The sequence below is a fragment of the Anderseniella sp. Alg231-50 genome (assembly GCF_900149695.1).
Lineage (GTDB): Bacteria > Pseudomonadota > Alphaproteobacteria > Rhizobiales > Aestuariivirgaceae > Anderseniella.
This window is the reverse complement of sequence record NZ_LT703005.1, coordinates 1-406731: the sequence shown is the minus strand read 5'-3', so window position 1 is coordinate 406731 and position 406731 is coordinate 1. Positions and strand designations below refer to the sequence as shown.

The window sequence follows — 406731 nt, the reverse complement described above, 5'->3', positions numbered from 1 at the left end:
GTCTTTAACAGCGTCAAGACCCCAGGTGTTGCCACCGAGACCACGCTCATAGCGCAGGAAAGAAGGACCTGCAGGCTGAGCAGGGGCAGACTGGATTGAGTCTACCTGGCTCTGAAGCGCAGCAAGCTGTGCCTTCAGGGTGCTGAGTTCATCAGCAGCCGCACCAGTGGTCATCACGGCCAGAGCCGCACCACCGAGCAGAGCTTTACGAAGCATATTGGACATTATGGTTGCTCCCACAAATTCTCTAGAGTTAGGTTGCCCCCCGGAAATTTTTCCCCTGCAAACCGGGACTTTAGGAGGACGGCGTGTAAAACCAAATCACACGCATACTGTTTTCCCTTTTAAAGGTGGAGAAATCAACCAACAGATAGGGTCCCGGCACACTATTTTGAAAAGTGTGACATATTTACCACACCTGCCTATATCGCTGATTTTCTGGTCATTGCTCCGGCGGAGACCCGATGTGTGGTCGTTTTTACGGTCGCTTTCGCCCTTTAAACGCTGAACTGGGGGAATTCTGTAGTGTATCTGCTCGCGAAATGAGGGTTGAGTTGCCAAGGCGCACCCGGGAATTGCGTGTGACGAGCTGTGCGGACAGCAATTGGTCAGGTGCGTTTTGACAAACCGGATTCGGACGAAAGGGATGCCATCTGATACTTCGAAGCACTGCGAATCAACATGCAGCTAAAGCAAAACCGGCCCGGAGAGAACTCCGGGCCGGTCTGCAGTTTCAGGTATTGATGTAGTTCTTAGAAGAAGAACCAGGTTGCGAATGAAGCGCGAACGCCATCATCGTCTGAGCCATCTTCGAACTCTTTATGAGCCCAGATAACTTCCCAACCCATRCGCATCTGCTTRACAGGCTGCCACAGGATGTTGGCGTGTACCTTGTACACTTCTTCTGCTTCATCGTCGCCAGCTTGGTCATCAAGAGCTTCAACATAAGAGAACATGGTGTTGAAGGTTGTGGTTTCGCTGAGACCGAACGACAGGCCRACTACGAAGGCAAGTGCTTCAAGCGGGTCGTCGCCGGCGTTGACGTTGTCGAAGCCGTCTTCAAAYACGAACTTCTGKGTCAGCAGGCCTTCACCGTAGCCGAAGCCAGCGGTCAGGGTTGCAACATCAGCCAGGTTGAAGTTTGCACCAACCTGAACAGCCCAGCCRAGTTCGTCRTCGCCGGCTGGTTCGAAGTCAGCAACTTCACCGGTTACGATGAACTGGTGACCACCAGCGATGTCGTACTGCAGGTAACCTGCAATGTTCGGCATGTTGGTTTCTGATTCGAAGCTTGGGTTTTCGATGGCAACTGCCCAGGACAGAGGACCGTCTGAGTACGACAGGCGAACCTGAGGCGTACGCGAGTAGGTCAGCARTGAACCTGCAAAGTCAACCGTGGACACACCGATCGGCAGCAGAGCTGCTGTGAACCACCACTGGCCAACAGACAGTGTCCAGTTTGGTGTCATGTCCCAGTGACCAACAGCGTGACGCGAACGAACGCGCGTGCTGCCTGCACCACCGGTGCTGAAGTTGTCGTCATCATCRTCGTCRATGTCGGTGCCGATAGCAGCATCGAACTCGAGCTGAGTGCGGATCTGACCGATTGCAGTGTCGATCTTCGACTTGATGCCGAAACGTGACTGCTGGTGGGTCAGGTTGATGTGGTCGCCATCATCGTTGTCGCCGTCAACAGTGATGCTGCTGGCGCTGAATGAGTTGGCTGGACCATGGGCACGGTCGAAGTCATAAGACACGTGACCTGCAGCATAACCGTACACAGTCACTTCAGCGACCGGAGCAGGAAGATCTGCAGTTGGTGTTACAGCGATAGTGAAGCCACCACCGTCATGGACGTTTGCACTGTCTTTAACAGCGTCAAGACCCCAGGTGTTGCCACCGAGACCACGCTCATAGCGCAGGAAAGAAGGACCTGCAGGCTGAGCAGGGGCAGACTGGATTGAGTCTACCTGGCTCTGAAGSGCAGCAAGCTGTGCCTTCAGGGTGCTGAGTTCATCAGCAGCYGCACCAGTGGTCATTACGGCAAGAGCCGCACCACCGAGCAGAGCTTTACGAAGCATATTGGACATTATGGATACTCCCATAAATTCTCTAGAGTTAGGTTTGCCCCCCGGAAATTTTTCCCCTGCAAACCGGGACTTTAGGAGGACGGCGTGTAAAACCAAATCACACGCATACTGTTTTCCCTTTTAAAGGTGGAGAAATCAACCAACAGATAGGGCCCCGGCACACTATTTTGAAAAGTGTGACATATTTACCACAGTCGGCCGTAACGGCATTTTTGGGTTTTGATTGACCATCCAGTGTGCACCAGGCCTGGTTGCATTGAGCGGACCAGGTGCAACATTGTTGATGCCAAGGCAACGGTTTGTTAGAAAAACGGCTGATTTTAGTGGTTTTCGCAGCGGATTCAACGGATGCACTTCGTGGAGGGCCAAACTGTGCATGCCTTGCCGGTGTGCGGCAACCACAGCGTGTTCGGTGTGTTTGGCGACAGTTCTCTTACGTGTGTAAACTGCAGGTCAGGTGTGGGTGTCTTGTGGATGAAACGGTGTGGATAGGTGGTTTTAAAGTGTTGTGGGAGGGAATCAGTACTGATTTCATTGCCGGGAGCAAAGGATGGCCTTCAACCCGCTGATTCCTGCTTAGAGAAGAGTCGTTAGTGAGAGGCTTGTACATGGCGAAGAACATCTGGCTGAAATGGCTGTTGCCGTGGATGGTCGTGCCATTTGGAATAACCGTTGCAGGCGTGGCCAACGCAACCAGCGAGACTGTCGCTACTGCCACGCAAGACACAGCGCAGGAAGATGCTGCACCGCCGACTGCGCCAACCGTCAACAAGATATCAGGGCGTTCGGTGCGGCCATCGATAACCGGCACATGGCCGGAAGGCGATGGCAACAGGCTCACCGTGGAAGTCGCCGGCAAGACCTATGAACTGGGTAAAAACGGCGAACTGACCAGTGACGGCAGTGGTAACTGGACCCTCAAGCTCGGCAAAGACCTCGCCGACAACACTTATGACGTCGTGGTTATAGTTACCGACAAGGCCGGCAACAGTTCGGCGGACCGCGGGTTCGGTGAGGTGGTTGTGGATTCCTCAGCTCCCGCCGTGCCGACAGTCAACAATCTGCTGACACGCCAGAGAAAACCGGTCATCACAGGTGCGTGGCCATCCGGAGAAGCGGAAAGTTTAAGTATTTCAGTGGCTTCCAGGACCTATGCGGCCGGCGCTGGAGACGGTCTCGTTACCGATGGCAATAATTGGACCTTGCGGATCAGCGAGAACCTGGACGATGGAACCTATAATGTCTCGGCCAAGGCGACGAGTGCAACGGGAAGCGTTGCCGTGGATGCCAGCGAAGCCGAACTGACCGTAGATGCCACGCCACCTGCGGTTCCGACAGTCAGCAACTACAAGTCAAAACATCCGCGCCCACTGCTTTTCGGCACCTATCCGGAAAACGACGCCGCAACCATGGCGGTCACATTCGAAGGTGAAACATACACCATGGGCGGATCCGACCTGCTGTCGTCCGACGGCAAGGGCAACTGGTCGGTCCTGACGCCGAAAGATTTGCCACCCGGCATTTATGACGTAAAGGTCGTGGTCGCCGACAAGGCCGGCAATCAGCGTTCGGATACAACGACCAATGAAGTTGAGATCGTGGCCCCGGGGCAGGACAAACCGGCACAACCGGATGCCGCGGAACAAGCCGTGTCTGCAAGCCAGTGCCAGGGTCTGCTCGATGAGGTCTTGAGCGAACAGCAGATTGTGTTTTCGCCAGGAAAGTCCAAGATACTGGGAAAAAATGCCAATCTGTTGAACCGATTGATGGCAGTGATCAGGCAATGTGGGGACGCGAAAATCGAAATCGGTGGCCATACCGACTGGCAGGGCTCGGGAAAATCCAACCAGGTATTGAGTGAACGTCGGGCCAATGCGGTTCGTGACGCGTTGCTGGCCCGGGGCGCCAGTGCAGACAATATAACCGCAGTCGGCTATGGTGAGAGCCAGCCGATTGCCAACAACAGGACCAGAAAAGGCCGTGCAGCCAACCGGCGCACGCAATTCAAGATCCTTAACTGAGGGAGTTGAACGATGAATGCCTGGAATTTCAACGATGCGATGATCGTTGCCAATCACAACTGGCACTGGCTCGCAGCGGCGCTGGTGCTGGGATTGATTGTTGGCTGGGTGACGTGCCGCAGCGCCGACGCTCACTAAAGCAATACGGGTTCACTTGAATCCATAGAACAGAGTCCAGGAGGCACATGATCAAACTGCGTGCTAATGTGCTGCAATATATTGGAAACATTGAATTTTATGATTTTTGACTAATTCAGCCGAAAATCATTCCGCTCCAGAGCGTCAGAATCAGAGGGAAAATGGACAATGCCGCAACTCACACTTGAACTACTGCTTTTGATGTTGCTCGCGTTTTTGATCGGCTGCATTCTGGGGTGCCTGTTCCGCACCATGTTTGCCACCGGTAAGCCAGCTGCAGACAAACCTGCCGAATCCAGTGCCGGTGATGCGAAAGCGACTGTTGCAGCTGCGCCTCAGCCCGAGCCTGAACCCGAGCCGGTCGCTGTTTCAAAAACGAAGCCGGAGCCCGAGGCAAAACCAAAACCTGCGGCTTCCAAACCGGTGGCCAAGGTCGCCGCTGCACCGGCTTCCCAGGGTAAACCGGTTCGTCCGAAAGGATTGCCCGGCGCACGCGATGGCAAGCCAGACAAATTGCAGATGATTTCAGGTGTAGGCCCGAAGCTGGAAAAAACCCTGCACGGATTAGGGTTTTTCCACTTCGACCAGATTGCTGCATGGGGCAAGGATCAGATCGACTGGGTGGATGAGCACTTGCGTTACAAAGGCCGTATTGAGCGGGACGAGTGGATTGCCCAGGCCAAGCTGCTTGCGGCGGATGATATGGACCAGTTCAACAAGCTCTATGGCACGGGCGGATCCGCAAAGACCAAGTCTCAGGGGAAATCAACGACCAAGCGGCCAGCGAAGAAAAAGAAATAACCGGGTTACAGGGCATCGGAATTATTGGGAGGCTTTGTCGATTGACCAGCCTCCCAACAGTCTTTCTCTTGGTGTTATCAACACTCGGAAATCAGCGACGCGATTGTCTTCTTGCCTTCGCCACAACCCGAAGCTGGCGAGGAAGAGGATGACGATGCGGCGCGACCGCCATTGCCGCCCCGATTGATGTCGCGAAGCATGGTGTGTTTGCGATGTCCGAGGCGTGTGCGGTACACATGCACGTTCTGCATCACTTTCTGTACATATTTCCGGGTTTCGGTGATCGGTATGGATTCAATCCAGTCAATGGCATCGATGTGGCCCTTGCGCGGATCGCCATAGGCCTTGAGCCACTTGATGGTGTTGCCGGGCCCCGCATTATAGCTGGAAAAGCCCATGATATAGGAACCTTTGAATTCCTTGATGAGATCGCCGAGATAAGCTTCGCCCATGGACACGTTGAGAGCGGGCCTTGACGTCAAATGATCGGTCTTGTAGCCGCGCAGCTTGTACTGTTTGGCAATCAGCCGGCCGGTTCCCGGCATGATCTGCATAAGGCCCCGGGCACCGGCATGGCTGCCGGCAACGGCATTGAACTCGCTTTCCTGTCGCGACAGGCCCAGAATGACCGCGCGCTCGACCTGGTTGTTGATGGATTTCCAGGCCGGCATGGCGTTGACCGGATACGCCCAGTTGTCCACATCAAGCCCGCGGCTGCCGAAAGCCTTGGCCAGTCTGACCGCCGCAAAGTGCCCGGCATGGGAGTGTATGTGGTCGATGGCGGCTGCTGCTTCGTCACGCGATTTGATAGCTCGTGCGATCGGGAACAGGAATGGCAATATCTGGTTTTTCCCGCCAGCCCGGGCCAGCAAGTGGGCGGCGCGGAAAATCTCGACTGACCTGACACTTTTCTTGGCACTGGCGGTCGCCTTGCCGGTGACAATTTTCAGCGGTTTTTTGCCATGCCCCAGCTTTCCCAGTGACAATTGGCCGTAAAACAGCGTCGGTGAGGCGGCGGCCATGCGATAGGCCTCTTCAGCGCGACCGTTTTCTCCCTTTGCCGCGCGGGCGCGGCCCAACCAGTACCAGCCCCTGGACCCGTCGGTACGGGTGGTTGCAGCCTCGGTGATACGCTTGAAATGAACTGCCGCCTTGCCGGGATTGGACAGTTTGCGAAGCGCATACCAGCCGGCCAGGAATTCGCCTTCGATGAACTGCTTGCCGGAGGTATAGCCATGCGCGGCCATCATCTTGTAAATGCCGGGCCAGTACTTCTTGTGCTGGGGTCCGGCAAGATGACGCGCAGCCAGGCGTTTTTCCACGAACCACTGTGCTGGGTTGATCTGTGCACTGTGCGACTTGGGCGCCTTTTTCAACATGGTGTAGGCCGACGTGTGCTTGCCTTTGCGGCGCAGCCAGCGGGCGTAGGCATATATCATCGGCGGATGATTGCGGAACTTGGCCGGCAATTTCTTGTAATGTGCAGGCCCGGTTTTTTTGCGCCGGATCAGTGCCTGGGCAGTTCTCGCAGCCTTGGCATGGGCCTTGGAAACAAACCTGGCTGCCCGGATGGCAGCATTGGTCTCCTGCGCCATGACCAGAGACCACATGCGTGCCTTGTGATCGGCAGTTGTCAGCAAGTGTTTGAAATCGCGGGCAATCTGTTTTTCCAGGTGGGCAGCCAACTTCGGATTGGCCCAGGCTTTCCTGATGGAACTTGTGGCAGTCGCCTTGTCACCCCGTGCCAGGGCCAGCCGGGCATAGGCCACATGCCCTTGCGGGGAAATCGGGGAAAACCGGTTGTAGTGACGCGCAACGGCATCAACCGGCGTGGTCTTTCGCGCCAGAATGGCCTGTGCCATCCGAGTCAGTGGCTTTGTCGCTGGCCAGTCAGGGTTGGCGATGACGAAATTCATGATCCGATCTGCACCGGCATCTGTAGGGTTTTTGCGGATATAGAGCCATTCCACTGCCTTCAGAGTCGCCTGATCCTGTGATTTGGAGGCCAGATCAAAGGCTTTCCGCCAGTCTTTCTTCACTGCCGCCTTCAGCGCCCTGACGGACAGGGCGTCATTGCGCGCCGGCGAACGCGTGTTGCTGGTGGTCAGCAGTTCCTGAATCCCGGATGCGTCCGGGGAATTGGACGAACGTGCTGAAGCGTCATCGGCAAAGTTAGCCATGATCGCCAGACCAAGCGCACCTGCAAAAGCCGCTCGCCAGAGCGTTGAAAATCCTGTGAATGTCAAATTCATGCCGTCCTCGCGCCGCCTTGAAGCCGGACACAGATAACTTGATTCTGTGGTCGGCCAGGATAGTTTTCGACCAAAACGATCCGTGATCATATTTCTGACTGCTCTGAACAGGTTAGAGCCGGACGAGCCGGCATACCTGCTTACTGTACCAACTAACATTGCTCATCCTGTTTTTCAGGCGGCGCAGACTTACTTGGCGTCATCACGATTAACCACAGATTGAGGCTGCGATGTGGCCGCGTTTTCCGGGGCCAGTGACGAATAAACCTTTCGGTTGCCGCACCGCAGCAGCGGGGCTATGGTGCCGCGCTCACGTTGAGGACACTGGTTCGCATTCATTGTGTTTGCGCATCGATGTCCGCAGTGTTTAATGCAGTAAAGTTTACGAATTGTTGAGGTTTCGAAATGGATGCACGTTTTCACGGCTCTTTTCCCGCGCTTATTACCCCGTTCAAGGACGGCAAAGTGGATGAAGCCGCATTTCGCAAACTCATCGAATGGCACATCGCGGAAGGAACCCACGGTATCGTGCCGGTAGGCACGACCGGTGAATCGCCGACGCTGAGCCATGACGAGCACAAGCGTGTCGTCGAGATTGCCGTGGAAACGGCAGCCGGGCGCATTCCGGTGATTGCCGGTGCCGGGTCAAACTCCACTGCGGAGGCGGTCGATTTTGCCGTGCATGCACAGCAAGCAGGTGCGGATGCGGCTCTTTCGGTTGTTCCTTACTACAACAAGCCGACCCAGCAGGGCCTGTATGAGCATTTTGCCGCCGTGGCCAGAGCTGTGCCGGACCTGCCGATTTTTGTGTACAATGTGCCGGGTAGAACCGTCGCTGAAATCTCGGTAGAAACGCTGGCGTGCCTGGACAGGGATTTTGCCAATATCATCGGCACCAAGGATGCAACGGCAGACCTGGCGCGACCATCGCTGCAACGCCTGGCGTCAGGTGACAAGTTCATCCAGTTGTCCGGTGAAGACGGGACAGCGCTGGCGTTCAACGCCCATGGCGGGACAGGATGCATCTCGGTGACGGCAAATGTCGCGCCGCGCCTGTGTGCGGAGTTCCAGGAAGCAACGCTTGCCGGCGACTATGCCAAGGCGCTGACCATCCAGGACAGGCTGATGCCGCTGCATTCTGCGCTGTTTTGTGAAACCAGCCCGTCACCCGTCAAATATGCAGTGAGCCTTTTGGGGCATGCACTTGAAGACGCGAGGTTGCCGATCCTTCCGGCCACCGAAGGCGCGCGTCAGCAGGTCAAGGCCGCCATGGTGCACGCAGGCCTGCTGAACTGATTGCCGAAACAGGTGCTCGATCATGTCTTCCAAAAGCGGTGGTGCTAAACGGCGCTCGGGCAATCCGGTCATAGCTGACAATCGTCGTGCGCGGTTCGACTTCGAGATCATGGACAATCTCGAGGTTGGCGTCATGCTGACCGGCACCGAGGTCAAGTCGTTGCGCGCCTCTAAGGCGACCATTGCCGAAAGCTATGTCCAGGTGAAAAACGGCGAGTTGTGGTGGGTCAACGCGCATATCCCGGAGTACAATCAGGGCAACCGGTTCAATCACGAGCCGCGCCGGATACGCAAGCTATTGGCCCATGCCCGCGAAATTGCCCGACTTGGCCAGGCGGTGGACCGGGAAGGGCTGACCATCGTGCCGTTGAAAATCTACTTCAACGAGCGTGGCCGGGTGAAACTGGAAATTGCCCTCGCCAAGGGCAAGAAAGTTCACGACAAGCGCCAGGCGGAAAAGAAACGCGACTGGCAGCGCGACAAGGCACGGTTGATGCGCGAAAGAGGCTGATTTGCCAACGCATTGACAGGCACAAACCGATTTCCACGGAGTTTGAAAATGATTGCCGAAAAAGCAGGTCTTCTGGACCAGGTGCGCGACCGCTTTGCCCATGTGGACACCTGTCCGTTCCAGGGACCCAGGGTGTTCTTTGAAAACGCCGGCGGGGCCCTGACGCTCAAATCCGTTGTTGATACATCGGCCAAGTTTGCCGCCATCCCGGACAACCAGGGACGTGACAACCCGGCTTCACATCAGCTGGTTGATGTTATCAACGCCTCCAAAGCCAGGATGCGGACGCTGTTCAATGCTCCAGAGGGCCAGTTCTTTGTCGGTGAGAGTGGTACAGAGCTTTTGTTTCGCCTTATCCGCACAGCCATAGTGGGCGCAGAGCAGGGGGGCACCGTGCTGGGCTCCACTCTTGAACATCCCGCATCACGCAGTGCGGCGACGAAATGGGCGGACGTGACCGGCAAGCCCTATGTCGCCGTGCCGCATGATGATGCGACCGGCACGGTGACGGCAGACGACTATGCCAGGCACGTCACGCCGGATGTGAGGGTCGCCACGATCATTCATACCTCTCCGGTAACCGGCATGTCAGTTGATGTTGCAGCCGTCTCGGCAGCCATTCGGGCCGTGGCGCCTGACTGCTTCATCATCGTCGATGGCATCCAGCATGCAAGCCACGGCCATATCGACATCAAGGCCTGTGACGTGGATGGTTACGTGGTGTCGCCCTACAAGGTGTTTTCACGTCACGGGTACGGTGTTGCCTGGGCATCGGACCGGCTGACCGCCCTGCCGCGCGAAGGCCTGACCGGTGGACCGGCGGAGAACTGGGAGCTGGGCACACGCGATACCGGGGCCTATGCGACGTTTTCCGATGTGGTTGATTATTTTACCTGGCTGGGTGAACACTTTACCGAGAGTGACGATCCGCGCGCCCGGGTCGAAGCGGCGGCAGTTGCTATCCATGATCATGAGAAATCCCTGACCGACGCCATTCTGCACGGTGTCGGCAATCTCAAGGGCCTGGCCGAAATGCCGGCGGTGACAATTATTGGCGGCATCGACAATCCGGCGCGTGAAGGCCTGGTGTCGCTGAACGTGGATGGTATCGATGCGCTGGACCTTGTTGCTGCACTGAATGAGCAGGGCATTCGCACCCACGTCAGAAAAGCCGATCACTATTCCGGCAATGTCCTCACGCCGCTGGGGCTTGCGTCATGCGTGCGGGTTTCGCTGTGCCACTATAACAGCGAGGGAGAAGTCTCGCAGTTCCTCGCTGCCATGGCAGAAATCGTTGGACAGCAGAGTTAGGAGCGTTTGGCACGATGCATTGCCCGCCGTGATCTACCTGGACGCGCAGTGCTCAAACTCAACCGGTCAAAACGACCACCACCGGCAACAAGGCTGTGAGGCCCTTGTTGCCGGCGGCATATGTCTTCGGTGCTGAAAAAAATGGAGGTTGATTCACCTGTCCCGGATCAAGGGCCGACAGGCGGACCGATGAGGGGTACACCATTGTAGCAAGGCGCCAGAGTCGCCACATTCGGAGTGTCAAGTGTCGCGCCGCGGCGGTCATGATCCATTTTTGACGGCGCACCCCAATTGTAGCTCAGGCCCGCCATGATGGTGTGATCCATTGTGTTGTTATCGGACGCATTCGCGAACCCGTTTCCGAGGCATCCATCCCGATAGGTGCCGCGATAGGCAAGAAACAGCGGCATGTTTCCCAGCAACGGTGCTTCTTCCCAAAGTGTGTCAAAGCGTGCGCCCCACTGGTACACATCGTAATTTGCGGAATCGCCTTCCTGGAACTTCAGGTTGGAATACAGACCTTCGACCTGGACGCGGGTGTCCACACCCATGAACCAGCGGCCCGCACCGCGAACGAAGTAGCCGTCACCGGAAAGTTCGCCTTGCTGGTCCACAAACGCAGCCTGCGCATAGAAGGTGAGGTCGTTCAGGTAGTATTGGGTTTCTGCGCCGTAGAAGCGCAGATTGGTCTGGAACCCTGGTCCAAGGTCATTGTGACGCGAGGCCGCCACACCGCCAAATACGCCGAACAGACCGTGCGACGGGTCACGCCAGCTGAAGTGACCGGCACCCTGGAAGTTCCAGCGCTGGCCAGCCACGTCATTATTGTCAAATGCGCGATCATTCCATTCGACATCGACGTCGGTCTGCAGCGACAGGTTGCCGCCGAGCGGCACCGTGAGCCGCGCACTGTGGCCCGAGGCAAGCGCGATATCATCGCCTGTTCCGCCGCCGTCAATGATCTGAACGCCGTTCCAGCTTTCACTGACGCCGCCGATGATGAGCCCAATGTCGTTGAAGCGGTCTTGCGCCGTTGCCTGACCGGTTGCCAGTACGGCAAGAATTGCCGTGCTGCCAAGAATTATTTGAGAGAATTTACTCATGAGTGTCCCACTTACTGTCGCTACGGATGACTAACTTGATGGGTTGGGATTTGAGCATTTTATGGTTAATTGCCAGTAAATGACGGATAGGCATTGGTCTTCGGGGGTAACTTTGCACTGTCGCGGGCGGCGCGGACTGAGGCCTGTATTGTTCGCCGGCCAGAGATGCTAACAACGTCCTGGACAGTCACGGACAGATCGCCTGCTGTCCCGATAAAAACCAAGGAGCAAACCTGATGCCGCTGCCGTCCTTTCACATGATTGAAGCTGCACCACAGCCGGTCGCACCGTTTTCCCATGCCTGTGAGGTTGACGGCTGGGTGTTTCTCACCGGACAGATGCCGACACAGCCCGGCGCACCTGATGCGCCATTGCCGGATGGAATTGAAGCACAGACCAGACGGGTCATGGACAATCTGGTTATTGTGCTGGAGGGCATGGGGCTGGGGCTTGAAAATGTGGCGCAGGCGCGGGTTTTCATCACGGATTTCGAGCGCGATTATGCAGCGATGAACCGGACTTACCTTGAATATTTTGCGGAAGGAAAACTGCCGGCGAGAACCTGCATCGGTGTTACCGGGCTTGCGGTCGGCGCATTGGTGGAAATCGATATGGTGGCGCGGCGGCCATAGCAACAGGTCACCGCTGTGTGAGTGAGACCCGGGTTGCGGCTGGATGACCGGTAACGGGTGTTACAAACCCGACATGGTATGTGTCTGCAAGTCTTCCAGTATGGCTCTGGACTGACGGCAGTCCACCAGACCGGGTTTGCAAATGAAGTGCAAGTTTTCGGTATGGTTCTTCGTGCCTGGAGTACCTGAAATCGTTACCAGTGCAAGGTCCCCGTAAGGCCCTCCGCCAAGTCGAACCAGGCAATCTATTTCGTTGCTCCTGACCAGTTCGACATCGGTTGTCCGTACCGAGGTTCGCACGTACGGTTTCAGGCCGTCGCCGTGGTTGGGCCAGTTAGGCGGCAGAATGGTCATCGCTTTGGAGCAAATGCCGATACTGAACTTTTTGCCGTTCATGTCAGGCGCTATTGCTTCTGTGGCCTCCGTCAGGTCTTCAAAGACCTTGGAAATGCGCGGCAGGTATGTCTCACCCTCCATTGTCAGAAGCAGCCCGTGCGGCAACCGGCGGAACAACGCCACACCCAGAGACGCTTCCAGTTTCTTGGCTTGCTGGCTGATGGCTCCTGCGGTAACGCCAAGCTCGCTGGCGGCCATCTTGAAGCTGAGATGGCGGGCCGCTGCTTCGAAGGCGCGCAATGAGTTCAGTGACGGAAGCCTGTAGGTCATGTTCTTCTCCCTGACGAACGATTGCACGAATGAGGTTACCCGGAGACTCAGTATTTCTAATCCTGCAGCAGAGTTATTCTGAGTTGTGTGATTGTCGTCCCGAGCGATAGCTTACAGCCTCATTGCGAAAGACGTAAAGTTGGTTTCCCAGCAAATACAACAGATTAGCGCCTTGTTTGAATAAGGGGTTCGCCCCGGCAATGGTTCGGCGCAAGCGGAGTGGCCAGATGACCCGGAAAAAACCTGATCCCAAATTACACAACGCCATCAAGGAACGCGGCAGGGCATACCTTGTAGTGTTTCGAGAACTGTCGAAACGCTACGGCGAGGCTGAAGCCATAAGCGTGATGCGCAGCGCCAGCTACGAGCACGGCCTGGCGATCGGAAAGCCGCTTGCGTGTTTTGCGCCGCGCGACTTTACCGGCATGGCCGACGGCTACGCAAACGCCCCCGACGACGGCGCAACCTTTTCACCCGACATCAGGCAACTGGACGACACGTGTCTCGAAGTCCAGATGATGACCTGTCCGATAAAGGATGCATGGGTGGAGGCCGGGTGCAGCGATGAAGAAATTTGCACCCTGCTGCAGTGCGCCTCCGCGCTCGATGAAGGCACTTTTGACGCTGCAGGTTTCAATTACGAAATCGAATTATGGTCGCCGGGCAAACAGGGGTGTTGCCTCACGAAAATCACCGAGAAACCCCGAACCTAGATTTCGGCGAATTCCTCGAAATCATCATTCGGTTGCGCAGGACCGTTGTCGCGGTGATTGTCTTTGTTGCCGGACGGTGTTCTGCCGATCTTGCCCTGCAATGATTTCAGATCGACGAACTGGTCAGCCTGACGGCGCAGTTCGTCGGCAATCATCGGCGGGCGGATGGCCATGGAAGAAATCACCGTGACCCGGCAGCCCTTGGACTGGGCCGCTTCAACCAGCGAGCGAAAGTCACCGTCGCCGGAAAACAGGATGATGTGGTCGAGCGATGAGCAAAGCTGCATGATGTCGACGGCAATCTCGATGTCCATATTGCCCTTGACCTTGCGCCTGCCGGCAGCATCGGTGAACTCCTTGGCAGGCTTGGTCACGACCATGAACCCGTTATAGTCCAGCCAGTCGATGAGCGGGCGGATCGGCGAGTAGTCGGCATCGTCCAGAAGGGCGGTGTAATAGATCGCCCGAGTAAGCCGGGTGCCGTCTTCAAACATCTTCAGCATGTTCTTGTAGTCGATATCGAAGCCTAGCGCCTTTGCGGTTGCGTACAAGTTGGACCCGTCAATGAAAAGGGCAGTGCGTTCGTCTTTGTAAAGGCGCATCTTAAATCTCCTGATACTCAAATAAGCTGATGAAAATACGAACCGGAATAAGGGCTTCAAATCAATGGGGTGGGTGTGCCACAAGATAGTAATCGACGCAATCGGGAACGGCACGCCATCATGATATTGATCGGACTGGGCAGTAACATGACGGGGCCGTGGGGCAGCCCTCGTGATTGCGTCGGCAAGGCGCTTGCCGCGCTTGGCAAACAGCCTCTCAACCTGCTCAAGGCGTCCACGCTGATTGGGACCACCCCGTTCGGCAATCAGGACCAGCCAAGCTACATCAACGCCGTGGCGCGGATCGAAACCCGCCTGCCGGCGCTGGGCCTGTTACAGGTGTTACGCACTATTGAACATACCGCCGGGCGCGAACGGCGTGAACGCTGGGGGGAGCGAACTCTTGACCTGGACATTCTGGATTACAATGGTGTGGTTCTGGAAGAGGGGGTTGAGCAGTCAACCGACGCTGAACTGGTGCTGCCTCATCCAGCCATCGCCGAACGCGAGTTTGTGCTGACCCCGATTGCCGAAATTGCACCGCGCTGGAAACACCCGGTTACCGGATTGACGGCCAGAGCCATGCTCGCTGAACTGGACACGGACAAGGGCGGCAATGTTATCGATAGCGGGTCCGTCTCGTGAATACCCAGACGCATCTGCTTCTTGCATCGGCGCTGCTGACCAGGCGTGGGGAAAAGGCACGCAATGTGGCCATTGTTGTGGGGGCGTTGCTGCCTGACCTTCCGGTGTTTGCCCTGTTCGGCATCGCCAGCGCGATGGGGTATACGAGCCAGGATGTTTTCGGTGACTTCTATTTCCGGGAAGAAATGCGCAACCTTATGGGAGCGTTCAACTCGTTCTTCGTTGCAGCCCTGATTGCGGCAACCGGATGGGTGTTCCGCGAGAAATGGTGGGGGTGGCCGATGGTCTTCCTTGCTGCCGCCATGGCGGTTCATGCCGCAACCGACCTGCCGGTGCATGTCGATGACGGGCACCGGCATTTCTGGCCATTCAGCAGTTTCGTGTTCAGTTCGCCATTTTCGTACTGGGATAATTCGCATCATGGCGGACTTGTATCGGTGATTGAGGCTGTCCTCGGCATTTTTTGCGCCATTGTGCTGTGGCGGCGCTTTCCCGTCATGTGGATCAGACTTTTGTGCGCGTCGGCAATTGCAGCGTATATTGCCGTTCCCGCTTACTGGATATGGATGTTCGGATAGATGTTGGCCCTGTTTTTTGAAGTGCTGCCCAGGCCTGGTCATGAGGACCATTACTTCCGGCATGTGGGCATGCTGAAGCCGGTGCTGGAACAGCACACGGGCATGACCTGGCTGGACCGGTTCAAGTCATTGTCCAGGGACCGGGTGATCCTGTCACATCAATTGTGGAAGGATGACGCTGCCATAGTCGGGTGGCGGGAGGACAGCCAGCACCAGGGCTCGCAGAAGGCAGGCCGGTACAAGCATTTTGAGGATTATCGCATCCGGATTGCCGAACTGTTCCTGATGCTGGAGCAGGGCGGGCCCGTTGAGGAGTTGGAACCGGGCCAGGGTGCAACTGGCGGGTACATTGTTGCGGGCCATAGCACCGGCAAACCGCTGGACGGATTTGACGAGAGTTTTGCCAGCGTGAACATCGCGGACGCCTATGTCGGCCTGTCCACGGTCGCCAGTGCTGAAGATGCCGGCGGTCTGCTGGCGCGGCTGAAAGACGACCAAAACATGAGCTGGGGGTTTGCTGCTCGAATGACCCGGGACTATGGCATGTTTGACCGTGACCAGGCGCCACAGGATTATCCACCCGTTGAGCCGGACGACAGCTGAGCGTTTCCGGCTGACAACCTGCCTGCCGCCAGCATCAGCAGCGCGCCCAGTGCGCCGATGCCGACAGACATGAACAACATCAGATCGTATCCGCCCACCTGCCATGCGAGTGAGCCGATAGTCGGGCCGGCGGCGAAACCGCTGATATACACCATCGCCGTCATGCCGGAGATCACGCCGAAGTCGGCCCGGCCCAGCAGTTCAGCGGTCAGGACCGGCCGCATGATGCTGGTGACGCCGTTACCAACCCCTTGCAGGAAGACAAAGCTTGCCAGCAGCACCGGCAGAGCCGCAGCACCCATCAGGCTCAACGCGGCCGCCGACATGGCAAACTGGCATGAAATTGCGATAACAAGGCTGGGCACGCGATGCTCAATACCCATAATCATGGTGCGCCCGACCACCTGCATCGGACCGATCATGGAAATGGCCAGAACCGCCGTTTCCCTGGCAAATCCACGTTCGCCCAGCAGCGGAATGGTGTGAGTGATCATAATACCGGTGTTCATCGAGATCATGGCCAGGCCCAATGCCAGCGCCCAGAACGCCGGCTTCCGGGCGATGCGCATTGGCTCCTTGGCATTGCGGCTTGATGGCGCGGATGCTGAACCCCCGGTCTGCTCGGCCCGGCTTGCAGCCCAGCAGATCAGCGGCACCGCCAGCACCACTATGACGGCTGCAAACACCAGCACGGCGCCACGCCATCCAAACAGGTTGGACAGATAAAATGCAGCGGGAAATGAAACTGTGCCGGCAAGACCCGCCATCAACGAAACAATGGTGATGCCGCGCCTGGCCCGGTTCCCGAGCGTCCGGGTCAGAATGGCGAAGCAGGGTTCATACAGGCAACCAGCAAGCGTCACACCAATGCCGAACCATACAAGGTAGAACTGCCATAGCTGGGTTACCTGCGTCAGCAGCGCGAGCAGCACTGCGCCCAGGAACGCGCTGCCACCGAACACGATTGTTCCAAATCCACGGTCAATCAGTCTGCCGGTGAGCGGCGCCATGACGGCAGATGTCAGGACTGCCAGGGTGAATGCGCCCGTCAGGCCGGTTTTGGACCAGCCGAATTCCTGCTCCCATTGCACCAGCAGGGCAGGGAAGGAATAATACAGTGCAGCCCACAAAATTGTCTCGGCAACTGCCAATGGCCAGATAAGTTTATGGAATTGTCCAGGCTGCATTGGTAAGGAAGATAGACCGTTCTGCGGCAAGCGCACACTTGCTTTCTTGCATTTGTGTGGCTAAAAGCCCACCTAAGTTCTATCTGACACCTTTATTTGCAAGGATCCAAGCTTCATGGCACGCGTTACCGTTGAAGACTGCATCGAAAAACTGCCGAACCGGTTTGAACTGGTTCTTATGTCTGCGCACCGCGCACGCATGATCTCGCAGGGAGCGCCTTTGACGCTCGACCGCGACAATGACAAGAACCCGGTTGTGGCGCTTCGCGAAATTGGCGACACCACCATCGACGTCGAGGATCTTCGTGAAGATTATGTCCACTCCATGCAGAAGCATGTCGAGGTGGATGAGCCGGAAGAAAGCGCCGTGCCGCTGCTGCTGGCTGGCAACGAGCCCGACCAGGCCGAACCGGCCCCTACCGAGCAGGATGGCCAGGACGGTTACGACCGCATGAGCGAAGATGACCTGCTGCGCGGCCTTGAAGGCCTGCCGCCTGCAGAAAGCCCTGGCTCGCAGCGGTCCGGTTACTGATAGCGGATACCTGCTGATTTACCTGATTTTCGGCCGGAGCAATTTGTGTTGCTCCGGCTGTTTTGTTTTCCGGTGCCGGATTGTGTCTGCTACACTGCCACAATTGGGATTTTCACTTGGATGAATTGAACAGGGCATGATGCGTCAATACGAGTTGGTTGAAAGGGTCACAAGCTATGATCCTGACGCAAATGAAGCCATGCTCAACAAGGCCTACGTGTATGCCATGAAGGCGCACGGCCATCAGGTCCGGGCCTCTGGCGATCCTTACTTTACACATCCGCTGGAAGTAGCCGCCATTCTCACCGAGATGAAGCTGGATGATGCCACCATTGCAGCTGCCCTGTTGCACGATGTTGTGGAGGACACCGAAGCGACCCTGGCGGAAATCGAACAACTGTTCGGCGGAGAGATATCGGAGCTGGTGGAAGGTCTCACCAAGATCAAGCGGCTTGACCTGATTTCCAAGGAGGCGGCGCAGGCGGAAAACCTGCGCAAGCTGTTGCTGGCCATGTCGCGGGATGCGCGCGTGTTGCTGGTGAAGCTGGCCGATCGGCTGCACAACATGCGCACGCTGCACCATGTGAAGTCGGACAAGCGCGCACGCATTGCCAAGGAAACCATGGACATCTACGCGCCGCTGGCCGGCCGTATGGGCATGCATACCATGCGAGAGGAACTGGACGATATCGCGTTCAAGGCGCTCTATCCGGAAGCGCGTGACGGCATCATGAAGCGGCTTGAATCGCTGAGGGCCGAGTCAGGCGATATTCTCACCAATATCGAAGAAACGCTTACCGAAAAACTGGCGGACAACGGCATTCATGCTCATGTGTCAGGACGGGAGAAGAAGGCGTACTCAATTTGGCGCAAGATGCAGCGCAAGCATTTGTCGCTGGGCCAGTTGTCCGACATATTCGGGTTCCGGATCATCGTGGCAAGCGAGGTCGAGTGCTACAAGGCGCTGGGCGTTGCACATACGGCATGGCGGGTAGTGCCGGGCCGCTTCAAGGACTACATCTCCAACCCGAAGCAGAATGATTACCGGTCGATTCACACCACGGTGATCGGTCCGCACCGCAAACGGGTTGAGCTGCAGATCAGAACCCAGGCGATGGATGACATTGCCGAGCGCGGGGTTGCTGCCCACAGTTTCTACAAGGATGTTGCGGATCCGATGGCGGCGGAGCGCGGGGTCAGCCTGCCGCATGGGGATTCCAATTCGTTCAGATGGTTGCGGTCGCTTGTTGAAACCCTTGCCGAAGGCGACAATCCGGGTGAATTTCTGGAAAGCACGAGGCTTGAGCTGTTCGCGGACCAGGTGTTCTGTTTCACGCCCAAGGGCGCGCTGATTGCCCTGCCAAAAGGAGCGAATGCCATTGACTTTGCCTATGCGGTACACACCGATATCGGCAATTCGTGCGTCGGTTGCCGGATCAATGGCCGGCATGCGCCGTTGATGACCGAACTCGCCAATGGCGATGAAGTGGATGTAATCAGATCGCAAGCCCAGACACCGCCTGCAGCCTGGGAAAAAGTGGTTCACACGGGCAAGGCACGGGCAGCCATAAGGCGGGCGACCAGAATTGCCGTGAGGGCCCAGTATGCCGGGCTGGGGCGTGAAATAGTTGAACGCCATCTGGCGCGTTTCGATGCGAGCTACAACAAGAAGCAGTTCGTCGAGGCGATGCGAAAACTTGGCATTGCGTCTGCAGAAGACGGTCTGGCTGCCGTCGGGCGCGGGGAGCTGGCAGCGCGCGATGTGATGAACGCGCTGGGATTTGAAGGAGAGCGCGAAACGCCCAAACGCGATGTTCGCAAGTCACGAACGGTTCAGCAGGAAAGTGGCGAGCAATCGATACCGGTTCGCGGTGTCAATCAGAACCTGCCGCTCACAATCGATGCATCTACCGGGGCTGTTCCAGGCGAGCGGATTGTCGGAATCCTGAAACCGGGCGAAGGCATTACGGTCTATCCGATCTTTTCCGCAGCGCTGCAGCAGTTTGACGATGAGCCAGACCTGTGGATTGATCTTGCCTGGGACGAGGATTCGGCGACCAGCCTGTATCCGGCCCGTTTGCGGGTGGTTCTGCACAACGAGGTCGGCGCGTTGGGGCAACTCACCCAAACGGTTGCCGAAGGCGGTGCAAACATCGAAAACCTGCAGATGACCGAACGGGCGCGCGACTTTTACAACATCGACCTGACGGTCGAAGTGGAAGATGTCAGGCATCTCAATCAGATTATGAACGAACTTACCCGAAAACCATTGATTTCCACTGTGGTTCGCGCCACAGGTTCTGACTGATAATACCTTTGGTATAATTGCCGCATTTCCGGCTCAACCATCTAGGGTGCTGACCCTAGTCTCAAAGAAACGGTGGCTTTGATGCTTACACAAGATCAGGTGCTTGATGAATTTCGCGCTGCCGGCGCCCTGCTGGAAGGACACTTCATTCTGTCGTCCGGCCTGCACAGCCCGCGATACCTGCAGTGTGCCCGGGTGCTGATGGACGGGCAGCGGGCCGGTCGGCTATGTGCCACTCTTGCACAAAAAATTGACGACGCGGCATTCGGCAAGTTTGATATGGTTGTGTCACCTGCCATGGGCGGTGTCGTTGTTGGCTATGAAATGGGCCGGCAATTGAATGTTCCGGCAATCTTTTGTGAACGTGTCGATGGTAATTTGGTGTTTCGTCGTGGGTTTGACATCGAGCCGGGAATGCGGTGCATCATGGTTGAGGACATTGTGACAACGGGATTATCGTCGCGCGAGTGCATTGAAGCTATCGCTCAGGCCGGCGGCGAAACAGTTGGCGCAGCATGTCTGATTGACCGGTCCGGCGGCAAGGCGGATGTGGGCGTGCCACTGGTAGCGCTGGCGCAACTTGAAGTTCCAACCTTCGAAGCGGACAAGTTGCCGCCGGAGCTTGCAGCGACGGAAGCCGTCAAACCGGGCAGCCGTGGTCTGAAGGCCTAGATCAGGATGAGTTCGATTGGGTTAACTGGAATTCATAAATCTGATCATTTACAAAGTGTTAGAGCAACGCTACGGGTCAGTTGGACCCTTGTCGCTCTAAAGCATCTTTAAGATGCAAACATGTCGGGTGTGTTTGAACTATGATTTTAAAACGGCGCAAATCAATAGGTTGGATCAAAAAGGTCAGAAACTTTTTCTGGCCCGAGATCGGCTTCCAGCGCACGGCAAAATACATCTCCTACAAGGTCAACCGGATTTCCGGCTCACCCCATGCCATAGCATTGGGATTTGCAGCTGGTGCCTTTGCGTCATTCACACCCCTGATAGGGTTTCATTTTGTGGTGGCCGCGCTGATTGCCTGGGCAGTCGGCGGAAACCTGCTCGCGTCGGCAATCGGCACCTCGGTCGGTAACCCGCTTACATTTCCGTTCATCTGGTTCATTACCCACAATACGGGCAGCTACCTTCTCGGCCAGGAAGGCCGCGAGGAGATTGCAATCTCCGGACCTGAGGCCGGCATGAAGCTGATGTTCACGGACCCTGCACGGTTCTTCTCAGAACTGTGGGGCGGGCTGGAGCCGGTGTTTTTCCCAATGTGTGTCGGGGCCATTCCGTTGGGGCTGTCCAGCGGCATTGCGGCTTACGTGGTGCTGAAACCTGCCGTGGGCAAATACAAGGAACGTCGGCGGAAACAGCGCGAGAAGCGGATGACCGAATTGCGCAAGCGGCGCGACGCCCAGGCGGCTTCACAACATGGTGCAGGCACATGATCCTTGGGGTCGGCAACGACATGATCGATATCCGGCGCATCGAAACCACGCTGGAAAAGTTCGGCGATAGGTTTGTATCCCGGGTCTTTACCGACATCGAAAGGGCAAAATCTGATCGCCGTGCTCAGCGCGCTGCGTCATATGCCAAGCGGTTTGCAGCCAAGGAAGCGTGTTCCAAGGCGCTGGGGACGGGGTTTCGCAAAGGGGTGTTCTGGCGCGATCTCGGTGTCGTCAATATGCCGAGCGGCCGTCCGACCATGGTTTTGACCGGCGGGGCGGCACAGCATCTTGAAACCCTTGTACCGGCGGGTCACAGACCCGATATCCACCTGACCATCACCGACGACTTTCCGTATGCTCAGGCGATCGTGATAATTTCCTGTGTACCGGTTGCCGTAAGCTGATCAGTTGGAGCAATACGGGTTCGATTGAACCGGCAGAATTTCTGCGGCACTTTGTAAGCGATCTGGTTTGGGTTTTTTGTCCGTGCCAGCCGGAAATCGCGCAAGTTCAAGGAATTCGTCGGCGGTTGCAATTTTGCCAATAAGCTGCGACATGACTGTCAAAACAGGCGGCGAACAGAATCGGGCGTGCGAGCGTCTGGGCTGAAAGTAAAGTAAAGAGGCGAGCAAATGTCTTCCGACGTGGAGCGTTCACGCAAGAAAACAGAAGACAGTGGCTGGGAAACCGTCAAGGTCATTATCCAGGCGCTGCTGATAGCTTTTGTGGTGCGGACGTTTTTCTTCCAGCCGTTCAATATCCCGTCTGAATCAATGGTCCCGACCTTGCGGGTTGGAGACTATCTGTTCGTCAACAAGCTGTCTTACGGCTATTCGAAATACTCGTTTAATTTTGCTGTCGGCTTGTTTGGCAACAATCTGTTCAAGTTCGGACCTGTGCCGATAGAGGGCAGGGTATTTGGCGATACACCGGACCGTGGCGATGTGGTTGTGTTCAAGTTGCCGCTAGACAACGAGACAGATTATATCAAGCGCGTTATCGGGTTGCCCGGTGACAAGGTACAGATGATCAACGGTGTGCTTCACATCAATGGCGAGGCTGTCAAGCGTCGGCAGATAGAGGATTTTGTCAATCCGGACCGGCCCAATGCCCCGCGGGCAAAACAGTATATCGAAACACTGCCGAACGGCGTGAGCTATTCGACCCTGGATATTTATGAAGGCCAGGCCGACAACACCCAGGTCTACACAGTGCCTGCGGACCACTATTTCATGGTCGGCGACAACCGCGATAATTCGACAGATTCCCGTTTCCTCAAAGAGGTCGGTTATGTTCCTTACGAAAATCTGGTCGGCAAATCGACGGTGCTGTTCTTCTCGCACGGACCCAACGGCGCCTTCTGGGAAGTCTGGAAATGGCCTACGAACATTCGCTGGGGCCGGATCTTCAACTCCGTCGAATGACCAGGGCCAGCCCTAGTCGTGGCGAAGCAGTTGCCGTTCTGACCGGGCGGCTTGGATATGTCTTCAAGAACGAACAATTGCTCGAGCAGGCCCTGACCCATGCGAGCGGCGCGAAATCCAAGGTTGCCGGCAGCAACGAACGTCTTGAGTTTCTGGGCGACAGGGTTCTCGGACTGGTTGTCGCACAACTTTTGTATGAGCAACACGAGGATGTGCCCGAGGGTGACCTGGCCCGAATGCTCAATGCGCTGGTGCGGCGTCAGACATGTGCAAAAATTGGAGAAAAACTGGGTATTCCGGACGCTCTTGTGTTGGCCGGCAAAGGCACCAAGCGGACGGTTGTGACCGACAATATTGTCGGTGATGCATGCGAGGCCCTGATTGCCGCGGTCTATCTGGACGGCGGTCTTGAAGCCGCCCGCGCCATCATTGGTGTGCATTGGGCCGGCTTTTTGCAGCAGGCACCCGACATGCGCAAGGATGCGAAGTCTTCCCTCCAGGAATGGGCTGCGGCAAGATCTCTGCCGGTGCCTTTGTATGAGACGATTGACACCACTGGTCCGGACCATGCGCCGGAGTTCAAGGTTGAACTTAAAGTTGAGGGCCGCAAGCCGGCACACGGTGTGTCAACCACGCGGCGAACAGCAGAACAGGTTGCAGCTACACAGTTTCTGCGCCGCGAGAGGATCTGGAAATGACAAAAGGGCCGGCCGACATCGAGCGCCCGCAGGACACAAGCGCGACCAGTTGCGGATTCGTCGCCCTGATCGGCGCCCCGAATGCCGGCAAGTCTACGCTGCTGAACCAGCTTGTAGGGTCCAAGATTTCGATTGTGACCCACAAGGTCCAGACGACACGGGCCCGCATCCGGGCAATTGCACTGGAAGGCACAGCGCAGATCATCTTTGTTGATACACCGGGTATTTTCTCGCCCAAGCGAAAACTGGACGAGGAGATGGTCCATGCCGCCTGGGCAGGAGCAGCAGATGCCGATGCGACGGTATTGCTGATCGGGGCACGCGATGGCCTGAACGAAGACAATATGCGCATCATCGAAGGCCTGGAGGCGACAGGGGCAAAGGCCATTCTGGCCATCAACAAAATTGACCTGGTGCCGCATGAAAACCTGCTGCAACTGGCTGCCGATCTCAATGCGCGTTATCCGTTCACCGACACATTCATGATTTCCGCATTGAAAGGCCATGGTGTTGCAGACCTGCGAGTTGCACTTGCCGGCAGAATGCCGAAAGGTCCGTGGTTGTACCCGGAAGACCAGATCGCCGATGTGCCCTTGCGCATGCTGGCATCGGAGATCACCCGCGAAAAACTGTACCTGCGGCTGCATGATGAACTGCCGTATGCATCAACAGTGGAAACGGAGAAATGGACCGAGAAAAAAGACGGTTCCGTGCGCATCGAGCAGGTGATCTACGTTCAGCGCGACAGCCAGAAGAAGATAGTGCTCGGCAAGAACGGCCAGACGATCAAGAAAATAGGCCAGTCGGCCCGTGAGGAGATTACGGAAACCATTGGTCAGACGGCGCATCTTTTTCTGTTTGTGAAAGTACGCGAAAAGTGGGCCGATGATCCCGAGCGGCTGCGCATGATGGGACTGGAACCCCGCTAGGCCGAAAACTGATTCAATGCGCCGGTCCAAGTAATTGTTTTGCATGTCTTTATTCGAGCGATCGCACACGGTCTAGCGAGGCATGCCATAGGTGAAGACTAATGGAGTGGCAGGGCGACGGTCTCATTCTGAACACCCGCAAGCACGGCGAGAATTCGGCCATCATAGACGTGCTGACCCGTGACAAGGGTCGCCATATGGGGCTGGTCCGCGGCGGCAGATCGCGCACCATGCGGCCAGTTCTGCAGGCGGGAAACCTGGTGAGCGTGGTTTGGCGGGCCCGGCTTGAGGACCATCTGGGCGCGTTCTCCGTCGATCCCCACCGCATGATCGTGGCCGGGATCATTGATGATGTTCACCGACTGGCCGGGCTAACGACAATCACGACACTGGCCAGCCTGCTGCCGGAGAGGGAACCCCATCCGCGCATTTACGATGCCTCCCTGCTGTTGATCGAGCATTTGCAGGATGATGCAATCTGGCCTGCCGTCCTGGTAAAATGGGAAATGGGATTGCTCGAGGAGCTGGGCTTCGGACTGGATCTTGGAAAATGCGCCGTCAGTGGCGAAACGGCCAGTCTCACGCATGTATCGCCGCGTACAGGCCGGGCGGTTTGCGCGCGTGAGGCAGAGCCGTGGAAAGACAAATTGCTGGATTTGCCGGCCTTTGTTACCGGGGCGTCGTCTGAGGCGTCAAATGCAGAAATAGTGCAGGGGTTGAAACTGACCGGGCATTTTCTGGCCCGGCACATATTTGAACCCCGCGGTGTTTCGGCCCCGGAACAGCGACGGCGTATTCTGCGCTGGCTGGATCAGGCCGAATGAGGACCGAAACAGGGTTGCAGGCACATCTTGGCACAGCGCGGCCATCGACTGGTTGACAGCGCAATTCGTCCCATTGCCGAAAGCCTGTCAGGTGCTACAACGACCTGAATGATATGTATCTACGGGAGTTAGAACCAATGCTCGGACGTTTGAACCATGTTGCCATTGCCGTGCCTGATCTTGAGGCCGGATGCCAGGTCTACAAGACCATGCTCGGTGCCAGGGTTTCTGAACCGCAGGCTGAACCTGATCATGGCGTGACGGTGGTTTTTGTCGAGCTTCCCAACACCAAAATTGAGTTGTTGGAACCTCTGGGAGAAAATTCACCGATACAGGCGTTTCTGGACAAGAGCCCGTCGGGCGGCATCCATCACGTGTGTTATGAAGTGGAAGACATCATTTCAGCGCGTGACCATTTGAAAGCCGAAGGCGCGCGCGTGCTCGGCGACGGTGAACCGAAGACGGGCGCACATGGCAAACCGGTGCTGTTTCTGCATCCGAAGGATTTTTGCGGCACGCTGGTCGAGTTGGAGCAGGCCTGATGATCGTTGATTTCTTCACCGGGTTCGCTGTGTATTTCATCATCTGGTGGCTGGTGCTGTTTACCGTACTGCCTTTCGGCGTGAGGTCTGCGCATGAAGAAGGAGTGGCGGTCGAAGAGGGCCACGAGCCGGCTGCGCCGTTGCGGCCGCGTCTGTTCAACAAGTTCGTGCTGACATCCGTCATCGCCTTGTTTGTCTACGGTTTTTATTACTGGCTGGTCTATTACAGCGGCATTACGCTGGACGATTTCCCGTTCATGCCGGATCTGCCCAAGGTATAGGGGCCGAAAGGTGCGGCTTCAGCACTGGATCCAAACAAAAAAAGACAGGGTGCTACCCTGTCTTCCATGCAAATTACGCTTGCTTGGCATTACCTCGCCCGTAAACGGGCGTTTCCTCCCCAGACCTGGGCCCGGCGGTTGCATTGTTTGCAACTCTGAGTAGGGAAATGACACAAAGTTTTGAACTTGTCCAGTCACTTTGTCGCACCTTTGAAAAAAGTGAATGCCGGTATCGGCGAGCAGGTGGGACTTGTTCTTTGTAAAATCTCGATTCATGCACTAGATCAGGGTGCGTCCTGGTTGTTACAACCAAGACGCATAAACCTGATCGCTTCCAAAGTGCTACAGCAACTTTATGGGTTCACAGGAACCGATGTTGCTATATGAACAGCAATTCTTTGCGCAGGTTCTCGCCTGTGTAGGTTTATTGTTTTCAGGGCATTCAGATGAGACTTAGCAAGTATTTCCTTCCCATCCTTCGTGACGATCCCAAGGAAGCCGAGATTGTTTCCCATCGCCTCATGCTGCGTGCCGGCATGATCCGGCAGGAGAGCGCCGGGATCTACTCCTGGCTGCCGCTGGGCTACAAGGTGCTGCGCAACATCGAACGCATTGTGCGCGAAGAGCAGAACCGGGCCGGGGCCATTGAAGTTCTGATGCCGACAATCCAGTCGGCTGATCTGTGGCGCAAGTCCGGGCGCTATGACGACTATGGCAAGGAAATGCTGCGCATTACGGACCGGCATGACCGGGACATGCTGTTTGGCCCCACCAACGAAGAGATGATCACCGACATTTTTCGCGCCGGCGTACAGTCCTACAAGGATGTGCCGCGCAATCTCTACCATATCCAGTGGAAGTTCCGTGACGAGGTGCGTCCGCGGTTTGGCATCATGCGCGGCCGTGAATTCCTTATGAAAGACGCCTATTCATTTGATTTGTCCGCGGAAGCGGGCCGTCACTCCTACAACAAGATGTTCGTGTCATATCTGCGCACATTTGCCCGCATGGGTTTGAAGGCCATTCCGATGCGTGCTGAAACAGGTCCGATAGGCGGCGACATGAGCCATGAGTTTCTCATCCTGGCTGACACTGGTGAGTCAGAAGTGTTCTTTGACAGCGCGTTTCATGATTTCGACTGGTCAGCCTTCGACATCGATTACGACAATGTCGATGCGGTTGCCGACGTGGTGCAGGAGTTCACCTCGAAATATGCGGCGACCGATGAGATGCATGATGTCGCGGCGTATGAAGAATTGCCCGAAGCCAGACGGATCACCGGCCGTGGCATCGAAGTTGGCCACATTTTCTTCTTTGGCGACAAGTATGCCGAGCCGCTTGGTTGCCAGGTACAGGGACCGGACGGCAAACCGGTGACAATTCAGTCCGGTTCATATGGCGTGGGCGTATCGCGCCTGGTCGGCGGCATCATCGAGGCAAGCCATGATGACAACGGTATCATCTGGCCGGAAGCTGTCGCGCCGTTCCGCATCGGGCTGATCAACCTGAAGGCCGGTGACGCGGATACCGATGCAGCGTGCGACAAGCTTTACAACCTGTTTGAATCCCAGGGAAATGAAGTCCTGTATGATGACACGGACAATCGCGCCGGGGGCAAATTTGCTTCCATGGACCTGATCGGCGTTCCCTGGCAGGTCATCATTGGTCCGCGTGGCCTCAAGCAGGGCAATGCCGAATTGAAGAATCGCGCTACTGGTGAGCGTGAAGACATTTCCATTGATGCGCTTGCCACACGCTTTGCCAATTAATTGACGGGTTTCTAACCAACAAGATGGATTGACTTATGGCTCAAACCGACACCGCGCCGTTCTCCGCTCATGAGCGTATGATCGCTTTCCGCTATTTGCGGGCGCGTCGTAAGGAAGGGTTCATCTCGGTAATCGCCGGGTTTTCGTTCCTCGGAATTCTGCTGGGCGTGGCAACGCTGATCATTGTCATGGCAGTGATGAACGGGTTCCGCACCGAGCTTTTGAACAAGGTGCTGGGATTCAACGGCCATTCGATGGTGTATTCGTCCACCGGCGCGCCGATCCCCGATTTCAGGGCAAGAGCAGCAATTCTCGCCAATACGGATGGTGTGGTCCGTGCCATGCCGTTCGTTGAAGGCCAGGCCATGGCATCGTCCAGGCGCACATCGACCGGGGTCCTGGTGCGCGGTCTGGAACTGGAAAACCTGGTCAAGCTGTCCAGTGTCGTGAACGACAAGCTGCGCGGGTCGCTGGACAAGTTTGATGGACGCAATGGTGTTGCAGTCGGCTATCGGCTGGCCTGGAAGCATGGCCTGACGGTCGGTGACCAGATCACCCTGGTGTCGCCTGAGGGACCGACCACGATTTTCGGCTCGGCGCCGCGCATCAGGTCGTTCCCGATTGTCGCTACGTTTGAAATCGGCATGTCGGAGTACGATGGCTCCGTCATCTACATGCCGATGAGCGAGGCGCAGGACTTTTTCGCCCAGGAAGATGGCGCAAGCGCCATCGAGGTTATGGTGGAAGATCCTGACAAGATCGATGAGCTGATACCCGCCATGAAGAAAAGCGCCGGCGAGGACCTGCAGTTCGTGACCTGGAAGACCTCCAACAAGACGTTCTTCAATGCGCTGCAGGTGGAACGCAATGTGATGTTCGTGATCTTGACGCTGATTATCCTGGTGGCCGCGCTGAACATCATTTCCGGCCTGATCATGCTGGTGAAAGACAAGGGCAAGGATATTGCGATCCTGCGCACCATGGGTGCGACACGTGGGTCCATTCAGCGGATTTTCTTCATGACCGGGGCGGCAATCGGTATTGCCGGTACCATGGCCGGAATACTCGTCGGGGTCGCGATCTGCCTGAACATAGAAAACATCAGGCAGGGATTGTCCTGGCTGTCGGGAACGCAACTGTTCCCGCCCGAGCTTTATTACCTGTCTCGCATGCCGGCGGAGATGAATGTCAATGAGACCATCATGATTGCCCTGATGGCGATGGGACTTGCCTTCCTGGCGACCATCTATCCGGCCCGGCGTGCAGCAAAACTCGATCCGGTAGAGGCGCTTCGCTATGAATAACCTGGCACAAGGTGGCGCAACACCGGCCTTGCGGCTCGAGGCCATTGCGCGGACATACACACAGGGCCCGCGCACCATCGATATCTTCAAGGACCTGTCGCTGGATGTGTATCCGGGCGAGGTGGTGGCACTTGTCGGCGAGTCCGGTACCGGCAAGTCATCTCTTTTGCATATTGCAGGCCTGCTGGAGAAACCGACCGGTGGCGATGTTTATGTTGCAGGCGAAAACTGCACCCGTCTCGAAGACGGCGCGGCAACCCGCGTGCGGCGTCTGGGCATCGGGTTTGTCTATCAGTTCCACCATCTGCTGCCCGAATTCAACGCCATCGAAAATGTGATCATGCCACAACTGATAGCCGGCAAATCACGCGAGGAAGCGCATGCCCGAGCCACGGAGCTTTTGACCAAGCTCGGTCTGAGCAGCCGGGTAACGCACAGGCCGGCCGAGCTGTCCGGCGGCGAGCAACAACGTGTTGCAATTGCACGTGCGCTCGCCAACCAGCCGCTGCTATTGCTTGCCGACGAGCCGACAGGTAACCTCGATCCGGAGACAGCAGGGCGGGTGCATGCGGAGTTTCTCTCCCTGATACAGGAGGAGGGCCTGGCGGCACTCATTGCAACCCACAACATTGAACTGGCGCACCAGATGCACCGGGTTGTTCAATTGCAGGGGGGGCAGTTAGCGGAGATTACCCGATGAAGGCAGTTTTTCATCACAATCAGCTTGCGCATTTTCCAACACGATATCTGCAGCGCGGGCATATTGTCGATTTTCCCGAACAGCCTGAACGGGCCAAACGCCTGCTCAAAGGGGTCCGCGCTGCCGGTTGCAGCATGCACGCAGCCCGTGCGCACGGTGATGCGCATATCCTGTCGGTGCACACCGGCCGTTACCTGAAGTTTCTGGCCAATGCCTACCGCCGCTGGAACCGCCCCAAGGGCAAGGCATTTGAAGAAGTCATGGCCAGCATCCGCCCGGTTGAAAAACCGGCACGCTATCCAAGCGATATCCTGGGACAGGCGGGCTGGCATCAGCAGGATTTCTCCTGTCCGATAACCGAACAGACCTGGACGTCGATTCGCGCATCGGCCGATACTGCGCTGTCGGCCGCCGAACTGCTTATCGAAGGTGAAAATTCGGCCTATGCGCTGTGTCGCCCGCCGGGACATCACGCCTATGCCGACCGGGCCGGCGGGTTCTGTTATCTGAACAACACCGCAATTGCGGCACAATTCATGCGCAAGAAATGGGACCGGGTCGCCATACTGGACATCGACGTGCATCACGGCAATGGAACCCAGGGCATCTTCTATGACCGGGCCGATGTGCTGACCGTTTCCATCCACGCCGATCCGCGCAAATACTACCCGTTTTACTATGGCTATGAGAGCCAGCGCGGCAAAGGCCCTGGCACAGGCTACAATATCAATATTCCCGTTCCGGTAAAATCCGACGATGAGGTCTGGATGGGTGCGCTTGAACTGGCGCTCAGTGAAATCAGTGATGCGGCTCCCGGAGCGCTGGTTGTCGCGCTCGGCCTTGATGCGCATGAGGCGGATCCGCTAAACGGTGGCGCCGTGACAACCCCGGGATTTGCCCGGATGGCCAGTGCGATTGCGAAACTCAGCCTGCCGACCCTGATTGTGCAGGAGGGTGGTTACCTGACCGACGACCTGGAGAACAACCTTGCCAGTTTCCTGAAAGGTTTCGGTGGGTAGAGCTGCCATACCGGTGTAATTCCCCGGCGCGGCGGACTAAACTTCATCCATCATGACTGATTCATCTCCTGCCAGCTTTATTCATCTCAGAACCCATTCGGCTTACTCCCTGTCGGAAGGCGCGCTGAAGATCAAGGCCCTGGGCAAACTTGCTGCCGAGCAAGCCATGCCGGCCCTGGCCATTACCGATACAGGCAACCTTTTTGGCGCGCTGGAATTTGCCGAAGCAATGGCGGGATCAGGCATTCAGCCGATTATCGGCTGCACTTTGCTGGTTGACTGTGAGGACGGCCCTGAAGGTCCTGCTCATTCGAAGAACGCGATTGATCTGTCGCGGATGGTCCTGCTGGCCAAGGATGAGGCCGGGTATCGCAATCTCCTGAAACTGTCGAGCAGGGCTTATCTGGACGCACCGGAAACTGAGCTGCCGCATGTGCCACTGGCAGTGGTCGAAGAGTTCAGTGACGGGCTGATCTGCATGACCGGCGGTCCGGGTGGCCTGATCAACAAGCCGCTGGCGGAAAACCGGCGTCCCGTAGCCGAGGCCCGTGCCGGACGTTTGAAGCAGGTGTTCGGCGACCGGCTCTACGTGGAACTTCAACGTCATGGCATGGACGAGGAGCGTGCAGCCGAAGCTGGTCTCATAGACCTTGCTTACGCGCTTGAAATCCCGCTGGTGGCGAGCAACGAACCCTACTTTGCCGAGGCCGATGATTTTGCCGCCCACGATGCGCTGATCTGTATTGCGGAAGGCGAGGTGGTTGCCAACGAAAACCGCCGCCAGCTGACGCCTGAGCACTACTTCAAGTCGCAAGGTGAAATGGTGGCGCTGTTTGCCGACCTGCCTGAGGCGATTGAAAACACCTTGGAGATAGCGCGGCGCTGTTCCTGGTACCCGCATTCGATCGATCCGATCCTGCCCAAGTTCACGTCCGGCGAAGACAGCCGGGATGAAGCTGAGGAATTACGTGCCCAGTCCCGTGACGGCCTGGCTGACCGTCTCGACGCATTGGGACTGGCGGACGGATACACGCGGGAAGATTACGAAAAGCGGCTGGAATACGAGCTGGGTGTTATCACCGGCATGGACTTCCCCGGTTACTTCCTGATCGTTGCCGATTTCATCAAATGGGCAAAGGTGCAGGGAATTCCGGTAGGGCCGGGCCGCGGTTCCGGCGCGGGTTCGGTGGTTGCGTGGGCCTTGACCATTACCGACCTTGATCCGTTGCGCTTCAACCTGGTGTTTGAGCGGTTCCTGAATCCGGAGCGTGTGTCGATGCCGGATTTCGATATCGATTTTTGCCAGGATCGTCGCGACGAGGTGATCGCTTATGTGCAGAACAAGTATGGCGAGGGCCAGGTTGCCCAGATCATCACGTTCGGAAAGCTGCAGGCGCGCGCCGTGTGCCGCGATGTGGGCCGTGTCCTGCAAATGCCCTATGGCCAGGTGGACCGGCTGTGCAAGCTCATTCCCAACAATCCAGCCAATCCGGTAACCCTGCAGGAAGCGATTGACGTCGAACCGCGCCTGGAGGAAGAGCGCCGTCAGGATGAGACCACGGCGACCATGCTGGAGATCGCGCTCAAGCTGGAAGGATTGTATCGCCACGCATCAACCCACGCCGCCGGTGTCGTGATCGGCGATCGCCCGCTTGAGGAACTGGTGCCGCTTTACCGCGATCCCCGCTCGCCCATGCCGGTGACGCAGTTCAATATGAAGCTGGTGGAAAAGGCAGGCCTGGTGAAGTTTGACTTTCTGGGGCTGAAGACACTGACCGTGCTTGAAAAGGGCGTCAAGCTGTTGGCCCAGCGCGGGATTGAAATGGACTTCGCGGCCTTGCCGCTGGACGACACCGCGACCTACGATATGCTGAAGCGGGCTGAGACGGTTGGTGTGTTCCAGCTTGAAAGTTCCGGCATGCGTGACCTGATCCGCAAGGCGGAACCGGGCAATATCGAGGACATCATCGCTCTGGTGGCGTTGTATCGCCCAGGTCCGATGGAGAACATTCCCAAATATGTCGCCTCGAAGAAAGGCGAGGAAGCGCCTGAATTTCTTCACGAAAAACTGACCCATGTGGTCGAGGACACCTACGGTATCATCATCTACCAGGAACAGGTGCTGCAGATTGCCCAGGTTCTGGCCGGGTACTCGCTGGGCGAGGCTGACCTGTTGCGCCGCGCCATGGGCAAGAAAATCCAGGCCGAGATGGATGCGCAAAAGGCGCGTTTTGTCTCCGGCTCTGTTGAAAACGGCGTTGATCAGGGCCAGGCGGAACAGATTTTCGAACTGGTGAACAAATTTGCCGGCTACGGTTTCAACAAGGCGCACTCTGCCGCCTACGGTGTGGTCGCCTATCAGACGGCGTGGCTGAAAGCCAATCATCCGGTTGAATTCCTGGCCGCCTCGATGTCACTGGACAGCGGCAACACGGACAAGCTTTTGGTATTCAAGCGCGAGGCTGACCGCATGAAAGTGGTCATCAACCCGCCGAGCATCAACAAGTCAGGCATCGACTTCACGGTTGAGGACGGCGCCATCCAGTATTCACTGGCAGCACTGAAAAATGTCGGCGAGCAGGCGGTTGAGCATATTATTGCTGTGCGGGAAGAGGGCGGTCCGTTCAAGTCTCTCGGTGATTTTGCCCGGCGCATCGATCCACGCATGATGAACAAGCGGGCACTGGAATCGATTTCCAGGTCCGGTGGATTTGACGAGTTGAACCCCAATCGGGCGCAGGTGGTCAGGGGTGTGGAAGCAATCCTCGCAATGGCAAACCGCACTTCGACCGAAGCCGAGATCGGGCAGAACGACTTCTTTGGCGGTGGCGGCGATCACGGCGCTGAAGAACTGCCGTTGCAGGCGGTTGAACCATGGTTGCCGATGGATCAGCTGGCAGAGGAATTCGAGGCGGTCGGGTTCTACCTGTCGGGCCATCCGCTGGATGAGTATCTTTCGATCCTGCCAAAGCTTGGCGCTGACAGCTGGGAAGGTTTTCGCGTCAAGGCATTGCGTGGTGCCTCTGCCGCGCGTCTTACCGGCACTGTGACCTACAAGCAGGAGCGCCGGGCGAAGTCCGGCAACAAGTTCGCGTTCATCGGGTTTTCCGATCCTACCGGCCAGTATGAATGTGTTTGTTTCTCTGAAACCCTGAATGCCTGCCGTGACCTGCTGGAAGCCGGCAAGCCCCTGATGGTCCGCGTCGAGGCGGATGTTGAAGGCGAAGATGTCAAACTGCGGCTGCAGGGCGTTGACCTCTTGGATGAAAGAGCCGACCGGGTTGAACAGGGGCTGGAAATTTTCCTGGACGACACCAAGCCACTGACGCTGGTTCAGTCAAGATTGACCAATGGCGGCAACTCGTCGGTGGTTCTGAACCTGAAATTGCCGGATGAACTGGAAGTCCGCTTCCGGCTGGGGGAAAAGTTTACCGTGAACCCGAAAATCAAGGCGGCGATAAAAGCCGTTCCGGGTGTTGTGGAAGTACGGGATTTGTGACCGCTGAAACTTGGATCTGGAGCGCCTGAAGCATGGATGAGCTGATCTGGATTGCATTTGTGGTAATTGGCATCTTCGCCATACCGATCATCCTGGCCGTTGTTGCCATGAACAAGGCCGAAAGAGTATCGCGCGAGTTGTTCAAACTGCGCAATGAAGTCAACCTGTTGCGCACGACGGGGGTTCAGCCGACCGTGCAGGATACGTCCACTGTCGTGGCTGACACTGTGCCCGTGGAAGAACCGGAGACGGTTGCAGCGCCGGAAGAGGACTTTGCCGCCGCCACCACAATGGCTGCCGGCAACACGAATGAAAGCGAGCAGACCACTGCTGAGCCGGTGGCGAAAGCCGCGCGATCCAGCCTGGAAGAAAACCTCGCAGGTACATGGTTTATCTGGATCGGCGCCGTGGCCATCGGCCTGGCCGGTCTGTTCCTGGTCAAGTACATGTCCGACGCCGGACTGCTTGGCCCGGGTATCCGCATCGTCCTGGGGCTGGTGTGCGGGGTTGGGCTGGCAGTTGCCGGTGAATGGCTCCGACGCAAGCCGTCGCAACAACGGTTTGCGGCCCTGAAGCCGGATTATGTTCCGCAGGCACTGACCGCAGGCGGTCTGGCTACGGTTTTTGCCAGCATATATGCAGCCAATGCGCTTTACGGGTTCATCGGGCCTACATTTACATTCGTCGGGCTGGCCGGTACTGCTCTTGTTGCATTTGCATTGTCGGTGGTGCAGGGGCCGCTGGTGGCAATTGTCGGTTTGCTGGGCGGGTTTGTGCTGCCGGTTCTGATCGGTAGTGCGGATCCGTTTGCACCTGGATTGTTCGCCTATCTCGGACTGTTGTTTGCGGCAGTGTGCGCCGTCATGAGATGGCGGCCTGCCTTGTGGCTGGCCGTCTCGGCGACAGCTCTGGCAAGCTGCTGGGTGGTCCTGTGGGCAAACGCGTTTTTCGCAACAGGCGACGGCCTGACCCTTGGCCTGTTCTCCGTGCTGATCGGCACCGGGTTTGCGTTTGCAGGCGGGGCGGTGTCGCAAGATGATCAACCTGCCTTGTGGCACCCACCGATGTGGCCGAAGGACACGCTGCAGGTGGCCGCTGCGATCGCCGGAACAGTTGCCATGCTGTTGTTGCTGGTGGTGCTGATGCGCGACGGATACGGCAATGGCGCCCTGATTGCGTTGGGCCTGTTTGCGATAGCGGCGTGCGGTGCCGCCATGCGGGCGCAGCGCTTCGATTTCCTGGCGCTGGTTGCCGGCCTCGGCGTCCTGCTGGGGTTTGCCGAGTGGGGCGGCAGACTGCATGTCGAAGGCTGGATCGACGGCTGGCTGGTGCCCGGCCAGATTGCCTGGGGACCGGAACCGTCCGCAGAGGCTGGCGCCTACTTGCAATACAGCGCGGTGTTCGGCGCAGTTGCGCTGCTGGCGGGACATGCCTTGTTGTGGCGCTCGGTGCGGCCATGGGTATGGGCGACACTCGGCTCGGTGGTCCCGATCGGCCTGATGGTGGCGGCCTATGCAACCTTGCGCTCGCTGGAGCCCAGCCAGAAATGGGCCGTCGCAGCCCTTGGTCTTGCTGCCGTATTCGTCTTCCTGGGCTCGCGGCTGCGCAGTGTCGCGGCCGATGAGCCGCCGCGCCTGGCGCTGGGCATCTATGCCATGGCGGCGTGTGCCAGTATCGCCATGGCCCTGAGTTTCGTGTTGCGTGATGCCTGGCTGTCAGCCTCGCTGGCGGCGCTTCTGGCCGCAACCGGTTACATTTCGCGGTCCCTGAGCCTGCCGCAACTGCGCTGGCCTGCCATCGCAATTGCGCTTGTTGTGCTGGCGCGCCTCGGGCTTAACCTGCATGTGCTGGACTATTCAGACACCCATTGGCTGGGGCGTTACTGGGTGATCTACGGATACGGCCTGCCGCTGGTCATGTTCCACCTGGCCTGGCTGCAGTTTGGCAAGGATGAGACCCGGGACCTGTTGTCCAAGGTTCTCGAGGCAGGTCGAATTGCGCTCGTGACCATGTTCGTGTCTGCCCTGATCCGGGTCGTGGTTGCCGGTTCGCTGGGCAGCGAGCGGCTCGGTCTGCTGGAAGCCGGCCTGCACATCACAAGCTGGCTGGTGAGCGCGGCAGCATGCTGGCGGCGCTGGTCCATACGCGGTGGCTTTATCGACTTGTGGGCAGGGCGGATACTGACGGCACTGGCCTGTGGCCTTCTTGTTGCCGGACCGATTTTGGGCCTGAACCCGCTGTTTGACCGGCAAATGGTCGGCAACTGGCCGCTGGCCAACGCCCTGGCACCTGCCTATCTGCTGCCGGGTGTGTTGATCGCATTTATCGGATACGTGCTGAGAAACCATTCCACGCTGCCGCTGTGGCGCACCGTATGGCCACCGGCCAGCCTGGGACTTGTACTGGTGTGGCTGTCGATGGAGATACGGCGCTTCTTCCACGCGCCGGATGATCTGGATGCAACCTTCATGTCCACGCCGGAAAATTACAGCTACTCCGCCGTGTGGCTGCTGTTCGCGCTGGCTTTGCTGGCCGCCGGGATAGCGGCACGGGTTGCGCAATTGCGTTATGCATCGCTGGCGGTGCTGGTGCTTGTAGTGTTGAAGGTGTTCCTGGTCGACCTGTCAGACCTTGAAGGGTTGCTCAGGGTCGCATCATTCCTGGGACTGGGCCTGTGCCTGGTCGGCATCGGCTTCATCTATCAGCGCTTCGTCCATCAACCAGAAGATCAGACGGCTACTTGAAGCCTGCGGTCAGCAGGATGAACAGAAACATCAGGCCAACGCCGGCCACTGCCAGTTTCCATGCGTCCTGGCGGCGCTTGAGGCCGGGCAGGCCGAGCGGCTTGATAAACTGGATCAGGGCCAGCATGGCCATGAAGAGCGCGATGAGCTTTGTCATGCGCGCCACCATAGAGTGGCGTTCAGTGCACGCAAGGGCTTGCATCACAGCCGAATGCGCCCTATAAGCCGCCCGTTCGCCGGGAGATGGTCTTTCAGCGAATAATTCACACGTGTCAGAGCGGTCTGTCTCACGCGGGGTTCCCGCCACATAGAGGCAGTACCATCCGGTGCCGGTCAAGCGGTCACTTTCTGTCACGGAGGAACAACCGGAAAAGGAACATGGCACATGGCTTTGCCTGATTATTCTATGCGCCAGCTGCTTGAAGCTGGCGTCCACTTTGGACACCAAACACACCGCTGGAACCCCAAGATGGGTTCATATATTTACGGCGCACGTAACGGCATTCACGTTATGGACCTGTCGCAAACAGTGCCGCTGTTGCACCAGGCCCTGCTGGCCGTGCGCGACACGGTTGCAGGCGGAGGACGGCTGTTGTTCGTCGGCACCAAGCGCCAGGCGCAGGAACAGATTGCTGATGCGGCCCGGCGTTCTGCGCAGTACTTCATCAATTCCCGCTGGCTCGGCGGCACCATGACCAACTGGAAAACCATTTCCAATTCGATCAAGCGGCTGCGTGAACTGGAAGAACTGTTTGATGGCGGTGCGCAAGGCTTTACCAAGCGCGAGCAGCTGACGCTGACCCGTGAGCGGGACAAGCTGGAACTGGCCCTGGGCGGTATCAAGGACATGGGCGGTGTTCCCAATATCCTGTTCGTCATCGACACCAACAAGGAATCCATCGCCATCAAGGAAGCCAACCGTCTTGGTATTCCGGTGATCGCGGTCCTCGATTCCAACAGTGATCCTGCCGGTATTGATTTTCCGATTCCGGGCAATGACGACGCTGGCCGTGCCATCGCGCTGTATTGCGATCTGGTTGCCCGCGCTGCCATTGACGGTATTTCTGAAAGTGCTGCCGGTGCCGGTGTCGACCTCGGCGCGGCCGAAGAGCCTGCTGCTGAAATGGCCATTGCCGAGCCGGCACCCGCCGCTGAAGCAGCCCCTGCTGAAGCAGCCCCGGCCGAAGCTGCACCTGTTGCTGAGGCCGCACCCGCCGCTGAAGCGGTGCCTGCTGAAACCGCGCCCGCTGCGGGCGAGGCTGATGATCTGTCCCGGATTTCCGGTGTGGGTCCTGTTCTCAGCGGCAAGCTGGAAGAGCTCGGGTTCACAACCTTGTCACAGATTGCCGCTCTGACACCTGAACAGGTGGCGGACATTGACGAGAAGCTCAACTTCAAGGGCCGTATCGATCGTGAAGACTGGATCGGTCAGGCCAAGGGCCTGCTCGCGGGCTGAGTGTGATTAGAGGACGTCGGCATCTTGTGATGCGGACGTCACAATCGCTGGTATTGGCTTCAAATGAAGCTGTAACGACTTATTGAAAGGTATTGTCATGGCACAGATTACTGCTGCGATGGTGAAAGAACTGCGCGACGCTACCGGCGCAGGTATGATGGACTGCAAGAATGCGCTGACCGAAGCTGACGGCGACATGGAAGCAGCGATTGACTGGCTGCGGGCCAAAGGCCTGTCCAAGGCTGCCAAGAAGGCGTCCCGTGTTGCTGCTGAAGGACTTGTCGGTGTCAGTGTCGATGGCACTGTTGGTGCTGCGGTAGAAGTGAACTCCGAAACCGATTTTGTTGCCCGTAACCCAGAGTTTCAGGGTCTGGTGACGACCGTGTCATCCCTGGCGCCTGCTGCTGGTGGCGATGTTGACAAGCTGAACAGCGCCGAGTTTCCCGGTGCGGGCAAGAGCGTCGCAGACAAGATCACCGAGCTGGTCGGCACGATCGGCGAAAACATGTCCCTGCGCCGCGCGGCTTCCGTGAGTGTCTCCAACGGTATCGTGGCGTCTTACGTCCACAACCAGGTAGCCCCGGGTGTTGGCAAGATCGGTGTGCTGGTTGCAGTTGAAACCGGTGCTGACAAAGCCGCTGCAGAATCCTTCGGCAAGCAGGTGGCTATGCACGTGGCGGCTGCCGCGCCGCTTGCTCTGACGCCTGAAGAAATCAGTTCAGACATTGTCGAGCGTGAACGCGCTGTGTTCACCGAGCAGGCCCGTGAGAGCGGCAAGCCGGACAATATCATCGAAAAAATGGTCGAAGGCCGTATCCGCAAGTTTTATGAAGAATCGGTACTGTTGAGCCAGGCGTTCGTGATCAATCCCGACCTGTCTGTCGCCAAGGCCGCTGAAGAAGCGGGCAAGGAAGCAGGCGGAGATATGAAGATCACCGGATTTGTGCGTCTGCAACTTGGTGAAGGCATCGAAAAAGAAGCCGATGACTTTGCTGCAGAAGTTGCCAAGGCCGCTGGCGGCGCCTGAAGCATTGATGGATCACGATGACTTTTGGTTGAATCACCTAAAAGTCATAAACCTGATCTTTTCTAATGCGTTAGAACACCTTATTGGAGTTCGGGTGAAGTGACGTCGGTCTGGCGCGAATCGGCAATTTGAACGACAACAGACGGGGCTTGCGCAGGCAGGCTCCGTTTCTTTTTGAGGAAGTTGCAGCATGGGAACCGCCCCTTCTTTTTCCAGAGTCCTGCTAAAGGTGTCGGGCGAGGCGCTCATGGGCAGCAAGGAATTCGGCATCGACCTCGACATGGCAGGGCGCGTCGCCGACGAAGTTGTACAGGCCGTCAAGGGTGGTGTGCAGGTGGCGCTGGTTATTGGCGGCGGTAATATATTCCGCGGTGTTGCCGGTGCGGCGTCGGGGATGGATCGTGCCAATGCGGACCAGATGGGCATGCTGGCAACTGTGATGAATGCCCTGGCAATGCAGGACGTGCTGATTTCGAAAGGCATTGATGCGCGTGCAATGTCGGCGATCCACATGCCGACAGTGTGCGAATCCTTTACCAGGGCAAGGGCACTGTCGCATCTCAACAAGGGTAAGGTGGTGTTGTGCGCGGCTGGTACCGGCAACCCGTTCTTTACTACTGACACGGCTGCGGCCCTGCGTGCGGCCGAGCTGAAATGCGATGCATTTTTCAAGGGCACAAGCGTTGATGGGATCTATTCCGCCGATCCAAAAGCCGACCGGAATGCCGAGCGTTTTGAAACACTGACCTATGATGAGATGCTCGCCCGCAACCTGCGTGTTATGGATGGTGCTGCCATAGCCCTTGCGCGCGACAACGCAATTCCGGTATTCGTGTTCTCCATTCGCCAGAGTGGAGAGTTCAACAAGGTGTTGAATGGTAACGGCACCTTCACCGAGGTGACTGTTTGAAACGAGCGTCCTGCCATGCCGACCCACCAGGGCATGCCAATTCGATTGCAAAGAGATTGAACAATGAGCACCACGATTGATTTACAAGACCTGCGCCGCCGCATGGACGGTGCTGTTGATGCCCTGAAGACGGAGTTTTCCGGGTTGCGAACGGGCCGGGCGTCTGCGGCGTTGCTGGAGCCTGTGATGGTTGATGCCTACGGTGCGTCCATGCCGTTGAACCAGGTTGGAACCGTGTCCGTGCCGGAACCGCGCATGTTGTCGGTGCAGGTATGGGACGAGACCCTTGCACCTGCCGTGGACAAGGCCATTCGCAATTCCGGCCTTGGTCTCAATCCAATGGCGGAAGGAGCTGTTATTCGCATCCCGGTTCCCGAACTTACCGAAGACCGCCGGCGCGATCTGACCAAGGTTGCTCATTCATATGCCGAAAAAGCCCGCGTATCAGTGCGCAATGTCCGGCGTGACGGCATGGACACATTGAAGCAAATGGAAAAAGACGGCGATATCTCTGAAGACGAACATCGCCAGCAGTCCGATCAGGTCCAGTCCCTGACGGATGAAATCATCAAGGCGGTTGATGACTTGCTGAATCACAAAGACGGCGAGATCATGCAGGTCTAAGGTGTCAGCATGCGGAGGCCGCGCTTGTTCGCAACATGCGGGGCGGGAAAGATTAGAGTACCACGGGTTCGCGGAACCGATAAAGTTGGTCTAACACTTTAGAAGTGATCAGGTTTATGGATTTTGGTTGATCCAGACAAAAACCATCCTGATCCAGGGGCAGATTGAGTGAAGACTTTGATGCAGGAAAAAGCTGTTCTGGACCATGTGGTTGCACCCCGCCCGGCAGGTGAGGAACCGTCGGTTGCTGCTGATCCGCGTCATGTCGCGATTATCATGGATGGAAACGGCCGCTGGGCCACGCAGCGGTCGTTGCCGCGAACCGAAGGCCATCGCCATGGTGTGGATGCCGTCAGGCGGCTGGTGCGAGCAGCAATAGAACAAGGCACCGAGTATCTGACGGTTTTCTCGTTTTCATCCGAGAACTGGCGCCGGCCCAAAGCTGAAATCACTTATTTGTTCTCCCTGCTTAGACGGTTCATCCGGCAGGATGTCGCGGAACTGCATTCGGCAGGTGTGCGTATCCGGGTGATTGGGGAACGCGACCGGCTGGATGACGACATCGTCGAGATGATCGAGGAATGCGAGAAGATCACGGCGTTGAACAACCGGCTCAACCTCGTGGTTGCATTCAACTATGGCGGACGCACGGAGATCGCGCGGACCGCGCGGGCGATCGCGGAGAAAGTCGCCCGTGGCGAGATGTCGACGGAAGAGATCGATGAAGCGTGTTTTGCAGCGCACATGTACGTTCCTGACGTGCCCGAACCTGACATGTTAATCCGCACCAGCGGCGAAAAGCGCATCTCAAATTACCTGCTGTGGCAAATGGCTTATACCGAACTGGTGTTTGTTGATGAGCACTGGCCTGACTTTGATGCTGAAATCTACAAACGCGCCATTGCCGAATTTTCCCACCGCCAACGTCGTTACGGCGGATGTGTCAATGCCGCCGCGCTGGCTTGACATTAACCGGCTTGCGAATTTCGGCCGTGGCCGTTCGGGGGCAGGCCCCAAGCAACTGAACAGATGATGTCATCCGCGAACAAACCCGCCGGGCGTTTCATAACACGTGAACTCGCCGTGCGGGTTGCAGCGGCCCTGGTGCTGATTCCAATCGCATTGCTTGATGTCTGGGCGGGAAGTGTATGGTTCGAGCTGGGTATTGCGATGATAGCGGCAATCATGGCTGCTGAATGGTGCCGGATTGTGCATCGCGGGTCACAGTTTCAGTTTGCACTGCATGCGCTGGCGGCAATTGGTGCCGTTTTGGTGGTGTCACGCTCCGACACCACAACTGCTCTCCAGGTCATAGCGGCGTGCTGGGCGATGAGTCTGGCAAGTGAAGTCTTGCGAAGTAAATCCGGGTCACGCTGGGCCTGGTGGGGAGTTCCCTATATCGCCTTGCCCGGCCTGGCCCTGATTCTGATCCGGCAATCTCCGGAGTACGGCCTGTTTGCGGTGTTGTGGCTGTTTGCGGTAGTCTGGAGTGCCGATACGCTGGCTTACGTATTTGGCAGGTTGATTGGCGGGCCAAAGCTGGCACCGACAATTTCACCCAACAAGACCTGGGCAGGACTGCTTGGTGCCGTTACCGGTGGTGTGGTCGCGAGTGCCTTTATGGGATGGTATTCGGCTCTGCCGACGTTATGGCCATTGCTGGTGGCCGGTGCCGTGCTTGCAGTTCTGGAACAACTCGGGGACCTTTTTGAATCTGCAGCCAAGCGCCGGTTTGGGGTCAAGGATTCCGGCCGGATCATTCCAGGTCACGGCGGGGTTCTGGACAGAGTTGACGGATTGATATTCGCCGCTGTTGCGGCTGCGGCATTTGGATATGCCCGCGGAGGGCAGGAAGCCGTGGCCAGCGGGCTTGTGGTCTGGTAAGCAGTCCCGATATTGACAACTTTCTTACATTGAACCGGGGTGAGAGTTTCAACGCATGAGTAATTCATCGGGCACCAGGTCCCTCAGTATTCTTGGCTCCACCGGGTCCGTGGGCCAGTCAACAACTGACATCGTGCGCCACCACCGGGACACCTTCACTATTGATGCACTGGTGGGCAACCGCAATGTCGCGCAACTGGCGGCGGATGCGCGCGAGTTCAATGCGAAGTTGGCGGTAACGGCGGATGATTCCTTGCTGGGTGACCTGAAAGATGCATTGGCCGGTTCCGGAATAGAAGTTGCAGCAGGCGAGAGTGCCGTAATTGAAGCTGCGGCGCGCCCTGTCGATATGGTGATGGGCGCAATTGTGGGAGCGAGCGGACTGAAACCGACCCTGGCTGCGGTGGAGCAGGGCACCACGATTGCCCTGGCCAACAAGGAATGCCTTGTTTCAGGTGCTGAAGTGTTTACCAGGGCTGCAGCGCAACATGACGCCACGGTTATTCCGGTGGACAGCGAACATTCCGCCTTGTTCCAGTGTTTTGAAGAACACAACACCGATGGTGTTGACCGGTTGACACTGACCGCGTCGGGTGGCCCGTTTCGCACCTGGTCCATGAAACAGTTGGAGACAGCAACGCTGCAATCAGCGTTGAAACATCCCAACTGGTCGATGGGTCAGAAAATAACAATCGACAGCTCTACCTTGATGAACAAGGGACTGGAATTCATTGAAGCGTATCACCTTTTTCCGGTTGCCCTTGAAAAAATCGATGTGGTCGTGCATCCACAGTCGATCATTCACTCCTATGTGTCTTACGTGGACGGTTCGGTTATTGCGCAGTTGGGCATGCCGGACATGCGCACGCCGATCGCCTATGCAATGGCTCATCCTGCGCGTATTTCGGCACCCGTCGACCGGCTCGATCTGGCACAGATCGGCAGCCTGACATTCGAGCCGGTGGATAATGACCGGTTTCCCGCGATTGACCTGGCCCGCTCGGCACTGGCCAGGGGGGGCAATGCGACCACCATCCTGAATGCCGCAAATGAAATCGCGGTTGCGGCATTTTTGCAGGAAAAGCTGCGTTTTCTTGATATAACTCGGCTCGTAGCCGATACAATCGACCAGGCCGAGCGCGAAAACATGATTGTTTCAATGTCTTCACTTGACGACGTATGGCAAGCGGATTCATATGCGCGCACCAAGGCGGGAGAACTGGCAAGCCGCTTGCACACTTAAGCTTGCATTGAGCCAATTTGGCATAGGTGCAAAAAGTTCAGCGGACGAAGACATGCGGGACACAGGTTTTAGAACACGGTTTTGAGTGGGTCACAGCCTGCATTGCCCAACAGCACTGCTACAGAAACACGATGAGCGCGGACGCGCCGGATTAACGGAGATTGATTGATGGATTTCGGTGCTTTTTTGACTGGTTCGGTGTTTGAAGTCGTCTTGGCAGTCGTCGCTTTCATCGGGGTCCTGTCGGTTATCGTTTTCGTGCACGAGTACGGGCACTTCAAAACGGCGCGACTGTGTGGTGTGAGAGTCGAAACTTTCTCTATCGGTTTTGGCCGGTCCATCGGCGGGTTTATGGACCGCTACGGCACTCACTGGAAAATCGGCTGGCTGCCATTGGGGGGCTACGTTAAATTTGCCGGTGATGCCAATGCGGCGTCCATGCCGTCGAAAGAAGCAATGGCCGCATCCAAACCGGGCGATTTCCATGCGGCTACTCTGTGGCGCCGGGCATTGATCGTGGTGGCAGGACCTGTGGCCAACTTTATACTGGCCATCGTGATTTTCGCGTTGATGTTCATGTTGGCAGGCATTCCGATTACCCAGCCGAAAGTTGCCTCTGTGGTGGAAAATTCGGCGGCGTCTGAGGCCGGGTTCCAGACAGGCGACCTGATTACCGAGATTGACGGCCGCAAGATCGAATCGTTTACAGACGTTCAGCGGATCGTTTCGGTTTCCGCAGGCACGCTTTTGGTGTTCAAAGTCGACCGTGCCGGAGAATCAATCGAACTTCGCGCCACACCCAAATCCACCGAGATCGACGATCCGTCGGGCAACAAGATGCGCATCGGCCTTTTGGGTGTCTCGCGCGGTTCGAACCAGGTGGTACGCGTCGAAAAACTGGGATTCGGTGCGTCCGTGGCAAGGGCTGCGGATGAAACCTGGTTCATTATCACCCGATCTTTGGGATATTTGAAGGGCGTGATAGTCGGCCATGAAGCGGCAGATCAGCTGTCGGGACCCATTAAAATAGCCCAGATAGCGGGCGAAGCGGCCTCAATAAGCATATTAGCACTGATTCACCTGGCGGCTGTGCTGTCGGTCTCTATAGGTTTGATTAACCTTTTTCCCATTCCGATGCTGGATGGCGGGCATCTTATGTACTATTTTTTCGAAGCGGTAAGGGGAAAGCCGTTGGGCGCACAGGCGCAGGAATTTGGATATAAGGTGGGATTCGCGCTTGTTATTGCGCTAATGGTCTTCGCGACATGGAATGACTTGACCTGATTGTGAAGCCAGTGGCCTGAAATTTATCTGAATTTCGCCTTAAAGCCATGAAAAAAACAGGTGCTCAAGGCATCTAAAACGTTGCAAATCAGCGTTAAACATCGGTATGCTTCTGGTGACGAGTGGGTATAGGGTCAGACGCAATTTTTTTTGGGGTAGATAGCTCGTTCATGGGCAATTCGTTAGTAAAAACAGCCAAACTGATGTTGGCAATGGGAGTTGTGTTGCCGGCCGCTGTGCAGTTGGCAGCGCCGCAGGTGGCCTTTGCGCAAGCCATCACCGGCATTATTGTCGAAGGCAATGCACGTGTTGAGCCCGATACAGTCCGGGCCTACATGCAGTTCAATGCGGGTGAGCAGGTTACCGACGCCCAGATTGATGCGTCTGTAAAAGCATTGTTCCAGACCGGATTTTTCTCGGATGTGCGGATGTTCCGTCGCGGTTCTGCGGTTGTGGTGCAGGTCGACGAAAATCCGCTCGTCAACGAGGTCAAGATCCAGGGCAACGACGAACTGGATGACAAGAAGCTCAAAACTGAAATCAGGCTGAAGGAACGCACGATCTATACCCGTGCTCGTGCCCAGCAGGATGTGCAGCGCATCCAGACCCTGTATCGCCGCTCCGGTTATTTCAACGCAACCGTATCGCCACGCCTCGACCGGCTCGGCCAGAACCGGGTGAACCTGGTTTATGTCGTCAATGAAGGTGCCGAAACCGGTATCGAGAGCATTCAGTTCCAGGGCAACCAGGCTTTTTCCGACAGCCAGTTGAGTTCGGTTATCACGACGTCAGAGTCTGCGTGGTGGAAGTTTTTCTCGACCACGGACACATATGACCCGGACCGGCTGAACTTCGACAAGGAGTTGCTGCGCCGTCATTATCTGAAGAATGGTTTTGCCGATGTGGAAATACTTTCCGCTGATGCGCAACTGCTTCAGGACGGAACCAACTTTGCGGTCTCATTCGTGATCAACGAAGGTCCCCAGTACACGATCAGCAATGTGGCTGTGAACACCGGCAACACCTCAATTGATCCGCAGGCGCTGCAAGGCGCAGTGCAGGAGACGGTTGGCGACGTGTACGATGCCAGCAAGGTCGACAAGTCTGTGGAGAAGATGACGCTGGAAGCCGGCAAGTCCGGCTTTGCGTTTGCACGTGCCCGGCCGAAGATTGAGCGGGATGCGGTCAGCCGCCAGCTCAGCATCACTTACAACCTCGATGAAGGCCCGCGGGTTTACGTTGAGCGGATCGACATTGTGGGCAATGTCCGCACCCTCGATGAGGTGATCCGGCGTGAGCTGAACATCGTCGAAGGCGATGCATACAACCGCATCCTCATCGACCGCGCGCGGCGCCGCCTGACAGGCCTGGACTTTTTCGAGAAGATTGACATCCGCCAGGAAGAAGGCAGTGCGCCTGACCTTGCTGTCGTGGTGATTGATGTCGTCGAGAAATCCACTGGTACGATCAACTTCTCAGCCGGTTATTCCACCACGGAACAGGCCATCGGCTCGATTTCGGTATCCGAGCGGAACCTGCTGGGTACCGGTAACCGGGCGAGTGTTTCCACCTCACTCAGTTTCAAGCGGCAATCGGTCAACGCAAGTTACACCGATCCGTATTTCCTAGATCGCGATATCTCGGCCGGTGTCGATGTGTTCGGCAGCCGTACCGATATTGAGGACGAGTCGTCGTTTACAACCCAACAGGTCGGTGGCGCCCTGCGGCTTGGCACGCGGCTGGACGATTACAACTCGATTTTCGGCAAGTACTCCCTGACCTATCGCGACATTGATGTTGGAAGAGTTGAGGATGCGTCGCGGGCAATCCGCGATTCCGAAGGCACGGATATCATTTCCAAGGTCGGTCTGACCTATGTGTATTCGGATCTTGACCATCCAAGCCAGCCGACGTCCGGTGTCCGGGCCAAGGTCAATGTCGAGGTTGCCGGCCTTGGCGGCGATGTGGAATGGGCACGCGTCGATGCGTCAGCCCACTATTTCATGCCGCTGCTGTTTGACGGGGTTGTGCTGAAAGTTGAAGGCAATGCCGGTCACATCGAACCGTTCCCGGGCGGTGACGATGTGCCGATCCTTGACCGGTTCTTCAAGGGTGGCGACACACTGCGCGGTTTTGCCCGGTCAGGTATCGGACCACGTCAGCGCAACGAGTTTGATGGTGAATTCGATTCGCTCGGGGGTACGACCTATGCCATCGGCACGCTGGAAGTGACCTTCCCGCTTGGCCTGCCGGAATCATTTGGTCTTGAAGGATCCGTGTTCTCCGACTTCGGTACAGCATTCGGTGCACCTGAAAGTAGCGGAACGCAAGGTGACGGAAATGGTTGTCTGGCTAATAGCGGGCCTCCAAGCAACGTTGCCGCAATTGCCGATTGTGATGTCGTTGGCAAAAGCATCGCGTTCCGTGCCGCCGTCGGTGCCGGCGTGATCTGGAAATCACCGTTCGGTCCGTTGCGCCTTGATGTGGCGTATCCGATCCTGAAGGAAAGCTTCGACGAAACCGAGCTTGTGCGTTTCTCGGTTGGCACACGCTTCTAGGGTTTCTGGGGGATTGATTCAGCTTGTACCCGCAAGCTGTTGTACCTAATACTGAAAAGGCGGCGCTGTACGGTGCCGCCTTTGTTATTGTCAACTTGCCGGGGCAAACCATGTCAGACACAAAGACACTCAGGAGCGCAGATATCGCGCGCATCATGCAGCTTTTGCCGCATCGCTATCCGTTTCTGCTGGTCGACAGGATCGTCGACATGGATGGCGATCAGTCGTGTATCGGCATCAAGAACGTCACCATCAATGAACCGTTTTTCCAGGGGCATTTTCCGGCCCGGCCGGTGATGCCGGGCGTGTTGCTGATCGAGGCCATGGCCCAGACCGCTGGTGCGCTGGCGCTGGATCATATGGGGGTTGAAGCGGCTGGCCAGCTGGTGTTCTTCATGACCATCGATAACGCCAAGTTCCGCAAGCCCGTCGGGCCCGGTGATGTGGTGCATTTCCACGTTGAGCAAACCCAGAAGCGCGGGCCTGTCTACAAATTCTCGTGTGAAGCGAAAGTGGATGGCGTCAAGGTGGCCCAGGCCGACATCGGGGCCATGCTGGCCAGCGACAGCTGACCAGCACTAATTGCCAAATACTCTTCAGTCGTCCTTGCGCTCCGTGACCGGAACGTAGCCGCGTTCGGTCGGGCCAGTGTAGAGCTGGCGCGGGCGCCCGATGCGTTGGGTTGGATCCTCGATCATTTCCTTCCACTGGGCAATCCAGCCCACCGTGCGGGCGACCGAGAACAGTACAGTGAACATCGAGGTCGGGAATCCGAGCGCGCGCAGGGTGATGCCGGAATAGAAGTCGATATTCGGGTACAGCTTCTTCTCGATGAAGTAAGGGTCTTCGAGCGCTATCTTTTCCAGCTCTCGGGCAACATCAAGCAGCGGATCATCGGTAATGCCAAGCTCGTCGAGAACTTCATGCGCGGTCTTCTGCATGATCTTGGCGCGCGGGTCGTAGTTCTTGTAGACCCGGTGACCGAAGCCCATCAGACGGAACGGATCGTTCCTGTCCTTGGCGCGATCGATGAATTCCGGAATACGGTCGACCGTGCCGATCTCGTTCAACATCTCAAGAGCAGCTTCGTTGGCACCGCCATGAGCCGGGCCCCACAGGCAGGCAATGCCGGCTGCGACACAGGCAAACGGATTGGCACCAGATGAGCCTGCCAGGCGCACGGTCGAGGTTGATGCATTCTGTTCATGATCGGCATGAAGAATAAAAATGCGGTCCATGGCGCGGGCCAGAACCGGGTTCACCTTGTAGTCTTCACACGGCACAGCAAAGCACATACGCAGGAAGTTGGAGGCAAAATCCAGGTCATTGCGTGGGTAAACGAACGGCTGGCCAATGTGATACTTGAACGCCATTGCGGCAATGGTCGGGATTTTGGCAATCATCCGGCGCGCGGCTATTTCGCGCTGGGCCGGATCGGCAATGTCGGTTGAGTCGTGATAGAAAGCGGACAGAGCACCGACCACGCCGACCATCACGGCCATTGGATGGGCGTCACGGCGGAAGCCGGCAAAGAACCGGTTCATCTGCTCGTGGATCATGGTGTGATAGGTAATTGCGGTCTCAAATTCCTTGCGCTGGGCGGCATTCGGCAGGTTGCCGTACAACAGCAGGTAGCAGGTTTCGATGAAATCGCCGTGTTCGGCCAATTCGTCGATAGGATAGCCGCGGTACAGCAACATACCTGCGTCACCGTCGATATAGGTGATGGTTGATTCGCAGCTCGCTGTGGAGGTGAAGCCGGGGTCCAGGGTAAATGCGCCGGTGCTGCTGTAGAGTTTGGACACATCAATAACCTCTGGCCCGATGCTGCCCTTGTGAACGGCCAGTTCATAATCTTTGCCATCCAGGCTGAGTTTGGCGGTGCGGTTTGTTTCCGTCATTTTTTATTTCCTCTCGCAAGCGGATGAATTCAAGGCTGCCGAAGCTCCCGATCGGGGTATCAGCCGCCAGATCAGATCCCGGTCAGGTGGAATCACCTGTCTGGAAATACTTTGATCGCTTGTAGGGTGTCATGAGCAACAGAAATGTGTTGAAGGAACACAAATCGCTCTAGCGGTAGATTGTGACAGTTTACCCTCAGGTTGTCTGCTTCACAGTTCCCGCCCAGTCACCTTGTCTGCGTTTAACACTGGCGTGTCATGCTGCAATCTGCAATTTGCAGCGTCAGAATGCAATGCGCAATTTGTTTACCTTGCATTGCAGCAATTTTCAAGTCACCGGGTAGATTGCACAGGCAAAGTGAGTGGATTCACAGGTCCTTGAGGCGGCCCAGTGCTTCCTCGCGGCCCAGTACAGCCAGCACGTCGAATATCGGCGGAGACTGTGTGCTGCCGGTCAATGCGGCCCGCAAGGGCTGGGCGACCTTGCCCAGTTTCAGCTCCTGTTCGGTGGCGAAATCGCGCACTGCCTGTTCCAGCGGTTCCACCCGCCACTCGGCTTGCGCCTCGAGCACAGGCAGCAGCCCTGCAAGGACCGCGCGTCCGCCATCATCCAGCAGGCCGACTGCCTTTTCCTCCATGGCAAGCGGCCGTTTGGCGAACAGGAACCGTGACGAGGTCTGCAACTCAATCAGGGTCTTGGCCCGCTCTTTCAGCCCCGGCATGGCTGCGAGCAGTTTTTCCCTGTTGCCGTGCTCATCCAGTGCCGCCAGCATCTCTGATCCGTCTTCCACATGCGGCAATACCTGCACCAGGGCGTCCAGCAGTTCGCTGTCCGCCGTGTCGCGCATATAGAGGCCGTTCAGGTTTTCCAGCTTGGCGAAATCAAACCGGGCCGCCGACTTGCCGATCCCGTCCAGCGTAAACCATTCAAGCATCTGCTCAGTTGAGAATACCTCATCATCGCCATGGCTCCAGCCCAGGCGGGCAAGGTAGTTACGCATGGCCTGCGGCAGGTACCCCATGTCGCGATAAGCTTCCACGCCAAGCGCGCCATGGCGCTTGGAGAGCTTGGCGCCGTCGGCACCGTGGATCAGGGGAATGTGGGCCATGACAGGTACGTCCCAACCCATTGCCTTGTAGATCTGGCTCTGGCGCGCCGCGTTGGTCAAATGATCGACACCGCGCACAATGTGGGTAACGCCCATATCGTGATCATCCACGACAACTGACAGGTTGTACGTGGGGTTGCCGTCTGAGCGCAGGATGATCAGGTCATCAAGCTGATCATTGGCATAGGTGACCTCGCCCTGAACCCGGTCGGCTATGATGGTTTCACCATCCTGCGGAGACTTGAAGCGAACCACCGGCTTGACGCCGTCAGGTGCATCGCTGGCGGGCCGGTCGCGCCAGCGGCCGTCATAGCGCGGCGGGCGGCCTTCCGAATTGGCCAGTTCGCGCATGGCGGTCAGTTCTTCCGGCGAACAGTAGCAATGATAGGCGTGACCGGCATCCAGCAGTTGCTGCACCACCTCGCGGTGGCGGTCAACGCGCGAGTATTGTGAAACCGCATCGCCGTCCCAGTCGAGACCCAGCCATGTCAGGCCATCCTTGATAGCCTGGATGGCATCTTCGGTTGAGCGTTCCCGGTCGGTGTCTTCGATGCGCAGCAGCATCGTGCCGCCGTTGGCACGGGCAAACAACCAGTTGAACAGGGCGGTGCGGGCGCCGCCGATGTGCAGGTATCCGGTGGGCGATGGGGCAAATCTCGTCACGACAGGCGCGGTCATGGCCAGTCTCCAAATAATCCGTATGATGAGTTGAGGCTTTCAATCAGCGTTGCTGCCCGTTTAGCATAGCGAATTGGAGTTTGTAAGGCCTGACAACGGGCCCGGGGCGATTAGGTACATGGACTGGTTTGCTGCACATGCCGGCCGGACACATTCCACCCGAAAGGGTGAGGACAGCGGCGATGCCGGAAGCGTTCAACGAACTGCAGGCGTGATCGATCAGGGTCGCCCGGGCAACCGCCGGGCGAGCCAACTTCAATTGCAACAGGGCCGCGCCGTGGTCTGGGCACCGGTCAGCCTGGTGTGCGGGCTTACGGCTTACTTTTCCTTGCCGGTTGAACCGCCTGTCGTGGCGGGACTGGTCATGGTGTTGATGGCGGCCGGGCTGCTTCTGGCTGCGCGCGCGGGCCGGGCTGGAGCTGTGGGGGTGCTGGTGGGCTTCGCACTTGCCGGATTTGTACTGGGGCAGGCGGGGACGGCTGCGACGGGGACAAAAGTCCTGCCGGCCTCCACCGGAAAGGTGACTGTCAGTGGCTGGATTGACGAAGTGGGACCGGTGACCGGCAAGCGGCGGCGAATGGTTGTTGCGATAGACGCGATTGAGGAGGTCAAGACTGAATACTGGCCGGGCAAGGTGCGATTGTCTGTGTCCGCAGATCGCATCGGGTCCCTTGTGCGCGGGGACTATGTAACATTTCAGGCGTGGCTTTATCCGCCCCTGACGCCCGCCATTCCTGGCGGATGGAATTATGGCCGGGTCGGTTGGTTTGATGGAATCGGTGCCGGCGGACGGGTTGCATCGCCGCTTGCAAAACCCGGAACCAAACCGGACCTGCAGCGCTGGTCGGACAGGTTGGCGGAGCTGCGGGCGGGCATTGCCGATCGCATGCGCACCCATCTTCCGCAACGTGAAGCAGGGTTTGCCGTCGCGCTGATCACCGGCGAGCGATCCGGTCTCGACAGGAACATGCGCGAAGCGCTGCAGCTGTCGGGCCTTGCCCATATTCTGGCGATATCCGGCCTGCACATGAGCCTGGTTGCCGGCGGTGTATTCTGGCTGGTGCGCGCGCTGCTGGCCTTGTGGCCAATGCTGGCGTTGAATTATCCGGTCAAGAAGTTTGCCGCCATGGCAGCCCTGGGAGCGGCCGGTTTCTATCTGATGATTTCCGGCCAGGCGATTGCCACGCAGCGGGCATTCATCATGCTGTCGGTGATGTTTCTGGCGGTGCTGCTGGGCCGCTCGGCTATTTCCATGCGCAACCTGGCGGTTGCTGCCATCATCGTCTTGCTGATCGCGCCGCAGGCCGTGCTGACTCCGAGCTTTCAGATGTCGTTCCTGGCCGTCATGGGGCTGATCGCCGGGTACGAGATTCTGGGAGGCTGGCAGACAGGGTTCCGGGCCGGGCTGGCTGCCAGACCGCTTTACCAGAAGGTGCTGATTTACGCCCTGCTGATGTTGCTCGGATTGTCCACCACCACCATTATCGCCAGTGCCTTCACGACTCTGCCGGCCGCGTTTCATTTCAACCGGTTTGCGGCCTGGGCGCTACCCGCCAACCTGCTGGCCATGCCCGTCGTTACATTCCTGGTAATGCCCGCTGCGGTGGCCAGCGTCTGCCTGATGCCGTTCGGACTGGAACACTGGCCGCTGCAGGCCATGTCCCTGGGGCTTGAGGCAGTTCAGGCGATTGCGGTCATGGTATCGGGCTGGCCGGGGGCGACCAAGGTTGCCGGCGCCATGATGCCCGAACTGGCCTTCCTGTCCGGCATGGGGCTGTGTTTCCTGGCGCTGTGGCGCGGCAGCCTGCGCCGGGCCGGCGGTGGACTGGCGGTCGTGGCGGGGTTTGCAGCGATTGCGCTCGGGCCGCGGCCGGACATACTGATCGAGCGCACCGCGGCAACCATGGCGGGCAGGATGCAGGAAGGAGGCCTGGTACCGGTTTATGGGCGCCGTGGCAGGTTTGCCGTCGAGCGCTGGTTGCTGGCTGACGGTGACGGCGCCGACCTGGCACAGGCAGCGAAGCGTGCAGGCTGGAGATGTGCCGATGATTTGTGCCGGAGCGAGGTGAAAGGTAAAACCGTGCTGTGGCTTGGGCGCAAGGCCAAGCCGCCACCGGATTGCCGGGCAGCTGACATCGTCGTGTCCGCCAATCCTCTGCGCCGGACATGCGGATATCCGACGTCCCGACAACTCCATATCGACAGGTTCGACGTGTGGCGCAATGGCGCGCATGCCGTCCACATCACCACCGACGGCAAGCCTGAGGTGACAACAGCACGCGGGGCTTCCGGTTCCCGCGCGTGGGTCTATGCGCCGGTGGCGCGGCGCAAGATACTGCTGGTCGATCCGGGGCCGTGGGTTGAAAAGCCCGCTGCCGGTTCAACTCCCAAGACCCAAACCGGTCAGTAACGGCGCAACAGGCCGGCAAGCGTTCCTTGTACCTGCACCTGGTCAGGGCCGAAAATACGGGTTTCGTAGGACGGATTGGCGGCCTCCAGCGCAATGGAATCTCCCTTGCGCCACAAGCGCTTAAGGGTGGCTTCCTCATCCTCCACCAGGGCAACCACGATCTCGCCATTGCGGGCCGTGTCGGCCTTGCGGATCAGCACCGTGTCGCCGTCCAGAATACCGGCTTCGATCATTGAATCACCGTTGACCTCCAGCGCGAAATGCTCGCCGGGGCGCAGCATGTCGGGCGGCACAGGTACGTTGGTGGTATGATCCTGAATGGCGGCAATCGGCACACCGGCGGCAATGCGGCCCATCATCGGCACGTCGATTGTCGCTGCAACCGGTGCGGCCGGAGCAGGGGCCTTGTCTTCGGCCATGCCGCGCGAGCCCTGGATGACACTTGGATTGAATGGTTTGCGCTCCGGCTTGCCCATGACGGCGGGCCCGGCGGATGAGTCCGGCATTTTCAGTACCTCAAGCGCCCGTGCGCGATGCGGAAGGCGGCGGATGAAACCGCGCTCTTCCAGCGCCGTGATCAGCCGGTGAATGCCGGATTTGGACCGCAAATCAAGCGCTTCCTTCATTTCCTCAAACGATGGCGGCACGCCGGTTTCTTTCAGCCGGTCGTGGATCAGCATGAGCAGTTCGTGTTGCTTGGCGGTCAGCATCAGGTGTTTTCCTTGCCGTTTGTCAGGATGGCTTGAACAAAAGTTGTGCCAACCAGAATCAGAACAAATGCGAAACCTTTATGACATGTTCCTGCTATGTTCGGCAAGGGGTGGGTGGGAAATTGTTGAATTTCGCGGAGTTTTCCAGCGTTTCAGGGAGACCCGACGCTGATATACGAACAGATCCAATGTTGTTTCCGATGGCAACCCATGATGGCGGCCACGGGTTGAAGCGCCATATTGAAAACGCGGTCAGTCTGTCGGTATCGGTCCGTCCAGCGGATGCTGAGGCACGTCCGGGAAATCCTTGAACCCAGATTTGCGCGAGGTCGGTTTGAAACCCACAAATGAAGGTTCGCTTGCTGCGATGCGGTTGCGCTGTCTGACTGTCATTCTCTCACTCCAATAAGTAAACGAATGTGCTTATGCCAAAAGTCTGCAGGCCCGGACTTGCGAGTTCAACCGTGTTAACCGATGCGTAATTGTACAAGCATCTTGTGTTAATGTTGGCGTTTTCACCGTCCTGTCCGGTAACACAACTCACACAGTCCTGCGGCTCATGAAACCACAGCAGTCCTGAACACTTTCTGAACGAGATATCGGAATGAAGTCTTATCCCCTGGTCGAATGACCGTATTCGTTTCCCATGCCTGGTACGAGACCAGCCTGTCGCTTCGACCGAATATAACGTTTGTCAACTTTATGGCACTGATTCTTTCGCAACCCAGGTGGCTGTTTGCAGGCTCCTAAAAATCCAGCAACAGCACCTGAACCTGCTCACCCGCCTTTGCCGCGGGTGCATGGGGAGGGCGGATTACCAGGCAGTCGGCTTCGGCGAAGACGCGCTGCATGGAGCTGTCCTGTCTGGGGAAGGGCGTTGCGACCAGTTGGCCCTTGTCGCCGCGGGCGAGCGTGGCGCGGATGTAATCCTGGCGTTGGTCATTGCGGGCCATGCCTGTGTCCAGAACGGCGGCAACGGGATCAAAGGACCGCGTGTCACCGGTCATCTTTGCAATCAGCGGCAGGATGAACAGCCTCGTGCACACCATGGCGGAGACCGGATTGCCGGGCAGGCCGATGACGCGCTGGTCGCCGCGTTTGCCGAACATCAACGGTTTGCCGGGGCGCATGGCGATTTTCCAGAAGCCGATCTTGATGCCGGATTTTTCCATGGCCGCCTGCACCAGGTCGTGATCACCCACAGAGGCTCCGCCAATAGTGACGAGAATGTCGGACCCGGCGGCGCGTTCGATGGCCTTTTCGATGCGGGCTGTCTTGTCAGGGATGATGCCGAGGTCAACCGGTTCGCCGCCATGGCGGGTAATCATGGCGGCAATGGCCAGAGCATTTGATGAAATGATCTGGTCATCGCGGGGGTTGCTGCCGGGTTCGACCAACTCATCGCCGGTGGCCAGCAGGGCAACGGACGGGCGACGCACGACCGGCACGCGGGCATGGTTCATGGCCGCCGCCAGGCCAATCTGCCGGGCGCCCAGCACAGTGTGCCGGGGAAGCAGTGTTTCACCCTTTTTGAAGTCGAGCCCGGCGTGGCGGACAAAGCTGCCCGGTGTGGACGATTCCAGCACGATCACCGCGTCCTTGCCGCTGGTCTCCGTGTTTTCCTGGATGACGACGGTGTCAGCCCCCCTGGGCATCGGCGCACCGGTGAAAATGCGAACCGCCTTGCCCTTGCCGACACGCCCGGAAAAGCCGTGTCCGGCAGGCGCTTCGCCAATTACCTTCAGTGTGGCAGGGATTTCGGCAATGTCTGCAGCGCGTACCGCATATCCGTCCATGGCCGACGCTGCAAACGGCGGTTGCGCGCGCTGCGCCTTCAACGGCCCGGACAGCACCCGACCGTGTGCATTGGACAGCGGCACGTCTACCGCGCCCAGCGGTTTGACGCCCTTTAAAATCTGCGCCAGTGCATCATCGACCGGAAGCAGGCTCATGAGCTGGTATCTGCCTTGAAGTGGCCGGACTTGCCGCCCTGCTTCTCGATCAGCTTGACGTCGGAAATGATGATGCCGCGATCCACTGCCTTGACCATGTCATAGACCGTCAGGCAGGCCACCGACACGGCGGTCAGGGCCTCCATTTCAACACCGGTCTTGCCTTCAACCTTGACGCTGGCGGTGACATCCACCGCATTGTCGGGCTCGTTGATTTCCAGGTCTACGGTGATTTTCGAGATCGCCAGCGGGTGACACAACGGGACCAGCTCATGGGTGCGCTTGGCTGCCATGATGCCGGCAATGCGCGCGGTTGCGATCACGTCGCCCTTCTTGGCCATGCCGGACTTGATGAGTTGCACGGTCTCAGCCAGCATTGAGACGCGGCCTGCGGCGACGGCAATGCGAGTGGTCACCTGTTTTTCCGACACGTCGACCATGTGGGCGTTGCCCGCATCATCGAGATGGGTGAGCTTGCCACTGCTCATGCGCTTGCCCGCAAGCCGTCCGGCTTTGTCAGGATGGCGCTTGTGGCCCGGGCCACATCCGGCTGGCGCATCAGGCTTTCACCGATCAGGAAGGTCGAAACATTGGTGCGTTCCAGCCGGGCCAGGTCTGCCGGGGCGAACAGGCCGCTTTCACCGACTATCAGCCGGTCAGCCGGCACCATGGGGGCGAGGCGTTCGGTGGTCTCGAGGCTGGTCTCGAACGTCTTCAGGTTGCGGTTGTTGATGCCGATCATGCGAGTCTTGAGTTTGAGTGCGCGCTCCAGTTCGGCTTCGTCATGCACTTCGGCAAGCACGTCCATTCCCAGTTCAAACGCGGTCTTTTCCAGTTCGGCACACAGGGTATCGTCGATCATCGCCAGGATGAGCAGGATACAGTCGGCCCCCCAGGCGCGGGCTTCCAGAACCTGGTATGGGTCAAGCATGAAATCCTTGCGCAGTGCGGGCAGTGCGGTTGCCGAACGGGCCTGCATCAGGAATTCCGGTGCGCCCTGAAACGATGGCGTGTCGGTCAGCACCGACAGGCAGGCCGCGCCGCCTTCCTCATAAGCCTTTGCCAGGCTTGGCGGATCGAAATCCTCGCGGATCAGGCCCTTGGACGGGCTGGCCTTCTTGACCTCGGCTATCAGCGCCCATTTGTTATCGGCAAGCTTGCTTTCAAGCGCTCTCAAGAACCCGCGCGGCGCGCTGTTGGCCTGGTTCAGACTGGCATTGGTAACCAGGCTGGCTTCGGGCACGCTTGCCTTGGCCACGGCGACTTCCTGGCGCTTGTAGGCTGCTATCTTGTCGAGGATGGTGCCGGTCATACGTTCGATACCTCAACCAGCTTGTCGAGCACTTTCATAGCCGCGCCGGAATCGATGGCCGCTTCGGCCTGTTGCGTTCCGGCCTTCAGGTCTTTGGTCTTGCCGGCCACCAGCAGGGCAGCGCCTGCGGTCATGGCAGCGGCATCACGGAAGGCATTGTTGTCACCCGACAGGACACCGCGCAGGGCCTCGGCATTGTGTTCCGCATCGCCGCCCTTCAACTCGTCAAGCGAGCGGCGTGTGATCCCGGCGTCTTCCGGCTCGATCTCGAACGTGGTTACCTTTTCGTCCTTCAACTCGGCCACCCAGGTGGTGCCGGTCGGGGTGATTTCGTCAAGACCGCCTTCGCCGTGGGTTACCCAGACGGCGTCCGAGCCGAGCTGCTTCATGGCATGGGCAAGCGGTTCCACCCAATGCCTGGCAAACACGCCGATGACCTGGCGCTTCACGCTGGCCGGGTTGGACATCGGTCCCAACAGGTTGAACACGGTGCGCGTCGCCAATTCGACGCGGGACGGTCCGACATGGCGCATGGCGGCATGATGGGCTGGCGCGAACATGAACCCGCAACCTGCCTCGGCAATACAGCGCGCAATGATATCCGGCTTGGCTTCAATGTTGACGCCGAGGGCTGCCAGCGTATCGGCGGCGCCGGATTTCGACGACAGCGCCCGGTTGCCGTGCTTGGCGATTGGAACACCGGCGCCCGCGGTGACCAGGGCCGCACATGTGGACACATTGTAGGAACCGGATGCATCGCCGCCGGTGCCGACGATATCGATGGCACCTTCTGGTGCGGTAACGGGCAGCATTTTTTCGCGCATGGTCATGACGGCGCCGGTGATCTCGTCAACGGTTTCACCGCGCACTCTGAGACCCATCAGCACCGCGCCGATCTGCGACGGTGTGGCGTCGCCCGACATGATGATGTCGAACGCGGTGCGCGCTTCATCCACGGACAGCGGCGTGGCGTCGGCAATTTTTGCAATCAGCGGTTTCAGATCAGCCATGGTCTCAAGCCGTTTCAACTTCTTTGTAGGCGTCTGCCAGTTTCAGGAAGTTACGCAATATCGCATGGCCGTGCTCCGATGCAATGCTTTCGGGGTGAAACTGTACGCCGTGAACGTTCAGCTGCTTGTGCTGCAGCCCCATGACAATGTCGCCGGTGGACGCGGTAACCTCGAGGCAATCGGGCAGGGAGGCGCGCTCAACCACCAGAGAATGATAGCGGGTCGCCCGAAAGGTTTCCGGCAGGCCTTCGAACAGACCCTTGCCGGTTGAAGCGACATCCGACAGCTTGCCGTGCATCAGTTGCTGGGCGCGCACCACTGTGCCGCCGAAGGCCTGTCCGATGGCCTGGTGGCCCAGGCAAACGCCCATGAGCGGGATATTGCCGGCGGCTTTTTCAACCAGTTCCAGGCAGATGCCTGCCTCGTTCGGCGTGCACGGGCCAGGCGACAGGACGATGGCCTCGGGCTTCATGGCGATTGCCTGATCAGCCGTAACAGCGTCGTTGCGGATGACTTCGGTGTCAGCGCCCAGGTCGCCGAGAAAATGGTACAGGTTCCAGGTGAAGCTGTCGTAATTGTCGATGAGCAGGATCATGGAAGTTATTGCCCCCTCGATGCGCGGCCAGCAAAGCGGACCGCTTCTTCAGCCGCGCGGAACAGCGCCTTGGCCTTGTTGATGCACTCGTCCTGTTCAGCCTGCGGAACGCTGTCGGCTACGACACCGGCGCCTGCCTGCACAAACATCTTGCCGTCCTTGACCAGTGCGGTGCGCAGGACAATGCAGGTGTCCATTTCGCCGGTCGCTGAAAAATACCCGACACAGCCGGCATAGATGCCGCGCTTGGTGCTTTCCAGTTCGTCGATGATTTCCATGGCGCGGACTTTCGGGGCGCCCGACACGGTACCCGCCGGAAAGCCTGCGCTCAGTGCGTCGATGGCGTCATACTTGTCGTCCAGTTCGCCTTCAACATTGGAGGAGATGTGCATGACCTGGCTGTAGTATTCCATGATGAACTGGTCGGTGACATTGACCGAACCGATCTTGGCAACACGCCCGACATCGTTGCGGCCCAGGTCGAGCAGCATCAGGTGTTCGGCCAGTTCCTTGGGATCGGCCAGCAATTCTTCGGCCAGGGCGCGGTCTTCCGCCGGTGTTGCGCCACGCGGCCTGGTGCCGGCCAGCGGGCGGATTTCCACCTTGCCGTCGCGCACCCGGACTAGGATTTCCGGGCTGGATCCGGTAATGGCAAAGCGGTCAAACTCAAGGTGGTACAGGAACGGCGACGGATTGACCCGGCGCAGGGCCCGGTACAGTGAAAATGCCGGCAGGGTGAATTCGGTCTCGAAGCGCTGCGACAGGACCACCTGGAAGACATCGCCGGCGGCAACATACTCCTTACCCTTCAGCACCATCTCCTTGTAGTCCTCAGGCGTGGTGTCCGACTTCGGGTCGCTGATCGGGGCGGCGTCCGGATCGTCAAAAGCCTGCAGTTCCAGGGGCCGGTCGAATGCATCGACAACCGCGTCGAGCCGGTCACAGGCGCGCGCGTAAGCCGCCTTTGCCGAAACATCGGCGTCCGGAAACACCGGGGTGATGACGGTAACCTCGTCCTTGACCGCGTCAAAGATGGCCATGATGGTCGGGCGGATCATGATGCCGTCGGGCACGCCGAGCACGTCTTCATTGGGATCAGGCAGCTTTTCCATCTGCCGCACCATGTCGTAGCCCATATAGCCGAACAGTCCCGCGGCCATGGGCGGCAGGTCGGCGGGCACGTCGAAATGGTTTGCGGCCAGCAGGTTGCGCAGGGATTGCAAGGGCGCTGCATCATCGGCGACGAACGGGCCGTCTGCGTCGATCAGGGCGCGGGTGTTGATTTCAGCCTTGTCCCCGGTTACCCGCCAGATCAGGTCAGGCTTCATGCCGATCATCGAGTAACGGCCGCGCACGGCGCCGCCTTCCACCGATTCCAGCAGGAACCGGTAGGGTGCATTTCGCGTGAGCTTCATGAACGCGGAAACCGGAGTTTCCAGGTCCGCCACCAGCCGCGTATAGACGACCTGCGCCTTGCCGGCCTGGTAACAGGCATTGAAGCTGTCGCTGTCGGGAGCGATCTGCATCGGGTGAACTTTCCAAAAGAGGCTTTAGCGAAATGGGTTTAGAGCAGGTTTGGGGAGGGATGTGAAGCCGTTTTGGGATTGGTGAGGGGGTTTTTTAGGTCTATGGGCGAAATCGCCCGGACCCGCTTGTGCGACAACCTGAGTGTCAGGCGTGCCAGCCGCGCCGGGCCAGTGTGGCGGACGGTAATTCGCCGAACCGGCAATAATACTGGCGGGAAAAGCGCCCCAAGGCACCGAAGCGGTATCTGGTTGCGGCAGCGGCGACGCTGTCGAACCTGCCCAGCACCAACCCGTTGTGAATGGCTTCCAGCCGGGCGGCGCGCAGATAGGCCATTGGTGACTGCCCCACAAAGCGCTGGAAATGATGATTGAGCGTCCGCCCGGGAACACCTGACACTTCGACGAGATTGGAAAGCGTCATGTCCGTATCCAAGTTGGCCCGGATGTAATCGATGACGCGTCTGATGTCTTTTGATGACGGACCCTGTCGAAGTTGCGGAATCCGCTGCGAGGCTGAGTGCGGGTGAAGCGCCAGCAGGGTAGTGGCTATGGACTGAAACAGGTTTGTCTGAACCTGCATTTCCGAAAGCGCAAATGGATCCTCGTCGTCGCGCTGTGCGGCCCTCAACAAGAGATTGGCGACACCGCGTTCTGCAGGATTGCGCAGCCGAAAGTCGGGTGTAAAAGAAATGGACCTGCTCAAATGCGTTCCCAGCCAATCTTCCGCGAAGCAGTGAAATTTTGAGCCATCAAGCCGAACGCCCAGCATGCCCTGGTTTTCCCTCACGATAAATGGGTCTTCAGCCCCGGGTGATGCGAGGCGCGTCAAAATCGGCACTGCGCTCAACCTGTCTGCGGCGTTCCCCTGCACTGCGACGGCAATCCAGTAGTGCGGGTTTTCGGTGACCGCGTTCAGCTTCATGTTGTGTGAGTAGCTGAAATAATAGCAGTCGAGTAATGGTCCGGTATGCACATTCGCCACTGTCCTTACTTTCGCTCTAGTACCGACGGCTTGCGTAGGAACGAGGTCCAAGGTCTGGGCGTAATGAGCCGACTGGCTGACGTGAAGGCTGTCTGTCCTCAGGATGGGGTGGTTGTTGAACAGCTTCAGTTCTCCTTTTTGACCCAGCGTAAGTTAACAGTGTGACCGGCTCAACTCAAATATTCTTGCCAAAATCGCACAGTCGTCATTGAGCCTCCTTGGCCGGCATTGGGAGATGAAGCACCGTTGTCATCTGTTGGGTCGACTGAAGGAGGATGATATAATGAGAATGCCCTTCCGGAGTGCAATATCAGCTCTCCTCGCAATCGCTGCATTGTTGGTTGGTTTTGCCCAATCTGCAGGTGCCCAAAGCTTCACTTCGGATGAACAGCCCCCGGTCATTTGTCCTTTGAACACTTTTGTGACCGGCATCACATGCACCGGCAGCAGGTGCGACAATGTCGGTATCACCTGTACGCGTCCCGGTGGCGCAAGCTGGGCTACTGGCCCAACACCGAGGGCGTATTTTTCAGATGAAACGCCTGGACAAAGCAATTGCCTGCCCGGTGAGGCAATCGTGGGACTGACTTGCCAGGGTTCGAATTGCGACAATCTCTCCATCATGTGCGCAAGGGCGTCCGGTCAGAACTTCATTGGCTGTGGTCAAACAGGCTCGGTTTCGGAAGAGAATGGATCGCTGCAGGTACCTGCGGGCGAGGTCGCACGCGGCATGACCTGTGCCGGCCGCCAGTGTGATAACAAGACGCTTATTGCTTGCGGACCTGCCTCAATTTCGCGATCCCGCATAATTGATGCCGGGACAAACCCCACCGTAAGAGACAGCATGCACTCTTGTCCGTCCGGGTTCGTTGTTGCAGGCGTGCACGGGGACCGAAATGACCTGCTATGTTTCGGGCCGACGATCCGCCCGCTGTTCGTGGCACTGAGGGACCCGACCAGAATCGACATTGCGCCTTTCCCGGTTCCTGGAGAAGCAGCGATTAACTGGTGCGGCAACAGTCATGTTGTTACCGGTGTTCATGCCGGACGAAACACCTTCACCTGCATGCGGGTCTCGGGAGCCCTGGGCCCACCGACCCTGGACCGAAACACGGTGGACCGTGGCATGCACGCCTGTCCTGGCGGCAGCGTGCTTGTGGGCATCGACTTCCCAACCAATCGCTTCGTCTGTTCAACTTTCTCGGGGTAGGTGCCTTAATGCGTTCAATTCAGGATTTGAATGCCGCATTCAATACATTGCTTGACTATGGCTGATCAGCGTCCGCTGGAACATCCATGTCCCTGGCTTGCTTAAAGGTGCCTGCCTTCAGGCGCATGCTGTCTTCGAGAACCGACGCCAGGGCCGCGATGCTGACGAGGAAGCCCGAGATCGGCACAATTGCGATGGCATATTTCTTGGGCATGTAATTCGGCTTGAAGACGAAGCCGCCATCTTCCCATGCAAAATACCACATCTCCCAGTATTTGCCGCCCATGGTTGAAACGGCCTCCATGCCATAGACGATCATCACGACGCCCAGTGCGCATATCACCAGTGACCAGAATTGCTGGATAAAAAAGGAAGCCTTGAGCGGCAGCCAGGAATAGATCAGGTCCAACGCGATGTGATCCTTGTCGCGGACCGTCAGGGCCAGTGCGAAGAACACCAGCCAGATGTTGCTGAGAACCGTCAGGAGGTCACCCCAGACCGGCGGGTTCTCAAAGACGTAGCGCATCACGACGGAATAGACCGTGAAAGCCACCATCAGCAGCAGCAGAACCGCGCAAAAAGCGGTCAGGGTTTTCCTGACAGCGCTGTCGACAAACTTTGCATATGCCAGCATTACGAAAGCTCCTCGCAAATTTCTGTTGCCTTGTCCGATGCGCCGCCATGCCGGTTGTTATGCAATTTGCTCCCCATCACTTCACGAACCCGAATGCCTTGGGAAGATACATGGTGAAGTCCGGCACGACGATCAGGACGAACAACAACGCAAACAGTGCGGCTAGGTACGGCAACATCGCCATGGCGACTTTTTCCAATCGCACGTTTGCGATTGCACCGGCGGTAAAAAAGGCTACCCCGACCGGCGGCGTGACCGATCCGATCAGGAACCCGACCACCACGACCAGCGCGGCCTGAACATCCGGGTATCCCGCCTTGACCATCACATCCACCAGGACCGGACCGACCACGATGATGTTGGCGGCTGAATCCATGACCATTCCGAGCAGGCAGATGAACAGCACCAGCACCAGAGCGAACAAGACCGGGTTGTAGGTGTAACTCAGCAGCCATTGCTCCAACTGGTTGATTGCGCCCAGAGAGGTCAGCAGCCAGCTGAACGGACCGGAGGCGGCGATAATGATGAACACCATCGCGGAATTGCGGAATGCGCGGACAAACGCGCTCTTGCAGTTGGTCCAGGTGATGGTGCGATAAATGAACAGCCCGATGAAAAGTGCGATGGTTGCGGTCAGCGCTCCTGCCTCGACAACGCCGGCAATGCCGAACACGACCGAACCCACCAATACGATGGGAATGAGCAGCGCAAACGATGACTTGTAGCCGACAACTGCAATCGCCTTCAGACTGAACGGCTCCTCGCTGCGCTCGAAATTGTTGCGCCTGGCGATGATGTAATTGATCACCATCAGCACGATACCGATCATGATGCCCGGCACGATGCCGCCGGCGAACAGGGCACCTACCGAAATACCGCCTGCATTGGCCAGCACAATCATCATGATAGACGGCGGGATTATCCCGCCGATGGTCGAGCTGACCGCAGTGATCGCTGCAGCAAAGGCCGGCGGGTAACCGGCTCGCTTCATGGACGGAACCAACAGTGATCCGACAGTCGCCGTGTCGGCCACGACCGAACCGTTCATACCGGCAAAGAACATGCTGACCAGTACATTCGCCTGCGCCATGCTGCCCCGCATGCGCCCGATCAGGCGCTGGCTCAACTCCACCAGCCTGTCGGTAATGGTGGCGCTGGTCATGAGTTCGCCGGTCAGCATGAAAAACGGAATTGCGGTCAGCGGCACCGAGTCGATGGCGCTGAACATCTGGCTGGGGATCAGGATCATCGGGGCTGCGTCGGTGATTACGATGTAAACAACCGGGATAAGGATCAGGGTAAAGCCAACTGGGGCGCCCAGCATTATCAGCACCACGAGAATTATAAGAAGCGCAATGCTTTCCATTTTTGCTTTGTCCTGTAACCGCGTGACGGAGCGGTTTGACCCCACCGCAGGGTGTACCTTAGCAAAGAAACAGAGAATGGCGCGGAGACAACTCCGCGCCAGCCCCGATTATTCTACAGAGCAGTTGGTATTACAGCGCGCCCGCCTTTTTGAGCTGGGCAATGAAGTCTGTCATGCCCTGTTCTTTCAGGACCCGTTCGGCGGTTGCCGGGTCAAAGCTGCCTTTGGCGTTGAGCCAGGCATCGATCGCACCTGCGCGCCAGAGTTTCAATTCTTCATCATTCGGCACGTACCATTCCTTGATGTCTGCCTTGATGGCCTTTTCGCCGGATTCAACCCAGTCGCGATCAAGCTCCTGCACCTTCTGGCCAAATGCCTTGGCGGCAGCGTGCAGCCATTCCTTTTCCTGATCGGTCAGCGCATCATACTGGCGTTTGTCCATCGACAACTGGTTGCCTGACCAGGAACCGCCTATCTCGGTGTAGTATTTTGCAACCTCGTGCAGCTTTGCGACGTGCTGCCAGGGTGTTGCAACATACTGGCCGGAGACGACCCCGGTCTGCAGGCCCTGATAGAGTTGCGCCCAGTCATAGGGCACCGGCACGGCACCCCAGTTCTTGATTAGCGTGTATTCGATCGGGCTTTTCGTGACGCGCCACTTGATGCCTTTCATGTCGGCGGGGACATGCACGGGGCCATGGGCATTGCCAAGCTGCCGGAAACCACCGCTGGAATAGACGGTCAGGCAGACATGGCCGGCTTCTTCTGCGGCGATATCGCACTGCTTTTTGGCCAGCCACTCGGATGAAATGCGATCTGCGTCCTCAATGCTCTTGAAGATGTACGGCAGGTCGAAAATTGCCAGGGCGGTGCCGAAGTTACCGAAATTCGCGGTGGAGCTGGTCCACAGTTGCAAGAGACCCTGGTTGGCCTGCTCGCCACAGCTTTGTTCGCTGCACAGCGACTTGCGGTAGTGCGGTTCGATGGTCAGCTTTCCGCCGGACGCTTCCTTCAATGTCGGGATCAGTGCCTGATCGATCGCATCGCCGATCGGCATTCCCAAAAAGCCCACGGTTCCCAGTTTCAGAACCTTTTCGGCAACAGCTGACTGAGCGAACATGGTCATGGCTGCGGCAACACATAGTATCTTCCCTACAGACTTTATTCTCATCGGCTTCATCTCCCATTGATGAGTTTTTCTGCCTGTCAGTGTTTACCGCGTGCCCGCTCATTGAAAGTGACAGATGGATCGAATGAGGGGGACAGACAAAAATTGCCGCTGACGCCAGCACTTAGAAACGGCTAGGATCCGGTGTAAGACAAGGGCTACGACACCCCCGGAGCATCCAGTTGAGCTTGACCACGCCCCAATTCCTGAAACTGCCCGGCAGCTCCAACCTGAGCCTGCGCGACCAGATATGCGAAGTGGTGAGCGCGGCAATCACTTCCAAGTCGCTGGCTCATGACCGCCCGCTTCCTTCGTGCCGCGAACTGGCGGACCAGTTCGGTGTCTCCCGGAACACGGTTTTCGCTGCGTACAATCGTCTGGTGGATCTGGAGCTCCTGGTCTCGCGCGACCGCTCCGGCTATTTCGTCAATCCGCAGATCGCTCCATTGCAAAAACTGGACAGCAACGACGCCCAAGGTGAAGATACTGTCCCTTGCCCTGTGAGCTTCCAGGCCAACGATTTGATGCCTGTGGTCAATCCGCTGGACTGGAACGCCTATCCCTATCCATTCATCTACAACCAGATTGATCCCGACCTGTTTCCGGTTGACGGGTGGCGCGAGTGCACCAGGCAGGCGCTGGGCCGCAAGCAAATGCCGGTCTGGGCCAGCGATTCAGTCGAAAGCGACAGCCCGCAGCTGGTGCAACAGCTGCGGCAACGCCTGTTGAACACCCGCGGCATCTATGCCGAGGATGATGAAATCCTTATTACCCTCGGATCACAGAACGCACTGTTCATACTGGGCACGATCTTTTCGCGCTCCGGCAAACCGGTTGCGCTGGAGGATCCCGGGTTTTTCGGCGCGCGCAACGCGTTCCGGCTTTCGGGCAACGAACTGATCGGTGTGCCGATTGATGGTGAAGGGCTGATACCATCAACCATTCCAACAGGTTGCCAGCTGGTGTTCACAACACCCAGTCACCAGTTTCCGACAATGGTCACCATGAGCCAATCGCGCCGGGAGGAGTTGATCGAAGCTGCCGGCAAAAAGGATTTCATGATCATCGAGGACGACTACGAAGCCGAGATGAACTATGTCGCGAAATCCTCGCCGTCGTTGCGATCAATGGACAAGGCAGGCCGGGTTATCTACGTGGGGAGCCTGTCCAAGACCGTTTCGCCGGGTATCAGGCTCGGGTTCATCGTTGCCCACCGGGACATCATTCGTGAGGCGCGAATTGCGCGTGGAGTGATGATGCGGCATCCGCCCACCATTGTGCAGGAGATCGTGGCGCTGTTCTTCCGCCTTGGCCACTACGATGCCCATCTTCGCAATATCGAACGGCGCTACAAGAAACGCTGGCATGCCATGAACGACGCGCTCACAAAACATCTTGGCATGTTGCAGCATACGGAGTCTGAGGGCGGAACCTCATTCTGGCTGACTGGCCCTGAAGGGTTTGACGCAGCTGGATTGGCCGCGCGTCTGCGCGACAAGGGCGTGTTGGTGGACAGGGGACGGGACTACTACCTGAACTACAACAACAACAGGAGCTTCCGCCTCGGATTTGCCTATGTGCCGGTGTCCAAACTGGAGGCTGGTGTGAAAGTGATCGCCGAAGAAGTTCGCGCGATGCTGTAACACCACGAGCGGGTCACCGGTCCATCTGTCCCTTCGAATGGAGGCACCTGTCTCTCGTCGCAATCGAAAAATTTGAGTTAGCTGAAACCAGGGACGCCTTGGTCATGGTGCTCTTGTGCGCCAACATTCAAACTGGGAAATTGACCTTTTGAATAATTTGATAAACCCCAATCAGCAAGTCAGGCCATTCCAGTTCCTCGTTGCTGACGAGACGCTGGAACACATCCTTGCGCGGGTTGCAGATTATCCCTGGCATGAAATGCCGGATGACGGCGGCTGGGAATACGGGACCAACCTCGATTACCTGAAACAGCTTTGCGCCTACTGGATCGATGGGTTCGACTGGCGTGCACAGGAAGCGCGGATCAACAGTTTTTCCAACTACATAGCGCCTGTCGACGGCATCGACATGCACTTCATTCTCGAACAGGGCAGTGGCCCCGAGCCAATGCCCTTGATGATCAGTCATGGCTGGCCCGGATCCGTGGCGGAGTTCTATGACCTGATCGAGCCGCTTGCCCATCCCGAACGCTTTGGCGGCAATGTTGAAGACGCCTTTACCGTGGTCGCCCCGTCGCTGCCGGGATTTGGTTTTTCCGGGCGTCCTCCGCGCCCTTATGGCCCCCGGAAAATGGCCAATGTCATCAATTCGCTGATGACGGATACGCTGGGCTTCGACAGTTACCTGGCACAAGGTGGTGACTGGGGCGGAGCGATCTGTTCCTGGCTGGGTTTTGAACATGCGCCGGCATGCTCCGCCATTCATATCAACGTGCTGACGATGCGCCATCCCGACGGGCCGCAATCCCCGGACGAAGAGGCATGGGCAGCGCAATTCGATCATGACCAGATCATGCAGAACGGCTATCGAACGCAACAGGCGACCCGGCCGCAGACGCTAAGCTATGCAATGATGGACAGTCCCGTCGGCGTCGCTGCCTGGCTGGTCGAGAAGTTCAATTCCTGGTCGGATGTGAAGGACAACGATATCGAAGCCGTCCATAGCAAGGATGACCTTCTGACCAATATCATGATCTACATCACCACCCGGACTTTCAATACGGCGTCGTGGATCTATTACGGACGGCGCGAAGAGGGCGGGCGCATTTTGTCTCCCGACGGCAAACGTGTCGAGGTTCCCACCGGTTGCGCCGTGTTTCCGGCGGAAATGCTGAACTGGCCACCCAGATCCTATGCCGAGCGCATCTACAACATACAGCACTGGACGCAGATGCCGCGAGGCGGCCATTTCGCCGCGATGGAAGAACCCGGCTTGCTTCTGGAAGATATTCGCAAATTTGCCCGTTCCCTGCGCCGCTAACACGACGGAGATCAGCCATGACCCTTTCCCATGCCGAATTTCAGGCCATTGCAAACAAGCTGAAACCACGCGGCCAAGCCTATATCAACGGAAAATTCTGTGATGCGGTTGATGGCGAAAAGTTCGAAACCGTCAACCCGGCAACGGGCCAGGTCCTGACGAGCGTTGCCTACTGCAAATCCGCCGATGTGGACAAAGCCGTCGCGGCGGCGCGCCGGGTTTTCAATGCCGGTACCTGGTCGCGGGCGGAGCCCGAGCATCGTAAAGACGTTCTGCTGAAGATTGCGGCACTGGTGCGCGAGCACAGCAACGAGCTGGCAGTTCTCGAAAGTCTCGACACGGGCAAGTCCATCACCGACTGCCTGCATGAGGTAGGCACGGAAGTGCCGAATTTCTTCCAGTGGTATGCGGAACTGGCCGACAAGACGTTCGGTAAGATTGCCCCCACCGGTCCCGACGCACTGGCACTGATCACCAAGGAGCCTGCCGGCATCGCTGGTGCGGTGTTGCCGTGGAATTTTCCACTGGTTATGGCTGCCTGGAAAATTGCTCCGGCCCTTGCAGTTGGGTGTTCGGCGGTTATCAAACCTGCCGAACAGACGCCGCTGACCACGATCCGCCTTGCCGAATTGATGCAGGAGGCCGGCGTGCCCGAAGGTGTCATCAACATCGTGCCGGGCTTCGGGGAAACCGCCGGCAAAGCCATCGGCATGCACAATGATATCGACACTGTGTCCTTCACAGGTTCAACCGAAGTGGGTCGCATGTTCATGCGCTATTCCGGCGACAGCAACCTCAAGGGTGTGGGGCTTGAAATGGGCGGCAAGAGCCCGTTCATCGTGCTTGAAGACGCCGCGATCAACGACGACCTGATTGAACATGCAGCCATGTCGGCATTCTGGAACGGTGGACAGAACTGTTCTGCCAATATGCGACAGCTGATTGCAGCCCCGTTGGTCGAGGAGTTTACCGGACGCATCATTGACAGGGTCAAGGCGTTCCAGCTGGGCGATCCGCTGGACCCGGCGACGGATATCGGATCAATGATCACGAAAGACCACAAGACAATGGTGATGGACTACATTCAGGCCGGCATGGACGAAGGCGCGGAAAAACTGACGGGCGGCGGAAGTGATTTGCCCGGATACTTCATCGAACCCACCGTCTTTCAAAACGTCACACCTGACATGAAGATCGCGCGTGAAGAAATTTTCGGTCCGGTCCTCGGCATCATGCCGGTAAAAACCACTGAAGAGGCCCTGGCTGTTGCCAGCGACACAGATTACGGCCTGCATGCCACAGTGTTCACGAAAGACATCGATCGTGCGATCCACATGGCCCGGTCACTTCCGTGCGGCACTGTTTCAGTCAACGGCTTTTCGGAGGGTGATATCAAAACCCCGTTCGGCGGTTACAAGCAATCGGGTTCGCTTGCCCGCGACAACGGCACCGAGGCCCTGGAGCAATACCTTCAGACCAAGACAATCTGGATCCAGACAAGCGCCGCTTGAGCAAACTCAAACCTTAGTAATTGCTATGCTGCACAGGTGCAGGGGCGCCGCTGGCTATTCTTGCCCAGACGGTGTCGTTGATTGTCACGCCGATCTGTTCCTGCAGGGCGTTGACATATTCGGCATACAGGTCGTTGGACAGGTTGGTTTCCAGCACCTGTTTAATCGCCTTGGCCTCTTCGGAGCTGGAATTGAAACCGGTGCCGAGGACCGGCGTCGAGGCGATGATCTTGGCCGACTTGCCGTCATTGGCAATGGCGAATGCCTTGCCGTTTTCCGGGACCGAGAACAGCGCTGCTATGTCGGCGGTGTTGAAGTTGGCGGCAGTCCGGTTGCGCCGAACGCCGTTGACGGTTTTGACTTCGGCATTTTCCGTCTTTGCCAGGTCGGCAATGGGGGTGCCGGAGCGCAGCTTTGCGACCAGTTCTTCTGCCTTCTTGCGTGTCGCACTTGCCGCCTCGCGCGCTTTCCAGGTGTCGGACACCTTGTCCTTGATATCATTGAAGGCGGGCACGGCCGTTGCAACGATGTCGCGGGTTTCCAGCCAGGTGAAACCGTCATCACCGTCGATCAGCGGCGAGATTTCCAGGCCGATTTCGGTCTCAAACGCTGTGGCCAGCGAGTTGGAATGGCCGGGGACCACAACCGACTTGCCGTCGTTGCCGGTGCCGTCAAGGGCAACCGGGCCGACATTGGCGACCTTGACGCCGATTTCCGCGGCGGCTTCTTCCAGTGATGCGCCGCTGGCGCGGGCATCTTCAAACTTGTCGTGCAGATCGAGCAGCTGATCACGGGCCTTGGTCGCGCGCACAGCCGTTGCCAGTTCGTCGCGCATTTCATCCAGCGACCGTGCACCGCTGGTGCCGACAATCTTTGCCTTGAGCAGGACGGTTGAAAACCGGCTCTTCACCGGGTCGGACACGGCACCGTCAGCGAGCGCAAATGCGGCTTCGGCAACGGCCGGATCGGGAATGGCGGATTTCGCCACTGTACCCAGCGAAATATCGGACTCGGTCTTTCCCTGTTCCTTGGCAATGTCTTCAAAGCTGGTGCCGTTCTTGATTTTCTGCGCGGCGGCTATTGCGTCCGCCTCATTATCAAACGCGATCTGCAGCACGGTGCGGGTCTCCGCCGCGGCCAATTGTTTCTTGGTCGCTTCATACTGGCGCTTCAGGTCGTCTTCGCTGACCTGGATGCCGGCCATGATCGCCTCTGGCGTCAGGGCGACGATGGACATGGTGCGGCGTTCCGGTTCCCTGAACAATTCCTTGTTTTCATCATACAGCGATCTCAGGTCGGCATCGGTCGGCTGTTTCGTCTCTTCAGGCAGTGTGAACTCGAAATAGGTGGCATCGCGCTGCTCGGTGCGATGCTTCCAGACCAGTTCGACCAGCGTGTTGGGCACGACTGCCTGGGTGGTCAGCGGCTGCGAGATAACCTGGCGGGTCATGCTCTCGCGCTCTACCGCGAAGAACTGCTGCTCGCTGAAGCCATTCTGGCGCAGCAGGTTGCGGAAGCTGTTGGCGTTGAAGGTGCCGTCGGCACCCTGGAACTGCGGGCTGTCGGCAACACGCTGGGCAACGACACGCTCGGGCATTGTGATGCCGAGTGCGGCGGCCTGGCTGTCCAGCGCTGCATCGCGCATCAGGTCGCCGAGGATCTGACGGTCAATGCCAAGCTGGCGGGCGCGGTCCGGGGTTATGGTCTCGCCGAGGCGGCGTGAATAAACCGACAATTGCCGGTTGAAGGCTTCGGAGAATTCGTAGGAACCGATTTCACGGTCGCCGACTTTCGCCAGCGTTTCCGAGTTGCCGCCACGCAGCATGTCTTCAATGCCCCACACGGCAAAACTGCCGGCCAGCAGGGCGATGAATACCTTGGCGATGATGCCGCCGGATTTGCTGCGCAGTGCGGTAAGCATGAAATCTTCCTCGTAACGTTTCTGGTATTACCTATATATAACGTGAATCATGCGCCGCAAGCGTACAGATCACCATGATATTTGATCGCGCCAATCAAAAATCATAAAAATGATCGCTCTCAGGGCGCTAGAGCAACTTTATGGGTTCTATTGAAGCCATGTTGCGCTATGGGCGTAAGTTAAGTTTTGGTAACACTGGTGTTGGTAACACCGGCAGATGCAATAGCAAGGGATAAACGCACCATGAAGCCATTGGCGGCAGGGAACTGGAAGATGAACGGCCTGAAGGCGTCGGTTTCCGAAATTAACGCACTGAAAGACAGTCTCGACGGCGCGGCACCTGCGTGTGACGTGATGATCTGCCCGCCGGCAACACTGGTCTTGCCGCTGGCAGACGCAGCAGCGGGAAGCGCTGTCCAGATTGGCGCGCAGGACTGCCATACTGCCGTTTCCGGTGCCCATACGGGCGATATTTCGGCTGCCATGTTAAAGGATGCCGGGGCTGCAGCAGTGATCGTGGGGCATTCTGAACGGCGTGCTGATCATGGCGAAACCAGTGAACTGGTGAAGACCAAGGCTGAAGCGGCCATCGCCGCGGGCCTGACGGCGATTGTGTGCCTGGGTGAGACATTGGCTGAACGCGAAGCTGGTGATACGCTGAGTGTCGTTCACGCGCAATTGAACGGATCACTGCCCGGTGGAGCGACCGGAGCGACCACCGTCATCGCCTATGAGCCGGTGTGGGCGATCGGTTCCGGACTCACTCCAACTGCCGACCAGGTGGCTGAAGTGCACCAGGCGATCAGGGCAGGGCTGTCAGCACTGACCAGTGCGGAAGAAGCCCATTCAATCCGCATTCTATACGGCGGCTCAGTCAAACCGTCCAATGCAGCCGAATTGATGGCCATCGATAATGTGGATGGCGCACTGGTCGGCGGTGCAAGCCTGGCGGCTGATGATTTTGCCGGCATCATCGCGGCGTTCTGAACGGTTTACATTCGCGCCCCAAACGCCTACATGAGCGCCAGTTGTTATTTTCTATTCGTGACAAGGTTCGAGACATCCCATGATAGCCGTTATCACCGTGGTTCACCTGTTGATCGTTATGGCCCTCATCGGCGTCGTGCTGATGCAACGCTCCGAAGGCGGTGCGCTTGGCATTGGCGGCGGCGGCGGTGGCGGCGGCGGCATGTTCACCTCTCGCGGTGCCGGCAGCGCCTTGACCAAGACCACGGCTATCCTGGCAGTGTGTTTCTTCGTGACTTCGTTGTCCCTGGCTTATCTGTCGCGCGGCGACTCCGGCGGCAGCTCGGTGCTGGATCAGGTCGCGCCCACCCAGTCACAGGGTGGACAGGACGGCGACGGCAGATCGGTTTTGCCGACACTTCCAGGCACTCCGCCTGCGCCGACGGAACCTGCAGTTCCTACGCAGTAGTCCATTTCGCTCACGCAAGCAGCCTTTGGCTGCGCTCCGCCAGGGCGCACATCGTGCGAAGGCCGGTCGGCCTTGCCCCGGCACTGCGTGCCGGGGATTATTCCGCTCACGCAAGCAGTCTTGCGGCTGCGCTCCGCCAGGGCGCACTTCGCGCGACGGCCGGTCGGCCTTGCCTCGGCACTTCGTGCCTCGGTGGGAATTCATAACGACGGGTGTTCAGGATCGGAGAACGGCGCGAAGCACGCAGTGCCGGGTAAAGCTGTTCGACCAGAACAATGCATCACAACCGGCACCCGCCTGAGTGATGAACTCCCAGCCAGGCCCGGCCAGCGGAGCGCAGCCGAAGGCTGCATGCGTGAGCGAAACAATTCAAACCCATCGCTCATTGCCGTCCGGTTTTCTGATTCTGACACCCTGATTGCGATTGCGTGAAAAATGCCGTTGACAAGTTTGTATATTAATATAACCATTTAGTTATGGAACAAATAGGTTATACGCAATCACAACCCGATCTCGATGCGATCTTCTCGGCACTGGCAGACCCGACGCGCCGGGCTATCCTGTCACGGCTTGCCGACGGCGAGGCATCGGTCAACGAGATTGCAGCGCCATTCAAGATGAGCCAGCCGGCAGTCTCGAAGCACCTGAAGGTGCTGGAGCGCGCCGGTCTGATCGAGCGCGACATAGTCGAACAGCGCCGTCCTGCGCGGCTGAAAGCTGACAATATGGCCGCTGCCGTCGACTGGCTGGACGAGTTCAGGGCTTTCTGGGGCAAGAGCTTCGATCAGCTCGACGACATTCTAGTTCATATGAAACAAACCGAAGCGAAGGATAAAGGCCATGACTGACGTACCTGAATATATTGTCGAGCGGATGTTCGATGCACCGCGCGACATGGTCTGGAGGGCATGGACTGACCCTGAACTGCTGGCACGCTGGTACGGTCCGGGTGTTGACACAATCATCCACAAGTTTGACCTGAAACCCGGCGGTGAGTGGCTCAACGAGATGAAGTGGGGCGACAAGTCCGATCTCAGCAAGGCGGTGTTCCAGGAAGTCGTGCAAGAAGAAAAAATGGTCTGGCACCACTCGTCCACGGATGCCGACTGGAACATTGTCTCCAATCCGATGATGGCAGACTGGCCGCGTGTTTTGCTGACCGTCGTGACGTTCGAGGATGCCGGTTCTCAAACTAAAGTCAGGCTGACCTGGACACCGATGGATGCCAGCGAGGCCGAGATGGCCTGCTTTGCCAATGTCATGGGCAATATGAGCAAGGGCTGGGAAAGCGGCTTTGCCATCATGGACGAAATGCTGGCCGAAATGCAGGGCAGCTAAGCCTGACAGGGCTTCATGGCAATCACCAATTTTGCGAGCGGAGTAACGGAAGTTGCTTCGCTCGACCGTTGTTTCGGAAGGTGCAAACCTGGCTTGTGACAATTCACACATCAGCCGGGTGCCCGCTCCGCTATGATCAGTTCAAATCGGTCAAAGCCAGAAAAGCAGGAGGCGAGAATTGACCCACATTAGCAAAAACCGGCTCGCGTGGCCGCACAGTGGCTGATGCTTGAAAGGATCTTCCGCTGGCCTCAACAGCCTGACCAAGGAGATCACTATGACTGACAATATTCTCAGAAACACTGCATTGGCGGCGATTGCCGCCACAACACTGCTGTCGGCAACGTCCTTCATGTCCGAAGACGCCGATGCCCGGACCGCCAGGTGCGGCAGCCACAAGGACGTGGTGGCATTTCTCGGAAACAAGTACAAGGAAACCAGGATCGGCATGGGATTGATAAATGCCGGCCAGATGATGGAATTGTACATGTCCGAGGAAGGCTCCTGGACCATGCTGATCACGAGGCCGGACGGCGTGTCCTGTTTCGGCCCAGTCGGCAAGAACTGGATGCACATCAAGGCAAAGCCGGCCAAGGCAAAAACAGGCGCCTGATCCTATTGTGACTTTATGGAAACGATCAGGTTTCTTGACTTTGAAAATCTATATGGATGTGATTGCCGTCAATGTCGAAAACATTGACCTGAGTGACGTCAATCCCCGGCACCTGGACGACTTTGTAGTCGATATTCCGGGTGTCGAGATTTTCCAGGAATGATGCATAGCCTGTCGCGGACAGTGCAAAATGCTCAAGTCTGGGGTCATGCCCGGCCGGCTCGCTGTCGACGCCGACAAGGTGCACAACCGGATACTCTCCTGCATACATCCAGGCGCCCGGAAACGGAAATGGCGGCCTGGCACCTGACGTCATGCCAAGGACGTCCTCGTACCATTTTATCATCTGTTCGAGGTTTGCCGTTTTGACGTTCACGTGGTCGAGCCGGTTGAGTTGCATGTGATTTGCCTTTACGGATGCGTGTACCGTCACGGCCATTATTTTGCACGTATTGGGTGGACTTATCTAGCGTTTCGAAATTCAGTTTGCATTCAATCACCCGAAGCCAGGAAAGTGGCTGCATGTTTTCGAGGTTAAAGCGCTTTGCCGATGGCCGGTCGCAGCGGCGATGGTCGAAAACCGATATTTCCGTTGAGTATGAAGTGCTTGGCAGCGATTACGGCGGCTGGCCTGTCGCAGTCAGTGACGTTGGCCCAGGCACAACAGTCTTTTCCTTTGGCGCGGGTGCCGACATCAGTTTCGACCTGGCTGCAATCGAGCGGTTTGGCTGCAATGTGTGGGTGTTTGATCCTACGCCAAAGAGTGTGGCCTGGATAAAAGGCCTGAACCTGCCTGAACAGCTGATGTTTCATCCGATCGGGATCGATCAGGCCGACGGAGAGGTGCAACTATATTCACCTCCCGATCCTGAGCATGTCTCATTTGCAATTAACCCCGCGCCGTCTGCTGAGGGGCAGTTTTCGATTACCGCCAATGTCATGCGGCTTGAATCCATCGTGAGCCATCTTGCTTGCGCACTGCCGGATATCCTGAAGCTGGATGTCGAGGGTTTCGAATATCGGGTGATTGCCGACATCCTGTCGGGTCCGATCCGGCCGGCGCAGCTGCTGGTTGAGTTTCACCATGGAAAGTACGGATTTGACATCAGCGACACAGCCCGCTCGGTGGCCAGCCTGAAGAATGCCGGATACCGCATATTCCATGTGTCACAGAGCGGGCGTGAGTACGGTTTCATTCGCCCGTGATACACATTGTTCTGGAGTCCGGGGACCAACTCATGCCAGGTGAGCGGCAGTTTCCGAAGTGATGGCAGGCGGTTGACTTGATAAGAAAAGTTCCAGGCACCCTCATTCATTATGGGCGTTTCAACCCGGAGCACCGGACCGGTGGGGTAGAGGCATTCGCCAGGAGCCTGAAGCTCGCCTTCGAGGATGTACAGTTCCTCGACAGCCGCAGCGACGGCCCCGGCTCGCAGGCCATGCAGCGGGCAGTGGCGGACGGTTTGCCGGTGGTTTGTGACAATCACCTGGTTCTGGACTGGCCGGACGGATACCCGGTGATCGGATTTCAGCACGGTGTGGCGGCTGAGAAGAAATTCATCACCAGGTCGTGGACGGACTGGTCGCTGGCGCGCCAGCAGGCGCGGGCTGCACGGCGACCATCCACACTCTGGGTTGCCTGCGCCAGATGGATTTCAGACGAGTTCGCAAGACGATACGGTAATCAGGCGCAGCACGTCGTCTATCATGCGGTCGACATAAACCTGTTCGACGGCAGGCTGGACAACCATGGGTCGAAACTGGTTCTTCACGACGGGCGTTCACGACACAAGGGCCGTGATATTTATCCCGTCCTGCGCGCAGCTCTGCCTGACTGGACATTCGAGCCGCTTTCCTGCTGCCCGGCGCAAGTGCCCGAGCGCATGCGCAAGGCCTGTGCGTTCATGCATCTGAGCCGCTATGAAGGCAACAGCATTGTCTGTAATGAGGCGATGGCCATGGGACTTCCGTGTCTGTTTACCCGTGTCGGCCTGATGCGGGATGGCGAACCGCTGGATGTCGGGATTGTCGACGTCGGGCAAGTCTATGGCCGCCGATCAGGGCTGATAGAGTGTGTCGGCTCATTTCTCGATCGCCTGGGTGAGACCTCCTGCAACCCCCGTGGCTGGATTGAGCAAAACACGTCACAGCAGGCATTCATAGAGAATTGGAAAGACGTCATGGCCGGTTGGCGGCATATGAAACAGCACCGCGGTTGAAATCCGACTTTTTGCAACCAACACAAACGGAAAGATGCAGCGCAGATCAAATTGCTGAATAACACGGCAGTTTGATGTTTTTGCCTTATTGGAACCCGCCATACGGCAGACCCTGCTGCGATCGCGGTAATAGATTCCAGTGTATCCGGTGACGCCACGCTGCAGTTCCAGGAAGTGCCGTTTCAAACGGCCCCCGGATCCTTTGTCCGGCGATGCAGCTGCTGCACCCAGTTACACGGGAGGACGGCATTTTGAACTCGGGAACAGGACGCGGGACAATGCTGGCGCTGGTGTGCCTGTGCATTCTTGGTGCAATGCCGATCATCGCCAACAGCCGGCCTGTGGAATTCAGTGCGCTCAGCTTCGCGTTGTTCCTGTCCATCTGGCAGGTATTGTTCGGTTTGCCATTGTTCCTGTGGGAGATCAGGTCAGGCAACGGTGGCATTTTTTCAGCGCGCGGGCGGGAGCATGGAACGTTTCGAACCGTCACTGTGACGTTGCTCACCGGCATGATGTTCGGACTGTCGACATATCTTTATGTCCTCGGCGTCGAGAAGGCCGGAGCCGTCAGTGCCGCCATCGCTATCCAGGCGTATCCGCTGTTTGCGATCCTGTGGGAGACATTGTTCCTGAAGCGCCGCAAGACGGTTGTGGAGCTTGCGCTGACGGCGGCGCTTGTCGGCACGCTGTACTATCTCGGTACCGGAGGAAGCTGGCGAATTGACGGGTTTTCTCCATGGTTCCTGGCCGCACTTGGCGTGCCATTTCTGTGGAGCATCGCTCATGTGCTCATCAAGGAGGAACTGGGACGCACTGCCATAACACCGGCTCAGGTTACACTGTTTCGTGTTGCGATTTCCGCAGTGTTTCTGGCTTGCGTCACGGCGTTGGCCGGGCCCGGCAATTTCCGGGAGACACTGACGCGTGCGGACTTGCAGGTTTTTGCAGCGGTTATGGGGCTGGTCTATTACCTCGAGCTGGTGGTCTGGTTTTACGCAGTCAGGCACATCGATGTTTCGCTGGCCAGTTCGATTGCGGCACCCTGGCCGGCGCTGACCATGGTGTTGGCCGTGATCTTCCTGGGTGACCGGATAGAAAACCATCAGGTTGTCGCGTTCCTGATAGCAGTCGTAGCCATCTATGGATTGATTGCTGCAGGAATGCGGAAAGAACGCGCCCAGCCCGGTTGAACCCGGCTCGATCAGGGGGCAGTGATGTTGTTTTGAACGCTTGGCGACACCTGGTCTACCTGCCTGCATGCCGGTTGTCGGCCGCTTCAGCAAAAAGACGATAAAGATGGTCGGCATGTTTTTCCCAAGTGTGCGAGGCCAGCACCTTTTTACGTCCGGCTCCCGCCATTGTCCGGCCCTTGCCCGGCTCGGTCAGGAGAGAACTGATTGCCTCAACCAGCCCGAACAGATGGCCAGGGTGGTACAGGCGGAGGTGTACATGGTCCTCAAACAGCGCTTCGATGTTTTCAGATTTAATGGTCACAGTGGGCTTTTCCATCGCCAGATACTCAAAGATCTTCAACGGATCCAGTACAAAACCTTCACCTGAAGGCCGGTGAGAGTGCGGATCAAACGGGGCGATGCACACATCAGACGCGGCCACAAATCCCGGCACACTGGCATAGGGAACTGCACCGGTGAAGTGCACCCGCCCGGCAATGCCCATTTCCTTCGCGCGATGCTGCAGACCCCGGCGTAACGGCCCGTCACCGACCAGCAATGCGCAGGCGTTACACAGTGATGGCTGCGACATTGCCTGCAATAGCAGGTCCAGCCCATGCCATTTCTTGAACGATCCCACGTAGACAAGGAGCGGAGCCTTGCCGCCCATCCCATCGGGTAATTTTGATGCCGGGCAGTCGGGATGGAACAGTGTGGAGTTTGCGCCCCAGGAAACCTGCACAACCTTGTCGCGGTATTTCGCGGGCACAAGACCGGGATGTGTTGCGACAAGGGTATTGGCAAGATGCAGGGACAGGCGGCTGACTTGTTCATCCAGCACCATGGTGATCAACGGAAGCTTCAAACGCATCGCGATCATGGCGCCAAGCCCATAGGAGGACCCCCGCTCATACACCACGTCAGGTTTAAATTCCCGGGCAGTGTTCAGTGCCGCGGGCAAGTTGAGAGCAGACATCAAAGTCCGTATGACAGGGGCATGTCTTGCGGGGCTGCCGATCCCGGCAATGTCCGCACCTGATGAGCCTTGCTGCGCCAGACAGCAGACCGGGCCCAGCTTGCGCAGGCAGGCGACAACCTCGGTGGTATGGGTGGAGCCACCATGAGTGTCCGGGAGCAGGATCTGTGTTGCTACAATAAGAACTCTCAAGTGCCGTCCTACCCAGGGCAATTACAACAACCAGGCGAACGACCAGACATTCTCCGGAACTTGTGCGACTACTGTTTCCGCCGCACAAGTTGTGAATGCTCAAGGTTAAGTCGCAAGCCGTCTTTGCAACAATCCAGCGCAATATGGACAACAATGTGGACAGACTTTATCCATTACGGTGCAAGGTCGCCGGAACGCTTGATCGAATTTGAACCCGCTTCTCACGGCGGGTGCTGATTTGCCGTTTCGACCTGCATCCGGCCATCGTTCAGGAAGCAGGATTTGTCGAACAGGGACAGGTCCAGGGGGTTAGGCAGGCGCACATCGGCAAGATCCGGGCACGGTTTGGTGTTTGCATCATAGGACCGGTCGATCTGCGAAATGAACACGATGACGAGGCCTTTATCGCGGGCGAATGCTTTCAGTGCACGAACCTGGACCAACAGGTCCGGATTACTGCGCCTGTGATCCAGAAGCTGCAGATAGTCTATGACAACGACAGTACCTTGTTGCGCAGACGCCAGCTGCTCCATGATATAGTCAGCGTTGATTGCGTCGGAGCTATCGAAGTCAAAAAGGTCGGTGAACATTGCCATGTCGCCACCGACGGCTTCGAGGCGGGACACAACATCGGCCGCACTGTATTCCAGTGTGAAAAATACGCCCCGGCGGCCAAGTTTCATGGCTTCGACGATCAGCTTAAGGCCCATCAGCGTCTTGCCGTGGCCGGGACGTGCGCCCAGCAACAAAAGGTCTCCGGGTGTTAGTTGGGCCAGCAATTTGGCAGATGGCGTTGCTGCAGCCGCGCGCGTGGCAAGCAGGCTCCAGCTCGAATAACCTTCCTGCGCGGCGATGCGGTCCAGCGCCTTGCTGAGGGGAACAGCTTCCTTGCGCGAAAGCGCCCTGGCACGCCGCTTGAGGTGATGGATGGGAGCAGACAGTTTCATGTTAACAACCTCCTGGTGCGGGCGGTTTTCACACTCCCTCCTTATGCGTGTTGCCCGAACAGTCGGTTCGATGAAAGCGAAACCCCATATGTTGCGTACTTTCCCGGATGGAGGGGGGAGGCATGGGTTGCGGCCTGAGTACCAGTATGGACCAACGCGGTGTGATTCAAAATACCCCAGTGACAACCGGGTCTGTCGCTGATTGAAGGGATGCCATGACCCAAGTCAATGAAACGACGTCGGGTTGAACGTATTCTGTGACCGCAAGTCAGGAATGTTTTGTTTCGACAGATGGATAATGTCATGTGTTCACAGGCTATTGAAGGACACTCGCTGGCCGGCTCGCAGGTTGCCGGTAACGGGAAGGGGGCGTGTCCGGCCGACAACGCGGCCGGTGTTCCAGCCGACAAAACGGTATCGTCAGCACCACCTGGTCATGCCGGATTCGCAGCGGAAGAACTGCACCTGTTTGAGCGCGACTCCTATGCCTCGACCGCGTTTCAGGAAATACTGGATCGTTCGTTTCACGCATTTGCGGCCCGTTCCACCGCCGGCCTTTCACCCAGTGCGCTGGCCGGAGCCTGGGCCGACTGGGCGGTTCATCTCATGAGCTCTCCCGGCAAGCAGGTCCAGCTCACGGAAAAGGCTGCCAAGAAGGCACAGCGGCTGGCGCAATATGCCGCAAAATGCGTGGATCACCGGAATCATGCCTCCTTGTGCATAGAGCCGCTTGCCCAGGACCGCCGGTTTCGCGGCAAGGCGTGGCAACAATGGCCCTTCAACCTGATGTACCAGTCTTTCCTGCTGAACCAGCAGTGGTGGCATAATGCAACCACCGGTGTTCGCGGCGTAACAAAACAACATGAGAACGTTGTTGAGTTTGCTACAAGGCAGATGCTCGACGTGTTTTCTCCTTCCAACTACGCTTTCACAAATCCTGAAGTCATCGACGCCACGCTGAGGCAGGGTGGGCAGAACCTGGTGCGCGGCTGGCAGAATTTCATGGAAGACTGGGATCACGCCGTCAGTGGCCGCAAGCCCGAAGGTGCAGAAGGCTTTCAGGTGGGAACGGACCTGGCGGCGACACCCGGCAAGGTTGTCTACCACAACAGGCTGATTGAACTGATCCAATATTCCCCGGCAACCGAAAAGGTGCACGCCGAACCGATCCTGATCGTGCCGGCATGGATCATGAAATACTACATCCTAGACCTGTCGGCTCACAATTCGCTGGTGAAATACCTGACTGAACAGGGGTTCACGGTATTCATGGTGTCATGGAAAAACCCTGATCCGGATGATCGTGATCTGGGCATGGACGATTACCGCACCCTGGGTGTGATGCACGCACTGGATGTGGTTGAGACAATCACTGGCGGTGAGCACATACATGGCGTCGGCTACTGCCTGGGCGGCACCTTGTTGTCGATCGCAGCAGCCGCCATGGCGCGCGATGGTGACAGCCGCCTCAAAAGCCTGTCGCTGTTTGCAGCCCAGGTGGATTTTACCGAAGCAGGCGAGTTGATGCTGTTCATCAATGAAAGCCAGGTGGCGTTCCTGGAAGACCTGATGTGGGAGCAAGGTTTCCTTGACACCAAGCAAATGGCCGGCGCGTTCCAGTTGCTGCGGTCGAACGACCTGATCTGGTCGCGCATGGTGCATGATTATCTGATGGGAGACAGGGCAGGGCTGAGCGACCTGATGGCATGGAATGCCGATGCAACCCGTATGCCTTACAAGATGCATTCGCAATACCTGCGCCAGTTGTTCCTCAACAATGACTTTGCCGAAGGGCGTTATCAGGTGGCGGGCCGCCCGGTCACGGTGTCCGATATCCGGGTGCCGACGTTTGTCGTCGGCACAGAACGCGATCATGTGGCGCCGTGGTATTCGGTCTACAAGTTTCACCTGCTCGCAGACACCGAGGTGACTTTCCTGCTTACGAACGGCGGGCACAATGCCGGCATTGTGTCGGAGCCCGGTCATCCGCGGCGTCATTACAGGGTTACCACGGCAGCACATGATGACCCATACATGGATCCCGACACCTGGACGGCGCAGACCGGCGAGAAACAGGGATCATGGTGGCCGGAGTTTGCCAACTGGCTGAAAAGCCGGTCCGGTGAGTTGGTTACTCCACCGCCTGTTGGCACAGTAACTCCCGAGCTCAAAGCAATCTGCGATGCGCCGGGCACGTACGTCTTTCAGGCCTAAGCCCGGCTTCAGGCATGAGTTCAATTGATGAAGATCAACGTGAAGACCTGTTTTTGTTGCGATCATTCAACCTGGCGACCTGACGCCGGACGTTGTTCTGAGGGGCGTCTGGTGAATGTAGTTGGGTCAACAAATACTGCTGACGGTGAACAACTCAAGTGAACTCAGATGGAAGACCAATACCCATTGTCTGTAATTGAGCGTGATCGGGCCGGCCTGTACGAGATTTGTGACGACATGGAACGAATAGCCGATCAGCTTGGCGGCTCCATCGACATCCGGTTGTGCAGGTCCGTGTTGTCGCGGCTGCTGGTTGATCTGCTGCAACACCAGCAGGACGAGGAGGTGTTTTTCACCCTGCTCAAGGACCGCAATCCGGATGACGCCCTGCTTGCCAGATGCGTAAACCTCACCCAAACGGAACATACCGCCATAGCATCCCACGCGCTGGAACTTGCTGAGCCGATTGGAGAAATATGCGCGGGCAGCAAAACCAATAACGTCGATGCAACCGGATATTTGCTGAGAAGCAGTTTTGAATACATCCGCCAGCATCTGCGCTGGGAAGACGCCATATTTTTCGATGGAACCAAATATGCCGTTGAAAGCGTCGACCAGGCTGCTCTTAAAGCCGGTCTGATCAGGAATCGCAGCTTGCAGCATCGCCATCTGCGGGTGGCCGATTGACCGGTTCGGTTGTGACGCGTCGCGATTCTATTCGTCTTCGTAGGTCTGGGCGATCTGCTGCAGGCGGGGAACGTTGCGGAGCGCTATGGATTTCGCATCGAGCAGATCGATTATCCCGTCGGCCTTGAGTTTGCTGATGTTGCGGCTGACGGTCTCGATGGTCATGCCCAACAACCCGGCAATCTCTTCGCGTTTCAGCGGGAAATAGATAACGGATCCGGGCTCGCGCTGGTCCCTGTGAGGGCAGACATTGCGGTTTTCCTTCCACAGCCACAGGATAAATCGCGCCATTTTCTCCTGCGCGCCCAGCTTGCCCAGAACAGTCATCCACTGTCTTGCCTGCTTCAGGTCGTTGACCGTCTGTTCTAGCAAACGGTGTTCCAGTTCCGGATTGGCCCTGAGGACAGAACCGAACTGAGCCCGCCGGAAGCAACACAGTTTCACGTCGGTTACACATTCGGCATTTTCATTGCTGACGGAGGTTACCGGATTGCCGAGGCTGTGCGCTGCCGACAGCAATCCCACGATCTGCTCGCGCCCGTCCGGCAATATCTGGGTCAGCTTGACGACACCGGACATGATGACGGCGAACAGCTGGCTGCTTTCGCCCTGGTGCAGGATTACATCACCGGCAGACAGGGTCCGGTGGGTCATTATGTCGGACAGTTCTCCGATGTTTGACGTGCCCAGGGCATCACAAATTGCATGATGGCGCACCGGGCATTGCGCACATCGCAGGTCCGTTTCAAAGTCTGGTTCCAGTTCGGGCACTCGCACCACCTCTCACAGTGCTTGAACATCTGGCGCAGAGTGTACACTTGATACTCCCTCTGCGGAGGAAAATTTTACTTGCAGTGCGCGCATGCCTGCTGCCCTGATCCTGGGTGGCATGTGCTTATCCGATGTCGAACCCGCCGGCTGTTGACCTGCATCAAGCCGTTTGCGGTTTTTGCCTGTTGACGTCACAGGTCGGGTCGGGCCAACGGCAGTCTGGAGATCAGGCCTTTGGACGCCGCTTGCCGATCAGTATGGATTGAGGGCCTGTAGATAAGTCACTCAGCGCCTAATTTAACGCTTCCCACGCTGCACGACTCCAGCTAAACGTTAATTCCCATGGCGCGATATATTTTCATCACCGGCGGCGTGGTTTCCTCACTTGGCAAAGGCCTTGCTTCAGCAGCTCTCGGAGCCCTGCTGCAGGCGCGCGGATATTCGGTCCGATTGCGGAAACTCGACCCCTATCTCAACGTTGATCCCGGCACCATGAGCCCGTATCAGCACGGCGAAGTATTTGTGACCGATGACGGGGCGGAAACGGACCTGGACCTTGGCCATTACGAACGGTTTACCGGCAGGGCGGCCACCCAGGCAGACAACATCACCACGGGCCGGATTTACCAGGACATCATCGCCAAGGAACGCCGTGGTGATTATCTCGGGGCCACGGTTCAGGTGATCCCGCACGTCACCGATGCCATCAAGGCGTTTATTGCAGACGGCAATGACGATTATGACTTCGTGCTGTGTGAAGTCGGCGGCACGGTGGGCGACATTGAAGGCCTGCCATTCTTCGAGGCGATCCGCCAGTTCGGCCAGGAAGCACCGCGCGGCCAGTGCATTTACCTGCACCTGACATTGCTGCCGTGGATACCGGCTGCCGGTGAACTGAAAACCAAGCCGACGCAGCATTCGGTCAAGGAACTGCGCTCCATCGGCATTCAGCCTGATGTGCTGATGTGCCGTGCTGACCGGGAAATTCCTGAAAACGAACGCCGCAAAATTGCACTTTTCTGCAATGTGCGTCCCGGTGCGGTCATACAGGCGCTTGACGTCAAGACCATCTATGAAGTGCCGCTTGCCTATCATCGTGAGGGCCTGGACGACGAGATACTGGCGGCATTCGGTATTGAAGGTGCGCCGGCTCCCAAGCTCGACATGTGGACCGACATCGTCAGCCGCATCAAGGAGCCCGAAGGCGAGGTGACTATTGCCGTGGTGGGCAAGTACACCGGCCTGCTGGATGCCTACAAGTCGCTTAACGAAGCGCTGGTACACGGCGGCATCGCCAACAAGGTGAAGGTCAATATCGAGTGGATTGAATCAGAGGTCTTCGAGGCGGAAGATCCGACACCGATGCTGGAACATGTGCACGGGATTCTGGTTCCCGGCGGATTTGGCGAGCGCGGCGTTGAAGGCAAGATTGCTGCGGTTACCTTTGCGCGTGAGCGCAATGTACCGTATTTCGGCATTTGCCTCGGCATGCAGATGGCCTGCATCGAAACGGCTCGATCTCTGGCCGGCATACCGGCTGCGTCTTCGACAGAGTTCGGCGAGGCGAAAGAACCGGTTGTTGGACTGATGACCGAGTGGATGCGCGGCAATGAGCTGGAGCAGCGCGCCAATGAAGGCGATCTGGGCGGCACAATGCGGCTCGGCGCCTATGCCGCAAAGCTTGAAGAAGGCTCCCGTGTTGCCAGTATTTACGGAGCGGAAGAAATCTCCGAACGCCACCGGCATCGTTACGAAGTCAACACCCGTTACCGCGACAAGCTGGAGGGTGCCGGGCTCAGTTTCTCCGGTACGTCACCGGACGGGCTGTTGCCGGAAATTGTTGAAATTCCCGGCCACGCGTGGTTTGTCGGAGTGCAATATCACCCGGAACTTAAATCAAGGCCGTTTGAGCCGCATCCGCTGTTTGCATCGTTCATAGAAGCTGCGGTTGAGCAAAGCCGTCTAGTATAGGTATCATCAGCAGATGAATATTGTTCGGTCATTCATTCATGTCTGGCTTGTGCTGGCATTGCTGCTGGCAGGTTCGGTGCCTGCATCGGCACAAACTGGTGGCCAGACAGGCGACGCTACCACCGAGCAGCCCGCTGATGCCGGAAAAACTGCTGCGCCCAAGGCTGCGCCGGTTGTGGCAGCGGCTGCCTTGCCCGCCGGCATCAAGGAAGCCGCCGGCAAGGCCAGGCGGGTTGCCGCCGACATCTCCAAGACCCTGCAGGACCTGAAGGTCAAGCTGGCAGACCCGTCATTGCCGGCAGGTGAACTTGCCAAGACGCGCGAGCAACTGGAGATTGTCAGGGAACGCGCCAAGCTTGTTGATCTGGAGTTGGCGTCTCCGCTTGCGCAGATGGATGCACAGGTGAGCAGGTTGGGTCCTGCGCCAAAGGATGGCCAGACAGAACCTGAAACCGTTGCCAACCAGCGCGCCGAACTCGAGAGGGTCCGGGGCGTACTGCTTGGTGCCCGTACCCAGCTGGCACTGGCGGCAGGTGCGGCTGATCAATTGGCGAGCCAGGCCGGGCAGATTGAGCGGACACGCTATTTCGATCGGTTGTTCAAGCACGAAAAATCAATTCTTGCGCCAAGCTTGTGGTCTGACGGTATTGCAAAGGTTTCCGATATCTGGGTGCGTTCGGAAAGGCTGGCGTCGGGCTATTACAAGCTGATCGCGGACAATAACGGCGCTTGGGTGGTGTGGTTCCTGCTGGCCGCGTTCGTTGCACTTGCCACGGGCGGTTACCAAGCTTGTCGCATGCTGGCTCATCGGGTGCGAGCCGGCAAGGCACCCAACGGAGAACTGGGCAAACTGGTTCGGGTCGTTGCAGTGCCCATAGGCTACGCACTGGTTGCCGCTGTCGCGACAATCATCTTCGGCGTACTGCTGTTTGGGCTTGGAGCCGAGTCGTCGCGAATTGAACAGTTCTACGAAGCATTCGCCCTGATGATGGTGATGTTTGCATTCACCCGCGGCCTGGCCCGGTCCATCCTGTCACCGACCCAACCCGACTGGCGGATCGCCAACCTGTCGACCCAGGCGTCCCAGAAGTGGCTCAACCTGCTGACCATTGCATTTGTCATCATGGCGGCCAGCTACCTGTTCAATGAATTGTTAGTGGTCATCAACCTGTCAAACGATTTGACCGCCCTGCGTCAGGCGATCGTGCTGCCGGTGCTGATGATCATTCTCGTCAGGCTGATCCTGGTTGCGCAGCGTGACCGGCGCAGTGAGGAAGCGCAGCAGTTCAGCACGGTCTATTTTTCCTGGGCCAGCTACCTGGTGCAGCCGATCTGGCTGCTGGTGATTGCGACGGGACTGGCGCTCATCGCCGGTTATATAACGCTGGCTACCTATATTTTGGGCAATATTGTCGTGATTGGCGTCGTGGTCAGCTTCCTGTACTGCATACGACGCCTTGCAGATGCCTTTGTGGCGCAGAGTATTTCTGAAGGCAGCCGAATATCCAATACCCTGAAAAATGCATTTTCCATGTCGGAGCAGGGCATCAAGCGGTCGGGTATTGCTCTCAACGCGATCGTCGATTTCACCCTGTTGCTGCTCGGCCTGCCACTGCTGCTGAGCCTGACCGCCCTGTCATGGGTTGACGTGCGCGGCTGGTTCTCCACGGCGTTCTTCGGATTTGATGTCGGTGATATCACCATATCGCTGTCGTCTATCCTGCTGGCGATCGGCGTGTTTGTTATCGGGCTGGTGCTGACCCGGTTTGTTACCGGATGGCTGGACCGGCGCATTCTGTCGGCCACGGACATGGATGCGGGCGTGCGCAATTCGATCCGCACCGGTGCCAGCTACACTGCCACTATTCTGGCGCTTCTGGTAGCGTTTGCGGCTGCCGGCGTCAACTTCGGCAATATCGCCATCGTGGCCGGTGCGTTGTCGGTCGGTATCGGTTTCGGGTTGCAATCCATCGTCAACAATTTCGTATCCGGCCTTATCCTGCTGGCGGAACGCCCGATCAAGGTGGGCGACTGGGTGGCGGTGACGGCCGGTGAGGGGACGGTAACGAAAATAAACGTGCGCGCGACCGAGATCGAAACCTTTGATCGTTGTTCGATCATCGTGCCGAATTCCAGCCTGATTTCAGATGCGGTCCAGAACTGGACCCATGGTGACCTGATGGGGCGCTGCAAGGTGGCGGTGGGGGTAAGCTACGATGCTGATCCGCAACAGGTGCACGACATACTTGTCAAGTGCGCACATGACCACCCGCGCGCCATGGCCTATCCGCAACCATCAGTCCTGTTCAAGGATTTCGGGGCCAGTTCGCTGGACTTTGAGCTGCGGGTGTTTATCAATGACGTGAACTGGGTGGCCTTTGTCGCCAGTGAACTGCGGTTTTCAATTCACAAGGCGCTCAAGGAAGCAGGTATCGAGATTCCGTTCCCGCAGCGAGACATCAATGTGCGCGGCTTGCATGAAACTGTTGCTGAAGCGGTCCAGGTAAAAGCAAAACCTGCGCGCAAAGCGAAACCGAAAGGGTAGGTATGGCTGGTCTTGATCACGTGGTTCACTGCACAGGCAATTTCGAAGGCTTGCGCACGACTATGGCCCAGATCGGTTTTACCCTGACGCCGCCTGCCGAACACACGTTCGGCACCGGCAATTCGCTGGTTCAGCTCGATGGCTTCTTTCTGGAATTCCTGCATTTGCCAAACCCGCATCTGCTGCCGCAGCTGGCGGACGGTGAATTCGGGTTTGCGGCCCATAATGCCGATTACCTGCAAGACAGTGGTGAAGGCATATCAATGCTGGTGTTTGAAACCGCTGATGCGGCTGCTGAACAAGCCCGGTTTGAGCAGGAGGGCCTGGACACCTACAAGACATTTGATTTCTCGAGACTGGCGAAGCAGCCTGACGGTGAAGAGGTGACGGTAGGGTTCTCGCTGGCTTTTGCGACCCATGCGGATATGCCCAAGGCGGCGTTTTTCTACTGCCAGCAGCATGCACCGCAGTATTTCTGGAAACCCGAATATCAGCGCCACGCCAACACCGCCACTGCCATTGGAGAGGTTGCGATGGTCGCGAGCGAGCCTTTGCACTATGCAGGTTTCCTGGAAAAATTGAGCCAGGGCGAGACAGTCGTGTCAGCCGACAATATGGTGCGGATCAGGACACAACGTGGCGATGTGGCCATGTACACGCCAGCCGCATTTGAAGCAGCTTACGGGTTTGCAGCGCCGTCGCTCACCGACGGACCGGTACTGGCCGGTTACCGGATCGAGGTGGAAAACCGGGAGGTGGCCCTGAACCAGCTTGACGCGGCGCATGTTGCCTGGCGCGACACGCCATCGGGACATGCTATCGGGCCGGATGTCGCATCAGGCGCCGTCATGGCGTTCTCAGAGGTTTTCTGACCGCAATGCTGGATCCGAAACTGACAGGGATGCAGAACCTCGAACGCCTGCGTGATGCAGGCGGGCGGGCGCCGCTCGGCAGCCTGATGGATTTCCGGCTCGTTGATGTCGGCGACGGGTTTGCAGTGTTTGAAGGCAATCCCGGCGCCAAGCACTACAACCCGGCAGGCACGGTACACGGCGGATGGATTTCCTCGATACTTGACAGTGCCCTGGGCTGTGCAATTCACTCGCGGCTTGAAGCGGGCCAGGGCTATACGACGGTGGAACTCAAGATCAACATGGTGCGCGCCCTGACGGACCAGACCGGGCCGGTGAGCGCGCGTGGCGCCGTCATCCACCTGGGCCGCCGGGTGGCCACGTCGGATGCCCGGCTGGAGGATGCAAACGGCAGGCTGTTGGCACACGGGTCGTGCACATGCATGATCCTTTGAGCGCCGATCAGCCCGACCCGTACTGTGATGTCTGAAGCAACGGTAGACGCGCTCGTGCTGGGAGCCGGTGCGGCGGGCATGATGTGTGCGATCCACGCGGCGGCTCGCGGGGGCCGGGTGCTGATCATCGACCATGCCCGCAAACCGGGTGAGAAGATCCGCATAAGCGGTGGCGGGCGTTGTAATTTCACCAACCTAAATACCACACCGCAGAACTTCATCTCGGGCAATCCACACTTCGCCAAGTCGGCACTGAAACGCTATACCCAGCATGATTTCACTGACCTGGTGCGCCTGCACGGCATTGCCTTTCATGAGAAGACCCTGGGGCAGCTGTTTTGCGATGGTTCGGCAACGGAAATCATCGACATGCTGCTGGCGGAAATGGCACAGGTCGGCGTTGAACTGCGATTGCAGACAAGCGTCAATTCAGTGACCAAGTCTGACATCGGATTTGACGTCGAGCTCTCGACGCAAGACCAATCGACTCTGGTGTCGTGCCGCAACTTCGTGGTGGCATGTGGCGGCAAGTCGATCCCCAAAATGGGGGCGACGGGGTTCGGCTACCGGATTGCCGAGCAATTCGGACTTGCGGTCACCGAGACGCGGGCCGCACTGGTGCCGCTGACGTTTTCCGAAACCATGCTGGCGGGGTTTAAGCCATTGGCCGGTGTGTCCGCCGACGCCGTGGTCAGTTGCGGCAAGACAAGTTTTGCCGAAGCACTGTTGTTTACGCATCGCGGATTGTCCGGGCCGGCAATCCTGCAGATATCGTCGTACTGGCGAGAAACAATGCCTGTGCTGGTGGACCTGCTGCCCGGGCGCGACGTATTCGCCGAGTTGAAGGCTATGCGAAAGAGCCGTGGCAGGAAGGCTATTGCAACGGTGCTGGGGGAGTTTGTGCCCAACCGGCTGGCGGCATACATCTGCGAACAGACCTGCGTTGCCGGTAACCTGGCGGACCTGCCCGACAAGGCCCTAGTGGCTATATCAGCCGCCATCAGACAGTGGCAGGTTTACCCGGTCGGCACGGAAGGCTATCGCACGGCGGAAGTGACGCTTGGCGGTGTGGACACTGACGCGCTGAGTTCGCGCAGCATGCAGGCCAGGGACGTGCCGGGCCTGTATTTTATCGGTGAGGTGGTCGACGTGACCGGCTGGCTGGGCGGGTATAATTTCCAGTGGGCATGGTCGTCGGGCTGGGCGGCCGGCACTGCCATAGCAGAATCGGGATGGGATTGATGAATGATCGGATGAATGAACTCGGACAGCCAATCGGGTTTGAGGTGGCGGACTGGAAGCCCTGTTCCAGGCCTCCGCGCGATCCCATGCAGGGCCGCTATGTGCGGCTGGAACCGGTCAGTGCGGAAAACCATGCGCAGGACCTGTTCGAGGCGTTTGCGGCCGATGGTGAAAACCGCATCTGGACTTACCTGCCATACGGGCCGTTTGCGAGCGTCGATGAGTGCCGGACCTGGATAGAGAGCACCTGCCTTGGTGATGATCCGTTGTTTCACACGATCATTGACGGCGAAACGGGCAGGGCAGTTGGCGTGGCCAGCTATCTGCGTATCGAGCCTGCGGTCGGTGTGATCGAGGTAGGTCACATCAATTATGCACCGGCCTTGCAGAAAACGCGGGGTGCGACGGAAGCCATGTACCTGATGATGCGCCGGGTGTTCGCCGAACTGGGTTACCGCAGGTACGAGTGGAAATGCGATGCGCTCAATGCAGGCTCATGCGCTGCCGCAGGGCGGCTTGGTTTCACCTATGAAGGCCGGTTCCGCCAGGCAACCATGTACAAGGGCCGCAATCGGGACACCAGCTGGTACTCGATACTGGACACCGAGTGGCCTGCGCTGGAACGTGCCTATGAAGCGTGGCTGGACCCGGCGAACTTTGATGAGAGCGGGGTGCAGAAGGTTAGCCTTGCAACGCTGGTGGCTTAGCCCAGCACAGTCAATATCTCACCCATGTGCTTCTTGATCGTCGCCGCTTTCGGGATGGTCGCGTGCGCGGCGGAATGGCCGGTTGCGATGATCATGACCGGTTTTTCTGATGCCGGCCGGTTGAGCAGAGGATTCAGGAACTTCATTGGATTTGGTGTGTGGATGAGTGATGACAATCCTGCCATATGCAATGCAGTGATCAGGAAACCGGTGGCCAGGCCGACGCTTTCGGGCACGTAATAGTTCTTGTAGCGCGAGCCGTTGTCGAACTCGCCCCAGCGCTGGGCGAACACGATGATCAGCCAGGGAGCGATCTCAAGATGTGGTTTGTCGGGGCCGGTGCCGATGGGCTCCAGTGCGTTTATCCATTCGTCACCGGCGGTGCCGCCGTAAAAATTTCGTTCTTCTGCTTCTGCCGCGCGCCGGATCTGCTGCTTGATGGACGGGTCGGCAACTGCCACGAAATGCCAGGGCTGATGGTTGGCACCGGAGGGCGCGCGGCCAGCCGCCGCGATACAGGTTTCGATGACTTCGCGCGCTACCGATGTGTCTGCGAAGTCCCTTATGGTGTGCCTTGTCTTCATGGTTTCCAGGAAGGAGCGGGCCGCCGCAAGACTGTCGGCATCGTCCAGCGGATCACGTCTGACCAGTGGAACGGCTTCGTATTTCAAAGTGTCTTTGGAGAACATGGCGGGTGAATTCCTGTGTCGGTCGAACCGCGACTCATGCAAATTTTTCCGAAAGCCGCAACCGGGCGTTAACCTTGTTGCGGCATCGTTCGGCATTATTTCGGTCGCATTTCGGGGCCAAAGACCCGGTATCCAGCTCGCCTGGTAATGCGCGTGTGAGTGTAGCGTAATGTGTGGAGACACCTGTATGTTGGCGGTGAAGCAAGAGCCGGAAGCGGCTGATTTCTGGGCCTGGTTTGAAGATAACGAGGCCGTGCTGGCCGAAATGGCCATCAAACTTGATGACATGACAATGGACGAACTGGAGCCTGTTCTGGACGAGTTGGCGCTGGAGATTCATGACGTTGATGACCGATTGTTTGCCGAACTTGGTGTTGCTGAGGATGGCTCGCCTGTACTGCTGATCACCGCCGAGGGAGACCGCGAAGCCTTGCTGGCGGCGCGTGATCTGGTGGAAATTGCACCAGAATTCAAGAACTGGGAGATCAAGGCACTGCGCGAACGTGAAGAGCTGAGTGACCAGGTGGCCCTGCCGGGTGGCGGTGAAATCGACATCCGCGAGGCCGTGTTCGTGCTGGAAGTGCATCAGGGCAAGGCAGAGATTGCCATCGGTCTTGATGAGTGGGACGACGAACGCGCCGAAGACTACAGCCTTGCAGCGGAAAACCTGGTCGAGGCGGCACTGGGTGAGGCTGACTATTCCGCCGGAGTTTCCGGTGTCATGGCACTGCCGCTGAAGGACCTGGCCGAAGAAGCCGATCCATGGCCGCTGAAAGCGCTCACCAGCGAATTCGATAACCAGCTCGGGGCATAGTTTGGCGCTCACGCCAGCAGCCTGACGGCTGCGCTCCGCGGGGGCGCACTTCGTGCGGCGGCCGGTCGGCCTTGTCTCAGCACTTACGTGCTTCGGAGGAATTCATCACTACGGTCGTTCAGGAACGGAGAACGGCCCGCCGAAGGCGGACAAGCTGTTCGACCAGCAAAAAGAACGGCCCGCCGAAGGCGGACAAGCTGTTCGACCAGCAAAAAGAACGGCCCGCCGAAGGCGGACAAGCTGTTCGACCACTAATATGAGCATGCGCGCTCGTGCCGGATAGACTCTGGTGCGGGCGTTGCTTTATATGCGCGTTCAACATTTTCAACCGATCTGAGGGACCCCGATTCCATGACCGAAATCGTCCACGTACACGCGCGCGAAATTCTCGACAGCCGGGGCAACCCGACCGTGGAGGTGGATGTGGCTCTGGCGGACGGCTCTTTCGGGAGAGCCGCCGTGCCATCAGGGGCCTCGACCGGCGCACATGAGGCAGTGGAACTTCGCGACGGCAGCAAGAAGCGCTACCTCGGCAAAGGTGTCACCAAGGCGGTTGCGGCAGTCAACGGCAAGATCAATGACGCGATACTCGGTCATGACGGTGAAGACCAGACGCTGGTCGATGACGTGATGATTGAACTGGACGGAACACCCAATAAGGCAAAGCTGGGCGCCAATGCCATTCTCGGTGTGTCGCTGGCGGTGGCAAAGGCGGCTGCACAAGCTTGCGGCCAGCCCTTGTACCGCTATGTGGGCGGCACCTCCGCCCGTGTGTTGCCGGTGCCGATGATGAACATCATCAATGGCGGCGCGCATGCCGACAATCCGATCGATTTTCAGGAATTCATGGTCATGCCGGTGGGCGCATCTTCGTTCGCCGAGGCCGTACGCATGGGGGCCGAGGTGTTCCACACGCTGAAAGGCGAACTGAAGAAGGCCGGCCACAACACCAATGTGGGCGATGAGGGTGGCTTTGCGCCGGACTTGCCGTCAGCAGAAGCCTCGCTTGATTTCATCATGGAGGCTTGCGCCAAGGCCGGTTTCAAGGCCGGCAAGGACATCTACCTGGCGCTCGATTGCGCAGCGTCTGAATTCTACAAGGCCAAGAAATATGATTACGAAGGCGAAGGCGTGAAGCGCTCGTCGTCGGAGCAGGCCCAGTATCTGGCCAAGCTGGTCGACGACTACCCGATCATTTCCATCGAAGACGGCATGCATGAAGACGACTGGAAGGGCTGGAAGGAACTGACGGACCTGGCAGGCGGCAAGTGCCAGCTGGTGGGTGATGACCTGTTCGTCACCAATCCGGACCGCCTGCAGACCGGTATCGACAAGGGTGTGGCCAACTCCATCCTCATCAAGGTCAACCAGATCGGCTCGCTGACGGAAACGCTGGCTGCGGTAGACATGGCGCACCGGGCCGGTTACTCGGCCGTGATGTCGCATCGCTCCGGTGAAACCGAAGACGTCACCATTGCCGACCTGGCCGTGGCGACAAACTGCGGGCAGATCAAGACCGGTTCCCTGGCGCGCTCTGACCGGCTGGCGAAGTACAACCAACTGATCCGCATTGAAGAGGAACTTGGTTCCCAAGCCCAATATGCGGGTCGCGGAATCCTGAAGTAAACCCCGGTTTACCGGAATCGAATTCAAACATGTTGTGTGGGATTTTAATCTCCTTGATTGTAGTCATCAGCGGGCGGTTCAGGCTCCTGGCTTCGTGATGGCGCAACCAGACGAGGAATATCAGTGTCAAACATCAATATGAGTGCATTTGCCGAGAAGATGGGTGTCAGCAAGAAGTACAGGCAAGGTGACGTCATCTTCAATCGCGGCGATGAAGGCGATTGCATGTTCATCGTTCAGTCCGGGTCAATTGAGCTGAAGGTCGATGACAAGCTGGTCGACAGTTGCAAGCAGAATGATGCCATCGGCTACATGTCGCTTGTCGACGGTTCGGCACGCAGTTCGACAGCAACGGCCAGCACGGATACCGAAGTATCCATCCTCAACGAAAGGCACTTTCGCTACATGGTCGATGAGGTGCCCAATTTCGCCATGTACCTGATGGAAACCATGGCCCAGCGCATTCGCGGCATGGCCAAAGCGCTCGACTAGAACCAAGGTTCCTGGTGGACTGACAGGACGGGGCGGTGAAGCTGGTCGACACATGAGAAAGACAATCATCACCGCACTTGTCCTGGTTACGTTTATTGCTCTGGTATTGCTGGCCGCGGGCAAGGTGGCCACCGCGCCCGCCAACGAACCCATTGGCGCTGCACCGGATGATCTGCCGGTCACTGCTGTCGAGTTTAGCGACAGCCGTGTGCGAGTGGTCAGCGGCTGGGCGATAACCGGTGCTGAGGAAAAGGCAGCGGTGCTGCTGGTCCATGGCATCCGGTCCAACCGGCGCTCAATGCTGGGCCGCGCGCGCCTGTTGTTCGAAAACGGCTATTCGGTGCTGATGATAGACCTGCAGGCGCACGGTGAGAGTGCCGGCGAACGGTTGACCTTCGGCTACCGTGAAGCTGACAGCGTCAGTGCCGCGACAAGCTACGCCCGCAACCTGTGGCCAGGCAAAAAGCTTGCAATAATCGGCACATCACTGGGCGGGGCGTCGGCTATCTTTGCGGCGAACCGCCATCGGGCGGATGCCTACGTGCTGGAGGCCGTCTACTCCAGCCTTCGGGATGCAACCGAAAACCGGTTGCGGATCAGGCTGGGGCCTGCCGGAGCTGCTCTGGCACCGTTGCTGTTGTGGCAGACATCTCTGCAATTGGGGTTTCATGCAGATGAACTGTCGGCGGTTGACCGGATTGGTGACCTGAAGGCGCCGCTGCTCGTCATTGCCGGGGAGAAAGACGATCGGACAACATTGGCGAATTCAAAGGCATTGTTTTCCCGAGCGGCAGAACCCAAACGGTTATGGGTGGTGCCTGACGCCCGTCACCAGGATTTTCACCGGTTCAATGAGGCCGAGTACGGCAAGCGGGTTCTGTCGTTTCTGGAACTGCGGTTGAAGCAGAGCGCCAAGTAACCGGTCAGATCACCGGATTGCAGTGCAGGCCAACGCCTGTCGTTACTCGACGCTGATGCCGGCTTGCTTGGCCGCAGCTATCGCCTCGGCTTTCATCTTGTTGATGTCCGAATGGGACTCCACAGGGTTCATGGTGATGTAGGCCATTGTGTAGTTGGAGACCTTGCGGTCGCTGAACGGACGATCTTCAATTGTCGAAAAGACCCGTTCGGCGGCTTTGCCATAAGTCAGTTTCACAGAGGCTTTCGGTAGTGAGGCAAGGAACTTGCCGGGGAACAGTTCAATGGAAACACGAGTCCGGGTCTCACTGACCGGTTCGAGGCTTACGACATAGCGCCAACGTTCTATTTTTTTGTATGAGTATGAAAATGTGACGTATTTGTCGCGCAGGGTATCGACACGGTGAAAGGTGCCAGCTTCGGTATATTTCTTTGCAACGGTCGGGCTAATCAGGCGTTTGTCGAGCAGCTTCGCATAAACCTGTTGTGGCGTCATATCGTAGGCAACGCCCTTTTCTGCCTTGCAGCCGGACAGGGCCAGACCGACGAGTGACAAGACAATCGTTGTGGAAACAGGTTTGAGCATGACTGGACCTCCGGATATCAAAACCAGGGCATGCTGGTTGGGGGCAGTTAAGAAACAGTTTTTCTGACCTCATGGCATCGATGTAATTGTCGGCACGATTAGCAAGCCTGTAATGGAATGATTACAAGTTGAATATTGCTGCCGATTGCCCGCAACCCAACCAGTCACTCGGCCGGTCGTTGTACAGGTCAGTTTTCCATACTTCGCCGCAGGCTCACGGCGCTGGTATCGAATTCCCGGCGAAAGGCCCGGCTCAGTGCCTCGCCGGAACGATAACCGTAGCGACGGGCGATCGCCTGAATGCGATCGCCGCGCTCTGCATCCTGATAAGCAAGCACCATGCGCCAGCGCCGCAGATAGGCTATCGGTGTTTCGCCGACCCGCGCTGCAAACAGTTCGGAAAACCGGCTGAGCGACAGGCCCGCTATGTCTGCCAGATCCTCGTTTCGCCAGTGCCGGCCCGGTGCCTCGTGCATGGCCACAATGGCGCGCGACAGCCGCGGATCGGACAGGCCACCGAGCAGGCCGGTCCGGGTGGTGCCGGCTTCCAGCTGACTGCGCAGCAAACGCACCATCAGCACTTCACCCAACCGGTCGAGAATGGTGCCGGAACCGCAGCGCGGCTTGTTGCCTTCTATCTGCAGCAGGCGGGTGATGTGGATCAGTTCGGAGTCTTCGTTGACTTCAATTTCAATCAGAGATGGCAGCGTTGACAGGAGCGGGTTGAAAGACCCTCCCCACGCGACCTCTGCGCTGAACAAAACCGCATCACAGCCGGTGACCTTGTCTTCGATAGGCTGCTCCGGAGAAAACACTATTCGACCAGGCAGACTATCGTTTGCGCCCGCCAGTATGGCCAGATTGGAACTGGCCTGGTCACCGGGCGTTACGTGCAGCTCAAACCGGGTAAGCAGAGCCGACAATCGATCATATCGGGGCATGTTGGAGTATATCGTATTTCTGATCAGGTTTTTCGTATTTACCTAATCATAAAAGCAGGTATGACAGCAGGCAAGCAGTCATTTAGAAAAGGAAACCAACATGCTTGTCCCTCGTCAGAAAACGCCTGGTTTGACCGTCAAGACCCTGGATCACGGTGAGTTTGATCTTTCAGCGGATCAGTCGGAACGCGGAACGGTGATATGCTTCTATCGTGGTTTGCACTGCCCGATCTGCGCCAACTACCTGAAAGAGTTTGAAAAGCAAGTGCCTGAATTTGCCGCGCGCGGCGTCTCGGCCATCGCGATCAGTTCCGACGGCGAAGACCGGACGCGCGCCATGGCGGACAAGATCGAGGCCAAGCAGTTGCGGTTCGGTTATGATCTTGATCTGGGAAAGGCTCGCGAGTGGGGGCTCTACATCTCCACCTCCCGTGGCACGACTTCGATCGGCATTGAAGAACCGGCCCTGTTCTCCGAACCCGGCCTGTTCATGGTAACACCCGAGCAGACGCTGTATTACGGATCGACGCAGACAATGCCGTTTGTCCGGCCCCATTTCGCCGAGCTGGTCGGCGCGCTGGATTTCGCCATCAAGAATGACTATCCCGCCCGTGGTGAATATACCGGCACGGTTTAAGACTGCCGGATGCCTGGCCCATCCCGACGGGCCGGGCATTTTGCGGGTCTGAGCCGAAAATGCGTCGGTCGGAGTGCCATGCCATACCGGTACCCGTTCAACGCAGTTAGCAAAACGTTAATGGCTTGGTTGCTAGCCTGAACGATATCAAAATCGGATTCGCTTCAGCCGGAAAGCCACGCTTGTCCCATGTTCAGACTTCCCAAATTGTTTGATGTACTGGTGTTTGCCGGTTGTGCCGCCATGCTGTCATTCTTTCACTGGCATGCGACCAAGGGGCCGCGCAGTCTGGACAACCATGCCCTGCAGGTTGCCAAACTCGAAGCCCGGGAAGCCGACCTTGCAAAAGTCAGGGCAAAGCGCGATGCTATTGAAGCGCGCGTCAAGCTCATGCGGCCTGAAAGCGTTGATCCGGACATGGCATCCCAGCTGGTTCGCGAAAAACTGGGCTATGTCAAAATTAACTCAATTGTAGTTAACTTGCCGGATTGAGCATTGCGCGCTGCCGTTTTCGGCAATAATAACCGAAATTAAGGTAACTGACCCAGATCAATATCATTTCTGGTACCAGTTGTGCTATGCCAAAAATCCGCCGACCCCGAAAAGAGGGTCTCTTATCATCTCTCAGGGAGGGGTTGCATGGCAAAATCCGCCAAGAAAACGGCTGGTGCATCCGGTAAAGCTGCATCAGCGGGCGCCAAGTCCAATTCCACATTCAGCAAGGAACAAGACCTCAAGGCCTACGAGGACATGCTGCTGATCCGGCGATTTGAGGAAAAAGCCGGCCAGTTGTACGGCATGGGCCACATCGGTGGGTTCTGCCATCTCTATATCGGGCAGGAAGCAGTCGTTGTCGGCATGGAGATGGCGATGGTCGAAGGCGATCAGATGATCACTTCTTATCGCGACCATGGCCACATGCTGGCCTGCGGTATGGAACCGCAAGGCGTGATGGCGGAACTGACCGGCAGGCAGGGTGGATATTCGCGCGGCAAGGGCGGCTCGATGCACATGTTTTCCCGCGAGAAGGAATTTTACGGCGGCCACGGCATCGTCGGTGCGCAGGTGCCGCTTGGCGCCGGGCTGGCATTCGCCGACAAGTACAAGGGCAACGGCAAGGTGTCGGTCGCCTATTTCGGCGAAGGCGCGACCAATCAGGGCCAGGTCTATGAAACCTTCAACATGGCGTCCCTGTGGAAACTGCCGGTGATATTCGTCATCGAGAACAACGGCTATGCCATGGGCACTGCGGTCAAACGCTCCGCGGCAATGGCTGAGCAATTGTTCAATCGCGGATCGGTCTACGGCATTCCCGGCGAACAGGTCGACGGCATGGACGTGCGCATGGTGAAGGAGGCGGCTGACCGGGCTACCGAGCATTGCCGGTCCGGCAAGGGCCCTTACATCCTTGAGATGAAAACCTATCGTTATCGCGGCCATTCCATGTCGGATCCGGCGAAATACCGGTCCCGGGATGAAGTGCAGAAAATGCGCGAGGAACATGATCCGATCGAACAGGTCAAGCGTCGCCTGAGCGGCGATCACGGCCTCGGCGATGATGACCTGAAGTCCATTGATGCCCGCATCCGCAAGATCGTGACGGACGCAGCCGACTTTGCCCAGGCAGACGCCTTGCCTGACCCTGCGGAACTATGGACCGACATTTATGTGGACGCGTGAGGTGGGGGTAATGGGTGATGAGTCAAACCTGGGTATGGGTCAACACAATCGTGCTGACACCGGTATTGGCAACCGCTTTCGGCGCGTGGCTGGTGGCGGTTTATGCCCAGCTTCGTTTTTTCTTCTCGCCAGATCGAAACAAGGGATGGAGTTTGTACATTCCGGGCTTTCGGTATCAATGGAACATAGTGCGTGGCTGTTTCGCGCCTTATGGAGGGCCATTGGCCCAAGGCCATCTTGCCCACATGCGTACTGCAGGGTTGGTTTTCCTCGTCGCCTGGCTGGTCGCAGCGACATGGCTGTCAGCCATGTTCTTTTTATTTGTTCTATGATTTCGGAGCGGACCGCCGGGGCGGGAACAGCAAACAAATCCAAACTATCCATAGCGGGAGTGTGTTGAGATGGCCGTTGAAATTTTGATGCCGGCACTTTCGCCGACGATGGAAGAGGGAAAACTCGCACGCTGGCTGGTCAAGGAAGGTGATGCTGTTACGTCGGGAGATATCATCGCCGAGATTGAAACCGACAAGGCCACCATGGAAGTCGAGGCGGTAGACGAGGGCACCGTTGCCTCCATCGCCATTGCCGAAGGCACCGAGGGCGTGAAGGTCAACACTGTGATTGCCGTACTGGCAGCAGACGGCGAGGATGCGTCTGCGGTGAGCGCAGCACCTGCTGCGGCCCCTGCAGCAGATGCCGCACCTGCAGCCCAGGCAGCCGCGGCGCCGGCGCCGGCGCCGGTGGCGGCACCTGCTGCCTTGAGTGCCGTGTCGGTTCCGGACCCGGAAATCCCCGAAGGCACCGAAATGGTGCAGATGACAGTGCGCGAAGCGCTGAACTCGGCCATGGCGGAAGAAATGCGCCGTGACGAGACAGTTTTCCTGATGGGAGAAGAGGTGGCCGAATACCAGGGCGCCTACAAGATTTCGCAAGGGTTGCTGGAAGAATTCGGCGACAAGCGGGTCATCGATACCCCGATTACCGAGCACGGCTTCACCGGTATAGCGGTGGGTGCGGCGTTCGGCGGACTGAAGCCTATCGTCGAATTCATGACGTTCAATTTTGCCATGCAGGCAATCGACCACATCATCAATTCAGCCGCCAAGACGCTGTACATGTCCGGTGGCCAGATGGGTGCCCACATGGTGTTTCGCGGAGCCAACGGAGCTGCGGCACGGGTTGGCGCACAGCACTCGCAAGATTATGCCAGCTGGTACGCCCATGTGCCGGGCCTCAAGGTGGTGATGCCGTATTCGGCCGCGGACGCAAAGGGTCTTCTCAAAGCCTCGATCCGCGATCCCAACCCGGTGATCTTCCTGGAGAACGAAATCCTTTATGGCCGCACCTTCGAGGTGCCAAAGGTTGATGACTGGGTGGTGCCGATCGGCAAGGCGCGCATTGCACGCGCCGGCAGTGACGTCACCATCGTGTCGTGGGGTATGGGCATGTCCTATTCCATGGACGCTGCAGAGAAACTTGCCGCAGAAGGGATCGAGGCAGAGGTCATTGACCTTCGGTCGCTGCGCCCGATGGACATCCCGGCGGTACTTGAAAGCGTCAGGAAAACCAATCGCTGCGTGACGGTGGAAGAAGCCTGGCCGGTGTGCTCGGTTGGCTCTGAAGTGGCAGCCCAGATCATGACCCACGCGTTTGACTATCTCGATGCGCCGGTGGCCCGCGTCAACGGCAAGGACGTGCCGATGCCATATGCGGCCAACCTTGAAAAACTGGCGCTGCCAAGTGTGGATGAAGTTGTCGAGGCGGCCAAGTCCGTCCTGTACCGGTAAGGGAGCGCAAGGTCATGCCAACAGAAATTCTGATGCCCGCTTTGTCACCCACCATGGAAACCGGCAAGCTGGCCAAGTGGCTGGTCAAGGAAGGTGACACGGTGACGTCCGGCGACATCATTGCGGAGATTGAAACCGACAAGGCGACCATGGAAGTGGAAGCCGTGGACGAAGGCAAGGTCGGCAAAATCCTGATCACCGAAGGTACCGAGGAAGTAGCCGTCAACACAACCATTGCGGTATTGCTGGAAGACGGTGAAAGCGCCGATGACATTCAGGCCAGTGCGGCACCCGCTGCGCCGAAACCCGCTGCTCAGGCATCTGCACCAGCCGCGCCCGCCGCAGCTGCGTCTGCACCAGCGGAAGCCACGGCGAAACCTGCGGCTGCACCGGCACCGGCTGCAGCGCCGGTACGCGAACCCGACGCCCGTATCTTTGCATCCCCACTGGCGCGGCGTATCGCCAAGCAGAACAATATCGACATTGCCCTTTTATCAGGCTCCGGTCCGCACGGCCGTATCATCAAGCTGGATGTGGAAACGGCACTCAAGGATGGTGTGCCAACAGCTGCGCCTGCGCCTGCAGCAGCTGCCGCGCCTGCCATGGCATCCGGCCCGTCTGACGACATTGTGCGTAAACTGTTTGCTGAAGGAGCGTATGAGGAACTGCCGCATGACGGCATGCGCAAGACAATTGCCTCACGCCTGACCGAAAGCCATCAGAGCATTCCGGCTTATTTTATCTCGGTGGACTGCGCGCTCGATGCCTTGCTGAAATCGCGGGCCGAGCTCAATGCGGCGGCTCCGAAAGACAAGGATGACAAGCCTGCCTACAAGCTGTCGGTGAACGACTTCATCATCAAGGCGATGGCCCTGGCATTGCGCGATGTCCCGATGGCGAATGCGTCGTGGACATCAACCGCCAGGCTGCTGCACGAGCATTCCGACGTAGGTGTCGCGGTTGCCATACCGGACGGGCTGATTACGCCGATCGTGCGTGAAGCTGAAATCAAGCCTCTGTCGGTGATTTCCGCCGAGGTCAAGGACATGGCGCGCCGCGCCCGCGACCGGAAACTGAAACCGGAAGAATATCAGGGCGGCACCACGGCGGTGTCCAATCTGGGCATGTTCGGCGTCGACAACTTCACCTCCATCATCAACCCGCCGCATGCCTCAATCGTGTCGATCGGGGCAGGGGTGCAGAAGCCGGTTGTGAAGGACGGTGCGGTTGCCGTTGCCACGGTGATGAATGCGACCTTTGCATTTGACCACCGCGTCATTGACGGCGCTCTCGGCGGCCAGCTGGCAACGGCCTTCCGCCACTATCTCGAAAATCCCATGTCGATGCTGGTCTAGGAGGTCAAACGTGATCCGGCCCGCTACGAAACTGGATGCGTCCGAGCTGGTCTGCCTGATCGACTGTGCAGGCTACGGCATTCCGCTGGGCGTATGGGCGGGAATGCTGGACGATGAAGCCTCGGTACTTGAGGTGGGCCGCAAGCGGGCCATGCGGGAAGAGGGCGGTTTTTCCTACCGCAATGCCTGGATTGCCGAACGCGATGGCGCGGTGGCCGGTGCGCTGGTCGGATACCGGCTGGACGACGACATCGACCTGTCTGACATCAATGATGTGCCTGACACATTCCGGCCTCTGATGGAACTCGAGGCGGAAGCGCCGGGAAGCTGGTATGTCAACGTGCTGGCCGTGCATGGCGAATGGCGGGGCACAGGGATCGGCGGGGCGTTGCTTGACCATGCCGATCAAATCGCTGCAACGACAGGCGCGCGGACCATGAGCATCATATTTGAAAGTGAAAACGATGGCGGCCGGCGTTTGTATGAGGCCAAGGGCTACAAGGTCACGGCGCGGCGGCCGCGCGTGGCATTTGAAACAGATCGGACAGGCTCTGCTGAGTGGCTGTTGATGGTGAAGGACCTGAAGGTATGACTGAAACGAGTTTCGACGTAATCATCATCGGGGCGGGCCCCGGTGGCTATGTAACGGCGATCCGGGCGGCACAGCTTGGCATGAAGGTTGCCATTGTAGAGCGTGAGCATCTCGGTGGCATCTGCCTCAACTGGGGTTGTATCCCGACCAAGGCACTGCTGCGGTCTGCGGAGATTTATCACTATATGAACCATGCCGGCGACTATGGCCTGTCGGCGGACAATGTCAGCTTTGATGCCGCAGCCGTGGTCAAGCGCTCGCGCGGGGTGTCGGGCAGGCTCAACGGCGGTGTCGGCCATCTGCTGAAAAAGAACAAGGTTCAGGTGATCTGGGGCGAAGCCAAGGTAACCAAGCCGGGCGAAGTGGTGGTGGCGAAGTCTTCCAAGCCGCCAATGCAGCCGGCACACCCGGACCCCAAGGGCGCAGCGGGACCCGGTACCTACAAGGCAAAGCACATTATCATCGCAACAGGAGCCCGTCCGCGCGCGCTGCCCGGTCTGGAGCCGGATGGAAAGCTGGTCTGGACCTATTTTGAGGCCATGGTGCCGCCGGAAATGCCGGGCAAGCTGCTGGTTGTGGGATCAGGCGCTATCGGCATTGAATTTGCCAGCTTTTTCAATGCCATGGGTGTTGATGTTACCGTGGTGGAGATCATGGACCAGATCATGCCCGTGGAAGACACCGAGATTGCCGGGCTGGCCCGCAAGCAGCTTGAAAAGCAGGGTCTCAAAATCATGACCGGCACCAAGGTGGCGAGCCTGAAAAAGGGTGCAAACGACGTAACCGCCACTATTGAAGATGCAAAGGGTGCTAAATCCGAGTTGAAGGTGGACCGGGTGATTTCCGCCGTTGGCGTTGTCGGCAACATTGAAAACCTTGGTCTGGAGGCGCTTGGCGTCAAGACAGATCGCGGCTGCGTGGTGATTGACGGGTTCGGCAACACCAATGTGCCCGGCATTTACGCCATCGGCGACGTGGCCGGCCCGCCCATGCTGGCGCACAAGGCCGAGCATGAGGGCGTGATCTGTGTCGACAAGATCGCAGGCCAGCCGAATGTGCACGCGATGAAGAAAGAACAGATACCGGGGTGTACCTATTGCCATCCGCAGGTAGCCTCCGTCGGACTGACGGAACGGGCCGCCAAGGAAAAGGGCATCGATGTCAAGATCGGCCGGTTCCCGTTCATGGCCAACGGCAAGGCCATTGCGCTGGGCGAGGATCAGGGTCTGATCAAGACCATCTTCGACAAGAAGACCGGGCAATTGCTGGGCGCGCACTTGGTCGGTGCGGAAGTGACCGAACTGATACAGGGCTTTGTTATCGCGATGGGTCTGGAGACCACCGAGGAAGAGCTGATGCACACAGTGTTCCCGCACCCGACACTTTCGGAAATGATGCATGAAAGCGTACTTGATGCCTATGGCCGCGTGATCCATATGTAATCCCGGAGCTGCACAAGTGCGATCAGTCTCATGGCTTTTGATTGACTCAATCGAAAGCCATACTGATCTGGACGGGGTAAGTTTAAGGAAGTTACAGAATGGATATGGCATTGATGGATCTTGGCGGCGGTGTGGGAATTTTCGGCACCTTGCTGATCGGGGGCGTGGCCGGCTGGATTGCCGAAAAGCTGACCGGCGCGAGCCACGGGCTCCTGACAAATATCGTAATCGGTATCCTGGGCGCCTTTGTTGGCGGCTGGATTGCCAATGCGTTGGGCCTTAGGCTGGGTGAGGTATTTGACGGCTGGTTCTGGGGCAATGTCCTGGTGTCTGTAGTCGGGGCTGTTCTTCTAATTACGGTTTATCGTATGCTCAGGGGCAAGTGAGTCTAATCGGCTTGCTTCGTTCAAACCCAATCAGGAGGGGAATATGGTAGGTTTTGGCTGGATAATGACAATCATTCTCGGTGCTTTGGCCGGGTGGATTGCAGAAAAGGTAATGAAGTTCGATACCGGACTTCTGATGAACATCGTGCTGGGTATTGGCGGTGCGCTGATCGGCAATTTCTTGCTGGCCGCGCTTGGCCTGGCGTTTGGTGGTCTGATCGGGCAACTGGTGGTGGCCGTGGCCGGCGCCTGTCTGCTGATCTACGTGTACCGGATGATCAAGTCACGCTAAACAATTACGGGTTACCGGCAACCCGCCAACATGATCCGGAGCAGGATGTGAGAGTTTCTCATCCTGCTCCCATACCAGAAAGCAAACAGGCTTTGGCTACAGTTCTCGACACAACCCAGACGCCGCGTGCGCGGCATCCCGAAAAGGCCCACAAGCCCGACAATCCGGTCCAGCGGCGCAAGCCCGACTGGCTGCGGGTCAAGGCGCCGGTGTCGGCAAAGTATCACGAAACCCGCCAGCTGGTGCGCGAGCACAACCTTGTCACGGTATGTGAAGAGGCGGGTTGTCCCAATATCGGCGAATGCTGGGAAAAGAAGCACGCCACCTTCATGATCATGGGTGAAATCTGCACCCGGGCATGTGCGTTCTGCAATGTCACAACGGGAATGCCGGATGCCCTGGACCAGGGCGAGCCGGAGCGGGTGGCTGATGCGGTTGCCAAGATGGGGCTGACCCACTCGGTGATTACATCGGTTGACCGCGATGATCTGGCAGATGGCGGAGCAGAGCACTTTGCGCAGGTGATCCGTGCTATCCGCAAAGCGGCACCCGAGACGACAATCGAAGTCCTGACCCCCGATTTCCTGCGCAAGGACGGCGCAATGGAAGTTGTGGTTGAAGCCAGGCCTGATGTGTTCAACCACAACCTTGAAACCGTGCCGCACCTCTACGGCCGTATCCGCCCGGGTGCGAGGTATTTTCATTCCCTGCGCCTGCTGCAGAAGGTCAAGGAGCTTGATCCTGGTATCTTCACCAAGTCGGGCGTCATGGTGGGCCTGGGGGAAAAGCGCGAGGACATCCTGCAGGTAATGGATGACATGCGCGCTGCCGACATCGATTTCATGACTATTGGCCAGTATCTGCAGCCGACGGCAAAGCACGCGGCCATTGACCGGTTCTGGACGCCGGACGAGTTCAAGGCGCTGGAAACGTCTGCCTACGCCAAGGGTTTCCTGATGGTATCTGCAAGCCCGCTGACCCGCTCGTCACACCATGCCGGCGATGACTTTGCCCGACTGCGCGCGGCGCGTGAAGCCAAGGTTGCCAGGCGCTCTGTCTGACCCGGGCCTGATTTCGTGACCGTCTTTCATACAACACGCAGGATCGCATTTGCGCCTGAGCACCTGTTGGCGATCGTGGCCGACGTGGCCAGCTACCCGGCGTTCCTGCCATTGTGCACTGGTGCCAGGGTCTGGGATGAGAAGGACCTCGGAAATGGCCGGCGATCGTTTCGGGCCAGCCTCGACATTGAGTATCCCAAACTGCGGCTCAAGGAGACCTTTGTGTCAGATGTCGTGGTTGACGAAAAACGCCTGACCATCCGGGCCACTTCCAATGAAGGCCCGGTGAAGCACATCGACAATCGCTGGTTGTTTACGGTGGCGCGCGGGGGCTGCGATATCGACTTTCATCTCGATTACCAGATGTCGTCGCGGCTGTTGCAGATGGCCATGGGGTCTGTGTTTGATATCGCCGTGCGCAAAGTGATGACGGCATTTGAGGAGCGGGCCCACGTTCTCCAGCAGGACGAAGTTTAGGGGCGGAAGCCCAGCTTTCCCGGTCCGGCCGCACTCTTTACGTTTGGCTCGGTGTCCTAACGGCAAATCTGTAACTTGCGGATTTTCCCCGGTTTTTCTGTCTTTTTGTCATTGAATCCGCGAAACCGTCTCCTACATAAGACAGAGAGAGAGGTTAGTTGGCCGCCTGTGGTGTGGCTGTTGCAAGGAACGGGGGTTCCCAATGAGCAAGTTCAAGTTTGTGGCCGGGGTGGCAGGCGCTGTGGCGCTGTCGGTCGGTGCATTCAGTGCCGTGCCGTCGGCCGAAGCCGGCCGCGAGTTCAAAAAATCCATTGTCCAGTTCGATGATCGTGGCGCAACCGCCGAAGAAAAGCGGGCAAAACGCGCCAAACGCCGGGCCAATCGCGCCAAACGTCGGGCCAACCGTGCCGAAAGACGGGCAAATCGTGCTGAAAGCCGCTCTGAACGGCGTGCCGAGAGACGCGCGAAACGCAAAGACCGAAAAGTCAGGCGTCGTGATCGGGTCAAACGTGCGGAACGTCGTGAAAGGCGCGCCGAACGCAGAGCCAGGCGGGCCGACCGGCGCGCAGACCGCAGGGAACGCAGAGCGAGGCGGTACGAACGCCGCAAACACGGCAAGCGCTTCAGGAATCGCCGTCACAGTCACAAGCATTACTACAATGGCTTTTATTATGCCTCACCGTGGTGGCTTTATTCGGCACCGATCATTGCGTACAGCGGAGCGCGTTATGCGGGATCGGATTATGAGTTGCACGTTGAATGGTGCGAAGACCGGTATCGGTCCTACAACGAACGCCGTGACGCCTATATGGGCTATGACGGCTACTGGCACGCCTGCATCAGTCCCTACAGCTGATCTGCGGACATTCATGACTGAAAGACACCCCCGGTTGCAGCCGGGGGTGTTTTTGGTCGGGTCGCAGCTTTGCCGGTTTCAACCGCATGCAATCTGACAATTGACTGTGATGGTCAACGCGATCAAGGTTCCGGCAGGCAGGACACAGGCAGGCCCGGACATGGCACTCGACACAGAACTCACCAGGGATATTCTGGCCGCGGTTGATGCGGGGTTTGCAGCGCAAACCGCGTTTACCGAAGACCTCGTCCGGTTTCCGTCACTGCGGGGCCAGGAACACACGGCGCAGGACTTTCTGTTCGGGGAACTGAAGCAGCGTGGCTATGCCATGGATCGCTGGTCCATCGATGTTGCCGACATTGAACATCATCCGGGATTTTCGCCGGTGAAGGTAGACTACACCAACGCCATCAACGTGGTCGGCACGCACCGGCCGCGTGAAGAGGCGGGCCGGTCCCTGATCCTCAACGGTCATGTGGACGTGGTGCCGGTGGGCCCTCTCGACATGTGGACCAGACCGCCGTTTGAACCGTGGCGCGACGGTGACTGGCTGTATGGCCGCGGCGGTGCCGACATGAAGGCCGGAATTGCTGCCAATATTTATGCACTAGATGCCTTGAGGTCGCTAGGTTTCCAGCCGGCAGCAACAGTGCACATCCAGTCGGTAACCGAGGAGGAGTGCACGGGCAATGGTGCGCTGGCCGCGCTGGTGCGCGGATACCGGGCCGACGCAGCCATCATTCCGGAACCCGAAGACGACAAGCTGGTGCGGGCAAATGTCGGCGTCATCTGGTTCAAGGTGAATGTGCGCGGACTGCCGGTGCATGTGCGCGAGGCGAGCGCCGGCGCCAATGCCATCGAGGCCAGCTTTGAGGTCATGAAGGGTCTGCGCAGGCTGGAGGAAGAGTGGAACGGCCGGCAGCATGAGCATCGCTATTTTGAGGACTACAATCACCCGATCAATTTCAACGTCGGCAAGATCGAGGGCGGTGACTGGGCCTCGTCGGTGCCGGCATGGTGTTCGTTCGACTGCCGGATCTCGATCTATCCCGGCGTGGACCCGCGCGATGCGGCCAAGGAGGTTGAAGACTGCATACGCAACACCGCGAGAGACAATGCGTTCCTGTCAAACAACCCGCCGCAAGTGGAATTCAACGGGTTCTTTGCCGAAGGCTATGTGCTGGAAGAAGGCTCTGATGCGGAAGCCGCACTGGGCCGGGCGCATGCGGCGGCCTACGGCAAGTCGCTGGAAACAATGGTGACACCGGGCTATCTCGACGGGCGGGTGTTCGTCTTGTACGGCGACATCCCGTGCCTGGTGTACGGCCCTTATTCGGAAAACATCCATGGGTTCGATGAACGTGTATCTCTGTCGTCGGTGCAACGGGTGACCGGTTCCATCGCCCTGTTCATCGCCGAGTGGTGCGGGCTGGAGAGCGTGCGGGGCTGAGTCCCAGCACAGAATTCATCGATTTCACCTGGTCAGCTCTTCGAAGCGGAATTGCCGACTCATGAATATGGACGCTGATGATCGAGCCTGCAGCGATTGCGATAACGGGTGGGAAGTTATTGCGTTCATGGTATGAAGCCGGGCGCGCTCAGCAACCACGGACCCATACATGCATGATCTGAAAGTGACGGTCTCCACGAGTATTCTCGTTCAGGAAGTTGAAGACGAAACTGTCATTCTGAACCTGAAAAATGAAAACTATTACCGGCTGGACGGCACAGCAGCACGCATCTGGCAGTTGCTTGGCAAGCTCGGATCGCGTGACAAAGTGACCGAAGCCATGGCGTCGGAGTACCAAGTCCCTGTTGCGGACTTGCAAAGGGACGTTGAAGCACTGATTGCAGAGTTCGTTCAACTGGACCTGCTTCACACCGCGGAAGAAAGTCCCTCTCCTTCCGGGCAAGACTGAGATAATCGGTAATCCGCCTTCTTCAACAAGCCAACGTGTAGCTCCTTGATAGGGCTTCTTACTTCCGTTACGGTATTTGAAGTCCGAGGTAACAAACCCAGTGAGGGAGCGAAATTCAAATGCAGCAGCAAGTGAGCCCGTCGGCAAAATCTTATCAAGCGCCAAAAATTGTAGCGTGCGGATCAATAACGGACCTGACAACAGCACCGTGGATTGATCCGTCCAGCCCGGAGCCAACCACCACCGGACCAGAAATAGATAGCCCGGAACCGAGCACTGCTGACAGCTGAAAAACAGGCAGACCTGAGCCGTCCACAGCATCCGGCCCATATTGACTGAACACCAATCTGATGACGAATGGCCGATAGACCTCCAATGCGTGTTCTCATGTATGGTTCCGAGCACGCAGCTCCTGCCACACGGGTGTGTGACTGGGCTGTGGATGCCGGGCATGAAGTTGTGTGGGCCGGTTATCTGGGGGAAATTTCCGGCTCAAGCCGGGCCCGTCACGTGCAGATACAGTCCTGGGACAATCCTGTGCCGGAGCTGGCCGCGATTGCCGCCGACTTCCGCCCGCACGTGACACATTCCCACAATTTCAGTTTCCTGACAGAATTCCATCATGAGGCGGGGTTGGGGCCGCTGATCTTGTCGGCGTTTGGAGGTCTTAACGGGCTCATAGGTTCGGTGCCACCTAAGCCACGGATAGATGATCTGATGGCAACCGGGCCAACTGTCATCGTCGAGAGCCGTCCGCTTTTTGATGCCGCAACAAAACGTTATGATGGCATCGACTGCGAACTTATCTGTCTTGGCGTGAATCCGGTGCACTACAAACCGGGTACACTTGCCAAGCGTGCTGCCTGGCGGCAAGCCCTGCAGATACCCGTTGATGCAATTGTGTTCTTTTCTGCCCGCGGTATCGGTGATGGTTATCGGCAGCAGGAAATACTTCGGGCGTTTGCCTCAGCATTACCTGATCTTCCGGCCACCGCAGGCCTCGCCATGATCAGGCTTACTAGGTCCTGGGATCGGTCCGACCGGGTGAGAGAACTGCAACAACTGGCCGAGGAACTGGGCATTTCCGAACGGTTGTACTGGATCCCCGAGGTTCGTTACGAAATGATGCCAGGCATGTATGGAATGGTTGATTTTGTCGTCAACTATCCGGTTGCAGATGCGTTTCCCTCCACATTGCTGGAAGCTGCCGCCTGCGGTGTGCCCGTTGTGACCGCAAACCTGCGTGCCTATGCAGGAAGCTATATTGAACAGTTCTGCGAACTGGTTGATCCGGACGATTGGCAGGCGCTGGCCCGCGGTCTGGTTCGATCGGCACGTGAACCCGCGGAGCTGCAGGCACGGAGGGTTAGCGATGGGCGTCGGCACGTGATTGATAATTTCTCCGAAACGGTGGGCCGTGAAAGGACGTTGGCAGTGTATGAACGGGTCGCCCGGGCCCCGCACTGAAATGACCAGTGCTCCGGCAGTCAGCGTCATCTGATCAACAATTCCATCCAACACCCTGAAATGGTGCCGGTTTGTTGCGGGCATCGTGTCGTTTCCTGCAGCCGGCGGGCTGGTGTTGGCGATGCTGGAACAGTACTGGACAGTTGTGTCTAGACATCTCCTAAAAGCGGAATTACTGTGTCGTCATCATCGATGCAGGGAGGTCTCGTCATGAAGTCCGAATACAGGGTCGTGGTCATTGGCGGAGGCGTAGTCGGCGCCTCGGTTCTGTATCATCTGGCAAAAATGGGCTGGAGTGATGTGGCGCTGATTGAGCGCTCCGTGCTGACCGCAGGATCTTCCTGGCATGCCGCAGGCGGGTTCCACGCGCTTAATGCAGATCCCAATATCGCGGCGCTGCAAGCCTATACCATCGATCTTCTGGGCAAGATTGAAGAGGAAAGCGGGCATTCGGTCGGCATGCACATGACCGGCGGCCTGACGCTGGCGGGCACACCGGACCGCTGGGAGTGGCTGCAGTCGGCCTATCGCATCTTCCAGAGTCTCGGGATCGAAGACGTCCGGCTGGTTACGGCGGAAGAGGCCGGTGAGCTGTGCCCGATCATGTCGACGGATGGCATACTCGGCGGCATGTGGGCTGACCGGGAAGGCTATATCGACACCACCGGAACGGTGCATGCCTATGCGAAAGCAGCCCGGAACAATGGTGCCAGTGTCATCGAACACAACCGCGTGCTGGAACTGAACCAGACGCGGGACGGATGGCAGGTGGTCACCGAGCAAGGCACGATCAAGTGCGAGCACGTGGTCAACGCCGCCGGTTTGTGGGCCAAGCAGGTTGGCCGCATGGCCGGTATTGAACTGCCGGTTTCGCCTTTGTCGCATCATTACCTGCTGACGGAATCAATCCCTGAAATAGCCGAGATGGATGCAGAGTTGCCTTTGGTGGTGGACCTGGAAGGGTTTACCTACATGCGCCAGGACCTGAACGGCATGCTGCTCGGCATTTACGAGATCAACCACGAGCACTGGATGATGGATGGAGCGCCATGGGACTATGGCATCGAGTTGCTTCAGGAAGACACCGATCGCATCGCCGACGAGCTGACACTCGGATTTGAACGCTATCCGGTGCTGCAGACCGCCGGTGTCAGGAACTGGGTCAATGGAGCCTTCACATTCTCACCCGACGGTAATCCGCTTGTAGGACCGGTGCGTGGCAAACCGGGATACTGGTGCGCCTGCGCCGTCATGGCCGGCTTCCTGCAAGGCGGCGGTGTCGGAAAATCGCTCGCCGAGTGGATCATCAACGGCGAGCCGGAGGCCGATGTCTACGGCATGGATGTTGCGCGCTATGGCGACTTTGCCGGTAACAAGCAGTTCATCAAGGAAACCACCGGACAATTCTATACCCGCCGCTTTGTGATGACCTATCCCAATGAACAACTGCCGGCGGGCAGACCGCTGAAAATGTCACCGGCCCACAGCGAGATGACGGCGGCGGGATGCCGCTGGGGCGCGAGCTGGGGCCTCGAAGTGCCGTTGTATTTTGCACCGGAAGGTTTTGCCGAGACACCGTCGCTGAAGCGCTCCAATGCGTTTGACATTATCGGTGAAGAATGCCGTGCTGTACGCGACGGTGTCGGCCTGCTCGATATAACGGGATTTTCGCGTTTTGAAGTCACCGGCCCCGATGCGCATGCCTGGCTCGACAGGCTGATGGCGTCAAAACTGCCGGCACCCGGCAAGGCGAGGCTGGCGCCCATGCTGTCACCGGAAGGCAAGTTGAAGGGTGATCTCACCGTTTTCAACTGGGGTGACGGGAGCTGGTGGATCATGGGCAGCTACTACCTGCGCGAGTGGCACATGCGGTGGTTTGACAGCCATATGCAGGATGGTGTGACAGTGCGCGATATTGCCGATGACATGGTCGGTTTTTCACTTGCCGGCCCGAAATCGCGCGATGTCATCGCAAAACTGACGGATGGCGATGTCGGTGCACTGCCGTTCATGGGGTGTGGCCAGTTTGACATCGGGATGATCCGGGCGAAAGTTGGCAGGCTGTCCGTGGCCGGTGAGCTGGGTTATGAAATCCATTGTCAGGCGGGCGAACATATCGCACTGCGCAGAGCGCTGCTTGCGGCGGGCACTGACCAGGGGATCCGCGAATATGGCTTCAATGCCCTGCTGTCGTTGCGGCTTGAAAAGAGCTTTGGCATCTGGTCGGCTGAGTTCACCCAAGGCTACACGCCGGGCATGACCGGTATGGACCGGTGGATCGACTGGCAGAAACAGGAGTTCATCGGCCGGCAGGCGACATTGAGCGAGCGTGACGGTGACGGGCCGGAACAGGTGCTGGTCACTCTCGAGATTGATGCAGATGATGCCGATGCCAGCGGCTATGAACCTGTCTGGTCGGGCGATCAGCGCGTTGGGTTTGTCACCTCAGGCGGATATGGGCACACGACGGGCAAATCACTGGCCATGGCGCTGGTCAACGGTGATCTGGCAGGAGAGGGCACTGAGCTCAGTGTTCATGTTGTCGGGGTTAAGCGGCCTGCAACGATCATTGCATCATCGCCATATGATCCGTCAGGCAAGGCCATGCGCACATGATGCCCGAGCGGGCATCGCGCACCGGCCGACGCGGGCGTGCCGCGCGCGCTGCTGCAGGTGCAGACGGGCGCAACATCGACTACCGCAATCTGCGCAGTCCAATTCCGCCCATGCGCGCGTTCAGTGACGACCGGGTCGAAGCCATACACGAGGCAGCCCTGGACGTGCTCGAGGAGTTGGGCATCAAGGTGTTGCTTGACGAAGCCCGGACAATGTTCAGGTCCGGCGGGGCGCGCGTCGATGACAGTATCGAGATGGTCTGGATCGGCCGGGACATTGTTGAAGCTGCGCTGGCAAGCGCGCCACGCAGCATCTCGATGCGGGCCGGCAGCAGGTCGCGCGATGTAAAACTGGAACTGGACCGGCTGGCATTTCAACCGGGTGGCGGCTCGCCGCACACTACCGACCTGAAACGGGGCAGGCGTCCCGGCACTGCCGGTGATTTTTCGGAACTGGTCAAGCTGACCCAGCATTTTGACGTCCTGCAGATGATCTCGCCGTTGATCGAGCCGCAGGACGTGCCTGTGCACGTGCGGCATTACGAGACCCTGCGGGCCCAGCTCACCCTGTCGGACAAGGTGCCATTTGTGTTTGCACGCGGCACCGGCCAGGTTCATGACAGCTTCGAATTGCTGAGAGACTTTCGCGGCCTGTCAGACGACGAGTTTCACCAAGCCCCTCACTGCTACACGATTATCAACACCAATTCGCCACGGCAGCTGGACATTCCCATGGCGCAAGGACTGATCGACTTTGCCAGGGCAGGGCAAGTGTCGATCGTAACGCCGTTTTGCCTGATGGGCGCGATGGCGCCGGTCACTGTCGCAGGCGCGCTTACCCTGTCGCATGCCGAGGCACTGGCGGCCATCACACTTACCCAACTGGCACTTGCCGGTGCGCCGGTGTGTTACGGCACGTTCACCTCCAATGTGGACATGAAATCCGGCGCGCCGGCCTTCGGTACGCCTGAACACTTCAAGGCCAGCCTCGGGGCTGGTCAACTGGCGCGCAAGCTCGGCCTGCCGTGGCGGAGTGCGACCGGCAGCGCCGCCAATATCAATGATGCCCAGTCAGCCAATGAGACGCAATTCGGCCTGTGGGGATCGCTGCTTGCAGGCGCGACGGTGATTATTCATGCTGCCGGTTGGCTGGAAGGCGGGCTGACCGTGTCCTATGAAAAGTTCATCACTGACATGGAGGTGCTTCAGATGGTAGCGGAACTGTGCACTCCGACAGCATGCGGGGCGGACGAGATTGCGCTTGATGCGCTGCGCGAAGTGCAGCCGGGCGGGCATTTCTTCGGTGCAGCCCATACCATGCAGCGATACCAGACGGCGTTCTACGAACCAATGGCTGGCGACTGGTCCAACTTCGGCACCTGGACCGAACGTGGCAGCAAGGATGCCAATGAGCGCGCCACGGGAACATGGCAGTCGATTTTGAACGACTTTACCGGCCCTGAACTGGACGGCGAAAGGGTAGAGCAATTGCAGGCATCGATACGAACGCGAACCGCTGCCGGCGGTGCGCCGCCGGAAAGCTGAAATCGACATGACCCGAAAAAACGTGACACCCCTCTTACAGCGCAATGACCCGGACAGCGAACCGCTGACCGGCAACACCAAGGTCACACGCCAGGACTGGCTGAACGTCGCCATGGACATTCTGATCAGTGACGGCGTCGAACAGGTCAAGGTGCTGACCGTGGGCGAGCGATTGAACGTGTCACGGTCAAGTTTCTACTGGTACTTCAAGAGCCGGCAGGATCTGCTGAATGCGCTGCTGCAGCACTGGGACGAGACCAACACAGCCGCGCTGGTGCACCAGTCGGAGACACCGGCCGATACGATAACGGGCGCCATCTGCAATGTGTTCAGGTGCTTTGTCGACGACAGCCTGTTCAATACGTGGCTGGATTTTGCCATACGTGACTGGGCGCGCCGGTCCGGTTCGGTGCGCCGGGTGCTGGACCAGTCGGACGAGACCCGGCTGGCTGCACTTGAAGCCATGTTCGCCCGCTATGATTATCCGGCTGCAGAGGCGCTTACCAGGGCACGGGTGCTGTATTACATGCAGATAGGATACAACCTGGCGGAACTGAATGAACCGATGTCGCAGCGTCTGAAGATGGTGCCGCATTACCTTCATGCGTTCACCGGTCTCCAGCCGGCTCCGGGCGAGGTGGAAGCTTTGCGGGACTACGCAACTGCAGTCAGCAGGGGAGAGAAATCATGAGCTCAGTGTTTGATGCGATCATCATCGGGACTGGAGTCATCGGAACGGCTACCGCCTTTGAAATGGCCAAGCTGGGTTTCAAGACCTTGTCGCTGGACCGGAATTCGCAGGCCGGCCACGGTTCCACCGCCGGATCATGTGCGATTGTGCGCATGCATTACTCGACCTTTGACGGAACCGCCTTTGCCTGGGAAGGCTATCATTACTGGCGCGACTGGGCTGAGTATCTCGGGCTTGAGACGGATGTGGACCTGGCCCGGTTCCGCGAGATCGGCTGCCTGGTAATGAAGACCGATGCCAACGGACACCTGGCAAGCCATATGGAAAACTCCGCAGCGCTGAATTGCCCGTTTGAGGAATGGACGCCGGAACAGATCGTGGAAAAACTTCCCGTCTATTCGCTGGAAAGCTATGCACCGGCCAAACGGATGCATGACCCTGATTTTGGCAAACCCAATGGCAGCCACCTGAACGGTGCGGTGTTCTGGCCCCATGCCGGCTATGTCACCGATCCGGCCCTATCGTCACAAAACCTGGCAGATGCCGCGCGCAAGCACGGTGCAGCTTTCCGCATGGGGGCCGAAGTGCTCGAAATCCTGACTGACGGCGGCAAGGTCAGGGGCGTGAAACTTGGCGGCGGAGAGGAAATCCATGCACCTGTCGTGGTCAATGTCGCCGGTCCCGGCTCGTCGGTCATCAACCACATGGCCGGTGTGACCGGTGACATGACCATCGAGACGAAACCCCTGCGGCAGGAGGTTGTGCACGTGCCGTCACCTGCCGGGTTTGATTTTGAGGCCAACGGCACGATTGTGTCCGACAGCGATATTGCCTGCTATTGCCGGCCCGAGCACGGCAACAATATCCTGGTCGGCAGTGAAGATCCCGCGTGCGACGAGCACCAGTGGGTGGAAGACGAGACGGATTATGACCGCAATTTTTCGGACCAGTGGACCACCCAGGCCATGCGCCTGGCGCAACGGGTGCCGAGCCTCGGCATACCCGGCACCAGTCGCGGCGTGGTTGATCTCTACGATGCCTCGACCGACTGGATCCCGATCTATGACAAGTCTGCGCTGGACGGCTTCTACATGGCCTGCGGTACCAGCGGCAACCAGTACAAGAACGCTCCGATTGCCGGCAAGATGATGGCGGCGCTGGTGGCGTATTGTGAAGCGGGCAACGACCATGATGACAAGCCCCTGCAGTTCATGCTGCCGTACATTCAGCGCTCCATCAATGCCGGCTTCTATTCGCGCAAGCGCGCGGTCAATGAACAGTCCAGTTTCTCAGTGCTTGGCTGACCGGTCGCGCAGGCTAAATGGCGTCGAATTCCGTCAGGCCGCCGTGGGATTGTATCCGCGCAGGTGTGTAGGCCGTAGCCCGCCCGACTGTGCCGCTGATGCCAGGGCGCGCCGGATCGCCAGCCATTTTTCGTAGGTTTCGGCGCTCGATACCTCGATGATCCTTTCGCGCAGCGGCCCCTCAATCCTGGCAACTTCTCGTGGCGCCATTTCCGCATACCAGGCGTTTCGGTCTCTGGTCTCGACGCGTTCGAAACCGGCTTGACGCATTACATCGGCAGTCTGCCCCGCCGTTGCCATGCTGTAATCGAGAGGCACCAGGGACAGATAGTGCTGGAAGGCCTCGTCTTTATCGGCATTGTCACCTGACAGCCAGTCGCTGGCGGCAAGCGCGCCGCCGGGTTTCAGAACCCGCATGATGTCGGCATACAATGCCTGCTTGTCGGGAATATGGATGAGAGCATCCTTGCTGAACACGACATCGAAACTGTTGTCTTCAAAGGGCAGGGGGCCGGGTGTTACCTGCTGGAATTCTGCGCGATCGGCAGCATCGGCTTGCTCAGCCAGCACGCGGGCGCGGTCGAGCAACTGCGGTTCGATGTCAATGCCCAGTACCCGTGCGCCCATATCGCGGGCGAGTGCAATGGACGGACCGCCGGTACCGCAGCCGATGTCCAGCACCCGTGCATCCTTGAGATCCAGTCCACGAGTGACCTCTGCGACTTCCTCCGGTCCGCCGGGCGACAGGAACCCCGGCCCCCAGACCAGATGCAGGCGATCGATAAACTCATCAGCATATTGTGCCATGCGGCTCGCACCCTTCGTTGAATCCCGCTCTCTGCGGAGTTCTAGACTGTCTGCACCGGGCCGGCAAAGTCAAAAGGGTCAGCTGCTCACATATGCTTGCTGCGCAAAGAACTCTACTGGATCGGGGACAGCCGCGTCGCCAGTACTCGTTGCACCTGTCTCGCTTCCCGGTTGATCAATTCACCGACCTTTGGCGCCAGTACCTGTTTCCAATGGTCGCTTTCGTAGAATGCCGCATAAAGTTTTTCCCGCTCTGTTTCGTTTTCAAAACGTCGGATCCAGAAATACACCGACTGATCTTCCTCACCCCGGAAGCTGGCTATGGGCATCATTCCCGTGGCGACGGAGTACGGGATGATCTCGCCTTCCATAAGGTCCAGCCATGCTTCCATCTTGCCCGGTTTCACCTGGTATTGCCGCAGTTCAAAAAATGCCATTTTACGTCTCACTTTTTCACTAGGTCGCTTGCGCCACGATGTGGGGGCGTCGAATTCAGCCCCTTTACCTCAGAACCCTTCCACGACGATCTTGCCTTTGGCCTTGCCGGTTTCCACAAGCCGATGGGCTTCGCGCATATTGGCGGCGTTAATGGGTGAGAGAACTTCTGACACGGTCGTGCGTATGCGCCCGGCATCGATTTCACCGGCAACATGGCTCAGCAGCTTGTGCTGTTCGATCATGTCCGGCGTCTGGTGCATGGCGCGGGCGAACATGAATTCCCAGTGCAAACTGGCGGACTTGGTTTTCATGTCGGCCATGGGCATCGGCTGGTCGGTGTTGTCGATGGAGACAATGCCGTGCTGGGGCCGGATCAGTTCAACTGCGGCGTTCCAGTGGCGCATGTCGTTGAAGATGGCGACATGATCAACGTGGTGCATGCCCAGGGCCCGAACCTGGCTCACCATGTCTTCACGATGGTTGATGACATGGTCGGCGCCGAGCTGTTTCACCCAGGCTGTTGTTTCCGGGCGCGAGGCGGTTGCAATCACGACCAGCCCGGCTGCCTTGGCAAGCTGAATGCCGATTGATCCGACACCTCCGCCGGCGCCGATGATCAGCAGGCTCTCGCCCTTGTTCGCCCCGTCACGGTCAATGCCGAGGCGGTCAAAGAAGGCTTCATAGGCAGTTATCGTGGTGAGCGGCAGGGCGGCACTTTGGGCATGGTTCAGGGATTTCGGCTTGTGGCCGACGATGCGTTCATCGACCAGGTGGAATTCGGCATTGGTGCCGGAGCGGGTGATGTCACCGGCGTAGTAGACTTCGTCTCCGGCCTCGAACAGGGTGACATCGGGGCCAACAGCTTCGACAACGCCGCTGGCGTCGTATCCGATCACGCGTGGAGGATTTTCCACGGCGTCCTTCGGCGCTCTCACCTTGGTGTCGACGGGATTGACGGCGACAGCCTTCACAGCCACCAGTATGTCGTGGCCCGCCGGTGTCGGTTTGTCCAGCTCGACATCGAGAAAAGCATCAGGGTCTTCAATCGGCAGGTAATGAGTAAGACCAACGGCTTTCATTGTTTTCACCTCGGGTTGCAATGGTTTTTGGGCGGTCGACACATGTATATAGCGGTCTTCATTCGGGATAATCCTGTTGTTGCAACAAATACTATTTGCTAAATCGGGATAATGGAACTCGACGTAAAATCCATGAAACTGTTTATCCGCGTGGCAGCGATTGGTGCGATTGGCCGGGCAGGGCGCGATTTCGGCTATTCTCCCACGGCTGCCTCGCAACGTATCCAGATGCTGGAAGAGGCGCTTGGATCAAAGCTGCTCAATCGGACGACACGAACGGTTTCCCTGACGGGCGACGGCGAGAAATTCCTGGTTCACGCCAGAAAGATCGTCGATGACATCGAAGACGCTGTTACGGATTTGCAGGGAAACCGCAAAACCGTCGCTGGTGAATTGCGCGTGACGGCGTCGGCCTCTTTCGGCCGCCGCTATGTTGCGCCGTTTGTCGGAGAGTTTCTGCGTGATCATCCCGATGCTTCGGTGAACCTGGAGCTTAGCGACGGTGTCTTCGACATCGTGCAGCATGGCTTTGACCTTGCACTCAGGATCGGGACACTCGCGCCGTCCACCCTGGTGGCCCGCAGGATTGCTGACAACCCGCGTATCCTTGTTGCTTCGCCTGGCTATCTGGAGGCTCATGGCGTTCCTGCTGCGGCCAGTGAGCTTGCAGACCACAACTGCCTTTTGCTGGGCGCAACCCGGATTTGGCAACTGCGGGATGCAAACGGCAAGCAAAGCGCAATCAGCGTGAATGGCAATTTCACCACCAGTTATGGCGAGGCTGCAACTGAGGCGGCTGTCAGTGGTGTCGGGATCGCGCTGAAGTCCCGATGGGATATCGTGGATCAACTGGCCGCCGGGGCACTGGTGGAAGTGCTCCCGGACCACGTCGTTGAACCGGAATGGAGCCTGTGGGCTGTCCGCCCGCCGGGCCGCGTTGTATCTGCCAGGGTCCAGGTGTTCACTGAGTTCATTGAAAAAAAGCTGCAGGCGGCGCTGGTCTGATCCAGCTCAGGTCAGACAATTACCGGTTTGCCACTATTGCTGCGGTTCAGCTTAATGAAAGTCAACGACCTGCTTCAACAAATCCGTATGCGCCTTGTTGCAAATACCGGCCGGCTGGTATCTATGGAAAATTGTGATTTCTTACCTTTGGTCCGCGCAATTCCTGTCCCCGAGCAGTTTGTCGACAGAATGATTGAAATCGCACCAGATGGGCAGATTTTTGACATCGCTTGCGGGGGCGGATGGCAGTCAACACGACAGATACCAAGCCAAGGAATAGTCCGCTGCGCGCCGTGTTGCCGCCGGCCATGATTGGTCTGATTGCCGGTATCGACAATACGGCGGCGGCGTTGGCCATTGGTGCCCTGATGTTCACCGGACCCTTGTCGGATGGCATGGGCCTTGGTGTCGGGGTAGTGCTGTTCGGGGGCGCATTGCTGGCGCTGGTCGTGGCGATACGAAGCGTCCTGCCAAACAGCGTCGCTCTGGTGCAGGAATCTACAATCGCGGTTGTTGCTGCAGCCATAGCGGCCATGGCTGTACAGTCTGTCGGAGGCGCAGAAGCCAAGATTGCCACGGCAATTGTGATCATTGGTGCCTCAAGCATTGTGACCGGCGCGCTGTTCTGGATTACGGGAAAGCTGAAGTTGGGTGGTTTGGTTCGCTATCTGCCGTATCCGGTGATGGCCGGTTTTCTGGCCGGATCTGGCTGGTTGCTGGTGAACGGTGCATCGGTGATGTTGACTGGCCATGACTTCGGGCTTGAGTTTGCGCGGTCGCTGAGTGAACCGCAGATATTGTGGCGGGTGTTGCCAGCGATTGGACTCGCAATTGTCATGTTTGGCGCACTAAGCCGGTTGTCGCATCCGGCCATCATGCCTTTGATCATGATCGCCGCCGTGGCCTGCTTCAATGCAGTGCTCATGCTTGCCGGACTAGACCTGGAAGTTGTGCGCGATCTCGGACATCTTCCGGCGATCAACATGAGCGGTGGCGTTGAACTGCCGACACCGCACCTGCTCTCCAAGATTGACTGGGCCGCAGTGTTGGCGGCTGTACCTGTGATGCTGGTCATCGCCGGTCTGAGCATGATCGGATTGATGCTCAATGTAAGCGGGCTGGAACTTGCCATGCGCCGGGACATCGATGTGAACGCTGAACTTCGTTCCACCGGTCTTGCGAACGTGTTGTCGGGAGGGGTAGGCGGTCCGTCCGGCTATGTCGGGCTTTCAATGACGGTGCTGGCCCAGAAGACCGGCGCGACCGGTCGCGGTGCAGGCATCGCCACGGCGATCGCCATGCTGCTGGCCCTGTTTTTTGCAGGTCACCTGATTTTTCAGGTGCCGATTTTCCTGACCGCAGGGTTCGTGCTTTTCCTCGGCATAGGGCTGTTGAAGGAATGGTTAGTCGATACCCGGGAAAGGATGCCGTTGTCCGAATGGCTGGTCGTGGCAGGTATTCTGCTTACCGTCGCGCTGGTCGGTTTCATGGAAGGGCTGGCATTGGGACTGGTGGTTTCCAGTGCGCTGTTCATCTTCAAATATTCTCTGTTGCCGGTAGTACGGTTCCGCGCCACGGGTGTTGAACAGCGAAGTTCCGTCGATCGGTCGCCGACAGCCATCAAATATCTTTCCGAACACGGTGATGCGATCGAGGTCATCCAGCTGCAGGGCTACATATTTTTCGGAACTGCAGACCGGATCGTAAACATTGTCCGGCGCAGGCTGATCGCGGAAGACAAGCCGCCGCTGCAGTTCGTCGTGCTTGATTTCCAGAATGTCAGTGGTGCCGATTCAGCCGCCATTGCCTGTTTCATGAAGATCGCCAGGCTGGCGGAGGATAACAATGTAAGTGTGTCACTGACCCGGGTGGCTCCGGAATTGCGCAACAGTCTTACGCTTGCGGGCCTTGAACTTGGCGAAAACCAGCTGATAAGCGTGCTGCACGATATCGACCGCGCGCTGGAGAGGGCAGAAGAAACCCTGCTGAGTGAACATGTCGATGTGGACGGTGAAAAGAGCCTGCTGAGGCATTTCGTGCTGGCAATTGGCGAGCATCCCAGGTTGCCCGCCCTGGTCGACAACATGACCCGGCTCGAATTGCAGCCGGAGGATGTCCTGATCAGGCAGGGTGAGGATGCCAATGACGTGTTCTTTGTCGCCAGTGGCCGGGTCCGTGTGCAGCTCACACTGCCGAATGGCGAGGTGATGCGGGTGCGCACCATGCTGGCCGGTGCAATTGTCGGAGAAATTGCGCTTTACCTCAAGCAACCGCGTATTGCCGACGTTATCGTGGACGCGCCGTCTGAAATTTTCCAACTCAGTGCCGCTGATCTTTTGCGAATGCAGTCGGACGATCCGCAACTTGCAGCCCTGGCCCACCAGTTGCTGGCCAGTAACCTGTCGGAAAAACTCGCTGTGGCGAACAAGATGATCCAGCTGACACAGAAGTGAGTCGGGAGTAGCCGGCTGGTACTGGTCAGAACCGGACGGAGCCCTTGATGAAGCCGCCATGCTGATCGGTGTGCTGCGCAACGTGCCCCTGATAACCGACTTGCAGCACCGCCGCACCACCGTCGAGCAGGGTAAGGCCTGCCTCCATGTCAGCAACAGTGTCATCGAAGCTGGATGTGATCCGGAAGCCGGGGGTATCTGCCGGGGCACCGGCAAAGCCTGCGGTGAGTGCGTGTTCACTGTCGGCATAGAAGGTGACGCCGGCCCTTACGTATGCGCGCATGACCTGGGTCTCGGTGAGCGCGTGTTCGCTGCCGAGTTCAATTGCCGGGGCGGCTGAAAAAATCGTATCGCTGCCACCTTGCACAACAAGGTCGGTGGCCGGGTCTCCGGCTTCATTGATGCCGTCACGGTCGAGGTGGGTCAGGGCCAGATCAACCATCGGTTTGGCATAGAACCCTTCGTGCTCCATCAGGTAGCCGGCGCGAAAATGCGCGCTGACATAGCTGACATCGTGATCGGATGTGCCAGTTGCATTTACGCTGCCGAAAGCGATCGTCCTGGTGGTTTCATAGTGTCCGATGCCACCGGTAACGGCGCCTGCGAAAAGCAGTGGCCCGTTCTGGTATTTCACAATGCCACCGGCATGGAAGCGCCTGCTATCGCTTTCGGCGCCGGATTCCGTGTCGAGGAAACTGCGCTCATAGCCGAGCGCAAGGCCGGCATGCCAGTTTTCAGCAATCGCTGACTGACCGCCGACTGATACTCCGCCTCCCTGTTCCTGAAACCCCAGGGTTTCGGATGTTGCGTCACGGGTCAGAAACCGGCCCTGAGGCCGCATCCAGAAACAGTCTCCTTCCCGGATGACCGCATAATCCTGACCCGACACCTGGCAGGAAAACAGGTCGTTGGTGAAGTTTTCCGCTGAATACAGCATTGCCGTCTGGGTGTTGAGATAGACCTCCGGCGACAGCTGATCGAGAGCAGCAGCGGTTTCTTCCGCGCTGCCAAGGTCAAACAGGCCTGTAATCACCGGGCCGACGCTGCCTGCACCTGCTGCGTTGACGGAGTTGATGTGGCCGAGCAAGTTGACCTGGTTGCGGTTGAAGTTGCCCGTGTCCGCATTCAGCTGGAAGCCCAGTGCAACATCTGTGGCATTGGAAAACAGCAGCGCGAGCTCTGCCAGCGGGTTGAGGACGCCGGTAAGTTCGCCCAGCACAAGTCCGTTGTCGGTTACGCCCTGCGTTGCTGACAGGATGGTGAGAATGCCAAGCGGACTGCCATTGATCAGGTTGACTTCCACCGTGCCGGATAGTTCAGCACTGCCGGAAATGGCCACAAGATCATGAATGCCGGCTGCCGCATCCACATCAACCTCCAGCACACCTTCGGAAGATTGACTAAAGTCACCGGTGATCGATGCGCTCGCCACCGTGTTGATTCCGCCGGCGGCAAAGCTGCCGGTGTTGGTCACATTGCCATTGGTTGTGCCCGACACGTTCAGCGTCCCGGCATTGTTGACGGTGGCGTCTATGGTGCCCGTCGATGTGATGGTCGCGGCCTGGTTGTTGGCAATCGGCTTACCGGATGTGAGTGTGCCGGCATTGGTGATGACGGCGCCCTGAGCATTTTGGACAGTGCCTGCAGAAAGTGTCTGTCCGGCCGCGACATCGACCTTGCCGCCAACATTGTTCAGGGCAGTTATTGTTTCATCGCCGTCTACATCGAAAGTGCCGTTCTCGCTCACTCCGACAGATGCACCGGAGTTGAGCGCACTGCCGTCGGTCCGGAAGGTTCCGTTCTCAATATCGATGGTTGTCGAGGCGAGCGACCCAATGCCAGTAACCTCAAGCCTGCCGCCCTTGATTGTGGTGGCGCCGGTGAATGTGTTCACTCCGGTCAGGATTACGGTTCCGGATCCGAACTTGTCGACACCGATCCCATCATCGCCGGAGATCACCGAGGCGATGGTTGTGCTGGTTCCGGCATCGGCGTTCAGAAAGCTGGCGTTCTCGTTCCCCTCGCTATCACCGGTCATGTTGATGGTGCCGCCACTCAGCGTGTAGCCGTCCGTCTTGAACTGCAGGCCCTGGAAATTTTGCGTACCGACAATGCCGACATTGCCTGCCGTTCCCTGGAAAATCCCGACACCGCTCAACCACTTTTTGTTGGTATCGCCAGCCTCGGTCGTCCAGTTGGTGTTGTCGGTGTTCCAGGTCCCGGTGCCGCCATCGACGCTGTCATTGGCTGACAAGTCTGCGCCGTCCCAGAACTGGATCTGTTGTCCGTTGTTGACCAGGATATTGAATTCGGACGGGGTATCACCGCCGTTGGTGATGATCTGCTCGATTATGGACTCTGTACCAATGTTGTTGACCGTAGCAAAACTTCCGGTGGTCGTGCCGGCAACCTGAAACAGCGTATAGAAACCCGATACCGCGAAGCTCCCGGCACCATCACTTAAATTGAGGGTGCCACCAATTTCCGCATTGCCTTTAACGACAACCAGATCATTTTTGTCGCCGCCGACCATATCAGGTTGGCCAAGCTCGAATTCGCTTGTGGAATCCGCGTCAAGGACCAGGTCTTCAGCAATTGTCAGTGTTCCGGGGCTGGTGCCTGCCGACAGGGTGCCGCCGGCATTGATGCTGGTGGACCCGCCTATGGTTCCGGTTCCGCCCAGGGTGCCGCCTGTGTTGACGTTGACGGCGCCGGTTCCGGTGGAGCCGTTGACCAGCAGGGTGCCGCCGTTCACTGATGTAGTGCCGGTATATGTATTGTTCCCGGTCAGCGCCGTCGTGCCGGAATAGACCTCAACACCACCGCTTCCGTTTATGCGGGGGGTGAAGACATGATCCGTGTCGGTGTGATTAAAAACCAGTTTTGAACTGGCGGTGTTGATGCGGACTTCTGTTGTTTTTAGAGTGCCTGCCGCTGCTGCAGGACTGCCTGCTGCCGCACCGATGTTCAGCACGCCGGTGGAGCCGCCAAGCCAGCCGACAAAAGCAAGCCCCAAACCACCCTTCACGCTGACCTCCGCCTGATCGGCAATGGTCAGAGTTCCCTGGCCACCTGCGCCAACGAACAAATTGCCTCCGGTAGTCCAGGCTGAATTTTCACCGGAGACACTGGCTGTACCGACGGAGCCGGAAGACACTGCAATGCGACTATCGTTCTTAACACTGACCTGGCCGCCATTGGTTACATCCAGCGTGCCCCGGCCGGCCTCCGCCACGTAAAACTGGCCGACGTTTTCCCATAGCGAGTCCGCACCGTCGACAGTCGCTGTGCCGACAGATCCGGATTGCCGGCCAATGACGCCAAATTTTCTCGCCTGAACATGGCCGCCTTGTGAAATGGTGAGAGTGCCGTTGCCCTTTTCCGCGACATAGAGGGTCTCACTGTTTTGCCAGTAGGACCCGGCACCGGTAACAATGGCAGTTCCGACCGAGTTTCCCGAGCGTTCGGCAATGTAGCCGAAAGACCCGAATATCTGGCCGCCATTGGAAACAGTCAGATCGCCCGTGCCGTTAAATGCCACCGAAATGATGGAGGTAGACCCAAGCGTGAACCATTGGCTCCCGCCATCAACCAGAACACTGCCGTTACCGCCGCTATTGAATCCAATGTAACCGCCTCGACTGGCGACCAGTCCGTTGTTTATGACGTTCAGGGCAGCAGTGGAACTCCTGCCGACGAATATAAAGAGATTGCTGACGCCGAGTGGACTCGAGCTATTTGAACCGTCCACCGTTTCAGTGCGATTTTCGATATTGTAAGACTGTGCCACAACAGGCGATGTTGACAATCCGAACATTACCACCGCGGAAACACTGAGCATCAAGGACTGCCTCAGTGCAGATGTTTTGCGTTCCATGAATTCAATTCCCAGACCACCAGTATCACTCACGTCCGGCGTCGTTCCGCGCGCGGTGGCGTCGTCGAATGCCGTCAGGTGACCTGAAACAGGTCTGATGACGAATTTGAACAGTGTGAGGACATTTTGACCGACCTGCGGTCAAATTTGTCCGAAATCAGCGGTTCGCAGCTGGATTTGTAATGCCGACGTGCTCGAATTTGATCCTTAACCGGACAGCAGAATGTTGTAATGGAATCGAGAAACGGTCACGATTGGATACAGTTCCTTCGGTACGTTCAAGGCGCTGGTCAGCGGGCCGGCAAAACTAAGGTCATTTTCATGTCTGTTCCTGTTTCGAGACGATGGCTTTGCCATGCAGCAGCTTTCGCAGGTGCGCTGACTGCTTCCGGTCGCCGTGCCTATGCTGATTTTGAAGATGCGGCGATTGTTCAACCTGCCATGCCGGACGCAACCGCTTTTATCGAGCGTGCCTTTGAGATGCGCCGGCTGGCGGTCGAAAACGGCGACCAGGCCTATGGTGCGGTCATTGTTCGTGACAATGTCATTGTCGGCCAGTCATGGAGCAGGGTGGTACTGGATCAGGACCCGACAGGGCATGCCGAAATATCCGCCATCAGGGATGCCGCCCGCCGCCTTGCGTCTCGAAGTCTGAAAGGTGCCGTCCTGTATTCGTCCTCACGCGCCTGTCCCATGTGCGAGGCTGCCGCGTACTGGGCAGGTATCGACGGCATGATATATGGTCGAAACACCGGCAATGCCGGTGCACCGAGATTATGCAGATAAAACGTCATGTCATTTATCAGATTATTGCTGGCTGTAGCCCTTGTACTGGGATCAGTTACCATTAATGCGAGTGGGCAGAAGCGACATGATTTGCCAGATACCGGGCAGACGGTGCTGCAAGATTTTCTGGCTGCGGCAAGTGCCAACAATACCGAGAAACTGAATGCCGATTTGAAGTCAGGAGTGCCGGTGGACAGCGCAGATGCAGAGGGCAGGACAGCCCTGATGATTGCCACCCAGGCCAACGCCATTGACGCTGCTCGAGTGCTGATAGAAGCGGGCGCGGATGTGAATGCCAAGGACCGACTGCAAGACAGCCCATATTTGTACGCCGGTGCCGAGGGCCGCCTTGAGATTTTGAAAATGACGGTTGCGGCAGGGGCGAATCTAAAGGCTGTGAACCGTTATGGCGGCACCGCACTGATCCCGGCTGCGCATCATGGGCACGTGGAGGTTGTACGCTATCTGCTGACAACCAAAACCGATATCGACCATGTCAATTTTCTCGGTTGGACCGCCCTGCTGGAAGCGGTGATACTCGGCAACGGCAGCCGGACGTACCGGGATATTGTTGACCTGCTGCTGCAGGCCGGCGCCGACGCCTCTATCGGTGACAAGGAAGGCGTTATGGCAATTGACCACGCCAGGTCACGCGGCCAGACAGAGATCGTGCAGTTGCTGGACAAGCACGCGGAAACCCGCGACTAGTCTGCCGGGGTTCTCAAGCCCTGATCAGTGCACTCTTCGGATCATAGAACGGTGCAAACTGTACCTTTGCCTCATACCGCTTCCAGGCGATTTCGACTTCCCATTTTGCTGAGTCAATCCAGTCCTTTGTGACGCCTTCTTCACAATGGGCATAGCCCATGCCGAGAGACTTGTTGACCCGGTGGCCCCAGGCGCCCGAAGTGGTTGAGCCGACACGGATGCCATCGCGGTAAATCGGTTCTTCGTGATACATCAATGGAGAGGCTTCGCTGTCGTCTTCAAGGGCCAGCGTGATCATGCGCTTGCTGCGAATCGGTGCTTGCTTCTGTTTCAAGAGTGCATCGCGGCCAATGAAGCCACCCTTCTTGTCCCACGCAATGGTGAAACCGAGACCGGCTTCGATGGGGGTGTCCTCATCGGCAATGTCATGGCCAAAGTGGCGATAGGCCTTTTCGGTGCGGCAGTTGTTCATGGTGTGCATGCCGGCATGGGCCAGGCCGAAATCCGCACCTGCCTCGATAATGGTGTCATAGACATGCAGGGCAAATTCAGCCGGGATATAGAGCTCATAGCCCAGTTCACCGACATAGGTGATGCGGCTGGCGCGTACCCGGGCATAGCCGACTTCGACTTCACGCGAAGTGCCGAACGGCTGGATATCGGTTGCAAAACTCTCACCGGTCAGTTTTTCCATCAGTGCGCGCGAATTGGGTCCCATCAGAGACAGCATGGGCAGTCCGGACGTGACATCTGTTGCAGTACAGAAGCGGTCGCCGATGTGGCGCTTGAGCCATGAGAAATCGCGGATCTGCGGGCCGGCGCCGGTGACCACCATGAACTCGTTTTCGTCGAGCCGGGTGACCGTCAGGTCGGCCTCGATACCGCCGCGGTCATTGCACCACTGGGTGTAGACCAGCTTGTCGGCGGCTACGTCCACGTCATTGACGCAGATTTCATTGAGAACCGCGCAGGCATCGCGGCCCTGCACCAGGAACTTGGCAAAGCTTGTCTGGTCGAACAGGCCAACCGTGTTTGCCACCGCATCCGCTTCAGCCTGGGCGTACGGGAACCAGTTCTGGCGGTGGAACGAATACTCGTATTTTGCCTCTGCTGCCGTGGGTGCGAAGAAATTGGCGCGCTCCCACCCGTTGACCTCGCCAAAGCAGGCGTTCCTGGCGGCAAGCCGATCATGGAACGGTGATTTGCGGACACCGCGTGCGGTGGTTGGCTGGAAGTACGGCCAGTGCATTTCATACAACAGGCCAAGGCTTTCCGTGGTGCGGTCATGCAGGTATTTTTTGTTGGACTGGAACGGATGCACCCGGCGGATGTCCACGTCGGCCACATCCATTGGCGGGTAGCCGTCCTTGATCCAGTCGGCCAGCACCCTGCCGACACCGCCGGATGACTGGATGCCGATGGAGTTGAAACCGGTGGCGACAAACAGGTCATCGGTGAACGGTGCCTCGCCAAGGTAGTAGCGGTCGTCCGGGGTAAAGCTTTCAGGCCCGTTGAAGAACAAGGCTATGCCGGCGGTCTCCAGAAGCGGCATGCGTGCAACCGCCTTTTCCAGCACCGGTTCAAAGTGATCATAGTCTTCCGGGAAAGTTTCGAACTCATGGTCATCGGGAATGCCGTCCATGCCCCACGGCTTGGCGACCGGCTCGAAGGCGCCGAGCAGCAGCTTGCCGGCATCTTCCTTGTAATAGGCCCATTCATCGGGAATGCGGACAACCGGCATTTCCTTGGGCAGGTCGTCATGAGGTTCGGTGACCACGTAGAAATGCTCTGCCGCATGCAGGGGGATCTGCACGCCGACCTGCTGGCCGAGTTCACGCGACCACATGCCGCCGCAAATCACGGTCTTGTCGGCCATGATGGTGCCGGCGGTGGTTTCCACGCCGGTCACCCGGTTGCCGTCCTTCAACAGGCGGGTGACCTTGGTGTGTTCAAACACTTTTGCGCCGCGCGAACGCGCGCCGGCCGCATAGGCCTGGGTAACGTCAATCGGGTTCACCTGACCATCACCGGGCAGGAAGACGCCGCCGGTGACTTCATGGGTGGCGAGATGGGGCAGGCGTTCCTTTACTTCTCCGGCCGAGATCACCTGCACATCCAGTCCGAAATTCTTGGCCATGGACGCCCCGCGGCGGAACTCTTCAAAACGGGCCTCGGTAAGGGCGACCGAAACCGACCCGTTCTGCTTGAAGCCGGTGGCCTGGCCGGTTTCGGCCTCGAGACCCTTCATCAGTTCGGAAGTGTATTTGGCCAGTTCAGTCATGTTGCGGTTGGCACGCAATTGCCCGACCAGGCCAGCCGCATGCCAGGTGGTGCCGCAGGTCAGTTGCTTGCGCTCCAGCAGCACGACATTGGTGATGCCGATTTTGGTCAGGTGATAGGCCAGCGAAGTGCCAATGACGCCGCCGCCAACAATGACAACATCCGCCTGGGTTGGAAGTTCCTTGGCCATATAAAGATTCCCTGATGTAAAAAGTCCCGAATTGGCCGGCAAACTAGCAAGGCAACGTCCGCCACGATAGGGCCAGAATGCGAAACTCTGGTTGAGCAGATTTCATCGTTCGGGCGGCATGCTTAAGTGGTACAATTCACTTTCTGCGCTTTAGATATTCTCTATCAGCCTGCTGTGCAGCAATAAGGATTTGTTCGACTATCGCTTCGAACTCATCCTTTCCAATTTCATCCAGCCTTTCATAATCGGGAGTCGAACTTGGCCACCAATGATGGTGTCTTCCCGTTTCATCTAGAACCTTCGCCGCAGCTTGTATTGATTGATAACTTGGTCGTTTGACGTTGTTCACTGACGATTTTCTCCTTTCGGAAAATTCCGGTTCTGGATTTTCGCGAACACCAGCTAATGTCCAACCGTATTGCCGTGTGTGAAAAATACAATCGGTAAGAGTGGAGTTCGCCAGTAATTAGCATTGCGGGGCTCGCGAAAGTGTGCCGTCAAGATTTGCGCAAGGGTAGAACAAGTTACTGGTGTTACGTCTTCCGGTGATGGGTGCAATGTTCGTCATAAGAGACACAATGTTCTTCTTACAATACGCGCAGGCGCGGTGTATAAGGAGCGTCGCGCTATTCAACAATCATCAGGCAAGGTAACCGGGCATGTACAAGGGTGACGTCAATCCGCAGGAAGCATTCGAACAGCTTTCGAGCAACAACAACGCGGTGATGATTGACGTGCGCACACGGGCCGAATGGGCATTCGTCGGGGTGCCGGCGGTGGAGCGAATGGCGACCATTTCCTGGCAGCAATTCCCCTCCATGCAGGTCAACGAGGAGTTTGTCGCAACGGTTAAGGAGGCCGGTATCGGCAAGGATGCCGACATCTACCTGATCTGCCGGTCCGGCAGCCGGTCTGCAGCGGCGGCGTCTTTGTTGACCGAAGCGGGCTTTGCCACCTGTTATAATGTGGCCGAAGGCTTTGAGGGTGACCTGGATGAGAGCCGTCATCGCGGCAAAACCAATGGCTGGAAGGCACGCGGTCTTCCCTGGATACAGCAGTGACATCATGAAAAAATCGGTCAAAAATCAAGTAAATCCATCCAAATGGGGCGAAGCCACAAGGCTGGTGCGCGGCGGCCTGGAACGGTCGCATCACGGCGAAACCGCAGAGGCGCTTTATCTCAATTCAGGGTTTGTCTACGACGATGCAGAAACCGCCGAAGACCGGTTTTCCGGTGAAGCGGAAGGCTATGTCTATGCGCGTTACGGCAATCCAACGGTGACCATGTTTGAGGAACGCCTGCGCCTGCTGGAAGGCGCCGAAGCCTGCTATGCCACAGCGTCCGGCATGGCGGCCGTGTGGGGTGCGCTGGCCTGCCAGACCGAAGCGGGTGATCACATCGTAGCCTCAAAAGCGCTGTTCGGTTCGTGTTACCAGATACTCACCGCCATCCTGCCGAAATTCGGCATCACATCGACACTGGTGGACGGCAATGATCTTGACGCATGGCGCGCGGCAATCCGGCCCGAGACCAAGGTGTTTTTCCTGGAGACGCCGTCCAATCCCGGCCTGCAGGTATTTGACATCGCGGCGGTTGCCGACATCGCCAAAGCCAACGGCATATGCGTGGTTGTGGACAATATTTTCGCTACACCGATTGTCCAGAAGACGCTGCCGCTGGGCGCCGACGTGATTGTTTATTCCGGCACCAAGCACATGGACGGGCAGGGCCGTGTGCTGGGCGGTGCGGTCGTGTCTACCGTCGAGTTCAAGGATGAGAAGCTCAAGCCGTTCCTGCGCCATACCGGGCCGTCGCTGTCGCCGTTCAATGCCTGGGTTCTGGTCAAGGGCATGGAAACCCTGAAGTTGCGGGTTGGTGCCCAGTGTGAAAGCGCGCTGAACATCGCCTCGGCACTTGAAGGCACACAAGGGGTGGCAAGTGTCACCTATCCGTGGCTGGACAGTCATCCGCAGGCCGACCTGTGCCGCAGGCAGATGACCGCGGGCGGCACCATGGTGACGTTTGAACTGGCCGGCGGAAAACAGGCCGCCTTCGACATGCTGCGCAGGCTGGAGATCATCGACATTTCCAACAATCTTGGTGATGCCAAGTCACTGATCACTCATCCGGCGACGACCACACATCGCAATATCGGCCAGGAGGCGCGCGATGCCATGGGAGTAACAGATGGCATGGTCAGGCTGTCGGTCGGGCTGGAAGATGCTGAAGACCTTATCGGTGATCTGACCGGCGCGCTCAGGAGCAGCTAGTGGCACGCTTTCTTTAACGTTTCAGGTAAGCTGCTGAGATTGGGCCAGTTTGGACGGCCGTCACACCTTGGCGGCGGGTCCATGCGTCCGACATAGTCGTTCAACTGGTCATGGTACCACCAGCTGTTCTTGCATTTGGGTGTTCCGTGTCGAACACCTCTCCCGGTAACTGCATCCCAGACCGAGCCATTGTTGCCGGGTATTTCCGAATAGGTGATTTTTTCGTATCCTTTGCGATCCGGGCTGAAGGGTGACCAACTGGCCACGAGATGGAATTTGTAGCTTCCCGCTACCGGCGGGTAGAACAAGTCCCAATCTGAACCGGGCGCACCTGCGGTCGATGTGATGTAGTCGTAGTTGGCCTGGTTTCGCAGCATCTGGCTGGGGGTCAGGCCAAACTTCTGCGTCAGCCACTTGTTCGAAATCCTTTGGCCCGGGATTCTGGCGTAGGTCACGATGTCCGCCGCAGTTTCAGGTTCGAGAGCCGGGCGCAAGGCAATGGGCAGCGTAACGCCCTGGGCAGGGATATACCGGGGAAACGGTATGATCATGGGCGCCCAGGTTCCGCTATGGTCGACCAGGCCAACGACCGGCCAATTGTCAAGATTTTCCGCCGCAATCAAAGCATACACGTTGGGGTCCAATCCGTCGCGCCGCTTGATCTCCACATATGCATGCGCAGGATGAGGAGAGTAGGCCCGGACCCTGTAACCCCAGGTTTCAGGCTTGTCAGGATTGTATTCGGCGGACGGAACGAGATGATCCAGTTGATCCGACAATACATCGCTGGCAGCATCAAAGGCGCGTTTGTAGACCTGTTCGCGCAGCAATGCGGGGATTGCATCTCCGGCTACCTTGTCGACCCGGCTCATGGCAATGGAGACTGCTTCAGCCGCGAGATAATTGATGCCATGTTCGCGCAATTGCTTCAGGTCGGGAATGTCGGGTGGCAGGCCCAGGGCAACCATGCCTGCGTTTATTCCGGTGGTAATTGCTGCGCTTACTATTGAACGGCACTTGGCGCTGTCATCAATGACTGAACAAATCTCGCCCGCGACCACGCCAGCCACTGCGGCCTTTGCAGTTTTCAACGCACCGCCCCACTGGTCCAGAATTGCTGTCCCCAGTTCAAGACCGTCCACCCATACACTTTGATTGTCGCGAATGATGTTGCGATAGCGCTGATCGTTAAACCGGCAGCCGGCCCGTACGCCGTACTTCGGAACATCCCGGATAGCCACCAGGTCTGCAAGGCCTATTCCCTGCGGCGCGTAATCACCCAGGTTTACAAACCTTGGTGGAACATAACTTCGCAGGCGGACATCATACAGATACCTGATAAGGCCGGGACAGGCGTCTTCATTGGGACAAAGCCCGCGAAGCGAAATTGCGCCCGGATTCGTGAACTGGCCGGCAGCCGGTTTTAGCGGGCGGGCCAGATTGTCGCTGGCAGGCGGGCGTTGTTTCGATGCCGGCGGCCGGGCGTTGTTCATCAGGACTGAAAGGTCGCTGCCGGGTGAAGGCGGAGGGACAGCGTTGACCGGCGGGGCGCCTGCTGTCGATTGTTCGACGAGACCTTTCCAGAGGCTGATGCTCTTGGGATAACCAATTTCCGGTTCCCGGCCGCGCAATCTGACATAACGGTTGCTGCGGAAAACATAATGCCTTTTGTTGGTGCCCATCTCAAAGGCAGCGTCGATGCCGCGCCGGAAGCCGGACGGCAACCCCCACTCACCGGGCAGCTTCCTGGGATAACCCTTGACCATCCTGCCGTTTGCAAAGCGGACATAGCGACGGCCCTTGAAGAAATAAACACTGCCGTTCTGGTAGACCGCGGCATCAATGCCGGAATGAAACGAACGCGGCAGACCTTTCCATATCGAGATTGGTTTGGGATAGCCGGGATCCACCGCATTTACGGTGAGCCGGACATACTGGTCGCCCTTGAAGAAATATATTTTTCTGTTGTCGGGCAGGTAAAGCGCAGCATCGATGCCTGACTGAAACGACACCGGGAGGTTTTTCCAGAGAGCCATGGATTTTGGATAACCTGCTTCAACCTTGCTATGCCGAAGCCTGAAATACTGACTGCCTTTGAAAAAGTAGGAACGGCCATTGGCGAACACTGCCGCATCAATTTCCGTGACCGGCTGAAACCTGGACTGGCTGGCCAGGCTATCGGTGTTTGAGGCAGATGAATTGTTTGCGGCGTGCGCAGCAATGCCAGGATGAAATATCGCAGCATACAGGATTGCCAGGCAGGAAGTGCCCAACATGGAATTGCGTAACCTGTTGCTTGATCCAGCCGGTACGGTCATGGGTTTCACCTCCCAAAACTGTTCTGGTCACCATTGCTGGTATGTCCTTGCTCACGTCAGGACCAGCGGTGCCTGGTAAACCTTGTCGAATGACCTTGGAGTGAAAGCCGGGCGGTCTCAATATGGCGTTTTCGATATATCAAGATTTGCAAGCTGGCTTGCGCTACTGCGGCGAAATCAGCCGCTCGCCGTCGGCGAATACCTGGTTCCAGCATAATATCTTTACGGACTTGCGTAATCCGGTTGGCCACAACGGGTCTTCCTCAACCAGCTTGCGAGCGGCTGTTTCGTCGGCTGCCTCGACCAGCCACATTCCACCGGCGCCTGCTCCGTCGCCGGTTGTCAGAGGCCCGGCAGCTCTTATTTCTGAATTGTTGCGCTGCAGGAAGGCGAGATGGTCCGGCATGTGCCGGGCTCTGATGTCGGCGCCTGCGCCCGGGTTGTCTTCAAACAGAACGGCGAACAGCATGATGGATATCCTTTTCCTGAAAATTGTCTCGCGGCATCATCATACGGGCGCAGATTTGCAGCTTGAAGCTGTTCTCTTGCATATTTAAACTGCGAATATGCAGCATCTGAACTGGAACGATCTACGCTATCTGCTGGCCGTCAAGAGAGCCGGCTCCCTGTCGGCAGCAGCACGTCTGATGGGCGTGGACGGCACTACCGTGTCACGCCGGCTAGCTGCCTTGCGACGTGCTCTCGGCGAGGATCTGTTGCACAGGCAACCGGACGGGTCCCTGGTTTTGACGGATCATGGTGCAAAGGCAACGTCTCATATAGAGGCCATGGAGCGGGAAACCGACCTTCTGAGCGAGACGTTTGGAGGGGGCGCAAATGAATGCATCGGAACCGTCCGGATTACTTCCGTTCCATTGCTGATCAACCGCTGGCTGGCCCCGCAAGTCGACAGTCTTCTGCAGCAGCATCCCAAGCTGCAGATCGATCTCATTCCCGACAGCAGGGATTTCAGCCTCACCCTGCGCGAAGCAGACATTGCCTTGCGTTTCGCCCGGCCGCAAACCGGCGGCAATGACGTGATTGCCCGCCGGGTTGGATTACTGCCGTTTTCCGTGTTTTCCGCCAAATCAGTTTCGCATCTGCAGGACATCAACCTTCCCTGGGTCACGTATGATGACAGCATGGCTCATCTGCCGCAGGCGAAATGGCTGGCGCAAACCCTGAAACGAAATGGCGGACAACCCTCGGGGCTGCGGGTACACGATATCGAAACGGCGCTGGAGGCTGTCATTGCCGGTATTGGCAAGTCGTTGTTGCCGACCCCTATTGCAGGCCGTATTCCCGCTCTGCGGCAACTGGATGCCGGTTGCACAGAAGTTTCACGAGAGGTTTGGTTGTTGTCCCATCGGAATCAACACTCGCTGCGCCGGATTGCGGAAGTCACAAAGTGGATAGCGGCGATTTTTAAACGCTCTCACTGACATGGGAACGACACTTGTACCGGGCGATGTTGTATTTGTGGGGCGGGGTGGTTGAGTATATGTGGAAAGATGTTTTCCGCACTTGAAGATAATGTCTGCCTGTATAATTATCCGGCCGGAGCAACAACACGGTATCTGTCCAATTATATCCATAAAGTTGCTTCAACTCTTTAAGAAACAATCATGGTAATTGCGGCAACCGCTTATGGAAATTCGCATAGATGATCTGCGCGGGCCCGAAATCGCGGCCCTGCTTGAAGGCCACCTTGACCATATGCGGACACTGTCGCCACCGGATACCGTCTATGCGCTCGATCTGGCGGCCTTGCGGGTGCCGGAAGTGACCTTCTGGACCGTGTGGGATGGAACCGACCTTTTGGGCTGCGGCGCGCTGAAAGAAATTTCTCCGACATTCGCGGAAATCAAGTCCATGCGCACAGCTCCCGAACATCGCGGCAAGGGTGTGGCGGAGCGGATGGTCAGGCACATCCTCGAAGTTGCCCGGCAGCGGGGGTATGAACGGATCAGCCTGGAGACCGGCACCCATGTGGATTTTCGCCCGGCGCACCGGCTTTACCGGCGCTTCGGGTTTGACTACTGCGATGCCTTTGCGGACTATACGATCACGCAACACAATGTGTGCATGACCCTCGAACTGGCGCGAGACTGAAAAAGGCGACATCATGATTATCGAACCTGCGCAGTTGCTGATTTTCATGATGGCCGGCATTGCGCTGAACCTGACGCCGGGTGCGGACATGATGTTTTGCCTGTCGCAAGGGCTAAAGTCGGGGCGGCAGGCGGGCTTTGCGGCCAGCCTTGGAATTGCAACCGGCAGTATTGTCCATGTCCTGCTGGCCGCCTTCGGCCTGGCGGCACTGATTGCGGCCAACCCGGTGGCATTCGAAGTGTTGCGCTGGGCCGGTGTCGGTTATCTGGTGTGGCTGGCGGTGCAGGCACTGAGGCATCCGGTGCAGTTCGACCTGCCCGATGATGCCCGCCGGTCGCGGCCGATGAGAGCCTGGCGCGATGGCGTGCTGGTCAATCTGCTGAACCCGAAAGTTATCGTGTTCACGCTGGCGTTCCTGCCGCAGTTCGTCGATCCGGAGCGCGGGTCGACCGTGCTGCAGTTCCTGTTGCTGGGGCTGGTTCTCAACATTACAGGCACGACCGTAAACGGTTTCGTCGGGATCGGTGCAGGCTCAGTGCGCGGTCTACTGGCGGGAAACAGATGGATTGCCCGAACGCTCGGTTATGTGTCGTCGGCGGTATTCCTCGGCCTGGCGGCAAAACTGGCATTCGACCGGCGGTAGACAACGATAACCACTGCCTCTTGACCGGCCGGAGGTTTATGAACCGCAAGATTCGAGAGCCTTTCAACAAATGTAATACATTCCATGTCGTTATGTTTGCCTGCCGTGGCATTCTTTGGCGCTGGGTAGCCTCGAATACCGAAGTTGGCGGTGTTCTCTTGTAATCAGGATAGTGGTTATGGAATTACTTGTCGGTCTGTTGGTTGAGGTTTTGATCTCATTTGTCGTGGCTGTCGTTCCTGCCATTGCGAGTTTTGCCGCGGCGGTGATTGCCTGGATTGTAGATCTGATCTCGGATCTTGCCGGGAGTTCGGGCGGTCACTCGAATGCGCCAAGCGAGGCCGACAGACAAGACGAGCAGGATGAACCTGTCTCGCCGCCTGCAAATTACAGTCCGTCTGTCGCCCTCAAATGGATCAAGCGAGCTTCGGTGGGTGTGTTTGTGGTCATAATCGCCGGCCTGATCGTGATCAACTTCCTGTTCCTCAAGCCGATTGGCAACTGGGCTTTGGCAAAACTTGAGCAACGGACCGGGATTGAAGTGGCAGCATCCGATATCTCGGGAAACCTGTTTACCGGATCGTTCAGGTTAACCGGCCTGACCGCAAAGCGCGAGAGCAGTGAAAAGAGCAGTTTCGACCTGAAGGTTGATGAAGTCTCCGGCAATCTTGTAATGAACTCTCTGGTCTTTGGGACACCGGTGTTTGACACCTTGTCCGTCAATGGAGTGTCCGGGCGGTTTGATGTCAAAAAACGCGACAAGGACCGCAAGCCCCGGAAAATCAAGACGAGAAGAGATTTCATTGTCAAACACATGATGATCTCGGGTGTTACCCTGCAACTCTACAATGCCAGCAAAGAAGCGCTGGATGTCAATTTTAACTCAGTGGAATCCAGGCCGTTACGCAGCAATTACGCGGTGTTTGATGTGTTTTTCCGATCGAACATCTCAGGCACGCTGGCCGGGCGAAAGCTGGAAATCCGGTCAGCACCCACTGATGGTGGCCGGGCCACGACGTGGAAAATCGATCAGTTGCCGGTATCGGTCCTCGGCCATTTTTCAGATGCTCCGGTAATCAGCTGGCTTGAGCAAGGCACGCTTGATATTGACGTGACAGACAGTTGGAAAGTGACGGACCGTGCGAAGATCAATATGGATTGGCGCCTGCTGGCAAACAACGTGAAAATGCAGATTCCGGCCGACGCCGGGCTGATGCAAAAAACTGTTTTCATACCGGCACAAAAATATCTGAACGGTCGCGACAAGCCGGTCGACGTGTCATTTTCGCTTGTCATGAACGAAGATCAGTTTGAAGGTGCCGCCTCACTGGAGGCCGCCAATCTCTGGGCAACAGTGAGGGACGGATTTATCAAGGCACTGGCTCTGAAGTACCGGAAAGCGGGAGAGCCTGTTGAACAAGATGGCCAAACATCCGGCAGCCAGGAGGAGAAAGCGCGCGGTCTGGTGGACAAGGCTACAGACAGTTTCAAGAGTCTGCTGGACAAGACCCGCAAGGCACCGGTGCCTGAAAACTAGAACGCACTGTAATGTCCGGAAAAGATGCAGTCCTAACCAATGGTCTCATCGTATGCGGTTGGGCGCGGCGAGTGACTCGCGTTCGACCAGTCTGGTCTCCAGCTCGATCCTGACCGGTGCTGCCGTGGCATCCTTGACCAGACTGTAGAGCGTGTCGCCTGCAAGTTGTCCCATTTGGCGGTGAGGCACATGAACGGTTGTCAGGGCGGGGCTGATGACGGTGGCCAGTTCTATATCATCAAAGCCGGTAATCGAGACATCGCCTGGAACGTCGAGGCCTGCTTGCTTGGCAGCTTGTATGGCGCCGACGGCCAGAACATCGTTGCCACAGATGATGAGCGAGGGAAGGGAACCTGCTTCGGCAACTTTTTTGAATGCCTCGCGACCGTTCTGAATGGAATAGTCAGTTTCAATGATCGGCATGGAAGCGGCATCCAGTCCTGCAGCGGTGATTGCCTGTTGCGCGCCGAGAACACGGTCCCGGGCCCGGTCATTGTTACCGGCCGGCGCAGATATACAGGCAAACGTCCGGTGACCCATGCCGATAGCCCTGGATACCAGGTGTTCGGAAGCGGTGCGATTGTCAAATCCGACATAGGACCGGTCTTTGTCCGCAGCGCATGCCCAGGCTATCACCGTGGGTATGTTGCGGTCCGACAGGAAGTCATAAATTTCCGGGCGCCGTTCGGTTCCGATAAGCAGCAATCCGTCGGCACCGCGTGCGACCATGGTGCGGATCTGCTGCGCTTCCTGCTCGGGGTCATAGGCGGAACTTGCGACAAGCGTCGTGGCATTTTTCTCAACCAGTGACTTTTGAAAGGCCTCAATACCGCGGGCGAAAATGGCGTTTTCCATTGTGGGGATGACGGCACCAAATATGCCGGTGCGATTTGCCGCGATTGCACGGGCGCCGAAATTGGGTGAGTAGTTGAGCTTGCTGACGGCCTGCATGACGCGTTCCCGCGTCTTTTCCGATACCTTGCCGGGCTCATTCAGGCAGCGAGAAACCGTCGCCGTAGACACACCGGCGGCGCGGGCTACATCTTCAAGTGTCGGCAGGTTGCGTCCCGTGGATGCCATTTGGTGTCAGCCGGTAATCAATTGTTTCAACAATTCAGGAGCTTATTGCACAGCTCGGTGAATCTTCGGAATTAATTCATGTAATAGCTTGCATTTTTCCTGATGCAAGCTATTACATTTATCTGAGAATTGAAACCGGGTCGGGAGTTCGAAGTGTATTTGGTTCTGACGATCCTGGCATTGGCCGCACTTGGCGTCGTCACTGCGGCCAGCGTATTCATGACAGGTTTTACCGGTGAGCCATTCGGCAGGATTGCAGCCAAGGTGGTGCCGTTTCTGCTTCTGATCTTTATAGTATCGTTTTTATACCAGTGATATTCGACAGTGAGCTGTCGCGACCCGTAAGCAAGGAGATTGTGATTGATGTCCCGCAACTATTTGAAGAAAGCCGATCTGACCGCAGCCAGTGGTGCGGACGATGTGCGCGACACAGTGCAGTCAATTCTGAATGATATTGAAGCGCGTGGTGATGCCGGTGCCCTTGAATATGCTGCAAAGTTTGATCGCTATGAAGGCAACATCAAGCTCACACCCGCCGAAATAGAGGCCGCTGCAGCGCTGGTACCTGAAAAACTGAAGCAGGACATCCAGTTTGCACATGACAATGTGCGCCGCTTTGCCGAAGCCCAGATGGCGACCATGAAGGACATCGAGGTCGAAGTGGTTCCCGGCCTGATTGCCGGTCAGAAAAGTATCCCCGTGCGCACCGCCGGTTGCTACATCCCCGGTGGCCGTTACAGCCATATCGCTTCGGCAATCATGACGGTTACGACCGCCAGCGTTGCCGGTTGTGAAAACATCATTGCCTGTTCGCCGCCACGCCCCGACGTCGGCATTGCACCGGCCATAATCTATGCAGCCCACATTTGCGGGGCGAATTCCATCCTGGCGCTGGGCGGCGTCCAGGGTGTGGCCGCAATGGCATTCGGCCTGTTCGACCTGCCGAAGGCCGACATTCTTGTCGGCCCCGGCAACCAGTTCGTGGCTGAAGCCAAGCGCATTCTGTTTGGCCGTGTCGGCATCGACATGTTTGCCGGTCCGACCGACAGCCTCATACTGGCTGACAAGACGGCTGATGCGGCAATCGTGGCGGCCGACCTCGTCGGCCAGGCCGAGCATGGTTACAATTCACCGGTGTGGCTGGTGACTGATGATCAGGCACTGGCCGAGCGTGTCCTGGAACTGGTGCCGGGACTGATCGCGGACCTGCCTGAACTCAATGCCAAGAACGCCGAAGCAGCCTGGCGCGATTATGCCGAGGTGATCGTGTGTGACACGCGCGAGGAGATGGCTGCCACATCGGACGACTATGCACCGGAACACCTTACCGTCCAGGCAGAAGACCTGGACTGGTGGCTGGGCCGGCTGAAATGTTACGGCTCGCTGTTCCTTGGCGAGGAAACCACGGTTGCCTTCGGTGACAAGGCTTCGGGTACCAATCATGTGCTGCCGACATCGGGCGCTGCCAAATACACCGGCGGGCTTTCGGTTCACAAGTACATGAAGATCGTCACCTGGCAGCGTGCCACCCGCGAAGGCGCCAAACCGGTGGCGGAAGCAACAGCACGGATTTCAAGGCTTGAAGGCATGGAAGGCCATGCTCGGACCGCCGATATCCGGCTGGCGAAGTACTTCCCTGACGAAGACTTTGACCTGACGGCGGCCATGTAGAGGGTGACATGCAGGACGACGCTCACAGTTCCCTGTTCGACATCTCAGGCAAGACGGCTTGTGTAACCGGCGCAAGTGCGGGACTGGGGCGCCGCTCGGCGGATGTTCTGCTTGCCGCCGGTGTTCGTGTCGTGGGCGTGGCGCGCCGCGGTGATACATTGTCCGAATGGGCTGAAGATCACCCCGGCCAGGCCGGTTTCGTCGAGGCTGACCTGGCGGACCGTTCCTGCCTGAAAAAGGTTGTCGAGACTGTCAGTGACGTATTCGGTCCACCCGACATCCTGATCAATGCTGCCGGGATCAACACTCGCGAGGCGGCTGATGGCGTCACGTCTGAAAACTGGAATGTGACACTGGACCTGAACCTTGCAGCTCCCTTCTTCCTGGCGCAGGGTTTCGTTCCGGCCATGAAGCGGAACGGGTTTGGGCGCATTATGAATTTCGCTTCCCTGCAAAGCTTCAGGGCGTTTCCCGGCGGCTTGGCCTATGGCACGTCAAAGGGCGGTGTAAGCCAGATGACCCGCGCCATGGCCGAAGCCTGGTCATCGTTCGGGATTACGGCAAATGCACTGGCACCGGGTTTTTTCAGAACGGAACTGACCGCACCCGTGTTCGATGATCCCGACAGGGCGGCGCGCAATGCCGCTCAAACCTGCATCGGCCGCAATGGCGAACCGGAAGACATCGACGGTTCCATCCTGTTTTTCTGTTCGCCTGCATCTTCCTACATTACCGGGCAGGTGCTGTCCGTTGATGGAGGCTATACGGCCAAATGAGTCCGCTCAATTCCTTACGCTTTCCCTACATATGAGGAGTAATTTCTGTGTCTGTTAATACCAAGATAGTGGATGACCTCGTCGCCAACAGCGTCGAATTTGTCACCACAGTGCCCTGCAAGCAACTGGCCGGCGTCATCGATGAAATAGATGCCTGCGAGAAAATTTATCACATACCGGCCAACAAGGAAGATGAAGGCATGGGGCTTTGCGCCGGTGCCTTCATGGGCGGCAAGCGCCCGGCCATCATCATGCAGAACACGGCCATTGGTGTGACGGTCAACACACTGGTGACGCTGACCCAGTACTACCGGATGCCGCTGCCGATGCTGATTTCATACCGGGGCGAGCTGGGTGAGCCGGTGGCGTGCCAGGTGGAAATGGCGGTGCATACGAAAGCCCTGCTCAACCAGTTGAACATCCCGACCTACCACTTCCACCAGGAAGACGACGTCGACGAACTGGACGCAATCCTCAAATACACTTTCATGTGCAACAAGCCGGTTGCCATTCTGACCGACGCCAGTTTCTGGAAAGGATACTGATCATGATCCGCTCTGAAATCCTGCGCGACATCGCGCCCATCATTCGTGACCACCTTGTCGTCTGCAATATCGGGCTGCCGAGCCAGGAACTGCACCTGACCGACGACCAGCCGACCAACTTCTACATGCTGGGCACCATGGGCCTGTCATCGTCCATCGGTCTTGGCCTGGCCCTGGCACAAGGCAAGAAAGTCATCTCGATTGACGGCGATGGCTCGGTGCTGACCAATTTCGGTACGCTGCCGACAATCGCCAACAATGTGGCAGACAACTTCATTCTGCTTATCATCGACAATGGCAGCTACGGTTCCACCGGTGACCAGCCGACCTATGCCGGCAAGAAGACGTCGCTGACGGCAGTGGCCAGGGCATGCGGGTGCGAAAACGTTGTTGAGTGCAGCGCCGAAGACACCGGCAAGACCATCCAGGCGGCTCTGGACGGCAACAAGATGACTATTATTGTCGCCAAGTGCGAGAGCGGTAACGTGAAAGTGCCGGTGATCACCATGGATCCGGTAGTGATCCGCGACAGGTTCATGAAGGCTGTTCAGGCCTAGAAGGAACCTTTTGTTGTTTGCCTCGAGTGAAATCCATTCTGCAGCAGACGCGCGCGTGCTGGCGCGGGGGCGCCTGCCGTGGATGGTGTTCGACTATATCGACGGCGCGGCCGGCGAGGGACATGGCGAAGCCCTTAACCGGGCCGCATTGCAGGACCTGCGCCTGCAGCCGCGCATCCTGATCAATGTCGCTGAGCGCAAGCTTGGCGTGACGGTGTTCGACCACGAGGCGGAACGCCCGTTCGGCATCAGTCCGATGGGCATGTGCAACCTGTCCACGCCCGGGGCCGACCTGATGCTGGCCCGGGTGGCGGCGCGCCACAAGGTGCCGGTCGGCGTATCGACGGTGGCGTCCACAGCGCTGGAGACGATGATCGAAAAGGCCGATGGGCATGCCTGGTTCCAGCTTTACATCAGCGGCGACGGCAGCAGCACAAAAGGGTTGCTGGACCGGGCGCAGGCGTGCGGCTATCGCACCCTGGTGGTGACGCTTGATGTGCCGGAGGTAGGCCGGCGCCCGCGCGAACTGCGGCGTGGTTTCAAGATGCCCTTCAGGATCGGACCGCGCCAGTTCATCGATTTCGCCCTGCATCCGCGCTGGTCGCTTTCGACGCTGATAAACGGGCGTCCCGAAATGGCGAATTTCACCGGGCCGGACAACAAGTTCGACCGCACCGAAAGCCGGGCGGCGGCTGACTGGACAAAACTGAAAAGCCTGCGCGAGCAATGGCAGGGACGCCTCGTGATCAAAGGGGTCCTGAGCATCGAGGATGCGGTGCGCCTCAAACAGGAGGGTGTAGACGGAATTCAGGTCTCCAGCCACGGTGGCCGCCAGCTGGACAGCGCACCGCCGGCGATCAGGATGCTGCAGCGTATTCGCGCAGCAGTCGGCACGGAATTCCCGCTGTTTTACGACTCCGGTATCAGGTCCGGCGAGGATGTCGTCAAGGCGTATGCGATGGGGGCCGATTTTGTGTTTCTCGGGCGTCCCTTGCTGTTCGCCATGGCGGCGCGTGGTGAGCGCGGCCTGGCGCAACTGTGGGACGTCGTGTCAGATGAAACCAGCCTCACCCTTGCGCAATTGGGGCGAACATCGATGCACCACTTGGCGGACACGCTTGCTGTGGAGCAACCACATAAACAGCAAACTGATTGATGCGCCACAAACCGGATGCCTAGCACGGCTGGCCCGATGCCTGCTTTGAAACGGAGAACAACCAACCGGTCTTCGGACCGTCATAACGTGCCTGAGCTCTGTAATGCAGGCGCTGGCCAGCCTCGATTTTGACATTGTACACTTTGAACGCCTTGGCAATTGCGTTGCCGAGTGCGCTTCCGAGACTGCCGAAGACGCTTTTGGTCAACTGCAAATTGTGAGATCCGGCCGGAATGGCAAGCCGCACACACTGCCCGTTGGTCATTGTTCCAATTCTCTCGCCGTCCAGTATTATTTCAGCGGTCGTATGGCCCAGTGCGCCACCGTTCTCTCTTGTAAGATAGATTATTGCCGAGTTGGGACCCTGGTCGAGAGAGATCGCTTTTGGCTGTTCTATCGGCGGCAGTTCCGCCGTCACGCATCCGGTGAGTAACAACGCTACCGGTAATATTAACAAACGTGTCATTGTTGCCCCTTACTACAATTCGTGTGTATACGCATGAAGAAGGGTTGTCTACGGCCTGGGAATATTTGGCCGCGGAGTGTCTTTACACGGTGGCAGAACAGGACGAGAGCATACTTGCTGCCCATCAGCCCGGTAACCAGTTGAACGGCTCACTCGCGGAGCCAGGGCAGATGTCATCTGAACTATTCTGACAACGGTTGTCTGAACCGGGTGTTAAGCATGACCTGCGGCATCTGCACCGCACGGCATTGCTTTGCTTGACTTCAATACCCACATCTGTGCTTGTGCGGCCATTGGACATGGGCCGCGACCGACATGAGTCGCAAACTACTCCGTGCCCGTGACAGATGTTTTTCTTCGGTGGCGACCTTGAGCCATCAAATCGGGTTCACTGCCCGTTGCCGTCGAAAAGAAACCCAGATGCGCCGACCCTTTCGTGCGCATTGCATACAAGAAAGAACAATAACTTGAAATTTTCCGACCTCGGCCTCGACAGGCCGTTGCTCAATGCGCTTGATGCATTGGGCCATGATGTGCCTACGCCAATTCAGGTGAAGGCAATTCCTACAATTCTAGACGGACGTGATGTAATCGGGCTTGCCCAGACCGGGACCGGTAAAACCGGGGCCTTCGCGCTGCCTTTGCTGCAGCGACTTGCCGCGACCGGCGGGCGGCCGAAACCGCATACCTGCCGCGCGCTCATACTGGCGCCGACCCGTGAACTGGTGACCCAGATCATGAAGTCCGTGCGCGATTACGGGTCCCGCATGAAACTGTCCGCAACCTCCATAGTGGGTGGTGTTTCGATCAGGCCGCAGAAAGCCACAATGGCACGCGGTGTCGATGTCGTGGTCGCCACGCCGGGCCGTCTGCTTGATCTGATCGACCAGCGCGCCATGCGGCTGGACGCGGTTGAGGTGCTGATCCTGGATGAAGCAGACCAGATGCTGGATATCGGCTTCATGCCGGCCATCCGCCGCGTCGTGGCAATGGTTCCTGAAAAACGTCAGACACTGCTGTTTTCTGCGACCATGCCGAAGGAAATCCGCAAGCTCACCAATGACCACCTGAAATCTCCGGTGGAGATTGCCGTGGCTGCGGTATCCACACCGGCTGAACGTATCAACCAGTCGGTCATGCATATTGCCGCCGGCAACAAGATTGCTGCGGTGGCTCACCTGGCGCGTGAGAACATGGGCAAGCGCGTGATCGTGTTTACCCGCACCAAGCGTGGTGCCGACCGGGTTGTGAAGCGGCTTGCACAGGACGGCTTTGAGGCGGCAGCCATTCACGGCAACAAGTCACAGTCCAATCGCGAAAAGGCGCTGGACCGGTTCCGCAAGGGATCATGCCCGATCCTCGTTGCAACCGACATTGCGGCGCGCGGCATTGATGTGCCAGGCGTTGAAATGGTCATCAATTACGAACTCCCGCATGTGCCGGAAGTCTATGTGCATCGCATTGGCCGCACCGCCCGTGCCGGTGCATCCGGTTTTGCAGTGGCGCTGTGCGCACATGATGAGCGTGGCCTGCTGCGTGATATCGAACGCTTGCTGAAGCGCAAGGTGGACGAGATTCCGGTGCCGGAAGGCCTGCCGGATATCTCAATGCGTGACATTCCGCGTGAGCCTCGCCATCGTGATCCGCGGGCCAAACCGCAGCACAAGAAGCGGTCGCATCAGTCGCGCCGTCCTGGCGGCGGTGCTGCCAAGGGCACGGGCAAAACGGGTGATCAGGAGAAGAAGTCCTCACCTGGTCCAAACCGGCGCCGGCGTCCGAACCGCTCGAAGCAGGGCGGTCAAAAGTCGCGTGCGGCGTGAACCTGCAGGCTCGAACAGCTAGTAATAGCTGACGGACGATACCGCCGCATCTGCATCGAACACGCGACCAATCGCGACGATGCCGATGCGGCGAATGTTTTCGACACGAAGTGGTTCGTCTGTTCGATGGGCCTCAAAATTCCCGAATTCGAAATGGCACAGTGTCCATTCCGTCGGTGCGGTGAATGCCTGGCGAAAGGATTGCCAGGGGCGGACAAGATCACTGGTGCGCAGGTGAATGTTGTAGGTCTCTGCATTGCCGATGAGGTTCAGCGCAATGCCGATTGCACCGGCTGGAGGCGGCGGCAGGTCTGCTGCGATCTGAATGAAACCGCCATTATTGTCGAGACTGACGCGGCCGGTCATGCGGTTGGCCGGCTGACCATTGCTGAGTATTTGCTCTATTCGCCCGTTCGACACGCCGCCCATGACACGGTCGGTTACCAGTTCCCACTGCAGTTGAAGCGCAGTCATGCGAATGCCCGGCTAGCAATATACCCTGCGGATGCCGCGGTGCCGGACAGCAAAGTGCCCCACAAAATGTCGACCACGGTGACGGCAACCGGCCAGTTTTTCAACGTGGCCTGATTGGTCATGTCATATGTGGCATAGCAGAAGAATCCGAACAGACCGCCGTACAGGGCGGCGGTTTGCCATGTGCCGGCCTCGATAGCCGGCGCCACGGCGAATATGATCAAGCCAACCACGTAAACGGCATAAAACCCGGCGGCGGCGGGATAATTCACCTTGCCGGCCAGCAGGTGTGACATGCGGGAGAAATAGAATCTTCTGGCAATTGTTCCCAGCCAGAGAAAATCTATCGCGAAAAACGCGATGGCAGTGAAGATGTAAGCGATAATCCAGGTCATTTCACTGTCAACGCAAGGCGGCAGGGTTTGGTTCAGGCAGCCCTTGCAGCATCCGCAATTGCCGGGTCAAGGGCAACCGTCAAACCATCCAGTTCCTCGCTGTAGATTAACTGGCAGGACAGGCGCGAAGACGGCATGACGTTGGGCACGGTATCAAGCATGTCTTCTTCTTCGTCACGTGCCTGGAACAGCTTGTCGGTCCAGTTGTCATCGACAATGACATGGCAGGTGGCACAGGCGCACGCACCCCCGCACAGGCCTTCCATCGGCAGACCGTGTTCGCGAATGATTTCCATGACGCGCCAGCCTTCGACCGCTTCCAGTACGTGAGTTTTGTTGTTGGTGTCGATTACGTTGATCACGCCCATGGCCGTTTTCCCTGCGAATCCAAACTTGTTTGCACACTAACATGTTTGGATTCGTTTGTGCAATGCAACAATTGTCGCAACAGGGATTGATTTCTGCAGGCAGGCTGTGCCGAAGTTGTTTGTCTTACAGGACGTCTTTGAGGTATACGTTCTTGATAACGAACAACTTCAGCAACTTGGGTTCACCTGAATACATCGACCTGAGCAATTACCGGGGCAGGGCACAAATGGCTACACAACGCGGACGTAAAACCCACACACCGTCTGACGTCACACCGGAACTGGGCAAAACCATCCAGCGCCTGCGCAAGGCTTACAAGATGTCGTTGGGAGATTTGTCCGAGCAATCCGGCGTTGCAAAGTCAATCATCTCGCAAATCGAGCGAAATGAGACTAATCCGACAATTTCCACCGTGTTTCGGCTGTCACAGGCACTCGACACGACTATCGAGGAAGTGCTGAAAACCGGTAAGAGCGATGCGTTTGTCGATCATCAGACGAGGGCCGCTATTCCCTTGCTGGAGAGCGAAGACGGACTGTGCAGGCTGGCGATTGCCGGGCCGTTGAACCTGGTTGACCACCTGCAATGGTATGATTTCCACGCCAAGCCGGCCGGAGTGCTTGAGTCCGAACCCCATCCACCGGGAACGATTGAGCATCTCTATGTGGTGACAGGACAATTGGAAGTGACCGTGGATGGTGAAAGCCGCGCGGTAAAAGCCGGCGAGGCATTACGCTACCATGCCGACAAACCCCACAAACTGGTGAACACCGGCTCTGCGCCGGCTCATGCAACCATGGTGCTGGTGGTGCGCCAGCCCGGGTGAACTATTGTCAGGCATGACGAGAAAGCCCCGCTGTCCTTGCCGGAAAGCGGGGCTTTACCTAATTCTGGCGCTGCAACCTGATCAGGAGATGTTTGCAATTCGTGCAGATGTAGAATGCTGCAGGAACACAAAAGGGCAGGTGATGATGCCCTAGTGGCAATAACTCTTGATGATCGGTGTCGTCGGCAGTTTGCTTGCCTGATACTTGTCGATGGTGCTGTGAGCCTCCATCAAGCTGGAGCACAGCCGTGATTGCTGCGACATCACTGAAAACGAGTTTACGCCGAGAACCACCAGGACCGCGAACAGCACTACGCAAATGCGCGCCAGCGTATTGGCAACACTGAGGCGTTCGTTTGCCAGTTTCTGCCACGGAATCATTTGCTCGTTCGGTGCTACACGTAACATTCTCTCTCTCCCTCTAACTTAACCAATTGTTCCCATGAGCCCGTTGATGTGTTCGGGCTTTGATGAGGATTTGTTTACTACAATGATTGGGTGAGCGGGTCTTAAATCCCTTGTTAACGTTGCGCATTTCTGAACGGACAACGGACAATTTTAAGCAAATTTGCGGTGTATTTTATCAGTGCTCGGCACGCAGGAATTGCACGCCGAGTCAAAATCGCTAAATTCAGCGAGATTACCGGGGCCGATTCGGGTGAGAGGGTTACGCAAACCATGATTGGTGCGTTTATTTGCGGTTGCGCAGGCGTTGAGCTGAGTGCTGATGAAGAAGCTTTTTTTCGTGATGCACAGCCCTGGGGCCTCATCCTGTTTGCCCGGAATGTCGAAAACCGTAAGCAGATTTGCGACCTGACATCGCGATTTCGCGAGCTAGTCGGGCGAACAGACGCTCCGGTGCTGATTGATCAGGAAGGCGGCAGGGTGCAGCGCATGGGCCCGCCTGAATGGCGTAAATACCCACCCGGGCGCTCCTATGCCGACATCTATGAGCTTGATGCACTGACCGGTTTGTCGGCGACCCGGCTGGTTTATCGACTGCTTGCAAGGGACCTGGCCGAAGTCGGCATCAATGTCGATTGTGTGCCGGTGCTGGATGTTCCGCAGGCCGGCAGTCACAAAATAATCGGAGACCGTGCCTACGGCAGTAGTCCCGAGCAGGTCGCGTTACTCGGCAGGGCCGCTGCGCAGGGTCTGATGGATGGCGGCGTGTTGCCGATCATCAAGCACATTCCCGGTCATGGCCGCGCGTTCTGCGACAGCCATCTGGAGTTGCCGGTGGTCGATGTACCGCACCACCAGCTCGAGCAGGTGGACTTTGCGCCATTTGCGGCGCTGGCCGACATTCCGATGGCGATGACGGCTCACGTCGTCTATTCGGCAATTGATGAAGATGCACCATGCACCCTGTCTTCGAAGGTGATCGGTGATGTGGTCCGCAAGCAGATCGGCTTTGACGGCCTTTTGATGAGCGATGATCTGTCAATGAAGGCGCTGGATGCTTCGCTTACCCAGGTGGTAGGCGAAGATCTCTCCAATTTCAGGTCATCAATGCATGCACGCGCGGAACTGGCGCTCAAGGCCGGATGTGATGTGCTGTTGCACTGCAATGGGGACATTGAAGAGATGAACCAGGTTGCAGATGCAGCCGGCACCTTGAAAGGCATTGCCGAAAAACGGGCTCTGCGAGCGCTGTCATTCCTGCGCACACCGGATGATTTTGACGTGGCTGAAGCAGAACGTGTGCTGGACAGTATGATGGCCATGGCCTGAGCGGGCCTGCGGCGGCTGGCGCAATTTCATCACATGGCGGCCACATCACTTGAGGATAAGTGCGTATAGCCGCTGTCAGGGATGGCGAAGCGCGCTATATCTGGTGTATCAATTGTGACAAACCCGCGACATGTGGGCATTGAAGTGCGGATTTCATGAGCAAAGATGCGACAACTCAAGCACAGGACGAGCTATGGCCGGATGGTCAGGGGCCGGTGCGTCTTATGCCGGAGCCGGAAGACGACGGTCTGCCGCTGATTGTCGACCTGGACGGTTTTGAAGGCCCGCTGGATCTTTTGCTGCAATTGGCGCGCAACCAGAAAGTCGACATCACCAGGATTTCCATTCTGGCGCTTGCCGAGCAGTATCTCGTGTTCATTGAAGATGCGCGCAAGATGAAGCTGGAACTGGCAGCCGACTACCTGGTGATGGCGGCGTGGCTTGCCTATCTCAAATCGCGCCTGTTGCTGCCCAAGGAAGCCGATGATGGTGATGAACCGCCGCCGGAAGAACTGGCGGCACGGTTGCAGTTCCGTCTGCAGCGATTGCAGGCCATGCGGGATGCAGGCGCCAAGCTGATGTCGCGCAACCGTCTCGGACGTGACGTGTTTGCCCGCGGCTGGCCGGAGCCTGTCGTGGTGGAAAAGCAGGTTGAGTGGAGCGACACCCTGATTGACCTGTTGCAGGTTTATGCAGACCGCAGGCAACGCAAGGCGGCCCACCATAACTACGAAATCAAGCGGATGCCGGTGTGGACCCTCAAGGAAGCCCGTACCGCATTGGAACGAATGCTGGGCACGATGGATGAATGGGGCCGGTTTGATTCCTATTTGCTGGAATACATGGTGGAGCCGGAAAAGCGGGCGTCCGTGATCGCATCAGGGTTCACGGCGTCGCTTGAGCTGGCGCGCGAGGGGGTTCTGGAAGTGCGGCAGGAAAAGGCGTTTGACGCGATTTATATGCGGCGCTCACGCGCAGGTTAGATGTTATGGCCCTGGATGAGGGCCAAATGGGGCAAGAGGGTTTACAAGTTGGCCAAGCAAGCAGTGAAGATGGAAAACGGACAAGAGCCGTCGCATGACCTTGAAGACGAGGTGACAGAAGCCGCATCTACGGCCGATGACATCGGGTCTGTCCAAGACCTGCCACCGGTCGACGATAGTGATTTGCCGGACTACCTGCTGCGCAAGGGCGATGCGATTTCCGGTGTCATGCCGGAGTTGCAGCAACAGCGTGTGGTTGAAGCCCTTCTGTTTGCAGCGACCGGGCCGCTGTCTGAAGCAGAACTTGCAGCAGCTTTGCCGAAAGACGCAGATGTTGCGGCTCTGCTGGAGGCCGTGCAGGAAAGTTATCAGATGCGTGGCGTGAACCTGATGCAGATTGCCGGCAAGTGGGCATTCCGCACGGCAGATGATCTGAGCTTCCTGTTGCGCGAAGAAGCTGTTGAGCAGAAAAAACTGTCGCGTGCCGGTCTCGAAGTATTGTCGATCATCGCCTATCACCAGCCGGTTACCCGCGCTGAAATTGAAGACATCCGAGGTGTGGCCACGGCAAAAGGTACGCTGGACATCCTGATGGAAATCGGCTGGATCAAGATGCGCGGCCGCAGGCGTACACCCGGCCGTCCGGTCACCTATGGCACGACCCAGGAATTCCTGGAGCATTTCGGGTTGAACGAAATCCGCGATCTACCGGGAATGGTGGAACTGAAAGGCGCCGGTTTGCTGTCGGGTAATCTGCCGCCTGACATGTTCATTCCAAGCCCCAGCGATGATGATACGCTGGGTCCGGATGAAGATCCGCTGGATGCAACTGATTTCGAGCCGGAGCTTGAGATGCACCTGCCCGACGATGAAGAAACCGATGATGCATCTGCCGAGCCTGATGAAGCCCTGAACATGGACCTGCCGGAGGTGCTTGATGACGATGGCGGCGGCAACGGGGCCTGACCCTAGTCAACCTCGACAGGCGGCAGGTTCACTTTGGGCGCCAGCGTGTCCGGCCTGGACAGCACGGTGTCAATAATGGCGCTGCTGTTGATGCCCGGACGGTAGGCAGGCCTGACCATGATGCCGGCGCGCTCAGCCGGCTCGTAAAACCCAGGTGTTGCATCGCCACCGTAAACGACGGCGCATGGACTGTAGTGATTCAGGATATGGTCCATGCCCGATGCATCGAGGGGCCCGGACATCAGGTACGCTTCGTCAACGCACGCCAGTGACTGGACCATCAACAGGCGTTCCTGTTCGCAGATCACCGGTTTGCGCTTGTAGGTATCAGCCAGCTTGTCGGTAGCGACGGCGACAACCAGGTATTCTCCCAGTGCTTTTGCTGCTTCCAGCACTTTCACATGATTTGCATGCAGCATGTCGAAAACGCCGTCCGTGAAGATGATGCCCGTTTTCAGCTGATTGCCGCGATCGGCAACCGGCGGCAGGGCGGGCCGTGGTGACGGAACCGCCAGCAGGCCCACTGCCTTTGCCATGCAGCGCAATTTCCATTTGGCGCGGCGCCATGTGAAGTATGACCGCCACAACAAGCCGCCGTCCGGCGCGGCATTGGCCGGCGAAAACGCATAGCTCCAATATTTCGACGGGGTTCGCCAGTCTGGCCCGTACTGGACTTCAAGCATCCGCTCGGCGTCTGCCGGGCACATGACCGGCATGCCCTGAAACACGGCCGGCTGCAGTTTGAACGCCGGAAACGAATACCGAACGCGGTTGCGCCTTTGATACACGTAGCAATGATGTCCCGAGGCATTTGTGTAGAACAGCGTGAGGTCAATTCCTGTCTGTCCGTCATGGAACTTGAGGGAGAGGCCGTTTTCCTCGGCCCCGGACTGCTTGGTCAAGACGAAACCCGCGCGAGCCACACTGTCTATGACGGACGCATCGTAATCTTCAGCGAACATCGCTAGATCGATATCGCTGTCACCGGCAATGAAATCGTTTTCCCGGACAAAGCCCAGCAATGTCCCGTCAGACAGGAAAGCCTTGTCCCTGTGGGATTGGTGCAATGCGCGCGCGAACCGCCTGAAGCTTTGCCTGAAGGTGCCGTGGTCTGCCATCTGTCTCTGTCGCAGCACAATCGCTGCGTGTCCCGATTGAGTGCTCTCTATAGGTTGCTCTGTGCAGGAATGGAATAGCGACCTCGTGAATGCTGGATAGTTGCGACGTGTTGGTGTAATCACCATCCGCAATGACAGAAGTACTTCACAGAACCACCAGGGGCCGCTGGGGACCGCGCGGCACGGCAGCGGCGGCGTTTGCCTCCAGCGTCACTTTTGATGACGTGTCTCTCGCGTATGGCGAGACTGAAGCCGTCCGCAATGTATCGTTTGAATTGAAGCAGGGCGAGATCGTTTGCCTGCTGGGACCATCGGGGTGCGGCAAGTCCACCTTGATGCGGCTGGCGGCCGGCGTGGAACGCCCGGATTCCGGGCGTATTCTGCTCGACAGCGCCGAAGTGGCTTCAGATGCAAGGTTCGTCCCGCCGGAAAAGCGTTCGGTTGGCCTGATGTTTCAGGACTATGCGCTGTTTCCGCATCTCACCGTGATGGGCAATGTGACGTTCGGGTTGAAGGGGGTGGACAAGGAAAGCGCCACCAACGCTGCGCGTTCAGCCTTGTTGCGGGTCGGGCTGGATCATCTGGAAAAATCCTATCCGCATGAGTTGTCCGGCGGTGAGCAGCAGCGCGTCGCACTGGCCCGGGCGATTGTACCGCGCCCGGCCGTATTGCTGATGGATGAACCGTTTTCAGGGTTGGACCAGCGTCTCAGGGAACATGTGCGTCATGAAACCCTGGCTATACTGAAAGAAACCCGCGCCAGTTCCATCCTGGTGACCCATGATCCTGAAGAGGCCATGGGCATGGCGGACCGTATTGTGTTGATGCGCGCCGGGCGCGTGGTGCAGATCGGCACGCCTGATGAATTGTATCGCCAGCCGGCGGACGCCGAAGCGGCCCGGTTCTTTTCGGACGTGAACGAGTTGCGGGTGCGTATTGTCGATGGTGCGGCGGATACACCGCTTGGCAGGTTCAAGACCGATGTTGGTGAGGAGGGCGGCCCGGCACTTGTCATGATCCGGCCGCAGGCGTTTGTGCGAACCGGTGACGACGATGCAGGCTCGATTGCCGCGCAAGTAACCGATCAGCGTTTTCTGGGCGATAAGGTGGAGCTTTCACTGATGTTTGAAGGATTGAATGAGGTGGTCTACGCCAGGGTGGCGACAACCGGATGCCCGAAGCTGGGCGAGACGGCCCGTTTCCGCCTAGATCACGATCATGTACTTGTGTTTGACAATTTGGGTGGCTGACACCATTTCACATATTAACCGCTCTATGCTTGTTGCCGCTATCTCGTGTTGCGACCCATAGGGCTTTCTGCAATAGTGCGCGCGAATTACGAGAGGTCCGGGTGGGGCCTTTGTGTATAGGGAGAATTTAAATGTCTATCGGACCATGGCAAATTATTATTATCGTTCTGCTTTTGGTCATCCTGTTTGGCCGCGGCAAGATTTCCGAGCTTATGGGTGACGTCGCCAAGGGCATCAAGAGTTTCAAAAAAGGCATCGCCGAAGAAGTTGATGAGACCAAGGAAACGGTCGCTGACACAGCCAAGACTATTGAGCTGGAAGCAGAAGAGATGACCGAAAAGGCCAAGGACAAAGCCAAGAGCTGATTTGTCCTGGTATCCTTGCAGCCTGCTGATTGAAGGCGGTCTGCCGGCTCAGTCTTGACAGGGTCTTTCCTCAGCGTTCGGGAACACAAGTTCACATGTTCGATTTCGGCATAGGCAGTACGGAACTGATGCTCATTGCGGTCGTCGCACTGATTGTCATCGGCCCGCGCGATCTGCCGAAAGTGCTGCGCACTGTTGGACAGGTGATGACCAAGGTACGGGCCATGGCCCGGGAGTTTCAGGGACACATCGAGGACGCCGCCAAAGACAGCGGTCTTGACGACCTGAAAAAAGACATCTCCAAGGCAACCAATTTCGACATGAACGAAACGCTCAGCGATGTCGCTCGTGAGCCTGGCAAGGTATCGTCGCCACCGGAAAAAGAAGCACCCAAGACAACATCCGAACCAGCAGCCAAGCCGGCCAAAAAGGCTGCAGCAGCCAAAAAACCTGCGTCCGGGAAAGCGGCGGCCAAGAAAACCGCAACCGCCAAGAAAACTGCGGCTGCCAAGGGTACAACTGCATGAGCGCGACTGACGACGACATCGAAGCTTCCAGCGCGCCGCTTATCGAGCACCTGGCCGAACTTCGGACCAGGTTGATCCGCTCGGTCATCGGCTTTGCGCTCATGTTTGTCGTCTGCTTCTACTTTGCCGACAAGATTTTTGATTTCCTGCTGATCCCATACCAGTGGGCCGTCGGTGAAAACCAGGAACTGAAGCTGATTTTCACCGCGCCGCAGGAGTTCTTCTTTACCCAGTTGAAGATCGGCATGTTCGGCGGACTGTTCCTGGCGTTTCCGCTGATTGCCACCCAGATCTACATGTTTGTGGCGCCTGGCCTGTACAAGAATGAGCGCAACGCATTCAAACCGTATCTCTATGCAACGCCGGTTCTGTTCGTGGCCGGGGCATCGCTGGTGTTCTTCATGGTCATGCCGATCGCCATGCGGTTTTTCATCAGCTTCCAGCAGACCGGTGCGGACGGGCGGGCGGTCATTGAACTTCTGCCCAAGGTGTCTGAGTATCTCAGCCTGACCATGACGCTGATCCTGGCGTTCGGCATCTGTTTCCAGATGCCGGTTATCCTGACGCTGCTTGGCCGGGTCGGCATCATCACGTCGCAGGGGCTGAAGGAAAAGCGCAAATACGCTGTCGTCGGTGTGTTCGTGGCCGCAGCCGTGCTGACCCCGCCGGATCCGTTCTCCCAGCTGGGCCTGGGTATTCCGCTTTTGCTGCTCTACGAAGCGTCAATCTGGACGGTTCGTCTGGTTGAGAAGAAACGCGATGCAGCAGAAGCAGCGCGTGAGGCTGAAGACGAAGACTGAGTTGATTTGACAGTTATCGCCGACCTGCAGCTGTCGTCCGGCTGCGGTATTGCCGGTGTTGCGCCCGACAAGCTTTTTCTGCAGGAATTTTTGCTGAAGCCGCGAAATCTGCCTTCACATTGGAAAACTTATCAGCAATCGGCAGGGCCCCGGTTTATACCACCGGGCTTTCTCCTGCCGTCACGCCGGACAACTCCCCTCGGTTGTCCGGCGTTTACTTTAACGTCTGCAGAAGCCCGGCAATCAGGCGGCATTGCGGCACCAGTGTCGGGATCAGAAGGTGTTCATTGAAAGTGTGTGCATTGGCCCCGCCAACACCCAGCCCGTCCAGGGTTGCGATACCGAGCGCACCGGTGAAATTACCGTCGCTGCCGCCGCCCGACTGGCAATGCCCCAACTCGACGCCCATGGCGGCGGCAAGCTTGCGGGCATGATTGTACAAGGCCATGGTTTTGTCGTGAGGTTTCGCAACCGGGCGCAACAGTCCGGCCTCGACCTCGATGCGCACGCCATCTTCCTCACCGGCAAGTGCGGCCATGTTGGACTGGATTTCTGCAAGCAGTTCATCATTCGGGGCAACGCAAAGGACCTGCGCTTCACAGAGTGTTGTCACGACGTTGACGAAAACCCCGCCATGTACGGTGCCAACTGCATAGGTTGTCTGCTTGTCGTAATCGTTCATCGCTTCGATACGGCTGATGATCTCTGCCATTTTTGCGATGGCGCTGCGTCCCTGCGCTTTGGAAAGGCCTGCATGTGCAGGTTGCCCGTGAGCCCGCACCCAGAAGCGCTGAACCGCGTGGCGGCCGGTGACGACATCACCCCAGGGACGCAATGGTTCGGGGACCAGCACATATTCGTGCTTGAGAGCCTCCGCTTCAATGCGCCGTCGCGATGACGGACTGCCGACTTCCTCATCTGGTATAAACATGAATGTGACCGGCAAGTGAGGTTGCAGACCTGCGTTCCGCAATGCCCCGAAGGCCTCGATGGCCAACCGGTTGCCACCTTTCATGTCGAGCACGCCGGGCCCGAACAATTTGTCACCGTCGCGACGGATTGGAAGCTTGTCTGCCAGTGTTCCGACCTCATGCACCGTATCCAGGTGTCCAAGGATCAGAATGCCCGGCTGCTCTGATTTCTCGGGTGAGGGGAAGCGCGCCACCACCACATCGCCGAAACCATCAATGCCGGGAAGGCGTTCAACGTCGCCACCGAGTTCATGCATGTCCTGGGCTGCAAGGTCCATCATCTGATTGACGCCTTCGACATGATGGGTCGGGCTTTCAACCTTTGCCCATTTCACTATGCCCTGCATGATTGTGTCAGCGTCAAATGCGGTCTCCGGCAATGTCATTGGTGCGGGTCTCCTGCTTCAGCCCGGGGTGTGCATGCGAAGAATGCTGCGGGCCAACGTTTGCGCCCGGGGTACGAAAGAGCTGAGTTCCATGTATTCGTCCGGGCTGTGGACATGGGCACCGACAGGGCCAACGCCGCAAATGGTGGGCGTGCCAACCGATGCGGCAATACCAGAGTCCGCGCAACCGCCGGAGAACTCTCCGGCAATGGTAAGCCCGCTGTCACGGCCGGCCTGTGTATAAAGGTCGAATATGTCGGCAGATTCAGGTGATTGCTCCAATGGTTTGAATTCGCCCATGATTTCCATGGTGGCGGTGGTGCCGGATACAAAGCTGCGGTCTGCGATCTCCGTGATTGCCTCGACAAGCCAGTCCCTGTCGGCCAGCCTGATGAAGCGTGTGTCGATATCACAGGCAGCTACAGGTGCTACCGTGTTGACGGATTGCCCGCCGGAAATGAGGCCGACGTTTACGGTGATGCCGCGGTCGATGTCGGTGAAGCCATGCCAGGCATTGATCTTGTGTGCCAGCTCGCCGATGGCGCTGACACCGTCGGCGAAGTTCGCTCCGGAATGAGCAGCCTTGCCCTTGATAGTGCACCTGAAAAAGATGCCGCCCTTGCGCCCCGTCACCACATTGCCGCTGACCCGGCCGGGTTCAGAATTGAATACGGCAAGGGCATTGGTGGTTTCGCGTGCAATCACCGGCGCAGATGAGGGAGAGCCGATCTCTTCATCGCCGGTGAACAGCCCGACCAGCGGGACGGGTGCACCGCCCAGGTCAGCGAATGCGGCCAGCACAAAGGCATTCATGACCAGGCCGGCCTTCATGTCGGCAACACCGGGGCCATACGCGCGGCCATCCCGGATGGTAAACGGGCGCCGCTCAGGCTCACCGCGTGGAAACACGGTGTCGCGATGTCCCATCAGCACGATGGGCCGGTTGCCGCCATTGGCTGTGCCGGACACGGTGGCGCGGACCGCATCGCCATGGGTTTCAATGGGGATGGTGTCGCAAGCAATGCCCCGGGCTTCGAGAAACTCTTTTATCAGTATACCTGCCGCATCGACGCCCTGCTTGTAGTAGCTGCCGCTGTCGGTATTAACCAGCGCCTCGAGCAGGGAAATCATGTCGGCTTCATGGTCCGCCAGCCATTTTGCAATTTCGGTTTCAGCTCTTGTTGCAACGGCCATTGCCGGCTCTCCTTTTGTTCAGATTTTTAACGCCATTCCGTCACGTGCCGGATCTGCTCCACCATCCCAGTTACCGCCGTCATTGCGAACGGCATGTACACCGGCGAAATTGTAGCTTCGGGCATTTCGGCGCACCTCATATCCCATTGCTTCCAGGTCACGCTGCGTGCTTCTGAGGATGCGGTTGGTGATGTCGATAACGTCGGACGTGGTGCAGAAGCGCGGCGCGGCAACGGCTTCCTGGGCGGTCATGCCAAAGTCGATCACATTCAGGATGGCCTGCAGGACACCCATGGTGATGTAGGTGCCGCCGGGCGCGCCGATGACCAGGACCGGCTTGTCGTCCTTGAAGATGATGGTCGGGCACATGGCCGAAAACCGGGCCTTGCCGGGCACGATTGAGCCCGGATTGCCGGGGCGCGGGTCAAACACCGCCATGCAGCCATTGTACATGAAACCAAGTCCGTCGGTGACGACACCTGACGGCATGCCAAGCGAATGGGTAAGCGCGACACAGTTGCCGTGAGCATCCGCAACGCTGATGTGGGTGGTGTCCTTGGACTCCCTGTCACCGGCATTCATCCGCGGCACGGTCGCCTTGATGCCGCGCCTGACTTCGTCAGCCCTGTCTGCTGCATATGTCTTCGATGTCAGGTGATCCAGCGGAATGTCCATGAAATTCGGGTCGCCCAGGTGACGGTCCTTGTCGATGGTGGCGATCTTCATGGCTTCGGAGACGGTGGCGATATAGGCGGGGGAGTTGTGACCCATGGCCGCGAGGTCGAATTTCTCCAGAATATTCAACATTTCCAGTATCATGGCACCACCACCCGGTGGCGGGTTGGTGGCAATTCGGTGGCCGCGATAGCTGCCCCACAAGGGCGCATTGGGGGTAACAGAAACGTCTGCAAGGTCTTGGGCCGAGATCATGCCACCATTGGTTTTCATGTCAGCGACAATCTCACGTGAGATTGACCCGGTGTAGAAATCATCAGGGCCGTGTTTCTGGATGCGGCGGTAGGTGTTGGCCAGATCCCTGTTGACCAGTTTGTGGCCGATCCCGTGCAGGGTGCCGGTATTGTCGGTATAGATGGCGCGCGTGGCCGGGAACTTCGTCATCAGTTCCACATACCCCATGCGCCCGGCGATCGGCGGATTGTGCCAGAACTCATGTACGTGCGGGCGCACCAGAAACCCGTTTTCCGCATAGTCGATGGCGGGCTCCATAAGGTCGCCCAATGACATGGTGCCAAATCTGGCGAGTGCGGTATCGTAGGCCTTCAGCGACATCGGCGTGGTAATGGCGCCATAACCGCACTCGTTTTCGCGGCCCTTGAGAATGAAGCCGAAACCGTCTTCGGCTTCGCCGAGAACGAGGTGTTCCCACATGTCTGGTGTGGCCGCCGACGGCGCGCGGCCATGGAAGTCAAGGACCTGATGGGTTTGTGTCTCCGGCATGTAGATGTGCATGGAACCAAATCCGGCGATACCACACATCTGCGGATCGACGGCGGTCTGGACAAGCGCGGTGGCGATTGCCGCGTCTACGGCATTTCCGCCGCTGGCCAGCACATCGGCGCCGGCCTCGACGGCTTCGGGCTGCGGGGCGGTGATGATGCCGTGCTTCATATCAGAGGATCCAATGTCAAAGGTTGAGCTTTGCGATATCCGGGATGGGGCGTGCCGTTTCCGGATCAGCCGCCAGAAGATGTTCGAGGCTGTGAGCCACTTCCAGAACCAGTGCGTCGGATCCGTTGGGGCCGACAACCTGGATGCCGAACGGCATGCCGAGATGATCCACGCCGCATGGCAGCGCGCAGGCTGCCGGCAGGGCCATGGTCAGCGCATAACTCAGTGCAAGCCACCTCATATAGGTCGGCATTTTGTCGCCGTTGATCTCTTCAACGAACAATTGCGAATGGGGAAACGGCGATACAGAGGCCGTCGGGCAGATAAGGATGTCCACTTCCTCGAATAAGTCAATGAAATCATTGTAGATCTGGGTCTGAACCGTATGCGCCCACGCGACATCGCCAAGGCTGTATTTCAGCCCGCGCTCGGTGTTGTCGATCACATTGCGGTCCAGAAGGTCACGATGGTGTTCCAGCCTGTCGCCGTGGGCACCGACGAAATTCACCCCACGGGTGATTTCGAAGGCCTCGTGGACATCGTGCATCCTGGGGTTTCGGTTGTGCGCGTCGCGGAATACATGGCTGAACTTGCCGACGCGTTGCTGAAATGTTGCTGCAATGTCCTTGTCGACAGGTGCACAGCCCAGGTCGGCGGAAATTGCAACGCTGATGTTCGACAGGTCGGCTCCGGCAAGAGTGGCCGGCACATCCATGTCGTCCATGCTGGAGAACGGGTCGCGCAGGTTGGTGTCTTGTTGTGCCAGTAACAGGAGGTGCGTATCGGCAACGGTGCGTCCCATCGGACCGACAACTGAGAACGGGTTCAGGGAAATAGGGCGCCCCACTGCAGGAACAACGCCGGGCGAGGGGCGATAACCGGTAATGCCGCAGAACGCCGCCGGGGTGCGCAGGCTGCCGCCATAATCCGAACCTGTCGCAAGGGGCATCATACCCGCGGCCAGGGCCGCAGCGGACCCCCCGGAGGAGCCGGCACATGTCTTGTCAGGGTCAAACGGGTTACCAGTGGGGCCGTACACCCGGTTGGTGGTATTGGCGCCCGCACCGAATTCCGGCGTGTTGGTTTTCGAGAATACGTTGGCACCGGCCGCCCGGACATTGGCGACCATGTGATCGTCGTCAGTCGGGACATGGTCCTTGTAGATCAGCGAGCCCCAGGTGGTGCGCAGGTTCCGGGTGGCGTTCAGATCCTTGATGCCGACCGGCAATCCATGCAGCAGCCCCAGATCATCGCCATCTGCCACTGCCTTTTCGGCAGCCTTTGCATTTGCCCTGGCTTCGGTTTCATCCATTGCCACGACCGCGTTGAGAGTACCATTGGATTTCGTGATGCGTTCAAGACAGGAGTCTAGAAGTTCAACAGGTGAAAGAGCCTTGATGCCGATCAGGCGGCGCGCTTCGACGGCGCTGAGATCACAGGGTTCGGTCAAGTGGTTCAGGTCCTTGTGGTTAGACTTCAGGTTGCGCGCGGCGGGACATCGCCCGATCCGATATCCCAGTAGAGCCCCGTCATCACGTCCAGGGCAGACCGGCACACCGACATCAGCACATGTTCATCGGGTGCATGCTGTGAGCACGATGTGTAGGAGTGCGGAAGCCAGATTGCGGGCAGGCCGAGATCGTCGGTGAATATGTCGTTGCAGATGGAGCCGCCCATGGACGGGATAATGGCGGGCTTCGAATTGGTGGAACGCTGCAGCGAATTCCGCACAAATACGGCCCACGGGTGATCCGGTTCTGTCCGGGTCGCCTTGAACATACCATCATTGGCGGCAGGCGGCGGCGTCACTTTCACGATTTCGAAACCGGCCCTGTCGAGGTGGGCCTGGAGCACCGGGATAATGTTGTCCACCTCGGTGCCCGCCACAAAGCGGAGCTGGCAGTTGGCCGACGCCCTGGGCGGAATGGCGTTGACCGGACGCCCCGGTGTTCCGGTGGAATAGGCAAGTACGTTGAATACATTGGCGGCATAGACACGCTGTGGCGGTGTCAGGCCCGGTTCTCCCCACCACGTGTCGATGCCGGGTCCGCTGTCGCCGCCGTCAATCTCGATATCATCCAGAACGTCGCGTACGGCTTCGGTCATGGCCGGCGGCTTCAGGCCATCTACAAGAAGTTCACCCTTCGGACCGACAATGGACGCGATGGCATGGGCGAGAATGATACCGGGGTTGGCGAGCAGCCCGCCCCAGTTGCCGGAATGATGCCCTCCTTCCCTGAGATCGCAGACAAGGTCCAGGTTCACAGCACCCCGGCATCCCAGAGACAGCGTCGGGCGGTCAGGTGTCACGCGCGGCCCGTCAGATGCGATGAACACGTCGGCTGAAAAATCCTGCTTGTTGGCGTTGACCAGTTCGGACAATCCCTTTGATCCGGCTTCTTCGCCCATTTCGATCAGGAACTTTGCATTGAAGCCAAGCTGTCCGCGTTCATCCAATATGGCGCGCATTGCGGCCATGTTGATGGTGTGCTGGGCCTTGTTGTCGGCGGTGCCGCGGCCATAAAGCTTGTCCCCGTCGCGGGCAGTGACCCAGGGCCCGTCGCCCCTGGTCCATTGATCATCAAGCCCGCGAATGACATCGCCGTGCCCGTATCCCAAAACGGTCGGCAGTGACGGGTCCTCAATCCGGGTTGCAAGAAGCGCCGGTGCCTGTCCCGCAACCGGGTTGTCATAGCGCTTGATGGTGAACCCCATGGCTTCAAATGCAGGCGTCATCTCCGCGTCGAGATACTCATGAAGCTGCGGCAGGCTTCCGGGGAGTTTCTGGCTTTCAGTGCGATGCGCGACGCGGGTCGCCAGTTCGGCTTCGAAACTGCCGCCGTCGATATAGTGTCTGATGCGATCTATCGCGCCTTCGCGACTGCCGGTTTGGCTCATGATGCCAGCTTTCCCTTTCCTTCGTTTTCGTCATAGAGGTGACATTCGACGTGACCGTCGCCGAATGCGACTTTCCGCGGCGCTATCGTTGCGCAATGCGGCATGGCCTTGATGCAGCGCGGATGGAAACGGCAACCCGACGGCATGTCGAGCGGGTTTGGATAGGCTGCTCCCAGGTGCGTGTCCGGGACGCCGAGGCTTGGGTCGGGCGTCAGTACGGACTCCAGCAGCGCCTTTGAGTAAGGATGTTTCGGCGTGCGGAACAACGTGTCGGCATCTTCTTCCTCAACGATACGACCGAGATACATGACCGCGACCCGCGTCGCCATGTGCTCGACAACCGCAAGATTATGGCTGATCATCAGGTAAGTCAGGCCAAGCTCTTCTCTCAAGTCCTGCAGCAGATTGAGGATCTGCGACTGCACCGACACGTCCAGCGCCGATGTCGGTTCATCACAGATAACGATACGCGGCCGGTTGATGAGGGCACGGGCAATGGCCACGCGCTGGCGCTGACCGCCCGACAGCTGGCTGGGATAGTTGTTGTAGACACGCCGCGGCAGGCCGACGAGTTCCATGATTTCGTCAGCTCGTTTGCGCCAGGTGCCGGGGTCCTTGTCACCCTGTACCTTGAGCGGCAGCGTGATGATGCTGCCAATCGACTTGCGTGGATTGAGAGACGAGTAGGGGTCCTGGAAAATCGGCTGCACGGTTTGCGCAATACGCAATCTGTCCATTGTATCGATCGGGTTTCCGTCAAGTTCCAGCGAACCGGATGTCGGCGGCAGCAGACCCAGCAGCATTTTGGCGAGCGTGGTCTTGCCGCAGCCGGATTCACCGACGAGGGCCAGTACCTCGCCCTGACGGATGCGTAAATCAATTCCGTTGACCGCGTGCAGCGGCCGCTTGGGTTTCATGAACCCGCCGGAGATCATGAAGGTGCGGGTGACGTCCTTGGCTTCCAGCACTATATCGCTCATGGGGTGGCCTCTTTGTGTGCCGGTGCCACTGTGCCGGACCCCTGGGTCAGCAGGCAGCGGCAGACATGGCCCGGTTGATCTGTCGACAACAGGTCAATGCTGCCGGTCCTGCAAGCGTCATGAACTTCAGGACAGCGGCCGGCAAAGTGGCAGCCCTGCATATGGCCTACCAGCGACGGCACGATGCCCGGAATGGCCCCGAGGCGTGCGCCGCGTTTGGTCTTTCCGGGAATTGGAATGCAATCCAGCAGGCCGCGCGTATAGGGGTGCTGCGGGGCATTGAATATCTGATCTGCTGTTCCCGTCTCGACCACCTGACCGGCATACATGACCGCGACCCGGTCGGCGATGCGGGCCACCACGCCAAGATCGTGGGTGATCAGGATCATGCCCATCTGGAATTCGCGCTGAAGGTCGCTCAGCAGATGCAGGATTTGCGCCTGGATGGTGACATCCAGAGCCGTCGTCGGCTCGTCTGCGATAATCAGGTCCGGGCCGCACATGAGCGCCATGGCAATCATCACGCGCTGTCGCAGCCCGCCGGACAGCTGGTGCGGATACTGGCCGAGACGACCTTCTGCTGCGGTAATGCCGACTTTTTCCAGCAGGTAGATGGCGCGCTCGCGCGCCGCCGTGTTGGATACATTGCGATGGCGCTGCAGTGCTTCAGACAATTGGTTGCCGATGGTGTATGCCGGATTGAGCGATGTCATCGGCTCCTGGAAAATCATGCTCATGCGATCACCGCGGATGTCCGACATGGCACGCTCGCCAATGTGGAACACATTGTCGCCTGACAACCGCATCTCATCACAGGTGCGCTTCGCCTTTCCCGGCAACAGGTCCATGATCGCCAGCGAGGTCAGCGACTTGCCGCAGCCCGATTCACCCACCACGCACAGTGTTTCGCCACGATCCACATGCAGGGAGACATCCTGCACCGGACGCAGCATGCCGGAGGGAACCGGTATCTCGACATTGAGGCTTTCGACTTCGAGAACCCGTTTGCTGTGAGATTTTGCATGCATCAGTTGCGGTTCTCCGGAGCGGTTACATCGCGGATGCCGTCTCCCAGCAGGTTGATAGACAGTACCAGTGCAAACAGCGCCAGACCCGGAATGGTGATCAGCCACGGATCAAAGAAGATCATGCCCTTGGCTTCTGAAATCATCAGGCCCCAACTGGGCTCCGGTGGTTGCACGCCAAGTCCGAGGAAGGACAGGGCTGCTTCCAGCAAAATCGCGTGCGCCATTTCCAGTGTCGCGATCACGATCAGATGGTTGGTGATGTTGGGCATCACCTCGGTGAGCAGAATGCGCGGTGTCGAGCAGCCAAGCGCCTGAGCGGATGTGACGAAATCAAGGGCGCGCACCTGTTGTGTCGCACTTCGCATGACCACGGCAAACCGGTCCCAGATCAGCAGGCCCAGTACCCATATCACCACCGTCAGGGACGAGCCGACGATGCTGACCACGGCCAGGGCGACCAGCACCACCGGCATGGACAGGCGGGTTGTGATGATGAAATTGACCACCATGTCGACACGGCCGCCGTAATAGCCGGCCAGGACGCCAAGCGTCGTACCGATTATGCCGGAGATCAGCATGGCGCCGAAGCCGATGAGCAGCGAAATGCGGGCACCGTAAAACAGCCGTGTCATGTAATCGCGACCGAGATGATCGGTGCCGAGCGGATGCTCCCATGTCGCCTTGGCACTGTCGCTCCACACCGGCGGGATCAGCTTGCGCGACAGGACCTGGTCAAACGGATCGCCGGGAGAGATATAGGGTGCCAGAAGAGCCATCAGGAAGATGGCAATCAACACAATTGCGCCGATCATGAAGCCCCAGTGGGTGAAGACGCGCTTGCGCATCATGGCGCCGGGAGACGGCTCCTGGTTTTCTGTTGCAGCGGGATGTCCGGTTGTGTCTGTCGTCATGTCACGCCACCCGGATTCGAGGGTCGAGGAAGGCGTTCAGCATGTCCGCCAGGAAAGTCAGCAGAATGTAGAAGATGCTCAAAACCAGAACGATGGCCTGCATCATCGGCAGGTCGGCGCGCTGAATGGATTCCCATGCCAGATAGCCGAGCCCGTTGATGGCGAAGATGGTCTCTATGACGATGGAACCGCCGAGCATGAAGCCGAATTGCACCGCAGCCAGTGACACGACCGGGATGATGGCATTGCGCAGGGCATGCTTGAACAACACCGTCATGGGGCGCAGTCCCTTGGCGCGGGCGGTGCGGATGTAATCGGATGACAACACTTCCAGCATGCCGGCGCGGGTCAGCCGCATCACGGCCGGCGTGAGATAATAACCGAGCGCCATCGACGGCATGATGAAGTTCTTCCAACTTGCCGTACCGGTAATGGGCAGCAGTCTCCAGGTTATGCCGAACCACAGGATCAGGGTCAGGGCAAACCAGAAACTCGGCATGGCCTGGCCGACAACGGCGACGCTGAGCGCGATGCGGTCAATTATGCTGTTGGGCCTGATGGCGGCAACCACGCCCAGCGGGATGGCGAGCAGCAGGGCAAAGGCCAGTGAACAGGCGCCCAGCAGCATGGTCGTCGGCAGGCGTTCGAAAATCACGCTCGCGACCGGCGCCTTGAGATAATTGGAATGGCCGAGATTGCCCTGCAGGGCCTGCACCAGCCAACTGCCGTACTGCAAGATGATCGGCCGGTCGAAGCCGTAGACCCGGCGCACATTCTCAATGTCTTCATTGCTGGCCCCTTCGCCGGCCAGCGCCACTGCCGGGTCACCGGACAGGTAAATCATCGAAAAGGACAACACGGACACTGTAATGGCAACCAGAACCGCCACACCGAGCCGCTTCAATGTGTAATAGAGCATCTGTACCTTGAAGGTTTACCCGGTCTGCCTTTGTCATTACGGACGGCCTCACCGAGACCTCCGGAACGCAGACCGGGCATAAGTTCGTTCAGACTACACGTTCAAACCGTACGGATCACTTCCACTTGGTGGTGTAAAAGCGCGGGATCTCGTCAGGTGTCGGCGAGAAATCCAGATCCTTCGACCATGCATAGTACTTGGCGTAGGTGAACATCGGCACCCAGTAGGCTTCTTCGGCAATCCGGGTGAACGCCTTCTTGTAGTTCTCGGTGCGTTCGGCCGGATCGATCGAGTTGTCGGCAATGCCCAAATATTCCTTCACCTTGTCGTCCTTGGTGAGATCGTCCGGGCCATGGGTGAAGAAGTTACTGACAATCGCCGACACGTCAGGGATCGAGTATGAGCCCCAGGTCATGTGATTGACCGGCGTGTTGCCCTTGCGCACCACGTCACGCAGGGCACGATACTGCATGAAGTTCAGCTTGGCCTTGATGCCGACCTTGGCAAGGTCGCCGATAACCGCTTCGGTAAATTCCCTCTCACGGTAGGCGTACAGGTCGAATTCGAAACCGTTCTCAAGACCGGCGTCCTTCAAAAGGGCCTTCGCTTTTTCCGGGTCATAATTATAGGTCGGCACATCCTGGGCGCAGCCGAACTGGTCCGGGTGGCAGGCGGATGGAATGACAACCGATGCGGGGCCGACCAGGTTCTTTGTGATCGATTCACGGTTGATGGCGTGAGAGAATGCCTGGCGCACGCGTTTGTCCTTGAAGAACTCCTGGCCGGACTGGCCGAGAACATCGAAGGCCAGGTAGGACACCCGGAATGTCTTGGCGTTCTCAACGGTAACCGCCGGACTGTCGGCCATGCGTTCAGCCTGCTCCTTCGGCACATCCCAGATCCAGTCAAGGCCGCCGGTGAGCAGTTCGGCGATGGCGGTGTTCATTTCCTTGATTGTACGGAACCTGATCTTGCCGATCTGCGGCGTGCCTTTCGGACTGTCAGAGAAATAGGCGTCGTTCTTTTCCATCAGGACATATTCGCCGGCTTTGACTTCGGCCACCTTGTACGGGCCGGTTCCGACCGGTTTTGCAGCAGCATAATCCAGATTGCCGTCAGCTTTCTTGGGCACATTGTCATAATGGCCCGACGGCATCATGTTGACCGCGTTGGCGAGATAGGCAAAGGCGGGCGGGAACGGCTTCTTCAGATTGATACGCACCGAGTGCGGTCCCAGCTTTTCGGCATTCTCGATCCAGCTGACATTGCGATAGGTCAGGACGCCATTGTCCTTGTTGGACACATGGTTGAGCGTATAGACCACGTCGTCGGCATCGAAATCGGTGCCGTCGTGGAATTTCACATCGTCACGAAGCTCGAATTCGATGGCCTTGTCGCCATTCCATTTCCAGCTCTTGGCCAGCAACGGCTTGAATTCACCGCTCTCGATGTCGCGAAACACCAGGCCGTCCCAGCCCATCTGTCCCATGATGACCAGCATGCGGGTGTTGTTGTAGTAAGGATCAACAACAGCTACTTCGCGGCTTGAGGCCCAGTTGAGAGTGTCGTCGGACTTGCCTGCTTGTGCGCTTTGGGTGACGGCGAGTGATAGTGCTGCAACCCCTAGGGCAAACATCAATTTAGGTAATTTCATAGGTACTCCTGGTCCACTTTTCACTAGGTTGACGTTGTCCTGAGCCCTCATTCTCAAGCCGTGAATGAAATAGTGTCCAACGTTCACCCAGTCAGTGCAAGCCCACAGGGTGGAAAATTTGAGACTGCCTTCATCTGTCAGAATGCTGGTAATCCGCGCTTGCATGGAAATTTGATTAAAGCAATGCTGGCGACCCGGTTCCTGCCGCGCCCCTCGGCGTCTATCGCGAAAGTTTACTGGCTTGTCTGATCCACAGACGACAACGGCGGTGCCCGGCATCCGCAATGATCCTGTTGCCGGCGCTGTCTGGATGCTTGTTTCCTGTGCGCTGCTTGCCGGAGTGGCAGCGCTTGGCCGCTACCTGACCAGCGTGGGCGTGCATCCATTCCAGGTGGTCTTCCTGCGGGTATTGTTTGCATTTGTAACCATGCTGCCGCTGCTTGCCTTCCGCGGGACCGAGTTGTTCCGCACTGCCCAGCCGAAAATCTACATCTGGCGTGTGATCAGCGCGACAATTGCCATGACCACATGGTTTTCGGCCCTTGCGCTGCTGCCGGTCGGTGAAGTCACTGCGATCAGCTTCCTGACACCGATCTTTGCAACGATCGGTGCGGCGCTGTTCCTCAGCGAGGTGGTCAGGGTCAGACGCTGGATTGCAACCCTGGCCGGGTTCGCCGGGGTGCTGATCATTCTGCGGCCCGGTTTTGAAAGCCTCGGCGCAGGGGCGTTGCTGGCCGTTGTTTCTGCTTTTGCCATGGGGACAACAACGATCATCCTCAAGCACATGACAGCAAGGGATGATCCTGACAAGATTGTCTTTATCTCGACCGCGCTGCTGGTTCCGATGACCAGCGTCGCCGCGGTGTTTGTGTGGGATGGTCTGACAACGCAGCAATGGTTGCTGTTGTTTGTGATGGGCCTCATTGCGACACTGGGACACGTAACCCTGGTTCGGGCGTTTGCCGCGACCGAGGCGTCCATCGTCATTGGTTTTGATTTCGCCCGACTGCCCTTTGCGGTGCTGTTCGGCTATCTTGCGCTGGGCGAACTGATCGACATCTGGACCTGGATCGGCGCGGGGGTCATTTTCGTGTCTACGGTTTATATTGCCCGCCGCGAAGCGAAGCTGAAGCATGAAACGGCTGCTGGCGCGGTTGTTGCCCCGCCGCGCTCATGAAACCCGGTGCTATCAGACCGATTGGTCTTTCCGGCTGTGGAGGTTGTGCGCTGTTTCACACTTTTCATCCTTGTACGACATATCGCAATTCTGTTTACTCGCAATCCGTTGGTCTTTCACCCGCATGAAATGCTGTGTTAGAGGTCTTTATGACAAATCGAACTCTTGCAATTGGCCTCGACGGCTTTGAACTTTCCCTGGCAGAACGGCTGATGTCCGAAGGGCAAATGCCAAACTTTGCGGCATTGCGGCAGCGATGCGCACGGTATGACCTGGAGAATGGTCCGTCGATGTATACGGGCCTGAGCTGGGAACATTTCAGCACAGGCAAGACCCCGAAGGAGCTTCGACGATTCTCGGCCGTCGATCTGGATACAAACCACTACCGGGTACGCCAGCGCGCGACCAACGCAAAACCCGTTTTGCGCAAGCTGACCGGTGCGAAGACAGTTGTGTTCGATGTTCCATATTGTGACCTGCAACTGGCCAGCGATCTCAAAGGCCTGACCAATTGGGGCGCGCATGATCCGGGCGTGGCCAAGTTCTCAAACCCCTCCGGTTTGCATGACGAAATTACGGAACGATTTGGCCCTTATCCCGCAACGGACTACATTTACGGTTTCGTCTGGCCCGATGAGGCTGAAACAACCAAGGCCTGTACATTGCTCGCGGAGGCTGTGGCATGCCGGCGGAAAAGTGCAAGCTGGGTTCTGAGTGAGCGGATACCGGACTGGGATCTGGCAATCGTGACGGTCAGCGAGGCCCACTCTGGTATCGAAATGGCCTGGCATGGGATCGATCCGGATCATCCGCTGAAGGATCGTGCCAGTGCCGTGGCAGGACGGCAGGGGCTATATGCCATTTACCGGGAGATCGATAAGCTGGTGGGGGAATTTGTGACGCAGTTTCCTGATGCCGATATCGTAGTGTTTTCCATGCATGGGATGGGAACAAACGACGCTGATGTTGCTGCAATGGCGCTGTTTCCCGAACTGCTTTACCGGCATCGGTTTGGCAGGTCCTATATGCGTGGTGATGTCTGGAATGTAGGCAATGACAGGCAGGCCATGGCTGATCGCGAATTCAGCTGGCATTTTGCGCTTGAGGCTGCAGTGCCGCCGCTTTGGGAGTTTGAAGCTCCGGTCGGCATCGAATTGCCGGACTTCGATTATGATCGTGACCGCGACTACCAGGAAATTGAATGGATGCCATGTTCGCGTTACCAGGCATTCTGGCCGGTAATGGACGTTTTTGCGGTCCCCGGATTTTACAATGCCCGCGCACGGGTCAACCTGGCTGGTCGGGAAGCACGCGGAACCGTCAGCGTCGCTGATTATCACGCAAAGCTGCAGGACGTACATAAACTGCTGAACGAGTGCCGCAATCTCGCAACAAATGAACCCATTGTCCGGGACGTCACGTTTTATCAGGGCGACCCGCTGAAGCTTGATGCTTCCGAGGCGGATATGGAGATCACCTGGGCCGGAAACCCGACAGGCCTGATTCATCCTGAACTGGGCCAGGTTGGACCGGTTCCGTGGCGCCGGCCAGGTGGCCACCGGATTGAGGGCGGATTTGCATGGCTGGCGGGAGAGCGGTGGAGTGCCGGGACGAAAGGCAGCACGAGTGTGAATGACATCATGCCGACGCTGGCGGAAATGGTAAATCAGCCGAATGCGGTTGCCTCAATGATCGGACGCCCAATCCCGAGCAACTGATCAATATGGATTGAAATGGTCGCCTGGCATTGTGCCGCAATCACACGGATCGGCGGGTGCTCAGGTAAATTCAGCAACCCGACATGTTCTCATTGCCCGGATGTAACGCGGTACGATCACGCAATGGCACGGCTTGTTCTTTACCTTGCAGGTGATGCCGCCTATACAGTCGGTTTATGCGGATGGATATGATTGCGCATGATTGATTCACCCCTTTTTGCAGATAAAAACCGATGTTCGATATTCGCTGGATTCGTGAAAATGCCGACGCATTTGATGCCGGCCTTGCCTTGCGGGGCGCCGAGCCCCACGCGGCACGCCTGATAGAGCTTGACGAGGCGCGCCGCACTCACTTGCAGAAATTGCAGGATGCCCAGTCACGGCGCAATTCCGCATCCAAGGAAATCGGTCAGGCCATGGGGGCAGGCGATACCGAAAAAGCAGAAGCCCTCAAGGCCGAAGTCGGTGACCTGAAGGGCATCATTCAAACGGGCGAGGAAGAAGAACGCCGCATTGATGACGAGCTGAATGCAATTCTGAGTACACTGCCGAACCTGCCGCTGGAAGAGGTGCCCGCCGGCAAGGACGAGGCGGACAATGTCGAGGTGCGCCGGGTCGGTGAAGCCAGGCCACTGAACTTCGAGGCCAGGCAGCATTTCGAGATTGGCGAAGCACTCGGCCTTATGGACTTTGAAACGGCAGCAAAAATGTCGGGTGCCCGGTTCACCGTGTTGAAGGGCGGCCTGGCCCGGCTGGAGCGGGCCATCGGCCAGTTCATGCTGGACATGCAGACCACCGAACATGGCTACACTGAGGTGAACCCGCCATTGCTGGTGCGTGACGAGGCATTGTTCGGCACCGGCCAGTTGCCGAAATTCGCTGATGACCTGTTTCACACCACAGACGAACGCTGGCTTATCCCGACATCGGAAGTGCCGCTGACAAATATGGTCAGGGAACGCATTCTTGAAACTGATGAACTGCCGATCCGGGTCACGGCGCTGACACCGTGTTTCAGGGCGGAAGCCGGCGCTGCCGGCCGCGACACCCGAGGCATGATCCGGCAGCATCAGTTCTGGAAGGTCGAGATGGTATCCGTCACGGCGCCGGAAACGTCGCGCGATGAGCTGAACCGTATGACCGGGTGTGCCGAAGAGGTATTGAAGCGTCTCGGTCTTCCCTACCGGGTTATGGCGCTGTGCGCCGGCGACATGGGTTTTGGCGCACAGATGACCTATGATATCGAAGTCTGGCTGCCCGGTCAGGATGCCTATCGCGAGATTTCCAGCTGCTCGGTGTGTGGTGACTTCCAGGCGAGGCGCATGAATGCGCGGGTGCGCGAGGAGACCGGCAAGGGTACCCGTTTCGTTCATACCCTGAACGGATCAGGCCTGGCCGTCGGGCGCACGCTGATTGCGGTGATGGAGAATTACCAGCAGGCAGACGGCACCATCACCATACCTGAGGCGCTCAAGCCTTACATGGGTGGTATCGACACCATTGGTGCAGCTTGATGTTGACCCGCGCGAACGGCGAACCGTACCGTATCCTGCTGGCCAATGATGACGGCATAAATGCGCCTGGTCTTGAAGTGCTGGAAGCAATCGCGGCTGACCTCAGCGATGATGTCTGGGTGGTGGCACCGGAGCGTGAACAGTCCGGGGCAGGGCGATCCATTTCGCTGTCGCACCCCTTGCGCATGCGCGAGCTTGGCCCGCGCCGGTTTGCCGTCGAGGGAACGCCGGCCGACAGCGTGCTGATGGGGGTGCGCCACATCATGCCGGATGTGCCGGACCTGATCCTCTCCGGGGTCAATCGCGGCCAGAACATAGCTGATGATGTGACCTATTCCGGCACTATCGCTGCGGCGATGGAAGGAACTGCGCTGGGTATCAGGTCAATGGCCCTCAGCCAGACCTACGGTATTGCGGGACGCAACGTGCCCTGGGACACCGGGCGCAGTCTCGGTGCACAGATCGTGAAAGATCTTGTGCAGACCAGGCCAGAGCCGGGCGTGTTGCTGAATGTCAATTTTCCCGACTGCGATGCCGGTGATGTAAAGGGCGTTCAATTTACCCGGCAGGGCCAGCGTGATCAGAATCTCCTGATGCTGGATCAGCGAACCGATGCGCGTGGCCGCGACTATTTCTGGATCGGTTTCAAGCGCCAGCAATCAAACCCGCCTGAAGGCACTGATATTCATGCCGTGTATAACGGCTTTGTGTCGGTGACGCCGCTGCATGCCAACCTGACGCAGCTTGATCTGTTGGCGCAATTGCAAAACGGCCAGACTTAGGGCACGACATGCATCATGACGGCGACCGACCAACAGAAGATTGAACTCATCATGGGACTCAGGTCCCGTGGCATTCGCGATACCAGGGTACTTGAGGCAATCGAAACCGTGCCGCGGGAAGTTTTCGTGCCGGATACCTTCCAGGACCTGGCTTACGCCGACCAGGCGCTTCCGATTGAATGCGGACAGACGCTGTCGCAACCGTTCATTGTGGCTTTCATGACCGAGAAGCTGAAAGTCGGTGAACGCATGAAAGTGCTGGAGATCGGCACCGGCAGTGGATATCAGACCGTTATCCTGGCCCAGCTGTGCCGCCGGATTTACACCATCGAACGATACCGGACATTGCTCAAGTCTGCTGAACGGCGCTTTGCGGAGCTGAGGCAAGCCAATATAACAACCCTGCTGGGTGACGGGAACAAGGGGTGGCCCAAGCAGGCGCCGTTTGAGCGCATCATCGTGACCGCGGCCGCGCCGCAACTGCCGCGCCAGCTGATCGAACAGCTGGCTGTGGGTGGAATTCTCGTTGTGCCGGTCGAAGTGTCTCCCGGCAGGCAGGAAATCCTGCGTATTACCCGTACGGAAGAAGATTTTACCCGTGAAAGCTTAATGCCTGTGCGCTTTGTGCCGCTTGTTGAAGGCATTGCGAGAGGTATGTAGCCCGCTGTTTTCTGCGAAATCTGAAAACTTTACGCAAAAAGCGCAGTGGTTTTTTAACTGATAAACTCCTCCTTAACCTAAACCATTCACTATCGGCTCCAGTCCAGTTTGTAAGTTCTGTGTTTGGGGTAAGGGTATGAGTACGACTTCCAAAATTTCACGCGTTTTCGCCGCGACGGCTACAGCCGCCCTTCTGGCAGGTTGTTCCGCATCTTCTGATCGCTTTGCCGACTATCCGAGCATCGCCACAAATTCCGTTTCCAAGAAAGAGACCAAGTCTGCCGCCGTTGACAGGGTTGAGACATCACCATTGTCCGGTGACCGTGTCGCCAATGCGCGTCCGTCATGGCAGAACGCACCGTCTCCTTCAGCCGGTTACACACCACCTGCGACGAGCTATCGTCAGCAGGCCCGTGCACCTGCGCCGAGCTATCGTGCACCGGCTGCTGCACCTGCGCCAAGCTATGCGCCTGCCAGCAATGGCACGGTTACCGTGCGTCCCGGCCAGACCATGTATTCGCTGGCCCGCGCCAATGGCCTGAGTGTCAGCCAGCTTGCGCGTGCCAACAATATTCGTGCGCCTTACACACTTGCTGTTGGTCAGCGCCTGAGTGTGCCGGGAACCAGTAATCCGGTTTCGCCGCGCCCGACAGTGGCATTTGCCAACGCGCCGGCACCACGTGCACAGGTGCAGTCCGGATCGCAGAGCAACGGCGTACATGTCGTCCGCCGTGGCGAAACGCTCTATTCGCTGGGCCGTGCCTATGAAATGCGCCCGCACAGGATCGCCGCCCACAACGGTCTGAGCATGAACAGCGGTCTCAGCATCGGTCAGCGTGTGCGCATTCCAGGTGGCGGCATTCAGTCTCCGGTCGCGGATGCAGCACCGGCTCGCCTGCCGCAGCAGAGACTTGCCGCGAGAACACCGGATTACCTGGATCAGACCCAGCCGGTTACCCGCCAGCCGGCTCCTGTCCTGAGGCAGGAGACGCAGATCCCACGGGCTGACAATGGCAGTGGCTTCCGCTGGCCTGTCCGTGGACGGGTGATCTCAAAGTTTGGTTCCAAGCCGAACAACACCCGCAATGAGGGTATCAATATTGCAGTTCCGGAAGGAACCGGGGTTCGTGCCGCTGAGGCCGGTGTCGTTGCCTATGCCGGCAACGAGCTGAAAGGCTATGGCGAACTGGTTCTGGTACGTCACCAGAATGGCTGGGTGACCGCATATGCCCACAACAGTGAACTGATGGTGAAGCGCGGTGACGCGGTTCGCCGCGGTGACGTGATTGCCCGCGCCGGCAAGACCGGATCGGTAAAGACCCCGCAGGTACACTTTGAAGTGCGCCAGGGTGCAACCGCGGTTGACCCGATGAAATACCTGTCGTCGCGGACGGCGTCTAACTAGATCGACATGGGTTCAACAGAATCCATAAAGTTGATCTAGCACTTTGGAAACGATCAGTTTCATGATTTTTGATTGTTTCATTCAAAAATCATACTGATCGAGGAACTGCAGGAACCCTGCAAACTGGACAGTTCCCGGACGAAAGCAGGCCCGGTCTCTGATGAGACCGGGCCTGTTTTGATTTCGCGAGCTCGAACCCGGCGTTACTGGCCAAACAGGGGCGTGTCAAAATCGATATTCAGACCGACACGGGCCGCATGGAAACTGACATCGGACTCACCGGAAACCGGAACAAACAGTCTACCCTCGAAGACGGTATCTGATCCAAGGTCAACATAGAGATATTCAAGTTTGAGCTTCATGTTTGACCTGAGCATGGTCTCCACGCCTGCTCCGGCTGTCCAACCGAGACGTATATCGGTGTTTGAAACACTGCTGCCTCTTCCTCTGAAGGACACTCCGAAAGAATTGGATACCTCTCCGTATGCCAGGCCACCGGTGGCATAAAACAGAAAATCGTCATCGAGCAGGATACCGGCGCGTGCGCGTGCGGTACCAAACCAGTTCACGTCGCTGGTGAATGTACCCAGCTGAAGCGGGCCGAAGCTGATTAGCGAGCCGGGTTCAGTAGACAGATCGGCGCCGTTGAAATCGGCCTCGAGCCCGAAAACAAACCGGTCATGCTGAAGATTGTAACCAAGTTGGGCACCGCCAATCAGGCCGGTGTCCAGATCAAAACTCCTGGTAACTGATAAATCCCGACCGAAAATTCGGGCGGTACCGGTGGCCGAGTCAGAACCACTGTGGCCGATGCCGACATTAACGCCGCCGTACAAACCGTTCCATTGCGGCAGCTCGTCCGCAGACGCAGAGGCCAGTCCGATTGCTATTGACGACACGCATGCCGCCGCCGCTAAAAGGTACTTTTTCATTACGCATCCCACTAACTTACTAATTCTATTGGCCAATTCTTCGATTCGCCTTGATTCACCCCTTGCATGTAGTTGGTAGCTAGTCAACACGTATGTCTAGGTTTCGCCATAATTTTCAAATGTGTGACATATTTGCCACACTGTGTTTGTATACAGAGGAAATCTGCTTGACTTACTGAATCAGAACAACATGTTACGAATGTATTCCGGGCGCGGCTGAATTTAACCAGGGGGCTATGAGCCTCGTTTCATCCCGAAGTGACGGGTGGTTTGTTGCTGCTGGCGTGGAGTCGAGTCGAAACATACCGGTGATGATATCACCACTTGAATTCCGGAAAATTCTGCCGAATATGGCGCCACTCGTGATTCTCAACGAAGGAAAACAATATGATTGAAGTATGGGGAAGACGGTCTTCCATCAATGTGCAGAAGGTTCTTTGGGCGCTCGGCGAAACCGGCCAGCCATTTGAACGCCATGCTGCCGGCGGCCAGTTCGGCGGCCTTGATGACAAGGCATTCCTTAAGATGAACCCGAACGGGCTCGTACCGGTCATGAAGGACGGCACGGTTACCCTGTTTGAGTCCAACACCATGATGCGTTATCTGGCGCGCAAGTACGGCAAGGACAATATCCGCCCGCGCGGCCAGAAGCCGTGGGCGCTGGCTGACCAGTGGACAGACTGGACCGCGACCACGCTGAACCCGCCAATGTTCACCATTCTTTTCGACACCGTGCGGGCCACGCCGGAACAGAAAAATCCGGCAGCGGTAAAAGAGGCGGAGCGGAAAGCAGGTGACCTGTTCAAGATCGCCAATCGCGCCATTGGCCGCAAGCCATGGCTCACCGGGCGTCACTTCAACTATGCCGATATCGCGCTCGGTGTGTATTTCTGGCGCTACATGGCATTTGATATCGCCAAGCGGCCGAAATTGCCGAACCTGGATCGCTGGCTGGAGCAGATCAAGGAACGTGATGCGTTCAAGCAATGGGGTCTGGTGCCGGTCGGCAACTCGCCGGAAGAATGGACTGCCAACGAGAAGGCATTGGGTTAAGCCGGTTTCCTTATCGCCGTTACAGCAGCCCGGATCACCATGGTCCGGGCTGTTTTCCTATGTAAGAGCCTTGCCGAGGCGTCCGGCAAGATCCTGCACATACTGCCAGGCGACCCGGCCTGAACGGCTGCCGCGGGTGGTCTGCCATTCAATGGCCTCCGCGCGGAGCTGGTCTTCGGCAATAGTCAACTTGAAGTGATTGACGTAGCCCCGGATCATTTCGAGGTATTCGTCCTGCGAACAGGAATGGAAGCCGAGCCACAGTCCGAACCTGTCGGACAGGGAGACTTTCTCCTGAACAGCCTCCGACGGATTGATGGCGGTGGAACGTTCATTCTCGATCATGTCACGTGGCAGGAGGTGGCGCCGGTTGGAAGTTGCATACAATAACACATTGTCGGGGCGTCCCTCGATTCCCCCATCGAGTGCGGCTTTCAGTGATTTGTAGGATGTATCCTGACTGTCGAACGACAAATCGTCACAAAAAATGATGAAACGGTAGCCGGACTGATCGCGCAACTGACCCATCAGAACAGGCAGGCCCTCAATGTCCTCGCGGTGGATTTCTATGAGCTTCAGCTTGTGATCATGCTGGGCCGTTATGGCAGCGTGAGATGCCTTGACCAGTGAGCTTTTGCCCATGCCGCGCGCGCCCCACAACAGCGCATTGTTGGCAGGCAGTCCCCTTGCAAAGCGTACCGTATTGTCGACCAGGATGTCGCGAACCCGGTCAATTCCGTGCAAAAGTACCATTTCCACCCGGTTTACCCGGGGTACAGGCTGCAGTGTGCAGGTCGCCGCGTGCCAGACGAACGCATCAGCAGCATCATAGTCTGCATCTTGTGATTGCGGCGGCGCGGATCGTTCCAGCGCGCCGGCAATTCGGTCAAGGCGGTTCAGGATATCGTCCAGACGGTCATTTGGCATAAGGATATTCGCAAGCTCTGGTGTTGGCGGAAATCAGGTTGAGATGGCTTTACGGCCTGATACACAGTGTTGCAAGGCCGGTGGGTAACAAGGCGTTACTGTTGCATTGCGCTCACGCAGGGCTATATACCAATTCACGGATTCGGTTTCAGGAGATTAGACCATGTTTATTTCACCCGCTTACGCACAGGCCGGTGGCGCACCGGGCGCTGATATATTCTCGCTGCTTGCGCCGATCATCATGATCATGGCCATCTTCTGGTTTCTGATCCTGCGCCCGCAGCAAAAGCGGATGAAGGCACATCAGGAACTGGTTTCGAATGTCCGGCGTGGTGACACCATTGTGACCGCCGGGGGGATTGTCGGCAAGGTCACCAAAGTGGTTGATGACGGAGAAATCGTCGTTGATACCGGCGAGGGCGGAAAGTTCCGCATGATCAAGAGCGCTATTACTGAAGTGCGGGTCAAGGGTGAACCGGCCAAAGCCGACTGAGTATCTGCCGGGTTTTGCTTTTGACGGTGAACCGGCAAATTTTGGCCGGCGATTGCGAACAAACAACATACCTCTATTTCGGGGACTGATCAGACTGCCATGTTGCATTTTTCCAAGCTGAAGGCTTTTGTCGTTATCGGTATCGTGTTGCTTGCCGGGCTCATGGCAATGCCCAATCTGCTGGCCGAAAAGTCCCGCGAGGCGTTGCCCAATTTCATGCCGAGCCAGGCACTGACACTGGGGCTCGACCTGCAGGGCGGCAGTCACATCCTGCTGGAAGTGGACGTTCCATCACTGAAGGATACCCTGGAGAAGCAACTGGTCGGAGATGTCCGGCTGCGCCTGCGCGATGCCAAGATCCGCTATGCCAACCTGAAACGCACCGGCAATGGGGCAAGCGTCACTATTTCCGAGCCGGCCAGGGCCGAAGAGGGCTTCACCATATTGCAGGGGCTTTCCCAGCCGCTGGACACCGGGCTGTTCGGCCAGGGCGTGCAGGTTCAGGAATTCGACGTTGTCCGCAATGGCCAGAATGTCAGACTGACGTTTTCCGAAGGAGGCCTGCAGACCCGGATCGGCCGGGCAGTGCAGCAGTCCATCGAGGTTCTTGGTGTCCGCATCAACGAACTGGGAACGACCGAACCGACCATTCAGCAGCAGGGCACCGACCGGATACTGGTCCAGGTGCCCGGTCTGCAGGATCCTGAGCGTCTGAAGGATCTGCTGGGCAAAACTGCGCTGCTGCAGTTCAGGTTACTCTGCGATAATCAACCGCAGGGGGCAGGTGGACAGGTTCCTCTGGGGTGTGAAGAGATACCTGAAACGTTCGACGAAGATAAAGGTGAAACCCCTTCCATCTTCTATTGGGTGCAGACTTCGCGGTCAGCGACGGTTGATGGCGAAGATCTTAATGACGCCCAGACCGGTTTTGACCAGCGCACCAACGAGCCGATTGTGAATTTCCGCTTCAATACCGCCGGTGCCCAGCGCTTCTGCCGCCTGACCCAGAACAATGTCGGTCGTCCGTTCGCTATTGTCCTTGACACTAAAGTTGTTTCAGCGCCTCGCATCAACGAACAGATTTGTGGCGGGTCCGGTCAGATTTCCGGGGATTTCTCGACTCAGGAGGCCAACGATCTGGCCATCGTTTTGCGGTCCGGCGCCCTGCCGGCCAAGCTGACGATTGTTGAAGAACGCACGGTTGGCCCCAGCCTTGGTTCCGACTCTGTTGAAGCCGGTTTCCGCGCATCCATCATCGGCCTGATCGGCGTGCTGATCTTCATGGTCATCTCCTACGGGCTTTTCGGCCTGTTTGCCGTGCTGGCGCTGGTGGCCAACCTGACGATGATTTTGGGAACACTGTCATTCCTGGGCGCGACGCTGACATTGCCCGGTATCGCCGGGATTGTTCTCACCATGGGCATGGCGGTGGATGCCAATGTGCTGGTGTTTGAGCGAATACGTGAGGAGGTCGCCAATGGCCGATCGCCGCTGAACGCCATCGAGACCGGTTTCCGTATGGCGCTTGCCACTATTCTCGATGCCAATATCACCACGCTGATCGCCGCGGTTATCCTGTTCGGCATGGGGTCCGGGCCTGTACGTGGATTTGCCGTGACGCTGGGTATCGGCATCCTGGCAACCGTGTTCACCGCATACACAGTGACCCAGCTCATCATTTCCGGGTGGATCAAGCTGAGCAGACCCAAGACGGTGCCGCTATGACCGGCCGCAAGATCATCAGGAGATCGAGACCATGAGGCCGCTTCGCTTCGTTCCGGACAATACCAAGATCGCGTTCATGAAGTTCGCGCGCCCGGGCTTTTATGTCTCGGTCGCAGCCGTGTTGCTGTCAATCGGATTGTTTTTTGCAATCGGCCTGAATTACGGCATCGACTTCAAGGGTGGTACGCTGATTGAAATCAGAACCGAACAGCCTGCCGATCTCAACGAGCTGCGCACCACCATTGGCGGGCTTGGACTTGGCGGCTCGGAATTGCAGGAATTCGGCGAACCGACAGATGTGCTGATCCGGATCGAGACACAAGAAGGCGGTGAAGAGGCACAGCAAAAAGCAATTCAGACGGTAAAAGATGCGCTCGGACCCAACGTGGACTACCGGCGTGTTGAAGTGGTCGGTCCAAAGGTCTCCGGTGAGCTGGCACGCGACGGTATCCTGGCCATCCTGCTGGCGTTCGTTGCCATCATGATCTACATCTGGCTGCGGTTTGAATGGCAGTTCGCCATCGGCACGGTAGCGACCCTGGTGCACGATGTGGCGCTGACAATCGGGCTGTTTGCAATCCTGCAACTGCAGTTTGACCTGACCATCATTGCAGCGCTTTTGACCATCGTCGGATACTCGCTCAATGATACGGTGGTGGTGTTTGACCGCTTTCGCGAGAACCTGCGCAAATACAAGAAGATGAATTTCAACGAGATGGTGGACATGTCGCTCAATCAGACGCTGCCGCGTACTTTGATGACATCGATTTCCACCCTCGTGGCGCTGATATCTCTTTATGTGTTTGGCGGAGAAGTGCTGCGCGGATTTACGTTTGCCATGATATGGGGTGTTGTTATCGGCACCTATTCATCGATTTTCATCGGTGCGCCGCTATTGTCCTTGCTGGGCGCTTACGTTGACCGCGCACCGACACCTGGACCCGGTGACAACCCGCAGGCAGAGATTGCGCAACCCTGATGAACGACGCACCGTTTTTGCCCGAGCGCGTTGCGATTGACGCCTATGGCAATGGCGGGTTCCGGTTTCGCGATCTGTCGCACAAGGGGTCATTGCTGTGTCTGCCAGGCGGCGTTTACGGATGGCCGCCGGTAAAGCCGGAGAATCTGCGATTGTCCGACTTTGCCCAGGTACTGGGAAGTCCTGAAGGTGTCGGGTTTGTTCTGCTTGGCACCGGCGACAACCAGGTTTTCCCGTCCGGCGACATACGCCGGGCGTTTGTGGAAGCGGGTATCGGGCTTGAGCCGATGGCCACCGGGGCGGCGGTTCGAACCTACAATGTGTTGTTGCAGGAAGGCCGCGACGTGGCATGTGCGCTGATTGCGGTTGATCATCATCGGAGCGGGTCATGAGTACATTTCCGGCAGAACTGATGGAGCAATTGCTCGAGGACCTGCGCGAAAGTGACCGCGACCGGTATTTGTGCCTGTTGCTTATGCCGGAGCGGTCACGCGGGTTTCTTGCCGGCCTGTTCGCGTTCAATTCCGAGCTTGCCCAGATCCGCGAGAGGGTAACAGACCCGGCTGCCGGTGAAGTGAGGCTTGCCTGGTGGGGTGAGGTCATTGATGCAATTTATGTCGGGCAGACCGTCGATTCACCGCTGGCACAGGCGCTGGCCCGCGCCATAGAGGCAGGCGACCTGCCGCGGCACTCGTTTCAGGCCATGCTGGATGCCCGCCGGTTCGATCTGTTTGATGATCCGGTGCCGGACCTCAATACGCTGGAGGGCTATCTGGGTGAAACATCGTCTGCCGTTCTTCAGATGAGTGCCTTGATCATGGCCGGTGATGACGGTCTTGAATGCGCCGAAGTCTCCGGTCTGGCCGGTGTCGCGATGGGGCTGACCGGTCTGATGCGGTCCTTGCCGATACACCGGGCGCGCGGACAATGCATGATACCGGTGGACATGCTGGCAAAGCATGACTTGACCCAGGCACACGTGCTGTCGGGCAGGGGTGGTGCCGGGCTTGAACTGGTGTTGCTGCAATTGTGCCGGCATGCAAACAAGCGGCTCGAAGAGGCCCGCGAAATGTGGCATCTGGTCCCGGATGCGGCGGTCAAGGCGTATCTGCCCGTGGCCCTTGTGCCCAGTTACCTGAAGAAGCTGGAGCGGGCTCGTGCATCCCTGACGAGGAAGGTGGTCACGTCACCACAATGGATGCGGCAACTGCGCTTGCTGAATGCGGTGCGCAGTGAAGCATTCTGAAGCGCTTCAGGTTCCAAACATATGGCTACTCGGCTGCCACGCGCTCTGCATGGGCTGAGAGCCAGTTGGCGAAGTCTGCCTTGGCACGGCCTGTATAAGCCAGTTGCCGGGCTGGTTTCTTGGCCTTGCCGCGTGGCCGCTTGCCATTTTCGTCGCGCGGCACTTCAACCTCGGGAAACAGGCCGAAATTGACATTCATCGGCTGGAACGAGCGCGCCTTGCTGGTCATGTCGCCACTGTCGTCGCTCAGATGTCCGCCCGAAATGTGCGATATCAATGAGCCATGCGCGGTTGTCGGCGGAGGTGGCGGCAACATCTCACCGGTCAGTTCTTCGGCTGCGGCCATGCGACCTGCCATCAGGCCCATGGCGGCACTTTCCACATAGCCTTCCACGCCGGTGATCTGGCCGGCAAACCGCAGGCCCGGCCGGCTTTTTAGCTGCAACGATGCATCAAGCAGCTTGGGGGAGTTGATGAAAGTATTGCGGTGCAGGCCGCCGAGCCTGGCAAACTCTGCCTTTTCGAGACCGGGTATGGCCCGGAAAATCCGCACCTGTTCGCCATGCTTCAGCTTGGTCTGAAAGCCGACCATGTTGTACAGCGTGCCCAGTGCATTGTCCTGGCGGAGCTGTACGACTGCATAGGGCTTTTCATCCGGCTTGTGCCTGTTGGTCAGCCCCATGGGCTTCATCGGACCATGGCGCAGGGTTTCCGGTCCGCGATCGGCCATCACCTCGATCGGCAGGCAGCCGTCGAAGTAGGGTGTGTTTTCCTCCCATTCCTTGAAGTCGGCCTTGTCGCCGTCAATCAGCGCAGCGATGAAGGCTTCATACTGCTCCCGGTTCAAGGGGCAGTTGATGTAATCGGCACCCGTGCCGCCAGGGCCGGCCTTGTCATAGCGTGACTGAAACCAGGCCTGGTCAAAGTCTATGGTCTCGCGATGAATGATGGGGGCGATGGCATCGAAGAACGCCAGGCCGTCATCGCCGGTAGTGGTGCGGATGTCATTCGCGAGTGCCTGCGAGGTGAGGGGCCCGGTTGCCACAATGGCCTGGGCCCAGTCGGCCGGAGGCAGTCCGGCTACTTCTTCGCGCTCAATGGTGATGTTGGGGTGAGCTTGCAGGGCCGCGGTCACGTCGGCTGAAAAAGCGTCCCGGTCAACCGCCAGCGCGCCGCCTGCCGGCAGCTTGTGCCGGTCACCCATGGCCATGATGAGCGAGTTTGCCTGGCGCATTTCCCAGTGCAAAAGGCCAACCGCATTGTGTTCGTCATCATCTGAACGAAACGAGTTGGAACAGACCAGTTCCGCCAGTCCGTCGGTCTGGTGCGCATCGGTTTCGCGAACCGGGCGCATTTCGTGAAGGATTACCTGTACACCGGCGTGCGCTGCCTGCCAGGCCGCTTCGGAGCCTGCCATGCCGCCACCGACGATATGGATTGTTTTGTGTGTCATGAAGTGAACCACTAGAGCCTATTACAACGGTCGGCAAGGTGCGAGGTCGACTAACTGTTGACCCAGTCTGCAATCTCGGTCGCGACAAGCTGATTGGCCAGGTAGCCGTACAGCTTGTGCGGATTGCTTGTGTTGTAATGCACCCAGCAATTGTACATTCGCTTGTCGGTGATCGAGTTCACGTAGCCATATTCAAGCATTTCGGCGAAATCGTCGATCATGGTCGGGTCATGGGCGATGAAGTCATCATAAGCGGCGATATTGACCCAGTCCTTGACGATGGCTTTCGGAAATCGTCCGCCTGCATGTTCACGGGCATCATAGAGGTTGGCCCGCACGCCGGCTTCACCCAGTGGACAGCCGAGGGTGAGCCATTTGGAGACATTGGGGTTCTTGCGCTGCAACTTTTCGTATTCGCTCATTTGCGAGAATTTCCACAACACATCATAAGCCACGACACAGCCCATGGAATGGCTGACGATGCAGATTTCATCGCGCGCATTTATGGCCCTTCGCAACGGGTTCTGCAGGCGCTCACGTACTTCGGAACCGGTTTTCCGGCTCATCAGGTAGGCTCCCATGTCTGCTGAACTGCGCTGCAGGATGATCTCATTGCCACGGCTGCGGGTCAGCACCGACAGCAATGTGCTGAAGGCTCGCGCCGCGTTGTTCAGATAACGCAAATCCTTGTGCTGGCTGATCACCTGATTGTAGGCGGCTTCATCAAAGGTGCCGATGTCCAGCATCTTTCTGAGGCTCCTTGCATATGGTTCGTGGGGCAGACAGGGTTCATACCCATATCCCTTGTTGTTGCGGGCGGTCAGCCTGGCGGCAATTTCGGGATCATGGGTTGCCATGATGGAATTGTTGACGTCGCCATAATAGGCGAATGAACATTTGACGGTGCCGGACCGGATGGCCTCGGCTGCATCAGGCGATACCTTGTACAGCCCGTGCATCAGCGCATCGCTGATAAGTTTCTTTTTTCGCGATGCCGACGGTTTGATGGACCGGCCGTGAACAAAGATGATGTGCTTGCGCGTCATGGGGTGTTATCCGGACCGTATCAGGACGCAATGATCAGGCAGGTTGCCGTGCTTCATCAAGTAACCATTCATAAAATTGTCGTGCCTGAGGCGACAATTGCCCATCCTTCGGCCTGAGCAGCCAAAAACCCCGGTCTGACTGCTGTACCGCATCGATCGGGCGTACCAGGTCTCCCTGTTCAATAAAATCCTCCGCCAGCCGCCTGCCGCACAGGGCAATGCCTTCCCCGCGCAAGGCGGACTGGATCAGCACCATGTAGTTGTCGAACGTGAAGCCACGGCCTGATTGCTCGCCATCAACACCCAGGGATTCCAGAAAGCTGTCCCATGTCACCCAGTTGCGGTCGAATTTATTGAGATGCAACAGGGAATGGCGAAGCAGGTCAGACTGCGAATTGATCGGGCTGGATTTCTCCATGTAGCGGGGGGAGCATACAGGCCAGATTTCGTTGTCAAACAGCCGCACGGCGTCTGCGGCGGGCCATTCACCGGCTCCATAGCGGACCGCAATGTCAATGCCTTCGCTGGCCAGGTCGTAAACAGGTGAAGATGCGACGAGGCGAATGTCGATTTCGGGATGAGAGCCGCGAAACTTGGCAATGCGCGCCATCAGCCAGTAAGAGGCGAAGGCAACCGATGTCGCGACCGTCAGCTCGCCGGGCCCCGGCTGCCGGCGCAGGTCAGACGAGACATTGGCAATGTGTTCAAGCCCCATGCCAACGGCGCGGTGCAGGCGTTCGCCCTCACGGGTGAGCGACAGCCCGCGTGACTGGCGCTGGAACACTGCCACACCCAGGAAATCCTCCAGCAGCTGGATCTGCCTGCTGACGGCCGACTGGGTTACGTCCAGTTCCTTGGCGGCGCGGGTGAAGTTCATATGCCGGCCGGCAGCCTCGAACACGACCAGTGCATTTGTCGGGGGCAGGTTTTTACGAAGCGCGATAGCCATGAGAATAACTTATTGCAGGTACTGTTTATGTGCTGTTTTAAGGCACATTAACAGTCCATGGCATGATCTGCAATCATGGCGCCTATTCTGCTGCGGCTTGCTTTCCACGTGACAACACCGGCGCCAGATACTGGCCGGTATAAGACCGCTCGACGCCGACTACGTCTTCCGGTGTTCCGGCGGCAACGATCTCGCCACCGCCATCACCGCCTTCAGGGCCAAGGTCGATGATCCAGTCCGCGGTCTTGATCACTTCCAGATTGTGCTCGATGACGACCACGGTGTTGCCGTGCTCGACCAGTTCATGCAGCACTTCCAGCAACTTGGCGACATCGTGAAAATGCAAACCTGTGGTTGGTTCATCCAGCAAGTACAATGTGCGTCCGGTTGCCCGCTTGGACAACTCCTTGGCAAGCTTGACCCGCTGCGCCTCACCACCGGACAGGGTGGTAGCCTGTTGTCCGACCTTGATATAGCCAAGCCCGACCCTCTCCAGTGTGACAAGCTTGTCGCGCACGGCTGGAACCGCACGGAAGAAGTCAGCGCCTTCGGCGACGGTCATGTTCAGAATGTCGGCGATGGACTTGTCCTTGAAGGTGATGTCCAGGGTTTCGCGGTTATAGCGTTTGCCCTGGCAGGCATCGCAGGTCACATAAACGTCGGGCAGGAAGTGCATTTCAATCTTGATCACACCATCGCCCTGGCAGGTTTCGCAGCGGCCGCCTTTGACGTTGAACGAAAACCGGCCCGGTCCGTAGCCGCGCGCCTTTGATTCCGGCAACGCCGCGAACCATTCCCGTATGGGGGTGAATGCGCCGGTATAGGTCGCCGGGTTGGAGCGGGGTGTGCGGCCAATCGGCGACTGGTCGATATCGATGATCTTGTCGAGCATCTCCAGGCCGGCAATCTTGTCATGCTCCGCCGGTATCTGGCGCGCCTTCATCAGCTTGCGGGCAGCGGACTTGTACACCGTATCAATGAGCAGCGTTGACTTGCCGCCGCCGGATACACCGGTCACGCAGGTAAACAGTCCAAGAGGCAGTTCGGCAGAGACGTTTTTCAAGTTGTTGGCGCGCGCGCCGGACACCTTGATCAGGCGCTTCTTGTCGAGCTTGCGGCGCTTCGGCGGGGTCGGCACCTGCATGACACCGGTCAGGTACTTTCCGGTGAGCGATGCCGGATTGGCCATTACTTCATCTGCGCTGCCTTCTGCGACGATGGTGCCGCCGTGAATGCCGGCACCGGGACCGATGTCGACCACATAGTCGGCGGACCGGATGGCGTCTTCGTCGTGCTCGACCACAATCACCGTGTTGCCGATGTCGCGCAGGTGCACCAAGGTTTCCAGCAGCCGGGCATTGTCGCGCTGGTGCAGGCCGATGGACGGTTCATCCAGCACATAAAGAACGCCGGTCAGGCCGGAGCCGATTTGTGACGCCAGGCGAATGCGCTGGCTCTCGCCGCCCGACAAGGTGCCGGACTTGCGCGACAGGGTGAGGTAATCCAGGCCAACATCAACCAGGAACTTCAGCCGTTCGCGGATCTCCTTGAGGATGCGGGCGGCAATTTCCAGTTCTTTCGGTGTCAGCTTGCCGGACAGGTCGTTGAACCAGTCGTTTGCCGCCCGGATCGACATCAGTGACACCTGTGCCACGTGCAGACCGTTGATGCGCACGGCCAGTGCCTGCGGCTTCAGGCGGAAACCTTCACATGCCTGGCAGGGATAATCCGACTGGAATTGTGCGAGTTCCTCACGCACCCAGCTGGAATCGGTTTCGCGCCATCGCCGCTCAATATTGCCGATGACCCCTTCAAACGGTTTTTTCGTCTTGTAGGAGCGCAGCCCGTCATCATAGACGAAGGTGATCTCTTCCTCACCGGTGCCGAACAGCACAGCATCCTTGATATCATCGTCCAGCTCTTCCCAGGGCGTGGACATGGATGCCTTGTAGTGCTTGCACAAGGCCTGCAGCGTCTGGGTGTAATACGGCGAGGTCGAACCGGTTTTCGCCCACGGCACAATGCAGCCCTGGCGCATCGACAGGGTCTTGTCCGGTACGACCAGGTCGGCTTCGAAGCGCAGTTCGGTACCCAGCCCGTCGCACTTGGGGCAGGCGCCAAACGGATTGTTGAAGGAAAACAGCCTGGGTTCAACCTCATCAATGGTGAAGCCGGACACCGGACAGGCAAACTTTTCAGAAAACGTGATGCGCTCATGGGTTTCATTGAGCGACTTGTTGGCACTTTTGGCGGAGGTTGCCGTTTCTGGCAGCGGTTTGTCTGCAAACTCCACGACCGCGAGTCCGTCGGTCAGTTTCAGGGCAGTTTCGAAACTGTCTGCAAGGCGGGTTGCGATGTCATCGCGGACCACGATGCGGTCTACAACCACGTCGATGTCATGCTTGTACTTCTTGTCCAGGGCAGGGACATCTGCGATTTCGTGGAACTGACCGTCCACCTTGACGCGCTGAAAGCCCTTTTTCATCAGTTCGGCGAATTCCTTGCGGTACTCCCCCTTGCGTCCGCGAATGACCGGCGCAAGCAGATAAAGCCTGGCACCATCTTCAATTTCCATCACCCGGTCGACCATCTGGGTGACTGTCTGGCTCTGGATCGGCAGGCCGGTGGCCGGCGAATAGGCAATGCCGACACGGGCGAACAGCAGCCGCATATAGTCATAAATTTCAGTAACGGTGCCGACGGTCGAACGCGGGTTGCGGCTCGTCGTCTTCTGTTCGATGGAGATTGCCGGTGACAGGCCGTCGATCTGGTCAACGTCGGGCTTCTGCATCATTTCCAGAAACTGCCTGGCATAGGCAGACAGGCTTTCCACATAGCGGCGCTGGCCTTCGGCATAGATGGTGTCAAATGCCAGGGATGACTTGCCGGAGCCGGACAGGCCGGTAAACACGATCAGCTTGTCGCGCGGCAGTTCAATGGAAACGTTCTTGAGGTTGTGCTCGCGCGCGCCCTGAACGGATATGATGCGTTTGGATTCGGCCATGGTGGAGAACTAGATCAAAAAGAGAACATGCGCAACGGTGCGCGGCAAAAGCTACTGACAGTTTACGACAGTTTGGCACCGTTGGTTTGGTGTTATCCACGCCTATTTGCGATCAAATGGAAAAGTGAACCTGATGCTGGTTGAAATGGCCGGTCAGGAGGTCGAATGACATCAGATCTTCGCCGACAATGACCGGGCCTGAATAGTGACGGCGAACGGCGGCGATCAGGTCTTTCTCGTTGGCGTCTGGCGGGACGATATGGCTCAGCACCAGGCATTTCACTCTTGCATCACGTGCAATCCTGCCCACTTCATCGGCTGTGGTGTGGTAACTTGCAACCGCTGACATGGTTTGCGACGTCCGGGTTCCTCCGACCAGTGAACGGTCATCATGCGAATGGGCGAAAACTTCGTGAACCAGGACATCGGCTTGTACCGCTGCGTCGACGAGGGCATCGCAGGGTCTCGTGTCACCAGACAAAACAAGCTTCTTACCCAATGCCTCGAATGCATACCCAAAGGCCGGTTCAACCGGTGGGTGTTCAACGCGCACGGCAGAAATTCTTGCGTCACCTTCTGACATGACTTCGCGGCTGTCTTCAAACTCGATCACATCAATGTCGAAGGCGGATGTCGAACTGCGTTTTTCAAACTCGATGCGGAGATGCCGTTCAGCTTTCCAGGCCTGCATTTGCGCATCAACGAAGCTCTGTGTCCCCGGCGGGCCATAAATTACCTGCGGCCGGTCACGGTTTTGATGCCAGGATGAAACAATGAACTGGTAAAGGTCAATCAGATGATCCGAGTGCAGGTGCGTAAGCAACAGGGCATCGATCTGTGCGCCACTGCAACCTGCCTGCACCAGCCGCTGGGTGACGCCCGAACCGATGTCGACCAGGAAGCACTTGCCGGCGCATTCAATCAGGGTTCCCGCCCCATACCGCCGCGGGCTGACAACCGGACAGCCGGTCCCCAGCAGGGTCGCTTTGAATGGAAAGTTGCCGGTCATGGTGTTGAACCCTGCATGTTTGTATCCGTGCGGCGTTTGTAGGCAGGTTTGGGCCTTGCTGCAACGCGTGCTGGGCGTTACCAAGTGACAACAGTATTCATATCGCTTCCAAGAGGCTTTTGATCGATGACCTTATTCGCGCGTGTCGCAGACAAATCGGACTGGATAGAAGGGGGCACCGGCCCCTGGGAAATCATTATCGGACTGGAAGTCCATGCCCAGGTGAGTTCCAACTCAAAACTGTTTTCCGGCGCGTCTGCCGAGTATGGCGGGGAGCCCAATGACCATGTGTCGCTGGTTGATGCCGCCATGCCGGGCATGTTGCCGGTCATCAACAAATACTGCGTCGAGCAGGCAGTGCGCACCGGACTCGGCCTGAAAGCCGAGATCAACGAGTATTCGGTGTTCGACCGGAAGAACTATTTCTACCCGGACCTGCCGCAGGGCTACCAGATTTCCCAGTTCAAGCAGCCGATTGTCGGCGAAGGCCGGGTGATGCTGGATATGGACGAAAACACCCAGGTTGAAGTGGGCATCGAGCGCCTGCACCTGGAGCAGGATGCCGGCAAGTCGATCCATGACCAGCATCCGACCATGTCGATGGTGGATCTGAACCGGTCCGGCGTTGCGCTGATGGAGATCGTATCGAAACCCGACATGCGCTCTGCCGACGAAGCCAAGGCCTATGTGTCCAAGGTGCGCACCATCATGCGCTATCTGGGTACCTGCGACGGCAATATGGAAGAAGGCTCGCTGCGCGCCGACGTCAATGTATCGGTGCGCAAGCCGGGAGGCGAGGCCGGCACGCGCTGTGAAATCAAGAACGTCAATTCATTGCGCTTCATGGGCCAGGCAATCGAATACGAGGCGCGCCGCCAGATAGATATTCTTGAAGACGGCGGCAGCATCGATCAGCAGACCCGCCTGTTTGATCCGCGCAAGGGCGAGACCCGGTCCATGCGCTCCAAGGAAGAAGCCCACGACTACCGGTATTTCCCGGATCCGGACCTGTTGCCGCTCGAAGTGGAAGCAGACTGGATTGCGGATATCAAGGCATCGCTGCCGGAACTGCCGGATGAGAAAAAAGCCAGGCTGGTCAACGACTTCGGCCTGACTGCCTATGACGCCGAGGTGCTGATCATGGAACCGGCATCAGCAGGTTATTTTGAAGACGTCGCTGCGGGCAGGGACGGCAAGCTTGCCGCCAACTGGGTGATCAACGAATTGTTCGGCCGCCTCAACAAGGAAGGTACGGACATCGGGGACAGCCCGATTTCTGCCAACCAGCTCGGTGCGATTGTTGACATGATCAGCGACAAGACCATCTCCGGCAAGATCGCCAAGGACGTATTTGAAATTGCCTGGACTGAGGCGGGTGTCGACCCGAAACAGGTCGTGGAAGACCGGGGGCTGAAGCAGGTAACCGATACCGGCGCCATTGAGGCTGCCGTGGATGAAGTGATTGCCGCCAACCCGGACAAGGTTGCAGCCGTTGCAGAGAAACCGGCCATGGTCGGCTGGTTTGTCGGCCAGGTCATGAAGGCCACGGGCGGCAAGGCCAATCCCCAGGCGGTCAATGAGCTGCTCAAGTCCAAACTGGGCGTGGAGTAGGCCTTGTTGGAAATTCGTCAGGCAACTGCCGACGATCTGGATGCGGTCAGGCAACTGCTGCATGACACGTGGCACGCCACCTATGACGCGACCATGGGCGTCGAGGTTGTCAACGATATCACCGCGCGCTGGCATTCCGCGGAGAATCTGAGCCGGCAACTAAGTGATCCCGACGGGTGTTTTCTGGTCGCTGAAACACCCGATGGCATTATTGCCGGGCATGCCGGCGCGGTGCGCCAAGCGGCTGATGTGGTGTGCCTGACCAGACTGTATGTGCTGCCGAAGCTGCAGGGAGATGGCGCCGGAACGGCACTGCTGACGGCAGTAACGGACTGGGCCGGGCAGGGTGTCACAATTGAACTGGAAGTAGAGACCGCGAACACACCGGCAATCGGGTTTTATCGCAGGCACGGTTTTTCCGACGACGGCCGGCAGGTCCAATGTGGTGGCGACCCGGCCGCCGGTCAGGCCATTGTCATGAAGCGGCGTGTTTCATGAACAAGGATAATTTCGGCAAAATCCTTTGTCTGGGCGGCATTGCAGTGGCCGGGGCAGGCCTTGCGGGTGGTTACCTGAGCCGGTTCTGGATTGAGCTTGATGTACTTAGTCATTTCACGCTGCATTTCAGCCTTGCCATTGCTGCGTTGGCCATCGCCTGTTTTGCCGCCAAACCGTTGCGGGTGCCTGTGGCTCTCGCCCTGATGGCGGCAGGCATGATCGCCATTGGCAGCTGGAGCAAGCTGAGTGCAGATCAGCTGCAGGCTGCAGCGAACGTTCCGGCAGGCACCCGGGCCCTGAACGTCATGCATTTCAACATCTGGGGCAGGAACGAGCAGTTTGATGATATTGATGCAGAGATCGCACGATTGGATCCGGACATTCTGTTCCTGACCGAGATCGGTAATCACAGGCAGCGCCTGAAGACCATGCTTGACCGGCGTTTTCCCTATCGGTTGCCGGACAAGGATAAATCGGCATCGAGCTTGCTGATGTATTCGAAGTACCCGTTCACCGACTCGAAACTGCAGCGGCGCCGTGACGGCCTGAGTTTCATTCGCGGCACCCTGGGGGCTGAGTGGCAGCGTCTCAATATTGTCGGAACCCACCTGAGCCGTCCGCCCGACACCCGGGCCCAGGAGGATGAAATTCGTTTTGTTGCCAAAGTAGTCAAGGGATTGACTGGTGCCAGCGTTGTTGTAGGCGACTTCAACGCCACACCACATTCGGTCATGCTTGAAATGTTTCAGACACGTACGGGCTTGAAGCGGGTGACGATGCTTCCGACATGGCCGGCGACTGGGCCGAACCTGCCGCAGTTTGCCATTGATCACATATTCATAAGTGACGGGCTGACGCTGGCGGTCCCGGCCATTGTTGGCCGGTTTGCCGGGTCTGATCATCTGCCTGTCGCGGCCAGCATTCTGGTGCCGCAATAAACAGGCCGCCCGTGCACAGGAGGCATGAAGTGACAAAACCAGCAATCGAACTTTACTACTGGCCCACACCGAACGGCTGGAAAATTTCCATCATGCTGGAAGAATGCGGCCTGCCATACCAGGTGCGGTATGTCGATATTCTGAAGGGCGATCAGTTCGAAAAGGATTTTCTGGAGATTGCACCCAACAATCGCATGCCGGCGATCGTGGATGCGGACGGCCCGGGGGACAAGCCAATTTCAGTGTTCGAGTCCGGGGCCATCTTGCAGTATCTAGGCAACAAGACAGGAAAGTTCTATCCAGCCGGGACCCGTCGGCGAGTTGCGGTTGAGCAGTGGCTCTACTGGCAAATGGCAGGCCTGGGCCCGATGTGCGGGCAGGCTCATCATTTTCGGTTTTATGCACGTGACGAGGTGGCCTATGCCATTGAGCGCTATACCAATGAGGTTGCCCGGCTCTACGGTGTGATGAATACCCAGCTTGCCAGGACAGAGTATCTGGCGGGTGACTATTCCATCGCTGACATGGCCTGCATCGGATGGATCAAGCCTCACAAGCGGCAGGGTCAGGACCTGGATGATTTCCCGCATCTGAAGCGCTGGTTTGAAACCCTTATGGCCCGGCCGGCCGTCAAGGCCGGGATGGCCCTGGGGGCTGAATTTCGCGGCAGGCCGGAAGATCTTAAAACCAATGATGCGGCCTATGCGATTTTGTTCGGTGGCGCCAAACAGGGCTAACGGCAATTTGTCGAAAACCGCAACATGGTTGATAAACAGTTAAGCGGGCCGGAGGTTTGGCGTTGGCAAAAACGCCGGTTTACAGGCGTTTATAAGATAAGCCGTCTTCTTGTAGATGTTGCAGAGTGTTAGATTGTGCCGGAGCGTTCATGTTCTGATAACCATGCCCTTTAACGCTGATTGGTAGTGTTTGATGGCATGGTGATGTTCAGTAAAGCGTAACTGGAGAGCCCTCAATCATGTCCAAGATTATCGATCTTGCCGAGTATCGTGACGTCACACCCAAAGAAGATGAAATCAGATTGCCGGAGGATGGGTTCGTGTCTCTCGGTCTGTCCCTGTGTGGAGAAAGTGCAAGCGGGGACGACCTGGTGAGTGCGCACAAATGGTTTTCCCTTGCCGCAATGCGTGGCAGCCGGCAGGCGAGGGTGCATCGGCTTGAACTGTCATGCAGGATGAACGGTGTCCAGATTGCCAGGGCGCAGTCTGCATTGCACGCATTTGCGAGCGCACGCCTAAGCGCTTGAGGTTTCAGAAACCGAAACAGGAAAGGCGGCCGCGTATCGCGGGCCGCCTTTTGCAATTCCGGATGGTGTCAGACTGTTTGCTTCAGTAATCCGGGGTCAACCGTGGCTGTCCGTCCAGATAGGTTCCGTGGGTTGAATTTACCCAGGTATCCCAATAGGCACGATCCCGGCGAGCCTTGTAGATCTCCGTTTCAAAGACATCTGCCTGGTTGTTTGTCTGATCCGCGTAAGAGTTGAGCGTTGGCAGGCCTTTATTCGAACTGTCATAGCTGTGGCCCTTGGGGATAAAGCGGTTGCCGATTGAATCAATCGCCTGTGCCTGTGCCAGACCTGCAGTTCCTGCGATCAGGACTGCGCTCATCATTGCTGCTTTCACAATTGTGGTCATCTGTCTTGCCTTACCCGTTTGGCTGTACCTCCTTTACAGAAGGTATCAAAAATCGCCACACCGTCCTCGTTAATCTACCAATACACCTATTTGTGGCGAAGCACACTTAACAAATGAACAATTTCGCAAGAAATTGATAACCATAAGGATGAAATTTCGGCGGTTTGCCATATCAGCCCGGGTTGAGCGTCGAATGACCCCCGCGCCGGACGGGGAAACCAGCGCGAGGGTTGCTACCGACAGTTGAAAAAAGCCGGGTCTGAGAGCCTGTTCGACCTGCAGATTTTACTGGCCGTACTGCCGGGCACATTTGCGGTAGGCGCGCCAATGGCTGCGAAGGCCGGTGTCCAGGGCACGGTTCTTCAGCCATTTGCAGTCATAAAAGGCGAAATCTTCGTTGGCATCTGCGGGGCCAAGTTCCACATGGCTGTGACCACCATAGGGGCTTTGGTGAGATCCGTAGTAGTTGCCGCCGGCTGATGCGGTGCTTGAGGCTGCTGCAAGAACTGAACCTGCGATGAAGACTGCGGTGATAATTGGCTTGATGGTCATTGGTTTTATTCCTCTCGGTGCCGTGTGTTGGCGCTCTTGTTGTTGTGTCTTGTGTGGGAAAACCTACAGAAGTTCACAGACGCGTGATGTGTAGTTGATCACATGGCGGATTCCTGGCCCGGATATGTCGGCCGCAATGCCGGGTCCGCCTGCAACCGTCATCGGAGGTCCATCCCGTGTCTGCAAAACTGCAACTGACCTTGTGTATCGTCTTGTGCCTGTTGATGTTGCCATTGACCGGTCGCGCGCAAGCCGTAGAGATCGTGGCCCTGGGTGCAAGCAATACCTGGGGCAAGGGTGTCGGCCGGGACCAGGCATACCCCAGACATCTGGAACGCATGTTAAGAGCAAAGGGTGTCACCGCCCGGGTTCGAAATGCCGGCATCAACGGCAATACCACCGGGCAGATGCTGAAGCGGCTGAAATCAAATATTTCGGCAAGGACCAAACTTGTTATCCTGCAACCAGGCGGCAACGACCGGCGCAGAGGCGTTTCCCGCGAGGTTCGCCGAAACAACATTCGCCGGATCAAACGTTATCTGCGCAATCGGGGCATTGGAGTAGTGATGTTGCGCAACCGCCTGATAGGCAGTGTGGCGAAAAGATACCGGCGCCCGGACGGACAGCACTTCAAGGCAGATGGATACCGGGCACTGGCGGCGCGCTTGCTGCCCCGGGTCCTGGCAAAGCTGAGACGCTAGGGTTCTCAGGCGCCCTTGAACAGGCAACCGATGGCGAGCACTGCGTAGGCAATGGCCATCAGCCAGAAAGAACTGATCGGTACTACAGAGGCCACGCCGAGAACCGGCAGGAGGGCGAGCACGGCAATAACCACCGAAATGACGAACAGGACGGTTGTCGGGGCACTGAGTTTCATAACAAACTTCCTCTCGGTTGCAGGCAGAGAGGGTACTCACAAATATCTGCTTGGCAATGATTCGATGCGGCAAGTGGCCCGGGAAGGTCACGCACGGTCCTGACCTTTATTGTGAAATTGCAATCTCGACCGCTCGAACGATCCGATCCAGATCCATGGAGGCAAAGTCGCAGCGCTGGTGCAGTTCCACGCTTGCCTCATCGCGCACGGCAGTCAGCAGTTCCGCAACCTGTTCGGGCAGGTAGGGCACATGTATGAAGCCGCATGCTACCGGCTCGTGATGCTGCTGCGCGGCCTGCAGAAAGCTGTACAGGCAGATGTTGCACAGATAGGTGCCGGCGGTTGCTGACAGGCTGGCGGGAATCCCTTCCTGCAAAACTGCACGTTCGATGGCGCGTACCGGCAGGGTCGACATGAGAGCTGCTGCGCCGGTGCTGTCCACTTGTTCGTCAACAGCAAGAATGCCGTCATTGTCGGGAATCCCGAAGTCGGCAATGTTCACGCCGATCCGTTCGATCCGGATCATGCTTTCACCCGGCCACAGGCCTAGGCTGATGACTGATGACGGATTGAGTTCCTCAATGAGTTCAGCCGCAATGTCGGGAAACCTGCTAAATGAAACCGGCAGGCCCCGACCGACAATTTCCTTGCCCGCGATGGTGCGACCACGCACTTGCTTCATGGCCTCGTGCGCCGGGTTTCTGCCGCGCCCGCCGTAAGGTTCGAAGCCGGTGACCAGAACGGGACGATTTGCCATTTACGTAATGCCTCTGCACATGAAAATTCGGTTCCACTGTCTTCAACCCTACGGGGCAGGAGCACTCATGTCACTTTTTTCAGGTCCAGGAATAGTGTTGCCCTACAAGGTCAAAGGCTGGAACGTTGCCAATCCGACAGGTGGGATTGAAGCCGTTTTGCGTTGACGCCCGAGTTTGGCGAGGCTTAGACTTTCCGCTCGCACGATCCTTCCGAAGTCCTGAAAACGGCAAAGAGAGGGGCGTTGAAGGGGCAGCATGAGTGGTTGCTGCGCACATGGTTAGTTTGGGAGGATCGGGGCATGGTCTGGTTCGTTGTAGCGGTTTTGCTGCTCGTCCTGCTCATACTGGCAATTATTTTTCTCAACAAGTTCTACCGCAAGGCAACCCGCGAAGTCGCGCTGATACGCACCGGGGCAGGCGGTCAGCGTGTGGTCCTGGACGGCGGCTGCATATCAATGCCGTTCCTGCACAAGGTCTCCGAAGTCAACATGAAGACGACCCGGCTGGAGATCGAGCGCCAGGGTGCCAAGTCGATGATCACCCGGGACCGGCTCAGGGTTGATGCAACGGCTGAGTTTTATGTCCGTGTGCAGCCGACAGCTGAAGGTGTGGCAACCGCGGCACAGGCATTGGCCGGAAAGTCGTTCCGTGCCTCTGAACTGGCAGAGACCCTTGAAGGCAAGCTGGTCGACGCGCTGCTGGCAGTTGCGGCGCGCTACAGCATGGACGAATTGCAAGACAAGCGTGGCGAGTATGCACGCGAGGTCAGCGAGATGCTGAAGGACAACCTGGCCATCAACGGCCTGGTCCTCGAATCGGTATCCATGACCAGGATCGACCAGACACCGTTCAATGTGTTGGACGAAAACAATGCGTTCAACGCCCTTGGCATGCGCCGCCTTGCCGAAATCATCGCGGTCAACAAGAAGGAACGCGCCGCAATCGAGTCTGATGCCGAAGTATCGGTGCGACAGAGTTACCTGGATGCGACCAAGCGCAAGCTTGTTATCGAGCAGGAGGAAGAGCAGGCCTCCATCGACCAGCAGCGCCACATTGAAACGACGCGTGCGACAAGCCAGGCGGAAGTTGCAGAGCAACAAGCAGCGGCGGAGCTGCGCCGTGAACAGGCCCGCATTTCCAGGGAACGCGAAGTGCGCAGCAATGAAATTGACCGCGACCGTGCCCTGCGCGCGCTTGATGTTGAAGCCACGCTGGCAACTGAAAAGGCCAGTGCCGACAAGGTCATCGAAATGGCGGCCAAGAATGCGGACCAGGCCCGCGCTGTGGCCGAGGCGGAAGCCGCCCGCGCCGAGGAGGCCGCTGCAAAGGAGGCAGTGGAAACCGCGCGTGAAACGGCAGCTGCCGACCGCGACCGGCAACTGGCGGTAATCAAGGCCGGTGAGCAGGCTGATGTCGATGATGTACGGGTCAAGAGTGAAGCCGGCACCATCCTTGCCATGGCACAAGCGGAAGCCAAGTCTGTGATTGACCGGGCCAAGGCGGAAAAGGACCGGCTGATTGCGACAGCGGAAGGCACCGCTGCCGTGGTCAAGGCTGAGAATGCCCAGAGTTCCGAACTCATTCGCATGAAGCTGGATATGGCGCGCATCGAAGTCATGCCGGACATGGTCGGGCGCATGCTGAAACCGGCCGAGAAGATAGAAAGTATCCGTATCAACAACGTCACAGGATTTGGATCCGGCGGGCCTTATGGCGATGGCACCGGTGCGGGCGGGGGTAACAGCGGTCCGGCGGTCAACCAGGTTGTGGATGGGGTTTTATCGATGGCACTGCAACTGCCGGCTGTGAAGAAGCTGGGTGAGGAAGTCGGAATCAATATCAGTGACGGGCTGAAAGGCCTGTCTGATTCACTGACCGGTTCGAAAGCCGGCGATACGGGCAAACCTGCCGCCCGCAAGTCGGGCCCGGCAAGAAAGAAGAAGGCCTAAATACTGGGGGACGGTTGTAACCGGATTGTAACAGTAACCAGCAGCGCTCTCGCCAGAGGCTGTAAACAGGAGAGACCATCATGTCGTTTGATCGTAGAACTTTTATCAAGGGGACATCTCTTGCGGGGCTGACGCTGATGGCGCCCGGTATCATCGGCCGCGCAAAGGCGGACGACAAGATCAAGTTGGTGAGCATTCTGGATCAGTCCGGCGGGTTGGATATTTACGGCAAGCCGATGGCGGATGCGACAACAATGGCGGTTGATGAAATCAACGCTGCAGGCGGCCTCAACGGCAAGCAGGTTGACCTGATCAATTACGACCCGCAGTCGAACATCCAGTTCTACACCCAGTATGCCACCAAGGCGGCGGCCGGTGACAAGGCGCATGTTGTGCATGCCGGCATCACGTCTGCATCGCGCGAAGCTATTCGCCCGACGCTGGGCCGCTTCAAGTCGCTGTATTTCTACAACACACAGTATGAAGGCGGCGTCTGCGACCGGAACTGCTTCTGCACGGGTTCAACTCCGGCCCAGACGGTGGAAAAGCTGGTGCCGTACGCAATGAACAAGTTCGGCAAGAAGGTCTATATCATCGCTGCCGACTACAATTACGGCCAGATCACTGCGCAGTGGGTGAAGAAATACGTCACCGACAATGGCGGCGAAGTTGCCGATATCGAATTCTTCCCGCTCGATGTGACCAATTTTGGCCCGACGATCAAGAAGATCCAGGCGGCCAAGCCGGACATGGTTTGGTCCGCGCTGGTCGGCGGTGCGCATATTTCGTTCTACCGCCAGTATGCAGCGGCCGGCATGAACAAGTCGGTGCCGATTGCATCGACCACGTTTGGTGTCGGTAATGAGCACAAGCTGATCTCCGCCGAGGAAGGCGATGGCATCCTGGCTGCCTACACCTACTTCCAGGAAGTGCCAGGCGATGACAACGCCGCCTTTGTAAAGCGCTTCAAGGACAAATTTGGAGCCGATGCGCCATATCTGAATGAACTGGCGACGCGCAGTTATGAAGGTATCCAGCTTTGGGCCGAAGCGGTCAGGAAAGCCGGTACCGCGGACCGCATGCCGGTGATCGAAGCGCTGGAGAGCGGCATCAGCCTGGCTGGTCCAAGTGGTGCCATTTCCCTTGATCCGAAAACCCACCACGGTGTGCTGAATGTGTATCTGGCAGAGCTGAAGGATCAGACGTTCAACATTGTTGAAACTCACAACGAGCAACCGCCGTCGGACACACTTCTGGTCTGTGACCTGAAAGCCAATCCGGATCAGGCCAAGTTCTATTTCGAGAACGGCCTGGAAGCGGCCGGCATCAAGTAGGGCGCTGCAAGCAACACGGCGCTTTATTGCGCACGGACATGGGGAATATCTCGCGTGGATCTGGTTATTGCGCTCGCATTGCAGATTGTCTACGGCATCGCCAACCTGGTGCTGATCAGCCTCGGGCTGGCGATCATCTTCGGCATGATGCGGGTGATCAACCTGGCCCACGGCGAGTTCCTCATGCTGGGCGGCTACACGGTAGTCATATCGACCAACCAGGGCGTCAATATCTGGTTCGCCATGCTGGTGCTGGCGCCACTGGTGGTTGGTCTTATCGGTATCCTGGTTGAACGCCTGCTGATCCAGTTCCTGTACGGGCGAATGGTGGATACCCTGCTGGCGACCTGGGGCTTGAGCCTGTTGTTTGTAGGGCTTGTTACCTCGATTTTCGGTGCTCAAACCGCAACGACCATCTCGCCGCCGCTGGGCGCCATCCAGATTGGTGACTATTCCTCAAGCGCTTACGAGCTGTTCCTTATCGCGGTTACGGTTGTGCTGCTGCTGATGGTGTATGCAGTGCTCAAGCTGACCAAACTCGGACTAGTCGCCCGCGCCACCATGCAGAGTGACGATATGGCATCGGCGCTGGGTGTGTCCACCAAGCGCATCTACATGATCACCTTCGGGCTCGGTGCCGCTGTTTCAGGTCTCGCCGGCGGCCTGCTGGCGCCTGTTACAGGCGTCCTGCCGTCGATTGGTGCCACCTATATTGCCAAGGCCTTCATCACGGTTATCAGCGGTGGCGCTTCCATCCTGGCAGGCACCACGGCGGCGTCGGTTCTGCTGGGCGGCATAAACGGCATCATGGCATTCCTGACCGGACCAACGCTGGGTGAAGTTGCGCTGCTGGCCGCCGCCATTATCCTGATCAGGTTGTTGCCGACGGGCATTACCGGCCGCTTCTTCAGGAAAAGCCTGTGAGCTGGACGCGCGAAAACCGCTGGCGTGCCGCACTGGTGCTGGCCGGGGTGATTTTCACCCTGGGGGCACCCGGCGTGCTGGAACTGTTCACCATCATCAACCTGTCAACGGCCATCGCGCTTGCCATCCTGGCCTTGAGCCTGGGGCTGATCTGGGGCTATGGCGGCATTTTGTGTTTTGGCCAGACCGCATTTTTCGGCATTGGTGCCTATGCCTACACGATTGCGGCGGTCAATTTCGGCGGGTCGTCCTGGGCCGTGCTGGTCGCTATCCTGGCGGCGGCTGTGTTCGCCGCCGTGCTGGGCTATTTCATGTTTTACGGCAGGGTCAGTGACGTCTACATGGCAGTGATTACCCTGACGGTGACCCTGATCCTGTATTCGCTGCTCAGGCGGACATCGGGGCCGGAGTACAAGATCGGCGACGCGCTGCTTGGCGGTTTCAACGGGGTGACCTCGCCACCGCTGAACATGCCATGGGCGCCCTATATGCCGCTGTTTCCGGAGCACGTCTTCTATGTGGGCATGGCAGTGCTCATCATCGGTTACATCATCTGCGCGTGGCTGATACAGACGCATTTCGGACGGGTTGCCGTGGCCATCCGCGAAAACGAGCTGCGCGCGGAACTGATCGGTTACGACACCAGGTTCTACAAGCTGGCGATGTTCACCATCGGCGGTGCCATCGCCGGGGCAGGCGGCATCATCTTTGCCAATGGAGTCGGTCGGGTCACGCCTGACATCTTCAACCTGTACAATTCGGCGCTGGCAATCATCTGGGTGATTGTCGGTGGACGCGGCACGCTTGCCGGCCCGGTGATGGGGTCGTTTGCACTGTTCTACCTGACCTCATGGCTGGGCACGCAGGGAACGGTGAACAACAACCTGGTGCTGGGCCTGATCCTGATCATATTCGTTCTCGCCGTGCCGAGAGGTTTCCTGCCGACATTCATCAGCTGGTGGGACGGCGCCCGCTCGCGGCGCGCCATGCAGCGGCGCGAACTGAAGGTCAGGCGCAGGCGCAGCAGGCGAAGCAGTGAAATGCGGGAGGCCGCCGATGAAAAGTGAGATCGTCGTCGAAACCCGCAACCTGTCCATGCACTTTGGCGGCGTGAAGGCCGTTGACCGTGTCAATTTCAACCTTCGCGAAAATGAACTGCGCTGCCTGATCGGCCCGAACGGCGCCGGCAAGAGTACTTTCTTCAAATGCCTCACCGGACAACTGTCACCGACGTCCGGCGACGTGGTTATCCGTGACTTCAACGGCACTGGGCGGCTGCCACACCAGATCGCGCGCCTGGGGGTCGGCATCAAGACCCAGGTGCCCAATGTATTTGACGGGCTAAGCGTCAGCGAAAACATCTGGCTGGCAGCGCGGCGCTGGCATGGCGCTGCGCGGGCACGATCCCTGACCGGCCAGACGATTGAACGGCTGAAGCTGGGCGATATCCGGAGCGATATTGTCGGGCAACTGGCGCATGGCCAGCGCCAGTGGGTGGAGCTCGGCATGGTGGTGGCTGCAGAACCCTGGCTCGTGCTGCTTGATGAACCGGCCGCCGGTATGACCCATGACGAGATAGAGCGCACGGTCGAGATCATCCGCGAAATCAACCAGCAGGCGACCATGATCGTGGTGGAACACGACATGCAGTTCATCCGCATGATTTCAAGCAAGGTGACGGTGTTCCATGAGGGCCGCATCCTGATCGAGGACACCATGGACGTGGTCACTGCCGACCCGCGCGTGCGTGAGGTTTACCTTGGGAACAGCGCAACATGACCGGTAACGCACTTCTCGACATAAAGGGTCTGGGGGCCGGATATGGCAAAGTGCCAATACTGCACGGCGTCGACTTTCATGTGGGCGAAGGCGAGATTGTCGGTGTGCTCGGACACAACGGCATGGGCAAGACCACGCTGTTGAAAACCATCATGGGCCTGATCCCGGCCACGGCAGGAACAATCCTGTTCGACGGTGTGGATATTTCCCGCGAACCGGCACATGAACGCAACCTGATGGGGCTGGCTTACGTGCCGCAGGGGCGCGGGATATTTCCGCATCTTTCGGTGTTCGACAATCTGCGCATGGGCATTGCTGCCCACGGCGAGGATGAAGAAGAGGCAATCCGGCATATTCTGCAGGACTTTCCCCGGCTTGAACGGCTGCTGGAACGCGACGGGGGAACCCTGAGCGGCGGCGAGCAGCAATTGCTGGCCATTGCGCGCGCCCTGGTTTCGGAACCGCAACTGATCCTGCTGGACGAACCGACCGAAGGTATTCAACCGTCGATCATCGAGGAAATTTCGGTCCTGCTGAAAAACCTCAACCGCATGCGGGATATCTCGATCATCCTGGTGGAACAGAACCTGGAGTTCATCACCGGGCTATCGCACCGCATAACCTTGCTGCAAAAAGGCGAAATCATCGGTGAGATGAGCGACGTCAAATCCGGCGATCCGGCGCTGATCGAAGAGTTCGTCGGGTTCGGGGCAGGCAAATCCCGGCGCCCGGCCGCCAATGGAGATCAGGCCGAGCCCGCGCCAGTCGCGCCGCCTGCCGACGTCACACCTGCTGCGAGCTATCAGTCCGACGAACCGGTGCAGCAACCCCGCGCTCGCGAACCGGTTCGCGAACCAAGCCATACACACACTTACGAAGGTCACAGATCAATGTCAGTCAGAAGGCCAACCCACGGCCAGTTAAGGGCCATTGTCAACGGCTTCGGCATGAACATGTCGGATCAGCGCGTCGCTGAATTCCTGGATGTGATGGAAGGGACGCTGCAGGCCTATGATGAAGTCGACGCGATGCCGGATCATCTGCCGACAGTCGATTATCCCCGCACCGCCGGCTACCGGCCGTCGGCTGAAGAAAATCCGTTGAATGCCTGGTACATCAAGACCGAGGTCAGGGGCGCACCGCGCGGGGCGCTGACCGGGAAGAAAGTTGTGCTCAAGGACAATGTCTGTCTGGCCGGCGTGCCGATGATGAACGGTGCTTCGACGCTGAAAGGTTATACGCCCGATATTGATGCCACCATCGTCACCCGTCTGCTGGAGGCAGGTGCGACCATCATGGGCAAGGCGCACTGCGAGTATTTCTGCCTGTCCGGCGGCAGTCACACCAATGCGACCGGTCCGGTGCACAACCCACACAAGCGCGGCTACTCCGCCGGGGGCTCGTCATCGGGGTCAGGGGCTCTGGTTGGTTCCGGAGAGGTTGAAATGGCGATCGGCGGTGACCAGGGCGGGTCGATCCGCATGCCGTCATCGTTCTGCGGCTGCTATGGTATGAAACCGACCCACGGCCTGGTGCCCTATACCGGTGTGATGCCGATCGAGAACACCATCGATCACACCGGTCCGATGACGACCAACGTGCATGACAATGCCCTGATGCTGGAAGTATTGGCCGGAGAAGACGGCCTCGACCCGCGCCAGTACAATGTGCAGGTCGACAAGTACACCGCCAGCCTCGGGCGCGGTGTCAGCGGCATGCGCATCGGGGTGGTCAAGGAAGGTTTCGGGCATGCGGTGTCGGAGGCCGATGTCGACGACAAGGTGCGCAGTGGCGCCGAGGCATTCAGGAAACTCGGGGCAACGGTTGATGAAATCTCCATTCCGATGCACCTAGCCGGGACGGCCATCTGGACTCCTATTGCCATTGAAGGCCTGACCAACCAGATGATGAAGGGCAATGGCATGGGCACCGGCTGGAAAGGCCTCTATACGACGAGCCTGCTCGATTACCATGCCAACTGGCGTTCGCGGTCCGACGAACTGTCGGACTCGCTGAAGATCTGCATGTTCATCGGGCAGTATTTCCTGAAACATCACCGCGGGCACTATTATGCGAAATCACAAAACCTGTCTCGCAAGCTCAGGGATGCCTACAACGCGCTGCTCAACTCCTATGACATCCTGCTGATGCCGACAACGCCAATGAAGGCGACACCGTTGCCACCGGCCGGAGCACCTCTGGCGCTTTATTGCCAGCGGGCATTTGAGATGCTTCCCAACACGGCGCCGTTCGACGTGACGGGTCATCCGGCCATGAGCGTTCCATGCGGCATGAGCGACGGCTTGCCGGTGGGCATGATGCTGGTTGGCCGTCATTATGATGAGGCGACCATATACAGGGCAGCCGCCGCATTCGAGCAGGTTGGCGACTGGAAGCGGATGTGATGTCTGAGACTTCCGTTCAGGACCGGAGCCGACCGGCAGGTGGCCTGTCCCATGTGCGCGGGTCCGGCACCCCGGCGCTTGATCACATCACGATACCGGAATTTCTGAACGGGACCGTCAAGCGTTATGCGGGACAGGAGGCCGTGGTGTTCTGCGAGCCGGGCATGCGCTGGACATGGCAGGAGTTGCAGGAGCAGGTTGATAGGTTTGCCGCCGGCCTGCTGTCGCTGGGGCTCTACAAGGGAGACCGTATCGGGATATGGTCGCCGAACCGGCCGGAATGGGTGATTGCCCAGTTTGCCACCGCGCGTATTGGACTGATCCTGGTCAACATCAATCCCGCCTACCGGCGCCACGAACTTGAATTTGCCCTCAACAAGGTGGGCGCAAAAGCCCTGATCAGCGCAACCAGCTTTAAAAGCTCCGATTATATCGAGATGCTGCAGGACCTTGCGCCGGAATTGTCAGGCGCTGTAGCGGGCGACCTGAAGGCTTCTAGGTTGCCGAAACTCACAACCATCATTCATCTGGGCGATGAACCCGTGGCCGGCATGTACCGGTTTGCCGACGTGTCGACTATGGGAGATGGAGCGAACCGGACCCGTCTCGACGCCATAACCGAAAGCCTCAAGCCGGACGACGCCATCAATATCCAGTTCACCTCGGGTACGACGGGGACACCGAAAGGAGCCACGCTGACCCACGCCAATGTGGTCAACAATGCCCGCTATTGCGCCATGGCAATGCGTCTGAATCAGGAAGACCGGATCGCAATCCCGGTGCCGCTTTATCATTGCTTCGGCATGGTGCTGGGTAACCTTGCTGCTGTCTCCACCGGCACGGTCATGGTGTTCCCCGGTGAAGCGTTTGATCCGCTGCAAACGCTCACGGCGCTGGCCGATGAAAGCTGTACGGCCGTGCACGGGGTGCCGACCATGTTTGCCGCCATGCTGGACCATGAGCGGTTTGAAGAGTTCAGGCTCGGATCCCTGCGCACCGGTATCATGGCCGGCTCACCGTGCCCGATCAGCCTGATGAAGCGGGTTGTTTCGCAAATGAATGCCAGCGAGATCACCATCGCCTACGGCATGACGGAAACCAGCCCGGTGTCGTTCCAGAGTGATACAGGCGACAGCCTGGACCGGCGTGTCTCGACAGTGGGGCGCATTCATCCGCACGTTGAGGTCAAGATCATCAATGAAGCAGGTGATACCGTTACCGTCGGCGAGCAGGGCGAACTGCTGACACGCGGCTATTGCGTGATGAAAGGCTACTGGGGCGATCCGGAAACAACGGCACACGCCATCGACAAGGATGGCTGGATGCACACCGGGGATCTGGCGGTCCTCGACGCAGACGGCTACTGCAATATCGTCGGGCGGGTGAAGGACATGCTGATCCGTGGCGGCGAGAACGTCTATCCGCGCGAGATAGAAGAATTCCTGATGAGCCATCCGTCGATCCAGCAGGCGCAGGTGTTTGGGGTGCCCGACCAGAAGTACGGTGAAGAGGTATGTGCCTGGATTGTGCTGAAGCCCGGAGAGGTGTTGTCCGAAGATGATGTGCGCAGTTTCTGCCAGGGTGAGATCGCGCACTATAAGATCCCGCGCTATATGCGCTTTGTCGGCGAGTTCCCGATGACAGTCACCGGAAAGCCGCAAAAGTTTGTGATGCGAGACAAGATGATCGAGGAACTCGGATTGAAAGTCGACAAGACCGCATGAGCGTCATCAAGCCTGAACAACGCGACGTACTGCTGGTCATTGATGTGCAGAACGATTTCTGCCCGGGCGGGGCGCTCGAAGTGCCGCGTGGTGATGAAGTTGTGCCTGCCATCAACGATCTCATCACCCGATTTGACCATGTCGTACTGACCCAGGACTGGCATCCGCAAGGGCACAGTTCGTTTGCCAGTGTTCATCCGGGCAAGAACCCGTTCAGCGAAGTCTCGATGGACTATGGCCCGCAGACGTTGTGGCCGGATCACTGCATCCAGGGCAGCAGCGGAGCTGATTTCCATGACGGCATGTCCTGGAGCAAAGCTGAGATGGTCATCCGCAAGGGGTTTCGTTCCGGCATAGACAGCTATTCCGCATTCTTTGAAAACGACAAGACGACGCCGACCGGCCTGACCGGATATTTGCGGGAGCGCGGTTTTACACGGGTGTTCTGTGCCGGGTTGGCTTTTGACTTCTGCGTACGGTACTCGGCGGAAGACGCAAAGCGTCAGCGATTTGAAACCTTCGTCATCGAGGATGCCTGCCGCGCGATCGACATGCAGGGAAGCGCTGCGGCGACACGTGATAGTTTTTCCGCTCTCGGGATCGACCTGATAAATTCGACGGTTGTACGTTAGAGCTGAACGCCGCGTGTGAGCGCGCCGTCGATCACCAGGTTGGTGCCCATGGTGAAGCTGGACGCGGGGCTGGCCAGGAAAACGATGCCGCGGGCAACTTCTTCCGGCGTTGCCATTCGTCCTGTCGGGTTGTGGGCAATGGCCCGGGCATAGAGATCCGGCATGTTCTGTTCGATGTTTTCCCACACACCACCCTTGAAATAGGTATTACCGGGTGACACCGAGTTTACGCGGATGTTCTGCGGCGCCAGTTCCATGGCGAGGCGTTGTGAATAGTGCACCAGGGCCGCCTTGAAAGCGCCATAGGCCGGGCCGGTAAAGTCCACTTCGCGCCCGGACACGGACGCCACGATGACGATGGCGCCGTGGGAGGATTTTTCCAGCAGGGGCAGGGCGGCGGTGACCAGCCGTACGGTGTGCATGATGTCCACGTCGAAACCTGACTTCCAGGCGTCTTCATTGTCTCCCACTGCCAGTGCCGAGACATTTGCTATTACAATATCAATACCACCGAGTACTGATGCGCTCTCCCTGACCCAGCCTTCCAGCGACGCCTTCTCGGCCACGTTCACCATCCGGCCGAGGCTCTTGACGCCCTTTTGCGCAAGGCTGGTGGCGGTTTCATTTACCTCAGCAAGGTTGCGCGCGCAGATGGAGACATTGGCGCCTTCATCGGCAAAGATGTCCGCCGCGCGCCGGCCGATGCCCTTGCTGCCGCCGGTGATGATTGCATTCAGGCCCTTCAAACCGAGATCCATGAGTTATCAGCTCCTGATTTGTGAGTTGCTGAAACGTCTCTTGATCAAAGCACTCAAAGACTGTTGTGAGTGCCATCGCACAGTGGCTGGCCGGCGGTTTGCTTGCAGGCGCAGAAGAACTTTCTGCCCGACGCTTCAGCAGTCCATTTGACAGGCTGCAGACCGGTGCCGTCATGGCTGCCGTCGCAGAACGGCTGTTTCTTCGATCTTCCGCAAGCACACCAGAAATAGTTCTTGCCGGCTTCAACCTCGACTGCAACTGGCGCCTTATCGGCAATAACTGGTTCTGTCACGTTGGCTCTCCGGATTGGGTCACAGGGCTTTCTGATCCATCTGTATATCAGAAACACCAGCAAACTGGAAAACAACCTGGCGTGCGCCGAGCTACTCCAGCGCTGGTTTTCGCGCCGGGGTTGCGCGTTGGGCTTCGGCAATCTGTTCGGGGGTCATTTTTGACAGCAGGTACTCGAAACGGAACTTTGCCTCATAGCCGCCGTTGGCCGCTGCAAGGCTCAGCCATATGTGTGCTTTGACAAAATCAACGGAAACTCCCTTGCCATTGGCATAGGCGTCGCCGAGATATATCTGCGCTCTGACGTTTCCCTGGGCTGCCGATTTCTCGAACCAGTACAGAGCCTGGACGAAATTGTGAAGTTCAAGATACTTCATGCCGACAACAAGCTGGGAGGCGGCGTCGCCCTTCTGGGCCCGCTTGAAGCGCTGCGAAATGTCGACCGGGTTGTCTTGCTGGGTTGTTGACTGCAGCAGGTATGGAGGCTGTGCCCGATCTGCGGCACCGGTTGCCACTGTCAGTGGTATCGCCATGAGCGAGGCTATGATGGCACTGGTCACGGCATCCTTCCTCCTGTGCTGGGAAAATGATGCACAACACCGGTGAGGCGGTCAAGCGGGCAGGAGTGTGTCGACCGGACGACGGCGAACTACAATGAACAATCGCTAATTATGCAAACAGCAGCCGGTATTGTAGAGGATAGCGAATTGCCTGAACCGAGCGGAGAGCGTGTATGCAACGCAGTTTCACAAATGTGCTGAGTGAAGATGTGAGCAAGACGGCAGCGTTCTATGAGAACCTGCTTGGCATGACACGACACTTCGAATCCGACTGGTTCGTGATCCTGACGCATGAAGACATCCAAGGCCTCGAGTTCGGCATTCTGCAGCGTGACCATGCGATTGTGCCGGCGGACATCCGGGCGGCGCCTGCCGGTGTTATCGTCACGTTCGTGGTCGCTGACTGTGATGAAGTGTATCGCAAGGCTGTTGCCGCCAAAGCCCCGATCATCGAACCGCCTGCGGATATGCCGTACGGCCAGCGGCGCATGTTGCTGCGTGATCCCGATGGCACGGTCCTCGATGTGAGCGCACCGACTGCGCCGATTGCGTGAAGGGCCGGACACACCGGCGCGAGGTTGCCTGAGAGGCATTTTGCATGGCAGCTTCCGCTGATGCATTTGGGCAGCTTTTTGACGAGATTGTGCGGTTTTTGGTGTGGCTGACTGCCGGAGCAGGTCGTGCCGCCATATTTGACGGTCACTTTAACTTCCAATGATTGTTGAGTCGTAACAGACCGCATTCCGGATCCGCTAGGGCATTGGGGTAAGAGCTGGCGCCAAAGTTGCGGCGATAATGTGTTGGTGAAACGGTTGGTTCTGCCATAATTCGCCTTCACCGGGAGGTGCCCGTTGTGTTCGAAGCGTTCTCATTCACCGGGACCGGTTGCAGGTCATTCGGTTGGAAAACCGCTATCCAGTGCGCACACATCGGGGTATTCGCAGACAGGGCAGCCTTGTGATTCAATCAGGTTCGTCATTCGTAGCGGCCTGTTGCTTCTTCACGCGTGCGCCGATAGTGGCTCCTATGGCCAACCCTATTGCCAACCCCAGACCCAGACCCGTGCCGACATTACCGAAGGCCGCGCCAAACACCGTGCCGAAACAGGTGCCCAGCGCAAGGCCGAGCCCGGTGTAATGTTTAACCGGGTCATCTGTCTTGATCGGGCTGGCCATGTTGCTCCTCCGGTCTTTTGCTGATGTCTGGAATGCCGGATTGCCGTTAAGTCGCCTCAAGGCGAGGTGTTCCGAGTGCTGACTACCTAGCAACTCATTGCAGCAACAATACGCATATTCAACGATGGCTCTGCAGCGACCACCTGCCAGCGAACACTCCCAGGCGTATCGTTTCCGCAACCGGTCATGTGCTGATTTCGGGATGAAGATACAAGAGCAAGCGGGCTGCTTCAAACAATTGATATCTTGTCGGGGAACTGGCGGAGACGGAGGGATTCGAACCCTCGATACGCTTTTGACGTATACTCCCTTAGCAGGGGAGCGCCTTCGACCACTCGGCCACGTCTCCTAAGTCCTAAGACCGGTGTATTCCCTATGGTTTAAAGGATGGTTAGTCAATGCGCGAATGTTCCTAAAGTGCACTAGAATGCAGGCTTATGCACTAGTATGTGGTGCGCAATTGGCGGCACCTGTTCCAGCAATTAGACGGTTTGTAAAAATTGTTGGCCGGAGGGTCAGTCGGCATACTCGTTAGGGATTCGTACCGGGAACGGTCGCGAACACCTGCTAGTTTGCGAACGGTGTCAGTCCAGTTTGATGATCTGGCCATCGCGGGCAGCGCTTGCGCCGGCGAATATCTTGTGCGCCATGGCCTCGATTGCCTCCAGCTGGTTGTCGGTGCGTTCCGGCGCGTGGTGGAACAGCAACAGCTGCTTGACGCCGGCCTTCTGGGCGAACTCACAGCCCTTGCGCCAGGTGGAATGGCCAAAACCCTTCTTCTTGGAAGGGTATTCGTCATCGGTGTACATGGCGTCGTAGATCAGGACGTCGGCACCGGTGGCGAACTGCGTAAGGCGGGCATCGACCTCGTCATTGCCGTGCTCATGGTCGGACCAGTACACGAACGACTGCTTGCCGTCGGTGACGCGCCAGGCGAAGCAGCCGCCGGGGTGATTGGTTGCGCAGGACACGGCCGTGATGCCGTTGCCCAGGTCAATCTCGGCGCCTTCCTTGACATCATAGAAATTCATGTTGGCCTGCATGATGTCGAGCGATACCGGCAAATAGGGTTCGCGCATGAAGTCGGAAATGATGTCATGGGTGCACGGGTTGCAATTGGTATGACCGGACCAGAGATGTAATTGCATGTCGGCCTTGTAGACCGGATAGAAGAACGGCAGGCCCATAATGTGATCGTAGTGGCCGTGTGACAACAGGAGGTGGGCGGTACGGGTGCCGCGTTTGAGAAGTTCGGTTCCCAGCTCGCGAATGCCGGAGCCAGCATCGATGATCACAACGTTGCCGTTGATATTGATCTCTATGCATGCGGTGGAACCGCCGAACTTGAGATGATCGGGGCTGGAGACAGGTATGGAACCTCTACAGCCCCAGATCTTGATTTCAAAACTCATCCGCAACCCACTCGTCTTGAATTGGCAGTCGATTTACGCCTGCGGTTGATAGTGGCCCAGCCGCTGCGCAGCGTCTTCCATCAAACTTACATCTACATTTGCAAAAGCGAGCCTCAAATAGCCGTCCTGTTCTGGCCCGAACATTGATCCCGGTAGTGTAAGCACACCGTAATGTTGTGCAAGTCCCATCGCAACAACCCGTGCACTATGGTTTACATGAGGGTGGGCCAGATAGGCAAAGAATGCGCCGGAGCTGACAATCCGGTAGTCAGAGGCGTGTTTCGCGAATGCTGCTTTCATGGCCTCCAGCCGATCTGCCATCAACAGGCGTTTTTGCTGTTTCCAGCCGTCCAGATTCTGCAACCCGTAAAGGGCCGCTTTTTGACCGGTGTGGGGTGCGCAAATTGCGACGCAGTCGATGATTTTTTCGACCGCCTCGATCATGTGCGGGCCGGCAATCAATGAACCGACGCGTGCGCCTGTCAGCGCGTAAACCTTGGAGAATGAATAGAGCTGAACAAAAGTCTCACCCCAGTTGTCACGGGCAAACAGATTGTGCGGCGGCGATGCGGGATCAAGGAAATCCTTGTATGTCTCGTCGAGTAGCAGTGCAATCTTCAATTCCTGGCAGGTATCAAAGAATGCATCAAGCAAGTGAGATGGATAGACAGCACCCGTTGGATTGTTGGGGCTGATCAGCACGACGGCGCGGGTACGCTCGTCACACACTGATGCCAGATCCTGTGGGCGGGGCAGGGCATCGGTTTCATGAATGGCGGCAATGGCGCGCACCTCAATGCCCTGCATCTCCAGCCACATCTGATTGTTGAAGTACCACGGCGCTGCCAGAATGATGTTGTCGCCGGGCTTGGCCAGCGCCATTACGGCAGCGCAAAAGGCCTGGTTGCAACCAGCGGTAATGGCAACGTCTGCCTGGTTCACTGTGCCGCGATAGGCGGAACTCATATGTGCGGCCAGCGCCTCGCGCAGTTCGGGTATGCCCAATATATCGGTATAGAGATTCGCGCTGCCGTCCCTCATGCACCGGGCCACATGGTCTGCAAGCTCCGGTGCAGGCAGGTAACTTGGAACCGCCTGGGACAGATTGATTGCAGGCAAGTTGGAGGAATTTCCCTCCAGCCAGCCGGCGGATTCGGCTATGGGTGGTGCCGAAACTTTTCCGACAAACGGATTAAGAAGATAAGTCATTGGTGGCTGGTTGCTATGGCGGTCGGAGAATGAAGTGATTATGATTTAGTGAAACAAGTCCAGGGAACAATAGTTGTTACAGCCTGATATGCAAACGATAGAAAACATACTGACCGGCCGGTCTGCCTTCCTGAAAGGCTCGGGCGGTGACAAAAATGCGGCGGAAAACCGCCGTGCCTTGACGATGGCGATCCAGCAGAACTATCCGGCCTTCGAAATGCTGCGCGACAAATTGATGGGAACTGGTAGCCCGAAAATTACGGCGCAGGCAGAAGAAGAACGTGGGGCGACGTCTGCGGCGGACACTGAGCTGCTGTTCGACCACCTCCGGCAACACGAACTGCTGAAGCTGGATAAGGGCGAGGTAACCCTCAACAGCGTTGATGCGCGCCGGTTCATGACCGGAGGATGGCTGGAGGAGCTTGCCTGGCTTGCCGTCATGGAGGCAGGTGCCCACGAAGCACATTATTCGCAACTGGTTGGCTGGGACGTGGAAGGCTACACCGGGGAGAACGAGATTGACGTGATCTTCCGGCGTGACGACAAACTGGGTTTCGTGTCGTGCAAGGCACTGCGCTCCAGCCTGCAGTCCAGCGACCGCAAGCATCGCGCGCGGATGATGGATGCCGTGCACGAAGCCGACAACCTGGCCGATCATTTTGGCCAGCCGGGTGAACGTGTCGGCGTGTTGGTGACCACAGACCTGTTTGACGAAGAACGTGGTGAAGCACGTTACCAGGCCCTGATGGGCAAAGCCGCTGTGCTCGATGTACGCGTGATCCCACTGGAGGATATTCGCTGGGACAAGCTGGTAGGGGTCATGGAATACCTGATGGACCACTGACAAATCACCGACATATCAAACCGGCAGCCAATTCAAACGCGACAGCATAAAACACAGGGAAAACAATGAAAGCGATCAAGTTTCACCAACCGGGTGGCCCGGAAGTCATGCAGTACGAGGAGTTCAACCTGGAGGCGCCGGAGGCCGGCAACGTCAGGTTGCGCCATACCGCGATCGGATTGAACTACATTGATACCTACCATCGCTCAGGTGCCTATCCGGTGCCGTTGCCAAGTGGTGTCGGGCTGGAAGCGGCCGGTGTCGTCGAGGCTGTCGGAGCAGGTGTAACCCACCTGAAAGAAGGTGATCGCGTTGCTTACGGGGCAGGGCCCATCGGTGCCTATTCGCAGGCGCGCAACATGCCGGCCAACAGGGTCTCGGTACTGCCTGACACGATATCGGACGAGACCGCGGCAGCCATGATGCTGAAGGGCATGACGGCGAGATACCTCCTGCGTGAAACCTATGAAGTCAAATCCGGGGACACGATCCTGTGGCATGCGGTAGCCGGTGGCGTCGGCCTGATCGCTGTTCAGTGGGCAAAGCACCTGGGTGCGCGCGTGATCGGCACAACGAGTTCACCGGAAAAGGCAGCCCTGGCAAAATCTTTCGGATGCGATGAGGTTATCAACTACACCGAGGAAAACGTTGCTGAACGGGTCCGCGATCTGACCGACGGCAAGGGTGTGCCGGTAGTCTATGACGGTGTTGGAAAAGACACACTCGAGGCGTCCCTGGACAGTCTCAGTCCCAGGGGGCTCCTTGCCAGCTTCGGGTCTGCGTCAGGTCCGGTTAAGGGGTTTGACACCGGTATTCTCGGCGCCAAAGGCTCGTTGTATCTTACACGCCCCACCCTGATGACCTATGTGGCGGCTGATGAAGACCTGCAGGCCAACGCTGCTGACTTGTTCGATGTTGTAGGGTCCGGTGCGGTCAAGATCGAGATCAACCAGACTTATGAACTGGCGGATGCCGTCAAGGCGCATCAGGATCTGGAAGGGCGTAGAACGACAGGCTCGACTGTGTTTATGCCATAAAGTTATATCGCTCACGCAAGCAGCCTTCGGCTGCGCTCCGCGGGGGCGCACTTCGTGCGGCGCGCAGGCGCGCTTGCCTCAGCACGTTCCGTGCTTCGGTAGGAGTTCATCACGGCGGTTGTTCGGGGTCGGAGAACGGGTTGTTTGATTCCGCTCACGCAAGCAGCCTGACGCCTGCGCTCCGCTAGGGCGCACTTCGTGCGGCGCGCAGGCGCGCTTGCCTCAGCACGTTCCGTGCTTCGGTGGGAGTTCATCACGGCGGTTGTTCGGGGTCGGAGAACGGGTTGTTTGATTCCGCTCACGCAAGCAGCCTTCGGCTGCGCTCCGCTACGGCGCACTTCGTGCGACGGCCGGTCGGCCTTGCCTCGGCACTAACGTGCCTCGGAGGGTGTTCAACACTACGGTTGTTCAGGGTCGGAGAACGGCGCGAAGCACGAAGTGCTGAGTAAAGCTGTTCGACCAGAATGAACTCAACTAGGCCCGATCGGGCCTCGGGCCGGTCAGGCCCGCCCTAGCGGAGCGCAGCCGTCAGGCTGCTTACGTGAGCGATATAAACTAAAGCCAACGACAATTCAGGGTCGGAGAACGGCCTGAGCGAAGCGAAGAAAGCTGTTCGACCAACAACTATGTAGCCGGGCACGACATTGATTGCCGGGACAATTGTTGCCAACTGGCGGTGCACTGGGTGTTGGAGCACAGAAATTGCGCCAGCGCCGGAGTGGAAATCGCATGCGCCAGATTCAACGGGCGGCCATTGGCATCCGACAAGGTGGAAACCAGCATGCCGGTCAGCTGACCCTTGTCGTCGAACAGCGGGCCGCCTGATTCGCCCTTTTTGGTAGCCAGGCGGAGTTCGATGGCATCTGGATAGCCGAAGCCGCTATATTTTACCGCGCGGCCGAAACTCATCGAATTTACCGAACCGATACGGGCGGTATCATTGCGGGCATGCGGTTTGCCGAGCGAGAACACCGGAGCACCGCGTTGCATGCAGTGATTGGCAGACGGTGTCACCGCAGCCGCCTTGAAACCGCGAAGTTTTATCAGGGCCATGTCGTTGTCCGGCTTAACGGCAATCACCTTGCCGGAATAAATACGGCCGTCGGATGCACGGGCATCGACGGAATTTCCCCGTTTTACCGCAACATGGCCGGCAGTCATGATAATGCCGCTCGAGACGACAAAACCGCTGCCGGATGTCAAAGCCTCCGGAGTGCCCGATGCTTTCGAACCGGCGCGTTTCTGCTGTTCATGGACGACCAGAGTGACATAGCTGGGACCCGTTTGCGCCTGCAATTGTTGAATATGGCTGGAAATCACACCGCCGGCAGGTTCAGCTGCTGCATCGACGTCAATCGTGCGGGGTTCAAGCAGCGCCTGATTCGTTTCACCCCCCACACAACCTGCCAACAGCAGCAAGAAAACTAGTATGCCGTCTTGTTTCCGCACAAATGACCCCAACTGGAAATCCAAAAATTCCGAAACCTATCAATACAAGCTTGGCCCGCATCAGGCCAGCCAAATGTCTGCAACAACAGGGCGAATATGTGACTGTTTACGCACTGGCTCAATTGCAGATTGGCTCTCGGCTACGTTTTTTCGAAAGTGTTGCAAAATAGACACACTCACTATCGTCACATTTTGGGCTGTTCCAGATCACGTGGCCCTACGTAAGCCTGCAACCAGGCAAATTGCGAGCCGGAGCTCGCGAATCTGGAGGCCTCGACCAGAATCGAACTGGTGTAAGCGGATTTGCAATCCGATGGATAACCACTCTCCCACGAGGCCTTCGTGGCGGACGTTTCATGTCCGGGCGGCGTCTTATAGACGACACTGCGGCACGTTACAACGCCTGCCTTCAGGCAATGTTGCCGGTTTTTGCAGTCGATAGTGGTGCATCTGACAACAAACAGGCTTGGCGAGACGGCCTGAGTTGGGTATTCAACCACTACGACCGGTTTTTGCAATTGCGCAAAGGTTGGGGATTTGGCGGTTTTCGCCGGTTCAAGGGTCTGGAGCTAGCATGATCGATTACGCCACAGCGCGCGAAAACATGATTGAATCTCAAGTTCGTCCAAACGGCATAACCGATGCCCGTGTGATTGACGCGATGTCGGAAGTCCCGCGGGAAGTGTTCGTGCCGGATGATATCAAGTCCCTGGCCTATATGGATGAAGACGTGCCGCTGAGTGTCGGAAGCGATGGCCGCAAACGACATCTGATGGAACCGATGGCGTTTGCCCGGCTGCTGCAGGCTGCGGCCATCCAGCCGGATGAGTGTGTACTGGATGTGGGGTGTGCAGCTGGATATTCATCGGCTGTGCTGGCCAGGTTGGCCCAACTGGTCGTCGCCGTCGAGGAAGATGCCGACCTTGCCGAAGCGGCAAACCAGAACCTGTTGCGGTTGCAGATAAACAATGTTGCCGTGTTCAGTTCCGCCATGCATGAGGGCCACCGCGCCGAGGCGCCCTATGACGTTATCATAGTAAATGGAAGAGCCGGCCAGGTTCCAGACAGCCTGCTGTCACAACTGGCCGAAGGCGGGCGTCTGGTAGCGGTCGTGGGCGATACCGAAACGGCGCAGGCGCTGGTCTATACCAGGGCCGGGGATGTGACCGCACCGCGGTATGTCTGTGATGCCAGCATTCCAATGTTGCCGGGCTTTGAAAAAGCTGACCCCGGTTTTGTCTTTTAACTGATCCGGACCTGATTTCCCGATTGAGTTGGCGACTGTCGCAGTGTCGACGTTTTTGCTGAATATTCTCAGGCTTGGCGGCCGCAATCGGTTATCCACAAATTGATCCCAATCGAAGAGGTATTTGTGCCGCGTCAGCTTGCGCTGGTACGTCAGATTAGTGTTTCGTTAATTTAGATTAGTGTTTCGTTAACCATGAAACTCCCATAAGATTGGGGGCAGATTCGTCAGGGGCTTGATTGTGAACATTGTAAAACGTCCGAGGCTCAAACTGCATGCCGGCTGGCTTGCCGCTTTGTGTATCGCCGTCACTTCAGTGGTTCATCATTCCGCGCCTGCAAACGCGGAGACCATAGCGTCTGCTTTGTCGAAAGCCTATGTCGGCAATCCGCAACTCAAGGCCGATCAGGCACGCCAGCGGGCGACCGATGAGCAGGTACCCCAGGCCAAGTCGGGATGGCGTCCGACTGTCACGGCGAATTCCGAAGTTTCAAAAGTGTATCAGGACAACTCTGCCAGCGGTAAATCCGACTTCCTGTCCCGCAATTTCCAGATCAACCTGTCGCAACCGGTTTTTGACGGGTTTCGATCTGAAAACGCCTTGCGGGAAGCAGAAGCCACCGTGCTGGCAGGTAACCAGAATCTGCTGGCGGTTGAGCAGGAAGTCCTGCTGAATGGCGCGACTGCATATATGAATGTCATCCGCGACCGCGAGATCGTCAATTACCGGCGCAAGTCGGTTGAAAACTTTGAAGAGCAGCTTCGCGCCGCCAGGGCACGCTTTGATGTCGGTGAGGTTACCCGCACCGATGTGTCGCAGGCGCGCGCACGGGCATCCGAAGCGCGCTCAGACCTGGCCGTTGCAATCGGCAACCTGCAGACATCGGTTGCCAACTATATTCGCGTCATCGGTGACAAACCGCGTCACCTGAAGTTCCCGCGGCTTTCGCCGCGGGTGCCCAGAACGCTGCGCGCCGCAATACTGACGGCGGGAGAAACAAACCCGCAGATTCTGGCTGCAGCGTTTAACGAAGAAGCCGCTGCGGCAAATATCGACGTGCGTAAATCCGATTTGCTGCCCAGGTTGAACTTCGAGGCCCGGTATCAGGTGTCGGGCGACCCGTCAGCAACCATCGGTCGCAGCGAAGAGGGACGGATTCAGGGTACGCTGTCCCTGCCGATCTATCAGTCCGGGTCGGTTTATTCGCGGATCCGTGAAGCCAAGCACACGGCCAGCCAGCGCAAGCTGGAAGTTCTGGACGCCCATCGCCAGGTTCGCGAGCAGGTGGTCAGCGCATGGCACCTGCTGAAAGCTGCAACGGCAACGATTGCCGCTGCGAATGACGCAGTAGCGGCCAACCGGGTAGCGCTGGACGGTGTTCGCCAGGAAGCACAGGTCGGAACCAGAACGACACTCGATGTGCTGGATGCGCAAAATGAACTGGTGAATGCCCAGGTTGCACTGGCAAACGCACGGCGGGACCGGATTGTTGCCGGATACCAGCTTGTTGCGGCGATCGGGCGTATGACGGCCGGCGACCTGAGGTTGTCGGTGAACATTTATGATCCGCGCGGAAACCTTGAAGAGGTTCGTGACAAGGCGTTCGGCGCACGGATCAATACACCCGAGTAAGACGGGTATCAGGGCTGATGCGACATCGATCTGATGATTGTGTCGAAAAGCTGCGCTTATTACGGCAGAATCTGTCGACAAGTTGGTGATTCGCAGGCCTTGGCCTTGTGCAGAAACGCTTACGCGTCAATACTCTTCGATCGTTTTCACAATATTGTTTCAGAAATCGCATGCAGATCATGGGCAAGCAGGACAGCAAACCGCCGGACGGGCATTCTGTCGACCAGCTATTGTCTTCCATCCGGGAGGCGATCGAACAGGATACGGCCAATGAAATGGCTGTTCCCGTCAAATCGCCTTTGAAGCCCATTGGTGCGCCGCGGGCACCACGTCCGGGGCCTGAGCCGAGTGAAGAACAGCAAGCTGTTTCTGCTCCGGTGGCGCCATCTGCTGAGCCGCAGACATCAGAGGGTGACGAAAAGCACGGCCCGGGCTATGTTTCGAACGACCCTTACCGCTATCGTCATTCATTGGAGACTTCACCCAGCTACATGTCTTTACGTAATCGCCTCGCATCATTGAAATCCAGGACCAGGTCCGGCACCAGCCGGTCGATGGCAAGTCTGCTTGGCGGGGATGTTCGCCAGGAGGAAGCCCGTGCGCGTGATCAGCAACAGCAATTGCAATCAAGTGAAGCAAGCGAGGCGACGCCGGAAACGGACGTGGAAACCGGATTGCGTACGAGCATTGGCGACGAGCAGGCCTACGTGGACGAATTCATAACAGGTGACGTGTCGTCGGGAGTTGTTTCCTACACACCCGATTACAGTGATTGGAAGATTGAAAATCCACTGGCCAGTGTTGTCCCGCCGGAAGCTGACGGGGCGCAACAGGACATGGCGGTCCCGCTGGTGTCGACCAGGCAGGTCACCGTCGATGACCTTGTCGAAATTGCGGCCGGCGGAGAGGCTGTAGCTGAGGCCGACGCCGTCGCTGATGAGGTCCCGGAACCTGAGATGTCTTCCGAAGACACTGAGAGCGAGCCGGGATTGCCGCTGGAAGAAATGATCCGTCAGGTCATTGAACCGGAACTGGTCATCTGGATCGACAAGCATCTGCCGGACCAGGTGGCCTCAGCCATGCCGAGTGAAGAAGCTTTCACCGCCATGATACGGCCGATGATAGAACAATGGCTGGCTGACAATCTCAGCCCGATTGTCGAGGTTGCCGTGCGCGAGGAAATTGCCAGGATTACCGGCCTTAAGCGTTGATACCACAGGAAGTGTACAGCTCATTGGCGTGGACCTGTTGCAAGTCTGCGGCGCGTAGTGTTTAACCGCGCTACAAACCGACAATTTTCAGAACAGATTCCAGTATCTCCATGCTCGACAAGCACTTTACACCCGCTGACATTGAAACCCGTCTTTACGAAGCCTGGGAAGCCTCCGGCGTGTTCCGGGCCAACCAGACACCTGAAGGTGATCCGTTCTGCATTGTCATTCCGCCGCCGAATGTCACCGGGTCGTTGCACATGGGCCATGCCCTGAACAATACGGTGCAGGACATTCTGTGCCGCTTTGAGCGTATGCGGGGCCGGGATGTGTTGTGGCAACCGGGACTGGATCATGCCGGCATTGCCACGCAAATGGTTGTCGAGCGCCAGATGATGGAACGCCAGGAACCGGGCCGGCGCGACATCGGCCGTGACGCCTTTCTGGACAAAGTCTGGACATGGAAAGCGGAATCCGGTGGCACCATCATCGGTCAGCTGCGCCGCCTCGGTGCCTCGTGTGACTGGTCGCGCGAACGCTTCACCATGGATGAAGGGCTGTCCAAGGCTGTTCTCAAGGTGTTCGTCCAGCTGTACCGGGAAGGCCTGATCTACAAGGACAAGCGCCTTGTGAACTGGGACCCGAAACTGCTTACCGCCATTTCCGACCTGGAAGTGCAGCAGGTCGAGATGAACGGCAATCTGTGGCACTTCAAGTATCCGATCGAAGGTGAGACAGATCGCTTCATCACCGTCGCCACCACGCGGCCCGAAACCATGCTGGGAGACAGCGGCGTCGCGGTTCACCCGGATGATGAACGCTACAGGGACCTGATCGGCAAGAATGTCGTGCTGCCGCTGGTCGGACGACTGATCCCCATCGTGGCGGACGAATACGCCGATCCGGAAGCTGGCTCCGGCGCAGTAAAAATTACACCGGCACACGACTTCAACGATTTTGAAGTCGGCAAGCGCAATGACCTGGCCAAGATCAATGTCATGGATGTGGCGGCGACCATCGTTCTGGACGGCAATGAGGACTTCCTCGCCGGTGTGCCGGAAACTGACGAACTCAAAGCCACCATTGCCGCACTGCATGGCAGGGATCGGTTTGACGTGCGCAAGCAGGTTGTCGACATGTTTGAGGCGCGCGGTCTTCTGGAGAAGGTCGAGCCGCACACCCACATGGTGCCGCACGGTGACCGGGGCGGCGTGCCGATCGAACCGTTCCTGACCGACCAGTGGTATGTGGATGCAGAAACACTGGCCAAGCCTGCCATTGCGGCGGTGGAGCAGGGCGATACGGTGTTTGTGCCGAAACAATGGGACAAGACCTATTTCGAATGGATGCGCAACATTCAGCCGTGGTGTATTTCCCGCCAGTTGTGGTGGGGCCACCAGATCCCGGCCTGGTACGGCGAAGACGGCACAGTATTCGTTGCCGAAAACGAAGCGCTGGCCGAAGAGCAGGCGGAGTCCCATTACGGCCACCGGGTCAAGCTGGACCGCGATGAGGACGTGCTGGATACCTGGTTCTCGTCCGCTCTGTGGCCGTTCTCGACACTGGGCTGGCCGGACAATACGCATGAGTTGCAGCGGTACTATCCGACAAGCACGCTGGTTACCGGTTTCGACATCATCTTTTTCTGGGTAGCCCGGATGATGATGATGGGGCTGCATTTCATGGAAAAGCCCGACGGATCACCGCAGGTGCCGTTCGATACGGTCTATATTCACGCGCTGGTGCGCGATGAGAAGGGCCAGAAGATGTCGAAGTCGAAGGGCAATGTCATCGATCCTCTGGAGCTGATCGACGAGTACGGGGCCGATGCGCTGCGCTTTACGTTGGCCGCCATGGCTGCACAGGGGCGCGACATCAAGCTGTCGACACAACGGGTTGAAGGCTATCGCAACTTTGGCACCAAGCTTTGGAATGCCGCGCGCTTTGCGGAAATGAATGAGTGTGTTCGCGTGGACGGGTTTGATCCGGCGCAGTGCAAGGTCACGCTCAACCGCTGGATTGCGGGTGAAGCGGCACAGACAAGAGATGCAGTAACCGCCGGTATTGCCGAACATCGCTACAATGAGGCAGCCGGTGCGCTTTACAGTTTCATCTGGCACACCTTCTGCGACTGGTATGTGGAACTGTCCAAGTCGGTCCTGAACGGCGAGGACGAAGCGGCCAAGGCCGAAACCCGTGCGGCAACTGCCTGGGCACTGGACCAGATATTGCTGCTGCTGCATCCGTTCATGCCGTTCATCACTGAAGAGCTGTGGCAGCAGACCGCCGGTGAAACGGCACGTGACAGCATGCTGGTGCAGGCGTCCTGGCCGGACTATGAGGGTTTGCAGGCACCCGATGCATCAGACGAGATTGACTGGGTGGTCCGCCTGATTACCGAAATCCGCTCGGTGCGCTCGGAGATGAATGTGCCTGCCGGTGCGAAAGTGCCATGCGTACTGGCGCATCCGGGTGATCTGTCAAAAACCCGCGCCACTGCATGGATGGCCGAGATATCGAGGCTTGCCCGTCTCGACAGCCTGACATTTGCCGACGATGTTCCGGAAAGCTCCGCCCAGATCGTCCTGGATGAAGCCGTTGTTGCCCTGCCGCTGGCCGGTGTCATCGACTTCAGCGCGGAAAAATCCCGGCTTGAAAAAGAGTTGGAGAAAACCGCCAAGGACATCGCGTCGATCGACGGTCGCCTGAACAATGCCGGCTTCGTCGCCAAGGCCCCGCCTGAAGTGATCGAGGAAACCAAGGGACGCCGCGAAGAGCTGGATGTGAAGGCTGGCCAGGTCAAAGAGGCAATCGCCCGCCTGGCCGCGATGGGGTGAGAGCGGGGGCTTGTGATGCCCCGCTATCTCGCGGGCCAGTTCCATTGAGGTTTTTCAATACCGTCAACGACGGTTTCGCCGAGCTCTTTCTTCAACTCGTAGCTGGCGATGCCTGCCTGACGGTTGAGGGCTTCGACCAGCAGGCCGGCGTGTGAGACCACGATCACCTGGGATGTTTCGGCAGCCTTTGAGATCAACCTGGCGAGCGGGTCGAGCAGGCTCGGGTGCAGGCTGGTCTCAGGCTCGTTCAGGACCAGAAGCGGGGCCGGGCGGGGGGTCAGAAGTGCCACCGTCAGCAGCAGGTAGCGCAGTGTGCCGTCAGACAGTTCCGCAGTGCGCAGTGGCCTGAGCAGGCCCTTTTGATGCATCAGCAGTTCGAACATGCCGTCTGTTACAGCCAGCTCAACGGAGCTGCCGGGAAACGCATCCTCAATAGCATCATCGAGAGCATCGGGGTTGCCGATCTCGCGGATAGTCTGGAAGGCGGCCGCGACATCTGCGCCGGTTGAGGCGAGCGTCGGCGTGCGGGTGCCCAGTTGAGCGCGGCGAGATGGCGCGTCCTGGTCGGTTCGCAGGTGATCGTAGAACCGCCACTGTCGCATGCGCTCCCGGATGGCCAGCAGTTCAGGTGCGCTCTTCGGATCAGCGGCATGGGTCATCATTGAGTCAAAACTGGCGAGGTTGGAAATGACAGGGGTGCGGGCGCCTTTTTCTGACAAGACCTTCACGCCGGGCCCCCGGCGACCGGCTATTTCATTGGAGCGGCGCAAGTGCTCGCCGACCCACAGGGCTTCGGATTTGATCTCCGGATCTGCGTTGAACCTTGAGGTGCCATCCTGCTGCGGCAGGCCCAGATCGATGGCATAGCCATAGTCTTCATCGGCGAACCCCAGCTTGAGACTGACCCTGTCACGCCGCACAGTGCCCTGGACAGGCACCTGTCCTTTCTTCATGGCCCTCGAAACTATTTCAGGCCCCGCCCACAACGTCGACTGCAAGCCGCCCTCGCGCGCCAGCGCACCGATGACGCCGCCCTGCGCGACGTCGGCCAGCAGCCGGATTGACCGGTACAGGCTGGACTTGCCGCTGCCGTTTGCGCCGGTAATCAGCGTCAGCTGTTCCAGGGGCAGCACCAGGTCGCGGATCGAGCGGTAACCCGAAATTGCAAGGGTGAGGATCATGGGTGCCCGTCGTGCGGTTCTGTAAACCCGAAAGACTTAGTCTTCATAATGCCAGGTCGTCGACACATAGTCGTCATCCTTCTGTCCGGCGCGTTCGAATTTCAGAAAATCCCAGTAGCCGCAGCTTTCGCCGGGAAACGTCCGGCAGGTGGAGGGTCTTGCCGGATAGATCGAACAATTGCGTTGATCGGCGTCAAAAAACTGGCATATGCGGGCAAAGTGTTCATCGTCCTTGCGGTTCAGCAGGCGCTTGTAGCCGTGATCTGAGTGAAGGTAACGTTCTTCGGCCTGTTCCAGCGTGATGCCGAAATGCTTCGCAATGCGTTCGGCATCGCGCTTGCTCACGTTGATCACCGGATAGGAACAGCAATAGCCCGGGCATTTGGTACAATCGTATTTCGGCGTGGTCATTATCGGTCAGGCTTTCAACTTGTCATAGGCAGCATTGGTCTTGCGCATCTCGTCAATCAGCCATTGCCTGAATGCCAGGCCGGTCGCATTGAGTTTAAGGCCCTTGCCCCACACTACCCAATAACCTTCATCTTCGCTGGTCTCAATATCGAACGGACGTACCAGCCGTCCCGACAGCAAGGCGTCGGTCGCCATGATCTGGTCCGCCAGGGCAAAACCCTGTCCGGCCTCCGCTGCCTGTATGGCCAGGTAGTTCTGAAACAGCGGACCGGCCCAGGCGAGGTCTGCGTTCTTGCTGCCGGCTGCGCGCAACCAGTCCGCCCACCATTGCCGGGAGTTTTCATGCAGCAGGGTGAAGTCTTTCAGGTCGTCGGGTTTTTGGGGCGGATTGTCCGCAATCAGGCCAGGCGCGCACACCGGAAACATCCGGGCCTTGCACAAGAGCTCGGCTTCGACTTCCGGCCAGTTGCCGGCACCATAGCGAACCGCAATATCGTCCTCGCCGGAATAGAAGTCCGAAATATACTCGCCGGGGCTGACGTCCAGCTCGATGTCCGGATGGGCGGCGTTGAACTTGCCCAGCCGCGGTACCAGCCAGCGTGACGCGAACGCGCCGTCAGGCGCCACCGTCAGGTGCGAACTGTTGCCCTCGATCATGGCATCCCTGGTGGCTTCGGCAATGGCATCGAAGATCGGGGTGAGGCGGGCGGCGTAGCGCTTGCCGGCGTCGGTGAGCACAACACCTCTGCCGGTGCGCACAAACAATGGCGTACCGAGCCACTCCTCCAGTTCACGCACATGGCGCGAGATCGCCGCATGGGTGACGAAAAGCTCATCTGCCGCCTTTGTGAAGCTTTGCGCACGGGCGGCGGCTTCAAAGGCGCGAAGTTGATTCAACAGGGGGAGGCGACGGCGCATGGCAGGACTTTATGAATTTAGTGTTACAATTACTCACACATCATATGTGATATTTTCTTACATGTCAGGTCAGAAATTGCCGTTTGCGGTGCAGCATGTTCGAGCGCATATATAGTTCATCAAACACGGCCAACCAAACAAGGAGACAGGTTATGAGCTGGATTTTTGAAGCATACGCAAACGTTTACGGCGCTGCTCTGTTCGGTGGCGAAGCATCCCGTGGCAATGCTGCATCTGCGAAAGCCGGCGCCGAAGGCTGCCGCACTGCAGCTTACCTGGCGTCCATGCGCTAACATAACGACCCGCATTCAAGGCACCCGTTTTCCTGGTTGATCAGGATGCGGGTGCCTTTTTTGTTTCAGCTTCCTTGAGGCAGTCCTTGACCGCCTCGATGAACTCCATTGCGACGCGTGAGCGGTTGGCATTGGAACGTATGACGGCTGCTGCGGTTATCGCTGTTTTCGGAACGAACGGCCGCAGCTCGACGTTCAGGGATGATGCGAAGTGGGCGGAGTAGGGGTCCACAATGCCAACGCCAATGCCGGCATTGGCCAGCACGCAGGCGGTGTGGCAGTAGCGGACTTCAGCGCGCGGTGCATGAACCACACCTGCCTCATGAAAAGCCCTGCGAATGGTGACGCCGATATTCGATTCCAGGCCGATGAATTTGTGTTTGCCAATGTCTGCCGGGGTGATGAAATCATTTGCGCTAAGCGGATGCCCGACCGGCATCACACAGACCAGCTCGCTCTGACCCAGCTGAATTACTTCCAGGTCACGATGGTGTTCCAGACCCAGCACAAAGCCGATCTCGACTGCGCCGGTTTCCACGGACTCCAGCACTGTCTCCAGCCGCCTGATATCATAGCGGACGGTGACCCCGGGGCGCTCCTCGAGGAAATCCTTCAGGACCTCGGGCAAGGCCGAATGTCCGAGCGGCGGCGTTGCTGCCACCCGCAGGCGTCCGGATTTCGTGGATTTGAGATCACGAATTTCGCCTTCAATGTTTCGCAACAGGGCAAACACCGGTTCCACTTCATTCAGCAGCAGGCGCGCCTCCTCGGTCGGTTTCATCAGCCGCCCGGTGCGATCAAACAGGGTAAACCCGACCTGCTTTTCAAACTTCTTGATTGCAGTTGAGACGGCGGGTTGGGATATGCCGAGCTCCTCGGCGGCATCAATTGTCGTGTGACAGCGCATGACCGCTTCAAAGACTTCGAGAAGGCGCAGGTTCAGGTCGTTTTTGCGGTGAATTTTCAACTGGAAGCAACATTCAGAAGAACCGCCGTCAGGGCCTGTGCCACTGCCATTTGCACCGGATCGATCACCGGGACAGAGAGATCCCGTTCAAGCGGCAGGCGATGCCTGGTCATGCCGGCACATCCCAGCAACAGCACATCGGCACCATCATTTTCAACCAGCTCGCGGGCCACCTCCAGTACCCTTGGATAGGCGTCTGCTTCTTCAGCTGCCGCCACGCTCAAATGCAGGGGACGTTCTGCAGCCAGACGGGTTTCCAGGCCGAGTTGGCGAATATAGCGCAGATGCCGCTTGATGGATTGCTGTCCCAGCGCGATGACACCAAACCGTTCTCCGCGTGACAGGGCTGCCAGAACACCGCTTTCCTGAATGCCGAACACAGGTTTGCCGGTTGCCTCGCGGCATACTGTGATGCCGGGATCGGAATAACACGCGATGACGAATGCATCGGCGTCGGTGCGATCTACCACTATCTGGCGAAGCGGAAGTGTGACGCTTTCGACATCCGCCTGCGTTTCAATGCCAAAAGGACCCTCTGCCAGTGTGACGCATTCAATTTCAGGGCCGTCCTGAAGGCGCAGAGCATCAAGTACTTCGGAAAATCCCGTTGTGACTTCATCGTTGGAATTGGGATTGATGACGAGAATGCGTCCGGCTGCAGTCATGGGTGTTCCTAAAGTATCTTTGCGCCGAAATTGCTGGCGGGATTCAGTTCGCCGGCAAGTTCGGTGGTGTATCCGGTGGCGTCAAACGGTGCGCGCTTGAGAAACTGCCCTTGTCCGGGTTTGGCTTTCAGGTCTCCGGCATCCACCACATAACGTCCTCTGCTTAAAACCGTCACCGGCCAACCGGTCACCTGCCATCCTTCGAACGGCGTGTAATCCATGTTGTCATGCATTGACTGCGCAGTCACGGTGCGGGTCTCATTCGGATCCCAGATGGCGATGTCAGCGTCGCTGCCAATCGCGATGGTGCCTTTTTTCGGGTGGATGCCGAACAACCGGGCGGCATTGGTGGACGTCAGTGCGACAAATGTGCTGAGAGAAATCCGGCCCTTGAGCACGCCTTCGGAGAACAGCAGCGGCGCACGCATTTCTATACCCGGCATGCCATTGGCCACCTTGTTGAATGGCGGGTTCGGCCCGGAAGACAGTTTGCCGGTCTCATCAAACCGGTAGGGTGCATGGTCTGACGAATACAGGTGGAAGGTTCCGGCCTGCAGGTGCCGCCACAGCGCCTTCTGCGTCGCTGTGTTGCGCAATGGTGGTGAACAGCAGAACTTGGTTCCTTCCGGATCTGGCCGGTCAAGGTCATCCGCTTCGAGAAACAGGTACTGCGGACAGGTTTCGCCGAAAATCTTTTGCCCGTCCAGGCGGGCCTGGGCGACCCGTCTTGCACCGGCATCCGTGGATACATGCACAATCAGCAGTGGAGCATCGACAAAGGAGGCCAGGCTGATGCCGCGATTGATGGCTTCGACCTCCGCAGCTTCGGGGTGGCTGACGGCATGGTAGCGTGCCTGGGTGTGGCCTTTTTCAACAAGCCGACCGACCATCCACTTGATCATGGCATTGTTTTCAGCATGCACCATGGTCAGCGCACCGTGTTCGCGGGCGGTAACCAGGATGTCGAGCATCTGCTCGTCGCTGACAATCAGCTTGTCATAGGTCATGAACACCTTGAACGAAGTGATGCCGGCGGCAAACGCTTCGGGCAGTTCATCCCTGATCACCTTCTCTGTGGGGTCGGAAATGATCAGATGGTATGAATAATCGAGTACCGAGTTCGGGGCGGCGCGATCATCGTAAATGCGCATGACATCGCGGACCGATTGTCCCCGGTGCTGGGCCGCAAACGGTATGATGGTGGTGTTGCCGCCGAATGCGGCTGAAACGCTGCCTGAATAATAATCGTCTGATGTCATGGCACCGGTGGCGGATTCCTGCGCGATGTGGCAATGGGACTCCACACCGCCTGGAAGCACCAGTTTGCCGGTTGCATCAATTATCTCCGCAGCCCCTTCAAGGTTTTGCGCCAGGGCGGTTATCACACCGTCCTTGATGCCGACATCTGCTTCGAAAACATCCGATGCGGTAGCGATTTTGCCGCCGCGGATTATCATGTCGTAATCTGTCATTGCTGTCTCATTTCCTTATTGCCGGGCCTGGGCTGGAAGCCAATACCAGGGCGCGCTTGCCGTTCAGCTCAAAATTCATTGCCGAGTTCCTCCATCCGCCGTTCCAGCCGTGCGCTCAGAAAGCTTACATCATCATGGTCGGCCGGTGTTAACCTCGGGCCGGGCGCGCGGGTTGCAGCGCAGGCGATTGCACCGCGCCGGCGCAGGATTTCCTTGCGGATCGCCAGGCCGGCACCAAGCTGCTGCTCATGACGCACCAGCGGCAGATAGGCATCGAAGATGTCATTGGCCCTTTGCTTGTCGCCGGCGCTGTAGAGGTCAACCACCTTGACCAGCATTTCAGGATAGGCAAAGCCGGTCATGGCACCGTCGGCGCCACGTTCGAGTTCCATCGGCAGGAACAACCCGCCATTGCCGGTCAGAATTGACACCCTGCGGGTGCCGGTTTCGGATTCCAGCCTGCGTACCGTGGTCAGTTTGTTGAGGCCCGGCCAGTCTTCATGCTTGAGCATGACGAGTTGAGGAAAATCGGCAACCAGTCTGTTGAAGAGCTGGGTCGAGATGTTGACGCCGGTGGTCATGGGAAAGTCCTGGTAGCAAACCGGAATGTCCGGCCCCAGTTTTTCAAACACCTGGACGAAATAGCTGTACAGCTTGTCCTCGGTTGTCAGCCCGCCTGCCGGCGCAATCATTACGCCGCCGGCACCGGCGTCCATTGCCGCGTGGCACAGGCGTGCCATGTTGTCGAGCCCCGGACTGGACACGCCGACGATGAGCGGTACCCGGCCGGCAACCCGGTTCAGCATGTGTTCAAGGAAAGTGACGGATTCATCAGGCGCCAGTTTCGGGGCCTCGCCCATCATGCCCAGTATGGTCATGCCGGTCACGCCCTTTTCGAGATAGAACTCCACCAGGCTGTCGGCACTCGCAAGATCGAGTTCGCCGGTCTCGGTGAACGGCGTGGCAGAGATGATGTAGACGCCGCGGGCATCTTCGTTGAGCCTTTTCGTCATGGTTTTCCTGTCGGTGATGCATGGTTTGAAGTTTGTTGCCGGTCCGTTGCAGGTCCGGAAAAATCTTTCGGCCAGGTCGGTACCGTGAGTTCAAATCGATCGCCTGTGTGGCAATAACTGTTGGCGACCAGACGTCCGACCGGTTCATAGGCGGACATGTTGAAATAGTGGGTTTCCGGGTCCACCAGACCGTCGCGCACGCTCATGGCGACAATCTCTCCAACGGCCAGATGGCGTGTCGGCGTGATCTGCCGGATTTCCCATGTACGGCATTCAAGACTGACCGGTGCTTCTGCAATGCGCGGGGTGCTTATAGCCTGTGAGGCGGCCGTGGATAGACCGGCTGCCGTGATTTCGCTGACATCGGCCGGAAGCCTTGCCGCACAGACCGCCATGGCTTCTGCAAGGTGACGATCAACCAGATTTATGACGAACTCTCCGTTGTCCAGAATATGCCTGGTGGTGTCCTTGACCGAGCCGTCCGGCGCATGCTGCAGACCGAGTACCGCCAACGCGGGATCTTCCGAGAACACATTGAAAAAACTGAACGGTGCCGCATTGACAGTTCCATCCCGGGCCAGTGTCGAAACCAGCGCTATCGGACGGGGAACCACGGCCGCGGTCAGGAGTTTGTATCTCTCATGCGGCGTTATTTTTTCGAAATCAATCAGCATGTTCTCAGGTCGCCGGGATCTTGACGCCGGTTTGCGACGTGATCAGGCCGTAATGCTCAATTCGGCGGTGACGGGCAAAGTCAAAGATGGTCTGCTTGCCGAAATTGCAGGCATCCAGGTCACAGGCATGCACGATCATCTCATCGTCTTCGGTGCCGGTTTCAGCCATGATCTTGCCATTGGGATCAACGATCACGCTGCCCGCGGTCAGCGGATGACCGTCCTCGATGCCGGCCTTTGCCGTTGCCACCACCCAGGTTGAGTTCTGATAGGCACCGGATTGAACCGAAAGGCGGTGGTGAAACAGCCTGTCTTCCAGCCCTTCGCCAGAACGTTGTGAGTTCACCGACGGCGTGTTGAAGCCAAGCATGACCATTTCGACGCCCTGCAAGCCCATGACACGGTAGACTTCCGGCCAGCGCCGGTCGTTGCAGATACACATGCCCATGATGCCGCCCTGGGAATGCCAGACAGGGAAACCCAGATCACCGGGTTCAAAATAGCGCTTCTCGAGATGCTGGAACGCGCGCTCGGTGTCGTACTCGTCATGGCCCGGCAGGTGGACCTTGCGATACTTGCCTATGATCTCGCCGCCGGGAGAAGTCAGGATGGACGTGTTGAAGTGGTGTCCCTGCGGTGTGAGCTCAGCATAGCCTACATACATGCCGATGCCGTGCTCGCGTGCGCGTGCGAAAAGTGGGGCGGTGTCAGGGCCGGGTACTTCCTGCTCGAACCAAGTGTCGACGTCCGCCTGATCTTCCATGTACCAGCGCGGAAAGAAGGTGGTGAAGGCAAGTTCCGGAAACACGGCAAGCGTCGCTCCAGCGCGTCTGGCTTCATCGAGCAGCGCAATCATCCTGGCAATGACATCGCCACGGCTTTCGGCCTTTTGAATGGCGCCCATTTGAAGCGAGGCAGTCACGACTTCGCGCATTGATTGTTCCTCCGGCTGTCTAGTTTTGCATCTTGTGTTCAAGGCGGCTCAGCAACCGCACGACGGGCCACAGCACAATCAGGTAAAGCACTGCGGCAAAGGTGATCGGTGAGGCGTTGTAGGTGACCGATCGCGCCATGTCGGCGGCATACAGCAACTCCGCGAATGCGACGACACTGGCAAGGGAAGTAAGCTTGACCACTTCGACGGTATTGCTGACCAGGTCGGGCAGGACGTTTCGTACCGCCTGCGGCAGGATCACATACGCCATCGTCTGGGTGGCACTCAGGCCTGTAGAACGCGAAGCATCTGTCTGCCCGGTGCCGATGCTCTCAATGCCGGACCGGTAAATCTCTCCATAGTAAGCCGAGTTGTTCAACAGGAATGATATGCAGACCGCCATAAACGGACTGATCCTGATATCGGCAAACGGCAGGCCCGCAGATACGAAAATCAACAGGGCCAATGGCGGGATCGCGCGGAACAAATCAACGAAGACGATGGTCGTCCAGCGCACGGCGCGGATCGGGGACAGGCTGGCAAGTGCGACGGCCAGACCACCAAGCAATCCCATCGGGATAACCACCAGACACAACAGCAACGTCATGCCGAAACCGCGCAGGATGATGGGCGATGCCTGCATCATGATGTCGAAATTGAAGAATTGTTGCAGGAGAGCATCCATCAGGCTTTTCTCCAGGCAAACCGGTGCTCGATGTAGCGGCCCAGATATACCACCGGCACAAACAGCATCAGATAGGCGATCGCCCCCATCATCAGGGGGGTTGCATTGCCAGAGAACGCCTGGGCTGTGGTGGCCTCATTGAGCAGTTCATCGACCCCTATGACCATGCCAAGCGCGGTGTTTTTGGTAATGGCGATGGTTCTGTTGGTCAGCGGCGGAATGGTCAGGCGAATGGCCTGGGGCAGCACCACGTTGAGCAATGTCTGGGTATAGCTCATGCCCGTCGAGCGGGATGCCATCCACTGTCCCTTGTCGACTGACAGAATGCCGGCCCAGAAGATTTCCTCCGAAAATGCCGCCAGAACACAGGTCAGGACCAGCCACAGCACGACATAGCCCGACATCGTCAAGCCGACATTGGGCAGGCCGAAGTAAAGGATCAGGATCAAAACCAGCGGTGGCAATGCCCGGAACATATCGACAAAGAAAATGATGACGAGATTCACCGGTGTCCAGCGGTAGGAGCGCAGCAACGCGAGGGCCAGGCCGAGCAGGATGCCGCTGACAACAACCAGTATGGCGATCTGGCAGGTGACCAGCAGACCCTCCACGATGTGTGGAAAATACTTCGCCATGACCTCAGGGTTGAAGAATGTGTCGAGGAAGCGTTCGTACCGGGTCATTGTCAATGTGCCTAGAGCGAGGTGAGGCTAAATTGGATCATTTGACCACGGCGATTTTGGTCGCTGGCTAGGCGGATTGCGCGCGGTGGTGTTGCCTCACCACAAGTGCAAGACAACGACGCCAGAGAGCAAAATCGCCCGGCCTTTTCATCAAATCTATCAACATCATGATTCCCTTCTGGGTGGGGAAAATTGGTCCATCGGCGTCGTTGCGCCGCTTGCCCGATGCACCACATCGCGCTGCGCGCCGCGCCTAGCCGAGTGAACCGATTTTCCGCCATCAAATCTTCCAATTTAGCCTCACCTCACTCTAGTGCTCAACTTGCCTGACGAAGTCGCGGGTCCGCTGATGTTGCGGATTGGCAAACAGCGCGGCTGGCTCGCCTTCTTCGACTATGACGCCACCATCCATGAAGATGACCCTGTCCGCAGCCGCCTTGGCGAACCGCATTTCGTGGCTGACAACGACCATGGTCATGCCAGCTTCCTTGAGTTCGGACATCACGTTGAGGACATCTCCGACCAGTTCCGGATCGAGGGCGCTGGTCGGCTCGTCAAACAGCATGATCTTGGGTTCAAGCGCCAACGCCCGTGCTATTGCGGCGCGTTGCTGCTGGCCGCCTGATAGCTGATTTGGAAAACTGTCTATCTTGTCGGCGAGGCCGACACGCTCTAGTGCGGCCTCAGCAATCTGGCGCGCCTCGGCCCTGGATTTTCCCAGTACCTTGCGCAGGGCGAGCATGACATTGCCGCCCGCGGACAGATGCGGGTACAGGTTGAAGGACTGGAACACCATGCCAATTCGCCGCCTGATGGCGTTGAGATCGGCGCCCCTGGCTGTAATGGAAGTGCCGTCAACGATGATGTCTCCGGAGTCCGGTTCTTCAAGACGGTTGCAACATCGCAGAAGTGTGCTTTTCCCGGATCCGGACGGTCCAATTACAAAGACCAGCTCGCTTGGAAGAACATCGACATCGATACCGCGAAGCACTTCAAGCTTGTCATAGGACATGTGCAGGTTGCGAACACTGAGGATCGGTTTCGTCACTTCGTTTGCCGCCAAATTTGAGTATGGTGTTGAAAAGCGGCAGGCGCGCTGTCGGCGCACGCCTGCCGGCCATCAGGTAGCGGTTCTATTTGCAATTCGGCTGATGTGCAGTTGCATCATAACCGGCAAGATCGGGTACGCCGTAGCCGGGATAAGTCGTTACCGCCGCAGCGCCGGCGGCAGGTGCGTAACCGAACCACTTCTCATGAAGTTTGGCAATCGTGCCTTTGGATTTCAGGCATTCGAGTGCGTTCTCGATGGTCTGGCGTAAGGCTTCATCACCCTTGCGGAAGGGGATAGCGAACACCTTGCCTGTCGAATGCAGGTAGGACAGTTTCAGTCCGGTGGTTTTCTTGACTGCCCAAGCTGTCACCGTGTTGCCGGCAACATTGGCGAATGCTCGACCTGAAACGACCGCCTGAACGGCATCGGCATTGGTGCCATAGGATTCAACGGTCCAGCCGATCTTGCCTTCAAGGTCGCGCGCCCACCTGTCATAGGCTGATCCCTTGTTGACGGCGATGGTCTTGCCTTTGAAACCTTCGAGTGAACTGATGTCGGGAGCGTCCGCCTTAACCGCGAACTGGAAGTCGGTATTCAGGTAGCCTTCACTGAACAGCATGTTCTTGGTGCGCTCCTCGGTAACGGTTGTCGGTGCCACGAGGAAATCGTAGGTGCCGGCCTGCATGCCCGGGAGCAAACCGGACCACTGGGCGGCGGTCACATCCAGTTTGGCGCCAAGTTCGGTTGCCAGCGCGTCGGCCAGATCCACGTTAAAGCCTTCGACGCCACCGTCGAGCTTCGGCATGGCATGGGGAGCGAAGGTTCCATCCAGTGCCACTTTATAGACTTTCTCTTGCGCAACGGCGGTGCCGCCAGCCAACATTACGAGGAGAGTTAGTAGGGGGGTGGTGAAGTTTCTCATAAGTGTATCCCAATCAATTGCCAGGAGTATCCCGAGATGCCAGGAACGGAAAGCCTGCCCAGTGACATCAACTGATGCCTGTGACAGGCGGGCTTCCCGCCACTTTATTGAACCCGCATCGTCGATCTGGTTACAATTACTTTTCTATTTTATTTCGGATAGACGTATAACCAGCGGTTATTTGTTGCGATGATCATGCACTTCCGCAAACTCTCAGTCCTCCGGCTCAACGACAAAAGAGGGCGCCTCGGCTGTAACGGCGATCTCAACCAGCCAGTCCGGATTTGCCAATCCGGAGATGATCAGCAAGGTTGAGGCGGCTTCATGGCCGCCGAGCATTTCATCGCGTACTTCTCGGTATATCGGCACGCCGTCCTGGGTGGTGATGTAAACCGTCATTTCGATAATGTCTTTCGCGCCGAGGCCCTGGTCGGCCAGTATGGCAAGCACGTTGCGCCAGCACTGTTCGTGCTGGCCCTTTTCGCTGTCGGCAAGCTTGCCCTTCAGATCGACGCCGACCTGGCCCGATACAAACACCAGGTCTCTGCCGGCACTGACCCGCATGGCCTGCGAATATCTTGAAAACGGGGCGGGGGCCTCGGTTGTGTTGATTTTTACGGGCATGGGCATAGTCTCCACTTACTTGATTGTCGACTTGAAACGCTGTAGAACAAAAAATGAACAAAATTATCCGGCGGCTGTGGACAATATAGGCAGCACGCTGGCAGGGCATGGGCGAAAAGTCTAGTGTCTGGCGACAAACACGTATGAGGAGTGAGCAAAATGGCGGGTTCGATTAACAAGGTGATCCTGATTGGCAATCTCGGTGCCGATCCCGAAATCCGTCACACCCAGGACGGGCGTCCGATCGCCAACCTGCGGATTGCGACGTCGGAGAGCTGGCGCGACCGCAATTCCGGTGAGCGGCGCGAGAAAACCGAATGGCATACGGTGGTGATTTTCTCCGAAGGGCTATGCAAGGTCGTGGAGCAGTATCTGAAAAAGGGCTCCAAGGTTTATCTGGAAGGTCAGCTTCAGACTCGCAAATGGCAGGACCGGGACGGCAATGACCGGTACTCCACCGAGGTCGTGCTGCAGAATTTCAATTCGACCCTTGTCATGCTCGATGGCAGGCAGGGCGGTGCCGGCGACAGCGGCGGCTACAATCAGGACAGCGGGGCTGACTTCGGCCGCTCAAGCCCGATGCAGCGTCCGCAAGGCGGTGGCAGTTCTCAGAAGGGTGGCGACGCTCCCTCATTTGCCCGTGACGACATGGATGACGAGGTTCCGTTCTAGGCCTCAACGATTCACCTGGGTGGCGGCACCGAAGTCCGTCGGTACACGAAACTATCGATTTACGCCGGTTTTGTTAACCTTTGGGCAACCATAATCGACTTCATACGTTGGTAACCATGGATAATGCTGCGCTGCGGCATTTTCGACCACGCTTCGCCACATGATGAGCACATTTTGTGCCCAGACGTGTGTGCAGGGTGAATTCAATATTGATACTGGACTGGTTCCCTGGTTGCGAGAACTGCAGGGAACAAAAATACAAAATCGGGGACCTAGTTAAATGAAGAAGTTTGTGATCGCTGCAGCGTGCGGCGCGTTGATCCTTGCTGCCAATACGAGCACATCATCGGCAGGCGAAATGCTGTCTGCCAAGGAAATCAAGAAGTTCATTCCAGGCCGTGCCAAGGCGAAAATAATGGGCTCGAAGGTCACCATGCGCATGAGCCGTGGCGGTTCTCTGTCGGCCAAGTGGGACGGCGAGCGCGATACGGGCATCTGGCGCGTGACCAAGAACCAGCTCTGCATCAAGTTCAAGAAGTGGATGAATGGCGCAACCCGGTGCTCGTCAGTGACGCGCACCGGCAATTCCTACCGGGTCGCAGGCATCACGTTCTCGAAATACTGATCGGGCATCGGACCCGGTGCTTGCCGCATCAGGTCGGTTTGAGCTGGGACAGCCAGACCTGCTCGGTGTGATGCTCGCCTGACTGGATTTCGATAAACAGTCGCTTTACTTCCGGGTGCTCGGTGCGAATATTGCGCTCAAGGGTGTATATGGCATCTTCCAGCGTGCCGGTGTCCATATCATCACGGACATCCAGCGACACAGCGAGCAACACGTCTTCCGGACCCATATGCATGGTGCGCAGCTCGTTGATCTGGTTGACGGCGTCGGAGGCGTTGATGACGGTGTGCAGGCTGGTGGAAAATTCCTCCGACACGGCTTCCCCGATCAACAGCCCCTTGGTTTCAAAACACAGGAAGATGGCAACGCTGGCCAACAGCAATCCGATACCGATTGACGCCGCACCGTCCATCCAGGGCAGCTCCAGGTACTCTGCCGCCAGGAGCCCCGCAAATGCGATCACAAGGCCTGCCATTGCGGCGGCATCTTCAAACAATACGGTAAACAGGCCGGGGTCCTTGCTCTGCCGGACAGCGCGCCAGATCGGTATCTTGCCGCGGCGCCGGTTAAACTCCTTGGCGGCGATGTAAAATGCAATGCCTTCAAACACGATGGCCAGGCTAAGCACGATATAGTTGACCATCGGGGAGGTGACGGCCTCGGGATGCATGACCTTGTGTATGCCTTCATAGAGAGACACCCCGGCGCCGACGGAAAATATCAACAGCGCAACCACAAAGGCCCAGAAATACAATTCTCGGCCATAGCCGAACGGATGGGTCTTGTCGGCCGGGCGTTCCGACTTCTTCAAGCCGTACAGCAGCAACCCCTGATTGCAGGTGTCGACCAGCGAGTGTATGGCTTCAGACAGCATGGCTGACGAGCCGGTGTAAACGGAGGCGGCAAACTTGGTGCAGGCAATGGCGCCGTTGCCGATTAGCGCTGCAATGATAACCGTCTTGGAACTTCCTGACGCCATGGTGTTTTTCTGATCCGGTATTGTGATTTGCGGGTGGCTGACGCGAGCCGGTAAGATTCGAAATTGAACTGCACGTAAAAACTAGGGGAAAGCCCATGAGGATACAATGTCTGCCACAAGCAATGGTTGCCCTGTTGATGATGTCAGGTGTTTGCCTTGCCGGGGAAGCCGACGTCGTAGGCGTCACGGCCACGAAAGCATCTGACGGCACGTGGTCATTTCATGTCACCGTACTGCATGGTGACGAAGGTTGGGACCACTATGCAAATCGCTGGGATGTCATCGCACCTGACGGCACCGTTCTGGGCACTCGCACGCTGCATCATCCGCATGAAACCGAGCAACCGTTTACCCGGTCATTGGGCGGTGTGAGGGTTCCGGATGGTGTCGTTTCGGTGACGATTCGAGCCAATGATTCCGTTCATGGAACCGGTGGCAAGGAGTTCTCAGTCGAACTGTCGAAATAGCCTCGTTTTATAGCTGTTTTTCAATGGCTTACGGCGCCGTTTTTAATCCCGCCAAAGATTGTGGCAAATTTGCTTGCGGACGTCATATTTGCTAGGTTCGTGACAACAGAATCGCATTGTTGTCATACCGCTTCGCGCAAGTGTGACACGCCACGAGGAGCCGCCGCTTGAGCGACGACAACGAGATCACACCGCCACCTCCACCACCCATGGACGAGACCGGCGTAAGCAGCATTACAATCGAAGACGAGATGCGCCGCAGCTACCTCGATTATGCGATGAGCGTGATCGTCAGCCGGGCGTTGCCGGATGTTCGCGACGGGCTCAAGCCGGTGCACCGGCGTATTCTGCATTCGATGAACGAAAACGGCTATGACTGGAACAAGCCGTATCGTAAATCTGCCCGCGTGGTCGGGGATGTAATCGGTAAATACCACCCGCATGGCGATCAGTCGATCTATGACGCGCTGGTGCGTATGGCGCAGGATTTCTCGCTGCGCCTTCCCCTGATCGACGGCCAGGGCAATTTCGGCTCTGTCGATGGTGATCCGCCGGCTGCCATGCGGTATACCGAAGTCCGCATGGCCAAGTCTGCCCATGCGCTTCTGGAAGACATCGACAAGGACACTGTCAACTTCCAGGACAACTACGACACCACCGAAAGGGAACCCACGGTTCTGCCGGCGCGGTTTCCGAATCTGCTGGTCAACGGGGCGGGCGGCATTGCCGTCGGCATGGCCACAAACATCCCGCCGCACAATCTGGGCGAAGTTGTCGATGCTACAATTGCGACCATGGAAGACCCTGCGATCTCCATGGAACAGCTCAACGAGATTGTCCCGGGACCCGATTATCCGACCGGCGGCATCATTCTCGGGCGCGCCGGCATCCGGCTGGCGCAGACCACGGGGCGCGGATCGGTTGTCACCCGTGGCCGGGCGACCATCGAGGAAATCCGCAAGGATCGTGAAGCCATTGTCATTCACGAAATCCCGTACCAGGTGAACAAGTCATCGATGATCGAAAAGATCGCCGAGCTGGTGCGTGACAAGCGGATCGAGGGTATCTCCGACATACGCGATGAGTCCGACCGGCACGGGATGCGGGTGGTCATTGAAATAAAGCGCGATGCATTCGGTGATGTGGTGCTGAACCAGCTCTACAAATATTCGCAATTGCAGACGTCGTTCGGCGTCAACTCGGTGGCGCTCACAGGCGGCCGTCCTGAAGTGATGACGCTCAAGGACATGCTGGTGGCGTTTGTCGCCTTCCGTGAAGAGGTTGTTACCCGGCGCACCAAGTTCCTGCTCAACAAGGCCCGCGACCGGGCGCATGTATTGGTCGGCCTTGCCATTGCCGTCGCCAATATTGATGAAGTGATTGCCCTGATCCGCTCGGCACCCGATCCGGCCTCCGCGCGTGCCGGCCTGATGGGCCGCGAATGGCCCGCCAAGGATATGGCGCCGCTTATCCGGCTGATTGCCGATCCGCGTCACCAGTTGAGCGAAGACGGCATGTACCGGTTGTCGGAAGAGCAGGCCCGCGCCATTCTTGACTTGCGCCTGCAGCGTCTGACCGCACTTGGCCAGGACGAAATCGGCGAGGAGCTTGAAAAACTTGGCACCGAGATTTCCGACTACCTGGAAATCCTCAGGTCGCGTGCCCGGGTGCAGGCCATCGTCCGGGAAGAATTGATCGCGGTTAAGGAAGAATTCGCGACGCCACGGCGCACCGAAATTGCCGATTATCTCGGTGAAGTGGATGACGAGGATCTGATTGCCCAGGAAGACATGGTGGTGACCGTGTCGCACACGGGTTACATCAAGCGGGTTCCGTTGACGACCTACCGGGCGCAGCGACGGGGCGGCAAGGGCCGCGCCGGCATGCAGACAAAGGACGAGGATTTCGTCACCCGGCTGTTCGTGGCCGATACCCACACGCCGGTGCTGTTCTTCTCGTCCCGCGGCATGGCCTACAAAATGAAGGTCTGGCGCCTGCCGCTGGCCGCCCCTCAGGCGCGCGGCAAGGCACTGGTCAACCTTCTGCCGCTGGAAGAGGGCGAGCGCATTACCACCATCATGCCACTGCCTGCCGACGAGACCACATGGGGCGAGCTGGACGTGATGTTCGCAACCACGCGGGGCACGGTGCGGCGCAACAAGCTGTCTGACTTTGTCGAGGTTCGCCAGAACGGCAAGATCGCCATGAAGCTGGACGACGGCGACGGCATTGTCGGTGTCGAAACCTGCATTGATTCCGACGACGTGCTGCTGACCACCGCAAAAGGCCAGTCCATCCGTTTCAAGGTGACCGATGTCCGGGTCTTCGCGGGACGAAACTCGGTCGGTGTGCGCGGCATAAACCTGGCAGACGGTGATGAGGTTATCTCAATGACCGTGCTGCGCGGCTTTGAAGCCACCTCTGACGAGCGGGTCGCCTATGTCAAGATGCGCCGCGCCATGGAAGGCGATGACGCAGACGGCGTCGAGCCGGATGATGAGGAAGTTGCAGATGCCGCCATTGACCAGGAGCGCTACATCCAGATGGGCGCTGCGGAACAGTTTATCCTGACACTGTCTGAAAACGGCTTCGGCAAGCGATCATCGGCCTATGAATATCGCGTCACCGGCCGTGGCGGCAAGGGTATCACGGCGATGGCAGTCAATGAACGTAATGGTGACCTGGTTGCGTCATTCCCGATCGAGGAAACCGACCAGATCATGCTGGTGACGGATGGCGGCCAGTTGATCCGCTGCCCGGTCAACGACATCCGCATTGCCGGACGCTCAACCCAGGGTGTCACCGTGTTCCGGACCGGCGAGGATGAGAGTGTTGTTTCCGTCAGCCGCATTTCGGAAGATGTGAACGGTGACGATGACGACGAGGACGGAGCTGAAGGTGAAGACCCGGCACCGGATAACGCGCCTGACGGCCAGCCTGATGATGGAACAGTCAGCGAATAAACTCTGCCAGTGCAGCATCACGCCTGATGGCGCGCGGAAACCTCGGTGAACCGTCACTGTTTTGACCCAGGCAAAGCAGGTGCCGCCGGCGCAGATGCTGCAAGAGCTGTGCTTCGCGCTGCTTGAGGTGGCGTGAGGCGCCCCAGGCAATCACAATGTCTCCCTGCTGACGTCTGATCCATCCCAGGGCACGGCTGATTGCCTGATCATTGAGCGAATCGATGGCACCGTCCTTTGCAGTCAGCCTGGTGGAATCCGGCTCTATGACCGCGCTCAGGTTGACTACACCGTGGACGTCATAGCCGTGCCGCCGGCTGATATTGGTGGTCATGGTCGTGGTGGCGTCATTGCTGGTTTCATTGGCCCGGCTCGGGTTCATCATGATCCACAGCACATGCCTGTCTGCCTGAACGGTGAGATTGCGGCGAAGCCAATAGCGGTTTTTGCCGCAGTCGGAGAACACCGCAAGCCGGCCGGTCATGTTGCGAGGCAAAGTTTCCATGATCTCAGGTTTATCCGGCTTGACGGCTGCTGCAAACTGTTGATTGCTGGGTCTTCGCAAACGGAAGAGGTAGCAATGACCATATTAGGAATTCCAATCGAACTTTATGCGGCCTACGTGCTTGCCTGCACTGCTGTCGTGATCGTCCCGGGGCCATCGGTTACGGTGATCATTGCAAATTCCCTGCGCCATGGTGTCAAGGCGGGGCTGCTCAATGTGGCCGGAACCCAGGCAGGCCTTGCGATCATGTTGCTGATCCTGGCCACCGGACTGCAGTTTGTCGTGGAAAGCCTGGCCCAGGTGTTCGATATCATCCGGTGGATCGGTGCAGTCTACCTGGTGTGGCTCGGTGTCAAGCTGCTGCGGTCCGACGGCACCATGGGCAAGGTGGCCGATGTGCCACGTGCAAACGGGTCGTTTTTCTGGCAGGGCTTTCTGGTAGTGCTGTCCAACCCCAAGGCATTGTTCTTTTTTGGTGCCCTGATCCCGCAGTTTCTGACAACCGGTGGCAATGCCCTGGCGCAGACACTGCTGTTGGGTGCCACGTTCATCGCTGTCGCCACGCCGCTGGACTCCAGCTACGCATTGCTGGCCGGCGGTGCCGGCAAATGGTTGTCGCGCACCCGTGTCAGGGCGCTGGAAGTCGGCAGCGGACTGTGTCTTATCGGCGGCGGCGTATGGCTGGCACTGGCGCGCCGGTAGCCTGGACCGTGGTGAGCAAGGCGCTGATGGTCTTGCTCACCCTGTGCTGATCAGGCGTTGTTCAGGCTTGCTTCCATTTCCATGTCCCAGAACGCGGCCTCAATCTTGTGCCCGTCCAGATCGCGCAGGAAACACCCGTAATAGGGTTCGCCATACTCTTCGCGCGGACCAGGTTCACCGTCACCGGTTGCGCCGTGCTTCAGTGCAGTATCATAAAACTCGTGCACTTCCTGCTTCGAGTTGGCCCAAAATCCGAAATGCACGCCGTTTGCAGTCACGGCGGGCTTCCCGTCAATCGGCGCCTGAACCCAGAATTCCGGAAACTTCTTGCCGAAGGCTGCGGCATCGGCGTGCTCCATGATGACGCTTGCGCCGATCGTTGCCAGCACGGCGGTGTAAAAGGACTTCGCTTTCGCATAATCATTCGTGCCGAGCGACACATGCGACATTATCGAGGGATTTTCCATCGTTTCATCCTCCTGTTGGCATTGGTTCGGGTGTAAGGCTTCACAGCTGATTTTCTGGCCTGGTTCATACTGTTGGTCTGCAGAATATTGTAACAACTTTATGGGTTCAAACTGAACCCATGTTGCTATAAGTGTCATAACCCATGACACGCACAGGTTTTTATCCCGGTAGCTTTGACCCCGTCACGTTCGGACATCTGGACGTGATTGCCCGTGCTGCGCGGTTCATGGACAAGCTGGTGCTGGGTGTCGGGGTTCATCACGGCAAGGCGCCGTTCCTGGAAACACCACTTCGACTGGCTCTTCTGGCCGACGCATGTGAACCAGTGAGCAACGCCACCGGGTGTGAGATAAGCATTGATACATTTGATGGCCTGGCGGTGGATGCGGCGCGCAAAGCAGGCGCCGGGATTATTGTAAGAGGCCTTAGAGATGCCTCGGATTTTGACTATGAGGTGCAGATGGGGCAGATGAATGCTGGCCTTGCACCTGATATTGAAACGGTGTTTCTTGCGGCAAGCCCTGCCACGCGGATGATCGCATCATCCCTGGTCAAGCAGATCGCAAAGATGGGTGGAGATATATCAACTTTCGTGCCCGAGGCAGTCAATTCAGCTGTTCTTGAAGCCCTGAAAACCAAATAATTGCAATTCCCTGGAGAGTTATGTTGAGAAAAGAACTTGGTGCGGCATTGGCCGGATTTTGCGCTGCTATAGCGATCACTGTTACCCCTGCACAAGCAGCCGACAAGATCGTGATGGACCTGAAGTGCGGTCCGGTCGTGATCGATCTCAGGGCAGATCTGGCACCCAAGCACGTGGCGCAGATCAGGACGCTTGCCGCCAAGGGATTTTATGACGGCATTGTGTTCCACCGTGTCATTGACGGGTTCATGGCACAGACCGGTGATCCGACCGGGACCGGCACCGGCAAGTCGGACTTGCCGAACATTCCAGCCGAGTTTTCTTCAGAAAAGTTCAAGCGCGGTACGGTCGGCATGGCCCGGTCCAGCAACCCGGACAGTGCGAACTCGCAGTTTTTCATCATGTTTGCCCCCGGCGACTTTTTGAATGGCAAATATACAGTGGTTGGAAATGTGTCCTCGGGCATGGACTGCATCGACCAGATCAACAAGGGCGAACCGCCGGCAAATCCTGACAAGATCCTGAAAATGAGCGTCAGGTAGCTCTGATTTTCAGCCCCCATTCCGTTTCATTCATGGACACAAAGAAGGAGAGCCTTGTGGCCGATCTAGATCCAGAAAACACACTCATCATGGACTCAACCCAGGGGCGCGTCGTCATCAAGCTGCGACCGGACCTGGCACCGGGCCATGTCACCCACATCAAGGAACTGGCCCGTGAAGGGTTTTATGACGGTACGCCGTTTCACCGCGTCATAGACGGCTTCATGGCACAGGGCGGTGACCCGACCGGAACCGGAACCGGCGGGTCCAGCAAACCGAATCTCAAGGCCGAGTTTTCCAGTGAACCGCATAAACGCGGCACTGCGTCCATGGCGCGCTCGAGCATGCCGGATTCCGCGAATTCCCAGTTCTTCCTGTGCTTCGGAGACTGCGGCTTCCTTGACGGTCAGTACACCGTCTGGGGTGAAGTTGTTGACGGCATGGACAATGTCGACAAGTTCAAGCGCGGTGAACCTGTGCAGGGACCTGATCGCATTGAAAAAATGCAGGTCATGGCCGACGCGGAGTAGGCTTTCGGCCTTCACGATTGGTAGCTGGCGGCGATTTGGATGAAAGTTGATCTATTTGATTTCGAGTTGCCGCCAGACCTGATTGCTTTGCGGCCGGTGAGCCCGCGTGATTCAGCCAGGCAACTGATTGTTCATCCGGACGGGCATTTGTCTGATGATCTGGTTTCCGGTTTTGCCGGTCACCTGAACCCGGGGGATGTCCTGGTGTTCAATGATACTCGGGTTATCCCCGCCAGGCTGACAGGGCGGCGGACCGGACGTGGTGACACGGAACCGGTTATTGAAGTCACACTGCATCAAAGAACGGATGACGCTGTCTGGCTGGCGTTTGCCAAACCGGGCCGCAAGCTCAATGTCGGTGACAGCATCACGTTTGCAGATGGGCTGGTCGCAGGTGTGCAGTCCAAGAACGACGGTGGCGAAATCGAACTGAGGTTCAATCTCGACAGCGCTGATTTGGACAAGGCCATCGCGGTTCACGGCGTCATGCCGCTGCCGCCCTATATTGCCTCGAAACGCCCCACCGACGAACGTGACGCGGATGACTACCAGACCATGTTTGCGGCCCGGGACGGTGCTGTCGCGGCGCCCACGGCCTCACTGCACTTTACCGGTGACCTGATGCGGCGCATCGCCGAACGAGGTGTCAACCACGAGTTTGTCACGTTGCACGTAGGGGCCGGGACATTCCTGCCGGTGAAGGCAGATGATACGAGTGATCACAAAATGCATTCTGAATGGGGCGAGGTGGGCACAGACGTGGCGGAACGTCTGACGGCCGCGCGCGCTGCGGGCGGGCGCATCATTGCCATCGGCACCACCGCCTTGCGCCTGCTGGAGAGTGCTGCCGGCAAGGACGGGCGCCTGCGGGGCTGGTCGGGCGTGACAGATATTTTCATTACGCCGGGCTACAGGTTTGCGGCGGTGGACGGCCTGATGACCAATTTTCACCTGCCGCGCTCCACCTTGTTCATGCTGGTCAGCGCGTTCTGCGGCCTGGACACCATGCAGGCTGCTTATGCCCATGCGATCGCCAAAGGCTATCGTTTCTATTCCTATGGCGACTCAAGCCTGCTATGGCCAGCCTCACAATGACCGACACATTCTCGTTTACACTGCACAAGCAGGATGGCCTGGCCCGCCGCGGCACCGTGCACACCCTGCACGGTGACATTCGCACACCCGCCTTCATGCCGGTTGGTACTGCCGGGACCGTAAAGGCTCTGTACATGGACCAGGTGCGCGATGCGGGCGCCGATATCATTCTGGGCAATGTCTATCACCTGATGCTGCGGCCCGGTGCCGAACGGGTCGCCAGGCTCGGCGGCCTGCATAAAATGTCCCGGTGGAAGGGGCCGATCCTGACCGACTCAGGTGGTTTCCAGGTGATGTCGCTGGCCCAGTTACGCAAATTGACCGAGGACGGCGTGACGTTCCAGTCCCACATCGACGGATCAAAGCACTTCCTGAGCCCGGAGCGGTCCATGGAAATTCAGCGCCTGCTGGGGTCCACCATTCACATGCAGCTGGATGAGTGTGTGGCGTTTCCTCATACCCCTGAAGATGCAGAACGTGCCATGAAACTGTCATTGCGCTGGGCCGAACGATCGCGCGTCGCATTCGGCGAACAGCCGGGCAGGGGATGTTTCGGCATTGTGCAGGGAGGAGCTGATGCAGAGCTTCGTGAACAGTCGGCCAGGGGGCTGGTCGACATCGGCTTTCACGGCTATGCGATTGGCGGCCTGGCAGTGGGTGAAGGCCAGGAGATCATGCTGTCGACCATCGAGGCAACACAACCGTACCTGCCGCTGGACAAGCCGCGCTACCTGATGGGGGTCGGCACGCCGCTCGATCTGCTGGAAAGCGTTGCACGCGGTGTCGACATGTTCGATTGCGTCATGCCGACCAGATCAGGAAGGCACGGGCAGGCCTTTACCAGCACCGGCAAGATGAACTTGCGCAATGCGAAGTTCGCCGAGGACGAACGTCCCCTGGATGAAACCATTGATCATCCGGCATTGCGCGATTATTCGCGCGCCTACCTGCATCACCTGGTCCGGGCCGGTGAGATACTGGGCATGATGATCGTATCGTGGGCGAACATTGCATATTACCAACATCTGATGGCCGGAATGCGCGACGCAATTGACCGGGATCGCTTTGAAACGTTCAGATCCGACACCAGGGCGAAATGGGATGCCGGAGAACCGCCTGCATGATGGGAGGTGTTGTTGACGCTTGTGCCGTGGGCATGCGACATAAAGCTATTCTCATTTTTTGCAGGAGTCTTACTACATGAAAATGACCGGAGAAGAAGTCATTGCAGCCCCGCGCCAGGCGGTATGGGACGCGCTCAATGATCCGGAAATCCTGAAGCAGGCCATTACGGGGTGCCAGGAGGTCAAAAAGAAATCCGACACCGAGTTCGAAGCCAAGGTGACCGCCAAGGTGGGACCGGTCAAAGCGTCGTTCATCGGGGACGTAAAACTGTCAAAGCTCAATCCGCCGCGCAGCTATGTGATTTCGGGCGAGGGCAAGGGCGGTGTTGCCGGGTTTGCCAAGGGCGGTGCGACAGTAAGGCTGAGCGATACTGGCGACTCGTCGACCAAACTGTCTTATGATGTTGACGCACAAGTGGGAGGGAAACTGGCCCAAATCGGTTCCCGGCTCATCGATTCGACGGCCAAGAAGATGGCGGCGGATTTTTTCAAGAAATTCAACAAGATTGTTAGCCAAGGTTCAGAAGACACTGACATGACAAAGAAACCAACCGCGAAGAAAGCGGCCGCAAAGAAACCTGCTGCGAAGGCTGCAAAACCTGCCGTAGCCAAGGCAGCTGCCAAGAAGGCAGCGGCAAAACCGGCGGCCAAGGCAAGCAAGGCCGCGGCCAAACCAGCGGCAAAAGCAGCCGCAAAGGCCAAGCCCGCTGCAAAAACGGCGGCCAAGTCGACTGTCTCTGCCGCTTCAAAGACGGCCAGCGCGGCTCGCAAATCCGCTGCGTCCGCTGCCGGTGCGGCGAGTGCTGCGGCGAGCGAGACGGCGTCAACAGTTGCGGACGCTGCAAACAAGGCTGCCAGTGAGGCCACTTCCGCGGCGAAATCGGCGGCGGCAAATGCCGGTCAGATGGCCGAGACGGCCAGGGACACTGCCAGCGACAACATTCCACCGCAGGTCAAATCCATGTCCGGCATGTGGACCTGGGTCATGCTTGCTGCTGCCGCCGGTCTTGTTTTGCTCTGGGCAACCGGAAAATAGCCGGGGCGCCAACTGCCGGATTCTTACCAGATATTAACCATGATTGCGTTTTATCGGTAATACGGCATACATTTCATCTGGGGGGTGTTCGCCGACGTGTGGAAACGCAGGGGGCAAGGTGAATAGTATGGCGACCGAAGAACAGCAGAACGCGCAGAACATATATGCTGCGTTGAAGAGTGGGCGAACGGCGCTGGTATCCACCGGGATATTCAGTTTCATCATCAACCTGCTGATGCTCACCGGTCCGCTGTTCATGTTGCAGGTGTATGACCGGGTCCTGAACAGTGGCAGCATATCTACGCTCACGGCGTTGGTGCTGCTCGCGGCAACACTTTATATTCTATACGGGTTTCTTGAATTCATCCGCAGCCGAGTGATGGTGCAGGTCGGGCGCCAGCTCGACGAAGGCTTGCGCGCGCGCGCCTTCGACATGATGGGTTTTCATGCGACCAAGGGTAATCCTCAGGTTCGCAACTCACCAATTTCGGACTTGCTTACGGTTCGCCAGTTCGTGTCCAGTCCCGGTCCATTTGCGTTCTTCGATATGCCATGGGCACCAATCTACCTGTTCGTCATCTATCTGATGCATCCGTGGCTGGGCATTGCGGCGGCTATTGCTGTCGTGATCCTGGCGGTGCTGGCCGTCATCAACAACCGGATCATGAAGGAACCTTCCGCCGAAGCACAGAAAGCCATCAGCCAGGCCCAGATCATGTCCGACGAAAGTCTGCGCAATGCTGAGGTGTCCAGCGTGCTGGGCATGTCAGATGTGCTGCGCAACCGCTGGGAGAGCGTGCAGTCAACGGCGCTCGATGCACAGACATCGGCGTCAAATCGTGGTGGCCTGATTTCATCCATGTCGCGTACGCTGCGGCTGATGTTCCAGTCCGGCATGCTTGGGCTTGGTGCGTTGCTGGCGGTACAACAGGAAATTTCCGCAGGTTCGATGATCGCCGCTTCGATCATCATGGCCCGTGCGCTGGCACCGGTTGAACAGGCGGTCGCACACTGGCAGCCCTATCTCGGATTTCGCCGGGCATGGGCGCGCCTGTCCGAACTGATGAAACAGACACCGGCGCCTGAAAAACCGATGGAGTTGCCGGAACCGAAGGGCTCGCTCGAGGTCGACGGCGTCAGCGCTTTTGTGGCTGACAGCGACAAGCCGATCGTTTTCAACGTGTCGTTCAAGATAGAAGCCGGCACCGGCCTCGGCGTCATCGGCCCGACGGGGGCAGGCAAATCCACGCTTGCCCGGGCCATTGTCGGCGCGTGGCCCAGAATGCGCGGCAAGGTTCGTCTTGATGGCGCGGAAGTGCGCCAGTGGGATCCGGTAAGGCTTGGCAAGCATCTCGGCTATCTGCCGCAGGATGTTGAATTGTTTGAAGGTACGGTGGCGGAGAACATTTCACGCTTTGAACCGGAAGCCGATCCGCAAAACATTGTTGCAGCGGCACGCCAGGCGGCTGTGCACGAGATGGTGCTGAAGTTGCCGGACGGATACAATACGCGGGTGGGCGCCGGCGGGCACCGGCTTTCCGCCGGACAATTGCAGCGTATCGGTCTTGCCCGGGCCATGTACGGCGATCCGGTGTTGCTGATCATGGATGAGCCGAATGCCAATCTCGATGCCGAGGGTGAAGCCGCACTGGTACAGGCCGTGGCCAATGCCCGCAAGCGGGGCGCGACCGTGATCGTCGTGGCGCACCGCCCCAGCGCGCTTGCCGCCATCGACACTCTTTTGATGCTGAAAGACGGAAAACAGGTGGCCTTTGGTCCGAAGGACGAAGTTCTTGCCAAGGTGCTGCAGAACGGCCAGCCGAAAGCCGACAAGCGTCCGGCGGCCCCTGCAGCCGCTCCTAAAGGCCTGCAGACGGCCAGCACGCTTTCAATTGTCTCCGACACGGGAAACCAGCCATGAGCGACACTACACGCAAGTCAATGCGACGCTACCAGCTGGCGGGCTTCGCCGGCATAGTGGTTATTCTGGGCAGTGTTGTCGGATGGTCGGTGCTCACTGAACTGCGTGGTGCGGTGATCGCACCGGGTACCATGGTCGTGGACGGCAACACCAAGCGCGTGCAGCATCGTGATGGTGGCATTGTCGCCGAGATCAAGGTGCGCGACGGCGACCTGGTCAAGGCGGGTGACCTGCTGATCCGGCTTGATCCGACAGATACAAAGGCCGAGCTCGGCATCATCGATGCAATTCGCATTGAATGGATTGCCAAGGCGGCGCGCCTGCGCGCCCAGCGCGACGGCAAGGACAAGCTGGTGTTCGATGACGCACTTGAGGCGCGGCGAAGCGAACCGATGATCGCCAAACTGCTGTCCGGCCAGGAAAGCCTGTTTGCATCGCAAACGGCATCCCTGAAGGGCCGGATCAAGCAGTTGCGCGAACGCGTAGCACAACTGAACCAGGAAATAACCGGTGTCGAAGCGCAGCTGAAGGCCAAGGAAAATCAGAAAAAGCTGATTGAAAAAGAACTAACGGCCATGCAGGACCTGCTCGCCAAGGGGCTGGTCCAGGTCACCCGAGTCCTCGGACTGGAGCGCGAGCAGGAGCGGCTTGCCGGCGAAACGGGCCAGCATATTGCCGAGATTGCCCGTGCACGCGGCCAGATCGGCGAAGTGGAAATCCAGATCCTGCAATTGCAGGATGATGCGCTGACCACCACGCTGACCGAACTGCGCGAGGCGGAAGCCAAGATCACCGAGTTTGACGAACGCCGGGTTGCTGTTTCAGCCAAGCTGAAGCGGATAGAAATTCGCTCGCCAAGAAATGGCTTTGTGCATCAGTTGGCCGTGCACACCATTGGTGGGGTTATTGCGCCGGGTGATGCGGTGATGATGATTGTGCCGGAGGAAGATCCGCTGGTTGTCGAGGCTAATGTGCGGCCGCAGGACATCGACCAGGTGTTCCTGGGTCAGGAGGCCATCATGCGCTTTCCCAACGCGGTTTCAACGGTCACGCCGCAGATCCTGGGCCGGGTCTCTCTGGTGAGTGCGGACTTAAAGCAACCGGAGCCCAGCCAGCCGCCATTTTACACCGTCCGGCTCAAACTGGACGACAAGGAAAAGTCCAAATTGAACGGTCTTGAACTCAAGGCGGGCATGCCGGCGGAAGCATATATGCAAACCAATGGTCGCAGCCCCTTGAGTTATTTGTTGAAACCGTTTAGGGACCAACTCAATCACGCGTTCCGCGAACGCTGATTCAGGTTTCGACCTGAAACCGACCTCCGTCAGGAGGTTGTATACCTGCCGGTTTTCAAGCGTTTCGAAACGTCACATGCCGGCTTTTGGGAGCCCGTAGCTCAGTTGGTAGAGCAACTGACTTTTAATCAGTAGGTCCACGGTTCGAACCCGTGCGGGCTCACCAAAAACTTCACTAAATCGCAGCCGGGCAGGCGACATGTACGTTGATTGACCTCGGTCAACATGACCTGCCGACCAACTGGTTACGCTTCAATCATGAGTTGGAGATTCGCAGTGTTGGCAATCGGTGCGGCGGTGTTTTGGTTCACTGTCAGCAGCACCGGTAAAGCTGCCGATAGTGAGCAGGACATTGATGCATGGTTCGCGCGTCATGGCACTGCCGCAAATGCAGACGGCAAGGAGAACTTCGACGCTGAAAGCCTGTATCTGTCGAGTTGTTCGCCATGCCACGGCATATCCGGGGACGGCAGGGGACCGTTGACCGCATCGCTGAAAGGCAAAGTGCCGGCGCTCAACAATCTTGCAGAGCGCTATAGCGGACTTTACTTCCCCGAACGCTTCCTGATTGAGGTGATTGACGGCCGCAGAAATACCGGATCACACGTCAAGAGGGATATGCCGATCTGGAGCGAGCGGTTCGGACTGGTGAGAGGCACGCAGACCAGGGGTGGAGGGTCTGCTCCAGATGATGCCGCGGCGCGACAGAAGATAGAGGCCCTGGTCGGGTACATCCGGACAATCCAGGTCAGGTAGTTCGGGATTGTTGCCAACTGGGGCTTCATGCGGATTTTGGGTTTCAGACAGGGTTGATACAAGTCAGAGATTTCCGGCTGTCAAATTGTATACAGCAGCAAAAAACCCCGCCGGAACAAGTCCGGCGGGGCCAATTCAAGTGCAGAGGCAGGCTCGTACTAGCCCTGGATGGCTGCCCACTCGTCTGCACTCAGTTCGCCGTTCTGGTCGCCATCGGCGGCCTTGAAGGCGTCTTCCGAGAGTTCAGGCATGGCAGCCTTGGCTTCTTCGATGGTCACTGAACCGTTCTGGTCGGCGTCTACAGCCGTAAAATCGGCCGCCAGTGCTGCTGTTGAAGCGAAACCAGTAGCAAGAATGATTGCGATTAATTTCTTCATGATGGTTCTCCAATTACACTAGGTTCTTGATGAACTGCACCTTGCGTCAGTGTTGAGACAGCATGTCGTACAGTTACCATCCGCTGAGCAACAAGATGACTGGCAACTGCGGCGGTGAAATGCGGGTTGCTGGGAAATGTCGGGGCCAATTTGTGAAGGTTTATGACGGGTGAAAATGCCGCGTAAGAGCGCTTCCGTGGCTTTTTTCACCTCACACACGCGCAATTCAGGTCACTGCAAGGTTGTCGGCGCACAGCAACCTGACTAACTGTGATGCTTGAATTTTCGTGTTGGGACACCCTTTGAAACAAGAGATCACTTTCAGTCGTTTGACCGGAATTGCGCCGGAGAAAATTGCGTCTCACATGTCCGACGCCCGTGTCGGCGAGCATATGCCGCTGCTGACATCTGAATGGGACGGTGCGGCTGTCTCAAGGTTCGTGGCGACCAAAGAGGAACGCTGGGAGAAGGATGGACTCGGGCACTGGGCGATTTTGTGCGACGGCGCTTACGTTGGATGGGGCGGTTTCCAGAAAGAGGGCGACGAGTGGGATTTCGGCCTGGTCCTCAAGCCTGGCGCGTTTGGATTGGGCACGCGTATTTTAAGGAAGGCGCTGGAATTTGCCGTTGCTGACAAACGTATTCCCTTCGTGACTTTCCTGCTGCCTCCATCGCGAAAAAACCTGGGTGCGCTGGAACGAGTTGGAGCCCGGTTTGTCGAGGAAGTCGAGTACGAGGGTGCGAAGTTTCTGAAGTACAGGCTTGAAACCGAATGAAGTCTTATTCGCCCGTGCTTGCATGGGGTGACCGGGCTGTGTCGGCGAACAGGTTGCCAGTCCTATTCATCGGGTATGGGGGCCAGCTTGCCGGCCCAGTAGACCAGGATAAGGACCGGCAACCCCAACAGGGCGGTGAAGATGAAGAAACCGGGATAGCCGGTTGCGGTGACGATCGAGCCGGAGTACCCGGCCAGCGCCTTGGGCACCAGCAGCATGATCGAGCTGAACAGCGCATACTGGGTGGCGGTAAAGGTGATGCTGGTCAGGGCGGACAGATAGGCCACGAACGAGGCCACCGCGAACCCGGCCGACAGGTTGTCGGCGGTGATCACCGCGATCAGCAGATTGACGTTGGCACCCTGTGTCGCCAGGTAGGCAAACAGCAGGTTGCTGGCAGCAGCCAGCAGGGCACCGATGAACAGTCCGCGCATGACGCCGATGCGGCTCGCCAGAATGCCGCCGAGAAAACCGCCTGCGATGGTGGCAACGAGACCATAGAATTTCGAATAGGTTGCAATCTGGGCAATGTCGAACCCCATCTCCAGATAGAACACGTTGGCAACCGCACCCATGACAATATCGGCAATCCGGTAAATGCCGACGAGGCCCAGGATCACCACGGCTGCCTTGCCGTACCGCTCGACAAAGTCGGTGAACGGTTCGACGTAGGATTTGCGGGCTTCCGCCGCCGGAACGATCTTCAGTTTGGCGAGGCCATAGAGAACAACGCCGGCAGCACCCAGGCTGACGAACAGGCGGGCGGTGTTGTAGAACAGCTTGGTAAAGGGCTCGAGATCCTTGGGCGTATCGGGGAACAGGTTGAACATGGCAATCAGTCCTGCCACGCCCGCAATGAAGGCCAGAAACAGCTTCATCTGAACCATCTTGTCGGTAGCGATATCGCCACCGACTTCGGGTTCCGGCGACAAAAGGGTAGCGAGGACACCGACCAGCATGAAACCGGCCATGACGCGATATACGGTCTGCCAGGTTTGCGCATCGTAGGTTTCAGCGCCCAGCCAGGCGGCGAACCACAATGACCCGGCACCGGCGGTCAGCATGGCGATGCGGTATCCGGCCACATAGGTGGCGGACAGGAATGCCTGCATGCGCGGCGGGGCGGACTCGATGCGATAGGCGTCGATGACGATGTCCTGGGTGGCGCTGGTGAAGCCGATGGCAACCGCGCCGACGGCGGTCCAGACCAGCGATGTCGCAGGATCGGTGACAGCAGTGAACAGGATCGCGGCCATGATGCAGAGTTGTGATACCAGGAGCCATGCGCGGCGGTGGCCAAGACGCTGCGCCAGGTAGGGCAGGGGTATCCGGTCTATCAATGGAGACCAGACAAACTTGAAGCCGTAGGCAATGCCGGCCCAACTGAAAAAGGTCACGACATCGCGCTGCACCCCGGCCTTGATCAGCCACACCGACAGGGTGGAGAATACAAGCAGGATGGGCAGGCCGGATGAAAACCCCAGCAGCAGCATGCGCAGGGACCGGCCACTCAGCAAGAGGCTCAGCGTTTCCTGCCAGCTATCGGCTCTGCCGACAGTGTCGGTCTGCATTCAGGTACCCGGATGTTGTTGCGAGACCATTATCTGCCCGACAGGCCTCGATGATTCTGTCTACCCGGCGAGAGTGGCACAGGCAACATGGGTTTTCCAGTGTGCCGGATGAAGGTCAATTGCGGTTGTTCTTGCGCCATTCGAGAAACGTTTCGAAATTGCGCCAATCGCGAAACCCTTCGAACAGCTCGATCTGCCGGTCCTGGGTCAAATCGGTCGGGGTTTGCTCATTGGCTGATGTGCCCGCGATGGATTGATCTTGCAGGGACGGTGCGCAGGCGCCCGATATGCATTCAAACCGGCTCACGTCGAAGCTCATCTCACCGAAAATTTCGGTCTCGAGTACATAAACGGTGCCGTCAAAACTGATCAGCTTGCCGGAAAACGTCTGGCTGGTGCCGCGCATACGCATCTCAACCTGAGCGGACAATGCGGAGGTGGTCACTATCGAGCAGACGATCAGGGTGAAAACGCCAAACTGGATGTACCGGATCATGTGCACCTCCGAGGTGTGCGGGCTAGTTCCTGCGCTGGAACAAAGACCAGATGCGGTTGTAGGCTTTTGTCACCTCGACTGAATCGCCGGAGTATACGACACGCAGGTTCTTCATCACTTCGGGCGGTGGATACACGCCGGGATTGTTTCTGATTTCCGCCTCCACGAATTGCTTGGCCGCGGTGTTTGGCGACGCATACTGCAGGAAATTTGTATTAGCTGCGGCTATTTTCGGGCGCATCAGGAAGTTGATGAACTTGTAGGCAGCGTCGACATTCTGCGCCCTGCCGGGGATGACAAGCCGGTCAAACCAAAGCAGGCTGCCGGTCGCAGGTACATGATAGGAAATCTTGCCGGTCCCGTTTTCTGCAGCGGTGTCACGGGCTGCAAAAACGTCGCCAGAATACCCAACTGCAACGCAGTACTTTCCTTCCGCGATATCATCGATAATGCGATCAGAAGAAACCACGTTGATAAATTCGGCAACTTTGGAGACGGCCTCTTCGACCCTTTGCAGATCCTCGGTCTTGATGTCGAGAACGTCGCCGCCATGGTAGGCGATCAGGATCGGCAGCATGTCGGCTGGTTCGTCGACCAATGCCAGCCCGCACCTGGAGACGTCAGCAGCTATGGACGGGTCCATGAACAAGGACATGCTGTCCAGGTCCAGCCCCGTCCTTACTTTGCGCAGTTTGGTTTCATTGACGGCTATCCCCACGGTTCCCCACATGTAGGGCAGGGAATGCTTGTTGCCCGGGTCCATGACCGATGTGAAGGTCAGGGCTAGTTTGTCGAGATGTTTGCTGTTGGGCAATTTTTCGAGATTGAGCTTTGTCAGCGCTTTTCCCTCATCCACCAACTGCTTCAGTTTCGTGTCGGTCTGCACCATGACGTCGTACTTCGCGGAGCCGGCTTTCAGGAGAGCAAATGTTTCATCCGACGATTCAAAGACTTCATGCACGACCTTTATCTTGGTTTCTTTCTCAAACTCCGTCAGCACATTCGGATCAATGTAGTCCGGCCAGTTCAGTATCTTCACCACGCCGTTCGATGTCTCGTCACGCAGGGTGTTGCGGCGCAGGATACTCTGCTCCGTATTGCGGGTCAGAAGGCCGGTAACGTTGAGATCATTGTCTTCCTGGAAGATTTCCACACCGGAAAACGTGGCAGGTCCGAAGACGCCGTCAGCCGGGCCGGGTGCATAGCCGAGCCGGCGCAAGGCGTCCTGTGCGGCGCGCACTTCTTCAGGTTCAACGACAAGGTCCTGTCCGGCGACCTTCTTGGCTCCCCAGCCTTCTTTCACCCAGGCGGTACGGAACAGCGACCGGATAACCTGGTAGCTCGTAACTTTCGACTTGAAATTGACTTTCTTCAGATGCTCAAGCAATCCGGAAACTGTCCGCTCGTCCAACTTCCGGGTCATGTCGGCATCGGAGAGATGCCCAAGCCGGCGCAGCAAACGCTGAATGGTTGCAATTTCGGAAGTGTTGAACTTCGCCAGGTCGCTGGCTTCGAAGTTCCATCGGCTCTGGGCTGCAGCAGACCCGGAAAGGAGGACGACGCCCAACACCAGTCCGGATGCCAGGGAAGCGCAAATTTTCTTATACATGACCGGAAACCCGATTACGATCCGCTGCACCGGCGGATGTCTCACACGGTGCCTGCAAATCTTGCAATCGCCATCCTCCGGCCCAAATGTAAATGTTTATGTGGCGATATTCTGACGTATGCGTATTATCGGCATGATGACGGTCGCTGGCAAGGCGTAGCGACCAGCATTCAATCTTCCGTGTTTTCCCGGTCGGCAAAGGTTTTGTTGAACGGCTCGGGCTTGCCAAGGAGGTAACCTTGCGCTTCGTCGCAGCTTCCGGCCGTCAACATGGCGAGTTGTCCGTCCGTTTCAACACCCTCTGCCGTTACCTTTATGCCCAGCGAAGACGCCAATGCCAGAATTGAGGTGACAAGCGACCGGCTGCGATCATCCAGCAGCATGCGCTCGGTGAAGCAGCGGTCAATCTTCAGTTTGGTAAAGGGAAACTGGGTGAGGTAGGCCAGAGACGAGTAGCCGGAGCCAAAATCGTCCAGCGACAGGTTGATTCCGAGTTCACGCAGTTGCGACAGGATCTTCACCGTGTTTTTGGTGTCTTCGATCAGAACATCTTCTGTTATCTCGATCTCCAGCCGGTGTGGCTCCAGCCCTGAAACCTGTAATGCGTCAGTTACGTCGCAGACCAGATCGGATTTTACGAACTGGACTGGTGAAACGTTGACCGCCACACGTGTGGAGTGATCCAGATTAGCGAAGTCAATTGCAGCCTGGCGCAGTGCCCAGCGGCCCATATCGACGATCAGGCCGGTTTCCTCGGCCAAAGGAATAAATTCAGCAGGCAGGACAAGCCCCCTGGTCGGGTGCTGCCATCGCATGAGTGCCTCGTAACCGACGTTCTTGTTGGTCCGCAGGTCGCGTTGTACCTGATAGTACAAAACCAGTTCGTTGTTATCCAAAGCCGACCTGAGGTCCTGCTCGAGAGAATATTTTTTCCGGGCTCTTTCGGCGAGTGCGGGCTCGTAGACCCTGATGACGCCCCGGCCTTGTTCCTTGGCGGCATAAAGCGCCAGGTCGGCGGCCATCAGAAAGTCTTCAGTCCCTGTGGTTTCGCCGGACAGAAAGGCCACACCTACCGAAGCATCAACCTTGAGTTCGGTTTCCCCGACAACAACCGGTTCTTTTGCAGCGTCGCGAAGACGGACTGCGAAATTCAAGGCATCGCGCTCGTTGGTGACCTCAACAATAGCGGCAAATTCATCGCCACCGATTCTGGCCATGGTATCACGTTTTCGAATGATGCCGCGGAACCGGTCAGCAAGTGTATGCAGCAAGGCGTCACCAAGGGCGTGACCGTAGGTGTCGTTGACCGGTTTGAATCTGTCCAGATCGAGAAGGATCAGCGCCACCATGCCGGCCTTGCTGCGTTCGCGTTGTGCGTTAACTCTAATCGAGAGTTCATCGTCGAAGGCGCGTCGGTTGGTCAGGTTGGTCAGGCAGTCAATTTCCGCAAGCTTGCGGACTTCCATTTCCTTTTCCTGCAGTTGCAATTCGCGGGTGCGCGCATCTGTAACATCGGTGTAGGTGACAAACATCATACCATGCCGGTGACGGCATTCGATAAGCAGGGTACGTGATCCGACCTGTGTCTCTGCGGAAAATTCCTGTCGGGATGCATATGCCTCGCGTGCCCGGACCAGGTGGTTTTCACCGTCTTCGTAATCTCCCCGTTCAATCCGATAACGAACCATATCTTCCCATGGCTCGCCCGCGGCCAACATATGCGACGGGATTCCGAGGACCTCGGGCAACCGCAGGTTGGAAGCTACGATTGATTTCTGGTCATGAACCAGGAGGCCCTGGGCCATGGCTTCAAAGGTGGTTTCAAGGACGGCTTTTTCCTTTGCCGCCTGGGTTATGTCGGTGTAGGTGCCGATCCCCATCTTGCCCTGGTGGCGACAATCGATGCGGATCGTGCGACCGTCCGGCAACTGGCGTTCTACAACGTAGTCTTTTCCGGTGGCGATGTGCATGCGCATGGATTGCAACGTCAGACCGGCGCTTGCCGAATAATCGCCGCGATCTGCTCCAAACTGAATGAATTTTTCGAGGTCTGCGCCGGGTACTACGAGTTCCGGCGGGCAATCCAGGAGCGGGCACAATTGCGCATTCGCCCCGAGAATGCGCTGGCTGTCATAGACCAGAACACCCTGTTCCATCTGGTCGACAATGGTGCGGTATGTAGCCATGCCAAAGCTACCAAGCGAATGTACACCTGGTTCGTTGTGCGGATCGGAAATTTGAATGTTTGCTGATGCTTTCACAAACGTCACATGAATACTGGGTTACCGGTGCTTCAGTCTACGTTCATCAGGTTACGGAGTTCCCAAGCACTCACGGCTGATAGCAGTGGCATTCTTTACACAATGTTAACGATACGCCGGCCCCAGATTCAGTAACCGGACGCCATTACCGCGGCATTCGGACAACGCAAGGTTCGCTGACGGCATCTGTCCCAAGTTGATTGAAACTTTCGGCAAAACAGAAGGTTGCGCCAGTGGGATATGGTTATAGCGGCGGGCTGGGACACCGGGCGCAGCAACCGCTCCGATTTGCCCGGTGTCTCTTTGATGGGGGCGAGCTTGAAACTATTGCAGGGAATTAGTTGACGCTACGTCGTTATGGAGTCACTCTGTATACATCTCGCAAATCCACACAGCCAGAAACTGCTCTCAGGTTTGGATTCCACAAGATGACCAAAAGTGTCCAGAAAATGATTGTGCTACGCGACAATTCAGTTGTCCGCACGAAGGCGCGAAAAGGCGTGAATTTCGACTTCAGTGAGGGGCCGCGCCCTTCGGTTTCCAACTTCGAGGCAGCAACAAGCGAAAACCTTGCTACTGCGGAACCCGAATTGCTGGTTGAGGATTACGACAAGAAGAACTTCAGCGAAGCTACAAGGGACCCGAGTGTCGTTGCCGTGGCGGAATCGATGTCGCTATCCCTGGTGAAGCCACTGACCAACAGGCAACTGTCGAAAAGCGAGTTGCTGGACGACCCGCTGGGTCAGTTGAAAAGCGACGGGGTAACCTGGGGAATCAAAGAGATCGGTGCCGACTTCTGTTTGCCGGACGGCAGAGGTGTAAAGGTGGCGGTGCTCGATACGGGCATTGATACGTCACACAAGGCTTTCGACGACGCGAAGCTGAATATCGTCACGGAGAATTTTACAGAAACAGTCGACGCCGACACTGACGGACATGGCACTCATTGTGCCGCGACCATCTTCGGGCGTGATGTGGACAGTTGCCGTATTGGGGTTGCCCCAGGTGTGAGAGACGCACTGATTGCAAAGGTCATTGGTGGAAAAGCCGGCACTGATGCATTGTTGCAGGCGTTGAACTGGGCCATTGAGAATGGCGCAAATGTCATTTCAATGTCGCTCGGGTTTGATTTTCCGGCTTTCCGGGAAGGCCTGGTTCGACGGGGAATGCCCGCAAAGGCGGCGACTTCAGCGGCCCTTCAGGCCTACCGGGACAACATAAGACTGTTTGACCAGTGGATGGCGTTGAATGCTGCCTACGAGGCTTCCGGCCAGTCTGCAATCGTGGTTGCCGCAAGCGGTAATGAAAGCAAGCGGAATGCAGCGAAGGCGTATGAAATTTCTGCCAGTTCACCCTCGTCATCTGCCGGAATCGTGTCAGTCGGCGCGCTTGCCAAACATGCCGATGGTCTGAATGTTGCCGGCTTTTCCAATACCAATCCACAAATTTCGGCTCCTGGCGTCTCGATAGTATCCGCAAAAGCGGGCGGCGGTCTGGTTGCCATGAACGGAACCAGCATGGCCTGTCCTCATGTTGCGGGCGTTGCGGCGCTTTACTGGGAAGAGTTGGCAGGAAGCAGAGTCAGGGCCAGTTCAAGCCGGGTGCAGGACCGGTTGCTCGGTGGCGCCCGGTACGAGGGCAAATTCCAGCCAAATACGGATTTCTCGGATGTCGGCGTGGGGTTGGCGCATGCGCCCGATTGACTACGAAAAAGGAGATCAAGATATGCGGGTTCGAAGGTTCACCTTCTTCAAGGCGATGCTGTCGGTATTTGTTTTGGCCCTGATTTGGTCGCAGACCGTCCAGGCGCAGGTCTATGGGGCAAGGTGCGCGGTGGCAGCCGGCGTATGCAGCATTGCACCCCAGCCCGTCGGTTCAGTTTGTTATTGCGGACAAATGCAGGGACGTACAATTCAGTAGGAAACAGAAAATGTCTGAAGAGAAACAAAGAACGACCGCCATTATCGCCTGCCTGTTGTTAATTCCGTCGATCGTTATCCTGTTTTTCAAAATTGAAACCTCATTCCTGAAGATGTGCCTGAATGTATTTGGTGACAAATGCATCTCCAGCGACAAGTACTCAAAAAAGCTGGTTGAACTGGCGACATCAGAGTCGGGCTGGGACAATGCCGCCGCGAGCATAGCAGGTGGAGCGGAGCTGTTCCTTATCGCGATAACCGCGGCCCTCGTCGGATTTCTTATTGCACTGATTGCAGCGATCCTGTTTCCCAATGGCATTCAGTTGACAGGCGAGCTCGAAAAGTTTGGCGGGCACGTCAAGTTTGGCGGGTTTGCGGCGCTCTTCCTGTTGTTCTCCGGGGGAGGGTACATGCTGGCCTGGCAAGGCATTCCTGCAGCCACCACCGCTGAGGTAAATGAAACCGCGTTTCGTGCCCTTGCGCAGGCTCATAAGACCCTGAGCCAGGAATATGCCGAAGACATGAATGAAATGCAGGAGGACATTAGTAACAAGTACAAACAACTGGATGGGAAATTTACGACTACTTACAATGGGTTGTCAGAAAGTTACGTAGGGTTTGGCGAAAATCAAACCAAGTTTGTCGAGCACATATCCAAGTACGAAGAAAAAATACTGTTCAAACTGCTGAATAACGGGTTCTTCGGAAAATTACATACAACCATCAAAGTGAATTGCACCAAGGACAATGTGGCGCAAAGAAATGAACTGGCTCTGGTCACGAGGAGTGAGACCAAAGCCACGTTGCCGGTCAAGGTTGTGGTCAAGATGGAACCGAAGGAAATAAACAAGCCAATGGCGACGATTTACCTGGCGGAGCGCAACAATATCGATGACCAGCTTGGTGACGCCAGGGAGCCGCTGGTTGTCATTCAGTATATACCGATAGAAACCAAGGCAATTGGCAATCAAAGAATCGATAGGTCCGTAGATTTTGTGGCCCGGATAAATCAATTTCATATCAACAGTTACTGCAACTCCGAATACCAGTCAGTCGAAGCGGACGTGTTTGAATGAACCGGCGTCTCCGACATCTCTTCAAAAACCTGCGCATGACGGGTTTCCTGGGCGGTATGGGGGCTGTGGTATTGTTTCTGCTGGTTGTCGCGCCAGTTGGAGCAAGCGCTGCTGAGTGCAAACAAAGGCAGTTTTATGCCAGTGAGGCGTTGTCTTCAATCAAGAGTACTTCCGACGCTCGCAGTGTGGCCAACACCATAGGGGAAATGTCCCTGAATACATTCCGTTGCGAGGTCGAGGTGCTTGTAAACGCTGCACTTGATCAGGATCACAAGACGTATTTTCAACAACTCAGCAAAGGTGATGTCCTGCAGGAATGCGGGTACACGGACCCAGCCAGAATGTTCAACAAGTTGACGGTGAAACGCCGTCTGGCAGCACTGCGGGTATTGTATATGTTGCCTCGGGAATGGAGTGTTCCCAGTTTTACCGGCAACGCGGCATCGTCAGTTTATTCTCTCCTTAAATGCCTGGAATCACAGCCGGTGAGGCTGGGCTCGCAACGTGACAGATCCTGGCGTGAACTTTGGAACGCGATTGAAAGGGCACACGCAAAGGCCGAGGAGCTTTACAGGGCAAATGTTTCGGTAAAGCAGCAGCAGATTCCCACCTGCGATGACCTGACAAACAGGCTGCAGGCTATCAATTCATACCAGAAATACACCCGGTCGCGTTTTGGAGCGGCCTCGTTCCTCGTTTCGGCGCAAATGAGAGTGGGGATTGCAAGCAACGAAAATTGCGATTTTGACGATAACTGGCTGGACGCTGCCGTGAAAAACCTTGAGGAAAGTTTGAATGCCGGCGCTTATTCGAAATCCCTCGAAGGATGGAGATTTGTAAACGACGCCACCTACATGCTTGTCCTGCTTAATGTGCTCCGGGGTGATCAGGAGAAGTTTAAAAAATACATGTCGCTTTTTGTTCAACCTGTTTCCCTGATCGACAAAGACAATGAATTTTCCGGTAACGTCCACCCCGTGGCGAAAAAACTCCTCGATGCTGTCGATGCTGGCAGGGTAAAAAAGTCCCTGAAACCCTATGTGGACCAGGTTTACGTCAAATTTCCCGTGCCCGGGTACTCGCGGAAAGATTCCATTCGCGGCCACTACTCAATGGTGGAATTCGGAGATGTGCTTAAGGAAATTTCCAACCAGTCAAATTGGAAGTGTTCCGGCAGGTGCCTGCAGGGAATTTTGCGACTGGATGCTCTGATCAGGAAAAACCTGGTCAAGAAAGACGTTAAGGTGGTGGCGGGTTCGTATATAGAGGAGAGTGCGGCATTGAACGGGAAACGTTCAATCTGTGGAACATTCAGAAAGGGTGGCAGGAAGTGTCCGTTTGTTGTTGAAAGATTTGATCAATATCACCGTGTTTCAACTGTGGAGATGAACGAGCCGGATGCTCGGAAGTCACAGGAGTTTCTCAACTCCAACGGGATACAGTCCTTTTTGTCTCGTCCAAGGTTATTGCCGCCCCTTTGAAGCCTGGATCGGGCACCAGCGTGAGATGCGATGCAACGGTTTTGCGTGGCGCAAAATCCAAATTGGCACGTAATTTGACGCTACCGCGAACTCGCCCATATTTAAACACAATTTCACCTAATTCTCTTCCTGTTTACATCGAACTCGATGCATACAGTTGGTGAGTTAGTTGACAACAAAGGGACGGCCTTTGTGATGTGTAAGTGTTTAACCGCTTACCCGGGATCCTGGCTTCAGCCAGGTGGAGGGGCAAAATGAATAGTGTAAATTTAACTACAGCTGCGCTGTTTTCTCTGTCACACGTCCGGACAATGTCACGGGGCGCTTTTCGGCAATGTCGATCTGCTTGAGTGAGGGAATTTCGAACGCACACTAAAGACCATCAGAGTCTGTGTGGAACGACCGCCAAGCTGATCCAGTGAGATCGTGAGCGGAACAGGGGAATAGCGTTATGAGTAACAATACAGACGACAATCGAAGTGGGTTCAAAAACAGCCGAATTGATTTGAGCCAGCTTGGCGATGACAACTGGAACAAGCCACTGGCGCACAACCCCGCGACACCGGGCCCGCGGAGAAAACCGGGGACGGCCAGCAGCCGGCGAGCGAACCTGGATGATGTGTTTGAGAGCAGGGTGCACGCGGCTACCACCAGGCGGGCAGTAAAGCAAAACAGTGGACAAAATCGTGTCTGGCTTTTTGCCAGCGGACTGTTCCTGGCAAGCGTGGGCGGTATTGCAGCGGCCTATTATCTGGTCGGGCCTCCCATGGCCATGACGGCCTACAACACAGACGAGGCAGGGTACGAGGCAAGCCAAACTTCATCGCTTGAAGTTGACGGCAGTGTCGAAGGCACAAGTTCGCACTTCCAGGGCGTGCCCGTATCGGCAAGCGTGTCCAGCGAAACCCCCGACTACAGCTCCGCGACTTCGGTCATGGTGCAACCTCCTGCCGGTACTCAAACTCTTGACACGCAAACTGAAACCGAAACTGCAGCGCGGAGCCCGGTTGCACCGCCAGTTTCCGAACAACCGGCGCCGGCTGATACAACAGCTGTGAAAGTTGAGACAACAGACACCCCGCAAGACGACGTGGCGGCGGTTGAACCAGCTGCTGCGCCAGTGTCCGAGAAAGACGCGGTCAAAGCCGAAACCGAACGAATGGTGCGCATTGTTCCCACGGCTGTATCTGAAGAGCTTGAAACCAAAACCAACGTAAATGCGGCAAAGACACCAGCTGTATCGGAAGCTGAAACCGGACAATGGGTCGCGCTTCCGACAGAGACAAAGCCAGCTGCTCCATCCGTGGTGACGGCCGCTGCTTCACAACAGTCGGGCGAGACCAAACCGTTTATCGATCCGGTCAAGTCACAGCAGGAATTGTTCGAAGCTTTTCAGGAATATCTCGAAAGCTCAGGCCATACGGTAACGGGTAAAAATCAAGACCAGGAAGAATTGTTCAACAAGTTCATCCGGTGGAGCGTCGAAGCCCCCAAGGGAAACTAGGCACCGTAGCCTGTCGGTTACCTAGGCATGGGTAACCGGGCAGACTGGCGTTCAGGGCGCCGCAAAATATTTGAGCGCGGTTTTGATGTTGTCAAAACCGCGCTCTTTTTTTGTCAGTGCGAGACGTCCTGCTTATTTCGTCTTGGCACGGTGTTCCGCCATCTGCCGGGTGACGATCCGGAACCATTCACCGGATTCTTTCAGCTTGGTGATGCCACTATCGAGTGCGGCGAGATATTGTTTTCCGTTCGGATTGGTCTTGGCAATTACGGCATGCATGGTTGCCACATAAGACAATTGATCCTGAAACGCCACCTTGTCCTTGGCTCCCAGTTTAGCAATCGCGCCTTCGGCCACGTCCGACGCCAGCACCACGGCATCATACTTACCCGAGAGCAAGCCTTCGAAACATCCCGCGGGACTGTTTTCACGGGTGAACGAGATATTGGGCTCGACGAGACCATACTCTTCCATCATGAAGGTGGCATAACCGGATGGCCGGCAGAGATGCTTGCCGAACAGATCCCGATGGGCGGCTGGACGCGCCTCACCCGCACGGGTGTAGTAACCGATGATCTGCTCGAACAGGGGCTGGGACCAGTCAAGGTTGTTGCAGCGGAACTTGGAGCCGTCACCCAGCTTGTCTACCAGGTCACAGTTCGGACGGAACCAGACCAGGCTGAAATCATAGGCATGGTCCGAGATGAGCGGTTGCAGATGGGCGCCCCAATCGTTGATGAAGTCGATCTTGTAGGATGGTTTGCCATCAGCAAGTGACATGGCCACATTAGCCACTTCAGTGATCATGCCACCCTGGGCCTGGTCCTCGTTGGTGAACGGTGCCCAGTCTGTTCCGACGACGAAGCGTATTTGGCGTGGCTTTGGCGGTGGCAGCGCTTCTGTTGTGGACGCGCGGCGCAGGACAGATGCGTTGGCAGTGGACGGCGATACGTCATCCAGGCAGGGAATGCTAAGAATGGCGCCTTCCTGAATGAATGAAGGGTCCGGTCCGATCGCAGCGGAATTGGCGCTGTAGACGAACTGGAAACTGGCAGCGCCGGCATAAGCGCGCCAGGCAATCCGATTAAGGCTGTCGCCGCGCACAATCCGGTAAGGCTCGCCGCATTCTATTGACTGGGCCTTGGCCGGAGTCGGGCTGAATGTCGTACCGGCGCCCAAGACGCCGGCAACGGCAAATGCTGAAAACAGATTAAGTAGTTTCATGTTGTTCTCCAGAAGTCGAATCCAGGTGAGGTTCTTTGAAAATGATTTGGCTGAATGTGTGAAAGCGGGCGTAAGAGGAAAACAATCCGGTTATCGGCCACCGGGCCAATGCATGCTCCTGATCTGGAAGGTCACGACTTTTCCTGATACCCGCGAGGGCAGGGCGCAGTCGGGGTCAGCGACAAACTTGACGCCGTCATGACGTGAGTGATGCCTTGCCCCAAGTCGAAGCCTATCGTGTCATCGCATTGATTGCGTTTCCCGCCGTACCCTCTTTTCTCGCCGTCCCGTGTTTTTCCCTAGTGTGTGCCCGGTTCGGTTGCTGGACCGGTGCTTCACATTGCAATTTAATTTGCGGCGTTTCTTTTGCGCCACTCCAGGAATTCCTGGAAATCCTCATTGTTCTTGCGCCACTCGAGAAATGCGCGGAACAATTTGAGTTGCTCATCCTGGCTGAGTTCTGTCTGTGGTGGAGCTGCGGCTGTCGCGGGCGACGTATCAGGACAACCTGCGCCTTCGCAACGTACATCTGCCACTGGAATTCTGATTTGGCCGACGGAAGTGGCGACCACATAGAACTCATTGTCCAATTTGAGCAGATCGCCTTCGATCCGGGTGTATCCGTCATTGGAAACGAGTACGACCGGCTCGGCCTTCGCGACGGAGCCGAAAGTTATTGTACTCACCAGACAAAATGTAAAAATGACCGCACGCCGCATCTTGATCTCCCCTGATCACAGCCTTGCCCGATAACATATGAAGTTTGCCAAATAGTGTCGCCAACAACTACTCGACATTGTTACGGGAGCGCCTGATCACCAACCGCCACGCGAGCTCTTCGAATAGTCATATTCAGCTCACAGAATGGTCTTTGTTACATCCAAATATGTCGAAATTTAGCAGGGCGACTGGCGTGCCTGCTGTTGTGATGAAACACCTGAACAGGGGTATACGGAATTTTCGCTTTGGCACGAAATCCGACCCTGAAATCCGGCGGATAGCTGTTGCGGATTGTTCGCCGTGACGTGTTGTCGAGATATGTTTCTATCGCGCCAGGTCACGCTGGAAAACTGCACGAGCAAACCTTTACAGGGCGGGTATGTGATCGCCCCGGGACGCCGGGTTACCCAGAGAAGAAGTATCCGATATCCCTCAGTTGACGGCCTTGGTTTCCGCCAAAATCTTGCGATGTGCTTCCTTGCCGGAGATCCAGTATTCCATAAGGGTATCGCCGGTGGCGAATTCGCCGCGCAGGCTGTTGGAGTTCATGTAATCCTGCCATTCCTTTGATTCATATACCGCCTGAAAAATCTCCTGGTAGAATGCGACGACATCCGGCGACAGGCCTGGTGGACCGACAATTGACCTCTGCATGAAGTAAGTCATGTCCTGGCCCAGTTCCGCAAAGGTTGGCACGTCCGGATACTGGTCCAACCGTTCAGGTGTGAAGGCCGCGATCGGGCGCGACTTGCCCTCCCGGTAATACTTGTCCTGTTCGGAAGGATTGTTCACCGTGGAGTTGGCCTTGGCAGCGATCAGTTCCTTGGCCACCGCGCCACCGCCCTTGAAGGGCTTGTAGGCCATTTTCAGATTGTAGGTCTGGTTCAGCAGATTGGTCAGCAGGTTGTCCTCGCCACCTTTGCCGGTGCCGGCCATCAGCCAATTCGGGCCCTGTGCGGAAGCCTTCTTGATGAACTGATCGAGATCGGAGATGCCGCTGTCGTTGGTCACCCACAGCAAGAACGTATCTTCGGCCATGCGTGCAATCGGTGCGAATGTCGTGATATCTATGCCCAGCTTCGGCTGGCGCAACGGTGTGGTGAAAAAACTGTTCAGGGTTACCATCACCACATTCGAATTGCCGCTGTTGGCCTTCATGAACTGCAGTGCGTCACCACCGGAGTTGCCCGGCATGTTGACCGGTTCGAATGGAACCGGTGACATTTCTTCGTCGTTTATGATCTTGATGAACCGTCGTGCCATCTTGTCGGCACCGCCGCCTTTGCCAGCCATGATCACCAGCTTGACCGGTTCTTCCGGATACCATTCAGCAGCGGCCTGTCCGATGGTCGTGAAAATCAAGCTTAGCGTTGCTGCTGCAATCAGGCTTAGACGGTGAAAGAGGCGGAATGAATTCATGACTAGGTTCACACTGATCTGGTTGGTCCGGCAACGGCCGGACTAGAGGTTGGCGTTGTTACTGGTTTGCGGTGCCGGTGTTGACCCAATCCTTGAAGCCCTTGAAAATCTGCTCGGCATCGGTTTTTGAAATTTCCCCGGCCACGCGAATATTTGCTTCAGCAAGATACTGGGTGAATGCGGCTCTCAGATCGGCGGCACTGCAACTGCCGAAATTTCCTGCAACAACCGGTTTCGGCGCGGCATCAACGGCAGCCTTGACCCGTATCCAGTTGTCGAGGCGGGCCGACATATTGAATTCCTGCCACTTGGGGTGATTTGGCCGTTTTTTCAGTTCACCCGCATTGGGGAAGAACTGATTGATGAACTTGGACACTTTGCGATAGCGCTTGGTGTCCTGCTTCCAGTTGAAGGCCAGCAGTACGTTTTGCACCGCCACTGTGGTGATGTTCTTGCCCGCAGGGATCAATCGCGGATAATCGCTTGCATCGATATTTGCCGGTATGTAGTCGGGCATTTTTTCAAGATTGAGAGGCACCGGCAACAAACGCAGTCCGGCCTTGGGCAGGTTTTCGTACATGCGTACCGGTTTTCCCGACACGCTGATTACCGCATCCAGTTCGCCCTTCTGCAGTTTGAGCATTGCCAGCGCGTAATCACCATAGACCGGTGTATACTGGATGTTGGCCGCCCCAAAAATAGTGCGTGCCGAATAATCGCCGCTACCGTCTTTCGGACCCACGGCGATCTTGCCGCCGGCGAGGTCCTGGATCTTGGTGGCCTTTTCGGGTGCCAGCACATGGACTTCCTCATTGAACAACTTGGTGACGTAGGCCACTCGGCGTTCAAGCTTCGGGAAGGTGTTTTCGGCTTTGATTTTTTCCAGCGTATCAAGCGAGACAATGGCAAGGTCGATGTCACGCAGAAACAGGAGGTCGGAGATGTTTTCCGCACCCCCGCGACCAGATATCGGCATCAGCCTGAGACCGTCCGCACGTGCCAGAAGGCTGGCTATTTCGGACGCTGCACGAAAAGAGGTGCTGTTGACGTCCTCCGCTACAACCCGGATGACCTTGTCCGCCGCCTGTTTGCGCAGCTTCCATTCGGCTCCGGTAGTGGCCTGTTGAGAATACGCGCCCGGGGCTAACAAGGTGAGGAAGAAAGTGAGGAAAATGAGTATGGTAGCAATTGACAGCGGGTATCTATTCGCCATGACGAACCTTTCATCCAAATACCAGCAGTGCAAGGCCCCCGGCACTGTCGTAACCGCCCCTGTCCGCTTGTTAAATCAACTATGCCGTTGAAGCGACATTCGCTTCCGGAAGTGACCTTAGTTTGCGGATTTCGCGTCATAAATTAGGCGAAAACACGTTCAAGAAAAGGCGGTCTATACATTGCGTGTCAGGTCGGACAAGAATTGACCGCAACTTGACGGACCTTCATGCACACGGACATATAACCAGACCGGTAAGGAATTCTTATGGCGAACTCGTCCTCTGAAAGACGCGACCTGATCGAAGGCCGCGCCGCGCTGATCGTTATCGACATTCAGGCGAGTACTTTCATAGACAGCAGTGACATGCGCGCGATTGACAACATGCCCGGCTACAAGGAGCGCATGGAGCGGGCACGGCTGGCAATTGACGCAGCGCGTGAATGCGGCATTCCGGTGATATTCATCCAGGAGGTACACCGGCCCGACCTGGTCGACTTCGGCCGCGAACTGGACGGCGATGAGGATATCCACTGCCTCGAGAACGATCCCGGCACCGAGATTGCCAAGAAGGAAATGGGATTCCTGGCCACTGATTACCTCATAAGGAAACGTCGGTACTCGGCATTCTTTGGCACCGACTTTGAAATTCTGTTGCGTGGACTGAAAGTAGATACCCTCCTGCTGTGTGGTGGTCTGACCGATGTTTGCGTGCACTACACCTTCGTAGACGGTCATCAGTCGGATTATTATTGCCGGGTCATCGAAGATTGCGTGGCCGGATCAGGTCTTGAGGCCCACGAAGCTTCCCTGCGCGCCATGGAGTACCTGCAATCAGGGGCCCGCAGGTCGCTGGATGAAGTCATCACGGCAATGAGTGGCGCTACAAAAGTTCGTGTTCCGACATAACGATCCGCTCTGACATCTTCACTTCACAACCAGAAGTATTATGATGACCATTATATTCATGTGCGACAGCATGTGACCAACTCCGGGGGATGTCGAAACCTGTGACGGAAGGTCCATAATGAAAAAAAGAGTGATGATTGCAGCACAGACGTTGCTGCTGGCCGGTGGGATGATCGCGATCCAAGGCGTAGCCGCGCCGGATACGGCACATGCGGCCAAGTCCTGTGGATTTGGCTGGGCAAAACCGGGCAAGTACAGAGTATCCGGTAACTTCCGGGGCAGGGTTGAATCAACGTCTGCCCGCCTGACAACTGACTGCCGTGTTTCCCTTCAGATCCCCGGAGTGTTTACGGGTGGCCGTGTGAAAAAGAGGGGGAAGTGCCTGCGCTTTGCTCTCAAGGTCGAAGGTCAGCGCAAGGTGTTTTTTGCCAAATGGTGCAATACCTATGGTCTGGTTCCTTGGAAGGGCAGGAACATTCGTGCCGAGATCAAACCGATTTCCATTGAGGTGCCCAGCGTGCGGCCGAAGACCAACTTTAACAATTGAGCCTGCCATCATCCGGGTCGGAGACGCGTTGCCTCCCGACCCGGATCCGGTTGTGTAAAGCCGGCACCAGCCTGGATTTTCACCCGTAGCCGGCCTTACCGGTTTTCATGGTCCATTCGTTTTTGTAACGACAAAAATTTACAACATTACAAAAGTCAAATTTGTAAACGACAAGGTTTGCATCGTGACCCAATTTGGCTCGGGTTTTGCTTTCGCATGCCATAGACAGGAGGGATACGGAAAGCCCAGACACGAAAACAGCTTTCCTGCGATGTCACATTGGAGGAGACACCATGAAAACCGGTCAATCGCATTTGTTCATCCCCGGACCGACAAATATCCCGGACCGTGTCCGGCGGGCCATGAATGTTCCCATGGAGGATATGCGAGCGCCTGATTTTGGCGAGCTGACCAAGCCTTTGTTCGAAGGCCTGAAGCGGGTTTTTCAAATGACGTCCGGCCGGGTTTTCATGTTTCCCGGATCAGGCACCGGGGCCTGGGAAAGCGCAATCACCAACACCCTGAATGCCGGCGACAAGGTGTTGATGTCCCGGTTCGGTCAATTCAGCCATCTCTGGGTGGACATGGCGCAACGCCTCGGTCTTGACGTGCAGTGCATTGATGTGGAGTGGGGCAAGGGTGTCCCGGTGGTCGAGTACGCGAAAATTCTGGATGCCGACAAAAGCCACTCGATCAGGGCGGTTTTCATCACTCAGAACGAAACGGCGACCGGCGTGACTTCCGATGTGGCTGGTGTGCGGGCGGCGCTCGATGCCACCGGTCACCCGGCACTGCTGTTCGTCGATGGTGTCAGTTCCATTGCATCTATTGATTTTCGGTTCGAGGAGTGGGGTGTCGACCTTGCGGTGGCCGGTTCACAGAAGGGGTTCATGTTGCCGGCAGGCCTGTCGATGCTGGGGGTTAGTGAAAAGGCACTTGATGCATCCAGGACCGCCCGGATGCCGCGCTGCTATTTCTCGTTCGACGACATGCTCAAACTCAATGATGACGGTTATTTCCCCTACACACCACCGACACAGCTGTTTCACGGATTGCGCGAGGCGCTGGCTCTTATCGAGGAAGAAGGGCTGCAAAACATATTTGCCCGGCACAACCGCCTGGCGGAAGGTGTGCGCCGGGGGATACTGGCCTGGGACGGCTGCAGTCTTTGTGCGCACTCTCCGCAATGGTATTCGGATACCGTTTCGGCAATTGTCGTGCCGGAGAACATAGATGCCCGCGAGGTTATCAGATCCGGGTATGAGCGCCATCGCACCAGTTTCGGTAGCGGCCTCAGCAAGGTTATGGGCAAGGTGTTCCGCATCGGTCATCTGGGCGACCTGAACGAAGTCATGTGCCTGACTGCCCTGGCATCGGCTGAAATGGCGCTGCGTGATGCCGGCGCCAAGGTTGAATTCGGATCCGGTGTTGCTGCGGCGCAGGACTGGTACAGTTCGAGCCAGTCGGTCGAGATCAGCGTGGCAGCCGAATAGCGCTCCGTAACGACCAGCCATTCCTCCAGAGTGGCACACTGAACGGGCCGGCAACTCCCTTGCAGAGCCGGCCCGTTTCTTTTTGCTTGGCAGCAGCACAAGATTCAGCAAAGTATCGAAAACCGGTCTGGCTTGTTCAAGGGATGTGAGCCGTTGCAGGACGATCAACTGCTGTTTGACTTTGTTATTGTGGGGGCGGGGTCTGCCGGGTGTGTGCTTGCCGGAAACCTGTCGGCTTCGGGAAAGCACTCGGTGTTGCTGCTGGAGGCAGGACCCGACCGAACCGGCTTCTGGATAAAGACCCCGCTCGGCTACGGCCATTCCATCGTCAACAAATCCGTCAACTGGATGTATGCCAGCGAACCCGAACCGGGTCTCGGCGGGCGTACCGTTCCGGTTCCTCGCGGCAGGATTGTCGGCGGCTCGAGCGCCATCAATGCGATGGTCTACATGCGCGGCACAAAAGCCGATTATGACGAGTGGGCGCACGATGGTAATCCTGACTGGGCATGGGACAAGGTCCTGGACAGTTACAAACGCATGGAAAATCACTGTGTTCGCGATGCCTGGCATGGGACAACCGGCCCTTTGCAAGTCAACAGCAGGGCAAGTGTCGCGCATCCGATTTGCAATGCGTTTCTGGAAGCAGGCGACCAACTGCAGATTCCCCGCAATGACGACTTCAACGGCGAGCGTGTCGACGGGCTGGGTTACTATCATCACACGATTTGCTCATCTGCCAAACGCATGTCGGCCTCACGGGGCTGGCTGGACCCGGCACGCGGGCGGTCCAATTTCAAGCTTTTGGCGAATGCCCGGGCCATAAGCCTCGAGATCAGTGATCACGCAGTGACGGGTGTGGTTTATCGCCGGAACGGGCGCGTGTTCACTGCCCGGGCCCGGCGCGAAGTTGTGCTGGCAGGTGGCGCCATCAATACGCCGCACCTGCTTATGGTGTCGGGCATCGGGCCAGGTGCAGCATTGCGCAAGGCGGGCGTTGAAGTGCGTCATGAACTTCCGGCGGTCGGGCAACATATGCAGGACCACTTTGCCTATGACATGCAGTTCCGTTCACGGGTGCCGACCCTGAACCAGCAACTGAGCACCTGGCCTGGCAGATTGCGCGCCGGCTTGCAGTACTATCTGTTTGGATCGGGGCCGTTATCGTCCGGGACAACCCATGCCGGCGGGTTTGTGAAATCCGCGCCGTCACGGGACATGGCGAACCTGCAATTGTATTTCTCTCCGCTGACCCGCGACCTGGAACCGGGTTCTCCCGGGCGCATGGCGCAGGCAGACCCATATGCCGCATTCTCAATGGGGATCTGCAACACGAGGCCAAGGTCACGGGGGGAAGTTTCCCTTTCCAGCAATGATATGACCGATGCGCCGTTGATCCGGTTCAACTTCCTGGATCATCCGGAAGACATGGCTGAGATGATCGAGGGTGTGGGTGCATTGCGGGCGCTGGCGGATGCACCCGCGTTGCAGAAGATCATTGAAAGCGAGTATCTGCCAGGACCAGATGTCAGGTCGGATGAGGACCTGGAGCAGGATATACGGGCGAGGGGATATTCGATTTATCATCCCTGCGGGAGCTGTCGAATGGGCCCGGTCAAAGACGAGGCCGTCGTCAACTCTCGTCTCAAGGTGCACCAAATTCAGGGACTAAGGATCGCCGATGCGTCTGTGCTGCCCTTTGTGGTGACCGGCAATCTGAACGGCCCAAGCATGATGATCGGGCAACGTGCCAGCGAAATCATCCTTGAAGATTCAAGCGCTTGACTGTTTTCGACATTGTTAGTTTGGAATTATTCCAATTTTAATTCTGCGATTTCAATCGGTTACAGCCTGTCAAAATGTCGCAAGATCGCAATTGCCGCTTGCAAAATTTAATCCCGACTGATTTAGTCGGTTTATTAATTCACCACTCAAGAGATGTTTCACATGTCAGTTGTCAGCTCACCCCTCAATCGCCGCCGCTTCGTTCTTGCCGCAACCGGATCGGCTGTCGGCCTGCTTGCCGCTCCATCGATCCTGCGTGCTGCAGGTGAGATAAACCTGTATTCGTCGCGCCATTATGATACCGACGAGGCGCTTTATGCCAACTTTACCAAGCAGACCGGGATTGGCATCAACAGGATTGAGGCAAAGGCTGACCAGTTGATCGAGCGGATGAAAGCCGAAGGCGCCAATTCGCCGGCGGATGTGTTCATCTCGGTTGATGCGGGACGGATTGAGCGGGCGAATGTCGAAAACTTGCTGCAGCCGATCCAATCGGAAGTTCTGAGCTCCCGCATTCCATCCTATCTGCGCCATGCAGACGGCAGCTGGTTTGGCTTCTCCAAGCGCGCCCGCGTGCTGGTGGTTGCAAAGGACCGCATGGATCCGAAAGACGCACCAAGCTATGAAGCTCTTACCGGCGAGGCAATGAAAGGCAAGGTGCTGATCCGGTCTTCCGGCAATATTTACAACCAGTCGCTCATGGGATCGATTATTTCGGCCCACGGTGCGGAAGAGGCCGCCAAATGGGCAAGCGGCATGGTCGCCAACTTCGCCCGCTCGCCAAAGGGCGGCGACCGCGACCAGATCAAGGCAGTAGCCGCCGGCGAAGGCGATGTCGGCGTGGTCAACAGCTACTATCTCGGTAAAATGATGAAATCGAGCAAGGAAGATCAGCGCAAGGCGGCAGACAAGGTAACACTGGTGTTCCCGAACCAGGCGGATCGTGGCACCCATGTGAATATCTCCGGTGGTGGTGTGGCTCGCCATGCCAAGAACAAGGATGGTGCCGTCAAGTTCCTGGAGTATCTCGCCTCCGATCAGGCACAGGAGTATTTCGCTGCGGGCAACACCGAATACCCGGTGGTCAAGGGTGTGCCGCTTGCAAGCCCGCTGGATACGTTTGGCGAGTTCAAGGAAGACACACTGAATGCGCAGAAGTTTGCATCACTGAATGCAGAAGCCGTTCAGATCATGGATAAGGCTGGCTGGAAATAATCTCGGCTGCCGGTTGAAGGTTAGATCTGTCCGGACTGAATATGGCGACAGCACAGGATTTCAGAGGCAATCGAAATGGATTGCCAGCGACAAAGGGGCGGTCCTTCAGGGTCCGCCCCAACGGCGTTTTTGTGGCGACGGCTGTTCTGGCGCTGTTGGTATTGCTGCCGATTGCCGCGGTGCTGTCCAGCCTGTTCGACACCAGCGGCGGGTCGCTGGGCCATCTTGCCGCAACCATCCTGCCGGAACTTGTTCTCAACACACTGGGACTGGTCCTGATGGTTGGCCTGGGCACGGCAGTTGTCGGCACCGGAACGGCCTGGTTGGTCAGTGCCTGCAGGTTTCCGGGATCGCGCTTCATGCAGTGGTTGCTGCTGCTGCCGCTGGCCATGCCTGCCTACATCATCGGGTATGCCTATACTGACTTCCTGGTGTTTGCAGGACCGCTGCAAACCGGGTTGCGCGACCTGTTCGGATGGACCCGGCACGATTACTGGTTTCCGGACATACATTCCTTGTGGGGCGTGAGCCTGATGCTGGTGCTGGTGCTCTACCCATATGTGTTCTTTCTGGCACGTACAGCATTTCAGGAGCAATCACGCGGCCTGCTTGACGTGGCCCGCACGCTGGGACGCAGCCCGTGGAACGTTTTTGGTACGGTGGCCCTGCCAATGGCCCGGCCAGCCATCGCGGCCGGTGTTGCCCTGGCCCTGATGGAGGCAATCGCTGACTTCGGCACGGTCCAGTATTTTGGTGTCCAGACCTTTACCACCGCCATTTACCGGACCTGGTTCGGCATGGGCGACAGGGTTGGTGCTGCACAACTGTCCTCCGCCCTGCTGGCATTCGTCTTCGTGCTGGTGGCGCTGGAGCACTGGTCCAGATCCCGTCAGGCCTACTACGACACGTCAAGCCGCGCTCTGAAGCCGCAACCGGTCTTATTGCGGGGTTGGGCGGCCGGTTTTGCTTTTGTGGCTTGTGCTGTTCCTGTTCTGCTGGGCTTTGTACTTCCCGTCCTCATACTGCTGGATCTTCATATTGACGGCGGCGACGGCTTCCTGGGCAGCCGGCTCATGGTCTATGCCGGCAACAGTTTCCTGCTGGCAGGCGGTGCCGCAGTTGTCGTTACCGCTTGTGCAATCCTGACCGGATATTGCCTGCGGCGTTCCGGCGGTGGAGCGGGAGCCGCTCTCGTGAGGCTATCCACGATGGGGTATGCTATTCCCGGCACCATAATCGCGGTGGGTGTGTTGATTCCGTTGGGAGCATTCGATAACTGGCTGGACGGGCTGGCGCGCAGCTGGTTTGGCATTTCAACCGGTCTTTTGTTGTCAGGCACTGTGGTGGCGTTACTGTTCGCCTATACGGTAAGATTTCTGGCTGTTGCCAACGGTGCAATTGAAACCGGCTTCAAGCGCATTCCGGTTCACATCGACGATGTAGCGCGCACGCTGGGGCGTACGCGGCGCGGTGTCATTGCCATGGTGCACCTGCCGTTACTGCGGCGGTCGGTGCTTATGTCCGCCGCAATCGTGTTTGTTGACGTTCTGAAGGAGCTGCCGGCAACCCTGATTGTCCGGCCGTTCAACTTTGACACTCTGGCAGTCCGGGTCTATCAGCTCGCGTCTGATGAACGGTTGTCGGAAGCGGCAACCGGCTCGCTGGTGATAGTCGCCATCGGCCTGGTGCCAATTTTCCTGCTGACCAGATTTACTGACCGTCGCAGCGGGCAAATGTCTTCGTCACCTGCAATAAAACTTCCGCAATAAGGTTTTCACCGCAGCCGAAGTCCCGGGCAAAGTGCTGCACAACCATCAATGCGCTGGCGGTCCAACAATAACAGGTAGTACTACGCTTGCGAATCGCATTTTCATGTTTGCGGTTGATGTGCCAGGTAAACCCTCCAGCCGGAGCAGGAAGATTCCGACCCGCCTGTGGGTTGTTTTGTGGGGATCAGCGTCTTAGGAACAACGGATGCTCAGCAATGAACCAGATTGTAGAATGATCCATAAAGCGGACAAGGCAATGGCTCCATGACAGATATTGCATGTATCGTACTTGCAGCCGGTATGGGAACGCGCATGTGTTCTCAATTGCCAAAGGTCCTGCACAAGGCTGCCGGACGCACTCTTGTCGGGCACGTGGTGACCGCCGCCAATGATCTTGGCGCTGCCCGTATCTGTGTTGTCGTCGGCGACGGAGCAGAGGCCATCGAGGCGGAAGTCAAGGGTTACGCGCCCGGTGCCGACATTGTTGTTCAGTCACCGGCATGCGGCACCGGTGATGCTGCATCCAAGGCCATGCCTGCGCTGGACGGATTTGACGGCACTGTCCTGGTGTTGTTCGGGGCTGATCCGCTTATGGGCCAGGAAACGCTCGGCCGGATGACGGCGGCAGTGGCAAACGGTGCCAGGCTGGCGGTGCTGGGATTTAATGCTGTCGATCCATCCGGATACGGCCGCTTGCTCACCAATGGACCGGATCACGTATCGGGTATTCGCGAACATGCAGACGCATCGGAAGACGAACGTGCCATCACACTTTGCAATTCCGGGGTCATGGCATTTGATGCGAAGTTGTTGCGCGACCTTCTGCCGAAGATCGGCAACGACAATGCAAAGGGCGAATATTATCTGACCGACATCGTTGCATTGGCGAACAGTGCGGGCGAACAGGTTGCGTTGGTCACCTGTCCCGAGCATGAAATTCAGGGGGTCAATACCAGGGCCGAACTGGCTGTGGTGGAGGCTGAATTCCAGCGCCGCTACAGGCACAGGGCCATGGCCGAGGGAGCGACGCTGATCGCGCCGGAAACCGTATTCCTGAGCGCCGACACCGTCATTGGCAGTGATGTCGTCATAGAACCGAATGTCGTCATAGGACAAGGCGTGTCAATCGGGTCGGGCAGCGTGGTACGTGCGTTTTGCCATATTGAAAATGCGCAGATCGGTGAAGGCGTTGAACTTGGCCCTTATGCCCGCATTCGGCCGGGAAGCAGGCTTGCACACAATGTGAAGGTCGGTAATTTCGTCGAAGTGAAAAACGCGCACCTGGAACAAGGTGCCAAAGTGAACCATCTCAGCTATGTTGGTGATGCGCGCGTGGGCGAAAAGGCAAATGTGGGAGCCGGCACCATCACCTGCAATTATGACGGGTTTTTCAAACATCATACGGATATCGGCCAAGGGGCCTTCATTGGATCCAATTCTGCTCTTGTCGCACCGGTTAAAATAGGAGAAGGCGCCTATGTGGGATCCGGCAGCGTGATCACCAGGGACGTGGAAGCCGGCGCACTGGCGATTGCCCGCGGCTCGCAGGAGACCCGGGAAGGCTGGGCGACCCGTTACAACCAGGTTCAAAGTGCACGTAAGCAGAAATCTGCGGCTGCGGGGAAGAAAAAGGAATAGGCATCTATGTGCGGTATTGTAGGCATTCTGGGCACCGAACCTGTCGCCATGCAACTGGTCGAGGCGCTGCGGCGGCTGGAGTATCGCGGTTATGACTCTGCCGGCATCGCGGTTTTGACGGACGGCGCAATCGACCGGGTCCGGGCGCCGGGAAAACTCGACAACCTGTACGCCAAGGTGACCGGCAACGGATGGGACGCCACGACCGGGATCGGACACACCAGGTGGGCCACTCATGGCGCTCCGAACGAAACCAACGCGCATCCGCACCAGGCCGGTAATGTTGTCGTCGTTCACAACGGTATCATCGAAAACTACCGGGCGTTGAAAGACGAGCTCGCGAAAGACGGCATTGTTTGCGACACTGAAACTGACACAGAGGTTGTGGCGCAACTGGTCAACCAGAAGCTGGATGCCGGTTTCACCCCGAAAGACGCGGTGTCAAAAACCCTGAAGCAGCTTGAAGGAGCCTTTTCGCTGGGCATTCTGGTGCGCGGCGAGCACGACCTGATGATGGGCGCACGCCAGGGTGCTCCGCTCGCCGTTGGACACGGCGACGGCCAGATGTTTCTGGGCTCGGACGCGGTAGCGCTGGCTCCGTTCACCAACCGGGTCAGTTACCTGAATGACGGCGACTGGGTTGTCCTGACCCGTGCCGGGGCCGAAATTTTTGATGAGAACGATCAGCCGGTGGTTCGCGACGTCAATTTCAGCCAGGCGTCGACAATGCTCGTCGACAAGGGCAATCACAGGCATTTCATGGCCAAGGAAATCGAGGAGCAACCGGAGGTCATCGGTCACACCCTGGCTGAGTATGTCAGTTTTTCCGACAGTACAATCATGCTGCCCGATGACATGCCGTTCGACTTTTCGGACGTTTCGTCAGTGACGATTACCGCCTGCGGGACGGCGTTTTACGCCGCGCTCACTGCAAAGTACTGGTTCGAGAAAATTGCCCGCCTGCCGGTCGAAGTCGATATTGCGTCAGAATTCCGTTACCGCGAAGCGCCGCTGGACAAGAACGGCATCACCATCGTCATATCGCAATCCGGCGAAACCGCCGACACCCTTGCAGCCGTCCGCTACAGCCTGTCTCAGGGGCACAAGGTGGTGGCAATCGTGAACGTGCCTGAATCGACCATTGCGAGAGAGAGTTCCGCCGTCTTGCGAACTTTTGCCGGGCCCGAGATCGGCGTAGCATCGACCAAAGCGTTTACCTGCCAGCTGAGTGTTCTGGCCTGCCTGGCAGTTGCTGCCGCGAAGGCCCGGCAGACCATCGACGCCAGCGAAGAACAAAGGCTGGTCAAGGCGTTGATCGGCCTGCCGCGCATCATGTCCGGCATGATGGCAATGGAGGGTCATATTGAAGACGTGGCCCGGAAGGTGGCCGTAGCTCGCGATGTGCTCTATCTGGGCCGGGGGGTCAACTACCCGATCGCCATGGAAGGCGCGCTGAAGTTGAAGGAAATCTCCTATATTCATGCTGAAGGTTATGCAGCCGGTGAGTTGAAACACGGCCCCATTGCGTTGATTGACGAGCATGTTCCGGTGGTTGTTATTGCACCGCGCGACGAGCTGTTTGAAAAGACCATATCCAACATGCAGGAAGTCGCAGCACGTGGCGGCCAGGTGATACTGGTGACCGATGAAACCGGTGCATCGGCCCATGCAGCGGACGCATTCGAGACCATTGCGGTGCCGGAAGCAGATCCGTTCATTTCACCGATGATCTATGCCGTGCCCATGCAACTGCTGGCGTATCATGCAGCGGTATTCATCGGAACGGATGTTGATCAGCCCCGAAATTTGGCCAAATCGGTGACGGTGGAATAGACCCGGCAGCAGCAGTGCCCGGGAAAAAGCGAAATTTTTCTTATTTCGCTTAGGCTTTGTTTAACCATGTGACGGCACTATCGCCGGCATGAAAGTACAGTTAGTTGTTCGTGCGTCTGTTTTATCTGCGTTCCTGGTTGCCGGAGTAGCCACCAATGCCGTCGCAGCCGCCTCAAAAACCATCGGGGTCAGCTCCGCCGCGCCGGCTGCCATCATGCAGTCAGCCTACACAAACCTTGTATCCGGCAAGCCGACAATGGCGATTGCCGAATATTCAGTTGTTATTTCTCTTGAAGATATCCCGCTTGCCGACAAGGCCCGTGCATTATTGAACCGCGCGCTGGCACATCAGAAACTGGCAGCCCATGACGCGGCGATTGACGATTACAGCCAGGCGATTGAACTGGATGCCCTGAGCGCCAAAACGCGCGCCGTGGCCTTGTACAATCGCGGTCTCGCATATTCGAATTCGGGCCGTCAGTCAGCAGCCATAGATGATTATACAAACGCGTTGTACCTGGACCCGTATCTGGCGGAAGCTTTCTACTCGCGGGCCAACGCCCTGCGTGAATCGGGTCAGTACGATTATGCGCTCATCGACTTTGCCCGCGCCACCAAGCTGAATTACCCGCACAAGCATCTGGCGCTGTATGGCAAGGCATTGACCCTGGCCAAATTGGGCCACCGGGATGAAGCTACTGCGGTTCTGTTCCAGGCCTATTCGATCAAACCAGATTTTGCACCGGTTCGGGAACGGCTGGCTGATCTCGGCCTGGATGTGCCGGAAAATCCCAGCGAACGACAGATCCGCCTTGCGGTATTGCCGACGCAAAACCTGATGGCGGATGACATCATCACCGGATCTACCAAGGCACCGTCTGGAGCCGTAACGCGGATTGCACTGCGGGAACCGGTTGCGCCGTCAGCCAATCTGACCGGTGGTGGCGAACCAAACGATGCCGCGACCACTCTGGCATCAGCGAAGAAACCGGAAGCAAAGGTGGAAACGATTGCAGCGGCGGTGTCGCTTAAGTCTGAAAACCCGGAAAGCATATCAGTGGAGCAGGTTGCCGCCGTACCGGAAATTCCTGCAGAGACAACTACAAAAGCGATCACTACTGCTGCGACAACCAAAGCGCCGGAACCGGTCAATGTCGAACCTGTCGCCGCGCCTGTGCAAACAGCAAACGTCAATGCGGCAGATGAAGCATCCAATGTCACCGCCAAGCTGGAAGGCTGGACCGTTCAACTGGTGTCGCAGCGCCAGCCGGACAAGGCATGGGACAACTGGGATTCGCTGAAAAACCGTCACAACAAATTGTTGCGCAACAAAACAGCCGCCGTCGTGCGTGCCGATGTCGAGGGGCAGGGCATCTACTACCGGCTGCGCGTGCACAAACTCAAGAAATCACAGGCCAAGCGTCTCTGCCGCAGCCTGAAGCGTAAAGGTACCGGCTGTTTCATTGCCCGGGCCACGGGTTAGGCCGACGAGCAACTACCGTGATGTCGGCCTTGTAAGGATATAGGCCGCGACGCAGATCAAGATTGCGCCCGTCATCCATAATGCGATGGCGGGCGCACTGGTTCCCAGCGCCAGCCAGGCAAAACTTGCCGTCATCATTACAATCGACATCAGCTTCGCCGCCAACGGGATCGACCGGTCGCGTTCCCAGTCCACGATGTAGGGTCCAAGTATGCGGTGACTGATCAGCCAATCGTGTATGGCCGGGGATGATCGTGCGAAGCATGCCAGAGCCAGTAGCAAAAAAGGCGTGGTTGGCAGCAGCGGCAGGAAGGCGCCGACAAATCCCAACCCTACAAATACAACACCAAGAGCCCGCAAAATGTGCTGGCGCGCTGTTAACCGGGCTGACAAGTTTAACGACTCCTGCGATGATGGTTGTCAGGGTTTGTGATTTGCAACAGGGTTGTAGCAGTCGTGCTGAGACCATGCTATGGCAAGCACCATGACACTTTGTCCATCAAGCGATTGTTTGGTTTTTTGAGGGTATTTCCGTAGTCGATGCTTGGCAGGTTGAGAACATATTTCCTGACCGGCGTTGTTGTTGCTGCGCCGATTGCAATCACAGTCTGGCTGGTGTGGTGGTTCGTATCGCTGTTCGACAGCTGGCTCAAGCCATACATCCCGACAGTCTACAATCCCGATTCCTATCTGCCGTTTTCAGTGCCCGGGGTCGGATTGGTTTTCGCACTTGTCGGGATCACCCTGATAGGTGCGCTGGCGGCGAACCTTGTTGGCAGGACACTGCTGAATTTCGGCGAACGGACGCTCGACCGGATGCCGATTATCCGGTCTGTCTACAAGGCGGTAAAACAGATTTTCGAAACGGCGCTGTCTTCCAATGCCAGTAATTTTTCGTCCGTTGGGTTCATCGGTTATCCCCGCGAGGGCGTCAATGTGGTCTGCTTCATTGCACGCGAACTTGATTCCGGGGAGATCGGTCTCGAACCCGGCACGACCTACTATTCAGCGTTCATGCCGACGACACCAAATCCCACTTCGGGTTTCCTGTTTTTCGTCGAGAAAGACCAGGTCACGATCATGGACCTGACTGTTGAAGAGGCTGCCAAGCTGGTGATTTCCGCAGGACTTGTCACACCGAAGCAGATGCGGGAAGCAAACGTATCAATTTCAGAAGATGATGACACGCTGTCCATGCTGATAGCGCACCCGGATCAGGTCTTGAAACCAGGACAGAAGCCCGCCAGGTCCGGCAAGAAACCGGCAGCAAAGAAACCGGCCAAGAAACGCTGATTGCGGCTCCGGGATTGAAACATGTTCCGGCCGGACAGGGTTATCAACCTGCAGACAGCAGCCGGATGGCATCATCACGCTCAAACAGGTACAGCATGATGCGCAAGGCTTCCGATCTCGCGCCGGTCAGGTGAGGATCTGTTTCCAGTATGAGTTTTGCGTCGTCGCGCGCCGCCTGCAGCAACTCGCCATGCTGGCCGAGGTCAGCCAGTCTGAAGCTGGCGACACCCGATTGCCTGGTACCGAGGACTTCTCCGGAACCGCGCAGTTTCAGGTCTTCTTCGGCAATGATGAACCCATCCTCGGTTTCGCGCATTGTTTTCAGGCGCGCGGCTGCGGTTTCGCCAAGTACCCCGTCATAAATCAACACACAGCTTGAAGCATCAGAGCCACGACCGACACGTCCGCGAAGCTGATGTAACTGGGCCAGTCCGAACCGTTCGGCATTTTCAATGATCATGATGGAGGCTTCAGGTACATCCACACCGACCTCGATGACCGTTGTGGAAACAAGGATGGATAACTCGCCGGTCTTGAAGCGGGCCATCACCGTGTCCTTTTCGGCGCCTTTCATACGGCCATGGACCAGACCAACTTTGTCGCCGAACCGGGTCTTGAGGCTGGTGAACCGGGCCTCCGCAGCGGTCTTGTCGATAAAGTCGCTTTCTTCAACCAGCGGACATACCCAATAGGCGCGCTTGCCCTGGGCAACTGCCCGTTCCAGCCCGTCTGTAATCTGGTCGAGTTTCTCCAAGGGCATCACACGGGTGTCTATCGGCTGACGGCCGGCAGGCTTGCCGGTCAACCGTGTTATGTCCATGTCACCGTATGCTGTCAGCGCCAACGTGCGCGGGATCGGTGTGGCCGTCATAACGAGGAGGTCGCTCGGGCGTTTTGACTTGGATTGCAGGGCCAGGCGCTGGTGCACACCGAAGCGGTGTTGTTCGTCAATGATGACGAGACCGAGATCGGCAAAACCGACACCTTCCTGGAACAATGCGTGCGTGCCGACCAGTATGTCGATATCACCGGACGCAAGATCGTCGAGGAGTTGCTGGCGCACCGCACCTTTTTCGCGGCCGGTCAGAACGGCTGCCCTCAAGCCGGCGGCCTGGGCCAACGGCTCAATGCCGGCAATGTGCTGGCGGGCCAGGATGTCGGTTGGCACCATTAGCGCGGACTGGGTGCCGGCCTCGGCGGAGGTGGCCATGGCGAGCAATCCGACTATCGTCTTGCCCGAACCGACGTCACCCTGCAGCAACCGCAACATACGGTCAGGTGACGCCATGTCGGCGAGGATTTCAGAAACGGCGAGTTCCTGGCTGACGGTCAGGGAGAACGGCAAAGCGTCGATGATGTTTTGCCGCGCCCGACCATCGCCCTTTATCGTCCTGCCGGTGGCCCGTTTCATGTGACGGCGCACCAGCGACAGTGCCAGCTGGTTTGCCAGCAGCTCGTCATAGGCAAGCCGTTGCCGCGCCGGACTGTCCGGTTCCAGGCCGGTTGTGTCTTGCGGACTGTGCAAGGTTTCCAGCGCGGTCTGAAACTCCGGGAGCTTGCGAGCGGCTATCCATGCTGCATCCTGCCATTCCGGCAATTGCGGGATGTCGGCGAGGATCTGTCTGATCGCCTTGCCGAGCACCTTGCCTGATACACCGGCGGTTAGCGGGTAGACCGGTTCAAGCAAGGGCATTTCGGAAAACTGTTCTGCCGTCAGAACATGGTCCGGATGAACGATTTGCGGTGTGCCGTCATACCATTCGATCTTGCCGGAGATGAACCGGGTCTCGCCTTCCGGCAATGTTCGTTCAAGATAGGGGCCGTGTGAATGAAAAAACACCAGCGGCAGTGATCCTGTTTCATCAAATACTTCAACACGGTAGGGCACCCGCTTGTTGTGGCGTGGAGGCGCCTTGTGCCGTCCCACCTCAGCTTCGATTGTGACGATGCCGCTTGGAGGCAGATTGTTGATCGTGGGGCGATTGCGCCGGTCAATCACACCGACCGGCAAATGAAACAACAGGTCGACCAGTCGGGCGGACAGGTCCGCAGAACCCGGTTCGCCGCTTTGCGGACGCACCAGTCCGGCAAGGGTCTTTTCGACCTTGGCACCGATGCCTTTCAGTGCGCTGGCGGAGGCAAAATACCTGTTCAGGATTTCCGGTCGCATGGTTGTCTTGTTTTTCGGTTGAATTGTCAGGACAGTCGTCTTGCCCGGTTGCGTTTCATGTGTGGTTCTTTCATAAACCGGCGAGCACGTTATCTCCAACCTCTACATGCTGTTCATTCCTTTTCCATCGGACAAAAGCTGTGACTGTAACTGACGAAAATCGGCGCAAACGCATTGTCTGGCGAGCCTGCCATCGGGGCATCAAGGAGATGGATATTGTCGTGGGTACTTTCGTGCGCGACCGGATTGAGCAATCCGACGAAGCGGAACTGCGGGAACTGGAACGTATTCTGGAAATCCCGGACCAGGATCTGCTTGCCTGGCTTACCGAGGCACAGCCGGTACCGGAAGACCAGCAGTCGGCATTGCTGCAAGAGATGTTAGCTGCGCGATTTGACGAGACATTTTTCGGTAATCCGGAATGAAACGCGTTGAACTAAAAAGTGCTATTGCGTCACCCGGCAAGGTGATCGTGTCGGGCGCGCCCGAGGGTATAGACGGCAAGGTTGCCGGTGAGATAGCCCGGCTGGCGGAAGACCGGTTGGTGGTGCATGTGGCACGCGATGACCAGCGGGCTTCGATGATCGGAGAGGCGATATCGTTTTTTGCACCGGATGTGAACATCATCCAGTTTCCGGCCTGGGACTGCCTGCCGTATGACCGGGTGTCGCCGGTTGCAGACATCCTGGCCCGGCGCATGAGCGCGTTGACGCGCTTGTCCGCAGGCAAGATTGACAAGCCGGCTGTTGTTCTGACGACTGCCAATGCCATCGTCCAGAAAGTACCACCCCGGGACATCATCCGGTCCGCCAGTTTCGAGGCCCTGCCGGGCAACCGGGTGGATACGAACGAACTGCAGGAATACCTGGCGATCAACGGGTTTTCCCGCACCGGCACGGTGGTCGACCCCGGCGACTTTGCCATCAGGGGCGGTATCATCGACATATTCCCACCCGGAAGTGAAGAGCCGGTAAGGCTGGATTTCTTCGGTGACACACTCGAATCCATTCGCAGTTTTGATGCCCAGTCGCAGCGCACCACAGGCCAGTTGCACGGCCTGAAATTGGATGCGGCAAGCGAAGTCCTGCTGAACGCTGACACAATTGCCCAGTTTCGCACCGCCTATACGGCCCAGTTCTCCGGCACTGGCATGAATGATGCTGTCTACGAAGCGGTATCAGCCGGCAGGCGGTATCAGGGTGTCGAGCACTGGCTGGCGCTGTTCTATGACAAGCTGGAGACCCTGCTGGATTATGCAGGTAACTGCGTCCTCACCATGGATCATCTTGCCGATGAGTCCATCGAGGCCAGGAATGCCCAGATCGACGAATACTATCAGGCGCGTATTGAAGCCCTTAACAAGGACACATTCGGTGCGCCGGTCTATAAACCGCTGCCGCCAGAAAAGATGTTCCTGAACGGGGAGGCATGGTCTGACCTTGCCGCGCAGCACCCGGTTATCGCGTTGACGCCGTTTGAAGCACCGGAAGGCTCAAGCCTGCGGGTGATTTCGGCCCAGGGCAGGCAGGGGCGCAGTTTTGCCGCTGAACGCGCCGAAGCCGGGCGCAATGTCTATGACGCAGTGGTCGACCACGTCCGCGCGCAACAAAAATCCGGCAAACGGGTGTTGCTGGCGGCGTGGACCGAAGGGTCGCGTGACCGGTTGCAGGGTATCGTGAAGGACCATGAGCTTGGCCTGGTTGTGCCTGCCAAGGATGGTCCGGAGGCGCTCAAGCGGTCAAAGGACATGGTGTCGGTTGTCGTGCTCGGCCTGGAGACCGGTTTTGAAACCGATGATCTGGCTGTTGTCGCAGAACAGGATATTCTCGGTGATCGGCTGGTGCGGCGTGGCAAGCGCCAGCGCAAGGCCAGCGACTTTATCTCGGAACTGGCTTCTCTCAATTCAGGAGATCTCGTGGTCCATGTGGATCATGGTATCGGTCGCTTCGAGGGCCTGAAGGTCATCGATGTTCAGGGCGCGCCGCATGACTGCCTGTTTCTGCAGTATCACGGCGGAGACCGGCTGTTCCTGCCGGTGGAAAACATTGAACTTTTGTCGCGCTATGGCTCGGACGAGGCCGGCGTCAACCTGGACAAGCTGGGCGGCGTGGCGTGGCAGGCCCGCAAGGCCCGCCTCAAGGAACGTGTCCGGGAGATCGCCAGCCAGTTGATCAAGACGGCCGCGCAACGTGAATTGCGCGACGGTGAAGTGCTGACACTGCCGGACGGCATTTATGATGAGTTTGCCTCCAGGTTCCCCTACGAGGAAACCGAAGATCAACTTACCGCCATAGACGCTGTCGTTTCCGACCTGGCGCGTGGCCGGCCCATGGACCGGCTGATCTGCGGTGATGTCGGGTTTGGCAAGACGGAGGTAGCTCTGCGCTCGGCCTTCATCGCCGTCATGGCCGGCAAGCAGGTCGCAGTGGTGGTGCCGACGACATTGCTGGCGCGCCAGCACTATGCAACATTCGCCGAGCGTTTCAAGGGCTTGCCGGTCAGGGTTGCCCAGGCCTCCCGGCTGGTGAGCCGGAAGGATGTCAATGAAGCCAAGAAGGGAATTTCCGACGGCACCGTAGACATCATGATCGGTACTCATGCGCTGCTGGCCGAGGACGTCAAATTCCGCGATCTCGGTTTGTTGATCATTGACGAAGAGCAGCACTTTGGCGTGAAGCACAAGGAAAAGCTGAAGGAAATGCGCGCCGATGTGCATGTACTTACGCTGACCGCAACTCCCATTCCGCGCACCCTGCAGCTGGCATTATCCGGTGTGCGCGAGCTTTCCCTGATTACAACACCGCCGCTCGACCGGCTTGCGGTGCGGACATACATCTCCCCGTTTGATCCGGTCATCATTCGCGAAACCCTGCTGCGCGAACTGTATCGCGGTGGCCAGAGCTTCTATGTGGTGCCGCGCATTTCCGACCTGTCCGTCGTCGGCGATTTCCTCAAGGCCCAGGTGCCGGAGGTCAAATTCGCGATTGCAAACGGCCGTATGGCACCTACCGAGCTGGATGACATCATGACCGGTTTTTATGACCGGCAATATGACGTGCTGCTGGCAACGACGATTATTGAATCCGGCCTTGATATACCGACCGCCAATACCCTGATCGTGCACCGGGCCGACATGTTCGGCCTGGCGCAGCTGTACCAGATCAGGGGCAGAGTGGGGCGCTCCAAGCAACGCGCCTACGCCCTGTTTACCGTTCCCGCCAACAAGACACTCACCGCACCGGCGGAGAAGCGCCTCAAAGTGCTGCAATCCCTCGACTCGCTGGGGGCCGGTTTCTCGCTGGCCAGTCATGACCTTGATATTCGCGGCGGCGGGAACCTGCTTGGTGAGGAACAGTCCGGCCACATCAAGGAGGTTGGGTTTGAATTGTACCAGCATATGCTGGAGGAAGCTGTTGCGTCTCTGCGCTCCGGCGAGCTCGACATAGAGGCCGATGGCCAGTGGTCTCCGCAGATCAATGTCGGCACCTCCGTCCTGTTGCCGGAAAGCTTCATCCCCGACCTGCAGGTCAGGCTCGGTGTTTATCGGCGGATGGCGGATTTGCCGACACAGGAGGAACTGGACGGATTTGCAGCGGAACTGCAGGACCGGTTCGGCAGCCTGCCGGAAGAGGTTGAACACCTGATCGACATTGTGTCGGTGAAGTTGCTGTGCCGTATTGCCAATGTGTCAAACATCGATGCAGGTCCAAAAGGTGCCGTGTTCCAGTTCAGGGACGGCAAGTTCCCCAATCCTGACGCCCTCGTGCAATGGATCAACGACCAGGGCAGCCGCGCCAAGATTCGACCCGACATGAAACTGGTGATCATTAGGACCTGGGAAACACCGGCCGACAGGCTGGCCGGCACCCGGCAGTTGATGCAGACACTTGTGAAGCTGGCGAATGTCAGCACACCACCGAATTAGTCTTGCATCCGCCCGCGAGTCTCAACATTATGCCGTAAAGGCAGTTATGGCGGGAAAGCGGGGAGCTGATCATGCATGTTGTACTGGGTATTCTCGGTGTGCTGGGGGCCTTGACGTTCTGGTATTACCGGATGAAGTACATCAGCGAAGCTACCAGCGAAGTCGCCGATGTTGTCGGTCGCATTCAAGGACAATTTCGAACGGCCAAACTGAAGAAGAAAGCCGGCGAGTCTCCCATAACATCAATTGGCGAACCTATCGTTGCAGCGGCAGCATTGATGATTTCCATCGCGGAGTTGGACGATCCTCTCAGCGAACCGGAGATCGCTTCAATTCGGGATCAGCTTTCCGAGCTGACCCGCCCCGATGCCGTGGAAGAGGCGTATGTTTATGCTCGCTGGGCAACCGAGCAGGTGATTGATACAAACAATGTAATTTTGCGGCTGAAAAACATGCTCAACGAGAAACTCAATTCAGATGAACGCCGCGAGTTACTGGCAATGGTAACGACAGCCGCGCAGGCAGGCGGAGACTTGAATGACGAGCAGATTCAGGCGATCGCAACCCTTAACAGGTCTCTCAATCTAAGTTGATTTTTCAGGCATTGCCCGCCGGCGCGGAGCGTTCCTTGACCACTTCGGCAATGGCCTGAGCAATGGCTTCGGGTTCGCGGGCGCCCATGACCGCGTACCTGCTGCCGATGATGAAGGCAGGCACGCCGGTAACGCCCATTTGCTGCGCCTGGGAGATTTCGGCCCTGGTCTCTTCAAGGTCTGCTTCACTTTCAAGCAGGCGTTCGACGACGGCTCGCTCAAGGCCTGCTTCAACCGCTGCATCCGCGAGTACTTTCTTGTCGGTCAGATTGGCACCTTCGATAAAATACAGCTGGAACAACCGTTCGACGGCTGCGTCCTGCACGCCTTCCGCCATGGCCCAGCGAATGACCCGGTGAGCATTCAGCGTATTCGGGGAGATGGTTATCTTGTCGAATTCGAAGGGAATTTCCTCGTCCTTGCCTGCAGCACGAACCGGCCCGTAGACCTGTGCGGCCTGTTCATCGGAGCCGAACTTGTTGCGCAGGTATTCCTTTCGGTCCATCCCGGATTCGGGAATCGTGTGGTCGAGTTGAAAAGGACGCCAGCGAATATCCACCGGCACATCGGGAACCATGGCAAGTGCCTTTTCCAGACGGCGCTTGCCAATGTAGCACCATGGGCACATGACGTCCGAGATTACATCGATCTCGATTGTGTCGGCGGGGTCAGTCGTCATTGGCGTGATCCTTGGATTGCTTGAGCAATGAGGACAGGTTCTTTCTGATGATCTTGCCGTTGCTGGATTGCGGCAATGCCGCAACAAAGAAGACCTGCTTTGGTACCTTGTAGCGTGCCAGGGAGTTTGATGCAAAATCGATCACGTCGGACGCCGTCAAAGTTTCGTGTTCGCGCATGACGACAAATGCCGTGACCAGTTTCATGCCCGGATTGAGTTCGACCTCGGTAACACCGACCTGCTGAATAGCAGGGTGACGCATCAGGGTAACTTCAACTTCCAGTGGCGAGATACGGTAACCGAAAGACGTCATGACATCGTCATTGCGGCCTTCATACCAGATGTAGCCTTCGTCGTCGAAATGCCCGAGATCGCCGCCCACGAACCAGTCTCCGCGATATACGGTATGGTCATCGTCGGGGCGGTTCCAGTATCGCAACATCATTCCGGGGTCAGAGCGATGGACGCCGATCAGTCCGGTTTCACCGGGCTGTAATGGTTCGTCGTCGCCCGATACCGGCAATATGCAAACGCTACGGTTCATTTGTGGTTTTCCGGGGCTGCCGGGCTTGGTGGGCACGTGCGGAGAACTGGAGATATAGGTGGAGATTTCGCTCATCCCCAACGCTTCATATAGCGCGATGCCGGTTGTTTCCAGCCACTCCTTCTGCAGGCCGGGAAAAATTGCTTCTCCGGCAGTCAGGCCGTGGCGAAGCGAGCCGATTGTATCAGGTGACAGTCCGCCATCGCTGAGCATCTGGCGGTACAATGCCGGGACGGAGGCCAAGATTGTGGGGTTGAGATCTGCGATCAACCTGAGCCAGATCGAGCGGTCGCGCGGACCAGTATAGACGATGGAACTTGCGCCGTTGGCCCACGGGTCAAACAGGGCGGTTCCCAATGTGTAGGTCCAGTTGAAGGCGCCTGTGTGCAGGATCGTGTCTCCGGGCGTCAAACCATACCAGCCCTGATACATGGGACGGCGTCCCCATACGGCGCGTTGTGCATGCAACACCCCTTTGGGGCGGCCTGAGGTTCCGGACGTGTACACCATATAGGCTGGTGTGGTGGAAGCCGTGTCGGCGTACTGGCCGCGGGGTCCGGACTTGAACGTGGCAGTGTCACCGGGGGTAATCAGCCTGCAGCCCACCGGTAAATCAGGCAGGTCAAGCACACCGTCGTGGACAATGGCAGCCGCCTGGCTGTCTGCCAGGACGAAAGATATCTCGTCGGCCGACAACATCGATGAGGCCGGTATCGGTACCAGTTCGGCGGCGTTGGCTGCGAAGAACACGGCTGCATAATCAAAACTGTTGCCCATCCGGATCAGGATGCGGGCGCCGCGCTCAAATCCGAGCAGCCTGAACGCGGATGCCAGCCGGAGCACAATGTCCTCAATCTCGGCAAAACTCAGTGTGTGATAACTGGTGCCGTCGGCAATTGTCAGTGCGATCTTGTCTGCGTGTTCCCGGGCGCTCTGGGCAAGGCAGTACCGGGTCAGGTTGAACCTGGCTGGCGGCAGTTCGCCGGTAAAACCTGTCATTGGTTCTCAATCCAGCCGGTTTGAGGAAGGAACCCGGCAAGTGAAGGCTGGGCAGGTCGCCTGACCTGGTTCCAGCGTGCCAGCCATTGTCCGGGGGGATGGAACAGTTGCAAAGCGTAGTGACCTTCCAGCAGCAAACGGTCCAGGCCACGAACAGCGTCTTCAAATGACGCCTTGTTCCGCGCCGACAGGAGCTGCGCGATCATCTTGTCGATTGCCGGGTCATCCGCTCCCATGTAATTGCGGGTACCGTCCTGGCTACGGCCCTGAGATCCCCAATAGAACGCCTGTTCGTTACCCGGCGACAGTGAGTTGGACCAGATAAACGGGATCATGTCGAAGTCATAGGTTTGCAAACGCCGCTGGAACTGCGCTGAATCAACCTGCCGGATTGACATATCGACACCTATGGTCCGCAACATGCGCTGCCATGCCAGCGCGATGCGTTCCTGTGGTCTGCTGGCCACAGTTATTTCAAATGACAGACCCTGGCCGTTCGAATTCTCAACACCGTTTGTACCGGTTTTCCACCCGGCTTCATTCAGCAATTTCAGGGCTTTGCGGAGGTTTTTTCTGTCCCGTCCGGATCCGTCCGAAACCGGCAGGGAAAATGTGCCGTCCAGGATATCGGCCCGGATGTCTGCGCCTGCAAGCCTGAGCATTTCGCGTTCGTTTGCCGTGGCGGGCCGGTCGATAGCGCTGAGAGCAGAACCGTAGAAAAATCCTTGCGTGCGCTGCATCTTGTCATGAAACAGGTTCTTGTTGATCCATTCAAAATCGAAGGTCAGGATCAGTGCTTCGCGCACCCGCTTGTCTGCAAATATTGACCGGCGGGTATTGAATACCAGGGACCAGGCCGGTTTCGGCAGGCCGACGTTGACGGTTTCCAGCACCACCGGCTTGTCTTCGACATCCGCATAGCCAACGGCCCAGCGTGAGGCATCACCTTCGGTCCGCAACATCGACTCGCCCTTCTTGAAGGCTTCGAATGCGCCTTGCGTATCGCGGTAGTAGTCATAGCGAATAGTGTCGTAATTGAACTGGCCGCGCGTACCGGGCAGGTCCTTTGCCCAGTAATTCGGGTCGCGGCGATAGATGACGTGATCACCGGCATCGATCTTATCGAAAACATAAGGTCCCGAGCCGACAAGCTTGTCCAGCGTGGTTTGCTCAAAGTCACGTTTTTCAAATACGTGCCTGGGAAGAACCGGCATCAGGCCGAGAATAAGCACCAGTTCCCTGTCACCAGGCTCAAGTTTCATCCGGACCGTCAGATTGTCGGGTGTTTCGATGGACGCCACCTTTGAATAGTAGGTGCGGTGGTTGGGACGTCCGTGATCGCGCAGCGTCTCCAGTGAATACACAATGTCGTCAGCCTGGATTGGTTCACCGTCAGAAAACCGGGCCTTCGGATTTATCCGGAAGGTTACCTCGGTGCGTTCCGTATTGACGTCGATGGTCTCCGCGATATGGCCGTACAGTGTGAATGGTTCTGCGCGCGAACGCGCCAGCAGACTTTCAAACACCAGCGTGCGCGGTCCGGCCACGGCCTGGCCCTTGATGATAAACGGATTGACGCTGTCAAAGCTCCCCGTTCGTGCCATGCGCAGGGCGCCGCCTTTTGGTGCGTCCGGATTCACGTATGGAAAATGCGTGTAATCGGCCGGCAATGCCGGTTCACCGAGCATGGCGATGGCGTGCCTGGGCTCAGCCTGCACCGGCGCTGCCAGCGCCAACCAAACCATGCATGCATAAAGCAGTCTGAGCATCATATTCATGCGGACAATCTAGATCGGATTCGCGGCAAAAAGCGACAGAAACCGTGATGGTCTACAACGCCAGGATGACAATCTCAAAATGATGGTTTTACGTTTGAGCGTGGTGTTGCGCAACGTGTGTTGCTGCCAGGTTCGCCATACTGCAACGAAGTGTCAGTGAGTTGCGCTGTCGCGCGGCAGGTAGGTATGCTTTTCCGGATCATAAGTTTCGAAAAACTCGGGGATCTGCGGATGGCGTACCGGGTCGCCGGTGTCGTCGGCAAGCAGGTTTTGCTCCGATACATAGGCTATGTATTCGGTTTCCTCGTTTTCGGCCAGCAGATGGTAAAACGGCTGGTCCTTGGAGGGCCGGGTTTCCTCCGGGATGGAATCCCACCATTCCTCAGTGTTTGAGAACGTGGGATCGACATCGAAGATGACACCACGAAACGGGAACAGGCGATGCTTTACCACCTGTCCTATTCCGAATCGTGCCTGTCTGTTGATCGCGATCATCGCCTATAAATGCATCCAATTGCGGCTTGATTCAAGCTCGGTTCAAAAAATTAAGTTGATAGTTACTGAACGGCGCGCTGATTATAAACCATAAATTTCCGCCATGTCCGGCTCCTTGGCTGCAACCAGCCGGGCCAGATCAGCTATGACGCGGGCCTGTTTCCAGGTGGCGTCATCCTGCATTTTTCCGTCAATCATGACGGCGCCGGTACCGTCGGGCATGGCTTCGAGAATCCTGAGTGCAAACTTCACCTCTGCCGGATCGGGTGAGAAGACCCGCTTGGCAATCTCGACCTGTGACGGGTGGAGTGACCATGCCCCGAGGCAACCCTGCAGGAATGCGTTGCGGAACTGTGCCTCACAGGCATCAGGGTCAGAAAAATCGCCAAACGGGCCGTAAAACGCCTTGATACCGTTTGCTGCGCAGGCATCGACCATCTTGCCGACCGTGTAGTGCCACAGGTCCTGCTGGTAGAACGGCCGCGCTGAACTGTCTCTGGCACCATGGACGGAACCGTCTGCCAAAACGCCGTAGTGGGGATGTCCACCACCGACACGGGTGGTTTTCATGCCGCGCGAAGCTGCGAGATCGGCAGGGCCCAGTGACATGCCGTGCATGCGCGGGCTGGCTGCCGCGATTTCCTCGACATTCTTTACCCCTTGTGCGGTTTCCAGAATGGCGTGGATCATGATCGGCCGGGTGATGCCGGCGCGGGCCTCCAACTGTGCAAGCAACTGGTCGAGGTAGTGGATATCCCAGGCGCCTTCGACCTTTGGCAACATCATCACATCCAGCTTGTTTCCTGCTTCCAGCACACACCGGGTAATGTCATCGAGCGCCCATGGGCTGTTCAGGCAATTGATGCGCGTCCACAAGCCGGTGGTGCCATAATCATGCGCCAGCGCCATTTCAATGAAACCCTCACGGGCAGCGATCTTGTCATCGGCGGGGATCGCGTCTTCGAGGTTTCCGAGAATGACGTCGACTTGTGGAATCAGGCTTTCCACCTTGTTGCGCATCTTTTCTATCTGCGGTGGCAGGAAATGGATCATCCGTTCAATCTTGACAGGGGGTTCGCGCATGGGGGCAGGGGCGCCTATGGCGAGCGGCTTATAGAATTGCGATGGAAGTTTCATGATACCTGCTGTCATTCGGGCCGATGTCAGGCCTGCTTGAAATTTGTTGCGATGCACAAATTGTTTAGGGCAGCTTCTCCCGCTCCACAATGGCTTATTTAAATTTTGCTACCCGTGTGTTGCACACAGCAGGTTTGGCAGCTACACGAGTACGGTAAGTTGGGTTTCCGGATCAGATTTTGGGATTATGACAGGCACTTCAGCATCCGCACAGCCGTTGAGCGGGATCAAGGTTCTCGACTTTTCGACACTGCTGCCGGGCCCTATGGCGACCCTGTTTCTGGTTGAGGCCGGCGCACAGGTGATCAAGATTGAACGGCCCGGTGATGGCGAAGAGATGCGCTCCTACGAACCCAAATGGGGCCGGGAACCCGCCAGCTTCGCCATGCTCAACCGCGGAAAACAGTCGCTGGCGCTGGATCTGAAATCCGATCGGCAACTGGAGTTTCTGCTGCCGCTTATCCGGGAAGCTGACATTGTGGTCGAGCAGTTTCGTCCCGGCGTGATGGACAGATTGGGGCTGGGCTACGATGCCATGGCTCTGGTCAATCCGGGGATCATCTATTGTTCCATTACCGGATATGGCCAGACCGGCGACCGGGTCGAGAAAACCGGACATGACCTGAATTACATCGGGGATACCGGCTTGCTGTCGCTGAGCATGGGGCCGGAAGCCAACCCGACTGTGCCGCCGTTCCTGGCGGCGGATATCGCCGGCGGGACCTATCCAGCGGTTGTGAACATTCTTCTGGCGCTTCTGAACCGCGAAAAGACCGGCGAGGGTACGCATCTCGATATCGCCATGGCGGACAACATGTTCATGCTGATGTGGTGGGCGATCGGCAATGGCCTGGCGTCCGGGTTCTGGCCTGCAAACGGCACCAGCCTCTTGACCGGCGGCTCGCCGCGCTACCAGATTTATCCGACATCCGATGGCCGGCATGTTGCCGTTGCCGCACTGGAGCAGAAGTTCTGGGACGGGTTTTGTGAAGCCGTCAAGCTTGCTCCTGAATTCCACAACGACCAGTCGGACCCGGCTGGTACGATCGAAGCCGTCCGGTCACTGATTTCGGAGTTTCCGGGCTATCACTGGGAGCCCATCCTGGCGCAGGCGAACTGCTGCTGCACGGTGGTAAAGACTTTGCCGGAAGCCATGCGCGACATGCATTTTCACGGCCGTGGCCTGTTCGACCACACGCTTGTCAATGAAGCAGGCGATACACTGCCGGCGACACCGGTGGCCGTCGCACCGCAGTTTCGTGACGATGCCAGTGTGGAGAAGGCCGCCCCCGGCGTGGGTGCGCACAACGATATCGTGCTCAACCAGAAATAGATCTGAGAGTTCCCGGTAACCAGCACAACATCGGTTAATGGAACCAGAGATTACTTCCACGCCTTTCGGGGGATTTTTCGGCCGGGAACTGCCGATTATGTGTCGCGCAGAGAACGGCAACAATGTCGAGAGAGGAAATTGCTGTATGCTGAAAGGAACATGCCACTGCGGCGAAATTAGCTGGACACTCGATGCGTTGCCAGAGTCCGTCACGGCCTGCAATTGTACGATTTGTCGGCGCTACGGCGTCCTTTGGGCCTACGGGTATATCGGCTATGACATTCAAGTGACCGGGCAAACAAGTACCTATCAGCGTCGCGATAGCGAAGATGTTGACGTACACTTCTGCACCATTTGTGGGTGTGTGACGCACTACGTTGCAAGTTTTGAGAGCGAAAACGGGCGAAAACGGACTGCCGTAAATGTACGGATGTCTGACCCTTCACCGATCAGCGAGATACCAATCCGTCACTTTGAGGGGCACGACAGCTTTAGAGAACTTCCGGGTGACGGTCGGACGGTGAAGGACATGTGGTTTTGACGCGTTTCCAGAAAATGGACGTTTATGCGACGCATATGAACGGCAGCTGCGCCGGCATAGCTGTCGTTTATGCAAGTCGTGGTGAATGACAGCATTCCGCCCTGTTCGGTCGTTCGGCGCGGTGCAGCGGATTAAATCACAAAAGGCTTACGCTTCGCTTTGGGAGAATGGCTGGCTCCAGAAGCCACCGACCTGATGTACACCAAGTAATCTTTTGATGCGCCATGGATACTCTAGCCCCGCATTGCCCGCGGTAGCGAACCGGTGGGATTCATGCCCTCCAGCATGGCCCGGCGTTTCAGGGGCGGGATGTGCTGCAGGGCGGTCATGCCGACGGCGCGGCCGAGGTGCAGCGGGAAGAATTCGGAGATCAGCGAGCGGTTCATGGTGTCCACCGCGGCCTGGCGCGGCACCACGTCTGCGCGTCTGGCGGTATCGTAGGCGGCGCACAATTTGTCGCTGCCTGGGTCTTCGTACAGGCGAAGGGCATCAGAGATGGCTTCCGCTGCAAAGGCGGCGTCCCGCAAGCTCATATTCAGGCCCTGCGCGCCGATGGGCGGCACGACATGGGCGGCTTCTCCCACCAGCAACACTCGATTTGCAGCGAACTTGCGGGCGGCCATGCCGGTCATGGGAATGGTGGCCGGTGTTGTCACGTCTTCAACGAGGCCCAGGTCACCGTGCATCTCAAGTTGCAACCGTGCGGCCAGTTGATCTTCGGAAAGTGCGCAGATCGGGTCGACGTCATGCGGCCGGACCATCCATACCAGGCTTGATTTGTTGCCGGGCAGGGGCACCGTGGTAAACGGGCCGGACGTCTTGTGATATTCGACAGACATGCCGTGATGCGCCGAGGTGTGGGAAAAGCTGAGTGCAAGGGCGGTCTGGTCATATTGCCATTCATTGACGGAGATGCCGGCGTCCCGACGCAGGACGGACTGGCGCCCATCTGCAGCGATAACGACAACGGCACCCAACTTGGCTTCGGTGTCCAGTGACAGTTCCGCCTTGCCCGCGCCAAGCTGGCAGCCGCGTACGGATGCGTTGATCAGGGTAACACCGGCAGCCTTTGCCGCGTGGGCCAGTTCATGCACCAGCAAGTCCAGCGGGATGTTCCAGCCGAATGGACCTTCTCCGAGTTCACTTGAAGAAAAAGTGACCGTGGGTGCGGAAAACGTGGCGAGGGTATCGTCTACGATTTTAAGCAGTTCAAGCGGGGCGCTGCCGGGTTGCAGTTTGCCCGGCCAGACGCCAAGCGTTGCAAGCAACCGAATGGCGGGTTGCATCAGGGCAACGGTGCGCCGGACAGGTTCATCGGAGCGTGGCGATGTCAGCAGCTCAATGCCTGGAGCTATGCAGGCGATGCGGCATCCAGCCTGGGCCAGCAGGCAGGCCGATGCCAGGCCGGCTGGACCGGCACCGGCAACCACCACATCAAACTCAGACCCGTTTTGCATATGTGTTCACCTTGCCGATTGCACGCGGCCTCGAAGGTGAGGCACACTTCGTTCAGTCAAATCAATCCGGCGGCACCGATAAAGCATCAGGACCTCACAAATGGAATACTCCGACATCACATTCGATCTCAACGACAATTTGGCGGTTGTGACGCTTAACCGCCCCGACAAGTTGAACTCGACGACCCGCAATATGCATGCGGAGTTACGGTCAGCATTCGATGAAATAGAGAGTAACGGCGCGCGCGCGGTACTGCTTACTGGTGCGGGCAGGGCGTTTTGCGCAGGCCAGGACCTGGCCGACCTGCGGATGGACGGGCCCGGTGAGATTCTGGAGCTGCTGGAAGATGATTTCAATCCGCTGGTGGCCCGGATCCGCAACCTGCCGATGCCGGTGGTGTGTGCGGTAAACGGGGTTGCAGCAGGTGCCGGAGCCAATCTAGCGCTGGCCTGCGATATTATTCTGGCTGGCCGGTCGGCGTCCTTCCTGCAGGCGTTTGCCCGCATCGGCCTGATCCCCGATGCCGGCGGCACCTGGACGCTGCCGAGACAGGTCGGCGAGGCGCGCGCCAAGGGAATGGCGATGCTGGCCGAGCCCTTGCCCGCGGAAAAGGCGCTGGAATGGGGGTTGATCTGGCAGGTGAGTGATGACGACGACCTGATGGACGATGCCACCCGGATTGCAAGCCGGTTGGCGAGGCAGCCCACCAAGGCGTTTTCGCTGATAAAACAGGCAATTAATGCATCATCTTCACACGGATTGGATGCCCACCTGGCGGTTGAAGCCAAACTACAGGCGGAAGCAGCAGCGAGTCACGACTACGACGAGGGCGTTTCGGCTTTTCTGGAAAAACGCAAGCCGGTGTTCAAAGGCGAGTGAGAGGTGACCGGGTTACGGCCCCGACCACTCGATATTGCACAATTCGGCGGACTTGTCGTCAAAGGTCCATACGCGCCCGAAATCGCGCACCTTGGCCTTGACGCCTTGTGCCACGATCACTTCCGGTCCCATCCAGTATGTGGTGTTCTGGACCGTTACCGGTTCACCTGGCCGGGCGCCATCTATCTGTTTTATGCTCGCCATGATCTTGCGTCCCGCCGTGACCGAGCGTTCCGTACCGTCCGTTTCATAGGTGACCGGCATGCGTTGAGTGCCAAGGAAATTAGCGACCAGCAGTTTGAACAGGCCGGTCGTGCCCTTGGCGGAGCCGGACAGGATCATTTCAAGCGCGTGGGCCTGGTCATCACTGGCCTTGTCATCGATGTACAGGCCGACCGACCATCCGCCTTCTCCCATGCGACCGGGAATATCCAAAAGGGCGGCTACATTTACCCCCTTCAGGCTGGTTGATCCCCAGTGGCCATCATCAATGCGCACCGCCATCCAGGCCTGGCAGTATCCGTGTGTGGGTTTCGCGGCACCCAGAGACACGACGCAGGGACAAAACAGGTCGCAATTACAGTTGAGGGCCAGTTCACCCTTGATTTTCCAGTCTTCGATTTCGGCCATGTCGTCGTTATCTCCAAAGTGTTCCAACCAGAACGTACAGGCCTGCAACAATCAGCACAATGCCGGCGATCCGTCCCCAGGTTTCTGCTCTAGGTATGGTTTTTTCCGCAACAAAATACAGCGCCAGCACGGCCATCCACCACACGGTCATGGCACCGAATACAAACATCAATCCCATGATCATGCCGCAACAGCCGACGCAAAACGCTCCGTGGTGCAGGCCGAGGGGAAATGCACCTTTCAGGCCGCCTTGCCAGTGTGCCAGCAGGAAAGTCATCGGGCTGCGGCAATGCTGCAGGCAGGTATCCTTTATGGGGGTGAGTTGCCAGGCGCCGGCGGCAATCAGTAATACACCCGAGGCAACAGGCAAAGCCTGGGTGCCGCCTGATTCAAACCAGGGGGTCTGTGCCAGTGCCGTCTGCAGAAAGGCCGCGGCTATGGAAAACACCGCCCACAAGGAGAAGTATCCGGCAGAGAAAACCCCAACCCGCAGCGCCAGCGCTGCACCCTGTGTTTCATTTTTCGAGACCAGAGCGTAGGTTGCGACCATCGGCACCATGGCGGGTAACATCATGGCGAGCATCATGAACAACCACATTGCCGATGTGCCGGTCAGGCTTTTCGCGCTCCAGTTCACCATCATGGCCATGTCGGCCATGTGAGCGGCATTTCCCATATGGGCCCACATCATCCACCACAAGGCTGCCGCCAGGCTGAGCATGATGGTGCTGACCAGAAATCCGGGGTGTTCAATAATACGGATCATCGCAGGTATGCACTCACGCTGGCGGCAGGGTTGCCGTCATCGAGGACCGCTTGGCAAAGTCCTCATAGAAAGCCGCCAGTTTTGGCCGGTTGTCACGCCAGCCAAGATCACCATAGCGGAAATCGAAATAGGCCAGGACTATGGCAACTGCCAGGGAACCGGCATTTACCTCACCCAGTTCATTGGCCCAGTTGGCCTCGAGATCGTCCATTCCGGCTTCCATACGGGTATGTTGACGGGCCACCCAGTCCGGCCAGCGCTTCTCCTCAGGGCGTACAGCAGTTTCATAGCGGCGCGAAACGCCGGCATCCATCAGGCCGATTGCCAGAGACTGCAAAGTCAGAATACGGAATCTGGACACCGGTTCGTCCGGCAGCAACTGCTTGTCGCCGGCATGGTGGCACAGGTACTCGCAGATGACCCGGCTGTCATACAGCGCTGTGCCATGATCGGTGACCAGTGCCGGTATCTTGCCGAGTGGATTATCTGCGGCGACGCCGTCATTGACCCGATCGGGGAGGAAGACACCCGTTTCAATTTTTTCGATCTGATCTGCAATGTTGAGTTCATGAGCGGTCACCATGACCATGCGTACGAACGGTGAAGCTGGATTGTGGTGAAGTTTCAAGGCAAACGCCTCCCGTCTGAATGTGATTGTTGTGCAGTGAACCTAGCTGACAGTTGACCTGTCCGCCAACTGAAAAAGGCCAGACTTGCGGGTCTGGCCTTTCTGTCATCGCGGTATTGTTGAGAACGTCAGTCTTCAGGCTGGCTGACCAGGCGGATGTAGGGCTTGGGAGACTTCCAGCCCTGCGGGAATTTCTCCTTGGCTTCCTCATCAGACACGGCCGGCACGATGATAACGTCGTCGCCGTTTTGCCAGTTTACCGGTGTCGCCACCTTGTGTTTGGCGGTCAGCTGAATCGAATCCAGTACGCGCAGGATTTCATCAAAGTTGCGACCGGTGCTCATGGGGTAGGCGAGGGTCAGCTTCACCTCCCGGTCCGGTCCAATGACGAACACGGTGCGAACGGTCTTGTTGTCTGCTGCGGTACGCTCGGCCGCCTTGCCGGTTGCGTTTGGATGGATCATGCCGAACAGCTTGGCCACTGTCATTTCGGTGTCGCCGATCATTGGGTAATGAACGGCGTTGCCGGTTGCATCCGCGATGTCTTTCTTCCAGCGCTGATGATCATCGACGCTGTCGACCGACAACCCGATTATCTTGGTATTACGGGCAGCAAACTGGTCCGCGATGCCTGCCATTGCACCAAGTTCGGTGGTGCACACCGGCGTGAAATCTTTCGGATGCGAGAAGATCACCACCCAGGAGTCGCCCGCCCAGTCATAGAAATTGATATTGCCTTCCGTCGTTTCCGCATCGAAGTTCGGGGCGGTATCGCCAATCTGCAGAGCCATAATAACCTCCTGTAAAAAATACTGTTCCTGTACGTACGTGTTTTTACACTAAAATTCAGCAAATGTTTTTGGTAGACGTTCAGTGCAAAAGTAGGTCACAAATAGGTGATCGCGTGAGGAGCGGCAAGTCTACAGCAAGGAGAACACAATGGGAATTTTCGATTTCATCAAGAGCGCCGGCAAAGCACTTGGTATCGGGAGTGATGAGGAAGCGCCAACAGCGGACGCGCTGAAGAAGGAACTTGATTCACACAAGCTCGGCACCGAGAACGTGAAAGTCGAAATAGACGGTGACAAGGCCATTGTAACCGGGGATGTTGCAGACCAGTCAATTCTTGAAAAGGCGATTATTGCCGTCGGCAATACGCTCGGGGTGTCCAAGGTCGAGAGCAATCTGACCGCGCCATCCCAGAAGGATCCCGTCTTCTATACGGTGAAGAAAGGCGACAACCTCTGGAAAATTTCCGAGGCGCACTATGGCAAGGGCAAAGGCGCAAAATACAATGTGATCTTTGAAGCCAACAAACCCATGCTGAGCCATCCGGACAAGATTTATCCCGGCCAGGTTCTGCGTATTCCGGAACTCGACTAGCCCAAAAAGATATGGCCGCAGATTGGTTCTGCGGCCATTTTCTTGTCTTGAATTGTCCGGTTGGCAGTGTCAGCTGCGTATTTCTTCCACGCGGCTGCGGGCTGTATTGCGCATCGCCTCGTCGACAATCTCCAGGTCCTGCACGGTCTTGCCGACGGGAAACAGGGAGGCTCCGGCCAGCTTTACGTGAGCCCAGGCAAACGGGATGCCGATTATGGTGATGGCGTTGGCGACGGCAAATGTCAGGTGCATGATTGCCAGCCACCATCCGGCCAGTACGAACCACACCACGTTGCCGAACAATCCCAGCGCACCGGTTCCGATGTCTTCACGACCGTAAAGTTCGTCACGGGCGATTACATCGCGTCCGAACGGCCATAACGTATAATTCGCCAGCATGAAACAGGACCGGGCCCACGGCAGGCCGACAATGGTGATTGCCGCCAGGATTCCGACCAGTAACCAGGCTATGGCGGACCAGATGCCGCCAAACAGAAGCCAAAGAATGTTCAGGATTAGACGCATAAGTATATACCCCCGTAAAATTTCAGTTAGGCTTTATATGGGGAGTATGACATTGAATTTCCAGAACCGGGCAGGCAAATGCTGCAGTTCCGCGCTCAGGCCAGCATTCCGCCACCCTGGCTGATGGACTGGCGAACCATGGCCAGTGCGGTGCCAATTGCGGCGTGGCGAACTTCGTTGCGGCCAATGTCGCCATAGGTCATGCAGACATGGTGTGTACTCATCTCCGGACGGGCGCACCCGAAGTGAACCAGTCCTACCGGTTTTCCTTTTGTAGCGCCGCGGGGGCCGGCGATGCCGGTTACGGAGACGGAGACATTTGCGCGCGAGTTTCGCAGCGCGCCTTCCGCCATTTCACGGGCCACCTGTTCCGATACCGCGCCATGCTGTTCAATCAGTGCCATGGGCACATCCAGCATTTCCGACTTGGCCTCGTTGGAATAGGTGATGAAGCCGCGGTCGACCATGCCTGATGAGCCTGCGATGCTGGTCAGGAGACCGGCAATCAATCCACCGGTGCAGCTTTCTGCAGTTGCCAGCATCAGTCCGCCATCACGCAGCATGTCGAGCGTGTCCTTTGCTTCAATGACTAACTGACGATCAAACATAAGGTCACTCCGGCAATCGGACTGTGGCGGTAGCGGCGGCTGCAATGCCTTCTTCGCGGCCTGTGAAACCCAGCCATTCCGTTGTGGTGGCTTTCACCGATACCCGGTCAACGGCAATGCCGATGATTTGCGCCACATTAACACGCATGGCATCCACGTGGGGTCGCATTTTTGGCGCCTGGCAGATGAGTGTCAGATCAACATGCGAGATCATTCCACCCCTGTCAGCAACCAGCTTTGCGGCATGTTTGAGAAAGATGTCTGATGCGGCGCCTTTCCATTTTTCATCGGTCGGCGGGAAGTGCTTGCCGATATCGCCTTCGCACAAGGCTCCCAAAATGGCATCGGTCAGCGTATGCAGGCCGACGTCGGCATCGGAATGGCCCTTCAGTTTCCTGGTATGCGGTATTTTCAGGCCGCACAGGACAACGTGGTCACCGTCTTCAAAGGCGTGTACGTCATAACCGTGACCCACTCTTACATCGTTCAGCATTTCTGATGTCCTCGTATTCAACCGTTTTTCTGCCTGTTGCAGATCCGCACTTGTCGTGATCTTGGTGTTCTCCGGCCGTCCCGGAATGATTGCAACGTCCAGTCCGGCCCATTCGGCGATTGATGCATCATCGGTAAAATCCGCTCGCTCGCTCGCGGCTGCGGAGACATGCGCTTTTAAAATGTCGCTGAATCGAAACGCCTGTGGTGTCTGGGCGCCCCATAGTCCGGAGCGGTCGACCGTTTCGACAATGATGCCGTCATTTGTGCGTTTCAGCGTATCGGCTACAGCGACAGCGGGAATGCAACCCGGTGACCGCGACAGTTCGTCAATGACTGATGAAATGATTTCCGTATCAACAAACGGCCTTGCTGCATCATGGATCAAGACCTTGGTCGGTTTCAGCGCAGCTATTGCCTGCAACCCGTTATACACCGACGCCTGTCGCGTCGTACCGCCCTGGACCGGCTCTGGCAGGTTCATGTCTGAAACAGCAGCCCTGTAGAGTTCATCGTGGTTGTCTCCGATAACCACCTGTATGTGATCAATACCCTCATGTCGTTGAAAAGCCCGCACCGTATGGCGTAGCACGGCTTGCCCACCGATTTGCTGGTATTGCTTCGGCACTTCTCCGCCGACACGCAAGCCGGCGCCTGCTGCAACGATGATAACTGCTGTGGTCATAACTTTGCCGCCCTGATTGGAAGCCTGGTCTGCGGGTGAACCTCTAACAGGCCGGTCACCCGAAGGGCAAGCTGCGTGCGCGGCAAATAGAACAATTGCAATGTCGCGGCCAGATGTTAATGTGCCTGAAAATTAAACGAAAAGCTTGAGCGTCTAATTTATGGGCATTTTTATTGGAGCGCACGAAATTCGCAATCGCGTCTTCCTGGCTCCCATGTCTGGTGTAACCGATGAGCCGTTCAGGGTTCTGGCACATAAATACGGTGCCGGCCTTGTGGTATCGGAAATGGTTGCAAGCAATGCACTGGTGGAGGCGAGGCCGGATATAGTGCGCCGGGCAACCGGGGCAGGGAGGGTGTTTCCTTTCGTGCTGCAGCTGGCAGGCCGCGAGCCTGAGTGGATGGCGCGCGGCGCGGAGCTGGCGCAGAAGATCGGTGCGGATATCATCGACATCAACATGGGCTGTCCGGCGCGTGAGGTGGCCGGCAAGTTGTCCGGGTCAGCGCTCATGCGTGATCTCGACCACGCCTGCAGCCTGATAGATGCAACGGTGCGGGCAAGCAGTGTGCCGGTCACACTCAAAATGCGGCTGGGTTGGGATTTTGATTGTCTGAATGCACCGGAACTGGCCGCGCGTGCCGAACAGCTGGGTGTCTGCATGATCACAGTGCATGGCCGCACCCGCAATCAGTTTTACAAGGGAAAGGCCGACTGGGCGGCTATCAGGTCAGTCGGCCAGGCAATCACAATTCCGCTTATTGCAAATGGCGATGGTGCCAGTATCGACGACGTAAACGCCATGCTGGACGCATCCGGCGCAGACGGGGTCATGATCGGCAGGGGAGCTTATGGGCGACCCTGGTGGCCGGGGGTCTTGGCCAACCAGCTCGATCCTGGTTGCGGCATCGAAGAACCGGCAATCGACCAGCAGGCCGCCATTGTTTTCGAACACTACGAGCAGATCATCAAGCACTACGGGGTGCCAAACGGCGTTCGTATCGCGCGCAAGCATATCGGGTGGGCGCTCGAACGCTGGCGGGACAAGGGGTTGTACGACCAGGCCGAAATGTCGAAGTGGCGCGCCAGACTGCTGAAACTGGACAATGCAGACGAGGTTAAATCCGGCCTCGATGAATTGCGGAGCCAACTCCGCTCTGCAGCGCAAAGAATGGTTGCAGCATGAATACACATGACCAAAACGAGTTCTCCGCGAGCGTGATGCTGCAATCTCTGCCCAGCCCGGTCGTGGTCATTTCGGCCGATGACAGGATCGTTGCCGCCAATGCAGCGGCTGAAGAGTTCTTCTCTGTCAGCCAGTCGATGCTCAAACGCATGGGCCTCGACGATATCGTGCCGTTCGCAAGCCCGCTGTATACTGCAACCACAAGACTGCGCGCGACTGGAACGACCCTGTCTGAGTATGGCGTGAAACTGGGAACGCCGCGCACCGGCGGTGGCCGAACCGTCGACATTCAGGCAGGGGTCATACCGGAAGATCCGGGCAGTATCATACTGGTCATACTACAGCGTTCCGTTGCACTGGCGTTCGACCGGCAACTCAATAACCTGCAGGCGGCACGGTCTGTGTCCGGCATGGCGTCGATGCTGGCGCATGAGATCAAAAACCCGCTGTCCGGTATTCGTGGCGCGGCACAGCTGCTGGAAACGAACGCGCCTGTCGAGGACCGGGAACTGACCCAGCTGATATGCAGCGAGACAGACCGTATTCGTGAACTGGTCGATCAGATGGAAGTGTTCTCGGACGAGAGGGCACCTGCCATGGAACCTCTGAACGTGCACACGGTCCTGGAGCACGTGCGCAAACTGGCGGCCAGCGGGTTTGCGTCCCACATTGCCTTTGTCGAGAGCTATGATCCCTCCCTGCCGCACATCAGCGGCAACCGGGACCAGCTTATCCAGGTGTTTCTCAACCTGGTCAAAAACGCTTCCGAAGCGATTGACAAAACCGGGGCCGCTGGAAAAATTACCTTATCCACATCGTATAAGCCGGGCATCCGAATGCAGATATCCGGCAGCGAGCGGTCAGTATCCCTACCGCTTGAAATTGCCGTTCATGACAATGGGGCAGGCATCTCCGACGATGTTGCCCAGCACCTGTTTGACCCTTTCGTTACTTCCAAGGACAGCGGACGCGGATTGGGTCTTGCCCTGGTCGCGAAGCTTGTGCGTGACCACGGCGGGATCGTCGACGCTTCAACACAGGACGAGGGCACGATTTTCAGGGTGTTGTTGCCGGTTTCAATGGGTGAAATCGAATGAGGGGCGATGCATTCCTGAGAACGGGGCCAAGGGTAACTACATGAAAACGCAAAATATTGTTGTTTCAATTTGTGCGAGAGGAACTGGTGAATGACGCCGGGAACTGTACTTGTAGCCGATGACGACGCGGCGATCAGAACCGTCGTCACCCAGGCGCTGACCCGGGCGGGCTATGATGTGCGCGCGGCAAGCAATGCCGCGTCGTTATGGCGGTGGGTCAGTGAAGGGCACGGCGACGTTGTTCTGACCGATGTGGTTCTTCCCGATGAAAGCGGATTTGATATCCTGCCGCGCATCAGGGCCAAGCGTCCGCGCCTGCCCGTGATCGTGATGAGTGCGCGAAACACCATCATGACTGCCATCACCGCAAGTGAACGCGGTGCCTATGATTATCTCCCGAAACCATTTGATCTCAATGCACTGGTTACAACCGTCGGTCAGGCTCTGGAAGATTCCCGCAAGGCTGATCAACCTGTCCGGCAGCGCCAGGCAGCAGAAGAAAGCGATGGCATGCCGATTGTCGGCCGCTCGACCGCCATGCAGGATATTTACCGGATTGTCGCGCGTATGACGCAGACGGATCTCACGGTGATGATCCAGGGTGAAAGCGGCACCGGCAAGGAACTTGTGGCGCGCGCATTGCATGATTTCTCCGGGCGCAAGGCGGCGCCGTTTGTTGCAATGAACATGGCTGCAATTCCCAGGGAACTGATTGAATCCGAATTGTTCGGGCATGAGAAAGGGGCCTTCACGGGTGCGGTATCCAGGTACCTGGGCCGGTTTGAGCAGGCCCATGGCGGAACATTGTTCCTTGATGAAATCGGCGACATGCCTATGGAGGCGCAGACACGGCTGCTGCGCGTCCTTCAGGAAGGCGAGTACACGTCTGTTGGCGGTGTGAGGCCAATCAAGACGGATGTCCGGATTGTTGCGGCAACCCACCGCGATCTGAATCAGCTGATCGCCCAGGGCATGTTCCGTGAAGACCTGTTTTTCCGGCTTAACGTGGTGCCGTTACGGTTGCCGCCATTGCGCGAACGAACCGATGACATACCTGATCTGGTGAACCATTTTCTGCGCCGGAACGAGCAGCAGGGACTGCCGTTCAAGACGTTTTCCGCCGGTGCCATAGATGCGCTGCGCCGCGCCCGGTGGCCGGGGAACATACGTGAGCTCGAGAATTTCGTAAGCCGGCTTTGTGCCGTTCATGTCGGTGACGAGATTTCGGCAACCACGGTTGAGCAGGAGTTTGCAATCCAGAGTTCACCGGGTGCAGACAAGGACCCGGCGTCATACAACTCGCTGTCTGAATTTGTCGAAAACCACCTGGTTCAGTATTTTGCCGGCTTCCAGCCCAATCTGCCGCCGGATGGTCTGTACCATCGTGTGATCCAGCAGGTGGAAGTGCCGCTGATCAACGCCACGCTGGCGTCCACCGGCGGCAACCAGATAAAGGCGGCTAACCTGCTTGGCATCAACCGCAATACGCTGCGCACCAGAATCAAGGAGCTCGGGCTCAGTGTGGTCAAGACTCCGGGGACGAGGCACTAACCTCTTCAACTGCGAATTAAAACGGAATCAATTTAGCGTCTTAAGCTTCTGTTTTTGTAGAATTTATCCACATGTTTTTAGACATCCAGGCGGTACATGCGGGCATTCACGCTTATTTGTGTCAGTTTGCCGGGAATTCAACGTCATGCCGGGCAGGTGTCACATATTTGCCACATTAGTGTTGCGTTTTTGCAACACCGCACGGGGGTGCAGTTTTTACCTTGAAACCGGGTCCAGCGCTCCATGACTGTGTTGTCGGACATATCCAGCCCGCAAACATCCGATCCGCTGCATGACCAGTCTGCGGAGTCGTTTCTCAGCAACAAATGGTTGAACTGGGCAGGTATGTCCCTAGCCAGCCTGACTGTTCTGTGTGGTCTGGGAACCTATCTTTACCTGACCGGGCTGACGCACCTGGAGCCGCAACCGGACAATGCGCGCCTGTTGCTTTTTGCCAATGGTATATTGTTGACGCTGATGGCCGGTCTGATTGCCTGGCAACTGACCAAGCTGACAATGGCAAGGATGCGACGGGTACCGGGCTCCGGCCTGCATATTCGCATTGTCGCCCTGCTGTCTTTGTTTGCGGTGCTGCCGGCCATAATCGTTGCGGCATTTGCCACCGTGACCCTGAACAGGGGGTTGGACATCTGGTTGTCAGGGCAGACGCAGTCAATTGTTGATTCTGCCGAAGCGGTCGCCGAAGCCTATATACGCGAAAACCTCGAGGTAGCGCGCAGCGACGCAGCATTTATCGCCAACGAGATCAATCAAAGGGCTGACGAGTTTACCCTCAATCGGGAAAAAATGATCCGCAGGGTAGCGACTTTCGGCTCAGTACGCGGGCTGTCAGGTCTGTTCGTCATGAACCCGACCACCAAGGAAATTGCGGTTTCCGCAACAGCCAACAAGCTGGTCAAGTTCCGTCCCCCGGCTCCGGAGGACATTGCTCAGGCAACCACGGGAGAAATGGTGGTTCGCCAGCCAGATGAAGGCAGTAACGTGATCCGGGCGTTGATCAGGCTGGAGAAAGTCGACGGATACTATCTGTATCTCTATCGCCTGGTGAATCCGGAAGTTATCAAACAACTCGGAAAGGCCCGTTCGCAACGGACCGAATTTGACAATCTGATTGCCCAGCGCAGATCACTGCAGCTTAACTTTGCCGCCTTGTATGCAGGAATTGCGTTTATCTTTCTGTTGTCGGCGATTTGGCTGGGCCTGTTGTTTTCAAACAGGCTGGTGCAGCCCATTGTGTCGCTGGTATCGGCGGCCCGGCTGGTGAGCGCCGGCGAGCTTGACACCAAGGTTTCTATTGAAAACGCAACCGGTGACATGGCGACGCTGGGGGCAACCTTCAATCAGATGACCGATCGGCTGCAATCCCAGCGCGAAGAACTGACCACTACCAATGCCGAGCTTGATGAACGCCGCCGCTTTACCGAAGCGGTTCTGGGCGGAGTTAGTGCCGGTGTGCTCGGCCTCGATGAAAGCGGTACCATAACGTTGTGCAACAAGTCGGCTCTTGAACTGCTCGAACTTGAGCAAAGCGACGTCACAGACAAGGCCGTGCTCGATGTGCTACCTGAAATCAGGTCGATCTTCTCGAAAGCGAAAGGCCGGTTTGACGGATATGCGGACGGCACCATAACCCGCCGTGTCGGAGACCAGGAACGAACCTTCATGACCGGCGTAACCACAGAGCGCGGCGATGAGGGCACGGACGGCTACGTTGTCACCTTTGACGACACTACGGAACTTGTCTCAGCACAGAGGAACTCTGCCTGGGCGGATATTGCACGGCGAATTGCACATGAGATCAAAAATCCGCTCACGCCGATACAATTGTCTGCGGAGCGGCTGCGGCGAAAATACGGAGACCAGATAACCGGCGATCGTAAAGTGTTCGACCAGTGCACCGACACCATCGTTCGCCAGGTCGGCGACATTGGCCGCATGGTTGACGAATTTTCCTCATTTGCACGTATGCCAAGTGCGCAACTGGAACCCAATAACCTGACTGCCCTGGTGCGCGAGGCGCTGGTTCTGCAAAAGGCCAGCGACGAAACGGTAAGGTTCGAAACCAGTTTTCCCGAAGACCCGGTTGTATTGCCGCTGGACAGGCGGCTGGTCGACCAGGCCATGACCAACCTTGTCAAGAATGCCCGGGAGTCCATTGAAACCCGCCTGCTGTCAGATCCTTCGGTGCCCGGCGAGATCCAGGTTTCCATAAAACAGACCAAGACGAGAGTTACCGTTTCAGTTGCCGACAACGGGATCGGATTGCCGGACGAGAACCGTTCCAGGCTGACCGAGCCATACATGACCACACGCGAAAAGGGTACAGGCCTTGGCCTGGCAATAGTGACGCGGATCATGGAAGAGCATTCCGGCCGGCTGACTTTGAGTGATGCCCCGGCCAATTTTCACAATGGACGTGGCGCGTGTGTGAGTCTGGAGTTCAAAAAGGCACCGGAAGACGACGCACGCGAAAGCGATCTGGCAGACCATAGTGCGGATGGGAAACCCAGCGATCACCTTGCGGAAAGGGCCTGAAAATGGCGGTTGACCTACTGATAATCGATGACGAAGAAGATATACGTGAATTGATTGGCGGTATTCTGGAGGATGAAGGGTATGAAGCCCGCCTGGCCGGTAATAGTGACGCCGCCCTGGCAGCGATAGCCGAGCGGCGCCCGGCAATGGTCATACTTGATATCTGGTTGCAGGGCTCGCGCCTTGACGGGCTGGATCTGCTGATTGAGATAAAGAAAGTTCATAAGGACCTGCCGGTGGTGATTATCTCGGGGCACGGCAATATCGAGACGGCCGTGTCCGCGATCAAACGGGGTGCTTATGAGTATATCGAAAAACCGTTCAAGGCAGACCGGTTGATACATGTGGTCGGCAGGGCGCTTGAGAATTCCCGGCTGAAGCGTGAGAACGAACAGTTGCGCAGCCAGAGCGGTGAGAGTTCCGACATAATCGGTTCCTCCAATGTGATCCGAGACTTGACGCTCGTGCTGAAGCGTGCTGCGCCCAGCAACGGGCGCATTATGCTGTTTGGTCCAATGGGATCGGGCAAGGAACTTGCGGCACGCAGTATTCACAGCTGGTCAACACGGGCCGAGGCACCGTTCGTTGTGTTACCGGCCGCCACAATGCTTCCTGAACGTATGGAAGAAGAATTGTTTGGCGTTGAGGGCCAGGACGGCAATCCCACCAGGGTTGGCAGGCTTGAAGCGGCGCACGGCGGTACACTGTACCTGGACGAAGTGGCGGATATGCCCATTGAAACCCAGGGCAAGGTGCTCCGGGTTCTCGTCGATCAGACCTTCAATCGGGTAGGTGGCGCCAAGCAGGTAAAGGTTGATGTTCGTATCGTCAGTTCCAGTTCCAAGGACCTCAATGCCCTGGTCAAGGCCGAGGCATTTCGAGAAGATCTGTTGCACAGGCTGGCGGTTGTGCCGATCAACCTGCCGTCGCTGCACGAGCACCGGGAGGACATTCCGGAGTTGGTTCAGCATTTTTGCACCCTGTATTCCACACAGTCGAGCAAGCCGCTGAGGACCTTTGCAGACGATGCACTGGCCATGATCCAGACGATGGACTGGAACGGCAATGTGCGGCAGTTGAAGAATTCGGTTGAGCGCTTGTTGATCATGTCAGGTGGTGAGGCCGACGAGCCGATTTCCGCTGAATTGTTGCCCGCCGACCTGACCGGCGCGACCAGCAGTAACGGGAGTGGAAACGGAATTGAGAACCTGATGTCAATGCCTTTGAAAGAGGCACGTGACACTTTCGAGACCGAATACATAAGGGCCCAGCTCAGTCGCTTCGGCGGTAATATCTCAAAGACGGCGTCCTTTGTGGGCATGGAGCGCTCTGCCCTTCACCGAAAGATGAGGGCACTTGATATCACCGTAACTGAACGAGACGACAGCGAGGCGGCCCAGTCGGCGGTCGGGGGCTGAATACAGTTAAGCAAGCCATCAAGTAGGCGTTGGATGCAGCAATAGCCGACTTGTCTTTGCGGGCGTGTTGGCCCAATGTCCCGTGAATTCGATTTACTTTTCCTGCAGCAGGGTGATTCGGGAATCTGAATGAAGATCATCATTTGTGGTGCCGGACAGGTCGGCAGAGGCATCGCCGAGCGTCTCGCTATTGAAAACCATGACGTGACGGTTATCGACATTTCAGCCGCGCTTGTGGAGGCAATCTCGGGGAGCACCGATGTGCGCGGGATTGTCGGGCATGGCGCGCATCCCGATGTGCTCAACGAGGCCGGGGCCGGCGAAGCGGACATGATCATTGCGGTGACCTTTGTGGACGAGGTCAACATGATGGCATGTGAAGTGGCCAAGGCGCTGTTCAATATACCTACCCGGGTGGCCCGGGTCCGGGACCAGTCATATCTGCTGCCGCAATACTCCAGTCTGTTTACCCGTGACAATACCGCAATCGACGTTGTCATATCGCCGGAAGTGGCCGTTGGTGAAATGGTGCTTCGCAGGCTCGCATTGCCTGGAGCGTTTGAGGCGATCTACTTTGCCGACGAAAAAGTACTGACGCTCGGTATCAAGCTCGAAGAGGATTGCCCGGTGGTCAATACCTCGCTTTCGCAACTGACCGGCTTGTTTCCGGACCTGAAGGCGGTTGTGTGCGGTATTGTTCGCGATCATGCGCTTTTTGTGCCCAAGTCCGACGATCAGATGTTGCCGGGTGACCGGGTATATGTGGTTACCGACCAGAGCCAGGCAGCCCGAACGCTGGCATTGTTTGGCCACGAAGAGCGACCGGCAAACCGGGTGTTGATCGGTGGCGGCGGTACAATAGGCATGTACGTCGCCCGCAAGCTTGAAGAGCGGGACTCCAGCATCAAGGTGACCATCATCGAGCCCAACATCAAGCGGGCGGAAGAGGTTGCAAACCTGTTGACCAACTCGGTTGTCCTGAGTGGCAGCGCGCTTGACGCCAACCTGCTGCAGGAAGCCGAAATCGGCCGCACCGAAACCTATATAGCGCTCACCAATGACGACAAGGTCAATGTGCTGTCGGCAATGCTGGCAAAGCAGCACGGTGCCCGCTCAACCGCGTGTCTTGTGTCGAACCTCGACGCCCGCCCGCTGATTTCCCCTCTCGGCATCGATGCCTATATCGATCCGCGCTCGGTTACGGTCTCCAGTGTGCTTCAGCATGTCCGGCGCGGTCGCATCAGGGGCGTGCATGGCGTTGAAGGTGGCGATGGGGAAGTGGTGGAGGCCGAGGCGCTGGAAACCTCGCCCATGATAGGCAAGCCGTTACGTGAGGCAGACTTGCCCGAGGGCATCAGAATTGGTGCCGTGGTCCGCGATGAGCAGGTAATAATCCCCACCGGCGATACTGAAATCAGGCCGAAAGACAGGGTGATCATGTTTGCGCTGCGCGACAAGATCGAGGAAATTCAACACCTGTTCCGTGTCAGCATTGAATACTTCTAATACCTCGGGCAGTTCAATCCGCTCTTATTTTGATTGAAAAAAAGACATATTATCAACACGTTGCCAGCGCTTTCTGCGGCTTTATGCAGGTTGACTCATACCCTTGGCGATCTGAGAACAATTGACGCTGGTGCATGCTGGGTGCAGTCTTTATAGTTACTAAGTCGGTGGGCAAGTTCCGGGGCTGGTCATTAGAATTCCAACGGGAATACTAGAGCGCCCAAAAAAAATAAAAAGAGAGTCCAAAATGGCGCAAGAAAAACAACAAAATCTCCAGGATACCTTTCTGAACACTGTGCGGCGCAACAAGGTGTCTGTCACCGTGTTTCTCGTGAATGGGGTGAAGCTGCAGGGCGTTATTACCTGGTTCGACAATTTCTGTGTGCTGTTGCGTCGTGACGGGATGTCCCAGCTGGTATACAAGCATGCCATATCGACCATTATGCCCGGACAGCAGATTTCGCTCTACGACGACGACAACAGCGAATAGTAGCCGGGCTGATCGGATAGCATTGTAAAGATGGAACCGGCAAAGATGGTGCCGGTTCAACCGATAGCAAAAAGTAAATCTTGCAAATGAACACTCAAAACGGCGGTGGCGTCGATTTTCAGATTGAAGGGCCCGTGGTCACGCGGGCTTTCGTTATTCACCCTGATGTCAAGAACAGGCAGGTCGCATCCGGCTGGCGTGATGCCGATGACAAGCTGGAAGAAGCGGTTGGCCTGGCGCTGGCCATTGAACTGGAGATAGCCGATGCGTTGGTGGTTCCGGTACCCAGTCTGAATCCGGCCTCGTTTTTCGGCTCGGGCAAGGTAAAGCAACTCGGCCGGCAGATAGAAGAAACGGAAGCCGATCTCGCCGTTCTCAATGTCCAATTGTCTCCCGGTCAACAGCGCAACCTGGAACGTGCCTGGAAGGTCAAGGTCGTGGACAGGACCGGATTGATTCTGGAAATCTTCGGCCGGCGTGCCAGTACCAGGGAAGGTACGCTGCAGGTTGAGCTGGCGCATCTGGATTACCAGAAGAGCAGGCTGGTGCGCTCATGGACCCACCTGGAACGCCAGCGTGGTGGGCACGGGTTCATGGGCGGTCCGGGCGAAAGCCAGCTTGAAGCTGACCGGCGCATCATCCAGGACCGCATCTCGCGTCTGAAGAAGCAGCTGGACCAGGTCATTCGTACCAGAACACTTCACCGTGAGAGCCGGGCAAAGGTGCCATATCCTGTTGTCGCACTGGTTGGGTATACCAATGCCGGCAAGTCGACATTGTTCAACCGTTTGACTGATGCAGGCGTCATGGCGAAAGATTTGCTGTTTGCAACTCTCGATCCGACAATGCGCCAGATTGAACTGCCGCGGGGACGAAAAGTCATTCTGTCGGATACGGTTGGTTTCATTTCCGATTTGCCGACCATGCTGGTTGCAGCTTTCCGGGCGACCCTGGAAGAGGTGCTGGAGGCGGATATCATCCTGCACGTGCGCGACATCGCACATTCCGAAACTCAGGAGCAGGCCGGTGATGTCATGGCCGTGCTGCGCGACCTCGGGGTCAGCGATGAACGCCTGTCAACGATTGTCGAGGTGTGGAACAAGATCGACCTGGTGGTTCCCGAACATGCCGAGGTGCTCCAGGAAGAGAGTGCCCGCAAGGACAATGTCCTCATGGTCTCGGCCCTGACCGGGCAGGGCGTTCCGGAAATGCTGGATATGCTGGAGCGCCGGCTGGCCCATCGCAATCCTGTGCTGGATGTTTCTCTGGCGACAGGCGAGGGGGCGGAACTGGCCTGGATTTACGAGCATTCCGAAGTTCTGTCGCGGCAGGATCACGAGGATGGGCGGATCACGATTAAAGCGCGGTTCGACGACCGGCAGGCGGGAGCAGCTCAAAAACGTCTTGGAGAGCGGTTGAGCCCGGCTTCGACGGTCGATTAAGCGATCGAGCTAATCTGCGCCGTTGTCACGCTGGCGTATTTCGTTCCAGATCATGTCCATCTCGTTGAGGTCAGCGTCTTCGACTGAGCTCCCGCGTGCCTCCAGCGTGTCTTCTATGTAATTGAAACGGCGAGTGAATTTTGAGTTGGCCTGACGCAATGCGTCTTCCGCGTCCAGACCCAGATGACGACCCAGATTGACCATCACGAACAACAGGTCACCAAATTCCTCGGCCTGTTTTTCTACGGGAAGGCTGTTGCGGGCCTCTGTCAGTTCCTGTGCCTCTTCGACAATCTTGTCCAGAACCTGTGAAATATCCGGCCAGTCGAATCCAACCCGGGCGGCACGTTTTTGTAGTTTCAGGGCGCGCGTCAGTGCAGGCAGGGCGGCGGGAATATCGTCAAGCACCCGTTCGCGCTGTTTTGCCGTGCCTTGCCGTTCGGCATCCTTGGCGCGCTCCCAAAAGCCTGTTTCTACTCCGGCGGCCCGTGTTGCGGCATCACCAAATACATGCGGGTGGCGCCGGACCATTTTCGTTGAGATCGCTTCTACCACGTCGGCAAATTCAAAGTGACCGGCCTCTTTTGCCATCTGGGCGTGATAGACCACCTGCAGCAGCAGGTCGCCCAGTTCATCTCGCAGGTCATCCATCTCTGCGCGCTCAATGGCGTCCACCACCTCATAAGCTTCTTCCAGGGTGTATGGCGCGATCGACGAGAAATCCTGCTGCAGGTCCCACGGACACCCGGTTTCAGGTGTCCGCAACGCCTGCATGATTGCCAGCAGGGTGGTTATTTCCTGCCTGGGGAGGGTTTCGGGGCCCGGCGATGTCAGGTCGCCGGAGCCGTCGGTGTTTCCTTGAGGTGATCTGCCTTGATCCATACCTTGCATCCATCCTTGCCTGCGGTTGCGCGCAAGGTATCACCGCAGGGCAGCCGGAGCCATGACTGAGATTGGAAGGTTTCGCCACTTTCCACGAAGCTTCCGTCTACGACAAACAGTTCAATGCCGTCGGGAACGGCAAGGTCGACAGTAGCGCCGGCATCCCAGATTTCCATCCTCACATCCTCACGGCGATCATGAAACAGTGGCATGACTGAAACGCCGGGGCGGTCGGCCATGGGCAGGGCGCGCATTTTGTTGGTATCGATGCGAACGTGGGTGCGGTCTGCCATGTCGAACTGCCAAAGCTTCACCATGATCACACAGCCGGGCTCGGAGCCCGGGGTGTGGCTGGATTCAGGAGGGTTGCGGATGTAGCTGCCGGCGGGAAAGTCGCCGTGTTCGTCCTGAAACACACCATCCAGCACCATGAATTCTTCACCACCGGTATGCACATGGGGCGAAAACTTGCTGCCCGGCGCATAGCGAACGATGGTGGTGGCTCGCGCCACCTCCTCGCCGAGCCGGTCCAGCATGCGCCTGTCCACCCCGGGCATTGGCGATTTCACCCACTCAGTCTGTTCGCCGTGAACTGCCGCGCGTTTTGAAAAATCTGCGTTGAGTTGCATTGAGTTTGCTCTTTCGTTGTTGCGTGGTTAGCCGGCTATGCTCGGACGCTGTGCCACCTTCCGGTGCCAGGCTTTCAGGTTCCCGCAATCAGCCGGAATGTCAATCTTGGCAAAGTCTGCGAATGCCAGACCGGCGAAGGCCGTGATATCGGCAACGGAAAAATCCTCACCGGCAACATACGGGCGATCTGCCAGAACCTTGTCAAGGTAACGCATGCCGTCCAATGCGCGATCACGTTGCAACTTACCCCACGGTTCACATTGCGTCTTCTCGATATCCGGGCCAAGGCCGGGTGTGGCGTGGTGAAAATAGGCGGCTACTGCATCCAGCAATCCGGCTTCGGCGCGGCGCTGCATCATGCTGGTTACCGCACGTTGCTTCGGGGTTGTGCCGGTCAGGGTAGGGGCACCATCCAGATTGTCCAGGTATTCGGTAATGGCCGTGCATTCGGAAATCATCGTGCCGTCTTCCAGTTCGAGTACCGGCACCGCGGCGGACGGGTTCTTGCTGCGGAATTCTTCGCGTTGATGTTCACCCGCCGGAACATCGACATGGATAAATTCCACCTTGTCGGTCAAACCTTTTTCGGCAAGTGCAATGCGGATACGGGCCGGGTTCGGGAAACCGGGGAAATCATGGATCTTCATTTCGCTCTCCTGTTTGTTTACCTATCAGTAGGTAGATGAGCACTATAAGCTTTGCAATCGATCGTCAATAGCCTATCTAATGATAGGTAGATATTTCTGCAGGAGCTGAACATGTCCATGCACGACAGAATACTTGAAGCAGCAGAGGCCAGGTTGCGTTTGGACGGCTATGGCGCCGTCAGTTTCCGTGACCTTGCCAGTGATGTCGGTGTCAAGAGCGCCAGCGTGCATTATCACTTTCCACGCAAGGAGGATCTGGGCGTAGCGGTTGTGGCTGCTTACACGGCAAAAGTGTTTGAGGCGCTAGATCTGGCAATGCATGCGACGACACCGCAGGACAGGCTTGCCGGCTACATTGGCGTCTTCCGGCATGCGCTGGTTCAGGAGAACGCCATTTGCCTGTGTGCCATGCTGGGCGCCGAGGCGAGGGGATTGCCGGTGCAGGTCGCCGATGCGGTTCGGGTGTTCTTCCAGGCCAACATCGACTGGCTGGATGAAGCGTTGGATGGCGCAGCCAGCAAGCCCAAGTCCGCGGAAATCATTGCAGCCCTGGAAGGTGCCATGTTGTTGGCCAATACCATGGACAGCATCGAAATGTTTGAGGATGTGGCCAGCGGATTGCTGGGCAGAGTTCAGTAACGTCGCACCGGGCCCGGCTCTTTGCGTCCCGTGTCCTTGAAAGTGACAGACACAGGCCGTATCGTCAGTACCAGTTACATCTTGGCAGTATACCAAGATACGCAAAGAAGGGGGATTCACGATCCAGCAGGCGGCGATAGTGTGACTTGACCATTCGGTTAGCGCACAGGGATTAACTGACACCGGAACGGACGGCACAGACCAAGCATCACTACCTGCTCGGCGAAGGTGGCTAGTGTATAACCAGGAAGGGAAGAAACATGTCAAGAGAGCGAAAACGCAACTCGATTGACGCGACCGATACGGCAGCCGGGAAACCGGACGCCGGGCACGGTCTTAACCGCCGCCACTTTCTCTGGGCTGCAGGTGCTGTCGGTGCGGGAGCAGGGGCGATTGCCATCGGCGCCCGGCCGGCGCTTACCCAGGAACCGGGGCCGGTAGCACCACCATCTACGGTCACCAGCCCGCCGCGCGACTTTGCACCCGGTGGTGCGCCAACCACATACTTCTGGGATCCGGATGTGATCGCGGTCGATCCGTCATTCAATGGCCTTGCGCAACCGAACAGCGCTATCAAGCGCCTGTGGACCGGAGCCCTTTGGGCCGAGGGACCGGCCTGGAACAGTGTCGGGCGCTACCTGGTCTGGAGTGATATTCCGAACAACCGGCAGATGCGCTGGATCGAAGACGACGGCCACGTCAGCGTGTTCCGGAGTCCGTCGAACAACAGTAACGGCAACACGTTCGACTTCCAGGGGCGGCAGATATCCTGCCAGCATTTGATGCGGCGCGTGGTTCGCTACGAACTTGACGGTTCGGCCAAGGTGCTTGCCGATTCCTATGACGGCAAACGGTTGAACTCACCCAACGACGCTGTTGCGCACCCCGACGGCAGTGTATGGTTTACAGACCCGCCATATGGCAGCCTGGTCTATGAGGGTGCCCCTGATATTGCCGGCGGGCCGACCAATCCGGACGGCAGGCTGAACCCTACACTCGGACAACCGGCCGGGATTGGCACACAGTGGAAGCGCGAGCTGCCGACCCAGACCTACCGGTTGGCTCCGGACGGCACGATTACTGTTGTTGCAACCGAGGAACAGATACCTGATCCCAATGGTCTTTGCTTTTCGCCCGACCATAAGCGGCTTTATGTTGCGAGTACGGGCAAGGGGCCAGGCGACACCGGGCCCGGCGGGCAGGGCAATGTGTACGTCATGGATGTCGGTGATGACGGCAGTGTCTCCAATCATCGGCTGTTTACCGATTGCATGGTCGATGGTGTGAAGTGCGGCCCCGACGGTGTGCGCTGCGATGTTTCCGGTCATGTCTGGATATCGAGCAATGCCGGACGCAATGTCGGTTACAGCGGCGTAACCGTGTGGAACCCGGACGGTAAACTGGTCGGTCGTATCAGGCTGCCGGAAATCTGCGGCAACCTCTGCTTCGGGGGTCCCAAGCGCAATCGTTTGTTCATGGTGGCGAGCCAGTCGCTCTATGCCGTCTATACACAAACACAGGGCGCGGCACCCAGCTGACTTCAATGGATCAGCATTCTAAAGAGTAGAGGACGCGCAATAGCGCGTCCTTTCAACGTCACCGGTTATTGGCGGCCGCAGGCAGTATCAGCGACATGAAAAACCTCAGTATCAGAAAGTGTGGCGATGATGACGTCTGTGAAACGGCGCAGATCTTTTATGATGCCGTGAGGCAGGGTGCGGCCGGATATTATGATGCTGACCAAAGGGCCGCCTGGGCTGAAAAAGTACCGGAGACAGACCAATGGCGTGACAGGCTGTTCAAACAACAAACCTTTGTAGCTCAACTGGACACGAGGCTTGCCGGTTTCATGACGCTGGACGCAGGAGGGCACATAGACCTTGCATTTGTCGCTCCTGACCTGATTGGCAAAGGTATCGCCAGGGCCCTTTATGAGAAGGTCGAGGCCGAGGCATTGCGGTTGGATATCAGGCGTCTTGATACCGAGGCCAGCCATATGGCGCGCAGGTTCTTCGAACGCCAGGGCTGGTGGGTGGTCAGGCAACAGTCCGTGCAGATGGGTGATGTATCGCTGACCAATTTTGTCATGGAAAAGCGATTGGCAAGATAGTCGTGTGTTCGGTCGAGGTATCTACTCTTCAGAGCGCCCGGTGTGGTCACGATCGCGCTCGTAACGGTGCTTGAGCGGAAACGGCGGCAACCAGGATTCGCGGCGGCAGATCCAGCTTTCGTAGGTTGGCGTCAGTTGATCGGGAGCATCCAGGGATCCCAGGTTCACCTCAATTTCATCTGCGCTTCGAGCGAAAACAGACGAGCCGCAGCGCGGACAGAAAAACCGTCCGGCATAGTCGCGGACTTCGCCATCAATCTCTACCGCATCCTCGGGGAATATCGCGGATGCATGAAACAGGGCGCCGTGATGTTTGCGACAGTCGAGGCAATGACACAAGCCAACCCGGTACGGGGACCCGGAGGCCACAAGTCGTACATTGCCGCAAGTGCAGCCGCCGGTGAACTGGTCCATAACGCATCTCCTTGCATGATTTAACTGTCGGGCTGTTTACTACGAACCCGCCACAGCGACCAACAGGTACCCAATTGGCCTGGATGGTTTTTGACCAGCTTGACAGGCAGCAAAATTACTGGATGTTTGTGCTCGATGACAGATGATTTGCTCGACCTCGTTTTCAAGGCTTTTTCTGACAGCACACGCTGTCGCATCATCGACCGTTTGAGCCAGCAACCGGCTCAGTCATTGGTGTCCACTAGCAAGTAAACGGACACATATCTCATGACTGGAAAACGGCGCCCACTACGCAGTTGGTTTGCAAAATCCAAGAATCAGGGAAAAATTTCCGGGATTGATCGAGACAGCCTGCCTTTTGTGATTATGCACTACATTTTTCGATGGGGCGGCCTGGCGGTGATGGCGCTTGGTCTTTACATGTTCTTCGGCAACGTTTCCTTTTGGCTTCAAGCAACCGTGACCGAGGGTGTCGTGGTAGCAAACAATCAACAGGAACCCACTAGCGGTTCTGGAGTCCGAGACAAGAGCTTTGCTCCCGTTATCGCTTTCAAGACGAAGAACGGCAAGAAAGTCGAGTTTGAGTCGCCGTTTGGCTACGGGGAATTCTTTCGTTACCAAACACGGCAAAAGGTACCGATCCTGTATCTGCAGTCCAATCCCGAAAGCACTGCAAAGATTTACCAGACTTTCGAACTTTTCCTGTTTCCGCTGTTCATTCTGTTCGGGGGCGGGGCCATTTTCTGGGCGCTCGGATTGCTGGTGAGGTTTACAGTGTCGTGAAGTGACCGACTGGAAGATTCTCCCGTACAACACCTTCCAGCAATGTTCGCGCAAATTCCACGAGCTGTTAGCTGTCAGCGATCAGTTTCACATATGTGCTTTGTAGCATGTAGCTATGTAGCTATGCAGGATATTCGCATAATATATATTATGGAATATTATGCCATGGGGAAATGACAGTTTTGCGTGTATTCCTATCTGCCTGGCTGCATTAGTCCTATTCTGCTGCTGCCGTAGATGTCTCCGGCGTCGGCAGTTTGCGCGGCAGTGCTGCCACCGCGCACAGGATCAGCAGCGCTGCGCCGGCCAGAATGCGGAACAGCATGTCGAAACCCCAATTCTCATAGACGAATGCAATGAGCGGTAATGACACGGCAAGCACGGAAAACGCGACAACATACCTGACGCCGTAGATACGTGCGCGGTATGGGCCGCTGGCCATCTTGCCGATCATGTAGTCGTTGATCGGTATCTGGCCGAACGCGCCCAGCATGAAACCAAGCGCAACGAAGAACGCGATGCTGTCAGTCAGGCCCGGCATCAGCGAGAAGAACAACAGCTGCATGGCTGCCACTGTCATGAACACTGTTCGTGGGCCGAAGCGATCCAGCATGCTGCCGACAACCAGTTGCGCTATGGATGCCGCAGCAAACACGAAGAATGCCAATGATCCTATCATGGTCGCCATGTCACTGTGTCCAGCGTCGCCAAGCGTCTTCGTTAACGCGGAGAGCTGACCGGCGAAGCCTTGCAGGCGTTCGTCGAATATTTTCGGCAGTGCGAAAGTCGTTGACTGAAAGATGATTGAAGAAACTGCGGTTGTCACGAACACAATTGCGGAGACGCGCAGCAGCAATGTCCGCATTGTCGGTGACGGCCCAAATTTCGATACTGCCTGTTCTGCTTTGCCTGGCGTCCGGTCGGCGCGGATGGCATCGCGCCGCAAGGCCAGGTAAGCCAGTCCGGTCACAATTGAGAATATGCCCGGCAGGACGAACGCCATGCGCCAGCCGCCATTGTCGATCAGGTAGCCGGTGATCAGCGCAGCGCATGCCACGCCAAGATTTCCCCAGACCCCATTGGCGGCGATGCGCATGCCGGTATTGCGCCAGGTCATGGTGACAATGGCGAGGCCGACCGGATGGTAGATAGCGGCGAACATGCCAATCACGAACAGGCCAAAACCAATCTGCATCGGCGTCGCGGCAAAGCTGGTGGCTATGGCGGACAGGCCGATGCCAACAAAGAAAACAACCATCATTCCGTCCCTGCTCCACTTGTCTGCAAGCCAACCGGCAGGCAGCGAGAAAAGACCGAATGCAAAGAACCCGGGCGTCGCATAGACGAGCAGTTCGGCATAACCGACGCCCCACTCCCGGTGCAGAGCCAGCGCGGCAACAGTAGCGAATATCAGGGTGAACAGGTGGTCGAGGAAGTGGCCAATGTTCAACAGCAGGAAGTAACAGCGATCTCTGGTCACGGTTGTGAAACCTTCATATGCGGCGATGAATTTGCCGCTCGGGCGTTCATAATAGAATTGTCTGATTTTCGATGTCATGCCACAATTCGTCGAAAACAAGCCAAATGCGCTATTCAGGGTATAGGAAGATCCGGTGAGTACCATTACCTCACGCAGCACCAATCCAGTTGACTACCAGAATCTGCCGCAGCCGATTGTGGTCATGGCAAAGAGCTTTTCCGATGGTTTTTCCATTCCGCCGCATCAGCACGAACGAGTTCAGCTGCTGTATGCCATAAACGGCGTGATGCGGCTGAGAACAAAACGGGACGCATGGGTGGTGCCGCCCGATGGTGCCGCTTACATACCCGCCGGTATTTCCCATTCAGTCAGCATGCACGGCGCTGTGGACATGCGTACATTGTATATTGATCCGCTGGCGATCAGGACGCGTCCGCAGAAATTGAGCGTCATGACTGTTCCCGGATTGCTGAAGGAACTGATCCTGGCACTGGGGGAAGAGCCGGTTGCATATGGTCCCGATAGTCGCGGCAGCCTGATTGCCAAATTGATCGAGCAGGAAATTGACCGGGCCCAGGCACTGTCACTGCATGTGCCCCTGCCCCGGGATATCAGGTTACAGAAGGTGTGCGCGGAACTTTTGGCTGATCCTTCAGACCGCAGAACACTGGATGGCTGGTCGGCCGTGTGCGGCGCCTCTGCTCGAACGCTGGCGCGGTTGTTTGAACGGGATCTGGGGATGAGTTTCATCCAATGGCGTCAGCGTGTGCGTTTTCAAAGTGCACTTGAAAGTCTGTCGCAGGGTGTACCAGTGTCCGTTGTCGCGAAGCTGCATGGCTACCGAAGTCCAAGCGCGTTCACGGCCGCCTTCGGCAAAGCCATGGGACAGGCACCGTCCAAAGTGGTGGCTCAAACAGAAAGCTGACTTGGTGTGTGGTTATCCGCGATGTTGAAGGACGCTTACGTCAGGCATCCACACCCACAACACGATAAGTGCTGTTCCGGATATCACCTTGCCAGAACCACATGGCCAGCAACGGATCCTGCAGCGTGGTCGTGGCGTGCGGCTGGTTTGATGCATGCTTGATGTGTGTACCTGGCGGCTGGGCGTTGAAACCTGCATCATCGACCTGCCACAACGCGGTGCCGCTGGCGATCAGATAATCTTCTACTGCCTCATGCCAGTGGCTTGGGTAAACAGTGTCGTGTTGCTGCAGGTAGAGACCAAATCTAATGTCGCTGATTGCGATCATGCCCGTTGGCCCGGCCAGCTCGACATACGCAAATCTGCCCTGAAAGGAAGCCGGCATTCTCATAGCACCCTGCATCCACGGTAAACGGTCGCCAATCCTTGACAGTTGTTGTTTCAGTTTCGGGAACACGGTCAGGGCCTCAACAGCCTGGTCATAGTCCTGTTTCAGGGAGGCCGGCACCTGGTCTTCCGGTGACAACAAACCATCAGGTGCTTCAATCGTGCCTATCAGTGCGGCAAGCTTCGGAACACCGGCTTGCGACCAGGCTTGGGCATATGCTCGTAAAAGAGCATTCATCAACCGATCTCCACGATCATTCCATCGTATGCGGGCACCACATTTGCAGGCAATTCGCTGCACAGTGCCTGGTAGTCCATATCGATGTGCATGTTGGTCAATATGGCGCGCTTGGGTTTGATGCGTTCAATCCATGCAAGTGCATCATCAAGACTGAAGTGACTTGGATGCGGCGTGCGCCTGAGTGCGTCAACGATCCATATGTCCAGGCCGTCCAGATATTGCAGCGAATGCTCCGGCACCTTGATGAGGTCCGGTGTGTAGGCAACGTCACCGACGCGGAAGCCCAGAGCGTCTATGTCACCATGGTTCACCTCAAACGGCATGGCGTTTATCTCGCCCGCTGCGCCAGTAGTGGACACCGGCGTCTCGGGTTGGATGCCGTTCATCTCGAGTATCGGCGGATAGGACGAGCCCGGCGGCGTGACGAAGCAATAACTGAACCTCGACATGAGCATGTCGGCGGTATTTCGTTCCGCCCACACGCTGACCCGTGACCTCATGTTGATTGCAACCTGGCGTAAATCATCGATGCCATGGGTGTGGTCGGCGTGTTCGTGGGTGAACCATACCCCGTCAAGTGCTGCCGCATCCGCGCTGTTGAGTTGGGAAACAAGGTCAGGCGTGGTGTCGACCAGGACGCGGGTGACGGCATCCCCTTCCCGCTTGTCCAGCAACACGGAACATCGCTTGCGGCGGTTTTTCGGTTCATCCGGGTCACACTGGCCCCAGTTGTTGCCGATGCGCGGAACGCCACCTGATGACCCGCAGCCCAGAATGGTCAATGTCAGGCTCATGCAGCAACTCCGAAAACTGCAGGCCGCGGGGCCTTGTCAAACAGACGGAAGAAGTTGTCCGACGTGATCCGGGCCATGTCCTCGACACTGATGCCTTTGACATCGGCCAGGTGCGCCAGGGTATGGGCAGTAAAGGCCGGTTCATTGCTCTGGCCGCGATGCGGCACCGGCGCCAGATATGGCGCATCGGTTTCCACAAGCATCTTGTCCAGCGGGCACAATCTGGCCGCGTCCCGGATTGCTTCCGCCGACTTGAATGTCAGGATGCCGGAGAATGAAAGATAACCTCCGAGAGCCAGACCGCGCTGCGCCAGTTCAACCCGGGATGAAAAGCAGTGCAGGAGCGGCTTGAAGGCCCCCTTCCCCATTTCATCCTCGAGGATTTCTGCGGTGTCAGCCTCCGCCGAACGCGAATGAATTACCAGCGGCAGGCCGGTCTCCCGCGCCGCGGCAATGTGGGTACGAAACCCCTGAGCCTGCGCCTCACGTGGCGAATTGTCATAGTGGTAATCCAGACCGGCTTCACCGATGCCGATGCACTTGGCATATCGTGCCAGCGCAATCAGTTGTTCTGCGGTCACGTCCGGTTCTTCCGCCGCATTGTGAGGGTGCGTGCCGACAGTGCAGAACACCTCTTCATGCGCATCCGCAATAGCACGAATGGCGTCAAAATTTTTGACCCTTGTGGAAATCGACACCATCATGTGAACACCGGCTTCGTGGGCGCGGGAGATCACACCGGTCAAGTCGTCATGCAGGACGTCGAAATCGAGATGGCAATGGCTGTCTACGATGGCGGGTTTCATGGCACGTCACGCTTCTTGTTCAGGCTTGTTCGTCTTCTACATAACGCGGAAACACGCCTTCCGGTTTCGGAAGTTCAGTATCGGACGGTAACCGGCCAGCCTCACCCAGATGCGCGAATTCTCTTGCATCATCCGGCACTACCAGCAGGTCGAGGAGTTTCGACGCCGATGCCGGCATGTAGGGCTGCGCAAGTATGGCAACCTGACGAATGACTTCTGCAGTCACGTACAGCACCGTCGCCATGCGCTCAGGGTCCGTTTTCTTCAGCGCCCATGGTTCCTGGCCGGCAAAATACCGGTTGGCATCGGCGACCACTTTCCAGATGGCGTCCAGTGACTTGTGCAGCGCCTGCACCTCGTGGTGTTCACGACACTGCGGCAGCAGCGCATCCACCGCTGCCAGAATTTCCTTGTCCTCTGTCGCCAGTTCGCCCGGAGACGGCATTTTGCCTTCGCAATTCTTGGCGATCATCGACAGGGAGCGCTGTGCCAGGTTGCCGAGGTCATTGGCAAGGTCGGCGTTCACCCGGTTCACAATGGCTTCATGACTGTAATTGCCGTCCTGGCCGAACGGCACTTCACGCATGAAGAAATACCGCACCTGGTCGACACCGTACTGGTCGATCATCGACTGCGGATCGACAACATTGCCGACCGATTTCGACATTTTCTCTCCGCGATTGAACAGGAAGCCGTGACCGAACACGCGCTTGGGCAGCGGCAGGCCGGCAGACATCAGGAATGCCGGCCAGTAGACGGCATGAAACCGCACAATGTCCTTGCCGATGACATGAACATCAGCCGGCCAGAACTTCGCCAGGTCCGGATCGTCGGTGAGATATCCGGTTGCCGTCATGTAGTTGGTCAATGCATCGACCCAGACATACATGATATGACCGGGCGCATCCGGCACCGGAATGCCCCAGTCGAATGTCGTGCGCGAAACCGAAAGGTCTTTCAGGCCACCGCTGACGAAACTTACAACCTCGTTGCGGCGCTCGGACGGACCTATGTATTCCGGGTGCTCGTTATAGAGCTGCAGCAGCTTGTCCTGGTAGGCAGACAGTTTGAAAAAATAACTTTCTTCTTCCACCCATTCAACGGGCGTACCGGTCTTGATGGCAAACTTGCCGCCGTCGCGGTCCTCAAGTTCATCTTCGCCGTAGAACGCTTCGTCGCGGACTGAATACCAGCCGGCATACTTGTCCAGATAGATGTCGCCGGCGGCTTTCATCTTTTTCCAGATGGTCTGGACGGCCTCGTAGTGGCGCGGCTCGGACGTGCGGATGAAGTCGTCGTTGGAGCAGTTCAGAGCCTTGACCATGGCCTCGAACTTGGGCGCCATTTCATCGACGAATTCAGCTGCGGTACGATCCTGCTTCTGGGCGGTTTGCTGGATTTTCTGACCGTGTTCATCGGTGCCGGTAACGAAAAGAACATCATATCCATCCAGCCGCTTGAAACGCGCCATGGCATCGGTCGCCAATGCTTCATAGGCGTGGCCAATATGCGGCGCACCATTGGGATAGGAAATCGCCGTGGTGATGTAAAATGTAGGCTTTTCGGTCATCTGGAAATCTTCATGCCTTGCGGGCTTGCTCGATAAGGTCAAACGCCTGCAGCATTGTCAGGCGCCGGTCGAGGTTTAGGGCATTTGTTTCGCGAATGGAATGCCCGATTGTCTGATGACAATCTGCAAGTGCCTGGCCCTGTCCGATGGTCGCCGATGCCCTGATGGCAGTAGCGGCGGCAGAGGTAATCCAGTCGTCAAGCAGTGAGCAGAATACATTGAACCGATCATCAGTCCCCCGGCCGTGCAAGGAATTGGCGATGGCCATTCGGGTTTTCACGTCCAGGCGACCCGATTCTGCCGCTTTGGCGAACCGGTCGAAGATCGCACCGGCACCGGTTTCGGCCAGAGCCAGGGCGAGACCGGGCCTGCCATTGGCAGTTCCAACGTGCACAATTGCCGGCTTGCCCAACCCGTCCGGCAGCTGTTCAAGCGCGGCTGCAGTGTCTTCCGGAGACAATGGATGCAGCGGCAGTTCGATGCACCGGGAGCGGATCGTCGGCAACAACCTGCCGGGCTCGTGACATAGCAGGATGAACAGGCTTCGCTCCGGTGGTTCTTCGAGGGTCTTCAGTATTGAGTTGGCTGCAGCCGTGTTCATTTCATCGGCGACATCAACAATGGCAATTCGCCAACCGCCCGCACCGGCGGTCTTGCCGAAAAAATCCGCTGCCTTCCTGCTGGCATCCACCGTTATTCCGGCCTTGAGTTTCCCCTTGTCGACGTCTCGCTGCAGGACCAGCAGGTCGGGATGGGACCGTGCCGATACCTGTGCCGTGACAATGTCATCGTCTGGCACCGACAATGTATCTGAAGGCGCGGTTTCATGATCTCGATAGCGCAGGAGATAGCGCGCAAGACGGTAGGCCAACGTGGCCTTGCCAATGCCCTGCGGTCCTGTAATCAACCAGCCATGATGAAACCGGCCTGAGTGATAGGCCTCCAGCAGATGCTTCTCGGCTGCACGGTGGCCGATGAGATGCTGAGCATGGCGGGGATGCAGTACCGTTTCGCGCGGGTCGGTTTGTTCGTCGTCCTTGGCAGCCATTAACCTGTGTCCCCAAGATGAGGCACTACGGCCTGCCAGACCGACGCTGCAACCATGTCAACAGAACCGGACGCATCGATGATGCTGCATCTGTCTGAAAACTTGCCGGCCACAGCCAGATAGCCGTCCCGCAGCCGGTTGTGGAAATCCAGGCCCTTGCGCTCAAAGCGGTCGTCGCCACCGCGCAATCCGGCCCTTTCGAGGCCAATGCCTGGATCGAGGTCAAACACCAGGGTGAGGTTCGGCTGCACATGGCCTACAATTTTCCGATCCAGTTGTTCGATAAGATTATGGTCGCCGTCGCCTGCATAGCCCTGGTACGCACGGGTCGAGTCGGCAAAACGGTCGCAGATGACGATTGCGCCATTCTCCAGTGCAGGGACAATGGTCTGGTGCAAATGGCTTTCGCGCGCCGCGTAGTTGAGCAGGATTTCCGCGGTTACGCTCCACCTGCCGGTCTCACCGCTGACCAGCAATTGCCGTATCGCGTCTGCGTCCGGTGATCCACCCGGCTCACGGGTTTCCACCACCTGGTGTCCGGATTCGCGCAACCGGTCAGCGAGCAACGCAGTCTGCGTACTCTTGCCGGTGCCCTCGCCGCCCTCGAATGTAATGAACAATGCCCGTTTCATGTGGGCCTTAAACTATCAACCACCGAGTGCCATGAAAAGCGCTGAATCGAGAGCCTTTTTCCATATGCTGTCGGTTGCCGGAACGCTGTTCTTGGTGTGAACGGGAGCCTTGTACACCAGCTTGCCGTCGCTGAGGATACGCACGACACCAATCGCGGTGCCGCCCTTGATCGGCGCCTTCAAGGGGCCGGAATAAACAAGTTGCACTTCCGCGGTCGCCTGTTCCTCTTCCGACAGCAGTGTCAGAATGTCCTTTTTGGTGACCAGCTTCACAGAGGGGGCTTCGCCGCCCCAGACACGGGCCTGTCCTACGGTATCGCCTGCCGAAAACAGCCGGACAGCACGAAATTTCCTGAATCCGAAATCGAGTAGCCTTTCGGCTTCCTGGGCACGGTCGCGCCTGGATTTCATGCCGCCGACCACAACGACAAGGCGCCTGCCTTCACGTTCGGCGGATCCGATCATGCCATAACCGGACTGCCTGATGTATCCGGTCTTCACCCCGTCGGCGCCGCGATACTTGCCCAGCAGCGGGTTGCGGTTTTGTTGCGTGATGTTGTTCCAGGTGAATTCGCGTATGCCGTAGTACTTGTAGTAATCCGGAAACACTTCGATGATGTACCGGGTCAGGCTGGCCAGTTCACGCATCGTGGTCAAATGACCTTCCGCGGGCAGGCCCGTGGCGTTCTTGAAGGTGGATTTCGGCAGTCCAAGTTCGCGCGCGCGCCTGGTCATGTCATCGGCGAAACCGTCTTCGGTGCCTCCGATGGCTTGTGCAATTGCAATCGCAGCGTCGTTGCCGGAGTGGATCACGACTCCCTTGATCAGATTCTCCAACGAAACTTTCGAACCCACTTCGGCGTACATTGTGGAGCTTCTGGACGGTGCCCCGCCCCGGCGCCAGGCGTCTTCGGTGATGGTGAATTCATCGGTTAGTTTCAAACGACCCTGTTTGAGCCGCTCGAACACCATGATCATGGTCATGATCTTGCTCATGCTGGCCGGTGGCACCAGCTCGTCGGCGTTTTTCTCAAACAGAACCTTGCCGGACCGGCTGTCCATGACAATGGCATAGTCGGCGATGGTCTCGAATTCCTGGGCTGCTGCTGTTTTCCATGGCAACGCAACCAGCAGCGTTATGGCAATCACTGCACAGGCCAGGAAGTGCCGGGCCTGTGCGTTGGTGTTGTACCTTGCTGTTTCTAGCATGGCGACCGCCGTTGTTTGAGTTGATGGATTCGCTTCACATTACGCATCCGCATGCGCGCAATCAACAGGCCGGTTCGAATTGTAGATCAATCAGTTGACAGCGGAATTCACAACAGCGTCATGATGACCGCGCGCACGTACCTGCTCCAGGGCAGACTGCGCGGTTGCATGATTGTCTAGTGGTCCGACCCGGACCCGGTACAAGGGGCCGAAAGAGCCATTGGCAGGCTTGATCTGGACGCTGCCCAGATCGGCCAGTGATTCCTTGGTGCGTTGCGCGTTTCCGGGATCGGCGAATGCTGCTACCTGAATGTAATATCCACCTGTGCCGGCGCTTGCAGGCGCGGCAGCATTAGCGGCATTGTATGACGACTGGTTATCACCGTAGCGACCGTCACGCAGATCGGCGCTGGCGATCATCTCGTTCAACGGCGTGCGTCGCTTGAGTTCCTGGTTCATTGCAGCAAGGTGGCCATAGGTTGGATCTTTCAGGGGAGCCGGGCCGATATACTGTACGTGGGCCTTGGTCTTGCCCCTGCCCCGGAACCCGAGCAGGTCAGCTGAACGCTTGGACATGTCAATGATCCGGTCGTTCACGAACGGACCGCGGTCGTTGACCCGCACAATGACTTCGCGGCCATTTTCAAGGTTTGTGACCTTGGCATAACTCGGCAGTTCCATGGTTGTGTGGGCAGCAGTCATCTGCTCCATATCGAACCATTCGCCATTTGAAGTCATGCGCCTGTTGAATTTTGGACCGTACCACGACGCGACACCCGTCTTGGAATAGTTTGGTTCATGCTTCGGGTGGAACCAGATGTCTGCAACCTGATAGGACTTGCCGACATGACGCCTGCCGCCGCCTTTGGGCATCGGTCCCTTGGCATCATCCCATATGGGTGACCCGACACCGGCAAACGGGTCTTTTTTCGAGGATCCCGAGCATCCTGCGAGCGCGACGGCTACAGCGCACATAACCCCTGCCCCAATGAAATAAAACCGATTGCTCCGGCGGGTTGGCAGCCGCAAATTCTGATCTGTCATGATCACAGTGTTCCCAATTTCAAGTGCCGTACTTTGGCCCGCGATCCCCCGACGGGTTTCGCAAAATGTTTAACGAGCTTGCACCAATGACGGTAAAGGCGAGGTTCAGAAACACGGTTAACAGATACTTGACGGCAACACCTGCCTTACGTTCCCGCTTTCCTGCGGCAGACAGGCAATCTATAGTCCGTCGCATGAACCAGATGCCCTCTCCGGTCGAACTGACCACTTCGCTGACAACGCAATTGAGCGCTGCAATCATGGCGCGTCCCGTATCGAACGACGATCTCACGGCAGCTGCACTGTTCACGCTCGATGCGGTTGCCAACATTGTTGCAGGTCGAAATTCGGTACAGGGGCGCAAGCTTCTGGCCTGGCAAAACTCGATGTCCAATGGCGCCGGGCATCCAGTTGACCGGGCAAGGTTGTCGTTCCTGTACGGTAGTTTGTGCCACATACTTGAAGTCGATGATCTGCACCGGGCGTCTGTGGTACATCCCGGTTGCATAGTCGTTCCCGCCGTGTTCGCAATGGGCGCCGGTTCAAACGGCAAAGCCGCCCTGACGGCCATCCTGCGAGGCTTTGAAGCCTGTTGCAGGGTCGGCATGAGCGTTGGCCCGGAACACTACAAGATCTGGCACAACACCGCGACCTGCGGGCCGTTCGGGTCTGCCATGGCAGTTGCCAGCCTGTTGGAGCTTGATGCTGCGGCATGCGTGAATGCGCTTGGCAATGCCGGATCGCAATCAGCGGGGTTATGGCAATTTCTCGACACAGGTGCTGAAACCAAGCATCTGCATGCCGGACGCGGCGCCGAGGCCGGCCTTGTTGCAGCAACCCTTGCTGAACACGGCTTCACCGGCGCCCCGGAAATCCTTGAAGGTGAGCGCGGGTTTTACCGGGCAACTTGCCCCAACCCCGATGAAACGCTGCTTTTGCCGGCCGACAGTGATCCATGGCAACTGCATCAGACCTCAATCAAGCCCTGGCCGTCATGCCGGCACACCCATCCTGCCATTGAATGCGGGTTGACCCTTCATCGGCAATTGCCGGACGGCATACCCATCCGTGCTGTCCGGGTTTTTGCCTATCAGGCAGCACTTGACCTGTGTGACCGGGTGGAAGCCGACACAGCCTATGCGGGCAAGTTCTCCCTGCAGCACTGCGTGGCAACCGCGTTGCTTGAAGGCGCCGTGTTATTCGAGAATTTTGAAGCTGAGGCACGTGGCGAAGCCCGTGATCTGCGCTCCCGAACCACAGTATCGGTCGTTGACCAGTTTCAGTCCGCCTATCCGCGCCATTGGGGCAGCCGGATAGAGGTTGAACTGGAAGACGGGTCGATGATCTCGCACGAGGTGACTGATGCACGCGGCGACCCGGAACTGCCGTTGTCACACAACGACATGGTGGCGAAGGCGCGTGGTTTGCTGGTTCATGGCCGGCACCCGGACCCGGATGATCTGATAGACTGCATCCTGGCGATGCCGCAGTCAGCTGACGTACCTGACCTGTCAGGCCTGATGGCGGACCGTCAAAATGGCACCCAGTGAATCTTTCCGCGGCGTCTTCTACTGGCCGGCACCAGATTCAATTGGTCGATGATCCGCCGAGAATCTGGGTTTCAGCCGGCGCCGGGTCCGCATCCGGGTCAGGTGTATCACTTGCCTGAGGTGCGGCATCAGTTGACGGGGTTGTCGTGTCCTGATTTTCCTGCTCGGCGGCTTCCGCCTTGGCCGCAACTTCGAGAACGGCCCTGAGGCGCACCATGTTGCTGGCACCGTGGATGTTTCCTGCAGTGGCAGATCTTTGATAGAGCTGGAGGGCTCTGGCGGTGTCCTTCACGGTTCCCCAGCCCATCTCATACATGCCGCCAAGGTTGTTCTGGCCCCAGGAGTTGCCTGACTTCGATGTATCGCTGAACAAGCGGAAAGCGGTTTGCAGATCGCGGTCGACACCTTTGCCCTGAAGGTACATTAGGCCAAGATTGTTCTTGGACGCGACATGCCCGAGATCGGCTGCTTTTTCATAGAACCCGATAGCCTTGATTTCCGCCTTCTTGACACCCTTGCCGTAGTGGTAGGCGTCGGCGGCCCAATATGCTGCTTCGACGTGTCCCTTGTCGGCGGCGCTGGCATACAGGGTCACGGCATTTTTCTCGTTGGCCTTGAGACCCTTGGCCCCTTCGCGCAACAGATTTGCCAACAGGAATTGCGCTTCCGCATTGCCCTTTTTTGATGCTTTGGTCAGCCACCTGGCTGCGTCTACAGGACGTACTGGCGTGTTGTTGTCACCGGACAGGTAGTCCTTGGCCAGTGAAATTTGAATGTCGATGTCGCCCTCGGCGGCCAATTTGAGCTTTTCCTCAAACGTCGGCGGCGTATCTACTGCGTCCTGAGGGGTTTCTATGACGGTATTATCATCACTGGTTTGCGCCCATGACACCGTCGACACCATGCCGGACAGGATTATCGCACCGGCTGCAATTGCGAATTTCGTGATTACTTTCATCATTCTCCCCAAAGCCCCCCTAAAGACATCGCCTTATTACATGCCTGCCTTGAGCTTGGCCAGCCCTGCAGTGGCCCGACCGGTTAGTCAGACGGTTATTGAACCCGTGTCCAGATCTGCGAACCGCACAGGATGACCGCAAAACAGCCTTCGACTTCCATAGTGGTGCGTTGCGGTTTCAGATAAAGGTCATAGATCTTGCCGTCTTCGGCATTGTAAACCAGCCCCTTGAGCTGGGTTTCATCCTCCGGCTGCACGTTGCTGATGATCGTCAGCCCAAGCAATGGCCTGCCTCTTTGCGCTGCGTCGGGGTTGTTGATATCTGTTTTGGGCTGGCCGTTTTCGTTGTTGGGTTCCTTGAGCCAGACAACCCGGCCGCACAGAGAACCGCCGCACCTTGCTATTTCTATATTGGATTTGCCGTCTTCATCCGCCCATATGCCCAATGCACTGTGTGCCGTTTGCGCAACTGCAGCCTGAACGCCAGATGCGAACAATATCAAACCGAACCATATTTTTTTCATTATCGTACCAGCGCCGCTTATAATGCTTATTGTTCAGTCCACTACGATTGATCTGTGGCCACAGTAGGACAATTGTGGTGAACGGATTATGAAAACGACTGTAGGTTGGTTTTAATTCACGCAATGGTCTTGCACAGCGGCACCTGGCCGATTAAACCCTTTTTCTGACATTGGACATTATCCATCCATCATCTCATTGCGGAGGGGTGGCAGAGTGGTCGAATGCGGCGGTCTTGAAAACCGTTGGGCTTCACGGTCCCGGGGGTTCGAATCCCTCCCCCTCCGCCAGATTATTTTATTCAAACGACTGATATAGAACAGCAAAGTCTGTCGCGCTCTGTTCAAGCAACACCCTGTGTTCCTATAGTTTTCCACTGAGCGCGTTCAGGCGAAGTCTGGTTTCGTCAATGACGCAGGCACGTGTGTGACAAGCTCTGGACATATTGTTGCGATGCGACCTGGTTGACCGAATTACATGCCCGGATTGAACGATGGGTTTGTAGCCGCAGTATTTCCGGCGACTGCCGGGTTGAAAGCTCCGAGATACAGTGACGAACCAAGCAGCGCGACGACGGCGACAAAGAGTGGGAGCCGAATGCAGTCATTCTCCGCAGCGTCAACGGCGATCGTTGTGGATTTCGTTATCGTCGTCACATATTCCTGTGAAACTGAAAACGATAAACAGCACAATCGAGCCGATAATCAGTTTATAGGGCCAGGCAAGCTGGAACAGGTCAAGCGCAATGATCATCACGCCAACTGCGGTGATGCTGCGAAGTATGGCCTGCAGGTGTTGCTTCAGTAAATTCATGTCCCGATCACAAACACAATCATTGTCTCCGAAACGATCGCCAAGTGCAGCCAATACGCCGGCTGGACGCCACGAACGTGGGAGTCAACCTGCCTCCAAGGTGTTACGATCCGGCAAACCTTGTGCGGCTGCATCAAAACATGCCTTACAGTTTGTAAACTCCGATTGGCGGCGCTTGCGTCAGTAACGGCGTTGCCATCACCAGCCAGTGCGCGCGAACACCCTGCCCGCAGCTTGCATGGCTCCGACATCTACACAGGGTGACTCCAGCATTTGATGCTGCTGTGGCGTTGTGGCTGAACGGAATTGAGGCTTCCAAGCCTAGCGGCGGCGGACCAGGCAATCGCGCTCGCCGGCAGCGATGAGCTTGTTACACAGTTCGGTCGCTGCCTGTTTTGACGACATCGGCCCCATTCCCAGGCGATAGAAGATGCCGCTGGCGCCGAGATTGGTTTGCTGAACTGCCGGTGGCAGGTTGCCGATGATATTGCCGTGTCTTGACCGCAGTTGCTGAAATTGTCCCAGGGCTTCCTGTTCCGACCTGTAGGCAGCAAGCTGCACCACATATCCGGATCCGGTTGGTGCATTGGCTGCCTGGTTCTGACTTGCCGGAGGCGGTGAGAACGACTGCAAGGATTGCTGCGTAATCGGTTGCTGTGGCGCAGGCGCAGGTGTGGGCAGCGGTTGTGGGGTTACAACGGCCTGCTGCTGGAACGTCTGGGGTGTCTGCTGCTGGAACGTCTGCGGAACCTGCTGCTGGAACGTCTGCGGAACCTGCTGAGCAGGCTGGCTTGGCGCATTCAAGGGGGCACGCAAACCGGAAAGTGGATCGTCGTCGCGTGATGCACTGCGAGTTTGCGGTACCGCCGGTGCGGGTGCCGGTGCAGGTATTTGATTGCTTACTGGTGCCTGTACCTGCGGAGCAACGATGGCCGCCTGCTGTTGCAGGTCTACCGGCGCATTCAGTTGCTGTGAGGGAGCCGGAACCGGTGTTGGCTGCAATACCGGCTGGAACTGTGTCGACGGTGCCTGCTGAACAGCGGCAACGAGATTCCGCGGTTTACGGCGTGGAATTGGAGGCTGGCCAATCGACCCTTGCCGCGCTTGCTGCGTCAATACTTGTTGTGTCGGCGCGGGAGGAGCCGGTGTCAAAACGGCAGAAGCCGCCGGTTCGTTCCCCCCGGCGGCCCCCTGATCTTCCTGATTTTCCCGTGCCGTGCTGGCAGTTTGCTGCGCGGGCTCCGGCCCGGCCTCTCCGGGTGTCAGTGAGCCCTGGGTCTGTGGCGGCGGCGGCAGCGGTAATGGAAGCAGATTTCCCTCACCGCTATTGCTGGACGGCGCCTGCGGAGTTTCTTGCCGCGGGACGATTCTCTCCGGCTCAGTGCCGCTACCTGTACCAAGGATACGGTCGTAGATCAGTTTTTTACCTTGTGCCGGTGCCGCAGCGGGAGGATTTGCAGTGGCATCCGGTTGTGCTTTGGTCGGAGTTTCCGGTGCATTGATCACCGGCACTTCCGCTGTTGTGCCGCCAGCCGGGGTTTTTTGCTGGGTATACCAATAAATCAGGCCGGCCGCGATTGTGCCGATAGCCAGCAATGCAATGACGACCATAACCAGCCCGCCCCAGCGGCGGGGCTCGTCCTCTTCGTAATCCTCGTCGTCATACTCGCGATAGGCCTGGGAATAGTCGTTGGCCGTGCGACCGCCATACTCCCGCTGGTCATCAAACGGATCATCAAAATCCGGACGCAGGGGTTCATTGCGCGATGGCGCAGGTCCGGACCGCCCAAGCGGCGCTGCCGGGCGGTAGCCGTTGTCTTCAAACAGATCGTATTCGCTGGACTGCGGCGCAAAGCGCTGTCCCTGGCCGGGCGCAGGCTGTGGAGCCGGTGGACGCGGCGCTGCATATCCGCCACGCCCGTAAGGATCGGCTCCCTGCGGTGGGTATCCCTGCGGTGGATGCTGACGCGGCACGGGTGGCTGCGCATAACCAGGGCCTGCCGGCCTGTAACCTTGCGAAGGTTGCGGCGGCTGCGGCGGTTGGCCGTAAGGAGGCTGGTTGTACGGTGACTGCGGTGGTGGCGCAAATTGTCCGGGCCTTGGCGGGGCACCGGCCACACCTGGCGCGCGAACCGGTTGCAACTGGTTCGAACGGGGCGCAGGAGCAACAGGACGTTGCGCCATCGAGGCAGCGGGCGCCGGAGACGGCGCGGGTGATGATACGGCCGGCTTGGCAGGCGGAGCCGCCGGCCGAGGAGGTTTGGCCGCCGGCCTGCCTGCCGGGGCTGATTCCGCACGAGCGTTTTCGACCTCTTTTTTGGCAAACGAGAATTTGTCCAGGCTCGAAGATGAACTGCGTTTCTTTACAGCCTCTTCAGCGGCGGCACGATGCTGGCGCAAACGTTCGGCAAACGCGTCGTCCTTTGCGCCTCCGGTAGCCTGAGGCCGTTCGGAAGCCGGTTTGGGTTTCCCGGAACCTTGCGGATTTCCGGCAGGAGCGGTTTTTGAACGGACAGGTGCCTTGGCCGCTGAACCCGGACGAGGTGCCATGGGAGCCGGCTTTGCAACCACTTTTGCGTCACCGCGAGCAGCCGGTTTCGCCGGCGCCTCAGCCGGCGTTGATGGCGCTTCCGTCCTGGAAGAGCTGTCGTCGGTTATACCAAGGCGATCGCGCCAGCTGCCGCGATTGCCCGGTTTGCTATTTGATTCCTGATCCATCCGGTTCCCATCAAACCCTTACATCTCATCGACAGGTTTTACGCCCAAGATGCTAAGTCCGCTTACTAAAGTATAGCGGATCATTTGCAACAAGGCGAGACGTGCTTGTGTAAGATGCACTTGTTTCGGCAAAATAAATCTTAATTGCGGCTGATCTTTGCCCTTGTTGTAGTAAGAGTGAAATTCTGCTGCAATTTCATATAGATAGAACGCAAGCCTGTGAGGTTCCCGATTCACAGCGGCCAATTCCACCGCGCGCGGCCACCCGGCAATCAGGCCGATGATTCGTTGTTCGGTCTCGTCAGACAGCAGAAGAAGCGATTCTTCAGGCACATCCGACAGGTCGGCAACGGCTTCACCAACCTCGATTTCGGCCCTGGCAAAAGCCGACCCGATCCGCGCGTGAGCATACTGAACATACCAAACAGGGTTATCGCGTGACTGTTCTGTGACTTTCTGGAAATCGAAGTCCAGTGGCGCGTCATTCTTGCGCGTCAGCATCATGAAACGCAGGACATCGGAACCAACTTCGTCCACAACTTCACGCAGCGTGATGAACTCACCGGCACGTTTGGACATCTTTACCGGCTCGCCCGCCCGGAATAGCCGCACTAACTGGCACAACAGCACATCCGCACTCGCGTTACCTTGCGAAAGCGCCTTGGTAACTGCCTGTAATCGCTTGACATATCCGCCATGATCGGCGCCCAGAATGAACACCAGTTCGGTGAACCCGCGATTTATCTTGTCGCGGGCATAGGCGACGTCGGCGGCAAAATAGGTGAAGGTTCCATCCGATTTCATAAGCGGACGGTCGATGTCATCCCCAAATTCAGTTGCCCGGAACAGGGTCTGCTCGCGGTCTTCCCAGCCTTCCGGCAACTGGCCCTTCGGCGGCGGCAGGCGGCCTTCATAGACCAGACCGGCGTCCCGCATGGTCTGAACTGTTTCGGCTATCTTGCCGTTTTCATGCAGAATTCTCTCAGAGAAGAAAACATCCTGATGAATGTTCAGCCTTGCGAGATCCTCACGGATCATATCCATCATCGCGTCAATCGAGCGATCCTTGACCAGCAATTTACGCTGCGCTTCATCCATGGTCTTGAGTTTGCCGCCAAACTCTCCCGCCAGCTGTTTGCCGACCGGTATGAGATAATCACCCGGGTACAGACCGGCAGGTATTTCGCCAATGTCTTCGCCAAGCGCTTCAAGATAACGCAGGAATACACTGTCGCCGAGTGTGTCGATCTGGCTCCCGGCGTCGTTTGTGTAGTATTCCCGGGTGACATTGTGACCTGTAACTTCAAGCAGGGTGGCCAGCGCATCGCCGAATACGGCACCCCTGCAATGGCCCACATGCAGAGGTCCCGTTGGATTTGCCGAAACATATTCCACATTGACCCTGCGTCCCTGCCCCAGGGTCGAATCTGCAAACTTTTCGCCCGCTGACAGAACCGAACGGATAAATCCTGGCCAAAAGGCTTTTGAAATACGCAGGTTTACAAATCCGGGACCGGCAATTTCCGCCGAAGCGATGTCGGCGTGTTCGGCAAGCACGGTACACAGGCTCGCTGCTATGTCGCGCGGTGATTTTCCGGCCGGCTTGGCGAGCACCATTGCCGCATTCGTAGTCACATCGCCGTGGGCCGGATCACGTGGCGGTTCGACGACGACCCGCGATGCATCCAGCCCATCAGGAAGCGCGCCGTCGCTGGCAAGCCCGGCCAATGCGTCATCGACAATGGTTTTGATATGGCTGAATGGGTTCATGTCATCCGGGTTTTGCTGAGAGTTGTGGTTTGCATCCATTTATCCGGATGTGCCGCGCGGGGCTTAGCGGAAAAGCGGATCGAGGTCAAACAACCGCTTGTGTTCATCAAGGGCATAACGGTCTGTCATGCCGGCTATGAAGTCGCATATCTGCCGGGCCTGTCGGCTGTCTCCACGCGAGTATCCGTGTTCCTGCCAGTCCGTCGGCAATTGCGCAGGATCGGTGCTGTACGCTTCGAACAGATCACTGACTACGCGACGGGCGCGATGCATAATCGCGATAACCTTTTCATGCTGGTACATGTGTTGCGCAAGGAATGCCTGGAGCGCCGCGTTGTCCCCGCTCATTTCTGGCGAGAAACCTACAATTGCCGACCTTGATTTGCGAACAGCGTCCGCGCTGTCGACATTGCTGGACCCGGCATTCGCCCGAGTTTGTTCGATCACGTCAAAAATCATCCAGGAAATGACACGCCTGACGGTTTCATGGATCAGTCGATGTCGATCCAGGCCGGGCCACATTTCTTCGACTTCGCGGATCGCCTTGCCGGCAATCGGCACGTCGAGCAGGGTTTTCACCTCAAATAGCCCTGCCCGCAAGCCGTCATCAATGTCGTGGGCGTTATAGGCTATATCGTCGGAAATGGCGGCAACTTGAGCCTCGGGGGAGGCGTAACTGTCCAGGTGCAGGTCGTGATTTTGCGCAAACTCGACAAATGCATGGGGTAATCCGGATTTTGCGTAACGCCCGGCCGGATTGCCGCCTGCATCCAGAACCGGCCCATTGTGTTTGACCAGGCCTTCCAGTGTCTCCCATGTCAGGTTCAGACCATCAAAACCGGCATAGCGCCGTTCAAGGCTGGTTACTATGCGAAGCGCCTGGGCATTGTGGTCAAAGCCGCCGTGATCGGACATGCACTTGTCCAGTTCGCGTTCGCCGGCATGACCAAACGGTGTGTGGCCAAGATCGTGTGCAAGCGACAGCGCTTCCGTCAGGTCTTCATCCAGCCGCAGCGCCCGTGCCAGCGAGCGCGCGACCTGGGCAACTTCGAGCGAATGGGTCAGGCGTGTGCGATAGTGATCGCCCTCATGGTAGACGAACACCTGGGTCTTGTGTTTCAGGCGCCTGAATGCCGCGGAATGAATGATCCGGTCCCGGTCGCGCTGAAACGGCGACCGCTCCGCTGCATCGTGTTCCGGCACGAACCTGCCTCTCGAGGCAAGTGCATCACTGGCGTACGGCGCTAAATCTGTCATGAACTTTCTTCCATCCGAGACGATTTTAATGTGCGCATTGACAAAGCATCCATCTCAACCAACATTCATAGGTAACAAACACGAGTTTAATCAGGACCGCTTTTGCCATGTCTGCCGCAATTACACTAACTGAAAACGCTGCCCGCCGGATTCGGGAAATTGTTGCCGGCGAAACGGACAAGACCGCCCTGCGGCTGGCCGTTAACGGCGGTGGCTGTTCCGGTTTTTCCTACGAGTTCGAACTCGACGAAAAACCCGGCGACGGCGATGCGGTTATTGAGCGGGACGGCGCTACGCTTCTGATCGATTCGGTTTCTCTGGTTTATGTGCTTGGATCGGAAGTGGATTTCGTTGATGACCTGATGGCTGCGCAGTTTCAGGTCAATAATCCAAACGCCACTGCATCGTGTGGCTGTGGGACAAGTTTTTCAATCTGAATAGTTTTGCCGCCTTATTTGTTGCTGTAAAGCGCCGGAAAAGAACAGATTTGCGGGTTTTGGTCGTTACCGGGCCAATCCATCGCGATGCAAGCCCACAATTGCGCCATGATCGTGCGCAAGATCGTCGCTGAAGGGCTTTTCAGGGACGCAATATTATTCATGCTGAACTCACAATTCTGGCTTCGGCCTTTCTTAACCGCCGTTTTCGGCGTGCTTCTTCTATCGGCACCCGCATCCGCTGCCCGTGACGGATCAACCGACCGTCCAGGGCTCGATTACAAAACCATAGAGCTGTCGGCACCCAACCCCGACTTGTGTGAAAATGCATGCAAGAAGGACGGCCAGTGCCGGGCATGGACATATTCGTGGCCTGGCGCAAAGGGTCCAAAGGCCATGTGTGCGCTGAAAACCGGCGTGCCGCCAAAGCGATCCGATACGTGCTGCATTTCCGGTGTGCTCTCGACAACCAGTCCGGTGACACGGACAGATGATCCGGCCCCTGCCCCTAAAAAACCTGTGGTAACGGCAAAACCCAAGCCAGCCCCCAAAAAGCCAGCTGCAACCGTAAAACCGGCGCCAGCTCCTAAAAAGCCCGTCGTAGCGGCAAAGCCCGAACCAGCCCCTAAAAAGCCTGTTGTTACGGTAAAACCGGAACCGAAACCTGTCCCGGCGCCTGCGCCGAAAAAGCCTGAAGTGGTGGCAAAGCCCGAACCTCAAGAACCCGTTGTGACCGTGAAGCCGGAACCGACCCCGCCACCGGCGCCTGAAAAACCGGTTGAAGAGGTAAAGCCCTTGCCTGAAAAACCTGCAGACAGGGAAATTGTGCAGCCGGTCCCCGCTCCCCTGCCGCCGGTGGAGGAACAGGAAACTGTAACCGTGACGCCTGTACCGAAGCCGGATCTGCGTCCTTTACAGGATGATGAAGCGGATCCGCAGGACGATGATGACACTCCCCGCCGCGAAACACCGCCAGATCCGGCAAAAGTTGCCGCCTGCAACGATTATGCATCGCGCGCTATTGCACAGAACGGGGAAAACAGGCGGTTGAGCTGCGGGCTGTCCGGCAGCCGCTGGGGTTTTGGTCAAAGTGCCTATTTCAGTTTCTGCATGCGCAACCCGTCCTCCGTCTACAATGGCGCCCGTGCGGCGCGTGACCGGGATCTCGATACCTGCAAACGGCAGCTTGCCAGCCGCGATGTGGAACGCGAGGAACCGGTTTTACCGGATCTGCAGGATGCTGAGCCGGATGATATCGTCGTAAGCAATTCCCGGTCGACCCGGTTCTGTCGTAACTTTGCCGGTCAGAGCATACGCCAGGCTCGTCAAGCCCGCCGTTACAGGTGTGGCTTCGGGGGCGAACGCTGGTCACGCAGCCGGGTCCGACAGGCCCAGTTATGCCGTCGCATCGGTCCACGTGCGGCAACCGCCCTGCTGGAAACGAGAACCCGCCAGATTCGCAATTGCCGCGCTGCCGGACGTGATGACGGACCGAAACGCTCGCGGTGTCGCCGCTATGCCCGCGCCGCGGTTACACAGGCCCGGGAAGCAAGGTTCCTTGATTGCGGTTATGGCGGCAGGCGCTGGAGCCGGAGTTATGAACGGCACCTGAGATGGTGCAGTTCGAATTCACGACGCAAGGCGCGCCGGGAATTCAGGCGGCGCGAGCGGTTGCTGGAGCAGTGCCGGTAAGCAACGGGTTTCTGACAGCAGGTATCTCTTGATGGCAAGGAACTGGTGACGACAAGGCTTGCGGCCTTGACGCCACCGGTACCCTGCATCAACTGTAATGAGACAACCGCCGGATAACTTGGGGTGCCCCATGCAGATCGCGACCTGGAACATCAATGGCGTCAAGGCGCGCCTGGAGACAGCCATTGCATGGCTGAACGAGGCCCGCCCTGACGTGGCCTGCCTGCAGGAGATCAAGTCTGTCGATGAAGGGTTTCCCCGCACCGCGTTTGAAGACATAGGCTACAATGTCGTTACGCACGGGCAGAAAGGTTTCAACGGTGTCGCCATCCTGTCGCTGAAGCCGGTTGAAGACGTCGCAAGGCAGCTTCCCGGCGATGACGACGATGAACAGGCCCGGTACATTGAAGCAGTCGTCAGCGGCGACAAGACGGCCTGCAGGGTGGGATGTCTGTACCTTCCAAACGGCAACCCTGTCGACACACCGAAATACCCTTACAAACTCGCATGGATGGATCGGCTGATTGCTCATGCGAAAATAAAACTGCTCCTGGAAGAACCGTTTGTGCTGGCAGGTGACTACAATGTTATTCCACAGCCTCGGGACGCCGCACGGCCGGCAGAGTGGACAGAAGATGCGTTGTTCAGGCTGGAAACTCTCGAGAAATTTCGCGAACTCACCGGGCTCGGTTTTACCGATGCGGTGCGCAGTTTCGATCAGTCAGATGGTGTTTACACGTTTTGGGATTATCAGGCCGGTGCCTGGCAGAAAAACAACGGTATCCGCATAGATCACCTGCTGATGTCAGCTCAGGCAACCGATCGGGCAACCGGCTGCCGGATAGACAAACATGTGCGCAGCTGGGAAAAGCCGTCCGATCATGTCCCGGTCATTGTCGAGTTGGACATCTAGGTTAACAGGCCGGCAAACTCAATTGAGCCCGCCGGTCATGACAAAACAGGCAGGCTTAGTTTTGTGCCTGCCGGGTGCGTACCGGAAAACGCCTGGACCATTTTGTGTAAAGCCGGTTGGCCCTATTCAGCTTTTTCTCACTGAGACCGGAAACCAGGGCCTTGTTTTTCTTGGCTATCTTTCGGTTCAGCGATGCGCCCGCGGTATCAGCGGCAATCTTGTACCAGACCAGCGCGCGTACCTTGTCGCCGCTTTTGTTGTAAATGTCACCCAGCCGGGCAGCCGCCGGAGCATAGCGTTTTTGCGCTGCCGTGCCGAGCCAGCGCATGCCGTAGGAACGGTCCCGTGCAACACCTTCGCCATTCAGATACATAAGGCCAAAGCCGTACTGGGCGCCGGCATGACCGGCTGATGCCGCGGTCTGATAATAATGCAAGGCCTTGTTGACGTTCTTCCTGACACCGGCTTTCTTGCGGCCGGTGCGCAGATAATTGGCCATGCGGGTCAGGCTATCCAATGCGAAATAGCGTTCGTTGCCCAGTACGTGACTTCTCCGGTCGACGTAATCTTCCGCAACTCGGTTGTAATGCTTGAACGCCGTTACCTGGTTGGCAGGCACACCCAGCCCCTTGCGGAACATGTGAGCCAACAGCCAGTTGGCCTGGATGCTGCCTTCACTGGACGGCAGGTCAAGATACGGCAGCGATGTAGAAAAATCCTTGGCCCTGTAAGCCACCAGGGCAGCGTCAAGATTGGCCTGGGCCTGCGATGACAACTGACCAACAGGCGTTTCCTGTTTGCTGGGGGCAAAAGAGTAAAATCCGGGCGGCAATTGTGCTTGCGCCCATGTCTGGCCAGTGGACACTACGGCAAGACCTGCTGCCAGCATCAAGCCGGCGGCAAACCGCAATCTTGTCAGGCCGAAGCCACTGCTGGTCTGCTGACCCATCCCCCCCATGGAGCAACAGTAAGACCGGTGTGGCACCACGCTCTGCGGGCCTCCCGTCAAGTGCCGGCTCGGCAACTTGTCCTTATCTGTTGATCTTGTATTCATCTGGTTTGTTTCGCCCCTGGCGCACCTGTTAGATTCCAAATCACCCGAAAGTACACAGCATTTACTGACTGCTTGGTTTTTGATTTTTGCTACCTTAGCGGGTACTAACCTCTTATAATCCGGATTCAAGCGCGATTAAGGCAGGAAGTTGCCGCCGGTGCAGATTTCTGAAAAGTGTGACATATTTGCAACACCAGTTTTGCTCGTAAATTGGCAGTTGCCGACAAACAAAATTAGGCTAGGCTTGCGCTGATTCCTCACGATTTGAGCGTCTTTCAGACCGAAAAGGACTTCTTCCCAATGTCGCCTACACTATTTGGTAAGCAGTCGGCAGAAAATCCGCCGCATGGTGCTGAGCCCGTTCGAATCGAGTACGTCTCGCATCCGGGATTGGGTTCTATCGCCATCACCAATTTCCTTTTGAACCTGATTACGTTGTCGTTTTACCGATTCTGGGCAAAAACCAGAGTGCGCCGGCATATCTGGTCCAGTGTGCAGTTAAATGGTGAACCGGTCGAATACACCGGGACCGGCAAGGAACTGTTTTTCGGATTTGTTGTGATCATGGTTATTGTGTTCTTGCCGCTGGCGCTGATCGCTACGGGGCTGGCCGCATATTTCGGACCGGAAAGCGCGGCGGTTGTAATCTTTCAACTGGTCATCGCCCTGGCACTCGTCACACTCTACGGCTTTGCGATTTACCGGGCTCGGCGCTATCGGCTGTCCAGGACCGTGTGGCGTGGCATTCGCGGTGCATTGCCCGGGTCAGCGTTGTCCTACAGCGGAAAATATTTCGGTTCGCTGTTGCTCAGCCCGATGACCCTCGGCTGGTCAACACCGGCAATGAACCTGATACTGGCTGAGCACATCACCAACGACATGCGCTTCGGTAATGTGCCGTTCAGTTTCAGTGGTCGGTCCGGACCGCTGTATTCACGGTATGCCTTGTGCTGGTTCGGAACCATACTGGCTTATCTGCTGGTTGGCGGATTTGCGGTAGCGCTGTTTTATTCAGGGGCGTTTGACGGGCTGCAGAATACATTTGAATCCCTCACCGGTGAAACAACGGAATCCAAACGCACCGAAGCCGGCCAGGCCTTGGGCATTTTCGCCGGGCTGATCTTCGTCTATCTGTTTTATGTTGCGATCCGATCCACCATCTGGTCGTTCTATACTGCCCGCGAGTTGAATGTCTTTGCGCGGTACACCAGATTTTCCGGAGCAAGTTTCGAATTCGACGCAACCGCATGGAGCCTCATCACATTGTGGCTCGGCAATATGGCGCTGATCATTTTCACGTTGGGCATCGCACAGCCGTTTGTGGAACAGCGGGTGATGCGGTATTTCGTCGAACGGCTGAGTGTAAACGGGGTGATAGACTTTGCTTCAATACAGCAATCCAAGGCACAGCTTGACAAACGTGGCGAGGGTCTCATTGACGCTCTCGATCTGGATGCATTTTAAACCATGACCACAGCGGCCCATAACGCGGAGTTTTTCGACGGCAAGTCTGCCATGGCCAGGCTGGTCCATGTCCGGGTGGAGCATGATGCCCTGGTGATTGCCATGAACGGTGCACCAAGTGTGCAATGGCCGCTGCGGGATATCGAACTGGTATCGGGCGGTAAACCGGGCCAGGCATTGAGGTTAAAGCTTCACGGCGATCATGGCAGCCGGCTTACGCTGCCCGAAGGCGACGCGGCGGATGCGGTGATTGAGGCGGCGCCATCGATACTCAGAGGTCACAAGCGCCGGTTCTGGAAAGGGGTCGGGATTTCGGTCGCTGTGGTTCTCGGTATTGGCGTCGCCGGTTATGCCACTCTGGCTGTTGCACCACAGGCGCTGGCCCGGTTTATCCCGAACAAGGTTGTCAACTCATTCGCCGACGGGTTGGAGAAATCGGTCATCAAGTCATCCAAACGCTGTGATGCGCCGGCAGGACAAGATGCTCTCAACAAGATCGCGCGCCGAATAGTCTCCGGCGCCGGGGATCCTCCTACGTTCTCTTTGCGGGTGTTCGATATCCGTAAAGGCGGGACGAAAAAACTGGTCAATGCCTTTGCGCTGCCCGGTGGACGAATGGTGTTCAGTGCCGGTCTGATCGAAAACGTCGGCAGCCCGGATGAAATTGCCGGTGTCCTGGCCCACGAACTGGGCCACGTCGCACTGCGCCATCCGGAGGCTGCAATAGTAAGAGTTTACGGATTGCAGATGTTCCTGTCGCTGTTCACAGCCGGTCAAGGGGCGGAGAATCTCGGCAACATTGCTGGTGTGCTGGCGGTGCTTCAATACAGTCGCGTGGCCGAGGAAGAAGCGGATGCCTATGCTGTGCAGGTGATGGAAAAGGCAAATGTAGATCCAAAGGGCCTGCAGACGTTTTTCACCAGATTGCTGAAAAAGAAACTGGGAACCGGGTCAGCGAAAAAAACTGACGACAGTACCTCGCTTCAAAAACGTATCGAACCTTTTACCGATCTTTTTTCAACACACCCTGGTACCGATGACCGCATAGCCCGCATCAAACCGCGCCCTGGCGGAACGCAACCTGCCATTCTGAGTGATGCGGAATGGAGAGCCCTGAAGGCCATCTGCAACTAGGGATGGGCCCCGGCCCGGTCAGGTATGCTTGCGGAGCATTCTGTGGATGCCAACGAGCAACAGGACGGCAATCAATACCAGGCCGGCAATGAACGAAAACAGCCATATGTCCGCACTGGTGAAGTGCTCATAGGTTCTCGCCTGTACCTTAGTGACGCTGTACCAGATACCGCCGCCGACAAGCACCAGTCCGGCAATGCAAAACCAGAGCATTGCCCGCATCACCTTCAGGATCAGCAACAGAAACGGCCGCTGGTTCAAGTCGCCTGACATTGCACCGGTCCTGGCAGCATGATCGGAGGCCTAACTCAGAGTGCCGCGGCAACCTGACCTGGCCCACCGGCGATTATAGGTGTGAAGCTTCAAGGCCGCATTGTAGATTCGTTTTGCATCCGAGCGGCATTTTCCGGACGAACAGCTTTTAGCGGTGACCCGGTAAGCCTTGCGCATTTCGGCCCGCGTCGGCGCGTCGTCGGATTTCAGGCGCTTCAATGTGGAATTGTAGTAATTGGCCAGGGACCGGTTGCGATTGACCACGCGCAGGAACCGGGGTTTGCCCTTACGTTTGAACTCTTTCGCCAGAGAATTGCACGAAGCAGCCTGTGCTGCTGATGAAAACGGGCCGCCTAGCGGCGCAAATACTACCAGCGCTGATGCAATTATGGTCATTGCCATCAGCTTCACAATTTTAGAATCCATGCCAGCCAAAATCCTGCCGTTGAAACCTGCCCCAATCGAATCCGCACCGGCAATATAGAACAAACGTAGGGTCAGTTTCAAATTTTGTTGTCAGTTTTCATGACCACCAGTTGTTTGCCTCGAAGCGGCCAGCCTGATCTTCAATGACCTTGCCGACCTGAAACAGCGTGGCTTCATCGAACGGCCTGCCGATCAACTGCAGGCCCAACGGCAGTCCTTGCGCATCGAGACCGGCGGGAACTGAAATTCCCGGCAGCCCCGCCATGTTCACGGTGACAGTGAATATGTCGTTCAGGTACATCTTTACCGGATCAGCGCTCATGTCCTGGTCGGCAATGCCAAATGCCGCAGACGGAGTTGCCGGGGTCAGGATGGCGTCTACGCCATCTGCGAATGATGTTTCGAAATCGCGCTTGATCAAGGTGCGCACCTTCTGCGCCTTGACGTAATAGGCGTCGTAGTAACCTGCCGACAACACATAGGTGCCGATCATGATGCGGCGGCGTACTTCCGCGCCGAAGCCTTCTGCACGGGTATTCTCATACATGGAGACGATGTCGTCTCCGGGAACGCGCAAACCATAACGTACGCCATCATAGCGGGCCAGGTTTGAAGAGGCTTCCGCGGGCGCAACGATATAATAGGCAGGCAGCGCATATTTTGTATGTGGCAGGGAAATATTGACGATCTCGGCACCTGCATCACGCAGCCAGTCAATGCCCTTCTGCCACAGCGCCTCAATGTCATCCGGCATTCCGTCCATGCGATATTCAGCCGGTATGCCGATTTTCATTCCTTTTATGGAGTTGCCAATGACCGCCTCGTAATCGGGGACTTCGACATCGACGGATGTGGTATCTTTCGGATCGACGCTTGCTATCGATTTCAGCATGATGGCCGCGTCGCGCACATCGCGCGCAATCGGGCCAGCCTGATCGAGCGAGGATGCAAATGCAACGGTTCCCCAACGCGAGACACGACCGTATGTGGGCTTTATGCCGACAGTACCGGTAAAGGCGGCAGGCTGGCGGATTGAGCCGCCGGTGTCGGTTGCTGTGGCACCTGCGCAAATATGTGCTGCGACCGCGGCCGCCGAACCACCGGATGATCCTCCCGGGACCAGATCAACATTGGAACCCTCGGCACGCCAGGGGTTCTTGACCGGCCCATAATAGGACGTTTCGTTGGATGAGCCCATGGCGAACTCGTCCATGTTCAGTTTACCCAGCATGACCGCGCCATCGGCCCACAGGTTTGCCGTTACTGTTGATTCATAGGCCGGTTTGAACTGGTCCAGTATATGGCTGCAGGCCTGGGTATGGACGCCATCGGTGGCAAACAGATCCTTGATACCCAGGGGAATGCCCTCAAGCGGACCGGCTTCGCCCTTGGCGATGCGATCATCGCTTGCTGCTGCCATTTCGCGGGCCTTGTCCGGTGTTTCCACGATATAGGCGTTCAGCGAGCGTGCCGCCTCGACCGCGCTGATATAGGCTTCGGTCAATTCGGTGGCTTTGAATTGTCCCGAGCTCAACGCGTCGCGGGCCTGGGCAATTGTTAGTTTCAAAAGATCGGACATCTGTTTTCCGGAAATCAAAAAGTCTGGCGTGTTGCAATTACGGTCATCGGACGCGGGCGTTACTCGACAACCTTGGGCACCATGAAGAAATTGTCGTCGCTTGCCGGTGCGTTGCCGGTGACCCGGTCTGGATAGCCGCCGTCATTCACCTCGTCCGTGCGAAGACGCATGCTGTTTTCGACGACGGAGGTCATCGGTTCAACGTTATCGGTATCGACTTCTTCCAGCATCTCTATCCAACCGAGGATGTGATTCAACTCGCCTTCAAGTTTCGGCACTTCATTATCCGAAATACGGATGCGGGCGAGTTGGGCAATGCGGCGCACTGTTGCCTGATCGACAGACATGATCTGTAATTCTCCAATTCGGTAGCTGAATTGCCACGCGTGATACCATCGTCACCTTGTGGCTGCAATGGCTGATGGCGGCGAACGAGCCGCAAATCAGATATTCAGGGTTTGCCCGATAAACGGCACCTTGACCTTGCCGGCATCTTCTCCCATTGCCTGCACAAAAGGATCGGCATCGGGCACCAGCAGCGGGAATGTGCCGTAGTGGCAGGGAATGACCGTTTCAAAGTCGAAGAAATTCCGGCAAGCCATGGCCGCCGTAACCGGGTTCATGGTGAACCTGTCGCCGATGGGAACGATGCCGGTCGCGGGCTCATGAATACGGGCTATCAATGCCATATCCCCAAAGATGTCGGTGTCGCCCATATGGTAAAGCGGCTTTTGGGACTTGTTGGGCCGGATGATGATCCCGCACGGATTGCCCAGATAAACCCCGTCTGAGGATGAAGAATGATCAGCCCTCACAAACGTGCAGATGAAATCGGGATGATAGACCGCGCCGCCGGTATTGGTGGGGTCGAAGTTCTCAACTCCCTGGTTGTGTAGATGAACGGCCAGTTCGTAGACGGCAATCAATGTGGCGCCGGTTGCCTTGCAGATGTCTACCGTGTCCCCGATGTGGTCGTCATGGCCATGGGTGAGAATCACATGTGTGCATCCCGACGTGGCGTTCTCCACGCTGCCTTCGAAAGTCGGTGAGCCGGACAGGAACGGATCAATCAGGATTACGGTGTTATCAAATTCAACCCGGAAAGCCGAATGTCCAAACCATGTGATTTTCATGTGTGTTCCCCTTTTCGCATGGCAGATGTGCGTTGAACCGTTTGCACCTGCCGGTTTCAAGCCTTAAGCAGACAAAATGACGAGCATTCTGTCCAGCCCCGATGAACTGCGTGACGTGTTAACCGGTCCGGCGAGCCTCATCGGCCTTGATCTGGGCAGCAAGACAATTGGAGTGGCTGTGTCGGACCGGCTGAGAACCATCGCGTCTCCCCGCCTTACAATCAAGCGAACCAAGTTCAAGGCGGATGCTGCGCAACTGCTGGAGATCGCGGCAGGCGAAGATGCAGCCGGATTTGTGCTGGGACTACCGGTCAACATGGACGGCACTCACGGACCACGGGTTCAGGCAACCCATGCCTTTGCCAGAAACCTGGCCAAACTTACAGACTTGCCAATTGCCCTGTGGGACGAACGACTGTCGACTGCGGCTGTTGAGCGGATGTTGATCGACGCAGACAGATCACGGGCCCGGCGGGCTCAACTCGTCGACAAGCTGGCGGCAGCCTGGATATTGCAGGGCGCCCTTGACCGGCTTGCCGGCTCGGCGCCCGGCGCTCCGGAAGCATAACAGCCATGGATGTCTTTAACAGCATCCTGCCGATCTTCGTGCTTGTGGTTGTGGGAAACATTATCCGGCGCACCGGCATTGTGCCGATGGAGGACTGGAAAGGTGTCGAACTGATCTGCTTCTGGTTGTTCTTCCCGGCCATCCTTTGTTTCACCCTGGCTACCGTAGAACTGAAAAGCCTGCCGATAGGGTCGTTGAGCGTCACCGTACTGGCAGTGACCGGCATAATGTGGACGATCCTGTTCGCACTCAAGCCGGTGTTGCAGTCCAGGAATGCCATGACCAATGCGGAGTTCACCTCGGTCTTTCAGGCAGGCTCGCGGTTTCACGGATTTATCGCCCTGGCCATCGTCCTGAAATTGTATGGTGAAACCGGAGCGGCCTATGTCGCCATCATCATGGCCCTGCTGGTACCGCCCATCAATATCGTGAACATCGTGGTGCTGGCCGCGTTTGGGAAAGGTCAGACGCCCACCCTCGGCAATGTGATGAGAGTTGTAATCAAAAACCCGATCATCTGGGGCGCCACGATCGGTTTGACCATCAACTTTTCCGGCGTTGGCCTGTGGGAACCGGTGCACACCACGCTTGACCTGCTCGGCAGCGCGGCGCTCGGGGCCGGGCTTCTGGCCGTCGGTGCCGGGCTGCGCATAAAGGCCGCCCTGAAACCGAGCCTGCTGGTCTGGACCGGTGTGGTCGCGAGACTGGTTGTAACTCCCCTGCTCGTCGTGCTGCTGGCGTGGGCAACCGGACTCCAGGGCGAGGCATTTGAAGCGGCCATGATCTGTGCTGCCGTACCGACGGCCATGAACGGTTACGTCCTGGCGCGGACCATGGGCGGCGACGCGGAACTGTATGCGGCGACGGCAACGGTACAGACAGTGCTTTCTTTCGCTTCAATTCCGCTCGTCATCTGGTTGGCGCGGCATATGCAGTGGCTGGGCTAGGTACACGGGAAACCGGGCGGTACCGGGTGTCCGGCGAAGTAAGCTGTGCACACGCTAACCAACTTGCACCATTCCTGCTTGCACTTGTTCCAAAGCGTGCCTATAGACACGCTTTTAATGGCCAAGACATCTTCAGCACCCCGCCCGTTTATCAAGAGCGACAACCTGCTCAGCATTGCAGACCTTTCGCCAACCGAGATCGGTGCTCTGCTGGATTTAGCCGACAAGTATGCAGACGACACCCGCAAGGGAAGCAAGCACGGCAAGGTTCTCAAGGGCCTCACCCAGATAAACCTGTTCTTTGAGAACTCGACGCGTACGCAAAGTTCGTTCGAACTTGCGGGCAAGCGCCTGGGGGCAGATGTCCTGAACATGGCCGTCAGCGCCTCTTCGCTCGCCAAGGGTGAGACCGTGCTGGACACGGCGATGACACTCAATGCCATGCGCCCTCACCTGCTCATTGTGCGTCACCAGTCGTCAGGTGCCGTTGAGCTGCTGGCCCAAAAGGTTTCCTGCGCGGTGATCAATGCGGGCGACGGCCAGCATGAACATCCCACCCAGGCATTGCTGGATGCGCTCACCATACGCCGCCACCTGAAACGACTTGAAGGGCTGACAGTAGCCATTTGCGGTGATGTTGCCCACTCCCGCGTCGCACGTTCCAACATTGCCTTGCTGTCAAAGATGAATGTCCGCCTCAGGCTGATTGCACCGCCGACACTGCTGCCGTCGGGCGCGGAAAAACTTGGCACTGAGATTTTCACAGACATGCGCGAAGGCCTGAAAGGCGCCGATGTCGTCATGATGCTGCGGCTTCAGCTTGAGCGCATGAACGGCAGTTACATTCCATCGGCACGCGAGTACTACAGGTTCTTCGGCCTCGATCAGGAGATGCTTGCAATTGCCAACAAGGGCGCACTGGTGATGCACCCGGGCCCGATGAACCGCGGCGTGGAGATAGATTCAATCGTTGCTGACGGGGTTCAGTCGGTCATTCGCGAACAGGTTGAAATGGGCGTGGCGGCGCGCATGGCGGTGCTTGACGGCCTGTCCCGAAATCTCGATGCCTCGAGCAAGGAAGGCGCGTGATGGCCAGGAACCCTGCAAACACCTCCGAACGGCGCGCCTTTGTAAATGCAAGGCTTTTTGATCCGGCCGGCAAGCTGGATCAGACCGGCGGCCTGCTCATCGAAGACGGCGTTATCAAATGGATGGGCGACGCCGTTACCAAGGCCAGCCTGCCGGAAGGCACCAATGTTACCGATGTCAAAGGTTCCCTGCTGATGCCGGGCCTTGTCGATATGCGGGTGTTTACCGGCGAGCCGGGTTCTGAACACCGCGAAACCCTGCAGACCGCCTCGCGGGCAGCCGCTGCAGGCGGGGTCACCTCAATAGTCATTCAACCCAACACGCAGCCGGTCATGGATGATGCGTCCATCATTGACTTCGTCCTGCGCCGGGCACAGGACACCGCCGATGTCCGGGTCTACCCGATGGCTGCCATCACCAAAGACCTGAACGGCGAAAAAATGACCGAGTTTGGTCTGCTTCGGGAAGCCGGGGCAATTGCAGTCACCGATGGCATACACTCCGTCCGCAATTCCAGGGTGTTGAGCCGTGCCATGAAATATGCCGGCAATTTCAACCTGCTGCTGGTGCAGCATGTGGAAGATTATGATCTGGCCGGCGGTGTCATGCATTCAGGCGAGTCAGCAACACGACTGGGATTGCCCGGCATCCCGGCTGCAGCCGAGTTGATCGCTCTTGAGCGGGATATCAGGCTGGTCGAGATGACCGGAGCGCCTTATCACGCGGCGCAGATCTCGTGCGCGGCGTCGCTCGACATCGTCCGCCAGGCGAAAGCCAGGGGTCTGCCGGTGTCATGCGGTGTTTCAATCAACCATCTGACCCTGAATGAGCATGACATCGGTGCCTACCGCACGTTCTTCAAGTTGTCGCCGCCACTGAGACGCGAGGAAGATCGCAAGGCGCTTGTGGCCGGCGTGGCCGACGGCACCATTGACGTGATCGTTTCAAGCCATGATCCCCAGGATGCCGATACGAAAAGAGTGCCCTTTTCCGAGGCTGCTTTCGGCGCCATCGGGCTTGAAACACTGCTGTCAGCCGGATTGTCTCTGGTCCATTCCGATCAGCTGCCACTGGAGCGCCTGATCGAGGCGATGACAGATGCCCCTGCCCGCCTGCTTAACATCAAGGGAGGCCGGCTGGAACAGGGCGGCAACGCTGATCTGGCAATTGTCGACATCACTGCGCCCTGGGTGGTTGACGCCGACCTGCTCAAATCGGCCTCACGGAACACCACTTTCGAGACCCGGGCTTTTGAGGGCCGTGTCTCGGAAACCATTGTCGGCGGCCACAGTGTGTATAAACTGTCTGATCATTGACAGGCACTGTTGGTTGACAGGCACTGTGAATTAAAGAGTGGAGCTCTCGGCAGATGGAAGCTGTTTTCGGAATGAACCCGCAATGGCTTGGCCTGATTTCATTGTGGTTCGGGCTGGGCTATATGTGTGGCTCCATCCCTTTCGGCATTCTGATTGCCAGGATGTTTGGCCTCGGCAATCTCCGCGAAATTGGCTCCGGCAATATCGGGGCCACCAATGTGCTGCGAACCGGAAGCAAACCGGCTGCCGCTGCGACACTGCTTCTTGATGCACTGAAAGGAACACTGCCTGTCTTTGTGGCCAACTATGGATGGCACATTGACATGGCAATCGCAGCGGGTTTTGGAGCTTTCATCGGTCACATCCTGCCGGTCTGGCTGAACTTCAAGGGTGGCAAAGGTGTAGCGACCTATGTGGGTATCCTGTTGGGCTTTGGCTGGCCACTCCTTGCCGTGTTTGCGGTCATATGGCTGACGCTTGCAGCCACGTTGCGATATTCATCTCTGGCGGCGCTCGTCGCATCATTGGCTGTGCCGACTTATGTCTTTGTCTTTGGCGATGGTTATGGCGATTGGAAACTGCCAATGGCACTTCTTGCCATGACAGTCATTGTTTACCTGACCCATCGGGAAAACATCGTTCGACTGTTAAACGGCGAGGAAACACGCATTGGTTCCAAACCCAAACCGTCATGAGCGATACTGCGACACACTCAGACATCTCTGATGAAGAACGGCTGTGCCGCCTGCAGTTGGCCCTGAGTGACAATATCGGACCAGCCACATACCACCAGTTGCTGGAGCTCTACGGTTCCGGCAGCGAGGCTATTGCCGCCCTGCCCGATCTGGCGTCAGGCGCCATCCGGGGGCGCCGTGTCGGACTGTATTCACGTGATCGTGCCCGTCAGCATATCGAAAGAACACACGCGTGTGGCGGGCAGATCATAACCATTGGCGAACCGGGCTTTCCCGACCTGCTGGCACAAACCGTCAATCCGCCGCCAATCCTGTTTGCCGCCGGCAACACCGATCTGCTGCAACAGACCACATGCGCGATCGTGGGGTCGCGCAATTCATCTGCAAACGGAAAACGGTTTGCCCGCGATGTTGCCACGGGACTTGCACAGGCCGGTTGGAAAGTTGCTTCAGGACTGGCGCGAGGCATAGACACCGCGGCTCATGAGGCGTCGCTCGAATACGGAACGGTCGCCGTCATAGCGACCGGCCTTGACGTGATCTATCCGCCGGAAAATTCGGCACTGCAGGCGCGGATACATTCTGATGGCTGTGTCGTTACAGAAATGCCGCCGGGTACAAAACCGCGGGCCGAGCTGTTTCCGCGCCGCAACAGGATAATCGCCGGCCTGGCAGCCGGCGTCGTCGTCATTGAGGCTGCCATGCGGTCGGGCTCCCTGATCACGGCACGGCTGGCCAATGAAATCGGCCGCGACGTGTTTGCCGTGCCCGGGTCGCCGTTTGATCCAAGGTCTGAGGGTACAAACAAGCTGATTCAAGACGGTGCGATGCTGATTACGTCAGCCCGCGACGTCCTTGATGTACTTGAACGCGGCCATTTGTACACATCCAGCGCCGGTGGCGATGTACAGCCGCAGCGGCCAATTGTGTCGGGTGCGAGCAAGCACACTGCAGATAATGAACCACACCCACATGCAATGTCTCGCGACAGCCAGATGGTGGATGACACCCACAGGCAAGCAGTAATGGATCTGCTGGGTCCTGATCCGGTCGAAGTGGATGTTGTTGTACGGGAATCCGAGTTGTCTTCACGGCTTGTGCAGATGGTGATGATGGAGCTTGACCTGACCGGTCGCCTGGAAAGACATCCCGGTCAAAGAGTGTCCCTCATCGTTTAGTCGAGGTTTCTCCGTCGACGGAAGTCAGGCTGGTTCGGTCATTCCGATTGGGGCTGTTTCTGGCAGGTTACTGAAATATCATTGTCCAAGGTTCTTGCGCGAACCGGTCGTTTGGCCCTATGACGCTTGACCTGAAACAACCCCGGCACCATGTGCAGGGTTCGCTTTAAGCACAGGATTATCCGCTTCACCATGAATGTAGTTGTCGTAGAATCGCCCGCAAAAGCAAAGACCATCAACAAATACCTGGGCAGCGACTATCACGTCCTTGCCTCATACGGCCATATCCGCGACCTGCCTGCGAAGGACGGTTCGGTTAAGCCGGATGACGATTTTTCGATGCTCTGGGAAATGGACTCGAAATCGTCCAAACGGCTGGGTGATATCGCAACCGCACTCAAGTCCGCCGACAAACTGATACTCGCAACTGACCCTGATCGCGAAGGTGAAGCTATTTCGTGGCATGTTCTTGAGGTGCTCAACCGTAAGGGTGTTATCAAGGACAAGGGTGTCGAACGGGTTGTGTTCAACGCCATTACCAAGAATGCCGTGCTGGACGCGATGAAGAACCCGCGCGAGATCGACGATGCGCTGGTTGAAGCCTACCTGGCCCGGCGCGCGCTTGATTACCTGGTTGGCTTCAACCTGTCTCCGGTCTTGTGGCGCAAGCTGCCGGGAGCCCGGTCTGCCGGCCGCGTGCAGTCGGTCGCATTGCGCCTGATCTGCGAGCGTGAGCTGGAAATCGAAGCGTTCATCAAGGACGAGTACTGGACTATTGAAGCCGACATGAAGACCGGCGCCGGAAAGGCCTTCGCGGCCCGCCTGCAGTCAATAGACGGCAATAAGCTGAACAAGCTCGACATCGGCAATGAAACAGCTGCGCGCGCCATAGAAGCAGCGTTGAAAGATGCCCGGTTTACGGTCGGTTCGGTGGAAACCAAACCGGCCAAACGGCACCCGTCGCCACCGTTCACGACATCCACCCTGCAGCAGGAAGCATCGCGCAAGCTCGGGTTTTCATCGCAGCGCACCATGCAGGTGGCGCAAAAACTGTATGAGGGCGTCACGCTGAACGGCGAAGTGACAGGCCTCATCACCTACATGCGTACCGATGGTGTGCAGATGGCGAATGAAGCAATTGCAGCAGCGCGCAATGTCATCCAGTCGACCTATGGCGAGCCGTATCTGCCTTCGGCGCCGAGAATATACAAATCCAAGGCCAAGAATGCCCAGGAAGCCCACGAGGCTATCCGTCCGACTGAACTGTCACGCTCACCGGAGGAAGTCCGCAGCGTGCTCGATGCGGACCAGTATGCACTCTACGTTCTGGTGTGGAAACGCACCATGGCAAGCCAGATGGAAAGCGCCGACTTTGAGCGCACCAGTGCCGACATCACCACAACCGGTAATGACGGCAAGCCTTACAGCTTGCGGGCCAATGGTTCGGTTCTGAAATTTGACGGCTTTCTGAAAGTCTACGAAGAAGGCAAGGACGACACCGAGGACGAAGACGACAAACGCCTGCCGCAGCTGAGCAAGGGCGACATTGTCGGCGCACAGAAAATCGAACCTGTGCAGCATTTCACCGAGCCACCGCCGCGCTATTCGGAAGCTTCACTCATCAAGCGGATGGAAGAACTGGGTATCGGGCGCCCGTCGACCTACACCGCCATTCTGACGGTGTTGAAGGATCGCGGCTATGTGCGCATGGACGCCAAGCGGTTGATCCCGGAAGACAAGGGACGGCTGGTCACGGCGTTCCTGGAATCGTTCTTCAAACGCTATGTGCAGTACGAATTTACCGCTGACCTGGAAGAACAGCTCGACCTTGTGTCGGCCGGCGACAAAAACTGGAAACAGCTTTTGAATGATTTCTGGCGGGACTTTTCCAACCAGATCGACGGCACCAAGGAACTGCGGGTTACCCATGTCCTGGATGCTCTGAACGACCTGCTTGAAAACCATGTGTTCCCGGAACGTGAAGACGGCACCCACCGCCGGGCCTGCCCGTCCTGCGAAAATGGCCAGTTGTCGCTTAAACTGGGCAAGTTCGGTGCCTTTGTCGGTTGTTCCAATTATCCCGAGTGCCGTTTCACCAAGCAGCTTGGTACAGCCGGTGAAGGTGATGCGTCACTAGTTCCGGCTGACGGAATTGTGCTGGGACAGGACCCTGAAACCGGGCTTCCGGTCACCCGCCATGACGGGCGCTTCGGGCCCTATGTTCAGTTGGGCAAGGCCGAGGACGGAGAAAAGCCGCCTCGCTCGTCCATCCCGAAGACAATCAAACCCGACGAGATCGATCTGGCGTTTGCCTTGCGGCTGTTGTCACTGCCGCGCGAAGTCGGCCTGCACCCGGAAAGCGGCAAGCCGATAACGGCGGGTCTGGGCCGGTATGGCCCCTTTGTGCTGCATGAAGGCGTTTATGCAAACCTGAGCGATTTCGAGGAAATTTTCAATGTGGGCCTCAATCGCGCGGTTGATCTCATTGCAGAGAAAGTCGCCAGCCGCGGCAAACGCGGCCAGCAGAGCGCCCTGAAAGATCTCGGTGCGCACCCTGACGGTGGTGGCAATGTGCTGGTGATGGACGGCCGGTATGGTCCCTATGTCAAATTTGGCAAGATCAACGCGACCTTGCCGAAAGACGTAACGCCTGAAGATGTCACCATGGAACAGGCAGTCGAACTGATTGCTGCCAAGGGCGGCGCCAAGGCGAAAAAGAAGGCGGCAAAGAAAAAACCTGCCAAGAAGGCCGCCAAGAAGAAGGCCGCCAAGAAATCCGTGACGAAGGCAGAAGGCTGAGATGGCACGAAGCCGCGGCCTGCCGTCGCCCGACCAGATCGCCGAGTTTCTCAAGACGGCGGATTCCAAGGTGGGCAAGCGCGAGATCGCCCGGGCGTTCGGCATCAAGGGCGCGGACCGTGTCGAACTGAAGAAAATCCTGCGCAAGATGGCTGATGACGGCCTGATTGCGACCCGGCGCAAACGCATGTCGGATGCAGCCGGTCTGCCGCCGGTGACAGTGCTGCGCGTCACGGGCATTGATTCCGATGGCGAGATTTTCGGCGAACCGGCGGAGTGGGCACGCGAGGGTGAAGCTCTTCCAAAGGTGATCATTCTGGCGTCCAGCGGACGCAACCGGTCGTCATCGATGAAACCTCCGGGTATCGGTGACCAACTGCTGTGCCGCATTTCGCGCACCAATGACGCCACATACCCCTATGAAGCGCGCATCATACGCAAGTTGCAGGGTGCGAAAGGCCACATAGTCGGGGTCTACCAGTCCTCTTCGCGCGGCAGTGGCCGGGTGATATCAGCCAACCGCAAGGACAAGCTGGAATTCGAAGTGGCACGCGGCGATGACGGCGGCGCACAAAAGGGTGAGCTGGTCCGCGCGGAAATTACCCGTGAGCGTGGACGCGGGTTTGCACAGGTGCGCATAGTAGAACGTCTGGGTGACGCTGCCGATCAGCGCAATATTTCACTGGTGGCCATTCATCAGCACGGTATTCCAGATCAGTTTCCGCAAGACGTGACAGTGGCTGCCGATGCGTTGAAGGAACTCAAGCCGCCGAAAGGCCGCAGGGACCTGAGGGACGTTGCGCTGATTACGATCGATCCACCCGATGCACGCGATCATGATGATGCGGTATGGGCCGCCCCTGACGATGATGCCGCCAACAAGGGCGGCTTCAAGGTGATTGTCGCCATTGCCGATGTCGCCGCCTATGTACGTGCCGGCAGTGTCATCGACAAGGAGGCCAGGGTCCGGGGGAACTCGGTCTACTTCCCCGATCGTGTCGTTCCGATGTTGCCCGAGCGGCTGTCCACGGACCTGTGTTCGTTGCGGGGGTTGGAGAACCGCCCTGCTTTCGCCTGCTTCATGACCTTCGACAAGACTGGCCGGAAGCTGAAACACAGCTTTGACCGTATCTGGATGAAGTCTGCCGCAAAACTTTCCTATGCGCAGGCTCAGGCAGCCATAGACGGCCGCAGTGATGACGTGACGGGTCCATTGCTCGAACCCGTGCTGAAGCCGTTATGGAAGGCTTACAAGGCGTTGAAGAAGGCCCGTGACAAGCGGCAGCCGCTTGAACTGGACCTGCCGGAACGCAAGCTGGTGCTGGATGCGGACGGGCGCATAGAACGGGTCACCACACCGGAGCGGCTTGATGCGCACAAGCTGATCGAAGAATTCATGATCCAGGCCAATGTAGCCGCCGCGGAAGTGCTGGAAAAGAGCAGTACACCTCTGGTATTCAGGGTGCATGAGGCACCGGCTCCGGAAAAGATCGACGCGCTGGCAAAATTCCTGGCGACGCTGGGCCAGTCCGCGCCGAAAGGTGTTGTCATGCAGCCGCAGCACTTCAACCGGATTCTCGAAACAGCCCGGGGTGGGCCAAACGAGCACCTGGTGTCCCAGACCGTACTGAGGTCGCAGGCCCAGGCCGTATACACTCCGGACAATCAGGGGCATTTCGGCCTGAACCTGCGCCGCTATGCCCATTTCACATCGCCGATCCGCCGGTATGCCGATCTGATCGTTCACCGAGCCCTGATCACTGCCCTGAAACTCGGTGATGACGGATTGAGCCATGAAGACCTCACATCCCTTGAAGAACTGGCAGGCATTCTTTGCATGACCGAACGCCGCGCCATGCTGGCTGAACGTGAAACGACCGATCGGCTGATCGCCCACTACCTGTCGGGAAATATTGGCGCGGATTTCAAGGCTCGCATCGGCGGCATGGTCAAGGCCGGGTTGTTCGTGACCCTGGCGGACAGCGGCGCGGACGGTTTCATTCCGGCATCTACGCTGGGGCAGGATTATTTTGTTCATGATGAGACGGCCATGGCCATGGTGGGCGAACGCACCGGTGAAACCTTTCGCATGGGCGACCTCGTGGATGTTCGTCTGCTGGAGGTCACCCCGCTGGCGGGAGGACTTCGGTTCGAGATGCTGTCGAAGGGATCCTCAGGCAAGCCTGCCGGTCGGAGGCCAGCATCCCACAAGCGTGGAAGATCAGGCTCAAAACCGAACAAACCGGGGGCAAGGCGCCGCAAACCGGTCGGCCGGCGGTAGCTGTTGCAGGCCGGATGAATTCCCGGGATCAGGAATGTGGCATCCTGACGCGCGGCGGAAGGCGGGCTGTCCGAGACAACTGAAGCGAATGAATATGGGCACAAACACACACCAGTTGAAATGATTGTGCCGCCTATGGCTTACGAACTCGACCAGAAAACCCTGACGACGCCAATCGATCCCCCATCCGCAGGAACGGGCAGATCGGTCTGGCAGGCAATGTGGAAGGGGTTCAGATGCCGGTGTCCGAGGTGTGATACCGGCAAGCTGTTCTCAAGTTATCTGAAAGTGTCGCAGGAATGTTCTTCGTGCGGCCAGGCGCTGCACCATCATCGCGCCGATGATGCACCGCCCTACTTCACGATGTTTATTGTGGGTCACCTGCTGGTGCCGCTTGTGTTCTGGGTCGAGCGTGTCTGGAAACCCGACTTGAGCGTGCACGCTGCACTGTGGCTGCCTTCGTCGATCCTGCTGACGCTTTGGCTCTTGCCGATGGTCAAGGGCGCCATTATCGGGTTGCAATGGGCGATCGGCATGCATGGTTTTGGTCTGTCGGATGAAGAATCGTCACTGGTTGATCCCAAGGACCTCGAACAGGATGCCGCCAAGCTTGATGGCTGACGGACTCAAATTCCTGACGCTTTGCGATCCTGCAACAACTTGTGAAGTGTCCGGTGCACGCATAACGTGACGCAATGCAAGATATAACCGACAGGCCTCATCCCAGTACCATTCGACCACGTGATGCAGCGACGCTGATTCTGGTCCGGCGCGATTCTGCCGCGCCACGGGTGTTGATGGGAAAGCGTCACGAAGCGCACAAGTTCATGCCGGGGAAGTTTGTTTTTCCCGGAGGACGGGTTGATGCGGGAGACTGCCGTATTACTGCGGAGCATGCGCTTCCCGCCGACGTATCTGCAAAACTTGTAAGTGCCATGAAAGGAAAGCCGTCAAGCGCCCGGGCAACGGGTATAGCGCTGGCCGCGGTGCGCGAAACCTTCGAAGAGGTTGGTCTGATCATCGGGCAGCCCGGTCCGGTTCCGAAAACCCGCAACTCAGCCTGGCAACATTTCTATGCCACCGGGCATGTTCCCGATCTTCGCGGGTTACGAATGCTTGCCAGGGCAATAACCCCTCCCGGCCGCCCACGGCGCTTTGACACCCGGTTTTTCATGGCGGATGCAGCCAGCCTGGCCAATATGGATGCACCTGTAGTGCCGGAAACGGACGAACTTCTGACGCCCCACTGGGTCAGTATTGAAGACGCGTTGCAGCTCGACCTTCCCTGGATCACCGGCCAGATTCTCGGCCGTCTCAGGGACGCTCTGGAAAATCCGGATCCGTTTGGAACACAGCGACCGGTAAGTTATCAGTACAAGCGGGGCAAGAACTGGAAATACGAGACTTTGTGAGCGGCATCTTGTTGTCTTGACAATGCACAACGCTTGGGCGATACCGCGCCCCAAGAGTTTCATCATCTGATGCCACGCATATGCGTCATGCCTGTTTGACCGGGCGTGGGCGTAACAGGAAAGGTCCGGCAATGGCCAAGGCTACCACCATCAAGATCAAACTGCTTTCAACAGCAGACACTGGCTTTTTCTACACAGCCAAGAAGAATTCACGTACCCAGACAGAGAAACTGTCCTTCCGCAAATATGACCCCGTAGCCAAGAAGCACGTGGAATTCAAGGAAGCCAAGATCAAGTAATCCGACAACGGGCCAGCCGGTCCGCCATCAGGTTCCCGACGTTTGACAAAGCGCTGCCCATACCAGGTGGCGCTTTATCTATGGATTGCCTGTTTTGGGGGATAATAGGGTGACCGGCCCGGTGACAAGTTCGAGGAGGCCTCTCAAACAAGGCCGGACCGGTCAAACCCCGCGGTTTTCAGGAGATGCGGCGGACCTGAAGAGCCTCGGGGCAAACTGCTTGATGAACCTGTTTCGGGCGGTTTTTGGCGAAGGCGGTGTTACCGGCTTGCCCTGCCCGTTATTCAGCAATCAGCAATAAACTCCGGTTCAGGTTTGGCTGGGCTTTCCAAGCGAGGTGTTGAGTTCACCCAAATGCCCCTGAACACGTTGTCTAATTTACTTGATCTTAGGGCAAATTCCAATGTCGTCCCGGCCAAAGCAGGGCAAATTCTCTTTTTATCGTATATTGTTATGGTAAACGGCTAAACTGGAATTATACCGGTATGGCGCCGTAATTGGGCTGGCAAGCCGCTCAGGCTGCTTCCGAAACCACACGATTTCGCCCAGACCTTTTTGCCTTGTACAAGGCATCATCAGCGCGTTTCAGGAATATTTCCGGCGTATCGGCGGCAGACTCATAACCGGCCACACCGATCGATACGGTGATTGCCAATGGTCCCGAACTGGCCTGGACATCGAATGGCGTGGCAGCAATTATCCGGCGCAGGCGTTCTGCGACCGTGAACCCGACCTGCAATTCCGTTCCCGGCAGCAGAATGAGGAATTCCTCCCCGCCAATGCGAAAACACAGATCGATCGTGCGTATCTGTTCCTTGAGACGTCTGGCCAGTTCCTTGAGAACCCTGTCACCGACATCGTGACCGTGAGTGTCGTTTATCGGTTTGAAGAAATCGACATCCAGGGTCAGAATGCTCAGCGGGCTTCCCCGCACGCTGGCATTGGCCAGTTGTATCTCCAGCTGGTTGTCCATGTGACGTCGATTGTACAAGCCGGTAAGCGGATCTGTGACGGCCATTTCCATTGACCTTGCCACATTGGTGCGCAGCCGGTCCGTATACCGTTTGCGCTTGATCTGGGTGTTTACGCGAGCTCGCAGCTCCATCCGGTCAACCGGGCGATGCAGGTAATCGTTCACACCCATGTCGAGCGCGCGCATCAGACGCGCCCCGTCTTCCGGGTCAACTACGATCAGCAGCGGCAGCTGACGGGTTTTTTCAAAAGACCGAAGCTGTGAACATAACCGGAGGCCATCGTGATCCAGCAGGTCAAGGCTGACAATAACCAGGTCAAATTCAGTTTCGAGATTCAAGTTTACGGCTTCTGACGGTTCCCTGAGGGTCACCAGATTGTGCAATTTCGAAAGTGACTCTTCGATTCTCTCGGCGACGATGCCGCGGTTGTCGACAATCAGAATATTGGCATTCTTTTCAACTTCAGCCAAGTTAACCGGATTGTCCTGCCCTTCCAGCAAGGCTGAGGTGTCCCGCCCGCGCAATTCGTCGATCAGCATCTTGAGACGGACAAGACTCTTCAATCTGCAAAACAGGGCTGCATCATTGACAGGCTTGGTGATGAAATCGTCTGCGCCGGCCTCCAGACCCTGTACGCGGTCTTCGGGCTGGTCCAGCGCGGTTACCATGATGACCGGGATGTGCTGGGTCTCCGGGTTGGATTTTATGCGTTTGCAAACCTCGATGCCATCGATACCCGGCATCATCACATCCAGCAAAATAATGTCCGGGTTGAAGCTCCCGATCGCTTCAATCGCATCCAGCCCGTTCGAAGCGGTATGAACTTCAAAATACTCGCTCGTCAGCTTGGCTTCCAGCAAGCGGACGTTGGCGAGGATATCATCCACGACAAGCACACGGGCTGTCATGACGGCACCTCGAAGAACCCGTTGATGGTGGACAGGAACGATGCGACCGAAATTGGTTTTGAGATATAGGCCTCACAACCGCCTTCGCGAATTTTCTGCTCGTCGCCCTTCATGGCGAATGCGGTAACCGCCACGACCGGGATTGAGCGCAGGTCGTCATCTTCCTTGAGCCATTTGGTGACTTCAATTCCCGATACTTCTGGCAACTGGATATCCATCAGGATGAGATCTGGCTTGTGCTCGCGCGCAATATCGAGCGCCGACAAACCTTCACGGGTTTGCAGGACACGGTATCCGTGCGCTTCAAGCAGGTCATTGAACAGTTTCATGTTCAATTCATTGTCTTCGACAATAAGAACCGTTTTCACCGCGGAGGCGTCTGATTGTTCAGAAATTTGAGCCATTGCTCATCCGGCCTTCTTAAGTCAGTTTTCCCAGTAGTGGACCAATCACGCCGTTCTTGTAAATTAGGTCGCGTGCCAGCATTCTACCAGTGCTATATGTCTAGGCTGACCAATGTGTCGGAAGAAAGTTACACAGTACTTAAATTTTACACGGCTATAGGTTCCGTCAAACTGACGGTTAAAGCGCGTTGGAGCGATTTGTTAGACTTGTATGTACACGCCTGAACAAGCAGAAATACTGGCAATTCAAGTGCTTGGGTACCTTGCCGGTACCGAGGAAGAGTTGCAGCGCCTGATGATGACAACTGGTATGGATACCGAGGCCTTAAAACTAAGTACACAATCTCGTGCAGGTCTGGCCGGAGTGCTTGATTACATCTGCCAGGACGAATCGATTCTGCTTGGATTCTGCGAAGCGGCGAAAATCCGGCCCGAAGAGCCGATGCAGGCACTGTACGCATTGCAGAAATTCCCTGATACAGGAGCCGCCTGAGACCGTATGGATATTAGCGACACAACCCTGGAACAAATATCACTGCTGAGACTCGACAAAAACCGGCCATTGCTGTTGTGCGATGTCGATGAAGTGGTTGTGCATTTTCTGAAAGGGCTGGAAGGTTGGCTGGACCGAAATGACCTGTGGCTCGATCCTGCCAGTTTCGCGTTGAACGGGAACATCAGACACAAGCATGACAACCGGCCTTTGGAAGAAGAAAAAGTCGGGCCGGCCATCATGAGCTTTTTCGAGGAACTCACGCACTCCCTCGAAGTTATCGAGGGTGCGGTCCCTGCCCTGCACGCACTGTCCAGGCACGCTGATGTCGTCATGCTGAGCAACCTGCCGTCACAGTTCAGATCAGAGCGCGTCGAGAACCTGGCAAGTCATGGACTGAACTTTCCACTGGTGACAAATTCCGGGCCGAAAGGTCCTGCGATATCAGCGATTGCAGCTGATCACACGGCACCGGTGGCGTTTATCGATGATCATACCGGTTACCTGAAATCCGCATCAGAACATATGCCCAGCGTCAATTTGGTTCATTTCATGCAGGACGAACGATTTGGCCGCCATGTGATCCATGAACCCTATATCCATCACCGCACCGACAACTGGCCGGATGCGCATCGCCATATCGAAACGGTTTTCACCGGGATCGAGGCATCAGGCTGATGCGTATCGGCATTGATCTTGGCGGCACAAAAATCGCCGGCATTGCCATCGGTGACAATGACAAGGTGCTCGCCGTGGCCCGGGTGCCCACTCCACGCGGCGACTATTCCGGGTCGATCACGGCCATATCCGCAATGGTCAGCGAACTGGCCGACACAGCCAAATCCGACCATTACAGTGTTGGAATTGGAATGCCCGGTTCCGTTTCGCCGATAACCGGCAAGGTTCAGAACGCCAATTCCACCTGGATCAACGACCGACACTTTCAAACCGACCTGGAAACCGCATTAAATTGCAATGTGCGCATGGCCAACGACGCCAATTGCCTGGCTGTTTCGGAAGCCTATGACGGAGCCGGGCAAGCTGCTGCATCGGTATTTGGCGTCATCCTTGGAACCGGCTGCGGCGGTGGTCTGGTCATCGACGGAACCGCTGTGTCCGGGCGCCACTGTATTGGCGGTGAATGGGGCCACAATCCGCTGCCGTGGGCTGAAGGTTCTGAACTGCCCGGTCCTGCATGCTGGTGCGGGCGCAAAGGCTGTCTGGAAACATGGCTGTCGGGCCCGGGCCTCGCCAATGACCATTATGCCCGGACAGGCATTCAGTTACCTGCGGAGGAAATAGACTTCAATGCAGCAGCGGGAGATAAAGATGCCATCGCAACGCTCAGCCGGCATCTTGACAGATGCGGGCGCGGACTGGCCCATGTCATCAACATTTTTGATCCGGAAGTCATCGTGCTGGGCGGAGGTCTGTCCGGCCTGAACGGACTGGTCGACCGTTTGCCGGCCGCCATAGCGCCGTACGTTTTTGCAGATGCGGTCAGTATTCGTGTAGAAGCCGCTATGCATGGTCCGGAGTCCGGCGTTCGCGGTGCGGCGCGGCTCTGGCCTCAGTGACATAACTTGGAGCACCAAAGTGACAGGATTTGCACACGTCCAGGATTCCAGACTGCTGGGACACTTGTTCTCGACAGTGGCCATGAAGGAGGTCTTTTCCGACACTGCCACCTTGCGATGCTGGCTCGAGGTTGAAGCCGCTCTGGCCAGGGTTCAGTCGGACTTGAAACTGATACCCGAGGCAGCAGCAGACGCAATCTGCACGGCCTGCGCATCTGACAAGTACGATCTTGCGCAGTTGGGTTCCCGGATAGCAGCTGCATCTCACCCGCTGACCCCGGTCATTGCCGCTATTGAAGCCAATTCAGGAGAATACGGCCAGTATGTCCACTTCGGCGCCACAACGCAGGACATTATGGACAGCGGGCTTGTCCTGCAGATGCGGACCGGACTGAACCTGTTGACTGCAAGCCACGAACACCTGCTCGCAGCGTGTGTACTGCAGGCAAGGACATGGCGTGAGCTTCCGATGGCCGGGCGCACGCACGGTCAGCACGCGGTGCCGATTACGCTTGGCTTGAAGTTTGCCCTGCTGGCAAGCGAGGTCAAACGCCATCTGGAGCGGTTGTGTGAATTGGCCGCCATGCTGCCTGTTCAGTTCGCCGGGGCAGCCGGAACACTGGCAACCCTCGGTTTGCAAGGTGCCGGGGTCCGCGAGGCATTGGCAAAGATGCTCGGCCTGGTTGATTCCAAAGAGAGTTGGCATACGGGAAGAGACCTGATTGCCCATATCACAAGCCAGGTGGCGATATCGGCTGCAACCTGCGGTAAAATCGCCAACGAAATCGTAAACCTGCAGCGCACCGAAATCGGTGAACTGGCGGAAGGCGCAGCCCCCGGCACCGGAGGTTCATCCACCATGCCGCAAAAGCGCAATCCCATGCTGGCGCAGAACATTGTGGCGCTGGCCCGGTTGATGGCAGTACGGCCGCCGCTTGCACTGGACGCGATGATGCATGAACACGAACGGGACATGGCGGCGTGGACGATGGAGTGGGCCGTGGTGCCTGAAAGTTTCATTTACGGCCATGCAGCTGTAGAGCAGTGCACGACGTTGGTGGCAAACCTGCAGGTTGACGAGGCCCGGATAGCGCAAAACCTTGCGCATACGGGTGGCCTGATTTGTGCCGAAGCGGTCATGATGGACCTGGCCGGTGACATGGGACGTACACAGGCGCACCACGCGGTCGCCGATCTGATTTCACAAGCCCGCCAGACAGGTGTAAGTTTTGCTGAAGTCCTGAATGACGATACCAGGATAGGTGCGCTGCGATCACCGGAACAGATTGCAACGCTTCTTGATCCGGCCAACTACACAGGTGATGCCGTTCAGACCGTGGACCGGATCGTACGCGAACTGGAATGATCAGATGCAGACCATATGCCGCGACTGCCTGTCGAGCGTTGCAGAGGCCGAGACACGGTGCCCGCAATGCCATGGGCCACGGCTGATCAGCCACCCTCGCCTGCATGAACTGTCAATTGCACATCTGGACTGTGACTCGTTCTACGCGGCCGTTGAAAAACGCGACAACCCGGACCTTGCAGACAAGCCAGTCATCATAGGTGGAGGCACCCGCGGGGTGGTTTCAACTGCCTGTTACGTGGCCCGCATTCACGGGGTCAGGTCGGCCATGCCGATGTTCAAGGCTCTCAAAGCCTGCCCCAAGGCAGTTGTAATCAGGCCGGACATGGCGAAATACGCGAAAGTCGGCAAGCAGGTCAGAGAGTTGATGAAACAGCTCACGCCGCTGGTGGAACCAATATCCATCGACGAGGCTTTCATGGATCTGACCGGCACCGAACGGCTGCATGGAAAGAGCCCGGTGCGGGCGCTATGTGAACTTGCCCTCAAGATAGAGGACGAAATCGGTATCACGGTTTCCATCGGGCTTTCCCACACCAAGTACCTTGCCAAACTGGCGTCGGACATGGACAAGCCGAGGGGAATGTTTGTGATTGGACCTGACGAATGTGTCGAGTTTCTGCGCGACCGGCCGGTCAGTTTCATCTGGGGGGTGGGTGCCGCCATGCAGAAGAAGCTGCACAAGGACGGCATCCGGCTGATTGGGCAATTGCAGCGTATGGAGAAAAACGATTTGATGCGGCAGTACGGGTCCCTGGGGTCTCGGCTCTATCATCTGTCGCGCGGCGAGGATGCCAGATCGGTTCAGGGTCGCAGTGCGTCGAAGAGTATTTCGGCGGAGACCACGTTCAATACCGACATTACCGACTATCCGGAACTCGAAAAGATATTGTGGAGATTGTCTGAAAAAGTGTCCCGGCGCGCCAAGAAGGATCACATGGCCGGCACGACCGTCGTATTGAAACTCAAGACGGATCACTTCAAGACACGAACACGAAACACCTCATTATCGGATCCAACAGCTTTGGCGACACGCATTTTCGATGCTGCAAAACCCATGCTGGAACGCGAGGTTGACGGCAAGACCGCATTCCGGTTGATCGGGGTCGGTATCAGCAACCTTGCCGAACTGGACGCCGATGCCGAGGTTGGCGGGCTTGACCAGCGGGCCGACGCTCATGCCAAGGTGGAGCTGGCCATGGACAAGTTACGCGACAAATTTGGTGCCGCGGCAGTGGAAAAGGGGCGCGGATTGAAAGGCGACAGCCGTTGACACATCACGAGATCAGTTGCTGGCACAACAGGACCTACGAATTTGAACCGGCGTCCACAGCCTTTCTGGCCATCGACATGCAGCGTGATTTCCTCTTCGACGAAGGCGGCCAGCCAAACGAGATGGCGCGGATCATCCCGGCGTTTTCGCGGTTGACTGCCATCATGCGTGATTTGGGGTGCATGATTGTTCATACCAGAGAATCCTACGCTGAAGATCTGTCCGATGTGACGGCACACAAGGCCAGCCAGGGGTATGTCGGCAGGCCGGGGCCCTTCGGCAAGTACCTGATACGCGGGCAACGCGGTTGCGATTTTGTCGATGAGCTCAAACCGCATTCTGCAGAACCGGTCATTGATCAACCGGGTTTCGGCAAAATGCACGGCAGTGGCCTGCACGAAATGCTGCAGGCAAAAAAAGTCACCCACCTGATCCTGGCCGGTGTCACCACACAGTGTTGTGTTCACTCGACATTGCGCGAAGCGGTCGATGCCGGATACTGGTGCCTGACGGTTGCGAATTGCTGCGCGTCACCCAGACAACAGTGGCACGACGCGGCCCTGCAACTGATCGCATCGGAAAGTCACCTGTTCGGCTCGATATGCGACCTGCAGGACCTGGTAAACGGCCGGAACAGCGGCAAGCCGGACGGCAGTTAATTGCACGCAGTCATTTCCAGCAGCTTGATATCCGTCAACTTGGCATCCAGGACGAAGTCACCGTAGTTCAGGCTCATGTCACCGGATACGCCGTTTTCATACAACACCATGCTGACCTGGTATTCAGGGGTTTCCTTGTCCTGATTGTCCGGCTTGTAGTAGGAGATCGACACCGGCCAGCCGGACAGGCCGTTCACGTCCTTCATCTTCGCATCTGTCTGATCCTCGCCGGCATCCTTCTTCGAGCCGATGAAGGTGATCGCGATGGCCGGTTTTGATCCATCGGAACCATCGTACAGCAACGTCTCGTCGCGCGTTTCCCCTGCCTCTGCCGCCTTGACGATCTTCAACTGATGATCAACCGGAAATGTCACGCCCTCCGGTAACGAGAAAATTTCTTCCTTGGGCTTGGTGATGGCGCCGGATCCACCGGTTTTCCCCTCCGCGAGTTTTGCGCGCAGTTCTTTTTCTTCCTGCAGCTTGCTGTCAACGAACTGGCGCTGGACATAGCGCAGCTGATCGCTTTCGCCGGATTCCCACATCGATGACCTGCTGTCCAGAACACGCGACTTGCCGCCGGACAGGAAAAACTGGTTGATCATGCGAAAATTGACCGTCCAGCCTTCGCATCCGCTGCCGCTGAACTCTATGACCATGCGACCCTTGGCGCCGGAAATTCCGGTTCTGTCTTCGGCAGATTTCAGGGAGATGTCATAAACGGCCCGGTGAGCCGCCAATGGCGACGCCGCCAGAGCGGGCAGTGTGAAACACACGCCAGTGGCAACGATTACCGTACCGCTCAGAAAACCGGATAATTTGCTCAAGATCATTCTCCGTCAGTTTTTCCAGATGTCGCAGGTTATTGCTCAAGTTACCAGATTCTTTGCTTGCCCCCCGAAAAAGGCATTTACATGGTCAACGGTCTGGCGCCAGCATTCAGTCTGGGCTTCGAAGCTCGCCCATGCAATATGCGGTGTTATGATGACGTTGGGCCGGTCAGCAGCCTGCATCAACGGATGATCGGGCGCCGGCGGTTCGGTGGTCAGGACATCAAAACCGATGCCGCCGACCAGGCCTTCATCCAGGGCGGCTACAAGATCTGCCTCGTCTACAAGTCCGCCACGGGCGGTGTTGATGATCAGCGGTTGCCGTTTCATTTTCCTGAACTCGGCACTGGCGAGCATGTTGCGGGTACCTGGCATCAGCGGGCAATGCAGGGTAATGACATCCGATCTCTCCAGGACTTCGTCAAACGGCGTATAAAGCGGACCGAGCCCGTCCACTCCCTTGTGGGCGGCAAACAGTACGGTCATGCCGAGTGCGCGCGCAATGTGGGCAACTGACTGCCCGAGATTGCCCTCACCGAAAATTCCGAGCGTCGAACCATTCAGGTCCTTGATGGCGTGTGTGTGGAAGCAGAACTGGCCGGCCTCCTGCCAGTTGCCGGCAACGACATCGTCGGCGTAGGCGGCAATGGCGCGTCGCAGTGCGAAAATCAGCGCAAATGTGTGTTCCGGCACGGTGTTGGCGGCGTAACCGCGGACATTTGAAACCACGACGCCGTGGTCACGACACGCCGGCACGTCAATGACGTCAAAACCGGTTGCAGCCACCGATATCATTTTCAGGTCCGGCAATTGCGCCAGGGTTTCAGCCCGGATCGGAACCTTGTTGGTGATGGCGACTGTTGCCCCCTGGAGTCGATCGACAATCTGTTCCGGCGATGTTGCGGCATGCTCGACCCAGTCATGATCGATGTCCGGGCGCACCAGGTCAATTTCCGGTGCGAAGGTACCCCGGTCCAGAAAAACAATTTTTGTCATCAATACAAACCCCTGATTCAGTTCACCGGCACGCTAGCGTGACCTGCCGGACCATCGCAAGCGGCGACTTTCTGAAACAGCGTCATTTCCGGGCTGGTCAAGTGTCGCATCCCCCCTTAGATCAGTATGGCTTTTGATTGAAACAATCAAAAACCACAAAACTGATCGCTTGCGGAGTGCTAGAGCAATTTTATGGGTTCAATTGAACCCATGTTGCTCTAGATTGCGGCGCAATCGACACGAAACCATTCAGAGGAAATCATCATGGGTACCATCGACGACCGTCTTGCAGAACTGGGCATGGAAATTCCAACTCCGGCGGCACCGGTTGCCAACTATGTCGGCTGGGTTCGCACAGGCAATCTTGTGTTTACAGCCGGTCAGGTGCCGTTGAAAGACGGCGAGTTCATGTATCAGGGCATTGTCGGCGACACGGTATCCGTGGAAGACGCGACGGAGGCGGCAAAATTGTGTGCCATCAATATCATAGCCCAGGTGAAGCAGGCCTGTGACGGCGATCTGGACAAGGTCAAGCGGATTGTCAAACTGGTTGGTTTTGTAAACGGTGTGCCGGGGTTTGGCGACCAGCCGAAAATCATCAATGGTGCATCCGACATGATGGTTGAAGTATTCGGGGATAAGGGCAAGCATGCCCGTTCTGCCGTTGGCGCCGGATCGCTGCCAATCAATCTCTCCGTTGAGATCGAGGCCGTTGTAGAAGTCGAATAGAAGGCTGACGCCGATGTGGCGGCCAACAGATCCCGATTGCGATTGGCTGACGAAGGTCGCCATCGCACATCGCGGGCTGCATGACGTACAAAACGGCGTGGTGGAAAACTCACTGCTCGCCGCCGAGGCGGCGATCGAGCACGACTATGCCATTGAGGTTGATGTGCAGCTTTCAAGCGATGGCGAGGCGATGGTGTTTCATGATCACAGCCTGGACCGGCTGACAAATGAAACGGGTTCCATCCATGACTTCAAGGCGGCTGACCTCAGTGAAATTTCCTATGCAAATGGCAGCGGCACCATTCCCACTCTTATGCAATTGCTTGAGCTGGTCGCCGGCAGGGTGGGGCTGGTGGTCGAAGTCAAAAGCCAATGGTCGGGAAACACCGATCTGGTGCGGCGGACCGCTCAGTGCCTGGCGTCTTATGCCGGACATGTTGCTGTGATGTCGTTCGACCCGGTTCAGGTCGGCTGGCTCGCCCATGAAGCTCCTGACATCATCCGGGGTATGGTGGCAGACGGTGCAACACAGGACGATTATCCCTGGCTGCCGCTCTCTACACGGCTTTCGCTGCGGGAATTTCGCCATCTGGATGTAACGCAACCGAACTTCCTGTCGCTGGACAAGCACTGGCTGCCCTGCCCCGTGTCGCGCATGTTTCGGAAAACGCGCACGCCGATGATCTGCTGGACCATCCGTTCCGAACAAGAAGCATCAGATGCGCTAAGATGGTGTGATCAGATTACATTTGAAGGGTATGCGCCCAAGGCCATGGTCTAAGTCCTGAAATGACGACACCGGAAAAAGACCAGTTTTCCATGGAGGTTCATCAATCCATTTCGGGCATTGATGCCGACACCTGGGACATGTGCGCCAATCCGCCATGGCGTCCCTACAACCCGTTTGTGCGCCATGCATTCCTGAAAGCGCTGGAGACTTCAGGCTCGGCTGTCGCGGAAACCGGGTGGCTCGGCCAGCACATGCAGTTGAAGTCCGGTGACGGACAGACCATCGCGGTGATGCCGTGCTATCTGAAAAATCACTCGCAAGGCGAGTATGTGTTTGACTATGGCTGGGCGGAGGCTATCCAGCGGGCCGGTGGGCAGTATTATCCAAAGCTGCAGATTTCGGTTCCGTTCACCCCCGCATCCGGCCCGAAAGTCCTTGTGACGCAAGCTGACAAGCTCAGACAGTGCCGTGCAGCCATGGCGGATGCGTCGAGCCAACTGGCGGGCCGGCTTGGCGCGTCGTCTGCCCACATGACGTTTATCGCCGAGGACGAATACAAGGATTTCGGCGATTTCGGCTGGTTGCAGCGCAACGATACGCAATTTCATTGGCACAATGAGGATTTTTCCTCTTTTGATCAGTTTCTTGCCGCACTTTCTTCGCGCAAGCGCAAGAATATCCGCAAGGAACGCAAGACCGTGGCCGGAAGCGGGCTGGACATCCAGGTGCTGACCGGCGAGGACATCACCGAAGACCACTGGGACCACTTCTTCCACTTCTACATGGACACAGGCGATCGTAAATGGGGAACCCCTTACCTGACCCGTGAGTTCTTTTCATCGGTTGGCGAGAACATGTCCGACGACATTGCCCTGATCATGGTGCGCAATAACGGGCGCTGGATCGCCGGTGCCATAAATTTCATCGGTGGCGATGCACTCTATGGCCGCAACTGGGGATGCATCGAACACCATGACTGCCTGCATTTCGAGGTCTGCTACTACACGGCCATCGAGTTTGCCATCTCCCGTGGTCTGAAGCGGGTGGAAGCCGGCGCGCAAGGTCCGCACAAGCTGGCGCGCGGATACCTGCCCGTGACCACACGGTCCGTCCACATGATCCAGGACCCGCGCCTGCATTCGGCCGTGGCCGACTATCTTGAACAGGAGCGCAGGGCCGTGGCGCGTGACAACAAGCTGATTGAAGAACACCACTCGCCATTCAGACGGGGAGAAAGAGAAGAGGATTTTTGAGGGTTGGCGTTGCTCAACTTCTGAGTTAGTCAATTGCAACAACCGCAAACCGGGAAATTCTAAATGACCACTTATGATGACAGCAATATTTTCGCCAAAATCCTGCGCAGCGAGTTACCCAGCCACAAAGTCTATGAAGACGACAACACCATTGTAATCATGGATATCATGCCCCGTGCCGACGGGCATTGTCTGGTTATTCCCAAGGCCGCGTCGCGAAACATGCTTGATATCGCGAGCGATGACCTCAACGCGGTGATGGCAACCGTCCAGAAAATGGCGCATGCGGTGGTCAAGGCATTTGATGCCGACGGAGTGACCATCCAGCAGTTTAACGAAAGTGCTGGTGGCCAGGTTGTCTTTCATACCCACGTGCACGTGATTCCGCGCCATGAAGGTATCAAGATGCGGCCGCCGGCAGGCGATATGGCCGATCAGGACGATCTTGCCGAATTGGCTGAAAAGCTGCGGTCTGTGTTGGCGGATTAGAGGCGCTCAACTGCGACACCAGTTTATCCCAGCATCAAGTTCAACAGGACCAACGCAATGACCGTTGCGAAGGTGGCGATTTGTGTCGAACGAGACGCGGCATAAAACACCCCTACTCCGATGGCGACTGCCGCGAACCGGTGTTCCAGCGCTATGGTGGACAGTACACCTGACGGTGCGATGATCATGCGCATGACCAGGGCAGCGACGAGCGCCGTGGAGACCGCCCTCACCCACAGCAGCAAATCGCTTTCCGGATTGATACGGGTGACTGCAACCACGGCGAGTGCCCGCCACAGATAGGTTGCGATGAAGCCAGCCGGAATCATGGCCGCCAGAATGAGTGCAAGCTGGCTCATTTCAGCAGCCCCTTGCGGCGCGGACGAAGAAGAATGAAGGCAACAGTGCCGCCGCCAACACCGGCGATCAACAGGTCGAATTCCGGCGCGTAATAACGCGCGATCGGCAACAGGATGCAGCCAAGGGCAATGGCGCCGTAATCGAACCGCCAGATGGCGCCTGAAAACAGCGACAGCAGGAAGAAGGCGGGCGTGAAAAACACCAGTGCCGCAGCCAGTGTCGATGGCAGGCCATCGGCAAGGTAATATCCCAGCGGCACAACCAGCATCATCAGTCCCATCAAGGCTGTGCCAAGGCCAACCAGCCACGGTAACTGCCTTTGGGGGGACACATCATGCAAGCTGGTCAGCGACAGGACCCAAATGGTAACCGCCGTGAAATGCCCGAGCAGGAATTCCGGCAACCGGGATGCCTGCTTCAGCCGAACCTGAGCCAGCACACCGATGGTCATGGGCAAAAGGCGGACGGCGGTCAGGGATACCGCTGCTGCTATCAGCGGCAGCGCAACACCCGACTGCCACATGGTCACGAACAACACCTGGCCGGGCAAAGCCCATATCAGCGGGATGGTCGCGACACCGGCAAGTAGCGGAAAACCGACATCGTGGATCAGGGCACCGAAGCCGATGAACGAACACGCCATGACCAGGCCAGGCAGGGAAAATGCCGCCCGGATGCCGCCGGACATGCCGGTCCAGTCATATCCGGTAACATCGGTTTCCTGATTGGAATGCGCGGTCTGCCCCATGGGTTGCATGTTTACCGGTACAGCAGCACAGGCCGCAACCCGCACAACCGCATGGTCTGCATGCGAAAACGCCGGACCTGAACAGGCCCGGCGTAAAAGTCACATTTGTGGTTACGGGTTTGGACGGTTACTTGCTACTTGACCTTTTCGGTACGTCCTGGTGTTCCGCCACCGCCCTTTTTCTTTTTCGGTGCAGCCTTTGATGCGGGCGACGGTGTCCGCGGCTTCTTGGCAGTAGTTTTCTTGTTGCGCGGCAGAGACTTACGCTCCACCGGTTTCGGCAGGGCTTTTTCCTGATCACGCGACAGGAACTTGAACTTCAATTCGTCGAGCCCCTGATCATCCTTGCCCAGCAGGACGCTTACCGTGCCGCCCTTGACCAGCTTGCCGAACAGTACCTCATCAGCCAGAGGCTGCTTGATGTACTTCTGAATCACACGCGACAATGGCCGTGCGCCCATTTGTTCGTCATAGCCTTCGCGAGCCAGCCAGTCGGCCGCGTCGTCTGACAGTTCGATATTGATCTGGCGTTCGTCCAGTTGCGCTTCCAGCTGCAGCACGAATTTCTGCACCACCATGCGCACCACTTCCGGCGGCAAGTGCCCGAACCCGATCACCGAATCGAGCCGGTTGCGGAACTCCGGCGTGAACATCTTGGTAATGGCTTCGCCGTCGTCGCCTTCACGCTTGGAACGGGTGAAGCCAAATGCCGATTTGGCAAGATCAGCCGCGCCGGCATTGGTGGTCATGATCAGGATCACATTGCGGAAATCAATCGACTTGCCGTTGTGATCAGTTAGCTTGCCGTGGTCCATGACCTGCAGCAGGATATTGAACAGGTCCGGGTGAGCTTTTTCGATCTCGTCGAGCAGCAACACGCTGTACGGGTTCTGATCAATGCCGTCGGTCAGCAGGCCGCCCTGGTCGAAACCGACATAGCCCGGAGGCGCACCGATCAGCCGGGAGACCGAATGGCGCTCCATGTACTCCGACATGTCAAAGCGCAGCAATTCAACACCCAGAACGGCAGCCAATTGCTTGGCCACTTCGGTCTTGCCGACACCGGTCGGACCGGAGAACAGATAACACCCAATAGGCTTTTCCGGTTCGCGCAGTCCGGCGCGCGACAACTTGATGGCAGACGACAATGCACTGATGGCATCATCCTGGCCGAACACGACACGTTTCAGTTCCGTATCCAGGTCCTTGAGCAGTTCCTGGTCGTTCTTGGAAACGGATTTCGGCGGGATGCGGGCCATGGTCGCAATGACATCCTCGATATCCTTGACGTCGATGGTCTTCTTGCGCTTGCTTTCCGCGAGCAGCATCTGCGACGCGCCGCTTTCATCGATCACGTCGATTGCCTTGTCAGGCAGTTTGCGATCATTGATGTAGCGGCTGGACAATTCCACGGCAGACTTGATGGCGTCATTGGTATAACGCACCTTGTGGAACTCCTCGAAGTACGGTTTCAGCCCGGTCAGGATCTTGACTGCATCCGGCACCGACGGCTCCTTGATATCAATCTTCTGGAACCGGCGCACCAGCGCCCGGTCTTTTTCGAAATGCTGGCGGTACTCTTTATAAGTGGTCGATCCCATGCAGCGCAGGGACCCTGCTGACAAGGCAGGCTTGAGCAGGTTTGAGGCATCCATGGCACCACCGGAAGTGGCCCCTGCTCCGATGACGGTATGGATTTCATCGATGAACATGATGGCGCCTTCATATTCCTCGATTTCCTTAATCACCGCCTTGAGGCGTTCTTCGAAATCGCCGCGATAGCGTGTGCCGGCCAGCAGGACACCCATGTCGAGCTGGAAGATGGTGCATTCTTTCAGAACTTCCGGTACTTCACCCTTGACGATCTTTCGGGCCAGACCTTCTGCGATGGCGGTCTTGCCGACACCGGGGTCTCCGACAAACAGCGGATTGTTCTTGGACCTGCGGCACAGCACCTGGATGGTCCGGTTGACCTCGAATTCGCGGCCGATCAACGGATCGATCTTGCCGTCGGTGGCTTTCTGGTTGAGGTTGATGCAGAAGTTGTCCAGCGCGTCACCGGACTTTTCGCCGTCAATTACGTCCTCGCCCTCATCGCCTTCTTCATCGGATGAAGCGCCCTGCACCGAACGGCTTTCCGAAAGTCCGGGCTTCTTGGCTATGCCGTGGGAGATGAAATTGACAGCGTCGTAGCGCGTCATGTCCTGTTCCTGCAGGAAGTAGGCAGCATGACTTTCACGTTCGGCGAAAATGGCAACAAGCACATTGGCACCGGTTACTTCTTCGCGTCCCGATGACTGCACATGGATAACGGCGCGCTGTATGACCCGCTGGAAACCGGCAGTCGGCTTGGCGTCATCGCCTGTTGCCATCACCAGGCTGGCGAGATCGTTATCGACATAGTTCTCCAGGCTGCGGCGCAACTGGTCAACGTCGACACTGCAAGCGCGCATCACAGATGCGGCGTCCTTGTCATCGACAAGGGCGAGCAGCAAATGCTCCAGCGTTGCATACTCGTGACTGCGATCGCTGGCCAAAGCCAGCGCCCTGTGCAGCGCCTGTTCGAGACTACGAGAAAATGTGGGCACGTGAGGCTCCTATTCCTTTTCCATGGTGCATTGCAGCGGATGTGAGTGCTGCCGGGCGAAATCCATGACTTGAGTAACTTTTGTTTCAGCAATTTCGTAGGTGTAGACACCACATACACCGACACCCTTTTGATGCACATGTAACATTACGACGGTAGCCTCTTCCCGGTTTTTACCGAAGAACCGTTCCAGTACGTGCACCACGAACTCCATGGGCGTGTAATCATCGTTCAACAGAAGCACCTTGTACATGCTGGGCTTCTTGGTTTTGGTCTGTTCACGCGTGATGACACCGGTCTGGCCTTCGCCACCGCCGTCTTCACCATCCTTGTTGTCTTTGTCAGACAGATAAATAGACATCGAAAAACCATACACGATTAGAAAGGCCATACACGACTATACAGGACACCCATCCGGGATAGTTGTCGCGACCGTCGGACAAAGCAATCATCCATGCCCTAGCATATAGGCGTCAATGGGTGAGTTACGAGGGTTTGCCGTAAACTTTCCTGTGTAGAGAAATAATATAGCCAAAATCAGACACAAAAAACCGCCTGACACATGGTGTCAGACGGCTCTTATTTGCAGATCAGACTGGGAGAAGGCTCCCCCCAGATAATGCGTACGACTTACTTGGTTGCCTTTGGAGCGAACTTTTCGATCTCAGCTTCGAACGGCTTGTAGGCGTCCTTGGCGGCATCCATGTAGAACTGGTTCATTTTGGTGGCCTGCGCCATGAAGCCTTCATAAGACTTGGTGACGTGTGCCTGCTGCAGTTCTACAGCCTTTTCGACAGACTTGGAGGCAACAACCTTCTCGGTCAGTGCAACGGTGTCTTCGAAAGACTTCTTGGTGAATTCAGCAGCTTCGGTTGCCAGTGTCTGGAAACCCTTGTTGAAAGCATTTGCGCTGGCGATGTAAGCTTCAAAACCCTGTTTGCCTGCAGCCTGCATCTCTTCGAATGACTTGAACATGTTAAAATCCTTGGTTTGTGTGACCCCGAACTCTTCGGATGACGGTGATATATGCACTGCACCATTTATTGTCAAGTAATTTTGTGCACTGCACCATAAAAAGTTTTCACCGCAAAGAAACACTGCCCGATGGTTGCCCCGTTTACCGGTTAGTAAGGCTCATCCTTCATGATTTGTTCGTGATGAGATGGGGATCACCGGGTCACTCAGGCAGGGGTTTGCCTGACAACCCGGAAAATGCGGGCGCGTAATTGTCCGAACTGTTAGTAAGTGTCAGGTTTTGTTCGCCGGCATATTGACCGGTATCAAGGTTCCTTATTTCTTACAGTTCCATAACGCGCATGAGAGTTGCAGCTTTGTCGATTCGGTGACGAATCAGCTAAGTGTCTTAATCAGGCGTTTCGCGGCAGGTGTAACGCCAAACTCGATGGATAGTGGGTGTCATGGGTATTTCATTAGCCGGTAAGTTCAAATCACAGACGGGCTTTGACAAGGGCCGGTCAGTCGTGATGGTCCTTATCCTGTCTCTGGTTCTGATTGCGGGCGCAAATCGCCCTGCAATGGCACGGCCGGCATTCAGTGCTGTTACGGTAGATGCCTCGACCGGAAAGATCATCTACAGCAAGAACCTTGATGCAAAGCGCTATCCGGCTTCGCTGACCAAGGTCATGACGCTGTACCTGATGTTTCAGGAAATTGATGCCGGACGCATGTCATTCTCTACGCCCATGAAAGTATCCAAGCGCGCCGCAGCCCAGCAACCGTCAAAGCTGGGCTTGAGAGTTGGTTCCACCATCACTGCGCGTAATGCCATGTTTGCGCTCATAACCAAATCCGCCAATGACGCGGCAATGGTTGTTGCCGAGCACATTGGTGGTTCGCAGAAAGGATTTGCCAAGCGCATGACGCGCCAGGCCCGCGCTCTGGGCATGACGCGCACCAAATTCACCAACCCGAACGGTTTACCGGACAAGCGCCAGGTTACGACCGCAAGGGACATGGCGACACTTGGTTTGCGCATCCAGCGCGATTTTCCAAAATACTACAAGCATTTCGCAACGCGCTCGTTCAAATACGGCAAGCGCAAGTACCGCAATCACAATCGGCTGCTCGGCAAGCTGAAGGGCGTTGACGGCATCAAAACCGGCTACACCCGCGCCTCCGGTTTCAACCTGCTGTCATCACGGACACTCGGCACCCGCAGCCTTGTCGCAGTTGTCATGGGCGGTCGCAGCGGACGTTCGCGCAATGCCTTCATGACCAAGATCCTGAAGCGTGACCTGCGAAAGGCATCACGTGGCAGCAAAAAGATCGCCATGGTTGCCGGTACTCCGCCCGGTTACAGTGCCGCAGCTGCGGCCCGTGCTTCGAAAATCAACAAGGCAAAGTCCGCAAACCCTTCCGATACTGATTCCAGGTTTGCACCGATCCCGCGCGAAAAGCCCAGCCTGAAGCAAACCGACACCGCAAAACTCGCCAAGTTGGCTTCTGCCTATCAGCACACCGTACCTGCATCCGATCCGGTGGGCGCTCTGTTGGCGCTGAATGCGCAACCGGCAAATACGCAACAGCCCGAAACCACCCTGCCCGCAAATGGCGTCACTTTCACATCGGTTGTCGTTCCATCAACCGCGGCCAAGGGCGATAGCCTGGCGGTAGCCGACGCCATGTCACAACTGGCGATACCTGCAGCACCGCAAAAAGACCAATCCCGGATTGTTGCGTCGGCCCGGCAGCCGTCTCCGGCAGCTCTACAAATCAAGCCCACGTCGACAGACCGGGCCGCTGCGGCGTCAGCTCAAAACCAAGCGGGAAAAGCGCAGGAAACCACAATCCATCAAGCCTCATGGAACATACAAATTGGCGCATTCCCGACGCGTGAAGGCGCCCGAGACAGGCTCGCCTCTGCGAAAACCAGAAAAGTTGCGGCTCTGAAGAAGGCAACACCATTCCTCATGCCGGTGGCCAAGAACGGAAACACGCTTTATCGCGCACGGTTTTCTGGATTGAGCAGAAAACAGGCGACACGTGCCTGCCGCCAGCTTAAACGCGCAGGCGTCGGTTGTTTTCCCCTGGCACCCACCAGCTAAACCAGTCTCATCAATCATTTGGGTCCGCCCGGTTACTGGTACCCGGGCGGGTTTTTAATGTTCGCCGCCGGTCAGCACGTCATTTGCTTCGTTGATGCGCGCTGCCAGATAGGCCGATCCACCGTTGTCGGGGTGGTGTTTTTTCATCATCTTTCGATAAGCCGTGCGAATGTCCTTTTCACTGGCGCCTTCCTTGAGGCCGAGGACATCGAGCGCATCTTCCCGGCTCATCGATCCGGTAGAACTGCTGCCACCTGCCGAACCAGCCTGCTCGCGCCATTGCGGATGAACACGATCCAGATAAGCCATCAGCAAGGCTTCGCTCTGATCTCCGGCCGAAACGCATTCGCCCAGCAATTGCAGTAACTCTGCCAGCTCCAGCTCCGACAATTGCCTGCCGGTGTATGCGCCGGACAAGATGACCGCATCCATGCTGCCGTCATCATGGTTCAACCACATATCGAGCACAGACGTGCGGACGCTGGATCTCTGGCCCGGCGACTTGCTGGTGCGGTTAAAACCTCTCTGTGCGCCGAGGAGGAACAGGCCAAACAGGAAAAGCGGTATCGCGATGGGTAGAAGGCCACGAAGGGCGAAAAACACGGCAGCGGCAAAGATTACACCTGAGGATGTGCTTCGTGCCGCACGTGCTATTGTCGCTGGGTTTGCATTGACCAGGCGTGGAAGAAACAAGGTCGCAACAACAAACAATGCGATGGCTGCGATTGCGTATGGCATCAGTTCAGTTGCTCCAGCAGTCCGCGCGGCCCTTTTCCCCTGGCGCCCGAGAAGTTTTCAAGCGCCTGCCTGCCACCTGCCGCATAAACGGCTACAGCCGACAGCAGTTCGCGCAGATGATCCGCCGAGCCTGAATCGAAACGACTGTAGGCGCCTCCCGTCAGTCGGGCTATTTCCCTGAAGGCATTCAGCGCGATCGCGTCATTTCCTTCCTGAAACATGAACATGCGGACGCCGAGCAATCCGATTTCACCGGCCTGTTGACATAGCAGGTCAATGTTCTCCTCCATGCAGTCACCCACATAGACGACCGCATTGACCCTGCCTGACTGGGCTTCCTTGCGAACGTGCTTCAGCACCTTTTCAATTTGTGTATTACCGCCCCGGCAGTCCACTGTTGTCATCAGCCGGGCCAGGCCATCTGCATCCGACACCCACTTTGATGCCCTGCACTCGCCAAATCCCCGGAAATAGATCAACTGGACATCAAGACCGCCGATGCGACCGGCCTCACGGAACATTTCCGCCTGGGTCTGCAGGGCCGCGTCCCAACTGGGCTGGCGGCTCATGGTTGCGTCCATGGCGAACACCAGTTTGCCGTTTCCGGACTGTGCCGGAACCGGTGTTGCCTTCAACTGTGCCAGAAAGCCGTCTACATCTTCGTTCACAGCAGGTGCGTTCGCCGATTGCTGTTCGACAACCGGTTTTGTACCTGATTTGCTGCGTTCGTTCCTGGCCAAATGCAATTCCCCCGAAAAACGTTGTTTTCAAAGAGATAGGTATTTTCACATCAAATTCAAATGACACTGCTGTGCCGTGCCATCGCTCATGCCGATGGCGGCACGAGATATTCCTCGTCCGTTACGTGTTCCAGCCAGTTCGCGTGAGTGCCGTCAAGTGCTTCCTGGAACGCGATGTGAACCATGCCGTTTTCCGGCGTCGCGCCATGCCAGTGCTTCTCGTTGGGTGATATCCACATCACGTCACCCGGTTTCAACGTGGTGACAGGCCCGCCCTCGCTCTGAAACAGCCCAAGACCCGACTGGACGACCAGTGTCTGTCCCAGCGGGTGAGTGTGCCAGGCCGTGCGAGCGCCGGGCTCGAAAGTGACGCGCAAGGCACGAATTCGGGCCGGATCGGGCGCTTCCACAATAGGGTCCTGCCATACGGTTCCGGTGAAGTAGCTGGCTGGCGCCTGTTTGGTTGGCCGTGAACCCGCCTTGTAATGCTGCATTTGCTTGTATCCCTGGTTCCGCTCTGGTTGTCTTGTTTGCCGAGCCTAGTTCAATCCGGAGTTTGAATACCAGACCATGAGCACTTTAATGCGAGAATTTCCACCTGCCGCCGAAAATCAGGTCACACTTTCCAACTGGCGGACTGCACCGTTCAGTTCATGGGCCTTCTCCCATGTTCGCGAGATCATTCAGACAGCCGACATCCCCAACAACCCGGCTGACATCTGGGACCTGCAGTCCGCCCCGCACGACCTTTCCGGTCTGCCGGTTGACTACGACCTTGACCTTAATGGCTACCTGGACGCCACCTACACCGACGCATTCACGGTCATTCACAAGGGCAAAATCATTGTCGAGGAGTACCGCAATGCTTCCGGGCGGCGCACGCCTCACATCCTTATGTCTGTTTCCAAGTCCATGCTGGGTGCGCTGTCAGGCATACTTGCAGACAAGGGCGTGCTCGATACAGCAGCTCTGGTGACCGACTATGTGCCGGAAATTGCCGGCACGTCCTGGAGCGGCGCCAGTGTCCAGAATGTGCTGGACATGCGCGCCGGCATTCGTTTCGACGAAGATTATGAGGCAACAGGCGGAGCCATCATTGAATACCGTAAATCAACCGGATGGAACCCGCTCGAGCCCGGTGAAAGTGCGTCTGACTTGCGCAGTTTCTTCAATCAGATTTCCGACACCGACGGCCCGCACCTGGGACGGTTTCACTATGTATCGCCAAACACTGACCTGATGGCCTGGATTATCGAACGCGCTGCCGGTATCCGCTATGCCGACCTGATGGCGGAGCACCTGTGGCAGCCGATGGGTGCTGAAACACCGGCCTACATTACGGTGGACAGGCTGGGTGCGCCACGCGCTGCGGGAGGTATGTGCGTCAGCCTGCGCGACCTCGCCAGGGTGGGTATGCTGGTCGCAAACCGGGGAAAAAGGGGTGCTGCCCAGGTATTGCCGGAAGCCTGGATCGACGACGTGTTGAACAATGGCGACCGGGAAGCCTGGGACCAGGGCGATTTTGCCGGGTATTTTCCCGGCAAGGCCATGCATTACCGCAACAAGTGGTACGTGGAACGTGGTGAGAACCCGATGATGTTTTGTATCGGTATCCACGGCCAGAACCTGTATGTCATGCCCGGGCAACAACTGGTGGTGGCGAAAATGTCGTCACGCCCCAAGCCTCTCGATCCACAGGTAAGCCAACTCAACCTGAAAATGATATCCGCCCTCAAGCAGCACTTCGATGCCGGGTGATCAGCGCGCCGGCCCCATGCTCATCAAGGCCGCATTGCCACCTGAAGCTGTGGTGTCAACCGACACAACCCGTTCAGTGGCAAATTGTGAGAGGTAGTGTGGCCCACCGGCCTTCGGCCCGGTGCCGGACAAACCTTCGCCGCCAAATGGCTGCGAACCGACGACGGCGCCGATCTGGTTGCGATTGACATACATATTGCCGACTCTGACCTGGCGCTGGATCTGTTCGATTGTGTCTTCGACCCGTGAATGCACACCAAGGGTCAATCCGTAACCGGTTTTGTTGAGCTCCTGGCATACCTGGTCGAGTTTGTCCGCCTGGTATTTCACGACGTGCAGGCAAGGTCCAAACACCTCCTCATGCAAAGGAGCCAGCGACGCCAGTTCATAAATGGCCGGCGTGACAAAGGTGCCCGCCTCGCACTCCGCAGGCAGCGGCAGGTCGATCAGCATTTTTGCCTCGCTTGCCATTCGCGCCTTGTGAGCGTCCAGTCGCTCACGGGCGTCGTCATCGATAACCGGTCCGACATCGGTTGAGTAGTCAAGCGGATCGCCGATTTTCAACTCGCTGGCCGCACCGCACAGCATGTCGATTGTCCGTTTCGCGGCATCTTCCTGCACAAACAGCAGGCGGGCTGCGGAACAACGCTGACCGGCAGAATCAAAGGCTGACATGATCAGGTCGCGAACGGCCTGCTCCGGCAAGGCGGATGAGTCGACGATCATCGCGTTCATTCCGCCCGTTTCGGCAATCAGCGGCAGGATTGCGCCATCTCGTTCAGCTAGCCTGCGATTGATGATGTGTGCGGTCTGGGTGGAGCCGGTGAAGGCAACACCGCCCAACGCGGCATGCTGCAACACCTGTCCGCCGATGCGGGCCCCGTCTCCGGGCAGCAGGGACAACACTTCGGGTGGAACACCTGCATCGTGCAACAGTTTCACTGCCTCATACGCGACCAGCGGTGTCTGTTCCGCCGGTTTCGCCAGCACAGTGTTTCCGGCTGCAAGTGCCGCAGACATCTGGCCTGTGAAAATGGCCAACGGGAAATTCCACGGTGCGATGCAGGCGAAAACACCGCGGCCACGCAGATACATTTCATTTGTTTCACCGGTTGGTCCCGGCAGTTGGCATGGCGCTTCAAACTTGGCGCGGGCCTCGCTGGCATAATACCTCAGGAAGTCAACCGCTTCGCGCAAGTCGGCCTGTGCATTGTCCAAATTCTTGCCGGCCTCCCGGATCAACAGGGCAAACAGACTGGCCGCATTGGCTTCATAAAGGTCGGCGGCCCGCTCAAGACAGTCAGCGCGATACCCCCCACCCCGGGCGTCCCAGCTTTCCTGGGCAGCAGCTGCGTGGGTGATTGCCGCTTCAATCTGCGCATTGGAGGCTTCAGAGATTTCGCCTACCACAACTGAGCGATCATGTGGCGAGGTTATCTCACGCACGGCCTCACCGGATGCTTTGCCGGGCACGAGAGCAGTGGCCTTCACCGATGTTTCAAGAGCTTTTTGTATTTGCGCCTGCAACGGTAGGCGGGTGGCGTCGTCCCATAATGGCAGGCCGGCGGAATTGCGGCGTGGTTTGAACACATCACCCGGCGGTGCAATACGCGGGTGAGGCAATTCATCAAGCCGCCGGACGACTGCCACCGGGTCTTCGACAATCTCGTCGATGGGCGCTTCATCGTCTGCCAGGCGGTTGACGAACGAAGTGTTTGCGCCATTCTCCAGCAACCGGCGTACAAGATATGCCAGCAGGTCTTCGTGGCTGCCAACAGGTGCATATATTCGGCACGGCTGGGCTATGCCCTCTGCCGCCGTTACAGCGTCATACAGCGCCTGGCCCATGCCATGCAGCCGCTGGAATTCAAACTCGCGATCATTGCCGGCCATGACCGATACAGCTGCAACCGTGTGCGCATTGTGGGTGGCGAACTGAGGATAGAAGACGTCGCGCCGCCGCAGCAGATAGCGGGCACAGGCCAAATAAGACACGTCGGTGGACACCTTGCGGGTAAACAGTGGAAAATTTTCAAACCCGGCGATCTGGGCCAGCTTGATTTCGGTGTCCCAGTAAGCTCCTTTAACAAGCCGTACCGGAAACCTTCGTTTGGTATTCTCCGCCAGTTCGGCCAGCCATTCCAGGGCTGGCATGGCGCGGCGCGAATAGGCCTGGACAGCCAGTCCCAGTCCGTTCCAGTCTTTCAGTTTCGGATCATGGGCCAGCTTTCCAAACACCCGCAAAGACAGTTCCAGCCGGTCGACCTCTTCGGCATCTATGGTCAGGGCAATGCCACCATCGCGAGCCTGCAGACATAGCTTCTGGATCTGCGGGTAAAGCTCGTTCATTACCCTTGTTTCGGTTCTTGCCTCATAGCGCGGATGCAGTGCCGACAATTTCACGGAAATCGATGGCAATTCGTGGATCGGACGCTGCGGTCCGGATTTTTCACTTTCGGCAATGGCGGCGATGGCATCGCTGTAGGATTGCCAGTATCGTTCGGCGTCATTCATTGTCCGGGCCGCTTCGCCCAGCATGTCGTATGAAAACCTGTAGCCTTGCGTCTTGAACGGCGAAGACACATCGAGTGCTTCCGCAATGGTGCGGCCTAGCACGAACTGCTTGCCCATGATGCGCATGGCATGACGCATGGCCTGACGCACGATCGGTTCGCCGGATCGTTTCACGATTTTGGAGAAATAGCTTGCCGGGTCCTGCGTGGCTTCCCCACCCAGGCCGACGAACTTGCCGGTCAGCATCAGGCCCCACGTGGACGCATTCACAAACAGTGATTCAGATGCACCGACATGGCTATGCCAGTCACGGCCACCTATCTTGTCGGCAATCAGTTTATCGGCCGTGTGATCGTCAGGTATCCGGAGCAATGCTTCGGCGAGGCACATCAGCACCACGCCCTCCTCGCTTGACAGCGAGTATTCCTGCATGAATTCGTCTACACCGCCCTTTTGCTTGCGACCCTTTCGGACGGCGGAGACAAGTTGCCTTGCCAGTTTCTGGGTCTCGTCAGCGGCATCTCCGTCCAATTCCGCCTGAGACGCCAGTCTCCGCACCAGTGCGGTCTCATCGCTGAAGAGGTGGCTGGATAATTTTTCCATTGCGGGAAGAGATGAAGCGGTCATGAAGCACGGTCCTTCTTGAAAACATCTTCTGGCTATGTAATTAATCTTGCCTAGTGTTTTTCACTTATATTTGTATGTTTCGCAGGTTTTTTCCCTGCTTTTCATGATTGGTTCAGCTATGCAACTCGATATGCACGATCTGAAAATACTGGAAGTTTTGCAAACCGATGGCCGCATCAGTGTCAGCGATCTTGCGCGCCGGATCAATTTATCTTCCACCCCCTGTGCGCAGCGCCTGCGCAAGCTTGAAATGCGTGGCTTCATTTCCGGTTACAAGGCAATTGTTGATCCCAATGCCGTCAAGCTCGACCTGCTGGTATTCATCCAGGTCACCCTGAAAGAAACCGACGAAAACACACTGCAGTCTTTCAATTCTGCGATTGGACGGGTTCCGAATGTTCTGGAGTGCCATATGGTAGGCGGCGACTTCGATTACCTGCTGAAAGCGCGCGTTACGGGGATGAATGAGTACCGGAAACTTCTGGGCGGTGAGATCGGTTCCCTGCCCATGGTTCAGGGAACGCATTCTTACTTTGTGATGGAAGAAGTGAAGGATGGAACTGCCCTGCCCCTGAAGCCTGTGCGAGTGGATGGAAAAAAATGATAGGGTTGGTCGCTGCGAAACAAGTTGATTCCTGACAGATGCCGGACAAACTCAAAACAGTTCGAACCGTCGAGACCCTGAGAGCACAGGTATCTCAATGGCGAAGACGGGACATGCGAACAGCCCTGGTGCCCACCATGGGCGCGTTGCACAACGGGCATCTGCGTCTCGTGGAGATGGGCTTGCGTACCGCCGACCGGGTTGTGGTCACGATATTCGTGAATCCACAACAGTTTGCGCCGAGTGAAGACCTGGACGCCTACCCCCGGACCGAAAAGGCCGATGTTGAAAAGCTGCGTGCCGCCGGCGCGCACCTGGTTTATGCGCCGGCCTTGCTGGAAATGTATCCGGAAGGTTTTTGTACGTCGGTCTCCCTGGCCGGGCCCGCCAAGGCAGGGCTGGAAGACAAACACCGCCCGCATTTCTTCGATGGTGTTGCGACGGTTGTTGCCAAGCTTTTCATAGCGGCCGGCTGCGACTACGCCATGTTTGGCGAGAAGGATTTCCAGCAGTTGAAAGTCGTCACCAAGATGGCACGCGACTTGTCGATTCCGACCGGCGTCATCGGAGTTCCAACGGTGCGTGCAGATGACGGACTGGCGCTGTCGTCGCGCAATGAGTACCTGTCCGACGCGGAACGGGCGACTGCGCCACTACTGCACCAGACGCTACAGGAAGTGGCCGCAGATGTCCGTGCCGGCAAAAGTATCACGCGTTCGTGCTCTGCCGGCAAGAAACAGTTGAAGCAGGCAGGGTTCAAAACCGACTACCTTGAAGTGCGAGTTGCAGAAACGCTTGCTCCGGTAAAGTCGAAGTCGGAAACGGAATTGAGAATTCTGGCGGCCAGCTGGCTGGGCAAGACACGGTTGATAGACAACATCGCGGTTTAGAGCAGACCAAGTTCCGCCAGTTCATTGCGCATTTTTTCCGGCATGTCGTGTGCAACTGCTCCCTTTGGCAGATCCAGGGGCGCATCTTCGTCCTTCAGGTACCGCCAGCCCTGAAACGGCCGCCGGGGTTGAGGCCGCACAGGCACCAGTTCCTCGTCGAAAATGAACTTGCAGCGCGATATGCCTTCGTCGTCCTGAAACTGCTCGATTTCGACGATGCGCTGGCGAACTGCGACCATGCCCTTTATGACCCAGTAAAGCGAACCATTGACAACAATCTCGTCGGCCCGTTTCGGCATCATCCGGGTGATGTGCCAGATCTTGCCGACCGTGCGCATGCGCATTTCCTGCCATTCGGCAAGTTGCGGGATGTCTTCCACGCCGACACACAATTTCAGAATGTGCAAAGCCATGAGGCCTACCTTCCGCGTCCATCTGGCAACAGGCAATGTCGAACCGTCAAGTGTACACAGAATTCAATTGCTTAAACCCGGCCAATGTCAGCCGGTCAGACCGCAAATGAGCAGGCGCGTCAGTCTGCCGGCTATTTTTTCTCGTGCGGAATTATCGGCGCATCAGCGTCTCGCCATGCTCCAAATCCACCAATCAGATTATAGGCCGGTTTCAGGCCCATCCGCTGGGCTATCTGGGTTGCCAGCGCGGAACGCAAACCGCCTGCGCACATGAAAATGAACGGGCGATCCTCGGTGAAAATTTCCTTGTGATAGGGACTGTCCGGTGCAATCCAGAATTCGACCATGCCGCGCGGCACATGCCGGGAGTCCGGCACCTTCCCGTCACGCCACAGTTCACGGACATCGCGAATGTCGACCAGCAAGGCGTTGCTGTTATCAATCAGATCGCGTGCAGCTGCCACGTCAACCTCCGATATCTCGGCCTTGGCCTCTTCGAGCAGGTCTTTGATACCGGTCGTTATTTCCTGAGGCATGTGTACGCTTTCCGATGCTGCTGATCTGGAACCAATAAGAATATCACCGCAGTTTCATATTGTTACGTCAAGGGGGTCAAGGTCCGATTCCAACACCTGACCCGAACTGCAACGTTTCGTTAGTCAAAACCTCGTAACCTGTCTCCCATAAAGTCATTTCAGTTGTTCGGGATCGGCAGAACATGGGTGAAAGTCTCTTCGGTAAATTGCGGGACGTATTGTCGCGTGAAAAAACGTCTGACATTGTGACTCCGGTCAGTGTTACAGGCTCTCCCGCCAACCTTGCGCGCATCGGACTTGCCACGAGAAGTCCGGCAGGAACAGAGTTGCCAGGCGGAAATCTGCCCGCTCCCGGAATGCCAACAGACCCGCTTCAACAAGCGGCCCCGTCATCAGGTGTTGCTCCGGTCGACATACAATTTTTTGCCGAAGTTCCCTCGCAGCAGTGCGCCGAGGAGATTGTGTCGATTTCACAAGGCGCAACCAATTGCCAGTCAGCGCAAGCACAACCAATAAGCGACACTGTCTGGACTGTGGCTGTCACTCTTTGCATGGCTCCGGTTCCACAGGAAATCCACGCAATAGAGACGGTGTTTCAGACCTGGGCACAAAAGCTCGGCGGTGCGTCAAAAGGCTGGGGTCTCAGCCAGAACCAGGCTGCCTGAAGCCGCTCAGGCGGTATCCCATCGAGGACGTACACTTTCCGGGTCCACCAGCCGGAGATCACGCGCAGTCAGCGCGCCGATTTCCGCCATCTCGTCTTCACTCAAAGAAATCCGCATCGCTTTCAGGTTGTCGGCAAGCCGTTCCGGCCTGGATGAGCGCGGAATGGATATGACATCGCCGTGGCCGGCAAGCCAGGCAAGCGCTATCTGGGCCGGACTGGCATCATGGCGAAGCGCAATGTCACGCATCACTGGTTCATCAGCGACCTGATTGCGGGCAATCGGGCAATAGGCAGTAACCGCCAGTCCGTGACGGGCACAGGCCGCGCGGACTTTGTCCTGATTGATCAGCGGATGATACTCAATCTGATTACAGACCAGGGGTTCATCCGAGAGTGCGACCGCCTCTTCTACCTGCTGCACCGTGAAGTTGGAGATGCCTATGTGGCGCGCAAGCCCTGTCCGTTTTGCCTTGTTCAGTCCGGCGACAGCCTCAGCCATGCTGACTGCCTGCGGTGGCCAATGCAGCAACAACAGATCGAGTGTACCGCAGTCCAGGAATTCAAGGCGTTCGTCCGCGGCCCGGGCAAAATCATCCGTAGCGTAATTCTCCGGCCAGATTTTCGTGGTCACAAACAGATTGTCGCGGTTCATGCCGGACGCCCGGATGCCGGCTCCGACTTCGCGCTCGTTCTGATACATCTGTGCAGTGTCAATATGGGTGTATCCGCCTTGCAATGCGGTCTCAACGAGTTGCGTGCACTGCTCGCCACGCAGTTCCCAGGTGCCAAGACCGATGGCGGGAATATCTGCTCCATTTGCGGATACGATTTTCATGCGCGTTCATGCCTCTTTGCGATTTGCCTGTTGGTGATGGCATCTTGACTGGGAAATCTCAAAGAAAGCAACTGAGAATGGTTGAGAAATCCCCCAACACCCTGCCCTGGCCGCCGATGATTTTCGGGGGACTGGTCATTGCCGGATTGCTGCTGCAACAGGTGCAACCCCTCAAGTTGACAGAGGCATTGACCTGGCCAGGTTACGCCGTGCTGGCAGCAGGTATCATGCTCGACATCTGGGCAATGGCTACAATGACAAAGTCACGTACCAACATCCTCCCTCACCGCGCCGCCGACAAGCTGGTCACGTCCGGTCCCTTCGCGCACATGCGCAACCCGATTTACGTCGGCAATACGATTGCGACCCTTGGCCTGGGACTGGCCCTGCAAAACGGCTGGTTGCTGATTGCGACACCCCTGGCCGCAATAGCAACCCATAAACTGGCTGTAGTGCGCGAACAGGCTCACCTCCGCAGCAAGTTCGGTGAGGCGTGGTCGGACTATGCCGGCAAGGTAAGAGCCTGGTGGATTATCTAGGAGATTACGAAAACCGGCGACAGCCGGCAGGACGGCGTCAGCAGCGATTACAGTAACCACCACGCCGCCAGCCCGAGGAAGGCAAAGAAGCCGACAACATCCGTGACAGTGGTGACAAACACGCCGGATGCGACTGCAGGGTCTATTTCAAAGCGCTCTAGTGCCAGTGGAATGAGAATACCGGCCAAAGCTGCTGCGAACATGTTGATGATCATCGCGGCTCCGATCACCAGGCCCAGCTGATCCGACCCAAACCACCACCAGGCGAACAATCCCATGATGATCGCAAAAGCCACGCCGTTGAGCACACCGACCGTGCTTTCACGCACGACGACGCGCACCGCATTCACCGGACCAAGATTTCTTTGTGCAATGGCGCGCACCGCAACGGTCATGGTCTGGGTACCCGCATTACCGCCCATGGACGCCACAATGGGCATCAAGATTGCCAGTGCAACCATTTGCTCAATCGACGCATCAAACAGCGAGATGACCCACGATGCCAGAACGGCAGTTGCCAGATTGAGGACCAGCCAGCCAAAGCGTGACTGGGTTGTCGACCAGATTGTGTCTGTGATTTCCTCATCGCCCACGCCGCCGAGCCGCAAGATGTCCTCACTGGCCTCTTCCTGGATAACATCCACGATATCGTCAATGGTGATCGACCCGACGAGACGCTGGTTCTCATCCACCACGGCTGCTGAGCCCAGATGGTATTGTTCAAACTTGTATGCGACATCGTCCTGCTCATCCGTCACCGTGAAAACGACGTCATGTTCGCGCATGATCTCCGAGATCTGCTGCGGCCGGGGATGGCGCAATACCAGGCTGACCGGGACGAAACCAACCGTGTGATATGCGGGATCAACAATATAGATCTCGATAAAATCTTCCGGCAAATCTTCTTCATTGCGCATGTAGTCGATGGTCTGCCCCACCGACCAGAATGACGGTACAGCCACGAAACTGGTCTGCATGAGACGGCCGGCCGAGTATTCCGGATACTCAAGTCCCCGGGTCAACGCAGTGCGGTCCTCGCGGGACACCTTGGCGAGGATTTCCTGCTGGTCCTCCTCATCCATGTCTTCGATGAGGTAAAGCGCATCATCGGTGTCCAGCTTCCGCACCGCGGATGAAATGAACTGGTTGGGCAATGCATCCATGAGCCCGTCACGAACGGACTCATCCAGTTCCGGCAGCACTTCAAAATCGAAAGTCCTGCCCTGCAATTCGATAAACCGTATCCGGTCCTCGGACGGCAGGAACTCGATCAGGTCAGCTATGTCGGCGACATGCAGTTCCTTGATGAGCTTGCGAAGCTGGCGGGCATCATCCTGTTGGAGTGTGTCGGCAACCGCACGAACGTACTCGGCGCGCAAGGCGCCATCGTCGTCGTGAATTCCCAATTCGTCCACCAGTTCCGGCATGGCGATTTCGCGTCCCGAAAGAATCTGCTGTCATGATACATAACACGCACAGGTTACCGGACAATCAGCGAATTTAGTGTGACGGATTGCGGGCGTGGAAATTCGCTACAAACGGCGGCCCCTGAGCCATTGATAGGCAAGACGCTGCGCCTTGTTGATCTGGGCGGTGGTCATGCCGCGTGCCACCAGGCTCAAATGCTTCGTCATCAACCTGTTGCCCTGCAGGTCTGCAATTTTCAGCCACATATAGGCCTGTACATGATCGCGCGGCAGCCCTTTGCCTTGATAGTACAAGAACGCCAGATCATGCTGAGCAAATCCGTGTTCCTGCATGGCTGCCTTTTTATACCAATACGCCGCCCGGGTGTGGTTTTGCGCAACACCCCAACCGTTTTCGTGCAGGACGCCCAGCCGGTATTGCGCGGCGGCAACATTTTTCGCCGCCGCCTTGAGATACCAGCTCGCTGCCATTGCATCGTTTTGTGCATAACCGCGGGCATATTCAAACATCGTACCCATTTGATACTGAGCCTCGCCGTGTCCGGTCTCAGCCAGTGGGCGCAACTCCTTGCGAGCCTTGGAAAATTCACCCGCCTGCAGAGCGGCAATACCCGCGTCGTAGTCTTGCGCCTGCGCGATGCCTGACATTGCCAGTAGCGAGATAAAGACGAAGAGGCATCGAAAGTTATGTATCCGCATAGTATAGCCGCTCCATAGCCAGTCTGTTCCGGATCGTCTGGTGATGATATCGCCGGGATTGATGTTTGAACAGCTGTCGTGTGCCAAACCATTTGCAGCGAGGACGAGCGTGCATTGAGACCTCGACACATCTGGGGAAATCAGGTTGCGTTGTTTTGGCCATTGAAGAGCCCCTGGCACCTTATTAAGATGCATTCCAAATACATGTTATAGCAGAGCGTTCAAGTAAGGACTCATGGACAAATCCGGCAGTCGCAAAATCAACCATCACCTTGTCGAGTTTGACGACGACGGTCCCGTCGTCAATGCCGTTCTGGTCGGGGACTTGCTCAACATTCCCGCAGATCAGGTTCCACACCACATCAGGCAAGGCTCCATCACCACGTTATGCGAAGCAGGTATAGATGAACACGATGGGGAATTTCGATTGAGCTTTTTCCACGGCAATCGCCGTGCACAAATTGAAGTCAACAGCAAGGGTCTGCTCTCCAACCGCACGGTGATAGATTTTGGAGACAAGCCCCTGCCCGCCTCCCTACGCGGCGTTCAGGTAACGCAGGCACCCAAAAAAGAAAGCTAACAGATAACCTTGCGCGCTGAGTTTACTGACCGCGATCTAGATTGTTGCAGCCAGAAAATCGCTGACAACGCCAATGTTGAGAAACCACACGAATGTGACCGTCAGCCCGAGAGCCAGTACAGGCCGGTAGAGCGCCTCGGCAAAATTTTCGACCGGCATACTCCCGGCCGAATGCCTCAGTTCTTCGCGGGTCCTTGCGATGAGATACTGCTCCGCTGATTCAATAGCGTGCAACTTGGCAACCGCAACTCTTTCCTGTGTGTTCTTCATCTCGCCGTGTCTCCTGTCACTTGCCAGTGTGCAGGAGAGATGGAAACAATCGGTGGGGACCAACAGTCGGTTTTGCGTATCGCTATTAAGGTCTAGGAAACCATGGAAGTGTCGATAATCTTGATGTCGGCAGCACCGGTAACACCGTCAAGCACGGCCAGATCAACATAACCGTCATCTGTTCCGGCACCGTCCGCATCAAACTGAACCGTCGTATTGGTTCCATCATCGACAAACTGGACGTAGTCCTCGATTGAACTGCTGCCGGAAACATAGCCGGCGTTCGCCAGAAGAATAGACAGGTCCAGCGCATCTTCAGTCGGCGTGAAACTCTCAATGGTGTAGGCTTCTCCAGGTGGTGAGACATCATCCAGGGCAAAGAACGGAAGCTCAAACACATCACTTGCTCCCGACGTGCCGGGTTCAAATACCCCATCAATTTCGAGCAGCAGATAGGACGTATCCAGTATGCCGTTGTCCAGAAAGTCGATGTCATCGTATGTGACAACACTGGCGACAGGACCCGTTGTGTCATCGGATCCGGTGATCCCGATGTTAATGGTGGATACCACCGAATCACCCGCATCCGGTCCGTTTGCAATAGTATAGTTGAAGCTGTCTGTGACAGTCTGACCGTCAGTCAGTGCCTCGGTATCGGCATCTGCGTCATCCAGCACATAGCGATACGTGCCGTCTGCCTTGATGAACAAGGACCCGTAGGTGCCGGTGACTTCGGCCTCGCCGGTCACACCGTCGAATGTGAGGCCAGACTGTGCGTCTGCACCCGCTGAGCCTTGTGTGACGGCAAGCAACGCCGCTTCACCCTGATCTGCATCATTCCATGTACCTGATACATCGCCGGAGACTTCGGCGACACCCGCGACACCCGTTCCTGCCTCGACTATACCGGAGGCATTTTCGGCAGCGGAGATGACCGGTGCGTCATTGGTGCCGGTGATATCCACGGTGATGGTGGATATCGCTGCATCTCCTGCATCGGTTCCGTTGGCGATGGTGTAGTTGAAACTGTCTGTAACCGACTGACCGTCGGTCAGGGCCTGTGTGTCTGCGTCAGCATTGTCGAGCACATAGCGATAGGTGCCGTCTGCCTTGATGAACAATGACCCGTAAGTACCTGTCACTTCGGCCTCGCCGGTCACTCCGTCGAACGTGAGGGCAGTTTGTGCATCCACGCCTGCAGATCCTTCAGTCACCGCAAGCAGTGCCGTTTCGTCCTGATCAATATCGCTCCAGGTGCCGGACACGTCACCGGCAACCTCGTCAACTCCGGCCACGCCGAAGCCTGCTTCAATCAGACCTGTTCCATTGACCTCGGCAGCGGAGATGATCGGTTGGTCGTTGGTGCCGGTGATATCCACGGTGATGGTGGATATCGCGGCATCTCCTGCATCGGGTCCGTTGGCGATGGTGTAGTTGAAACTGTCGGTGACGGACTGGCCATCCGTCAGGGCCTGTGTATCTGCGTCAGCATTGTCGAGCACATAGCGATAGGTGCCGTCTGCCTTGATGAACAATGACCCGTAAGTACCTGTCACTTCGGCCTCGCCGGTCACTCCGTCGAACGTGAGGGCAGTTTGCGCATCCCCGCCTGCAGATCCTTCAGTCACCGCAAGCAGTGCCGTTTCGTCCTGGTCAATATCGCTCCAGGTGCCGGACACGTCACCGGCAACCTCGTCAACTCCGGCCACGCCGAAGCCTGCTTCAATCAGACCTGTTCCATTGACCTCGGCAGCGGAGATGACCGGTGCGTCATTGGTGCCGGTGATATCCACGGTGATGGTGGATATCGCGGCATCTCCTGCATCGGGTCCGTTGGCGATGGTGTAGTTGAAACTGTCGGTGACGGACTGGCCATCCGTCAGGGCCTGTGTATCTGCATCAGCATTGTCGAGCACATAGCGATAGGTGCCGTCTGCCTTGATGAACAACGACCCGTAAGTGCCTGTCACTTCGGCCTCGCCGGTAACCCCGTCGAAGGTGAGGTCCGATTGTACATCTGCGGCCGCCGAGCCTTGTGTGACGGCCAGAAGCCCTGCTTCGACCTGGTCAACATCACTCCAGGTGCCGGACACGTCACCGGAGACTTCATCAACACCGGCCACACCGAAGCCCGCCTCGATCAATCCTGTAGCATTTACCTCGGCAGCAGAGATGACCGGTTGGTCGTTGGTGCCATTGATCGTCACCACCACGTTCTGCGTGGTGCTGCCGCCATTGCCGTCACTGATGGTGACGACATAGGTCAGCTCGACACTGTCGCCTTCACCGAGGAAGTCGATATCGGCATTGGCCACGTCATAGGTCCAGCCGGTGGAGCCGGTGCCGTCGGTCTGCGAGAAATTGCCCAATGCCGGATCATCGAGGCTGAACGCTGCCTTGAGGGCTGCTTCCTGCGGGCCGGTCAGCGTGTAACCGTTGGCCAGCGTGCTGGCGCTCACCGTACCGCCGTCATGGCCGGCGGACGGATTGTCGCTCAAATCCACATCGGTAAAGCTGATGGTGCCGGTCGCATCGTCAGGATCGGCGTCGGTGCCGCTGGGCACATCCGCTGTCTCAGTCACCGTACCGGCTTGCGCGGCCGAGGTGATGACAGGCTCATCATTGGTGCCGTTTACGGTGACCACCACGTTCTGCGTGGTGCTGCCGCCATTGCCGTCACTGATGGTGACGACGTAGGTCAGCTCGACACTGTCGCCTTCACCGAGGAAGTCGATATCGGCATTGGCCACGTCATAGGTCCAGCCGGTGGAACCGGTGCCGTCGGTCTGCGAGAAATTGCCCAATGCCGGATCATCGAGGCTGAACGCTGCCTTGAGGGCTGCTTCCTGCGGGCCGGTCAGCGTGTAACCGTTGGCCAGCGTGCTGGCGCTCACCGTACCGCCGTCATGGCCGGCGGACGGATTGTCGCTCAAATCCACATCGGTAAAGCTGATGGTGCCGGTCGCATCGTCAGGATCGGCGTCGGTGCCGCTGGGCACATCCGCTGTCTCAGTCACCGTACCGGCTTGCGCGGCCGAAGTGATGACAGGCCCATCCTTGCTGCCGGTGACAGTGMTGMTGACCGTC

The 406731-nt window shown here is 57.4% G+C and carries 383 protein-coding genes and 4 tRNA genes; 225 read left to right on the top strand and 162 right to left on the bottom strand.

The genetic code is table 11. From position 1 onward, the window contains the following. Both DHN55_RS22470 and DHN55_RS18105 read right to left on the bottom strand, forming a co-directional pair. Positions 1-225 (bottom strand): hypothetical protein (locus DHN55_RS22470; protein WP_337660491.1); only part of this gene is annotated, 225 nt, incomplete at its 3' end. Positions 226-752: 527 nt separating this feature from the next. Next, positions 753-2090 carry a hypothetical protein gene (locus tag DHN55_RS18105; protein WP_337660490.1) on the bottom strand — a complete coding sequence of 446 codons (1338 nt, stop codon included), beginning with the start codon at positions 2088-2090 and terminating at the stop codon, positions 753-755. A 608-nt stretch (positions 2091-2698) separates the two neighbouring features. On the opposite strand from DHN55_RS18105, the gene DHN55_RS18100 reads away from it, so the two are divergent. The 3 genes from DHN55_RS18100 (at position 2699) to DHN55_RS18095 (ending at position 5050) form a co-directional block, all read left to right on the top strand. Continuing rightward, a complete protein-coding gene (locus DHN55_RS18100) occupies positions 2699-4111 on the top strand; it encodes an Ig-like domain-containing protein (RefSeq protein ID WP_108882930.1) in 1413 nt (470 codons plus the stop codon). A gap of 12 nt (positions 4112-4123) precedes the next feature. Then, positions 4124-4249 (top strand): hypothetical protein, encoded by a 126-nt coding sequence (locus DHN55_RS22465; RefSeq protein ID WP_337660489.1) that lies wholly within the window; start codon positions 4124-4126, stop codon positions 4247-4249. 168 nt (positions 4250-4417) lie between these two features. Next, on the top strand, positions 4418-5050 hold the full coding sequence (locus DHN55_RS18095; RefSeq protein WP_337660488.1) for a hypothetical protein: 633 nt from the start codon (positions 4418-4420) through the stop codon (positions 5048-5050). A 77-nt stretch (positions 5051-5127) separates the two neighbouring features. Here DHN55_RS18095 and DHN55_RS18090 read toward each other — a convergent pair whose 3' ends face one another. Then, complete coding sequence (locus DHN55_RS18090) at positions 5128-7302, bottom strand: lytic transglycosylase domain-containing protein (RefSeq protein ID WP_337660487.1); 2175 nt, start codon at positions 7300-7302, stop codon at positions 5128-5130. Positions 7303-7707: 405 nt separating this feature from the next. On the opposite strand from DHN55_RS18090, the gene dapA reads away from it, so the two are divergent. From dapA to DHN55_RS18075, 3 genes are read left to right on the top strand one after another with little or no spacing between them, the layout of a single operon-like run. Beyond that, on the top strand, positions 7708-8598 hold the full coding sequence (gene dapA / locus DHN55_RS18085; RefSeq protein WP_108882927.1) for a 4-hydroxy-tetrahydrodipicolinate synthase: 891 nt from the start codon (positions 7708-7710) through the stop codon (positions 8596-8598). 22 nt (positions 8599-8620) lie between these two features. Then, positions 8621-9109 carry an SsrA-binding protein SmpB gene (smpB, locus tag DHN55_RS18080; protein WP_108882926.1) on the top strand — a complete coding sequence of 163 codons (489 nt, stop codon included), beginning with the start codon at positions 8621-8623 and terminating at the stop codon, positions 9107-9109. A 48-nt stretch (positions 9110-9157) separates the two neighbouring features. Further along, complete coding sequence (locus DHN55_RS18075; protein WP_108882925.1) at positions 9158-10420, top strand: aminotransferase class V-fold PLP-dependent enzyme; 1263 nt, start codon at positions 9158-9160, stop codon at positions 10418-10420. A 167-nt stretch (positions 10421-10587) separates the two neighbouring features. On the opposite strand, the gene DHN55_RS18070 is transcribed toward DHN55_RS18075, so the two are convergent. Then, positions 10588-11523 (bottom strand): hypothetical protein, encoded by a 936-nt coding sequence (locus tag DHN55_RS18070; RefSeq protein ID WP_108882924.1) that lies wholly within the window; start codon positions 11521-11523, stop codon positions 10588-10590. 236 nt (positions 11524-11759) lie between these two features. Between DHN55_RS18070 and DHN55_RS18065 the strand changes: the two genes are divergently transcribed. Next, a complete protein-coding gene (locus tag DHN55_RS18065) occupies positions 11760-12155 on the top strand; it encodes a RidA family protein (RefSeq protein WP_337660486.1) in 396 nt (131 codons plus the stop codon). Between the two features lie 60 nt (positions 12156-12215). On the opposite strand, the gene DHN55_RS18060 is transcribed toward DHN55_RS18065, so the two are convergent. Further along, positions 12216-12821 (bottom strand): LysR family transcriptional regulator, encoded by a 606-nt coding sequence (locus DHN55_RS18060; RefSeq protein ID WP_108882923.1) that lies wholly within the window; start codon positions 12819-12821, stop codon positions 12216-12218. Between the two features lie 227 nt (positions 12822-13048). Here DHN55_RS18060 and DHN55_RS18055 point away from each other — a divergent pair, with 227 nt between their 5' ends. Beyond that, positions 13049-13534 carry an L-2-amino-thiazoline-4-carboxylic acid hydrolase gene (locus DHN55_RS18055; protein WP_337660485.1) on the top strand — a complete coding sequence of 162 codons (486 nt, stop codon included), beginning with the start codon at positions 13049-13051 and terminating at the stop codon, positions 13532-13534. Here DHN55_RS18055 and DHN55_RS18050 read toward each other — a convergent pair. Then, positions 13531-14136, bottom strand: coding sequence for an NYN domain-containing protein (locus tag DHN55_RS18050; RefSeq protein WP_108882921.1), 606 nt, complete (start codon positions 14134-14136; stop codon positions 13531-13533). The two genes, DHN55_RS18055 and DHN55_RS18050, sit on opposite strands and share 4 nt — an antisense overlap. Before the next feature lie 120 nt (positions 14137-14256). Here DHN55_RS18050 and folK point away from each other — a divergent pair, with 120 nt between their 5' ends. The 3 genes from folK to DHN55_RS18035 are packed head-to-tail and all read left to right on the top strand — an operon-like array spanning position 14257 to position 15962. After that, complete coding sequence (gene folK, locus DHN55_RS18045) at positions 14257-14781, top strand: 2-amino-4-hydroxy-6-hydroxymethyldihydropteridine diphosphokinase (protein WP_108882920.1); 525 nt, start codon at positions 14257-14259, stop codon at positions 14779-14781. After that, positions 14778-15359, top strand: a complete 582-nt coding sequence (locus DHN55_RS18040) for a metal-dependent hydrolase (RefSeq protein WP_108882919.1) — start codon at positions 14778-14780, stop codon at positions 15357-15359. Before folK ends, DHN55_RS18040 begins: the two co-directional genes overlap by 4 nt. Next, positions 15360-15962, top strand: a complete 603-nt coding sequence (locus DHN55_RS18035) for an antibiotic biosynthesis monooxygenase (protein WP_108882918.1) — start codon at positions 15360-15362, stop codon at positions 15960-15962. On the opposite strand, the gene DHN55_RS18030 is transcribed toward DHN55_RS18035, so the two are convergent. Beyond that, on the bottom strand, positions 15932-17092 hold the full coding sequence (locus tag DHN55_RS18030; RefSeq protein ID WP_337660484.1) for an MFS transporter: 1161 nt from the start codon (positions 17090-17092) through the stop codon (positions 15932-15934). The two genes, DHN55_RS18035 and DHN55_RS18030, sit on opposite strands and share 31 nt — an antisense overlap. 172 nt (positions 17093-17264) lie before the next feature. Between DHN55_RS18030 and rpoZ the strand changes: the two genes are divergently transcribed. The 17 genes from rpoZ to DHN55_RS17945 all read left to right on the top strand — a co-directional run bounded on the left by rpoZ (position 17265) and on the right by DHN55_RS17945 (position 37164). After that, positions 17265-17681: a DNA-directed RNA polymerase subunit omega gene (rpoZ, locus tag DHN55_RS18025; protein ID WP_108882916.1), complete on the top strand. Its 417-nt coding sequence runs from the start codon at positions 17265-17267 to the stop codon at positions 17679-17681. 136 nt (positions 17682-17817) lie between these two features. After that, positions 17818-19989 (top strand): RelA/SpoT family protein, encoded by a 2172-nt coding sequence (locus DHN55_RS18020; protein WP_108882915.1) that lies wholly within the window; start codon positions 17818-17820, stop codon positions 19987-19989. Positions 19990-20070: 81 nt separating this feature from the next. Continuing rightward, positions 20071-20661, top strand: coding sequence for an orotate phosphoribosyltransferase (pyrE, locus tag DHN55_RS18015; protein WP_108882914.1), 591 nt, complete (start codon positions 20071-20073; stop codon positions 20659-20661). A 140-nt stretch (positions 20662-20801) separates the two neighbouring features. Further along, positions 20802-21431, top strand: a complete 630-nt coding sequence (locus DHN55_RS18010; protein ID WP_108882913.1) for a DUF2062 domain-containing protein — start codon at positions 20802-20804, stop codon at positions 21429-21431. After that, positions 21428-21835: a holo-ACP synthase gene (gene acpS, locus DHN55_RS18005; protein WP_108882912.1), complete on the top strand. Its 408-nt coding sequence runs from the start codon at positions 21428-21430 to the stop codon at positions 21833-21835. Before DHN55_RS18010 ends, acpS begins: the two co-directional genes overlap by 4 nt. A 228-nt stretch (positions 21836-22063) precedes the next feature. Next, complete coding sequence (lepB, locus tag DHN55_RS18000) at positions 22064-22855, top strand: signal peptidase I (RefSeq protein WP_108882911.1); 792 nt, start codon at positions 22064-22066, stop codon at positions 22853-22855. Then, entirely contained in the window at positions 22852-23553 is a 702-nt protein-coding gene (gene rnc / locus DHN55_RS17995; RefSeq protein WP_337660483.1) for a ribonuclease III, read from the top strand. The genes lepB and rnc overlap by 4 nt, the downstream gene beginning before the upstream one ends. Further along, positions 23550-24482 carry a GTPase Era gene (era, locus tag DHN55_RS17990; RefSeq protein ID WP_108882909.1) on the top strand — a complete coding sequence of 311 codons (933 nt, stop codon included), beginning with the start codon at positions 23550-23552 and terminating at the stop codon, positions 24480-24482. The genes rnc and era overlap by 4 nt, the downstream gene beginning before the upstream one ends. Before the next feature lie 101 nt (positions 24483-24583). Next, complete coding sequence (gene recO, locus DHN55_RS17985) at positions 24584-25306, top strand: DNA repair protein RecO (RefSeq protein ID WP_108882908.1); 723 nt, start codon at positions 24584-24586, stop codon at positions 25304-25306. A 137-nt stretch (positions 25307-25443) separates the two neighbouring features. Continuing rightward, a complete protein-coding gene (gene mce, locus DHN55_RS17980; protein WP_108882907.1) occupies positions 25444-25848 on the top strand; it encodes a methylmalonyl-CoA epimerase in 405 nt (134 codons plus the stop codon). After that, entirely contained in the window at positions 25848-26129 is a 282-nt protein-coding gene (locus DHN55_RS17975) for a DUF1467 family protein (RefSeq protein ID WP_108882906.1), read from the top strand. The genes mce and DHN55_RS17975 overlap by 1 nt, the downstream gene beginning before the upstream one ends. A gap of 446 nt (positions 26130-26575) precedes the next feature. After that, entirely contained in the window at positions 26576-27898 is a 1323-nt protein-coding gene (gene proS / locus DHN55_RS17970) for a proline--tRNA ligase (RefSeq protein WP_108882905.1), read from the top strand. 35 nt (positions 27899-27933) lie between these two features. Continuing rightward, entirely contained in the window at positions 27934-29202 is a 1269-nt protein-coding gene (locus DHN55_RS17965; RefSeq protein WP_108882904.1) for a lipoprotein-releasing ABC transporter permease subunit, read from the top strand. Beyond that, entirely contained in the window at positions 29195-29902 is a 708-nt protein-coding gene (locus DHN55_RS17960) for an ATP-binding cassette domain-containing protein (RefSeq protein ID WP_108882903.1), read from the top strand. Before DHN55_RS17965 ends, DHN55_RS17960 begins: the two co-directional genes overlap by 8 nt. After that, positions 29899-30921, top strand: coding sequence for a histone deacetylase family protein (locus DHN55_RS17955; protein ID WP_108882902.1), 1023 nt, complete (start codon positions 29899-29901; stop codon positions 30919-30921). The genes DHN55_RS17960 and DHN55_RS17955 overlap by 4 nt, the downstream gene beginning before the upstream one ends. 52 nt (positions 30922-30973) lie before the next feature. Next, on the top strand, positions 30974-34420 hold the full coding sequence (dnaE, locus tag DHN55_RS17950) for a DNA polymerase III subunit alpha (RefSeq protein WP_108882901.1): 3447 nt from the start codon (positions 30974-30976) through the stop codon (positions 34418-34420). A gap of 32 nt (positions 34421-34452) precedes the next feature. Continuing rightward, complete coding sequence (locus tag DHN55_RS17945; protein ID WP_108882900.1) at positions 34453-37164, top strand: DUF2339 domain-containing protein; 2712 nt, start codon at positions 34453-34455, stop codon at positions 37162-37164. Here the strand turns inward: DHN55_RS17945 and DHN55_RS22460 are convergent. Continuing rightward, the gene (locus DHN55_RS22460; RefSeq protein ID WP_337660482.1) at positions 37157-37321 is read right to left on the bottom strand and encodes a hypothetical protein; all 165 of its coding nucleotides are present in this window, start codon (positions 37319-37321) and stop codon (positions 37157-37159) included. The two genes, DHN55_RS17945 and DHN55_RS22460, sit on opposite strands and share 8 nt — an antisense overlap. A gap of 228 nt (positions 37322-37549) precedes the next feature. Here DHN55_RS22460 and rpsB point away from each other — a divergent pair, with 228 nt between their 5' ends. From rpsB to fabZ, 10 genes are all read left to right on the top strand, one after another. Next, entirely contained in the window at positions 37550-38620 is a 1071-nt protein-coding gene (rpsB, locus tag DHN55_RS17940; RefSeq protein ID WP_108882899.1) for a 30S ribosomal protein S2, read from the top strand. A 97-nt stretch (positions 38621-38717) separates the two neighbouring features. Next, a complete protein-coding gene (gene tsf, locus DHN55_RS17935; RefSeq protein ID WP_108882898.1) occupies positions 38718-39647 on the top strand; it encodes a translation elongation factor Ts in 930 nt (309 codons plus the stop codon). A gap of 190 nt (positions 39648-39837) precedes the next feature. After that, positions 39838-40557, top strand: coding sequence for a UMP kinase (gene pyrH / locus DHN55_RS17930; RefSeq protein ID WP_108882897.1), 720 nt, complete (start codon positions 39838-39840; stop codon positions 40555-40557). Positions 40558-40620: 63 nt separating this feature from the next. Then, on the top strand, positions 40621-41181 hold the full coding sequence (gene frr, locus DHN55_RS17925) for a ribosome recycling factor (protein ID WP_108882896.1): 561 nt from the start codon (positions 40621-40623) through the stop codon (positions 41179-41181). A gap of 180 nt (positions 41182-41361) precedes the next feature. Then, complete coding sequence (locus tag DHN55_RS17920; protein WP_108882895.1) at positions 41362-42147, top strand: isoprenyl transferase; 786 nt, start codon at positions 41362-41364, stop codon at positions 42145-42147. Positions 42148-42210: 63 nt separating this feature from the next. Further along, the gene (locus tag DHN55_RS17915; RefSeq protein ID WP_337660481.1) at positions 42211-43065 is read left to right on the top strand and encodes a phosphatidate cytidylyltransferase; all 855 of its coding nucleotides are present in this window, start codon (positions 42211-42213) and stop codon (positions 43063-43065) included. A gap of 55 nt (positions 43066-43120) precedes the next feature. Beyond that, entirely contained in the window at positions 43121-44308 is a 1188-nt protein-coding gene (locus DHN55_RS17910; RefSeq protein WP_108882894.1) for a 1-deoxy-D-xylulose-5-phosphate reductoisomerase, read from the top strand. A 168-nt stretch (positions 44309-44476) separates the two neighbouring features. Beyond that, positions 44477-45592 (top strand): RIP metalloprotease RseP, encoded by a 1116-nt coding sequence (gene rseP, locus DHN55_RS17905; protein ID WP_108882893.1) that lies wholly within the window; start codon positions 44477-44479, stop codon positions 45590-45592. Between the two features lie 170 nt (positions 45593-45762). Further along, the gene (gene bamA / locus DHN55_RS17900) at positions 45763-48150 is read left to right on the top strand and encodes an outer membrane protein assembly factor BamA (protein WP_108882892.1); all 2388 of its coding nucleotides are present in this window, start codon (positions 45763-45765) and stop codon (positions 48148-48150) included. A gap of 110 nt (positions 48151-48260) precedes the next feature. Next, positions 48261-48722: a 3-hydroxyacyl-ACP dehydratase FabZ gene (gene fabZ / locus DHN55_RS17895; protein WP_108882958.1), complete on the top strand. Its 462-nt coding sequence runs from the start codon at positions 48261-48263 to the stop codon at positions 48720-48722. A gap of 24 nt (positions 48723-48746) precedes the next feature. On the opposite strand, the gene gltA is transcribed toward fabZ, so the two are convergent. Further along, the gene (gltA, locus tag DHN55_RS17890) at positions 48747-50051 is read right to left on the bottom strand and encodes a citrate synthase (protein WP_108882891.1); all 1305 of its coding nucleotides are present in this window, start codon (positions 50049-50051) and stop codon (positions 48747-48749) included. A 368-nt stretch (positions 50052-50419) separates the two neighbouring features. Beyond that, positions 50420-51838 carry a glutamate--tRNA ligase gene (gltX, locus tag DHN55_RS17885; protein ID WP_108882890.1) on the bottom strand — a complete coding sequence of 473 codons (1419 nt, stop codon included), beginning with the start codon at positions 51836-51838 and terminating at the stop codon, positions 50420-50422. 118 nt (positions 51839-51956) lie between these two features. On the opposite strand from gltX, the gene DHN55_RS17880 reads away from it, so the two are divergent. Further along, the gene (locus DHN55_RS17880) at positions 51957-54248 is read left to right on the top strand and encodes a ComEC/Rec2 family competence protein (RefSeq protein ID WP_108882889.1); all 2292 of its coding nucleotides are present in this window, start codon (positions 51957-51959) and stop codon (positions 54246-54248) included. On the opposite strand, the gene lexA is transcribed toward DHN55_RS17880, so the two are convergent. The 12 genes from lexA to DHN55_RS17820 form a co-directional block, all read right to left on the bottom strand. Next, positions 54242-54958, bottom strand: coding sequence for a transcriptional repressor LexA (gene lexA, locus DHN55_RS17875; protein ID WP_108882888.1), 717 nt, complete (start codon positions 54956-54958; stop codon positions 54242-54244). The two genes, DHN55_RS17880 and lexA, sit on opposite strands and share 7 nt — an antisense overlap. A 252-nt stretch (positions 54959-55210) precedes the next feature. After that, on the bottom strand, positions 55211-55351 hold the full coding sequence (locus DHN55_RS22455) for a hypothetical protein (RefSeq protein WP_337660480.1): 141 nt from the start codon (positions 55349-55351) through the stop codon (positions 55211-55213). Between the two features lie 353 nt (positions 55352-55704). Then, positions 55705-56910, bottom strand: coding sequence for a molybdopterin-binding protein (locus DHN55_RS17870; protein ID WP_108882887.1), 1206 nt, complete (start codon positions 56908-56910; stop codon positions 55705-55707). Continuing rightward, positions 56907-57398 carry a cyclic pyranopterin monophosphate synthase MoaC gene (gene moaC / locus DHN55_RS17865; RefSeq protein ID WP_108882886.1) on the bottom strand — a complete coding sequence of 164 codons (492 nt, stop codon included), beginning with the start codon at positions 57396-57398 and terminating at the stop codon, positions 56907-56909. Before moaC ends, DHN55_RS17870 begins: the two co-directional genes overlap by 4 nt. Further along, positions 57395-58222, bottom strand: coding sequence for an indole-3-glycerol phosphate synthase TrpC (gene trpC, locus DHN55_RS17860; protein WP_108882885.1), 828 nt, complete (start codon positions 58220-58222; stop codon positions 57395-57397). The genes moaC and trpC overlap by 4 nt, the downstream gene beginning before the upstream one ends. Beyond that, positions 58219-59232, bottom strand: a complete 1014-nt coding sequence (gene trpD, locus DHN55_RS17855) for an anthranilate phosphoribosyltransferase (protein WP_108882884.1) — start codon at positions 59230-59232, stop codon at positions 58219-58221. Before trpD ends, trpC begins: the two co-directional genes overlap by 4 nt. Positions 59233-59236: 4 nt before the next feature. Then, positions 59237-59827 carry a glutamine amidotransferase-related protein gene (locus DHN55_RS17850; protein WP_108882883.1) on the bottom strand — a complete coding sequence of 197 codons (591 nt, stop codon included), beginning with the start codon at positions 59825-59827 and terminating at the stop codon, positions 59237-59239. Positions 59828-59832: 5 nt separating this feature from the next. After that, positions 59833-61353, bottom strand: coding sequence for an anthranilate synthase component I (trpE, locus tag DHN55_RS17845; RefSeq protein WP_108882882.1), 1521 nt, complete (start codon positions 61351-61353; stop codon positions 59833-59835). Positions 61354-61498: 145 nt separating this feature from the next. After that, entirely contained in the window at positions 61499-62326 is an 828-nt protein-coding gene (locus tag DHN55_RS17840; protein ID WP_337660479.1) for a helix-turn-helix domain-containing protein, read from the bottom strand. A gap of 1274 nt (positions 62327-63600) precedes the next feature. Next, the gene (locus DHN55_RS17830) at positions 63601-64179 is read right to left on the bottom strand and encodes a TRAP transporter small permease subunit (RefSeq protein WP_108882879.1); all 579 of its coding nucleotides are present in this window, start codon (positions 64177-64179) and stop codon (positions 63601-63603) included. A 76-nt stretch (positions 64180-64255) separates the two neighbouring features. Further along, positions 64256-65545 carry a TRAP transporter large permease subunit gene (locus DHN55_RS17825; RefSeq protein ID WP_108882878.1) on the bottom strand — a complete coding sequence of 430 codons (1290 nt, stop codon included), beginning with the start codon at positions 65543-65545 and terminating at the stop codon, positions 64256-64258. 130 nt (positions 65546-65675) lie between these two features. After that, positions 65676-66716 (bottom strand): TRAP transporter substrate-binding protein DctP, encoded by a 1041-nt coding sequence (locus DHN55_RS17820; protein ID WP_108882877.1) that lies wholly within the window; start codon positions 66714-66716, stop codon positions 65676-65678. A 185-nt stretch (positions 66717-66901) separates the two neighbouring features. Between DHN55_RS17820 and pdxR the strand changes: the two genes are divergently transcribed. From pdxR to DHN55_RS17805, 3 genes are all read left to right on the top strand, one after another. Continuing rightward, on the top strand, positions 66902-68356 hold the full coding sequence (pdxR, locus tag DHN55_RS17815; RefSeq protein WP_337660478.1) for a MocR-like pyridoxine biosynthesis transcription factor PdxR: 1455 nt from the start codon (positions 66902-66904) through the stop codon (positions 68354-68356). A 148-nt stretch (positions 68357-68504) separates the two neighbouring features. Continuing rightward, complete coding sequence (locus DHN55_RS17810; RefSeq protein WP_108882957.1) at positions 68505-69677, top strand: alpha/beta fold hydrolase; 1173 nt, start codon at positions 68505-68507, stop codon at positions 69675-69677. A gap of 17 nt (positions 69678-69694) precedes the next feature. After that, on the top strand, positions 69695-71188 hold the full coding sequence (locus DHN55_RS17805) for an aldehyde dehydrogenase family protein (protein ID WP_108882875.1): 1494 nt from the start codon (positions 69695-69697) through the stop codon (positions 71186-71188). A 13-nt stretch (positions 71189-71201) separates the two neighbouring features. On the opposite strand, the gene DHN55_RS17800 is transcribed toward DHN55_RS17805, so the two are convergent. Next, positions 71202-73109 (bottom strand): SurA N-terminal domain-containing protein, encoded by a 1908-nt coding sequence (locus DHN55_RS17800; RefSeq protein WP_108882874.1) that lies wholly within the window; start codon positions 73107-73109, stop codon positions 71202-71204. 243 nt (positions 73110-73352) lie between these two features. Between DHN55_RS17800 and tpiA the strand changes: the two genes are divergently transcribed. From tpiA to DHN55_RS17775, 5 genes are all read left to right on the top strand, one after another. Next, positions 73353-74096: a triose-phosphate isomerase gene (gene tpiA, locus DHN55_RS17795; protein WP_108882956.1), complete on the top strand. Its 744-nt coding sequence runs from the start codon at positions 73353-73355 to the stop codon at positions 74094-74096. A gap of 79 nt (positions 74097-74175) precedes the next feature. After that, a complete protein-coding gene (gene secG / locus DHN55_RS17790) occupies positions 74176-74544 on the top strand; it encodes a preprotein translocase subunit SecG (protein ID WP_108882873.1) in 369 nt (122 codons plus the stop codon). A 476-nt stretch (positions 74545-75020) separates the two neighbouring features. Then, positions 75021-75392 (top strand): metalloregulator ArsR/SmtB family transcription factor, encoded by a 372-nt coding sequence (locus tag DHN55_RS17785; RefSeq protein WP_108882872.1) that lies wholly within the window; start codon positions 75021-75023, stop codon positions 75390-75392. Next, positions 75385-75882: an SRPBCC domain-containing protein gene (locus tag DHN55_RS17780; protein ID WP_108882871.1), complete on the top strand. Its 498-nt coding sequence runs from the start codon at positions 75385-75387 to the stop codon at positions 75880-75882. Before DHN55_RS17785 ends, DHN55_RS17780 begins: the two co-directional genes overlap by 8 nt. A gap of 277 nt (positions 75883-76159) precedes the next feature. Further along, a complete protein-coding gene (locus DHN55_RS17775; RefSeq protein WP_337660477.1) occupies positions 76160-76495 on the top strand; it encodes a hypothetical protein in 336 nt (111 codons plus the stop codon). A gap of 25 nt (positions 76496-76520) precedes the next feature. Here DHN55_RS17775 and DHN55_RS17770 read toward each other — a convergent pair whose 3' ends face one another. Beyond that, on the bottom strand, positions 76521-76895 hold the full coding sequence (locus DHN55_RS17770) for a VOC family protein (protein ID WP_108882869.1): 375 nt from the start codon (positions 76893-76895) through the stop codon (positions 76521-76523). A 122-nt stretch (positions 76896-77017) separates the two neighbouring features. Between DHN55_RS17770 and DHN55_RS17765 the strand changes: the two genes are divergently transcribed. From DHN55_RS17765 to DHN55_RS17755, 3 genes are all read left to right on the top strand, one after another. Next, positions 77018-77701 carry an FkbM family methyltransferase gene (locus DHN55_RS17765; protein ID WP_337660476.1) on the top strand — a complete coding sequence of 228 codons (684 nt, stop codon included), beginning with the start codon at positions 77018-77020 and terminating at the stop codon, positions 77699-77701. A 77-nt stretch (positions 77702-77778) separates the two neighbouring features. Continuing rightward, positions 77779-78714: a glycosyltransferase gene (locus DHN55_RS17760; RefSeq protein WP_108882867.1), complete on the top strand. Its 936-nt coding sequence runs from the start codon at positions 77779-77781 to the stop codon at positions 78712-78714. A 251-nt stretch (positions 78715-78965) separates the two neighbouring features. Continuing rightward, on the top strand, positions 78966-79904 hold the full coding sequence (locus DHN55_RS17755; protein ID WP_337660475.1) for a DMT family transporter: 939 nt from the start codon (positions 78966-78968) through the stop codon (positions 79902-79904). 55 nt (positions 79905-79959) lie between these two features. Here the strand turns inward: DHN55_RS17755 and DHN55_RS17750 are convergent, their stop codons facing one another. Both DHN55_RS17750 and DHN55_RS17745 read right to left on the bottom strand, forming a co-directional pair. Beyond that, positions 79960-81054, bottom strand: a complete 1095-nt coding sequence (locus tag DHN55_RS17750; RefSeq protein ID WP_108882865.1) for a glycosyltransferase — start codon at positions 81052-81054, stop codon at positions 79960-79962. A gap of 221 nt (positions 81055-81275) precedes the next feature. After that, a complete protein-coding gene (locus DHN55_RS17745) occupies positions 81276-82001 on the bottom strand; it encodes a DNA helicase (RefSeq protein ID WP_108882864.1) in 726 nt (241 codons plus the stop codon). Positions 82002-82304: 303 nt separating this feature from the next. Here DHN55_RS17745 and DHN55_RS17740 point away from each other — a divergent pair, with 303 nt between their 5' ends. Further along, the gene (locus DHN55_RS17740; protein ID WP_108882955.1) at positions 82305-84215 is read left to right on the top strand and encodes an alpha/beta fold hydrolase; all 1911 of its coding nucleotides are present in this window, start codon (positions 82305-82307) and stop codon (positions 84213-84215) included. 126 nt (positions 84216-84341) lie between these two features. Here DHN55_RS17740 and DHN55_RS22450 read toward each other — a convergent pair whose 3' ends face one another. Beyond that, entirely contained in the window at positions 84342-84884 is a 543-nt protein-coding gene (locus DHN55_RS22450) for a hypothetical protein (RefSeq protein WP_337660474.1), read from the bottom strand. Between the two features lie 45 nt (positions 84885-84929). Then, complete coding sequence (locus tag DHN55_RS17730) at positions 84930-85673, bottom strand: helix-turn-helix domain-containing protein (protein ID WP_108882862.1); 744 nt, start codon at positions 85671-85673, stop codon at positions 84930-84932. A 342-nt stretch (positions 85674-86015) separates the two neighbouring features. On the opposite strand from DHN55_RS17730, the gene DHN55_RS17725 reads away from it, so the two are divergent. From DHN55_RS17725 to DHN55_RS17700, 6 genes are read left to right on the top strand one after another with little or no spacing between them, the layout of a single operon-like run. Next, on the top strand, positions 86016-87644 hold the full coding sequence (locus DHN55_RS17725) for a CTP synthase (RefSeq protein ID WP_108882861.1): 1629 nt from the start codon (positions 86016-86018) through the stop codon (positions 87642-87644). 13 nt (positions 87645-87657) lie between these two features. Further along, entirely contained in the window at positions 87658-90189 is a 2532-nt protein-coding gene (locus DHN55_RS17720; protein ID WP_108882860.1) for a DUF3772 domain-containing protein, read from the top strand. Between the two features lie 2 nt (positions 90190-90191). After that, the gene (locus DHN55_RS17715; protein WP_108882859.1) at positions 90192-91061 is read left to right on the top strand and encodes a VOC family protein; all 870 of its coding nucleotides are present in this window, start codon (positions 90192-90194) and stop codon (positions 91059-91061) included. Between the two features lie 5 nt (positions 91062-91066). Next, positions 91067-91495: a hotdog fold thioesterase gene (locus DHN55_RS17710; protein WP_108882858.1), complete on the top strand. Its 429-nt coding sequence runs from the start codon at positions 91067-91069 to the stop codon at positions 91493-91495. Positions 91496-91522: 27 nt separating this feature from the next. Continuing rightward, positions 91523-92737, top strand: a complete 1215-nt coding sequence (locus DHN55_RS17705) for an aminoacetone oxidase family FAD-binding enzyme (protein WP_108882857.1) — start codon at positions 91523-91525, stop codon at positions 92735-92737. Between the two features lie 11 nt (positions 92738-92748). Continuing rightward, positions 92749-93444, top strand: coding sequence for a GNAT family N-acetyltransferase (locus tag DHN55_RS17700; protein WP_337660473.1), 696 nt, complete (start codon positions 92749-92751; stop codon positions 93442-93444). On the opposite strand, the gene DHN55_RS17695 is transcribed toward DHN55_RS17700, so the two are convergent. Further along, positions 93441-94133: a nitroreductase family protein gene (locus DHN55_RS17695; RefSeq protein ID WP_108882856.1), complete on the bottom strand. Its 693-nt coding sequence runs from the start codon at positions 94131-94133 to the stop codon at positions 93441-93443. The two genes, DHN55_RS17700 and DHN55_RS17695, sit on opposite strands and share 4 nt — an antisense overlap. Before the next feature lie 187 nt (positions 94134-94320). Here DHN55_RS17695 and DHN55_RS17690 point away from each other — a divergent pair, with 187 nt between their 5' ends. The 4 genes from DHN55_RS17690 (at position 94321) to DHN55_RS17675 (ending at position 97984) form a co-directional block, all read left to right on the top strand. Then, on the top strand, positions 94321-94947 hold the full coding sequence (locus DHN55_RS17690; RefSeq protein WP_108882855.1) for a hypothetical protein: 627 nt from the start codon (positions 94321-94323) through the stop codon (positions 94945-94947). Between the two features lie 351 nt (positions 94948-95298). Next, complete coding sequence (gene eno, locus DHN55_RS17685; RefSeq protein WP_108882854.1) at positions 95299-96573, top strand: phosphopyruvate hydratase; 1275 nt, start codon at positions 95299-95301, stop codon at positions 96571-96573. A gap of 123 nt (positions 96574-96696) precedes the next feature. Further along, positions 96697-97065, top strand: a complete 369-nt coding sequence (locus DHN55_RS17680; RefSeq protein ID WP_337660472.1) for a Crp/Fnr family transcriptional regulator — start codon at positions 96697-96699, stop codon at positions 97063-97065. Between the two features lie 52 nt (positions 97066-97117). Continuing rightward, positions 97118-97984, top strand: a complete 867-nt coding sequence (locus tag DHN55_RS17675) for an alpha/beta fold hydrolase (RefSeq protein ID WP_108882852.1) — start codon at positions 97118-97120, stop codon at positions 97982-97984. Between the two features lie 42 nt (positions 97985-98026). Here DHN55_RS17675 and DHN55_RS17670 read toward each other — a convergent pair whose 3' ends face one another. Together DHN55_RS17670 and DHN55_RS17665 are read right to left on the bottom strand one after the other, a co-directional pair. Next, positions 98027-98569 carry a hypothetical protein gene (locus DHN55_RS17670; RefSeq protein WP_108882851.1) on the bottom strand — a complete coding sequence of 181 codons (543 nt, stop codon included), beginning with the start codon at positions 98567-98569 and terminating at the stop codon, positions 98027-98029. A gap of 188 nt (positions 98570-98757) precedes the next feature. After that, the gene (locus DHN55_RS17665) at positions 98758-99510 is read right to left on the bottom strand and encodes a helix-turn-helix domain-containing protein (protein ID WP_108882850.1); all 753 of its coding nucleotides are present in this window, start codon (positions 99508-99510) and stop codon (positions 98758-98760) included. A 100-nt stretch (positions 99511-99610) separates the two neighbouring features. Here DHN55_RS17665 and DHN55_RS17660 point away from each other — a divergent pair, with 100 nt between their 5' ends. The 20 genes from DHN55_RS17660 to DHN55_RS17570 all read left to right on the top strand — a co-directional run bounded on the left by DHN55_RS17660 (position 99611) and on the right by DHN55_RS17570 (position 119616). Further along, a complete protein-coding gene (locus DHN55_RS17660; protein ID WP_108882849.1) occupies positions 99611-100147 on the top strand; it encodes a redoxin domain-containing protein in 537 nt (178 codons plus the stop codon). A gap of 189 nt (positions 100148-100336) precedes the next feature. Further along, positions 100337-100639 carry a septum formation initiator family protein gene (locus DHN55_RS17655; RefSeq protein ID WP_108882848.1) on the top strand — a complete coding sequence of 101 codons (303 nt, stop codon included), beginning with the start codon at positions 100337-100339 and terminating at the stop codon, positions 100637-100639. Between the two features lie 147 nt (positions 100640-100786). Next, positions 100787-101827, top strand: a complete 1041-nt coding sequence (gene pdhA / locus DHN55_RS17650; RefSeq protein WP_108882847.1) for a pyruvate dehydrogenase (acetyl-transferring) E1 component subunit alpha — start codon at positions 100787-100789, stop codon at positions 101825-101827. Positions 101828-101844: 17 nt separating this feature from the next. Continuing rightward, on the top strand, positions 101845-102159 hold the full coding sequence (locus tag DHN55_RS22445) for a hypothetical protein (RefSeq protein WP_337660471.1): 315 nt from the start codon (positions 101845-101847) through the stop codon (positions 102157-102159). A gap of 69 nt (positions 102160-102228) precedes the next feature. Next, a complete protein-coding gene (locus DHN55_RS17645; protein ID WP_108882846.1) occupies positions 102229-103614 on the top strand; it encodes a pyruvate dehydrogenase complex E1 component subunit beta in 1386 nt (461 codons plus the stop codon). Between the two features lie 14 nt (positions 103615-103628). Continuing rightward, entirely contained in the window at positions 103629-104969 is a 1341-nt protein-coding gene (locus DHN55_RS17640) for a pyruvate dehydrogenase complex dihydrolipoamide acetyltransferase (protein WP_108882845.1), read from the top strand. A 10-nt stretch (positions 104970-104979) separates the two neighbouring features. Continuing rightward, complete coding sequence (locus DHN55_RS17635) at positions 104980-105561, top strand: GNAT family N-acetyltransferase (RefSeq protein WP_337660470.1); 582 nt, start codon at positions 104980-104982, stop codon at positions 105559-105561. Then, positions 105558-107003, top strand: a complete 1446-nt coding sequence (gene lpdA, locus DHN55_RS17630) for a dihydrolipoyl dehydrogenase (RefSeq protein WP_108882843.1) — start codon at positions 105558-105560, stop codon at positions 107001-107003. Before DHN55_RS17635 ends, lpdA begins: the two co-directional genes overlap by 4 nt. A 98-nt stretch (positions 107004-107101) precedes the next feature. Continuing rightward, positions 107102-107389 (top strand): GlsB/YeaQ/YmgE family stress response membrane protein, encoded by a 288-nt coding sequence (locus DHN55_RS17625; protein WP_108882842.1) that lies wholly within the window; start codon positions 107102-107104, stop codon positions 107387-107389. 64 nt (positions 107390-107453) lie between these two features. Next, positions 107454-107681: a GlsB/YeaQ/YmgE family stress response membrane protein gene (locus DHN55_RS17620; protein WP_443111136.1), complete on the top strand. Its 228-nt coding sequence runs from the start codon at positions 107454-107456 to the stop codon at positions 107679-107681. 92 nt (positions 107682-107773) lie between these two features. Further along, positions 107774-108742, top strand: a complete 969-nt coding sequence (lipA, locus tag DHN55_RS17615; RefSeq protein WP_108882840.1) for a lipoyl synthase — start codon at positions 107774-107776, stop codon at positions 108740-108742. Between the two features lie 15 nt (positions 108743-108757). Continuing rightward, on the top strand, positions 108758-109219 hold the full coding sequence (locus DHN55_RS17610; protein WP_108882839.1) for an SRPBCC family protein: 462 nt from the start codon (positions 108758-108760) through the stop codon (positions 109217-109219). 202 nt (positions 109220-109421) lie between these two features. After that, positions 109422-110075 (top strand): BA14K family protein, encoded by a 654-nt coding sequence (locus tag DHN55_RS17605; protein WP_108882838.1) that lies wholly within the window; start codon positions 109422-109424, stop codon positions 110073-110075. Between the two features lie 160 nt (positions 110076-110235). Then, a complete protein-coding gene (locus DHN55_RS17600) occupies positions 110236-111525 on the top strand; it encodes an ArgE/DapE family deacylase (RefSeq protein ID WP_108882953.1) in 1290 nt (429 codons plus the stop codon). Between the two features lie 169 nt (positions 111526-111694). Then, positions 111695-111994 carry a PqqD family peptide modification chaperone gene (locus tag DHN55_RS17595; RefSeq protein ID WP_108882837.1) on the top strand — a complete coding sequence of 100 codons (300 nt, stop codon included), beginning with the start codon at positions 111695-111697 and terminating at the stop codon, positions 111992-111994. 357 nt (positions 111995-112351) lie between these two features. Then, positions 112352-113461, top strand: a complete 1110-nt coding sequence (locus DHN55_RS17590; RefSeq protein WP_108882836.1) for a glycosyltransferase — start codon at positions 112352-112354, stop codon at positions 113459-113461. 210 nt (positions 113462-113671) lie between these two features. Then, entirely contained in the window at positions 113672-116077 is a 2406-nt protein-coding gene (locus DHN55_RS17585; protein ID WP_108882835.1) for an FAD-dependent oxidoreductase, read from the top strand. Continuing rightward, positions 116074-117621 (top strand): trimethylamine methyltransferase family protein, encoded by a 1548-nt coding sequence (locus tag DHN55_RS17580; RefSeq protein ID WP_443111135.1) that lies wholly within the window; start codon positions 116074-116076, stop codon positions 117619-117621. Before DHN55_RS17585 ends, DHN55_RS17580 begins: the two co-directional genes overlap by 4 nt. Before the next feature lie 7 nt (positions 117622-117628). Beyond that, positions 117629-118312, top strand: a complete 684-nt coding sequence (locus DHN55_RS17575) for a TetR family transcriptional regulator (protein ID WP_108882951.1) — start codon at positions 117629-117631, stop codon at positions 118310-118312. Beyond that, the gene (locus DHN55_RS17570) at positions 118309-119616 is read left to right on the top strand and encodes an FAD-dependent oxidoreductase (RefSeq protein WP_108882834.1); all 1308 of its coding nucleotides are present in this window, start codon (positions 118309-118311) and stop codon (positions 119614-119616) included. Before DHN55_RS17575 ends, DHN55_RS17570 begins: the two co-directional genes overlap by 4 nt. Positions 119617-119649: 33 nt before the next feature. Here the strand turns inward: DHN55_RS17570 and DHN55_RS17565 are convergent, their stop codons facing one another. The 3 genes from DHN55_RS17565 to DHN55_RS17555 form a co-directional block, all read right to left on the bottom strand. Then, positions 119650-120423, bottom strand: a complete 774-nt coding sequence (locus DHN55_RS17565; protein WP_108882833.1) for a methyltransferase domain-containing protein — start codon at positions 120421-120423, stop codon at positions 119650-119652. Between the two features lie 113 nt (positions 120424-120536). Further along, entirely contained in the window at positions 120537-120860 is a 324-nt protein-coding gene (locus DHN55_RS17560; protein WP_108882832.1) for an NIPSNAP family protein, read from the bottom strand. A gap of 69 nt (positions 120861-120929) precedes the next feature. After that, complete coding sequence (locus tag DHN55_RS17555; protein ID WP_108882831.1) at positions 120930-121940, bottom strand: zinc-binding alcohol dehydrogenase family protein; 1011 nt, start codon at positions 121938-121940, stop codon at positions 120930-120932. A gap of 111 nt (positions 121941-122051) precedes the next feature. Between DHN55_RS17555 and DHN55_RS17550 the strand changes: the two genes are divergently transcribed. Together DHN55_RS17550 and DHN55_RS17545 are read left to right on the top strand one after the other, a co-directional pair. Next, the gene (locus tag DHN55_RS17550; RefSeq protein ID WP_108882830.1) at positions 122052-122945 is read left to right on the top strand and encodes a LysR substrate-binding domain-containing protein; all 894 of its coding nucleotides are present in this window, start codon (positions 122052-122054) and stop codon (positions 122943-122945) included. Positions 122946-123187: 242 nt separating this feature from the next. Beyond that, positions 123188-125398, top strand: a complete 2211-nt coding sequence (locus DHN55_RS17545; protein WP_108882829.1) for a SulP family inorganic anion transporter — start codon at positions 123188-123190, stop codon at positions 125396-125398. 25 nt (positions 125399-125423) lie between these two features. On the opposite strand, the gene DHN55_RS17540 is transcribed toward DHN55_RS17545, so the two are convergent. After that, positions 125424-129275, bottom strand: a complete 3852-nt coding sequence (locus DHN55_RS17540; RefSeq protein WP_108882828.1) for an autotransporter domain-containing protein — start codon at positions 129273-129275, stop codon at positions 125424-125426. A 321-nt stretch (positions 129276-129596) separates the two neighbouring features. Between DHN55_RS17540 and DHN55_RS17535 the strand changes: the two genes are divergently transcribed. After that, positions 129597-130061, top strand: a complete 465-nt coding sequence (locus DHN55_RS17535; protein WP_337660469.1) for a nucleoside deaminase — start codon at positions 129597-129599, stop codon at positions 130059-130061. Positions 130062-130151: 90 nt separating this feature from the next. After that, positions 130152-130769: an ankyrin repeat domain-containing protein gene (locus tag DHN55_RS17530; protein ID WP_337660468.1), complete on the top strand. Its 618-nt coding sequence runs from the start codon at positions 130152-130154 to the stop codon at positions 130767-130769. A 13-nt stretch (positions 130770-130782) separates the two neighbouring features. On the opposite strand, the gene DHN55_RS17525 is transcribed toward DHN55_RS17530, so the two are convergent. Further along, positions 130783-133239: an FAD-dependent oxidoreductase gene (locus tag DHN55_RS17525; protein ID WP_108882825.1), complete on the bottom strand. Its 2457-nt coding sequence runs from the start codon at positions 133237-133239 to the stop codon at positions 130783-130785. Positions 133240-133375: 136 nt separating this feature from the next. Then, a complete protein-coding gene (locus DHN55_RS22440) occupies positions 133376-133588 on the bottom strand; it encodes a hypothetical protein (RefSeq protein ID WP_337660467.1) in 213 nt (70 codons plus the stop codon). A 310-nt stretch (positions 133589-133898) separates the two neighbouring features. Here DHN55_RS22440 and DHN55_RS17520 point away from each other — a divergent pair, with 310 nt between their 5' ends. Then, entirely contained in the window at positions 133899-134300 is a 402-nt protein-coding gene (locus DHN55_RS17520) for a rhodanese-like domain-containing protein (RefSeq protein ID WP_108882824.1), read from the top strand. Positions 134301-134304: 4 nt separating this feature from the next. Beyond that, positions 134305-135510: an O-succinylhomoserine sulfhydrylase gene (gene metZ, locus DHN55_RS17515; RefSeq protein ID WP_108882823.1), complete on the top strand. Its 1206-nt coding sequence runs from the start codon at positions 134305-134307 to the stop codon at positions 135508-135510. Here the strand turns inward: metZ and DHN55_RS17510 are convergent. Together DHN55_RS17510 and DHN55_RS17505 are read right to left on the bottom strand one after the other, a co-directional pair. Beyond that, positions 135507-137828: a hemopexin repeat-containing protein gene (locus DHN55_RS17510; protein ID WP_108882822.1), complete on the bottom strand. Its 2322-nt coding sequence runs from the start codon at positions 137826-137828 to the stop codon at positions 135507-135509. The genes metZ and DHN55_RS17510 overlap by 4 nt on opposite strands. Before the next feature lie 163 nt (positions 137829-137991). Beyond that, a complete protein-coding gene (locus tag DHN55_RS17505) occupies positions 137992-138297 on the bottom strand; it encodes a YciI family protein (RefSeq protein WP_337660466.1) in 306 nt (101 codons plus the stop codon). A 97-nt stretch (positions 138298-138394) separates the two neighbouring features. Between DHN55_RS17505 and DHN55_RS17500 the strand changes: the two genes are divergently transcribed. From DHN55_RS17500 to DHN55_RS17485, 4 genes are all read left to right on the top strand, one after another. Continuing rightward, entirely contained in the window at positions 138395-139270 is an 876-nt protein-coding gene (locus tag DHN55_RS17500) for a LysR substrate-binding domain-containing protein (RefSeq protein WP_108882820.1), read from the top strand. Between the two features lie 205 nt (positions 139271-139475). After that, positions 139476-139940: a GNAT family N-acetyltransferase gene (locus DHN55_RS17495; protein ID WP_108882819.1), complete on the top strand. Its 465-nt coding sequence runs from the start codon at positions 139476-139478 to the stop codon at positions 139938-139940. Between the two features lie 13 nt (positions 139941-139953). After that, positions 139954-140583, top strand: a complete 630-nt coding sequence (locus DHN55_RS17490) for a LysE family transporter (protein ID WP_108882818.1) — start codon at positions 139954-139956, stop codon at positions 140581-140583. 178 nt (positions 140584-140761) lie between these two features. After that, the gene (locus DHN55_RS17485; RefSeq protein WP_108882817.1) at positions 140762-142120 is read left to right on the top strand and encodes a hypothetical protein; all 1359 of its coding nucleotides are present in this window, start codon (positions 140762-140764) and stop codon (positions 142118-142120) included. A 45-nt stretch (positions 142121-142165) separates the two neighbouring features. Here DHN55_RS17485 and DHN55_RS17480 read toward each other — a convergent pair whose 3' ends face one another. Next, entirely contained in the window at positions 142166-143200 is a 1035-nt protein-coding gene (locus tag DHN55_RS17480; RefSeq protein WP_108882816.1) for a substrate-binding domain-containing protein, read from the bottom strand. 153 nt (positions 143201-143353) lie between these two features. Here DHN55_RS17480 and DHN55_RS22435 point away from each other — a divergent pair, with 153 nt between their 5' ends. From DHN55_RS22435 to DHN55_RS17455, 6 genes are read left to right on the top strand one after another with little or no spacing between them, the layout of a single operon-like run. Further along, positions 143354-143515, top strand: a complete 162-nt coding sequence (locus DHN55_RS22435; RefSeq protein ID WP_337660465.1) for a hypothetical protein — start codon at positions 143354-143356, stop codon at positions 143513-143515. A 48-nt stretch (positions 143516-143563) separates the two neighbouring features. After that, positions 143564-144871 carry a histidinol dehydrogenase gene (hisD, locus tag DHN55_RS17475; protein ID WP_108882815.1) on the top strand — a complete coding sequence of 436 codons (1308 nt, stop codon included), beginning with the start codon at positions 143564-143566 and terminating at the stop codon, positions 144869-144871. An 8-nt stretch (positions 144872-144879) separates the two neighbouring features. After that, positions 144880-145647, top strand: coding sequence for an SDR family oxidoreductase (locus DHN55_RS17470; protein WP_108882814.1), 768 nt, complete (start codon positions 144880-144882; stop codon positions 145645-145647). A 47-nt stretch (positions 145648-145694) separates the two neighbouring features. Then, positions 145695-146192, top strand: coding sequence for a sulfopyruvate decarboxylase subunit alpha (gene comD / locus DHN55_RS17465; RefSeq protein WP_108882813.1), 498 nt, complete (start codon positions 145695-145697; stop codon positions 146190-146192). A 2-nt stretch (positions 146193-146194) separates the two neighbouring features. After that, complete coding sequence (gene comE, locus DHN55_RS17460) at positions 146195-146749, top strand: sulfopyruvate decarboxylase subunit beta (RefSeq protein ID WP_108882812.1); 555 nt, start codon at positions 146195-146197, stop codon at positions 146747-146749. Positions 146750-146762: 13 nt separating this feature from the next. Beyond that, positions 146763-147905, top strand: coding sequence for an alpha-hydroxy acid oxidase (locus DHN55_RS17455; protein WP_337660464.1), 1143 nt, complete (start codon positions 146763-146765; stop codon positions 147903-147905). Positions 147906-147924: 19 nt separating this feature from the next. Here DHN55_RS17455 and DHN55_RS17450 read toward each other — a convergent pair whose 3' ends face one another. After that, positions 147925-148371, bottom strand: a complete 447-nt coding sequence (locus DHN55_RS17450) for a DUF2846 domain-containing protein (RefSeq protein ID WP_108882810.1) — start codon at positions 148369-148371, stop codon at positions 147925-147927. Positions 148372-148838: 467 nt separating this feature from the next. Between DHN55_RS17450 and DHN55_RS17445 the strand changes: the two genes are divergently transcribed. Next, on the top strand, positions 148839-150191 hold the full coding sequence (locus DHN55_RS17445; protein ID WP_337660463.1) for a DEAD/DEAH box helicase: 1353 nt from the start codon (positions 148839-148841) through the stop codon (positions 150189-150191). A gap of 18 nt (positions 150192-150209) precedes the next feature. On the opposite strand, the gene DHN55_RS17440 is transcribed toward DHN55_RS17445, so the two are convergent. The 3 genes from DHN55_RS17440 to DHN55_RS17430 are packed head-to-tail and all read right to left on the bottom strand — an operon-like array spanning position 150210 to position 151428. Continuing rightward, positions 150210-150665, bottom strand: coding sequence for a CIA30 family protein (locus tag DHN55_RS17440; RefSeq protein ID WP_108882808.1), 456 nt, complete (start codon positions 150663-150665; stop codon positions 150210-150212). Beyond that, the gene (locus DHN55_RS17435) at positions 150662-151060 is read right to left on the bottom strand and encodes a DUF2177 family protein (protein WP_108882807.1); all 399 of its coding nucleotides are present in this window, start codon (positions 151058-151060) and stop codon (positions 150662-150664) included. The genes DHN55_RS17440 and DHN55_RS17435 overlap by 4 nt, the downstream gene beginning before the upstream one ends. A gap of 32 nt (positions 151061-151092) precedes the next feature. Next, positions 151093-151428 (bottom strand): 2Fe-2S iron-sulfur cluster-binding protein, encoded by a 336-nt coding sequence (locus DHN55_RS17430; RefSeq protein ID WP_108882806.1) that lies wholly within the window; start codon positions 151426-151428, stop codon positions 151093-151095. Between the two features lie 227 nt (positions 151429-151655). On the opposite strand from DHN55_RS17430, the gene DHN55_RS17425 reads away from it, so the two are divergent. Next, positions 151656-152255, top strand: a complete 600-nt coding sequence (locus tag DHN55_RS17425) for a helix-turn-helix domain-containing protein (RefSeq protein ID WP_108882950.1) — start codon at positions 151656-151658, stop codon at positions 152253-152255. Between the two features lie 150 nt (positions 152256-152405). Here DHN55_RS17425 and DHN55_RS17420 read toward each other — a convergent pair whose 3' ends face one another. Beyond that, positions 152406-152663, bottom strand: coding sequence for a hypothetical protein (locus DHN55_RS17420; RefSeq protein ID WP_337660462.1), 258 nt, complete (start codon positions 152661-152663; stop codon positions 152406-152408). 270 nt (positions 152664-152933) lie between these two features. On the opposite strand from DHN55_RS17420, the gene nagZ reads away from it, so the two are divergent. The 3 genes from nagZ to scpB all read left to right on the top strand — a co-directional run bounded on the left by nagZ (position 152934) and on the right by scpB (position 155938). Continuing rightward, entirely contained in the window at positions 152934-153989 is a 1056-nt protein-coding gene (gene nagZ / locus DHN55_RS17415) for a beta-N-acetylhexosaminidase (protein WP_108882804.1), read from the top strand. Between the two features lie 155 nt (positions 153990-154144). Further along, positions 154145-154972, top strand: coding sequence for a segregation and condensation protein A (locus tag DHN55_RS17410; protein WP_108882803.1), 828 nt, complete (start codon positions 154145-154147; stop codon positions 154970-154972). Between the two features lie 69 nt (positions 154973-155041). Beyond that, complete coding sequence (scpB, locus tag DHN55_RS17405) at positions 155042-155938, top strand: SMC-Scp complex subunit ScpB (RefSeq protein WP_443111134.1); 897 nt, start codon at positions 155042-155044, stop codon at positions 155936-155938. 2 nt (positions 155939-155940) lie between these two features. Here scpB and DHN55_RS17400 read toward each other — a convergent pair whose 3' ends face one another. Further along, positions 155941-157056 carry an adenylyltransferase/cytidyltransferase family protein gene (locus DHN55_RS17400; RefSeq protein WP_337660461.1) on the bottom strand — a complete coding sequence of 372 codons (1116 nt, stop codon included), beginning with the start codon at positions 157054-157056 and terminating at the stop codon, positions 155941-155943. Positions 157057-157187: 131 nt separating this feature from the next. On the opposite strand from DHN55_RS17400, the gene DHN55_RS17395 reads away from it, so the two are divergent. The 4 genes from DHN55_RS17395 (at position 157188) to tatC (ending at position 159998) form a co-directional block, all read left to right on the top strand. Beyond that, a complete protein-coding gene (locus tag DHN55_RS17395; RefSeq protein WP_108882801.1) occupies positions 157188-158306 on the top strand; it encodes an ATP-binding cassette domain-containing protein in 1119 nt (372 codons plus the stop codon). Positions 158307-158437: 131 nt separating this feature from the next. Continuing rightward, the gene (locus DHN55_RS17390; protein WP_108882800.1) at positions 158438-158671 is read left to right on the top strand and encodes a twin-arginine translocase TatA/TatE family subunit; all 234 of its coding nucleotides are present in this window, start codon (positions 158438-158440) and stop codon (positions 158669-158671) included. A gap of 95 nt (positions 158672-158766) precedes the next feature. Further along, on the top strand, positions 158767-159198 hold the full coding sequence (tatB, locus tag DHN55_RS17385) for a Sec-independent protein translocase protein TatB (protein WP_108882799.1): 432 nt from the start codon (positions 158767-158769) through the stop codon (positions 159196-159198). Then, on the top strand, positions 159195-159998 hold the full coding sequence (tatC, locus tag DHN55_RS17380; protein ID WP_108882798.1) for a twin-arginine translocase subunit TatC: 804 nt from the start codon (positions 159195-159197) through the stop codon (positions 159996-159998). The genes tatB and tatC overlap by 4 nt, the downstream gene beginning before the upstream one ends. Positions 159999-160212: 214 nt before the next feature. On the opposite strand, the gene DHN55_RS17375 is transcribed toward tatC, so the two are convergent. The 10 genes from DHN55_RS17375 to DHN55_RS17330 all read right to left on the bottom strand — a co-directional run bounded on the left by DHN55_RS17375 (position 160213) and on the right by DHN55_RS17330 (position 172568). Next, positions 160213-161355, bottom strand: a complete 1143-nt coding sequence (locus DHN55_RS17375) for a M20/M25/M40 family metallo-hydrolase (protein WP_108882797.1) — start codon at positions 161353-161355, stop codon at positions 160213-160215. Positions 161356-161373: 18 nt separating this feature from the next. Beyond that, entirely contained in the window at positions 161374-162549 is a 1176-nt protein-coding gene (locus DHN55_RS17370; protein ID WP_108882796.1) for a M20/M25/M40 family metallo-hydrolase, read from the bottom strand. Positions 162550-162567: 18 nt separating this feature from the next. After that, positions 162568-164178 (bottom strand): gamma-glutamyltransferase, encoded by a 1611-nt coding sequence (ggt, locus tag DHN55_RS17365; protein WP_108882795.1) that lies wholly within the window; start codon positions 164176-164178, stop codon positions 162568-162570. Positions 164179-164194: 16 nt separating this feature from the next. Beyond that, a complete protein-coding gene (locus DHN55_RS17360) occupies positions 164195-165628 on the bottom strand; it encodes an amidase family protein (RefSeq protein ID WP_108882794.1) in 1434 nt (477 codons plus the stop codon). Between the two features lie 26 nt (positions 165629-165654). Next, on the bottom strand, positions 165655-167076 hold the full coding sequence (locus DHN55_RS17355; protein WP_108882793.1) for a M20/M25/M40 family metallo-hydrolase: 1422 nt from the start codon (positions 167074-167076) through the stop codon (positions 165655-165657). Then, complete coding sequence (locus DHN55_RS17350; RefSeq protein ID WP_108882792.1) at positions 167073-168056, bottom strand: oligopeptide/dipeptide ABC transporter ATP-binding protein; 984 nt, start codon at positions 168054-168056, stop codon at positions 167073-167075. Before DHN55_RS17350 ends, DHN55_RS17355 begins: the two co-directional genes overlap by 4 nt. Further along, positions 168053-169084, bottom strand: a complete 1032-nt coding sequence (locus DHN55_RS17345) for an oligopeptide/dipeptide ABC transporter ATP-binding protein (RefSeq protein WP_108882791.1) — start codon at positions 169082-169084, stop codon at positions 168053-168055. Before DHN55_RS17345 ends, DHN55_RS17350 begins: the two co-directional genes overlap by 4 nt. Further along, a complete protein-coding gene (locus DHN55_RS17340) occupies positions 169084-169995 on the bottom strand; it encodes an ABC transporter permease subunit (protein ID WP_108882790.1) in 912 nt (303 codons plus the stop codon). Before DHN55_RS17340 ends, DHN55_RS17345 begins: the two co-directional genes overlap by 1 nt. A gap of 1 nt (position 169996) precedes the next feature. Next, entirely contained in the window at positions 169997-170914 is a 918-nt protein-coding gene (locus DHN55_RS17335; RefSeq protein WP_108882789.1) for an ABC transporter permease subunit, read from the bottom strand. 115 nt (positions 170915-171029) lie between these two features. Continuing rightward, on the bottom strand, positions 171030-172568 hold the full coding sequence (locus DHN55_RS17330) for an ABC transporter substrate-binding protein (RefSeq protein ID WP_108882788.1): 1539 nt from the start codon (positions 172566-172568) through the stop codon (positions 171030-171032). A gap of 241 nt (positions 172569-172809) precedes the next feature. Between DHN55_RS17330 and DHN55_RS17325 the strand changes: the two genes are divergently transcribed. From DHN55_RS17325 to DHN55_RS17300, 6 genes are all read left to right on the top strand, one after another. After that, on the top strand, positions 172810-173745 hold the full coding sequence (locus tag DHN55_RS17325; protein WP_337660460.1) for a DMT family transporter: 936 nt from the start codon (positions 172810-172812) through the stop codon (positions 173743-173745). Between the two features lie 149 nt (positions 173746-173894). Then, positions 173895-175463: an alkaline phosphatase family protein gene (locus tag DHN55_RS17320; RefSeq protein WP_108882786.1), complete on the top strand. Its 1569-nt coding sequence runs from the start codon at positions 173895-173897 to the stop codon at positions 175461-175463. A gap of 233 nt (positions 175464-175696) precedes the next feature. Beyond that, the gene (serS, locus tag DHN55_RS17315) at positions 175697-176977 is read left to right on the top strand and encodes a serine--tRNA ligase (RefSeq protein ID WP_108882785.1); all 1281 of its coding nucleotides are present in this window, start codon (positions 175697-175699) and stop codon (positions 176975-176977) included. After that, positions 176977-177759 carry a 5'/3'-nucleotidase SurE gene (surE, locus tag DHN55_RS17310; protein WP_108882784.1) on the top strand — a complete coding sequence of 261 codons (783 nt, stop codon included), beginning with the start codon at positions 176977-176979 and terminating at the stop codon, positions 177757-177759. The genes serS and surE overlap by 1 nt, the downstream gene beginning before the upstream one ends. A 15-nt stretch (positions 177760-177774) precedes the next feature. Then, entirely contained in the window at positions 177775-178419 is a 645-nt protein-coding gene (locus DHN55_RS17305; RefSeq protein ID WP_108882783.1) for a protein-L-isoaspartate(D-aspartate) O-methyltransferase, read from the top strand. Positions 178420-178555: 136 nt separating this feature from the next. Beyond that, a complete protein-coding gene (locus DHN55_RS17300; protein ID WP_108882782.1) occupies positions 178556-179824 on the top strand; it encodes a peptidoglycan DD-metalloendopeptidase family protein in 1269 nt (422 codons plus the stop codon). 203 nt (positions 179825-180027) lie between these two features. Here the strand turns inward: DHN55_RS17300 and DHN55_RS17295 are convergent, their stop codons facing one another. After that, the gene (locus DHN55_RS17295; RefSeq protein ID WP_108882781.1) at positions 180028-180756 is read right to left on the bottom strand and encodes an outer membrane beta-barrel protein; all 729 of its coding nucleotides are present in this window, start codon (positions 180754-180756) and stop codon (positions 180028-180030) included. Positions 180757-181143: 387 nt separating this feature from the next. On the opposite strand from DHN55_RS17295, the gene DHN55_RS17290 reads away from it, so the two are divergent. Continuing rightward, positions 181144-181809, top strand: a complete 666-nt coding sequence (locus DHN55_RS17290) for a glutathione S-transferase N-terminal domain-containing protein (protein WP_108882779.1) — start codon at positions 181144-181146, stop codon at positions 181807-181809. Positions 181810-181866: 57 nt separating this feature from the next. Here DHN55_RS17290 and DHN55_RS17285 read toward each other — a convergent pair whose 3' ends face one another. Then, positions 181867-182736: a DUF815 domain-containing protein gene (locus DHN55_RS17285; RefSeq protein WP_108882777.1), complete on the bottom strand. Its 870-nt coding sequence runs from the start codon at positions 182734-182736 to the stop codon at positions 181867-181869. A 163-nt stretch (positions 182737-182899) separates the two neighbouring features. Between DHN55_RS17285 and yajC the strand changes: the two genes are divergently transcribed. The 5 genes from yajC to DHN55_RS17260 all read left to right on the top strand — a co-directional run bounded on the left by yajC (position 182900) and on the right by DHN55_RS17260 (position 187179). Beyond that, positions 182900-183229: a preprotein translocase subunit YajC gene (yajC, locus tag DHN55_RS17280; RefSeq protein ID WP_108882775.1), complete on the top strand. Its 330-nt coding sequence runs from the start codon at positions 182900-182902 to the stop codon at positions 183227-183229. A 99-nt stretch (positions 183230-183328) separates the two neighbouring features. Beyond that, the gene (gene secD, locus DHN55_RS17275) at positions 183329-184954 is read left to right on the top strand and encodes a protein translocase subunit SecD (protein ID WP_108882773.1); all 1626 of its coding nucleotides are present in this window, start codon (positions 183329-183331) and stop codon (positions 184952-184954) included. A gap of 31 nt (positions 184955-184985) precedes the next feature. Further along, a complete protein-coding gene (gene secF, locus DHN55_RS17270) occupies positions 184986-185933 on the top strand; it encodes a protein translocase subunit SecF (protein WP_108882771.1) in 948 nt (315 codons plus the stop codon). Further along, on the top strand, positions 185933-186325 hold the full coding sequence (locus DHN55_RS17265) for an MTH938/NDUFAF3 family protein (RefSeq protein WP_108882769.1): 393 nt from the start codon (positions 185933-185935) through the stop codon (positions 186323-186325). The genes secF and DHN55_RS17265 overlap by 1 nt, the downstream gene beginning before the upstream one ends. Continuing rightward, positions 186322-187179, top strand: coding sequence for a squalene/phytoene synthase family protein (locus tag DHN55_RS17260; RefSeq protein ID WP_108882768.1), 858 nt, complete (start codon positions 186322-186324; stop codon positions 187177-187179). Before DHN55_RS17265 ends, DHN55_RS17260 begins: the two co-directional genes overlap by 4 nt. A gap of 25 nt (positions 187180-187204) precedes the next feature. Here the strand turns inward: DHN55_RS17260 and trmFO are convergent, their stop codons facing one another. The 5 genes from trmFO to DHN55_RS17235 form a co-directional block, all read right to left on the bottom strand. Next, positions 187205-188632, bottom strand: coding sequence for a methylenetetrahydrofolate--tRNA-(uracil(54)-C(5))-methyltransferase (FADH(2)-oxidizing) TrmFO (gene trmFO / locus DHN55_RS17255; RefSeq protein ID WP_108882766.1), 1428 nt, complete (start codon positions 188630-188632; stop codon positions 187205-187207). A gap of 50 nt (positions 188633-188682) precedes the next feature. Next, a complete protein-coding gene (locus DHN55_RS17250; RefSeq protein ID WP_108882764.1) occupies positions 188683-189678 on the bottom strand; it encodes a hypothetical protein in 996 nt (331 codons plus the stop codon). Positions 189679-189712: 34 nt separating this feature from the next. Further along, positions 189713-190627, bottom strand: coding sequence for a LysR substrate-binding domain-containing protein (locus DHN55_RS17245; protein ID WP_108882763.1), 915 nt, complete (start codon positions 190625-190627; stop codon positions 189713-189715). Positions 190628-190709: 82 nt separating this feature from the next. Next, positions 190710-193631, bottom strand: a complete 2922-nt coding sequence (uvrA, locus tag DHN55_RS17240; RefSeq protein ID WP_108882762.1) for an excinuclease ABC subunit UvrA — start codon at positions 193629-193631, stop codon at positions 190710-190712. 112 nt (positions 193632-193743) lie between these two features. Then, on the bottom strand, positions 193744-194640 hold the full coding sequence (locus DHN55_RS17235; RefSeq protein ID WP_108882761.1) for an MBL fold metallo-hydrolase: 897 nt from the start codon (positions 194638-194640) through the stop codon (positions 193744-193746). Between the two features lie 126 nt (positions 194641-194766). Between DHN55_RS17235 and gatB the strand changes: the two genes are divergently transcribed. From gatB to DHN55_RS17210, 5 genes are all read left to right on the top strand, one after another. Continuing rightward, positions 194767-196251 carry an Asp-tRNA(Asn)/Glu-tRNA(Gln) amidotransferase subunit GatB gene (gene gatB, locus DHN55_RS17230; protein WP_108882759.1) on the top strand — a complete coding sequence of 495 codons (1485 nt, stop codon included), beginning with the start codon at positions 194767-194769 and terminating at the stop codon, positions 196249-196251. A 3-nt stretch (positions 196252-196254) separates the two neighbouring features. After that, a complete protein-coding gene (locus DHN55_RS17225) occupies positions 196255-196749 on the top strand; it encodes a GNAT family N-acetyltransferase (protein ID WP_108882757.1) in 495 nt (164 codons plus the stop codon). Continuing rightward, positions 196746-197687 (top strand): endonuclease/exonuclease/phosphatase family protein, encoded by a 942-nt coding sequence (locus DHN55_RS17220; protein ID WP_337660459.1) that lies wholly within the window; start codon positions 196746-196748, stop codon positions 197685-197687. The genes DHN55_RS17225 and DHN55_RS17220 overlap by 4 nt, the downstream gene beginning before the upstream one ends. Positions 197688-197716: 29 nt before the next feature. Then, positions 197717-198424 carry a glutathione binding-like protein gene (locus DHN55_RS17215; RefSeq protein WP_108882755.1) on the top strand — a complete coding sequence of 236 codons (708 nt, stop codon included), beginning with the start codon at positions 197717-197719 and terminating at the stop codon, positions 198422-198424. Between the two features lie 239 nt (positions 198425-198663). Beyond that, positions 198664-198951, top strand: a complete 288-nt coding sequence (locus DHN55_RS17210; protein WP_108882753.1) for a hypothetical protein — start codon at positions 198664-198666, stop codon at positions 198949-198951. Between the two features lie 82 nt (positions 198952-199033). On the opposite strand, the gene DHN55_RS17205 is transcribed toward DHN55_RS17210, so the two are convergent. Then, complete coding sequence (locus tag DHN55_RS17205; protein WP_108882751.1) at positions 199034-199339, bottom strand: hypothetical protein; 306 nt, start codon at positions 199337-199339, stop codon at positions 199034-199036. 285 nt (positions 199340-199624) lie between these two features. Continuing rightward, a complete protein-coding gene (locus tag DHN55_RS17200; RefSeq protein WP_108882750.1) occupies positions 199625-199891 on the bottom strand; it encodes a hypothetical protein in 267 nt (88 codons plus the stop codon). 176 nt (positions 199892-200067) lie between these two features. Between DHN55_RS17200 and DHN55_RS17195 the strand changes: the two genes are divergently transcribed. Continuing rightward, positions 200068-200592, top strand: coding sequence for an SGNH/GDSL hydrolase family protein (locus DHN55_RS17195; protein WP_337660458.1), 525 nt, complete (start codon positions 200068-200070; stop codon positions 200590-200592). A gap of 5 nt (positions 200593-200597) precedes the next feature. Here DHN55_RS17195 and DHN55_RS22430 read toward each other — a convergent pair whose 3' ends face one another. Both DHN55_RS22430 and DHN55_RS17190 read right to left on the bottom strand, forming a co-directional pair. Then, the gene (locus tag DHN55_RS22430) at positions 200598-200768 is read right to left on the bottom strand and encodes a hypothetical protein (protein WP_337660457.1); all 171 of its coding nucleotides are present in this window, start codon (positions 200766-200768) and stop codon (positions 200598-200600) included. A 106-nt stretch (positions 200769-200874) separates the two neighbouring features. After that, positions 200875-201525, bottom strand: a complete 651-nt coding sequence (locus DHN55_RS17190; RefSeq protein WP_108882747.1) for a pyroglutamyl-peptidase I family protein — start codon at positions 201523-201525, stop codon at positions 200875-200877. Between the two features lie 300 nt (positions 201526-201825). Here DHN55_RS17190 and DHN55_RS17185 point away from each other — a divergent pair, with 300 nt between their 5' ends. From DHN55_RS17185 to pncA, 8 genes are all read left to right on the top strand, one after another. After that, on the top strand, positions 201826-203475 hold the full coding sequence (locus DHN55_RS17185) for a flotillin domain-containing protein (RefSeq protein ID WP_108882745.1): 1650 nt from the start codon (positions 201826-201828) through the stop codon (positions 203473-203475). Between the two features lie 80 nt (positions 203476-203555). Beyond that, a complete protein-coding gene (locus tag DHN55_RS17180; protein WP_108882744.1) occupies positions 203556-204809 on the top strand; it encodes a transporter substrate-binding protein in 1254 nt (417 codons plus the stop codon). Between the two features lie 54 nt (positions 204810-204863). Beyond that, on the top strand, positions 204864-205733 hold the full coding sequence (locus tag DHN55_RS17175) for an ABC transporter permease subunit (protein WP_108882743.1): 870 nt from the start codon (positions 204864-204866) through the stop codon (positions 205731-205733). Next, positions 205730-206800, top strand: coding sequence for an ABC transporter permease subunit (locus tag DHN55_RS17170; RefSeq protein WP_108882742.1), 1071 nt, complete (start codon positions 205730-205732; stop codon positions 206798-206800). The genes DHN55_RS17175 and DHN55_RS17170 overlap by 4 nt, the downstream gene beginning before the upstream one ends. Continuing rightward, positions 206790-207512, top strand: a complete 723-nt coding sequence (locus tag DHN55_RS17165; RefSeq protein WP_108882740.1) for an ATP-binding cassette domain-containing protein — start codon at positions 206790-206792, stop codon at positions 207510-207512. Before DHN55_RS17170 ends, DHN55_RS17165 begins: the two co-directional genes overlap by 11 nt. Then, positions 207509-209917: an amidase gene (locus tag DHN55_RS17160; protein WP_108882738.1), complete on the top strand. Its 2409-nt coding sequence runs from the start codon at positions 207509-207511 to the stop codon at positions 209915-209917. Before DHN55_RS17165 ends, DHN55_RS17160 begins: the two co-directional genes overlap by 4 nt. Next, on the top strand, positions 209917-211641 hold the full coding sequence (locus DHN55_RS17155) for a fatty acid CoA ligase family protein (protein ID WP_108882737.1): 1725 nt from the start codon (positions 209917-209919) through the stop codon (positions 211639-211641). Before DHN55_RS17160 ends, DHN55_RS17155 begins: the two co-directional genes overlap by 1 nt. Next, positions 211638-212273 (top strand): bifunctional nicotinamidase/pyrazinamidase, encoded by a 636-nt coding sequence (pncA, locus tag DHN55_RS17150; protein WP_108882736.1) that lies wholly within the window; start codon positions 211638-211640, stop codon positions 212271-212273. The genes DHN55_RS17155 and pncA overlap by 4 nt, the downstream gene beginning before the upstream one ends. On the opposite strand, the gene DHN55_RS17145 is transcribed toward pncA, so the two are convergent. From DHN55_RS17145 to DHN55_RS17135, 3 genes are all read right to left on the bottom strand, one after another. Then, entirely contained in the window at positions 212270-213031 is a 762-nt protein-coding gene (locus DHN55_RS17145) for an SDR family oxidoreductase (protein WP_108882735.1), read from the bottom strand. The two genes, pncA and DHN55_RS17145, sit on opposite strands and share 4 nt — an antisense overlap. Before the next feature lie 53 nt (positions 213032-213084). Then, on the bottom strand, positions 213085-213324 hold the full coding sequence (locus DHN55_RS17140) for a CDGSH iron-sulfur domain-containing protein (RefSeq protein ID WP_108882734.1): 240 nt from the start codon (positions 213322-213324) through the stop codon (positions 213085-213087). A 91-nt stretch (positions 213325-213415) separates the two neighbouring features. Then, the gene (locus DHN55_RS17135) at positions 213416-213883 is read right to left on the bottom strand and encodes a tetratricopeptide repeat protein (RefSeq protein WP_337660456.1); all 468 of its coding nucleotides are present in this window, start codon (positions 213881-213883) and stop codon (positions 213416-213418) included. A 173-nt stretch (positions 213884-214056) separates the two neighbouring features. Here DHN55_RS17135 and DHN55_RS17130 point away from each other — a divergent pair, with 173 nt between their 5' ends. Continuing rightward, positions 214057-214437: a VOC family protein gene (locus DHN55_RS17130; RefSeq protein WP_108882732.1), complete on the top strand. Its 381-nt coding sequence runs from the start codon at positions 214057-214059 to the stop codon at positions 214435-214437. Between the two features lie 408 nt (positions 214438-214845). On the opposite strand, the gene DHN55_RS17125 is transcribed toward DHN55_RS17130, so the two are convergent. From DHN55_RS17125 to DHN55_RS17110, 4 genes are all read right to left on the bottom strand, one after another. Beyond that, positions 214846-215058, bottom strand: a complete 213-nt coding sequence (locus DHN55_RS17125; RefSeq protein ID WP_108882731.1) for a hypothetical protein — start codon at positions 215056-215058, stop codon at positions 214846-214848. A 258-nt stretch (positions 215059-215316) separates the two neighbouring features. Next, positions 215317-215407: transfer RNA gene (locus DHN55_RS17120), tRNA-Ser, on the bottom strand. Positions 215408-215642: 235 nt separating this feature from the next. Continuing rightward, a complete protein-coding gene (locus DHN55_RS17115) occupies positions 215643-216470 on the bottom strand; it encodes an MBL fold metallo-hydrolase (RefSeq protein WP_108882730.1) in 828 nt (275 codons plus the stop codon). A 33-nt stretch (positions 216471-216503) separates the two neighbouring features. Next, positions 216504-217679: an aminotransferase gene (locus tag DHN55_RS17110; RefSeq protein ID WP_108882729.1), complete on the bottom strand. Its 1176-nt coding sequence runs from the start codon at positions 217677-217679 to the stop codon at positions 216504-216506. A gap of 88 nt (positions 217680-217767) precedes the next feature. Here DHN55_RS17110 and DHN55_RS17105 point away from each other — a divergent pair, with 88 nt between their 5' ends. Further along, a complete protein-coding gene (locus tag DHN55_RS17105) occupies positions 217768-218523 on the top strand; it encodes a Card1-like endonuclease domain-containing protein (RefSeq protein ID WP_108882728.1) in 756 nt (251 codons plus the stop codon). 65 nt (positions 218524-218588) lie between these two features. Next, a complete protein-coding gene (locus tag DHN55_RS17100; protein WP_108882727.1) occupies positions 218589-219560 on the top strand; it encodes an NADPH:quinone reductase in 972 nt (323 codons plus the stop codon). A 624-nt stretch (positions 219561-220184) separates the two neighbouring features. Here the strand turns inward: DHN55_RS17100 and DHN55_RS17095 are convergent. Then, positions 220185-220958 carry a S1 family peptidase gene (locus DHN55_RS17095; RefSeq protein WP_337660455.1) on the bottom strand — a complete coding sequence of 258 codons (774 nt, stop codon included), beginning with the start codon at positions 220956-220958 and terminating at the stop codon, positions 220185-220187. Between the two features lie 316 nt (positions 220959-221274). Continuing rightward, a tRNA-Cys gene (locus tag DHN55_RS17090) sits at positions 221275-221348 on the bottom strand. A gap of 235 nt (positions 221349-221583) precedes the next feature. Here DHN55_RS17090 and DHN55_RS17085 point away from each other — a divergent pair. The 4 genes from DHN55_RS17085 (at position 221584) to DHN55_RS17070 (ending at position 227936) form a co-directional block, all read left to right on the top strand. Then, entirely contained in the window at positions 221584-222255 is a 672-nt protein-coding gene (locus DHN55_RS17085) for a methyltransferase domain-containing protein (RefSeq protein ID WP_108882725.1), read from the top strand. Between the two features lie 241 nt (positions 222256-222496). Beyond that, positions 222497-223888: a TolC family outer membrane protein gene (locus tag DHN55_RS17080; RefSeq protein ID WP_337660454.1), complete on the top strand. Its 1392-nt coding sequence runs from the start codon at positions 222497-222499 to the stop codon at positions 223886-223888. Between the two features lie 170 nt (positions 223889-224058). Beyond that, positions 224059-225099, top strand: coding sequence for a DUF2497 domain-containing protein (locus tag DHN55_RS17075; RefSeq protein WP_108882723.1), 1041 nt, complete (start codon positions 224059-224061; stop codon positions 225097-225099). Between the two features lie 110 nt (positions 225100-225209). Beyond that, the gene (locus tag DHN55_RS17070; RefSeq protein WP_108882722.1) at positions 225210-227936 is read left to right on the top strand and encodes a valine--tRNA ligase; all 2727 of its coding nucleotides are present in this window, start codon (positions 225210-225212) and stop codon (positions 227934-227936) included. Positions 227937-227959: 23 nt separating this feature from the next. On the opposite strand, the gene DHN55_RS17065 is transcribed toward DHN55_RS17070, so the two are convergent. Genes DHN55_RS17065 through gcvA form a run of 3 tightly spaced genes read right to left on the bottom strand, consistent with a single transcriptional unit; the run spans position 227960 to position 230446 of the window. Continuing rightward, entirely contained in the window at positions 227960-229117 is a 1158-nt protein-coding gene (locus DHN55_RS17065; protein WP_108882721.1) for an AAA family ATPase, read from the bottom strand. A 36-nt stretch (positions 229118-229153) separates the two neighbouring features. Then, positions 229154-229528, bottom strand: coding sequence for a YkgJ family cysteine cluster protein (locus DHN55_RS17060; RefSeq protein WP_108882720.1), 375 nt, complete (start codon positions 229526-229528; stop codon positions 229154-229156). A gap of 6 nt (positions 229529-229534) precedes the next feature. Further along, entirely contained in the window at positions 229535-230446 is a 912-nt protein-coding gene (gcvA, locus tag DHN55_RS17055) for a transcriptional regulator GcvA (RefSeq protein ID WP_108882719.1), read from the bottom strand. Between the two features lie 152 nt (positions 230447-230598). On the opposite strand from gcvA, the gene DHN55_RS22425 reads away from it, so the two are divergent. Next, complete coding sequence (locus DHN55_RS22425) at positions 230599-230739, top strand: hypothetical protein (RefSeq protein ID WP_337660453.1); 141 nt, start codon at positions 230599-230601, stop codon at positions 230737-230739. 40 nt (positions 230740-230779) lie between these two features. Here DHN55_RS22425 and DHN55_RS17050 read toward each other — a convergent pair whose 3' ends face one another. The 11 genes from DHN55_RS17050 to DHN55_RS17000 all read right to left on the bottom strand — a co-directional run bounded on the left by DHN55_RS17050 (position 230780) and on the right by DHN55_RS17000 (position 240429). Then, positions 230780-231706, bottom strand: coding sequence for a LysR substrate-binding domain-containing protein (locus DHN55_RS17050; RefSeq protein WP_108882718.1), 927 nt, complete (start codon positions 231704-231706; stop codon positions 230780-230782). Further along, positions 231703-232371 carry an aspartate/glutamate racemase family protein gene (locus DHN55_RS17045; protein WP_108882717.1) on the bottom strand — a complete coding sequence of 223 codons (669 nt, stop codon included), beginning with the start codon at positions 232369-232371 and terminating at the stop codon, positions 231703-231705. Before DHN55_RS17045 ends, DHN55_RS17050 begins: the two co-directional genes overlap by 4 nt. An 8-nt stretch (positions 232372-232379) precedes the next feature. Further along, positions 232380-233843: a dihydropyrimidinase gene (gene hydA / locus DHN55_RS17040; RefSeq protein WP_108882716.1), complete on the bottom strand. Its 1464-nt coding sequence runs from the start codon at positions 233841-233843 to the stop codon at positions 232380-232382. 68 nt (positions 233844-233911) lie between these two features. After that, a complete protein-coding gene (locus DHN55_RS17035) occupies positions 233912-234856 on the bottom strand; it encodes a dihydrodipicolinate synthase family protein (RefSeq protein ID WP_108882715.1) in 945 nt (314 codons plus the stop codon). Next, positions 234853-235530, bottom strand: a complete 678-nt coding sequence (locus DHN55_RS17030) for a flavin reductase (RefSeq protein ID WP_108882714.1) — start codon at positions 235528-235530, stop codon at positions 234853-234855. Before DHN55_RS17030 ends, DHN55_RS17035 begins: the two co-directional genes overlap by 4 nt. A 4-nt stretch (positions 235531-235534) precedes the next feature. Continuing rightward, entirely contained in the window at positions 235535-236464 is a 930-nt protein-coding gene (locus DHN55_RS17025) for a nitrilase-related carbon-nitrogen hydrolase (protein ID WP_108882713.1), read from the bottom strand. Between the two features lie 19 nt (positions 236465-236483). Beyond that, complete coding sequence (locus tag DHN55_RS17020; protein ID WP_108882712.1) at positions 236484-237149, bottom strand: ABC transporter permease subunit; 666 nt, start codon at positions 237147-237149, stop codon at positions 236484-236486. Then, a complete protein-coding gene (locus tag DHN55_RS17015; RefSeq protein WP_108882711.1) occupies positions 237149-237832 on the bottom strand; it encodes an ABC transporter permease subunit in 684 nt (227 codons plus the stop codon). The genes DHN55_RS17020 and DHN55_RS17015 overlap by 1 nt, the downstream gene beginning before the upstream one ends. A gap of 310 nt (positions 237833-238142) precedes the next feature. After that, entirely contained in the window at positions 238143-238844 is a 702-nt protein-coding gene (locus DHN55_RS17010; protein ID WP_108882948.1) for an ATP-binding cassette domain-containing protein, read from the bottom strand. Positions 238845-238965: 121 nt separating this feature from the next. Next, positions 238966-239805, bottom strand: coding sequence for a transporter substrate-binding domain-containing protein (locus DHN55_RS17005; protein WP_337660452.1), 840 nt, complete (start codon positions 239803-239805; stop codon positions 238966-238968). Positions 239806-240018: 213 nt separating this feature from the next. Further along, positions 240019-240429 (bottom strand): RidA family protein, encoded by a 411-nt coding sequence (locus DHN55_RS17000; protein ID WP_337660451.1) that lies wholly within the window; start codon positions 240427-240429, stop codon positions 240019-240021. Between the two features lie 159 nt (positions 240430-240588). Between DHN55_RS17000 and DHN55_RS16995 the strand changes: the two genes are divergently transcribed. Beyond that, on the top strand, positions 240589-241101 hold the full coding sequence (locus DHN55_RS16995) for a single-stranded DNA-binding protein (RefSeq protein ID WP_108882708.1): 513 nt from the start codon (positions 240589-240591) through the stop codon (positions 241099-241101). Between the two features lie 280 nt (positions 241102-241381). Then, on the top strand, positions 241382-241726 hold the full coding sequence (locus tag DHN55_RS16990; protein WP_108882707.1) for a hypothetical protein: 345 nt from the start codon (positions 241382-241384) through the stop codon (positions 241724-241726). 28 nt (positions 241727-241754) lie between these two features. Here DHN55_RS16990 and DHN55_RS16985 read toward each other — a convergent pair whose 3' ends face one another. Beyond that, positions 241755-242705: a cation diffusion facilitator family transporter gene (locus DHN55_RS16985; RefSeq protein WP_108882706.1), complete on the bottom strand. Its 951-nt coding sequence runs from the start codon at positions 242703-242705 to the stop codon at positions 241755-241757. A 95-nt stretch (positions 242706-242800) separates the two neighbouring features. On the opposite strand from DHN55_RS16985, the gene DHN55_RS16980 reads away from it, so the two are divergent. Then, positions 242801-243172 (top strand): hypothetical protein, encoded by a 372-nt coding sequence (locus DHN55_RS16980; RefSeq protein ID WP_108882705.1) that lies wholly within the window; start codon positions 242801-242803, stop codon positions 243170-243172. Positions 243173-243423: 251 nt separating this feature from the next. Continuing rightward, positions 243424-246135: a DNA gyrase subunit A gene (gyrA, locus tag DHN55_RS16975; RefSeq protein WP_443111137.1), complete on the top strand. Its 2712-nt coding sequence runs from the start codon at positions 243424-243426 to the stop codon at positions 246133-246135. Here gyrA and DHN55_RS16970 read toward each other — a convergent pair. Beyond that, complete coding sequence (locus DHN55_RS16970; protein ID WP_108882703.1) at positions 246125-246637, bottom strand: DUF1643 domain-containing protein; 513 nt, start codon at positions 246635-246637, stop codon at positions 246125-246127. The two genes, gyrA and DHN55_RS16970, sit on opposite strands and share 11 nt — an antisense overlap. A gap of 75 nt (positions 246638-246712) precedes the next feature. Between DHN55_RS16970 and DHN55_RS16965 the strand changes: the two genes are divergently transcribed. Beyond that, positions 246713-247339: a LysE family translocator gene (locus tag DHN55_RS16965; RefSeq protein WP_108882702.1), complete on the top strand. Its 627-nt coding sequence runs from the start codon at positions 246713-246715 to the stop codon at positions 247337-247339. Between the two features lie 50 nt (positions 247340-247389). On the opposite strand, the gene DHN55_RS16960 is transcribed toward DHN55_RS16965, so the two are convergent. Next, the gene (locus DHN55_RS16960) at positions 247390-247806 is read right to left on the bottom strand and encodes a VOC family protein (protein ID WP_108882701.1); all 417 of its coding nucleotides are present in this window, start codon (positions 247804-247806) and stop codon (positions 247390-247392) included. Between the two features lie 143 nt (positions 247807-247949). Here DHN55_RS16960 and coaD point away from each other — a divergent pair, with 143 nt between their 5' ends. The 10 genes from coaD (at position 247950) to DHN55_RS16910 (ending at position 256749) form a co-directional block, all read left to right on the top strand. Further along, positions 247950-248450: a pantetheine-phosphate adenylyltransferase gene (gene coaD / locus DHN55_RS16955; protein WP_108882700.1), complete on the top strand. Its 501-nt coding sequence runs from the start codon at positions 247950-247952 to the stop codon at positions 248448-248450. Between the two features lie 20 nt (positions 248451-248470). Next, positions 248471-248992 carry a peptidylprolyl isomerase gene (locus tag DHN55_RS16950; RefSeq protein ID WP_108882699.1) on the top strand — a complete coding sequence of 174 codons (522 nt, stop codon included), beginning with the start codon at positions 248471-248473 and terminating at the stop codon, positions 248990-248992. A 32-nt stretch (positions 248993-249024) separates the two neighbouring features. Then, a complete protein-coding gene (locus tag DHN55_RS16945) occupies positions 249025-249522 on the top strand; it encodes a peptidylprolyl isomerase (protein WP_108882698.1) in 498 nt (165 codons plus the stop codon). Positions 249523-249561: 39 nt separating this feature from the next. After that, positions 249562-250617 carry a tRNA preQ1(34) S-adenosylmethionine ribosyltransferase-isomerase QueA gene (gene queA / locus DHN55_RS16940; protein ID WP_108882697.1) on the top strand — a complete coding sequence of 352 codons (1056 nt, stop codon included), beginning with the start codon at positions 249562-249564 and terminating at the stop codon, positions 250615-250617. Continuing rightward, complete coding sequence (tgt, locus tag DHN55_RS16935) at positions 250614-251741, top strand: tRNA guanosine(34) transglycosylase Tgt (protein ID WP_108882696.1); 1128 nt, start codon at positions 250614-250616, stop codon at positions 251739-251741. The genes queA and tgt overlap by 4 nt, the downstream gene beginning before the upstream one ends. A gap of 76 nt (positions 251742-251817) precedes the next feature. Then, positions 251818-252777 carry an SRPBCC domain-containing protein gene (locus tag DHN55_RS16930; protein ID WP_108882695.1) on the top strand — a complete coding sequence of 320 codons (960 nt, stop codon included), beginning with the start codon at positions 251818-251820 and terminating at the stop codon, positions 252775-252777. Between the two features lie 127 nt (positions 252778-252904). Then, positions 252905-254698: a type I secretion system permease/ATPase gene (locus DHN55_RS16925; RefSeq protein WP_108882694.1), complete on the top strand. Its 1794-nt coding sequence runs from the start codon at positions 252905-252907 to the stop codon at positions 254696-254698. Then, a complete protein-coding gene (locus DHN55_RS16920; RefSeq protein WP_108882693.1) occupies positions 254695-255993 on the top strand; it encodes an HlyD family type I secretion periplasmic adaptor subunit in 1299 nt (432 codons plus the stop codon). Before DHN55_RS16925 ends, DHN55_RS16920 begins: the two co-directional genes overlap by 4 nt. Before the next feature lie 90 nt (positions 255994-256083). After that, a tRNA-Lys gene (locus tag DHN55_RS16915) sits at positions 256084-256159 on the top strand. A 92-nt stretch (positions 256160-256251) separates the two neighbouring features. Next, entirely contained in the window at positions 256252-256749 is a 498-nt protein-coding gene (locus DHN55_RS16910) for a c-type cytochrome (protein WP_337660449.1), read from the top strand. Positions 256750-256907: 158 nt separating this feature from the next. On the opposite strand, the gene DHN55_RS16905 is transcribed toward DHN55_RS16910, so the two are convergent. Continuing rightward, on the bottom strand, positions 256908-257126 hold the full coding sequence (locus tag DHN55_RS16905; protein WP_108882691.1) for a hypothetical protein: 219 nt from the start codon (positions 257124-257126) through the stop codon (positions 256908-256910). 302 nt (positions 257127-257428) lie between these two features. Between DHN55_RS16905 and DHN55_RS16900 the strand changes: the two genes are divergently transcribed. After that, positions 257429-257902: a GNAT family N-acetyltransferase gene (locus DHN55_RS16900; protein ID WP_337660448.1), complete on the top strand. Its 474-nt coding sequence runs from the start codon at positions 257429-257431 to the stop codon at positions 257900-257902. Between the two features lie 62 nt (positions 257903-257964). Here the strand turns inward: DHN55_RS16900 and DHN55_RS16895 are convergent, their stop codons facing one another. From DHN55_RS16895 to DHN55_RS16880, 4 genes are all read right to left on the bottom strand, one after another. After that, a complete protein-coding gene (locus DHN55_RS16895) occupies positions 257965-259473 on the bottom strand; it encodes an AmpG family muropeptide MFS transporter (protein ID WP_108882690.1) in 1509 nt (502 codons plus the stop codon). A 115-nt stretch (positions 259474-259588) separates the two neighbouring features. Then, positions 259589-259969 (bottom strand): hypothetical protein, encoded by a 381-nt coding sequence (locus tag DHN55_RS16890; protein ID WP_108882689.1) that lies wholly within the window; start codon positions 259967-259969, stop codon positions 259589-259591. Positions 259970-259991: 22 nt separating this feature from the next. Continuing rightward, complete coding sequence (locus DHN55_RS16885; protein WP_337660447.1) at positions 259992-261578, bottom strand: extracellular solute-binding protein; 1587 nt, start codon at positions 261576-261578, stop codon at positions 259992-259994. A 170-nt stretch (positions 261579-261748) separates the two neighbouring features. Next, positions 261749-263764, bottom strand: coding sequence for an EAL domain-containing protein (locus tag DHN55_RS16880; protein WP_337660446.1), 2016 nt, complete (start codon positions 263762-263764; stop codon positions 261749-261751). 503 nt (positions 263765-264267) lie between these two features. On the opposite strand from DHN55_RS16880, the gene DHN55_RS16875 reads away from it, so the two are divergent. The 4 genes from DHN55_RS16875 (at position 264268) to DHN55_RS16855 (ending at position 269819) form a co-directional block, all read left to right on the top strand. After that, the gene (locus DHN55_RS16875) at positions 264268-265542 is read left to right on the top strand and encodes a S8 family serine peptidase (RefSeq protein ID WP_108882686.1); all 1275 of its coding nucleotides are present in this window, start codon (positions 264268-264270) and stop codon (positions 265540-265542) included. A 227-nt stretch (positions 265543-265769) separates the two neighbouring features. Continuing rightward, positions 265770-266834 (top strand): hypothetical protein, encoded by a 1065-nt coding sequence (locus DHN55_RS16865; RefSeq protein ID WP_108882684.1) that lies wholly within the window; start codon positions 265770-265772, stop codon positions 266832-266834. Then, a complete protein-coding gene (locus DHN55_RS16860; RefSeq protein ID WP_337660445.1) occupies positions 266831-268315 on the top strand; it encodes a hypothetical protein in 1485 nt (494 codons plus the stop codon). Before DHN55_RS16865 ends, DHN55_RS16860 begins: the two co-directional genes overlap by 4 nt. Positions 268316-268766: 451 nt before the next feature. Further along, a complete protein-coding gene (locus tag DHN55_RS16855) occupies positions 268767-269819 on the top strand; it encodes a hypothetical protein (protein WP_337660444.1) in 1053 nt (350 codons plus the stop codon). A 132-nt stretch (positions 269820-269951) separates the two neighbouring features. Here DHN55_RS16855 and DHN55_RS16850 read toward each other — a convergent pair whose 3' ends face one another. From DHN55_RS16850 to DHN55_RS16835, 4 genes are all read right to left on the bottom strand, one after another. After that, positions 269952-271043: a transporter substrate-binding domain-containing protein gene (locus tag DHN55_RS16850; RefSeq protein ID WP_108882681.1), complete on the bottom strand. Its 1092-nt coding sequence runs from the start codon at positions 271041-271043 to the stop codon at positions 269952-269954. 347 nt (positions 271044-271390) lie between these two features. Then, positions 271391-271762 (bottom strand): hypothetical protein, encoded by a 372-nt coding sequence (locus tag DHN55_RS16845; protein ID WP_108882680.1) that lies wholly within the window; start codon positions 271760-271762, stop codon positions 271391-271393. Between the two features lie 433 nt (positions 271763-272195). Further along, on the bottom strand, positions 272196-273125 hold the full coding sequence (locus DHN55_RS16840) for a Bug family tripartite tricarboxylate transporter substrate binding protein (protein WP_337660443.1): 930 nt from the start codon (positions 273123-273125) through the stop codon (positions 272196-272198). A 115-nt stretch (positions 273126-273240) separates the two neighbouring features. Further along, the gene (locus DHN55_RS16835; protein ID WP_108882678.1) at positions 273241-274395 is read right to left on the bottom strand and encodes a TAXI family TRAP transporter solute-binding subunit; all 1155 of its coding nucleotides are present in this window, start codon (positions 274393-274395) and stop codon (positions 273241-273243) included. 267 nt (positions 274396-274662) lie between these two features. Between DHN55_RS16835 and DHN55_RS16830 the strand changes: the two genes are divergently transcribed. The 9 genes from DHN55_RS16830 to DHN55_RS16790 all read left to right on the top strand — a co-directional run bounded on the left by DHN55_RS16830 (position 274663) and on the right by DHN55_RS16790 (position 287067). After that, entirely contained in the window at positions 274663-275304 is a 642-nt protein-coding gene (locus tag DHN55_RS16830) for an isochorismatase family protein (protein WP_108882677.1), read from the top strand. A 133-nt stretch (positions 275305-275437) separates the two neighbouring features. After that, positions 275438-275851, top strand: a complete 414-nt coding sequence (locus DHN55_RS16825; protein WP_108882676.1) for a hypothetical protein — start codon at positions 275438-275440, stop codon at positions 275849-275851. A gap of 293 nt (positions 275852-276144) precedes the next feature. Beyond that, entirely contained in the window at positions 276145-277344 is a 1200-nt protein-coding gene (locus DHN55_RS16820; protein ID WP_108882675.1) for an aminotransferase class V-fold PLP-dependent enzyme, read from the top strand. Between the two features lie 153 nt (positions 277345-277497). Then, a complete protein-coding gene (locus DHN55_RS16815) occupies positions 277498-279129 on the top strand; it encodes a GMC family oxidoreductase (protein ID WP_337660442.1) in 1632 nt (543 codons plus the stop codon). Positions 279130-279291: 162 nt separating this feature from the next. Next, entirely contained in the window at positions 279292-280344 is a 1053-nt protein-coding gene (locus DHN55_RS16810) for an extracellular solute-binding protein (protein ID WP_108882946.1), read from the top strand. 131 nt (positions 280345-280475) lie between these two features. Continuing rightward, positions 280476-282113, top strand: coding sequence for an ABC transporter permease (locus tag DHN55_RS16805; protein WP_337660441.1), 1638 nt, complete (start codon positions 280476-280478; stop codon positions 282111-282113). 264 nt (positions 282114-282377) lie between these two features. Further along, on the top strand, positions 282378-283751 hold the full coding sequence (gene glmU, locus DHN55_RS16800; protein WP_108882672.1) for a bifunctional UDP-N-acetylglucosamine diphosphorylase/glucosamine-1-phosphate N-acetyltransferase GlmU: 1374 nt from the start codon (positions 282378-282380) through the stop codon (positions 283749-283751). Between the two features lie 6 nt (positions 283752-283757). Further along, positions 283758-285584 (top strand): glutamine--fructose-6-phosphate transaminase (isomerizing), encoded by a 1827-nt coding sequence (gene glmS, locus DHN55_RS16795; RefSeq protein ID WP_108882671.1) that lies wholly within the window; start codon positions 283758-283760, stop codon positions 285582-285584. Positions 285585-285672: 88 nt separating this feature from the next. Next, on the top strand, positions 285673-287067 hold the full coding sequence (locus DHN55_RS16790) for an SPOR domain-containing protein (protein ID WP_108882670.1): 1395 nt from the start codon (positions 285673-285675) through the stop codon (positions 287065-287067). A 12-nt stretch (positions 287068-287079) separates the two neighbouring features. On the opposite strand, the gene DHN55_RS16785 is transcribed toward DHN55_RS16790, so the two are convergent. Next, positions 287080-287460: a DUF454 family protein gene (locus tag DHN55_RS16785; protein WP_108882669.1), complete on the bottom strand. Its 381-nt coding sequence runs from the start codon at positions 287458-287460 to the stop codon at positions 287080-287082. Positions 287461-287607: 147 nt separating this feature from the next. Between DHN55_RS16785 and DHN55_RS16780 the strand changes: the two genes are divergently transcribed. Then, positions 287608-288360, top strand: coding sequence for a DUF502 domain-containing protein (locus DHN55_RS16780; protein WP_108882668.1), 753 nt, complete (start codon positions 287608-287610; stop codon positions 288358-288360). Between the two features lie 43 nt (positions 288361-288403). Here DHN55_RS16780 and recG read toward each other — a convergent pair whose 3' ends face one another. Further along, the gene (gene recG, locus DHN55_RS16775) at positions 288404-290530 is read right to left on the bottom strand and encodes an ATP-dependent DNA helicase RecG (RefSeq protein WP_108882667.1); all 2127 of its coding nucleotides are present in this window, start codon (positions 290528-290530) and stop codon (positions 288404-288406) included. 140 nt (positions 290531-290670) lie between these two features. Here recG and DHN55_RS16770 point away from each other — a divergent pair, with 140 nt between their 5' ends. The 3 genes from DHN55_RS16770 (at position 290671) to DHN55_RS16760 (ending at position 295048) form a co-directional block, all read left to right on the top strand. Further along, the gene (locus DHN55_RS16770) at positions 290671-290955 is read left to right on the top strand and encodes an FAD assembly factor SdhE (protein ID WP_337660440.1); all 285 of its coding nucleotides are present in this window, start codon (positions 290671-290673) and stop codon (positions 290953-290955) included. Beyond that, positions 290952-294455 (top strand): transcription-repair coupling factor, encoded by a 3504-nt coding sequence (gene mfd / locus DHN55_RS16765; protein WP_108882666.1) that lies wholly within the window; start codon positions 290952-290954, stop codon positions 294453-294455. Before DHN55_RS16770 ends, mfd begins: the two co-directional genes overlap by 4 nt. A gap of 71 nt (positions 294456-294526) precedes the next feature. Then, complete coding sequence (locus tag DHN55_RS16760) at positions 294527-295048, top strand: TerB family tellurite resistance protein (RefSeq protein ID WP_108882665.1); 522 nt, start codon at positions 294527-294529, stop codon at positions 295046-295048. A gap of 4 nt (positions 295049-295052) precedes the next feature. On the opposite strand, the gene DHN55_RS16755 is transcribed toward DHN55_RS16760, so the two are convergent. The 5 genes from DHN55_RS16755 to DHN55_RS16735 form a co-directional block, all read right to left on the bottom strand. Next, on the bottom strand, positions 295053-295727 hold the full coding sequence (locus DHN55_RS16755; RefSeq protein ID WP_108882664.1) for a DsbA family protein: 675 nt from the start codon (positions 295725-295727) through the stop codon (positions 295053-295055). Beyond that, positions 295717-297270: an AMP-binding protein gene (locus tag DHN55_RS16750; protein WP_108882663.1), complete on the bottom strand. Its 1554-nt coding sequence runs from the start codon at positions 297268-297270 to the stop codon at positions 295717-295719. Before DHN55_RS16750 ends, DHN55_RS16755 begins: the two co-directional genes overlap by 11 nt. Further along, positions 297267-299048 (bottom strand): extracellular solute-binding protein, encoded by a 1782-nt coding sequence (locus DHN55_RS16745; protein WP_337660439.1) that lies wholly within the window; start codon positions 299046-299048, stop codon positions 297267-297269. Before DHN55_RS16745 ends, DHN55_RS16750 begins: the two co-directional genes overlap by 4 nt. A 153-nt stretch (positions 299049-299201) precedes the next feature. Then, positions 299202-299543: a heat shock protein HspQ gene (gene hspQ / locus DHN55_RS16740; protein WP_108882662.1), complete on the bottom strand. Its 342-nt coding sequence runs from the start codon at positions 299541-299543 to the stop codon at positions 299202-299204. Between the two features lie 81 nt (positions 299544-299624). Next, entirely contained in the window at positions 299625-300680 is a 1056-nt protein-coding gene (locus DHN55_RS16735) for an aldolase/citrate lyase family protein (RefSeq protein WP_108882943.1), read from the bottom strand. Positions 300681-300867: 187 nt separating this feature from the next. Between DHN55_RS16735 and DHN55_RS16730 the strand changes: the two genes are divergently transcribed. Beyond that, a complete protein-coding gene (locus DHN55_RS16730; protein ID WP_108882661.1) occupies positions 300868-302013 on the top strand; it encodes a CoA transferase in 1146 nt (381 codons plus the stop codon). 37 nt (positions 302014-302050) lie between these two features. Beyond that, entirely contained in the window at positions 302051-302554 is a 504-nt protein-coding gene (locus DHN55_RS22620; protein WP_443111133.1) for a GFA family protein, read from the top strand. Positions 302555-302787: 233 nt separating this feature from the next. On the opposite strand, the gene DHN55_RS16720 is transcribed toward DHN55_RS22620, so the two are convergent. Continuing rightward, on the bottom strand, positions 302788-304011 hold the full coding sequence (locus DHN55_RS16720; RefSeq protein ID WP_108882660.1) for an FAD-dependent monooxygenase: 1224 nt from the start codon (positions 304009-304011) through the stop codon (positions 302788-302790). A gap of 100 nt (positions 304012-304111) precedes the next feature. Between DHN55_RS16720 and paaG the strand changes: the two genes are divergently transcribed. Next, positions 304112-304891, top strand: coding sequence for a 2-(1,2-epoxy-1,2-dihydrophenyl)acetyl-CoA isomerase PaaG (gene paaG, locus DHN55_RS16715; RefSeq protein ID WP_108882659.1), 780 nt, complete (start codon positions 304112-304114; stop codon positions 304889-304891). Positions 304892-304903: 12 nt separating this feature from the next. Here paaG and DHN55_RS16710 read toward each other — a convergent pair whose 3' ends face one another. From DHN55_RS16710 to DHN55_RS16695, 4 genes are all read right to left on the bottom strand, one after another. Then, complete coding sequence (locus tag DHN55_RS16710) at positions 304904-305521, bottom strand: DUF1326 domain-containing protein (RefSeq protein WP_108882658.1); 618 nt, start codon at positions 305519-305521, stop codon at positions 304904-304906. A gap of 7 nt (positions 305522-305528) precedes the next feature. Next, positions 305529-306287, bottom strand: coding sequence for a copper chaperone (locus DHN55_RS16705; RefSeq protein ID WP_108882657.1), 759 nt, complete (start codon positions 306285-306287; stop codon positions 305529-305531). A gap of 13 nt (positions 306288-306300) precedes the next feature. Beyond that, on the bottom strand, positions 306301-306915 hold the full coding sequence (locus tag DHN55_RS16700) for a glutathione S-transferase (protein WP_337660438.1): 615 nt from the start codon (positions 306913-306915) through the stop codon (positions 306301-306303). Positions 306916-307043: 128 nt separating this feature from the next. Continuing rightward, positions 307044-307706, bottom strand: a complete 663-nt coding sequence (locus tag DHN55_RS16695; protein WP_108882655.1) for a redoxin domain-containing protein — start codon at positions 307704-307706, stop codon at positions 307044-307046. A 148-nt stretch (positions 307707-307854) separates the two neighbouring features. Here DHN55_RS16695 and lysM point away from each other — a divergent pair, with 148 nt between their 5' ends. After that, on the top strand, positions 307855-308298 hold the full coding sequence (gene lysM / locus DHN55_RS16690) for a peptidoglycan-binding protein LysM (protein WP_108882654.1): 444 nt from the start codon (positions 307855-307857) through the stop codon (positions 308296-308298). A gap of 69 nt (positions 308299-308367) precedes the next feature. Here the strand turns inward: lysM and DHN55_RS16685 are convergent, their stop codons facing one another. The 3 genes from DHN55_RS16685 to DHN55_RS16675 form a co-directional block, all read right to left on the bottom strand. Then, positions 308368-308823 (bottom strand): YccF domain-containing protein, encoded by a 456-nt coding sequence (locus tag DHN55_RS16685; protein WP_108882653.1) that lies wholly within the window; start codon positions 308821-308823, stop codon positions 308368-308370. 95 nt (positions 308824-308918) lie between these two features. Then, a complete protein-coding gene (locus tag DHN55_RS16680) occupies positions 308919-309431 on the bottom strand; it encodes a nicotinamide-nucleotide amidohydrolase family protein (RefSeq protein WP_108882652.1) in 513 nt (170 codons plus the stop codon). Between the two features lie 4 nt (positions 309432-309435). Further along, positions 309436-310608 (bottom strand): bifunctional 2-C-methyl-D-erythritol 4-phosphate cytidylyltransferase/2-C-methyl-D-erythritol 2,4-cyclodiphosphate synthase, encoded by a 1173-nt coding sequence (locus DHN55_RS16675; RefSeq protein ID WP_108882651.1) that lies wholly within the window; start codon positions 310606-310608, stop codon positions 309436-309438. Positions 310609-310768: 160 nt separating this feature from the next. Between DHN55_RS16675 and dusB the strand changes: the two genes are divergently transcribed. From dusB to hflX, 8 genes are all read left to right on the top strand, one after another. Beyond that, positions 310769-311791, top strand: coding sequence for a tRNA dihydrouridine synthase DusB (gene dusB, locus DHN55_RS16670; protein WP_108882650.1), 1023 nt, complete (start codon positions 310769-310771; stop codon positions 311789-311791). Then, entirely contained in the window at positions 311788-312888 is a 1101-nt protein-coding gene (locus tag DHN55_RS16665) for an ATP-binding protein (protein WP_108882649.1), read from the top strand. The genes dusB and DHN55_RS16665 overlap by 4 nt, the downstream gene beginning before the upstream one ends. A gap of 90 nt (positions 312889-312978) precedes the next feature. Next, positions 312979-314439, top strand: coding sequence for a nitrogen regulation protein NR(I) (gene ntrC / locus DHN55_RS16660; RefSeq protein WP_108882648.1), 1461 nt, complete (start codon positions 312979-312981; stop codon positions 314437-314439). A gap of 243 nt (positions 314440-314682) precedes the next feature. After that, positions 314683-316995: an ATP-binding protein gene (locus tag DHN55_RS16655; RefSeq protein ID WP_108882647.1), complete on the top strand. Its 2313-nt coding sequence runs from the start codon at positions 314683-314685 to the stop codon at positions 316993-316995. Positions 316996-316997: 2 nt separating this feature from the next. Further along, on the top strand, positions 316998-318413 hold the full coding sequence (gene ntrX, locus DHN55_RS16650; protein WP_108882646.1) for a nitrogen assimilation response regulator NtrX: 1416 nt from the start codon (positions 316998-317000) through the stop codon (positions 318411-318413). 129 nt (positions 318414-318542) lie between these two features. Further along, positions 318543-319919 (top strand): Trk system potassium transporter TrkA, encoded by a 1377-nt coding sequence (trkA, locus tag DHN55_RS16645; protein WP_108882645.1) that lies wholly within the window; start codon positions 318543-318545, stop codon positions 319917-319919. 247 nt (positions 319920-320166) lie between these two features. Then, on the top strand, positions 320167-320409 hold the full coding sequence (hfq, locus tag DHN55_RS16640; protein ID WP_108882644.1) for an RNA chaperone Hfq: 243 nt from the start codon (positions 320167-320169) through the stop codon (positions 320407-320409). Positions 320410-320495: 86 nt separating this feature from the next. Beyond that, positions 320496-321851: a GTPase HflX gene (gene hflX, locus DHN55_RS16635; protein WP_108882643.1), complete on the top strand. Its 1356-nt coding sequence runs from the start codon at positions 320496-320498 to the stop codon at positions 321849-321851. Between the two features lie 9 nt (positions 321852-321860). On the opposite strand, the gene mazG is transcribed toward hflX, so the two are convergent. Genes mazG through DHN55_RS16620 form a run of 3 tightly spaced genes read right to left on the bottom strand, consistent with a single transcriptional unit; the run spans position 321861 to position 324010 of the window. Then, a complete protein-coding gene (gene mazG, locus DHN55_RS16630) occupies positions 321861-322733 on the bottom strand; it encodes a nucleoside triphosphate pyrophosphohydrolase (RefSeq protein WP_108882642.1) in 873 nt (290 codons plus the stop codon). Next, positions 322682-323362 carry a cupin domain-containing protein gene (locus tag DHN55_RS16625; RefSeq protein ID WP_108882641.1) on the bottom strand — a complete coding sequence of 227 codons (681 nt, stop codon included), beginning with the start codon at positions 323360-323362 and terminating at the stop codon, positions 322682-322684. The genes mazG and DHN55_RS16625 overlap by 52 nt, the downstream gene beginning before the upstream one ends. Before the next feature lie 27 nt (positions 323363-323389). Further along, on the bottom strand, positions 323390-324010 hold the full coding sequence (locus tag DHN55_RS16620) for a glutathione S-transferase N-terminal domain-containing protein (protein ID WP_108882640.1): 621 nt from the start codon (positions 324008-324010) through the stop codon (positions 323390-323392). A gap of 111 nt (positions 324011-324121) precedes the next feature. Between DHN55_RS16620 and DHN55_RS16615 the strand changes: the two genes are divergently transcribed. From DHN55_RS16615 to DHN55_RS16605, 3 genes are all read left to right on the top strand, one after another. Beyond that, positions 324122-324649 (top strand): TetR family transcriptional regulator, encoded by a 528-nt coding sequence (locus DHN55_RS16615; RefSeq protein WP_108882639.1) that lies wholly within the window; start codon positions 324122-324124, stop codon positions 324647-324649. A gap of 260 nt (positions 324650-324909) precedes the next feature. Next, complete coding sequence (locus DHN55_RS16610) at positions 324910-326187, top strand: SMP-30/gluconolactonase/LRE family protein (protein ID WP_108882638.1); 1278 nt, start codon at positions 324910-324912, stop codon at positions 326185-326187. Between the two features lie 95 nt (positions 326188-326282). Beyond that, positions 326283-326759 carry a GNAT family N-acetyltransferase gene (locus DHN55_RS16605; RefSeq protein WP_337660437.1) on the top strand — a complete coding sequence of 159 codons (477 nt, stop codon included), beginning with the start codon at positions 326283-326285 and terminating at the stop codon, positions 326757-326759. A 21-nt stretch (positions 326760-326780) separates the two neighbouring features. Here DHN55_RS16605 and DHN55_RS16600 read toward each other — a convergent pair whose 3' ends face one another. Then, positions 326781-327173, bottom strand: a complete 393-nt coding sequence (locus DHN55_RS16600) for a GFA family protein (protein WP_108882636.1) — start codon at positions 327171-327173, stop codon at positions 326781-326783. A 267-nt stretch (positions 327174-327440) separates the two neighbouring features. Between DHN55_RS16600 and DHN55_RS16595 the strand changes: the two genes are divergently transcribed. Beyond that, entirely contained in the window at positions 327441-327956 is a 516-nt protein-coding gene (locus DHN55_RS16595) for a DUF3592 domain-containing protein (protein ID WP_108882635.1), read from the top strand. 217 nt (positions 327957-328173) lie between these two features. On the opposite strand, the gene DHN55_RS16590 is transcribed toward DHN55_RS16595, so the two are convergent. Further along, positions 328174-329514 carry an MFS transporter gene (locus DHN55_RS16590; protein ID WP_337660436.1) on the bottom strand — a complete coding sequence of 447 codons (1341 nt, stop codon included), beginning with the start codon at positions 329512-329514 and terminating at the stop codon, positions 328174-328176. A 55-nt stretch (positions 329515-329569) separates the two neighbouring features. Here DHN55_RS16590 and DHN55_RS16585 point away from each other — a divergent pair, with 55 nt between their 5' ends. Next, the gene (locus tag DHN55_RS16585; protein ID WP_337660435.1) at positions 329570-330361 is read left to right on the top strand and encodes an AraC family transcriptional regulator; all 792 of its coding nucleotides are present in this window, start codon (positions 329570-329572) and stop codon (positions 330359-330361) included. Positions 330362-330401: 40 nt separating this feature from the next. Here the strand turns inward: DHN55_RS16585 and DHN55_RS16580 are convergent, their stop codons facing one another. The 8 genes from DHN55_RS16580 to DHN55_RS16545 all read right to left on the bottom strand — a co-directional run bounded on the left by DHN55_RS16580 (position 330402) and on the right by DHN55_RS16545 (position 338092). Further along, positions 330402-330986, bottom strand: a complete 585-nt coding sequence (locus DHN55_RS16580; protein ID WP_108882634.1) for a dimethylsulfonioproprionate lyase family protein — start codon at positions 330984-330986, stop codon at positions 330402-330404. Further along, positions 330986-331783, bottom strand: a complete 798-nt coding sequence (locus DHN55_RS16575; protein WP_108882633.1) for an MBL fold metallo-hydrolase — start codon at positions 331781-331783, stop codon at positions 330986-330988. Before DHN55_RS16575 ends, DHN55_RS16580 begins: the two co-directional genes overlap by 1 nt. Next, the gene (locus DHN55_RS16570) at positions 331780-332589 is read right to left on the bottom strand and encodes a TatD family hydrolase (RefSeq protein ID WP_108882632.1); all 810 of its coding nucleotides are present in this window, start codon (positions 332587-332589) and stop codon (positions 331780-331782) included. Before DHN55_RS16570 ends, DHN55_RS16575 begins: the two co-directional genes overlap by 4 nt. A 19-nt stretch (positions 332590-332608) precedes the next feature. Beyond that, entirely contained in the window at positions 332609-334159 is a 1551-nt protein-coding gene (gene metG / locus DHN55_RS16565) for a methionine--tRNA ligase (RefSeq protein WP_108882631.1), read from the bottom strand. Positions 334160-334169: 10 nt separating this feature from the next. Further along, positions 334170-335207, bottom strand: coding sequence for a DNA polymerase III subunit delta' (locus DHN55_RS16560; RefSeq protein ID WP_108882630.1), 1038 nt, complete (start codon positions 335205-335207; stop codon positions 334170-334172). Then, complete coding sequence (gene tmk, locus DHN55_RS16555; RefSeq protein WP_108882629.1) at positions 335207-335839, bottom strand: dTMP kinase; 633 nt, start codon at positions 335837-335839, stop codon at positions 335207-335209. Before tmk ends, DHN55_RS16560 begins: the two co-directional genes overlap by 1 nt. Before the next feature lie 15 nt (positions 335840-335854). Beyond that, on the bottom strand, positions 335855-337048 hold the full coding sequence (locus tag DHN55_RS16550; RefSeq protein WP_108882628.1) for a serine hydrolase: 1194 nt from the start codon (positions 337046-337048) through the stop codon (positions 335855-335857). Positions 337049-337138: 90 nt separating this feature from the next. Further along, positions 337139-338092, bottom strand: coding sequence for a septal ring lytic transglycosylase RlpA family protein (locus tag DHN55_RS16545; protein ID WP_108882627.1), 954 nt, complete (start codon positions 338090-338092; stop codon positions 337139-337141). Positions 338093-338286: 194 nt separating this feature from the next. Here DHN55_RS16545 and DHN55_RS16540 point away from each other — a divergent pair, with 194 nt between their 5' ends. Beyond that, positions 338287-339642 carry an MmgE/PrpD family protein gene (locus DHN55_RS16540; protein WP_108882626.1) on the top strand — a complete coding sequence of 452 codons (1356 nt, stop codon included), beginning with the start codon at positions 338287-338289 and terminating at the stop codon, positions 339640-339642. 37 nt (positions 339643-339679) lie between these two features. Here DHN55_RS16540 and DHN55_RS16535 read toward each other — a convergent pair whose 3' ends face one another. Then, positions 339680-340603 (bottom strand): tetratricopeptide repeat protein, encoded by a 924-nt coding sequence (locus DHN55_RS16535; RefSeq protein ID WP_108882625.1) that lies wholly within the window; start codon positions 340601-340603, stop codon positions 339680-339682. 92 nt (positions 340604-340695) lie between these two features. Beyond that, positions 340696-341124, bottom strand: a complete 429-nt coding sequence (locus DHN55_RS16530; protein ID WP_108882624.1) for a DUF2147 domain-containing protein — start codon at positions 341122-341124, stop codon at positions 340696-340698. A gap of 200 nt (positions 341125-341324) precedes the next feature. Here DHN55_RS16530 and DHN55_RS16525 point away from each other — a divergent pair. Then, a tRNA-Ser gene (locus DHN55_RS16525) sits at positions 341325-341412 on the top strand. Positions 341413-341740: 328 nt separating this feature from the next. Here DHN55_RS16525 and DHN55_RS16520 read toward each other — a convergent pair. From DHN55_RS16520 to DHN55_RS16500, 4 genes are all read right to left on the bottom strand, one after another. Further along, on the bottom strand, positions 341741-341935 hold the full coding sequence (locus DHN55_RS16520; RefSeq protein ID WP_108882623.1) for a hypothetical protein: 195 nt from the start codon (positions 341933-341935) through the stop codon (positions 341741-341743). 321 nt (positions 341936-342256) lie between these two features. After that, positions 342257-343909, bottom strand: a complete 1653-nt coding sequence (locus DHN55_RS16510; RefSeq protein ID WP_337660434.1) for an SPOR domain-containing protein — start codon at positions 343907-343909, stop codon at positions 342257-342259. Between the two features lie 762 nt (positions 343910-344671). Then, a complete protein-coding gene (gene argS / locus DHN55_RS16505; protein ID WP_108882939.1) occupies positions 344672-346423 on the bottom strand; it encodes an arginine--tRNA ligase in 1752 nt (583 codons plus the stop codon). Between the two features lie 63 nt (positions 346424-346486). Then, on the bottom strand, positions 346487-347680 hold the full coding sequence (locus tag DHN55_RS16500) for a deoxyguanosinetriphosphate triphosphohydrolase (protein ID WP_108882620.1): 1194 nt from the start codon (positions 347678-347680) through the stop codon (positions 346487-346489). A 107-nt stretch (positions 347681-347787) separates the two neighbouring features. Here DHN55_RS16500 and erpA point away from each other — a divergent pair, with 107 nt between their 5' ends. From erpA to xth, 3 genes are all read left to right on the top strand, one after another. Further along, positions 347788-348117: an iron-sulfur cluster insertion protein ErpA gene (gene erpA, locus DHN55_RS16495; protein WP_108882619.1), complete on the top strand. Its 330-nt coding sequence runs from the start codon at positions 347788-347790 to the stop codon at positions 348115-348117. A 213-nt stretch (positions 348118-348330) separates the two neighbouring features. Then, positions 348331-349809, top strand: coding sequence for a PAN domain-containing protein (locus DHN55_RS16490; RefSeq protein WP_337660433.1), 1479 nt, complete (start codon positions 348331-348333; stop codon positions 349807-349809). Between the two features lie 130 nt (positions 349810-349939). After that, on the top strand, positions 349940-350722 hold the full coding sequence (xth, locus tag DHN55_RS16485) for an exodeoxyribonuclease III (protein WP_108882617.1): 783 nt from the start codon (positions 349940-349942) through the stop codon (positions 350720-350722). A 55-nt stretch (positions 350723-350777) separates the two neighbouring features. Here the strand turns inward: xth and DHN55_RS16480 are convergent, their stop codons facing one another. Continuing rightward, positions 350778-351671, bottom strand: a complete 894-nt coding sequence (locus DHN55_RS16480; RefSeq protein ID WP_337660432.1) for a tetratricopeptide repeat protein — start codon at positions 351669-351671, stop codon at positions 350778-350780. Between the two features lie 405 nt (positions 351672-352076). Here DHN55_RS16480 and DHN55_RS16475 point away from each other — a divergent pair, with 405 nt between their 5' ends. Both DHN55_RS16475 and DHN55_RS16470 read left to right on the top strand, forming a co-directional pair. Beyond that, positions 352077-353240 carry a DUF898 family protein gene (locus DHN55_RS16475; protein ID WP_108882615.1) on the top strand — a complete coding sequence of 388 codons (1164 nt, stop codon included), beginning with the start codon at positions 352077-352079 and terminating at the stop codon, positions 353238-353240. A 3-nt stretch (positions 353241-353243) separates the two neighbouring features. Next, complete coding sequence (locus DHN55_RS16470; protein WP_108882614.1) at positions 353244-354374, top strand: M48 family metalloprotease; 1131 nt, start codon at positions 353244-353246, stop codon at positions 354372-354374. An 18-nt stretch (positions 354375-354392) separates the two neighbouring features. Here DHN55_RS16470 and DHN55_RS16465 read toward each other — a convergent pair whose 3' ends face one another. The 5 genes from DHN55_RS16465 to DHN55_RS16445 all read right to left on the bottom strand — a co-directional run bounded on the left by DHN55_RS16465 (position 354393) and on the right by DHN55_RS16445 (position 357785). Continuing rightward, the gene (locus DHN55_RS16465) at positions 354393-354647 is read right to left on the bottom strand and encodes a hypothetical protein (protein WP_108882613.1); all 255 of its coding nucleotides are present in this window, start codon (positions 354645-354647) and stop codon (positions 354393-354395) included. Positions 354648-354677: 30 nt separating this feature from the next. Beyond that, positions 354678-355073, bottom strand: coding sequence for a hypothetical protein (locus DHN55_RS16460; protein WP_337660431.1), 396 nt, complete (start codon positions 355071-355073; stop codon positions 354678-354680). A gap of 97 nt (positions 355074-355170) precedes the next feature. Continuing rightward, on the bottom strand, positions 355171-356652 hold the full coding sequence (gatA, locus tag DHN55_RS16455; RefSeq protein ID WP_108882611.1) for an Asp-tRNA(Asn)/Glu-tRNA(Gln) amidotransferase subunit GatA: 1482 nt from the start codon (positions 356650-356652) through the stop codon (positions 355171-355173). 59 nt (positions 356653-356711) lie between these two features. Continuing rightward, positions 356712-356999, bottom strand: coding sequence for an Asp-tRNA(Asn)/Glu-tRNA(Gln) amidotransferase subunit GatC (gene gatC, locus DHN55_RS16450; RefSeq protein WP_108882610.1), 288 nt, complete (start codon positions 356997-356999; stop codon positions 356712-356714). Between the two features lie 96 nt (positions 357000-357095). After that, complete coding sequence (locus DHN55_RS16445) at positions 357096-357785, bottom strand: metal-dependent hydrolase (RefSeq protein ID WP_108882609.1); 690 nt, start codon at positions 357783-357785, stop codon at positions 357096-357098. Between the two features lie 76 nt (positions 357786-357861). Between DHN55_RS16445 and ruvX the strand changes: the two genes are divergently transcribed. The 11 genes from ruvX (at position 357862) to rpmG (ending at position 370369) form a co-directional block, all read left to right on the top strand. Beyond that, complete coding sequence (ruvX, locus tag DHN55_RS16440) at positions 357862-358353, top strand: Holliday junction resolvase RuvX (RefSeq protein ID WP_108882608.1); 492 nt, start codon at positions 357862-357864, stop codon at positions 358351-358353. 5 nt (positions 358354-358358) lie between these two features. Then, positions 358359-359300: an AEC family transporter gene (locus DHN55_RS16435; RefSeq protein ID WP_108882607.1), complete on the top strand. Its 942-nt coding sequence runs from the start codon at positions 358359-358361 to the stop codon at positions 359298-359300. Between the two features lie 117 nt (positions 359301-359417). Continuing rightward, a complete protein-coding gene (locus DHN55_RS16430) occupies positions 359418-360389 on the top strand; it encodes an aspartate carbamoyltransferase catalytic subunit (protein ID WP_108882606.1) in 972 nt (323 codons plus the stop codon). Then, entirely contained in the window at positions 360389-361705 is a 1317-nt protein-coding gene (gene pyrC / locus DHN55_RS16425) for a dihydroorotase (protein WP_108882605.1), read from the top strand. The genes DHN55_RS16430 and pyrC overlap by 1 nt, the downstream gene beginning before the upstream one ends. A 71-nt stretch (positions 361706-361776) precedes the next feature. Continuing rightward, on the top strand, positions 361777-362400 hold the full coding sequence (plsY, locus tag DHN55_RS16420) for a glycerol-3-phosphate 1-O-acyltransferase PlsY (protein WP_108882938.1): 624 nt from the start codon (positions 361777-361779) through the stop codon (positions 362398-362400). Then, positions 362397-363578: a DNA-processing protein DprA gene (gene dprA, locus DHN55_RS16415; RefSeq protein ID WP_108882604.1), complete on the top strand. Its 1182-nt coding sequence runs from the start codon at positions 362397-362399 to the stop codon at positions 363576-363578. Before plsY ends, dprA begins: the two co-directional genes overlap by 4 nt. 192 nt (positions 363579-363770) lie before the next feature. Continuing rightward, on the top strand, positions 363771-366377 hold the full coding sequence (gene topA, locus DHN55_RS16410) for a type I DNA topoisomerase (RefSeq protein ID WP_108882937.1): 2607 nt from the start codon (positions 363771-363773) through the stop codon (positions 366375-366377). A gap of 1 nt (position 366378) precedes the next feature. Then, complete coding sequence (gene rnr / locus DHN55_RS16405; RefSeq protein ID WP_108882603.1) at positions 366379-368658, top strand: ribonuclease R; 2280 nt, start codon at positions 366379-366381, stop codon at positions 368656-368658. Between the two features lie 135 nt (positions 368659-368793). Beyond that, on the top strand, positions 368794-369279 hold the full coding sequence (locus DHN55_RS16400; protein ID WP_337660430.1) for a DUF983 domain-containing protein: 486 nt from the start codon (positions 368794-368796) through the stop codon (positions 369277-369279). A 74-nt stretch (positions 369280-369353) separates the two neighbouring features. Continuing rightward, on the top strand, positions 369354-370070 hold the full coding sequence (locus DHN55_RS16395) for an NUDIX hydrolase (RefSeq protein ID WP_108882602.1): 717 nt from the start codon (positions 369354-369356) through the stop codon (positions 370068-370070). A 131-nt stretch (positions 370071-370201) separates the two neighbouring features. Beyond that, positions 370202-370369 carry a 50S ribosomal protein L33 gene (rpmG, locus tag DHN55_RS16390; RefSeq protein ID WP_108882601.1) on the top strand — a complete coding sequence of 56 codons (168 nt, stop codon included), beginning with the start codon at positions 370202-370204 and terminating at the stop codon, positions 370367-370369. A gap of 514 nt (positions 370370-370883) precedes the next feature. On the opposite strand, the gene DHN55_RS16385 is transcribed toward rpmG, so the two are convergent. Together DHN55_RS16385 and DHN55_RS16380 are read right to left on the bottom strand one after the other, a co-directional pair. Further along, a complete protein-coding gene (locus tag DHN55_RS16385; protein ID WP_108882600.1) occupies positions 370884-372251 on the bottom strand; it encodes a PleD family two-component system response regulator in 1368 nt (455 codons plus the stop codon). Then, positions 372248-372655, bottom strand: coding sequence for a response regulator (locus DHN55_RS16380; RefSeq protein WP_108882599.1), 408 nt, complete (start codon positions 372653-372655; stop codon positions 372248-372250). The genes DHN55_RS16385 and DHN55_RS16380 overlap by 4 nt, the downstream gene beginning before the upstream one ends. 211 nt (positions 372656-372866) lie before the next feature. Here DHN55_RS16380 and DHN55_RS16375 point away from each other — a divergent pair, with 211 nt between their 5' ends. From DHN55_RS16375 to DHN55_RS16350, 6 genes are read left to right on the top strand one after another with little or no spacing between them, the layout of a single operon-like run. Beyond that, positions 372867-373148 carry a DUF3572 family protein gene (locus DHN55_RS16375; protein ID WP_108882598.1) on the top strand — a complete coding sequence of 94 codons (282 nt, stop codon included), beginning with the start codon at positions 372867-372869 and terminating at the stop codon, positions 373146-373148. A gap of 6 nt (positions 373149-373154) precedes the next feature. Continuing rightward, a complete protein-coding gene (locus DHN55_RS16370; protein ID WP_108882597.1) occupies positions 373155-373826 on the top strand; it encodes a hypothetical protein in 672 nt (223 codons plus the stop codon). After that, positions 373826-374725 (top strand): ROK family protein, encoded by a 900-nt coding sequence (locus DHN55_RS16365; protein WP_108882596.1) that lies wholly within the window; start codon positions 373826-373828, stop codon positions 374723-374725. Before DHN55_RS16370 ends, DHN55_RS16365 begins: the two co-directional genes overlap by 1 nt. Positions 374726-374744: 19 nt before the next feature. Further along, positions 374745-376091 carry a class-II fumarase/aspartase family protein gene (locus DHN55_RS16360; protein ID WP_337660429.1) on the top strand — a complete coding sequence of 449 codons (1347 nt, stop codon included), beginning with the start codon at positions 374745-374747 and terminating at the stop codon, positions 376089-376091. A 4-nt stretch (positions 376092-376095) separates the two neighbouring features. Further along, positions 376096-377364 (top strand): DNA polymerase IV, encoded by a 1269-nt coding sequence (locus DHN55_RS16355; protein WP_108882935.1) that lies wholly within the window; start codon positions 376096-376098, stop codon positions 377362-377364. Beyond that, positions 377361-378023, top strand: a complete 663-nt coding sequence (locus DHN55_RS16350; protein ID WP_108882594.1) for an isochorismatase family protein — start codon at positions 377361-377363, stop codon at positions 378021-378023. Before DHN55_RS16355 ends, DHN55_RS16350 begins: the two co-directional genes overlap by 4 nt. Here the strand turns inward: DHN55_RS16350 and DHN55_RS16345 are convergent. Together DHN55_RS16345 and DHN55_RS16340 are read right to left on the bottom strand one after the other, a co-directional pair. After that, complete coding sequence (locus DHN55_RS16345) at positions 378020-378847, bottom strand: EipB family protein (protein WP_337660428.1); 828 nt, start codon at positions 378845-378847, stop codon at positions 378020-378022. The genes DHN55_RS16350 and DHN55_RS16345 overlap by 4 nt on opposite strands. A gap of 42 nt (positions 378848-378889) precedes the next feature. After that, entirely contained in the window at positions 378890-379846 is a 957-nt protein-coding gene (locus tag DHN55_RS16340; RefSeq protein WP_108882592.1) for an NAD(P)-dependent oxidoreductase, read from the bottom strand. 261 nt (positions 379847-380107) lie between these two features. Here DHN55_RS16340 and DHN55_RS16335 point away from each other — a divergent pair, with 261 nt between their 5' ends. From DHN55_RS16335 to DHN55_RS16320, 4 genes are all read left to right on the top strand, one after another. Then, positions 380108-380575, top strand: a complete 468-nt coding sequence (locus DHN55_RS16335) for a RidA family protein (RefSeq protein WP_108882591.1) — start codon at positions 380108-380110, stop codon at positions 380573-380575. A 13-nt stretch (positions 380576-380588) separates the two neighbouring features. After that, complete coding sequence (locus DHN55_RS16330) at positions 380589-381356, top strand: glycerophosphodiester phosphodiesterase family protein (RefSeq protein WP_108882590.1); 768 nt, start codon at positions 380589-380591, stop codon at positions 381354-381356. Positions 381357-381364: 8 nt separating this feature from the next. Then, positions 381365-382558: a GNAT family N-acetyltransferase gene (locus DHN55_RS16325; protein WP_108882589.1), complete on the top strand. Its 1194-nt coding sequence runs from the start codon at positions 381365-381367 to the stop codon at positions 382556-382558. A gap of 63 nt (positions 382559-382621) precedes the next feature. Further along, on the top strand, positions 382622-383047 hold the full coding sequence (locus tag DHN55_RS16320; protein ID WP_108882588.1) for an HIT domain-containing protein: 426 nt from the start codon (positions 382622-382624) through the stop codon (positions 383045-383047). A gap of 23 nt (positions 383048-383070) precedes the next feature. Here DHN55_RS16320 and DHN55_RS16315 read toward each other — a convergent pair whose 3' ends face one another. The 5 genes from DHN55_RS16315 to DHN55_RS16295 form a co-directional block, all read right to left on the bottom strand. Next, positions 383071-383406, bottom strand: a complete 336-nt coding sequence (locus DHN55_RS16315) for an AzlD domain-containing protein (protein ID WP_108882587.1) — start codon at positions 383404-383406, stop codon at positions 383071-383073. After that, the gene (locus DHN55_RS16310; RefSeq protein ID WP_337660426.1) at positions 383403-384155 is read right to left on the bottom strand and encodes an AzlC family ABC transporter permease; all 753 of its coding nucleotides are present in this window, start codon (positions 384153-384155) and stop codon (positions 383403-383405) included. Before DHN55_RS16310 ends, DHN55_RS16315 begins: the two co-directional genes overlap by 4 nt. A gap of 134 nt (positions 384156-384289) precedes the next feature. After that, positions 384290-386743, bottom strand: coding sequence for an ATP-dependent Clp protease ATP-binding subunit ClpA (gene clpA, locus DHN55_RS16305; RefSeq protein ID WP_108882585.1), 2454 nt, complete (start codon positions 386741-386743; stop codon positions 384290-384292). 9 nt (positions 386744-386752) lie between these two features. Next, a complete protein-coding gene (gene clpS, locus DHN55_RS16300) occupies positions 386753-387103 on the bottom strand; it encodes an ATP-dependent Clp protease adapter ClpS (RefSeq protein ID WP_108882934.1) in 351 nt (116 codons plus the stop codon). A gap of 269 nt (positions 387104-387372) precedes the next feature. Continuing rightward, positions 387373-387717, bottom strand: coding sequence for a phasin family protein (locus DHN55_RS16295; protein ID WP_337660425.1), 345 nt, complete (start codon positions 387715-387717; stop codon positions 387373-387375). A 443-nt stretch (positions 387718-388160) separates the two neighbouring features. Between DHN55_RS16295 and DHN55_RS16290 the strand changes: the two genes are divergently transcribed. Continuing rightward, positions 388161-389807, top strand: a complete 1647-nt coding sequence (locus DHN55_RS16290) for a serine hydrolase (RefSeq protein ID WP_108882583.1) — start codon at positions 388161-388163, stop codon at positions 389805-389807. Between the two features lie 54 nt (positions 389808-389861). On the opposite strand, the gene DHN55_RS16285 is transcribed toward DHN55_RS16290, so the two are convergent. From DHN55_RS16285 to DHN55_RS16275, 3 genes are all read right to left on the bottom strand, one after another. Then, positions 389862-390545 (bottom strand): DnaJ domain-containing protein, encoded by a 684-nt coding sequence (locus DHN55_RS16285; protein ID WP_108882582.1) that lies wholly within the window; start codon positions 390543-390545, stop codon positions 389862-389864. Beyond that, entirely contained in the window at positions 390545-391285 is a 741-nt protein-coding gene (locus DHN55_RS16280; RefSeq protein ID WP_443111132.1) for a VWA domain-containing protein, read from the bottom strand. The genes DHN55_RS16285 and DHN55_RS16280 overlap by 1 nt, the downstream gene beginning before the upstream one ends. A gap of 86 nt (positions 391286-391371) precedes the next feature. Continuing rightward, a complete protein-coding gene (locus DHN55_RS16275) occupies positions 391372-391779 on the bottom strand; it encodes a (R)-mandelonitrile lyase (RefSeq protein ID WP_108882581.1) in 408 nt (135 codons plus the stop codon). An 88-nt stretch (positions 391780-391867) separates the two neighbouring features. Here DHN55_RS16275 and DHN55_RS16270 point away from each other — a divergent pair, with 88 nt between their 5' ends. Continuing rightward, on the top strand, positions 391868-393043 hold the full coding sequence (locus tag DHN55_RS16270) for a serine hydrolase domain-containing protein (RefSeq protein WP_337660424.1): 1176 nt from the start codon (positions 391868-391870) through the stop codon (positions 393041-393043). On the opposite strand, the gene putA is transcribed toward DHN55_RS16270, so the two are convergent. Beyond that, on the bottom strand, positions 393044-396184 hold the full coding sequence (gene putA, locus DHN55_RS16265; protein ID WP_108882579.1) for a bifunctional proline dehydrogenase/L-glutamate gamma-semialdehyde dehydrogenase PutA: 3141 nt from the start codon (positions 396182-396184) through the stop codon (positions 393044-393046). 46 nt (positions 396185-396230) lie between these two features. Between putA and DHN55_RS16260 the strand changes: the two genes are divergently transcribed. Next, on the top strand, positions 396231-396788 hold the full coding sequence (locus DHN55_RS16260; RefSeq protein WP_337660423.1) for an Lrp/AsnC ligand binding domain-containing protein: 558 nt from the start codon (positions 396231-396233) through the stop codon (positions 396786-396788). A gap of 38 nt (positions 396789-396826) precedes the next feature. Next, positions 396827-397678 carry a pantoate--beta-alanine ligase gene (gene panC, locus DHN55_RS16255; RefSeq protein WP_108882578.1) on the top strand — a complete coding sequence of 284 codons (852 nt, stop codon included), beginning with the start codon at positions 396827-396829 and terminating at the stop codon, positions 397676-397678. Here panC and DHN55_RS16250 read toward each other — a convergent pair. Both DHN55_RS16250 and DHN55_RS16245 read right to left on the bottom strand, forming a co-directional pair. Further along, complete coding sequence (locus DHN55_RS16250) at positions 397675-398091, bottom strand: DUF1489 family protein (protein WP_108882577.1); 417 nt, start codon at positions 398089-398091, stop codon at positions 397675-397677. The genes panC and DHN55_RS16250 overlap by 4 nt on opposite strands. Positions 398092-398222: 131 nt before the next feature. Then, entirely contained in the window at positions 398223-398627 is a 405-nt protein-coding gene (locus DHN55_RS16245; protein WP_108882576.1) for a rhodanese-like domain-containing protein, read from the bottom strand. Positions 398628-398809: 182 nt separating this feature from the next. On the opposite strand from DHN55_RS16245, the gene DHN55_RS22615 reads away from it, so the two are divergent. After that, positions 398810-399292 carry a ribonuclease E inhibitor RraB gene (locus tag DHN55_RS22615; RefSeq protein WP_108882575.1) on the top strand — a complete coding sequence of 161 codons (483 nt, stop codon included), beginning with the start codon at positions 398810-398812 and terminating at the stop codon, positions 399290-399292. Between the two features lie 6 nt (positions 399293-399298). Here DHN55_RS22615 and DHN55_RS16235 read toward each other — a convergent pair whose 3' ends face one another. Beyond that, on the bottom strand, positions 399299-400129 hold the full coding sequence (locus tag DHN55_RS16235) for an aldo/keto reductase (protein WP_108882574.1): 831 nt from the start codon (positions 400127-400129) through the stop codon (positions 399299-399301). 77 nt (positions 400130-400206) lie between these two features. On the opposite strand from DHN55_RS16235, the gene DHN55_RS16230 reads away from it, so the two are divergent. After that, the gene (locus tag DHN55_RS16230) at positions 400207-400668 is read left to right on the top strand and encodes a methyltransferase (protein WP_108882573.1); all 462 of its coding nucleotides are present in this window, start codon (positions 400207-400209) and stop codon (positions 400666-400668) included. A gap of 47 nt (positions 400669-400715) precedes the next feature. Here DHN55_RS16230 and mgtE read toward each other — a convergent pair whose 3' ends face one another. Next, entirely contained in the window at positions 400716-402095 is a 1380-nt protein-coding gene (gene mgtE, locus DHN55_RS16225) for a magnesium transporter (protein WP_108882572.1), read from the bottom strand. A 105-nt stretch (positions 402096-402200) separates the two neighbouring features. After that, positions 402201-402989, bottom strand: coding sequence for a tetratricopeptide repeat protein (locus DHN55_RS16220; RefSeq protein WP_108882571.1), 789 nt, complete (start codon positions 402987-402989; stop codon positions 402201-402203). Between the two features lie 40 nt (positions 402990-403029). Between DHN55_RS16220 and DHN55_RS16215 the strand changes: the two genes are divergently transcribed. Then, positions 403030-403374 carry a DUF6522 family protein gene (locus tag DHN55_RS16215; RefSeq protein WP_108882570.1) on the top strand — a complete coding sequence of 115 codons (345 nt, stop codon included), beginning with the start codon at positions 403030-403032 and terminating at the stop codon, positions 403372-403374. Positions 403375-403410: 36 nt separating this feature from the next. Here DHN55_RS16215 and DHN55_RS16210 read toward each other — a convergent pair whose 3' ends face one another. Together DHN55_RS16210 and DHN55_RS16205 are read right to left on the bottom strand one after the other, a co-directional pair. After that, entirely contained in the window at positions 403411-403644 is a 234-nt protein-coding gene (locus DHN55_RS16210; protein ID WP_108882569.1) for a hypothetical protein, read from the bottom strand. A 92-nt stretch (positions 403645-403736) separates the two neighbouring features. Then, positions 403737-406731: beta strand repeat-containing protein (locus DHN55_RS16205; protein ID WP_337660422.1), on the bottom strand; the 2995-nt coding region annotated here is incomplete at its 5' end.

What these genes read in the sequence shown, in the direction of transcription:
- DHN55_RS18100 (WP_108882930.1), top strand. Translation starts at nt 2,699, where the DNA reads ATGGCGAAGAACATCTGGCTGAAATGGCTGTTGCCGTGGATGGTCGTG.
- DHN55_RS22465 (WP_337660489.1), top strand. Translation starts at nt 4,124, where the DNA reads ATGAATGCCTGGAATTTCAACGATGCGATGATCGTTGCCAATCACAAC.
- DHN55_RS18095 (WP_337660488.1), top strand. Translation starts at nt 4,418, where the DNA reads ATGCCGCAACTCACACTTGAACTACTGCTTTTGATGTTGCTCGCGTTT.
- DHN55_RS18090 (WP_337660487.1), bottom strand. Translation starts at nt 7,302, where the DNA reads ATGAATTTGACATTCACAGGATTTTCAACGCTCTGGCGAGCGGCTTTT.
- dapA (WP_108882927.1), top strand. Translation starts at nt 7,708, where the DNA reads ATGGATGCACGTTTTCACGGCTCTTTTCCCGCGCTTATTACCCCGTTC.
- smpB (WP_108882926.1), top strand. Translation starts at nt 8,621, where the DNA reads ATGTCTTCCAAAAGCGGTGGTGCTAAACGGCGCTCGGGCAATCCGGTC.
- DHN55_RS18075 (WP_108882925.1), top strand. Translation starts at nt 9,158, where the DNA reads ATGATTGCCGAAAAAGCAGGTCTTCTGGACCAGGTGCGCGACCGCTTT.
- DHN55_RS18070 (WP_108882924.1), bottom strand. Translation starts at nt 11,523, where the DNA reads ATGAGTAAATTCTCTCAAATAATTCTTGGCAGCACGGCAATTCTTGCC.
- DHN55_RS18065 (WP_337660486.1), top strand. Translation starts at nt 11,760, where the DNA reads ATGCCGCTGCCGTCCTTTCACATGATTGAAGCTGCACCACAGCCGGTC.
- DHN55_RS18060 (WP_108882923.1), bottom strand. Translation starts at nt 12,821, where the DNA reads ATGACCTACAGGCTTCCGTCACTGAACTCATTGCGCGCCTTCGAAGCA.
- DHN55_RS18055 (WP_337660485.1), top strand. Translation starts at nt 13,049, where the DNA reads ATGACCCGGAAAAAACCTGATCCCAAATTACACAACGCCATCAAGGAA.
- DHN55_RS18050 (WP_108882921.1), bottom strand. Translation starts at nt 14,136, where the DNA reads ATGCGCCTTTACAAAGACGAACGCACTGCCCTTTTCATTGACGGGTCC.
- folK (WP_108882920.1), top strand. Translation starts at nt 14,257, where the DNA reads ATGATATTGATCGGACTGGGCAGTAACATGACGGGGCCGTGGGGCAGC.
- DHN55_RS18035 (WP_108882918.1), top strand. Translation starts at nt 15,360, where the DNA reads ATGTTGGCCCTGTTTTTTGAAGTGCTGCCCAGGCCTGGTCATGAGGAC.
- rpoZ (WP_108882916.1), top strand. Translation starts at nt 17,265, where the DNA reads ATGGCACGCGTTACCGTTGAAGACTGCATCGAAAAACTGCCGAACCGG.
- DHN55_RS18020 (WP_108882915.1), top strand. Translation starts at nt 17,818, where the DNA reads ATGATGCGTCAATACGAGTTGGTTGAAAGGGTCACAAGCTATGATCCT.
- pyrE (WP_108882914.1), top strand. Translation starts at nt 20,071, where the DNA reads ATGCTTACACAAGATCAGGTGCTTGATGAATTTCGCGCTGCCGGCGCC.
- DHN55_RS18010 (WP_108882913.1), top strand. Translation starts at nt 20,802, where the DNA reads ATGATTTTAAAACGGCGCAAATCAATAGGTTGGATCAAAAAGGTCAGA.
- acpS (WP_108882912.1), top strand. Translation starts at nt 21,428, where the DNA reads ATGATCCTTGGGGTCGGCAACGACATGATCGATATCCGGCGCATCGAA.
- lepB (WP_108882911.1), top strand. Translation starts at nt 22,064, where the DNA reads ATGTCTTCCGACGTGGAGCGTTCACGCAAGAAAACAGAAGACAGTGGC.
- rnc (WP_337660483.1), top strand. Translation starts at nt 22,852, where the DNA reads ATGACCAGGGCCAGCCCTAGTCGTGGCGAAGCAGTTGCCGTTCTGACC.
- era (WP_108882909.1), top strand. Translation starts at nt 23,550, where the DNA reads ATGACAAAAGGGCCGGCCGACATCGAGCGCCCGCAGGACACAAGCGCG.
- recO (WP_108882908.1), top strand. Translation starts at nt 24,584, where the DNA reads ATGGAGTGGCAGGGCGACGGTCTCATTCTGAACACCCGCAAGCACGGC.
- mce (WP_108882907.1), top strand. Translation starts at nt 25,444, where the DNA reads ATGCTCGGACGTTTGAACCATGTTGCCATTGCCGTGCCTGATCTTGAG.
- DHN55_RS17975 (WP_108882906.1), top strand. Translation starts at nt 25,848, where the DNA reads ATGATCGTTGATTTCTTCACCGGGTTCGCTGTGTATTTCATCATCTGG.
- proS (WP_108882905.1), top strand. Translation starts at nt 26,576, where the DNA reads ATGAGACTTAGCAAGTATTTCCTTCCCATCCTTCGTGACGATCCCAAG.
- DHN55_RS17965 (WP_108882904.1), top strand. Translation starts at nt 27,934, where the DNA reads ATGGCTCAAACCGACACCGCGCCGTTCTCCGCTCATGAGCGTATGATC.
- DHN55_RS17960 (WP_108882903.1), top strand. Translation starts at nt 29,195, where the DNA reads ATGAATAACCTGGCACAAGGTGGCGCAACACCGGCCTTGCGGCTCGAG.
- DHN55_RS17955 (WP_108882902.1), top strand. Translation starts at nt 29,899, where the DNA reads ATGAAGGCAGTTTTTCATCACAATCAGCTTGCGCATTTTCCAACACGA.
- dnaE (WP_108882901.1), top strand. Translation starts at nt 30,974, where the DNA reads ATGACTGATTCATCTCCTGCCAGCTTTATTCATCTCAGAACCCATTCG.
- DHN55_RS17945 (WP_108882900.1), top strand. Translation starts at nt 34,453, where the DNA reads ATGGATGAGCTGATCTGGATTGCATTTGTGGTAATTGGCATCTTCGCC.
- DHN55_RS22460 (WP_337660482.1), bottom strand. Translation starts at nt 37,321, where the DNA reads ATGACAAAGCTCATCGCGCTCTTCATGGCCATGCTGGCCCTGATCCAG.
- rpsB (WP_108882899.1), top strand. Translation starts at nt 37,550, where the DNA reads ATGGCTTTGCCTGATTATTCTATGCGCCAGCTGCTTGAAGCTGGCGTC.
- tsf (WP_108882898.1), top strand. Translation starts at nt 38,718, where the DNA reads ATGGCACAGATTACTGCTGCGATGGTGAAAGAACTGCGCGACGCTACC.
- pyrH (WP_108882897.1), top strand. Translation starts at nt 39,838, where the DNA reads ATGGGAACCGCCCCTTCTTTTTCCAGAGTCCTGCTAAAGGTGTCGGGC.
- frr (WP_108882896.1), top strand. Translation starts at nt 40,621, where the DNA reads ATGAGCACCACGATTGATTTACAAGACCTGCGCCGCCGCATGGACGGT.
- DHN55_RS17920 (WP_108882895.1), top strand. Translation starts at nt 41,362, where the DNA reads ATGCAGGAAAAAGCTGTTCTGGACCATGTGGTTGCACCCCGCCCGGCA.
- DHN55_RS17915 (WP_337660481.1), top strand. Translation starts at nt 42,211, where the DNA reads ATGATGTCATCCGCGAACAAACCCGCCGGGCGTTTCATAACACGTGAA.
- DHN55_RS17910 (WP_108882894.1), top strand. Translation starts at nt 43,121, where the DNA reads ATGAGTAATTCATCGGGCACCAGGTCCCTCAGTATTCTTGGCTCCACC.
- rseP (WP_108882893.1), top strand. Translation starts at nt 44,477, where the DNA reads ATGGATTTCGGTGCTTTTTTGACTGGTTCGGTGTTTGAAGTCGTCTTG.
- bamA (WP_108882892.1), top strand. Translation starts at nt 45,763, where the DNA reads ATGGGCAATTCGTTAGTAAAAACAGCCAAACTGATGTTGGCAATGGGA.
- fabZ (WP_108882958.1), top strand. Translation starts at nt 48,261, where the DNA reads ATGTCAGACACAAAGACACTCAGGAGCGCAGATATCGCGCGCATCATG.
- gltA (WP_108882891.1), bottom strand. Translation starts at nt 50,051, where the DNA reads ATGACGGAAACAAACCGCACCGCCAAACTCAGCCTGGATGGCAAAGAT.
- gltX (WP_108882890.1), bottom strand. Translation starts at nt 51,838, where the DNA reads ATGACCGCGCCTGTCGTGACGAGATTTGCCCCATCGCCCACCGGATAC.
- DHN55_RS17880 (WP_108882889.1), top strand. Translation starts at nt 51,957, where the DNA reads ATGGACTGGTTTGCTGCACATGCCGGCCGGACACATTCCACCCGAAAG.
- lexA (WP_108882888.1), bottom strand. Translation starts at nt 54,958, where the DNA reads ATGCTGACCGCCAAGCAACACGAACTGCTCATGCTGATCCACGACCGG.
- DHN55_RS22455 (WP_337660480.1), bottom strand. Translation starts at nt 55,351, where the DNA reads ATGACAGTCAGACAGCGCAACCGCATCGCAGCAAGCGAACCTTCATTT.
- DHN55_RS17870 (WP_108882887.1), bottom strand. Translation starts at nt 56,910, where the DNA reads ATGAGCCTGCTTCCGGTCGATGATGCACTGGCGCAGATTTTAAAGGGC.
- moaC (WP_108882886.1), bottom strand. Translation starts at nt 57,398, where the DNA reads ATGAGCAGTGGCAAGCTCACCCATCTCGATGATGCGGGCAACGCCCAC.
- trpC (WP_108882885.1), bottom strand. Translation starts at nt 58,222, where the DNA reads ATGACCGGCACCATCCTCGACAAGATAGCAGCCTACAAGCGCCAGGAA.
- trpD (WP_108882884.1), bottom strand. Translation starts at nt 59,232, where the DNA reads ATGGCTGATCTGAAACCGCTGATTGCAAAAATTGCCGACGCCACGCCG.
- DHN55_RS17850 (WP_108882883.1), bottom strand. Translation starts at nt 59,827, where the DNA reads ATGATCCTGCTCATCGACAATTACGACAGCTTCACCTGGAACCTGTAC.
- trpE (WP_108882882.1), bottom strand. Translation starts at nt 61,353, where the DNA reads ATGCAGATCGCTCCCGACAGCGACAGCTTCAATGCCTGTTACCAGGCC.
- DHN55_RS17830 (WP_108882879.1), bottom strand. Translation starts at nt 64,179, where the DNA reads ATGCTGGCATATGCAAAGTTTGTCGACAGCGCTGTCAGGAAAACCCTG.
- DHN55_RS17825 (WP_108882878.1), bottom strand. Translation starts at nt 65,545, where the DNA reads ATGGAAAGCATTGCGCTTCTTATAATTCTCGTGGTGCTGATAATGCTG.
- DHN55_RS17820 (WP_108882877.1), bottom strand. Translation starts at nt 66,716, where the DNA reads ATGAGAATAAAGTCTGTAGGGAAGATACTATGTGTTGCCGCAGCCATG.
- DHN55_RS17805 (WP_108882875.1), top strand. Translation starts at nt 69,695, where the DNA reads ATGACCCTTTCCCATGCCGAATTTCAGGCCATTGCAAACAAGCTGAAA.
- DHN55_RS17800 (WP_108882874.1), bottom strand. Translation starts at nt 73,109, where the DNA reads ATGCTTACCGCACTGCGCAGCAAATCCGGCGGCATCATCGCCAAGGTA.
- tpiA (WP_108882956.1), top strand. Translation starts at nt 73,353, where the DNA reads ATGAAGCCATTGGCGGCAGGGAACTGGAAGATGAACGGCCTGAAGGCG.
- secG (WP_108882873.1), top strand. Translation starts at nt 74,176, where the DNA reads ATGATAGCCGTTATCACCGTGGTTCACCTGTTGATCGTTATGGCCCTC.
- DHN55_RS17785 (WP_108882872.1), top strand. Translation starts at nt 75,021, where the DNA reads ATGGAACAAATAGGTTATACGCAATCACAACCCGATCTCGATGCGATC.
- DHN55_RS17780 (WP_108882871.1), top strand. Translation starts at nt 75,385, where the DNA reads ATGACTGACGTACCTGAATATATTGTCGAGCGGATGTTCGATGCACCG.
- DHN55_RS17775 (WP_337660477.1), top strand. Translation starts at nt 76,160, where the DNA reads ATGACTGACAATATTCTCAGAAACACTGCATTGGCGGCGATTGCCGCC.
- DHN55_RS17770 (WP_108882869.1), bottom strand. Translation starts at nt 76,895, where the DNA reads ATGCAACTCAACCGGCTCGACCACGTGAACGTCAAAACGGCAAACCTC.
- DHN55_RS17765 (WP_337660476.1), top strand. Translation starts at nt 77,018, where the DNA reads ATGTTTTCGAGGTTAAAGCGCTTTGCCGATGGCCGGTCGCAGCGGCGA.
- DHN55_RS17745 (WP_108882864.1), bottom strand. Translation starts at nt 82,001, where the DNA reads ATGAAACTGTCTGCTCCCATCCATCACCTCAAGCGGCGTGCCAGGGCG.
- DHN55_RS17740 (WP_108882955.1), top strand. Translation starts at nt 82,305, where the DNA reads ATGTGTTCACAGGCTATTGAAGGACACTCGCTGGCCGGCTCGCAGGTT.
- DHN55_RS22450 (WP_337660474.1), bottom strand. Translation starts at nt 84,884, where the DNA reads ATGGCGATGCTGCAAGCTGCGATTCCTGATCAGACCGGCTTTAAGAGC.
- DHN55_RS17725 (WP_108882861.1), top strand. Translation starts at nt 86,016, where the DNA reads ATGGCGCGATATATTTTCATCACCGGCGGCGTGGTTTCCTCACTTGGC.
- DHN55_RS17720 (WP_108882860.1), top strand. Translation starts at nt 87,658, where the DNA reads ATGAATATTGTTCGGTCATTCATTCATGTCTGGCTTGTGCTGGCATTG.
- DHN55_RS17715 (WP_108882859.1), top strand. Translation starts at nt 90,192, where the DNA reads ATGGCTGGTCTTGATCACGTGGTTCACTGCACAGGCAATTTCGAAGGC.
- DHN55_RS17710 (WP_108882858.1), top strand. Translation starts at nt 91,067, where the DNA reads ATGCTGGATCCGAAACTGACAGGGATGCAGAACCTCGAACGCCTGCGT.
- DHN55_RS17705 (WP_108882857.1), top strand. Translation starts at nt 91,523, where the DNA reads ATGTCTGAAGCAACGGTAGACGCGCTCGTGCTGGGAGCCGGTGCGGCG.
- DHN55_RS17700 (WP_337660473.1), top strand. Translation starts at nt 92,749, where the DNA reads ATGAATGAACTCGGACAGCCAATCGGGTTTGAGGTGGCGGACTGGAAG.
- DHN55_RS17695 (WP_108882856.1), bottom strand. Translation starts at nt 94,133, where the DNA reads ATGTTCTCCAAAGACACTTTGAAATACGAAGCCGTTCCACTGGTCAGA.
- DHN55_RS17690 (WP_108882855.1), top strand. Translation starts at nt 94,321, where the DNA reads ATGTTGGCGGTGAAGCAAGAGCCGGAAGCGGCTGATTTCTGGGCCTGG.
- eno (WP_108882854.1), top strand. Translation starts at nt 95,299, where the DNA reads ATGACCGAAATCGTCCACGTACACGCGCGCGAAATTCTCGACAGCCGG.
- DHN55_RS17675 (WP_108882852.1), top strand. Translation starts at nt 97,118, where the DNA reads ATGAGAAAGACAATCATCACCGCACTTGTCCTGGTTACGTTTATTGCT.
- DHN55_RS17670 (WP_108882851.1), bottom strand. Translation starts at nt 98,569, where the DNA reads ATGCTCAAACCTGTTTCCACAACGATTGTCTTGTCACTCGTCGGTCTG.
- DHN55_RS17665 (WP_108882850.1), bottom strand. Translation starts at nt 99,510, where the DNA reads ATGCCCCGATATGATCGATTGTCGGCTCTGCTTACCCGGTTTGAGCTG.
- DHN55_RS17660 (WP_108882849.1), top strand. Translation starts at nt 99,611, where the DNA reads ATGCTTGTCCCTCGTCAGAAAACGCCTGGTTTGACCGTCAAGACCCTG.
- DHN55_RS17655 (WP_108882848.1), top strand. Translation starts at nt 100,337, where the DNA reads ATGTTCAGACTTCCCAAATTGTTTGATGTACTGGTGTTTGCCGGTTGT.
- pdhA (WP_108882847.1), top strand. Translation starts at nt 100,787, where the DNA reads ATGGCAAAATCCGCCAAGAAAACGGCTGGTGCATCCGGTAAAGCTGCA.
- DHN55_RS22445 (WP_337660471.1), top strand. Translation starts at nt 101,845, where the DNA reads ATGAGTCAAACCTGGGTATGGGTCAACACAATCGTGCTGACACCGGTA.
- DHN55_RS17645 (WP_108882846.1), top strand. Translation starts at nt 102,229, where the DNA reads ATGGCCGTTGAAATTTTGATGCCGGCACTTTCGCCGACGATGGAAGAG.
- DHN55_RS17640 (WP_108882845.1), top strand. Translation starts at nt 103,629, where the DNA reads ATGCCAACAGAAATTCTGATGCCCGCTTTGTCACCCACCATGGAAACC.
- lpdA (WP_108882843.1), top strand. Translation starts at nt 105,558, where the DNA reads ATGACTGAAACGAGTTTCGACGTAATCATCATCGGGGCGGGCCCCGGT.
- DHN55_RS17625 (WP_108882842.1), top strand. Translation starts at nt 107,102, where the DNA reads ATGGATATGGCATTGATGGATCTTGGCGGCGGTGTGGGAATTTTCGGC.
- DHN55_RS17620 (WP_443111136.1), top strand. Translation starts at nt 107,454, where the DNA reads ATGACAATCATTCTCGGTGCTTTGGCCGGGTGGATTGCAGAAAAGGTA.
- DHN55_RS17605 (WP_108882838.1), top strand. Translation starts at nt 109,422, where the DNA reads ATGAGCAAGTTCAAGTTTGTGGCCGGGGTGGCAGGCGCTGTGGCGCTG.
- DHN55_RS17600 (WP_108882953.1), top strand. Translation starts at nt 110,236, where the DNA reads ATGGCACTCGACACAGAACTCACCAGGGATATTCTGGCCGCGGTTGAT.
- DHN55_RS17595 (WP_108882837.1), top strand. Translation starts at nt 111,695, where the DNA reads ATGCATGATCTGAAAGTGACGGTCTCCACGAGTATTCTCGTTCAGGAA.
- DHN55_RS17590 (WP_108882836.1), top strand. Translation starts at nt 112,352, where the DNA reads ATGGCCGATAGACCTCCAATGCGTGTTCTCATGTATGGTTCCGAGCAC.
- DHN55_RS17585 (WP_108882835.1), top strand. Translation starts at nt 113,672, where the DNA reads ATGAAGTCCGAATACAGGGTCGTGGTCATTGGCGGAGGCGTAGTCGGC.
- DHN55_RS17580 (WP_443111135.1), top strand. Translation starts at nt 116,074, where the DNA reads ATGATGCCCGAGCGGGCATCGCGCACCGGCCGACGCGGGCGTGCCGCG.
- DHN55_RS17575 (WP_108882951.1), top strand. Translation starts at nt 117,629, where the DNA reads ATGACCCGAAAAAACGTGACACCCCTCTTACAGCGCAATGACCCGGAC.
- DHN55_RS17570 (WP_108882834.1), top strand. Translation starts at nt 118,309, where the DNA reads ATGAGCTCAGTGTTTGATGCGATCATCATCGGGACTGGAGTCATCGGA.
- DHN55_RS17565 (WP_108882833.1), bottom strand. Translation starts at nt 120,423, where the DNA reads ATGGCACAATATGCTGATGAGTTTATCGATCGCCTGCATCTGGTCTGG.
- DHN55_RS17560 (WP_108882832.1), bottom strand. Translation starts at nt 120,860, where the DNA reads ATGGCATTTTTTGAACTGCGGCAATACCAGGTGAAACCGGGCAAGATG.
- DHN55_RS17555 (WP_108882831.1), bottom strand. Translation starts at nt 121,940, where the DNA reads ATGAAAGCCGTTGGTCTTACTCATTACCTGCCGATTGAAGACCCTGAT.
- DHN55_RS17550 (WP_108882830.1), top strand. Translation starts at nt 122,052, where the DNA reads ATGGAACTCGACGTAAAATCCATGAAACTGTTTATCCGCGTGGCAGCG.
- DHN55_RS17545 (WP_108882829.1), top strand. Translation starts at nt 123,188, where the DNA reads ATGGCAGTCAACACGACAGATACCAAGCCAAGGAATAGTCCGCTGCGC.
- DHN55_RS17540 (WP_108882828.1), bottom strand. Translation starts at nt 129,275, where the DNA reads ATGGAACGCAAAACATCTGCACTGAGGCAGTCCTTGATGCTCAGTGTT.
- DHN55_RS17535 (WP_337660469.1), top strand. Translation starts at nt 129,597, where the DNA reads ATGTCTGTTCCTGTTTCGAGACGATGGCTTTGCCATGCAGCAGCTTTC.
- DHN55_RS17525 (WP_108882825.1), bottom strand. Translation starts at nt 133,239, where the DNA reads ATGGCCAAGGAACTTCCAACCCAGGCGGATGTTGTCATTGTTGGCGGC.
- DHN55_RS17520 (WP_108882824.1), top strand. Translation starts at nt 133,899, where the DNA reads ATGTACAAGGGTGACGTCAATCCGCAGGAAGCATTCGAACAGCTTTCG.
- metZ (WP_108882823.1), top strand. Translation starts at nt 134,305, where the DNA reads ATGAAAAAATCGGTCAAAAATCAAGTAAATCCATCCAAATGGGGCGAA.
- DHN55_RS17510 (WP_108882822.1), bottom strand. Translation starts at nt 137,828, where the DNA reads ATGACCGTACCGGCTGGATCAAGCAACAGGTTACGCAATTCCATGTTG.
- DHN55_RS17505 (WP_337660466.1), bottom strand. Translation starts at nt 138,297, where the DNA reads ATGCTGTTCGCCGTTCTGTTTGAAGACAACCCGGGCGCAGGCGCCGAC.
- DHN55_RS17500 (WP_108882820.1), top strand. Translation starts at nt 138,395, where the DNA reads ATGCAGCATCTGAACTGGAACGATCTACGCTATCTGCTGGCCGTCAAG.
- DHN55_RS17495 (WP_108882819.1), top strand. Translation starts at nt 139,476, where the DNA reads ATGGAAATTCGCATAGATGATCTGCGCGGGCCCGAAATCGCGGCCCTG.
- DHN55_RS17490 (WP_108882818.1), top strand. Translation starts at nt 139,954, where the DNA reads ATGATTATCGAACCTGCGCAGTTGCTGATTTTCATGATGGCCGGCATT.
- DHN55_RS17485 (WP_108882817.1), top strand. Translation starts at nt 140,762, where the DNA reads ATGGAATTACTTGTCGGTCTGTTGGTTGAGGTTTTGATCTCATTTGTC.
- DHN55_RS17480 (WP_108882816.1), bottom strand. Translation starts at nt 143,200, where the DNA reads ATGGCATCCACGGGACGCAACCTGCCGACACTTGAAGATGTAGCCCGC.
- hisD (WP_108882815.1), top strand. Translation starts at nt 143,564, where the DNA reads ATGTCCCGCAACTATTTGAAGAAAGCCGATCTGACCGCAGCCAGTGGT.
- DHN55_RS17470 (WP_108882814.1), top strand. Translation starts at nt 144,880, where the DNA reads ATGCAGGACGACGCTCACAGTTCCCTGTTCGACATCTCAGGCAAGACG.
- comE (WP_108882812.1), top strand. Translation starts at nt 146,195, where the DNA reads ATGATCCGCTCTGAAATCCTGCGCGACATCGCGCCCATCATTCGTGAC.
- DHN55_RS17450 (WP_108882810.1), bottom strand. Translation starts at nt 148,371, where the DNA reads ATGACACGTTTGTTAATATTACCGGTAGCGTTGTTACTCACCGGATGC.
- DHN55_RS17440 (WP_108882808.1), bottom strand. Translation starts at nt 150,665, where the DNA reads ATGACTGCGCTTCAACTGCAGTGGGAACTGGTAACCGACCGTGTCATG.
- DHN55_RS17435 (WP_108882807.1), bottom strand. Translation starts at nt 151,060, where the DNA reads ATGACCTGGATTATCGCTTACATCTTCACTGCCATCGCGTTTTTCGCG.
- DHN55_RS17430 (WP_108882806.1), bottom strand. Translation starts at nt 151,428, where the DNA reads ATGGGCGTGATCAACGTAATCGACACCAACAACAAAACTCACGTACTG.
- DHN55_RS17425 (WP_108882950.1), top strand. Translation starts at nt 151,656, where the DNA reads ATGGCTACACAACGCGGACGTAAAACCCACACACCGTCTGACGTCACA.
- DHN55_RS17420 (WP_337660462.1), bottom strand. Translation starts at nt 152,663, where the DNA reads ATGTTACGTGTAGCACCGAACGAGCAAATGATTCCGTGGCAGAAACTG.
- nagZ (WP_108882804.1), top strand. Translation starts at nt 152,934, where the DNA reads ATGATTGGTGCGTTTATTTGCGGTTGCGCAGGCGTTGAGCTGAGTGCT.
- DHN55_RS17410 (WP_108882803.1), top strand. Translation starts at nt 154,145, where the DNA reads ATGAGCAAAGATGCGACAACTCAAGCACAGGACGAGCTATGGCCGGAT.
- scpB (WP_443111134.1), top strand. Translation starts at nt 155,042, where the DNA reads ATGGAAAACGGACAAGAGCCGTCGCATGACCTTGAAGACGAGGTGACA.
- DHN55_RS17400 (WP_337660461.1), bottom strand. Translation starts at nt 157,056, where the DNA reads ATGGCAGACCACGGCACCTTCAGGCAAAGCTTCAGGCGGTTCGCGCGC.
- DHN55_RS17395 (WP_108882801.1), top strand. Translation starts at nt 157,188, where the DNA reads ATGACAGAAGTACTTCACAGAACCACCAGGGGCCGCTGGGGACCGCGC.
- DHN55_RS17390 (WP_108882800.1), top strand. Translation starts at nt 158,438, where the DNA reads ATGTCTATCGGACCATGGCAAATTATTATTATCGTTCTGCTTTTGGTC.
- tatB (WP_108882799.1), top strand. Translation starts at nt 158,767, where the DNA reads ATGTTCGATTTCGGCATAGGCAGTACGGAACTGATGCTCATTGCGGTC.
- tatC (WP_108882798.1), top strand. Translation starts at nt 159,195, where the DNA reads ATGAGCGCGACTGACGACGACATCGAAGCTTCCAGCGCGCCGCTTATC.
- DHN55_RS17375 (WP_108882797.1), bottom strand. Translation starts at nt 161,355, where the DNA reads ATGACATTGCCGGAGACCGCATTTGACGCTGACACAATCATGCAGGGC.
- DHN55_RS17370 (WP_108882796.1), bottom strand. Translation starts at nt 162,549, where the DNA reads ATGGCCGTTGCAACAAGAGCTGAAACCGAAATTGCAAAATGGCTGGCG.
- ggt (WP_108882795.1), bottom strand. Translation starts at nt 164,178, where the DNA reads ATGAAGCACGGCATCATCACCGCCCCGCAGCCCGAAGCCGTCGAGGCC.
- DHN55_RS17355 (WP_108882793.1), bottom strand. Translation starts at nt 167,076, where the DNA reads ATGAGCCAAACCGGCAGTCGCGAAGGCGCGATAGATCGCATCAGACAC.
- DHN55_RS17350 (WP_108882792.1), bottom strand. Translation starts at nt 168,056, where the DNA reads ATGAGCGATATAGTGCTGGAAGCCAAGGACGTCACCCGCACCTTCATG.
- DHN55_RS17345 (WP_108882791.1), bottom strand. Translation starts at nt 169,084, where the DNA reads ATGCATGCAAAATCTCACAGCAAACGGGTTCTCGAAGTCGAAAGCCTC.
- DHN55_RS17340 (WP_108882790.1), bottom strand. Translation starts at nt 169,995, where the DNA reads ATGACGACAGACACAACCGGACATCCCGCTGCAACAGAAAACCAGGAG.
- DHN55_RS17335 (WP_108882789.1), bottom strand. Translation starts at nt 170,914, where the DNA reads ATGCTCTATTACACATTGAAGCGGCTCGGTGTGGCGGTTCTGGTTGCC.
- DHN55_RS17330 (WP_108882788.1), bottom strand. Translation starts at nt 172,568, where the DNA reads ATGAAATTACCTAAATTGATGTTTGCCCTAGGGGTTGCAGCACTATCA.
- DHN55_RS17320 (WP_108882786.1), top strand. Translation starts at nt 173,895, where the DNA reads ATGACAAATCGAACTCTTGCAATTGGCCTCGACGGCTTTGAACTTTCC.
- serS (WP_108882785.1), top strand. Translation starts at nt 175,697, where the DNA reads ATGTTCGATATTCGCTGGATTCGTGAAAATGCCGACGCATTTGATGCC.
- surE (WP_108882784.1), top strand. Translation starts at nt 176,977, where the DNA reads ATGTTGACCCGCGCGAACGGCGAACCGTACCGTATCCTGCTGGCCAAT.
- DHN55_RS17305 (WP_108882783.1), top strand. Translation starts at nt 177,775, where the DNA reads ATGACGGCGACCGACCAACAGAAGATTGAACTCATCATGGGACTCAGG.
- DHN55_RS17300 (WP_108882782.1), top strand. Translation starts at nt 178,556, where the DNA reads ATGAGTACGACTTCCAAAATTTCACGCGTTTTCGCCGCGACGGCTACA.
- DHN55_RS17295 (WP_108882781.1), bottom strand. Translation starts at nt 180,756, where the DNA reads ATGAAAAAGTACCTTTTAGCGGCGGCGGCATGCGTGTCGTCAATAGCA.
- DHN55_RS17290 (WP_108882779.1), top strand. Translation starts at nt 181,144, where the DNA reads ATGATTGAAGTATGGGGAAGACGGTCTTCCATCAATGTGCAGAAGGTT.
- DHN55_RS17285 (WP_108882777.1), bottom strand. Translation starts at nt 182,736, where the DNA reads ATGCCAAATGACCGTCTGGACGATATCCTGAACCGCCTTGACCGAATT.
- yajC (WP_108882775.1), top strand. Translation starts at nt 182,900, where the DNA reads ATGTTTATTTCACCCGCTTACGCACAGGCCGGTGGCGCACCGGGCGCT.
- secD (WP_108882773.1), top strand. Translation starts at nt 183,329, where the DNA reads ATGTTGCATTTTTCCAAGCTGAAGGCTTTTGTCGTTATCGGTATCGTG.
- secF (WP_108882771.1), top strand. Translation starts at nt 184,986, where the DNA reads ATGAGGCCGCTTCGCTTCGTTCCGGACAATACCAAGATCGCGTTCATG.
- DHN55_RS17265 (WP_108882769.1), top strand. Translation starts at nt 185,933, where the DNA reads ATGAACGACGCACCGTTTTTGCCCGAGCGCGTTGCGATTGACGCCTAT.
- DHN55_RS17260 (WP_108882768.1), top strand. Translation starts at nt 186,322, where the DNA reads ATGAGTACATTTCCGGCAGAACTGATGGAGCAATTGCTCGAGGACCTG.
- trmFO (WP_108882766.1), bottom strand. Translation starts at nt 188,632, where the DNA reads ATGACACACAAAACAATCCATATCGTCGGTGGCGGCATGGCAGGCTCC.
- DHN55_RS17250 (WP_108882764.1), bottom strand. Translation starts at nt 189,678, where the DNA reads ATGACGCGCAAGCACATCATCTTTGTTCACGGCCGGTCCATCAAACCG.
- DHN55_RS17245 (WP_108882763.1), bottom strand. Translation starts at nt 190,627, where the DNA reads ATGGCTATCGCGCTTCGTAAAAACCTGCCCCCGACAAATGCACTGGTC.
- uvrA (WP_108882762.1), bottom strand. Translation starts at nt 193,631, where the DNA reads ATGGCCGAATCCAAACGCATCATATCCGTTCAGGGCGCGCGCGAGCAC.
- DHN55_RS17235 (WP_108882761.1), bottom strand. Translation starts at nt 194,640, where the DNA reads ATGACCGGCAACTTTCCATTCAAAGCGACCCTGCTGGGGACCGGCTGT.
- gatB (WP_108882759.1), top strand. Translation starts at nt 194,767, where the DNA reads ATGACCTTATTCGCGCGTGTCGCAGACAAATCGGACTGGATAGAAGGG.
- DHN55_RS17220 (WP_337660459.1), top strand. Translation starts at nt 196,746, where the DNA reads ATGAACAAGGATAATTTCGGCAAAATCCTTTGTCTGGGCGGCATTGCA.
- DHN55_RS17210 (WP_108882753.1), top strand. Translation starts at nt 198,664, where the DNA reads ATGTCCAAGATTATCGATCTTGCCGAGTATCGTGACGTCACACCCAAA.
- DHN55_RS17205 (WP_108882751.1), bottom strand. Translation starts at nt 199,339, where the DNA reads ATGACCACAATTGTGAAAGCAGCAATGATGAGCGCAGTCCTGATCGCA.
- DHN55_RS17200 (WP_108882750.1), bottom strand. Translation starts at nt 199,891, where the DNA reads ATGACCATCAAGCCAATTATCACCGCAGTCTTCATCGCAGGTTCAGTT.
- DHN55_RS22430 (WP_337660457.1), bottom strand. Translation starts at nt 200,768, where the DNA reads ATGAAACTCAGTGCCCCGACAACCGTCCTGTTCGTCATTTCGGTGGTT.
- DHN55_RS17190 (WP_108882747.1), bottom strand. Translation starts at nt 201,525, where the DNA reads ATGGCAAATCGTCCCGTTCTGGTCACCGGCTTCGAACCTTACGGCGGG.
- DHN55_RS17185 (WP_108882745.1), top strand. Translation starts at nt 201,826, where the DNA reads ATGGTCTGGTTCGTTGTAGCGGTTTTGCTGCTCGTCCTGCTCATACTG.
- DHN55_RS17180 (WP_108882744.1), top strand. Translation starts at nt 203,556, where the DNA reads ATGTCGTTTGATCGTAGAACTTTTATCAAGGGGACATCTCTTGCGGGG.
- DHN55_RS17165 (WP_108882740.1), top strand. Translation starts at nt 206,790, where the DNA reads ATGAAAAGTGAGATCGTCGTCGAAACCCGCAACCTGTCCATGCACTTT.
- DHN55_RS17160 (WP_108882738.1), top strand. Translation starts at nt 207,509, where the DNA reads ATGACCGGTAACGCACTTCTCGACATAAAGGGTCTGGGGGCCGGATAT.
- DHN55_RS17155 (WP_108882737.1), top strand. Translation starts at nt 209,917, where the DNA reads ATGTCTGAGACTTCCGTTCAGGACCGGAGCCGACCGGCAGGTGGCCTG.
- pncA (WP_108882736.1), top strand. Translation starts at nt 211,638, where the DNA reads ATGAGCGTCATCAAGCCTGAACAACGCGACGTACTGCTGGTCATTGAT.
- DHN55_RS17145 (WP_108882735.1), bottom strand. Translation starts at nt 213,031, where the DNA reads ATGGATCTCGGTTTGAAGGGCCTGAATGCAATCATCACCGGCGGCAGC.
- DHN55_RS17130 (WP_108882732.1), top strand. Translation starts at nt 214,057, where the DNA reads ATGCAACGCAGTTTCACAAATGTGCTGAGTGAAGATGTGAGCAAGACG.
- DHN55_RS17125 (WP_108882731.1), bottom strand. Translation starts at nt 215,058, where the DNA reads ATGGCCAGCCCGATCAAGACAGATGACCCGGTTAAACATTACACCGGG.
- DHN55_RS17115 (WP_108882730.1), bottom strand. Translation starts at nt 216,470, where the DNA reads ATGAGTTTTGAAATCAAGATCTGGGGCTGTAGAGGTTCCATACCTGTC.
- DHN55_RS17110 (WP_108882729.1), bottom strand. Translation starts at nt 217,679, where the DNA reads ATGACTTATCTTCTTAATCCGTTTGTCGGAAAAGTTTCGGCACCACCC.
- DHN55_RS17105 (WP_108882728.1), top strand. Translation starts at nt 217,768, where the DNA reads ATGCAAACGATAGAAAACATACTGACCGGCCGGTCTGCCTTCCTGAAA.
- DHN55_RS17100 (WP_108882727.1), top strand. Translation starts at nt 218,589, where the DNA reads ATGAAAGCGATCAAGTTTCACCAACCGGGTGGCCCGGAAGTCATGCAG.
- DHN55_RS17085 (WP_108882725.1), top strand. Translation starts at nt 221,584, where the DNA reads ATGATCGATTACGCCACAGCGCGCGAAAACATGATTGAATCTCAAGTT.
- DHN55_RS17075 (WP_108882723.1), top strand. Translation starts at nt 224,059, where the DNA reads ATGCAGATCATGGGCAAGCAGGACAGCAAACCGCCGGACGGGCATTCT.
- DHN55_RS17070 (WP_108882722.1), top strand. Translation starts at nt 225,210, where the DNA reads ATGCTCGACAAGCACTTTACACCCGCTGACATTGAAACCCGTCTTTAC.
- DHN55_RS17065 (WP_108882721.1), bottom strand. Translation starts at nt 229,117, where the DNA reads ATGATCCTCACCCTTGCAATTTCGGGTTACCGCTCGATCCGCGACCTG.
- DHN55_RS17060 (WP_108882720.1), bottom strand. Translation starts at nt 229,528, where the DNA reads ATGACCACGCCGAAATACGATTGTACCAAATGCCCGGGCTATTGCTGT.
- gcvA (WP_108882719.1), bottom strand. Translation starts at nt 230,446, where the DNA reads ATGCGCCGTCGCCTCCCCCTGTTGAATCAACTTCGCGCCTTTGAAGCC.
- DHN55_RS22425 (WP_337660453.1), top strand. Translation starts at nt 230,599, where the DNA reads ATGAGCTGGATTTTTGAAGCATACGCAAACGTTTACGGCGCTGCTCTG.
- DHN55_RS17045 (WP_108882717.1), bottom strand. Translation starts at nt 232,371, where the DNA reads ATGACTGCAGCCGGACGCATTCTCGTCATCAATCCCAATTCCAACGAT.
- hydA (WP_108882716.1), bottom strand. Translation starts at nt 233,843, where the DNA reads ATGACAGATTACGACATGATAATCCGCGGCGGCAAAATCGCTACCGCA.
- DHN55_RS17035 (WP_108882715.1), bottom strand. Translation starts at nt 234,856, where the DNA reads ATGACGAAAAGGCTCAACGAAGATGCCCGCGGCGTCTACATCATCTCT.
- DHN55_RS17030 (WP_108882714.1), bottom strand. Translation starts at nt 235,530, where the DNA reads ATGCTGATTGATTTCGAAAAAATAACGCCGCATGAGAGATACAAACTC.
- DHN55_RS17025 (WP_108882713.1), bottom strand. Translation starts at nt 236,464, where the DNA reads ATGCGCGAAGTCGTGACTGCCTCGCTTCAAATGGGCGCCATTCAAAAG.
- DHN55_RS17020 (WP_108882712.1), bottom strand. Translation starts at nt 237,149, where the DNA reads ATGGATGCTCTCCTGCAACAATTCTTCAATTTCGACATCATGATGCAG.
- DHN55_RS17015 (WP_108882711.1), bottom strand. Translation starts at nt 237,832, where the DNA reads ATGACCCGGTACGAACGCTTCCTCGACACATTCTTCAACCCTGAGGTC.
- DHN55_RS17010 (WP_108882948.1), bottom strand. Translation starts at nt 238,844, where the DNA reads ATGTCCTATGACAAGCTTGAAGTGCTTCGCGGTATCGATGTCGATGTT.
- DHN55_RS17005 (WP_337660452.1), bottom strand. Translation starts at nt 239,805, where the DNA reads ATGAGAAACTTCACCACCCCCCTACTAACTCTCCTCGTAATGTTGGCT.
- DHN55_RS17000 (WP_337660451.1), bottom strand. Translation starts at nt 240,429, where the DNA reads ATGCCCGTAAAAATCAACACAACCGAGGCCCCCGCCCCGTTTTCAAGA.
- DHN55_RS16995 (WP_108882708.1), top strand. Translation starts at nt 240,589, where the DNA reads ATGGCGGGTTCGATTAACAAGGTGATCCTGATTGGCAATCTCGGTGCC.
- DHN55_RS16990 (WP_108882707.1), top strand. Translation starts at nt 241,382, where the DNA reads ATGAAGAAGTTTGTGATCGCTGCAGCGTGCGGCGCGTTGATCCTTGCT.
- DHN55_RS16985 (WP_108882706.1), bottom strand. Translation starts at nt 242,705, where the DNA reads ATGGCGTCAGGAAGTTCCAAGACGGTTATCATTGCAGCGCTAATCGGC.
- DHN55_RS16980 (WP_108882705.1), top strand. Translation starts at nt 242,801, where the DNA reads ATGAGGATACAATGTCTGCCACAAGCAATGGTTGCCCTGTTGATGATG.
- gyrA (WP_443111137.1), top strand. Translation starts at nt 243,424, where the DNA reads ATGCGCCGCAGCTACCTCGATTATGCGATGAGCGTGATCGTCAGCCGG.
- DHN55_RS16970 (WP_108882703.1), bottom strand. Translation starts at nt 246,637, where the DNA reads ATGGAAACTTTGCCTCGCAACATGACCGGCCGGCTTGCGGTGTTCTCC.
- DHN55_RS16965 (WP_108882702.1), top strand. Translation starts at nt 246,713, where the DNA reads ATGACCATATTAGGAATTCCAATCGAACTTTATGCGGCCTACGTGCTT.
- DHN55_RS16960 (WP_108882701.1), bottom strand. Translation starts at nt 247,806, where the DNA reads ATGGAAAATCCCTCGATAATGTCGCATGTGTCGCTCGGCACGAATGAT.
- coaD (WP_108882700.1), top strand. Translation starts at nt 247,950, where the DNA reads ATGACACGCACAGGTTTTTATCCCGGTAGCTTTGACCCCGTCACGTTC.
- DHN55_RS16950 (WP_108882699.1), top strand. Translation starts at nt 248,471, where the DNA reads ATGTTGAGAAAAGAACTTGGTGCGGCATTGGCCGGATTTTGCGCTGCT.
- DHN55_RS16945 (WP_108882698.1), top strand. Translation starts at nt 249,025, where the DNA reads ATGGACACAAAGAAGGAGAGCCTTGTGGCCGATCTAGATCCAGAAAAC.
- queA (WP_108882697.1), top strand. Translation starts at nt 249,562, where the DNA reads ATGAAAGTTGATCTATTTGATTTCGAGTTGCCGCCAGACCTGATTGCT.
- tgt (WP_108882696.1), top strand. Translation starts at nt 250,614, where the DNA reads ATGACCGACACATTCTCGTTTACACTGCACAAGCAGGATGGCCTGGCC.
- DHN55_RS16930 (WP_108882695.1), top strand. Translation starts at nt 251,818, where the DNA reads ATGAAAATGACCGGAGAAGAAGTCATTGCAGCCCCGCGCCAGGCGGTA.
- DHN55_RS16925 (WP_108882694.1), top strand. Translation starts at nt 252,905, where the DNA reads ATGGCGACCGAAGAACAGCAGAACGCGCAGAACATATATGCTGCGTTG.
- DHN55_RS16920 (WP_108882693.1), top strand. Translation starts at nt 254,695, where the DNA reads ATGAGCGACACTACACGCAAGTCAATGCGACGCTACCAGCTGGCGGGC.
- DHN55_RS16910 (WP_337660449.1), top strand. Translation starts at nt 256,252, where the DNA reads ATGAGTTGGAGATTCGCAGTGTTGGCAATCGGTGCGGCGGTGTTTTGG.
- DHN55_RS16905 (WP_108882691.1), bottom strand. Translation starts at nt 257,126, where the DNA reads ATGAAGAAATTAATCGCAATCATTCTTGCTACTGGTTTCGCTTCAACA.
- DHN55_RS16895 (WP_108882690.1), bottom strand. Translation starts at nt 259,473, where the DNA reads ATGCAGACCGACACTGTCGGCAGAGCCGATAGCTGGCAGGAAACGCTG.
- DHN55_RS16890 (WP_108882689.1), bottom strand. Translation starts at nt 259,969, where the DNA reads ATGATCCGGTACATCCAGTTTGGCGTTTTCACCCTGATCGTCTGCTCG.
- DHN55_RS16885 (WP_337660447.1), bottom strand. Translation starts at nt 261,578, where the DNA reads ATGTATAAGAAAATTTGCGCTTCCCTGGCATCCGGACTGGTGTTGGGC.
- DHN55_RS16880 (WP_337660446.1), bottom strand. Translation starts at nt 263,764, where the DNA reads ATGGCTACATACCGCACCATTGTCGACCAGATGGAACAGGGTGTTCTG.
- DHN55_RS16875 (WP_108882686.1), top strand. Translation starts at nt 264,268, where the DNA reads ATGACCAAAAGTGTCCAGAAAATGATTGTGCTACGCGACAATTCAGTT.
- DHN55_RS16865 (WP_108882684.1), top strand. Translation starts at nt 265,770, where the DNA reads ATGTCTGAAGAGAAACAAAGAACGACCGCCATTATCGCCTGCCTGTTG.
- DHN55_RS16860 (WP_337660445.1), top strand. Translation starts at nt 266,831, where the DNA reads ATGAACCGGCGTCTCCGACATCTCTTCAAAAACCTGCGCATGACGGGT.
- DHN55_RS16855 (WP_337660444.1), top strand. Translation starts at nt 268,767, where the DNA reads ATGAGTAACAATACAGACGACAATCGAAGTGGGTTCAAAAACAGCCGA.
- DHN55_RS16850 (WP_108882681.1), bottom strand. Translation starts at nt 271,043, where the DNA reads ATGAAACTACTTAATCTGTTTTCAGCATTTGCCGTTGCCGGCGTCTTG.
- DHN55_RS16845 (WP_108882680.1), bottom strand. Translation starts at nt 271,762, where the DNA reads ATGCGGCGTGCGGTCATTTTTACATTTTGTCTGGTGAGTACAATAACT.
- DHN55_RS16835 (WP_108882678.1), bottom strand. Translation starts at nt 274,395, where the DNA reads ATGGCGAATAGATACCCGCTGTCAATTGCTACCATACTCATTTTCCTC.
- DHN55_RS16830 (WP_108882677.1), top strand. Translation starts at nt 274,663, where the DNA reads ATGGCGAACTCGTCCTCTGAAAGACGCGACCTGATCGAAGGCCGCGCC.
- DHN55_RS16825 (WP_108882676.1), top strand. Translation starts at nt 275,438, where the DNA reads ATGATTGCAGCACAGACGTTGCTGCTGGCCGGTGGGATGATCGCGATC.
- DHN55_RS16820 (WP_108882675.1), top strand. Translation starts at nt 276,145, where the DNA reads ATGAAAACCGGTCAATCGCATTTGTTCATCCCCGGACCGACAAATATC.
- DHN55_RS16810 (WP_108882946.1), top strand. Translation starts at nt 279,292, where the DNA reads ATGTCAGTTGTCAGCTCACCCCTCAATCGCCGCCGCTTCGTTCTTGCC.
- glmU (WP_108882672.1), top strand. Translation starts at nt 282,378, where the DNA reads ATGACAGATATTGCATGTATCGTACTTGCAGCCGGTATGGGAACGCGC.
- glmS (WP_108882671.1), top strand. Translation starts at nt 283,758, where the DNA reads ATGTGCGGTATTGTAGGCATTCTGGGCACCGAACCTGTCGCCATGCAA.
- DHN55_RS16790 (WP_108882670.1), top strand. Translation starts at nt 285,673, where the DNA reads ATGAAAGTACAGTTAGTTGTTCGTGCGTCTGTTTTATCTGCGTTCCTG.
- DHN55_RS16780 (WP_108882668.1), top strand. Translation starts at nt 287,608, where the DNA reads ATGCTTGGCAGGTTGAGAACATATTTCCTGACCGGCGTTGTTGTTGCT.
- recG (WP_108882667.1), bottom strand. Translation starts at nt 290,530, where the DNA reads ATGCGACCGGAAATCCTGAACAGGTATTTTGCCTCCGCCAGCGCACTG.
- mfd (WP_108882666.1), top strand. Translation starts at nt 290,952, where the DNA reads ATGAAACGCGTTGAACTAAAAAGTGCTATTGCGTCACCCGGCAAGGTG.
- DHN55_RS16760 (WP_108882665.1), top strand. Translation starts at nt 294,527, where the DNA reads ATGCATGTTGTACTGGGTATTCTCGGTGTGCTGGGGGCCTTGACGTTC.
- DHN55_RS16755 (WP_108882664.1), bottom strand. Translation starts at nt 295,727, where the DNA reads ATGACGACTGACCCCGCCGACACAATCGAGATCGATGTAATCTCGGAC.
- DHN55_RS16750 (WP_108882663.1), bottom strand. Translation starts at nt 297,270, where the DNA reads ATGACAGGTTTTACCGGCGAACTGCCGCCAGCCAGGTTCAACCTGACC.
- DHN55_RS16745 (WP_337660439.1), bottom strand. Translation starts at nt 299,048, where the DNA reads ATGAATATGATGCTCAGACTGCTTTATGCATGCATGGTTTGGTTGGCG.
- hspQ (WP_108882662.1), bottom strand. Translation starts at nt 299,543, where the DNA reads ATGATCGCGATCAACAGACAGGCACGATTCGGAATAGGACAGGTGGTA.
- DHN55_RS16735 (WP_108882943.1), bottom strand. Translation starts at nt 300,680, where the DNA reads ATGAAACTTCCATCGCAATTCTATAAGCCGCTCGCCATAGGCGCCCCT.
- DHN55_RS16730 (WP_108882661.1), top strand. Translation starts at nt 300,868, where the DNA reads ATGACAGGCACTTCAGCATCCGCACAGCCGTTGAGCGGGATCAAGGTT.
- DHN55_RS22620 (WP_443111133.1), top strand. Translation starts at nt 302,051, where the DNA reads ATGGAACCAGAGATTACTTCCACGCCTTTCGGGGGATTTTTCGGCCGG.
- DHN55_RS16720 (WP_108882660.1), bottom strand. Translation starts at nt 304,011, where the DNA reads ATGCAAAACGGGTCTGAGTTTGATGTGGTGGTTGCCGGTGCCGGTCCA.
- paaG (WP_108882659.1), top strand. Translation starts at nt 304,112, where the DNA reads ATGGAATACTCCGACATCACATTCGATCTCAACGACAATTTGGCGGTT.
- DHN55_RS16710 (WP_108882658.1), bottom strand. Translation starts at nt 305,521, where the DNA reads ATGGCCGAAATCGAAGACTGGAAAATCAAGGGTGAACTGGCCCTCAAC.
- DHN55_RS16705 (WP_108882657.1), bottom strand. Translation starts at nt 306,287, where the DNA reads ATGATCCGTATTATTGAACACCCCGGATTTCTGGTCAGCACCATCATG.
- DHN55_RS16695 (WP_108882655.1), bottom strand. Translation starts at nt 307,706, where the DNA reads ATGGCTCTGCAGATTGGCGATACCGCCCCGAACTTCGATGCGGAAACG.
- lysM (WP_108882654.1), top strand. Translation starts at nt 307,855, where the DNA reads ATGGGAATTTTCGATTTCATCAAGAGCGCCGGCAAAGCACTTGGTATC.
- DHN55_RS16685 (WP_108882653.1), bottom strand. Translation starts at nt 308,823, where the DNA reads ATGCGTCTAATCCTGAACATTCTTTGGCTTCTGTTTGGCGGCATCTGG.
- DHN55_RS16680 (WP_108882652.1), bottom strand. Translation starts at nt 309,431, where the DNA reads ATGTTTGATCGTCAGTTAGTCATTGAAGCAAAGGACACGCTCGACATG.
- DHN55_RS16675 (WP_108882651.1), bottom strand. Translation starts at nt 310,608, where the DNA reads ATGACCACAGCAGTTATCATCGTTGCAGCAGGCGCCGGCTTGCGTGTC.
- dusB (WP_108882650.1), top strand. Translation starts at nt 310,769, where the DNA reads ATGGGCATTTTTATTGGAGCGCACGAAATTCGCAATCGCGTCTTCCTG.
- DHN55_RS16665 (WP_108882649.1), top strand. Translation starts at nt 311,788, where the DNA reads ATGAATACACATGACCAAAACGAGTTCTCCGCGAGCGTGATGCTGCAA.
- ntrC (WP_108882648.1), top strand. Translation starts at nt 312,979, where the DNA reads ATGACGCCGGGAACTGTACTTGTAGCCGATGACGACGCGGCGATCAGA.
- DHN55_RS16655 (WP_108882647.1), top strand. Translation starts at nt 314,683, where the DNA reads ATGACTGTGTTGTCGGACATATCCAGCCCGCAAACATCCGATCCGCTG.
- ntrX (WP_108882646.1), top strand. Translation starts at nt 316,998, where the DNA reads ATGGCGGTTGACCTACTGATAATCGATGACGAAGAAGATATACGTGAA.
- trkA (WP_108882645.1), top strand. Translation starts at nt 318,543, where the DNA reads ATGAAGATCATCATTTGTGGTGCCGGACAGGTCGGCAGAGGCATCGCC.
- hfq (WP_108882644.1), top strand. Translation starts at nt 320,167, where the DNA reads ATGGCGCAAGAAAAACAACAAAATCTCCAGGATACCTTTCTGAACACT.
- hflX (WP_108882643.1), top strand. Translation starts at nt 320,496, where the DNA reads ATGAACACTCAAAACGGCGGTGGCGTCGATTTTCAGATTGAAGGGCCC.
- mazG (WP_108882642.1), bottom strand. Translation starts at nt 322,733, where the DNA reads ATGGATCAAGGCAGATCACCTCAAGGAAACACCGACGGCTCCGGCGAC.
- DHN55_RS16625 (WP_108882641.1), bottom strand. Translation starts at nt 323,362, where the DNA reads ATGCAACTCAACGCAGATTTTTCAAAACGCGCGGCAGTTCACGGCGAA.
- DHN55_RS16620 (WP_108882640.1), bottom strand. Translation starts at nt 324,010, where the DNA reads ATGAAGATCCATGATTTCCCCGGTTTCCCGAACCCGGCCCGTATCCGC.
- DHN55_RS16615 (WP_108882639.1), top strand. Translation starts at nt 324,122, where the DNA reads ATGTCCATGCACGACAGAATACTTGAAGCAGCAGAGGCCAGGTTGCGT.
- DHN55_RS16610 (WP_108882638.1), top strand. Translation starts at nt 324,910, where the DNA reads ATGTCAAGAGAGCGAAAACGCAACTCGATTGACGCGACCGATACGGCA.
- DHN55_RS16605 (WP_337660437.1), top strand. Translation starts at nt 326,283, where the DNA reads ATGAAAAACCTCAGTATCAGAAAGTGTGGCGATGATGACGTCTGTGAA.
- DHN55_RS16600 (WP_108882636.1), bottom strand. Translation starts at nt 327,173, where the DNA reads ATGGACCAGTTCACCGGCGGCTGCACTTGCGGCAATGTACGACTTGTG.
- DHN55_RS16595 (WP_108882635.1), top strand. Translation starts at nt 327,441, where the DNA reads ATGACTGGAAAACGGCGCCCACTACGCAGTTGGTTTGCAAAATCCAAG.
- DHN55_RS16590 (WP_337660436.1), bottom strand. Translation starts at nt 329,514, where the DNA reads ATGACATCGAAAATCAGACAATTCTATTATGAACGCCCGAGCGGCAAA.
- DHN55_RS16580 (WP_108882634.1), bottom strand. Translation starts at nt 330,986, where the DNA reads ATGAATGCTCTTTTACGAGCATATGCCCAAGCCTGGTCGCAAGCCGGT.
- DHN55_RS16575 (WP_108882633.1), bottom strand. Translation starts at nt 331,783, where the DNA reads ATGAGCCTGACATTGACCATTCTGGGCTGCGGGTCATCAGGTGGCGTT.
- DHN55_RS16570 (WP_108882632.1), bottom strand. Translation starts at nt 332,589, where the DNA reads ATGAAACCCGCCATCGTAGACAGCCATTGCCATCTCGATTTCGACGTC.
- metG (WP_108882631.1), bottom strand. Translation starts at nt 334,159, where the DNA reads ATGACCGAAAAGCCTACATTTTACATCACCACGGCGATTTCCTATCCC.
- DHN55_RS16560 (WP_108882630.1), bottom strand. Translation starts at nt 335,207, where the DNA reads ATGGCTGCCAAGGACGACGAACAAACCGACCCGCGCGAAACGGTACTG.
- tmk (WP_108882629.1), bottom strand. Translation starts at nt 335,839, where the DNA reads ATGAAACGGGCATTGTTCATTACATTCGAGGGCGGCGAGGGCACCGGC.
- DHN55_RS16550 (WP_108882628.1), bottom strand. Translation starts at nt 337,048, where the DNA reads ATGCTAGAAACAGCAAGGTACAACACCAACGCACAGGCCCGGCACTTC.
- DHN55_RS16545 (WP_108882627.1), bottom strand. Translation starts at nt 338,092, where the DNA reads ATGACAGATCAGAATTTGCGGCTGCCAACCCGCCGGAGCAATCGGTTT.
- DHN55_RS16540 (WP_108882626.1), top strand. Translation starts at nt 338,287, where the DNA reads ATGAACCAGATGCCCTCTCCGGTCGAACTGACCACTTCGCTGACAACG.
- DHN55_RS16535 (WP_108882625.1), bottom strand. Translation starts at nt 340,603, where the DNA reads ATGATGAAAGTAATCACGAAATTCGCAATTGCAGCCGGTGCGATAATC.
- DHN55_RS16530 (WP_108882624.1), bottom strand. Translation starts at nt 341,124, where the DNA reads ATGAAAAAAATATGGTTCGGTTTGATATTGTTCGCATCTGGCGTTCAG.
- DHN55_RS16520 (WP_108882623.1), bottom strand. Translation starts at nt 341,935, where the DNA reads ATGAATTTACTGAAGCAACACCTGCAGGCCATACTTCGCAGCATCACC.
- argS (WP_108882939.1), bottom strand. Translation starts at nt 346,423, where the DNA reads ATGAACCCATTCAGCCATATCAAAACCATTGTCGATGACGCATTGGCC.
- DHN55_RS16500 (WP_108882620.1), bottom strand. Translation starts at nt 347,680, where the DNA reads ATGACAGATTTAGCGCCGTACGCCAGTGATGCACTTGCCTCGAGAGGC.
- erpA (WP_108882619.1), top strand. Translation starts at nt 347,788, where the DNA reads ATGTCTGCCGCAATTACACTAACTGAAAACGCTGCCCGCCGGATTCGG.
- xth (WP_108882617.1), top strand. Translation starts at nt 349,940, where the DNA reads ATGCAGATCGCGACCTGGAACATCAATGGCGTCAAGGCGCGCCTGGAG.
- DHN55_RS16480 (WP_337660432.1), bottom strand. Translation starts at nt 351,671, where the DNA reads ATGGGTCAGCAGACCAGCAGTGGCTTCGGCCTGACAAGATTGCGGTTT.
- DHN55_RS16475 (WP_108882615.1), top strand. Translation starts at nt 352,077, where the DNA reads ATGTCGCCTACACTATTTGGTAAGCAGTCGGCAGAAAATCCGCCGCAT.
- DHN55_RS16470 (WP_108882614.1), top strand. Translation starts at nt 353,244, where the DNA reads ATGACCACAGCGGCCCATAACGCGGAGTTTTTCGACGGCAAGTCTGCC.
- DHN55_RS16465 (WP_108882613.1), bottom strand. Translation starts at nt 354,647, where the DNA reads ATGTCAGGCGACTTGAACCAGCGGCCGTTTCTGTTGCTGATCCTGAAG.
- DHN55_RS16460 (WP_337660431.1), bottom strand. Translation starts at nt 355,073, where the DNA reads ATGGATTCTAAAATTGTGAAGCTGATGGCAATGACCATAATTGCATCA.
- gatA (WP_108882611.1), bottom strand. Translation starts at nt 356,652, where the DNA reads ATGTCCGATCTTTTGAAACTAACAATTGCCCAGGCCCGCGACGCGTTG.
- gatC (WP_108882610.1), bottom strand. Translation starts at nt 356,999, where the DNA reads ATGTCTGTCGATCAGGCAACAGTGCGCCGCATTGCCCAACTCGCCCGC.
- DHN55_RS16445 (WP_108882609.1), bottom strand. Translation starts at nt 357,785, where the DNA reads ATGAAAATCACATGGTTTGGACATTCGGCTTTCCGGGTTGAATTTGAT.
- ruvX (WP_108882608.1), top strand. Translation starts at nt 357,862, where the DNA reads ATGACGAGCATTCTGTCCAGCCCCGATGAACTGCGTGACGTGTTAACC.
- DHN55_RS16435 (WP_108882607.1), top strand. Translation starts at nt 358,359, where the DNA reads ATGGATGTCTTTAACAGCATCCTGCCGATCTTCGTGCTTGTGGTTGTG.
- DHN55_RS16430 (WP_108882606.1), top strand. Translation starts at nt 359,418, where the DNA reads ATGGCCAAGACATCTTCAGCACCCCGCCCGTTTATCAAGAGCGACAAC.
- pyrC (WP_108882605.1), top strand. Translation starts at nt 360,389, where the DNA reads ATGGCCAGGAACCCTGCAAACACCTCCGAACGGCGCGCCTTTGTAAAT.
- plsY (WP_108882938.1), top strand. Translation starts at nt 361,777, where the DNA reads ATGAACCCGCAATGGCTTGGCCTGATTTCATTGTGGTTCGGGCTGGGC.
- dprA (WP_108882604.1), top strand. Translation starts at nt 362,397, where the DNA reads ATGAGCGATACTGCGACACACTCAGACATCTCTGATGAAGAACGGCTG.
- topA (WP_108882937.1), top strand. Translation starts at nt 363,771, where the DNA reads ATGAATGTAGTTGTCGTAGAATCGCCCGCAAAAGCAAAGACCATCAAC.
- rnr (WP_108882603.1), top strand. Translation starts at nt 366,379, where the DNA reads ATGGCACGAAGCCGCGGCCTGCCGTCGCCCGACCAGATCGCCGAGTTT.
- DHN55_RS16400 (WP_337660430.1), top strand. Translation starts at nt 368,794, where the DNA reads ATGGCTTACGAACTCGACCAGAAAACCCTGACGACGCCAATCGATCCC.
- DHN55_RS16395 (WP_108882602.1), top strand. Translation starts at nt 369,354, where the DNA reads ATGCAAGATATAACCGACAGGCCTCATCCCAGTACCATTCGACCACGT.
- rpmG (WP_108882601.1), top strand. Translation starts at nt 370,202, where the DNA reads ATGGCCAAGGCTACCACCATCAAGATCAAACTGCTTTCAACAGCAGAC.
- DHN55_RS16385 (WP_108882600.1), bottom strand. Translation starts at nt 372,251, where the DNA reads ATGACAGCCCGTGTGCTTGTCGTGGATGATATCCTCGCCAACGTCCGC.
- DHN55_RS16380 (WP_108882599.1), bottom strand. Translation starts at nt 372,655, where the DNA reads ATGGCTCAAATTTCTGAACAATCAGACGCCTCCGCGGTGAAAACGGTT.
- DHN55_RS16375 (WP_108882598.1), top strand. Translation starts at nt 372,867, where the DNA reads ATGTACACGCCTGAACAAGCAGAAATACTGGCAATTCAAGTGCTTGGG.
- DHN55_RS16370 (WP_108882597.1), top strand. Translation starts at nt 373,155, where the DNA reads ATGGATATTAGCGACACAACCCTGGAACAAATATCACTGCTGAGACTC.
- DHN55_RS16365 (WP_108882596.1), top strand. Translation starts at nt 373,826, where the DNA reads ATGCGTATCGGCATTGATCTTGGCGGCACAAAAATCGCCGGCATTGCC.
- DHN55_RS16355 (WP_108882935.1), top strand. Translation starts at nt 376,096, where the DNA reads ATGCAGACCATATGCCGCGACTGCCTGTCGAGCGTTGCAGAGGCCGAG.
- DHN55_RS16340 (WP_108882592.1), bottom strand. Translation starts at nt 379,846, where the DNA reads ATGACAAAAATTGTTTTTCTGGACCGGGGTACCTTCGCACCGGAAATT.
- DHN55_RS16330 (WP_108882590.1), top strand. Translation starts at nt 380,589, where the DNA reads ATGTGGCGGCCAACAGATCCCGATTGCGATTGGCTGACGAAGGTCGCC.
- DHN55_RS16325 (WP_108882589.1), top strand. Translation starts at nt 381,365, where the DNA reads ATGACGACACCGGAAAAAGACCAGTTTTCCATGGAGGTTCATCAATCC.
- DHN55_RS16320 (WP_108882588.1), top strand. Translation starts at nt 382,622, where the DNA reads ATGACCACTTATGATGACAGCAATATTTTCGCCAAAATCCTGCGCAGC.
- DHN55_RS16315 (WP_108882587.1), bottom strand. Translation starts at nt 383,406, where the DNA reads ATGAGCCAGCTTGCACTCATTCTGGCGGCCATGATTCCGGCTGGCTTC.
- DHN55_RS16310 (WP_337660426.1), bottom strand. Translation starts at nt 384,155, where the DNA reads ATGGGGCAGACCGCGCATTCCAATCAGGAAACCGATGTTACCGGATAT.
- clpS (WP_108882934.1), bottom strand. Translation starts at nt 387,103, where the DNA reads ATGTCTATTTATCTGTCTGACAAAGACAACAAGGATGGTGAAGACGGC.
- DHN55_RS16295 (WP_337660425.1), bottom strand. Translation starts at nt 387,717, where the DNA reads ATGTTCAAGTCATTCGAAGAGATGCAGGCTGCAGGCAAACAGGGTTTT.
- DHN55_RS16290 (WP_108882583.1), top strand. Translation starts at nt 388,161, where the DNA reads ATGGGTATTTCATTAGCCGGTAAGTTCAAATCACAGACGGGCTTTGAC.
- DHN55_RS16285 (WP_108882582.1), bottom strand. Translation starts at nt 390,545, where the DNA reads ATGCCATACGCAATCGCAGCCATCGCATTGTTTGTTGTTGCGACCTTG.
- DHN55_RS16275 (WP_108882581.1), bottom strand. Translation starts at nt 391,779, where the DNA reads ATGCAGCATTACAAGGCGGGTTCACGGCCAACCAAACAGGCGCCAGCC.
- DHN55_RS16270 (WP_337660424.1), top strand. Translation starts at nt 391,868, where the DNA reads ATGCGAGAATTTCCACCTGCCGCCGAAAATCAGGTCACACTTTCCAAC.
- putA (WP_108882579.1), bottom strand. Translation starts at nt 396,184, where the DNA reads ATGACCGCTTCATCTCTTCCCGCAATGGAAAAATTATCCAGCCACCTC.
- panC (WP_108882578.1), top strand. Translation starts at nt 396,827, where the DNA reads ATGCCGGACAAACTCAAAACAGTTCGAACCGTCGAGACCCTGAGAGCA.
- DHN55_RS16250 (WP_108882577.1), bottom strand. Translation starts at nt 398,091, where the DNA reads ATGGCTTTGCACATTCTGAAATTGTGTGTCGGCGTGGAAGACATCCCG.
- DHN55_RS16245 (WP_108882576.1), bottom strand. Translation starts at nt 398,627, where the DNA reads ATGCCTCAGGAAATAACGACCGGTATCAAAGACCTGCTCGAAGAGGCC.
- DHN55_RS22615 (WP_108882575.1), top strand. Translation starts at nt 398,810, where the DNA reads ATGGGTGAAAGTCTCTTCGGTAAATTGCGGGACGTATTGTCGCGTGAA.
- DHN55_RS16235 (WP_108882574.1), bottom strand. Translation starts at nt 400,129, where the DNA reads ATGAAAATCGTATCCGCAAATGGAGCAGATATTCCCGCCATCGGTCTT.
- DHN55_RS16230 (WP_108882573.1), top strand. Translation starts at nt 400,207, where the DNA reads ATGGTTGAGAAATCCCCCAACACCCTGCCCTGGCCGCCGATGATTTTC.
- mgtE (WP_108882572.1), bottom strand. Translation starts at nt 402,095, where the DNA reads ATGCCGGAACTGGTGGACGAATTGGGAATTCACGACGACGATGGCGCC.
- DHN55_RS16220 (WP_108882571.1), bottom strand. Translation starts at nt 402,989, where the DNA reads ATGCATCTTAATAAGGTGCCAGGGGCTCTTCAATGGCCAAAACAACGC.
- DHN55_RS16215 (WP_108882570.1), top strand. Translation starts at nt 403,030, where the DNA reads ATGGACAAATCCGGCAGTCGCAAAATCAACCATCACCTTGTCGAGTTT.
- DHN55_RS16210 (WP_108882569.1), bottom strand. Translation starts at nt 403,644, where the DNA reads ATGAAGAACACACAGGAAAGAGTTGCGGTTGCCAAGTTGCACGCTATT.